The following is a 461373-nucleotide window of genomic DNA, read 5'->3' as shown; positions in this document are numbered from 1 at the left end:
TTATAAAAGCGGAGATGGAACTGTTCGCCGCTCAGGCAAAAGACGTCGACATCATCGTTACCACCGCGCTGATCCCGGGGAAACCAGCGCCGAAACTGATCACGCGTGAGATGGTTGATTCGATGAAGCCCGGCAGCGTGATTGTCGATCTCGCCGCGCAAAATGGGGGTAACTGCGAGTATACCGTTGCCAATCAGGTGACCACCACCGAGAACGGCGTCAAGGTTATCGGCTATACCGATTTGCCGGGTCGTTTGCCGACTCAGTCTTCACAATTGTATGGCACCAACCTTGTCAACTTGCTGAAACTGTTATGCAAAGAGAAAGACGGCAACATCACCGTTGATTTTGACGATGTAGTGGTGCGCGGCGTGACAGTGGTTCGCGATGGTGAAATTACGTGGCCTGCACCACCCATCCAGGTTTCTGCTCAGCCACAAGCGGCGCCTAAAGCTGCTCCTGCACCACAGGAAGAGAAAAAACCTGCATCCCCATGGCGCAAATATGCGCTGATGGCGTTGGTGGTGATTCTGTTTGGCTGGCTAGCCGATGTTGCGCCAAAAGAGTTCCTCGGACACTTTACGGTGTTCGCTCTTTCTTGCGTGGTGGGTTACTACGTGGTGTGGAATGTCTCGCATGCGTTGCATACCCCGCTGATGTCCGTGACTAACGCTATCTCCGGGATCATCGTCGTGGGGGCATTATTACAAATTGGCCAGGGCGGCTGGGTGAGTTTCCTGAGTTTTATCGCGGTGCTTATTGCCAGCATTAATATTTTCGGTGGCTTCACCGTGACTCAGCGCATGCTGAAAATGTTCCGGAAAAACTAAGGGGTAACATATGTCTGGAGGATTAGTTACAGCTGCATACATTGTTGCCGCAATCCTGTTTATTTTTAGTCTGGCGGGGCTTTCCAAACACGAAACGTCTCAACAGGGTAACAACTACGGCATCGCCGGGATGGCGATTGCGTTGATTGCCACGATTTTTGGCCCGGATACCGGCAACGTCGCCTGGATTCTGGTTGCAATGATCATTGGTGGCGCAATTGGTATTCGTCTGGCGAAAAGAGTCGAGATGACCGAGATGCCGGAGCTGGTGGCGATTCTGCACAGCTTCGTCGGTCTGGCAGCCGTACTGGTTGGTTTCAACAGCTATCTGTATCACGATACCGGTCTGGAACCGATCCTGGTGAACATTCACCTGACTGAAGTGTTCCTCGGCATCTTTATCGGTGCAGTAACCTTCACCGGTTCTATCGTGGCGTTTGGTAAACTGCGCGGCAAGATCTCATCTAAGCCGCTGATGCTGCCGAACCGCCATAAATTGAACCTGGCGGCGCTGGTGGTTTCTTTCCTGCTGCTGGTGGTGTTTGTTCGTACCGAGAGCGTGGGCCTGCAGGTTCTGGCGCTGCTGGTGATGACCATTATCGCACTGGCGTTTGGTTGGCACCTGGTTGCATCCATCGGTGGGGCCGATATGCCGGTCGTCGTCTCTATGCTGAACTCCTATTCAGGATGGGCAGCAGCAGCGGCAGGCTTTATGCTGAGCAACGATCTGCTGATCGTTACGGGTGCGCTGGTCGGTTCCTCGGGTGCGATCCTGTCTTACATTATGTGTAAGGCCATGAACCGTTCTTTCATCAGCGTTATTGCGGGTGGGTTTGGTACTGACGGTTCCTCAACCGGTGATACCGAAGAAGCAGGTGAACATCGCGAGATTAATGCTGAAGATACCGCTGAAATGCTGAAAAACTCGCATTCTGTGATTATCACCCCGGGCTACGGTATGGCGGTGGCGCAGGCGCAGTATCCGGTGGCGGAAATTACTGAGAAACTGCGCGCCCGTGGTATCAAAGTCCGCTTTGGTATTCACCCGGTAGCAGGGCGTTTGCCTGGTCATATGAACGTGCTGTTGGCGGAAGCCAAAGTGCCGTATGACATCGTGTTGGAAATGGATGAGATCAACGATGATTTCGCCGACACCGATACCGTTCTGGTTATTGGCGCGAACGATACGGTGAACCCGGCAGCGCAGGATGATCCGCGCAGCCCGATAGCCGGAATGCCGGTGCTGGAAGTGTGGAAAGCGCAGAATGTTATCGTGTTCAAACGCTCAATGAACACCGGTTATGCAGGTGTGCAGAACCCGCTGTTCTTTAAAGAAAACACCCATATGTTGTTTGGCGATGCCAAAGCCAGCGTGGATGCGATCCTGAAAGCGCTGTAACCGTCAGCAAAAACTGAAACGGCCTCTGCGGAGGCCGTTTTGCATTTTACTCTTTGTTGAGATCGCTCAGTAGTACGGCAATGCTTTGACCGCCATTGGTTTGCTCAAGCGCGATTTTCACAATGATGGTTAGCGGAACAGAAAGCAGCATCCCAACAGGGCCGAGCAGCCAGCCCCAAAAAATCAGCGACAGGAATACCACCAGCGTAGAAAGTCCCAGCCCACGCCCCATGATGCGGGGTTCGAGGATATTGCCGAATACCAGGTTAATCACAAGATAACCAGCCAGCACGAGCAACGCGTCGTAAAAACCACTGAATACCAGTACCTGAGCAATAGGGGGAATCGCTGCCAGCACCGAACCGATGTTAGGGATATAATTCAGGGCAAAGGCCAGTAGTCCCCAGACAAACGCGAAGCGGACATCCAGTGCGGCAAGCATGCCCCAGGCAGCCAGGCCGGTGACGATACTGATGGCGGTTTTTAGCACCAGATAGTGTGAGACACTGTCGATAGCGCGTTGGATTGCGGCCATTCCCTCAAGAGGGCGGCTCATCATTTGTTTTAGTTTTCCGGGGAGTTGCGGTACTTCCAGCAGCATAAAAACCACAGTCAGCAACAGTAGAAATATCGAGGACATCGCATTAGAGAGTTGTGTCAATAAATTGGTGACCAGCGTCATCGCAGCGTTCGGATCGACATATTTCACCAACTCGTCTACGGAAACACCGATCCCCGCACGTTGTAGCCACGGTTCGATATTTTTCAGTGGGATAACCAATGACGAACGATATTGCGGCAGTGTCCGTGCCAGCTCATTTAAGGATGTACCTAAATAAGCCAGAAGCAGCACCATTAGCATGACAATAATAACAACCAGCAATGACACGGCGAATACACGCGGTATGCGGAGCTTAACCATGCGCTGTACTACGGGATTAAGCACGACGGCGATAAATAATGCCAGAATAAACGGTACGATGATATCGGCGGCAAATCGGATACCGGTTAAAATGATAACCAACATGCCAAGCATAATAACTATTTTTAGGCCGTTAAGCGTGATGATCGGTTTTGTCATGTGAATCCCTGAGTTTTTTATCAATATAATAATGTGATCTGCCTCGAGCCGTTATAACAAAAATCAAACGAGCCGGGTAAAGAAGTGAAAAGATTTTGAGTTCGCATTGAACCTATGATACAAATCATCTGTGTTTAACTACCGAGGACAATTATCATCCGCGATGATGAGAAGCAACACTGCGGATAATTGTAATATTATGGACAATACGTTCAGGATGTTTTTGCGTTTACCTACACTTCTTCGTACCTCCTCCACTTTCTTGCTTGCGGGTGAGCAACACTGGCGCAACGCGCTTTAGTCCCTTCTTCTGCCTGAGCTGGCGTTATGCGCTGAGCTATCTGATTCTATTTTTTGGTTTACTGCATGCAGTAGGCCCAAAGGACTATATTCTCAAGCAGGAGAAGCATCATGTTTTACTGGATATTATTAGGTCTGGCCATTGCGGCTGAAATTACCGGTACGCTGTCAATGAAATGGGCCAGCGTAGGCCATGGTAATGCGGGCTTTATTTTAATGCTGGTAATGATCGCCTTATCGTATATTTTTCTCAGTTTTGCCGTTAAAAAAATTGCCCTTGGTGTGGCCTATGCCTTATGGGAAGGTATCGGAATTTTATTTATTACGTTGTTTAGCGTGTTGTTATTTGACGAAACCTTGACCACGATGAAAGTTGCTGGACTGGTCTCGCTGGTGTTAGGCATTGTGTTGATCAAATCGGGTACACGCAAGCCGGCAAAAGCGAGGAGGGAGGTGACCCATGCAGCAGTTTGAGTGGGTTCACGGCGCCTGGCTTGGAATGGCCATCGTTCTTGAAATCGTTGCTAACGTCTTCTTAAAATTTTCCGATGGTTTCCGCCGTAAGGCTTATGGCGTGTTGTCGCTGGTGGCGGTGTTAGCGGCCTTTAGTGCGCTGTCCCAGGCGGTAAAGGGGATCGACCTTTCTGTCGCCTACGCGCTGTGGGGAGGATTCGGGATCGCCGCAACGTTAGCCGCAGGATGGGTGCTTTTTGGTCAGCGCCTGAATAACAAAGGCTGGATTGGCGTCGCCTTGCTTCTGGCCGGAATGATAATGATCAAACTTGCCTAATCTACGTGCTGCCCGCAAACGTGGGCAGCATGCGTCATCCTTTCGCCAGTGCTTCGAGTTTATCGCGAAAACCCGTCACAGAAATGGCGCGATTATCCGCCCGCCAGCGATCTTTTGCTGCTGGAGCGGAGCTTTGCACACCAATCAATTGCCAGCCTGAATCTGTCTTTAACATCAATGGGGAGCCGCTGTCGCCAGGGAGCGTATCGCACTGATGCGACAAGACTGTATTTTGCGCCCAGCCAGTTACCGCGCAATCCTGATGCGTGTACAGGTCATCCAGGTGATCTTCCGGGTACCCCGACTGAGTCACTTTACGGTCCGCAGCTTTTAGCGCAGCGGTTAACGCGGCTTTATCACCGTCAAATAAAGGTAGCGGCGTGATCCCGGAGGGGGGATAACGTAACACCACGAGACCAAAATCCCACGGGGCTGCAGAAGGTGGGACAATCCAGCCGTCACCATCTGCTTTTAAACGCTTGCCGAGAGAGGGATCAACCCGTCCTTCAATGCCGTGAATTTCATAGCGCCAGATACCCTTTTTCGACACAAAACGTAGCGCGACGGCTTTATCCGGCTTGCCTTTTGGTGGGGTGAGTAAGCAGTGCCCGGCGGTCAGGGCCAGGTGGGGTGAAATGAGCGTAGCCGTACACAGGTTACCGCTGGCGGTTTCCAGTTGCCCGATAGCGTCCCACGGTGATTGCGTTGGGTCAGTCACCCTCACACGATCGTCATGACCAAAAAACAGCGTTTTTATGTTATCGGCTTCAGCAATGGTCGTTGCAGGCTGCTCCGCGTGTGCAACGACAGGAAATAGACAAATTGAACCCAGTAATACCGCAATGGTTTTATGCATATCACACTCTGGTGGGGAATTATGATTATTAACAGCAAACCCTCAGTTAATACTATAGACGGGACGGCGGGAAAGTGGGAGTAAAATCAGAGAACTACACTCAGGAAAGATAAAAATGCATGGCGATAAGAGCGCAAATTATCAGGGTAATAAGAATGAACTCAAAGCGGTAATGTGACACCATTTTACCCTCCGAAAAGCGGCGCTAAATCAGTCTGATTTAGCGCCGTATGCTATGGCGTGGGGGACGCCATGGTTGCTACAGATGTTTTATGCAGCCGGTTGAGCAGCTGGTTTAGCGGTTTCGTGTTTTACTGCTTTTTTGGTGTGTTTTTTAGCAGCCTGAGCTTTCTGCTCTGCGGCTGGTTTGGTTGCAACTGGTTTAGTTGCTGCTTTTTTGGTGTGTTTTTTAGCAGCCTGAGCTTTCTGCTCTACAGCTGGCTTGGTTGCTGCTTTTTTGGTGTGTTTCTTCGCAGCCTGAGCTTTCTGCTCTACAGCCGGTGTAGCTGCGGATTTTTTAGCGTGCTTTTTAGCGGCCTGTGCTTTCTGCGGAGCTGCTTTGTGCTGTTTTTTATGATGAGTGGTTTTTGCCGGTGCGGCTTTCGTGGTCGCAGCCGCAGCCGCAGTCGGAGCGGTAGTAGCAGTTGTTTCAGCAGCAAATGCAGCGGAAGACAGACCCATAGCAGCGGCAACAACCAGAGCTAATACTTTTTTCATTCTCATACCCTCGATTTGGTTTTTCATTCAACCCCACTGCGGGGCCGTTGAAATAACTATATCGCTGTAATCTCTGGGCTTCCGTGAGTCATTGGTTTCGGCGTGTAACCGTTTGTACAATGACTCACGGTATACGATTACAGATAGCGGGCTTCCAGATGGGCGCGGAAATAGCGGCTGCTCAGCGGCTCTCCGGTTGCCTGGGTAATGAGCTGTTCGGTCGTGAAACGACTGCCATGTTGCCAGATATTCTGGCGCAACCAGTCAAACAAGGCGCTAAAGTCTCCTTGCGCAATGGCGTGGTTTAAGTCTGGCAATGCACGGTTAGCTGCACTGAAAAGCTGGGCTGCATACATCGCCCCCAATGTGTACGAAGGGAAGTAGCCAAAACCACCATCGGTCCAGTGGATATCCTGCATACAGCCGTTACGGTAGTTCCCGATCGTAGAAAGCCCTAACCAGGCCTGCATTTTTTCATTCCACAAGGCAGGAATATCATCAACCTCAATGTCGCCGTTAATCAACGCACGCTCAATTTCATAACGCAGGATCACGTGAGCAGGATAGCTAACTTCGTCAGCGTCAACGCGGATAAAGCCCGGTTTGACCTGCTGGTTCCAGGCGATGAAATTGCTTTCCTCAAAGGCGGGTTGATCGCCAAAATGCCGGGTTACTGCGGGAATTAACCGTTTCAGAAACGCCGGGCTGCGGCCTAATTGCATTTCAAAGAACAGGCTCTGAGATTCATGGATGGCGGTTGATCGTGCCAGAGCAATAGGTTGTCCTGCCCAGTTCTGAGGTAAATTTTGCTCATAACGCGCATGACCTGTCTCATGAATGACGCCAAATAACGCGCTGAGCAGTTCGTTTTCATCATAGCGGGTGGTAATCCGGACATCTTGCGGTACGCCACCGCAGAACGGATGTGCACTGATGTCCAGGCGCCCCGCGGTAAAATCAAAACCTAACTGCGCCATGGTTTCAAGACCCAGCTCACGCTGAACTGCAGTCGGGAAGGGGGCTGTCGGGGCGATAAGTGATTGCTGTGATTGTTTTGCCACCACCTTATTGAGCAATTCGGGTAGCCAGCTCTTGATGTCGGCAAAGAGAATATCCAGCCGGGCGCTGGTCATCTCTGGTTCAAAGACATCCAGCAATGCGTCGTAGGGCGAACATCCTTTCGCTTCTGCACGCAGTCGGGCTTCTTCGCGGCTGTACTTAACCACCTCTTTCAGGTTTTCAGCAAAACCTTCCCAGTCATTGGCAGGGCGTTGGCTGCGCCAGGCATGTTCGCAACGACTACCCGCCAGTGATTTCGCTTCTACCAGTGATTCGGGTAGCAAGGACGCTTGATGATGTAGCCGTGACATTTCGCGCAGATTGGCCTGCTCGACATCGTTCAGGTCTTCCTGCTGTGCGGCGGCGATCCACTTTGCCACGTTGGCATCGGTTAACAGTTGATGTTCAAGCACGCTCAGTTCAGCCAGCGCTTCACCCCGGGCTTTGCTACCGCCAGGCGGCATCATGGTAAACATGTCCCAACTGGCGATTGCCGAGAGGTGGGAAAAGCGAGAGAGGCGCTGGAACGTGCGGGTAAGTTGATGGTAATTATCACTGTTACTCATTTTTTGTTCTCGTTCTGTTGGACCAGATTTCAGAGTCTAACGCGATTTCGCAAATTAACCCATTCATCATAGGTGATGGGAATTTTGGTAGCTTGTAAATGATAATGATACTTTTTATCATGATTGTGTGTTGTTCAGATAACGAGAACATTTCATTTTATCCAAGGAGCAGGTGTGCAACAGGAAGTCAGTAGTGAATATATCGCAAGGACAAAAGCGGTGGCTGGTTGTTTCTCTATGTTTTTGTTGATGTTCGGCCTCACATTTTCCCCATTATTTTTCCCTGCCAGTCACGACTTGCTCGCCAAAGGATTACTTTTCCCGCTGCTGTTTACACTGGAATTCGTCGTCCTGGTGCCGTTGTATTACGTTTTCTTCAGAAAAAGAGACGGTCTCGGGAAAGGAACATTCAACGCCCGGTGGTTTGCCATATTGTTTGTTGCGCTGCTGATTGTGCAGCTAGTTCTGCCCTGGGTATTGGGGATCAGAAAGACCGAAGAATGGGTGACAAGCCAGGTCTCACTGAACAGCTACGCGCTTTGGTTATCCAGTCTAACGCTGATATTGCTTGCACCCGTGTATGAAGAAATCATCTTCAGGGGCTGCCTGTTCAATGCCTTTCAGTACTGGTTCAATAATAAAACAGGATTGTCGTCAGTGGTGGTGTCGGCTATTTTCGCCGTGATGCATACACAGTATGTGGATCTGAGAACGTTATTGATGTTGTTTATTGTGTCCCAGGTTTTGATCCTGGCGAGGCTGAAAAGTAACGGTTTACTGATGCCGATTATGCTACATATTTTGATGAACGGTACGGTAATTGCTCTGCAGATTAGCGCCCAGACGTTTATGTTATCGTGAGATGTTTATAATGCCCGGTCTTCGGGCATCATTGATTATGCGTGCAGACGTTGGTGCAAACGGGCACCAACCAATAGCGCCAGCACCAACATCAGTGCGATAAACCCGCCCACGCCATTCCAGCCATAGCTATGCCAGAAAACACCCCCTAGTGTACCGGCAATGCTTGAGCCCAGGTAATAGCTGAACAGGTACAGTGAAGAGGCCTGGCCTTTAGCGCGTTTGGCTCGCGGTCCGATCCAACTACTGGCCACGGAATGCGCCGCAAAAAAGCCGGCTGAAAAGAGCAACATACCGGCAAAAATCAGCCATAACGAGGTAAACAGAGTCATTATTAGCCCGAACAACATCACGCCTGTCGAGAACAACATTACCGGGCCGCGCCCATAACGGGTGGTCATGGAACCGGCTTTTGGTGAGCTCCAGGTGCCGGTAAGATAAGCCACAGACAACAAACCGACGACAGCCTGGCTCAGCGCCCAGGGGGACAGCATCAGACGGTAGCCGATGTAGTTAAACAGTGTGACAAACGACCCCATCAGCAAGAACCCTTCTGCGAACAACAGCGGAAGTCCTCTGTCACGCCAGTGCAAACGGAAGTTGATAAATAACGTTTTAGGCCGTAACGATGTTGGTCTGAAGTGCCGTGATTCCGGTAAGATCTTCCAGAACATTAGCGCGGAGGCGAGGGCAAAGCAGCCAATAGCCGCCAGAGCGATTCGCCAGTTAAAAAAGTCAGTAAACACGCCGCTAATCAAACGACCACTCATACCACCAATCGAGTTTCCGCTGATGTATAAACCCATTGAGAATGCAACAAAGCTCGGGTGAATTTCTTCACTCAAATAGGTCATTCCCACGGCCGCTACGCCGCTCAGTGACAGTCCGATCAGCGCACGCATGATTAAAATACCGTGCCAACTGGTCATCATTGTAGAAAGCAGCGTACAGCAGGAGGCCAACAGCAGCGCGGTTACCATTACCGGTTTACGCCCTATGGCGTCGGAAAGTGGGCCGGTAAACAGTAAGCCGATTGCCAGCATGGCCGTTGAGATGGAAAGCGAAATACTGCTGCTGGCAGGCGATACGCCAAACTCATGCGACAGCACGGGCAGTATGGGCTGTACGCAATAAAGAAGGGCAAATGTCGCCAGACCGGCAGAAAAAAGCGCCAGCGTGACGCGCATAAAAGGGGATGTACCGCGTTTAATAAAACCATCCGGCACAGTGACTATCTGTTCGTCAACATCGCTCGCCGGAGCGGTATCGACAGTAGTTGTACGACTCACTTAAAATCCTTGCTCAATCATTTGCATCTATACCCTGCGTATTTCAAGCCGCGCAATGCGACGTGAAATCCATGGGGTCTACAGGACCAGCCTTAAGAGTATGAAAATCACAATATTCTGTCTAATATATTAATAATCTCAAATAATATTTTATAAATATGAATATTGAACTGCGTCACCTACGTTACTTTGTGGCAGTTGCGGAAGAGCTGCATTTTGGTCGTGCAGCGGCACGACTGAATATTTCGCAACCTCCGTTGAGTCAGCAGATCCAGATCCTCGAACAGCAGGTGGGTGCACGGCTACTGGCGCGGACTAACCGCAGCGTGGCGCTTACCGCTGCCGGAAAACAGTTTCTGGCGGACAGCCGGCAAATCCTGGTGCTGGTAAATGAGGCTGCCGCCCGTGCTGAACGATTACATCTGGGAGAGTCAGGGGAACTGCGCATCGGTTTTACGTCATCAGCCCCGTTTATTAAGGCAGTGTCCGATACGCTGTCTTTTTTTCGCCAATGCTATCCTGCGGTGCATCTGCAAACCCGTGAAATGAATACGCGCGAGCAAATTGCCCCGCTCAACGAGGGAACACTGGATTTTGGGCTCCTGCGCAATACGCAACTACCGGACACGCTGGCGCGGGAGGTCATTTTGCATGAGCCGCTGATGGCGATGATCCCACGCGCACATCCTCTGGCGCAAAAGCCGGTGGTGACGCTGGCGGAGCTGGCAAACGAGCCGTTTGTCTTTTTTGATCCGCATGTTGGAACGGGGTTGTATGACGATATTCTCGGCCTGATGCGCCGTTATGATCTGAAACCAACCATCGCCCAGGAGGTCGGTGAGGCGATGACCATCATTGGACTGGTGGCAGCAGGGTTAGGGGTTTCCATTTTGCCAGCCTCTTTTAAGCGGGTGCAATTGTATGAAATGTGTTGGATCCCTATTGCCGAAGACGATGCGGTCTCCGAAATGTGGTTGGTGTGGCCGAAGCATCATGAACAAAGCCACGCAGCGCAACGTTTTCGCCAGCAGCTTTTAGCCGCGGTGCAGCGCGGTTAATTTAGTTTAAAAATGGTCGAAAATGTGCAGTAAATCACAAGGCTAAGCAAAAAGTTGACGGAAGCCATTGAAGTGCTTCACCATAGTCTACAGATTATTTCGGAGCGCGAAAATAAAGGGAGTAAGTGGTGGTTGCTGATAGTCAGCCTGGGCATATCGATCAAATTAAGCAGACCAATGCGGGCGCGGTTTATCGTCTGATTGATCAGCTGGGACCGGTATCGCGTATTGATCTCTCTCGCCTGGCACAATTGGCACCTGCCAGTATTACCAAAATTGTCCGAGAAATGCTGGAAGCGCATTTGGTGCAGGAGCTGGAAATAAAAGAAGCCGGTAACTGCGGACGTCCGGCGGTTGGGCTGGTTGTCGAAACAGAAGCCTGGCATTACCTTTCTATTCGTATTAGTCGTGGCGAGATTTTCCTGGCGCTGCGCGATCTGAGCAGCAAACTTGTGGTAGAGGATTGTCTTGAAATGGCGCTGATCAGCGAGACATCGTTACTGGAACGGGTTGTTGCGCAAGTCGATCAGTTTTTTATTCGTCACCAGCAAAAACTCGAACGCCTGACTTCCATCGCAATTACATTACCCGGCATTATTGATACCGAGAACGGTATCGTACATCGTATGCCGTTCTATGATGACGTCAAAGAGATGCCGCTCGGCGAAACGCTGGAGCGGCATACCGGCGTGCCGGTATACATTCAGCACGATATCAGCGCCTGGACCATGGCCGAAGCGCTGTTTGGTGCATCACGCGGGGCGCGTGATGTTATTCAGGTGGTCATCGATCACAACGTGGGTGCAGGGGTGATCACTGATGGTCATTTACTGCATGCAGGCAGCAGCAGCCTGGTCGAAATAGGTCATACGCAGGTGGACCCTTACGGCAAACGTTGCTACTGCGGTAATCATGGGTGTCTGGAAACGATCGCCAGCGTCGACAGTGTGCTGGAACTGGCGCAGGTGCGACTGAAGCAGTCAATGAGCTCCTCTCTGCACGGACAACCGTTGACAGTAGACGCACTGTGTCAGGCGGCCATGCAGGGCGATTTATTGGCGAAAGATATTATTAACGGCGTTGGAACTCATGTCGGTCGTATCCTGGCCATCATGGTGAATTTGTTCAACCCGCAAAAGATATTGATAGGATCTCCACTCAGTAAAGCCGCTGACATTTTGTTCCCGACGATTGCTGACAGCATTCGTCAACAGGCGCTTCCGGCCTACAGCCAGCACATTGTTGTCGAAAGTACGCAATTTTCTAATCAGGGGACGATGGCGGGGGCAGCCCTCGTGAAAGACGCGATGTATAACGGTTCTTTGTTGATTCGTCTATTACAGGGTTAACATTTTTTAACTGTTGTACGAAAAATTGCGCTATCTCAAGCTGGTTCTGGCCGTCATACCTTAGACTTTCTCCACTGTTTTATTTTCCTGACTTATATTTTCAGAGCATACGGTGGAGTTAGTGATGCTGAAGCGTTTCTTTATTACAGGTACAGACACTTCTGTTGGGAAGACCGTGGTTTCCCGCGCATTACTACAAGCGTTAGCGTCAGGGGGTAAACGTGTGGCGGGTTACAAACCCGTCGCCAAAGGCAGCAAAGAGACACCGGAAGGTATGCGCAATAAAGATGCACTGGTGCTGCAAAGCGTGTCATCCATCGAACTGCCGTACGAGGCGATTAACCCTATCGCGCTGAGCGAAGACGAAAGTAGCGTGGCACATAGCGGTCCTGTTAACTACACCCTGTTATCCAATGGACTTGCCAGCCTGAGTGAGAAGGTTGATCACGTTGTTGTTGAAGGCACCGGTGGCTGGCGTAGTTTGATGAACGATCTGCGTCCGTTATCGGAGTGGGTGGTACAGGAGCAACTCCCGGTTCTGATGGTGGTGGGTATTCAGGAAGGCTGTATTAACCATGCCATTCTTACCGCACAGGCGATTGCCAGTGACGGGCTGCCGTTGATTGGCTGGGTAGCGAACCGTATTAACCCAGGATTGGCGCATTATGCCGAAATCATCGACGTGCTAAGCAAAAAATTACCGGCACCGTTGATGGGGGAATTGCCTTATTTGCCACGTGCAGAGCAGCGCGAGCTTTCTCAGTATATTCGTCTGTCAATGCTCGGCAGCGTGTTGTCTGTAGATAGAGTCATGGCGTAACGTTCGCGACAGCACTGACGCCACGACGCAAGCAATCAACAGGCCGGGGAGCAGTCGATACTCCCCGGTCATTTCACAGACCATCAATGTCGACATAATGGGAGCATGGGTCGTCGCCGCCAGCAGTGTGGCCATTCCTGTTAAACCCAACAGTACCGCTATTTCATCCGTCCCCGGAAGCCAGAATCCCCATACCCGACCCAGTAACATACCGATCGATAAACCGACGAACAGCGTTGGTGTAAACACGCCGCCGGGTGCTCCTGAACCGCTACTGGCGAGTACGGCCAGCAATTTGCAAATGAAAATCCCACTGACGACGGCGAGCAAAGGAGGAGAGAGTAAATACGATTGTACCACGCTGTAGCCGTTGCCCCACACCGCAGGCGTAAGTAGCGACAACAGGCCAACGATCAGCCCGCCCAGGGCTAACTGGCCTGGTGGTGCGAGTTTTAAGCGTAAAAAGCCGTTGTGGCTGGTGGTCATAAGCCACATAAAGAGAGGTCCGCAGAGACCCGCTAACAGGCCAGTACTGATAATCATCACATATTCCAGCACATGCAGTTCCCGTGTCAGATGAACGGTATACAGCAGCGCGTTGCTGTCGCTAAGCGCATTGGTGGTTAACAATGCGACGACGGCGGAGACAACCACCGGCCCTAATGAGGCGAGGATCAACGTGCCAAACAGCACTTCGGCAATAAATAAGCTACCCGCCAACGGAGCGTGATACGCACCAGCCATACCCGCAGCCGCCCCGCAGGCAATCCATAATTTCCATTCCGAACGCGGTGTGAAGCGTTGTGCGAAGCATGAGGCCGCCAATGCGGCCAATAAAATCATTGCTCCTTCACGACCAATGGCGCTACCGCTCGCCACCACCACCAAAGAGGCCAGCGATTTCACCAGACTTGCGCTGACGTCGAACTGTCCGTCAGTCTGCAGGGCTTCCATATAATCTGTGGGGGCCTGTGGGCGTAAGCGATTAAATTTTTGCCAGCCCCAGAGCAAAAGTCCAGCCGCCAGACCACCGAGCGCGGGTGTCAGCATGCGTCTGAACGGCGGCAGATTTGTCGCGGCGTTGACCAGACTTCCCGTATCGTTACTCAGGAACAGCCATTCAAGCAATTGCATCGCATGACGAAATCCTGCAACGGCCAGGGCTGAAAGGATACCAATCAGTGCGGCGATCAGTAGACGCCGAAACAGAGTACGCAGATCAGGATAAGCATGTAAACGATGCATGGGTTGCCAGACAGGAAAATTCAGACGGCCTATTTTGCGGGTAATTAGCCGCAGAAGCAAAAGCTCAGCGTGCGAAACTCAGTGGGAAATGGGCAGGAAATATCCTGCCCGTGGGTGACATTAACGGAACAATGGTTTTTCTGCCACCGGAACTAATAACTGCGACTGCCATTGCGCCAGCGTCAGGCGTGCCAGTTTACCCAACGCCTGGTAGAATGGATGGTTTGCCTTCTCGATAAAAACGTCGAGGAAGCGAGCCGACCACGGCAGCAGATGCCAGGCCAGCAATTGTTCACATTCGGTGTGGCGGCCATTTTCGGCAAGCCAGGCGGTTAGCAGTAACAGCGAGCCAAAGTGATCTTCTGGCTCATTCTGTTGCAGCGCAAACTGAATGCCGTTGTCGCGCATCCATTGACGTAACGCCAGCGTGGAATCACCAAACAACACGTTTTCGCGATCCAGCCAGACCGAACCCCAGGGAGGGGATGGCAAAGCGTAGGGGCCGATAAACAAACGTTGCCAGGCTTGTGGGAGCGTTTCATCGCTATCTGTCTGCATCTGTGCAGCCAGTGGCGACAACGTAGCATCCGGCAGCGGCCACTGTGCTTGCCAGCCATCAGCTTTTAACGCACTGACCATCGCAGATGCTTCAGCGCTATCTGGCGCATAGTAGAACAATGCGCCCAGAACGCGCGCAGCGGTTGAAAAGTTGTCACATTGTGAAAAATGGGTCATGCAAACAATCCTGAACAGTGCGGGTTGCCCCGCACCCGAGAGTTAACCTGCAACAGCCATTCCGACTGTCATATGCAAACCATAAAATAAACCACGACCAATGATTTCACCGGCCAGGACTAAAATTAAACCTAACGCCAGCCCAGCGGCATGCGGGTCTTTACGGCGGATAAGCGGGCATATCCAGCACCCAAGACCTGCGGCCAATAAGACGATGCGCCACACCTGTAAGCGGCCGTAGTCAGGTACCAGCGCATTGGCGAATTGCACCGAACTGTGGATTGTGCCGAGGGAAAGTCCCTGCAGGACAATCACACCCGCACTAACCAGCAACGCCAGCACACTTATCCCCGCGAACACGTTGGCATTAAAAGGAACACCAGCCGCACGCAGTAGCAGACCGGCAAAGAGTGGCCCGCTCAGAAGCATGGTCATGAAAAAGGCCACCGTAGTGTAACCATTATACCAGGTCGGGACGGTATCTATCTGGTAAACGTTAGTCATCGCCCAGACAAACACCACGCCCAGCAGCATGCTTACCAGCAGCCATATTTTACCTAATACAGCAGGCATTTTACCGAGAACAGCGACCAGCCACCATAAACCACCGACGGCAAAAAATAGCGAACCGCTGGCAATTTCATTACTTAGCGCTGACTCACCGACTCTGTTCAGCGAATTAAATGCGCGTAACGGAGACCCCAAATGCATAACCGAGGCCAGGAATGCGATGCCCATTACCAGCCAAAGAAAAAACATACTGCGAACAATGCGCTGCCTTACAACATCGTCTTTGGCGGCAAACCAACCCAGCCCACTGACGATTAGCGCGCCTGCCACGCATTGGCCCAGAACCGTGAACAGTACCAACGGCCATTCATGCCATCCATTTCCCATTTTAGACCTCCTTCGGATTAGCCAGATAACCCGTGGTATCCCCGGTCGGGCGGCTATTGGCATTTGGTTTGATGACGATGCTCGGTTTGGTAAAGTGCGCGCCAGGGAGCGGCGCAACCGCGGCCAGGGTGCCGTGTTTTTTACGCAGTTCCTCTATCGGGCCGAAGTCCAGCGCACGCAGCGGGCAGGATTCGACACAGATGGGTTTCTTACCCTCAGCAACACGTTCATGACAGCCATCGCACTTGGTCATGTGTCCTTTGGCGGCATTGTATTGCGGTGCGCCATACGGGCAGGCCATGTGGCAATAGCGACAGCCAATGCACACGTCTTCATCCACGACCACAAAACCATCTTCACGTTTGTGCATCGCGCCGCTTGGACACACCTTGGTACAGGCCGGGTCTTCACAGTGGTTACACGCAATGGAGAGGTAGTAGGCGAAAACGTTCTGGTGCCAGACACCGTTATCTTCCTGCCAGTTACCGCCTGCGTATTCGTAAATACGGCGGAAACTGACGTCCGGCGTTAAATTTTTGAAGTCTTTGCAGGCCAGTTCGCAAGTTTTACAACCGGTGCAACGGGCGGAGTCGATAAAAAATCCGTATTGAGTCGTCATGGATTACACCTTACGCCTTTTCAACCTGAACGAGATTACTGTGGGATGGATTCCCCTTCGCTAACGGAGAAGGACGATGTGACGTGAGAATGTTAATAGAGCCACCGTGATCGATCTGGTCACCAAACATATCAGCATTGAGCCATGCGCCCTGGCCGATGGCTGTCACGCCGGGCAAAATACGCGGTGTGACTTTTGCGGCGATCAGCATCTGACCATTGCTGTTAAACACCCGTACCGTATCGCCGTGATGAATGCCACGTGAACGAGCATCGACGGGGTTAATCCAGATTTCCTGCGGGCATGCCTGTTGTAGAACATCAATGTTGCCGTAGCTTGAGTGAGTTCGCGCCTTATAGTGGAATCCGGTGAGCTGTAGCGGATACGTTTTGCGTTTGGGGTCGTCCCAGCCGTCAAAGCCTGGCGCATAAGCCGGTAGCGGATGCACAATCTCGTCTTGTTTGAGTTCCCATGTCTCGGCAATGGTGGCCAGTCTTTCAGAGTAAATCTCAATTTTCCCTGATGGCGTTTTCAATGGGTTTGCCGCGGGATCTTCGCGGAATGAGCGGAAGGCGACATAGTGTTCCTCCGGGCATTTTTTCTTGAAAATACCGGTCGTTTTCATCTCTTCGTAATCCGGCATTTCCGGGTTACGTTCTTTGGTTTTGGCATGCAGATATTTCACCCACTCGTGTTGGGTGCGGCCTTCCGTGAATTTTTGATAGACGTCCGGGCCCAGGCGTTTAGCGACTTCACTTAACATCCAGTAGATGGGTTTTCGTTCAAATTTAGGTGAGGTAGCGGGCTGTCCGAGGATCACATAGCCCATATTCCCGGCGGACTCATGTGAAATGAGGTCTTCCTGTTCAGTAGGCATCAGATCCGGCAGCAGGATGTCGCAGTACTTCGCCGATGCGGTCATAAAGTGCTCAATGCCGACAATCATTTCGCACTTACTGTCATCCTGTAAAACGTCATGAGTATGAGCAATATTGCCATGCTGGTTGATGAGCGTATTACTGGCATAGCACCAGATAAACTTGATAGGCACATCCAGTTTATCTTTGCCGCGTACACCGTCGCGGGTGGCTGTCATTTCTGCGCCATGATCGATAGCATCCGTCCAGGTGAACACCGATATCTGTGTTTTGACCGGGTTCTCTAACATGGAGAACCATTCAACGCCCAGATCCCAGGTCCCTTCACGCATACCGGAGTTACCGCCGTTAATTCCCACGTTTCCTGTCAAAACAGAGAGCATGGTGATTGCTCGGGCTGTCTGTTCACCGTTGGAATGGCGTTGCGGTCCCCAGCCCTGACAGATGTAAGCAGGTTTTGCCGAACCGATTTCACGCGCTAACTGGATGATTTTGTCTGCAGGGATGCTGGTAATCTGAGATGCCCATTGCGGTGTTTTGGCAATTGCGTCCGGGCCGTCACCTAATATATAGGCCTTGTAGTGCGCATTACGCGGTGCGCTGGCGGGGAGAGTGGTTTCATCGTAGCCGACGCAGTATTTATCAAGGAAAGGTTTATCAATCAGATCTTCTGTGATCAGCACCCAGGCGATTGCGGCGGCCAGTGCAGCATCCGTCCCTGGGCGAATAGGCAGCCATTCATCTTCACGACCTGCGGCGGTGTCGTTGTAGCGTGGATCAATAACGATCATTCTGGCATTTGACCGCTCACGTGCCTGCTCGACATACCAGGTTACGCCACCGCCGCTCATACGCGTTTCGGCTGGATTATTACCAAACATCACAACCAGCTTTGTGTTGGCGATATCGTCGGGGCTGTTACCGTCGTTAGCACCAAACATGTATCCCATGGCGGCGCTGATTTGTGCGGTGCTGTAACTCCCGTAACGGCTTAGATAGCCACCACAGGAATTCATCAAACGGTAGGGGACGTTGGAGTTCGTGATATTACCGCCATCCACACCGGTACCGTAAAGAACGTGAACGGCTTCATTACCGTAATCATGCAAGATACGCTTCAGATTGCCGGCAACGGTATCCAGCGCTTCATCCCAACTGATACGCTCGAATTTACCTTCACCACGTTTACCAACGCGTTTCATCGGGTATTTGAGGCGGTCAGGGTGGTTCATACGACGGCGAATCGAACGACCACGCAAGCAGGCGCGAACCTGGTGGTTACCGTAGGTATCATCACCGGTCGTGTCAGATTCAACCCAGTAGACTGCATCATCTTTCACATGCAGACGTAAAAGGCAACGGCTGCCGCAGTTAACCGTACAGGAACTCCAGACAGCCTTATCTTCAACAGGTTGCACTGATTGCTGTACTGCAGCAGCAGCGGCACGAATACCAAAGGGTAGTGACAGGCCACCGGCAGCAAGTGCCAGTGAACCTATAGCCGAGGATTTCACTAACGTCCTGCGGCTAATACCTCCATATTGCTCATCTTCAGACATAACCCACTCCATTGTAATTGTCGTTATATATATTGTTTTATAACGAAATAACTAGCTTGCTAACAATGAAGTTGAGTCTACCTATTTAGAGGTAAATCTTATTAATGCATATCAAACAGGAGTGACCCTCCGCGAACGGAGGGTAAAATTTATTGCGGCTCAGCCACGTGACCGTCCTGAGAAGGGCTACTGTTTGCGGGCGCGTTACCGCTGTTGGTTCGGGTATAGAGGATCTTGTGCGTATCATTAGCACAATGACCGACCACCAGTGAATCAGGCTGATCGGCCTGATCATTAGGAACAATATTCAACGTGAAACTGGATTCCGCGACACCATTATTAATAATGCGCTGTTCGATATCACTCTTCACGCGCTCACATGACGCGGGCGCCGCCAGGATCTGCGGGGAAGCGACCAGTAATAAGCTCGCGGCAATTCCTGTTATGTATTTCATCATCAACTCCTTTCGTGATCGACATAAACTAAGATTAGCATTTCTGGTGTAAATAACTGTATTTGCTAATATGATTGAGAATTATCTTCTTATCCCGGTGAAAAATGTGAAGAAACAGACCCTGTTAGGTTTCCTGTGTATCGTGTTGGTTGGGTGTGATAACGCCAAAGGGCTGGTGTCCTTTACGCCGGAAATGGCCAGCTTCTCCAATGAATTTGATTTTGATCCGCTACGCGGCCCAGTGAAAGATTTTAGTCAGACACTGCTCAACGACAAAGGCGAAGTGACTAAGCGCGTCACAGGTACGCTCTCACAGGAAGGCTGTTTTGATACGCTGGAATTGCATGATGTCGAAAATAATACGGGTATGGCATTAGTGCTGGATGCGAACTTCTATCGGGACGCCGAAACGCTGGAAAAACGGATCCGTTTACAAGGGAAATGCCAACTGGCGGAACTGCCTTCGGCGGGGGTAGTGTGGGATACCGACGATAACGGTTTTGTTGTGTCCGCCACGGGAAAAGAGATGAAGGTGCAGTACCGGTATGACGCGGAAGGCTACCCGCTCGGTAAAACCACCATCAGTAAGGACAATACGCTGCAGGTTGAGGCTAAACCGTCAGTCGATCCATTGAAAAAACTGGATTACACGGCAGTAAGCATACTGAACGATCACCCTTTAGGTAACGTCAAACAAACCTGTAAGTATGATTCGTATGCTAATCCGGTCAACTGCCAGCTGGTTATCGTTGACGAAAGCGTAAAGCCGGCAGTTGAGCATCATTACTCGATTGAAAACACCATTGATTACTACTAACCGCTTTTACTGAGCGGTAGGTTGTAACAGGCTGGAACCCGGTGTTTTGTGATCGGCCAGATATTGCTGTTGGAAGATACACATACGGATAGTGTTGCGGTATTGGCCGTTGATAAAGAATTCATGAATCAGCTCGCCTTCGACCATAAAGCCGAGTTTACGGTAGATGTGGATAGCTTTTTCGTTCTCTTTATCAACGATCAGATACAGCTTATACAAGTTGAGTACGGTAAAACCGTAATCCATCGCCAGCTTTGCCGCGCGCGTTGCCAGTCCTTTGCCCTGATAATCAGGGGAAATAATGATCTGAAATTCAGCCCGGCGGTGCACATGGTTTATTTCAACCAGCTCCACCAGCCCGGCTTTCTCACCGTCACACTCGACCACAAAACGGCGTTCACTTTGGTCGTGAATGTGTTTGTCATACAGGTCTGACAGCTCAACAAACGCTTCGTAAGGTTCTTCAAACCAGTAGCGCATGACGCTGGCGTTGTTATCAAGCTGATGGACGAAACGTAAATCTTCACGCTCCAGCGGGCGCAGATTTACACTGAGGGCGCTTGCCATATCGTATCCTTTCAATATCTTCTGGTGAGCACAATGATTATGGGGCAACGGTGCGGCCAGTGCGGCGATCGAGACAACGCAGGGTGTTAGGCTCCCAATACGCATTCAGGTTCGCGCTTTGTTCGCATTTATCACGGTTATCAAAAGCAGCGTCGGCTTTGTCCCACTCTTTCTCTGTACGCTTGTTGACTTTCTGACGCAACTGACGCGTATCGTTCCATTGTTCCTTTTCCATTGCAGCCTGTTGACGACTTTGCGCACTGTCCCCGGACTCTATGACCAGTTTACTGGTTTCAGCAAATACGGAAGAGGTGTACACGGCCGCCGCCAGCGTCAGCATGGCCGTCAGACACAGGCGTTTGGTCAGTGTAATTTTCATGGCGAATTCCTTTAATGAGAAAGGGAAAAAAACGATAAAACAGGGTTAAATTCTACACTATTCCTGCGCCAGGGCATACCCACTGGGCGCATATGGATACGTTGGACATATTCTGTCGTATTATGGTTAAACCGAAGGTAACTGAATAACTCCAATGCTTAAGACAACATTACTTTTCTTCGTCACCGCGTTATGCGAAATCATTGGCTGCTTTTTACCCTGGCTCTGGCTTAAGCGTGGGGCGACGGCCTGGTTGCTGGTTCCCGCTGGGGTGTCATTAGCGCTGTTCGTCTGGTTGCTGACGCTACATCCGGCGGCGAGCGGGCGGGTATATGCCGCGTATGGTGGTGTCTACGTGGTGACTGCACTGCTCTGGTTACGCATTGTCGATGGCGTAAAACTGAGCCTGTACGACTGGTCCGGCGCGTTAGTGGCACTGTGTGGGATGTTGATCATCGTGGCCGGATGGGGGCGCGCATAGCGCCTTTTTTGTGATCGGTGAGCGCTTTTTTGATCTTCATACTTGTATGGTAGTAGTTCAGTTGGGTAAATTTCCTGCATCACAAGAAGAGATGTAAGGATTAAAAAATGAAGATTGTCGGGGCTGAAGTTTTTGTTACCTGTCCAGGACGTAATTTTGTCACGCTGAAAATCACGACAGACGATGGGATCACCGGATTAGGGGATGCCACACTAAACGGGCGTGAATTATCCGTGGCGTCCTACCTGAAAGATCATGTGTGTCCACAGCTAATTGGACGTGATGCGCATCGAATTGAGGATATCTGGCAGTTTTTTTACAAGGGGGCTTACTGGCGTCGCGGCCCGGTAACAATGTCGGCGATTTCTGCGGTGGATATGGCTCTGTGGGATATCAAAGCGAAGGCGGCGAACATGCCGTTGTACCAGTTGCTGGGGGGCGCATCGCGCGAAGGCGTCATGGTGTACTGTCACACAACGGGTCATTCCATTGATGATGTGCTGGAGGATTACGCGCGTCATAAAGAGATGGGATTTAAAGCGATCCGTGTGCAGTGTGGTGTACCGGGGATGAAGACCACCTACGGTATGTCTAAAGGTAAAGGCCTGGCCTACGAACCGGCGACCAAAGGCCAGTGGCCGGAAGAGCAACTGTGGTCGACGGAGAAATATCTCGATTTCACACCGAAATTGTTTGAAGCCGTCCGCAACAAATTTGGTTTTGATGAACATCTTCTGCATGACATGCATCACCGCCTGACGCCAATTGAAGCGGCCCGTTTTGGCAAAAGCATTGAACAATACCGTTTATTTTGGATGGAAGATCCTACTCCGGCTGAAAATCAGGCGTGCTTCCGCCTGATCCGCCAGCATACGGTCACGCCGATTGCGGTAGGGGAAGTGTTCAACAGTATCTGGGACTGCAAGCAGCTTATTGAAGAACAGCTGATCGACTATATTCGCACCACTATTACCCACGCAGGCGGTATCACCGGTATGCGTCGTATTGCTGATTTTGCCTCACTTTATCAGGTGCGCACGGGTTCTCATGGACCTTCCGATTTGTCGCCAGTCTGCATGGCCGCTGCGCTGCATTTCGATCTGTGGGTACCAAACTTCGGGGTGCAGGAATATATGGGGTACTCAGAACAGATGTTGGAAGTGTTCCCGCATAACTGGACCTTTGATAACGGCTATATGCACCCAGGTGACAAACCCGGTCTCGGTATTGAGTTTGACGAAAAACTTGCAGCGAAATATCCGTACGATCCCGCATATCTGCCCGTTGCTCGCCTGGAAGATGGCACGCTGTGGAACTGGTAAGGAGTGATTTGCTATGAAAAGTATTTTGATTGAAAAACCGAATGTGCTGAATATTGCCGAGCGACCGGTACCTGAACCCTCAGCAGGCGAAGTCCGGGTAAAGGTGAAACTGGCGGGAATTTGTGGTTCTGACAGTCATATTTATCGTGGACACAATCCATTTGCACAATACCCGCGCGTGATTGGCCATGAGTTTTTTGGCGTGATTGATGCAATAGGCGACGGTGTTGAGCCTTCGCGAATGGGGGAGCGGGTGTCCGTTGATCCGGTCATCAGTTGCGGACATTGTTATCCCTGTTCAATTGGTAAACCTAACGTTTGTACATCGCTGGTGGTGCTGGGCGTGCATCGTGATGGCGGTTTCAGCGAGTACGCTGTCGTGCCGGCGAAAAATGCCTGGACGATCCCCGATACCGTGCCCGATGAACATGCCGTTATGGTCGAACCGTTTACCATCGCCGCAAACGTAACCGGGCAAATTAATCCGACAGAAAACGATATTGCTCTGATTTATGGCGCGGGTCCTATGGGGCTGACCACCGTACAGGCACTTAAACGTGTCTATAAAGTAAAAACTGTGGTGATTGCCGACAGAATCGATGAACGATTGGGTATGGCAAAGCAGTGCGGTGCCGACTGGGCAATCAATAATAGTCAGCAATCGTTGCAAGATTTCCTTGCGGAAAAAGGGCTAAAACCGACCATCATCGTGGATGCGGCTTGTCATCCATCCATTTTACAGGAGGCTATCACGCTGGCATCGCCAGCCGCGCGGATTGTTTTGATGGGCTTCTCCAGCGATCCTTGTCAGATTGTTCAACAAGGCATTACCGGGAAAGAACTTTCAATCTATTCTTCAAGATTAAATGCCAATAAATTCCCGGTAGTTATTGATTGGTTGGTCAAAGGACTTATCGACCCTAATAAACTCATTACCCATACTTTTGACTATCACCACGTTACCGACGCAATTGAATTGTTTGAGAAAGATCAGCAGCACTGCTGCAAAGTTTTACTCACATTCACTGAATAATATTAATAACTGCGAGTAAGTGGTACGCATCTTACCTCTTAGAGATAGCCAATATGAATCAAGAAAAACACGAAAGGTCAACGAAAGATCTGGTGAGAGCAGCCGTTTCAGGATGGTTAGGGACAGCTCTCGAATTTATGGATTTCCAGTTATATTCATTGGGTGCCGCACTGGTATTTCATGAAATATTTTTCCCGGAACAATCTGCCGCGATGGCACTCATTCTGGCAATGGGTACCTACGGTGCGGGATATATTGCTCGTATCGTTGGAGCATTTATATTTGGCAAAATGGGCGACAGCATTGGACGTAAAAAGGTGCTGTTTATTACCATTACCATGATGGGGATCTGTACAACATTAATAGGCGTACTGCCAACGTATGCACAAATCGGTATCTTTGCGCCCGTATTACTGGTGACGCTGCGTATTGTGCAGGGTCTCGGTGCAGGGGCCGAAATCTCTGGGGCTGGTACAATGCTCGCTGAGTACGCACCAAAAGGAAAGCGCGGTATCATTTCCTCTCTTGTTGCAATGGGAACTAACTGCGGCACATTAAGTGCTACTGCAATCTGGGCCGTGATGTTCTTTGCCCTTGATCGTGAGGAATTGTTAGCCTGGGGTTGGCGAATTCCGTTTCTGGCGAGTGTAGTGGTTATGGTTTTTGCCATCTGGTTGCGAATGAATCTCAAAGAAAGTCCAGTATTTGAGAAAGTTAATAATGAGGAAAACGCACCTGCATTGAATAACCCGTCAGAAAATACGCTGGGTGCAATGTTTACCAGTAAATCTTTCTGGTTGGCAACCGGCTTACGTTTTGGACAGGCGGGTAACTCAGGTCTAATTCAGACTTTCCTTGCCGGATATTTGGTGCAAACATTGTTGTTTGATAAATCAATACCGACAGATGCCTTAATGATTAGTTCTGTGCTTGGTTTTATTACAATACCCTTACTAGGGTGGTTGTCAGATAAATTTGGTCGCCGTTTACCATATATAATTCTGAATATATCTGCAATTATTCTTGCTTATCCAATGTTATCGATTGTTGTAGATAAAACGTATAGCCCCGGCGTCATTATGACAGCGCTGATTGTTATTCATAATTTTGCGGTGCTGGGATTGTTCGCACTCGAAAATATCACCATGGCTGAAATGTTCGGTGCGCGTAATCGCTTCACCCGAATGGCAATTTCAAAAGAGGCCGGTGGATTGGTGGCCGTTGGTTTTGGTCCTGTTCTGGCCGGTATTTTCTGCAACATGACAAATTCCTGGTGGCCGATTCTGGTGATGGTTATGGCTTACTCGCTCATTGGTTTGGTTTCAGCATTGCTAATGCCTGAAGTGAAAGACCGTGATTTGAGTGTACTGGAAGATGCTGCGGAAGTGAGCAAAACCGAGACGGTTCGTGCTGGAGCCACTCAGGCTGGCTAGTACGGACAGGGTATGGTCAGGTCTGAACTGATGGCCTGATCATGCTATTACACAGCTTTAAATGATGTCATACCAATCATAGAAAGTTTAATGCAAATCAAAACATACAACCATACAGGCGTTACTCTGAGACAATCCTGATTTCATTGATAAGTAGGTCATACAATGCAAAACAAGCTCTTAGCGGCAAAGGCTGCACTTCCTGGCTACGATCGTACAAAACTGGTTCCGCGTATTGTTCATCTGGGGTTCGGTGCTTTCCACCGTGCACACCAGGGGGTATACGCTGACATTCTGGCTGCAGATCACAATAGTGACTGGGGATATTGCGAAGTAAACCTGATTGGTGGAGAGCAGCAGATTGCTGATTTGAAACAGCAAGATAACCTGTACACCGTTGCGGAAATGTCTGCGGATGCCTGGACCGCAAGAGTTGTTGGCGTGGTTAAAAAGGCGTTGCATGCGCAGGTTGATGGTCTGGAAGCTGTACTGGCTGCTCTGTGTGAACCGCAGGTGGCGATCGTTTCCCTGACCATTACTGAGAAGGGGTATTGCCATTCTCCAGCAACCGGACAATTGATGCTGGATAACCCGATGATTGCCGCCGACCTGCAAAACCCAAAACAGCCGAAGACCGCGCCGGGTGTGGTGGTTGAAGCATTGGCTCGCCGTAAAGCCGCTGGTTTAGGTGCGTTTACCGTGATGTCCTGCGACAACATGCCAGAAAACGGCCATGTGATGCGCAATGTTGTCACTGCGTATGCCCGGGCGGTGGATGCTGAGCTGGCGGCATGGATCGAACAACATGTGACGTTCCCGTCAACAATGGTTGATCGTATTGTCCCGGCGGTAACCGCAGATACGCTGGACAAAATTGAACAACTTACCGGGGTACGCGATCCGGCTGGTGTGGCATGTGAACCGTTCCGTCAGTGGGTCATTGAAGATAACTTTGTCGCTGGGCGTCCAGAGTGGGAAAAAGCCGGGGCTGAACTGGTGGCAGATGTTATCCCGTTCGAAGAGATGAAGTTGCGCATGCTTAACGGCAGCCACTCTTTCCTTGCTTACCTCGGCTACCTGGCAGGATATCAACACATCAACGACTGCATGGGTGATGAGAACTATCGTGTCGCTGCCCGCGCGTTGATGCTGCAGGAGCAAGCGCCAACATTAAAAGTGAAAGGGGTGGATCTCCAGCATTATGCCGACTTACTGATTGACCGCTATAGCAACCCTGCGTTGCGCCACCGTACCTGGCAGATTGCCATGGACGGTAGTCAGAAACTGCCGCAACGTATGCTTGACTCTGTGCGTTGGCATATCGTGCACGGTAGTGGTTTTGATCTGCTTGCACTCGGTGTGGCGGGTTGGATGCGCTATGTCGGGGGCGTGGATGAGCAGGGACAAGCCATTGAAATTAGCGATCCGTTGCTGCCAGTGATCCAGCAAGCGGTACAGAACAGTCACGAAGGTGAAGATCGTGTGCAGGCACTATTGGCAATTGACGCTATTTTTGGTGATGAACTGCCGCAAATTGAACTGGTTAAAAAGCGGGTTACAGAAGCGTACCTGACTTTGCTGGCGGAAGGCGCGAAGGCAACGGTTGCGAAATATGCTGCGAAATTACAGTCAGTAAGATAACGCGTTATGTCGCCATCCGGCTTTAACGACAGCCAGATGGCGCATTGTTTTTGGCATTCACACCAATTAGTTCATGCCTAAACGAATCAGTTCGAGGGGGGCATATTTGCCTTCACATCCTTCGATTTCCACTGTTTTACCGCGGCGGATTTGCTCAGCGGTCAGGCCGTCGGTGTCAATGGCTGTAATACGGCCGGTGAGTCCGCTGTCACTAATCATGACGCGGCTGCCAGTGGTGATTGCGTTGCGGTTACGATCGTATGTTTTCATGGTGTTTTCTCCTTTCCAACTTACCGTCAAAGCCCGTGGGCTTTTAGTCCCACGTAACGGGCGCAATATAAATACGCTTCTCGATAATGATTTTTTTTGTTTTCGATCAAAATCACAGCTTTTTTTATAGGGATATGCAGGAGAGGGGATCTTTCGGGGAAACTCACCTCAGTGAGAGGTGAGCTACGTATTAGTCTTCGCTAAACCAGTCGCTATTTTCCTGACGAATAAGCTGAACAGATTCGCTAATTTCCTGTAGATGCAGCATCATTGCATGCCCGACGGCATCGCCATCATGCTTTACTAGCGCCGCAAAGATATCATGGTGCTGACGAAGTAGCATTTCAGGTGGGGAGACGTGATCCAGACTCATATAGCGTACACGGTCAATCGTGGCTTTAATATTCTCGACGGTGTCCCAGGCAAGCTGGCAATCAGCGATTAATGCCAGTTTCTGATGAAATTCATCATCAAGCTGGAAGAAATCGTTGAGCTGTTTACGGTCAATGGCAATGCGTTGCTGATGCAGGTTTTGTTCCAGTTGATAGCACTGGTTATCGGTGATCATCGAGGCGGCGCGGCGGGCCACGGCACACTCAATGGCCTGACGTACAAAACAGCCATTTTGCACCTGCGACAGCGAGATCTTATTCACGTAACTGCCACGTTGTGGACGGATCTGAATCAAACCGTTTTCTGCCAGTTTGATGAATGCCTCTCGTACCGGCTGGCGAGACACGTTAAAGCGTACGGAAACCTCCTTCTCCGACAATGGCGTACCGGGCGCAATCAGACAATGCACGATATCGCTGCGAAGAATACGGTAAATCTGTTGATTTACCGGCTGTGTAGGGTTGAGCTGCGTTTCTACGGTCATTCATTCTTACTTATTAAAGAGTTAACCCGGCTATTTTATCACTTATTGAGCGCTTTCTATACCCGGCACAAGGCCGGGTATCTCATTTAGCTTCTATGCACGCTAAGCCCGGCAAAAGACTGAGTGACTGGCATCATCTCAAGGGTATTGATATTGACATGAGCCGGTAACGAAGCAACCCACCATACGGCTTCAGTGACATCTTGCGGAGTCAGTGCAGTGGTATTTTCGTAGGTTTTACCTGCTTTATCATCGTCGCCTTTGAAACGCACATTAGAGAACTCGGTACCGCCAACGAGTCCGGGTTCAATGTCGGTAACGCGGATTGCTGTGCCGTGTAAGTCTGTACGCAGGTTCAGACTAAACTGACGAACAAACGCTTTGGTTGCACCGTACACGTTCCCGCCAGCGTACGGCCAACTACCGGCGGTAGAGCCGATATTAATAATGTGGCCGCGGTTACGCTCGACCATGCCAGGTAGAACGGCACGAGTCATATAAACCAGGCCTTTGTTGTTGGTATCGATCATGGTTTCCCAGTCATCGACATTCGCTTTGTGGGCTGGCTCAAGACCCAGCGCCAGACCGGCATTGTTGACCAGAATATCGATATTGCGCCATTCGGCAGGCAGGGCGTCCAGCATCTCTTCAATGGATGCGCGATTGCGTACGTCAAGCTGGGCGGTATACAGATTATTGCCCAGTTCATCTTTCAGTTCCTGCAGACGTTCCTGGCGGCGTCCGGTGGCAATAACTTTATGCCCATTCTCAATAAAACGACGCGTAATACACTCACCAAAACCTGCTGTTGCTCCGGTTACTAAAACGATCATCTCACTGTTCCTCAACGCTTTTTATGTAGTACTACCATAGCACGTCATTTCTGTTCAGAGCTATTCCTGCTTAACGAGATTGCGGTCGAATCCTGGGAGGCCTACTCTAGTAAACAAATCGTTTTCAGGAGGAAAAGATGTCGTTAACAAATCCTTTTTTGCACCACAGCACATTACCTTACCAGGCACCGCAATTTGATCAGATTGAAGATTGCCATTATCGGCCCGCGTTTGATGAAGGTGTGAAACAAAAACGCGCTGAAATAGCGGCGATTGTGCAAAACCAACAGACTCCTGATTTCACAAATACGTTGCTGGCGCTTGAGCAAAGTGGGGCGTTGTTGACGCGCGTCACCAGCGTTTTCTTTGCGATGACGGCAGCGCATACCAACGATAAGCTGCAGCGTCTTGACGAGGAATTCTCCGCCGAACTGGCCGCGCTGGCCAATGATATCTATCTCAATGACGCACTTTTTGCGCGTATAGATGCCGTCTGGCAGCAACGCTCTTCGCTGGCGCTGGAAGGTGAATCATTGCGTCTGTTGGAGGTGGTTCACCAACGCTTTGTGTTGGCAGGTGCGCGTCTTAATGACGCCGACAAAGCGCGTCTGAAAGCGCTAAATACGGAGTCGGCGACGTTAACCAGCCAGTTCAATCAGCGTCTGCTGGCGGCGAACAAAGCGGGGGCACTGGTCGTGGATGATGTCCGGCAACTTGACGGACTCAGCGCAGAAGAAATTGCCGTTGCGGCGCAAGCCGCCAGCGACAAAGGACTTGAGGTTCGCTGGGTTATCCCACTATTGAACACCACACAACAACCGGCACTTGCTGCGTTACGCGATCGACAGACACGAGAAAACCTGTTTACCCAGGCATGGACGCGAGCGGAAAAAAATGATGCCAACGATACCCGCGCTATCATTAAACGGCTGGTGGAGATCCGCAGAGAGCAGGCAACATTACTGGGTTTTGCGAATTTTGCTGCCTGGAAAATTGCCGATCAGATGGCGAAAACGCCAGAAGCGGCACTTTCTTTTATGCGGGCGATCGTGCCCGCTGCACGTCAACGCGCGCTGAATGAGCAGGCTGAAATTCAGAAAGCGATTAATCAGCAACAGGGACAATTCAAGGTTGAGGCCTGGGACTGGGCATATTATGCCGAGCAGGTGCGTCGTGAAAAATATGCTCTTGATGAAGCTCTGCTTAAACCTTACTTTGCCCTGGATACGGTGCTGAATGAAGGTGTTTTCTGGACGGCAAACCAGCTATTTGGCATTAAATTCATCGAGCGTTTTGACATCCCTGTTTATCATCCGGATGTACGGGTTTGGGAGATTTTCGATCATGATGGCGTAGGACTGGCGCTATTTTATGGTGATTTTTTTGCCCGTGAATCAAAAAGCGGTGGTGCCTGGATGGGAAATTTTGTTGAGCAATCTCTGCAAAATGAAACCAGACCGGTAATTTACAACGTCTGCAATTATCAGAAACCTGCTCAGGGCCAACCCGCCTTGCTGCTGTGGGATGATGTCATCACATTGTTCCATGAGTTCGGACACACGTTACATAGTCTGTTTGCCAGCCAACGGTATGCAACGCTGTCAGGCACGAATACTCCGCGTGATTTCGTCGAGTTCCCGTCGCAGATTAACGAACACTGGGCGAGTGATCCGCAGGTTTTCGCGCGTTATGCTCGCCATGTTGAAACAGGTGAAAAAATGCCCCAGCCATTGCTGGAGAAGATGCAACGGGCCAGCTTGTTTAACAAAGGCTATGATATGACGGAGCTTCTCAGTGCTGCATTGCTGGATATGCGCTGGCACAGCCTGGAGCAGAGTGTGTCATCGCTGTCAGTTGATGAGTTTGAGCAGCAGGCCCTGGCTGCGGAAGGATTGGATCTGCAGGCTGTACCACCGCGTTATCGCAGCAGCTATTTTGCCCATGTCTTCGGTGGTGGCTATGCCGCAGGATATTACGCTTATTTATGGACGCAAATGTTGGCCGATGACGGCTATCAGTGGTTTGTAGAGCAGGGCGGGTTGACCCGTGAAAACGGGCAGAAATTCCGCGAAGCGATTTTGTCCCGTGGTAACAGCACTGATTTAGCTGAGCTTTATTGCCAATGGAGCGGCCGAGATCCAAAAATGGAGCCAATGCTCAAACATCGTGGTTTGAGCGCTTAAGGCATTGTCAGCCAAAAAATTGAACCGGGCGCGATGCCCGGTTTTTAGCGTGATTTTTTCTTCCCCAAAATGTGAAATGGATGAATGACGATGAGGTTGCCAACAAAGGTCGAGCTGATTTCATTCTGCTTTGCTGTTACCTGGGTTATTTGGTGTGCATGGGCAGACAAAATCACTCATGACACGTACCTTTTTGACGGGGTGCTTTATAAGTCAGTTATTATTGGAATCGCCTTTCTGCCAGGCGTGTTCATGGCCTGGCGCGTGTACCTAAGAAATAAGTACGTAGCAGATAGGGTTAAGCGGCTTTTTGGCGTTTTCCTGACCGTTACGATGTGCCTGAGTTTTACTTTTTGGAACGTTCCAGAATTAATAATGATTTCATCAGCTAATCAGCATGTGAGTGATAATTTCAGATTCAAGATGAAATACCCCATTCAATCTGGAGGAAGAACCCGGTCATGTAAGGCTCGTGTTATCTACTATGACACATATCTGAAGCGTGAAATCGCGCTCTGCCACTGGGATGATGCTCCCTCTTTTTTCTATAAGGATTATATTCGGGTTGATAAGTTGATTTCAGGTATGGGCGGGCAGATTCTTTACCACGAAGCCGTTCATTGAGGAAATCGTTTTCAAGTGTCACATTTCATGCGGTTAATATTATCGTCGTTTTTTGCGATTTAACTCAGAGGTGTTTTGTTTCATTGAATATAAAACAAGAAAAATAACATCCATTCTATCATGTTGATTATCAAGGTTATTTTTATTGCGGGTTAATATATTATCATGCAAGGTGATTTTTGTTCGCTTTCTTTAATATTAATTACTATTAAAAAATTTACATAAGTTTTCCTTTTTGGCGCTAAAATGCCCATGTCTAAATGTTCATACAGGGAAGGAAACCGTGATGATCAGAAGAACGCAGGAAATAGATGCAATTTTAATCGAACTTAACAAATCAATTGATGCTCATTATAAGTGGCTAGTGAAAATGTTCCGCTGTGTGGTGTCATCAGATGTTACTCAGCCTGATATTTCGGGCGATGACTCTCACGCTGTTTGTCAATTTGGGCAATGGCTCAAAGACCATCCACAGCACGATGATGATGAATGTAGTTATATCAGCGATATTCACGCGACACATGAAAAAATGCATTTGTTAGGCAAGGAATTGCTATTGGCAATCGTGGAAGAGCGTAGCCATTCATGGCATTTCGACAGTTTCCAGGATGCGTTACTGGGATTTACGTCTGCGGTCATGGACTACAAAATATATTTACTGACTATCCGCAGTAATATTGATGTGTTAACAGGTTTGCCAGGCAGAAGAATGCTTGATGAGTCGTTTGATCAGCAGTTACTCGATGCTGAGCCGCTTAACCTGTACATATTGTTGCTGGATATCGACCGTTTTAAACATGTTAATGATACCTACGGACATCTGGTTGGTGACAGGGTGTTGCGCAGTCTGGCGTCAAATTTATTAGCATGGACCCGATATGATGAGGTTGCCTATCGCTATGGTGGTGAGGAGTTTATTGTCATCATCCGAACCAAAACGGACGAGCAGGCTTGCCAGGCAGGGTTGCGTCTTTGTCATCTGATTGGCCAGAAAAAAATCCCTTATCCAGAAGGCGAAATCGGCATAACGGTAACGGCTGGCATTACCAGAGTTCAACAGGGTGAAACGCTGGACAACGGGCTTGGACGTGCTGACAGAGCCATGTATGAAGGGAAACAGACCGGCAGGAATCGCTGCATGTTTATGGATGAAAAAGAGGAAATCACGTTAGTTGGCACCAATGATCAACTGACACCGCGCGTCAGAGCGTGAATTTTATCAGCGTAGATCTGCTGTAGTTACGTTTCGTTTAACTTCCATTGTGGTTGTCAATGATATGTTAGCTGACTATCCGTTATCTTCGCAGGGAATTGCCAGATAACGTATAAAGCAAAACACAAATCTATCCATGCAAGCATTTACCGCTGGTTTCTCCGGCGGTTTTTTTTATCTGTAATTCAGAGAAATGATTCAGGGAAGGGAAGCCGGTAAAAAAATGGCCCCTTGTGCAGTTACGCGACAAGGGGCCGGTTCGGTGCAGGATTATCTCCGTTCATCAATCATCCCATCTGTGACTAAAATACGCGGCCAGGAAACCGGAAAATAAAATAATTCCCAGAACAGCCATAAAAATATTCATATTACCCAGCATAGTAAATGCTCCTTTATCTATGAGTTTCCTCTCTTACCTTAATTTCACCTCGTTAATGACTATAGTAGCAATTTGAACTTAAACAAAGAGTGAACTGTGTGAATATTTCGTCTGAAATGTAAGATTTTGACTTTTTCTCGTCGAAGAAAATAAATAAAAGTGACGAAACAGGCGCACCCATCGGCAAATAATCATAATTTTATCTTGTAATCCGCTGCAATTACCGGGTTGTCCGGACACAGGATGTTGCACGTTTATAATGCAACACTGTGTCATGGTGGTTCAATTCTTCGCTCTTGCCGTCATGACGACGCATTCTTTCTATCTGTATTTTATTGGTGATATTTATAATTTATTGAATTATATGATTTTTTCATATCTGGCACTGTTTTTGCCTTATCCCTTCTGAACACCCTTAATTTGCACCGTTTTGTCTTTCCGGCTGCACCGGAGCTTTCAGCAAATCTACTTTCAGGAGTGAAACTATGCAGCGTCGTACATTATTAAAAGCCTTTGCTCTTTCTGCCTCTGTGGTGGCTATGGGGATGAGTTTTAGCGTTCAGGCCGCCGACACCATTAAAGTTGGCATCATGCATTCGTTGTCCGGGACAATGGCTATTTCTGAAACGCCGCTGAAGGATGTGGCGTTGATGACCATTGATGAGATCAACGCCAAAGGCGGTGTACTGGGGAAAAAACTGGAGCCGGTAGTGGTCGATCCGGCGTCAAACTGGCCGCTGTTTGCCGAAAAAGCCCGTCAGTTGCTAAGCCAGGACAAAGTGGCGGTGGTTTTTGGTTGCTGGACATCGGTTTCGCGCAAATCTGTACTGCCGGTATTTGAAGAGTTAAACGGCCTGTTGTTTTATCCCGTGCAATATGAAGGTGAAGAGATGTCACCTAACGTTTTCTATACTGGCGCCGCGCCCAACCAGCAGGCTATTCCGGCGGTTGAGTATCTGATGAGTGAAGACGGTGGTAGTGCAAAACGTTTCTTCCTGCTGGGCACCGACTACGTCTATCCGCGAACAACCAATAAAATTCTCCGTGCCTGGCTGCATTCAAAAGGCGTTGCGGATAAAGACATTGAAGAGGTTTATACCCCGTTTGGTCACAGCGATTACCAGACCATCGTCGCCAGCATCAAAAAATTCTCCGCAGGGGGGAAAACGGCGGTGGTATCTACCATTAATGGCGACTCTAACGTTCCGTTCTATAAAGAACTGGCTAACCAGGGTCTGAAAGCGACCGATGTTCCGGTTGTTGCGTTCTCTGTTGGAGAAGAGGAGTTGCGCGGTATTGATACCAAATCCCTGGTAGGCAATCTTGCGGCCTGGAACTATTTTGAATCCGTTGATAATGCCACCAATAAGCAATTTATCGCTGATTACCGCGCCTATGCGAAAGCGCACAAATTGCCGAATGCTGATTCTGTGGTCACGAACGATCCGATGGAAGCCACGTATGTTGGCCTGCACATGTGGGCGCAGGCAGTTGAAAAAGCCGGAACGACGGATGTCGATAAAGTTCGCGCAGCCATGGCGGGGCAATCATTCGCGGCACCTTCTGGCTTTACGCTGACAATGGATGCAACGAATCATCACCTGCATAAACCCGTCATGATTGGCGAAATCGAAAGTAACGGTCAGTTTAACGTGGTATGGCAAACGGATGCCCCAGTCCGTGCCCAACCGTGGAGTCCGTATATCGCCGGGAATGATAAGAAATCTGAGCAGCCCGTCAAAACCGCCAGCAACTGATCTTACGCCCTCCTGTGGGAGGGCCCAATTTTGGAGAACGCTATCATGAAAGCCATGCGCTTTATTCGTGGCGTGTTGTTGCTGACGTGGCTTTTGCCGTGGATAGCGCAGGCAACAGATGCCGATACCTTCGCCGCGGCCAGTCGGACACAGCAGGCGACATTACTGGAACAATGGGCGATTAACCCCGATGTTCAGCGTTTACCTTTGCTTAATGCCCTGAGTGGCGAAAACCTGCTGACCGATGACGTTAAAAATGCGTTCACGATGAAAGGTTCACGTGTGCAATCTCTGGGGGCGGCCAGCACACCCAGTGGCGAATTAAAAAAAATCCGCCTGACTAACCGCCTGCGTAACCTGGTGGCTGGCACATTGGCTGTTCATCAGTTGTTAAGTGACAGTGTCACTTTTAGAATGGCTGCTGCCCGGACATTACAACGTGAAGCACTGCCAGTGATGCTGCCATTTTTGCAGCAAAGGCTAATGCAGGAGACGGATGCTGGCGTGAAATCCACCCTCGCGGTTGCTCTGGCAAACCTGCAACTGAACAGCACTTCGCCCGATATCAGACGCCAGGCCATCGAATTGCTGGGCGCATCCAATGATCCTGAAACACAAGCGCGATTACAGCCTTTCACCCAGGTGGAACATGAACCCGATGCGCGCGTACGCGCTGCCGCCAGCGAAAGCCTGAATACCATCGGACATCGAATGAAGGTTGGAGAGCTGCTTGGCCAGGCGTTTATGGGATTATCGCTGGGGTCTATTTTATTGCTGGCGGCGCTGGGGCTGGCCATCACCTACGGACTACTCGGCGTCATTAATATGGCGCACGGTGAAATGCTGATGCTTGGCGCTTACTGTACCTGGATGGTGCAACAGCTGATGAGCCAGTTTTTCCCGCAGTGGTTAGCCTTTTATCCGCTGATTGCGCTGCCGGTTGCCTTCTTGCTGACCGCCGCTATTGGAATGCTGCTGGAACGCACTGTGATCCGCCATTTGTACGGACGCCCACTTGAAACGCTACTGGCAACATGGGGGATTAGTCTGATGCTGATCCAGTTGGTGCGTATGGCCTTTGGTGCGCAAAACCTCGAGGTAGCTAACCCGGCGTGGCTGTCGGGTGGTATTCAGGTCTATGCCAATTTGATTTTGCCGTGGAACCGGATTGTGGTGCTGGGATTTGCCATTCTGGTGCTGTTCTTCACGTGGTTGTTGCTGAATAAAACCCGTCTGGGTATGCGCGTGCGGGCGGTGACGCAAAACCGCAGCATGGCTGACTGCTGCGGCGTTCCCACGGGGCGCGTGGATATGTTGGCATTTGGTTTAGGCTCCGGCATTGCCGGACTTGGGGGCGTGGCGCTATCGCAGTTGGGCAACGTGGGACCAGAACTGGGGCAAAGCTACATCATTGATTCATTTTTGGTGGTGGTGCTGGGTGGCGTTGGACAGCTTGCCGGGAGCGTCGCGGCGGCGTTTGGTTTGGGGATTTTCAACAAGATTCTCGAACCGCAGGTTGGGGCCGTCCTCGGCAAAATTATGATTCTGGTGCTGATTATTCTGTTTATTCAAAAACGTCCGCAGGGGCTGTTTGCGCTAAAAGGGAGGGTCATTGACTGATGACGATGCCAATGACATTAACGCTGGCGCGCAAAGCGCCGCGTATTACCTGTGTGCTGGGACTGACTTTACTGCTGGCACTGATTATTCTGCCATTTCTCGCGCTGTTGCCTACGGATCATCCGCTGGCGATATCTGTCTGGACACTGACACTGGTTGGGAAAATTCTCTGTTATGCCATTGTGGCAGTTGCCCTGGATCTGGTGTGGGGATATGCCGGAATGCTGTCGCTGGGCCACGGTATTTTCTTTGCGCTGGGCGGTTATGCGATGGGGATGTACCTGATGCGCCAGGCATCTGGTGAAGGGGTGCCCGCTTTTATGTCGTTCCTGTCGTGGACTGAACTTCCGTGGTTCTGGTGGGGAACGCAGCATTTCCTTTGGGCGATGGTACTGGTTGTTATGGTGCCAGGCTTGCTGGCGTTGATATTTGGCTGGTTTGCCTTCCGCTCAAAAATCAAAGGTGTCTATTTCTCCATCATGACGCAGGCACTGACCTTTGCCGGTATGTTGTTGTTCTTCCGTAACGAAACCGGGTTTGGCGGTAATAACGGATTTACTGGTTTTACCACCATTCTGGGATTTTCGGTGACGGCGACCACGACACGTATTGCGTTGTTCCTGGCGACCGTTGTGCTGCTGACTCTGGCGCTGTGGCTAGGGTGGGCGCTGGCTCGCAGTAAATTTGGCCGTATTTTGACAGCCGTTCGCGACGCTGAAAATCGGTTGATGTTCTGCGGGTATGACCCAAAGGGCTTCAAACTACTGGTGTGGACGCTCTCTGCTGTCCTGTGCGGACTGGCGGGGGCGCTGTATGTTCCGCAGGTGGGTATCATTAACCCCAGTGAAATGTCACCCACCAACTCAATTGAAGCTGCGATTTGGGTCGCACTGGGTGGGCGCGGTACATTGATTGGCCCGGTGTTTGGCGCGGTACTGGTGAATGGCGCTAAAAGTTGGTTTACCGTCATCATGCCTGAATACTGGCAACTGTTTCTCGGCCTGATTTTTATTGGCGTTACGCTGTTTTTGCCTCGTGGCGTGATTGGTCTGTTTCGCAAGGGAGACAAATAATGCAGCCAGATGAAGGGCTTTTTACCCGCCAGATGCCGGGCGATCGTTTTCGCAATCAAACAGATCCCGTGCTCCAACTGGAAAAAATAAACGTTAACTTTGATGGTTTCCAGGCGCTAACGGATTTGACGCTCAATATTGGGGTTGGCGAGTTACGCTGCGTAATTGGACCCAATGGCGCGGGAAAAACCACGTTGATGGATGTCATCACCGGTAAAACGAAGCCACAAAGTGGGCGGGCGATTTACGATCAATCCATTGATTTAACTTCACTCGACGCCATCGCCATTGCTCGCCAGGGCATTGGTCGCAAATTTCAGAAACCGACCGTTTTTGAAGCGTTGACGGTGGAAGAGAACCTCGAGTTGGCGATGAAAAATGATAAATCCGTTTGGGGTTCCTTACGGGCGTGTTTATCGGGAGAACAGCGGGATCGCATCGATGACATGTTGACGCTGTTGCGACTGAGTAACGAACGCGCCCGTCGTGCCGGACGCCTTTCCCATGGACAGAAACAATTTCTGGAGATTGGTATGTTGCTGGTGCAGGAGCCGCATTTGTTGCTACTGGATGAGCCGGCTGCCGGGATGACGGATGCCGAGACGGAATACACCGCTGAACTGTTTCGCCAGCTTGCCGGAAAACATTCTCTGATGGTGGTTGAGCACGATATGGGGTTTGTTGAGAGTATTGCTGATCACGTCACGGTATTGCACCAGGGGCGGGTACTGGCCGAGGGGAGCCTGCGCGATGTTCAGGCCAATGAGCAGGTGATTGAAGTGTATCTCGGACGCTAAGGAGTGCTGATGCTACAGGTAAATGAACTAAATCAATACTATGGCGGCAGCCATATCCTGCGCGGCGTGAGTTTTGAGGCGCGTATCGGTGAAGTAACATGTCTGCTGGGGCGTAATGGGGTTGGCAAAACGACACTGCTGAAGTGCCTGATGGGTCTGATTCCAACCCGCAGTGGCAGCGTTATCTGGCAGGGTAAAAACATTACTCTCCGTAAGCCACATCAGCGGGTGCAGGCGGGGGTAGCGTATGTGCCGCAGGGCCGCGATATTTTTCCTCGCCTGACGGTTGAAGAGAATCTGTTGCTGGGACTCTCCCGGTTTTCAGCACAAGAGGCAAAACGTGTACCGGATGAAATTTATGCGTTGTTTCCGGTATTACAGGAGATGAAATACCGGCGGGGCGGTGATTTGTCGGGCGGGCAACAGCAACAGTTAGCTATTGGCCGGGCGCTGGCCAGTCGCCCGCAGTTGTTGATCCTCGATGAGCCAACAGAGGGGATCCAGCCTTCGGTGATAAAAGAGATTGGCCTGGTTATCAGCCAACTGGCCCATCGTGGTGATATGGCTATATTGCTGGTGGAGCAGTTTTATGACTTTGCCGAACAGCTTGCAGACAAATACCTGTTAATGTCGCGAGGAAGCATTATTCAACGCGGATCAGGTGAAAATATGGCAGCAGAAGGTGTGCGTGGGTTGGTTGCCATTTGAATCAGGCGACAGTGCCGTTTTGGCACTGTCACAGTAATTTTCAGCAGACTACCGGCTGGCTCCAGGGTTTGGCGCGCATGCCTTTTATCATTAACGTCCAGGCAAGGACAATCGCCACCATTAGTGCGACAAACAGTGACCATGGGGGCAGTGTGGTCAGGATGACCCCGCTGACTAATGGGTTTACCGCCGCGCCAAGCCAGCCCAGTGACTGGGCGGAAAAGTAACTGGCTTTCATGCCTGCCGGTGCGATGTTGTCGATCAGCATGTATTCACCCGGCGCGTAGATGACCTCGCCAATGGTGAAAAAGGCGGCTGAAATCCCCCAGAACAGCAGGCTGTTGCCAGAGAAGGTAAAACCGACCAGACCGATAACAAAAAAAAGTGTACCCGCAGCCATCAGCGGGCGGATGTTTGCAGACGTCAGTCTGCGTCCGACAGCATATTGCAGTGATACCACAATTGCCGCGTTGACGGGCAGGACGACCGCCACCACTTTCTCAGCAAAATCGCCATCGGCAACCACCATCACGTACTGAGAAATACAGGATGCAAATGCACCACCGACAAACGAGGCCAGAAAAGCAGACAACGTAAACCAGCATAATGCTTTATCGCGCAGCAAAACCGAGGGTGACCATACTGTCGCGTTCAAACCTTCAGAGGGGATTACGGAGCGTTTTACCCATGTCTGGATAAACACCAGCGGGAAGGCTGAACATATGGCCGCCAACCAGAACGGCAGGTTAATGCTTTGCATGACCAGTAGCGTGCCCAACGGTGGGCCAACGGTCCAGCCGATGTTCAGCACGGTGTAGTTAAGTGAGAAAATCTTTGTTTTGGTGGTGGCTGAGAGGTTATCGGCAAACCAGGCTTTCAGCACGGTTGCAAACACGGAGTAGGCACAGTTGATCAGCGCGAAGAGCAGCACCACCACCACTACGTTATGCACCAGTGGAATCGCTATAAAGCCGCAAGCAAAGCCCGCGATCGCCAGCAGCATAAAGCGTTTTTTTTCAAATTTATCGGCCAGGATGCCGAATCCAAGACTGAAAACGACGCCAATAGTCAGTGCTACTGTCATTGCATAACCGATCAGATCGACACCCAGGCCATACTGACGACTGAGGTAAATCGTCATGAATGGTAGCGTAGCTCCGCGTCCAATGGTTAATAACAAAGATGACGCGAGTAACGCGAGAGTGGACCTTCTCAGTGAGATATTCATTTTCCTGCCCGACAGTGCATGTTGTTATGTTTTTTTTAGATATCAGAAACAAATAGCATGCTAAAAGTGTGATGTACACTCAATAAGTTGTCTGAAAATGCCCTGTGTGGCCTACCTGAATTAATGATCTGTTACGGTACAACGATTTCCGTTACCTTAACTTGTTTACAAAAATTTAATATTTGTAGGGGCGGTGGTATGTCGCGTAAAGATGGGTTGCTGGCGTTACTGGTTGTTGTAGTTTGGGGGCTGAACTTTGTTGTCATTAAGGTAGGGTTACACAATATGCCACCGTTGATGCTGGCAGGCTTGCGCTTTTTACTGGTGGCGTTTCCCGCAATTCTTTTTGTTGCCCGCCCGAAGATCCCGCTCTCGCTGTTACTTGGCTATGGCCTGACCATCAGCTTCGGTCAGTTCGCTTTTCTGTTTAGCGCCATCAAGTTTGGGATGCCTGCCGGTCTGGCATCGCTGGTTTTACAGGCGCAAGCGTTTTTCACTATCGTGCTGGGCGCGTTCGCCTTTGGCGAGCGTTTGCAGGGGAAGCAACTGGTCGGTATCGCGCTGGCAGTGTTCGGTGTGCTGGTATTGATTGAGGCGAGTCTCAATGGACAACATGTCGGTATGCTTGGCTTTATGCTGACGCTGGCGGCGGCACTGAGCTGGGCCTGCGGCAATATCTTTAACAAGAAAATTATGCAGCATACTTCGCGTCCAGCGGTCATGTCGCTGGTGGTGTGGAGCGCGTTGATCCCAATTGCTCCATTTTTCCTGGCCTCATTACTTCTCGATGGCCCAACGCAAATAACCCAAAGTTTGGTGGCGATAGATTTGACGACCATCCTGTCGCTGGTTTATCTGGCGTTTGTGGCGACCATCGTGGGTTATGGCATCTGGGGTTCTTTACTCGGACGTTATGAGACCTGGCGTGTCGCACCGCTGTCGCTGTTGGTGCCAGTAGTTGGCCTGGCGAGCGCGGCCGTGCTGCTGGATGAAACGTTAACCGGGCTGCAACTGCTTGGCGCGCTGTTGATCATGGCGGGGTTGTATATCAACGTGTTCGGTTTTCGCTTGCGCAAGATTGTGCAGGTGAGGGGTTAAAAAAAGCCCCGCAGTGACGGGGCAAAATAATTACAGGCTGTGCATATTGTAGTAAGGCACGCCTAATTCATCGGATTTATCGCTGCCGGCACCCATATGATTAAAATCGAACGGAGATTGATCGTGCGCAGGGGGCATAATCATCGCGTCGCGATTATTTTGCGTTGTCGGTTGCGGGGTTTGTTCCGCCATGCTCTGGCCCGACACAACAAGCAGCAGGGCCAGCATCGCATAAGACAGAAGTTTCATGATTTCCTCGGTTACGTCGTTAACTGGCGATTAGCAATTGCATTGATTGAGCGGTAGCAAATACCGGGATTCGCCATGCATATTCGTCATCCGATATTTATGCGGCGGTACATCAAAATAGTTCTTGAATGTCCGGGTCAGCGTTTGCTGAGACTCAAAACCGTAACGCTCTGCAAGATAGAGGATCGGTTCGTTACTCTCTTTCAATTTTTGCGCTATTTCAGTCATTTTACGGCTACGGATATATTGACCTAATGAATGGCCGGTTTCTTTTTTGAACATCCGCTGCAGGTGCCATTTGGAGTAACCTGAACGCTCAGACACTTTTTCCAGCGAGAGTGGCGATTCAAGGTTATTTTCGATCCAGTCCAAAATGCTATGAATAGTGATTGTGTCAGTATTGCGTCTGGACATCGTCATACCTCTTTCTGTTTACGGCAGGACTTTCTTAAGCAAATGCTCAAGCGTGGTGACTTCATCCGCCGTTAAGTTTTTTGTTAGTTCCTGGTGCAGGTCTTGCCCTACTAATTGATGACACTGCTCGCAAATTGCTGCGCCGTGCTCGGTGAGTTTCACCAGTACACCGCGCTTGTCATGTGGATTCGGAAGCCTTTCTATCCAGCCTTTACAGGCCAGTCTGTCCAGCATCCGCGTCAGGGCGCCAAGATCGACAGACAGCACTTTTTTCAATTCGACAGGGGTAATGCACACCGCACAACGGATGGAGCAGAGCACCTTAAACTGCGATGCCGTGATATCCAGCGGTGACAAATAGTCGTTTAATAAACGATCTTTTTTCTGATTAACCATGTAGATCAAACGACCCAGTGGGATGATTTCATTGAACAGATCACTGGTGCTTTTCACAATGGTTGCCCTGGCAAGTAGTTAGTCACGGCTGATATTATTGCTTAGGCAAATATAAGTCAAATGAATGAGTGGCCGCATGCCACGTTTTGCTAAAACATCAGGAACGCGCTACGCATAGCGCGTTTTTAACGTTCTGATCCGTAGGGTTTATGCGTAAAGAGAACTAATGAATCCTTACATCGACAACATGGCTTAACCCTGGAGTTTGCCCTTATACTTGCCGTTGACGAAAAACGCACAGGAAAGATGACATTATGATGGACTTGTTTAAAGCAATAGGACTGGGGCTGGTAGTCCTGTTACCGCTGGCAAACCCGTTAACCACCGTGGCGCTGTTTCTCGGCCTTGCTGGCAACATGAACAGCGCAGAGCGTAACCGTCAGTCATTAATGGCGTCTGTCTATGTATTTGCCATTATGATGGTCGCGTACTACGCCGGGCAGGTGGTAATGAATACGTTCGGGATTTCGATTCCCGGGTTGCGTATTGCGGGCGGGTTAATCGTTGCGTTTATCGGCTTTCGCATGTTGTTCCCTCAGCAGAAAGCGCATGATTCTCCGGAAGCGAGAAGCAAATCCGAAGAACTGGAGGACGAACCGACGGCTAATATTGCCTTTGTTCCGCTGGCCATGCCGAGTACTGCCGGCCCGGGGACGATTGCCATGATCATCAGTTCGGCCTCTACCGTGCGGCACGGCACCGAATTCCCGGACTGGGTGATCATGGTTGCACCGCCCATTATTTTTGCTGTCGTCGGGGTTATCTTGTGGGGATGCCTGCGCAGTTCTGGCGGAATTATGCGGCTGGTGGGGAAAGGTGGGATCGAAGCTATTTCCCGTCTGATGGGCTTCCTGCTGGTGTGTATGGGTGTGCAGTTTATTATTAACGGCGTGCTGGAAATCATCCAAACCTACCATTAAACAACGTGCCCGGTATGTCTACCGGGCTCTTTTCTTATTGCTGCTGTGGTTGCTCTTCCAGCGTTACCGGCCATTTGCGGAAAATAATCACTGACCAGATCAGCGCTGCAACGGCAGGGAGTGCACCGACGTAACCAATCGTCGACATCGACCAGTGCAGACTTACCTGATTTCCCACCAGTGCCCCCGCGCCAATACCAATATTAAAGATACCGGAGAACAGCGCCATTGCGACGTCAGTGGCATCCGGAGCCAGCGCCAGTACTTTCACCTGCATTCCCAGACCGATCAACATAATGGCGATGCCCCAGAAAATACTCAGGACAGCCAGATGCATTTCGCTGTCAGCGGCGGGGAGTAACAGCACCAGGCATATCGTCAGCAGGGCAATGGCGCTGCTAATCAGTACAGAGGCGTGTTGATTACCCAATTTCCCGAATATGATGCTCCCGACAATACCCGCGCCACCCAGAACCAACAGTAACACGGTGGCAAAGTTTGCGCTCAGCCCGGCGACGGTCTGCACAAAGGGTTCGATATAGCTATAGGCCGTATAATGCGCGGTGACCACAATCACCGTCAGCAGATACAGGCTCATCAACGCCGGACGGCGAAATAACACCGGCAGGCTTTTTAATGAACCGGAATGCTCACTGGGTAATTTGGGCAGGAGCTTAATCAGGCAAAGCAGGGTAATTAGCGCGCCCATACCGATGGCAAAGAAGGTGGTGCGCCAGCCAAAATACTGGCCGACGATGCGTCCGATAGGCAGGCCTAATACCATCGCCAGCGCGGTGCCGGTCGCAATCAGACTGAGTGCCTGCGCGCGTTTCCCGGCCGGAGCAAGGCGGATCGCCAGCGATGCAGTGATCGACCAGAAAATGGCGTGTGCGAAAGCAATACCAATACGGCTAATAACCAGCACGGTAAAATTCCATGCCAGGAAAGAGAGTACGTGGCTGGCGATAAACACGACAAACAGGCAGATCAGCAGCTTGCGGCGTTCTACCTGACTGGTGAGCAGCATGAAGGGCAGCGACATCAGGGCCACCACCCAGGCGTAGATCGTCAACATGATCCCAACCTGCGCGGTCTGCATATTAAAACTTTGCGCGATGTCGGACAGCAACCCGACCGGGACAAACTCAGTGGTATTGAAAATAAAACCGGCAATAGCAAGCGTAACTACCCGTAGCCACGCGACCTTACGGGAAACAGTGTCTGTTGTCATATGTATAAATCGGGTTAGCTGCGAAAAGGAGAGGTGGCGATCTTAAAACGTTTACTGGTGAAAATACAATCATTTCGTGATTAAGATCACGCTGCTTTGCGGATGATAATGCGGTGCGTTACGAGAAAAAATAAAGCCGGTCAGTACTACTGACTGACCGGAGAATACCGTTACCAGAGTGAGTTTAGTGCAGCTGCGCTTCTTTCATGCACAACGCTTCATGCTCATTGTCGATGATTGGCTCAACTTTACCCATCAAAAATAGATAGTTCAAAATTCCCAGAACCACCAGTGCGGCAGAGAACACCAGCGCCCAGGTAAAGGAGCCAGTGGCTGCAACAATGGCTCCGGTAATAATTGGTCCTACCGCGCCCCCCATATTGGAGACAGTATTCTGTAACCCTGCAACAATCGATACGCTGTTTTTAGGCGCAACGTCACCCGGTAGTGCCCAGACCTGCGAGGCGGCAACCGTGGTGCCTGATTTCGCCACACACAGTAAAAACACGGTCATAAACACGGAATCAGTAAAAGGGGCAAAACCAATACATAAAGCCATTAACAGACCGATTGTCAGGAATAATTTTCTTGTGGCAGTCAGCGACAGGATCCGCTTATGTACCATACGGTCAGAGGCCCAGCCGGCAAAGACTTCTATCACCATCCCACATAATAATGGCAGGGCGGCAACCATCCCCATTTTGATAAAATCCATTCCTTTATCTTTTACCAGATAAGTGGGTAGCCAGGTAATAAAGAAATAGGATGTATAGTTGATGGTAAAGAAACCGATACACATTGCCCAAATATTACGGTAGCGTAACAGTTTATACCAACGCATCGGTAATACGGATTTGTCGCCGTGTTTTTGCTTTTGCCCTTCGCGAATATGTTTAATTTCGCTTGTACTGATCCTTTTGTGGTCTTCCGGGTTTTCTGTATAAATAAAATACCAGGCAATGACCCAAAAAATGCCTACACCACCAATAATCAGAAATGTCATCCGCCAGTCAAACTGGTAGATCATCCAGACAATAAGCGGCATCGCAACGGCACCGCCAAATTTAGAGGCACTGTCAAATAATCCTGAGACGGTGGCCCGCTCCCGATCCGGGAACCAGCGCGCAGCGATCCCTGCATTGCTTGGATAGGCGGCGGCTTCACCGACGCCCAGAGCGAGTCTTAATGCGAGTAGAGATTTAAATCCAGTGGCTAAACCCATCATTGAGGTGGCGATTGACCACCACGCGACGGCAAAACCCAGACCTTTTTTCTGACCAAAACGGTCTGCAAACCATCCTGCCGGTATTTGCAGTAAAGAATATGACCAGAAGAACGCCGCCATAATAAACCCCATCATTTCAGGATCGAGTTTTAGCTCATCAATGAGGTGAGGTGCTGCAGCCGATAATACCGTCCGGTCAATATAGTTAATTGCAATAGCAAGCCACATTAATCCCGCAATCCACCAACGAATTCGGGATTTTTCTGCAAAATTATTCATATATCTGGCCCATGGTAGATGTTCATTTTTATTATTGTGGAAAGGGTAGGGTTATCTCCACAATGTTATAATCCGTTCATGATGTTTTTAGGTTTACGCTGATGAATGACATGTTCAATGATGTTATAAACGCATTGCTCGCCTATATTGCTGATCGCGCCCTCGGTATATCCTGCAATATGTGCCGTAGGGATGAAATTATTGAGCGCAAATAAGGGGTGTGAATTGCACGGTTCTTGTAAAAAGACATCGGCGGCAGCACCCTTAATGACACCCTGCGTGAGAGCCAGAAAGAGATCCTCTTCATTAACGACACCACCGCGTGAAACGTTAATGAGATAACTAGTGCTCTTCATTTTTTTCATCTGTGCTAAATCGAAGAGATCTTTGGTTTCTGGCGTCAGCGGAGTGTGTAACGTGATGAAATCACTTTGTTCTGTTAGTTCATCGAGCGAAACGTATTCAATGTGATTATCTGCGGCGAACTGTGCATCCTGCCATGCGTCGTGAGCCAGTACGCGCATATTAAAGCCGCGGGCTCGCAGTGCAACCTGTTTACCGATGTTACCTAACCCAATAATGCCAATCGTTTTTCCATATACATCGGAGGCGAAGATCCGTGGCCAGTTTCCCGCGCGGGTTTGTTCAATCGCGTAGGGAAGCTGACGCGCACAGTTAAGGATCAGGGAAAACGCAAAGTCTGCGACGGCATGTTTATTGGCATCCGGCACATTGGTAACAAAAATACCTTTTTCACGCGTGGCATTGAGGTCGATATTATCGACGCCCACGCCGTGTTTGCAGACGATTTTCAGATTCGGTGCCGCAGCTATTAGTCCGGCATTAACATCGGTAAAAGCGACGATCATTGCCACTGTCTGTTCCAGATGAGGTGCAAGCGCTTCTAAACCGGCATCTGCAGGAAGCATGATTAATTCAAGTCCGGCGTCGTTAAGCAGTTTGATCGGTTGCTGATCGTATTTGGCAAATGAAGGTGATGTACAGATGACGTTCATAATACAATCCTGTTAGTTAAGCGGCGTTGCCGCCGCTGTAAAAGTGTCTATCGTAAATAGTTATTGATAATTTGCTGAATCTGGCGTTCCTGATGAGCATCAAACGTGACGGCGTAACGGCTGGCGCCTACCTCGTGCCCCATGATTTGCAATGCTTTTTTGACTGCGGCGGGCGAGAACGCCACTTTATAGAGCTCGGTTCGCAAACCTGTGACGCTTTCCTGTGCTTCATGCGATCCGACAACATCACCGGCCTTGAATCGCGCCCAGATAGCGTTAATTTCTTTTGCCGCTACGTTCGCCAAACCGGAAATACAGGCTGAACAGCCATCAACAAATCCCTGATGAATGAGTGAATCTGGACCATTCAGCACATCAAATCCCTCGATATCTTTAACAGCATCCAGGAAGCCGCTAAGACTTTCATAACTGCCGGCACTATCTTTGATCCCGATAATGTTCGGGTGTGCCGCCAGCACTCTGGCTGTTTCCGGTTCAATGGTATTTCCCGTACGTGCCGGAATGTTGTAGAGAAATACCGGTACCGATAGCGCGTCGGCAATCGCGGTATAGTGAGCTATCAGTTCCTGTTGTTTGAGCGGAACAAAATACGGGGTAATCACCGATACGGCATCGACGCCCAGTTTTTCTATTTGCTTGCCGAGACGAATGGTTTCACGGGTAGAGATTTCACCAATATGCGCCACTACGTTCGCCCGCCCGGCAACTTCCTCAACGCAGGTGCGGGTCACTGCTATTTTTTCTTCCTCGTTAAGCACAAAAAACTCACCGTTTGTGCCGCCGCAGAAAATACCGTTTCCGGCATTTAACTGGCGGTTTACCTGGTTTCTCAGTTCTTTAAGGTTAAGCCCGCCGTCGTGGTCGAACGGGGTGACGATTGCCGTCAGTACACCACAGATTTTCTTACTCATGATTCACTCCTTTGGTATTCAGTTCTGGAAACAGAGTTTGATAAATGGCCTGAATATCCTCATGGCTCACCTCGCAGGGAGCATTATTCATCAGGCGTTTTACGTTCAGCGCGGCATCGGCCAGTGCGGGAATATCAGTAGACGGTACACCAAGCGTTGCCAGGTTATCGGGCAGGCTCAGTCGTTTCACAAGCGCGGAGAAGTATTCCACCAGCGCGAAAGATTTTTCTTCGGCACTCAGAGTGCGATCGTCATCAGGCAACAGATCCCAGACCTGAGCGAATTTGTCTACCACATTAGGACGGATAGCTTTCATGCAAGGTGCTAACAGAATCGCATTGGCTACACCATGAGGCAGGTGATAACGCCCCCCGAGCGGGTAAGAAAGTGCATGGACAAGATGAGTTCCGGCATGATTAATCGCTACTCCGCCATAATAGGACGCCCACAGCATTTCCAGTTTAGCCAGCAAATTGTTCGGTTCATTAACCGAAGTTTCGATGTTCTTCAGCAATTTCTGTAACCCGATGAGCGCCGCGTTATCGCTTACCGGATTGGCCACAGTAGCGGTAAAGCACTCAATCAGATGACATAACGCATCAATTCCGGTTGATGACGCAATATGCGCTGGCATGCTGGTAGTCAGTTCAGGCAACAGGGCAACGTAATCTGGTAATAGCACCGGAGCAATGATGCCGACCTTGGTGTTTTGTTCCGGGATTGCCAGAATCGCATTGGGCGTCGCTTCAGAACCCGTACCCGCAGTGGTAGGGATCAGCACTGAAGCTACGCGGTGTAGCGGTTTCTCGCCTGCCAGCATGGCGTCAAGAGAAGGGGATTCGGGATGACATAGGACGGAGAGCAACTTCGCCACATCCAGTACGCTGCCACCGCCAATACCTATCACCATCTCTACGTTAAGACCTTTAACGCTTTCTAACAGTGTCGCAACGTCATGATGACCCGGCTCGGCAGGTACGTTATCAATAAGTGTTACCTGGCGGCCATCGTTACTTAATAAGGCGCAGATATGCGCCACTGCGTCCAGCCTGACGATATTGCTATCCGTCACCAGTAACAGCTGGCGTTTACCTGCCAGTAACGGCTCCAGTGCGGGGATAGCATTCGAACCGCTAATCACGGTGCTATTGATTGTTGCCACAGCATTCTCCTGTTGTTCGAGTGATTGAATTCGCTCACTGAGGTTCAGGAACGATTGCATCATGGGCTAAATTTATAATTTATCTCGGAACTGAATAACTTGAGCTTGCTCACATTTAATCAAATGTGATTGAATATAATCATTATCAATATTCAACAACCCGGAGCATGGATGAGTAGACATGTTGTAAGACCCCAGATCCTTGTCATTGCTGATGACTTTACGGGGGGAAATGATGCGGGAGTGAGTCTGGCGCTGACGGGAATGACGGTGAACGTCGCTTTCACATTGCCCTGTGCCGATGATGCAGATGTGCTGGTCATCAACACTGATAGTCGTGCTCTGGAGGCAGAGCAGGCCGCCGCCAGAGTAAGTGAGCTGGCGCTTGCGAGTCAGTCAGGTCCTCAGACGCAATGGCTCAAGAAAATGGATTCAACATTGCGTGGAAACCCAGGGGCCGAACTGGACGCGTTAATGCGGATTACAGGTAAAAAGCGAGCCATCGTGGCACTGGCTTGTCCCTCAGCAGGGCGAACCACCGAGCAGGGGCAGTGCCTCGTTAACGGTATTCCCGTAACGCAGACTGAATTTGCCAGCGATCCGAAAACGCCGGTCAATAGTGCCGATATCTGTGAGGTGTTACAGGCGCAAACCGCCATTGCGTGTCGGGCCATGTCCCTGAACGACTATCTGCAGCACCTCAGAGAGCCTGCTGCGAAAACGCCACAAATCTGGGTGGTGGATGCCCGCACGCAGACCGATCTTGATGTCATTGCTACGGAAGCGCTGATGCAGGAGGAACCGCCGCTGCTGGTGGGGTCTGCCGGGATCTGTGACGCGCTGGCCCGCCATGTCCGGACACCATCCTCACAGTGCTTACTGGCGGTAGTGGGTTCAATGAGTGAAATCGCTCAACAGCAGATTGCTGCAGTGTGTCAGGACCCGCGGGTGGAGACTGTATTCATTGATATCGAAAATATCTTCAGCGGCATCCTGACAGAGTATGTGCAGCGTATCGCCAGGGTTCTCATCTCAGGTAAACACTGCATCGTTCATACCTGTCCCGACAGCGAATCACGCCATCATATTCCAATGCTGTGCGCGCGCCTGGCGATGAGCCGCGCGCAGCTCGGTGAAACAATCTGCCAGTTTCTTGCACAGCTTACCCGCCAGGTGCTGCAGGAAGTCTCGCCTGGAGCGCTGTATCTTTCCGGCGGTGATGTCGCAATGGCGATCGCAGATGCGCTGGAGGCAACAGGATTCCGTATTACCGACCGTGTGGCCCAGTGTGTGCCGTACGGTCATCTTGCCGATAGCTACTGGCAACGCCCGGTTATGACAAAAGCAGGGGGATTCGGTGACGAAACCACTCTGCGTCAGGTTTTAAATTTCATCGAGGAGAAAATGAGTGAATAACACGATAGCGGTAACCATGGGCGACCCGGCAGGTATTGGACCGGAGATCATTATTAAATCGTTGGTGGAGGGAGAACTGTCTGGCGCGCCGGTCGTCGTTGTGGGTTGTGCACAAACGCTGAGGCGCATCCAGGCATTAAATGTCACGCCGCCTGTGGAACTCCGGGTGATCGATAACGTAACCCAGGCACAATTTGCCCCTGGTGTTATCAACGTAATTGATGAACCTCTTGCCGATCCTACCGCTCTTCAGCCGGGCGTAGTGCAAGCGCAGGCGGGCGATCTGGCCTATCGCTGTATTAAGCGCGCCACCGCGCTGGCGCTCAGCGGGGAAGTGAAAGCCATTGCCACTGCGCCGCTGAATAAAGAAGCACTGCACATGGCAGGACATCATTATCCCGGCCATACCGAACTGCTGGCGCAACTGACCAACAGCCAAGACTACGCGATGGTGCTGTATACCGAACAGCTTAAAGTGATTCATGTCACCACGCATATTGCACTACGTAAATTCCTTGATACGCTCAGTGAGCAGCGAGTGAAAACAGTCGTTCAGGTCGCAGATGATTTCCTGCGTCGTGTCGGGTTTGATAATCCACGTATTGCGGTCGCAGGCGTCAACCCCCATGCCGGTGAAAATGGCCTGTTTGGCGAGGAAGAGATAACGATTGTCGGACCCGCGGTGCAGGCAATGCAAGCGAAAGGGTTGAATGTTACGGGACCCTGTCCACCGGATACGGTATTTATGCAGTGCCACGAAGGTATGTATGACATGGTGGTGGCGATGTATCACGATCAGGGCCATATTCCGCTAAAATTGCTGGGATTCTATGATGGGGTGAATATCACCGCCGGATTGCCGTTTATTCGCACCTCTGCGGACCACGGTACGGCGTTTGATATTGCCTGGACAGGTAAAGCCAAGTCTGAGAGCATGGCCGTGTCCATCCAGTTAGCAATGCAAATTACGCGGGATTAAAATGAAGGGATATAATCGGTTAGAACAGATTATGGATTATCTGAAAGGGCATAATCTGGCGACAGTTGAGCAGCTTGTTGCTGTGACTCAGGCCTCTCCGGCGACCATTCGTCGCGACCTGATTAAACTCGATCAGGAAGGTGTTATCAGCCGTACTCACGGCGGTGTGACGCTTAACCGGTTTATCCCTTCGCAACCGACCACGCATGAGAAAATGCAGCGTAGCCTGCTGGAAAAACAGGTTATTGCCAGCGCGGCGGCAAGTCTGGTGAAAGCCGGGGACGCCATTGTCCTGGATGCGGGAACGACGATGATTGAACTGGCGCGCCAGCTTACTCATTTGCCGTTGCGCGTCATCACCAGCGATCTGCACATTGCGCTATTTCTTTCTGAGTTCAAGCAAATTGAAGTGACGATCATCGGCGGGCGTATTGATGACTCCAGCCAGTCCTGTATTGGCGAACACGGGCGAAAACTGCTGCAAAATGTGTGGCCGGATATCGCGTTTCTAAGCTGTAACGGCTGGGACCTGATCCGCGGGATCACCGCACCGACGGAAGAAAAGGCCGGTCTGAAGCGCGACCTGATTGCAAACGCCAAACGTCGCGTACTGCTGGCAGACAGTTCAAAATACGGTGCATGGTCACTTTTCAACGTCACACATCTGGATGCGTTAACGGATATCGTGACCGATGCGCGACTCAATGAAGAAGTACGGCAGCAGCTTGAGCAACTGCCTTGCCATCTGACGTTCGCCAGTTAATCCGCATTTTGCGACAGCTGAGGTTCCAGTATCTCAATAAATGCTTCCAGCTGTCGCGTCATCGCCCCCCGACGCCAGACCAGCCACGTATTTAACCAACGCCAGTTTTCACTTAGCGGCCAGGCATTGACCTGATGGTGGCCGGGCATGCTTTCCAGCATAGAACGTGGAATCAGCGCAATTCCTGCGCCGGCAATCACACAGGCCAGCATGCCGTGGTAGGACTCCATTTCATGGATCGTGCCGGGCATCGCGCGATCGGCGTGAAACCAGCTTTCAAAGTGGCGGCGATAGGAACAGTTGGCGCGAAAGGCATAGATATTGTAACCATTCACATCGCTGGCTCGTTTGATGGGTGGGTGCCCGTGTGGGGTGACAATCATCATCTCTTCACGGTACACCGGCATTCCTTCAAGACCTGGATGGGTAATAGGGCCATCAGCAAAAGCGGCGTTCAGCGTACCGTCCAGCACACCGTCCAGCATGGTACCGGACGGTCCTGTTGCCAGTGCAAACTGGATTTTAGGGTAGCGCTGATTATATTCGGCAAGTGTGGCCGGAATACGCACGGCGGCTGTACTTTCCAGCGACCCCAGAGAGAACAATCCCTGTGGTTCATCACCAGCGACCACCATCCGCGCTTCTTCTACCAGCGCCAGGATCCGCTGGCTGTAACGCAAAAAATTGTGCCCCGAGGGAGAAAGCCGCAGACGTTGATTTTCTCGAATAAACAGATCGACGCCAAGGTCAGCTTCAAGCTGGCGAATACGCGTGGTGAGATTGGACGGCACGCGATGCACCTTCGCCGCTGCCTGCGTGATGCTGCCGGTCTCTGCGACGGCATTGAACATTTCCAGTTGCGTCAGATCCATGATTTTCTCTATTCGTGAACGGAATGGTTAATATTATTCATTTTTCAGAAAGAGTAAACCTGCGCATGATATAACCATACCTTGCGAGAAAGAGAGGCACTTATGACCATCACAGCAGCAACACATGCTATTTCCGTTGACCCGACCAGTGGCGAAATGCTGACGGCAATGCCGTGGGCCAGCGCCGATGATATTACCCACGCGCTGAATCTGGCGGCGACGGGATTCCACGCATGGAAACACACGACCGTCGCCCATCGCGCACAGATGTTGCGCCGGGTCGGACAGGCGCTGCTTGAACGCGCCGAAGAGATGGCGCAGTGTATCTCGCGCGAAATGGGTAAGCCCGTCAGGCAGGCTCGTGCGGAAGTGGCGAAATCTGCGGCATTATGTGACTGGTACGCCGAACATGGGCCAGCGATGCTCAGTACCGAGGCCACGCAGGTTGAGAATAACCAGGCCGTGATTGAGTACCGTCCCCTGGGGACTATTCTGGCGATCATGCCGTGGAACTTTCCGCTCTGGCAGGTTATGCGCGGCGTCGTGCCGATTTTGCTGGCCGGAAATGGCTATCTGTTAAAGCATGCACCGAATGTCACCGGTTGTGCCGCGATTATCGCCCAGGTGTTTAGCGATGCGGAAATACCGGCTGGGGTATATGGCTGGGTGAATGCCGATAACGCCGGGGTGAGTCAGATGATCAATGACCCGCGTATCGCGGCGGTAACGGTGACGGGCAGCGTTCGTGCTGGTGCTGCGATTGGCGCTCAGGCCGGTGCTGCGCTGAAGAAATGCGTGCTTGAGTTAGGCGGTTCCGATCCGTTTATCGTGCTTAATGATGCAGACCTTGATTTAGCCGTCAAAGCAGCAGTGGCAGGGCGTTATCAGAATACCGGGCAGGTTTGTGCCGCAGCGAAACGCTTTATTATTGAACAGGGCATTGCCGCAGAATTCACCCGACGGTTTGTTGCGGCAGCCAGCGCACTGAAAATGGGCGATCCGCTAAATGAAGAGAACGATCTCGGCCCAATGGCTCGTTTTGATCTTCGGGATGAACTGCATCAGCAGGTTGAAGCCTCACTGGCTCAAGGGGCGCGCTTACTCCTCGGCGGGGAAAAAATAGCCGGTCAGGGTAATTACTATGCCGTGACGGTGCTGGGTGATGTTACGCCGGAAATGACGGCATTTCGCCAGGAACTGTTTGGCCCGGTTGCGGCGATTACCGTCGCGAAGGATGCTGAGCACGCATTAGCACTGGCTAATGACAGCGAGTTCGGCTTGTCGGCCACGTTGTTTACTGCGGATGAGGCACTGGCGCAAAATATGGCGGCCCGTCTGGAGTGTGGTGGCGTGTTTATTAATGGTTACAGTGCCAGTGATGCTCGCGTTGCTTTTGGCGGCGTGAAGAAAAGCGGTTTTGGTCGTGAGCTTTCTCACTTTGGTCTGCATGAGTTTTGCAATGTGCAAACCGTCTGGAAAAACCGTCTCTGATAGCCCGGGTGCCTCTGCAGGGGCACCCGTCTTATTTCTGCAATAAATTTGTCATTTACTCTGCGTACACTCGCGTCTAACGCTTTGATACAGAAGAGTAATATGAACATAACGCAAATTTTTCGTCGCCTGATTCCCCGTCAATTTGGTCTGTTAACCGGTATCATTTGTATTATTGCGCTGTTCTCTGTTTTGCAGATTGCATCTTCGCTTATGCTCTCAGTTTCTGTCAGGGACGCGCAGATTAATGAACAGCATAATCAGCAGGTGCTTTTACAACAGTCGAAGATCGATGAAGCAAGGGTGGCGTTGTTATCTGCCAGCGACTTACTTAATCGTGCTGGCGTTTACTTTATGCAGGATGCGGCTACCGGCTCGGAAGGGAGCTGGCGCCCGTTAATGGAAGAGGCTCAGCATGCGTTAACGCAGTCAAAAACGGCATGGGATGCCTGGCTTGCAATGGATCCGCATCAGCCTCCCGACTTGATGGAGAGCTATCGGCGTTTTTATAGCGGTATTCAGGAGCAGGCCGATGGATTAATGCAATCCAATAGCATTGATGCGTTTTTTGCCGTGCCTGTGCAGGCGTTTCAGACAGACTTTAATGAAAATTATGCACGTTTTCAGCAAGACAGTTTCCAGCAGACGGAAAAAGGGCGAGAACAGCTGTTGACCAGTCTTGAACGTTTACAGCACCTCTTTTTATTTATTCCTCTTGTGCTGGTGGTGATTGCGGTACTGGTCTGGCGCAGTATGTCCCGCTGGGTAATCGCGCCGCTGAGACGACTGATCGATCATATTGATGTGTTAGCGGCTGGCGATCTTTCCCGCCCCGCACCGCAAGTGAGCCAGTTTAATCGTGAAGTAACACAACTGAGCTCACGTATCGACGCAATGCAGCAGGGGCTTCGAATGCTGGTACAGCAGGTGAATGATGCTACGACCTCCATGGTGGGAAATATCACTCAGCTTACGCAAAGCAATAAACAGTTATATCAGCAATCCGCGAAACAGAGCGATGAGCTAAATACGGTGACTTCGCATATATCGTTTCTGGAAACACATGTTGAGGATAACAGTGGGTTTGCTCAACTGGCGAATCAACGCGCCGTGCAGGCGCGGGATATTGCTGCGGGTGGCGATCGGATGATGGCAACGGTAAATGCATCGATGCAGGCGATTGTTGCCCGTTCATCAGAGATGCGCGGGATCATCTCACTGATTGACAGCATCGCGTTTCAGACCAATATTCTGGCGTTAAATGCGGCGATTGAAGCTGCGCATGCTGGTGAACAAGGGCGTGGATTTGCGGTTGTTGCAAAAGAGGTTGGCTTGTTGGCGAGAAAAAGCAGTCAGTCCACGCAGAATATTCAGGCGCTGATTCATCATTCATTAGCGGGAATTGACGAGGGATTTCATGCGGTGAACGGACTGGATGACAACTTACAGCAGGTTATATCGCTGGTGGAAAATCTTGGTGCCTTATTGAATGATATTTCTGCTGCGACGATGAATCAAGGAACCCGTATTCACGAGTTGACCAGTCAGCTTCAGGCTCTGAATAACGAAGCCCGTCAGACCAGCGATCTGGTGAACGCCGCGTCTGATTCCTCCCTACAGTTACACCATGAATCTCATCAGCTTATGCAGGCCGTGGCCAGATTCCGTCTTCCGGCCTGACGCGGTGTATTTAGCTCTGTTATACTCGCAGGCCTTTCATACCTGCGAGCAAGGAGCATGTTGTGGCCAGGGCCATGGACAATTCAATTTTAGAGACCATTGTGCAGCAGGTTCGTCCGCTGATTGGTCAGGGAAAAGTTGCCGATTATATTCCTGCATTAGCCTCCGTCGATGGCTCAAAACTGGGTATTGCCATTTGCACCGTTGATGGTCAGCACTATCAGGCGGGGGATGCGCAAGAACGTTTTTCTATTCAGTCGATTTCAAAGGTGCTTAGCCTGGTTGTCGCAATGCGTCATTACGAGGAAGACGAGATCTGGCAACGTGTTGGCAAAGATCCTTCCGGTCACCCGTTTAACTCGCTGGTGCAGTTGGAAATGGAGCAGGGTATACCGCGTAATCCCTTTATCAATGCCGGGGCATTGGTGGTTTGCGATATGCTGCAAGGTCGCCTGAGCGCGCCACGGCAACGAATGCTGGAAGTGGTACGTGCATTAAGCGGCGTTTCAGATATTGCTTATGATGCGACGGTTGCTCGCTCTGAGTTTGACCATTCCGCCCGCAACGCGGCAATTGCCTGGCTGATGAAGTCCTTTGGCAATTTTCATCACGATGTGACGACCGTTCTGCAAAATTACTTTCACTACTGTGCGCTGAAAATGAGTTGCGTGGAACTGGCGCGGACCTTCGTGTTTCTGGCTAATCAAGGGAACGCTTTCCATCTCACCGAGCCGGTAGTCACGCCGATGCAGGCGCGGCAGATTAACGCGCTAATGGCGACCAGCGGTATGTATCAAAATGCCGGGGAGTTTGCCTGGCGGGTAGGTCTGCCGGCGAAATCGGGTGTCGGTGGTGGCATTGTGGCGATCGTGCCGCATGAGATGGCGATTGCGGTCTGGAGTCCGGAGCTGGATCCGGCAGGGAACTCGCTGGCGGGTATTGCGGTACTGGAACAATTAACTCAACAGTTAGGACGCTCGGTTTACTGATGAACACGCTCGACCCGCTTTTTGCCCGACTGGCGAAATCGACTTTCCGATCGCGGTTTCGTCTCGGTCAGAAAGAAAGACAATATTGTCTGGAAAAAGGTGCGCCGGTCATTGAACAACATGCGGCCGATTTTATTGCTAAGCGACTGGCTCCCGCGTTCCCGGCCAATGACGGAAAACAAACGCCGATGCGCGGACATCCGGTGTTTATCGCTCAACATGCCACGGCGACGTGCTGTAGGGGATGTCTGGCCAAATGGCATGATATACCTCAGGGGCAACCGTTGAGCGAGCAACAGCAACGTTACGTTGTCACTGTTATCTACCACTGGTTAGTGCTGCAAATGAATAAGCCATAGATAACATAATCCTATGATTCGACTCCTTGTGTTATGTAATTGTTAATTGCAGTATGAAGGGGTCAATCTAAGGAGACTAAATGGCTACCCACACCCCCTGCTTTATACTGAGCGCGGAACAGATCCTGTCGAGAATCGACGAGCTTAGTGATGTCCTTGAACAGTGCGTGAACGATGGCGCATCTGTCAGTTTTATGCTCCCTTTTAACCGCGATAAGTCACGGCCTTTTTGGACGCGTGTTGCACAAAGTGTCTCTTGTGGAGAACGCATTGTTCTGGGGGCTGAAAATGCGCAGGGGACGCTTGTTGGAACCGTTCAGCTCATTATCGATCAACCCGAAAACCAGCCTCATCGTGCAGACGTTGCCAAACTTCTGGTTCATACCTCCGCACGGCGGTGCGGGATCGCCCGGGAATTGATGAATACACTGGAAATTTGCGCACATCATGAGGGGAAAACCCTCCTGGTTCTTGATACGTCTACTGGCAGCGCCGCAGAGTTGTTCTACCACAATTGTGGATGGCAAAAAGCAGGGGTAATCCCTGGCTATGCAAAAATGCCTGATGGAACACTGGCCGGGACCACACTTTTTTATAAAACGCTCTAATTTGTCACCGGGCATTGATCAAAACAGGGTTTCATTGTATTAAAGTTTGCTAACCTATTAGACCAATTTAATCAGGTTGTATGACTAATCATAAAGGGAACCCATTGTGCAAACACTAAATCGTCGCGATTTCCCCGGTGCTCAGTATCCTGAACGCATTATTCAGTTTGGTGAAGGAAACTTCCTGCGCGCCTTTGTTGACTGGCAAGTTGATCTGCTGAATGAACATACCGATCTGAACTCTGGTGTGGTCATTGTTCGTCCTATCGAAAGTACGTTTCCGCCGTCACTGAGTACCCAGGATGGTCTCTATACCACCATCATTCGTGGTTTGAATGAAAAGGGCGAGGCCGTCAGCGATGCCCGTTTAATTCGTTCGGTTAACCGCGAAATCAGCGTCTATAGCGAATACGATGAGTTCCTGAAGCTGGCGCATAATCCTGACATGCGTTTTGTTTTCTCTAACACCACGGAAGCGGGTATCAGCTACCACGCGGGTGATAAGTTTGATGATGCGCCGGCTGTGAGTTATCCGGCCAAACTGACCCGACTGCTGTTCGAACGCTATAGCCATTTCAACGGTGCGCTTGATAAAGGCTGGATTATCATTCCTTGCGAGCTGATTGATTACAATGGTGAAGCGCTGCATGAACTGGTTCTGCGTTATGCTCAGGAATGGGCGTTGCCGGAAGCATTCGTACAGTGGCTGGACCAGGCAAACGCATTTTGTTCTACGCTGGTGGACCGTATTGTTACCGGTTACCCACGTGACGAAGTTGCGAAGCTTGAAGCTGAACTGGGTTATCATGACGCGTTTCTTGATACCGCAGAACACTTCTATCTGTTTGTTATTCAGGGGCCAAAATCATTAGCCACTGAACTTCGCCTCGATAAATACCCGCTGAATGTTCTGATTGTTGATGACATCAAGCCGTATAAAGAGCGTAAAGTCGCCATTCTCAACGGTGCGCACACAGCCCTGGTACCGGTCGCCTGGCAGGCAGGGCTTGATACCGTGGGTGAAGCAATGAATGATGCTGAAATTCGCGCCTTCGTTGAGAAAGCAATCTATGAAGAGATTATTCCGGTGCTGGATCTGCCGCGTGATGAATTGGCGTCATTTGCCAGTGCAGTGACCGGCCGATTCTGCAACCCGTACATTAAGCATCAGTTATTGTCGATTGCGCTTAATGGCATGACCAAATTCCGCACCCGTATTCTGCCGCAGCTGTTGGCAGGGCAGAAGGCCAGTGGCCAATTGCCGCCGCGTCTGACATTCGCCCTGGCAGCCTTGATTGCTTTCTACCGTGGTGAGCGTAACGGTGAATCTTATCCGGTTCAGGATGATGCGCATTGGATGGAGCGTTTTCAGGTGTTGTGGGCTCAGCATCGTGACCGCCAGATTACTACCGAAGCGCTGGTCAACGCGGTATTGGCCGTAAAAGAGCATTGGGAACAGGATCTGACACAGGTTTCCGGACTGGTCGAACAGGTTTCTGCCGACCTGGATTCTATCCTGGCGAAAGGCATGCGCGAAGCGGTTAAGCCACTGTGCTAATACGTTAACCCGGTTCAGGCCGGGTTTTTTTATCGTCCTTATTTTTAGTTACAACATACAATTTAATTTCTAAAAATGGAGCATGTCTGTAGCTTCAATGCACACTATGGTCAGCAGGAAAAGATGTTTAGATAATGTTGCTATAAGCTTGCAACATTGATCGCGATCACGTTTAATGTCCCGGCTTTCACATTTTCCGAAGATAACCATGATCGTTCGCCCCCAACAACACTGGCTACGCCTGATATTCGTCTGGCATGGCTCAGTATTATCGAAAATCTTTTCACGCTTGCTGCTGAATTTCCTGCTCTCCATTGCTGTTATCATCATGCTGCCATGGTATACGATGCTGGGTATCAAATTTACTCTGGCACCGTTCAGCATTCTTGGCGTCGCAATTGCAATCTTCTTAGGCTTTCGTAACAACGCCTGTTATTCGCGCTATGTTGAAGCCCGACATTTGTGGGGGCAGTTGATGATTGCTTCCCGTTCACTTCTGCGTGAGGTGAAAACGACCTTACCAGACGATGCTGAACTGGGGCAGTTCGTTCGTTTGCAAATCGCATTTGCCCATTGCCTGCGTATGACTTTACGTCGACAACCGCAGGCGGAGCCCCTGGCAAAATATCTCAGCGAGAGCGATTTACAGACCGTTTTTGCGTCTCAATCACCGGCCAACCGCATTCTGCTGCTGATGGGGGAATGGCTGGCCGTTCGCAGACGAAATGGGCAGCTATCTGATATATTATTTCACAGTTTAAACAACAGGTTAAATGATATGTCAGCAGTGCTGGCAGGTTGTGAGCGTATCGCGAACACACCCGTTCCGTTTGCTTACACCTTAATCCTGCATCGCACGGTATATCTGTTTTGCATTATGTTGCCGTTCGCGTTAGTGGTGGATTTACACTATATGACACCGTTCATCTCGGTGCTTATTTCCTATACCTTTATCTCGCTCGATACGCTAGCCGAAGAACTCGAAGATCCGTTTGGTACAGAGAATAATGATCTGCCACTCGATGCGATTTGTAACGCGATTGAAATCGATTTGCTGCAGATGAATGATGAAACCGTTGTGCCGGCGAAACATATGCCAGATAAGCATTACCAGCTGACATAACATCCGGTAGAGCTGGTAGCACGACCAGCTCTTATTGTTTCACTGAAGGAGTAGGTAAGACTTGATACGCCGGTTAGTGCGGCTTTAGCCGAATTCTCTTTGCCACCACGCAGGCTGCATATCGGTAAATGAATGAAACTCGGGAGCCAGATCTTCATCATTGGGGTCATCAAAAACGCCCGCTAATAGTGCTATTACCGGAGCATCATCAATAGCACCAACTGAACTTCCACATTGAGGGCAAAAAGCGCGACTGGAGGTTTCTGAAGAACGCCAGGTAGTTGGTTTACCCGCTTTTCCCGTCCATTCTACATTTTCAGCATTAAATTCAATCCAGACGACGGTTGGTGCACCGGTATGCTTGCGGCAAATATCGCACGAGCAGGTATGCGAATTATTAGGGCTCGTCGCGGTAAAGCGAATAGAGCCACACAGACAACCGCCAAGGTAGACTTTAGACATGACAACCCCCGTCAGTAAACGTTCTCAGACACTAGCAGATGACTGGCTGCATCACTAGATCTTCATCGTAAAAAGGCGAGGGCGCGCATGGGGAATTTACAACAATTATCAGCCCCTGGTATAAAGAGGCTGATACCTGGAGGTCAGTGATTAAGAATTGTGTCTGGCAACGATAAACAACCGCGGAAACGCCAGCAGTATTTTCCCATTCTCTTGCAGCGGATATTGCTCCTGCAGCAATGCATGATAGCGCGCCAGATAGCGATGTTGTTCGCTTTCACTCAGATCCTGCAACCAGGGACGCAACCCCGTAGAACTCACCCAGTCGATAATTGACTGGTGTGAATCCATAACGTGATAGTAGGTTGTACGCCAGATATCGACATCGCAGCCCATGTCAGTCAAAATATCATAGTACGCATGCACTCCGGGAAGAGGTGCACGGCCGCGATCGGGGTAACCCAGTTCATAGGCGACTTCACGCATCAGAACATGCGTTGGCTCCAGCCAGTTATCCGGCATTTGTACTGCCAGTACGCCTTCTTTCCCCAGCAGAGAGACCAGGTGGGGAAACAGCTGATAGTGGTCGGGAACCCATTGCAAAGATGCGTTTGCATACAGCAGATCGACAGGCTCTTCTGTCTGAAATGCGCTAATATCCGCTTCGATAAAATGACAGCCCGGCAATGCGTTGCGCGCTTCGCTCAGCATTGCCGGTGAAGAATCCACGCCTGTTATTTGCGCTGATGGCCAACGTTGATGTAGCAATGCGGTGCTGTTACCCGGGCCGCAGCCGAGGTCGACGACTGAACGGACATTCTCCAGCGCGACTCTGCTGAGCAATTCAGCTGCGGGCCGCGAACGTTCGGTTTCATATTGCAGATAGAGCGAAGGGTTCCAGTCAGCCATGTTTTTGTATCCTGTGTGCGATGAAATAGTATGATTCTGAGCCAGCAATTTTCATTACGCCTTCAGAATCAGTGATTCTTGTTCCTTCCCAACATAGCAAGTGTAGCTTTAAAGGGTAAAAACAGGACAAATCGCATTACAAAAGATAATAATTCATAATCTTTCTTATACTTCTTTTGCTTTCTCTTCAGGATCGCGATCTCTCTTTGGGCATTCAAAAAACTCTTGATATAACATTCACCATTATTATGGTTGTCGATAAAGTCATCACCGTAGTTGCTTTCATAGAGGCTTATGCAGTATTTTATTTTTTTCTTAATAGACTCAATGTCATCAAATTGAATCCAATATTCAGATAATAAGTATGCTATCAACTTCTCCTGGAAAGCAGACATCGTACTGTGTTTATCATTCAAAAATATCGCATCGAAATCTTCTAACACTTCAATTTTATGTGTGGCTTCGTACCATTCGCTTCGGCCAAAGCAATAAACTGGTTTACCTAAAATCAAGGCCTCAATGCTTGTGCCAGAATTACATGCGATAACGGCAGAACTCCCTTCAATTAATTCGTGGATGTTAGCATCAACAGACAAAACATTTTCGTTGGTTGCTAATAGATATGCAATCTTGGCATCAATACCTCTGGATTTACACATCGGATGGCGTTTGATTACCAACGTTCGATTTGTCTTTTTAGCCAATGCCGCAACATAGTCTAATGCCCCCATGGCGCTGATGTTCTCATGATCGGTAACCGAATCAGAGTTGATCTGCATGGGGAAAAACAGGTAATCCGAGGGGAGAGCAACGTGGTTATGTGGCTGTTGATGCTTAGAGAGTTTTGTCTCCCTGAAAAAATCCCGCTTCTCGGCAATGATATTTTTGGCACTGTCGTGATCTATTTTATTTATTTTATCGATATATGAACTGAAGTTGACACAAATATCTGCCCACCCCGAATATCCATTTTCATCTACAGAGTACAACCCATATATAGGTGATTCTTTTATCGAGAAAACATTTTTGTCATTATTATATGAGTGAAAGGAGAATGTAATGGATTCTTTAATTGCCAGTCTTTTAAGACCATAACAAGGGAAATTAGCTGGATTCAGTATTACCTGTAATTGTTCATCATGGAGACAAGATATAAAATTACCAATAAATTGTCGATGAATGCCTTCACTCTTACCGAGCCATTGTGGTAAGTCAAAGTAAAAACGGTTTAAATCATTCATCATAACTCCAGGTGATTAATGTAAATAAAACTTTGGGTCAGGTTAAGCTTTATTTAGTCGTCGGCCGCCCGCTAAACAGTAACGATTATCATTAAAAATGCAGATATCGCATTATATTATTTTCAGAGGAACAATACAATCCGGTACTTTTGAATCGAAGTGGAGACAGAAGGGCATATCGACATATTCAGAAACAAGTATGCTGAATAATATATTTCCCCACATCAACAACTTTATTTGTATCAGGGGCAACATTGAGTACTATAAACCGCATTTGTGGGCAGAACAGTTCCAGGCTTTTTTTACTGCATTCCGTTTGTAACCATTTATGACTGCCACTTTCGGTTTGTACCAGATTGAGGTTTGCATCCTTACTGCACACAAAACCATCCACAATTGCTTTTTGCCTTGCAGCATCCAGATTCAAGCCAATAACATTTAGCTCATCGACGTCTTTATCATGTGAACTGGCAGAGACGCGGGTCAACGCACAACCAGCCAGCGTGAATGAAAGAATCAATAGAAACGCGACGCGTAAGATAGTGTTGTTATTTTGATGAACATGGATAGTTCTTTGCATTGTGCTGTAGGGTCCGTTGCTGTGAAATTCCAGGGGCACAGGTTTGTGTCGTACCTTGGTTGTACGCGAGAAGGACTGAGTGAGCAATTACAACGTCAACGATTTGACGTATGCGTAAAGTGTATGGTTTGAATGGTAGTCGGTGAACAGCATAAATCCAGGAACAAGCGCTGTTATGCGTTATCAACGACCAGCACAATGATGAACCCAAAATGCCAGGTTTCACTTATCACTATGTAAGTGCGCATAATGTATATTATGTTAAATTGAATTTATCCCGTATTACCGCAGTACCGTATCGTGAAGCAGATCGTCCCCTAACCCTTCCAATACCGAGTGCAATCTCAGCGGCCTAACCTTGACAAAACACCGACGGCGACCGGCTGGTGTAGAACTGCCATGTACTGTTATTGAGTCGCATTATGCTGAAATAAAACGGCTCTTTCGGTTTGAGGTAAAAATCTGGCAGCGTTCTCGCTAACAATGGGTGAATGTTAGTTCCGCCGGAACTTGAGGCGACATTTCCAGACTCCATAAAGTAATCATTATCTTTGCGGGTAAAGGTAAACCAGACATTTTGATTTACCGCCTGATTTTCACCGTTTTTATCAGTGATTTTTCCACGTAAAATAGCCACTCCATGGTTGCCATTAAAAACGTATCTAACTGAAATATCACCACGAATATCTGGATACTCCATTATTAATACTCCGGAACAATCGAAATGCGACCGTTGCCAGTTTTGTATTGCCATCGTGGCTGCAATTGTCAACGCTACTGCTAAAATGATGCCAATACACCATTTTATATTACGTCCCCACATGTCTGGACTCCATGAAATAATAATGAGTAACACAGTCATTATCCTGCCAACGGCTAAATTGCTTTCGACAAGTTAATGCGGAGATCCGCGGAAAATTAGGATACAACGAGAGATAAATCCAGGGATAGCTCTGACAATCCAGCATGCCGGCTTTGATAAACTGTTGGTGCTGATCAAATTTAAGCACATCCTGGTTGGCGTACCAGTGACATCCCTCCCCTACGCTTAAAGGCACATAACGGCTGAGTCGGGGATCAAACTGTGCCTCCCAGGTAACTACTGCGGCTATAAAGCAACAGACGAACCCCGCCAGAAGCCAGCAAAGAGTGCGCATACGCAGTGATTTTTTCGCGGTTTTTACCGACGATAACGATGCTGTTACGGGTTGATCGCTGAGCGGGTCTTCTATCTTCTGTTCCAGCACTTCCAGTTGTGGCTCAAGGCGGATCCCGACTTTCGGTACGGTTACGATAAGTTCTTCATTCAGGCTAAGTTCTTTAAACGCGCGACGCAGCAAGGAGATATTCTGATAGAACGTATTATTGGTGACCTGTGCACCGTTAATATACCAGACATGCTCAAAGAAATAATCACGTTCAATAACCTGCCCCTGTTGTTGAATTAATAATAGTAAACAACGGGTTGCCGGATTGCTTAATGTTATACGTTTGGTCTCATCTGATTTCGCGTAGAGTACGTTCCGCTCTGGCCAGAATACAACGGTACTGTTAAGCAAAAACACGTGTGCCATTATGTTCCCTGAATATGGATTTTTGTCAATTTAGCTGGAGCGAGCACTGCCAGCGTTAATTTACGACAGTTGAAAATCCCCAACGATTTCCTTCATCGTTAATCACAGTAAAGTTTATCTTATTATTCAGCATTTCAGGAGGTGCTGACTTAAAAATTACCTGCCGGGAACGCGGTGAAACCACTATTCCAGTTATGGAATAGTCTCCTGAAGCTACATTAGCCAGAGATATGTTCCAGGAACTCTGATTAACAGCGTAAATCACCCCGCTTTCATGGTGAAAACTTAGAAGATTGATGCTTTTTTCAGTCAACACGCCTGTGTTTTTCGGTCTCCATAGGACTTTTAGCTGATTTCTTAACGTTAAGCGCACTTTTTCACCAGTTGAGCTATTTTTCACCTCCGCTGGAACCTGGTACACGTTGAGCCAGAATAGCGACTCGCGATCGTTGGCAAGCCCCGCACCGGTTGTCATGATCTTTATCTCGCGTTGTTCACCGGGGAGAATTTTTAGCACCGGGGGAAGCACGATAAAAGGCGAGCTGGCCTGGGATGGCCCTTTCTCTGGCGTGCCGTCATCTACCCAGCTTTGAACCACCACCGGATAATTTCCGTCGTTGACCAGCATTACCGTGCGTTGAGTCTCTCCGTGGTTGAAGATGACCCGAGTCGTACTGATGTTAACCGCTGCCTCCACGCCAAATGCCAGCATCCAGAGGCTACTGAATACGTAATAAAACTTGTACATGTGACTGGTAGCTCCCCGCCGTTAACGTATCCGCACCAAAACTTGCCAGACGAGCTTCGAAGCTTTCGCTGTAGTAATTGACGCCATCCTGGCTGCCATTTTGCTGCGTATTGCTGCCAATGACCGGCATCCAGCCGCCTTCGCTGCCGCTACCGACAGTAGATACCGCCATAAAATTCACTGGACTACCCGCCCGGTAAACACGCACGCCAACGCCGCGAGCCCGACCGGGGGTACCGTATTGCGTATCCAATAGCCAGGTTACGGTTTTACCGGTAATCAAATTAAAACCCCAGGCGCTGTTAACGCTGCTTTCCGGCGCAAGCAGCCCCATTGCGACATTGCTCTTCCCGGTCGCCACACCCGAAACCACCGTTGATTCGCAGGCAAATCCTATCTGGAAGGGAGCTGAGGAATATTCTCCCTGCCTGAGCTGAGCCACGGAAATTGGTGGCAAATGCACTACCGGCGTAAAATCGGTGACCTGACACATTGCCGCACGTTTGACGAAGATCCCGTTATTGTAAAGGCTGATCACTGACGGCCAGTCATTCGCCCAGCCAGCCCAATTTCCTCCACGGTGCGGCTGACCTATCTTGATACCCCACGAAGTTGTACCGGGCCCACGAAAAACCACGTAAGCATTGGGATTCACATAGCTATTGTAAGTAGCAGACTGCGCCTGGTTGGCGTAATAGCGTGTATCCAGCGTTTTGATCAATTCGGCGCTTATCGTCGAGAAGTTCTTGGCCTTAATCAGGAAGTTGCCATTGGTGTCGAGATCCAGGTTTTCCAGTGGGCGTTGCTGCCAGCTGTCGGTAAAGACGCTGCCTGTTGCATCGTGCGTCAAGCGTAATGCGACGTTTTTCATTATGGTCAGATACGCGCCAGGTACATCCGTTGCTTCATACCAGCCAGCCACGGTGTCATCACCGTTAGTTGACCAGGCTTCATAGAGTTGCCCGGCGGTGTCCGGTGTACAACGGAAAAATACCTGCTCAGGATCGTAACCGCCGCCTTTATGGGCATAAGTGGTAAAAGGGATCCCGCCGCTGGAGGTCAGGATCGTCCCTGCCGGCTGAAAACTGCTATTACTGGTGATATCGACAGACTTACTCAATCCCGGCAATAACCCGTTCCAGGCATCGTTGCCGCCGCCGGAGCGCCAGTCATTGGCAATGCCGTCCGTACTTGCACTAAGCCTGTGCGTGCCTTGTGCGCCATTACCTCCTGATTTATATGGATAAATAATGTATTCACAGGCGGCCTGTATCTGACAAGAAAACAGCGCCAGCACCAGAAAAAATAGTCTCATGAGCGCCCTTTTGTTACGCAAGTGACCGTTAATGCAATTAACGGTTCTGTACGTTGTTGTTGGTTAAGTTTCCACGGCAACGAACAATCACTGCTTTCCAGCATCAATAGTCCCTCTTCGTCTTCAACGCGGGCATATACCTGGTTCGCCTGGGCAACCATCCCGACTACACGACCTCGACCGTCGGTCACTGCCGCTCCCATCGGTAACGTCACGTCACTCTTCACAGTGATGAGTAACGGATAGCCAGAGAGCGTTGCAAAACGCAGTTTTACTGCGGCCCCTGCCATTGGTGCAATGCGCCGTTGACTCTCCTGAAGCTCTGCGTTGGTGTTCATTCCGCTACCGTCGAGAGTCACATTGTTATAACGATAAGGTGTCAATGAGGGAACCAGCGCATAACCCCCACTGTTCACAGTTGCACCCTGTCCGCCCCCTACTCTGGCTCCCACAGCGCCTGGCGCTTCCACCAGGGCAAATGTGTCGCCAACCCACGGGCCGGCCACAATGCCATGGCGATGTACAACGAGCGCCCCGCGTACCCCTGCAGACCATTGCTGATAGTTTTGTGACTGTGAGACGCTGCCGTTTAGCGTGCCGAAAGCCGTATTTTTTTGCAGTGAACCACCCCAGTCGGTCACGCTGTTTGACTCACCTTGCCCCTGTTGCCAGCCAGTGGACAGCGCGTAATTAAGGGTTTCATCCTGATCAAGCGCACCAGACAATGCCAACTGCGCATTGCGCCCAGCCTGTTGAGCCTGACTCGCCGACAGCGCCAGCGTATGCTCACGTTCGCCTATACCCAAAGGCATTGAGACGGTAAGCGTTGCCATGTTTTCTTTTTGCACCTGTGAACGGTCACCATTACGCCACCAGGTGTCCTGTCGGCTGAATGACATACCTAACGTCATTCGTCCAAAGGTGGTGTTATACCCAGCCTGCAACTGAGTGCTGCTGCCACGGTCACTGTAGTAATCCATCATTGATCCCGACAGCCATAGGTTTCCGTAGCTGCTCAATGTTTGGTTCACCGTAACGGTAAACTGGTTTTTTTGACGCAGCGTATCCGAGCGCCACTGCGCATTGCTCCCGCTGACGCTTCGCTCACCCAGAACGTCACCGTAGTCACGATACCCTTCTGTGGAATAGCGATAACCCGCCAGCGCGACGTGAGTTCCTGTCGGAGTGAACGTTTTGCTCCAGTTGGTTTGCAGCCGCCAGCCACTCATGGTTTGAGAAGCAATCCGGGCCCGCGAACCGGTAACATCGACACCCAAAGCGCCCATCGACGTTGCCAGAACGCCTCCCATCAGCAGTGCCTGGTAGTCGTCGCCGATCCGCAAAGCGCCATTAGCGGTCAGGAGATTCGTCATCCCGCGCTCCAGCGTGAAATCGGTAAACAGACCATCGGCGGCGCTGTAATCCCGGGTCTTACCTGCCACCAGACCGTAGCGCCAGACGCCGGGACGCAGTGATAAAGGTACGCTGGCGTATGGCACGGTATAGCTACTCTTTTTGTTATCGGCGCCGGTGATTTCAACTTGTAAATCACCGTCCCAGGCTGTATTCGGCAAATCATCAAGTACAAAAGGGCCTTGTGGTACGCTGGTTTCGTAAAGCGTTCGACCATTCTGCTTGACCACAACGCGTGAAGGTGTAGATGCCGTACCACGAATTTCTGGGGCATAGCCGCGTCGCGACTGTGGCCACATTCGTTGATCGGTTTCCAGTTTGACACCTGTAAACGCCATACTGCCAAGCAGATTTCCCGAGGTGTAGCTTTCGCCTACCGTCAGTAAACTTTCCAGAGATGCGACAGGATGTTGAAGCCAGGTTTGCAGCGCATCCCAGCGTTGGCTTTCTCGATTGCCATCGCGCCGCCAGTTGGCAGACGACTGTTGGCGAAATTGCCAACTCCCCATGTTGAAGCCGCTGCTCAGTCCCAGCCAACCATAATCACTTTGCTGACCGTTATTTTTATTGTGATAGGCGTGCAGATTGTAGTTACTGAACAACACGCTCTCGCCGCTTTGCCACTGCGACGGCGGTACATAATCCATGGGGGTACGTTTTAATGCCGCCTGAGGAACGCTGAGATTCAGACGCAATAAGCTCTGGTCAAAATCCCAGCGTCCACCGCTGATCCGAGCTTCAGGGGCGAAGCAATCCTGCCCTTGTTCCGACGCTGCTGTTACGCCCTGTTCATCCCAGAATTTCGCCGGAAGACAGGGTTCGGTACGTCCAGCTGTATTCTGGCGAAACAACACATCATCCCGCCCTACATACCGTCCATTGAGCCAGATATCCACGCTATAACGTCCCGCGACCACCGCATCCGGATCGTTGAGCATTGCCAGGCTTTTTTCGTAACCACTCCCAAGCAACAATGTTTCGTCAAAGGTGTAATCGCTGGCAAAAACAGGCATCGCAGCGGGCAAAAAAAGCCACCACCAGCGTGGATTAGTTTCGGACATTGTCCTGCTTCTCCAACGCCACGCGCCCGCTTAATGAGGCTCCCTGATCGTTAATCCAGCGCATTTGCGCGTCGTTCAATTGCGAAATTTTTGCAGGCCACGACATCGTCGCCCACGGTGCGATTGTTTCGCTCTGAATGCGCTGTTTTTTTCCCGCACCGCTGACGTCAAGTGACGAAAGCGCGAGATAGAAACCACTGTTATTACGTAAATGCAGCCTGCCATTCTGCAGCCAGACCCGGCTGGTATTCGCCATCTCCAGCGGCGAACCCACCAGCCCCTCGGGTCTGACCAATACTTTTACGCGGCTACGCACCAGCACCAGTAGCTGGTTATCGGTTTGCACATCCTTATTTATGGGCGGGATCTGAATGAAGTTAAACCACCATAGCGATTCCCTGTCCTGTACGACGGGTTTACCGATGTAACGCAGCCGAACAGTTTGCCCCGCGTGGGCAGCCATCCGAAAGACCGGTGGCGTAGTGACAAAAGGAGCGGCCGCAGTTTGTGGTACTGATTGTGCATCGCCATCATCAAGCCAAACCTGAACGACACCAGGGACGTCGCCGCGATTAGTTAATTGCACACTGATTTCCCGGCTGTCTGCCGGATAGATTATCCGGTTGCCGGTCATCACTATGCTTGCCTGCACGCAGAAGCACATCATCATTCCAGCTAAACCAATAGCCAATCCTTTCATCACGCAGATCTCGCTTACAAATAGGAAATGGCGTATTGCACAGTGCCGACAACAGTCCCGGCGGTTGCCCCACCGTTCGGGCTAAAATACTGCACGGCAAAGTCGTGCTCACCGGACGTATTTCCGGCCGCAACGGTGATTCCTGCAACCGGAGTTCCAGTACGCAAATCAATCGGCGTAGTGCCCGCGCTATCGGTCAGCAGTTGTAATTCAACATTTTGCGCTGTACCCGTATTAGCCAGGTTTCCGCGCTCGGTCATATTATTTGCAACAAACACAGTTTTAATATCCAACGCATTAGCATCAACAGTACAACCAGTAACGCCGAGGGTGAATGTTGTCAGGCCTGCTGAAGATGATGCTGCCGCGAGATCGCTTTTCGCAACGGACGGCAGTAATACGACCGGCCGCGCATTTACACCGTTAACCGTGACTTCGCAAGTTTGTTCGGTCACTTCGCCTTTAAAGGTGATGGTATTTGCTGAATCAGCATACGCTATTTGCGCAAATAATAACGCAAGGCCACCAACCGCAAATATGTAACTGGTATGAGGATTATTGATTTTCATATTGTCTGTCCTTAATTAATAAATACATCGGTATCGTAATAAATAATGCAATAGCCCCTCTCCGCTGAGAGCAGAGTATTTATTGAGGGATACAGCGACGCCAGTAATGTCTTATGACTCCGTAGGATTAACCCTACGATGACTGCTAGTTTAAGAATAATCCCAGAGATTAAAACCTTTGTTTTCTCAAATCATATTAGGTCGGTCTTAAATAAGATCTAAATCTCGATGCTTTCGATATAACTCATTGTTTATATTAAATTTTATCTGCAGGTATAATTTCCCTAAGAAAAATTTTCTTAACCCGAATTAAACACGATAAAGACCATGTTCATCACAGGTTAATGCAGCCATAGCCAACCTTGTGACCGTTTAGTCTTAAAGTTAACCTTCGTTATTACCCGTGTTCGTCCTGGTGTTAACATAAACTTGCCGGGGGTAATTCAACCTGGCAAAGTAGCACATAATTTTAAGATGAGAGGAATGTTTAACCGAGATAACGTTATATTTTCCTCATAAATTGAAGCTTCAATGCAGTCTACTCAGCGTTGTCTTCGGTGTAAAAATAAATTGCCACCCCCCTAATGTAAAGAAATGAAAATACAATCTTATTCATAGAAAAGTATGAGTGAAGTCGGCAAAGGAAAAACCATAGTTATGATCATCACAGAAATGTAATGTGAGAAAAAAACAACACATCTAACCCTTACTACGCTCAAACTTGCGACGCAGCAGACCTTGAATATGCCTGATAATTCAAGAGAGCAAGTGTGTCTTTTGCACACCAATAGCAAATTTTTAAACCTGCGAATACATTATTTCGCGATGTGAATATCCGCGAAGATGACGCTAAATACGTCATTGATAATCTGAGTGTTTTATTAAATGGAGTTGTACAAGCAATAACAACCAAGCACTAAATACGACTCATTCTCACATGTTTTTTATAAACATGAGAACGAATGATGATAGCTAATACAAGTAAAGATAGGGGTAATAACTTATGACCTCACAATATGACTTTACTGTCACCCTGCACGATCTTGCTTTTATTCTTAAGCAGATCAAAATATCCGAAGCGGCAACTAACCCAGACGGGAGCGTTAATGCTGAAATGCTTCGGGAATTAGTCTCCAGTCCACTCTTGCCCTATGGACTTCGCACGGTAGATGGTTCATGGAATAACCTTCTACCGGGCCAGGAGTTATACGGTTCAGCCGATCAGACCATGCCAAGGTTAACAGCTTTAAACTGGCAAGATGCGGATCAAATGACCAGTTATATACAGATTGGCGGCATGGTTATTGATGCCGACCCACGAATTATTAGTAATTTAATTTCAGACCAGACGACCTCAAACCCGGCCGCACTTGAGGTTTTTAACGCATTAAAGGATGCGCCCGGCGGCGGGACTGTTACTGGGGATGACAGCTTATCCATTCCCAATCAGTCTCCCGATATTGGGCTCTCCCCTGCGTTTAATGGCTGGATGACCTTCTTTGGCCAGTTTTTCGACCACGGTCTGGATTTGATACCGAAAGGAGGCAACGGTATTGTTTTCATTCCGCTCCAGCCCGATGACCCTTTATATGTGGAGGGGTCGGATACAAACTTTATGTTATTAACCCGGGCGACAGTTGATGAGAATCGAGAGACGGTAAACCTTACAACCCCCTTCATCGACCAAAACCAAACCTACACCTCCCATCCTTCACATCAGATTTTCATCCGCGAATACGTCATCATTGATGGGAAACCTGAGCCAACGGGGAATCTGTTAGGCGGCGCTAACGGAGGACTGGCGACCTGGGCTGACGTTAAAAACCAGGCTGAAACCCTGCTTGGCATTAAGCTTACCGATCAGGATGTTTTTAATGTTCCTCTGCTGGCGACGGACCGTTACGGTAATTTGATTTTAAGTGAAAATGGCAAGGTGCAGATTGTTACGACTGCCGGGCTGGTAGAGGCTAATGGCGGTTTGTTACCTGAGGGGACGTTCCGCACCGGTCATGCGTTTCTGGATGATATTGCACATACTGCCGCACCAAAAGCGGGCCTGCTGGCAGATGATGACAGTGCTATCGGCGGCGAAGGACCACAACCTGCAGGAACTTATGATAACGAACTGCTCGACCGTCACTTTATTACCGGCGACGGGCGTGGGAATGAGAATATTGGCTTAACCGCGGTGCATGCCGTTTTTCACAGCGAACATAACCGCCTGGTTGAACAGTATAAAACCACGCTGCTGGAAACCGGTGATATCGATCTGATTAACCAGTGGTTGATGCCGAATCACCAAATCACAGAATTACCTGCCGATACCTCTACTCTGGTCTGGAACGGCGAATACTTATTCCAGGCCGGTCGCTTCTCCACGGAAATGCAGTATCAGCACCTCGTGTTTGAGGAATTTGCTCGTACAGTACAACCCGCCGTCGATCCGTTTGTCTTCTCCAACACGGCGGATATCAACCCGCAGATCTTTGCCGAGTTTGCGCATGTGGTTTACCGTTTCGGGCATTCAATGCTGACAGAAACCGTGGCGCGTACCGACATTGATATGCAAAGCGGCGATCTCGGCCTGATTGCCGCGTTCCTGAATCCCGTGGCATTCAATGACATCAACGGTGCTACCGTTACTGACGATCAGGCCATCGGCGCGATTGTGCGTGGTATGACGCGTCAGGTGGGCAACGAAATTGATGAGTTTATTACCGATGCCCTGCGTAATAACCTGATCGGCCTGCCGCTGGATTTAGGCGCGCTTAACATTGCCCGTGGTCGCGATACAGCAATGCCAACGCTAAACCAGGCTCGCGAGCAGTTCTTTGCCTTGAGCGGTGATAGCCAACTACGGCCCTATACCAGTTGGGCTGACTTTACCACCTACCTGAAAAACCCGGCCTCGATCATTAATTTTATGGCCGCTTACGGTCAGCATGAGCTGATCCTCAATGCCACCAGCCTTGAAGGTAAGCGCGCGGCGGTGAACTTCCTGCTGTTTGGCGACGCCAACAACGCCCCACCTGCGGATGCCATGGATTTCTTCAACAGCACCGGTGCGTGGGCAACCAAAGAAACCGGACTGAATATGGTCGATTTCTGGATTGGCGGGCTGGCCGAGCGCAAAAATGAATTTGGCGGCATGCTGGGGTCAACCTTCAACTTTGTTTTTGAAACGCAAATGGAAATGTTGCAGGACGGCGACCGTTTCTACTATCTGAGTCGCGTTCAGGGTCTGAACATGCTCAATGAACTGGAAGCTAACTCGTTTTCCGCGCTGGTAATGCGTAACAGCGATCTCGGCGACGCGGATTCCTCTCACCTGCCCGCCAATCTGTTCCAGACGCCGGACCATATTTTTGAAGTGAACCGTGTGTTGCAAACGGAAATCGATCCGAAATGGGGGAATCCGCTGAAGGATCTGCTCTCGCCGCTGCTGGTGCGTCGCGATCCGGGTGCTGATGTGGATGGCGATGGCTTTGCCGACGGTGGGTATCTGAAATATACCGGCGATGGGCATGTGGTACTTGGCGGTACGGCAGGCAACGATACGTTAATCGGGGGGAAAGGCATCGACAGCCTGTGGGGCGACGGCGGTGATGATCGTCTGGACGGTGGTGATGAAGCGGATGTGGTTCACGGCGGCGACGGTGACGACATCATTACTGACACCGGTACGCCCGTGGGCGATGCCGACTTCCTGCACGGCGATGCCGGACACGATGTCATCTTCTCCGGTAACGGGAACGATCTGGTCTTTGGCGGCAGCGGCAGCGACTTCGTGGTGGTCGGCGAAGATGCTCAGGAGGTCTTCTCGGGGCAGGATAACGACTTTGCGCTTGGGGGATCGGGCGCTGATTTCCTGATGGGCAACGAAGGAGACGACTGGCTGGAAGGTGGCGACGGATTTGACACCCTCGCCGGAGACAACTCAGAGCTGTTTTTTAACAGTACCATTATTGGTCACGACGTTCTGAATGGTCAGGGCAATGACACTGACTACGATGGAGAAGCCGGTGACGACATTATGGTTCAGGGCGCGGGCATTCAGCGCAATAACGGCATGGCCGGTTTTGACTGGGCTATCCATAAAGGCGACCCGAACGCAGCAAACTCTGACCTCGGGATCCCGATTTTCGTCAACCAGCAGGAATTTATTCTGCGTGACCGTTTCGACCTGGTTGAAGGACTGTCCGGATGGAAACACAACGATATCTTAACCGGTACGGAACAGCCGCTCGGTACGGCACCGGTTCAGGGTGTTCCCCTCTCCAACAATCTCACCCAGGAGGGGGCTGACAGAATTGACGGCCTGCAAGCCATTCTCGGCGTAGAACGCTCGGCGAATCCGAACGCGGTACTGCTGAACCCTGATGATGGTAGCGATATTTTACTCGGCGGTGGCGGCAGCGACCGCATTATGGGTAAAGCGGGGAACGACATCATTGATGGTGATGCCTGGCTTAACGTTCGTATCGCCGTTACCGGTATGGCGGGACTCACCAGCGCTGAAGGCATGGCCGAACTGAAGTCGTACATGCTGGCTGGCACGCTGAAACCCAATCAGTTGTCGATTGTGCGAGAAATCCTTTATGACGGTGATGGCACTGAAACTGATGTGGCAGTGTACCGCGATATCAGTAGCAACTATGCCTTTACCCGTATGGCAGACGGAAGCCTGCGCGTCGATCACACCACGCCTGATGCCGCGCTGAACCTTAATGATGGCATTGATCGCCTGTTGAACATCGAAAAACTGGAGTTTGGCGATGGTCAGCAACTGTGGGTGACGGCGCAGCAAGCGACGGGCGATCTTACTATCAGCAATCCTAACCCTTCGGTGGGCGACCTGCTGCGCGTCAACGTGGCGAACTTGCTGGATGGTAATGGGCTGGCGGCGGATGTCGCCATCACCATGACCTGGCAGGCATTCGTCAATGGTCAATGGCGGGATCAGGCGACCGGCGTGGAGTTCAGAGTGCCTGGCGCTATTCAGGGCGCGCCGCTGCGCGTGGTTGCCAGTTTTAACGACCGCATGGGCGACGCTGAAACGCTGGTGTCGGCACAAACTCAGTCAATCCTACCGCGAAATCAGGCCACCACCGGTGTGCCGGTGATTAATGACCTTACTCCGACCGAAAGCCTGACGCTGACCGCGGTGGTTTCGGGAATTGCTGATGCCGACGGTCTGAGCGGCGGTAATTTCACGTATCAATGGAGAATGAGTACCCCGACCGGGTTCGTCAACATTAACGGCGCGACATCTGCTACCTATACACCGGGCCAGGCCATGGTCGGTCGGACGCTGCAGGTGGTGGTTACCGTCGTCGACGATGAAGGCAATCCCCCTGTTGTTCTGACGTCGACCACCACTCAGCCAGTGGGTGATCTGATTGTCGGGAACAACGGCGCTAACACACTCGTTGGTACAGCATGGAGCGATATTCTGCGCGGTGAAGGCGGGAATGACACCTTGCTGGGCGGCGCCGGTGACGATCTTCTCGTCGGCGGTGCGGGTAACGACAGCCTGTCTGGTCAGGCGGGGCAAGATATCCTGCAAGGCGACGCGGGTAATGACACACTTGATGGCGGGCTTGGCGCCGACAGCATGACCGGTGGCGCGGGTGATGACACCTACATTGTTGATGATTTCGGCGATGTGGTTATCGAAGGTGTGAATGGTGGTACAGACATTGTGCGCACCAGCCTCAGCAGCTACGACCTTACTGACAACGTGGAAGAACTGGTCTTTACCGGCAGCGGCAGTTTTATCGGCACCGGTAATGCCATTGCAAACACCATTACGGGCGGTTCCGGCAATGACTATCTGTTCGGTATGGGCGGGAATGACCAGCTGTTTGGCGGGATCGGCAATGACTTCCTTGATGGCGGAGATGGCGCTGATAACCTGCAGGGTGGAAACGGCAACGACGTCATGATTGGCGGCGCGGGCGCGGATACCCTCACCGGCGGTAGCGGCGACGATATTCTCAATGGCCAGGAGGGGAATGACACTCTGGATGGTGGTGCCGGGAGCGATATATTCGCCTTCGGGGCTAACTTTGGGCAAGACCGAGTCACCGGTTTTGACAGTAATCCCAACGGCGGTCAGGACTTCCTTGATCTCGTCTTGTTAGGCATCAATGCGGGTAATTTTGCCAGCAGCGTGTCTATCACCGGAAACAATGGCAACACCGTTGTGACCATCGGTACCGACACCATCACATTGGTGGGCGTCAATTCAACCACCGTGAATATTGGTGACTTTTATCTGGAAATGCCCACCACCCTTGCCAGCAATAATGGCAATAGTTCATTGATCGTATAAGGAGAAGACTATGTCGCGCCAGCATACGCCAACAGAACTGAATGATGCATTAAAAGGAACGAAACCCACTTTTCTGATGCTGTTGTTTTTTAGTTGTGTGATTAATCTGCTTATGCTGGCGCCGGCAATTTATATGCTACAGGTTTACGATCGCGTGCTGGTCAGTAAAAATACCACCACGCTGCTAATGTTAACCTTATTGATTGTCGGCCTGTACATTGTTATTGCCCTAATTGAATCTGCCCGTGCGCAGGTCATGGTCAGGCTTGGTAACCGGCTGGATATCAAGCTGAGCCAGTTGGTTTTTAACGCGGCATTTAAAAGAAAGATCGCCACCGGCGATAACAATCCGGCACAGTCTTTAGCCGAATTGGATCAGCTCCGTCAGTTTCTTTCCGGGAATAGTCTGTTCGCCTTGCTGGATATTCCCTGGACGCCGATATATCTGTTCATCGCCTTTTTGGTCCATTCCCTGCTGGGATATCTTTCTCTCGGTGGAATAACATTATTATTTATTCTGACGTTGGTATCTGAAATCTCCACCAAGCGCCCGATTCAGCAAGCGCACGCCTTAACCATTAACAATGCCAGCAAACTGAATAAACAGCTGCAAAACGCCGATGCCATTGAAGCGATGGGGATGCTTTCGACCCTGAAGTCCAACTGGCAGGAGCAACATAACAAAGTGCTGGCGCTACAAACGCAGATTGCCGACAAAACGGCCGGGTTAAGCAGTCTCAGCCGCTTTGTGCGGGTATTGCTGCAGTCGATTGCGCTGGGCGCTGGCGCTTTACTGGTGATCGGCGGCCATATTACCCCGGGCTTGATGATTGCCGCCTCGATCATTCTTGGACGCGTCCTCAACCCGGTAGAACAAGTCATTGGCAGCTGGAAGCAGTTCGTGCAGTTTCGTAGCGCGTGGCATCAGCTCTCCACTTTGCTGAAGGAGTATCCGGCGCCGAAAGAGGTACTGACCCTGCCGCGCCCGAATGGCAACATCAGCGTCGAAAGCGTCTTCGCTGCAGCCCCCGGCCAGCCTTCCCCGCTACTGCGTAATATCTCATTCCAGCTGGAGCAAGGTGAAGTGCTGGGGATTATCGGCCCTTCAGCCTCAGGAAAAACCTCGCTGGCAAAGGTTCTGGTTGGTGTCTGGAAACCGTTATCAGGGAAAGTCAGATTAGATGGTGCAGATATTTGCCAGTGGGATAAAGCGCTGCTGGGCCCGTCAATTGGCTACCTGCCGCAGGATGTTGAACTGTTTGATGGCACCATCGCGCAAAACATCGCCCGCTTCACGAAAAATGACAGTGAGTTGATCGTCGCTGCCGCGCTGCTGGCGGGCGTGCATGACATGATCCTGCGTTTGCCGCAAGGTTACGACACCCTGCTTGGCGCGGGAGGATACCAACTCTCCGGCGGGCAGCGGCAGCGCATTGGCCTGGCCCGCGCCGTATACAACAACCCGGCGTTTGTCGTGCTGGATGAACCGAATGCCAATCTTGATGATGCAGGCGAGTTTGCGCTCGTAAAAGCCATCAATATCCTGCGTACGCAGGGACAAACCACCGTTATTATCTCGCACCGGCCCACGCTGCTTGGCGTGGTCAATAAGGTCTTGTTGCTTAACGATGGCGCGATACAGGAGTTTGGTACCCGCGATCAGGTTTTCGCCCATTTGCGTCAGGCCAACATATTGAAACCGGTAGCAACGCCGTCTTCACCCACGACTGAACAGCAACGCGAGGCCTGATGATGAAAAAGAAACCTGACAACGTGGCCTCTGCTGACGTAGATACCAATATCTGGTCGCCGATTATCCGGGGCGTGATCGTTATTGTGCTGGGTGTCGGCAGCTTCATTCTCTGGGCAGTACAAGCGCCGCTGGATGCGGGCGTGGTGGCTGATGGTACGGTAACCGTATCGAGTAACCGAAAAACGATCCAACACCTGAGCGGCGGTCGGGTAACGGATATCTTTATTAAAGAAGGCGACGTTGTGAAGAAAAACCAGGTTCTCGTCCGGCTGGATAAAATGCAGCTCGAAATGCGTTTCAGCGCGTTAAATGCGCAGTATATTTCAGCCAAAAGCATTGAAGACCGCCTGTTGGCAGAACGCGATGGACTGGAAGCGATCGGCTTTAATACGACGCTGACGCAGCAGTTCTCCGGCAATAAGCGACTGGCCGAAGTCAGAAATCTGCAGGCCAAACTTTTCGAAACGCGCCGCAAAACCATTCAGGACGAACTTTCAATGATTCAGGAGACGCTCGATGGTCTGGTAGGACAAACGGATAATCTCAATAAAATAAAAGGTTATCGCGATCGCCAGTTCAATCTGATTAACCGGGAATTAGGCGCTATTCGCGCGCTGAGTGAAAAAAACTATTATCCCAAAGCGCAATTACTGGTGCTTGAGCGCGAGGCGGCAGAAATATCCGGCAGCGTTTCAGAAGACATTCTTAACATTGCCAAACTGAAATCCCAACAGAACGAATTAAAAATTAAAGCGTACCAGGTGCGTCATCAATATCTGCGTGAAGTTGAGTCTGAACTGACCGAAAACCAAAAAGAGGTGGCGATGCTGGAGGATGAACTGGTGTCTACCCGTCATGAACTGGATAACACTGAGATCCGCTCGCCGATTAACGGCGTGGTGCTGGATGTTAAGGTCAGTACCGTCGGCGGCGTTATTCAGCCAGGCGAACATCTGATGGATATTGTCGCCGCCGGACAGCCGATGCAAATTGATGCCAAAATACCGGTACACGCCATTGATAAACTGGCCCCTGGTTTAACCGTTGATGTGTTGTTCCCTGCCCTTAACCACGCGCTGTTACCGTCGGTTCCGGCCCGGGTTCTGACTATCTCGGCGGATCGTTTAATTGATGAGGGCACTCAGCAACCATACTACCTTGCTGAAGTTCAGGTCTCAGCGGAGGGCGCGCGCTTGCTGGGCGATTACAAAATTAAAGCGGGAATGCCCGCCAGCGTGACGATCAAGACCGGTGAACGAACCCTGATGAGTTACCTGTTTAAACCGTTAATTGCCCGTCTGGAACTGGCCTTTAAAGAGTATTGAACCCTCCATTGCCGGTATGGCGTTCGGCTTACCGCGCCATGCCGGTTTCTGCCATTGCTGGCAGCTTTGCTTTCTTGTAACCTTCTTGCCGTCGCACTACTGACAAAATCTGGAACCACTGAACTGGACTTCATATGAATGCTCATATTTTTAAAGACCCTTTGCATGGCGTAACGCTTGAAATGCAGGTCAATGCACTGGTTGATCGTTACGGCTGGGCTGAGCTGGCGCAACGCATTAATATCAACTGTTTTAAAAATGAACCGAGCGTTAAATCCAGTCTGAAGTTTCTGCGCCGTACGCCGTGGGCGCGGGCAGAAGTTGAAGCGCTGTACCTTGATTCTCTGGATGACCTGGCCTCAAATAACACCACTGAACAGGCCATTGATCCCTGGGCTAACAGCCGCAACAAGAAGAAATAAGAGCCAAATCTGATGTCTGCATCCGGTTTTATTTCAGAAAATTATAAGAAAAAACTGGCGGATTTACTCGCCCGTTCCCGCGCCAGGTTGCCGCTAACCAACATGAAATGGTTCGCGCTGTTGGTAGGTAGTATGTTGCTGCTGGGCAGTTGTTCTTCACAGCCGCCGGGATCTAAGATCACCCCACAGCCTCCGGTAAACAAACCACAGCAGAGCAAAGAGCCAGTGCGCGGTATCTGGTTGGCAACGGTTTCGCGTCTGGACTGGCCGCCGATTTCATCAGTCAACATCAGTTCGCCTGCCGTTCGCATCAGCCAACAGCAAAAAGCGCTGACTGACAAGCTGGACAATCTGAAACGTCTTGGTATCAACACCGTTTTTTTCCAGGTGAAGCCTGATGCCACCGCGCTATGGCAGTCTAAAATCTTGCCGTGGTCTGATACTCTGACGGGAACGATTGGTCAGCATCCGGGGTACGATCCGCTCCAGTTTATGCTTGATGAAGCGCATAAACGCGGCATGAAAGTTCATGCATGGTTTAACCCCTACCGCGTATCCGTGAACACCAAACCTTCGACAATCACCGAATTAAACAACACGCTGTCACAGACACCTTCCAGCGTTTATGTTCTGCATCGGGACTGGATCCGCACTTCGGGCGAGCGTTTTGTATTAGACCCCGGTATTCCTGAAGTGCGCGACTGGATAACCAGCATCGTGGCTGAAGTGGTTGAGAATTACCCGGTTGACGGCGTGCAGTTTGATGATTACTTCTATACCGAGTCTCCCGGGTCTGCGCTCAACGACAGCCAGACTTTCAGACGATACGGCCAGGGATTCGCTTCCAAAGCAGACTGGCGGCGTGATAACACGCAACGCCTGATCGTCCAGGTTTCACAAACCATCAAGAAACTCAAGCCTGAAGTCGAATTTGGCGTCAGCCCTGCGGGCGTATGGCGCAACCGTTCGCACGATCCGGCGGGGTCCGACACGCGCGGCGCGGCAGCGTATGATGAATCGTACGCCGATACCCGTCGCTGGGTGCAACTGGGTCTGCTGGACTACATCGCCCCGCAGCTGTACTGGCCCTTCGCCCGCGATGCGGCGCGGTACGATGTGCTGGCAAAATGGTGGGCAGATGTCGTGAAATCAACCAACACCCGCCTGTATATTGGGGTGGCGCTGTACAAAGTTGGCGAGCCGTCGCGAAAAGAACCAGACTGGACGGTTAAAGGCGGCGTACCGGAGTTGAAGAAACAGCTCGATCTGAACGAGTCTGAACCGCACATTAACGGCACTATTCTGTTTCGCGAAGATTACCTTAATCAACCGCAAACGCAGGAAGCAGTAACTTATATTCGCAACCGTTGGGGACGTTAATGGTTGTTCTGAGCGGGAAGCCTGAGCCAGACGCTCACGTAGCGGGCAAATTTCCCCACAAAAACGCCAGCGAAGATACCGCCTGTAATGATCGCCAGGGCGCTCATTGCGGGTTGACGTAAAACGTCGGGGGAAATGGCGTTAAGTACGCCAAGTACGTACTTAACGCCGAATGCCAGCAGCATAAATGGCAATGCGGAATAATCTGCCGGACGGTGAATACTCCGTGGTGCGCTACTGCGGCTCAAACGGCCGGGGTTAATTAATATGTAGCCAATGATTGCGCCGCTGATGATACCTATCGCCCACTGAATATACGTAATGAGGGTCGGGTCGCGATAAGTGATTAAATCGTAGATATCCCAGACTAAAAAAATAGCGGGGATCAGCGCCAGCTTTTCCAGCGTGACAGTGGCGGGTGTTCTGGCTTTAATCCCTCGATACAGTAGAAAGGCAAACAGCAGATACACCCAAACTGGCGTGTTTTTCAGCATATTCACGACAAATTCAGCCATAACGTTGCCTCGTTCAGATTTAATTCTTCCCTAAGTGTAGCGGCTGTATCTGCGTTACTGGGACATTAACCGACGAACATTATCATTAATCTGTTTTTGTATCGTATCCAACGTGGTTTGTGTTATCTGATCGGCGTATTTGTCTTTGGCTGTAGCGCTGTTGCATGGTGGCAGATCTTGTCGATTATAGCGTTCACATGCTCAGCTGATAGCTCAGCTTCCTGTACACCAAGCTGCTGCAGGTGCTTTCTGTCGATATCCAGCGCTTCTCCCAGCACGTCCATTTGGTGATACCCGCCGGGTCCTTCGCACCAGGTCACGTCATAAGCCGGAGCCAAAGTCCAGTTTCCTGCGGCTGACATTAAATAGGCAAAGTTTTTGGGATGGTCATCGCGGTTGTTAAATGCCACGTTGAAAACCACGCGTTCGAACGCTTTCGCTTTTTCTCTGACATCATTGGTACAAATCTGCGTGGCGCGCAGAAAATCCCGGTAATCTAAAGCACCGGGTATCTGGTAATTTGCACCGGTAAATACCGCCAGGCTCTGCATAGGAATACGGACCGACTGGTCACGGTCGAAACGGCGGGTAGCAAATGCCGCCTGCCCGTCAGGCAGATTAAAATACGCGGTATCAGGCGTAGTGATCCCACATTGCCGCAAACATTCAGCATACACCGCTTCGATGGCACATACCTCAGCATGCTCATGCCTGGCAGGAAATTTAATCAACCAGCTTTCGCTCTCTGGGAGGGGCGCAGTGGTGAACTTTGACGTGACACCGTCACGATAAAGTAACGCTTTTGGCCTGGCCCCTTGCGGTGAACCGCCCATCTGGAGCTAAAAGACATCGACTTGTTCAGGCATCAGGATTTTTCCTTTTCACCCGCTGACGTACCGCGCTCTTCTCGTAACGCAAAATATCATCCAGACTGTCGATCCTGGGTTTGAATAAGCCCTCCAGCGCGTCACCATAGCCTAACACCATCGCGACTTTGACCAGATTCTCAAATCCTACATTTTTACCTGCTTCCAGATTCGAAACGGTATTTACACCGACACCTGAACGCGCGGCAACATCTGCCTGCGTCATTATACTGGAGTTATCCGGGTGCAATGTTTGCACCCGGACATCGTGTCGTTATCAGGCCACTGAAGGTTCAGGCAATCTGAATGACGAGACCAGCAACGCCAACTGCTCCGCCTCTTCTTTCAGCACCTGGGTTCGCGTGGCGGCATCATCAATCAACGATGCGTTTTGTTGCACGGTGCTGTCCATTTCGGTGACGGCGAGCGTGACTTCGGAAACACCCTTACGCTGCTCCTCACCCGCGACACGGATTTCCCCCATCAGTTGGCTAACCTGACGCACGTTGTTGACCAGTTCTTCCAGGCGCTCACCTGCATTGTGGATTTGCTGGCTGCTGCTGCCAACATGTGAAACGGACTCATCGATCAACGCTTTGATTTCCTGGGCTGCAGTGGCACTGCGCTGTGCCAGGGTACGAACTTCAGATGCGACAACCGCAAATCCTCTGCCTGCATCCCCCGCTCTGGCGGCTTCAACGGCGGCGTTCAACGCCAGAATATTGGTCTGGAATGCAATGCTGTCGATGACGGCTACAATTTCCACCATTCTACCGGACGAGGCACTGACGTTATCCATTGTCGAAATCACCCCCTGCATCACGTCGCCACAGCGATTCGCCGTTTGCGCAGTGTTGTCGGAAAGTTCATCTGCCAGTTGCGTGTTGCTCGCATTTTGATGCACGGTCGCATTTAACTGTTCCATCGCCGCCGAGCTTTCTTCCAGCGCGGCCGCCTGCTGAGTTACCCGTGAAGAAAGCTCCATGTTACTGTCGGCCAGGCTGACGGCGTTATTGGCTACCACCACGCTACTGCTTCTGACGGTGATCAGAATGGCGGAAATTTTATCGACGAACAGGTTAAAGGCTTCCGCGATATCTGAAATCTCATCTTTACCTCGAACATCCAGACGACGGGTAAGATCACCTTCTCCCTGCGCGATGTCATCAAGAGCCTGACGAGTATCATCGAGACGTGAAATTAGTCGACGAACCACCAGCCATGACCCTACCAGCAACACGGTCATAATCGGGATCAGCACTTCCAGCACATCCTGCATCATGACTTTAGCGAGGCCAACGATGCGCGTTTCCGGTGTCACCAGCCCTACGACCCAGCCAGTATCAGCCATCGGAAACAACATAACGCGTGACGGGGCATTCAGTACGTTGTCGCTTTCCAGCGCAATGGTTTTCACGCCATCAGTCGCGCGCAGCGATTTCAGCCCTGCTTCTACCGGGGCCAGCCAGTGTGCGCTTTGCGCCAGATCGCTAAAGGTTTTGTATTTTGTCTGATCGGCCTGGGGGAAATAGAGGATCTGCCCCTGTTTATCAACCACAAATGCGTAGCCACCGGTGCTGTTGCCCTGCTGCTGCATAAAGGTCGCAACGTTATCCAGACGAATGTCGGTGGTAGCTACACCGGCAAACTTGCCGGCTAATTGATACGGAATACTGCACGTCACCATGTTCACGCCGGAACTGGCATCCTGATAAACATCAGACCACAGGCAACTGTTCTGTGAGTGACCTTTAGCATGCTGATACCAACTTTCATTGTGATAACCGGCAGATCCTTCGGCATTATAATCATTCGAAAAATCAAGCTTGCCCTCAGCATTGCGCGCCCAGAAAAAGCTACGTTTCTCTACTCCCGCGGTGAACGCGTTTGGCTCCGGCCAGATCCCGCCGCCGGTAATAATTGAGTGGCTGTCTTCGCCAATCAGGTGTGGAACCACGCTTTGATACAAAGACTCATCATTAGGTAGTACTTCGGCCAGTCGTGACAGACTGACGGTTTCGCCCTCGATACGAGAGAGCACAGTACTCAGTTGACGGGTTAAACCTTGCCCTGTTTCTTCTATCAGGGCGGTATTGATTTCAACGACGCGCGGCTGACCACGCCAGAGCATAATTGCAACAATAACAAGGGTGGTCACCGCAAGCAGCAGGATGCCGCCAATGGTTAACCGCGTTGAAATACGAGTAGGATACCAGGCCATACAAACTCCTTCTGCAAAAGGCTAACTTTTACCCAGTATCGGCACAGGAGTTTATATCTTTATAACGTTTTCTTAAGTATTACAAAATAAATAAGTGACGTTGTCACAAATAGCAAAACCCAGCACTCTGACTGGGTTTTAATACATGGTTAATCTTATTTAGATAATTCTTTTTTGATTTCTTCTTTTATTTTACTTAATTCACTTTGCGGATGTTTTTTGCAAAGTTCAACGGTCAGAGGCACAGCCGTAGTGATGGTTTCGTTATAGTCAACGAAATCGCCGCCTTTGAAGTCTTCGTCTTCATTCAGCACCCAGAAAGCAACCGGAGCCATAGTTTGCGGGTTCAAATCAATAAACTCCTGGCAGCTCATGCCTTTCGGAGTGACTTCAGTTTTAGCGTTATCAGTTGCTGCATTGACGCTTACACTGGTTAACAGCGCTGCGACCAGGATGCCTGCTGTAGAAAGGGAGAATTTATTCATTGTAGTACTCCATTTATAATCCAGATAATATCTACACTTGCGCTTTAAACCGTTAATGTAGTTCGCAAAAAATAATACTCCCACCGTCAGAAGAATAAATATTACGGCCATCGATATGGCTGAAATTTATATTTCACATTACTGATTCTGATGTCTGATAAGAAATGTTGCACACAATGTGATCGTTACGACGAAATCAGCAGATTCATCCCTCACTTACCCTACCTTTGCACCAAAACTGAACTACGCTGCACAAATGTTGATCATTGGTTAATGAAAATTGATATTTTTTAACAAAAAACCCCGACGCAGCGCTGTCGCTGACCTGGCACGCGTCCTGCATTGTTAATCCGGTAACAGTGACGCGGTATCTGACAAACAACTAACAGCGAGATGGTAATGACATCAAAACCTGAGTTATTTGCCCGCATAGAACAGACCTTTAGCCAGCTAACGCCCAGCGAAAAGCGCGTTGCCGGTTGGTTGTTAGCGCACGCTGCACAGATCCCTTTTGAAACGGCAGACGGCATCGCGAAAGCAGCAGGAACCAGTGGCATTACCGTCGGGCGTTACCTGCGTAAACTCGGGTTTCGTAACCTGGAAGATGCGAAAGCCAGCCTGCGTGAAATACCCGCTATTCCCTATCAGCCATGGGGAATGAACGAGCGCCTGGACTCCTGGCACCAGCAGCAAAATCTACCTGACCGCGTACAACAGTCGCTGTTGCTGGAGATTGACGCTATCACCCACGTCTACCAACTGGCGCAAAGCGAGACATTTTTACGTATTGCGCAGCAATTGGCGCAGGCAGAAGCCGTTTATATCCTTGGGATCCAGTCCACCCGCGGGATCGCCAACGCCTTTTTTAGCCATCTGGAATATCTGCGCCCGAAAGTGAGTTACTCCGAAGGGCTTTCCGGTAGCTGGGTTGAGTCGCTGAACTCGGGATTTAATCAACCTTATGTCGTGATCACCGATACGCGCGCTTACTCGGCGACATCCCGACTATATTGCCGCGTTGCCAGTGAGCGCGGCATTCCTCTCGCGTTAATTACGGATGTATGGTGCCCCTGGGCCAGAGACTATTCCATTGATTTACTTCAGGTGAAAACGGACACCGGGCACTTCTGGGATTCGCTTGCTCCGGTGAGTTGCCTGTTCAATTTATTACTCTCCGCGGTGGTGGCGCAACTGGGCGACTCCCTCGCGGGACGCCTGCAAACAAATCGCCAGTTACAACAACAATTTGGTCAATTCGAACAATAAACAGGAAACGTGCTATGTCAGATACCCCAGAACTGGTCGATTTGTCGGTGATATTCCCGTCACTGCATATCGATCTGAAATACGCTACAGCCGATAACATTACCGGCGCGCCTATCTACAAGGAAGCGCGCTGCCTGCTGCATTCCGAGGCCGTCACTGCGCTGGCCAAAAGCATCAGCATCGCGCAGCTGGCGGGTTTGTCATTGGTGGTGTATGACGCGTACCGCCCACAGCAGGCGCAGGCGATACTGTGGAATGCCTGTCCGGATCCGCAGTATGTGGTGGATGTGGCGATCGGCTCGAATCACAGCCGGGGTACGGCCATTGACGTCACGCTGATGGACGCTCGCGGTGATGTTCTCGATATGGGAGCCGGTTTTGATGAAATGCATGACCGGTCCCATGCCTGGCACCCTTCAGTACCTCCGGCTGCGCAGCGTAATCGGCTGCTGCTCAATGCCATCATGTTCGGCGGCGGTTTTGTCGGCATCAACAGCGAGTGGTGGCATTTCGAACTGCCGAATGCCGCGCGTTACCCGCTGCTTGACGATCAAATGGCTTGTTACACTGTCACGCCCATAACAACACAACATCCCCTTTAATTCTGGAGCCTGGTTATGAAGACTACACCTGCGTTAACCTCTTTTTTTCGCCCCGCTCTGTTAGCTGTTGCGCTGGCGGTCGCTTTGCCTGCCGCGCAGGCCGCCGTCCCTAAAGATATGCTGGTTATCGGTAAAGCCGCCGATCCACAAACGCTCGACCCCGCTGTAACAATCGATAACAACGACTGGACGGTGACCTATCCCTCATATCAGCGTTTGGTTCAGTACAAAACAGAGGGCGGCAAAGGTTCCACAGAAGTTGAAGGTGATTTGGCCAGCGGCTGGAAAGCGTCTGATGACCAAAAAGAATGGATCTTTACCCTGAAAAGCGACGCAAAATTCGCCGACGGCACGCCAGTGACCGCTGATGCGGTAAAACAATCTTTTGAGCGCCTGCTCAAGATCGGTCAAGGGCCGGCTGAGGCATTTCCGAAAGATTTGAAGGTTGAGGCTATCGATAACAATACGGTGAAGTTCACCCTCAGCCAGCCGTTTGCGCCGTTCCTGTATACGCTGGCAAATGACGGTGCCTCAATTATCAACCCGGCGATCTTAAAAGAGCATGCCGCTGATGATGCCCGTGGATTTCTGGCACAAAATACGGCCGGGTCTGGTCCCTTCATGTTGAAGAGCTGGCAAAAAGGACAACAACTGGTACTGGTACCCAACCCACATTATTCCGGCCCTAAACCCACATTTAAACGCGTATCGGTCAAGATCATCGGAGAAAGCGCTTCCCGTCGTTTGCAACTGTCCCGTGGCGATATTGATATCGCCGATGCACTCCCTGTTGACCAGCTTGCTGCTCTCAAACAGGAAGGTAAAGTCAACGTGGCGGATTATCCCTCGTTGCGCGTGACTTATCTGTATCTGAATAACAGTAAAGCCCCGCTCAATCAGGTGGATTTGCGCCGCGCCATCTCGTGGGCCACCGATTATAAAGGCATGGTAAATGGGATCCTCAGCGGTAACGGCAAACAGATGCGTGGTCCTATTCCTGAAGGGATGTGGGGTTTTGATGACAAGGCCATGCAGTACAGCTTTGATGAAGCGAAAGCAAAAGAAGCATTAGGTAACGTTGCCAACAAACCCGAAACCCTGAGCTTCCTGTATTCCGATAATGATCCTAACTGGGAGCCAATTGCACTCTCCACTCAGGCCAGCCTCGGCAAGTTAGGCATTAAGGTGAAACTGGAAAAACTGGCGAATGCCACCATGCGCGATCGCGTCGGTAAAGGTGACTATGACATTGCCATCGGTAACTGGAGCCCGGACTTTGCTGACCCGTACATGTTCATGAACTACTGGTTTGAGTCAGATAAGAAAGGCTTGCCAGGTAACCGTTCCTTCTACGAAAACAGTGAGGTCGATAAGCTGCTGCGTAGCGCGCTGGCGACCACCGATCAGGCGGTCAGAACCAAAGATTACCAGCAGGCGCAAACCATCGTGATTGATGAAGCAGCCTACATCTATTTATTCCAGAAAAACTATCAGTTGGCGATGAACAAAGACGTTAAAGGATTTGTATTCAACCCCATGCTGGAACAGGTCTTCAATATCGCCACCATGAGTAAATAAGCCACGTTAATGCGGAGCCTCCCGGCTCCGCAAGGGGAAGCTAATGACGTTCTGGAGCATTTTACGCCAGCGATGCTGGGGACTTATCCTGGTGGTTGCCGGTGTCTGTGTAATCACTTTTATTATTTCACATCTGATCCCGGGCGACCCCGCACGGCTGCTGGCCGGCGATCGCGCCAGTGATGAAATTGTCGAAAATATTCGCCAACAGCTGGGACTGAATCAGCCGCTGTATATTCAGTTTTTCCGTTACGTCAGCGATATTTTTCAGGGTGATTTAGGCACATCCATTCGCACAGGCCGTCCGGTGCTGGATGAACTGCGCGTATTCTTCCCTGCCACTCTTGAATTGGCCTTCTGCTCTCTGCTGCTGGCGCTGATCATCGGTATCCCGCTGGGTATTTTGTCTGCTGTCTGGCGCAACCGTTGGCTCGACCACCTCGTCCGCCTGATGGCGATCACCGGTATTTCGACCCCGGCATTCTGGTTGGGCCTCGGTGTTATCGTGTTGTTTTATGGCCATTTGCAGATTTTACCCGGCGGCGGACGGCTCGATGACTGGCTCGATCCTCCCACGCACGTCACCGGTTTCTATCTGGTTGATGCGCTGCTGGAAGGCAACGCCGAGGTCTTTTTCAATGCACTGCAGCACCTGATCCTGCCGTCGCTGACGCTGGCCTTTGTACACCTGGGCATTGTCGCCCGACAGATTCGCTCCGCCATGCTGGAACAACTGAGCGAAGATTATATCCGCACCGCGCGTGCCAGTGGTTTACCGGGTTGGTACATCATTTTGTGCTATGCGCTGCCGAATGCGTTGATTCCGTCAATAACCGTGCTGGGTCTGGCCCTGGGCGATCTGCTCTATGGTGCGGTACTGACCGAAACGGTCTTTGCCTGGCCAGGCATGGGCGCCTGGGTTGTGACCTCCATTCAGGCGCTCGATTTCCCGGCAGTCATGGGATTTGCCGTGGTGGTCTCCTTCGCCTATGTGCTGGTTAACCTGGTGGTGGATTTGCTCTATCTGTGGGTAGATCCTCGAATTGGACGTGGAGGTGCACAATGATGCTCACACAAGAAACGCCAGCGGCCCCGCAGAGCGCCCGCCGTCGCACGGACTGGGCCAAACTGTTCTGGATGATGAAAAGCAGCCCGCTGACGGTGATTGGCGGCGCGATTATTGTACTGATGCTACTGTTAATGGTGCTCTCTCCGTGGATCACCCCTTACGATCCTAACGCCATCGATCTGACTGCACGCCTGTTGCCACCGTCGGCCATCCACTGGTTTGGCACCGATGAAGTGGGTCGTGATCTGTTCAGCCGCGTCCTGGTCGGAAGTCAGCAGTCAATTGTTGCCGGTCTGGTGGTGGTGGGTATCGCTGGCGGGCTGGGCTCGCTGTTGGGATGCCTGTCTGGCGTGATGGGTGGACGTGCCGATGCGATCATCATGCGTATGATGGATGTTATGCTGTCCATTCCTTCGCTGGTACTGACAATGGCGCTGGCCGCCGCATTAGGGCCAAGCCTGTTCAACGCCATGCTGGCGATTGCGATTGTGCGTATTCCTTTCTATGTACGCCTCGCGCGCGGTCAAACGTTGGTCGTTCGTCAGTTTACTTATGTACAGGCCGCGCGAACCTATGGTGCATCACGCTGGCATCTGATCAGCTGGCATATTTTACGCAATTCACTTCCCCCGCTGATTGTGCAGGCATCACTGGATATTGGCAGTGCGATCCTGATGGCCGCCACGCTCGGATTTATTGGCCTCGGCGCCCAACAACCCAGCGCTGAATGGGGCGCAATGGTGGCGATTGGTAGAAACTACGTGCTTGACCAGTGGTGGTATTGCGCATTTCCTGGTGCCGCCATTCTGATTACCGCCGTGGGCTTTAATCTCTTTGGTGATGGTATTCGCGATCTGCTGGATCCGAAAGCCGGAGGAAAACAGTCATGACACAACCTGTCCTGGAGATCGAGAATTTACATCTGAGCTTCCCCGGTTATAAAGCGGATGTGCATGCGCTGAATCATGTGTCGCTGCATATCAACCGGGGTGAAATTGTCGGCGTGGTTGGTGAGTCTGGCTCAGGGAAATCCGTCACAGCCATGCTCGCCATGCGTCTGTTACCCGAAGGAAGCTATCGTATCCATCAGGGGCGCGTTACGCTGTTGGGTGAAGATGTTTTAACTGCCAGCGAAAAACAAATGCGCCAGTGGCGAGGCCAGCGCGTGGCGATGATTTTCCAGGAGCCGATGACGGCGTTGAATCCAACACGTCGAATCGGCCAACAAATGGTGGAGGTCATTCGTCATCATCAGGCATTGAGCCGCACAGATGCCCGGCAGAAAGCCATCGCGTTACTGGAAGAAATGCAAATTCCGGATGCCCCGGAAGTGATGTCCCGCTTCCCGTTTGAGCTTTCTGGTGGTATGCGTCAGCGCGTGATGATTGCGCTCGCGTTTTCCTGCGAGCCAGACCTGATCATTGCCGATGAACCCACCACCGCGCTGGATGTCACGGTACAGCTTCAGGTATTGCGGCTACTGAAGCTTAAAGCGCGGGCCAGCGGTACCGCCGTGTTGTTTATCAGCCATGATATGGCCGTCGTCTCGCAATTGTGTGATCGGTTATACGTTATGTATGCCGGGAGCGTGATTGAAAGCGGCCCCACGCAAACCGTTATTCAGCATCCCACGCATCCCTACTCTATTGGCCTCCTGAAATGTGCGCCTGAGCACGGTGAACCGCGTGCTTTGCTCCCCGCGATTCCGGGTACCGTACCGAATTTAACCTGTTTACCTGTCGGATGCGCATTCCGCGATCGCTGCTTTGCCGCGGGGCCTCGCTGTGAACAAACACCTGATTTATGCAGCCAGGGCGGTGCGGATCAGCAATCCGCCTGCTGGTACCCACAACTGGAGACGACACATGTCTGATATTTTACTGGATCTGCAGGATGTTCATATCAACTTCCCCGCGCGGAAAAACTGGCTCGGCAAAGTAACAGAGCGGGTGCATGCACTCAACGGTCTGGATTTACAAATCCGCCAGGGAGAAACGCTGGGGATTGTTGGCGAATCCGGCTGTGGTAAAAGTACGCTGGCACAACTGCTGATGGGGATGCTTAAGCCAAGCCAGGGGCACTATTCCTGCGGTGGTGGCAAACAACACAACGGTATGCAAATGGTCTTTCAGGACCCGCTTTCATCCCTGGACCCGCGCTTGCCGGTATGGCGAATAATCACTGAACCGGTATGGATCCAAAAGCGTAGCCCTGAACGCGAACGCCGCACCCTGGCCGAGGATTTGGCTCGACAGGTAGGGATTCGTCCGGAATACCTCGATCGCCTGCCGCATGCCTTTTCCGGCGGACAGCGTCAGCGTATTGCCATTGCCCGCGCGCTGTCATCGGAGCCGGATGTGATCGTCCTTGATGAGCCGACGTCGGCACTGGATATTTCAGTACAGGCGCAAATCCTCAATCTGCTGGTTGCATTGCAGGCACGCCGGAATCTGACTTTTGTGCTGATATCGCATAACGTATCGGTCGTACGGCATATGAGCGACCGTGTGGCGGTGATGTATCTTGGGCAAATTGTCGAGCTGGGCGATGCGCAGCAGGTTCTCTCGCATCCGGCGCATCCTTACACCCGTCTGTTGCTGGATTCGGTGCCTACAACGGGTACGCCGCTGGCTGAGGATTTGGTCCTGCGTAAAACCGAACTCCCCGGCAACAGGACGCTACCACAAGGGTGTTTTTTCCGCGACAGATGCCCGCTGGCAACCCACGGATGTGAAAAAAAACAGACATTACTGAAAAATGAAGCCGGACGTGAAGTTCGCTGTTGGCGCGCCATTGATGTCTGTTGACTGCGCATTTTCAGGCGAGATACGCCTTTTTCAGCGCATCCACCAGCATTCCCGACGCGGTTGATAATTTATGGTGTGCCGAACGCAGCACCCCGATCCGCCGCTGGATCACGGGACCGTCAAGCGCTATACAGGTTGCGCCAAGTTCCGTCATTTGTGTTCGACACAGTGCGGGAACTGCGCTGCCGCCTAATCCGTTTGCCACCATACGACCAACGGTCACCAGTTGATGGCTTTCCAGCGCTACGTCCAGCGAATGTCCGCTTTGCACCAATTGCTCTTCCAGCATCAGGCGCACGGCAGATGGGCGTTGCAGCGTAATAAAATCCAGCGTCAGCAGTTCGCGCCACGCAATACGCTCTCGCCCCGCCAGCCTGGACGTTGGCGGGACGATCGCCACAAAACGATCGACACCGAGCGGCGTGAAGTGCAGTTGCCCTGAATAATCAGGCTCGAAGGCGATCCCCATCTCCACCCGCCCTTCACTCACCATTTCAATGACCTGTTCGTTTATGACATCGTGAACCGTCACGTTAATACCGGAATAGCAATCCCGAAAGGTTTTCAGTACCTGTGGCAGGACGTTAGCCGCAAACGAAGGTATGGCAGCAATGGAGATTTTACCGCGTTGCAGAGTAAAGCGCTGACGCATCGCTTCTTCCGTATTCTCCCAGTCCGCCAGCAGTTGTCGCCCCATATTCAGCAGCGTTTCGCCCTCCTGCGTCAGGGTCACTTTGCGGGTGGTTCTCAACAGTAACGCCCCGCCCAGCGAGTCCTCCAGTCCTTTAATCGCCAGGCTTAATGCGGGTTGCGACATATTCAGCCGTTCACTGGCATGAGCAAAATTCAGAGTGTGAGCTACCGCTAAAAACGCGCGTAACTGTTTGATGCTCATTCCCATTTCGCATTCCCTTAACCTATTGAATACCTTTAATTAACATTAAATTGATAAAAAAACCCAATGAGTGAGTCACAAATTTAAAATTAACAAATCATTTTTCACCCCCAATGATGTCGGCAAGGACAACTGGAGGGACAAGTGTATGGCTGGACTGGATAAACGGGTCGCCACGTATCAACAGGCGTTGGCAGGGCTGACCGACAATATGACGCTGCTGGCGGGCGGTTTTGGCTTATGCGGCATTCCTGAAAACCTGATTGCCGAAGTACGCCGTCGAGAGGTTCAGGGACTGACCGTCGTCTCAAACAACTGCGGCGTGGATGGTTTTGGCCTTGGTGTGCTGCTGGAAACACGTCAGGTACGTAAAGTGGTGGCGTCCTATGTTGGCGAAAATGCGCTGTTTGAAAAGCAGGTACTGAGCGGTGAACTGGAAGCCATTCTGACCCCACAGGGCACGCTGGCTGAGCAGTTACGTGCCGGTGGCGCAGGGATCCCGGCGTTTTTCACCGCCACGGGATACGGTACACCCGTCGCCGAAGGCAAAGAGGTGCGTGAATTTAACGGCCGTCCTTACATTATGGAGCAGGCGATTACCGGTGATTTTGCGCTGGTTAAAGGCTGGAAAGCTGACTGGTACGGCAATGTTATTTATCGCCACACCGCACAGAACTTTAATCCACTGATGGCCGCCGCCGGACGTATTACCGTCGTGGAAGTCGAAGAAATTGTCCCTCCCGGCGAGCTGGATCCCGCCGCAATTCACACCCCCGGAATTTTCGTAAACCGCATCATTCAGGGGCAGTTTGAAAAACGCATTGAACAACGCACCCTGCGCCAGAAAGGAGCCTGACCATGTTAACACGTGAACAAATGGCAATGCGTGTCGCTCGCGAACTGCGCGATGGTTATTACGTCAACCTTGGGATTGGTATTCCCACTCTGGTGGCGAACTACATTCCAGATGGCATGGACGTCATGTTGCAATCAGAAAACGGTTTGCTGGGTATGGGTCCGTTCCCCACGGAAGATGAAATTGATGCTGACATGATCAACGCCGGGAAACAGACCGTGACGGCACGTAAAGGCGCGGCGATTTTCGACTCGGCGCAATCCTTCGCCATGATCCGTGGTGGTCACGTTGATCTGACGGTGCTTGGCGCATTTGAGGTGGACACCAATGGCAACATTGCGTCGTGGATGATCCCCGGAAAGATGGTCAAAGGCATGGGCGGCGCAATGGATCTGGTGGCCGGGGCTGACAACATCATTGTGGTGATGACGCATGCGTCCAAAAACGGTGAGTCCAAGCTGCTCCCCGCCTGCACCCTGCCATTAACCGGCGTGGCCTGCATTAAACGCGTGCTTACCGATCTGGCGCTACTGGAGATCGCCGATGGCGCGTTCATTCTGCGTGAGCGTGCGCCGGGCATCAGCGTGGATGAGATTGTCGCCAGAACAGCCGGCAAGCTGATCGTTCCCGGAAACGTCCCCGAAATGCAATTCAACTGAGGAGCTGACCATGCAGGATGTTGTTATTGTCGCCGCAACGCGCACCCCGATTGGCAGTTTTCATGGCGCGTTGGCACCGCTTTCCGCCGTTGAGTTAGGCTCAATGGTGATCCGTTCGCTATTGGAAAAAACCAACCTGGCGCCTGAGCAAATTGATGAAGTGATCTTAGGTCAGGTTCTGACGGCAGGTTGCGGCCAGAATCCGGCCAGACAAACGGCGTTACGCGCAGGACTGCCGGCAACCACGCCGGCGTTAACCATTAATCTGGTGTGCGGCTCGGGCCTGAAGGCGGTGCAACAGGCGGTGCAGGCTATCCGGTGTGGTGATGCGGACATCGTCATTGCCGGAGGTCAGGAAAGCATGAGCAATGCGCCCTATTTTCTCGACGGCGCACGCTCGGGTCTGCGTCTGGGGCATGCCAGTCTGAAAGACAACGTGGTACACGACGGGTTGTGGGATGCGTTTAACGACTACCACATGGGCATTACTGCTGAAAATCTGGCAGATAAGTTTGTTATCAGCCGCGAACAACAGGATGCCTTTGCCCTGCGCTCCCAGCAAAAAGCGGCTGCCGCCATGGAAGCCGGTCGGTTTATGGCAGAAATCACGCCGGTCAGCGTTCCGCAGGGTAAAAAACCGCCGCGCGTCATGAACCATGACGAACAGCCTCGCCCGGATACTCAGGCCGAGAAGCTGGCGCAGCTCAAGCCAGCGTTTCGCCCAGGTAATGGTACGGTCACCGCCGGGAACGCCTCATCAATCAACGACGGCGCGGCGGCGGTGATGCTGATGAGCGCTACCAAAGCCGCAATGCTCAACCTGCCGATACTGGCCCGGGTCGCGGGTTACGCCGTTTCCGGTGTCGACCCGGCCATTATGGGCATTGGACCGGTAGAGGCCTCGCTCCAGTGCCTGAAGCGAGCGGGCTGGACGTTGAATGATGTCGATCTCATTGAGGCCAACGAAGCCTTTGCCGCACAAGCGCTGGCGGTTGGCGAATCCCTGAATTGGGACTGCGACCGGGTGAACGTAAACGGCGGCGCGATTGCGCTGGGCCACCCCATCGGCGCATCAGGTTGCCGAATCCTGGTGACGCTGCTGCATGAAATGGCTCGCAGTAACGCGACCAAAGGGCTGGCTACGCTGTGCGTAGGCGGCGGTCAGGGCGTCGCACTGGCGGTAGAGCGTTTGCAGGAGGTCTCTGATGCAAAGTAAACCTATCTGCGTACTGGGCGCGGGTTTAATGGGCGTCGGTATTGCCACCCACTTCGCCCGTTATGGTCACGATGTCTGGCTGTATGACACCGATAGCGACCGAATTGCAGAAATTAGCGCCGTTGCCAGCGGTATTTTGCATGAACTGATTACCACCGAACAGTTTGCCGCAAACGAAAAAGAACAGGTTGTGAGTCGTTTGCACGGCACGACCTCGCTACAAGATATTGCCACGTGCGGGTTACTGATTGAAGCCATCCCGGAGCGGCTCGAGCTCAAGCACGCGTTGTATGCGCAACTGGAAGAACTGATCTCGCCGGAGGCCGTCATTGCCAGCAATACCAGCGGCCTGCCGCCTGATGCGCTGGCAGAAAAGCTCGCCCATCCTGAGCGGCTGCTCATCGCCCATTTCTGGCACCCGCCGCATTTTATTCCGCTGGTCGAAATTGTCCCCGGCACGGCCACCAAAGCGGAATATCTGCGAGAGCTGCAACAGCTGCTGCTCTCGATGCAACTTGAAGCCGTCGTGCTTGACCGCGCCGCACCAGGGTTTGTCGGTAATCGCCTGCAATTTGCGCTGCTGCGTGAAGCATTACATATCGTAAAAAGCGGTATCGCCAGCGCAGAGGTGGTGGATCAGGTCATGCGTGCCTCGCTCGGTCGCCGCTATGCGATGGTCGGTCCGCTGGAGGCGGCAGATATGACCGGACTTTCTACGGTGCAGGACATTTGTCGACATCTGCTCCCGGAACTGGCAACCGGTAGCGACATGATGTCACTTGTTGCTGACAAGGTTGCCAACGGCGACATCGGCTTACGCAGTGGTCAGGGCTTTTATCGCTGGGATGATTCGCGCAAGGAATACATCCAGCAACGCCGTGAACATCAACTGCGCTTTGCCCTGAAGCCATAACGTCTCTTTCTGTACCCCACTATAATAATAAGGAGTCATGATGAGTGTATTAATCGCCCTGGCAGCGCTGGGCTTGCTGATGCTGGCAGCCTATCGCGGATACAGCGTTATCCTGTTTGCCCCCATCGCGGCATTAGGTGCTGTATTGCTGACCGAACCCAGCGCCGTTGGCCCTGCCTTCACCGGCCTGTTTATGGAAAAAATGGTCGGTTTTGTGAAGCTTTACTTCCCGGTATTCTTGCTGGGAGCGGTGTTTGGCAAGTTAATTGAACTATCCGGTTTTTCTCGCTCGATCGTTGCTGCTGCCATTAATATTCTCGGGCGACGTCATGCCATCCCGGTCATTGTGCTGGTATGTGCTCTCCTGACCTACGGCGGCGTGTCACTGTTCGTGGTGGCGTTTGCGGTGTATCCGTTCGCGGCTGAGCTGTTCCGGCAAAGTAATATTCCCAAACGTTTGATCCCGGCAACCGTGGCGCTGGGGGCATTCTCTTTCACCATGGATGCCCTACCCGGCACGCCGCAGATCCAGAATATTATTCCGACCAGCTTCTTTGGGACTAACGCCTGGGCCGCGCCGTGGCTGGGGCTGATTGGCTCGCTATTTATTATCTTTGTTGGCCTGGTGTATCTCGAGCGCCAGCGCCGGAAAGCACAGGCTAAAAATGAGGGCTATGGCACTGAGCTGTTAAATGAGCCGGAAACGCCGGATAACATTAACCTGCCAAACCCGATTATTGCCATCTCGCCGCTGATCCTGGTGGGTGTGTTTAACCTGCTGTTTACCCGCTGGATCCCACAATGGTATGGCGCCACGCATCAACTGGAGCTTCCGGGTCTTGCCAAACCGATTACCACTGAAGTGGGGAAAATTACGGCTATTTGGGCGGTAGAAGCTGCGTTGATCTCTGGGATCTTGCTGGTGGTGGTGTTCGGCTATCGCAACATCAAAGGTCGCCTGGCGGAAGGCAGCAGAACGGCGGTTGGCGGCGCTATCCTCGCAGCGATGAATACCGCATCAGAATACGGTTTTGGCGCGGTTATCGCCGCCCTGCCAGGATTCCTGGTGTTGTCAAAAGCACTGGCGGCCATTCCCGATCCGTTACTCAATGAAGCGATCAGCATTACTACGCTCGCGGGGATCACCGGCTCGGCATCCGGCGGGATGAGTATTGCGCTCGCGGCGATGTCTGATACGTTTATTGCTGCCGCGCATGCCGCCAATATTCCACTTGAAGTCTTCCACCGCGTGGCATCAATGGCCAGTGGTGGTATGGACACGCTGCCGCATAACGGGGCGGTAATTACCCTGCTGGCCATTACCGGCCTCAGTCATCGTCAGGCGTATGGCGGGATTTTCGCCATTACCATCATTAAAAGTCTGGCCGTACTGTTTGTCATCGGCGTTTTCTACACCACCGGAATTGTTTAAGGAGAATCATCATGAACTTAACGGGAAAAGTTGCCCTGGTTACCGGCTCTACCAGCGGTATCGGATTAGGCATCGCGCAGGTGCTGGCGCAGGCGGGCGCGACGCTGATCCTCAACGGATTTGGTGATGTCGATGCCGCCAAAGATGCCGTTGCGCAATATGGCAAAACGCCAGGCTATCATGGCGCTGACCTAAGCGATGAAGCGCAAATCGCTGACATGATGCGTTATGCCGAAAGCGAATTCGGTGGTGTGGATATTCTGGTCAACAACGCCGGGATCCAGCATGTTTCACCTGTAGAGACTTTTCCGGTTGATAAGTGGAACGCGATTATCGCCATTAACCTCTCTTCTGTTTTTCATACCACACGCCTGGCGCTTCCCGGCATGCGTACGCGTAACTGGGGACGCATCGTTAATATCGCCTCTGTTCACGGCCTGGTGGCGTCAAAAGACAAATCCGCTTATGTGGCAGCCAAGCATGGCGTGGTGGGTTTAACCAAAACTATCGCGCTGGAAACCGCGCAGACGGGAATCACCTGTAATGCACTGTGTCCCGGCTGGGTATTGACCCCGCTGGTCCAGCAGCAGATTGACAAACGTATTGCCGAAGGGGCTGAACCCGATGCGGCGCGTGACGCTCTGCTGGCGGAAAAGCAACCGTCGCGCGAATTCGTTACGCCGGAACAATTAGGTGAGCTGGCGCTGTTTCTGTGCTCAGACGGCGCGGCGCAGGTGCGCGGCGTCGCGTGGAATATGGATGGCGGCTGGGTAGCGCAATAGTGACATTGGCCGGATAAGACCCCGTCGTATCCGGCACATACTCATTAAGACTTCAGTTGATAATCTAGTGTAATTTCCGCGTTCAGCACTTGCGATACCGGGCAACCAGCTTTCGCTTTCTGGATGATCCCGTCAAATGTGGCGGCATCTATCCCCGGGACACTCACCTGGCTGTGCAACGCCACTTTGGTGATAGCAAACCCGGCATCCACTTTATCCAGAGAAACGTCGGCTGTAGTATCAATGGCATCTGGCGTAAAACCTGCTTCACCCAGCATGAGCGAAAGCGCCATCGAGAAACAGGCTGCATGGGCCGCGCCAATCAACTCTTCAGGGTTAGTGCCTTTGACGCCTTCAAAACGTGTATTAAATCCATACGGTTGCTGGTTAAGTACGCCACTTTCTGTCGACACGGTCCCTTTACCCCGTTTGATGTCGCCTTCCCAGTGTGCCTGACCTTTCTTATGGATAGTCATTACCGCTCTCCTGTGTTGTCATCGGAGTAACAAGTATAGGCCTCATGGGGAAATGCATGCTCCTTAATTGAAAGTTCTGCATTTACTGCTTACGCATTGACCTTTCAGATAAAATGACCGACCATCCAGAGAGCCGTTAGTTTACTCATCGGCTTTTTGTCAGGTTGTATTTCGTCCGTTCTTACGCGGGCTCGCCCTTGAAACCAGTAACAGGATTAAGGAGTTAGAATGAAATCGAACCGTCAGGCCCGTCATATTCTTGGACTGGACCACAAAATCTCCAATCAACGTAAAGTCGTGACCGAAGGCGACAAATCCAGCGTGGTCAACAATCCTACCGGAAGAAAACGCCGCGCTGACAGCAAGTAGTTTCCCGCACGACATACTGATTAACGAGATAAACACCATTGCAACCGCAGTGGTGTTTTTGCTTATAAAACCCCTTAACCTATTCACAATGCTTTATACTTCGCCCGTTTCCCTGGCGGACAGGCCCTATACGATCATAAGAGTGCCAGGGACGGTTATTCAAAAAAGAGTGAGTGACATGGAAAACGAAACTAAAAAACTGCGTTCCCTTTACATCCCTTACGCTGGCCCGGTACTGCTGGAATTCCCTCTACTGAATAAAGGGAGCGCTTTCAGTGTGGAAGAACGCCGTAACTTCAACCTGCTGGGGTTACTGCCGGAAGTGGTCGAGACGATTGAAGAACAGGCTGAACGTGCCTGGATCCAATATCAGGGCTTCAAAACCGAAATCGATAAACATATTTACCTGCGCAACATCCAGGACACTAACGAAACCCTGTTTTATCGACTGGTGCATAATCACCTTGATGAGATGATGCCGGTTATTTATACCCCAACGGTAGGCGCGGCCTGTGAGCGTTTCTCTGAGATCTATCGTCGCGCCCGCGGCGTGTTTATCTCTTATCAGAACCGCCACAATATGGACGATATCCTGCAAAACGTTCCTAACCACAATATCAAGGTCATCGTCGTCACCGATGGGGAACGTATTTTGGGTCTTGGCGATCAGGGGATCGGCGGGATGGGTATTCCAATCGGTAAACTGTCGCTGTATACCGCGTGTGGCGGGATTAGCCCGGCTTACACCTTGCCGGTGGTACTTGACGTCGGGACCAACAACCAGCAATTGCTGAACGATCCGCTGTACATGGGTTGGCGTAATCCGCGCATCACCGATGATGAATACTACGAATTTGTTGATGAATTCATCCAGGCCGTGAAGCATCGTTGGCCAGACGTACTGTTGCAGTTTGAAGATTTCGCGCAGAAAAACGCCATGCCGCTACTGACCCGTTATCGTGATGAAATTTGCTCGTTCAACGATGATATTCAGGGCACCGCTGCGGTTACCGTCGGTACGTTGATTGCGGCCAGCCGTGCGGCGGGTAGCCAGTTGAGCGAGCAGAACATCGTCTTCCTCGGGGCAGGTTCCGCTGGTTGCGGGATTGCCGAGCAGATCATCGCGCAAATCCAGCGTGAAGGTTTAAGCGAAGAAGCTGCGCGTCAACGCGTGTTCATGGTCGATCGCTTCGGCCTGTTAACCGATAAAATGCCCAACCTGCTCTCTTTCCAGACCAAACTGGTGCAAAAACGCGAAAATCTTCAGCACTGGGATACGCAAGAAGATGTGCTGTCTCTGCTCGATGTTGTTCGCAACGTCAAGCCGGACATCCTGATCGGCGTTTCCGGACAGGTTGGCCTGTTTACCGAAGAGATCATTCGCGAAATGCACAAGCATTGTCCGCGTCCGATCGTTATGCCGCTGTCTAACCCGACTTCCCGCGTAGAAGCCACGCCGCAGGATATTATCGCCTGGACCGAAGGTAACGCACTGGTTGCGACTGGTAGTCCGTTCGCACCGGTAGTGTGGAAAGAGAAAACTTACCCTATCGCCCAGTGTAATAACGCGTACATCTTCCCGGGTATTGGCCTCGGCGTGATTGCGTCTGGCGCCTCGCGCATCACCGATGAAATGCTGATGTCGGCCAGTGAAACGCTGGCACAGTATTCACCGCTGGTGCTCAACGGAGAAGGACTGGTGTTACCGGAACTGAAAGACATTCAGACCGTGTCCCGCGCCATTGCGTTTGCCGTCGGTAAAATGGCCCAGCAGCAAGGCATGGCGGTGAAAACGTCAGCCGAAGCGCTGCAACAGGCAATCGACGAGAATTTCTGGCAGGCGGAATATCGCGACTACCGTCGTACTTCCATTTGACGGTTTGCCCGGCGGTGCACTGCCGCCGGGTGTTCAACACTTGCGCAATCCAGTAACTTGCGATTACACTTTCACCATTGATTAACATTCGGGAAAAATAAAAGGAGGATACTCATGCTGTACTGTGAACGTTTTATCGTTTCACATGCTTTTGGCGATCGCCAGTGCTCAAGCGTTATCGGTATCGTGCTGCGATAACTTCTGCTTGAGCGAAGCTAACGTCTAAATCCCCTTCTCTCGGGCTTACCGGGTTATCGTCAGCGATGTTTGACGAGGCGTTTTTACGCCTGTAACTCTTGAGTAAGCAACAATGAGCACATTACTAACCGCACAATCCTTACACGTTGATACGGCAGTCGGCACCCTGTTCGACGATCTCTCTTTTACCCTGAAAAAAGGCGACCGCATTGGGCTAATCGGTTACAACGGCTGCGGAAAAAGTACGCTGTTAAAACTGCTTGATGGCACAATCGCCCCCACCAGTGGCACCATTGCACAGGCGAATCACTGCCATCTCGCGCGTGTAGAACAACATCTACCTGACGATATACTGCCTCTTACGCTGCAGGAAGCCGTTCTCGCTCAACTTCCTGAGCATGAGCGTGCGGCTCAACAATGGCGGGTTGAAGCACTGCTTGCCGAAATGGGTTTCACGCCAGAGAATTTATCTCTGACAGCGCAAACGTTGAGCGGTGGCCAGCACACACGTTTGCTATTAGCGCGGGCGCTGATGCGTAATCCTGACCTGCTGCTGCTGGATGAACCGGGTAACCATCTGGATTTGCCGACATTGCTGTGGCTGGAGCAGTTCTTACAGAACTGGTCTGGCAGCTTCGTGGTGGTGTCCCATGATCCACAACTGCTTGATGCCGTCACGCAGGGAACCTGGATCCTGCGCGATCGCACACTGTACGCTTTTGATCTTCCCTGCAGCGCCGCTCGTCAGGCTCTGGTTGAGAGAGATGCCAGCGATGCACTGCGCTATAAGGCGGAACAAAAGGAGATTGATCGCGTTACCGCCAGTGCCAAACGACTGGCAACCTGGGGGCGGGTCTACGACAACGAAGATTTGTCCCGCAAAGCGAAGCAGATGGAAAAGCAGGTGCAGCGCCTGAAGGATGTTCAGACGGAAGTGACTGCAGGAAGTCAGTGGACACTAACATTGCAGGGTGATGCCCTGCGTGCCGACCGTCTGCTGGAAATGACAAACCTGTCGGTCGCACCAGCCCCTGATGCCGCGACGCTATTTTCCATCGCCGGGATCAGGATAAAAAGTGGCGACCGGGTGGCAATTGTTGGGCGCAATGGTTGCGGGAAATCATCGCTGCTACGGCTTATCTGGCAGCAGTATCAGTCGCAAATGGCATCGCGTTCACTGGTGTTGCACCCTCGCGTCACACTGGGGTATTACGATCAGACGCTACACCAGCTCTCAGATGACGACACGTTGTTTGATACGCTCGAACCGTTTGCTCCGCAGCCTGATGTTCGCAAGATGGCGCTGATAAGCGCGGGCTTCCCGTGGATTCGTCATGGGCAGAGGGTCAGTACATTAAGCGGCGGAGAGCGCTCCCGGCTGCTGTTTGTCGGGCTTACGCTTGCGCGCTACAGCCTGCTGATGCTCGATGAACCAACCAATCATCTGGATATGGAAGGTAAAGAAGCGCTGGCGCAGACGCTACAAAGTTTCAGCGGCGGCGTGCTGCTGGTCAGCCATGACCGTCAGCTTATCAGCCAAAGCTGTAATCGGTTCTGGTTTATCGATAATGGCGAACTTAGCGAATGGCACGATCTGGACGCGATCAACGATCGTATTCGGGAAACGTCTGAGGAGATGAGCGTTCCCAAAACGGTGGTCGAAGCGAGAGCCGAAATACGCGGTGACAGCGATGGATGGCTGGAGCAACTCCTCGAGCTGGAGCAACGTCTGGCCGACGATCTCGCCCGCAAGCCGAAACATCAAAAGCCGCTGTTGCAGGCGCAATGGCGTAAGGAGATTGAGCGGCTGAACTCACAACTGGAGTAATCTCTATTGCCGGATGGCGCAAGCCTATCCGGCCTACATCAGCAAAATGCGCGTGTAGGCCTGCCATCCGGCATTTCATTTACTGCTTCGGCTGTTTTTCTTTCCAGGCATCCCATGCCTGCTTGATCTCTTGTTTCGCTGTGGCCGCATCGTTAAAGCCATCTAACTCTACTTTCTTACGTCCTTCCGGCAACTCTTTGTACACGCGGAAAAACGACTCCAGTCGTTGCACTTCGATCTTTGGCAAATCGCTCAACTCTTTGATGTCGTCATAGGTGGGGTCAATTTTGCTGGCTGGCACGGCGACAATTTTATCGTCCTTTTCCCCGCCATCGATCATCTTCAGCACGCCAATCGCGCGCAACTTGATCAGCGTTCCCGGGGCCAGCGGTGCCCGGGTATAGAAAATCACATCCAGCGGGTCACCGTCACCTGCCAGGGACTGGGTCAATGAGCCGTAGTTTGCCGGATAGGCAACCGGCATCGACTGGAAGCGATCGGCGACGATAAAGCCGGTTTTCGCATCGGTTTCATATTTTATGATCCCGCCTGCCGGGATTTCAGTCACGGCATAAAACTCTTCCGGGTTATTCTCCGGCTGCGGAAATTCGAGGATATTCTGCGCCTGAACGGACGCACAGAGAAATACGCTGACTGCGAGTAATTTTTTCACCAGATGCATTGTCTTTTAACTCTTCTCTTATTGGAAAGACAACACCTTACGTTTACCAGATGACAGAAACATGACGTTTTTTTGGCAAAAAAAATGGCGCTACATCCGCAGCGCCATTGTTGTCAGAATGCATCAGGTTTACTTAACCCCTTCTTCACTCTCTTTCTTTGCTTCCAGCTTTTCAACATCGCGATACCAGCGCGGGTGGTGTTTCTTCGCCCAGCGACGGCTCACTTTCCCTTCAACCATGCCTTTAATTGATCCTTTCACCCAAAATGCCATATACATATGGATGAGGATCGCGTGCATCAGAATAATGCCCGCCGCAGCATGGATTAACAGGCTGTAGCGTACAACCTGCATCGGGAAGAACTGCGCAAAGTATGGACGCCAGATAATAATGCCGGTAATCAGCAGCACGAAAATCATGCTCATGATCGACCAGAACATCATTTTCTGACCGGCATTGTACTTACCGACATCCGCCACTTTGTGTTCATTGCCCTTCAGCACTTCCACAATGTTTTTCAGCCACGGAATATCTTTCTTATCCGGGATGTTGTGGTGAACAAAGCGCACAAACATGAACATCAGCGCGACGAAGATCAGCAAACCAAAGAAGGGGTGCAGAATACGCCCCATCTGCGGCGTACCGAAAGTTTGCGTCAGCCATTGCAGGGTCGGGAAGAAAAACGAAATCCCCGACAGCGCCACCAGGAAGAAGCAGATCACCACCGTCCAGTGACAGGCGCGGTCGATAAATTTCGTGCGCACAATCATTTTCGACTTACTCATGATGATCCTCCTCGTCGTCGTCCACTTCCTTATTCGGGCCGATGCCAATGTAGTGGTAAATCAGCCCGGCGAAGGTGGCGATAAATCCGGCAGCAGCCAGCGGTTTCAGCGCCCCTTTCCACAGATTGATCGAGGTATCGATCTTAGGCTCTTTCGGCAGACCGTGATACAGCTCCGGCTGGTTGGCATGATGCAGAACGTACATGACGTGCGTGCCTCCCACACCTTCCGGGTTATAGAGACCGGCATATTCATAACCACGTGCTTTCAGTTTTGCCACTCGCTGCTCGCCCATTTCCAGCATTTCCTGCTTAGTGCCGAAATGTATTGCCCCGGTTGGACAGGTCTTCACGCAGGCAGGTTCCTGCCCAACGCTGACGCGATCCACACACAGCGTACATTTATACACGCGGTTATCCTCTTTATTGAGGCGCGGAATATTAAATGGACACCCAGCAATACAGTACCCGCAACCAATGCAATGCTCTGACTGGAAATCAACAATCCCGTTGGCGTACTGGATGATTGCCCCGGCAGACGGGCATGCCTTCAGGCAGCCCGGATCTTCACAGTGCATACAACCGTCTTTACGAATCAACCACTCCAGCTTGCCGTTCTGTTCGGTTTCGGTAAACCGCATGACCGTCCAGGACTTAGCGCTGAGATCGGCGGGGTTGTCATACACCCCGACGCAATGACCCACTTCATCGCGGATATCATTCCACTCTGAGCAGGCCACCTGACAGGCTTTACAGCCTATACAGGTGGAAACGTCGATCAGTTTCGCGACTTCGGCTTTGTAATCACGGGCCTGAGGTGGCGGCGTGATGGAGTTTGTTGCGGACCTTTTGATGATGTCCTGCGTTTCCATAGACATATATTCGCCCCCTTACGCCTTCTCGATGTTAACTAAAAACGCTTTGTATTCCGGCGTTTGCGAGTTTGCATCACCGACGTTCGGCGTCAGGGTGTTGGCGATAAAGCCTTTCCGCGCGACTCCTTCAAAGCCCCAGTGGATCGGGATCCCTACGGTTTCAACCTTCTGACCGTTGACGTTCAGGGTTTGCAGACGACGGGTGACCACCGCAACCGCGCGAATAAATCCGCGTTTGCTGCTGACTTTCACGTAGTCGCCGTTGCCGATACCTTTTGCTGACGCCAGCGTTTCGCTGATTTCCACAAACTGCTCTGGCTGGGCAATCGCATTCAACAATGCGTGTTTGGTCCAGGTGTGGAAATGCTCGGTCAGACGATAGGTGGTTCCGACGTATGGGAAGTCCTGCTTCGTCCCCATGCGCAATGCATCCGCCTCGTACAGACGCGCTGCCGGGTTGGAGATCACGTTCGGGTGCAGCGGGTTAGTACCCAGCGGCGTTTCCATCGGCTCGTAGTGTTCCGGGAACGGCCCTTCCGCCAGCTTATCGATGGCAAACAGACGCCCCAGCCCTTCCGGCTGCATGATAAACGGATTGGTGCCACTGCCCGGTGCGGCGTTGTTGAAGTCAGGGATATCGTTACCGGTCCACTTAGTACCGTTCCACTGGATCAACATCCGTTTCGGATCCCACGGTTTACCCTGCGGGTCTGCCGAAGCGCGGTTGTACAGTACGCGACGGTTCAGTGGCCATGCCCATGCCCAACCCAGCGTATTACCCAGACCTGATGGGTCGGCGTTATCGCGGTTAGCCATTTGGTTGCCCTGCTCGGTCCAGCTACCGGTATAAATCCAGCAGGAGGATGACGTTGTACCGTCGTCACGCAGGAGCGCAAAGCTGTTGAGCAACTGACCTTTTTTCGCCACCAGCACGCCATTGGCATCATAGAGATCTTCCAGCGCATAGCCGTTGTTCTCTTTGGCCACTTCCGCGGAATGAGGTTCGTCCGGTAGCTTATAGTTCCAGCTCATTTTCAGCACCGGCTCTACAGCTTTACCGCCTTCAGTGCGATACATTTCGCGCAGACGATGGTAAATACCGGCCAGAATTTCGCCGTCATTACGCGCTTCACCAGGTGCATCCTGACCTTTCCAGTGCCACTGCAGCCAACGGCCAGAGTTAGCAATCGAGCCGTCTTCTTCTGCAAAGCAGGTGGATGGCAGACGGAAAACTTCAGTCTGAATCGACGCCGGATCGACATCGTTGGATTCGCCGTGGTTTTGCCAGAATGTGGACGTTTCTGTGACCAGCGGATCAATAACCACCAGATACTTCAGTTTGCTGAGGCTCTGTACCACTTTGTTTTTGTCCGGGAAGGACGCAACCGGGTTAAAGCCCTGACAGATGTAGCCAGTGACTTTCCCGCTATCCATCATGTTGAAGTATTTAATGACGTCGTAGGACTGATCCCACTTCGGCAGCCAATCAAAGCCCCAGTCGTTTTCTTTTTGCGCCGCATCGCCGTAGAAAGATTTCATCAAACTGACGAAGAACTTCGGATAGTTACCCCAGTAGTTCACCTGGGAGGCCAGCGTCGCTTTTGGTGTATTGGCAGCCAGATAGGTTTGCAGATCGGTCTGCTTTTCTGACGGCAGCATCAGATAACCGGGCAGGCTGGTCGATAACAGACCTAAGTCGGTTAAGCCCTGAATGTTGGAGTGACCGCGTAATGCGTTTACACCGCCACCGGCCATCCCCATGTTACCGAGCAGCAACTGGATCATCGCCATGGTGCGGATGTTCTGCGCCCCAACGGTATGCTGCGTCCAGCCCAGCGCGTACAGGAAGGTCGTGGTACGATCGGCTGTACTGGTGGAGGCCAGCACTTCACACACTTTCAGGAAGTCGGCTTTCGGCGTACCGCAGATGTTTTCCACCACATCCGGCGTATAACGGGAAACGTGCTGTTTGAGCAAGTTCCACACGCAACGGGGATGGCTTAAGGTTTCATCGCGTTTTGCGTAGCCATTTTCATCGAACTGGTAGTTCCAGGACGACTTATCGTATTGACGTTTTTTGGCGTCGTAACCGCTGAACAGACCGTCTTCAAAAGCAAAATCATCCCGCACCAGCAGGCTGGCGTTGGTGTAGTGCTTAACGTATTCAGCATTGATTTTGTTATTTTCAATCAGATACAGCAAGACACCGGACAGGAACGTAATGTCCGTGCCGGAGCGAATCGGCGCATAGATATCCGCCACCGACGCTGTACGGGTAAAACGGGGATCGACAACAATCAGCGTAGCATCATTGTTGTTTTTAGCTTCCATCGCCCAGCGGAATCCCACCGGATGTGCTTCAGCGGCGTTACCGCCCATCACCATTACGACGTTAGCGTTTTTGATATCAACCCAGTGGTTGGTCATCGCACCGCGACCAAATGTTGGAGCAAGACTTGCTACCGTTGGTCCGTGTCAGACGCGTGCCTGGTTATCTACCGCCAACATGCCGAGTGAGCGCACGAATTTTTGCGTCAGCATGCCGGTTTCATTACTCGCCGCAGATGCACACAGCATCCCGGTTGAAAGCCAGCGGTTTACCGTCACGCCCTGCTCATTCTTCTCAATAAAATTGGCGTCACGGTCTGCTTTCATCAGTTTTGCGATGCGGGAGAAAGCTTCATCCCAGCTGATGCGTTGCCATTTGTCGGAACCGGGAGCGCGATATTCCGGGTAGCGTAAACGATTTTCGCTGTGCACGTAATCCAGTAATCCTGCGCCCTTAGGACAAAGTGCCCCGCGGCTCACCGGATGATCCGGATCCCCTTCGATATGATAAATCGACTCTTTGGCGTTTTTTGCTCCATCACCAAGGCTATACATTAATAGCCCGCAACCTACGGAACAGTATGTGCAGGTGTTTCGGATCTCTTTTGCGCGTAACAGTTTGTAGTTTCGCGCCTGAGCCAGTGCCATTTTGGGTGCAAAACCCAGTGCGGCCACTGTTGTTCCCGCCATACCGCCCGCGCAGATTTTAAAGAATTGTCTGCGGCTGACGTCCATTGCTTTCCTCTTTTTTACAGGGGTTCGTACAAAACATCTTTCACCTTGCCCCAGCGCGGCAGTCTGAAAGATGACATGTACAACTTCGCGACGAAACTAACAGCTATATCCATATTTTTTTTGCGTCAAATCAATAACGAAACGGTTCCGCTACTAAATAGTGCAGTTTGTGTAACCTGTGTACCTACAAGGGGTTAGCTAAAAGCTAATTAGTTAGCCTGTGCTGACGTAAAAGTGCTATAAATTTCAGCTCCATTTTTGCCAGGACGACGGACAGACAAACAGCATGACAAAACAAAAAGCAACGTTAATCGGGCTCATCGCCATTGTGCTGTGGAGCACGATGGTGGGGTTGATTCGTGGGGTAAGCGAAGGTCTCGGGCCAGCGGGGGGCGCAGCGATGATCTTCTCGCTAAGCGGCCTGCTGCTGATATTTACCGTCGGATTTCCAAATATTAGAAAAATACCTGTTCGTTATTTAATCGCCGGTAGCGTGCTTTTTGTCAGCTATGAAATTTGCCTGGCTTTGGCATTAGGTTATGCCGCTACCCGACACCAGGCAATAGAAGTAGGAATGGTCAATTATCTCTGGCCAAGTCTGACGATTTTGTTTGCTATTTTATTTAATGGTCAAAAAACAAACTGGATGATAATTCCAGGATTAATGCTCGCCTTGACCGGAGTCTGCTGGGTTTTAGGTGGCGAGAACGGTCTAAATCCAGGTGAAATTATCAGCAACATTGCCAGTAGTCCGCTGAGTTATTTTCTCGCATTTTTGGGTGCTTTTATCTGGGCAACGTATTGCACCGTCACTAATAAATTTGCGAAAGGCTTTAACGGCATCACCGTTTTTGTTTTACTGACAGCGGCAAGTTTGTGGGTCTACTATTTTATGACGCCACAACCAGAAATGGTTTTCAGCACACCGGTGACCATTAAGATGTTCACGGCTGCATTAACGCTAGGATTTGCCTATGCAGCATGGAATATCGGAATTTTACACGGTAATGTCACTGTCATGGCGGTAGGGTCTTATTTCACTCCAGTGCTTTCCTCTGCACTGGCTGCTGTATTGCTCAGCGCCCCGCTGTCGTTCTCGTTCTGGCAAGGCGCGCTGATGGTCTGTGCTGGCTCGCTACTGTGCTGGCTGGCAACACGTCGGGTATAGAAATCAGGCCGGGTTTCTGGCATAGAGATAAAACCCGGCTACACTCTGGTCAGTTAACGGATAATAATTGTACATTTCGCTTGTGTTTTATGTTTTTATTTGTTTAATTAAATGTTAAGTAACTGGTAATTAATCAACAGCCGAAAATATTATATGTTTACCTATAACCCTCCGGTTGTATATATTTTACATGGGTTACTAACGATTAGTAAACCATAACCAGCACAATAGTCCCCGCCGAAAATATATTCTTCCAAAAGATCACATATTAATATTAATATAATCAGCTGTATTATGTAGATCTAGATCACACAAATTCAAATATTCCGCAATATTATGAAACTTATTATTGAACTAATACCACATCGTCATTTAAAAATAGTTCGTCATTGATGAACGGCCTCGTTTAGCAATGGTTTAGGAAACACACCAAGAAAAAATTATAAGGATTATTTATAATGAAACTTAAATTAGTTGCAGTGGCAGTGACTACCCTGTTGGCAGCGGGTGCGGTAAACGCAGCTGAGATTTATAACAAAGACGGTAACAAACTGGATCTGTACGGTAAAGTTCACGCTCAGCATTACTTCTCTGACGATACCAGCAGCGATGGTGACAAAACTTACGCGCGTCTGGGCTTCAAAGGCGAAACTCAGATCAACGACCAACTGGTTGGTTTCGGCCAGTGGGAATATGAATTCAAAGGCAACCGTTCTGAAGATCAAGGTTCCGAAGCAGACAAAACCCGTCTGGCATTCGCTGGCCTGAAATTCGCTGAATACGGTTCTTTCGACTACGGTCGTAACTACGGCGTAGCCTATGACATCGGCGCATGGACTGACGTCCTGCCAGAATTCGGTGGTGATACCTGGACCCAGACTGACGTCTTCATGACTCAGCGTGCTACCGGCGTTGCAACTTACCGTAACACTGACTTCTTCGGTCTGGTTGAAGGTCTGAACTTTGCTGCTCAGTATCAGGGCAAAAACGACCGCAGCAACGACGTTGAAGCGAACGGTGACGGTTTCGGTCTGTCTTCTACTTATGAATACGAAGGCTTCGGCATCGGTGCGACTTATGCGAAATCTGACCGTACTGATGACCAGATGCGTAATGGCAACAACGAATTCTACGCTTCCGGTAAAAACGCAGAAGTATGGGCTGCTGGCCTGAAATATGATGCGAACAACATCTACCTGGCAACTACCTACTCTGAAACCCGCAACATGACCAAGTTCGGTAAAGTCGACGGTATTGCTAACAAAGCGCAGAACTTTGAAGCTGTTGCTCAGTACCAGTTCGACTTCGGTCTGCGTCCGTCCATCGCTTACCTGAAATCCAAAGGTAAAGATCTGGGTGTTTACGGCGACCAGGATCTGGTTGAATACATCGATCTGGGTGCGACCTACTACTTCAACAAAAACATGTCTACCTTCGTTGATTACAAAATCAACCTGCTGGACGACAACAAATTCACTTCTGACGCACGTGTTAGCACTGACAACATCGTAGCCGTTGGTCTGAACTACCAGTTCTAATTTTGTTGTAAGTTGAATACAAAGCCAGTCCATCCAGGGCTGGCTTTTTCTCTTGATGTAGACTCGGTCATAAGGAGTATGCCGTGCAGACGTTCACTGGTCGTTGTCTTTGCGGACAGAGTCATTTTACCGTAAACGTCGAAATGCTTGATGTCTATGCCTGCCACTGCACGCTGTGCCAGAAATGGTCCGGTGGTGTCGCCATGTATCTGGAAGCCAGCGGTCATCCACTACTTTCCCCTGATTCAGCAGAACCTTCGCACTTTCCCTCATCAACGCGCGGAGAACGTTTCTTCTGTTCCGGTTGTGGATGCCCCTTGTGGTTTACGCTGACCGATAGCGATCGTTACTTTATTCCGTGGACATTGCTGGAGCTGAATGAGGTGGATCGTCGCCGTCTGATTCTGGCGGCTGAAATCTATACCGAAACACAGCCTGCGTTCTGGCGGTTGACGGGGCAATACGCTCGCCTGAGTGGAAAAGAAGTCGAAGCGATGGATTACCCCTGTCATTTAGCTCACTAGTTATTGACGGTTCACTTTTGCCAGGCTGAACCACATCCCTACCGCTAATACGATAAGCATGCTGCCAGCGCTGCTCAACGCCACGCTGTGTGACCAGGTAAATGCTTCTCTGGCAGCTGCAAGCAACGCGTCGCTAAGAGACGGCGAGAGTGAATGTGCTAATTGCACCGCCTCACCCATTGACGATGCAGCACGTTCCAGCTCCTGCGCATTGAGGCCGGCAGGCGGTAGAATCGACGCGGAAAAACTACGGCTTAGCAAGAGACCAAAAATCGCGATCCCAAGACCGGCCCCCAGTTCATAGGCCATGGTTTCGATAGCCCCCGCAGCAGCGGCTTTTTCAGCCGGGGCTGCCGCCATAATGGCCGCCGTTGAGGCCAGTAGCGCACTGGCGGCACTGAACCCCAGTAACGCCATTAATATCCAGGCCTGGATCTGCTGAGTGCTGAAATCCGTCATTGCCAGACCGTAGAAACTGACTGCACTCAACGCCATACCTGCCGTTGCCACGCAGCGCAATCCCAGCCGTGAAACCAACATACCGGCAATCGGGCCGCTGAAGCCACTCGCCAGCATGACGGGGAGCATAAACAGCCCCGCCTGATACGGCGTTAAACCGTGAACAAACTGTAATTCCTGGGCCATCAACAGCTCAAATCCCACCAGGGTGATCATCGCAGTCATCGCCATTACCACGCCGCTTAAGATAATGCGATGGGTGAACAACCGCATATCAATCATCGGACGTGAGGCCGCGAGCTGAATACGAACAAATTTCCACAGCAGCACTGCTCCGGTTAACAGCGTCAATACGATAACCCCGGTCGCCATATGCCCTTTTAGCGCCGTTTTAGCACTGTAAACCAGCAGTAAAATCGCCACGATCAACATAATCGCATGGCCAAAATTTAACGACTGCTCGCGGCGTCCGGTCTGGCGTGGCACGTAACGTGCGGTCAATGTCATCACCACCAGAACAATGGGCACATTGATTAAGAACACTGAGCCCCAGTAGAAATGCTCCAGCAACATACCACCGACTAAGGGACCAAATGCCGCACCGCCGGAACCGACGGCAGCCCAGACGCCAAGCGCCATATTGCGATGACGTTGTTCAGCAAAGGTGGCGCGAATACCTGCCAGCGTCGCCGGAACGATCATCGCCGCACCAATGGCCAGCACGGCCCGGGTCGCGATTAGCCATCCGGCACTGTGAGCAAACGCGGCAGCCAGCGAAGCCAGACCAAATAGCCCACCACCCAGTATCAGCAAGCGTTTAAAACCGATGCGATCGCCCAACGCCCCCATCGGTAACACCATACCGGCCATCACCAGAGAATAGATATCAATGATCCACAGCAGCTCGTTACCACTGGCACCCAGCGTCATACTCAGCGTGGGCGCGGCAACGTGCAGCACCGTTGCATCAATCGCAACAGGGATGTAGACCAGCACAATAATCACTAACGTTAACCACTGACGAAACATAAAATTCCCTTCGAAACTGAAACTGGACACATGTCCAGCTTCAGCGATCCTACGGAAAATTGAACACATGTCCAACTTTTTGTTACACTGCGTGCTAAACGGGTATGGGAGGAACGATGAGCTATCTGAATCGGGATGAACGTCGGGAAGTAATTCTGCAGGCGGCAATGCGCGTGGCGCTTGAGGAAGGATTTACCGCTATGACAGTGCGACGTATTGCAACGGAGGCTCAGGTGTCCACCGGACAGGTACACCACCACTTTACTTCAGCCGGTGAGTTAAAATCCCTCGCTTTTGTGCAACTGATCCGTACCCTCCTGGATGCCGAACAGGTCAGTGCAAACGCCAGCTTTCGTGAACGGCTTCATGCCATGTTGGGCAGCGAAGACGGCGGATTCGAACCCTATATTAAACTGTGGCGTGAAGCGCAGGTTCTGGCGGATAAAGATCCGGAAATCAAAAGCGCTTACCTGCTGACCATGCGGATGTGGCACGAAGAAACCGCCGCTATCATCGCTCAGGGACAGAAAGCCGGTGAGTTTTCTTCACGCCCGGATGCTGCCGATGTGGCCTGGCGTTTAATTGCCCTGGTATGCGGTCTGGATGGCATCTATGTATTAGGCATTGAGGAAATGGCCGATCCTGCGTTCGAGCGCCATTTGGATCGTATGATTACGTTAGAGTTAGTTAATTGATGTTATAGATGAATTAATAATACATCTTTTATATTTACAATTGGTAACACTTAAGCAACGTGTAATTCCCTCATCACGCCGCGTTATTGCGCTTTTTTATCTATTCTTTCAGTCAATATTCCCAAAACTTTTCAATAGTTTCTAAAAAGAACCCGCGCGGCGCTGTATGCGTTTATTTCTTTTTCATGAACGGCATGTGCATGGAGAATAATATGTCAGCATCAAATGAGAAAAATAATCGTTATCTTTTAACTGACTGGAAACCGGAAAACCCTGCCTTTTGGGAAAATAAAGGTAAGCACATTGCCCGAAGAAACCTATGGATATCAGTGAGTTGTCTGTTGCTGGCGTTCTGCGTCTGGATGTTGTTCAGCGCCGTGGCCGTCAATCTGAATAAAATTGGTTTTAATTTCACCACCGACCAACTGTTTTTATTAACCGCACTGCCTTCTCTTTCTGGCGCAATATTGCGTGTCCCCTACTCCTTTATGGTACCTATATTTGGGGGGCGCCGTTGGACCATTTTTAGCACCATTATTCTGGTCATTCCCTGCGTTTGGCTCGGATTTGCCGTGCAAAATACCGCTACTCCGTTTGGCGTATTTATTATTATTGCGCTGATGTGTGGCTTTGCGGGGGCTAACTTTGCCTCCAGCATGGGCAATATCAGCTTTTTCTTCCCGAAAGCGAAACAAGGTAGCGCGCTAGGTGTTAACGGCGGTCTCGGTAACCTCGGCGTCAGCGTGATGCAGTTAATCGCGCCGTTAGTCATTTTCCTGCCCCTATTTACCTTTTTAGGGGTACAAGGCGTACCGCAGCCTGATGGCTCTTTACTGTCACTGGCAAACGCCGCATGGATTTGGGTTCCGCTGCTGCTGCTCTCAACGCTGGCAGCGGGCATAGGAATGAACGACATTGCCAGTTCGAAGGCCTCAATTGCCTCCCAACTACCGGTCCTCAAGCGTTTTCATTTGTGGTTATTAAGTCTGCTGTATCTCGCCACCTTCGGTTCGTTTATCGGTTTTTCAGCAGGCTTTGCCATGCTGGCGAAAACACAGTTCCCTGACGTGAATATTCTGCAACTGGCGTTCTTCGGGCCGTTCATCGGCGCACTGGCACGTTCGGCGGGCGGTGTGATCTCTGACAAGTTCGGCGGTGTACGGGTCACGTTAATCAACTTCATCTTTATGGCGCTGTTTAGTGCCTTGCTGTTTCTTACTCTCCCCGGCTCTGGCGAAGGAAACTTTGTTGCCTTCTACCTGGTGTTTATGGGCTTGTTCCTGACCGCAGGTCTGGGAAGCGGTTCGACCTTCCAGATGATTGCGGTGATCTTTCGCAAAATCACCATTTACCGGGTGAAGCTGCGCGGTGGTACTGAAGAACAGGCTCAGCGTGAAGCGGTAACCGATACCGCAGCCGCCCTGGGATTTATCTCTGCAATTGGCGCTGTCGGGGGCTTCTTTATCCCCAAAGCGTTTGGTTCATCGCTGGCGCTGACCGGTTCTCCGGTAGGCGCCATGAAAATATTCCTCGTGTTTTACATCGTCTGCGTGCTGGTGACCTGGCTGGTCTACGGCCGTAAATCACAAAAAAAATAGTCATCTTTTGGCCTGTGCAGGCAACGTTATTCGAAGCAGGAGTTATGTCATGAGTAAACTGTTAGATCGCTTTCGCTACTTTAAACAAAAGGGTGAGACATTTGCCGAGGGGCACGGGCAAGTGATGCACACCAACCGGGACTGGGAAGACAGCTATCGTCAGCGCTGGCAGTTCGACAAAATTGTGCGCTCTACCCACGGCGTTAACTGTACCGGCTCATGCAGCTGGAAAATCTACGTCAAAAACGGACTGGTGACCTGGGAAACACAGCAAACCGACTACCCGCGTACCCGTCCTGACCTGCCAAATCATGAGCCTCGCGGCTGCCCGCGCGGCGCCAGCTACTCCTGGTATCTGTACAGCGCCAACCGCCTGAAATATCCGCTGGTGCGTAAACGTCTAATCGAACTGTGGCGCGACGCCCTGTCCCGCCAGCCCGATCCGGTGCAGGCCTGGGAATCCATTATCAACGACCCGCAAAAATGCCAGAGCTACAAGCAGGTACGCGGTCGCGGCGGGTTTATCCGTTCCAACTGGAAAGAGCTTAATCAGCTGATTGCCGCCGCCAACGTCTGGACGGTAAAAACCTACGGCCCGGATCGCGTGGCCGGATTCTCCCCCATCCCCGCAATGTCGATGGTCTCTTATGCCGCAGGTACACGCTATCTCTCGCTACTGGGCGGAACCTGCCTGAGCTTCTATGACTGGTACTGCGACTTACCGCCTGCATCACCGATGACCTGGGGCGAGCAAACCGATGTTCCGGAATCCGCCGATTGGTATAACTCCAGCTATATCATCGCCTGGGGGTCTAACGTGCCGCAGACCCGCACCCCGGACGCGCACTTTTTTACTGAAGTACGCTACAAAGGCACCAAGACGATTGCCATTACGCCGGATTACTCTGAAGTCGCCAAACTCTGCGACCAGTGGCTGGCGCCCAAACAAGGAACGGACAGCGCACTGGCGATGGCAATGGGCCACGTCATCCTGAAAGAGTTTCACCTCGACAACCCCAGCGATTACTTCCTCAATTACTGTCGCCGCTATACCGACATGCCAATGCTGGTGCTGCTGGATGCCCGCGAAGATGGCAGCTACGTGCCTGGTCGCATGATGCGCGCCTCAGACCTTGTCGATGGTCTCGGCGAAAGCAACAATCCGGAGTGGAAAACGGTGGCGTTTAACAGCAACGGTGAACTGGTCGTGCCGAACGGTTCGATTGGCTTTCGTTGGGGTGAAAAAGGGAAATGGAACCTGGAGCCGCTGGCGGCTGGCGCGGAAACAGAGCTTTCCCTCTCGCTGCTTGGTCAGCATGATGACGTGACCGGCGTGGCATTCCCCTATTTCGGCGGCAACGAAAACCCACATTTTCGCAGCGTGAAACAGGAGCCGGTGCTGATTCGCCAACTGCCGGTAAAACATCTTACCCTCGCCGATGGCAGCCGTTGCCCGGTGGTGAGCGTCTATGATCTGGTACTGGCAAATTACGGCCTCGACCGTGGTCTGGATGATGTTCATAGCGCACAAGATTACAGCGAAGTGAAAGCCTACACCCCGGCCTGGGGCGAGCAAATTACCGGCGTGCCACGCCGTCATATCGAACAAATCGCCCGTGAGTTTGCTGATACCGCGCACAAAACGCATGGACGTTCGATGATCATCCTCGGGGCGGGCGTTAACCACTGGTACCACATGGACATGAACTACCGTGGGATGATCAACATTCTGGTGTTCTGCGGCTGTGTCGGACAAAGCGGCGGCGGCTGGGCACACTATGTGGGTCAGGAGAAACTGCGGCCGCAAACCGGTTGGTTACCGCTGGCCTTTGCGCTGGACTGGAACCGCCCGCCGCGTCAGATGAACAGCACCTCGTTCTTTTACAACCACTCCAGCCAGTGGCGCTATGAAAAACTCACCGCTCAGGAACTTCTCTCTCCGCTGGCCGACGCGTCGAAGTTTAGTGGGCATTTAATTGATTTTAACGTGCGTGCCGAAAGGATGGGCTGGCTGCCGTCCGCGCCGCAGCTAAACCTCAACCCTCTGACCGTCAAGGCAAAGGCAGAACAAGCGGGGTTGTCTGTGGTGGAATACACCACGCAGGCGTTGAAATCGGGTGATATTCGTTTTGCCTGCGAGCAGCCGGATAGCGGCAAAAACCATCCACGCAACCTCTTCGTCTGGCGCTCTAACCTGCTCGGCTCCTCCGGTAAAGGGCATGAATACATGCTCAAATATTTGCTGGGTACCGAAAGCGGGATCCAGGGAGAAGCGCTCGGTTCAAGCGACGGCATTAAACCTGAAGAGGTTGAATGGCAGTCTGCAGCGATTGAGGGCAAGCTCGATCTGCTGGTGACGCTCGACTTCCGCATGTCCAGTACGTGTCTGTTCTCCGATATCGTGTTACCTACCGCCACCTGGTATGAAAAAGACGATATGAACACCTCGGATATGCATCCGTTTATTCATCCGTTGTCAGCGGCGGTCGACCCCGCGTGGGAATCGAAGAGCGACTGGGAAATTTATAAAGGCATCGCCAAAGTCTTCTCCGAAGTTTGCGTCGGGCACCTTGGGCAAGAGACGGATGTGGTATTGCAACCGCTGCAACACGACTCCCCGGCAGAACTGGCACAGCCGTTTGACATTCAGGACTGGCGCAAAGGCGAATGCGATCTCCTGCCGGGGAAAACAGCGCCGAATATTGCCGTTGTGGAACGTGACTACCCCGCCACCTACGAACGTTTCACTTCGCTCGGCCCACTCATAGATAAGCTCGGCAACGGTGGGAAAGGCATTGCGTGGAATACCCAGGCGGAAGTCGATTTCCTCGGCAAGCTGAACTACACCAAACGCGAAGGCCCGGCAAAAGGCCGACCGCTGATTGACACCGCGCTGGATGCCTCGGAAGTGATCCTCGCCCTGGCGCCGGAAACCAACGGTCAGGTGGCGGTGAAAGCCTGGGAAGCGCTGGGCGCGATGACCGGTCGCGACCATACGCATCTGGCGTTGAACAAAGAAGACGAAAAGATTCGTTTTCGCGATATCCAGGCGCAGCCGCGCAAAATCATCTCCAGTCCAACCTGGTCCGGCCTGGAAAGCGAACATGTCTCCTATAACGCAGGCTATACCAACGTCCACGAACTGATCCCATGGCGCACCCTGTCCGGTCGCCAGCAGTTGTATCAGGATCATGCATGGATGCGTGCGTTCGGTGAAAGTCTGGTGGCGTATCGTCCGCCTATTGATACTCGCAGTGTCAGCGAAATGCGCGAAGTTCCGCCTAACGGCTTCCCGGAAAAAGCGCTCAACTTCCTGACGCCGCATCAGAAATGGGGGATCCACTCTACCTACAGCGAAAACCTGCTGATGCTGACGCTGTCGCGCGGCGGTCCCATTGTCTGGATCAGCGAGACCGATGCCAAAGAGCTGGGCATTGAGGATAACGACTGGATTGAAGCCTTCAACGCCAACGGCGCGCTCACCGCGCGTGCAGTGGTGAGTCAACGCGTGCCGCCGGGAATGACCATGATGTATCACGCTCAGGAGCGAATCATGAATATCCCCGGCTCCGAAGTCACTGGTATGCGTGGCGGGATCCACAATTCCGTCACCCGCGTCTGCCCGAAACCCACGCACATGATTGGCGGCTATGCGCAACTGGCATACAGCTTCAACTATTACGGCACGGTCGGCTCTAACCGCGATGAATTCATCATGATTAGAAAAATGAAAAATATTAACTGGCTGGATGATGAAGGTCGCGATCAGGTACAGGAGGCGAAAAAATGAAAATACGCTCACAGGTAGGCATGGTCCTTAATCTGGATAAGTGCATCGGCTGCCACACCTGCTCCGTCACCTGTAAAAACGTCTGGACCGGGCGTGAAGGGATGGAATATGCGTGGTTTAACAACGTCGAGACTAAACCGGGGATTGGTTATCCGAAAAACTGGGAAGATCAGGAAGAGTGGCAAGGCGGCTGGGTTCGCGATGTCAACGGCAAGATAAGACCGCGTCTCGGCGGTAAGATGGGCGTGATCACCAAAATTTTCGCCAACCCGGTGATCCCGCAAATCGATGATTACTATGAACCGTTTACCTACGATTATCAGCATCTGCATAGCGCGCCGGAGAGCAAGAACCAGCCCACCGCGCGTCCGCGTTCTCTGATAGATGGGAAACGGATGGACAAGATTATATGGGGCCCCAACTGGGAAGAATTGCTTGGCGGTGAATTCTCAAAACGTGCCCGCGACCGTAACTTTGAGAAGATGCAAAAGGAGATGTACGGTCAGTTTGAAAACACCTTCATGATGTATTTACCACGCCTGTGCGAGCACTGCCTGAACCCAAGCTGTGTCGCCACCTGCCCGAGCGGTGCCATCTATAAGCGTGAAGAAGACGGCATTGTGCTGATCGACCAGGACAAATGTCGCGGTTGGCGCTTGTGCATCAGCGGTTGTCCGTACAAAAAAATCTACTTTAACTGGAAGAGCGGTAAGTCAGAGAAGTGCATTTTCTGCTACCCGCGTATTGAGTCCGGCCAGCCGACGGTGTGTTCAGAAACCTGCGTTGGGCGTATCCGTTATCTCGGGGTATTGCTGTACGACGCCGACCGTATCGAGGAAGCAGCGAGCACTGAGCATGAAACCGATCTCTACGAGCGTCAGTGCGATGTGTTCCTCAACCCGAACGATCCGGCGGTGATTGAAGAGGCGCTAAAACAAGGTATTCCACACAGCGTCATTGAAGCAGCCCAGCGCTCGCCGGTTTACAAAATGGCGATGGACTGGAAGCTGGCGCTACCGCTGCATCCGGAATACCGCACCCTGCCGATGGTCTGGTACGTGCCGCCGTTGTCACCGATTCAGTCAATTGCTGACGCCGGTGGACTGCCGCATAACGGCAACATTCTGCCCGCAGTTGAGTCACTGCGAATTCCGGTTCAGTACCTCGCCAATATGCTTAGCGCGGGCGATACCGGCCCGGTACTGCGCGCGCTAAAACGGATGATGGCGATGCGCCACTATATGCGTTCGCAAACCGTCGAAGGTGTCACGGATACCCGTGCGATTGAGGAAGTGGGTCTGAGCGTTGAACAGGTTGAGGAGATGTACCGCTATCTGGCCATCGCCAACTATGAAGACCGCTTTGTGATCCCAACCAGCCATCGCGAAATGGCGCGTGATGCCTTCCCGGAGAAAAACGGCTGCGGCTTTACCTTCGGTGACGGCTGCCATGGCTCAGATACCAAATTCAACCTGTTCAACAGTAGCCGTATTGATGCCATCGACATCACCGAAGTACGCGATAAAGCGGAGGGTGAATAATGCAAATCCTGAAGGTTATCGGCCTGCTGATGGAATATCCCGACGAGATGCTATGGGAGTGCAAAGACGACGCGCTGGCGCTAGTGGCAAGCGATGCCCCAATGCTGAGCGATTTTAGCCAGGCGCTGCTCAATGCGCCGTTACTGGATAAACAAGCCGAATGGTGCGAAATCTTTGACCGGGGTCGGGCCACCTCTCTGCTGCTGTTTGAACACGTGCATGCCGAGTCCCGCGATCGTGGCCAGGCAATGGTCGATCTGTTGGCGCAGTATGAAAAGGTCGGGCTGCAACTTAACTGTCGCGAACTGCCGGATCACCTGCCGTTGTATCTTGAGTACTTAAGCGTGTTACCGGAAGCGGAGGCCAAAGAAGGACTGCAGAACGTCGCACCGATTCTGGCGTTGCTTGGCGGGCGCTTAAAACAGCGCGATACGCCGTGGTATCAACTGTTTGATGCGCTGTTGCTGCTTGCCGGAAGCCCTCTTTCAAGTGACAGCGTCACTAAACAAGTTGGCACGGAAACGCGCGACGATACCCGACAGGCGCTGGATGCAGTCTGGGAAGAGGAACAGGTGAAGTTTATCGAAGATAACGCCACCGCCTGTGACAGTTCACCGTTACAAAACTATCAACGACGCTTTAGCCAGGACGTGGCACCTCAATATGTCGACGTCAGCGCGGGAGGCCCGAAATGATACAGTACCTGAACGTCTTTTTTTACGATATCTATCCGTACCTGTGCGGTACGGTGTTTATCCTCGGCAGTTGGCTACGCTACGACTACGGGCAATACACCTGGCGCGCGTCTTCCAGCCAGATGTTGGACAAACGCGGCATGGTGCTATGGTCAAACCTGTTCCACATCGGCATTCTGGGGATCTTTTTCGGACACCTGTTTGGCATGTTAACGCCGCACTGGATGTATGCCTGGTTTCTACCGATTGCGGTAAAACAGCAGATGGCGATGATTGCCGGCGGACTTTGTGGCGTGCTGACGCTGGTGGGTGGCGCGGGTCTGCTGGTGCGGCGACTGACTAACCCGCGCATTCGCGCAACCTCCTCGACCGCCGATATTCTGATCCTCTGCGTTCTGCTGATTCAATGCATCCTCGGTTTAACCACTATCCCGTTCTCTGCACAGCATCCTGACGGCAGTGAAATGCTAAAACTGGTCGGTTGGGCGCAGTCGGTGGTGACCTTCCAGGGCGGTGCGTCTGCGCATCTGGATGGCGTGGCGTGGATTTTCCGTGTGCATCTGGTTCTGGGGATGACCATTTTCCTGCTGTTCCCGTTCACCCGACTAGTCCACGTGTGGAGTGCGCCGTTTGAGTACTTTACCCGCCGTTATCAGATAGTGCGTTCGCGCCGCTAATGTTCTCTGCTGCCCGGTAGCGCTTGCGCTTACCGGGCCTGGATCGCTATCCCGCTTTTTGTACGTTATGATGCTTCTCCATCCCAGGGAGAACGCTAATGAAACCACAGGTTTATCACGTCGATGCCTTTACCTCGGTACCCTTTCGCGGCAATTCAGCGGGAGTGGTATTGCATGCTGACGGATTGAGTGACGCCCAGATGCAGTTGATTGCGCGTGAGTTGCGTCATTCGGAAACTGCTTTTCTACTGACCAGTGACGACAGCGATGTTCATATTCGCTACTTCACGCCAACGGTCGAAGTGCCCATCTGTGGGCATGCTACCGTCGCCGCACATTATGTACGCGCCAACGTGTTGGGGCTGGGTGATACGACCGTCTGGCAAACGTCACTCGCCGGTCGTCATCGGGTCGATATTGAAGCGAGTGACAATGACTATCGCATCAGTCTTGAACAAGGCATACCTGGATTCGAAGCTCCGCTGGAAGGTGCTGTACGTGCCGCGATAATCGATGCACTACACCTGAGCGAAGACGATATGCTGCCCGGATTACCCATTCAGGTAGCCACCACCGGACACTCGAAAGTGATGATTGCGCTGAAGCCTGAGGTGGACCTCGACGCCCTTTCCCCGGATTTGCCTGCCCTGACCGCTATCAGCCAGCAAATTGGCTGTAACGGGTTCTTCCCTTTTCAAATTCGCAAGGGCGAAAACGCCACCGATGGCCGCATGTTTTCACCGGCTATCGGAATTGTGGAAGATCCGGTTACCGGCAACGCGAATGGTCCAATGGGCGCGTGGCTGGTTCAACATGGATTGATGCCGCATGACGGGAAAACGCTACGTGTTCAGGGGCATCAGGGCCGTGCGTTGGGACGCGACGGTATTGTTGATGTGACGGTGGCTATCCGTGAAAACCTGCCGGAAAAAGTGACCATTACCGGTTCGGCCGTGATCCTGTTTCACGCCGAATGGGCGATCGATTTTTAAATCTTCACGTAGGCCGGATAAGGCGATAACGCCGCATCCGGCATGACTTCCGATGCCCCTATTTCCCCGCCTCCGGATGCGTGTCAAACGCCGCCATGACCGTCGCCAGCTCATCCAGGGTAAACCCATGCTTCACGTCATCTACACCCAGTCCAAACCGTTCCTGCAACAGCGTATACAGGCTGGCGACGTCAGGCAGATTAATCTGCTCTACCGCGTGACCATCCTGATAATGAGTAAAGTGGAAATTGGTCAACGTCAGCTTGCCGCCGTCGGGTAAATGGCGACACATCAGCAGATGGTGGCGGAAATGCGACTGCGGCCAGTGCGCGGACCAGAAATTGCCCATCAGATAATCGCTGTGATGTTGCACCACCAGATCGAATCGGTACATTGATTGCCAGTGATCGTGATGGCGGAACTGCAGGATCCAGTCGTCCCCCTCCTGAACCAGGCGATATTCGCCGTGTGGCGTTTGCTGCTCAATGTCGGCCTGCAGACGAATCGGTGCCGTCAGCGTTTGTCCGCCGAATCCAACGTCGGCGATCCACTGTTCACCCTGCAATTCAACCAGTAACAGACGATGCGTGCGCGGCGGCAGGCTTGACGGATTCGCCAGCACCACGCGACCGAGCAGGCTGCGTACGTTAAAACCGATTTCGCGTAGCGCCCGCTCAAATACCCCATTTTGTTCAAAGCAATAGCCACCGCGGCGGGCAGTAACCAACTTCTCTTCAAGGGACAAATCGTCAAGCTGCATTTCGCGCGGCAGCAGCACATCAAGATTTTCAAAGGGTATGGCACCGTTATGCAGTAAATGCAGCGCTCTCAACGTTTCAATGTCAGCGTTGGGCACATCTGACCAGCCAATACGGGCAAAATAAGCGTTTAAAAAAGGCGTCATACGGGATTCCTGTTTGTTGAATGTTGTACTTATAACGCATTTTTACTTTTACGCCGTCGATTTTGTGCGTTGTTCACCCCGGCGAGGCGACAAAATCGCTAATCCCGTTACTATCTATGTTTATTGTGATGTCATTTTTATGTTGTCGAGGAGTCGCTATGAGTCATTTTCGTCCGGTTGAATTACAACACGCCAGCCGACTGCTTAATCACGGCCCCACCATTTTGATAACCAGCCGTGATGCGAATACAGAACGGCGCAATGTGATGGCGGCCGCGTGGTCAATGCCCGTGGAATTTGACCCACCGCGGGTGGCCATTGTTGTCGACAAGACCGCCTGGTCGCGCGAACTGATCGAGCGTAGCGGTCAATTTGGTATTGTGATTCCAGGGGTTGCCGCGACAAACTGGACCTATGCCGTCGGGAGTGTTTCTGGCCGAATAGAAGATAAGTTCAACTGCTACGGCATTCCGGTGGTCAACGGCCCGGTATTGGGATTACCGCTAATAGAAGCCAAGTGTCTCGCCTGGATGGAATGCCGCCTGCTTCCTGCCACAGCGGCCCAGGACAAATATGATACCTTGTTTGGCGAAGTGGTTTCTGCCGCTGCCGATGAGCGGGTATTTGTGCAAGGACGCTGGCAGTTTGATGATGGCAAACTCAATACCTTGCATCACCTTGGCGCCGGAACGTTTGTCACCAGCGGGAAACGTATAACAGCGGCTGAATAATACGGGCGCAATAATCGCCCGTTCTCGTTCACATGCTGTAGCCGGGTTTTTTAATCAACGTGTCCATCTGCGGTGCGATTTCCGCATCCCACACGCCCTGCCACGCGTCAGGCTCAATTTCATTGAGCGCTACGCTGACCGAGCTGTCTTTGCTTTGCAAATGACGAATAATGACCTCGGTAATATCCGCCGCCAGCGCGGTTTTTTGTTCGTTGGTAAGGGAGCGAGGAAAACATTTGATATCGACGTGCGGCATAGCAGATTCCTTAATGTTTTGGGATGCAGGTAACTTATGCGGACTCTCGTTCAACCAGGTGAAATCCGACATCAATAATATCGTCTTCACGCGGGATTTGTTCGATACGATCGGCAAGCAGCGAGGCCGCGCGTTGTCCAATGGCCCGTCGGTCGACGCTGATTGTGGTGATAGCAGGCCGGTTACTGGCGGCAAAATCAAGATCGCCAAAACCGATAACCGCTAGCTCCTGCGGCACGCGTAAACCACGGCTTTCGGCTTCCATAATCGCCCCCTGGGCTAAGGTATCTGAGCTACAGACAATGACATCAAAAGTGTGATCAGCCAATAGCTGCGTCAACCCGCTGCGCCCCAATGCCAGAGAAGCCGGAAGCGGGACATCTACCTGTGCGTCAGCCGCAATACCATGACGTCTCAGCGCATCGCACAGTCCTTGTTTACGCTGGCCGGCCCGGCGATCGGCTGTCCATAGCAAACCGGGACGGCGATAACCTTTTTTCAGCAAATAGTCTGCCACCGCCTGACCCACTTTTTCATGTGAAAAACCGACCAGCATATCGATGGGCGTTGGCGTTAAATCCCAGATCTCCACCACCGGAATGGCCGCATTAAGAATCACCTTTTTCAACTCGACGGTATGATGGATACCGGTGAGCACGACGCCATCCGGGCGGCGAGAAAGCAGCGTCGCCACCAGCTCAGCTTCAGTTTGCGGCGTGTAACCTGATACGCAGAGCAAGATGTGGTATCCGCGTTCAGCCAGTTCATCGCTTAATGACTGGATGGTATCGACAAACATATTGTTGTTAATTTGCGGGACAACCACGGCAATAAGCTTGCTGCGACGCGACGCCAACCCCCCGGCCAGCGCGTTGGGGATATACCCCGTGGCGCGTACCGCCTGCATCACTTTTTCCACCGTTTTCGGGCGCACCAACTGCGGGCTATTTAGCGCTCTGCTCACCGTCATGGGTGACAATCCTGCAGTACGGGCAACATCTTCCAGCGTGGGTGCTCGCGGAGGTCTGGCGTTTTTCACTGTCGATGCCCTTGTCAAAAATCGCTGATTTACCCTGGCATTATTCATCATGATTTCGGCTATTGCCAGCGCCCCTCCACCATAGCACAGAGAAAACAGCAGCTTAGCGTATTATTACCAAACAAAATGATAGCGCCATCATATAACGTTGTGCATTTTCCCATAAAGTATTGGAATGTGATGCTGTTTGCAAGTTTCCGTCCTTTCATCTCTATATTTGTGAGAAATTGTTCAAATCACAATCAATTCACTGGCGCACTGATTGCGCTAACACTAAAAATGTTAGCGCAATCATTTGTTATCACCAGGAGAAAATACTATGTCTTTAAGCGCTAATTCCGATGCCGTGACCTATGCCAAATCGGCCAATGGAAAAACCGCGGCAGAAACTGGCGACCGTATCGAGTGGGTCAAGCTGTCCCTGGCTTTCCTTCCTCTGGCAACACCGGTAAGCGATGCCAAAGTGCTGACCGGTCGCCAGAAACCCTTAACCGAAGTTGCCATTATCATCGCCGAGATCCGCAGTCGCGACGGATTCGAAGGCGTTGGATTTAGTTACTCCAAGCGGGCTGGCGGCCAGGGAATCTACGCGCATGCCAAAGAAATTGCCGATAACCTGTTAGGCGAAGATCCAAACGATATCGACAAGATCTATACCAAGCTGCTGTGGGCTGGGGCTTCCGTAGGGCGCAGCGGCATGGCGGTTCAGGCTATCTCCCCTATCGATATCGCCTTATGGGATATGAAAGCCAGGCGTGCAGGGTTGCCGCTGGCAAAACTGCTGGGTGCGCATCGGGACTCCGTGCAGTGCTACAACACCTCCGGCGGATTCCTGCATACGCCGCTGGATCAAGTGCTCAAAAACGTGGTTATTTCACGTGAAAACGGTATTGGCGGCATCAAACTCAAGGTCGGTCAGCCAAACTGCGCCGAGGATATTCGCCGCTTAACCGCGGTACGTGAAGCGCTGGGTGATGACTTCCCGCTGATGGTTGATGCCAATCAGCAGTGGGATCGGGAAACCGCCATCCGCATGGGACGTAAAATGGAGCAGTTCAATCTGATCTGGATTGAAGAGCCGCTCGACGCCTACGATGTAGAAGGCCACGCTCAACTGGCCGCCGCACTGGATACCCCGATTGCTACCGGTGAGATGCTGACCAGCTTCCGCGAACATGAACAACTGATCCTCGGCAATGCCAGTGATTTTGTGCAGCCCGATGCGCCGCGTGTAGGCGGGATTTCTCCGTTCCTTAAAATTATGGACCTGGCGGCAAAACACGGACGCAAACTGGCTCCCCACTTCGCTATGGAAGTTCACCTGCATCTGTCCGCCGCTTATCCGCTTGAGCCATGGCTGGAACATTTCGAATGGCTGAACCCGCTATTTAATGAACAGCTTGAGCTGCGCGACGGGCGGATGTGGGTATCTGACCGTCACGGTCTGGGGTTCAGCATCAGTGAACAAGCGCGCCGCTGGACGCAATTAACCTGCGAGTTTGGTAAACGTCCTTAATTGACTTTGGCGGGTAAATAACACCCGCCCTCTTCCCCTACAGAAACGCTCTCAACCTTATGAAAGGAGTGGGTGATGAACACAATAATAAAGCGCACAAAAGTGCGTTACGGCATTCTGATATTTCTGTTTCTTGCCACCGTATTTAATTACGCCGATCGCGCGACGTTATCCGTGGTGGCTCCGATAATGAGCAAAGAATTAGGTTTTGATCCTGAAGCAATGGGGCTGGCCTTTTCCGCTTTCGGTATTTCTTATGTCATTATGCAGTTGCCTGGCGGCTGGCTACTTGATCGTTACGGTTCTCGTCTGGTTTACGGTTGCGCCCTGATTGGCTGGTCGCTGGTGACCATGTTCCAGGGCACAATTTATCTGTACGCCAGCCCACTGGTCGTATTGATTATCTTACGATTACTGATGGGGGCCATTGAGGCTCCGGCCTTTCCGGCCAACAGCCGATTAAGCGTGCAGTGGTTTCCGAATAACGAACGCGGTTTTGTCACCTCAGTTTATCAGGCCGCGCAATATATCTCGTTAGGGATTATTACGCCGCTCATGACGATTATTTTGCATAATCTCAGTTGGCACTTTGTTTTTTATTACATTGGTGCGATTGGCGTTATTCTTGGCATCTTCTGGCTGGTGAAGGTCAGAGATCCTATGCATCATCCAAAGGTAAACCAACAGGAAATTGACTATATCCGGGAAGGCGGTGGTGAACCGTCACTGGGCAATAAAAAAGAGCCGCAAAAAATTACCTTTACGCAAATTAAGAGCGTCTGCGTCAATCGCATGATGATTGGCGTTTATATCGGGCAGTTCTGCGTGACGTCAATTACCTGGTTCTTCCTGACCTGGTTTCCTACCTATCTGTATCAGGCTAAAGGCATGTCGATCCTCAAAGTGGGATTTGTCGCCAGTATTCCTGCTATTGCCGGTTTTATCGGTGGATTATTAGGTGGCGTGTTCTCCGACTGGCTACTAAAACGCGGCTACAGTCTGACTGTCGCCCGTAAGCTGCCGGTTATCTGCGGAATGTTACTTTCCTGCGTCATCGTTATTGCCAATTATACTTCATCAGAATTTGTGGTTATCGCCGCGATGAGTCTGGCGTTTTTCGCCAAAGGCTTTGGCAATCTGGGATGGTGCGTACTCAGCGATACCTCACCTAAAGAGGTGCTCGGCATTGCTGGCGGCGTATTCAATATGTGCGGCAACATGGCAAGTATCATTACGCCGCTGGTGATCGGCGTGATTCTGGCGAATACCCAGTCATTTGATTACGCCATTCTGTACGTTGGTTCGATGGGGCTGATTGGCCTGATTTCTTATCTGTTTATCGTGGGGCCGTTGGATCGTATTACGCTGACGCCTTCTGCTGCGTAATTTAAACTTATGGCGATAGTTCGCCCGCTGTTCCGGGAATTGCACTCCTGCGGAACAGCGTTTTTTTATTCAAATAATCTTATTGCTTTTCAGGACAGTACGCAGCCGCGGGATTTGACAAACTGCGTCCGCGATGGCGCTAATATTCGGCGTATTATCCTGGAACCAGTCATGTCCGGGCCCCCAGGTGCGCATAACGGCAATATAAACGTCCAGCAACGTGAGCTGCTCGCCGAAGGCGTACGGCTCGGCGCTTAACTGCTCGTTCAGCCACATATAAAGAGATTTACGGTACTCAATACAGCTCTTTTTCAACTGCGCCGGAGCATCTGGCGCCCAGCGTTCGGGATAATCAGCATAGGTAAACGTGGGGTAGACATTTGCCACCAGCCAAATCAGCAGACGCTGAAACTGTTGGCGTTCGGTGCGGTCAACGGGTGGCGCAAATTCAGGACAACGATCGAGGATCATCAGCGCGATCGCCGCCGTTTCCGTCATCACATTGCCATTTTCCAGTACCAGTGTGGGCACCTGGCACAGCGGATTCATTTTTTCTAGCAATGCCCGCGAAGGCCCGTCGCTGTCAAAGCCGTCCACATTAATAAACGTGTAAGGGATCTCCGCCAGTGTAAGCATCACTTCACTGATGGCCGATCCCCAGCCCGGCACCCCATAGACTTTCATCATGCTGCAACCCTCAATGTTAAAACCCTAAGTGTAGAGCAGCATGCGTGAATCTATGCAGTCATCATTATTACTCTCATAATAACAATATCCGTGCCAGAACCAACATCAGGAGAATAAGAGATGCGTTCGAGTATGTTTGAATACATGAGCATTTTTGTGCAGGTCGTGGAGCAAGGGGGATTTGCCAAAGCCGCCGATGTGTTACACCTGCATCGCCCTGCTGTAACCAAAGCGATTCAACATCTTGAAGATGATTTGGGCGTAAAGCTGCTTAACCGTACCACCCGCAAAGTGAGTCTGACGGATGAGGGCGACGCTTTTTATCAGCGCACAAAAATATTACTCGGTGATGTTGATGACATCATGGCCTCTTTCTCCCCCACTCGCCCTCCGCGCGGAAAACTCAGGGTGAATGCCCCCCTGTCGCTGGCGCATTCTGTATTAGTCCCGGCCCTGAACGATTTCCAGTCGCGTTACCCGGATATTGAGATTGTCCTCACCTCCACCGACCGCAGAATCGATCTGCTTGCCGAAGGTATCGACTGCATGATTCGTATTGGCGAGTTACAAGACTCTTCTCTGGTTTCACGACGGCTTGGCGAGGTAAAAATGGTGACATGCGCATCCCCGGACTATTTGCAAAAACACGGCGTACCGCAGACGCCAGAGGATTTATCCCGACATCAGGCACTTAACTTTTTCAGTGAACGTCATCGTGAAGCGCTGGAATGGTCCTTCGTCCGTGAGGGTGAAACCGTGTCGTTCATCCCCACAGGTCACATCAGCGTTGATAACTCCGACATCCTTTTGACAGGCTGTTTATCCGGACTCGGTATCATCCGCGGTGTACACGCGGTACTGGCTCCCTGGATCCAGTCGGGCAAGCTCGTTGAGGTGCTGGGTGACTATGCGGGGGAAGCAAAACCCGTTTCCGTGCTCTACCCGGACAGGCGTCATCTTGCCCCACGCGTGCGGGTGTTTATTGACTGGCTGTGTGCGCTTTTTACTGAGCAAAAACCGCGCCTGCAGGGATTATTACAATCTGAGTAATAGTTAAGTTCCGCAACGGCTGTTTTTCACCCTCATCTGAGCCGTTAAATTGTGCAGACCCAATACAGAACAATTTACAGAGGTTTGCTATGTCAAAGGTCGTGGTTTTTAATCAACGAGGTGACGCTGAGGTTCTGACACTCCAGGATATGCCGGTTCCGGCTCCTCGTGCGGATGAAGTTCAGATACGCGTACGCGCAATCGGCATTAACCGGGCGGAAATTATGTATCGTACCGGCCAGTATATTTACCAACCCAAATTCCCGGCGCGTCTGGGCTATGAGGCTTCCGGCGTTGTTGAATCCGTGGGAGACAACGTGCGTGAGTTTGCGCCCGGCGATAGCGTCAGCGTCATCCCGGCGTTCAGCTTCCATGAGTATGGTATGTACGGTGAAGTCGTCAATGCTCCAGCCCACGCTGTCGTAAAACATCCCGAGAATCTTAGCTTCGAGGAAGCCGCGGCGAGCTGGATGATGTATACCACCGCATTCGGCGCGCTGGTGGAATACGGTGATATTAAACCCGGCGATAACGTGTTGATCAATGCCGCTTCCAGCAGCGTCGGGCTGGCAGCGATACAGATAACCAATATGCTCGGGGCAAAACCGATTGCGATGACGCGTACCAGTGAGAAACGTGCCCAGCTTTTGCAACTTGGCGCGGCAGAGGTTATCGCCAGCCAGGAGCAGGATCTGGTGGCGGAGATTAACCGGATCACTGACGGCAAAGGCACCCGCGTGGTCTTCGACCCGGTCGGTGGCCCTGGCGTGGCAAAAATTGCCCAGGTGATGCCTGCCGGCGGACTCTTTTTCCAGTATGGCTCTCTTGATGCGCGTGATTTATCGATTCCGGTAATTGAGATCCTCGGTCGCCATCTGACCTTTCGTGGTTATGAGATTTTCGAAATCACTACGGATCCGGAAAAACTGTCACGTGCGAAACGGTTTATCGTTGAAGGACTGCAATCCGGTCAGCTCAAGCCACTGATTGATAAAACCTTCGCTTTTGATGACATTGTCAACGCGCATCAGTACATGGAAGCTAACGGTCAGGTGGGCAAAATCGTCGTCACCCTGTAACCCCTGTGCGGCACAGCCTTGTGCCGCAAATTACCCTCACAACACTTTCGACAAAAACTGCTGTTTACAAAACCATCCTTTCCCTGAGTCACAGGACCATTCCAGACAATCCAGTGGGTTGGATATTGATTACGATATGCAAACGATCTTAATATCTACCTTCTGAGTCTTTGATCGTTACAGTATAGGTTTTATCGAACTCTCCTGATTTTGAAAGCATTCCGCCACCTAAGCCCCCATGTACTCGCACTTTAGCTATGCCTGCTTTTGTTGGTGTCCCTCTAATCTGGATACAATTATTGAATTCATTATCATCACAATACTGTAGGTGAAGCCCTAAATTATCTGGATGAATATCTCCAGCAATGACTTGTTTACCATAAAGATCATAAGAAAGAACTACTCCACCAAATATATTTATTTGGTTATAATAGGGAATGCCAACAGTTGCATCATTAAGTACCTCCCCTTCTGGAGTGAATGCTGCCTGCAACGAACAAGCAGACAGTAAAAATAATGGCAGAACCAAAAAAAATCTTCCCATTTCATTTCAATGGTTTGAAAACCACTCCTCCAAAAAACCTGTTGATAAAAAATTGCAAATCTTTTTTTGGTTTTATCCAGTTTTTTTCCTTTCCCCAAGAAAACAATTCCAAACTAATATATCCATTAGGATCTTGCTTGACTGAACCATTCCAAACAACCCAGTGTGTAGGTAATGTTGTTTTATTTGTACTATTTACAAGAAGTCCATCATTTATCAATGTTACGACTTTATAATCTTGCTCAATATATTTATTTAAATCTCTGATTCCCTGAACACCCGCCAGAGTAATACCAACATTACTAAAGACTATTTTATAGCCGACTTTTTCAAACCATTCTGCCAAAATTTGCCAAGTTGTGATACCAGCAACTGGAGAATCAAGAGCATCAAAGCTCAGCATTGTATTCTCTGAATCCCTGAGTCCAGCAAGCGTCATCCAGTCTGTACCGGCTATCTTCGGTCTGCCGTCATCATAGTAAAATGCACCTGTAGGATGCCGACAGCCTTTACCTGGCGAAATTATTAAATTACCTATTTTAGTTTTTCCGTATCGCCAAAGTTCACGGGCAGCTTGCGCATACACATCAGGGCGATCCTTTTGCAGGCAGTAAAAAAATGCAGCAGGTCCACATACACTTGCAGCTATTTGATTAGGGAAATCAAATCCGTTAAATCTTTCTTCTATTTGACGTTCTACTAATTTTTTATCAAAAGGATCTCTGGAATTACCAATGGGGTATTCTTTTGCTATAAACGGTCTCTCCTCGCGGGTTATGGTAATTATTTTCGTTTCACCGCCCTGACTTTCTGGTTTAGGTGTACCTGTAGATTCAAAATAACAGAGATTTTCTCGTTTAGCCTCAGACCATGCTTTACCTGTACTAAATTCTGCAAGCGTATACATCTTTGTGAAAGGTTTTGGAGTAACACTGTGGGTATGCAGCATCGTCTTACGATAAAGCATCATTTCCATAATGTAGATAGTTGATAGAGGCTCGTTTATATCTTCAGACATATGTATCTGAGTTTGGTGATTATCCTTAAATTTCTGCCGCCTCACATCTATCAAATAATATTTATTTCTGCCGGCATCCATACGATAAATACATAGATCATATAATAAAGAGTCTGCAGGAATATTAGAGCGAACTCTGGTGCTAATTGGATAAACAGCCATAATTAATCCATTAATATGTGCAGGTTAATATTTTCAGCGGATTCAGCATAATGCCACTCTGTCATCCCATGGCTATCTGTATTCCCCGTTTCTGTATGGCCGTCCGGGAGTATGAGAACATACCGGCAATCCACCATCAGTCTGCCGTCATCATCTGCACACTGAAAACGAATACAATTTCTGCTGCTGACATCCTGTGAGTTCTGCATCATTATCGATAATTGACTGCTGTCGCGGGTGGTTAAAGTGCCTGCTCCACTGTTGGTGTATTGCGTGGCTGTACCAAAAACATAGTGATTAGGGCAGCCACACAACACCCTGTCACCAGTAGCTACATATGCTTTACCATTTTCCATCCAGTCCACTGCAGAAGCGAAAATTGGAAAATGTCCATTACATTTTCGACAAATTGCCCTGTCACCGGTTTGGGCAATAGCTCTATCACCTTCATACCAGGATGCAGAAGCAGTAATAATTTCTCCATAACTTGTTTTGTCGCCGAGACAGGCCAGTGCTCTTACCATTTTCAATTCCTTAGTTAAAAAGTAGTAATACTCAATGGCATGATACATAACACATGACTTACGCAAAGTTTCGCTATGCTTCCTTACAGCTTCACTAAGGCGTATCTACCCCAGCCCCAATTCATTACTCATCTGATAATAAAGTAATTTTTCGATAATTAGTCGCTAAAGAGTGTTACTCAAAAAGAAGACTAATTTAGGATTAACGGACATTCATATTTCCTTGTGAATTTCACTTTAGGATCGCGGTATTACAGCACTTTCGACAAAAACTGCTGCGTGCGCGTATGACGCGGATGATTCAGCACCTGCTCGCTGCTGCCCTGCTCGACGATTTTGCCATCAACCATAAACACCACCTGATCCGCGACTTCCCGGGCAAAACCAATCTCGTGCGTCACCACCACCAGCGTCGTGCCGGACTTTGCCAGCGCTTTGATGACATCCAGGACTTCGCCCACCAGTTCAGGATCGAGTGCGGAAGTCGGTTCATCAAACAGCATCACGCGCGGATTCAACGCCAGCGCACGAGCGATGGCAATACGCTGCTGCTGTCCGCCGGACAGGTGACGCGACCAGGCATCGGCTTTATTTCGCAGCCCAACCGCATCAAGCAGCGTTAATGCCCGTTCGGTAGCGGCTTTACGCGATGCCAGCCCGTGGGCTATTGGCGCTTCAATCAGATTTTCCAGCACCGTCAAATGCGGGAACAAATTAAAGTTCTGAAACACATAGCCCACGTTGACGCGCTGGCGCAGGATTTCAGCTTCTTTCAGCTCATACAGCTTGTCTCCCTGCCGACGATAGCCGATATAGTCGCCATCGATTTGAATAAAGCCTTCGTCAACGCGCTCAAGATGGTTAATGGTACGCAATAACGTAGATTTCCCCGACCCCGATGGCCCGAGAATCACCGTTACCGTACCGGGAGGGATCTCCAGCGACACGTCATCGAGCGCTTTATGGCGACCGAAGTACTTGCTGACGCCGGTAATGGAAATATGGCCTTCAGGCGAGTGGGACATGGACGGTCTCCTGCGACGAAATTTGACGGTCGCGTTTAACTGCGCGACTTACCCGGGCGGTGTTAATAGCGGATCGTCGTTCACTGCGTGCCAGCGCGCGTTCAACCAGGTGCTGAATTAATGACAAAACGCTGGTGATCACCAGATACCACACGGCTCCGACCATCAGCAGTGGGATCACCTCCTGGGTGCGGTTGTAGATCATCTGGATGGTGTAAAACAGTTCCGGCATCGCCAGCACGTAAACCATCGCCGTACCTTTCGCCAGACTGATAATTTCATTGAACCCGGCAGGCAAAATGGTACGCAGCGCCTGCGGCAGGATTATGCGCAGCGTACGCCGCCAGGCCGGTAAACCCAGCGCGGCTGCGGCTTCGTACTGACCATGATCAACCCCAAGAAACCCGCCGCGAATAATTTCTGCGGTATAAGCACTTTGCACCAGCGTCAGACCTACCACCGCAGTGGAAAACTGACCCAGTACATTGATGGTCGCGAAACTGCCCCACTGAACGTTGGTAAACGGAATGCCAATCGCCAGCGTGTCGTACAGATACGAGAAGTTATACAAAATGATCAGCACCACGATCAGCGGCAACGAGCGAAACAGCCAGATGTATCCCCATGCCAGGCTATTCAACAACCAGGATGAGGAGAGCCGGGCCAGTGCCAGCAGGCCACCGAACATGATACTCAGCAGCGTGCCGATGAGCGTCAGCAGCAGCGTTTGTCCAAGACCAGACAAAATCACCGGATCGAAGAACCAGCGGGCAAACACGCCCCACTCCCAGCGCGGATTAAACGCCACCGACTGGACAATCACCGCCAGTACAAACAGGGCAATAATCGCCCCTACGGTGCGCAGCGGATAACGTGCCGGGACGACTTTGATGGTTTCCGTCGTTTTCATCTTTTCTCCTCAGGCAATTCTCGCCTGACCGGCGACAGTCAACAGTTTGGTAAAGCGCAGCCGTCCGTCAAACGGTGGCTGGCTGTACTCTTCGGGATCCCGCGCAATATCAAATTGCGGATCGTAGCCCTGACTTAAGTACAGCTGAACCGCCTCCGGCTGACGAAAACCGGTGGTCAGGTAGATACGACTGTAGCCTGCCAGTAGCGCCCGTCGCTCCAGTTCCTGTACCATGCGTGCCGCCAGCCCCTGCTTACGCAGGGTGCTCTGGGTCCAGATACGTTTAATCTCAGCCGTGTCCTGGTCATAAGGTTTGTAGGCTCCGGTAGCAATAATCTTGCCGCCGCGCTCCAGCACCACAAAGATCCCCTGCGGCGCCAGATACCATTCGGTTAGCTCCACTTCAGCATCACGGGAAAAATAATCACCATAGCGGGCGGCATACTCACCAAACAGTCCGTTAAGGATTGGCTGCAGTTCTGCCGCTTCAGGCGAAACAACGCGGAATTTATCGCTCACGTAGCCCCCTTAGTCGCCTAAACCAGCCGGATTGATTTCAGATTGCGGAATGCGTTCCACGCCTTCGCCCCAGCGGTTCAGCACCTTGTCATAGTCGCCATTGCCGATCACACCGTTGAGCGCGGTTTGTACCGGCAGAACCAGACCGCTGTCTTTTTTCAGCGTCACGGCAATATGTGCCGCTTTTGGCCAACCGCCATCAACGCTGCCCACCAGTTGCGTTTTGCCGTTGAGCGCAGCTTTCCACGCGCCGATAACGTTAGGACCGAAATAGGCATCGGCACGACCTGACTGTAGCGCCAGCGTCTGAGCAGCATCATCTTTGGTATACACCGGCGTAAATGCGGGCAATCCTTTCTTCAGGTTCTCTTCGTTCCACGCCAGCAGGATAGCTTCCTGGTTCGTCCCCGAACCGACGATGATACGCAGACCGGCAATATCTTCCGCCTGCTCTATTTTCTTCAGCTTGCTGCCGGTTTTGACGTAAAAACCAAGGGAATCTTTCCGATACGTCGCAAAATCGAATTTTTCTTTGCGCGCTTTGGTGACGGTAATATTGCTGATCGCGGCATCATATTTGCCGGAAGCCACACCCAGCGGCCAGTCCTCCCATGAGGTGGGCACCACGTTCAACTCCAGCCCCAGGCTGTCGGCCACCAGACGTGCGATGTCCGCTTCGCTGCCGATGAGCGTTTTATTATCATCGGCAAACACGGTCAGCGGCGGCTGGCTCAGCCCGGCGATAGCGACCGTGAATTTACCCGGTACAGCAAGGTGCAGGTTGGTGGGCAACTGTGCAATCGCCTGCGGATTTTTTGCTGTGTTGATCGGCGTTTTATTGGCCTCCAGGCTCACGCCGGTACCGTTGATGGTGACGTCATTTGCCCAGACTGTCGCGCTGAAAGCCAGTGACAGCGCAAGAAGTAGTGATTTTTTCTGCATAGCGTTTTTCTCTTATTGTGTGAATTGATTTGCAGGTGTCGCTAATCCCAGGCTTGCGCGCAGAGTCGTACCGGGATAGTCGTGGCGAAATAAACCGCGCGCCTGAAGCACGGGAATAACCTGTTCGACAAACCGTGGGAAGGTATCTGGCGTGCCCCCCTGAATGATGAAACCATCGGCGGCTTGCTCCTCGAACCACTGCTGCAGACCATCAGCAACCTGCGCCGGTGTTCCGCTAAAACGTGGACGTGGACTGGCAGCTTCCTGCGCCACCTGACGCAGGGTTAATCCCCGTTCCCGCGCATTGCGCTTGATCTCGTCAGTGGTACTGCGAAAACTGTTTTCCCCGAGGGTGCCAAGATCCGGGAACGGTGCGTCCAGCGGGTACTGGCTAAAATCATGATGTTCAAAATAGCGTCCCAGGTAATTCAGCGCGTCGGTGATGGAGACCAGCACGGCGGTGGTTTGATATTGCTGTTCAACGTCCTGTTCGCTGTCGCCCACAATAACGCTGACACCCTGGAATATATGCAGTTGATCGGCATGTCGCCCGCTAGTTTCGAGCTGGCTTTTTACATCCTGATAAAACGCTTTGGCCTCAGCCAGCGACGCCTGATGAGTAAAAATAGCGTCAGCATGCTGCGCAGCTAATTTTTTACCATCTTCAGATGCCCCAGCCTGAAATATAATTGGTCGTCCCTGCGGCGTACGGCCAATATTTAAGGGGCCGGCCACCTGAAAATAATCACCATGATGATTGAGTGTGTGCAGCTTTTGGGGGTTAAAGAATTCACCGCTCGCTTTATTACGGGTAAACGCATCGTCTTCCCAGGAATCCCACAGGCCTTTCACCACCTGTAAATATTCATCGGCAATGCGATAACGCTGGGCATGTTCCGGGTGCTGCGCCCGCGAATAGTTTTTTGCCGAGCCTTCCAATGGCGTTGTCACCACATTCCACCCGGCGCGCCCCTGGCTGAGATGGTCCAGGCTGGCGAACTGCCGTGCGGTCGTAAATGGCTCGCTGTATGACGTCGATACCGTGCCCACCAGTCCCAGATTTTTGGTTATGCTCGCCAAAGCGGATAATACCGTGAGCGGTTCAAAACGATTTAAAAAATGCGGAATTGATTTTTCATTAATATACAGTCCGTCGGCGACAAAAATAAAATCCAGCTTTCCTTTTTCCGCAATAAGCGCCGTCTCTTTGACAAAATCAAAATTAATGCTGGCATCGGCCTGAGCCTTCGGATGACGCCATGCGGACATATTTCCCGATGCGCCATGCAGAATCGTGCCGAGCCGTAGTTGTCGATTTCCAGCCATAATAATCCCTACCCAACAGGTAAATTAAAGGTGTGCGAATGCCGTTTTTGCTAAATGTACAAAATAGTGTGCGGCAGGTTCAATTAAACGTTCGTCTGGATTAAATCCCGGATGATGTAATCCATATTCACTGGCGCTGCCAATACTGACAAATGCGCCGGGCGTATTTTGCAGATAGACGGCAAAGTCTTCTCCGCCCATATGCAGGTCGGCATAGTGCGTGGTGTAACCGGAGTTTTTTGCCACTTCGGTAGCAATCTCTGCCCAGCGTGAGTCGTTCACCAGTGCGGTCGGTCCCGCATGCCAGATTACGTCGATTTGAGCGCCAAAGGCGTGGGCAAATCCGGCTGCGATATCGTTGACCCGATTTTTAACCTGCTGCTGCACCTGCGTACGGTGCGTCCGGAGCGTTCCTTCCAGCTCAACGGACTCAGGCAGCACGTTCCATGTATTTCCGCCCTGAATGCGGGTGACGCTGAGCACGACTGAATCCAGCGTGTTAACGTCGCGACTGGCAACGCTTTGCAGCACCGTTACCAGCTGACTGGCGAGCAGGATGGCATCTTTGCCTTCATGCGGACGCGCCGCATGTGCGCCCTTGCCATTAATGCGCAGCACGAAGCGATCGACATTGGCATAAAATGCGCCGCCGCGTGTGGCAAAATCACCTACCTCCAACCCGGGCTCGTTGTGCATGCCAAAGATCGCGGCCACATTTTGCAGGGCTCCGGCGCGGATCAGCGTTTTTGCGCCGCCGAAACTCTCTTCAGCTGGCTGAAACAAAATACGCACGCGTCCCGGTAGTGTGTTTTCTTCCTGCTTAAGTAACAGTGCGGCGCCGAGCATCACGCTAGTGTGAACATCGTGCCCGCAGGCGTGCATCACTCCCGGCGTGAGGGAGCGAAACGGCACATCGGCGCTTTCTTCTATCGGTAACGCATCGATATCCGCTCGTAGCGCGATGACATCTTCTCCCTGACCGATTTCGGCAACCACTCCGGTTTTCAGATTGAACGGCAATAGAGTGACATCTGCAGCATGCAACCAGTCACGAATACGCGCTGTTGTCGCCACTTCCTGGAGAGACAGCTCCGGGTGCTGATGTAGCTCGCGACGCCAGTCGATAAGCTGTGAGGCTAATGACATCAGACAACCTCCATCGTGCTATGGGCTTGCGCTAACAGGCGTAACGATGTCAGGCGCGCCTGACCTTCGGCCACCGGCGTATCGATAATGAATTCATCAATACCGTATTGCACCTGCAGTGATCGCAGTGTTGCCACCACCTCCTGGGCACTACCCTGCAGTAACGCCTGCTCACGCCGGGCAATTGTTCGTGGTGCGCTGCCCGCCTGCGCAGCGAAAGCCAGCGCCTGCTCTTCGCTGGCGACGGTGACGCGTTGTCCATCCTCCAACTCGACGCCCCAGATTTGTACATCTTCCGCCAGTTGCGCAGCCATATCACTGCTGTCAGCCACAATAACCTGCACGGCGACAATCGTTGGACGTGAACTGTTGGCCTGCCAGAAGCTCAGGACCTCATGCAGTAACGCTTTATCGCCGTTCAGGTGCGCCGCGAAAATAAAGTTCCAGTCAGACTCTGCCGCCAGGCGTGCACTTTCTACGCTCGCGCCCAGCACAAATCTTTGTGGCGGTGCAGGCGGGAGCGGTGTCGGGAATACCGTCTGCCCGCTTTCTGTCCCGGTCAGCGCCAGCCAGGCGTTCAGCTGAGCAAGCTGATCAGCGAAACTGCCTTTTTCTTCCTGATGAAGACCCAACTGCAATGCCTGCGTTGACAGCGGTAAGCCGCCTGGCGCTTTGCCAACCCCAAGATCGACACGTCCCGGCGCCAGTGAGGCCAGAAGATTAAAGTTTTCCGCTACTTTGTAGGGGCTATAGTGTTGCAGCATGACGCCACCAGAACCCACGCGAATGCGCTGGGTTTGTCCCAGTATCCAGGCGATCACCAGTTCCGGTGATGGGCTGGCAAGTTGCGGCGTATTGTGATGCTCAGCTATCCAAAAACGATGATATCCCCACTCTTCTGCGCGTTGTGCCAGGCGCAGCGTGCGGGCCAGTGCGGTTGCGGCAGTTTCACCTTCCCCGATGGGGCTTTTATCCAGAATACTCAGGCGGTATGACATGTTGCAGGCCTATATTTGTTAACATGTCAGTATTATTAAATTATCAAATAACCATATAGAAACATTTAATTCACATTTGCTCAGCTAAAAAACAGATAACCAACCCCGCAGCAGTCAGGGATAACCTTCATACCAACAGGAATCAAACTTCCGGTTTTGAACGCGGCACAATGCAGAAAAAATGACTTGTATTTGCATACTACAAAATATAATAGGTTTTTTATTGATACTGGAAAGACGGCAACATCCTTTTCGTTTGATTTATTTTTACGCACGCGTTCAGCAATTAATTTAATTTAAGTCAGACTAAATACCTGCCTGTGTTATGCGCTTGTATTAATTGTTTCATTTTTATGAAAGAGACATGGATTCCACGCATTAATTTTTTTATTTTAAATACTTTCACAGAACTGATGATTAGTAGAGAATGCAGCGTTTCTTATTAAAATGGTTTAAAACAGCTTTTTAATATCCCCTGGTATTATTACGGGGATCTTTGTATGAATTATACATACCATCATGGGGCCTTTATGAAAAGTAACATGCCCGTTACACAAATTGAGCACACACTTAACGGTAAAGCGACGCTGCTATCGACGACAGATAAAGAGAGTCATATTACCTATGCAAACTCCGCGTTTATCGATGCCAGTGGTTTTAACGAAAGTCAATTAATGGGTGAACCGCATAATATTATTCGCCATCCGGATATGCCTCCAGCTGCGTTTGCTGACATGTGGTACACGTTGCAGCAGGGTGACAGTTGGACAGGAATGGTGAAAAACCGGCGTCAAAACGGTGACCACTACTGGGTACGCGCCAACGTCACGCCCGTTTGGCACAATGAAAAGTTAACGGGTTACATCTCAGTGCGTACTGTTCCTTCGCGAGACGAAATATCTCAGAGTGAGCAGTTGTATGAAAAAATAAATAATCAACAACTTAGCGGGTTCCGTCTTTTTAAGGGTATTATCATTCGCCGTGGCATATTGGCATGGACGTCAATGTTTAAATGGTTGAGTATTAGTCAACGCGTCAATTATGCTTTGGGAGTAGTTACCCTGATCTCTTTGTTATTAATCTTCGCCCCCGTAAATCACTTTATTCAATCCGGCGGTTTACTGGCGTTATTTCTGTTATTTGCCATTTACCTTAAGTACCAAATTTGTCAGCCAGTTAATACACTATTGACTCAAATGAAGAAAGTCGTATCCGGGCGAAAACCCGATAACTGCCATTTAAATCGCGTAGATGAAATCGGCATGTTAATGCGACTGGTTAATCAGTCCGGACTTAATCTAAATTCACTGGTTGATGACGTCAGTACGCAAATATCCGGGATTCAGGCCATCAGCCAACGCGTTTCTAAAGAAGGTATCGCGCTGCATACACGTTCTGAAGAAACATCCGCGGATCTTCAGCAAACCGCTGCCGCCATCGAAGAAATTGGTAGTGCAGTGCAGCAAACTGCAGAGACGGCGGCGCATACCATGACGATGGCCGATAAAACCAGCACCAATGCCGCTGAAGGCGGCGATATTATGAAACAAACTATCGCCATGATGCAGGCGATCTCTCGTGATAATGGTCAGATTGTCGACATTATTGGCGTAATTGATAGCATCGCCTTCCAGACAAATATTCTGGCGCTCAACGCGGCTGTTGAGGCGGCGCGTGCCGGAGAGTCAGGGCGTGGTTTTGCCGTCGTGGCCGCGGAGGTGCGCAATCTTGCGCAACACTCTGCATCAGCGGCAAAAGAGATCAAACAGCTTATTGAGAAGAACGTCGCTAACGTCAATACCGGTGTAAAAATGGTTGAACAGACAGAAACGCATCTCACCGGGATGATCAGCGATGTATTACAGATGTCTATGATGATTAAAGACATTAGTCTGGCAACGCGGGAGCAAACCCAGGCGCTGGATCTGATTAATGATTCCATTTCGCGTGTTGGTACTATGACGCACAATAATGCCGAGATGGTGGAGCGTGTCACTGACGCGACTGCCGATTTAACGCAGCGCTCATCGCGATTGCAGCAAGCCGTGCAGGTCTTTGGCGTGTCGGCATAAGGCAAATAGCGCTCATTCTGCTGACGATCAGGATGAGCGCATTCCTTCGCATTTCCCCACCGCCTCTATTTTTACTGAATCGAGTCCACATCCCGTCAATTCAGGTCACAGCCCCCCCCCACTTCCCCGTGTCCAGGCTTTGCGTCACTTCTCAATTGAATGTAGGATGCTCGGCCGACAGTTTTCCCACGGTAACACAATGAAGGGTAACGCTGTTTTCGCTGCAGCTGCTGCGGCAAAAAGGATTTTGTAAATTAGTCAGGTTAACAGGAAACGTAATGAACACACACAACACGCAAGCCGCGGAACAACATGCGGCGAAACGACGCTGGTTGAATGCTCACGAAGAGGGGTATCACAAAGCGATGGGTAACCGGCAGGTACAAATGATCGCCATTGGCGGTGCTATTGGTACCGGGTTATTTTTAGGGGCTGGTGCACGTTTACAAATGGCCGGACCGGCTTTAGCACTGGTCTATCTGGTCTGCGGTATTTTTTCATTCTTCATTCTGCGGGCCCTCGGTGAACTGGTTTTACACCGCCCTTCCAGCGGCAGCTTTGTCTCTTATGCCCGCGAATTTTTAGGTGAGAAAGCGGCCTATGTGGCTGGCTGGATGTACTTCATCAACTGGGCGATGACCGGAATCGTGGATATCACAGCCGTGGCCTTGTATATGCACTACTGGGGCGCATTTGGTGATGTACCGCAATGGGTGTTTGCCCTCGGCGCGCTGGCGATTGTCGGCACCATGAACATGATCGGCGTAAAGTGGTTTGCGGAGATGGAGTTCTGGTTTGCACTGGTCAAAGTGCTGGCTATCGTTATCTTCCTGGTCGTCGGGACTGTCTTTTTAGGCTCGGGAAAACCGCTCGATGGTAACGCCACGGGCTTTCATCTGATCACCGACAACGGTGGTTTTTTCCCACATGGCCTGCTGCCAGCGCTGGTACTGGTACAGGGCGTCGTCTTTGCATTTGCCTCCATTGAACTGGTAGGCACTGCGGCGGGTGAGTGCAAAGATCCGCAAACGATGGTGCCAAAAGCGATTAACAGCGTTATCTGGCGAATTGGCCTGTTCTACGTGGGTTCAGTGGTGTTACTGGTCATGTTGTTACCGTGGAATGCCTATCAGGCAGGTCAAAGCCCGTTTGTTACCTTCTTTTCCAAACTCGGCGTTCCCTATATTGGCAGTATTATGAATATCGTGGTGCTTACCGCTGCGCTTTCCAGCCTCAACTCGGGTTTGTACTGCACTGGCCGTATTTTGCGCTCAATGTCGATGGGCGGTTCTGCGCCAAAATTTATGGCCAAAATGAGCCGTCAACACGTACCTTATGCCGGGATACTTGCCACGCTTGTCGTGTACGTCGTCGGGGTTTTCCTCAACTATCTGGTGCCTTCGCAGGTGTTCGAGATCGTGCTTAACTTTGCCTCGCTGGGCATCATTGCATCGTGGGCCTTCATTATGGTGTGCCAGATGCGTCTGCGTCGGGCCATTAAAGATGGCAAAGCGGCAGACGTTCACTTCAAACTGCCCGGTGCGCCGTTTACGTCCTGGTTAACACTGTTGTTTTTACTGGCTGTGCTGGTGCTGATGGCGTTTGACTATCCGAATGGGACCTACACTATCGCCTCATTACCGCTGATTGCCATTCTGCTGGTCGCTGGCTGGTTTGGTGTACGTAAACGCGTCGCGGAAATCCACCGTACCGCGCCGTAACGCTTTAAGGTAGGTCAGATTTCTGGCCTACCCGTTTGAGCGACTTAGTTTGCTTCAATTAGCTGAGCAACATCATTGCTGTTAATTTCCCGCGCATTCCCGTCCTGATCGGTATAGCTGGTCATTCCCGTATCTTTATCCAGTTTTGGTTTACCCTGGGTGGTAATCGTTTGTCCGCTTTTCGTCGTCATGACGTAATCGGTGCTACAGCCAGCCAGCGTAAACAGCATTACGCCCGCACAAAGACAGATTAATGGCTTTTTCATGGTATTCCCGTGTTATTCAGTTAGCCGTTGAGGGCGTAGTGTAAGTCCCTGAAGTTTGTCAGGCTACCGATGGGATGTAACGAGGCGTATCGTGGAGTATAGAGAAATGACAGGAGGGGTTGCCCCCTCCGAATAATTACAGGGCGATACGAATAACATCGTCCGGTTGAGTCGCTTCCTGCTCGCGTGTGGATTTCTGTTTCACACTTACGTACAGGGTTTTGCCATCGGCAGAGAGCGCCAGGCTGTTTGGGAACGTCGGGGTATCGAAGGTTTTAACCACTTTATAGCTTTTCGCGTCGATCACGCTGACTTTACCGGCCTGACGGTGGGTTACATAGGCTTCATTGCGTGTCGGGTTGAACAGTACGGCCAGAGATTCCGGTGCGGCAACTTTTGCCAGCACGTTGCCGTTACGGGTGTCGACTACCAGCACTTCTGCCGCTTTAGAGTCAGTGACAAATGCGCGGTTACCCGCCGTGTCCAGGCTCAGGTTAATGAAGAAGTGCTCTTTGCCATCGTCCAGCAGCTTTTTGCGGCTGAGGACTTTGTTAGTGGCGGTATCGATGGTAATGAATTCACCATCGGCATTGGCGGTATACAGGCGTTTAGCCTTGCTGTCGACGGCCAGCGCGGTGCTCATTTTACCGGTATTTTGAATCGTGTCCTGAAGTTTGACCGTCTCACCGTCCACAACCCAAATCACGCTCTCCTTACCAATTCCGCTGATGTATACCTTGTTGGTGGCGTCATCAGCGACCAGTTCACGAGGCTGCAGCGGACGGACGTCTTCAGAACGTTTACGCGCATCCAGTACCAGGCGCCCTTTCACCTCACCGCTTTTCGCATCAATCGCCGTCACCGCGCTATTCACGGTATTACCAAACCACAACGTTTGCGTCACGTTATTGATGGTCGCGCCAAACGGTTTGAGATCGTTATGAATAACCTGAGTCACTTCAAGCGTAACCGGATCAAGACGGTAAACTATCCCACCTTTATCCAGCTTACGACTCTGCGAGGTGGCCAGCCACAGTGCGTTTTCCTGCTGGCTGTACGCCATTTCGTAGGCGCCTTTACCTACGCCTTTGCGCAGCAGTTCTTCCGCAGCCTGCGTGCTAAATGATGATGCAACCAGCAGTGAACCTAACAGTAAAGAACCACGCAGACGCGGTGAAAACAGATGACGTAAAGACATGACGACTCCCTTAGATAAATTCATTTGTTACTGCTTCACATAGCTTCAATGAGCAAAATCATAGTTTTGCCTTTTAAGAATGAGAATAGTAATCATTATTTATCGCAAAGTGGAGTGTTTATTCACTTTCGGTGAAAACCTTCTTATTTTCTCCATGAATACTCGCTTGCGGCGAAATCAATATTCAAACAGATTGGCTCGACAACGCTTGCCGTATGGCGGCGTTGATGCCAAATCTGGCCTACATTTGACACACTATATAGCACTATGTAGGCCAGATAAGCGAAGCGCCATCAGGCAGTTACCCTCTTTAACCTCGCCGCATCACTCTTCAGCAAGGCGAATTACGACCTTGCCAAAGTTTTTCCCGGTCAGCAGACCGATAAAGGTCTCCGGTGCATTTTCCAGCCCCTCTGTGACCTGCTCGCGATAGTGGATCTTGCCTTCCTGAACCCAGCGCCCCATTTCTCGCTGAAATTCATGAATACGGTGACCATAATCCTGACCAATGATAAAGCCCTGCAAGCGGATGCGTTTTTTCAGTAACGTGGCCATAAGCAGCGGTAAACGGTCTGGCCCCGTCGGTAGTGATGTGGCGTTATAACCGCTCACCAGACCACACAGCGGAATACGCGCGGAGGTGTTGAGTAACGGCAAAACGGCATCAAAAACTTTACCGCCGACGTTTTCATAATAGATATCGATACCTTGCGGACAGGCTTGTGCCAGTTGGAGTGCGAAATCAGGGGCATGGTGATCAAGGCAGATATCAAAACCCAACACGTCGGTAGCATGGCGACATTTCTCTGCTCCACCAGCCACACCAACGACCCGACAGCCCTTCAGCTTGCCGATCTGGCCCACTGTTGCGCCAACAGGTCCGGTTGCCGCAGCAACAACCAGTGTCTCACCGGCTTTGGGCTGACCAATATCCAGCAGCCCCATATACGCCGTAAAGCCCGGCATACCCAGCAGACCAAGCGCCCAGGAAGGATGCTCAGGGTGATCGCCTAGCTTTACCAAATCAGAACCCTTTGAGATGGCGAAGTCCTGCCAGCCGCTATAGCTCAACACCCATTCACCGGGTTTAAAATCCGAATGATTCGATGCCACGACCCGACTGACCGTGCCGCCCACCATCACTGCGCCAATCTCAACCGGAGGCGAATAAGACGGTTCGTCGCTCATACGCCCACGCATATAGGGATCGAGTGAGAGGTAGACGTTACGCAGTAACACCTCTCCGTCACCGGGCGGCGTGATGGCCTCTTCTTCAAGACGAAAGTTACCGGGAACCGGTGCGCCATGCGGGCGTGACGCCAGAACCCAGCGACGATTGCGTTGCATTTGTTGACCCATTGATGTTCTCCTCAGCTTTTGGCATGAATCCATCAATAGTAGACGTGCTATCTCTGTGATGCTTTCACATTAATTGCCAGCGTGGTTTAACCGCACAACCAGATAAACGCAGGACTGCGCGGTTTCATTGATAAACCGACAGTCGTTTGGTGGACCCAGCTCCAGGCAATCCCCGGCTTTCATTTCATGGCGTGTATCACCTTCCACAAACACCAATTCTCCCTGCTGCAACCAGAGAAGCTGTCGGGCCTGCACGTAGGAAGCGGCGGGCATCGGGATATCACTGCCAGCCGGTAATTCGATTTGCACCAGATCGATAGGCAGATCGCTGCGCGGAGAAACATGGCGGCGTAAATAGTGGCTTTGCGGATCGTGCCAGACCGGCTGATCAGCGAAGCGCAGCAGCTTGCCCTCCTGCATTTCAGCTCGGGCAATCAGCATAGACATGCTGATACCAAAGGCGCCGGAGAGCCTACCCAGCAGCGTGGCCGTTGGACTGCTTTCACCGCGCTCTATTTTATGGATCATCGCCCGCGACACGCCCGCGCGCTCGGCAAGTTCCGTCAGTGACCAGCCGCGAGATTCCCGCTCAATGCGAATTCTTGCAGCGATCCGTTGATTTATGCTGTCTTCAATAGTATTCATATTGTAATACTATAGTGAACAAGCCCTGAGGTTCAACATGTCAATTCGATTTGCCAGTAAAGAAGACTGTGCCGCTATTGCCGAAATCTACAACCACGCGGTACTGCATACGGCGGCTATCTGGAACGATCAAACGGTCGATGCCGAAAACCGGATTTCCTGGTACGAAGCCCGTCAGTTGATGGGCTATCCGGTGCTGGTAAGTGAAGAGAATGGCGTGGTTACGGGATACGCCTCTTTTGGCGACTGGCGCAACTTTGACGGTTTCCGTCATACCGTCGAACATTCCGTGTACGTACACCCGGAACATCAGGGAAAAGGACTGGGGCGCAGGCTGCTCAGCAGACTCATTGAAGAAGCGCGCGCGTGTGGCAAGCATGTCATGGTGGCAGGAATTGAGTCGCAAAATCAGGCATCGCTCCACCTGCATAGCACGCTGGGCTTCAATATTACCGCGCAGATGCCCCAGGTCGGGACTAAATTTGGTCGTTGGCTGGATCTGACCTTTATGCAACTGCAGTTAGACGACCGCAGCGAACCGGATGCCGGCAGATGAACCAGACGCTGACTCTCTCCTTTCTGATTACCGCAGGTATTGGTCTGGTGGTGCAAAATACCTTGATGGTGCGCATTACCCAGACGTCCTCGACAATCCTTATTGCTATGTTGCTTAACTCACTGGTCGGGATCGTCCTGTTTGTCAGCATACTGTGGTTTAAACAAGGTGCGGCAGGGTTTGGCGAACTGGTTTCCAGCGTGCGCTGGTGGACATTGATCCCGGGTTTACTGGGGTCGTTCTTTGTTTTTGCCAGTATCAGCGGATACCAAAACGTAGGCGCTGCCACCACCATCGCGGTGCTGGTCGCCAGCCAGCTTATTGGCGGTCTGGTGCTGGATATTCTGCGTAGCCAGGGTGTACCGCTTCGCGCGCTGGTGGGTCCGGTATGCGGTGCGATATTGCTGGTTGTGGGTGCCTGGCTGGTGGCAAGACGTTCGTTTTAATTGCCTGATGGCGCTTTGCTTATCAGGCCTACAGAACGCCGGATAAGGTGTGAACACCGCCATCCGGCAAGGAAATATCAAAGAATAGAGCCGCCTTTGGTCAACTGCTCACGACGCGCTTCCATATCTTCTTTATGCTGGCGCCCATGATGTGCAATTGCCGTACGCAAACGTTGTTGCTGGGTGTAACGATCTTCCCGGCTCAGCGCAACATCATCGCTCAGTTCAATCAGCAATTCATTCATATGCGTAATGACGCTGTCTTCAATGGCGGCATCAACACGTGCGCTGACCTCATCCAGATGCGACATACTCCCTCCTTGACTCATTAATTTAATTTCGCTTTTGAAAAATCACTGCCCATCAGGCTAACACTGTATCCGCTGACGTTGCTGCGTGTGGCATAGAAGGTTTTACCATTCGCCAGCGCAATCCACGGAGCCTGCTGATAGAAAATTTCTTGCGACTGCTGGTAAAGTGCGGCGCGCTCTTGCGGTTTGCTTACCAGTTTCGCCTTTTGAACCAGCGAATTATACTCTTTATCACACCAGCGCGCGGCGTTTGATCCGGTTTTAATGCTGTCACAACCCAGCAGAACATCGGCAAAGTTATCCGGGTCACCGTTATCTGACATCCAGCCAAACAACGCAGTATCGTGCTCGCCTTTACGCATCCCGGAGAGATATTCTCCCCATTCCCAGGAGACGATTTTCGCCTTCACACCAACTTTTGCCCAGTCACTTTGGATCATCTCGGCAATACGACGAGAGTTCGGGTTATATGGGCGCTGCACCGGCATAGACCACAGCGTCGCTTCAAAACCGTTTTCCAGCCCCGCTTTCTTCAGCAGTTCTTTCGCTTTCTGCGGGTCGTAAGCGTAATCTTTCAGATCTTTATTGAAGCCCATCATATTCGGCGGGATTGGCGATTTCGCCACCGTTCCGGAACCTAAAAAGACCGCGTTAATAATGGCTTTTTTATCTGTCGCATAGTTCAGCGCCTGGCGCACAAGTACGTTATCAAACGGCTTTTTCTCCGTATTAAACGCCAGATAACCGACGTTCAGCGCTTCGACCGAATGCAGCGTCAGATCCTTGTTCTTTTTGATTTCTTCAAACTGCACCGGTGCTGGCGCGGGAATAATCTGGCATTCGTTGGTTTGCAGTTTCGCCAGTCGCGTCTGTACGTTTGGTGTGATGGAGAAAATCAGATGTTTCGTTGGTACCGCACCATCCCAGTAGTTCGGGTTGGCCAGATAGCGGATTTGTGAATCCTGCTTGTACTGTTGCAAGACATAAGGCCCGGTACCAATCGGCCAGTTATCGACGTTTTCCGGCGTGCCTTTTTTCAGCATCTCGTCGGCATATTCTGCCGAAAGAATAGAGGCAAAATCCATTCCCCAGTCAGCAAGAAATGCAGCGTTGGGTTCGTTCAGAACAAACTGAACGTGATAATCATCAACCTTCTTAACCTCTTTGATCAGTTTGTCCAGGCCAACATCGTTGAAATATTCATAGCTACCCTGTGAAACCTTATGGTACGGATGATCGGCATCTTTCTGGCGTAATACTGAGAAAACGACGTCATCAGCATTGAAATCACGTGTAGGTTTAAAGAACTTATTACTATTGAACTTCACGCCCTGACGCAGGGTAAACGTGTAGGTCTTGCCGTCGGGGGAAATTGTCCACTCCGTTGCCAGAGACGGGACAGGGGTATTTTTGACCGGATCGAAGTTGATCAATCGGTTGTACAACACCTGTGAACTGGCGACAAACGACGGACCTGAACTGGCTATTTGGGGGTTAAATGATTCCGGGGATGCTTCAGAACAGTAAACGATGGTATCAGTACTGGCGGCATATGCAGCGCCTGTTGGTAAGACAGCGCTGAGTGCCAGCGCGAGCAGCGTTTTCCTTGCAATCATGGTTATAAACCTTCTTCTTTTGTTATTTACTCGTCTATCAGAGCATAGCTGGCAAAGCCGCACTAATAACAAATCTCTATCAGGTTATTCTAATCTGGCGGGTTTCGCTGATTAATTCATCATCGCAGGTGAAATAATTTACCTTAAGTCTTTTTCAAAACGTCAAGATTTTTCCTAATACTCTATGCCATGAAAATTCGCCCCTTTTTGCCTCTCTTCCGACGTTTGCTTACTTTTATTCCCCGTAAAGTAGATGTGTGAAGAAGTCTAAGGGGCAATTACGTGGCAAAAACTCTCTTGCGCAGCGGCAATTTGGATGACTATCAGGCCGTGGGTGGCGGTGGTCAGGCCGTGTTTGATTCAGCACTACAAATTCGTGAAACGCTTCGTCTGCGTAAACAACAGGCGATGGCGGATTGTCTGGCAATCCCACAAGTTAACGACAGTGGCGATCGGGTGGACTGGTATTCCCCGGTGGAAGGAAAGGCTGTCGCGTGGAAAGCCGCTGATGAAGATGCGCGTTTTCGGGCTCTGCGCTATCTGTCCAGTACGCTGGAGAATGCCGCGGCCCTGAGTCGGAAAAGCCTGCAATCGGGTAAAACTGCTCTGCAACTGTTTGGTTCACTACTCGACAAAGCCATCCAGTTTCCAGGTGAGAACCACGTGTTCCTGGTTGATGGCAAACCCGTCATTACGTTCTGGGGCTTCGTCAATCTGAATGAAAACACCCGTGACGATGTACTCGATTGCCTGCGTCATACCGACGTTCCCCCGGTTGTATTGGCACCTGAACCGGAGCCGGAAGTCGAAGAAATCCCGGCGGAAATCACTTTCGCCGAGGCCGATACCCCGCTGCTGACAACAGCTATTGAGCTACCGAAACCCGCTGAACCCGAACCACAACCCCCGGTCATTGTCAGTGAGCCAGAGATCGTGCCGCGGCCAGTACAGCGTAAGTCCACGCGGCGCCTGCCGCTGTGGAGCCTACCCGTTGCTGCAGCAGTGATTGCCGCCATTGCAGGGCCGCTATTGTGGAAACAACACACGGAATCTCCCGCACCTGCGGTTGCCCCCATTGACGTTGCAAAGGTAGACAGTAAACCGCTGCCTGAACTAACACCTTCACTACCGCTACATCGGGCTGACGTTATTCCACCAGTGAAAAAAGAGAAGCCCGTAGAAGGACCGGTGGTGATAGCCGCCATCCCGAAAGATGCGCTGGTGATGGATGCCAACCAGATGAAGGCAGGTACAACACGTTTTCTTAACGGCAACTGGCGTGTGCTGGTCGATATAAAAGATCCGATCAGCGGTAAAGCCCCGTCGCTGCGTTATCAAATCCAGGCCAATAAGGGTACTGCGCGCGTGGTGCATGGCGACAATATCGTTTGCCGCGCCGAAATTTTCTCTGGTCTGCATCAATCGGGCGAATTAATGATTAAGAGTCGCGGGAATGCCCGTTGCACGGACGGTTCGCGTTACCCAATGCCTGAAATCACCTGTAAAGCAGGAACAAACGACGTCGCAGCTTGTACCGCACGTTATGACGAACACGCGGAAATCCCATTGACGATCAAAAAGATAGGTGCCTGATTTTATGTTGGTGAATCTGTGTGATTACAAACAGAGCGTAACGCTCATCGCCAATAGCGGTGTGCAATTTCTGGATTTTGGGCTGACACCACAGGAATCTGCGCACCACGGTCGTTTTGTTCGCAAAACGGCAAACGGTCCCCTACTGCGTCTGGATTTTGATCTTGCGTCGGGACGCTATACCCTGCCGGGCAATACCGGCGGCCAACCCGAAGTAGTGAAACCGGAAAGCACGCAGACGCTGCATTATTCTCTGGACGTACTTGACGGTGTCTGGTTGCCGCTGCCGTTCCTGCGTTTTAACCCGCCCCGCACCTTTGTTGAAGGCCCGGATAACTGGGCGCGCGTCCAGGTGCGAAAACTCGCGCAGCCGGACAGTGCCGGCAATACTCACCGTGTCACGGTGGCGCTGGACAGTCAGTTGACTGAAGCCCCGGCAGCATTGACGCCAAATGAGAACGATCTGCTGAATGGCACGCGATTTGCGCTGGCCTGGCACGATAATGAGATCGCAGATTTCCTCGACCAGACGTGGATTGATGGCTGGCTACGCGAGTCCTTTTTGCAGCACGTCACACAGCAAGAAGACCGTTCAGAGCAGGAGATCCAACAAGCTCTACGAAACTTTGAATACCAGGCGCACTGGCTGAATTTGTTGACCCTGTTAGGCGAACAACTTTCCGTCCCGGAAGTGAAGTTGGTGACCCATACGCTCAGCACGCCCGCTATTCCTGTCGATCTCATTCTGGATATTGGCAATACCCACACCTGCGGCGTGTTGATTGAAGATCATGGCGATGCCAATGACGGTTTGCGTCAGACGGCTGAATTGCAGGTGCGTTCATTAAGCGAACCACAGTTCCTCAACGATCCACTGTTCACCAGTCGACTGGAGTTTTCTGAGGCGCGCTTTGGTAAGCAACATTTCTCCGTTGAGAGCGGCCGCGATGATGCTTTTATCTGGCCGTCGATTGTCCGCGTTGGGGATGAAGCCCGTAAGCTGGCGATGCAGCGTATGGGAACGGAAGGCAGTAGTGGGATCTCCAGCCCACGTCGGTATTTATGGGATGAAACCCCCGTTTTACACGACTGGCGCTTTAGCCAGATGAACGGTAAAACGCAGCGCGAGCCGCTGGCTACCGCCTTCCCGCTGATGAATCTGATGAACGATGACGGTCAGCCGCTGTTCAGCCTGCCGCAAGATGACCGGCTGCCGGTGTTCTCACCACAATACAGCCGCAGCACGCTGATGACGCATATGTTGTGTGAGATCCTGGCCCAGGCGCTGGGGCAAATTAACAGCGTAGCGACGCGGCTGCGTCTCGGGTTCCCGGCCTCTCCACGCCAGTTGCGCACGCTGATCCTCACTCTGCCGTCAGCCATGCCAAAACAGGAGCGCGAGATCTTCCGTCTGCGTATGTTTGAGGCCATTGCGCTGGTCTGGAAAGCAATGGGCTGGCACCCGCAGGACGAGGATTTTACCACCCGCAAACAGCAAGAAAAGAGCGTCGTTCCCGTACCTGAGATCCAGATGGAGTGGGATGAGGCCAGCTGCGGACAGTTGGTTTGGCTGTACAACGAAGCGATTTCACACTATGACGGGCATACAGAATCATTCTTTAACGCCCTTGCCCGTCCGGACCGCCAGCCAGAACCCGGTGAAGTTAAAGGTCGAGCATTGCGCGTCGCCTCCATCGATATTGGCGGCGGCACGACGGATATGGCCGTGGTCCATTATCAGCTGGATGACGGCGTTGGGGCGAATGTCAAAATCACCCCGCATCTGCTGTTTCGTGAAGGCTTCAAAGTCGCCGGGGATGACATGTTGTTGGATGTCATACAACGCTGCATACTGCCCGCCCTGCAAACCCGCTTACAACAGGCTGGCGTGACCGATGCCGCCGCCCTGCTGGCCACACTGTTTGGTGATTCCGGGAGAATCGATACTCAGGCTATTTTGCGACAACAAACCGCGTTGCAGCTCTTTATGCCACTGGGTCATGCGGTGCTCAGTGCCTGGGAGCAAAGCGATATTAACGATCCCGTAGCGGGGTTGCATGCTACCTTTGGCGAACTGCTTTCTCAGCGTCCGACACGCAATGTGATGAACTATATCCAACAGGCTATCGATCATGCATTGCCGTCTGGTTCACCGGCTTTTGATGTGCTGAGCGTTCCGTTGCAGGTGCAGTTCAGACAGTTGCAAGAAGCGCTGCTGGCAGGGCAATTTACCCTGACATCCCCTCTGCACGCCGTTTGTGAAGCGATTTCCCACTATCGTTGCGATATTTTGTTAGTCACTGGCAGACCCGCCTGTTTGCCAGGGGTTCAGGCGCTAATCCGCCATCTGCAACCCGTTCCGGTCAACCGCATGATCTGGATGGACAGCTATCGCGTACATGAGTGGTATCCGTTCAGCCAGCAAGGGCGTATCGGCAATCCAAAATCTACCGCTGCCGTTGGTGCGATGCTGTGTAGCCTGGCGCTGGATTTACGCCTGCCGCGCTTTAATTTTAAAGCTGCGGATATCGGCGCGTACTCGACGGTCCGCTACCTTGGTGTACTGGATAATACGGTCAATACGTTGCGCGATGAGAATATCTGGTATCACGACATCGATCTGGATAAACCTGGAGCAAAACTGGATACCCGTCTGCACTTCCCACTGCGCGGCAACGTGACGCTGGGCTTTCGCCAGTTAGCAAACAGCCGCTGGCCAGCCACCCCGCTGTATACGCTGAGCATCAATTCTGCTGAGCTGGCAAAAACGATTGCCGGTGACGGTGTATTAAATGTACGGCTGCAACTGCGCGGCGGCAGCAAAGAGACAGGGCCGGAATTTTTCGTTCTCAGTGATGCCTGGCTACAGGATGGCACGCCCGTTGCCGCCAATGCCCTAACGTTAAAACTGAATACACTGGCAGATCGTCGCCATAGCGGCAGCCATTACTGGATTGATAGCGGGAGTGTGTACCTGAAATGAGTAAGATGTTTAACACAGCACAAGCCGCCATCGAATGGGTGAATGACACACGCCAGCGCGCAGCGCGTCTTGATGATGAGGCGGATTCCCTGCTCGCTCAGCTCACCATCGCCGCGGTTACTGAGTCTGCGCTGAACACGGCGTTTTCATCGCGTGGCTGTGTGGGTCTGTACGGTCATTCACAGCCAGCAAAAGCACATCTGTTGTCCGCACTGTGCAGCAACACCAGTGGGAAATTGAATATTGCTACACCGGATCGCAGTTTTGATTATTTTTCGCATATCAATCCGGGCCATGCGCCGACCAATATGGCGATCCGCTTTACGCGTGAAGACAATCCCGTTGATAGCGAATGGCCTCTGCGCCTGCACCTGCTGAGTGAAGCGGAACTGGTACAGCTGTTTATCACGCAGTTTTGCGCAATGCCTGACAGCCGCCAGGTTGAAAAATCGATTATTGAAGCCCGGTTAGAAAAATGGCAAACGCTGCGTCAACGTCATCCGGTTCAGGGCATCACGGCACATGACGTAGCCGCTATCGGCCGTTTCTGGCGATCTTGTGTTCCTGCGAACCAGCAGCAAATTGATGATGCGCTATGGCATCAATTTGCTACGTTGCTGCCGGCGCTGGATCTGACCACCCGCGCTCACGCCTGGGCGCTGTTGTGGGGAGAACAACCAGAGCTAACGCAGCAATGGCTGGCATTAGCGCATACTTTGCAACAAACCGGACAGGCGCACGAGCTAGCCGCACCGCTGAGTTTGTTGGTCGATCATTTTGGCTTGCCTGCCGAAAGCTTCCTGACCCAGGTCGCATTAACCGGGAACGACGCGCAAAGCGATGTGGTGGTTCATCCTGTTGCAAACCATCAGTTGCTTAACGCGGTCAGTCTGTCGCTGGAATCGCTGGCGCTGCTGACGCGTGAACTGGTGCTGACTGTCGAAGACTCGGTGTTGGAAAACGTCGACCTGCTCGATATTCCCCTCGCACCGGATGCCCACCCCAACCCGCTGTGGCGGGCCAAATTAGGCTGGATGTTGGAACATTACCGCCAGCATCTGCAACCCGATGTCCTGCTGATCTGCAACGCAGTGTCTTCACGCTCGCAGACACCGGCCATCACGCGTAAACTGATGAGCTGGGCCAACGATACCCAACCCGTACATGATGCGGCGTTACCGGGGGTTGTGTGGGCCATTACGCCACAAGATGCTCGTTTTAGCACACAGCAAAACCTTGATGAGGCTGTGCAGCAATTAATGGGCAAGCCCGGGTTGCGCTGGGGGACATTGCAGGCACTGGATAAACACAGCCTGTTGCGCCTTGCTGAATGGCTGTCGCAAGCGACATCCGCTCAACAACGCCAGTCGCGATTAACGTCCCTGCATGAACAACATCAACAACGTGTTCGTGAGGCGCTGATGAGCTGGCTTAACGACAGCGAAAGCATGCCAGACTCCAGCGAGACAGTGATCCGCCAGCTTCAGGCCCAGGCAGCAAAGCATGGTGAACTCCTGGAGGGGTTACTACCACCGATGCGCTGCTTTGAGTCGTTGCTGCGAATCCAGCAGCCGCGTGAAGAACAAGTCAGTGGACTCTTTAATGAAGAGATTGACCTGTTTGCCGACGTCCGGGAACCGTCGCATGCATCCGAAAGCAAAGAGACCGGGTACCAGGCGCACAAAATGTGGATCAACCATGTGCGTCAGTGGTGTCGTGATGACAATAATGCGCGCCGATTGCGGCTTGATCCGCGAACGCTTAGACAGGTAGCCGACATTCTTATCACCACCAGCTATCGGCTGGAGATGCCTCAACGCCTTCAGCAGATTATGCAGCGAGAGAATGTCTGCGGGGCGCAGTTACACGCCGATATCGGTGATTTTATTACCTGGCTCGGCTACGCTAACGTTGCAGAGGCTCAACGCCCTGCCAGCAGGATCCTCAAGGGTGCGGCTATTTTCAGCGCGCCAGTACAACAACCGATGTCGCGCCTGACTCAATTGGATGAGCAGCCGCAGCACGGTGCAAGCCGACACGTTTACGACTGGCTGGTTGCGTTGTACACCCGTGCGAATGAAAACGTGGGATACCAGCATCCTCTGGACGTAACCAAAGACGACAGATTGCGATTAGTCGCTCTGCTGGCCCCCTGAAACGGCACTGACAACGCCATCAGAAAAGAGAAAACAGGAGTGCGACGGGAAAGCTCATCGGCCATGTCGCCCCGACTAATACCGCGCTCAGAAAGCGAATACGTTTTTTATCACGCGACAGAAACCAGGTGGTAATGGCCGCAATTGCAGCCATTACCGCATAAAAAACCAACATTTTTTGATACAGAGACATTTAGGGCATCCAGGCCAGAAGAGAAAATCGCGCGCAATATGCTCTTTTTTATGACCCACATCAAGTTTTATTCATTTATTTAAGAAAGCCGGCTAAATAACGGCCCACTTTCAATATGTTCAGATTTCGTACTATTGCGGATAGCTATAAGCCGTACTATACACAAAGGGGTTAAAACGAAAGGTGGCAAAAATGAATGTTTCCAGTAAGACCGTGGTGCTGATAAATATATTTGCTGCTGTAGGACTTTTCAGCCTGATCTCCGTAAGGTTCGGCTGGTTTGCTTGATGTGACTCTTTTTGATGAATTGCAGCGCCTGCTGGCAGAGAGAAAATCTTCTCTCTGCCATTAGTAAACGATCTTCCCACTCCATCACTGCCCGGTAAATTATCCTTAATATGTAATACCCCTAATCCTTCTGCGGCATTATTCCCCCGTGATAGCGGGTCGGTGTTGTACCTGTTAGCTGCCGAAAAAACACGATGAAAGCACTGGCGCTAACAAATTCCAGCTGTTGCGCCACCTGGCTGATTGCGTCACCCTCCGCCATCTCCATCGCTTTTAACAGCCTGAATTGCTGCCGCCAGGTCTGATAGTTCATCCCTGCATCCCTGATAAAGATGCGGCTGATTGTCCGTTCGCAAGCACCGGCCAGGCGGGGCAACTGATTCAGTCGGGGCGGTAACGCCCTGTTGAATACTATGCTATTCAACTACTACAGCCTGGCCCCGTTTCTTTTCGGACAGTTAGGATGGGTTAGCGGGTATCGTGCAGCAACCGGGACTGGTTCTGACTATCTGTGCGTTCATCGCCTGGCTATGTAGCCTGTGCCATCGTTAGAACAATCACCTAAATAATCAGGCCCCGACATTGTGCCGGGGCCTGATGGTGGGCAAATTAGCCTGACCTCGCGGATATTTCCAACTTACCGCCGTCCGATGGCGACGAGGCCAGTGGCGCGCATAGTATAGCGACACGTTTATCGATATTTAGCTATCCGTGCCCCCTTTTACCGTCCGCGGTTTATGACATTACTCATGCTTGATCATGACATGGCGAATTACCGTGTAATCTTCCAGTCCGTAGACCGACATGTCCTTGCCATAGCCTGATTGTTTTTGTCCCCCATGCGGCATTTCACTCACCAACGTGAAGTGGGTGTTGACCCAGGTACAGCCATACTGCAGGCGGGCGCTCAGTCGGTGCGCGCGACCAACATCCCGCGTCCAGACTGACGATGCCAGTCCATACTTCGAATCATTAGCCCACGCCAGAACCTGATCTTCATCATCAAAGACGGTAACACTGACCACCGGACCAAAGACTTCACGCTGCACAATAGCATCTTCCTGTTTCGCGCCCGCCAGCAACGTTGGCGCAAAATAGTAGCCTGAACCCTCCACTTTTTTGCCGCCGGTGATGACCTTGACGTGTCCGAGCGCTTTCGCGTCATCGACCGCTTTGGCGACCCGGTCAAGATGCGCCTGTGAGCTTAACGGTCCCAGTTCTGTCGTTTCATCATTCGGTGCGCCAATTTTCAGGCTGGCAACTGCGGCGCCGAGTTTTTCGACCAACGCATCATAGATGCCTTTTTGCGCGTAGATTCGACAGGCAGCAGTGCAATCCTGTCCGGCGTTGTAATACCCAAAGGTCCGTACACCACTGACCACCGCATCAAGGTCAGCATCGTCAAAAATAATCACCGGAGCTTTCCCGCCCAGTTCCATATGCGTGCGTTTAATCGAAGGCGCAGTATGCTGGATAATATGTTCCCCGGTCACAATTGAACCGGTCAGTGAAACCATACGTACTTTTTCATGGCCGGTCAGCGGGTCGCCCACTGTTTTACCACGGCCAAACAGGACGTTAATCACTCCTGCCGGGTAAATATCTTTCGCATATTCCGCCAGTTTAAGCGCCGTCAGCGGGGTAATTTCTGAAGGTTTAATCACCACGCAGTTACCGGCGGCCAGCGCAGGAGCCAGCTTCCATGCCGCCATCATTAGCGGATAGTTCCAGGGCGCGATGGAGGCCACCACACCCAGCGGATCGCGACGAATCATGGAAGTATGCCCTTCCAGATATTCCCCGGCGGCCTGTCCTTGCAGGGTGCGCGCAGCCCCCGCGAAGAAACGGAAAACATCCACGATGGCCGGAATTTCATCATTAAGCACACAATGTAGCGGTTTACCGCAGTTGAGCGATTCCAGCTCCGCGAAGGTTTGCGCGTTATCGGCGATAGTGGCCGCCAGTTTCAGCAGTAGCTCGGAGCGGACTTTCGGCGTAGTTTGCCCCCAACTGACAAATGCGCTGTCGGCTGCACGTACCGCAGCATCAACCTGCGCGGCTGACGCCTCAGCAATCTCCAGAATAAGTTCACCAGTGGCAGGGTTATAAACTGGTTGCTTTTCACCTTCACCGCTGACCAGCTCACCGTTAATCAGTAATTGATGTTGCATAGCAATTTCCCATATCGTCGTTTATTTACCGTTTCCGGCGACGGTGTCGCCTTCACGCGTTAGCCACCAGGCCCCTAAAATTGGCAGTGTTGTTACCAGCATTACCAGCAATGCCACAACGTTGGTAACAGGCACATCTCGTGGGCGACCCAGTTGATTGAGCAGCCACAGAGGAAGTGTTCTTTCATGTCCGGCGGTGAACGTTGTCACGATGATTTCATCAAACGACAAGGCAAACGCCAGCATGCCCCCCGCCAGCAGTGCTGATGCCAGATTGGGCAGCACGACATAACGAAAGGTTTGCCAGCCGTTGGCGCCAAGATCCATAGACGCTTCAACCAGACTCCATGAGGTGCGGCGAAAACGCGCCACGACGTTGTTAAAGACAACCACCACGCAAAACGTCGCATGGCCCACCACGATCGTGAGAAAACCCGGTTCCAGATTGATGGTCTTAAATGCCGTCAGCAACGCCAGACCGGTAATAATTCCCGGTAGCGCGATCGGCAACAGCAGCAACAGCGATATTGCGCTTTTACCGAAAAAGTCCCTGCGCCATAGCGCAGCCGCCGCCAGCGTACCCAGAACCAAAGCGATTGCTGTCGACAACGCGGCGATTTTAAGTGACAACGTCACTGATTCAAGAATATCGCTACGCTGCGCCGCCACGCTAAACCAACGCAATGTCAGTCCCTGCGGCGGAAAACTAAAAGCAGCCTCCTCTGTATTAAAAGCATAGGTGCCGATGATGAGGATGGGAAAGTGCAGAAAAAGAACTCCTCCCCATGCAGCCAGTTTGAGTAACCAGGGTGCGCGTTCAGAGTGCATCGAAAGCTCCCAGACGCTTCACGAACGCCAGATACAGTGCAATTAAGACAATGGGCACCAGAGTGAATGCCGCCGCCATTGGCATATTGCCGATAGCCCCTTGTTGCGAATACACCATGTTGCCGATGAAATATCCCGGCGGCCCCACCAGTTGCGGCACAATAAAGTCACCCAGCGTCAGTGAGAAAGTAAAGATTGAACCGGCGGCTATACCGGGTATTGCCAGCGGGAAAACCACATAGCGGAAAGTTTGACGAGGACGCGCGCCCAAATCAGCCGATGCCTGCAAAAGCGAGGGTGGAAGCCGTTCCAGAGCAGCCTGAACCGGCAGGATCATAAAGGGAAGCCAGATGTAGACAAAAACCAAAAAGCGCCCTAATCCCGATGTTGACAGCGTATTACCGCCGACAGCCGGCAAGGTGAGGAAAGCGGTCAACAGTGGCTCCAGCCCGAGATGGGTTAGAAACCACTGCGCCACCCCGTCTTTCGCTAACAGCAGCGTCCACGCATAGGCTTTGACGATATAGCTCGCCCACATCGGCAACATGACGGCAATGTAAAAAAAAGCTTTCATTTTGCCACTGGTATAGCGCGCCATATACCATGCCATCGGGAACGCCAGAATGGCGCTGGCAATCGTCACCGCCACCGCCATTGTCAATGTTCGCACAATGATGTCGTAATTAGCCGGATTAAACAGCGCCTGCAGATTCGCCAGCGTCAGGTCTGGCGTCACCGACATGGTGAAATCGTCGAAGGTGTAAAATCCTTGCCACAACAGCGTCAGCAGCGAGCCAAAGTAGACGATGCCAAACCACATCAACGGCCCGAGCAGCAGTAAAAACAGCCCAAGCCCTGGATTACGCCAGAAGAACCCCGAGATACGGTTCAGCTTTGTCGGCTGTGCTGGCGAATGTATGACGTTCATAGCCATTCACCTCTCCTCAACCAGCGGTACCATGACATCGCGTGACCACGAGGCCATCACCTGCTGACCCGGCGACAGCGTCGACGGCAGCAGTTCTCCCGTCAGGTTCGCCTGGCTCACCAGCAACTTTTCACCGCCAGCAAGTTTCAGCTCAAAACGCGTCGCCGCGCCCTGGTACTGCACCGCCTGAATGATACCCCGAGCCTGAACCTCGCCCGCCATATCATTTAACCGAATGTGTTCCGGGCGCAGCGAGAACATCCCCTGTAACCCACAGACGTTTGCCGACATCGCTTCGTCAAAGACGTTTGACGTCCCCACAAAACTTGCCACAAACGGTGTCCGTGGACGCATGTAGAGTTCTCGTGGTGAATCCACCTGTTCAATGCGACCGTTATTAAACACCGCTACCCGATCGGACATCGACAGGGCTTCCCCCTGATCGTGAGTGACAAAAATGAAGGTGATACCCAGGGATTGCTGTAACTTCTTCAACTCAAGCTGCATCTGTTCACGCAGCTTGAGATCCAATGCCCCGAGCGGCTCATCCAACAGCAGGACGCGTGGCTCATTAACCAGCGCCCGGGCAATCGCTACACGCTGACGCTGTCCACCAGAGAGTTGTGATGGCTTGCGCTCATAGACAAAGCCGAGCGCAACCTTGTCTAACGCTTCTCGCGCCCTGGCATGGCGTGTCTTTTTATCAATGCCTTTAACCATCAGCCCATAGGCGACGTTGTCGAGGATCGACATGTGCGGGAACAGCGCGTAATCCTGAAAAACCGTATTGACGTCCCGTTCCCAGGGCGGTAATTCACTGGCTTGCTTACCAAAAATCTTAATTGAACCGCCCGAAAGCTGCTCAAAACCGGCAATCAGGCGCAGACAGGTCGTTTTGCCGGAGCCGGATGGCCCCAGCATTGAGAAAAACTCACCATCATTAATTGCAATACTGACCCCATCAACTGCACGAACATCCCCGTACAGACGCGAGACATTATGAAATTCCACTGCGTACGTCATAAAACCCCCAGCGGAATTAGCGACCGCCCATAATGGCGATGTAATCCTGCGTCCAGCGACTGTAAGGAACGAATTTTCCACCTTCTGCGATTGGCGTTTTCCAGAAAGCAATTTTGTCGAAATAGCTATAGCCGTTGGTTTCACAGCCTTTTTCGCCCAGCAGCGGGCTGGCTTTACAACCTTCAGGGACGACCGGCAGAGATCCAAACCAGGCAGCGACATCGCCCTGAACTTTCGGGGTTAATGACCAGTTCATCCATTTGTAAGCACAGACAGGATGTTTTGCTTCGCTATGCAGCATGGTGGTGTCAGCCCAACCGGTGACGCCCTCTTTCGGGAAAACAGTGGCGATTGGCTGGCCTTCTGCTTTCAGGGCGTTAGCCTGATAAGGCCAGGCGCTTGATGCCACCACACCTTCGTTTTTGAAGTCACTCATTTGCACAGTGGTGTCATGCCAGTAGCGATGAATCAGGGCGTGCTGATCGCTCAGGACTTTGATGACCGCCTGATACTGTTTCTCGGTGAGCTGATAGGGATCGGTGATACCCAACTGCGGCTGAGTGGCTTTGACGAACAGCGCCGCATCGGCGATATAGATCGGGCCATCGTACGCCTGGACTCGCCCTTTATTGCTTTTACCGTCAGGCAGATTTTGTGCAGCGAATACCACGCTCCAGCTGTCCGGCGGCGTTGGGAAGGTTTTGGTGTTATACATCAGCAAGTTGGGCCCCCATTGATACGGAGTGCCGTAAACTTTCCCACCGACGTTAAACCATTCCCCTTTGACCACACGCGAATCGATAGTTTTCCAGTTTGGGATAAGCGCAGGATTTATAGGCTGGACACGTTTGCCCATAATCAGGCGCAGTGAAGCATCGCCAGACGCCGTCACCAGGTCATAGCCGCCTTTCGCCATCAGGCTCACCATTTCGTCTGATGTGGCCGCTGTTTTAACATTGACGGCACAACCGGTTTCCTTCTCAAACTGCGAAACCCAGTCATATTGTTTATCGGTTTGTCCGCGTTCGATATAACCCGGCCAGGCAATAATATCCAGGCGCCCTTCCGGTTTATCTAATGATGTTGGGGGTTCGGCTGCATGGGCTGTCATCAGCGTCATACTGAGTGCACACAAGCTACTGAGGGCAAATTGCTTGCTCATAACGTCTTACTCCTGTCGAAAAAATATTGAGCGGCAGCCTTGCCGTAAATATATGTCCTTTCCTAAAAATAGTCGGGGTGTTGAAAGCGTTCCTGCTGGCGCAAGGAAATTTAATCAGGTTGTGAGCTAACGCTCATTACGCCACGGGTTATAGCAAGGTGATTTAATCTTCTGGAGTATAGACAAGGAGTTAGGTGCCAGGGTGGCACCAGGAAGAACTATTGATATTTCGTATGGTGGCACCTGATATAAATAACATCAGGGTTTAACCTCCACTATTTCTAAAATAAGAATGCGCTATTCTTTTATATTGAATAGCACATTCAGTTTTATTTCATCATCTCGCGAATTAATTTTCCAAGCTGCTTAACCGCCTGTTCTTCGCGTTCACCCCAGTGCCATGCGGTATTAAAACGAAAGAAACGTGACCATGTCCCCGAGGTTGAAAACATCTTGCCTGGTGCGATGCTGATGTGGTGCGCCAGCGCCTGGGTACTGAGCTCTCCCGCATCCAGCGGTTCTGGCAGTTCGAGCCACAGAAAATAGCCGCTGTCGTTATGGTGTATTTTGACCTCCGCCGGAAGATGACGCAGCAACGTTTGCCAGGCCTGCTGTTTGCGTTCCGCCAGCTGACGACGTAGCCGTCGCAAATGCGCGTCATAACGCCGGGTCGACAGGTAGTCCACCAGCGCAAGCTGCATTGGGGAACTGGTGGATAAGGTGCTCATCAACTGGAGTCGCTGAATACGACGGGCATGTTTCCCGGCAGCAACCCAGCCGATGCGAAAGCCGGGGACCAGACATTTCGAGAAGGATGAACAGTGCAACACCCTGTCCCCTCGATCCCAGGCTTTAGCCGGCAGTGGTTTCTCCCGGCCAAAATAGAGTTCGCTGTAAACATCATCTTCAATCAGCATCACATTGTATTTTTCCAGTAATGCGACCAGATGGGCTTTTTTCTGTGCGCTAAGCGTAAAACCCAACGGATTTTGGCTGTTGGTCATCAGCCAGCAGGCTTTGACCGGGTACTCCTGTAGTGCCTGTTCCAGAGCGACAAGGTCGATTCCGTCCTTCACGTCGGTGGCAACAGACAACGCCTTCAGGCGCAATCGCTCCAGAGCCTGTAATGCCCCGTAAAAACACGGGTTTTCGACAATCACCCAGTCTCCCGGCTCAGTGACCGCCTGCAGGCTCAGGTTAAGCGCTTCAAGTGCGCCGGTGGTGATCACAATTTCATCCGGGGAAAGGGTCATTCCCTGTTGCGCATATCGACGGGCAATAGCATGACGCAGTTCATCATTTCCCGGCGGCAGGTTTTCGATAACGCTCATGGCGGTAGCCGTTTTACTCACCTGAGCCAGCGAGCGATTAAGCTGCTGAAGCGGAAATAAGCGCGGATCGGGGAAAGCGGATGCAAACGGCATCACGGAAGCATCACGACTGGCCTGCAGCATGTCAAAGATGTAGGTGTTGATATCCACGGCTTCATCACGCATGACCTGTACCGGCGGCACGGCGGCTTCGCGTTCGGGGCGCGCGGCAACATAATAGCCCGACTGCGGCCGGGCGATGATCCGCCCCTGACTTTCCAGCAGTTGGTAGGCATGCCCCACAGTCATAAAACTCATCCCGCTGCTTGCCACCTGCTCGCGCAAAGAGGGCAACCGATCGCCTGGTTGCCATACGCCAGACGCGATTTGATCGCGAATTTGCTCCGCCAGTCGCTGGTACTTTTTCATTTTTCGTCCTGATTACCGGTGTCGGTGACAATCACTGTGTATATCAGTTTACATAATCAGGGTGTTTTTTATAACTGTTATAGTTAACAGTTTTACAACATCGTTAACGCCAGCTCTTTGCCTAAGGCGCGCGCAGCAATCTGTACGGCATCAATTTTTGTCGTGTGCTTTAAATCAAATAAACGGGTGATCTCCTGCTTAGGTCTGCCGATCCTGTTCGCCAGTTCCTGTTGGGTGATTTTTGATTCAAGGAAGGCATTCAGCAAAAGAACCTTAGACGCGGCGCTCAGCGGTATTTCCACGTAGTCATCTTCAGCGCCAACCGCCGAGGGGAGAGGAATCGCCTCGTTGTCGTCGAAATAGAATTCAAAAGCGGTAATCAATGCCGCCTGCGCGGCCTGCAAAGCGTCATGGCGGGTATTTCCCTGAGTTAATGCTTCCGGAATATCCGGGAACGAAACCACAAACCCACCTTCCACTGCCGGTGTTAGAGTAACGGGATAACGCATAGGTTTTTCAAAATCTCTCATATAATCAACCTTGTAGTGATGATGATTACAGTAAGTCGAGCTGCTTAATAATCGCTTTTCGCAAGGCTTCTTTTATTTCATCACCTGGATGTCTGGGCATAACGCTACGCCTTCCCTGATATCTCAGTTTCAGATGATTTGAGCCGTTTGTAACAGCGACTCCCTGAGATTCAAGCCAGCGTCTGAACTCACTTTGCTTCACTGCGCCTCCCTGTAGTCTATTATATACACAAAGTAAACATTTATGATTACCTTTTAATTACCTTGCTACTAATATCGCAAAATAACTCACGTGGGGAGGACGCAATTCAATAACAGGAATCCAGCTTCCAGATTTCATATCAGTCTGGCCAACCTATAACAGCAGCACAACTGTTATGGTTAAAAAGAACTGTTCTGTTTCTGCCCCACATTTCGCCTGGGGCTTAGAATTGCGCCAAATCAATTTTGCCTGCGGAGTTAAGCATGTTCGGTCTTGACGCGTTTCACCTGGCGAGGATCCAGTTCGCGTTTACGGTGTCCTTTCACATCATTTTTCCGGCCATTACCATCGGCCTCGCCAGCTATCTGGCGGTGCTGGAAGGTCTCTGGTTGAAAACCAAAAATCCGACCTGGCGTTCGCTGTATCATTTCTGGTCGAAAATATTCGCCGTAAACTTTGGTATGGGCGTAGTGTCCGGGCTGGTGATGGCTTATCAGTTCGGCACCAACTGGAGCGGTTTTTCCGAGTTCGCCGGAAGCATCACCGGGCCGCTGCTGACCTATGAAGTGTTAACCGCCTTCTTCCTCGAAGCGGGCTTCCTCGGCGTAATGCTGTTTGGCTGGAACCGTGTGGGGCCGGGACTTCACTTCTTCGCCACCTGTATGGTTGCACTGGGTACCATTATTTCTACTTTCTGGATACTGGCCTCCAACAGTTGGATGCAAACACCGCAAGGCTATGAAATCGTTAACGGCCAGGTCGTTCCCGTCGACTGGTTCGCCGTTATTTTCAACCCTTCATTCCCATATCGTTTGTTGCATATGTCCGTTGCCGCTTTCCTCAGCAGTGCGCTGTTTGTCGCAGCGTCAGGGGCATGGCATTTATTACGCGGGAATAACACTCCGGCTATTCGAGCCATGTTTTCGATGGCGCTGTGGATGACGTTAATCGTCGCCCCGTTGCAGGCATTGATTGGTGATATGCACGGGTTGAATACGCTGAAGCATCAACCTGCCAAAATTGCCGCCATCGAGGGGCACTGGGAAAACCCGCCCGGCGAACCCACTCCGTTGCTACTGTTCGGCTGGCCGGATATGGCGCAAGAGCGCACCCGCTATGGGCTGGAAATTCCGGCGCTGGGTAGTCTGATCCTGACCCATAGTCTGGATAAACAGGTCCCGGCGCTAAAAGAGTTCCCTAAAGAAGACAGGCCCAACTCCACCATGGTGTTCTGGTCATTTCGCATTATGGCGGGGCTTGGCATGCTGATGATCCTGTTGGGTACATTCGCCTTGTGGTTACGTTACAAGCAACGCCTGTATACCTCACGTCCCTTCCTGCGTTTCGCGCTGTGGATGGGGCCGTCTGGTCTGATCGCTATTCTGGCCGGTTGGGTCACCACTGAAGTGGGTCGTCAGCCGTGGGTGGTTTACGGTTTGCAACGCACAGCGGATGCGGTTTCCGCACATGGTGATTTGCATATGAGCATCAGCCTGCTGGCCTTCTTTGTGGTTTACAGTTCGGTCTTCGGTGTGGGTTATAGCTACATGATTCGCCTGATCCGTAAAGGGCCACAGGAAGATGATCCGACCCTCCCGCCAACTGGCACACCTGCACGGCCGCTTTCTGCTGCTGTCCTCGATTCTCAAGCTGAGGCACATCGCTAATGGGTATTGATTTATCAGTTATCTGGTTCGTTATTATCGTGTTCGCCACGCTGATGTATATCGTGATGGACGGCTTTGATCTCGGGATCGGTATCTTATTCCCCGCCATTCAGGATGCTGATGACCGCGATGTGATGGTCAACAGCGTCGCACCGGTATGGGATGGGAATGAAACCTGGCTGGTACTGGGCGGCGCAGGATTGTTTGGTGCATTTCCTCTGGCCTATGCGGTCATTGTCGATGCACTGACGATCCCACTCACCCTAATGCTGATTGGCCTGATTTTTCGCGGCGTTGCCTTTGAGTTTCGTTTCAAAGCCACACCGGCACACCGACCGTTCTGGGATAAAGCCTTTCTGGGCGGTTCAATTCTTGCCACGTTTACCCAGGGAGTGGTCGTGGGTGCGGTCCTCAACGGATTTTCCGTTACTGGCCGCAGCTACAGCGGCGGTCCGTTTGACTGGCTAACGCCTTTCACGCTGTTTTGCGGGCTGGGACTGGTGGTGGCTTACGCCCTGCTGGGGGCAACATGGCTGGTGATGAAAAGCGAAAAACCGCTACAGGATAAAATGCGCAGTGTGGCAAAAAAACTGCTGCTGGCGATGTTGGCTGTCATTGCCATTATCAGCTTGTGGACGCCGCTTGCGCACAGTGCGATTGCCGATCGTTGGTTTAGCCTGCCAAATCTGTGGTTCCTGATGCCGGTTCCGCTGCTGGTCGCACTCATCAGTCTGTTGCTGTGGCGTTCTCTGGGCCAGCAACATAGTCATGCCCCGCCATTTATATTGACGCTGGGTTTAATTTTTCTCGGTTTCAGCGGGTTGGGGATCAGCATCTGGCCACATATTATTCCGCCGTCTATTACCCTTTGGCAGGCCGCGGCGCCGACGCAAAGCCAGGGCTTTATGTTGGTGGGAGCGCTGCTGATTATCCCTATCATTCTGGTGTACACCTTCTGGAGCTACTACGTTTTCCGCGGCAAAGTTCAACATGGTGAGGGGTATCATTGATGCAACAATCTATCTGGAAACGCCTGATGTGGCTGGTCATTCTCTGGGGCGGCAGCGTGCTGGCCCTGGCGGCCGTCGGTTCATTCTTTCGCTTACTGATGACGGCGGCGGGATTTAAGTCCTGATTTTACCCCTGGTAACAACCGGGTCGCGCGGCGCTTCCCGGTTGTTACAAATCCTAATGCAGACTAAACAAAAATGTAAAAAACATCGAATTGGCAAAACAGAGATTGCCATTAATCCGATTAAAATATTGAATAGTCACATGGAGAAATTATTGCCGATTCCACAGCTAACGTACCAGAGGGTGCATGATGTTTAAGAAAGGGTTAACGGTGTTATTGCTTGCCAGCGCGCTTTTCTCCGGCCAGCTTTTCGCTACTCATCAGGGACATGAATATCTTCAGGTACAGGATGCCGATCATTTGTTACGCCACACGGCAGACAGCGATGAGCTGAGGGTGACGGCGGAAGAATCCGCCGCCGATCTACGCGAACACCATCACTGGCAAAAATCACGCAAGCCAGATACACACCTGAGTTAGCCCTTCCGCTTCGGCAGTGTTTTCATCAGCTCATCAGGGCTGACAGAAGCCACTACGCTGCCCGGCAATGGCATTTTCAGAATGTGGTGTTTCATCTTGCCGATAACGTGCATTTCGCACGGTCGGCAATCAAATTTCAGCGTCAGCACTTCATCGCCATTCACCAATTGCATCGGAGTGGCTTTCCAGCTTTTGATATTCCCTTTTGCCTGTTTCGGACACAGATTGAATGCAAAACGCAGGCAGTGCTTGGTAATCATCACCGGAACATCGCCCTTTTCTTCATGCGCTTCATAGGCTGCATCAATCAACTGGACGCCATAACGGTGGTAAAACTCACGCGCTTTATGGTTATAGATATTGGCCAGAAAACTCAGATGCGTCTGCGGATAGACCGGCGCCGGCTGGGCAACGGGTTTACGACTGCCGCGTCGGTAGTTTTCCAGACGCGCGGTATCCAGCATGTCGATGGCTTCGCGGCGCAGTTGGTTGAGTTGACCATTCGGAACAAACAGCGCCCCCGGCAGATTCACCTGAATGTCGCGGGCGTAGTACAGCGTCTGTCCAAGTTTTGCCAGACCATCCTGCAAGTTACTCAACGCTTTTTCTGCATTGTTCGCTTCTTCAAACTGACCATCCAGCGTATGGGTGATACTCACACCATCTTCACTGGTTAGCGTCAGGAGCAATTGTTCCTGCCAGCCGCCCAATTCAATATCAACCGCGACACGGCGTTCGCTGGACGTCTTAGTTAGCGCCTGCTGCCAGTTATGATCGAGATTGCGATTGAGCGGATGGTGCGGCCGCACTTTGTGCAGGTCCGTTGGCATTTCATTTGGCCATACCCGATAACGATTATTCCCCGTTTTCTCTACAGTATTGGCACGGAATCCAACCACATCACGCTTAATCAATACGTTCAGGCCATCCCCGTTTGCCAGTGGTTCCGACACCTCGACATCAAGATAATCCTTCGCCACCTTCAGTACCTCACCCACTGGTAAGCCAATGAATTTAGGTGAGTCGAATGCACCGATGTCGCCTTTACGGGCATTTACAAAATAGTCAGTGCTGCCGCGGTGGAAGGTTTTCTCTGTAGATGGCGTGAAGAAATGCTCAGTGCGACCTGCGGATGAACGTGCCAGATCGCCGCGTTCTTCGATGATGGCATCCAGTCTCTGCCGATAATGTGCAGTGATGTTCTTCACATAGCTCATGTCTTTGTAGCGCCCTTCAATTTTGAAGGAACGAACTCCGGCATCAATCAACGCACCGAGGTTGGCGGTCTGATCGTTATCTTTCATCGACAGCAGGTGTTTTTCATACGACACCACCCGGCCCTGATCGTCTTTCAGGGTATACGGTAGTCGGCAGGCTTGTGAACAGTCACCGCGGTTAGCGCTGCGCCCGGTTTGCGCATGAGAGATATAACACTGGCCTGAATAAGCAACGCATAACGCACCGTGGATGAAAAACTCGATAGTCGCGTCCGTCGCCTGATGAATCGCGTGAATCTGCTCAAGACTCAGTTCGCGCGCCAGTACAATCTGCGTGAATCCGACGTCAGAAAGAAACTTCGCCTTCTCGACGCTGCGAATATCACACTGGGTGCTGGCATGCAGTTCAATCGGCGGGATATCCAGTTCCATAATCCCCATATCCTGCACAATCAGCGCATCAACGCCGGTCTGATACAACTCGGTAATTAACCGCTGAGCAGATTCCAGTTCATCATCATGCAAAATCGTGTTCAACGTCACAAAGATCTTCGCCCCATATCGATGAGCGAATGGCACCAGTTCAGCGATATCTTTCAGGCTGTTACTGGCGTTGTGACGCGCACCAAAACCCGGGCCGCCAATGTATACGGCATCCGCGCCGTGCAAAATGGCTTCGCGCGCAATGGCGGTATCACGAGCCGGGCTTAACAATTCAAGGTGATGAGGTTGCTGGCGCATACAGTTGTTACCATCCACAAGCGGTAAAAATGGCGGCTATTGTAGTCACAAGCGCGGCATTTCGGAATAGTTTTCCCGATTAACCACGTGGGTAATGGATCAAGGAGTGAAAGTGAACCGTCTGTTCGCTGCTGTTACGGTAACTATGTGCAGTATCACCCGCAAAACGGACACCCTCACCCGATTTGATGGTTCGCCACTGCCCATCAATGCACATATCCAGCAGGCCACTAATCACCACTACGTGCTCAACCACACCGGTTTCATGCGGTGTAGATTCACTCAACGCCCCCGGTGCCAGCAATATTGAAAAATGGTCAAAGCAGAGTTGTGGATCCCACGGAAACAGCGGTGTCACTATCATTGCCTGCTGTTGGGGATCAAAAGTCGCGGTGCCTTCTGACTCTGGTGGTGAAATAAATGTCGAAAACGGCACGTTCAGTCCGGTGGCAATTTTCCACAATGTCGCCACTGTTGGGCTGGATTCATTGCGTTCTATCTGCCCCAACATGGCTTTGGATACCCCCGTTTCTTCTGCCAGACGCGACAGACTCCATTCCCGCTGATGACGTAATGTCCGGAGCGTGGTAGCCAGATAGTGGGTTAAATTGTCCATTGTCGCCTTCCTCTATCTCCTGTTTCTGCCCATCAGCTTATCACTTGTACGCTATAACGCACAGTGCTACAGTAAATGACCGTTATAACGCACGCGGAGTCGCTATGCGCACATTATTAATCCCTTTACCCACCGTTTTATCGGGTTTTGTTGCCGTGCTGGTCGGCTATGCCAGTTCGGCAGCCATCATCTGGCAAGCGGCGATAGCCGCAGGCGCAACGACCGGGCAGATTGCGGGCTGGATGACCGCGCTGGGAATCGCGATGGGCGTGAGTACGCTGGCATTGTCAGTGTGGTATCGTGCTCCCATCCTGACTGCCTGGTCTACGCCCGGTGCTGCGCTGCTGGTTACGGGTCTGCAGGGCGTGACCATTCAGGATGCTATCGGCGTTTTTATTGTGGCTAACGCGCTGATAGTCCTGTGTGGTGTGACGGGGTTGTTTGCACGTCTGATGCAGATAATCCCACACTCACTGGCATCGGCAATGCTGGCTGGGATCCTGCTGCGTTTTGGTTTGCAGGCATTCAATAGCCTTAATAACGAGCTTATCCTGTGCGGCAGCATGCTGCTGGCGTGGCTGATGTTAAAAGTTGTCGCGCCCAGGTACGCCGTCATTGCTGCCATGCTGGTGGGTATCGCCATCGCACTGCTAAAAGGTGACATTGTCACTTATAACATTAATTTATCTCCGGTGATGCCTGAATTCATCGCCCCCCACTTTTCTCTAGCACACAGTATAAGCATCGCATTGCCGCTCTTCCTGGTTACCATGGCGTCACAAAATGCTCCTGGCATTGCCACCATGAAAGCATCAGGTTATTCCTTGCCCGTTTCACCGCTGATTATTTTCACGGGGCTGCTGGCGTTACTGTTTTCTCCCTTTGGCGTCTACTCCATCTGTATTGCCGCCATCACCGCCGCAATTTGCCAAAGTCCGGATGCGCATCAGGATGCCCGGCGACGCTGGTTAGCCGCTGCTGCTGCCGGGATTTTCTACCTTCTGGCCGGAGTGTTTGGTGGGTCGGTAACCGGATTGATGGCCGCTCTGCCGGCAAGCTGGATCCAGATGCTGGCTGGCCTCGCCTTGCTCGGAACGATTAGCGGTAGTCTGTATCAGGCATTGCTTCATGAAGCGGAGCGAGATGCTGCCATCGTCACCTTTCTGGTTACTGCCAGTGGTTTGACCTTATTGGGGATTGGCTCTGCGTTCTGGGGATTAATTGCCGGAGGGATATGTTATGCCGTGCTGAGATTATCGCGACGCACGTAATTGCGTTGGTGTCTTGCCCGTCACCTGCTTAAACCGGTTGCTAAAATGGCTTGCTGAACTGAATCCACAAGCCATCGCGATATCCGACAAGCTACGTGAAGAATAACGGACCAGTTGCTGCGCCAGCGCCATACGACGCTGCATAACATACTGGTGCGGGGCCATATTCATCGACTGGCGAAACATTCTGGCAAAGTGGAAATCGCTCAGTGCCGCTTCACCTGCCAAATCGCTGAGGGTCATTGGGTAGGCCAGATGCGCGTCAATATAGGCCAGCACATTGCGCAATGTGGCTGGCGCAAGCCCACCCGTTACCACCGGCGGCCGCCATTGAACGTTGCTGTAATGTTGAATCAGATGCGTCAGCAACAGCGAAGATGCCGCGCTGAGCGTTAGGTGATTAGCCGGCTGCTGCCAGTCATTACCCAGTAAAAACTGGCGATAAACCGCCGTGATCCCCGGATCGCTGCCGAACGTATGTTCGTCCAGCGTGAAGCTGTAAGGGCTTTTGTCCCAAACTTTCTCACCCACTTCCCGTAGATGCGCGTCGGTACAATAAAGATGTACAAAGGAGAGATCGTCACGAATATCCCAACTGGATTCGCTCTCTTTCGGCATCAGGCAGAAGCGATCCGGGCCGCCGCCGTTTTTCCAGCCCCCCGCCGTCTTGTGATAACTCTCGTAGCCATCCGCAACATATAGGCTGAGCGTGTGGTGATCGCAATACTGGGTAATGGTGTCGCGTTTGTTTGACCACGCCGCCAGCTGAATCCCTGAATGTAACGCAACCGACTCATGCAGCACGGCATTATGTTTGCGTAAGTTTTCAAAGGCACCGTAGGGCTGAGACATACCATCACATTCAGAACAGGTTAGCAGGCTTTCAGTCTATATCAGCAACATGTTGTTCACAGCCTCCTTTTCATGTTTGCGAGAAAAAAGCGCAAGATTTTGCAAGTCGACCGCAAACCGATGAAAGCCCCCTACCGCCAGGCGTGACACAGTGTGGGTCTGATTACAAAAATGAGAGAGTTGTATGAACGCACTGTTGTACTGTCTGGTCGTCGTTATTTGGGGAACAACATGGATTGCGATTTATTTGCAGCAAGGCCCAGTTTCTGCGCCAGTTTCTATCTTTTGGCGTTTTGCCGTTGCCAGCTCGGTGATGATCCTTATCCTGCTGTTCAGCGGCAAATTGCGTAAACTCTCCCGACGCGACCACCTGTTTTGTCTGTTACAGGGCGGGTGTGTTTTTTGCTTCAATTTCTGGTGTTTTTACACCGCCGCAGCGTGGATTAATACCGGCCTGGAGTCGGTGATTTTCTCGATGGCCGTGCTGTTCAATGCGGTGAATAGTTTTATCTTTTTTGGGCAAAAACCACCGGTACGCTTTTATTTCGCCGCGGCGCTAGGGTTGACGGGTATCATCACCCTGTTCTGGCAGGATTTGCTCAACAGCGGGTTCAACCATTCGCTGCTGCTGGGTATTGGTTTAAGCGCTCTGGGGACGTTTGGTTTTTCCCTGGGCAATATGATAAGCCTGCGTCATCAGAAAAAAGGGCTTGAGGTGATGACCACCAACAGCTGGGCCATGCTGTATGGTACGCTACTGATCGCCGTCATTGCGCTGGTGCGCGGGGACAACTTCACGCCGCAGTGGACTTTCAGCTATCTTAGCGCGCTGTTATATCTGGCTATTTTTGGCTCGGTAATTGCTTTTGGCGCCTATTTCACGCTGGTAGGACGCATCGGTCCGAGTAAGGCGGCCTACAGTACGCTGCTTTTCCCGCTGGTGGCGCTCACGCTGTCAACGCTGTATGAAGGATACGTCTGGCAGGCTAATGCAATTGCTGGATTAGTGCTGATTTTGCTGGGTAATCTGGTGATGTTTGCACGCCCGGAGGCGTTAATGGAGAAACTACTGTACCGTCGTCGGACGGCATAAAAAAAGCGCACCATCCAAAGATGGTGCGCTCAGCGTTACTGTTTTTTGTTGACATCAAACATGGAGGCATCTGTCGCCATGTCATCAACAACTTTCTTCAACGTTTCGAACGCCATCGGCGTACTCTCGTTGTTCAGGTCCTTGCCTTCACCCTGACGTACCACTTTAATCACCGGCTTATTAGTTGCCGCATCGATCAACTCACCTTCAAAATAGAGGTGAGTATCCATGGTACGGTGACCTGTCGCCATTTGTGTCCCCGCGACGAGTAACGCAACCGGGACCACTTCATAGAACTGCAGCCCTTCCTTGCTGGTTGCAACACCGGTAATTGCGCCACGGAATATCAGGCTACGCGGGCCGGGGGTCGTCACCAGAGGTTTACGTTTACTAATGGCGGTTTTCATTTGCGTATTGGTATAGCTCAACAGTTTATCCAGCACCTGTTGCCCAACCTGAGTCGTTGGTTTAGGAATCGGATAATAGGTTATCGGGTTATACACAATACTGTCATATTTGGACTCATTGAAGTTGGGATCAACCCAACGCAGCACAGGCAGTCCTGTTGCCGATTTAGTTTCCTTCAGACCAGAGTAATCTTTCAAAAAACCTGAATATTTATCTGGCTGCGTTATTTTTGACGCACAGCCTGATAACGCCAGTAAACCCGTAAGCACTGCAACTTTAAATAAAGTTTGAGCACGCATGGAACGATCCCTTAGTATTTGCAGATATGCATCTGAAATAGTAGCAAAAGGAAATCATTTTAGATGTGCGAAAAATGGTAAGCGCCGCACAATTTTATTTCTGCGCTCAGCACAAAAAATGCTGAACGCAGAGCGTGGGCCATCAGCCGATTTTGCGGGCCAGCATGGTCGCAAAACGCAGTTTAATACGATTGCCGTTTTCGTCTGTACGATGCAGTTCGCCCACGTCTTCGTTATATTTCAGCAGTTCCCATCCGCGGTAATAGTCGCGTAATTCACCCGCTTTAAACGCGAACGGGAAGCCAACGGTGCACGGGAAATCATCGGTATCCATCGCCGCAACGATTAAGTTATATCCACCCGGTTTCGTGCAACGCTGCATATTATCGATAAGCCCCGGAATAGTTTTTGCTTCGAGGAACATCAGCACTACGGTAGACAGGATAAAGTCGTATTCACCATCAAAACTCAACGCATTAAGGTCCGCGACGCTCGCCTGCAGATGAGTCAGCCCTTCGGCTGCTTTGATACGCTCAAGGTTAGCGATGCTCATGGGATTTTTATCCCATGCTGTCACGTCATAGCCGTTTGCCGCAAGGTACAGGCTGTTACGGCCATTGCCGCAGCCCAGGTCTAACGTTTTACCTGGTTTAACAATTTTCGCCGCTTCAACGACATCGGAATGCGTACGGGTTAAATCGTATTTCTCAGTAAAGTAGTTTTCGTCGCAAAGGGTCATTATTTATCCTCAGATTTCAGTAATGCAGCACGCTCCGTGCGGATGAGTAGTTTTCCCTGCATCAGCAATGCAAACGTACGTACCAGTAATAATGCAATGATAAAATTGGTAAAAATAAACAGTGGGATCGACAGCGTATGAAAAAATCCTGATTCGCTGCCGTGTCCCAGATGTAGCCCCGTTGTCGCCAGAGCCGACACGCCAAACGAGAAGCTCCAGAAAGACGCATTAAAGGGCTGAGACAGATACCACGGCATGAGGCGTAGCATAAAAAGAAGTTGCAGCAAACCATAGCCGAACAGCATTTTCGCCAACGTATCGCCCTCGCCGCCATTGACGCTAAGCCAGGCGCTGCAGGCGACCAGCGCAGGCGCCAGTTGAATGCCAAGTGAAGTACGTAATACCGTTGGCAGCTCGCCGCAACTGCGTAAACGTTGCAGGATCACCGGCTCCAGGCTGAGCCAGGAAAATACCCCTGCCCCCAAAAACACCAATCCAGCGTCGTTGAAACCCAACGCACCACAGGCCATTGCGCTAATAAAGTTATTGGCGACAGTCGGCAGATACAGCCCCGGCGTGGTGGCTTCTTCTGGGTGCTCCCCGCGCCATAATCCCGCGGTTTGCCACGCCGCGTACGCCAGTTGGATAACGACCCCAATGCTGAACAAGCCAAGCGCCAGCGGTCGACACCAGGGAACAAAACCAATCGCGACCAGCATGGTTGTGGCCGGAAACAGACTGACAAAGCTACTCATCACCGGATGACGAATCTCCGCCAAAACGCTATGCGGAAAACGCAGTAAGCGACTAAAAAAGGCCAGCGTCAGCAGCCCCCAAATGACCATTGCGAGGATGACCAGACCGTCGCCGATCCAGTGGCTCACAGACCACACCTGGCTGGCATAACGCCACGCAAATCCCATCCCTATGATGCCCAGTACCATGCCAAAATAACCAGCAGGAAGATTGAGGACCTGTTCACTCTGCTTGTTCTTACTCATTTTGTTTATTTTTTAAAGTATATTTGAAATGCATTTTATGGAATTTACGCTGATTTAGCCAGTACGGAAAACTTTGCTACGTTTAACTAAGGTGCGCAACACGGAAATGAGCTATGACCAAATACCGTCTGAGCGACGAACCTCGCTCCTTCAGTTACCAGGATAATGGCAACAAAAGAAGCGTATTACTACGCCAGATAATTGCACTGTTCGATTTTAATGATGTTCCGGCTGGCACGCATGGTGGCTGGATTGATAATGAAGCCGTACTGGCGCAGTGTGGTGATTGCTGGATTTACGATGAGAACGCGATGGCATTTGCGGGGGCAACCATTTCTGGAAATGCCCGCATTACGCAGGCCAGCGTGATCAGAGATGGCGCTCAGATTGGCGATGCCGTATGGATAGATCGGGCTGAAATTAGCCATGGCGCGCAAATACGTGACAATGTCACCATTCAGGATTCGGTCGTTCGCGGCGAATGTTTTTTGTCGGGTGATGCACGTATTCTGGGAGGCTCCGAAGTCATCGCCGCTAAAGGGTTAACCCGTGAAAGTGACCAGCCCCTACAAATATATGATCGCGCAACCGTAAACCATTCACGCATTGTGCACCAGGTGCAGATCTATGGCGATGCAACCATTGACTACGCTTTTATTGAACACCGCGCCGAAGTTTTTGATTGTGCTCACATCGAGGGTAATGAGGAAAATAACGTTTGGATCTGCGATTGTGCGAAGGTATACGGCAACGCCCGCATCATCGCTGGTACAGATGAAGATGCGATACCGACCCTGCGCTATAGCTCACAGGTGGCTGAGCATGCAGTGGTTGAAGGTAACTGTATCCTGAAACACCATGTGCTGGTCGGGGGACATGCAAAATTACGCGGCGGGCCACTCTTGCTGGATGGTCACATCCTGATTGAAGGCCACGCCTGTATTCTGGGTGAAGTGCTGATCGAGCATCATATTGAGATAACCGGGCAGGCCCACGTTGAAACCTTTGATGGTGATGCAATCCATCTGCGCGGGCCAAAAGTGATCAACGGCGAACAGCGTATTACGCGCACCCCCCTCGCCGGTTTATTCTGAATCGCTATCAATGATGCGAGCATAGAGATTCACATCATGGTAATCACCATTGAGGAACTCTGCCTGCTTTAAACACCCTTCCAGCTGAAAACCGTTGCGCAGCGCCACCTGGTTACTTTCCTGGTTATCCACACGGCATTTAATAATGAACCGACGGATCTCGCCACGCTGCGCATAATGATGAATCAATGCCTGTAGCGACCGTGACATAATGCCCTGTCCCTGATGAACTTCATCCAACCAGTAGCCAATGTAAGCCGCTTTATTCAGCGGTTCTATTTGGTTAAATGAGATAACGCCAACCACTTCACCTTGTTTGAAGATAAGGAACATTTTGGCGTAGCCACGCTGGTGCAACATCATATTCCCCTGCACATTCTTACGCGTATCGTCCTCAGATTCGACAAGCTGCGGCCAGTTCAGCGACCGCTGGAGCCAAACTTTATTTTTGAGCACCAGTTGATGCAAAGGCGTGACGTATTGTTCTTCTACTGCCCGCAGTTCCAGCGTGTCACTGACGGTAATAATTTCTGACATGTTTATCTCCTTTGCGATTGTAAACGGGGGATATCTGACTGGCAGTAGCCGATATTAATCTGTTTAGCACCGAGAATGTCATATTTTTATGCTGTAACAGCAATCACTTAGAAACAATCTCTGGTGCGGAAGCCGTTACTCTGGATGTCCGGTTATCCCATATCTGGATAGGCCGTAATGATGACAACAACACTTTCATTCTATTGCTAAGGAGCAAGCATGGCAGCACCTTTGGGTCGTTTAGCACTTATTCCGCTTTTACTGATTACCGCCTGTCACCAACCCGTCCCCACCACGCAAGCGGGTCCTGTCCCCTTTGCCGTTAACAAACAACAGGTTGTGGATAATACCACGCTGGAAATTTCCCGTAGCGCGCTGGAATATAACATTCATAAAGTTCAGCAACTGCTGGGAGACAAAACCCGGATGTGCGCCATTCTTAAAGGCGATGCGTATGGCCACGATCTCTCACTGGTTACGCCGGTGATGATGCAAAACGGTGTGCAGTGTATTGGCATCGCCAGCAACGAGGAGATTAGCATTGTTCGTCAGTCAGGCTATACATCGCAGCTAATGCGCGTTCGCAACGCGACGGAAAAAGAGATGCGCCAGGCGGCAGATTTTGATACCGAAGAGCTGATTGGCAATCTGGATATGGCTAAACGTCTGAGTGCAATTGCCCACGAGAAAGGGAAAACGATTCGTATCCATCTGGCACTGAACTCTGGCGGTATGTCACGAAACGGTCTGGAAGTCAGCACCGCGGCAGGCCTGGAAGAGGCCCGCGCCATTTCCATGTTACCCGGTCTGAAAATTGTTGGCATCATGTCGCATTTCCCGGAAGAAGATGCGGCGGTGGTAAAACGCGATCTGGCCCGTTTCAATACGCAATCGGCCCAGGTACTCAAAATTACCGGGCTTAAGCGCGAAGATGTCACCTTGCATGTCGCGAATACGTTCGCCACCCTGACCGTTCCTGAATCCTGGCTCGACATGGTGCGTGTTGGCGGTATTTTTTATGGCGATACCATTGCCAGCACCGAATACAAACGCGTCATGACGTTTAAATCCGCAATCGCGTCGGTAAACCATTACCCCAAAGGAAATACCGTCGGCTATGACAGAACCTATACCCTTAAACGTAATTCCGTTCTTGCCAATATTCCGACGGGTTATGCTGATGGCTATCGTCGTGTGTTCAGTAATGTGGGGCACGTATTGATCCACGGCCAGCGGGTTCCGGTGCTGGGTAAAACATCCATGAATACCGTGATTGTTGATGTGACCGATCTACCACAGGTTGCCTCCGGCGATGAAGTAGTGTTATTCGGTAAACAGGGAAATGCGCAGGTGAGCGCAGAAGAAGTCGAAGAAATTAGCGGCGCGCTGTTCACTGAAATGTCGATCCTCTGGGGGGCGACAAACAAACGCGTGATGGTCGATTAACGCCTAAAACAGGAAGGGCTTCCTTTTCTCGCTGGAAGCCCTTTTACACAGTGAGCACAGTACTATTTAGCTCTCACTGACACTCTCTCTTTGCAAAATTTTGAGCAAATCTTCCTTCAGGTGGAGTTTCTGTTTCTTAAGACGAACAATGTCCAAACTGTATCCCCGACCATCCGAACCTTCCAGTCTGGAAATCTCATGATCAAGGCTGTTGTGTTTTTCGAATAAGGACAGAAAACGAGGATTCTCGGATTTCAGTCGGGAAATAAGGTCTCTGTATTCTGGAAACATACTTTCTCCCTGTTAGTGGTAAAGAATGTGTATAAGAAATACACATGATCAGCTTACCCGGTTAGGTCAGGGAAAAATGCGAACAGGATCGAGTAAATAGTGTACAGATTGTTACGATAGAAGTTTCAGCAATGGCTCCCCGGAAGGAGAGCCATCAGAAGAGCAATTAACGCATTTCACGGTCGTCAACATACTGACGTTTATCCTGCGCTGGCGGGAAATACTGATACAGCCAGGTTTCACTGATGGCATTACCCTGACAACGCAGGAACATACGCATATCTACCGGATCGGTTGAGTCAGATGTCGGATACCAGTCAAACTGGATCCGGTAGCCATCGATAGGTTCAACGTAGAGGATCTCAATCTGTTTCGCTTCACCACTCGAAAGCGTAATTACCGGTTCAATACCTTTCGGCGCGGCGGCTTTTAAATCGCCACCGACGAAATCAACGGCAAAACGTCGTGCCCATTTTTCCGGGTAGTGCTCGCCCGGCGCCCATCCTTCCGGGAAGCCGCCCATGCCTGTACGGGTCGCCATCACGCGAGCCAGCGGCGAACGCACCGGCGGCTGAGCGCTCCAGTACAGACGGTATTTGAATTCCAGCTCATCGCCAGCTTTGATCTTCTTCTCCGGCTGCCAGAAGCAGACGACGTTATCCAGCGTTTCACCGGTCGTCGGGATCTCCATTAAGCCAATGGTTCCCTTGCCCCACTGGTTACGTGGCTCGACCCACAGGCTTGGGCGCTTGTTGTACCAACCCATGATGTCCTGATAGTGGGAGAAGTCACGATCCAACTGCAGCAGGCCAAATCCGCGCGGGTTGTTATCGGTATAGGCATTAAACTGCAGTTTTTGCGGGTTATTCAGCGGGCGGCAGATCCACTCGCCATTGCCTCGCCACATAGCCAGACGGTCGGAATCATGAATTTGCGGGTGAATGGTGTCACACATCCGGCGTTCATTGTTACCACAGCTGAACATGCTGGTCATCGGCGCAATGCCGAGCTGCTTGATGTCTTTACGCGCATAGACATGATTCTGCACATCCATGATCACCTGCGTTTTCTCACAGTGGATCACAAACTTAAACGCGCCGGTTACGCTTGGGCTATCGAGTAGTGCATAAACAGTAAATGAAGTGGCACCCGGTTTAACCGTTTCGAACCAAAATGCGGTGAAGTCCGGAAACTCTTCTTTGCTGTCGGTATACGTATCAACCGCCAGACCACGCGCCGACAAACCGTACTGATAGGTGTCATCTACGGCGCGAAAATAGCTGGCTCCCAGGAAGGACACTACGTCACGACGGGCCAGTTCAGGCGCTTTGAACACGCGAAAACCGGCGAAACCGAGATCAGTTTGCCCTTCCAGCTGTTTGGTATCCACACCGGCATCGTTGTACTTGAAAAGCTCCGGGCGGAAGTGGATCTCACGCGCCATATGCGTACTGTCATCAACCGAGAACATGCGCACGCGGCGACGAAAACCCATGCCTACATGGAAGAATTGCGCGTCAAGCTGACGATTTTCAACGTTGTTCCACAGTGACTGTTCTGCGTCGTACTGAATACTGTTGTAAGCCTGCGGCGTTAGTTTAGCCAGCGTATCCGGCAATGCGCGCGGCGAGCCGCCCCAGGGTTTCTGTGCTAAATCATGGGCCATCGATTGCAGAACGGAAAAATCAAAACGTACGGTTTTTCCGTCTGCAATGTCAGACTCTGCCGCATAGGCAGCACGGGAAAAGAGTGATGCAATACCACTGGTTCCGCACACGGCGGCCACTGCCATTGAACCTTTAATAAATCGTCTGCGATTCATGCCTGAAAGTGAGTCCTTCTGGTCGTGTAAATGGTCCCGCGCCGGTCAAAATCTGCGGCAAGAGAGTGCACATTTCTGACCGCCCACTCTAGACAAAATTCATTAATAATCCAATTGTTGGTCGCCGATTATCTGTACAAAATCGAAAATATTTTATGTCGATGAGAACAGGCCGAATTCCATGTAAATTCAGTTAAAGTAAACCACACCGCCGTTTACTGCGTTCTTCTGCCTCCTGATACAACGCAAACTCATCATACACTGCGCAGCCCAGCGCCTGTTCAAAGGCATCGCGGCTGGCATTACCGTGGCTGCGCGCCTGCGTTTCATTACCCAGATTAGACTGGAAAATCCCTGCGGCGCTCACCGGCAAGAAATCTTCGTAGGTGATAGGCTGAGCAACCAGCCAGCCCCGCTCGATGAGCGGCTGCGGGTCGTCATCCGGGCGAATAGCCTGGCGATGCGCTTCGCCCGACGGCGTCAGACGATAACGAAACCAGGCAAGTCCTTGCTGGCGCAACAGAAACTCGCTGTCCGGAAACGCCTTAAACACGTCCTGAAGATGCAACTGGTGCGTCAGGTTATCTTTCCCCGTCCCCGCTTTACTCAACAGTTCGTCGTACAACTCCCGGCCTTTTGGCGTCAGCGCCACGCCGCGCTGTTCGATTTCGCCAAAACGTGCCGTGTGAGTTCCACGCATTTCGCCGGCAAACAACACCGGTTCTTCCAGCGCCTTAAAGCTGGTCTGACGCAGCAAGATGGGCACCTCGCGCCGTGGTGGGCCTTCAATGAGAATTTTCGGTGTAATACCGCACTCCGGCATCATCGACTGTACCCGATCGATATCCAGCGTGCGCGGCGTCAGGTGATTGATATGGCAACCGGGAAAACAGACCACATCGGCAATCAGCCGATGCTCGTTATGCAAGGCATGATACGTTTGTTCATCTACGGTGGCGTGTTGATGCCAACGGAACGTTTCCAGCGCCTCATGCACAAACTCTTGCGCCTGCGCCTGCGTAAAACTGCCGTGCGCATCAAACTCATCCAGCAATTCGTGACAACGACGCGTGAAAATATCACGCTTTGCGAGGATCTCCGCGGCCTGCTGGCGCAACACCACGTTCTCGATTAATTCGAGGCGTAGTAGTGACGTAAATACCCGAAACGGGTTGCGCGAAAGCGAGGCATCATCGATGGGTCGAAACGCCGTGGAATGGACGGGGACGCCGGCCTGGGAGAGATCGTAATAGCTGACCGGATACATCCCCATAATGGCAAACATCCGCCGCAGTGTAGACAACTCCTGCGCAGTACCGACCCGAATTGCCCCATGGCGTTCAACATTGAGCCGCGCCAGTTCATCCGCATTAGCCAATTTTTCATGTAGCGTCGGATTATTTTCCAGTACCGCCAGATTCACATCAGCGACAAGTTCCAGCAACGTGCCATACTGCGGGACTTCCTGCTGGTACATTGCTGACATAGCCTGCGAAAATTGTTCCCGAATCTCATCTGCCGTGATGGTGTTCGCCATAATGTCATGCCTCCAGTGAATATTACCTGGAGTGTAGAGAACACCGCTGACTCCGGTGGGAAGAATTTACAAACTGTGATCCCGCATAAATTCCCCCCACCCACCGGGCAGTGAACTGAAGCTTACTGACGTGGTTTTAAATGACTTTCCAGCCATGGCAGCATCTGTTTTTTACGACTGAGCATGCCTTCGACCTTGCAGGGTTGCGGTAACTCTGACAACTCAGATCCAACGAACCACAGGCTGGTATCGCCAAGATTGATGTCCGTCAGCATCAGTACCACCAGCGCAGCCTGATTTTCCTCAGCATAACGGGTCATCTCCTCGCGGAGATCGTCCAGCACACCGTCAACCTGGCGCAGTGCATACAGCTCGAGTTGCGCCACGCAGACTTTATGCCCATGAATGGTGAACGTTTTAATGTCTTTATGCAGCAGCTCACGGGCACTCATGCCTTCGACGCTGGTTTTGGCCGACAACAGATCACGGCTAAAAGCGTCCAGATCCACACCCGCTTTTTGGGCCAGCTCATCCACTGCCTGGCGATCGTCTGGGGTCGTTGTCGGAGAACGGAGCGTGACAGTGTCACTCAGCGCAGCGCCCAGCAGTAAAACGGCCTCGGCGGCAGATAACTGGCTGCGCTCATCTTCCGTCATCAGTTGCCACAACAGCGTCGCACTGCTGCCAACAGGTTTGACCCAGACCTCTGGAGGAAGACGAGTCACTAATCCGCCGAGTCGATGATGGTCGATGATACCGACGACATTGCTCTCAGACAGCGATTCCGGCCCCTGAGCAGGCTCAGTGAAATCGACCAGCCATACATCAAGATCGGTCAGCGGAAACGTCAGCCGCTCAGGCATTGCCAGCCCTGCATGCGCAAAGATAAATTGCGTTTCGCGGTTCGGTTCGCCCAGACGCCATGCCGTCGCCTGCTGGCCGCGTAAAGTAAGCCAACGCGCCGTCATGGCGGCAGTACAAATGGCATCGCTATCGGGGTTAAGGTGCCCTATTACATGTATCATCAATCAGTGCCTTGTGAAGAGAAGGGTTCAAAAGCCAACAATAACGAAAGTATATCGACTGGACACATTCCCTTCCATGATCCCACCCCCCCGCCATGATGCTGTACAAAACATAAGCAAAATAAATCAGTTGTAAGTAAAACACGTTAAATGTTAATAATATTTTGCTATCAAGTTATCAAAAACAAACAACTTCACTTGTCACCAATACGGCTCTGTTTTTAACATCGCTTATGGAAAAAAATGTTCTGTTCAATCAGCGCATTCGCTTGCGCCATCTTCATACCTTTGTCGCCGTTGCCCAACAGGGAACGTTGGGACGTGCGGCCGAAACCCTTAACCTGAGTCAGCCAGCCCTCTCCAAAACGCTGAACGAACTGGAGCAACTAACCGGTACCCGACTCTTTGAACGCGGTCGCCTTGGTGCACAGTTAACATTGCCCGGCGAGCAGTTTCTTACCCATGCGGTAAGAGTGCTTGATGCACTCAACACTGCCGGACAGGCATTAAATCATCGTGAAGAATCTCAGAATGATGTCGTGCGTATTGGTGCCTTGCCAACAGCTGCATTGGGTATTCTTCCGGCTGTCATTGGCTCGTTCCATAAGCAGCAAATGGAAACCACGCTGCAGGTTGCCACCATGAGTAATCCCATGATCCTGGCGGGTTTAAAGTCAGGAGAAATTGATCTCGGCATTGGGCGTATGGCCGATCCGGAATTGATGGTCGGTCTGAACTACGAACTGTTATTTCTGGAATCGCTCAAACTTGTCGTGCGCCCTAACCATCCATTGTTGCAAGAAACCATCACGCTGAGCCGGGTGATTGAGTGGCCAGTGGTGGTTTCGCCGAAAGGAACCGCCCCTCGCCAGCACGCAGAGGCATTGTTGCAAAGTCAGGGCTGTAAAATGCCGTCGGGTTGTATTGAAACGCTGTCAGCATCGCTCTCCCGTCAACTGACGGTTGATTACGACTATGTGTGGTTTGTCCCTTCAGGCGCGGTTAGAGAAGATCTGCGCCAGGCAACGCTGGTGTCATTGCCAATTCCCACCCATGGTGCGGGTGAGCCCATCGGTATTATTACTCGTGTCGATGTGCAACTCTCTCAGGCCGCCCAGATACTTATCGCCGCAATACGCAAAACCGTACCTGTTTAATCGTATTGATGATTGGGTCTGTTATTACCGGCAGGCCCAACCCATGTAAATGTTCAATATATGGACGATAAAACCGTCATAGAACACAGCCAGAAGCTGTATTTTTCCTTACAAGCAAATTAAGCAATACTTATTATCAATGATATCTCTATCGAATAATGGCGGATGAAATCCCCTACTCAAGCTTACATTTAAAAATTTTCTTTTAGAATTCAATGAGACATAAAAAACCAATCCAATTAAGTTAATACCACAATACATCAAATAATTGGTTATTACCTCTAAACAAACTCTTAAAAAACACCAACCACAACTTCACCCGCTATTCAGTCATAATCTCACGTCATATAATCTTTTCACCATTTAATTTGTTATTAAGGAAAATAACGTGAAATTTGTTAATTGTTTAAGTGCCGCAGCGCTTCTGGTCGCAGGGGCTGCTTTTCAGGTACAAGCGGCTGGTTCTGACTCTGCAAACATTGATTTTGCAGGAAACATTACATCATCAACTTGCGATGTCAGTATTGATGGTGTTTCCGCTTCCAAAGAAGTCAAACTGCCAGATATCACTGTTCCTGCGATGCAAGCGGCTGTCAGCAGTCCTGCGATGAAAACCAAATTTCAGATCACCGTTAAAAACTGCGCCACTGAACCAGCGGGCGGTAAAGTAAAAGGGCAATTTTCAACCTCCGGTAATTACAACAGCACCAGCAAAGCATTGTTAAATACTGCAGCAGGAGACAAAGATGCGGGTTTCCAGGTAGAAGATACCGCAACCAGTACCATTATCGATTTTACATCAGCCACACCGCAATCTGAAGCCGCTTATAGTTCCACCAACGGTGCTGAATTTAATTACACCGTCGGTTATATCTATTCAGGCTCTGGTACGCCGACTGCTGGTGTAGTGAAAGCGAATACCACTTTTGTAACAACCTACCCTTAACAAGTTGTATAAGATCAAGAGTAGTTAATAACTCTGCTGCAACTTTTAATTCAAGGTTGCAGCCATTTACCAAGATATAAATGATATGATTCCCAAAAACACATTCAGATTAATTATATTTTCTGCCGCTATTTCGTTTAGCTATTCGTCAGTCGCCAGTATCGTGATTAACGCTACGCGTGTCATTTACCCTTCCGACGCGAAAGAGGCACTCATTAAAATGGTGAATCAGGGGCAACAACCTTTATTAGTCCAGTCCTGGTTAGACGATGGTCATGAAGATGTTGATCCGCAAACCTTAAACGTTCCTTTTATCGCCTCCCCCCCGGTAAGTCGGGTCGATCCTAAACAGGGACTGACCGTACGCTTAAACTGGGACGGTCAAGCGTTACCCACCGATCGCGAAAGCGTGTATTGGTTTAATGCACTTGAAATCCCCGGCAAAAATAAAGATGCCGCCAAATCGAATCAACTGCAGATAGCGCTGAAAACCCGCATCAAAGTATTTTATCGCCCGGCATCCCTTCCAGGTTCGGCGGATGACGCAATCCAACATCTGAAATGGAGCCTTGCTAACCAAGGGAAGCAAATTTGGGCGACGGCGAAAAATGACTCTCCTTATTTTGTTTCACTTGTTGGCGCTAACATCACTTCCCGGGGGAAAAAATACAAAATTGAGCCCGACATGGTCGCCCCTTTTTCCAGCGCCAGCTATGAAGTGAAAACGCTCACCACCTCTCGTCTTGAATCCGTTTCATGGACAGCAGTCAATGATTACGGGGCTAACGTTGACGTAACGGATAAATAAAAACACGTGCAAGGATTGCTCTATGTCGATGTCAAAACACCGATTAGCGACCTCGGTATGGGTATTGCTGGTTATTTGTCAGACAGGATTTGCTGACGATAATTACATTGAATTCAACGATGACTTTATCTTCAGCAATGCAGGTAAAAAATCGACAATCGACGTGTCACAATATGCGCGCGGCAACCCGGTGAAACCCGGTATTTATACCGTCTCCGTTTGGATTAACGGTGAGCAACAGCAAACTGCAAAGATCCAGTTTATTGATAACCACACCCCGAATGCGTCTCCCTGCCTGACTCGTGAGGTGCTCGATGAAGCAAACGTTGATGTAAGCAAACTCCCCACGGCAGATGCGGACGAAGGTGAATCGCAATGCTATATACTGGCGGATTATTACCCCTCATCCAGCGTGAGTTACGATCCTAATTCACAGATCCTGATGCTCACAATTCCGCAGCTGTTTCTCGTCAGCCACCCTGCGGGTTATGTCAACCCCGCACGTTGGGATGCCGGTATTCCTGCTGCAATACTGAACTGGAGCTTCAGTGGCTACCACAGTGAAAACGACGGTAGCGCCTCTGACAGTGGTTATCTGGGGCTCGGCTATGGTCTCAATCTGGGAGCATGGAGGTTACGCTCCAGCGGCGCGCTGAACTGGGCAAAAGACGATAGCGCGACCTGGGACAACTACGACCTCTATTTGGCTCGCGATTTACCCCCTCTCCGGGCACAAATGGAACTGGGCCAGGTCACCTCTCGCAGCGAAGTCCTGGATAGTATCGGCATTAAAGGCGTACATCTGTATAACGACAAACGCATGGATCCACATGACGGTCGCTACGTTCCAGTCATCAACGGCGTGGCTAACAGTAATGCCAAAATTACCGTACGACAGCAGTCGCGCATCATCTATGAAACCACCGTTCCCCCAGGTCCTTTTGCTCTGAAAGATTATTATGTGGCAATCAACGGCGCTGACCTCGACGTTACCGTGGAAGAAGCTGATGGGTCAAAACGGTTATTCACCGTACCGTATGCCTCTGTTGCTCAGTTAATGACCAAAGGTGAAGTTGACTGGGATTTTGCCGTTGGGACATTAGACAACGATGACAACAGCGATTCTCCCTGGGTGCTCACCACTAACGGTAATTATGGATTGAGCGATGTTTTCACGCTGTATGGCGGCATACAGTCAATGGAAGAAGACTATCTGGCGGGGATGCTGGGTCTGGCGATGAATACGCGTCTTGGTGCTATCGCAGTCGATGTTATCCACTCTCGCGCTTCACTTGAAGATATTGGCACTCTGCAGGGGCAGAGTTACCGTGTAAGCTACAGTAATGTGCTGGACGCAACACAGACCAATTTCAGCTTTAGCGCCTATCGATACAGCACCAAAGATTACCTCTCGCTTAATGACGTCATCTCTTTGCAAAATAGCATCGATAGTTATAGCGACGATCACGATACTAACCGTAACGATGCGTATCGCAACAGCTACAGCCATTCCAAAAATGAGCTTCAGGCTAACGTCAATCAACCTATCAACCTTAACGGCGAAGATTACGGTTCATTTTATCTCAGCGGCACCTGGACGAGTTACTGGGGTAGCTCAGACAAAACGTCTCAGTATTCGCTGGGCTACAGCAACACTTTCCGCTCCATCTCGTGGAATATCTCGCTGCAGCGCAGTTATAACGAATGGGGCGATGAAGATGACAGCCTGTACGTTGGGTTGAGTATTCCTTTTGGTAGCAACGCTCAAAACGATCAACCAGCCTTCTCCAGTCTGAACCTCAGCGCCAATAGCGACTTTAGCGGCAACAACGGTTTCACCAGTACGGCCAGCGGCAACAGTAGCAACAATAAATGGAACTACAGCCTCAGCACCACCGCTAACCAGGCCAGTCAGGGAGAAGACACCTATTCCGTCAGCGGATATTCCACCTATAACGGTGCGAATGGAGCAACCAGCGTTTCCGCTACGGTCGATAAAAATCATAACCAGCAGTATTCCCTAAACAATAACGGCGGTGTGCTGTTGCACAGCGGTGGATTGACGCTCTTACCGGGTAATGTCAACGCACAAAGCGCCATCGCCCTTATTGAAGCGCAAGGTGCCGATGGCGCGACCACCACCAATGGATATGGCGAGATTGACAGTGCCGGATATGCAGTTGCCACCAGTCTTTCGCCTTATGCCGAGAATACCGTCGGGCTGGATCTCAGCACCATCAAGGCGGACGTCGAAGTGAAAAACACCTCCGCCGCCGTGGTTCCGCGCGATGGCGCCGTGGTGAAAGTCACCTTCGCTACTCAGCAAGGTCAATCAGTGTTCGTCACGCTCAGACGTAGTGATAACAGTTTCATTCCATTGGGCGCGAACATTCTCAATGAACAGGGAGAATCCGTTGGCGCAATGGGTCAGGCGGGTCGCGCCTTTTTACGCGGTATCGAACAACGTGGCAACCTGAAGGTTATTTGGGGAAGCGACGCGGCAAGCTACTGCGATGTAACCTACCAGATCCCTGACGCACCCGCGATGATCGGAAAATCAATTCGTCTGGAGACGTTAGTTTGCCAGATGCCAGGAGCCGGGAAGTAGCTTATGCGCCAGGTAATGTTTTTTTCTTTTCTATTATGCTGCCCGCACCTCTTTGCAGCGGATGTCGTGGTTAACTTTAAGGCCAATTTGCTTGCGATGACCTGCACCGTCAATATTGTTGTCGGCTCAGGCAAAGCGGTGAACCAAACCATCGATTTTGGTGTATTAACCCGCGCAGAGCTGGAGGCTCAGGGCGCTAATACGCTGAAAAATTTTTCGTTGCAGTACAGCAACTGCACGATTGGCTCCAGTACAAACCAGACGGTTACCTGGATAAAAACGGGAATTAAGGCCTCTTCGTTGTACAGCGGTTATCCAACCGAACTCAAGGGGGGAGATAACGGAGCCGCAGCGGTTTTGTATCGTTCTGGCTCCCCAAATTCTCTGTTGATCCTCAATAGCAGTACGCCGCTTGACTGGACCTCGACTGAGCGCACCAATAAAACCCTGAATCTGGTCTTATCTCTGCGTCCGACGTCTTACTCAACCACCGCGACAAGTGGCACCTTCAACGGTTCGTTGACGTTCACTACCACTTATCAGTAGGAGCCGCCATGAAATTTATCCCAGCAGTCTTATTGCTGATATCCACGCCGCTTTGGGCCGCAATCAGTACCAATACCAATGTATTAACGGTTAAGGCGGAGCTGGTTACCGGTAGCTGTGACATCACCGCCTCCGACGTTAATTTAGGTGATGTGGAGGCGAGTGAATTCGCCGCTGGCGGTGTATGGGCGAACTTATCGGCCACCGCAGTGGGCAACGTACCGACGCAACCGCTGAAGGTCAGCGTACGCTGTGACTCCGGTTCCGTCGCCAAAACGTTAGTACTGAGCTTTAAGCCGCAAAAAGCGCAACTCACTGGCAACCAGATATTCCCGAATGAATATACCGGTCCGATGACTGCGGCTGGAAACGTGGGCGTAGTAGTCTTTGAGGGGAGGACAAGCCCTGCTTATATTAATGTGCTTAATAAAGATAATACTTCCGCCGTCAATATTGTTAACTATAAAGGCTCAACCACCACCTATTCTGATATCACCTTTCAGGCTCGTTTTCAAAAAGTGGACTCAGCAAAAACGGTCACTCCAGGTGGCGTATTAAGTCAGGTGCAAATCAGCGTGAGCTACAAATAATGGATAAACAGCAGGTTAATATGAGTACGATGATTTCACGATCAATTTCTTTAGCGGCATTGCTGTTGAGCGGAATTTATTCATATCAGGTGCAGGCTGTGGAGTGTATTTTTGAAAAGATTAATACCAGCACGATAAGCGCGGGAACGTTAGCCGTGAATAGTTATAACCCATCCCGTACAACACCCGTGCTATTGGGGACGCTCAGTGCGGGCAACTATGCTTACTTAAACTGTAGTACAGGTAATGATGGTTCTGATTTTTATGGAAAGTCCACAACAACAAGTGGTACGCAATCCGATAGTTATACCAGTACCAGCGGTAGTACAAAATATAGCTACAATAGAGTTTTTTTTCCAACAAGCATACCCGGGATATATTATAACATTTACATAGCTAATTCTATTAATGCTAATTATACAGCTTATCTTCCATCTAATACGAGTTGGACACGTGAGATCGATAATGCTGCAAATGGAGATTTTCCTGTTGGATTATACATCGAAGTTTGGCAACGTGGGGGGGTTTCCTCAATAGGTAATGGTGAAGCGCATCCGGTCATAAATGGTGAAATAGGCAGGTTTAAAGCAGGGAATGAAAATGTAAGTAGTCAACAGATTATCGCCACAGTAAACGCATCTTCATTCACCGTAAAATTCGCCGCGCCAACCTGCAATTTGTCCGTCTCTCCTGCCACCATCGATTTTGGCGATGTGGGTAATGACAAACCACGAAAAACCTTCACCTTGAAAAATAGCAACTGCGTTAATGCTTCAGGGGTTACCCTTAAACTGACGTCGGCCAAAGCGACTTATGATAATAGCGGATTGTCTATTCTCGCCAATACCACGACTGGCACCTCAGCAGCGGGCGGACGGGGAGTGGCGGTTTCTTACGAAGGTTCGCCCCGACAATATCTGTCGGCGAATGACACAAATTCTTCAGTGACCATCGGCTTTGGTTCCATCGTAACGGCGAAAGATATCACCATGGCCGGATTACTCATCTGCACCTCCGTCAGCAATAACAGTACCTGCGATGACTACACCCCTGGTGCGTTCACCGCAGCGGGAACGATTAGTGCCACGTACAAATAGATAGTAAATCCGGTAATACAAAGGATCGTATTACCGGATGGCTGGCCTGTCAGAATGTTTCCCAGTTATCCGTATTTACCGTGTTTGATTTTGGCAGTGAAACCGATGGATTAACGGCAGGTGTAACGCGTTTAATTGCGCTTGTCCCGGTTAAACGGAATGTGCCGACGGCTTCCGTTAAGCGTGCGGCCTGCTCTTCAAGAGAGGCCGCAGCGGCCGATGCTTCTTCAACCAGCGAAGCGTTTTGCTGCGTGACCTTATCCATCTCTGAAATCGCCTGGCTCACCTGGACGATACCCCGGCTTTGTTCATCAGAGGCCGCCGCAATTTCCAGCATAATGTCGGTGACGCGTTTTACCGCATCGACAATATCCGTCATCGTATTGCCTGCCGCGACCACTTCTCCGGATCCCTGGTCAATCAGTCGGACTGATTCGCTGATCAATCCTTCTATCTCTTTTGCCGCCTGGGCGCTGCGGCTTGCCAACGTACGCACCTCACTGGCTACGACGGCAAACCCTCGCCCCTGTTCTCCAGCCCGCGCCGCTTCGACCGCTGCGTTCAGCGCCAGGATATTGGTCTGGAAGGCAATGCTGTTTATAACGGCGGTAATTTCGGAGATTTTCTTCGAACTTGTTGAGATATTCCCCATGGTTTTAACCACGCCAGAGACCATCTGGCCGCCCCGACTGGCTTTGCCGGAAGCATCTTCCGCCAGCGTGCTCGCATGATGCGCGTTGTCGGCGTTTTGCTTCACCGTAGCCGTCAGTTCTTCCATGCTGGCCGCCGTTTGTTCAATCGCCGCGGCCTGTTGTTCAGTACGTGAAGAGAGATCGGTATTGCCCGCAGAAATCTCACTGGTACCGCGGTAGATTTCTTCCGCCCCCTGACGAACCGTGCCCACCGTTTTCCCCAGCGAACGCTGCATTGTTTGCAGATGACGGCTCAGGCGACCAATTTCGCTGCGCCCGGTTGGTTCCTCCGGCATCGTCAGATCCCCTACTGATATTTGCTCAATGCGCTGGGCCGCGCGTAACAGAGGATGAATAACGGTACGGCGCAGAACAATGAACGTCATCAGCGTCAAGGCCAGCGCCAGAATAAATGCACCCAGCATAAAGGCCATGCCGAGTTGCGTACGCTGGTGAGCCTGCTCACTAAGATGGTTCGCCCTGGCGGTACGAATGTCGATCGCCTTTAACAACACCTTGTTGTAAGCAGAGTCCAGCGGTCTGGCCTGTTCATTTTCATGGTTGATGATCGCCTCGAACATGCCGTTTTTAGCGTACTTCAGCATAGGCTGTAAGCCGTCGATATAGGCTTTGAAATTGGCACTGAGTTCAGCGTCTAACGCCTCACCGGCAGTGGTTTTCACCGCACGCGCCATATAGGTATTAAAACCGTCCTGCGATTGCTTAATACGTTTTTCTGCCTCGGCAATATTGGCTTTCATGTCATCCATTTCAGCAATACGGCTCGCCGCACCAGCATGGATCATGTTGATACGCGCGGTGCGTAAGTGGTTAGAGCTGTTAGATAACCCCATCCGAACCTGAATCTCATCGGTTACATCGCGCTGATCGCGATCGGCCTGCATAAGAAAATAACCTGCCAGCCCGGAACTTAAGGCGAACAGCAGAAGGATGCCACCGAGAATGGAGGAAAACAGCGGAACCAGCCGGATTTGATGCAGAAAGCCCAGTTTATGCTGGGCTTGCATCGATGTAGTGTTGTCCATGACCGTCGACTCTCTTGTAGGGTTTATGCGTGAAAACACGCCCGTTAGATAGTCATCGGCAATCCGGGAAGTTTACTTACCGTGAAAAGCGCCGGATTCGTCACACTTTCACAACATAATTCTAAAAAATTCAGGAAAGTGCCAGCGGAGAAATCCGCTGGCCAATGAATCAGTTATCACCAAAATGGATAACGGTACGGATGGATTTACCCTGATGCATTAAATCGAACGCTTCGTTAATCTGCTCCAGCGGCAGGCGATGCGTAATAAACGGATCTAGCTGAATTTTTCCGCTCATTGCTTCTTCGACCATACCCGGCAACTGGGTACGCCCTTTTACGCCGCCAAACGCGGAACCGCGCCACACGCGACCGGTCACTAACTGGAACGGACGTGTTTTGATCTCCTGACCGGCACCCGCCACGCCAATAATGATGCTTTCGCCCCACCCTTTATGGCAGCACTCCAGCGCCGCGCGCATCACGTTAACGTTGCCGATGCACTCAAAGCTAAAGTCCACGCCACCGTCGGTAAGTTCGACAATCACATCCTGCACCGGTTTATCGTAATCGTTCGGGTTGATGAAATCGGTCGCACCCATTTCACCCGCCAGCTTGAATTTTTCCGGGTTAGTATCAACGGCCAGAATACGCCCGGCTTTCGCCTGTACCGCGCCCTGGATCACTGCCAGGCCAATACCGCCCAGGCCAAATACGGCTACGGTATCGCCTTCCTTCACTTTCGCGGTGTTATGAACCGCTCCGATACCGGTGGTCACGCCACACCCCAGCAGACACACTTTATCCAGTGGAGCCTGCGGGTTAACCTTCGCCAGCGAGATCTCTGCGCAAACGGTGTATTCACTGAAGGTACTGGTACCCATATAGTGATAGATGGGTTCGCCGTTATACGAGAAGCGTGTTGTGCCATCCGGCATCAGGCCTTTGCCCTGGGTAGCACGTACGGCCTGACACAAGTTAGTTTTGCCAGACTTACAGAACTTACACTCACCACATTCTGCGGTGTACAACGGGATCACATGGTCGCCCGGTTTCAGACTGGTGACGCCCTCACCCACTTCAACCACAATACCCCCGCCTTCATGACCGAGTACCGCCGGGAACACCCCTTCCGGATCGTCGCCAGAGAGCGTAAAAGCGTCAGTATGGCACACGCCGGTGTGGGTAATTTTAACCAGCACTTCACCTTTCTTTGGCGGTGCGACGTCGATTTCGACAATTTTTAACGGTTGGCCGGGGCCAAATGCAACTGCTGCACGTGATTTCATTTGTCTCTTCCCATTATTGCGAGGTGATGGTGTTATTTTAGATAAGCACGCAGAAGATGGCCGATTTCAGCCATGCGCACAGCACGCTGGTCTGGGGTAGTCTCCCCGCTGACCAGTTCATCTTTCAGATGGATCTCAACCATTTCGCCCATCAGGCCATTGGATGCGCCGCGCACGGCGGCAATTTGTTGCAGGATCGCCAGACACGGTTCGCCGGATTCCAGCGCGCGCTCAAGCGCATCAACCTGACCGCGGATACGGCGTACACGGGTGAGAATGCGTTTTTTATCTTCAGGTGAATGCGGCATACGCCCTCCAAATACTATAGGGGGGTATACTATCAGAATTTTTATGTAATTGTAAAAAATTGACATCTGTTCAGCATTAAGCGTATCCAGATACCTCCATCAGTTTATCGCTGTTACGCCGCGGGAGGTTGTCGTCAAAAAGATTCAGTTCACCGTACGTATTGGCAACCAACCTGACATGATCAATTTTTGATCAATCCATACGCCAGGCTTACAGCACTAATACTCTCTCACGTCAATAACCACTAAAAGTTAATGGTTTATAAAACAATTTAACCTTACAATAACCATACTTTTTCATGTCTTAAGTTTAAGCTGGAGAAAAAAATGGAGCTCAGCCGGAGGCAGTTCTTTCGAATCTGCGCGGGCGGTATGGCAGGAACAACTGTTGCATCTCTCGGATTCTTATCATCTTTTTCCGTTCACGCGGAAACCCGTCAATACAAACTCTTAAAAGCAAAAGAGACACGTAATAACTGTACGTACTGCTCAGTAGGCTGCGGCATGCTGATGTACAGCCTTGGCGATACAGCCAAAAACGTCAAAGAAAGTATCTACCATATTGAGGGCGATCCGGATCATCCGGTGAGCCGTGGATCGTTGTGCCCTAAAGGCGCTGGCGTGCTGGATTATATTCATAGTGAAACCCGTCTGCAGTATCCCGAATATCGTGCACCGGGTTCGGATAAATGGCAGCGTATTAGCTGGGATGATGCGATTAATCGTATTGCCCGACTCATGAAAGATGATCGCGATGCCAACTTTATTGAGAAAAATGCTCAGGGCTTGACCGTCAACCGATGGTCCACCACGGGCATGCTATGTTCCTCTGCGGCAAGTAATGAAACCGGGATCCTCGACGGTAAATTTGCTCGCGGATTAGGTATGGTCGCTATCGACTGTCAGGCACGGTTATGTCATGGCCCCACCGTTGCGGCTCTTGCACCAACGTTTGGACGTGGTGCGATGACCAACAACTGGGTCGATATTAAAAATGCCAACGTAGTGCTTATTATGGGCGGCAATGCCGCTGAGGCACATCCGGTAGGCTTTAAATGGGTGGTCGAAGCGCAAACTAAAAACGACGCCACCGTGGTGGTGGTCGACCCGCGCTTTAACCGTAGCGCCGCCGTCGCCGATCTGTATGCACCAATACGCGCTGGTTCCGACACCGCATTCCTGCTCGGTGTAATCCGTTATCTGCTGGAAAACAACCAGGTGCAGCACGACTATGTGCGCCATTACACCAACGCCAGCCTGATTATCCGTGATGACTATCAGTTCGACGACGGCTTGTTCAGTGGCTACGACGACAAGAAACGCCAGTACGATAAATCGAGCTGGTTCTATCAGCTTGACGAACTGGGTAATGCCCTGCGTGATGAAACATTGGCTCACCCACGCTGCGTGTGGAACTTGCTCAAAAACCACGTCGAGCGCTATACCCCGGAAATGGTTAACCGGTTGTGTGGGACATCCGTGGCGGATTTCAATCGTATCTGCGAAATTCTCGCCAGCACCAGCGTGCCTGACCGCACCGCCACTATCCTGTATGCGCTGGGTTGGACTCACCACTCCGCCGGGGCACAGATTATTCGCGCCGCCGCTATGCTCCAGTTGCTACTGGGCAATATAGGCATGGCGGGCGGTGGTGTTAACGCCCTACGTGGCCACTCCAATATTCAGGGCTATACCGATCTTGGCTTGTTGTCAACGAACCTGCCGGGCTATATGCCGCTGCCGTCGGAAAAACAGCCAGACTACCAGACCTATATTTCGCAAATCACGCCACCTGCGCTAGGCGTGAATGAGGTCAATTACTGGCAAAATACGCCGAAGTTCTTTGTTAGCATGATGAAAAGTTTCTGGGGCGACAATGCAACAGTAGAAAATAACTGGGGCTACGACTGGCTACCTAAATGGGATCGCCTGTATGACGTCATGACCCAGGCCGAATTGATGCTCGAAGGTAAGATTAATGGTTACATCGTTCAGGGCTTCAATCCGCTGGCGGCGTTTCCGGATAAAAACAAATCAACGCGCGCGCTTTCAAAACTGAAATATATGGTGGTTATCGATCCGCTGGTCACTGAGTCGTCCAATTTTTGGCAGAATCATGGCGAGATGAACGATGTAAACCCGGCAGATATTCAGACCGAAGTTTTCCGCCTGCCCTCTTCCTGCTTTGCTGAAGAAAATGGTTCAATCGCTAACTCCGGGCGTTGGTTGCAGTGGCACTGGGCTGCGGCAGAACCACCAGGTGAAGCCTTACATGACGGGAAGATCCTTGGGCGTCTGTTTATGCGCCTACGCGAGCTGTATCAACAGGAAGGGGGAGCGAATCCGCAACCCTTGTTGAATATTGCCTGGAATTATAAAGATCCATACGACCCACACCCAGAAGAGATTGCGCGTGAAGCTAATGGCCAGGCGCTTGAAGACCTTTATGATGACAAAGGCCAGCTTATAGCCAAAAAAGGCCAGCAGCTCAGCAGTTTTGCACAGTTGCGCGATGACGGCTCGACCAGCAGTTTCTGCTGGGTCTACTGCGGAAGCTGGACAGAACAAGGCAACCAGATGGCCAATCGCGACAACAGCGATCCGTATGGTCTGGGCTGCACACCGGGCTGGGCGTGGTCATGGCCTGCCAACCGCCGTATTCTCTACAATCGTGCTTCGGCCGATCCATCAGGAAAACCGTGGGATCCCAAACGAGCCCTGCTGCATTGGGATGGCAAAAAATGGGCCGGTATGGACGTAGCCGACTACGGCCAGGCCGCGCCGGGCAGCAACGTTGGTCCGTTTATCATGAACCCGGAAGGTGTAGCGCGTCTGTTCTCCATCGACAAAATGAACGACGGACCATTCCCGGAACATTACGAACCCATTGAGTCGCCTATTGGTACCAACCCGCTGCACCCGGATGTTGTATCCAGCCCGGTTGCGCGTATCTACCATGACGATATCGCCAATATGGGTAAAGCGGATGCCTTCCCGTACGTCGCCACAACTTACTCCATTACTGAACTGTTCCGCCACTGGACCAAACATGCGCTGATCAACGCCATCGCTCAACCCGATCAATTCATCGAAATCGGTGAGGCGCTGGCGAGCAAAAAAGGCATTGCGGCAGGTGATACGGTGAAAGTGATGTCGAAACGCGGCTTTATCAAAGCGAAGGCGGTGGTCACCAAGCGTCTGCAAACGCTGACGATCGATGGTAAGCAGATCGATACTATCGGTATCCCTTGTCACTGGGGCTTTGAAGGCGCTACACGCAAAGGGTTCCTCGCCAATACGTTAACGCCATCGGTGGGTGACGCGAACTCGCAAACACCGGAGTATAAAGCGTTTCTGGTCAACATCGAGCGAGCGTAAGGAAGGGAACTCATGGCTATGCAATCACAAGATATTATTAAACGCTCGGCGACGAACAGCATCACGCCGCCGCCCCAGGCGCGGGATTTCCGTGCTGAAGTGGCGAAACTAATTGATGTCACTACCTGTATTGGCTGTAAAGGCTGTCAGGTCGCCTGCTCAGAGTGGAACGATATTCGCGATGAAGTGGGTTACTGCAACGGTGTCTACGACAACCCGACCGATCTCAGCGCTAAGTCCTGGACGGTGATGCGCTTTAGTGAAACCACCCAGAACGACAAGCTGGAATGGCTGATCCGCAAAGACGGCTGCATGCACTGCGCCGATCCCGGCTGTTTGAAAGCCTGTCCATCCGCTGGAGCAATCATTCAGTATGCCAACGGGATTGTCGACTTTCAGTCCGAGCACTGCATTGGCTGTGGCTACTGCATTGCTGGCTGCCCGTTCAATATTCCGCGACTTAATCCCGAAGATAACCGGGTCTACAAATGTACGCTGTGCGTTGACCGGGTCAGCGTGGGCCAGGAACCGGCCTGCGTGAAAACTTGTCCGACCGGTGCTATCCAGTTTGGCACCAAAAAGGAGATGCTCAATGTCGCGGAAACTCGCGTGGCGCAGTTGAAAAAACGCGGCTATGCCAACGCGGGCATCTACAACCCGCAAGGGGTCGGCGGCACCCACGTGATGTATGTACTTCATCACGCGGATCAACCATCGCTGTACCACAATCTGCCGGATGAGCCAAAAATCGCCGCACCAGTGAACCTCTGGAAGGGGATTTTAAAACCACTCTCCGCCGCCGGATTTATCGCCACCTTTGCCGGGCTGATTTACCACTACGTGGGAGTCGGGCCAAACAAAGAGACGGATGATGATGAAGAGGAGAACGGTCATGAGTAAAAGCAAAATGATTCTGCGCACCAAATTCATCGACCGTGCTTGTCACTGGACGGTGGTAATAAGCTTCTTCCTGGTGTCGCTTTCCGGTATTGCGCTGTTCTTTCCGACGTTGCAATGGCTCACCGAAACCTTCGGTACACCGCAAATGGGGCGAATTCTACATCCGTTTTTCGGGGTGATGATTTTCATCGTGCTGATGTTTATGTTCGTCCGTTTTGTACACCACAACATTCCCGATAAACAGGACCTCCCCTGGATTAAAGGGATCGTTGAAGTACTTAAAGGCAATGAGCATAAAGTTGCTGATGTGGGGAAATACAACGCAGGGCAGAAAATGATGTTCTGGAGCATCATGAGCCTGATTCTGGTATTACTGGTTACCGGCGTTATTATCTGGAGACCCTACTTTGCCCATTATTTCTCAATTGACATAGTTCGTTGGAGTTTGTTAATCCACGCGACAGCAGCCATTGTGCTGATCCACGCCATTCTGATCCATATGTACATGGCGTTTTGGGTAAAAGGTTCAATTAAAGGTATGATCGAAGGGAAAGTGAGTCGACGCTGGGCGAAGAAACACCATCCTCGCTGGTATCGTGAGGTTGAACTTACTGAAGAAAAAGCACCGGAATTAGAGTCTAAATAAAATCAATAAGACCGCTGTTATTCAGCGGTCTTATTCTCTCAATTGTCCAGCGATATGCAGCGGCGCTGCGAGAGCTGAGTATCAGGCGAATTCAATAATGAACCAACCCTACCCCACGCGCAGCAAATCACTGTATCTCGTGGTATAACGCGGCGAAAGCATGTCTCGCTTCATCGCCCACGGTTGCTGTATCCCTTGTCCGGCAAAGTAGATCGTTCCTTTCCCCTTTTCAGCATTAAGCGTATCCAGCACGTTCATCAGTTTATCGCTGTTACACCGTGGGCGGTTGTCATCAAAAAGATTCAGTTGAGCAACGCCAGAGCTAAAAAAATCCCCCAGCATAACGCCCGCTTTCTGATAACGCAGTCCCGCTCGCCAGATGGCATCCAGGCTGCGCGTTGCTGCTGCAATGATTTCCCGACTATCCTGAGTTGGCGTCAGCAGTTTTATCGACGCGCTGTTACCGTAATAAGGTTCATTCAGAACAAACGGACTGGTTTTGATAAACGTAGAGATAAACCGGCAGTACTGGTGCTCTCTGCGCAGCTTCTCCGCGGCACATGAAGCATAAGTGCAAATTGCCTCTCTCATCGCGTTGTAATCCGTGAGTTTTTCACCAAACGATCTTGAGCAGATAATTTCCTGCTTATCTGGCGCAAACTCCTCCAGCGCCAGACAAGGTTCACCACGCAATTCCCGGACGGTTCGCTCAAGCACGACGTTGAAATGTTTACGAATGAAGCGAATGTCGGTATCCGCCAGCTCGAGAACCGTTTTAATGCCCATAGAATCCAGTCTCTTGCTGATACGGCGTCCGACACCCCAGACTTCATCAACCGGAAGTGCGGCCATCAGCTTACGCTGACGTTCCATATTTGAAAGATCCACGACTCCACCGGTTTGCTCCTGCCACTTTTTGGCAGCATGATTCGCCAGTTTAGCCAGCGTTTTGGTCTGGGCAATGCCAACCCCAACCGTGAGACGTGTTTTCTGTAAAATAGTTGCTCTGATTTCCCGACCAAAATCCGTAAGATCCCGGCAGTTTCGCACGCCCGTTAAATCGCAAAAGGCTTCATCAATACTGTACATCTCCACGCGCGGCGACAACTCCTCCAGAATCGACATCACCCTGCTGCTCATATCCGCATACAATTCGTAGTTCGAACTGAAACAGAACACGCCATAGTGCCTGAACAGATCTTTCTGTTTGAAATACGGTGCGCCCATATTAACACCAAGCGCTTTTGCCTCCGTGCTACAGGCAATGACACAGCCATCGTTATTTGAAAGAACGACAACGGGTTTGCCCTTCAGATCGGGCCGGAATGCCGACTCACAGCTGGCATAAAATGAATTAACATCCACCAGGGCAAACATAATCAGCCCGCGGCTTTAACGATAAATGTCACCACACCAAATATATCCAGCGTGTCCTCGCTGCTAATCATGATCGGCGCGTAGGCGCTGTTCTCTGGCTTCAGCATGATAACTGGGTGTAATTGCAGACGTTTAACAGTGAATTCGCCCTCAATAGCGGCAATAACGATGTCTCCATGGGCAGGCTTTCTGGCGCTGTCGACAATCAGCAAATCGCCCTCGCCGATCCCCGCGCCCCTCATGGAGTCGCCAGATGATTTAACAAAATAGGTTGCGCTGGGATGCCGTACCAGCAGGTCATTGAGGTCAATACGTTTCTCAACGTAGTCCTGTGCCGGAGATGGAAAACCGCAAGGCACAAGATCGCTAAATAGCGGAAAGTGTTTAATTTCGCGGCGTTCCGCAGGCTGGAAAAACAACATGATAATCTGCCCCTCATTAACTGTATTTATATACAGTAGTTTTAATAAGGACAGCGATCAAGTATCAAATGTGGCAAATTGAGCATTGTTTAACCATCTTGTCGATAAGCTTTTATGATGTCTGGAAAAATAAGCGGCTAAAAAAATGCCCCACATTTGCGGGGCATTACCTCAGGAGCGTTTTCGCGGCATCATGCGCAACAACGTATTGTCCTTCCAGAAATAGTGATGCATCAGGGCAGCAGCAGCATGCAGAGCAATGACAAAATAGCCCAGGTTGGCCAGCGTCACGTGCCAGGACTTCAGCATATCCACTAAATCAAAGTTGGCCTCTGCCGCATGCGGCATAACGATGCCAAATGCAATCCACGGGTTACCCCGGTTGTACATCATCACCAGCCCAATAATCGGCAGCACAATAAACAACAGATAGATAACCAGATGCCCCAGATGCGCCATTCCGGTCATCATCGGTTTCGGTTTTGGCACAATCGGCGGTGCTGGATATTTGAGCCTGACCAGCAAGCGCACCACCATCAGTGTTAAAATGGCAATGCCGCAGGAGACGTGCACCATGTTGAACCCGGGACGATAGCTGCGCGGGAAAAATCCGCGAAACTCCATGGCGCTGTAGGCCACAATGACCAACAAAAAGACCAGCCAGTGAATGCCAATTTGCAGGCCAGAATACTTATTCCCCATAACACTTCCCGAATAAAAACAATAATGCGTCAACATAACGGGCTTTTGTTAAAAATTCATTAAGTTTTGTTCACCCATTTTCAGTCAGTTACGTTTAACCGCAAGAACCGCTATTGCCGAGGATGCCTGTCTGGACTAAGCCTGGTAGGGAAAATATGTCGTACCGCCTCATCCTGACAGGAGAAAACCATGAGTAAAATTGGCATTAACGGTTTTGGTCGTATCGGTCGTCTGGTATTGCGTCGGCTACTGGAAGTCAAAAGCAGCGCGGAGGTCGTCGCTATCAATGACCTTACCTCACCGAAAATCCTCGCCTATCTGTTAAAACACGATTCAAACTACGGCCCGTTTCCCTGGAGCGTCGACTTTACCGAGGACGCACTGATTGTCGATGGTAAAAAAATTGCCGTTTACGCCGAAAAAGAGGCCAAAAATATTCCGTGGAAAACTACAGGTGCGGAAATTATCATCGAATGCACCGGTTTTTATACCTCAACAGAAAAATCGCAGGCCCACCTGGATGCCGGCGCCCAAAAAGTCCTGATATCCGCCCCGGCTGGCGATATGAAAACCATTGTCTTTAACGTCAACGACGACACGATGGATGCCAGCGATCGGATTATCTCTGTCGCATCGTGCACCACCAACTGCCTGGCGCCGATGGCAAAAGCGCTGCACGACAGCTTTGGTATTCAGCTTGGCACCATGACCACCATCCATGCCTATACCGGAACGCAGTCACTGGTTGATGGCCCTCGCGGGAAAGATCTGCGCGCCTCACGGGCGGCGGCGGAGAATATCATTCCCCATACCACCGGGGCCGCCAAAGCCATTGGTCTGGTCATTCCGGCATTGAGCGGAAAATTAAAAGGCCACGCCCAGCGTGTACCGGTGAAAACCGGCTCCGTTACGGAACTGGTTTCGATATTGGGGAAAAAAGTCACCGCTGAAGAGGTCAACAATGCGCTGAAAAAAGCCACACAGGATAATGAATCCTTTGGTTATACCGACGAGGAGATTGTCTCGTCAGATGTCATTGGCTCGCATTTTGGTTCCGTATTTGATGCAACACAAACCGAAATTACCGAAGTGGGCGATCTGCAACTGGTAAAAACCGTTGCCTGGTACGATAACGAATACGGTTTTGTCACCCAGCTTATTCGTACGCTGGATAAATTTATCAAACTCTGACGCAGTACTGGCGGAGGGAAACCTCCGCCAGGTGTAGAGTAAAAACTCAGGACTGCAGATAAACCACTTGCGTTTGCAGATATTCATTCAGACCGTGCTTACCGTCCGCCCCGCCAATCCCGGACTTACGCCAGCCCGCATGGAAGCCCTGCATCGCCTCGAAGTTTTCACGATTAATGTAGGTTTCGCCAAACTTCAGCCCTTTAATCGCCTTCATCGCCGTATTCAGATTCTGCGTGTAAATTGATGAGGTCAGACCGTAGTCGCTGTCATTGGCCATCGTCAGCGCCTCTTCCAGCGAGTCAAATGACACTACCGGTAGCACCGGGCCAAATGTCTCTTCGTGCATTATTGCCATCTCCTGGCGCACGTCTAACAGTAACGTCGGTGGGTAATAATAGCCTTTCCCCTCTATGGCTTTACCGCCTAGTACCACCCTGGCGCCCTCCTGCACTGCGCGCGCCACTTTCTGTTCCACACGTGCCAGCGCAGCCGCATTAATGAGCGGCCCCATCGCGATGTCATTACGCTCGGCCGGGTTGCCAAACTGGACGGCTTTCATTGCCTCTCCCAGACGATTCACAAACTGGTCATAGATGCCTTTCTGGACATACACGCGTTCGGCACAGTTGCACACCTGACCGGTGTTAATCACCCGCGAGTCAACAATTGCCTTCACGGCCAGCTCAAGATCGGCATCATCCATGACGATTGCCGGCGCTTTTCCGCCCAGCTCCAGACAAACTTTAGTGATATTTTTAGCCGCTGCGGCCATAATTTTCTCGCCCGCGCCGACGCTGCCGGTCATACTCACCATCGCCACTTTCGGGTTTCCAGCCAGCTCCTGACCGACGGTTTCACCGCGTCCGAGCACCAGATTAAATACGCCGCGCGGCAAACCGATATCATCAACAATTTTGGCAAAAGCGATGGCATTATTCGGCGTGAATTCGCTGGGTTTAATGACAATGGTATTACCCGTCAGCAATGCGGGAGCCAGCTTGCGGGCAATCAGGAAAAACGGAAAGTTCCACGGCAGAATGCCGGTTGTTACACCTAACGCACGCTTAAACAGCAGGATATTCTCACCCGGACGATCGCTTTGCAGGATCTCGCCTTCATAGCGACGCGCCCATTCCGCCATATAATCGATGTAGTCGGCGGTAAATGAGACTTCAACCTCAGCCAGCTGCTGTATTTTTCCACCTTCCGCCACAATCAGCGCACTAATTTCGCTGGCGCGTTGACGGATGCCCGCAGAAATTTTGCGTAGCCAGTTTGCGCGTTCAATAGCAGGCAGGGCTTCCCATTGCGGCTGAGCTCGCTGTGCGGCATCGATCGCTTTACGCGCATCTTCGGCACGGCCATCGGGAATACGTGAGATCAGCTCTTCCGTGGCCGGATTGACGACATCAATCCAGGCGTCATCGTGCCAGGTCACAAACTGCCCATCGATATACATAGGATGTTGTACGGGTACTGACATGCGGCTCTCCTGTGATTGATTTGTTTTTAACAAGTAAAACTATTGTTAATTAATACCAATCATGCATGACGCATTACTGCTGGAATAGTCGTTCTGTGAGCCACTTCATAAAAGCATCTGGCAACATCATGGCGAAGAGAAAAAACAGGCAGGATTTATGCCCGTTTGCGACAAAACATTCACAAACGGGCGGCAGAGATTACAGCGATCGGCTCGCCAGCAAGTCAGTCAGCGCCGTATCGTTTTGCAGATGCAGCCATGCATCCTCAACATTCTGCGGAATATCAACATGGGCGATAAAACCACGACCACGAGGGCCATAGCCGGTTGCATCATCGCGCAGCCTCGGCAATTCGCCGGTAATCAATGAAAGATAGCGATCCACAGACCACAGCCCCTCCGCAGCCGGCGCGAAATCCACACCACCGTTCTGTAGAGTCAACTCAGGGATAAAACCGGGAAAACTCAACCAGCGCGGTGCCTGCAGATCATCACGGGTTACACGCTGGAATGTCGCCATCGTGCGGCGTTGCATTGTAGGGTCCTGCACCACAATGACCGTGTGAATATTTTCTATCGCCTGGTTCAGTAAGGCACAGCTAAAGCGTGCATTCTCACCACAGTTTGTTGACTGGTCTTCCACCCAAATCGTCTCACCCGGAATTTGCCAGAACTGGTGCGCAATATCAGCCAGGATCGCAGCTTCTGCTCGTCCGCTGGTGCGGATGATGTTATAGCGAGGATGCTCTGCAATCGCGTCATACAGAAAGCGCGTAGAATGACCGATGCCACCGCTAATCAATAAGGGAACCTGTTGTTCTTTCGCGATCCGACAAGCGGCGTCGATGGTCGGAATAACCGCGTTGCCCGCCAGAATCACGCAGTCTGACTGAACGGTGATGTTCTCCATAAAATCATTCTGCGCCAACCATCGCCCTACGGTATTTATCGCTGCAAGGGTGGCTGCGGAAAGTATCGGGAACTGACTCATACTCATAACTCCTGGTGTTTATTCTTTACCGGGTACAGATGTCGGATGACGGCTATGCCTTATCCGGTCTACGGCACCACCACGCGTTAGCCTGAAATCTGCTCCATCGCCTGCAGAATACGTTTATCGGAGATCGGATATGGCGTGCCGAGCTGCTGGGCAAAGTAGCTGACTCGCAGCTCTTCTATCATCCAGCGGATCTCTTTGACATCATCATCTTCACGCCGCGCGGGCGGCAGTTTATTGAACCACTGCTGCCAGGCCTGCTGCACGCTATCTACTTTCAGCATCTGCGCCCGATCGCGGTGCGGATCAATCGCCAGTTTCTCCAGCCGTTTTTCAATGGCCTGCAAATAACGCAACGTATCGCCCAGACGTTTGAAACCGTTGCCGGTGACAAAACCACGGTACACCAGCCCACCCATTTGCGCTTTGATATCCGAAAGCCCCAGCGCCATGGTCATATCCACACGCCCTTTCAGACGTTTGTTGATGTTAAATACCGCCGTCAGGATCTGTTCGACCTGCTTCGCAATATCGACCACCGTGTCATTCAGCTCAGCCCGCACTTTTTCGTGCAACGCCGCAAAGCCCTCTTCCGTCCACACCGGGCCGCCGTTAGCGTCGATAAGCCTATCCACACCGCAGGAAATACAGTCGTCAATCAAATCCAGCACTTTGCCATACGGATTAAAATACAGCCCCAGCTTGGCTTTGTTGGGCAGTTTCTCGTGTAAGTATTTGATAGGTGATGGAATATTCAGCAGCAACAGACGGCGTAAACCGCACCACATCGCCTGCTGTTGCTCCAGCGGATTATCAAACAGTTTGATGGCAACGCTGTCACGCTCATCCACCAGCGCTGGCCACGCTTTCACTTTATAGTTACCGCGTTTTTGCTCGTAACTTTCCGGCAGTTGACCAAAGCTCCAGATGTGCAGACCGCTCTGTTCAATACCGTCATCCGCCACTGCAGACAATGTTTCCTGAACTTTGCCCTTCAGCGCATCTTTCAGATCCTGCAGTGAGCGTCCTTCCTGCAGCTTTTTGTTCTTATCGTCGACCACCCGGAACGTTATCTTCAGATGATCGGGCACCTGATCCCAATGCCAGTCTTCACGGTCAACGGTGACGCCGGTCATCCGGCGCAGTTCACGCTCCAGCGAATCCAGCAGCGGCAGTTCCAGCGGCGTCACCCGGCCTAAAAACGCTTCCGCATAGTTCGGTGCCGGCACAAAGTTGCGTCGGACCGGTTTCGGTAGCGACTTAATCAGCGCGATCACCAGTTCACGACGCAGCCCCGGGATTTGCCATTCAAAACCGCTCTCTTCAACCTGGTTTAGTAACGGCAGCGGAATATGCACGGTCACGCCATCCGCATCAGCGCCGGGTTCAAACTGGTAGCTTAACCGCAGTTTGAGATTGCCCTGATGCCAGAAGTTTGGGTAATCCAGCTTGCTGATTTTCTCCGCGCCCTCTTTGATAAGCATACTTTTTTCAAAGTTGAGCAGATCCGGTGTCTCGCGGCTGACTCTCTTCCACCAGCTATCAAAGTGGCGGGCGGAAACCACATCATGGCTGATGCGCTGGTCGTAAAATTCAAACAGCGTCTCATCATCGACCAGAATGTCGCGACGACGTGATTTGTGCTCTAACTCTTCCACTTCCGCGCGCAGCTTGAGGTTGTCACGGAAAAACGCATGTCGCGTCTGCCAGTCACCTTCCACCAGCGCATGGCGAATAAACAGTTCACGCGATAGTGCAGGATCGATCTGGCTGTAGTTCACCTTACGGGCGGCTACAATCGGTAAGCCGTAAACAGTGACTTTTTCTGTCGCCATCACTGCCCCCTGGGCACGCTCCCAGTGCGGTTCACTGTATGAACGTTTGATCAGATGCTGGGCAACCGGCTCCACCCACTCGGGATCGATGCGCGCGGCAATACGTCCCCACAGGCGGCTGGTTTCCACCAGCTCCGCCACCATTGTCCATTTCGGCGGTTTTTTAAACAGACCAGAACCGGGGAAGATCGAGAAACGGGCGTTACGCGCGCCGGTAAATTCCTGTTTATCGGCATCTTTCATCCCGATATGCGACAGTAATCCGGTCAGCAGCGCAACGTGGATTTCCCGATACTCAGCAGGTTCACTGTTGACCGGAATACCTAACTCTTTCACCACCTGACGCAGTTGCGTGTAGATATCCTGCCATTCGCGCACGCGCAGATAGTTAAGGAAATCAACCTTACACTGACGGCGGAACTGGTTCGACGACAACGCTTTTTGCTGCTCGCCGAGATAGTTCCACAGGTTCACAAACGCGAGGAAATCAGACTCTTTGTCGTGGAAACGGCGGTGCTTCTCGTCGGAAGCCTGCTGCTTGTCCATTGGACGCTCGCGCGGATCCTGAATGGACAGCGCCGAGGTAATGATCATCGCCTCACGTACGCAGCCATGTTTTTGCGCTTCCAGCACCATGCGCGCCAGACGCGGGTCCACTGGCAGTTGCGACAGCTGACGACCCAACGGCGTTAACTTATACGCGGTTGCCTGTTCATCGGTGGTTATCGCCCCCAGCTCTTCGAGCAGGCGTACCCCGTCCTGAATATTGCGTTTATCCGGTGCTTCAACGAACGGGAATGCCGCGATATCACCCAGTCCCAGCGCCGTCATCTGCAAAATAACGGATGCCAGGTTGGTACGCAGGATCTCCGGGTCGGTAAACTCCGGGCGCGACAGGAAATCGTCTTCGGAATAGAGACGAATACAGATCCCTTCTGAAACACGACCGCAGCGGCCTTTACGCTGGTTGGCAGAAGCCTGCGACACCGGTTCAATCGGCAAACGCTGGACTTTAGTACGGTAGCTGTAACGGCTGATACGCGCAGTACCCGGGTCAATTACATATTTGATCCCCGGCACGGTCAGCGAGGTTTCCGCCACGTTGGTAGCCAGCACGATACGGCGGCCGCTGTGCGACTGGAATACGCGGTTCTGCTCGCTGTTAGAGAGGCGGGCGTACAGCGGCAACACTTCGGTATGACGTAAATCCAGTTTGTTCAGTGCATCAGCGGTATCGCGAATTTCACGTTCACCACTCATAAAGATCAGAATATCACCCTGGCTTTCACGTCCCAGTTCATCTACGGCATCAAAAATTGCCTGCAGTTGGTCACGTTCCGTGTCATCTGCATCTTCAACAATCGGGCGATAGCGTACTTCTACCGGGTACGTTCGGCCGGAGACTTCGATAATCGGCGCATTATTGAAATGCTTTGAAAAACGCTCCGGGTCGATGGTCGCCGAAGTGATAATAATTTTTAGATCCGGACGGCGCGGCAGGAGTTCTTTCAAATAGCCGAGCAGAAAATCGATATTCAGACTGCGTTCATGCGCTTCATCGATGATGATAGTGTCGTACTGCATCAGCAGTCGATCCTGCTGGATTTCCGCCAGCAAAATACCGTCCGTCATCAGCTTAACCATGGTGTTATCGCTGACATGATCGCTGAAACGCACTTTATAACCGATACAGCCGCCCGGCTCGGTTTGCAACTCTTCCGCAATACGGTTCGCCACGGTGCGCGCAGCCAGACGACGCGGCTGGGTATGACCGATCAGCCCTTTCAACCCGCGCCCCAGCTCCATACAGATCTTCGGTAACTGGGTGGTTTTACCTGAACCGGTTTCCCCGGCAACAATCACCACCTGATGGTCGCGAATGGCGTCCAGAATATCCTGCTTTTTCTGACTAACAGGCAGGTTTTCCGGATAGGTAATTGTCGGTCGAGCGGCTTCACGCAGCACAACCTTACCGGCTGCCTGGTCAATCTCTTTTGCCATCTCCTGGTAAATGGCCTGTTGTGCATCAGGATTTTTAACCTTCTTCACGCCGTGCAGACGGCGGGCAAAACGCTGTCTGTCGCGCAGCATCAGTGAGTCCAGCTGTTGCTGCAGCATGTCGAAGGTTAATTTTTGTTGTTCTGTCATAGCGTTAGAGGGCAGTGCTCTGCCGGGTTAAATCTCTTGTAGATGATAGGTATAGAGTACCACATCGGCGCTTTTCATGTGTTGTTCAATAATTTCGAACATAGGATTCGATATATTGCGCTATCACTACGGCAGGATTGTGAATAAAGTGTCAACAAGCAACGGGGCACATCCCCTTCAAACACATAAAAGGAAACACCCATGAGCAAGGTATTAGTTCTTAAATCCAGTATTCTGGCAGGGTACTCTCAGTCTGGTCAGTTGTCTGATTATTTTGTTGAACAGTGGCGTGAAAAGCACTCCGCTGATGAAATCACCGTCCGTGACCTGGCTGCAAATCCTGTTCCGGTGCTGGATGGCGAGCTGGTGGGTGCAATGCGCCCGAGCGATACGCCGCTGACGCCACGTCAGCAAGAAGCGCTCACGCTGTCCGATGAGCTGATTGCAGAGCTGAAAGCGCATGATGTGATTGTTATCGCCGCGCCGATGTATAACTTCAACATCCCAACGCAGCTGAAAAACTATTTTGACCTGATTGCCCGTGCAGGCGTCACCTTCCGTTACACCGAGAAAGGCCCGGAAGGTCTGGTAACCGGAAAACGTGCTATCGTGCTGACCAGCCGTGGTGGTATCCATAAAGATACGCCGACCGATCTGATCACCCCGTATCTGAATGTGTTCCTGGGCTTTATCGGTATCACCGACGTGAACGTCGTGTTCGCGGAAGGTATTGCTTACGGCCCGGAAGTGGCATCCAAAGCACAGTCCGATGCGAAAGCCGCTATCGACAGCGTTGTCGCTGCCTGATAATTCACCCTCTCACCATCCGGTGGGAGGGTTTTCATCTGTACTTACTTCTTTACCTGCATCCGTATCTGTTTGCCGTGAATGCGGTTAATATCACGCCAGATAGCTGCATAATCCCTGCACTTCGCCAGATTCTCTTCCCAGCAATGGCGCAAAAACTGTTCCGGCTCGGCGACATCCCGACTTAATAGCTTGAATACCCAACGATTCCAGACATACCACTTGAGAAGCCACATGATTTCATCCCAGGACGCTACCGGTGTTGAACTATATCAGCCTCAGTTTGATGCCGTGTGGCAACTATTGCGATGTCGATGAATAATCCGGACGAGCGCTACACCAATAGCGCCAACCAGACGGCCCACAGAACCACAACCAGAAACAGTGTTTTTCGACATTGCTGCAATGCGCCAGACTGGCGTTCAACCAGCGTTAACGTTTTCAACCGTTCGCGTCGCCAGATAAAACACAGCGCGCTTCCGGCCTGCTCGTTGTTTTGCGTATTAATCAACGAAAAATAACGCTCATCGAGCCACAGTCGCCAACAACCAAACCAGACCACAGCGCATAGCAACGCAATGACGGCACGCAGTACACCTGGCGGAGCAACAAACAGCACCCACGCCATCGGCGGGAGAGAAAAAAGCAGAATGAATCGCCAGCTTGCCAGCGTGTGCCGGAGCAAACCATGCTGAAGTGCTTCATTATTTGTTACACCGTCACTTTCTGTTGCCATTGCTGCAGCATCTCCAGATGTTTATCGGTCAGTACCACCTGCGGTCGACTCGCCCGAATCTGCGCCACTGCCTGCTCTACCGTCGTCGCATGACCATAGTGTAACAGCCACGCCGCAATCACCATTGCACTGCGCGACAGTCCTAACGCACAGTGAACCAATACCGTGCCCTGAATCTCACGCAGAGTTTCCAGGGTGCTTACCGCCTGCTGAAGTTCAGCTTCATCCGGGATCACTAAATCCAGCATCGGTACACAGTGATATATACGCGAGGCCGTCGCCCGCCCACGCGAAAACTCAAAGGTCACGTCGAGCACCGCTTTTTGCGCGGGCACATAGCGCGGAAAACTACCGAGATAAACGCCAGGCGCGACCGAACATACCGCGGGCAAACGCCGGGTAAACCAGCGCATTGATAGCCACATTCCTGTACGCCACGGCAATGACAGCCAGTAAACGGCACAAGGCAGTCGGCCTTGCGAATTTTTAGCCGTCACCGCCGCGCCGAATCCAGCGTAACCGCAGCCGACCATCAACAGGGCCAGTGCAGGCCATAACAACCATGCCGTCAGCCACACTGCGGCAATAAAAAATAATGCCGAGCCCAACAGGTACCGGCGCATCAGCCTCAGCCGCGCGGCATCCGGTTTACACCAGCGCCAGCGACGCTGTTCCGGTACCAGCCAGTCAATCAGCATTCCTGCCACCAGCCCGGTAATAATATCGATAAAATGATGCTGCCAGGTGGTCAGCACCGATATCGCGATCAGTAAAGACCAGCCATCGCACAGTCTGCGCCAGCCGCCGGACAAATGGCGATTGAAATGCCGCCACAGCAGCCAGCAGAGAATGATATGCAGCGACGGCGACTGGTTATAGGGCAGATCGAACTGTTCAAGCTGTGCAAATAGCCAACCCGCCGCCCCCGTCACTTCGGGGCGAGTAAAGCTAAACTGCAACGGGAACAATAAAAAACCGCCGCAGGCAATCACTGATGCCAGTACCAGCCTGAGCACCAGCCGACGCTGCTCGAAACGCGTGGTGCAAATAAACAGGGATAACCCGTAAAACAGATCCAGACTCCAGTACGGGATAATCGTCCACGGAATAAACGGAATGGCCGACTCCCAGCCGAAAACGATGCTGCCAACGTTCTGATACTGAGCATCCTGCCAGGCGGTAAACTGATTCACCTTGCCGTACGTCAGGAAAAAGAATGGAGCCAGCAGCAATAACCAACCCACGGCCTGCACCATAACTTTACGCTGTTCAGGAAGCACGACGTACCGCCATGGAAACGGTGAAAATACCCCACTCATCAATCAATTGTGTGCACTTATCAAAGCCCGCTTCACGGACCAAAGCATCCATTTCGCCCTGCGTACGCACGCGCATAACCCACGCTTTGCCGTCTTTATGGCTGGTCAGTGACCAGGCTATCGTTTTAAGCTGCGGATGCCACGGTTGCCCGGTGTAAATCAATATGCCCCCCGGCGCTATCGCATCTGCCAGACCAGCGAGCGAATTGCGTATCAGCGTGTTCTCGGGGAAGAGTTCATATAAACCTGAGACAATACCCAGCACAGGACGAGGTTCCAGCGCAGCCAACTGTTCGCGGTTGAAGGCATCGCCTTGTTCAAAGCGCGCGATGTCAGCCATACCTCTGCTGGCAATCATTTCGCGACCTTTACTCACGTTCAGCTCGCTGTAATCGCGCAGTAAAATTGAACGCACCGCCTTTTCGTCTTCCAACGCATCAAGCACATAGCGTCCGTGTCCGGCAGCAATATCCACCACATGTACCGGCGTGCCCTGCTCCGCCAGTTGCGCGACCGCCTGGCCGATCAGCATCTGCAGATGAATCTTACGCTGACGGATCCCTTTCCAGCCCACGCTGTTAAGATAGTTTTTGTCAATCAAACGCCCCAGCGCGCTGCTACCCTGCGGCTGATTGCGGTAGACGTAATCCAGCGTGCTACCAGAGTCAAAACCCGTTTCAAATCCCAGACGAACGCCTGTTGATTGCGTGCCCAGAAGCTTCATGCCATAGCGCAAACCACGGTATGCAATGTCGTCAATAGAATACGGCGCGGGCCCCCCGCTGAGCATCCGCCAGGTATCGGCGCCAGGGCTCCAGCGATCTTCATTGCTATAATCAAAGCGCTGCGGCGCCATAGCGTATAGCGTGTCGATAAAATCACGCATTTTATCGAACACCAGATGCCGGTCTTTTTCTCCCAACGTGTCGTGATAAAACCCCGGCAGCACGTGCAGTTCCTTAAGCGGGTTTCTCAGGCGCTGATAAAAATCAATTTGCGGCTGGCGATGCACAACGAAATCATCACCGGATACCAACAGCTGCACTGGCAAGGTAATGGCGCTGGCATCGTTGACAATGCGTTCAGCCGTTTTGTAGAGATCCAGCAGAATGTTCACCGCAATTGCCCGGGTGATCTGGGTATCAAGGTTAAAGCTCGCCACACGATCGACATCGTGCGTCAGATACTTGCCCTTAACGTAAGAGTTAACGAAAAACAGGCCGCGCAATCGGTGCATTAACGCCAACCCCTGGCGGGCAAACGGCACATACAATTTAACTTTGAAGGCCGGCGACGCCAGCACAAGTCCACGAATGGCGGGCGCATAGTCGTGAACCCAGGCCGCGGCCAACACCGCGCCAACGCTCTGTGCCACAACCACCACATCTTCCATTGCAGCGTGACTGTCAGCCGCGGCGAAACGCACAAACTCTTCAACATCCTGCACCGAACGCGCCAGTGAAGGGCTGTAACCACGCTGGCCTGGAGAGCGGCCGTGACCGCGCGCATCCCAGGCATAGAATGCGGTGTCCGGCATCGCCAGTTCATCCACAATATGTTGCAAGCGTCCGGAGTGTTCGTGACCGCGATGGAACATGACGATCACTTTCGGCGTCGCACCCGGCGCAGGTGCCGGCCAGTGACGGTAAAACAGTTCGGTGTTGTCGCTGGTTACAAATTGTTGTTCATCAGGTACTCGTATATTACTCATGAGAATGCATTCCTTTAGTTTGTTGCGCCAGCAGCAACAGTTGCTGTCTGAGTCCGTCCATGAAGAGGTGTTTATCCCCATGAAAATACAACCTGCTGCCAATATTGACGTCTATAAACAGCGGCAGCGGTATGCGATTCCCTTTCGCCATGACAGATTCAGTGCCACGTAGCCAGATGGGAATAATCGGTACCTCCGGTACACGCTGGCTCAGATGCCACAATCCAGATTTCAACGGCGACAGTTTTCCAGGCTCGCCCCGTGTACCTTCAGGAAAGAGGATCAAGATCTTGCCGTCGCGTAATGCCTGTTCACACTGCGCCAGCGGATTGGTTTCTCCGCCCTTTCGCGAAATGGGAATAATGTTGAGAATATTCAGCGCAAACCAGGCCATTGCTTTATTACGCAGAAAATAGTCAGCGGCAGCCACCGGATGAACCGACGACTGGCGGCGCAGCGGAAAGAGCGAAAGCAACGCAAAAACATCCATATGGCTGTTGTGATTGGCGACAATAATTGCCGGACCGCGTGTGGGCAAACGTTCCCTATGCCTGATTCGCAGTCCAAGCCACAGCCAGATCACCGGCCAGACGATGCACAGCGTAAACAGCGTTCGCAGAAATGAATTGATCATAAGTTAGTAGTAAAAGTAGCGAATAAAATGGAAAAACACCGGGGCGGTGAAGATCAGTGAATCCAGCCGGTCGAGAATACCGCCATGACCTGGCAGCAATGTTCCGCTGTCCTTCACGCCAATGTCGCGCTTAATGGCCGACATCACCACATCGCCACAAAAGCCACTGATGCCGATAATCAAACCCGCTAACAGCGACAGCGGAATGCTTAATGGCGTAATCAATGGACCAAGCAGTGCCGCCATCAGCGTGGTGGTCGCTACGCCGCCAACCAATCCCGCCAGCGTTTTATTAGGGCTGACTCTGGGCGTTACTTTGATGCGCCCAATCGATTTACCCCACAGGTACTGCGCAATGTCGTTGAATTCCGTTAAGCCAACCAGGAACAGTACCAGCAATGCGCCGGTTTGTTTGCCGTCATCAGGCAAAACCAGCAAAAACGCCACATGGCTGAAGGCAAACACGGTGGTCATCAGACTCCAGTGATGCTGCGAGGCGTAGCGCAAGAAACCCTGAGTATCGCCCGCCATGACCATTCGCACGGGTAAGAATAAAAATGCGTAGACCGGGATAAACACCACAAACATGCCGTACCAATTGATGCCAATCAGCCAGTAGTTAATCGGAATAGCAATGAACATCCACAGCAGCGGCATGCGATCGGTCTGACGCGATGGCGCCAGCGTCAAAAACTCCTTTAACGCCATAAAGCTCACCAGCGCAAAAAAGGTCAGCGCCAGCCAGTGCGGACTTAAAATCGCCAGGGAAAACAGGATGATGATTATCCACCAGGTACGAATACGTAACGTCAGTTCCCGCCAGTCTTTTTCCGGTCGTCGCCACACCAGCAATCCATTCACTACCGTTGCAACCAGCAGCAGTGCAAAAATGACGGCGAGCGACTTCTCCAGCAACATCATTTCACCCCCGCTTCGCGTAATGCACTTTTACAGCGATTAATTACCGTCCATAGCAGCAGGAGCGTAGCAATGCCCCACAACAGGTTGTTCCACTGCACAAGCTGCGGCCACAAAGCCAACGCCAGACCCCATGCGCCAAATACCAGCGCCCGATCACTTTTACCCAGCGGCCCGGCATAGCTGCGAACGCCATTAATCGTTTGTGCCAGAACACCACAAAACTCCGTCATTACCGCAGAGAACAGCATCACCATCACCAGTATTACGTTACTGTCCGGGAGCAACATAAACGGCAGATAAAGCGCCAGATCGGACAGAATATCCCCACTCTCGTTCAGAATAGCCCCAAGGCGCGATTGTTGGTGACATTCACGCGCCAGCATGCCATCGAGCGCATTAAGCGCCATTCGGATAAACAGTACGATTGGCAGGAGAACAAAAAACGCAGGTTGGGGGAAAGTTACCAGTACGATACCGGTCACAAAAGAAAGCGCCATCGCAGCAAGGGTAACGTGATTCGCTGTGACGCCTTTCTTATATAGCCAAAACATCAATGGGCGTAACAACGCCTGAAAGGCAGGTTTGATCTGATAAAGCGTCATCATCATTCCTTGATAATATATATGTTTAACTATGGTAGATTAATCTCTCCCCACTTGCCTGATACTTTCCTCGACTGAACGCAAAATCAGACTTTACTAACAAGTCAGGTTATTCTTTCCGCAGCCACTTACCATTGATACCCTGAACGTACTCTCCCGGTTTAGCGCGAGCAACCAGTTTTTGTCCGGCCATTTTCGCCACTTCATCAGCCGGAATATTATTGCTCTCAGCCAGTTGCTGATAGCTGGCGCTGCGCGCTTTATTAATTTCACTCACCAAGGCCTGCGTTTCGGCATCGGTTTTCAATGCCACCAGATAACCATTAAGCGTTTCGCCAACCCGCCCCTGGGTTCTGGCTTCACTCAAGGTTAACGCCCACACATTGCCGCTGAGTAGACTCAGAGCGACCAGAATCACTGCAAGCTGTTTTTTCATCGTAACCTCAGAACAGATCGCTGCGCGATTTCAACAAGCTCTCAACGTCTTTATCGACTTTGATATGGATCTCGTGTTCGATTTTGACGTTCATATTAATCGTGATCGGTTCTTTTGGCGCAGCCACTTCGATTCTGGGTGTGCACCCGACCAGCAGAGATGACGCCAATAGACCCAGCATCGCAGCTATCGTTTTCATTGTTGTTCCTCACATTCCTTGCCTTCCGGGCAATGGTTTTCCGGCAACGCTGCATTTTGTTCAAGCCATGCCTGTAAATTGTCGCCAAAACGCAAACTGCGCCATAGCGTAAAGACGTTTTCCTCGTGGGTGTAATTCAAATTAACCGTTCCCACTTTACCATCCACCCGACTGTTGCCAGTCACCGTTGCCTGCATGGTTAAAACACCGAGGTTATCCAGATTTATTTTCGTCCAGGAATGACTTATTTCCATATAACGCAGCCAGTTAATGGCCGCACCCGCCGCCATATTATCTTTGACGACGGCATCCGCCGTGTCCTTATCAATACGCAGCGTCATGGGGCCGGGGTTGGTCAGCCAGCCGTCTTTAATGATCCACTTTTCGTTATCCAGCCATAACGGCAACGCACCGCTAACCGGGCCAGACATGGCGAATTGTTTGGGATTAACCGCGCTGATAAGCTCGCTGGAAGAAATATTCTGCACCCGCAATAATGCTGGATCGTGCTGCGGCATCCGCAGTTGCTGCATGATGACTTTGCCCCCCAGCAGTTCGGCGCTGACATCGCTTAACAGTAACGGATTGTCTTCACTCCAGGGATACGCCCCCTGCAGATCGGCGGCGATATTTTTCACCGTCACCTGATTCACCACTTCCGCGATACGCAGCGAAATAGGCCCACGCGTACCCAGTTGCCACGCACCTTCACTAAATCGAAACGGCAACACAAAATCGACGCCATTGATTTGGTTATCAGGCATCCAGGCGCTACCGCCTTTTAATACCCCATGACCGCCCGCTTCAAACCCCTGATCCGAGGCGGCCGAGAACGCAACCTGCGCATACAGTTCACCTTCGCGTAGCTTCATTTTCCAGTCAGGTGGGATGAGCGGTTGGAAAACGGTGAGCGATTGTTTTGGCCACCAGGCCTGACCGCGCAGACGGATCCCGTCCCACCGGCCATTAAGCTGTACGGGCCCAATCGCCCCCGCGTGAAGCTGGCCTTTGAACTGGAAAACCGTCGGGTCGGTACCTTCCACGCTAAATTTCAGGGTTGATGGCGGTAACACGCTTCCCCCAGTGAAGATGGTGTTCCCGGCGTCCAGCGACAGCGCACCACTGAATGTCGGTTTGCTGGCATCCCGTACCCACACGATCGGCTCATCCATCATCAGACGCGGATTTTCCACCTTCATGGTGCCGTATTGCAGTTGGTCAAATCCGGTCGAGAGGTCGAAAAGTCTCAGGGTGTTGTCGTGCCACTCCCCTTTGCCCGCGACATCCCAAAGCGCATGCATCGGTGTAAAACTGCCTTTGCCCCAATACCGCCACTGCCAACGACCGGCATCAGGAAGAAAATCATTTGCCAGACCATCAAGGTGCAACTCAAAGCCACCCATCTGATTCTCATGCGCCCGTAAAATGGCCTGTAGACGCCCATCCACACCGCGCTGTGTCACTTTAACGCCAGCCAATGGCCAGCGAATTTCGTCTATATCCAGTGAGTCAATCACCCGTCCACGCGAGCGCAGTAGCGCCCCTGGCTCGAAAGCGAGTTGCGGATCGGTCAGGCTTCCGGTAAGTCTGGCGGGTAACTTCGCGTAGAAGATCAGGTCATCCTGTTTCGCCTCGCCGATCAACTGTAACGGCATATCGCTACTATCCACACCGAGCCTACCTGGCCCTAACGTTAATACGGCGTTTCCTTTACCGGCATCGCCTTGCGTCAGAATGTTCAGACGCCCGCTCACCACCGCATTTTCCAGCCCGGCCTGCCAGTTCTCAACTTTCACACCCAACCGCCCGCTGAGCGGGAATCCTTGATAAGGCCAGTTCCAGCGACCGTCGCTAATGGTGAGTTGCTGACGGGTTATTTCCCACGGGAGATCGAGTAGCGGATCGACATTATCCCGCGCCATGACGATCAGTTGTCCGCTGTTTTCTTGCCACTCAAGTTCGGCGTCAACCAGCGTTGGCTCCTGCGGCAAGCTCAGAGTAGCAACCGCATGCCCGCTCACCGGTAGTCCATCAGGAACCAGCGGCATAGTAAATTCACCAACCAGTTTTACCGGCGGCTGCCCTTCAAATGCTGCGATATCCAGCTCATTTACCGTCAGATTTTGCCCGTGCAGACGCCCCTGAAATTTAACTTTTTCACCCTGGTAGCGCAGCTGCTGGGTAGAGGGCGTTAGCGAGAGCGATAGTTTCCCCTGCCACTCCTGCCAGGGAGAAAGAATAACGTTGTCGATGTTAATCCAGGTATTGGGTAGCATCGATTGCCATTCAGCCAGCGTTTTTGGCGCTACCGGCGAGGGTTCTGCCTGCGGCAATTTGGCCAGGCAAGCCGAGTCGAGTTCAATTGTTCCGACATTAAGCAACCAGCGGCTGGGGTGAGAGAGATCGGCCTGAGTAATGCGCGCTAGCGGGCAATCATCGACCAGATAGCGAAGTTCCGGGATATGCAGCCCATGCCGTGTCAGCCGTGGGCTCTCATCCAGCGCGATGCGCGTGCCGACAGGCAACCAGACGCCTACCAGCGTGGGAACCCACAGGCCAAGCGTCATAACCAACGTCAGCGGCACGAGAATCAATAATAAGAGAAGTGCCAGAACGGCTTTATATTTACCCTTCATGGGTAGTTAATATCCTGATTTAGCGAAAATTTAAGCCGGTTTAGGCCAGTATTGTGGCATGTTTAGCTAAACATGCCCACCTTAAGAATAGATCCCATTGAAATATATGTAATATTTATAGGTTGTGAATAATAAAAAATAGTGGTCTCTCAGTGAGATACCCCTGTACCACATCCGTCAGTAGCGCAGAAAACCGACCATTTTTTCGCCCTATTAGCCCTATGCCGTGCCTCATTTCTGGTGAAAGGCAATGCCCAATAATTTGTCGAGCACAATATTAACCAGCGAAATAGCAATCTTCTCAACCTGAGCTCTTGCTGCAATTTCCGCCGTATTTTTATATTGTCGCAGCAGTTGATCTCTGGCGTAGAGCAACGCCTCCAGTTCACTGTCACTCAGTTTTCCCTGCCCACGAAGACGCAGCCAGTACGCAATTTTCTTACCGGTATCGTTTATTACCTCATTCGTATCTTTTGCTGCCGAGAGCAAGAGCGCTTTCAGTTGTTCTTTAATGGACTCAGCAACCTCATTTTTAATCGCATTCATGGCATCATCAATATCTGACATTTTTCATCCCCTATTTTACAACAGACCCCACGCGGGAACTTTCTCCCCGAATGGCCAGATCGTAGTTCAACTTAACTACATCGGTTTTTTCATTCACATAGACGACGCTAAATAACTTTTTATCCTTCATCGCCATTCGGCAATCACTCTCAAAGACATTATCGAGGTAATGAATAGCCCGTACACGTGAGTCATCATGTTTGCCTGCAGCATATTCCGTCGCCTCACGGAACTTGAGGTCCCCGGTATCGCAGGTAGCCTTTACCTTAGTTTCATCAAAGGTATTCCCGGGTTTAGCTGTATTATCTTCGAGAAATTTAAGGTGGAACGCCTTCAAATTTGTGAAGTTCTGGTACGCTCCTGCATCGTAGTGTGAAACGAATAAGGCACACCCACTCAGTAAAAGGAAAGTGCAAAACATCAGCGGGGCAGTGTGTTTAAGCACTATATTAGATCGTTTCATTTTTCACTCTCCGCGATATCCCATGATGGCAAACAGCGTTTCCCCTCCTTGTTCATCGCTGGCAAGGAACCCGTCGGCGGTGAGCGCCAACGGGCGTCGTGTCACCGAATTACCAACATTACCGCCAATAATTTCAATCTCATTAGTGCCTACGGAAACAACTAAGTCGGTGTGACTGCTATAGTTGCCCAGATGCTGATGATCGTAATCGACGACTTTGTCGGGGTCTCTGTCCCAACAGACTAAATCCCCCACCTGCGGTTTACGCTCATTCAGCCTGTATCCCCAGTACAACGCTTTGGCATTACCCTGATTTCTGTCGCGGATCGATTTGCTGATGTACGTCGCATGCGAAGCAGAGTAGGAAAAACGCTCCCCCGCGCCAGCCTGACGCATGGCCCATGAAATAAATGCCGCTGACCACGGCCAGTCATGATCTCGCCCGTCCAGATCGTCCCGCCCGATTTTTGCCCAATACAGGCCAACACGTTGCCACCAGCCATCCTCACCCTCTTTGTGTCCGGAATGAAGAAGGCCACCATTGCGGTTGTAGCGCTGTTCGCCAAAAAAATGCCACTCGTCAGTTGCGATCGACGCGGCGTTATCCGCAAAACCAGAGACGGGGGCTTCCTCGCCAAAATACGGAACGCTGGGTTGTTCCACCGGAGGTATCGACGGCTGAGCGATTGATATATCAGGTAAGGGCCCGACGAGTATACCGTTGGCGTTAATGGGGAGCTGCAAAAGATCCCAGTTGCCGCGATCTATTTCAAATCGCAAACATTTTGTACGATAAACGGTAGGATGAAGTTCGGGGTTGCTATGGTTGGCTAACCATGAATTTCTCACTTCAACATACTGGGAAATCCAGGTGTGCTCATCACCGCCACTGGCTGGAGGCACCTCACGAAACTGGGCGCGCAAGAACGTCAAAATAGTGCCGCTATGAACAAATGAGTCATAGATGACCAGAAGTGAGAGCGCATCTTTAAAACCAAAGTCCTGTGCCCATTTCAGCGCAGGCAGATAGTAGCGCTCATCAAAGAACCGATCCTGTACCGATTTCATTATCGGATCATCGCGCCCTGCTCGGCGTAATAAGTCCTTAAACGGCTCATTGTCAACCAGTGCGATATTACCTATCTTTGCAACAAACGGAGCAAGATCGGCACTGAATCGCCCATTTGCATTAACGTAGCGGGTCACCAGATCCTGCAATTTGCTGTATTCCGTAGTTTGTGAACGTCCGTAAGTGATCTGCCTGATCCCGTGAGGACCATCATGGAATATCGCGATAGCCGAGTAATCGCCTTCGGCCGAGCCGGTTTCAAACGCATTCAAAACTCGTTCACAGAGACTTTTCTGTGCGGATGTAAGTATCATGATGCCCTCTCTGTCGATAGTTAACCGTTACACTTCACTTACTTTTCGGACTGTCGGATTTACCCGGTGCTGCTGGTTTTGGGCCAGTTGAACGGACCTGCATAACCCGTTGAAGAATATCGAACCAGAAAGGTCCGCCGAGTGAGACGGCGAAAATAGTCACCAGCAGACCCACCACTTTTGCCAGCCATTCAGCAACCCCTTGCGGCCATCCTTTCCAGCCCAGTTCGAAGCCTGCAGACTGCATAACGTCAATCGCGTGGTTATATTTGCCTTTAGCTATCGCGATGCGCTCCTTGTCCTGAGCCTGATTTTTCGCCTCATTGACTTCCTGCTGCGCGATCGCCACCATTTTTTCTCGAACATCAGGATTGGAGGCCAGCACAGTCGCAAGATTGAGGCTGTCAATATTCCCTCCAAGAACCAGAACGGTGGCGACAATCAACGTGATGGTCTGCATTTTGCGTTTGTACCAACCCGAGGCGCGATCCATTACCGCATCAAACTGTTTTGCAACCGCGTTGCGAAACGTGGCCGCGTTATTGCCCGTCTGCGCCACCACTGTTTCGAGGATGCCTTTGATCCGATTATTTTTGGCATTTCCCGGCATGGCGTTCACTCCAGCGGAGAGCGTTGCCATCGCACTTTTGCTGACAACTAACGCCTCCACGACTTGCGCGAAAATGTCTGGGGGAATATAGGAAGGACGCCCCTGGTTTCCTTTACTTAGGGACTGAATTAACGGATGTTCAAAAAACTGAGTAATAAATTGCTGATTTTGCGACAGATCGCCTGAAAGGAACTCGTTCAGCGCCACATCAAGATTTTGACTACGAATACGGGTCCACGCAGAAATAGCTTCAACAATCGCGGTACATGCTATCCCAAACATGAAATACACAGTCATCATCCCAATTAATATATCAAGCGTTTCAAGTCCAAACATATTGTCTCCCTCATGGTGAAGAGCGTTTGGTCAACCGACAGCAGAAACCATACGGGTTGCGTCCTGAAAATATGAGTCAGAAACAGTGAGTATTCGGTAAGAGGTTCGTAGTAATTACTAGCGCGGTATCAATCAGAAGTCTGATGCCCTTTGGCAAACCACATGCGTTATCTAATAAACAGTCACTAATAAAATATTACTATCCTGTCAGTCCAAATTAAAACCATTTTATTAATGCCATTCCCTGCGGGAATACGTAAATCTTAATTACCCGATTAATTTTAATCGGTAATATTCAGAAAAAATCAATAAAGGAAAGACACTCCAACCAAATTTAAAGCAAGGTCAAGTAAAATGAAAACATTAAAATACATAGTTTTCAGTATTTTTATAACTATACTAAGTGGTTGCGGCATGTCCAACACTGGTGTTACCAGTATGGCTAGCAGCAATGAAATAAATATATTAGTTCAAAAACCAGATTATGCCATTGTCAAGGTTTTGTATGCCACCGATAGAAATTATAACAGTGGCGCACCACCCAACCAATCATATGGAATCAATCGAGCCTCAATCTCCTATGGATTCTGTGAAGTTAGCATTCCTCGACACCACATTATAGGAGTAACTGAACAACCTTCATTTTTGAAGTTTGAGTTCAAAGAAGATCCCAAAAAACACGTGGCCTTACTTGGTGTAACGCCTTTAGCTAAAAATATTTTTTTCAATTACCTTGTCTCCACAGTAAGCAATATACCAGAGAAAAAGACCTTCATTTTTGTTCATGGGTATAATGTCTCATTCGCCGAGGCAGCCAGAAAAACAGCTCAAATATACTATGATTTAAACATCGATATGGTCCCTGTTTTTTATAGCTGGCCTTCACAGGCCAGAACCTCTGCTTATACCATTGATGAGCAAAATGCTGAGTGGACACAAACCAACCTAAAACATTTCCTTATCGATTTCCTTGAGAAATCCGATTCAAAAAATATTTACCTGATAGCCCACAGCATGGGTAATAGAGTTTTATCGCGGGCGGTTATTGATGTATTGAATACAAATACAGATTATCGAAATCGCATAAAAGAGGTCATTCTAACTGCTCCTGACATAGATGCCGATGTTTTCAAACGAGACATTGCCCCTGCACTGGTGGCACAAGGAGAACCTGTTACTTTATATGCTTCATCAACAGATAAGGCGCTAGCCGCATCCCAGACGATACACCGTTATCCGCGAGCGGGTGATTCGTCTACTGGTTTGATTTATTATCCTGGAATAGAATCGATTGACGCAACCAATGTTGATACTAGCTTTATAGGTCATAGTTACCCAAGCGAAGAACGTTCTGTGCTTTCAGATATTTTTTATCTTATTAATGATAACAAGCGAGCATCCCAACGCATCGGGCTAAGCTACATTGAAGCTGGGCAATACTGGAAAATCAATCAATGAATAAATAATGATTTCGAACATTCTGAATAGCACAAATATACCTTGTTCGGCGATAGTAGACTCCTGGAGACAGGAGTCTACTATCAGTACGAATGTCCATAACCAGGAACGACCAGCTAAAAGCTAACACTCATGTGTCGAGCCAAATTTAACCTTATGTATTTGCTATATTTTTGGTTATGTTAAGACATCCCCCAGGGAAGAATATGACTGTGTCTCACTTTCGTCTGTCCCTCATTCCTCTGCTCACGGCATTTTACCTGCCCACGTTAGCCCATCAGGCAACGTTGAATAAAGTCAAAGAAGCAGAAAGCCAGCTCACCGCACGCGTTTATGCCGAGCTGGATCTCGCCAGCGGCGCGGTGCTATCACGCGTTGACGCCGGGCAAGGGCAGCTCAACCGTCGCATTAAGTACAGCCTGCATGACCTGGTCGAGTACTCGCCGGTAACGGAAAAACATCTTGCGGACGGCATGACCGTCGGCGAATTATACGATGCCGCCATCACCCTATGCTGAGTAAAGTGGTTTAAATCCAGCAATGTGCCCACATTAAGAAGAGATACTCTAGAATTATTCATTATATCTATGACTACCAATAACTTTTTAGATTTTGTAAAATAATTTGAATTGGATTAATGTGACGTCAAAATCACTGGAGAAAGTCTTATGAAACTCGCCATCTATAGTACAAAACAGTACGACAAGAAGTATCTGCAGCAGGTTAACGAGGCTTTTGGTTTTGAACTTGAATTCTTTGACTTTCTGTTGACGGAAAAAACAGCGAAAACCGCCCACGGCTGTGAAGCCGTGTGCATTTTCGTCAACGACGATGGCAGCCGCCCCGTTCTGGAAGAGCTGAAAAAGCACGGTGTGAAATACATCGCGCTGCGCTGCGCCGGGTTCAATAACGTCGATCTGGATGCTGCGAAAGAGTTGGGCTTGCAGGTCGTACGTGTTCCTGCCTATTCACCTGAAGCCGTCGCCGAACATGCAATCGGTATGATGATGACGCTGAACCGCCGTATCCATCGTGCTTATCAGCGTACTCGTGACGCCAACTTCTCACTTGAAGGTCTGACGGGTTTCACTATGTACGGCAAAACTGCCGGGGTGATTGGTACCGGTAAAATCGGTATTGCCGCACTGCGGATCCTGAAAGGGTTTGGTATGCGCCTGCTGGCGTTTGATCCGTATCCCAGCGCCGCCGCCCTTGAGTTAGGGGTTGAATATGTCGATCTTAAAACGCTGTTTGCGGAGTCCGATGTTATCTCCCTGCACTGTCCATTAACGCCGGAGAATTATCATCTGCTCAATCACGAGGCCTTTGAGCAAATGAAAAATGGCGTGATGGTTATCAACACCAGCCGCGGGGCGTTGATCGATTCACAAGCCGCTATCGATGCGCTGAAAAACCAGAAAATTGGGTCTCTGGGTATGGACGTGTATGAAAATGAACGCGACCTGTTCTTTGAAGATAAGTCCAATGACGTGATTCAGGATGATGTGTTCCGTCGCCTGTCGGCCTGTCATAACGTGCTGTTCACCGGGCATCAGGCATTCCTGACTGCCGAAGCGTTGACCAGCATTTCTGAAACAACCTTGCAGAATCTGGCTCAAATCGCCAAAGGCGAAGCCTGCCCGAACACCCTCTTCTAATCATTCCGCTCCCCTGCCTCCGGGGGAGCATTTTCAGATAATCTCCGATGATAAATTTGGCTATATCATTATCATCATGAATGCAATTCCGCCACGAACGTAGAGAAAGTTAATGAAGAAAATTGTCACGCTGATTGCGCTCAGCATGCTTATGGCTGGCTGTGTGAGCAATGGAAAAATTTCCATCAATCGCGAACAGTTACAGCACCACCGTTTTGTTTTACAGAGCGTCAATGGCAAGCCGGTAACCGTCGCCAACAACCCACCTGAATTAAGTTTCGGTGAAAATATGACGGTGTCGGGAAAAATGTGTAATCAGTTCCATGGTCAGGGCAAGCTGTCCGACGGTGAATTAAAAGTGAAAGACATGGCAATGACGCGCATGATGTGCGCCGATCCACAGCTTAACACGCTCGACGGTATCGTCAGCGAGATGTTTAAGCAAGGCGCACAGGTTGATCTGACTGCTGACCAGCTAACACTGGCTACGGCAGAACAAACGCTGACGTTTAAACTGGCAGATTTAATGTAGGAAAAGCAGTGGCTCAATAATTCCCACAGCTTCCGGCGGCAAGTGACTGCTCACTACAGCGTTTGCCGTTAGGTAATGCACACATGCCGATGGCAGAACCATCCAGTTGACGGGCAACGGATAGCGAACCGCCAATCATGGCACAGTTGGCTTCTCCGGAGCTGGACATTGCGGCCTTCATGCCCGGTGCAACGTGTGCGGCCGTTGCCTGCTGAACAGGTTCACTGCTGCAAGCCGATAATAATAACGCGGCACACCCTACCCAAAACGCTGCGCGCATCTTACTCCCCTCTGAATATTAACCAAACGACACAGCCATAAATAATAGGCAGCGGAAGCACTGCCGTCGAGAGGCAAAATGCGCATTTATGCGTGCTGTTTACATTTTCTGGCAATTTTTTGGCTACTCCTTTGATCAAACCATTCATTCTGATTATTCCCAGGACACAAAAGCGAAAATCTGTCTTTAGCGCTTTTGCTAAAATAGAAAGATAATTACAGGATTCGCTGCGGTTACGTGGGTCCCTCTTTTTGCGCAATGTAAGGGTGTCAGTATGATCACAATTGACGGTAATGGTGCGGTTGCTTCGGTCGCATTTCGTACCAGCGAAGTTATCGCCATCTACCCGATTACGCCCAGTTCGACGATGGCTGAACAGGCAGATGCCTGGGCCGGGAACGGGCTTAAAAACGTCTGGGGAGATACCCCTCGCGTCGTAGAAATGCAGTCAGAAGGCGGCGCAATCGCGACCGTTCACGGCGCATTACAGACTGGTGCGCTCTCTACGTCGTTTACCTCATCGCAGGGTCTGTTGCTAATGATCCCAACGCTGTACAAACTGGCCGGTCAGTTGACGCCATTTGTGCTACACGTTGCCGCGCGTACCATTGCTACTCATGCGCTGTCTATCTTCGGTGACCATTCCGACGTAATGGCAGTGCGCCAGACGGGGTGCGCGATGCTGTGTGCCAGCAGCGTGCAGGAAGCACAGGACTTTGCGCTCATTTCACAAATGGCCACCCTAAAAAGTCGGGTTCCGTTTATTCATTTCTTTGATGGTTTCCGCACATCGCATGAAATCAATAAAATTGTGCCGCTGGCCGATGACACGATCCTCAGCCTGATGCCGCAAGCTGAAATTGATGCGCATCGTGCCCGCGCGCTGAACCCTGAACATCCCGTTATTCGCGGGACGTCTGCCAACCCGGACACTTACTTCCAGTCACGCGAAGCAACAAACCCTTGGTACAACGCGGTTTACGAAAACGTCGAACAGGCGATGAACGATTTCGCCACGGCGACAGGTCGTCAGTACAAACCATTTGAGTATTACGGTCATCCGCAGGCGGAACGTGTCATCATCTTGATGGGTTCTGCGATTGGTACCTGCGAAGAAGTCGTCGAAGAGTTACTTGCTCGTGGAGAGAAAGTTGGCGTCCTGAAAGTTCGGCTGTTCCGCCCCTTCTCCGCCAGACATTTACTGCAGGCATTACCAGAAACGGCGCGTAGCGTTGCCGTTCTGGATCGCACCAAAGAGCCTGGCGCCCAGGCAGAACCGCTGTATCTGGATGTAATGACCGCGTTGGCAGAAGCCTTTAACTGCGGCGAGCGGGAAACTCTACCGCGCGTGATTGGCGGACGTTATGGACTTTCTTCCAAAGAGTTTGGACCGGACTGCGTTATGGCGGTCTTTAATGAGCTGAGTAGCGCTAAGCCGAAACCTCGCTTTACGGTCGGTATCTATGATGATGTCACCAACCTGTCACTACCGCTGCCGGAAAACACCCTGCCCGGTACCGCGAAGCTCGAAGCGCTGTTCTACGGTCTGGGCAGTGACGGTAGCGTGTCGGCCACCAAAAACAATATCAAGATTATCGGTAACTCGACGCCGTGGTATGCGCAAGGTTATTTCGTTTATGACTCGAAAAAAGCAGGCGGTCTGACGGTTTCTCACCTGCGCGTCAGCGAGCAACCTATTCGCTCTGCTTATCTGGTGTCACAAGCCGATTTTGTTGGCTGTCACCAGCTGCAATTTATCGATAAGTATCAGATGGCAGAGCGCCTGAAACCGGGCGGCATCTTCCTGCTTAATACGCCGTACAACGTGGATGAAGTCTGGACTCGCCTGCCACAGGAAGTTCAGGCCGTACTGAATCAGAAGAAAGCCCGTTTCTATGTGATTAATGCTGCCAAAATCGCGCGTGAGTGCGGTCTGGCAGCCCGTATTAACACCGTCATGCAAATGGCGTTCTTCCATCTGACGCAAATCTTACCTGGTGACAGCGCCCTGATTGAACTGCAGGGGGCGATTGCCAAAAGCTATAGCAGTAAAGGTCAGGATCTGGTTGAACGTAACTGGCAGGCGCTGGCCCTGGCGCGTGAGTCCGTCACCGAAGTGGCGCTGCAGCCGGTTGATCCACACAGCGCCAACCGTCCGCCGGTCGTTTCTGATGCCGCGCCTGATTTCGTGAAAACCGTCACCGCGGCAATGCTTGCCGGTCTGGGGGATGCCCTCCCCGTTTCAGCGCTGCCGCCAGACGGCACCTGGCCGATGGGCACCACGCGCTGGGAAAAACGCAATATCGCCGAAGAGATCCCCATCTGGAAAGAAGAGCTGTGTACCCAGTGTAACCACTGTGTTGCCGCCTGCCCGCACTCGGCTATCCGCGCTAAAGTGGTTTCACCAGAAGCGATGGAAAACGCCCCTGCCAGCCTGCATTCGTTGGATGTGAAATCACGCGATATGCGCGGTCAGAAGTACGTACTGCAGGTTGCACCTGAAGATTGCACCGGCTGTAATCTGTGCGTCGAAGTGTGCCCGGCGAAAGACAGGCAAAATCCTGAGATCAAGGCTATCAATATGATGTCTCGCCTTGAACATGTTGAAGAAGAGAAAGTGAATTATGACTTCTTCCTCAATCTGCCGGAGATCGATCGCAGCAAGCTGGAACGCATTGATATTCGTACCTCGCAGTTGATAACGCCGCTGTTTGAATATTCCGGCGCTTGCTCCGGTTGTGGTGAAACGCCGTATATCAAACTGCTTACGCAGCTGTACGGAGACCGCATGCTGATCGCCAATGCCACCGGCTGTTCATCGATTTATGGCGGTAACCTGCCCTCAACACCGTATACCACCGACGCCAACGGTCGTGGGCCCGCGTGGGCGAACTCACTGTTTGAAGATAACGCCGAGTTTGGCCTGGGCTTCCGTCTGACGGTAGATCAGCACCGTGTGCGCGTTATGCGTTTACTGGAACAGTTTGCCGATAACATTCCGGTTGAACTGAATGACGCCCTGCACGCTGAAGCGACGCCAGAGGTGCGCCGTGAGCAAGTTGCCGCGCTGCGCCAGCACCTGAAAGATGTCGACGGCGCACAGCAGCTGTTAACCGATGCCGACGCGCTGGTCGAAAAATCCATCTGGCTGATTGGCGGCGATGGCTGGGCTTACGATATTGGTTTTGGCGGCCTGGATCACGTCCTTAGCCTGACCGAGAACGTCAATATTCTGGTGCTGGATACTCAATGTTACTCCAACACGGGTGGACAAGCGTCGAAAGCCACACCGCTCGGGGCCGTCACCAAATTTGGCGAACACGGTAAGCGCAAGGCGCGTAAAGATCTTGGCGTCAGTATGATGATGTACGGGCACGTGTATGTTGCACAGATCTCTCTGGGCGCACAGTTGAACCAGACGGTGAAAGCGATTCAGGAAGCGGAAGCCTATCCAGGTCCGTCGCTGATTATTGCCTATAGCCCATGTGAGGAGCACGGTTACGATCTCGCGCTAAGCCACGATCAGATGCGCCAGCTCACGGCTACCGGATTCTGGCCGCTGTACCGCTTTGATCCGCGTCGTGCAGATGAAGGTAAATTGCCGCTGGCGCTGGACTCTCGCCCACCGTCAGACGCGCTGGCTGAGACATTGATGAACGAGCAGCGTTTCCGTCGTCTGAACGCACAGCAACCGGAAGTGGCCGAGCAATTGTGGAAGGATGCGACCGCTGATCTGCAAAAACGGTATGACTTCCTGGCCCAACTGGCTGGTAAAGCGGAAAAGAGCAGTACCGAGTAATACGTATCGCTCAGCATTAACCTGGAACCAAAAAAAAGCCCGAACAATTGTTCGGGCTTGTCAATTTATTCGCTGACGAATCAGTATTGCTACCCACCCTCAACAAAAAAATAAAGCGTGACAATAAAGGCATATAACCTGCGCAGAATAGCCCAACACAATTCACTTGTATAATTTTTATTTTATATACTTCCATTTTATATATTCATAGCAATTATCATTATTTCTGTAGAATTATTTATTTAAGGTTTTACTTAAGACGTAACAATTCATATTTATCTCTTTACGGAACTTCTCCTTTAGCATGCTTTTACTCCCTACATGGGTAGTCACAGGTAAATAAAAAAACTAAAGGATTATTTCAATGAACAGAAAAGTACTGGCTCTCGTCATTCCTGCCCTGCTGGCTGCAGGCGCAACTCACGCTGCTGAAGTTTATAATAAAGACGGCAACAAATTAGATCTCTACGGTAAAGTAGACGGTCTGCGTTATTTCTCTGATGACGCGAACAGCGACGGCGATCAGACCTATGTTCGTGGTGGTTTCAAAGGCGAAACTCAGATCAACGATATGCTCACCGGTTATGGTCAGTGGGAATATCAGGTTAATGCCAACACCACTGAAGGTAATCGTAGCAACAACTTTACTCGTCTGGCCTTTGCCGGTCTGAAATTCGGTGACTACGGTTCATTCGACTACGGTCGTAACTACGGCGTACTGTACGACGTAGAAGGCTGGACCGATATGCTGCCAGAGTTCGGCGGCGACTCCTACACTAAAGCTGATAACTTTATGACTGGTCGTGCTAACGGCGTAGCAACCTACCGTAATACTGACTTCTTTGGTCTGGTGAACGGTCTGAACTTTGCACTGCAGTACCAGGGCGCGAACGAACAGTCCAGCAAAGAAAGTGACGCTTTCGATCAGGAAGGCACCGGTAACGGCGGCGACCGCAACGTTCAAAACTCCAACGGTGACGGCTTCGGTATCTCCTCTACCTACGATCTGGGTATGGGCGTAAGCTTCGGTGCGGCGTATACCACTTCTGACCGTACTAACCAGCAGGCTACTGCTGGTGGTACAGTTGCGGGCGGCGATAAAGCTGACGCATGGACTACCGGCCTGAAATACGATGCCAACAACATCTATTTGGCCACTATGTACTCCGAAACCCGTAACATGACTCCATATGGTTCAATGGCTAATAACGATCAGGGTGGTGTTGCTAACAAGACCCAGAACTTTGAAGTGACTGCACAGTATCAATTCGATTTCGGCCTGCGTCCGGCGGTTTCCTTCCTGATGTCTAAAGGCAAGGACCTGACTTACAACGGCAACGCTGGTCAGGATAAAGACTTGGTCAAATATGCTGATATCGGCGCTACCTACTACTTTAACAAAAATATGTCCACCTACGTTGATTACAAAATCAACCTGCTGGACGAAGATGATCAGTTCTACAAAGATACTGGTATTTCTACTGATGACGTAGTTGCAGTAGGTCTGGTTTACCAGTTCTAATCCGTCAGCCCGCTGGCAACAGCGGGCTATCCTTTCTTTGATAACCAATCTGTTTTATCCAGATCGAAATATTATATCTATTGTATTAAAACACGCCTTTGATAGATGATATCTTGCATTAAGACCTGAAGTAGAGGATACCTGCAATGAATCATCATCCTGTAAAATCATCCCGTATTGCATCCGTCGGCTATGACGAATCCTCTCACACGCTGGAAATTCGCTTTCACCAGTTGGCTACCCTGCAATATCAGCATGTCCCTGCGCGTATTTTTCGTGATTTCCTGAGCGTGGTATCTAAAGGACGATTTTACGACGGCGTAATAAGAGGCAAGTTTCCTGAAATCAAAATAAAGTGATGCCAAAATGTGATCTTTGTCATTGTACATAAAGTGCCATTACGCGGTAAGCTTTAGGTGGATACTTAAACAGGAGGTTTTATGAACAGAACGATTCTTGTACCCATCGATATTTCAGACTCAGAATTAACTCAACGCGTTATTGCCCATGTTGAAGCAGAGGCAAAAATTGACGATGCGCAGGTGCATTTTCTGACCGTTATTCCGTCACTGCCCTATTACGCTTCTTTGGGACTGGCCTACTCGGCAGAGTTACCGGCCATGGACGATCTGAAAGCCGAAGCTAAATCTCAACTGGAAGAGATTATCAAGAAGTTCAATATCCCAACGGACAGAGTGCATATTCACGTTGCTGAAGGTGCACCGAAAGATAAAATCCTGGAGATCGCCAGGAAATTACCTGCAGATATGGTCATTATTGCGTCACACCGACCGGACATCACCACTTATCTGCTGGGCTCTAACGCCGCAGCCGTGGTGCGTCACGCGGAGTGTTCAGTTCTGGTGGTTCGCTAAGCTGTCTGGCCCGCACATCGCTGCGGGCTTTTTGTTTCCCCCTCTTTTACCCCGCGATTCCTGACCTAAATGTGCTGACATTTTTCCCGCTTATCCGTACCATACACGCCACAGTTTTTATATCAGACTTCTTTTGCCGGACTATCCGGCGTGATGCATACTCTTCTGATGCCACACTACGAATTGAGCCTCTATTAAATGTCGCAAAATCAAGATATTAGCAAGAAAGAACAATACAATCTGAACAAATTACAGAAACGCCTGCGTCGTAACGTGGGTGAAGCTATTGCCGATTTCAATATGATCGAAGACGGCGATCGCATTATGGTGTGTCTTTCCGGTGGGAAAGATAGCTACACCATGCTGGAAATACTGCGGAATTTGCAGCAAAGCGCCCCGATCAGTTTCTCTTTGGTCGCCGTAAATTTGGATCAAAAACAACCGGGCTTCCCGGAGCACATCCTGCCGGAGTATCTGGAACAACTTGGTGTTGAGTATAAAATTGTCGAAGAAAATACCTACGGGATCGTCAAAGATAAAATTCCTGAAGGCAAAACGACCTGCTCTCTCTGTTCCCGTCTGCGCCGCGGCATTTTGTACCGCACGGCAACCGAATTAGGCGCCACCAAAATTGCGCTGGGACACCATCGCGACGACATCCTGCAAACACTGTTTTTAAACATGTTCTACGGCGGAAAAATGAAAGGTATGCCGCCGAAGCTGATGAGCGATGATGGGAAGCATATTGTGATCCGTCCGCTGGCCTATTGCCGCGAAAAAGATATCGAGCGCTTCTCTGAAGCGAAAGGTTTCCCGATTATTCCGTGCAACCTGTGTGGTTCTCAGCCTAACCTGCAACGTCAGGTGATCGCTGATATGCTGCGTGACTGGGACAAGCGCTATCCAGGTCGTATTGAAACGATGTTCAGTGCGATGCAGAATGTGGTGCCTTCTCACCTGAGCGATATTAATCTGTTCGATTTTAAAGGCATCAAACACGGCTCAGAAGTGGTAGATGGCGGTGATCTGGCATTCGATCGTGAAGAGATCCCACTGCAACCAGCTGGCTGGCAGCCGGAAGAAGATGAAAACCAGTTAGATGAGTTGCGTCTGAACGTGCTGGAAGTGAAGTAATGTAGAGAATGCCATATCCGGCCTACTGGACAAGGTATTACTTCAGCACCAGTAGGCCTGATAAGCGGAGCGCAATCAGGCACTCCTACGGGCATTTATTTTAATAAACGAACCCGGCAGTTCTTGCCTTTGATCTTACCGTTCTGCAGTTGCTTCCACGCTTTATGTGCCACAGACTGGCGAACGGCCACATAGACATGCGCCGGATGAACGGCAATCTTGCCGATATCTGCCCCGTCCAGACCAATATCTCCGGTCAACGCCCCTAATACATCACCAGGCCGCATTTTAGCTTTTTTACCGCCATCGATGCACAGCGTCGCCATCTCAGCCTCCAGCGGCAGAATTGAGCCATTACCCGGTGCAGGCAGCCAGTTCAGCTTCAGTTGCAGCATCTCGGACAGAATATTGGCACGTTGCGCTTCTTCCGGCGCACAGAAGCTAATTGCCAGGCCACTGTTACCCGCACGGGCAGTACGTCCAATACGGTGTACATGAACTTCCGGATCCCATGCCAGCTCAAAGTTAACCACCAGTTCGAGCGATTTAATATCCAGACCACGCGCTGCCACATCGGTGGCCACCAGAACACGAGCACTGCCGTTAGCAAAACGTACCAGCGTCTGGTCGCGATCGCGCTGTTCCAGATCGCCATGCAGTGAAAGTGCGCTTTGCCCCGCCGCATTCAATGCGTCACACACGGCCTGACAGTCTTTTTTGGTGTTGCAAAAAACGACGCATGAAGCCGGCTGATGCTGGCTGAGCAATTTTTGCAGCAGCGGAATTTTACCGTGGCTGGCGGTTTCAAAAAACTGCTGTTCAATCGCCGGTAGCGCATCAACCGTATCAATTTCAATCGCTAATGGATTTTGTTGCACCCGGCCACTGATGGCGGCAATGGCTTCCGGCCAGGTTGCGGAAAACAGCAATGTCTGACGTGACGCTGGTGCAAAGCGGATCACGTCATCAATTGCATCACTAAATCCCATATCCAGCATCCGGTCGGCTTCATCCATTACCAGCGTATTCAACGCATCAAGGGAGACAGTGCCTTTTTGCAGGTGGTCGAGTAAACGTCCCGGCGTGGCAACAATAATATGCGGGGCATGTTGCAGAGAATCACGCTGTGCGCCAAAGGGCTGACCACCGCACAGCGTTAAAATTTTGGTATTTGGCAGAAAACGCGCCAAACGACGCAATTCACCAGCGACCTGGTCAGCCAGTTCGCGGGTTGGGCACAGTACCAGCGACTGAGTCTGAAACAGCGCAGCATCAATGTGTTGTAACAGGCCAAGACCAAACGCAGCCGTTTTGCCACTGCCGGTTTTTGCCTGCACACGAACATCTTTTCCTGCCAGGATCGCCGGCAACGCAGCGGCCTGAACAGGCGTCATTTCAAGATAACCCAGCTCATTAAGATTCTCGAGTTGGGCGGCAGGCAAAACATTCAGGGTTGAAAAAGCGGTCACAATTTAATCTCGCGGTAAAAACTCACATTCAGCAGGCGCGTATCCTCGCAGATCTGCGCCCGTGATGCGACAATTTAATCGGCTCTTCATCCGGTGACGGGTCCGGCATAGGTTGCGGACGAGGTATCGGATCGGGAATCGGAACCGGGTCGGTGGGGACTGTATCGGAATGGGAACGTTGCAACTGCAACGGGGCGAATAAGCAGGTCATATTACCCTCCTGTGAATCAGACTGACCCTTTTAGGGTAGACGCTGGTTTCCTGCAGGCAAAAAAAAGCCGACTAATCTAAGTCGGCGTCGTACGAATCAATTGTGCTATGCAGTAATTCAAAAAAGGAAGTAAGACAATATGGAGCGCAACGCCCATCGCTTGACGTTGCATTCACCTGCGAGAGAGATATTGCCCCGAATAGGTAGATGGTTTATTGACCTCGCTCAAAAACTTCGCCGTTTTCACTCACGAAAGTCGCTAAAAACGTAGTTGTTACAACCATTTACTACGATGCAACCATAAAGTAACACCACCGATCAGGACAACTAACAGAATACAGAATAGTGAAAAACCAAACTGCCAGCCGCCACCGGGAATCCCCCCGAGATTGACGCCAAACAGTCCGGTTAAAAATGTGCTGGGCAGAAAAACCATTGCCATCAACGACATGGTATAGGTTCTTCGCGCCAGAGATTCCTGCATAACCTGAGCAATTTCATCCGCCATAATGCCTGTCCGGGCGATGCACGCGTCGATCTCATCCAGCCCTCTTCCCAACCTGTCGGCGATATCCTGCATCCGACGTCGGTGATCGTCAGTCATCCACGGTAAACGTTCACTCGCCAGGCGCGCATAAGCATCGCGTTGAGGGGCCATATAGCGCCGCATGACTATCAGTTGTTTGCGCAGCAATGCCAGAAAGCCGCGAGGCGGGATCTGCTGGTCCAGCAGGTTGTCTTCCAGATCGATAATTTTGTCATGCAATTGTTCGATAAACTCACTGGCATGATCGGTTAAAGCATCACAAACATCCACAAGCCAGCTACCACAGTCAGACGGTCCCGTCCCTTCCTGCAAGTCACTCACCACATCATCCAGTGCCAGCACTTTACGCTGACGCGTTGAGACAATCAGGCGTTCATCCATATATAAGCGCATGGCGACAAGCTGGTCTGGGCGTTCGTCGGTGCTGCCATTAATACAGCGTAACGTAATCAGCGTCCCTTCTCCGACCCGGCTTACGCGTGGGCGAGTACTTTCTCCCGCCAGTGCATCACGCACATTATTAGGAAGCAGAGGCGTTGTCGCCAGCCATTGCGCGCTATCAGAATGGGTGTAATTAAGATGCAGCCAGCACGGATGTGCACTGTCGATAACATCGTTGTCTTCCAGCGGTTTCACGCCACCGCGACCATCCAGCAGCCAGGCAAACACGGCATCCGGCACATTAACTTCGGTTCCCTTAATGGCTTCCACAGCGCCTCCATAAACATTCAAACTTTTCGTTAGTCTAGTCTTCAGTATATGTTAAGCAATATCGCATTGTCCCATTATGCTGAAATGATTCATAAAAGTGTTCAAAAAAATAAAAAAAGCGCCGACGGATTCGGCGCTGTGGCAAGCAGATGTTGAATCTTAAAATGAAGAACCGTATTTAACCCGTTGGCGTAGTCCGGAGACTGGGGGATCTCGATGCAAGATCGTGGTTGTTTCGACAGGCATATTTTTACTTAAGCGAAATTTATGTGTGCGTGACAGAAGATCATTCACCTGACTTTTCAGGATGCCGGACGAATCAGATAACTCATCGACCATGCTGACATTACTTTGCGTCACGTTTTCCAGTTCGGTCAGAGCCCGGGTAATTCTGGTGATCCCGTTTTCCTGTTCCCGTGTGGTTGTTAATATCTCCGCCATCAGCTGATTTAACTGCCCTGCGCCGCCCACAATATCCTGCATGTTCTTTTCGGCTTCACGTACAACCGCCGCACCCTGCTGGACATTGTGATGCGTTTCATCGATAAGCCGTTTAATACTTTTTGCCGCTTCTGCGCTACGATGTGCCAATATTCTCACTTCACCTGCAACGACAGAAAAACCTTTGCCATGTTCACCAGCCCTCGCCGCCTCAACCGCCGCATTCAATGCCAGAATATTCGTCTGGAATGCAATACCATCTATTAACGCGATAATTTCAGTCATCTGCTGAGCGCAGTCGGTGATCGAGCGCATATTGGTGGCGACCTGCACCATTAAATCGCCCCCCTGGCGAGCAGATTGTGTCGCAATATTGGCCTGGGCGCTCGCCATTTGCGTATTATCTGCATTATTGCGTGTACTAACCGCTATCTCATCCATATTCGCAGCTGTTTGCATTAACGCGCCAGACTGCTGTTCCGTTTTTACTGACAATTCGGCGCTACGCTCCGCGAGCTGTTCAGAAAGCGTCATCACGGTCCGTGAAGAGGATCTGATCTCACTGACTAACGTGGAAATATTACTCGCCAGACTGTTAATTCCCGGAATAAGTCTGCCTGCACAGTTATTACCGAATTCGGGAATACTCATCGCCAGATTCCCTGCGGTCACCTCTTCAATGCTTTTTTTTACCGTATTAATCGGTACGACGAGATATTTTGTCATATACCACCATAAATATAATAGTGAAATAGTACAAACCACATCAGTGCCGATAATGACATCAAATCCCGCAGATAATATTACCTCTACGATATTGAGGGCCACTACGGTACATACCAGAAATAAAGTAATAAACGTCCTGACGCTTATATTATTTAACATTTTAATCCTGCCTGCCAAAGAATAACGCGGAGTATTATTTTTTATAGCACCTGCAATGCAGATTGCCATTCCGCGATACCGAAAGTTCCACTTTCAATGAGAGCATGCCGCCTTTTCACTTAAAACACACTATCACACCACCAGTTTACATTAGTCTGGTTGTTTATCCCGCATAAGCTAGCGTTCACGCCAGTTGCCAGACTATTGTCACCCAGTGCACAATGCGAACAAAAATACGCCAAATCATAAATTTGGCAAATGTTTTCATAAGTGAAAATTACATATTCCACCGTTATAGCGGCTCAGGCTAATACTGCTAACAGGAAACTAAGGACGCACCTGGTTTTACCAGGTTAACTGGACAGAATCTGCTAGATTTAACATCACGGTTTTTTATCGATGGGTAGTAAGATGTTGCATGTGTCATGGGACCCTGTACTGATTGGGATTTCCTTTGTTGTCGCATTCATTGCTTCGTTTATTGCCCTCGATAGCGCAGGGAAAGTGGCGATCTCTAGTCGTCGGGAATCGACTTTCTGGCGTTTATCTGGCGGGGCAACGCTGGGGATGGGGATCTGGTCGATGCATTTTATTGGCATGCTGGCCATGAAAATGAGTATGCCGATTAATTATCACTTTTCACTCACGGCATTTTCTTTTTTGATCGCACTCATTTCCGCGACGCTTGCCATCAATATTGCAATATCAGGTCAAACGCTTTCGACCAGGCGGCTTATTGTTGCAACAAGCCTGTTAAGCACCGGTGTTGTGACCATGCACTACGTTGGTATGGTCGCTATCGTTGAACATGTTGCTATCCGCTGGCAGTTCTCACTCATTTTGCTTTCCGTGGTCATTGCCATTATCGCGTCAGGGATCGGCCTGTGGTTGGCTTTTCATTTGCGGCAAAATACCCGACGCGCATTAATAAACCGACTTATTGCCGCTCTGGTAATGGCACTGGCGATTGCCTCAATGCATTACACCGGGATGGGTGCGGCCACCTTCACGCATTTCGGACACACTGCGCATGATGGACTGAGCACGCTGGAACTCTCTATCTGGGTCTGCGCCGTCACGCTGGTGATTCTGGGTATTATGCTGGTCATTTCGATGGTGGATTCTCAGCTACGCACCTCAAGACTGGCCGATAATCTGCATCAACTGAACTGCCAGCTTGAGCACCAGGTCCACTTCGATGCGCTGACCGGCCTTGCCAACCGAACGCAAATAGACGTCTGCTTACAAACCTGCCTGCGTCATTCCAAACTGTATCAACAACACTTCGCCCTGGTCTTTATCGACCTTGATCGATTCAAAATCGTAAACGACACCTGGGGCCATCACATTGGCGATCAGTTGCTTATCTCCAGCACACAACGCATATACAGCTGCCTCGATGACACCATGACGCTGGCGAGGCTGGGCGGTGATGAATTTATCCTGCTGGTGCCAAACAGCAACCGGGAAGCAATTTCGGTGCTGATGACCCGTATTGCCAGCGCCGTCAAAGAACCTTTTACACTGTTTGGACATACCATTCGCGTTTCGTTAAGCGCGGGAAGCAGTCTTTATCCCGAACACGGCTCAACGTTACATGAGCTAAAAGTTAAAGCCGATACTGCGATGTATCATGTCAAACAGGCTGGCAGAAACGGCTGGGCGATTTATACCCCAGAGATGGAGGCTATCGCCGATACGCCGCCAACGTTCTTGCAGGAACTGTCGCAAGCGCTTGAGCGGAATCAATTTGAATTATGGTATCAACCTAAATACACCGCCGGGGATCACTCTCTGACGGGTTTTGAGGCGTTGTTACGCTGGCATCATCCTGAACGCGGCATTCTGCTGCCGGCTGAATTCCTGCCCGCACTTGAAGAAACAGGCCTGATTATTCCTGTCGGCACCTGGGTTCTCCAGCAGGCATGCGGTCAGTTATATCAATGGAAGTCACAAGGCCACACGGAGTGGACCCTTGCCGTTAATCTGTCACCAGCCCAGTTTGAACAACCTGATATTGTCGATATAGTCTGCAACGCTCTGGCGCAATATCAGCTTTCACCAGCACATCTCACGCTGGAACTGACTGAAAGTACGGCACTTAAAAATTTAAAACGCAGCGTAGAAGTCCTGAACGCGTTTGCCGATTTGGGGATCACCGTTTCTATTGATGATTTTGGCACCGGTTATTCAAATATATTGATGCTGAAATCACTTCCGGCGCGAGAATTAAAAATAGACAGAATATTTGTCAAAGATATTAGTGAGAACGACAAAAATACAAAAATCGTGTCTACTATTATAGACATAGCGCACTCTATGAATATGCGCGTTGTGGCGGAGGGTATAGAGACCCAGGAGCAGGAAACGCTGTTAACCCAGATGGGGTGCGGTGTACTACAAGGCTTCCTGTATGCGAAACCCCTGCCAGCACATAAAATCTATGAATTGATACAAACTGAAAACGCCACAAAAGTAAAACCAACGGTACAACCCTTGTCTCACCGACAATCAATAACATTGTGAGATTGCATAATAAAAAATATTCGCCAATAAACCGGCAACACAGCATATGAAGATAACGGGATTATCGATGAGCATAAACGAGCTACATTCACTGGATTTATTAACCATTCCGGTCTGGATCGTTTCGCCACATACCGAAGAACTGGTGTTCGCCAATACCGTTGCACGGGAACTGATGCAGGCCCCGAGTTTCCCTTCTCTCAGAAAAGGCACATTCTCCACGCACGCACAAAGTGATTTACCTATGTATCTCAGTGATTTGCGCAATCATCATGACATTGTGGAGATCCTCACGGTTTACCGCGAAAGCGAGGAAATCGCGCTGGCCTGTCGTTTGTCCATCAGGACGCTTCAGGATATAGGTGATGTTATCCTCTATGAAGGCATTGAAACACCGACAGCGCAAGGTCTGAAAGCCAGCCGCTCTGCTACCTATCAGCGGAAAAAACAAGGATTCTATGCCCGCTTTTTCCAGACTAACTCAGCACCCATGTTGCTTATTGATCCGTCACGCGACGGATTGATTGTGGATGCAAACCTCAGCGCCCTGAATTTCTATGGCTATGATCATGACGTGATGTGTCAGAAGCATACCTGGGAAATCAATATGCTGGGGCGCCATATATTGCCGGTAATGCATAAAATTGCGCATCTTCCTGGTGGTCATAAGCCCTTACATTTTGTCCACAGACTTGCCGATGGAAGCACCCGTCACGTACAAACCTATGCCGGTCCTATCGAAATCTACGGCAATAAGCTGATGCTGTGCATTGTTCACGATATTACCGAGCAAAAACGTCTGGAACTGGAACTGGAACGCGCCGCCTTGCATGACGCTTTAACCGGGTTACTCAACCGGCGGCATTTTTATCAGATAACTGAGCCAGCGCAGACACACACAACATTGTTAACGCAGGATTACAGTTTGCTGCTAATCGACACCGATCGGTTTAAAAGCATTAACGATCTTTTCGGGCATTTAAAAGGGGATGATGTACTTTGCGCGCTGGCACGTACCCTGGAATCCTGTGCAAGAAAGGACGATCTGGTTTTTCGTTGGGGGGGAGAAGAGTTTGTACTGCTTTTGCCACGAACGTCTTTAGATGCAGCGCTTAATCTCGCTGAAGTAATACGCGCGACGGTAGCCAAGGTGAGCCTCCCTGGCCTTCCCCGCTTTACTGTCAGTATTGGTGTGGCGCGACACGAAGCCAATGAAAGTATTGATGAGTTATTTAAACGCGTGGACGACGCATTGTACAAAGCCAAAAATGAAGGCAGAAACAGAGTGCTGGCTGCCTGATGACTACCCTGTCTAGCGACTACGTTTAGCGTGGCGTTCCCAGTTCTCCTGTTTCGCCTGCGCCGTTTTACGTAACGCCACATAACATGCCCCACTGCCGCCATGATGCGGCAGTGCGGTGCAGAAAGCCTGCACATCATCAAACTCCGTTAACCAACGTGCGACGTAGCTACGAACGATGTTGGCATGGGAGTTATCATCACGCCCTTTACCGTGAATCACCAGGACGTTGCGCAATCCATCCTGCAGCGCCTGTAAAATAAAGCTAAATAGCATCTGGCGGCAGGTTTCAACGGGCTGTCGCACAAGATTAAGGCTTGCTTGTTGCGGATATTTCCCGGTTCGTAGCTTGTCAGTCACGCCATGCTGTAACCCTTCGCGACGAAACTCCAGCGGAACGCTCAGCGGGACGATATCCAGAAAACCTGTCGAGAGAAAATTATCCAGTTGCAGCGTATCAATACGTGCCGGAGCGCGAAGATTACGCGTTGGCTGCCAGTGAACATCGGCGCATCCCTTCAGTGGTTGAACATCCCCCATGGCGTCAAGAAACAGCGATGCATCATCAAGGTTCATGTTTCATCCTCCAGCGATTTTGCGACGGCACTATCATAACCGCGCACTATTATACCGACAACGGTTTACGGTTATTTCCAATAACGCACCGTTCGACATTCCTTTACCTCCATAAGTTAAGATCCGTTTTTGGGGGTATAGATACGACTGTCATTGACATGATAATGTGTAACCCCACCTGTAATGAGAAAAACGGATGCTGAACTTACTTGAAGACATCATTGCAACGCCCCTTGGCCCGCTGTGGGTAATTTGTGATGAGCAATTTCGCCTGCGTGCGGTTGAATGGGATCAACATCGTGATCGTATGGAGCAATTACTGGATATTCATTATCGTTCTGAGGGTTATCAGCGTATTGCTGCCAAAAACCCCGGAGGACTAAGCGATAAGCTGACAGAGTATTTTGCGGGAAATCTCAGCATTATAGATACGCTTGAAACCGCAACAGCGGGAACCCCTTTCCAACGCGAGGTCTGGAAAGCGTTGCGTTCTATACCCTGCGGGCAGGTCATGCATTATGGACAACTGGCTGAGCAGCTGGGGCGCCCCGGAGCCGCCAGAGCCGTTGGCGCGGCTAATGGTTCCAATCCTGTCAGCATCGTCGTCCCATGCCACCGCGTGATTGGACGGAATGGCACAATGACTGGCTATGCGGGTGGCGTGCAGCGAAAAGAGTGGTTATTGCGCCATGAAGGCTATCTGCTACTCTAGAATCCAGGCAATTAATGCCTTATTCATCACACTTCCACACAATACACCCCCAAATAAAGTACGGTTAATCAGATAGATACAAACATTCAACTCGCTTATGCCTGAATTATTCTCTATTGGGAGTAGCTCAGGCTTACGTGCTCACCAAAAAGATGTTAAAATTGACAAATATCAATTACGGCTTGAGCAGACCTATGATCCCGGAAAAGCGAATTATACGGCGCATTCAGTCTGGCGGTTGTGCTATCCATTGCCAGGATTGCAGCATCAGCCAGCTTTGCATCCCGTTCACACTTAACGAGCATGAGCTTGACCAGCTCGATAACATCATCGAGCGCAAAAAGCCTATCCAAAAGGGGCAGACGCTCTTTAAAGCAGGTGACGAGCTTAAGTCACTCTATGCTATCCGTTCCGGAACGATAAAAAGCTATACCATTACCGAACAAGGCGATGAGCAAATCACCGGTTTCCACTTAGCGGGCGACCTGGTTGGTTTTGACGCGATTGGCAGCGGTCATCACCCAAGCTTTGCCCAGGCGCTGGAAACGTCAATGGTATGCGAAATTCCTTTCGAAACTCTGGATGACCTGTCCGGTAAAATGCCGAACCTGCGTCAGCAGATGATGCGTCTGATGAGTGGCGAAATCAAAGGCGACCAGGACATGATCCTGCTGTTGTCGAAGAAGAATGCTGAAGAGCGCCTGGCGGCCTTTATCTACAATCTGTCCCGCCGTTTTGCCCAGCGAGGCTTCTCTCCGCGCGAATTCCGTCTGACAATGACCCGTGGCGATATCGGTAATTACCTCGGTCTGACGGTTGAAACCATTAGCCGCCTGCTGGGTCGCTTCCAGAAAAGCGGTATGCTGGCGGTGAAAGGTAAATATATCACTATTGAGAATAGCGACGCGCTGGCTGTCCTTGCTGGCCACACACGTAACGTTGCGTAGCCTTCTCAGTTAACCTTCTGTCAAATTGCTAAATTACCCCAATTTAATGGTTTGGCAGAAGGCGCTTGTGCTCTGATTTAATTAAAATATAAACACTGTAAGTGTCCTCAATATAAATATCCCCATCATTAATGCTGTCACAATAACTACGGTTAAACACTCTTTCCTGCCTGGTTGCATAAAAAACCGCTGAATGCGATAAGATCGGCAGGGTTTACGGACGCAAAATAAGGTGCGATAAATGCCAGCATGACGCATCCTGGCGATGATTTAAGAACCGCCATCGATAGAACACGCAACAGTTCGCCGCTATGAATTAGCCTTTTCTATTTTAGGTGAGCATCTTTATCACTCCGGGCATCCCACCAGTTTTCATCACTGGTTGCCACTGGCTCGCGAAAGCGTACAGCCGTTCGACGAATCAGCCTTAGCGGCAGGGTTCAAATTGCCGGGCAGTTGAAACGTCCACGCGCCCAAACCTTTTCCGCCTGGCGCGCAAGCACAATAGAAACAACGGAAAATGGTTTAGATTGAGCGTGATGTGGGGAAAAGCTGGAGATTTCCCCAGTTTATTGATCTGGCAAGAGGTTCTCCCCTGTTTCAATCCACATTATTGGGTTACTCTTTTAAATACAAACTGCAGTGACAGTTGTAAGGAGACCCTGTATGGCTATGTATCAAAACATGCTGGTAGTCATCGATCCAAACCAGGACGATCAACCAGCATTACGGCGAGCTGTTTATTTGCATCAACGGATTGGTGGCAAAATTAAAGCCTTTTTGCCGATCTATGACTTTTCCTACGAGATGACTACCCTGCTGTCGCCGGACGAGCGTACGGCAATGCGTCAGGGGGTCATCAGCCAGCGAACAGCATGGATACGTGAACAAGCGAAATACTATATCGAAGCAGGGATCCCGCTTGATATTAAAGTGGTCTGGCACAACCGTCCCTTCGAAGCCATCATCCAGGAAGTAATCAGCGCTAAGCATGACCTGGTGCTCAAAATGGCACACCAGCACGATCGCCTTGAAGCCGTGATTTTCACACCAACCGACTGGCATTTATTGCGTAAATGTCCAAGCCCGGTGTGGATGGTCAAAGATCAGCCGTGGCCGGAAGGTGGTAAAGCGCTGGTGGCGGTGAACCTCGCCAGTGAAGAGGCATATCACAATGCACTCAACGAAAAACTGGTCAAGGAAACGTTGCAGCTCGCAGAACAGGTTAACCATACCGAAGTACACCTGGTCGGCGCCTATCCTGTAACGCCTATCAACATTGCGATTGAGCTACCTGAATTTGATCCCAGCGTGTACAACGACGCCATCCGTGGACAACATCTGCTGGCCATGAAGGCATTACGCCAGAAATTCAGTATTGATGAAAAAGTTACCCACGTTGAAAAAGGATTGCCTGAAGAGGTCATCCCGGATTTAGCTGAGCATTTACAGGCGGGGATCGTGGTACTCGGCACCGTTGGGCGCACCGGCATATCAGCTGCGTTTCTGGGGAATACCGCAGAACAGGTTATCGACCATCTGCGTTGCGATCTGCTGGTTATCAAACCGGATCAGTACCAGACCCCGGTTGAACTGGACGACGAAGAAGACGATTAATCCTGCAGCAAAATGCCGGATGGCGATGTCATCCGGCATGATATGTACTTAGTACTTCTCCTCGCCTCCGAGGAAATAGATACCGAGCGGAATAGCCAGCAAAATAGTAAAAACCATACTGTAGACGCAAATCATTGCGGATTGAATGGCATACATCGAGGCTGTCCAGTCGGAAAGCGGAATGTCATACTGTTCAATGACGCCACCAATCGTCGCGCGCGTCACAACCGATGCCGCAATAATAAATACCCCAAGCAGACATAACAGAAACTTCCGTCCCTTCGCTGTCTTCAGCTTAGCCATGATCATAATATCGTCCTTTTGCAGATGAAAACCGTGTTACTTTGTAGCAACAATACCATGACATCAACTTACTGTCTGCTACATACGCCACACTCAAACTTGACATGCGCACTATTCGCCTGAAAATAACGCTGATTGTATTATTCCTCTCTCCTTTTGATGAATGATCTGACAACCTGAACTGGGTAAAATATCCGCTGATGAAGGATGTCAGATGATATTTAACTAACACGGAGTGACCTGGGAGAATCATGATCGCTGAACTGTTTATAAATAATGCGTTTAATTTAACGGTAATTCTCAGCAGCTGTGCAGCGTTAGTCCTGATGAGCGTCTGGTTTCATCGTAGTGAAAAACACTGCAAAGGACTCATATTCCACGCAGCACAGTTTTTTGTTTATGCCATTATCATTGGTACGTTTGGCACGATTGCGAATAACGTCATCGATAGTTATAAGCTGAAATTTATCTCCCCAGGCGTGGTCGACTTTATCTGCACCTCGTTGATAGCGTTGATCCTGACGATAAAACTCTTTCTGGTCATCAATCAGTTTGAAAAAACGCAGATTAACAAGGGCAGAGATATCACCAGCGCGAGGATCATGTCACGCATCATTAAGATTACGATCGTCGTCGCCATCATCTTGCTGTACGGTGAGCATTTCGGCATGAGCCTGTCAGGGCTGTTAACGTTCGGCGGCATCGGCGGTATCGCTGTCGGTATGGCAGGTAAAGATATCCTGAGCAATTTTTTCTCTGGCATTATGCTCTACTTCGACAGACCGTTTAGCATCGGTGACTGGATCCGCTCTCCGGACCGAAATATCGAAGGTACGGTAACGGAAATCGGCTGGAGAATGACCAAAATAAACACCTTCGACCACCGTCCGTTATATGTGCCGAACTCAATTTTCTCTTCCATCAGTGTAGAAAACCCGGGGCGGATGAGTAATCGACGAATCAAAACGGTGATCGGGTTACGTTATGAAGATGCTGATAAAATTGGCACAGTTGTCGAGTCGGTCAGAAAAATGTTGCAAAGTCATCCTGGAATAGATCAAAAACAAACCCTGCTGGTCTATTTTAATGAGTTTGCCGATTCATCGCTGAATATCATGGTGTATTGCTTCACGAAAACCACCGTGTGGCAGGAGTGGCTTGCTGTACAACAAGATGTGTACTTGAAAATTATTACAATAGTTCAGGATAACGGTGCTGACTTTGCGTTCCCCAGTCAGACGTTGTATATGGATAACGCCGAGGTACAACCTTCTGCCCACTAACCAAAATCAAGACGCGGATATCCGCGTCTTTTTTGCATTTACTTCAGTGACGCGATATCAATGACAAAGCGGTATTTCACGTCGCTTTTCAACATCCGTTGCCACGCGGTATTAATATCCTGAATATTGATAACCTCAACATCTCCTGAGTTTCCGCAATCCCCCCAATCACCGAACCCGCAACGGCTCTTTTACCGAGGATCAGCGGAACCGTGTTCAGGAACGGATCCAACGGCCCCAGATGCCCCACCAGCACCAACGTTCCGCTAAACACCAGCGTTGGAATATAGAGGTTCAGATCATACACGTATGGAACAGTATCAATAATCAGGTCAAACTGATTCGCCGCGGCTTTCATCTGTTCGCTGTCTGTTGAAAGCACAACATGACTGGCCCCATTCGTCTGGCATCAGCTTCTTTGCCTGGCGACCGCGTGAATAACGTAACATCAGCCCCCAATGCTTGAGCGAGCTTGATCGCCATGTGTCCCAGACCACCCAACCCAACAACAGCGACTTTACTCCCCTGCCCAACCTGCCAGTGACGCAACGGCGACCATGTGGTGATACCGGCGCACAACAACGGTGCAGCACCACGTAAGTCGATTCCTTCCGGCACCTTCACGACGAACTTCCCGGTCACGACAATCTTGTCAGAATAACCGCCGAAAGTAGGCAGGCCATCATGACAGTCAGTATCGTTATACGTAAGGGTGCTCCCCTCTTCGCAGTATTGCTCAAGACCCTGCTCGCAGGCGCTACAGTGCTGGCATGAATCATGCCATACACCCCACGCAGGCAAGATCGCCGACCGCGAATTTTGTTTCCGATTTCCCAACATGCACTACGCGGCCTATTATTTCGTGGCCGGGAACCATCGGATACGTAGCGCCGCCCCAGCCATTGTAGGCACTATGGATGTCGGAGTGACACACCCCACTGAATAATATTGCAATGACGACATCATCTTCACGCGGATCCCGACGAACACTACGTATTACGCGACAATCTCGATTAAATTACCGTCTGGGTCCTGAATGACGGCCTCGTAATACCCGTCACCGGTGGTTCGTGGTCCGGAGACCAGGATGCCCTGTTCTTTTGCGCGTATCGCCAGAGCATCAACATGCCCCGCGCCACCAACAGAGAGAGCAAGATGCACCCACCCTGAAGTGTTATTGTCAGGTACAGGGTGGGTCAGTCCCGGTTTGGTCATTAACTCAATCGCAATGTTCCCACCAATGTTGACGAAATAAGATTCAAACCCGGGGTTGGTTTTGCTGCAGTATTTATCGTTTATCACACCATCAAAAAATGACACCCAGAACCGGGCTTGTCGCTCAAGATCCTGGGTCCATAAAGCCATGTGTGCAATTTTCATCGCGATCCTCTTATCGTTTTATTCTGAACGGTACGCCCCCGTTAAGGGATATTGACATCGTGCATTATAATGCACGATCATGCACATTATTGCTCGATGTTTATTTTTATGGAGTTCTCATGCTCGATTACGCTGCGTTCCCGGATCAGCGCCAGGCGCTTATCTATCAGATCCTGCAGGAAAACGGCAGAGTGATCTGTACTGAACTGGCCGCCCGTTTGGGGGTGTCAGAACATACGATCCGCCGCGATTTACATGAGTTGTGTAAAGAAGGTGTTTGCAAGAAAGTCTATGGCGGGGCTGTTATTTCACTACCTGAGTCAGCTGACATCGCAGCACGCAAGAATATTAATACTGCGAAAAAGAACAGCATCGCGCAAAGATGCGCTCGATTAGTGAAATCCGGGAGCTGTATTTTTATCGATACAGGAACAACCAACCTGGCAATGGCTGAAGCCCTTCCCGCTGAGCTGGCATTGACCGTCGTGACAAATTCACCTGATATTGCCGCCGTACTGCTGAAAAAACCGCTATTCGAGGTCATCATGCTAGGTGGGCCAGTGCAGCGATCGTCCGGTGGATGCGTAGGTCCGACAGCCATTGCCCAGGTACAGGATATTTTATTTGATCAAGGTTTTATTGGTGGTTGTGCGATGGCACCGGAGTCAGGATTAACCGGGTTTGATTACGCCGATTGTGAGTTTAAACAAGCGGTAATTAAGCAGTGTAACGAAACTATCGTCGCACTGACGGCGGATAAGATCCCTGCCGTCGCACGTTATGTTGTCACCGCCAGCAGTAACATCGATGTCATTGTCGTGGAGGAAAACATCAGCAAACAGTACGGCACCGCTTTTCAGGCGCATGACATCCGCATTTACACTGTATAACGGTGGCGCAGCCTTTTTACGTACAGATTCAACGGAATATCACAGTGCTAAAAGTGGCGCCAGCCGTCAATGGAGTAATGGCTGACAGATAGTCCAGGCGAATTCTATGATGGTGTTCATGGCACTCCACAAGCAAGAATTCCTCTTTGTCTGCTGTGGTACATGTCGTCACGGCCCTGGCATCAAAGTGTTCCCCAGTGGTCAGTTCAATGCGCAGCAAATAGTGATAAAGACAGGCAATCTCCAGATAGTCATGCAGATCACAATCGACAGGATGGTACTTCTCTGCAGCACACATAAATGCCCCCTTCCCCATGCCCACGCCGGTTCGGGAAATAGCTCACGCGACTTCCCGAACATGCGACGCTATTTCAGCGCTTCAATAGGCGCGCCAAAGTTGATATGCAGCACATTGCCGTCGATCACCAGCGCAGGAACAGACTTCACTCCGATTCGTTCCGCCTCTGCAACATGATCGGGTTGTTCTCCCAAATGAATAACCTCGATTTCCACATCCGGGGACAGATGCTGTAACAGTGTTTCTTCTGCGGAAACGCAAACCGGACAACCAGCATGATAAAAACGGGCTTTGGTCATGATACCTCTCCTTTAAATTATAGTGTCGATTCGATACTATAATTTATGCTACGCCAGTTTTATGCTTTGTCAATATAGTTTTTAGTCGATACTATATGCCGAGGAGGATTTTGTTATGCATGACATGTCGCTTTTTGACGTACTGGACCGGCTGTCTGGTCTGACGCGGATGTGGTTTCGCCAGCATCCTTTACTGGCGGATCTTCAGCCAGTACAGCTCAGTGCGTTGATGTATCTCGCACGCTGTAACCGCTACTCCAATACACCTCTCGCCGTGACGGACTACCTCGGCCTCACCAAAGGAACGGTTTCACAATCGCTAAAGTTGTTGGAATCAAAAGGACTGGTGGTACGCACGCAGGATGCCAGGGATAAGCGTAGCGTTCATCTGCAGCTCACCGAGTCGGCCAAAAATCTGCTGGATGCCCTGCTTCCCCCCTCATTTTTGGTGACAGGCGAATCTACGATGGGTGAACGCGCGGGTTTACTCAAGGAGCTACTCTTCGAACTATTGCGAGGCATTCAGCGTACCAGTAATGTGCCGGGATTTGGTCTGTGCCAGAGCTGTCGGTTCCACCAAAAGGTGAACGGTCAAGGATTTTGTAATTTAACGAAAGAACCGTTGAGCGAGGATGATTCGATGTTAATTTGTCGGGAGCATCAGCCCCCGGACGTATGATCTTCTCTGTTGTAGTGTCTTCATTGTGGTCGGGTTGCCGCTTTCCAGGATAACCACTCGCGACAGGCATTTGACACGCCGATATCACGGTAGTCGCGTTCCCACGCCATATCGTCAACAATTTCTGCGGATTACGTATTCTGCAGGTGGTTCAGATCCCGTAGCATCCGCTTGAGACATTTGACTTTATTTTTATCGCGTATTGCCGCTGAAAACTTACTGAGCTGAAAAAACGTTTTGTCACCAAAACCATCAATGACTTTGAAACAATATTCCTGGCGCGCAGCATCCCAGGCGTAGACGATGTTTTTACAATGCAGGGAGTTAATAATGACACCGGTACTGACAAACCACGCTAAAAAAACATTCAACTTCTGCAATTTGCTGGCATCAAGTTCTTTGTTCAGGGCAAGCTGATAAAGAGTTTGAGCGATGTGGCCATGCTCATCACACTCCTTCACCGTGAGTTGCCCTATTCCTTTATTTGTTTCAACAAGTCCTTCAATTTTTTGCATATAAAATGCGTCGGTTTGGTGACTCAACTTACATTCTTTGATGTCCCGAAAGACCTCACGTAGCTTGCTTTTATATTTCGCAATGCCTGGAATCACGATTTTGACCAGCAGTTTACTATCCTGTGGGTGCTGGAAGACGTAGCGATCGTTACCTCGTGCCAGTAAGTCTTCATCTTTCAATATAAGCACTTGTTTCATAATGTTTTTTATTTTTACCCTACGTGAAATGGAGTTGCCTCAACGAAGAGTTGTCTCAGCCAAAAAATATTGTGTATCTATCTATTTCAATGGTTGTTAAACAAATAGCGTATTCATCCAATAAACAACTTTTTTCGTGACGTACTGAAGCAAAGTAACGGTGGATGTGAGCAGGTTGAACGCCAGGAAATACTGCTGGAGAAATCCACACCAACTTTGTGTTTTTGATGTTGTTAACGAAGGTTAATAGTGGAAGGTATTCAACTAAGCGTCATTCACCGTGACCTATGGTGCCTCCACCAGAGGCCGCTCGCGAAGGGATGAGGCCGGATGTTGGAGGGAAAGAAGCCGCGGACATTGCGGACGATGGTTTCATGCAGCGGCAAAATTGGTTATAGATAATTCACAATATGAATAATTCATTAGATATGTTTTTATCATTATTTCTAATGAGGTTGATACTGATTGTCTGGAGATGCTGGCGCTGAAGTCAGCGCCAGTTGAAGTGGTTAACGAAGGTTAACAGGAGGGCGTACGCAACTAGTGCTTAACAATATACATAGTGCGACTGTATGCCACATCTTCCGGGTTGGTTATCGGATATCCCTTCAGCCACGGTTTAATTAAACGCCCGTTGGTGTACTGATAAATCGGGGCAATAGGTGCCTGTTCCATCAGGATTTTTTCCGCTGCGTTATAATCGGCATTCCGTGCTTTCTCCGTATTTTCCAGCGTCGCCTGAGTCAACACTTTATCGTATGCCGGATTGTTAAAGCGGGAAATATTGCCCGTATGGGTCGAGGTTAACAGCGACAGGAATGTGGATGGCTCGTTGTAATCGCCCACCCAGGATGCACGGATCACATCAAAATTACCGGTATTACGGCTATCGATATACGTTTTCCATTCCTGGTTCTGTAGCTTCACATCCACGCCAAGATTTTTCTTCCACATGGAAGCCACAGCAATAGCAATCTTCTGATGATTTTCAGAGGTGTTATACAACAGCGTCAATTTCAGCGGTTTCTGCGGGCCATAACCGGCCGCACGCAGCAGCGTTTTCGCCTGAGCGTTAAGCTCTTCCTGACTCATTTGTTCAAACGGAGAAGGTTCCGGGATAAATCCTGCCGTCACATCCGGCGTGAAATGCCATGCGGGTTTTTCTCCAGTTCCTAATACTTTCTCCGCCATCAGACGGCGATCGATAGTCATACTAAGCGCCAGACGCACGCGTGAATCGGCAGTCGGCCCTTTTTGCGTGTTAAACGCATAGTAATAAGTACCAAGCTGCGGCGGCGTATAAACCTGGCCCGGAATATCCTTCAATAGCTTCTGATACATATTTTTCGGGAAGGACTCAGTAATATCGATATCGCCAGCAAGATAGCGTTTGGTCGCAGCAGACTCCTGGTTAATCGGCAGGAAAGTCACTTTTTGCAGCACCGTTTTGGCGTTGTCCCAATAATGTGTATTCGGCACAACTTCCAGTTTCTCGTTAACCACACGGTCTTTCAGCACATAGGCACCGTTACCGATAAGGTTGCCTGGCTTCGTCCACTCTTTACCGCTTTCGACATTGGCTTTTTGGACAGGATAAAACGCAAAGCTCGCTGTCAGGTTGGCAAACCAGGGTAGGGGTTTGTCCAACTGCACTTTGAAGGTATGCGCATCCACCGCGCTGACACCTAACTTATCGGGCGCGGCTTTGCCATCGATGATCGCCTGGGCATTGTTGATCCCTGCAAGCGCGGCAAACCAGGCAAACGGCGATAGTGTTTTCGGGTCCACCAGACGCTGCCAACTGTAGACAAAATCCTGTGCCGTTACCGGCGTGCCATCGACCCATTGCGCATTATTGCGCAACGTAAACGTCCAGATACGGTTATCATTACTCTTCCACTGTGTGGCGACACCGGGAATAATCTCACCCTTTTCATTCTGGTTGACCAGCCCTTCGAATAAATCGCGAATAACCTGAATTTCTGGAAGCCCAACGGCTTTTGCCGGATCGAGTGACGCTGGCTCATCTTTTATATGACGCACCAGTTCTTGCTTTTCTGCCAGTACCGTTCCGCTGGGAACATCAGCAGCCCAGGATAATGAAATGCTGCTAACCAACAGTGCACAACAGGTTACTGAAACAGAATGCTGCATAAGATACCCTCAATTCCGGCTACTAAGTGAATGTGTAATTATTTGTATCGCCAGCAGGAAATGCAATTAACTTCAGACAAGAAAGTGATATTACACCTGAAAAGATAAGTGTGTGAAAACGATTTGATTATCCATACATTTTGCACAACACTGCGAGTAACTATCCAAGCATTCAGAGATGACTATGACCGTTACCCGCCCCCGTGCCGAGCGCGGCGCATTTCCGCCAGGAACCGAACATTACGGACGTTCATTGCTCGGCGCACCGCTGATCTGGTTCCCGGCACCGGCAGCCGATCGTGAAAGCGGTCTGATACTGGCAGGAACGCACGGCGACGAAAACTCATCGGTCGTCACCCTTTCCTGCGCATTGCGTACGCTTAACCCTTCCCTGCGTCGCCATCATGTCGTGCTGGCCGTAAACCCTGACGGTTGCCAGTTGGGTCTGCGTGCCAATGCAAACGGCGTAGATCTAAACCGTAACTTTCCGGCGGCAAACTGGAAATCCGGTGAAACGGTATATCGTTGGAACAGCAGCGCAGAAGAGCGTGATGTGGTGTTATTGACCGGCGATCATCCGGGATCAGAGCCTGAGACCCAGGCACTATGCCAACTTATTCACCACATTCATCCTGCATGGGTAGTTTCTTTCCACGATCCGCTGGCCTGTATTGAAGATCCCAGACACAGCGAATTAGGCGCGTGGTTGGCGCAGTCGTTCGAATTGCCGCTGGTAATCAGCGTCGGTTATGAAACGCCAGGCTCTTTTGGTAGCTGGTGCGCCGATCTAAACCTACATTGCATTACTGCAGAATTTCCGCCCATTTCATCGGATGAAGCGAGCGAAAAATACCTGCTGGCAATGTCTAATCTTTTGCGCTGGCATCCTTGAGATGGAGCTGTCCGGTTGTAAAATGCAAGGCAGGCTCCGCGTCTCGGGCCAGCCAGGTAGGGCCATCCAGATCGGCAAAGCTGACCTGTGGCGTAAGCGGCAATGCAGCGCCGATCGCCCTGGATGTACACAACATACAGCCGAGCATTAACGCGAATCCCTGCTCGCGGGCTTCGGTCGCCAGCGCCAGCGCCTCCGTCAGTCCGCCTGTCTTATCCAGTTTAATATTCACCATTTCATAGCGGCCATGCAGCGCTTTCAGACTGCTGCGGGTATGGCAGCTTTCATCTGCACAGACAGGCAGCGGATGCACGAAATTCTCCAGCGCGGCATCATCATTAGCCGGCAGAGGCTGCTCCAGCATCGCAACGCCTAAATCCGCCATTAACTGGCAGCGTGCAGCCAGCCCTTCAGCACGCCAGGACTCATTCGCATCAACAATGATTGTCGCCTCAGGCACAGCCGCCCGGATCGCAACCATCCTTTCGCTGATTAAGTGTGCATCCAGTTTGACTTTCAGCAATCTGGCACCGTTATCCCATAGCGCAGTCGCACTCGCCGCCATCTGCTCCGGCGTGCCGATCACGACGGTTTGCGCGGTCGTTACTGTTGCATCCAGTTCAGTACCAACGTAGTCGGCCAGAGACTGTTGTTGCTGACGCGCATTGAGATCCCAAAGCGCACAGTCAACGGCATTACGCGCCGCCCCCGCGGGCAGCAATGCCTGCAGCGCTTCACGCGTCACACCGTGTTCCAGTTGCGGCACAACACTCATGATTTGAGCCAGTACCGACGCATCGCTTTCGCCATAGCGAGGATAAGGCGTACATTCTCCAACGCCCTTTACACCATTCTCTTCCAGTTCAACCACCACCACATGCGCTTCGGTCCTGCTCCCGCGGGCAATCACAAAGGGAGTGTGTAACGGCCAGGCTTCCCCATACACCTTAACTGATCTCATTTGTTTTCCTTAATGCAGTCCCTGAAGCGGATATCCGCAAATAGCGTTTGCCGTGTTAACTGCTGATGGCATAAACTAGCCTTGACGTTAACTATATGTAAACAGGAAGATAACCATGTCACAAACCGTTCATTTCCAGGGCAACCCGGTTGCAGTCGCCGGCTCTATTCCTCAGGCTGGAAGCAAAGCTCAGGCTTTTACCCTTGTGGCTAAAGACCTGTCTGACGTTACGCTGGGCCAGTTCGCAGGCAAGCGCAAAGTGCTGAATATTTTCCCAAGCATCGATACCGGCGTGTGCGCGGCATCAGTACGTAAGTTTAACCAACTGGCGACAGAAATCGACAACACCGTCGTACTGTGCATTTCAGCCGATCTGCCATTCGCCCACTCTCGTTTTTGCGGCGCGGAAGGTCTGAGCAACGTTATCACGCTGTCCACCCTGCGCAACGCTGAATTCCTGAAAAACTACGGTGTTGAAATTGCCGAAGGTCCGCTGAAAGGTCTGGCTGCTCGTGCCGTTGTCGTGATCGACGAAAATGACAACATTGTATTCAGCCAACTGGTAAATGAAATTACCAACGAGCCTGACTATGATGCAGCGCTGGCTGTGCTGAAAGCCTAAGTTGCCCTGAATACAAAAATGCCTCCGGATGGAGGCATTTTTATTTGCATCATTACTCTTCGCTTTTTTTCTGCTGACTCAGACCATATTCGCGTAACTTATTGGCAATCGCAGTATGTGAAACCCCCAGGCGTTTAGCCAGTTTACGCGTGCTGGGATAATTCATATAAAGCTGCGTCAACACGGAACGTTCAAAGCGGCTGGTGATTTCATCCAGCGACCCTTCCATCACCTCTTCTCCGACGGCAACTGTCGCTGCATCATAATCCGGCAATAAGATATCCTGCGGACGCAGTTCATAGCCCTCAAGCTGAGTTAACGCCCGATAGATAGCATTTTTAAGCTGACGCACATTACCCGGCCAGCCGTAGCGGGTGAGCACCGTACTGAGATCGGCAGACAACTTCGGACGCGGTACACCCTGCTCGTCGGCAAAACGCGCCACAAACAGCTCGGTGAGCGGCATAATATCTTGTGGGCAATCGCGTAGCGGCGGCAGATTAAGCGTCAGGACATTCAGACGATAATAGAGATCCTCGCGGAAAAGACCTTTCTGCACCAGTTCCACCAGGTTCTTTTGCGTCGCGCAGATTACGCGAACATCAACATGAACTTCATGATCTTCGCCCACGCGACGGAATGTCCCGTCATTGAGGAAGCGCAGCAATTTCGTCTGCATGCGCGGCGACATTTCGCCAATCTCATCCAACAGCACTGAACCGCCATTCGCCTGCTCAAAGAACCCTTTTTTACCTTCCGGGGCGTGGCCAAACAGTTCGCTTTCTACCGCATCTTCAGGAATAGACGCGCAGTTCAGCGCCAGATAGGGTCTTGACGCACGTGGGCTCGCCAGATGGCAGGCATGCGCAAAGAGATCTTTGCCCGTACCGGTATTTCCGGTGATCAGCAGCGGCGCACTCAGTGTTGCCAGCTTACGCGCCTGTTCCACCACGTGTTTCATTTTGGCACTGACAGCAATAATCTGACTGAATGCGCTCAGATCCTGGGTGGTCATGTTTTGCAACTGACGCCCCATGCGGAGGGTAGAACGCAACATGACAACGGCTCCCGTCAGCATCTGCTCCTGATTTTCGCCCTGCAAATGAACAGGCGTAATTTCCATCAGGAAGTTTTGCCCATTAATCACCACATGTTCGCTATGAGAATCCTGCGGATTGCTTTCGAGCCAGCGCTGGAAGTTAAACCCATTGATTAATTGAGCGGCGGTATGATTGCGCATACGCTCCTGACTGTGAGCGAAAAGCTGACAGCTCGCAGGATTCGCCATCTCGATTTTGCTTTTCATATCCAGAGAAAGGACTGGTTCTGGTAGCGCCTCAAGCAGCGCGCTCAGCGCCAGATGTTCGCGTTCGGAAGGCATCCAGGGCACGGTGCGGACGTCCGTTACCCCTGCGATGCGGCGGATTTCAGCCATCAGGCTGCTGAAGTTAGTGAACTCCAGTTCCGCAAAATTAAGGTAAATTCGCCCGATGGGGTCAATCTCGATACCGCGTAAATCAATGCTTCTCAGCACCAGTAAATCGAGCAATTCGCGGGTCAGACCAAGACGGTCTTCACAAAAGACTTCCAAACGCATAGGAACCTTCACCTGGACAAGGGATCATGTGTTAGATGATAAGCCAGTATTGGGTTAGCAGGAAGGACTCTGTCAACAAATATTGACAGCACGCTGGAAAATTGGGCGCCGGGGCGTAAAGTTATACGATCGGCACCCGTATTTACTCAACTTTCACGCGGGGATTTGTTCTTTTGTAAGGTCTCTTTCACCTGACCGATCAACTGACGGCGGAAATCCCCCAGTCGCGGTTTATCATCATCAATCCACGGTAATGGACGGCACAGTTCCATCGCTTTAATCCCCAAACGCGCTGTTAACAAGCCCGCGCCAATACCCTGCGCGGCACGCGTGGATAACCGGGCCGCTAAATCCTGCGACATCCAGTCCATCCCCACTTCCCGCACCAGCTCGCTGGCCCCGGCAAAAGCGATATTTAACAGCACCAGACGAAACAGGCGCAGGCGACTGTAATAGCCGAGTTCGATGCCATACAGCGTAGCTATACGGTTAATCAACCGCAGATTTCGCCAGGCAATAAACGCCATATCTACCAACGCTAACGGGCTGACGGCAATCATCAGCGTGGATTCCGCCGCAGAACGACTGATCTCACGTCGTGCTTGCGCATCCAGCACTGGCTGCACCAGGTGGGCATACAGGCTCACAACTTCCCGATCATTCTGCGTTTCATGGATAGAGGCATACCAGCGTTGTAGCGCAGGGTGAGACTGATCGATACCCGCCTGTTGTGCCAACTTTTCACAAAATACGCGGCCTTTTCCGGTTCCGTGACTGTGTAACAGATCACGCGCTTCATCACGCTCGTGTGCGCGTTGACGTAAACGCCACAGCCGACGCCACTCGGTTGCCACCGACCCAACGCCTGCGCCAATAATCAGCGCACCCGCAGCACAGCCCCCCAGCGCGACCCAGTCCTGAGTCTGCCAGGCGTTCATCGTCCACTGCACACCCTGAGCTACCACACTGATGCCAAACAGCGCCAACCCGCCCATCACCATTTTGCGCCACAGGCTGCGTTTAGGACGTAATGCGGCATCAATAACGGCTTCAGCCTGACCTTCGTCTTCCAGCGGCTCATCCACTGTCGCCGGAGAAAAAGTCTGCGCTTCCGTATCGTTGAACATTTGCTGTGCTTTAAATGCCGTGTTTGGTTCCACTTCCAGTGGACCTGAGAAATCGATACGCGGTTTTAACGGCTCGCTCATCGCAATTTATCTCCTATCAAAAACTCCAGCGCGGCATCCAGCCGAATATGCGGTAAGGGTTTATCCACATCCATGACCTGCGGGCGAAAGGCTTCAAACTGGAAACCCTGGCGATCCCAAAAAGCCTGGCCCGGTAAACGCGCAGGGACTTCTCCCGGATAGACGGTCAAGGGCTCACCGTCGCTCAGGCGATTGCCGCGCAACGCGGGGATCTTCTCACCCTTCACATCGATCAGACCGCTGGTGGTTGCCTGCACCGATGCCAGTCCCAGACAATCCATGCTGATGCCTTCGAATGCAGCGTTTTGCCAGGCGTCCTGGATCAACTGCTGCAACAACGACACCATATTGGCATGTTGATCGACCGTAACGTGGTCGGCCTTGGTGGCAGCGAACAGCAACTTATCGATTACCGGCGAGAACAACCGGCGGAACAACGTGCGCTGACCGTAATGGAAACTTTGCATCAGTTGGGTCAGCGCCAGACGCATGTCGTTAAACGCCTGTGGTCCGCTGTTAAGCGGTTGCAGGCAATCGACCAACACAATTTGGCGGTCAAAGCGCAGGAAGTGATTCTTGTAGAACCCTTTCACGACCTTTTCGCAGTAGTAATTAAACCTGTCACGCAGCATGCCCGCATTAGTGTGTTTATCTGCCTGCGCCAGCTTCGATTCTCCCCAGGCATCAACGTCCGGCCACGGAAAAAATTGCAGCGCAGGTGCGCCAGCCATGTCCCCCGGCAGCACAAAGCGCCCGGGCTGAATAAAGTGCAGTCCCTGCTGTTTGCACTGATGCAGATAGTCAGTCCACGCCGCAGCGATTTCCGCCAGACGGTTTTCGTCAGCAGGTGCTAGTGGATCAAGCCCGTGGCTTAACTGCCGCCATTTTGCCGACCATTCGCCACGCTGCCCCTGCAATAATCCGGTCATTTGCCGCGACCAGCTCAAATAGTCCTGGGCCAGCATCGGTAAATCGAGCAGCCACTCTCCCGGATAATCGACGATTTCCAGGTACAGCGTAGAGGTGTCTTTAAAGTGGCGCAGTAAAGAGTCATTGGACTTGTAACGCAGCGCCAGACGAATTTCACTCACACCGCGCGTTGGTGTCGGCCAGGTCGGCGGAGAGCCATACAGCTGGGCCAGTCCTTCATCATAGGTAAAGCGCGGAATGCCAAAGTCGCGTTGGGGAACCCGCTTAACGCCAAGCAGACGCTCTTCGCGTACGCAACTGAGCAACGGCAGACGCGCACCGGCATGAATATTGAGTAGCTGGTTTACCATCGCGGTGATAAACGCCGTCTTACCGCTGCGGCTAAGTCCGGTGACAGCCAGGCGCAAATGCCGATCTACGCCGCGATTAACCAGCGAGTTGAGTTCATTTTTAAGTCGCTTCATCGCCATCCCGTTTTGCTGAAGGAACCGAATAAATTATAACAAACAGGAAGTAAAGATAGGGGTCAATTCTTACTTATCAACTACCTGAGCGATATCAGGCGGTATAATTCTTACCGCCTGTAGCAGAAGGAATGCGAACGGTTTATTTATTCTCTACTTTTGGCAGCGCGATCTGATTGATGCCGCCTTCGTTGGTTACCTGTGTATAGCCCATCCCGGTCAGCATATCTTTTGCCATCCCGGATTGACGACCTGAGTTGCAATACAACTTCACGGTGTCCGCCTTATCTGGCACTTCTGCCGCAATTCGTGCCTGCAAATCCTTTAAAGGGATGTTGATGGCCCCCTGAACGTGTTCCTGCTGATATTGTTCAGGAACACGAACATCAATCCAGTGCTCAGCCGCAAATACCGGCATGCCGATGACCAGTGCCAACGCTAATACGCTTTTTTTCAACATAGTATCGTTCCGTTAAATGATAGAAAGTCACCTAACACTATATACTTGATCTTAAGGAAATATTGCGAGCATGCTATCACTGGCCATAGCGTTGGGAAATTTTCCTGGCAACCTTGCTCAATAATGGCTCCAGAACCAACACCAGCAACATTTTTAACGGACGGCGGGCCACGGATTTCACCGCCCACCCCGCAACACCTGCCGGGCCGTAGCGAAGCGCAGTCAAAAGCACCAGCTTGCCTGCTATTTTAAAGCCCGGCTTAACCCTTTGCCCGGCACGTTGCCAGCGATTGTTCATTTCTAACCTCACAGTTGGCGAAAGCGACTGCGTAGTGAAAATGTATCAGACGTCACATAACGCTCCATTTCACGCAAACGCTTTTCACTTGCGGCCAGCTCGCGATCGACGGCGTCCAATAGTTCACCGCTTGAAGGCTGCTGCTCGCCGGAAACCACATTGTCCGGCATCGGGTCTAACACAAATGTCAGCACGATGTAGGCGACGAAGGTGAAAAAGGCCAGACCAAAAAAGACTGACAGCACCACCAGGATCCGTACCAGCTTCACAGGCACATCGAGATAATGCGCAATACCCGCACAAACCCCCTTCACCATGCCCTGCTGCGGGATACGCCACAGTTTTTTGTTCAGGTTAACGCCTCCCATTAACGGTTCCTCCAGTTTGGATGTTCAGCATCAAGGATGTCTTCCAGCGCCTGAATGCGCTCGCGCATCCGCTGTGCGTCATCGTTGAGTTCTACCAGACGTTGCTGTTCACTTTGCGACAGTTCGCCACGGCTGGAACGGTTGCTGTAATGCAGCCACAGCCAAATCGGTAAAACAAACAACACAAAGATGGTTAACGGGATGGCCAGAAATAGCGCGCTCATGAGTACTCCTTACAGGTGATGAGCGGCGGCGCGTTCGGGCGCCGCCAGATGTTATTATTGCTTGTCTTGCTGCATTTTGGCTTTAAGCTGCGCCAGCTGCTCGCTGATTTCATCATCTGCTTTCAGGTCAGCAAATTGCTGATCCAGAGATTTTTGCTTACCGAAGTTATGGCTTTCGGCTTCCGCTTCCATCTGATCAATACGGCGCTCAAAAGATTCAAAGCGGGCCATTGCTTCATCCAGTTTGCCGCTATCCAACTGACGACGGACATCACGGGAAGAACTCGCCGCCTGATGACGCAACATCAATGCCTGCTGACGAGCCCGGGTTTCACTGAGTTTGTTTTCCAGCTCGCCGATCTCTTTTTTCATCCGCGTCAGTGTATCGTCAACCAGCGTCACCTCATGCTCCAGAGAAGCAATCAGGTCGGTCAGTTTCTGTTTTTCGATTAACGCAGAACGCGCCAGATCTTCTTTCTCTTTACGCAGCGCCAGCTCGGCTTTTTCCTGCCACTCTGCCTGCTGCGCACTCGCCTGTTCGATACGACGGGATAACTGTTTCTTTTCTGCCAAAGCGCGGGCGGAGTTTGAACGCACCTCAACCAGCGTATCTTCCATTTCCTGAATCATTAACCGCACCAGCTTCTGCGGATCTTCAGCCTTTTCCAGCAACGCATTAATGTTGGCGTTCACGATGTCGGCAAAACGAGAAAAAATACCCATAATGTAATCCTCACTTACTGTTCTGATATTGGGCTAAGCCCTGCTGCTTTCGTAATGCACATGATGTGCCAACTTTTTATTCTATTGATTTTAAAGATAATATCTAATTTTACCTGACGTGATAATTAGGGTAAATTGGTGAATAACACTAACAAATGGTGAATTTCATCATGGCAGGATACAAAGATACTCTTCTGGGGGAAGCAAACAGCTTCATTGAAGTGCTGGAACAAGTCTCCCATCTGGCCCCCCTGGAAAAACCCGTGTTGGTTATCGGTGAGCGTGGCACAGGAAAAGAGTTAATCGCCAACCGTCTGCACTACCTTTCCACACGCTGGCAAGGACCGTTTATTTCTCTTAATTGTGCGGCGCTGAACGAAAATTTACTCGATTCCGAACTCTTCGGCCACGAAGCTGGCGCTTTTACCGGGGCGCAAAAACGCCATCCGGGTCGCTTCGAGCGTGCCGACGGTGGCACACTTTTTCTTGATGAACTGGCAACCGCACCGATGTTGGTACAGGAGAAATTACTGCGCGTTATTGAGTATGGAGAACTCGAGCGCGTAGGCGGTAGCCAGCCGCTGCAAGTTAACGTGCGCCTGGTCTGTGCCACCAATGCCGACTTACCGAGAATGGTCAGTGAAGGTACTTTCCGCGCAGACCTGTTAGATCGACTTGCCTTTGATGTCGTGCAACTGCCACCTTTACGGGAGCGTAAGAGCGACATCATGTTGATGGCCGAACATTTTGCGATTCAAATGTGCCGCGAGATTGGATTACCGCTGTTTCCCGGTTTTAGCGCACAAGCCAGAGAAACACTTCTCCACTATCGCTGGCCGGGCAATATCCGTGAATTGAAAAACGTTGTTGAACGCTCGGTATACCGACATGGCACCAGCGAATATCCGCTGGACGAGGTAGTGATAGATCCGTTTAAGCGCCACACTACAGACGTTCAGTTGCAGGAAACCCACTCTACAGCGGCAACGTTACCGCTGGATCTGCGCGCATTCCAGCAACAGCAAGAAAAGAGGTTTCTGCAAACCAGCCTGCAACAGGCAAAATTTAACCAGAAAAAGGCCGCCGAACTGCTTGGGCTGACGTACCATCAGCTCCGCGCTTTGCTTAAAAAACACCAGATTTAGCGATGCATTACCGACCGTTTAGCGCCTTCATGTGCAAAATCCTCCACAAAGCACATTGAAATAGTACCGTTTAACGGTTCCCACATATCATCATTCTTGCATAATGTACACTTACTTCAAAAGCAAGGATGAGCTTATTCGGGCAACCGTTCTGGAAGAGCAAAATACTGCGCTGGCTGCCCATAATGAGCCCTGTAGCGGATCGTTTTTTGATCGTCTTTGCAAGCAGGTCGTTTCTTGCATAAGCGATGTCGGTTACCCTGTCACGCACCACCTTTGGGTAGAAATCATGGCCGAATCGGCACGCAACCCGGAACTCAGGGAAGCGTTTATCGCCAGTGATAACATCATGCGACAAAGCATTGCGGGAATAATTGCGCAAGGTATCGCCGCAGGAGAGTTTCGTCGGGATATTGACCCGCAAGCGCTAACCATCATTCTGTTTGCATTTATTGACGGACTGATTGCCCGTAAGGCTATTAACCCTGCGTTCTCACTGGAAACAGATGTACCAGCGTTCCCTGATTTAATGTCAAAGCTGCTCAAATAAAATACTTCCCGCGCCTGCTTTCTGATCTTTCCCCTGCCCACTTCGCGCCAGAAGTGGGCATTACGGGCATCGAAAATACCAATACATTATGTATCAACTTATACATCTGACGGTGAATTGCAGCTGAGCTCCCGGCCACGACTAAAAGCAAAAAACCATTTCTGCGCTCTCATCATTCCTACCCGACCTCACGGCCATAAATTCTAACGTTATACAAGCATTTCAGCGGATATGCCGAGCGTTTTACGTCGCCCACAAGGCCATGTCGCTGAAAAAAGAGACTGGATGCCTGGATGACGATGGTGTATAAGATAATACAAATAGTATTATTTTATACTAAATGAATCATCAATACTTAAGCTGGAGATTGAACCATGTCCACCAATATTACCCTGAACACAACGACGGATAGCTTCCCGCCAGCAGGCCATTACTCACATAGTGTGACTGCCGGAGGATTCGTTTTCATTTCCGGACAGCTACCTGTCACGACTAATGGCGAAAGAAAAGCGGATGCTTCTTTTGAAGAACAGACCAGACTGGCTCTACAGAATGTTGATGCTTGTCTGGCAGGAGCCGGCGTTTCTCGTCAGCACCTGGTATCGGTACACGTCTATGTCACGGACATTAACCAGTGGCCGACGTTTAATCGGATCTACGGCGAATGGATCGGTGATTCCCGTCCAGCCCGTGCTGTCGCTGGCGTTGCAGAGCTTCATTACGGCTTTGCCGTAGAAATTGAAGCCATTGCGTTAGCACAACAAGTGTGACTATTAACTGCTACAGGTGAACAACAATGACTGAAATAACACTACCTGATTACCACGATGTTGCCGCGGCCGCTGAGCGCATCGCAGGTTATGCGAACAAGACACCGGTTATGACATCGCGAACGGTGAATGAAGAGTTTGGCGCTGACGTTTTCTTTAAATGCGAAAACTACCAGCGGATGGGGGCATTTAAGTTTCGCGGTGCGATGAATGCTTTGCGCCAGTTTACGCCAGAACAGAGAGCAGCCGGCGTCGTGGCTTTTTCATCCGGAAACCATGCTCAGGCAATCGCCCTGTCCGCAAAATTGCTGGGTATTCCGGCGACAATTATCATGCCGCACGACGCGCCAGCCGCTAAAGTGGCTGCCACGAAAGGGTATGGAGGACATGTCGTGATATACGACCGTTACACTGAAGATCGTGAAAAAATTGGCCGGGATCTGGCAGAAAAACAGGGACTGACGCTGATCCCACCTTACGATCACCCACACGTTATTGCAGGCCAGGGCACCGCCACGAAAGAACTGATTGAAGAAGTTGGTGCTCTGGATGCCCTTTTTGTTTGTCTGGGCGGTGGCGGTCTTCTATCTGGTTCCGCACTGGCCGCGCGACACTTGTCCCCTGATTGTCTTATCTATGGTGTAGAACCTGAGGCAGGCAACGACGGTCAACAGTCGTTTCGCAGTGGCAAAATTGTGCACATCGATACGCCGAAAACCATTGCAGATGGCGCGCAAACCCAACATCTTGGACAGCATACCTTTCCACTGATCCAGAAACATGTTAACGATATCCTGACGGTTTCAGATGATGAATTAATTGCCGCAATGAAATTTATCGCGGAACGAATGAAAATGGTCGTGGAGCCAACAGGCTGCCTTGGTTTTGCCGCCGCAAGAGCGCAAAAAGCGAGCCTTCGAGGAAAGAGAATCGGCATTATCATCAGTGGTGGCAATGTTGATATCAACCGCTACAGTGAATTTCTTGCAGAGTAATCTCATTAAGGTATCTGCGGTGCGGATACCTTATCGCTATGCCGCCTGTTCCAGTCTGGAAAAGAAGCCCCAGGACGCTGTAAACTGGCCGCCAAAATGGCAACAGGCATCACTGCAGGAGACTGGCATGCCAAAAACCAACGATAACTCGCTACTCAATCAAATTGAAACCATCGCCAAAGGACTGAGCGATACCTTCTCTCCGTTTTGCGAGGTTGTGGTTCATGACCTCAAGAACCCTGAGCATGCGATCTTATCCATATACAATAATCTGTCCGGTCGCAAAGCTGGCCAGCCCGCAACGGAGCTTGGACTGGCGCGGATCGCATCACCTGATTTTCCTAACATCGTTGCCAACTACAGCAATCAGTTTGCTGATGGTCGCCCGGTAAAAAGTACCTCTATTGGCATCAAGGACGAACAAGGAAAATACGTCGCGGCGCTATGCCTGAATGTTGATATGACGCTATTTCGCGGGATGCAGAGTGCGCTGGCACGGTTTACTGAAACCGAGTGCTCACCTGTCAGCGAACACCTCGATCCTGGCAGTAATGAAGTGATTCGCCAGCGTATTGATGACTTTGCGGCTAAACGTGCGACAACGGCGCGAGCGCTGAAAACAGAAGACAGAAAGGTACTGATTCAACAATTGCGTAAGGAAGGTTTACTGAACGTACGAAAATCCATGGATACGGTGGCGCAGCATCTGGGAGTGTCCAGAGCAACCGCATACCTGTATGCCCGTCAGGCTAACGCTATCGGCGAATAAGTGGGTCGTTTGACGCGACGACTTGAATCAGTTTACCATGATGCAAATACTGTATAAAAAAACAGGATTAGCATTATGACTCTAGCGTTAGTGGGCGAAAAAATTGACAGGAACCGCTTTACCGGGGCGAAAATTGAAAACAGTACGTTTTTTAACTGCGACTTTTCTGGCACCGACCTGAGTGGCCCTGAATTTATCGGTTGTCAGTTTTACGACCGTGAGAGCCAAAAAGGGTGTCATTTCAGCCGGGCCATCCTGAAGGATGCCATCTTTAAAAGCTGTGATTTATCAATGTCAGACTTCAGAAATGTCAGCGCACTGGGTGTTGAAATCCGCGGATGCCGCGCTCAAGGTGCGGATTTTCGCGGCGCAAGTTTTATGAATATGATAACCACACGCACCTGGTTCTGCAGCGCATATATCACCAACACCAACCTGAGTTACGCCAATTTTTCAAAAGTGGTGTTAGAAAAGTGTGAGCTGTGGGAAAACCGCTGGATTGGCACGCAGATTCTCGGCGCAACATTTAGCGGCTCCGATCTCTCTGGTGGTGAGTTTACGTCGTTTGACTGGCGGGCGGCGAACTTCACGCATTGCGATCTGACCAATTCTGAACTGGGGGATTTAGATGTTCGGGGCGTCGATTTACAAGGTGTTAAGATAGATAGTTACCAGGTCTCTTTGATCATGGAACGGCTTGGGATTGCCATTATCGGTTAGCCCTGGCTAATCAAGCCCGCAATACACCCGGGAGCGGTGAATCCCCGCCCCCTACGTATCTGTTCTGTTACCCCTCAGGCATTGCTGAAGAGTGGTGGGTGGAAATTTTCCACGCCTTCCCATCCCACGCGTAAGTAAACGTATAACGTGCCGAAACAGTCGATTTGTCTGCGAAGGTGAAGGTATAGGTGCCTGCATCAACCGCCTTATTACAGCCAAGGCGAATGGTACGACTGTCAATTTTCCCGGTCGGTTTCTTCGCCAGAAAATGTTCAAAATAATCCTCACGTTCAGCATCTGTTAAACGGGCCTTATTCGATACCGTGGGAAGTAATACTGCATCACTAAGATAATTTTCAGATACTGTCTTCGCATTACCCGTTTTCAGTGATTCATTCCACTTGTCGAATAGCGCTTCGATTTGCGCTTTGTTCACCTTCACACATTCTGGGGCCGGAGTTGCAAAAACGGGGGCCGATAAAAGGATCAGTGAAACAGCAAAACCAAGTAATTTCTTCATAGTAATCATTCCATTAATGGTTAGATGGCCACAAGAAGGTCATTGATAACCGGATAGTCAAATCACCTGTCATAACCAATAGAAACCATTAACATACGCCGAGTGTAGAAAATAAAGACGTCAAAAAAAATGGGTAAGTAATGCAATGAAATAATTAGATATTTTGGCATTGAAGCTCTGTATTTAATATAAACTACTACCTGAATGATTATAGTTCAGTATGCATATGATTTCTGTCCCCCTTCCAGAACCTCTTTAACGCTATCCCGTCCTTACGTTTTGGCACTTGCGACACCCCAGCGCATAAATTTGGCATAGCTATACCCTCATGAAACTCACGCTTCGTTTATTACGGGTCAGATGAGGCATGAAAATGCTAAGATAGTTTATGAGTTATATTCAAAGTGGAGCGCTGGTATGAATATTGACCAGGCCGCAACGTTGAATTTGCAACTAACTGTGTGGTTGCCCCCAAACTCAAACGGTAATGGCGAATGTCATTAAATATTAGTAAGATAGCTTCTTTATTCATAGTCCCTTAAAATTATGCGCCTGGTTTTATCAACTCTGATCGTGATGGCTGGACTTCTGAGTGGTCAGGCTGTTGCCGCGCCTCTGCAGACCACGCACGTTGATATTCGTGACAGCGGCTTTGTCTATTGCGTCAGCGGGCAAGTCAATACATTCAACCCACAGAAGGCGAGCAGCGGCCTGATTGTCGACACTCTGGCTGCCCAACTCTATGACCGGCTGCTTGATGTGGACCCATACACCTACCGACTGGTGCCAGAACTGGCTGAGAGCTGGGAAGTGCTGGACAACGGTGCAACCTACCGTTTCCACTTGCGCCGCGACGTCTCGTTTCAAAAGACGGCCTGGTTTAAGCCTACCCGTAAGCTAAATGCAGATGATGTGGTATTTACCTTCGAGCGCATATTTGACCGCCACCATCCGTGGCACAACGTCAATGGCAACAGCTTTCCCTACTTCGATAGCCTGCAATTCGCTGACAACGTGCAAAGCGTGCGCAAGCTGGATAACAATACGGTTGAATTTCGCCTGACTCAGCCAGATGCCTCCTTCCTGTGGCATCTGGCTACACACTATGCCTCCGTAATGTCGGCTGAATATGCCACACAACTGGCCAAACAGGATCGCCAGGAATTACTCGACAGACAGCCCGTCGGCACCGGACCGTTCCTGCTTTCAGAAAACCGCGCGGGACAATATATTCGTCTACAACGTCACGAAAAATTCTGGCGCGGCACCCCCCTGATGCCACAGATCGTTGTGGATCTCGGTTCAGGCGGCACCGGACGGTTATCAAAGCTCCTGACCGGGGAGTGCGACGTTCTGGCCTGGCCCGCGGCCAGTCAGCTCACCATATTACGTGATGACCCACGTCTGCGCCTGACGCTGCGTCCTGGAATGAACATTGCCTATCTGGCATTCAACACCAATAAACCGCCGCTGGATAACCCCGCAGTGCGGCATGCGCTGGCGTTGGCCATTAACAACCAGCGTCTGATGCAGTCTATCTACTACGGTACGGCAGAAACTGCAGCATCTATTTTGCCCCGCGCCTCGTGGGCTTATGACAACGAAGCTAAGATTACTGAATACAACCCGGCTAAATCCCGTGAGCAGCTAAAAGCACTGGGACTTGAGAATCTGACGTTGCAACTGTGGGTACCGACCAGCTCTCAGGCCTGGAACCCGAGTCCGCTGAAAACAGCGGAACTGATCCAGGCAGATATGGCGCAGGTGGGTGTGAAAGTGAAGATCATCCCGGTTGAAGGTCGTTTTCAGGAGGCGCGATTAATGGATATGAACCATGATCTGACGTTGTCCGGTTGGGCGACGGACAGTAACGATCCTGACAGCTTTTTCCGACCGCTGCTCAGTTGTGCCGCCATCAACTCACAGACTAACTTCGCGCACTGGTGCAATCCGCAGTTCGACAGCATATTACGCAAAGCGCTGTCTTCGCAGCAGCTCTCCTCGCGTATTGACGCCTATGACGAAGCACAACATATCCTGGCGCAAGAGTTGCCGATCCTGCCGTTGGCCTCATCATTGCGTCTACAGGCTTACCGCTATGACATCAAAGGTCTGGTGCTAAGTCCGTTCGGGAATGCTTCCTTTGCCGGGGTTTCCAGGGAAAAGACTGATGAGGTGAAAAAACCATGATTATCTTCACCCTGCGTCGCTTTTTATTGCTGCTGGTCACCCTGTTCTTCCTGACATTCATTGGGTTCAGCCTGAGCTACTTCACCCCCCATGCGCCGTTACAAGGCGCATCGCTGTGGAACGCCTGGATATTCTGGTTCAACGGTCTGATTCACTGGGATTTTGGCGTTTCCAGTATTAACGGCCAGTTAATCTCAGAACAGCTGAAAGAGGTTTTCCCAGCCACGATGGAGCTGTGTATTCTTGCCTTTGGGTTTGCGCTGATGGTCGGGATCCCCATCGGCATGCTGGCCGGCATCACACGCAATAAATGGCAGGATCGCTGCATCAGCGCATTGGCTCTGATGGGGTTTTCCATTCCCGTTTTTTGGCTGGCGCTGCTGCTGACACTCCTCTTCTCACTGACTCTCGGCTGGTTACCCGTTTCGGGACGCTTCGATTTACTTTACGAAGTAAAACCAGTGACCGGTTTCGCCATTATTGATGCGTGGATCTCTGACTCCCCCTGGCGCGACGAAATGTTGGTCAGCGCAATCCGTCATATGGTGCTTCCGGTATTGACGCTTTCCGTCGCGCCCACCACGGAGGTCATTCGCCTGATGCGCATCAGCACCATTGAGGTCTTCGATCAGAACTATGTCAAAGCGGCAGCCACGCGCGGTTTGTCACGCTTCACCATTCTGCGTCGCCACGTACTGCACAACGCCCTGCCGCCGGTCATTCCTCGTCTTGGATTACAGTTTTCCACCATGCTGACGCTGGCGATGATCACCGAGATGGTCTTTAGCTGGCCAGGGCTGGGACGCTGGTTGATTAACGCGATTCGCCAGCAAGACTATGCCGCTATTTCGGCGGGAGTGATGGTGATTGGCTCCCTGGTTATTATCGTTAACGTCATCTCTGATATTTTGGGTGCTATGGCTAACCCTCTGAAACATAAGGAATGGTATGCCTTACGATAGCACTTATAAATAATGCAAATAAAATCATAAAAATCAGTAAATTAGAAAATTACATTTCGTGAATTTACTGATTTTAATACACAAAAATGTACACATTATTTTTCCTGTTTGCTCCGGCAATGCAATTTTTAGTGATTGCTGGAGCTATCAACTCCATTCCTATTGTTATTCCTTCATTGCATACGACGCGCTGCGGCAACTACCTATTGCTGAGGCTCCTGCTGAATTTGTTCAAGCTCCAGTTCAGTGTTTTTCATTGCCGTCATCGCATCGCCATTACTCCTGTTCCAGATACTGTCTGATGGCATCTGCACACGCACTGAGACAAACGCATCTGTTGGTATGTCTACTGGCTCGCCATCGGTCACCGTTTCCGTAAACACACCGTGTTCGTCTGTGTTTCCTATTCTGTTTCGGGCAAATGATGGCGATGATGCGTGAACCCGGTGATAGGTTTTGATCAGCACCGTTCCGTCAGCATTAACCGTGTAATCCAGCCAGATACGCGGCTGCTTATTGCGATCAACAGGTATTTCAAAACCACCATCAACCCCGCCCCACGCTGCATCAGCATTCAGACCTGTGCACCCACTTATCAGGTATTCCCCTGCAGACAGGCGTGTAACAACACACCCTTCTGATTCCTCATTGGTTTCATATTGTCCATCTGAGAAAACCTTAACTACCGGGGATGATCGCTTGATGAAACCGTTAGAATCTACGGTTGTGTTTCTTGAATGCCATAGTCTTGACCAGCCTTTCCACTGCTCATAAGACGTTTTATCGGATCGCTTTGAGTTCAGATAATATTCATTATCTGAACCCCAGCTACTGGCCAGCGCTGTTCCAATATTATCTGCTGTTGACGGGAAGAAATTGACGGTACTGTACTTTGCCGGAGCATCCCAGGGACCGATGTTGATCGTATCTCCCCAGCTGAACATGGCGAAGTCTCGTCTGGATGTAAACGAGGCATACCAGCTACCACCGCTACCGTCTGTTAACTGTCGGTTTGTCGTGGCAGACAGACTCTGGCGGGCTGACTCGGGACTGTTGCCCCCCGTACCACCCTGAGTGACACTTAAAGGCGTTGTTAACCCGCTGAGGCTGGTGATGTCACTGTTAGCACCTTTTTTAGCGTAATCATCAAGAGCCGTCTTATCTGCCTTTTTATCCAGGTCCGTTTTGTCAGCTTTCTTATCCACCAGGCTCGCGATACTGTTCCAGGCTGGTCCGGAAAAGCTGGTACCGTCAGGTAATCTGACGGTAATTGTTCCGGTACCGCTGAATACCTGCTGCCAGTTCTGCTTGTCGTAATTCAGGCCGCGAAGCGCCTCTTCACTCTGTGTCACCAGCGCGGCGGTTACCATATTCAGGGCTACCCGTGGGACCGCGTTCCAGGCAACACCTGATTGTGTTGGCCCAAAGTAATTACTGATGAGCGTCAGTGATGTATCGCTGTTAACCGCCAGCACGGGTCTTGTGTAGGATGTGCCTCCCACGGTCACAACAATAAAATCACCGGCCGACAGTTCGGTGCTAAATGCAGTTCCTGCCCCTGACACCTGGGCAGAATTATTCGTCAGGGTGAGTGTTCCTGCTGACATGGATTTCTCCTGAATTCAGATAATAAAAAACCCTGCCGTAGCAGGGTTAGTCATTGATAATTAGGTTACTGACACGTTGTACTGGTGAAGTTCGTTATGCTGACCCACCTCCAGTTAAACGGATAACCGGCCTGATATTGTGTCTGGTTTGCAACTTTACGGATCCCGTAAATGGACACTTCTGTTTCCTGATTGCCGATCATCGCCGTTGCTGAACATAAGGGTAATTTCTTTTCGAGAGTACCGGAACATGCAGTTAATGATAAAAATGCAAGAACGATTAATATAATTCTCATATTGTTACTCGCTGTAGTTATTCATATTCAAAATATCAATAGCGGGCAACAATAGATAATAGATTTAACAGATCATTTAAAACACATTGATCGTTTAAAACGATCGTACAGGTATTCAATATTTTGAAACTTCAACTGCAATAACTGTGTTACCTGCATTTACAGGGGCCATTGGCTCCGCGCTACCAGACGGAATTCCCTGAGTGGCAGCGGTATAAATTCGGGTGCTGGCCCCGTTATATACGGCTGTAAAAGTAACCGGCACAGGCCAGAGCTGACCGCCCGGTCCACCGCCAGCTATTCGCCATACCTGCTGACCTGCAACATCCGGGATAATTGCCCATTTACCCGCTCTGCTCTCGTCAATATAAATGCCTCCATTTGCCCCGATTGTTCCGACAGTTACCACGTCCGTCAGGATTTTCGATTCATGAGTAATAACCAGATTCCCCGTCTGGTCGTCCCAGACAGCCAGCCCATACGGAGGATTAGGCATGGGCTGAGGGAATATAGTGAATAAATAGACTGTCAGGGTAAATGCGGTATTCAGTATCTCATAGGCCCGTACAGCCAGTTGTCCGTTTGATTCAATCCAGACAGCACACGCGGCCTGACGGGATGTCAGAACAAACGGGATAACAGGTTGTGTTGCATCAGGTATATTAACCAGTTGCTCAATATAATGTAGAGCACCATTCGATACTGACGAAAACGTCTGCTGTGAATACAGACAAACCGGTACTGACTGGGGGGTGATAAATGTTTCGCCGCTTTTCAACGATAATAACGCACCATATCTGTCAGCCATTATGCATTTTCCAGAAAAACCAAAACATAGCTCTCATTTGCCTGAGGCTGGTTCAGAGAGTTATCAGTGCCTGCGCCAATTACAATACTATTGCCTGAAACGGTTATTGTTCGGCGCCCCTCTACATACGCTATAGTTTTTGCCAGACCCAGCATATATCCGAGCCTCTTCCCTGTCGGCACGTTGAACGAATATGCACCTGACGTCTGGCCGGCACTCAGCTTTATCGTTCCGATGATTGATATTGGTTTAATACCAAAGTTTGCTGATGATCCGTCTTCATGCCAGCAGTCAAAACCAAAATCAGACATTAGGCGCTACTCCGGTAATATGCCCCAGCTGTACCAGCAGTCGCCCGCTGGGGCCAGTAAATGACAGGTTGTTATCAGCCTTAGACAGACACCAACCGCCCTGATTTGCAATTTTATATCCCGTAGACCAGAATGCGCCTGAGATTTTTCCGTTAGTAATCGCAGCATCCGCAATTTTCGCACTGGTGATACTGGCGTTCTGAATAAACGCATCGTTAATAAATACCTGACCATTAGATGTCAGGAATGCAGCCTTATAATTACCAGGGTCACTTCCTGAATAAATACCAAACTGATCAGCAGCAAAAACCACCGTCGATTTATAGGTGCCTCCTGAAGGCTCAATGGATATACCGAAACCAGCGTCATACAGAACATCATTTCTTTTAATGCCAAGATTAAGAGTATATGACGCTTTAGCATTACCATTATCTTCAACCTGGGCAGTAAGCTTTTCATTTACCGCTGCCGTTAACTCTCCGTTCGGGCCAATTTGCGCCTGAACATAGGTAGATAAATCAGCTAATCCCTTTTCAGCAGTAGCTACCGTAGTTTTTACAACCAATATATCAGCCCGGACCTCCCCATACTGAGCCCACTGGTGTTCCACGGTTCCGTGGTTTGCCAGCGCATTTGACATGATACCTTCCAGATTAGTATCAACACCCTCCTGAACATTTTTAAACGCATCTGACTCTCGTATTTGCTCATCAATAAACTCTATCATCCCTGGAATATCAGATGACGCCTGCCCGGATGCTTCAACAAATTCAGACACCCCGAAAGCATTCCTGGTACGAACATAAACGTAATACGTTTTATCTGCCTGTAGACCATGAAGCGTCCACTGGTTAGAGCGCCCTAGGAACTGAGTCTGGTCTTCAATGTCTGCCGGATTGACGATCTGATTTTGCCCGGAGAACCAGAATTCAAACGAAGTGTCTGTCGTTGCAGTAATGCGCATAACAGGAACCAGGTCTGCAGAGAACAGGCCAGGCGTCCAGATAACACTGGATGGCGCAGGTGGTGCACCGATGACCATACTGATTTGCGTCTCAGCTCCTTTCATTCCGTTTTCATTGCGACCGCGAACACCCAGCGTGTAGCTACCAGCATTCAGACCGAAAAACTCATAGCGGAACTGGTCTGTTTCGTACTGAGTGACCACTTTGCCGTCGTCGGTATACACGTATAACTCAAACACCAGCTTTTTGGTGGTAGTTGCCGTCTCCCACGTAGCCGTGACCTGGACAGTCTCAGAGTTGGTGTTGATGATGCGCAGGTTCTCCACGTTCGGCACGCGGTAACCGTTCAGCGTATCGTTGGGAACATCAAACACAGCACCTTCATCAACAATGGCCTGTTTGTTCCGATCATGCTGTGATGCAGTAATGCTGTAGACTGAATTGTTATCCGTCTCTGCAACGCTCAGAATGCGGAAAAGTCTGGTAGAAACGTTGCGGGTAGAAATAGCAAATACAGTGCCGTCACGAACCCATGCTGGCGTTGTTTTCAGCGTCACTATATTGTCCGCAATGCTGACAATCTCATACTTAATGAACCTGCCGTCACCGCCCATGATCGACATGGTGTCGCCTTCTGATATCAGAGCCGAATCAACCGCATCAACAGTGATCTTGTTACCCGCATGCGACATAATGCGGCCACCAAGACGCGCACCAGCATAGTTGTTATCCATGATTTCAACGATGTCACCCGGTGTGAAGTGGATAGCATCGCGCGCCATCTGGAACGACAGCCTGCTGCTCTCGCGCTTTGCGGTTTCCAGCAGCCATTTTCCTGCTCGCCATGCCTGACCGCGTGAGGTACAGCCGAATGCTTCCAGAGTGGTTTCGTTGTAGTTACCGCGGGCGATCATCTCATCGTCGGAAACATACTCTTTTACCTGCTCCCAGCCGTTATCCGGGTCAGTCCAGGATACAACAACTGCATTGTATTTCTCTGAACGCTTCACGGAGCTACGTTTGAACTCGCCATCAACCACGTTAGCATTTGTAATTGTCGCAATCGGATCCTGTGGCGCGTCAAGCATGACAGACAGGCGCATCCCGTCCCACAGCGCAATGCCGCGAAACATGCTCGCTATCTTGTCAAGAATGTCACGCGCACTCGCCTGTTCGGTAATATAAGCATTCAGCGTCATTCTTGGTTCCTGACCGCCGTAGCCGTCATTAACAAGTTGATCGCAATACCGTGAGAGAACATAGAGCGCGCCGTCATCTACATCGATATAACCGGCACGTTTCGCCAGGCCAAAACGGGTATTCTTCGCCAGTTCACGAAACAACCAGGCCGGATTGTTAGTCCACGCTTTTTTGAATCCGCCAGTCCACAACCCTGAATAGGTTCTGGCGATCGGGTCGTAATTATCAGGAACGTCCACAATCAGTCCGCGAAGATGGTATGTCCTGCTCGGAGTGTCGGTGTACTGGTCACGGTCGATAACCGCCCCCGCAATAGCAGAGAACGGATAGTTCAGGTTATCGTCGGTGATCTCGCTGTAGCTATTCCAGATGGTGCCGTTTGACAGCAAATCACTGGTGCTGTCCGGTGTAATGCGTCTGACACGAATATCGAACGGTTTGATTTCTGGCGCATCAATCAGGTGCGCTTCAAGATACTCGCCGGAAATTTTCCCTGGGCCTATAGTAACGTTTTTTTCGATAACCCATCCGGTTGAACCGGTTCGGGACTCGATGACCATAGTTACTGAGGTGTTTTTCTGGTTTCCTTTGATGTCCTGCTCCACCAGCCCGGTTGTACCGACATTAAAACGAACGCGGGTTACATCCTGGTCTGTAATGGTGCGTACCAGCGGTGTATCGTAGTTGACTTCCGTATTAACGATGGTTGTTGCTTCGATTGCAGAGAAGCCATTAATTGGCGACTGCGTTTCAGATCCCGGCCTCCATGCTACGCTGACGCCGTTAACGCTGACGTTTCCGTTAGCGTCAGTAACCCGCGTTTTGTTCAGCCTGAATGAAGACAGATGTGACTGATCAACCGGCCCGTAAATCGGACCTTCACTGATAAGGTCGAGTACCCGGTAAAATTGTTTTGATTTGAGGTTATCGTCGAGGAGTTTCGGGGTCGATGCTTTACCGCCGCCTGAAGACATAGCGCCACCTTAGCTGATTGATTCTGTCCAGTCCTGATTGTTACTTGTGTCAATGCCGAGAGAAATGACGTTCGAGCCGACCTCCATTTCCCCGAGAAGAATTGGAACCGGTCGCCCTTGCCCGACGCGGTTTTCTGCGCTGGTAAATGAGTTGTTGGTCAGCGTGTTATTCTCTGCCGATTCTGCTGACGTTTTAGTTTTCATGTTGCGGGCCATGTAAATAGAGTACGCAACAGATGCAGCGGCGATGACCAGAGTGGCAACAAGAGCGACAGTTCCCGAAATAGCCCCCTCAATTACCGGCACGAACAACACTGTAGAACCGTTTTTAAGATTTCTGTCCATATGCCACTGCACGGAATCTTCTGTCACCTCATCACCTGCAACACGCATCCTGATCCGGGAACTGAGAAATGCTTTTTTAAATTCGTGATTCTGGGAAAGGAGTAACCGCAATCCCTGCGCTGGCGTATCAACGTTCAGAGGGACCTGGCGGTAAAATCGGCGTAAATTGCCCGCAAATTTAAAGATGAGCACTGTTCGTGTCTCCATATGGAATGTATCTGCTTAACGTATGCCGGGCGCATTGGTTCTCTCCGGCTCAGGTGTCCCGCGTGGTCGTGGTGAAGCACCATGTTGTTATCGAGGTGAATCATTGCGTGGCAAGGGTCAGCACCGGGGAATGGTTGCCTGATAATGACGTCGCCTGGTTGCGCCTCACCTGGCGATACCTGGTGAAAGCCATTGAGCGGCATGTTTTTCAGGTAGAGGTTTTCACCACGTAACCACCAACCATTCGCACGTTCAAAGTTCGGCAGGTCAATGCCGCACAGATGATATGCATCTCTGAACAGGGTGTAGCAGTCCATAACGCCATGCTCGAACTTACGCCCCAGAAGGAATGGCACTGGCCTGTATTTTCGAATTATTCCGCCGCATGCCAGCCACCACGAAAGCCCTGTAACCCCTTGCATCTGGCGATCAGCGCCAGACAGGAACGGTACGTTTTGTGGGTGCGAGTGGAATACCGCCACGACATCTCCCGCTTCCTCGGCTGCAAGCCATTCATCATCACTTATGCGGAAATGCTTGTCCGGCTCGGGGTGCACATTCCTGCAGCGGAACAGTCGATCATCATTCAGGATTAAACCGCACACCTCATTCTGCGACGATGCCGCATATTCGAGTAACTCTTGCATCAGGAAACCTTCTGAGAGCCGGGGAAACTGCTGATTGGCATTGGTTCCGGTCGCGGATAACGGAAGCGGCAGCCGCTACGGCGGTGAGAGCACTTGTCTTTCGCCGGATCCGTGGTTGGATTGTCGCGCTCATCTGCAACGGGAGGCCCGTCATATCCACACCCGACGCCGCGATACTGCCACTGGCACACGTCGGCGAGAATAGTGCGAGCCGGGATAATGGCGTTATCGCAGTCAATCGGTGTCGCCAGCGTGTAGGTCACCTGCTCGAACGTCTCTTCCGTCATCTCTTCAACGACGTAGCGGGAAACAGCCTCCTGAGTTGGGTCGGCATCAGGGTTACCGTTCGGGAAGTTCACCGCGTCCAGATATTTCACCGGAACCTGACGCCGGGTAATAACCACGCCCAGCATGTCATCAAAGTCATGGTTGATGCCCGTAAGCAAACCGGTAACGTTCGCCACCGCCATTGACGGGCGGGCATATGTGCCTTCGTTCTTTGACTCGAATCCTTCCACTGCTATCGGGTACGCCTGGTACTGGTTGCCTTTCCAGATAACGTTACCGTAATAGCCATTTGTGCCGGAATGAAACCGGATAAGGTCACCACCAAAGGGCTGCAGGTCAGCTTCAAACAAATCGATGAATGCGCCTACTCCGGCGTCTACACTGTCGATAATTAAATTTGCTGGTATGTCGCGCACGGCAAACTCCCATAAAAAAGCCGCTCGACGGCGGCTACTGATCATTTGTCAGGATGTGAAAAAAAATAAAGAGGGGTTAGGCTGAGGCTTCAACATAAAAGGAGGTTTTATGTCTGGACTGATAAACCCAAAAGACTCACCGGAAGAATCAGCGTATGCATTATTGATTGAAATGATTAGAGCCCAAAGAGTACCCGTTTACTCCAGCGGGAATATTTCTAGTCTTCTGGATATGTATGACCAGGCTGTGAAGCATTTTAAAAGTAAGGATAATGAAAGCAGTTAATTCCCCTCGCAAAGCCTGATAAAACTATCACGAACGGATTCGGCTACAGCTTTGGCCTTTTCCGTTCGTTTATCATCTTCCCACGTCGATACCCCTTCAAGTTCGCGAGAAAGCGTTTTTGCCGCAGCTTCAATTACATGATCAGGTAGTTCGGTAAACTTCATAATAATCCCCTTATCGTGGCACTTGTTCAAACGTGGCCGTTAGTTCAAACAGCGGCCCCGTCTTTGTCATACTCCATGACCGGCAGACAAACAGCGCCTGCGTTCCCGTGCTCGAGGGCGTCCAGTAAAACGACTCGACGGCCATACGTGCTATCAGAAATGCTTCGGCTTCACGCGCAGCGTTAGGCTTATTGCATTTGCTGTCATCGACTCCCTTGAACGTCAGGGAGTATTTCGACATCAGGGGATTAATCCCCTTAGTCTGCCGCTGTTCGTAGCCGTCGCCGAGTTTGACGACGGCTACGTTAGGTGTGTTCTCAACGGTGTAGGCCTTCTGAGGAGACCAGGTGAATGTTTCCGGCATTATTTTCTCCTCGGCTGGATCATGCCGTTAGGGCGATTTGCCTGATCATTTATCTGGAACAAAGCAACCCGCTTCATCATGGATTCCATCTGTTTTATCGTGGCCTGATCGATGCCGCCAGTAGTATTAATTTCGAATTTGATGTGCTGTACGACGCTGCTACCACCGCCACCGCCCTGCATATCCCTGTTGCTAATCACCTTCCCGTTGTCGCCGGGGATCATGTACTGGCTGCCGTTCGATGCCTTGAAGATTTCAGGCTTCCCACCCTCACCAACGCGATACATAGAACCGGCATCGACTGGACCTCCGTTGTAACGAGCGCCAGCGACCGCCATTCCCTTGGCCGCCAGTAATGAACCAGCATACGCAGCCTGACCAACCGCCGCCGCACTGCCGTATGTGGCAATAGAGGCGCTCATCGCTGCTGGCGCCCATGCAGAAGCAGCGGCTGTTGCCTGAGCCATTGTCGATGCCAGTGATGCGGCGGCTGCGGCCTGACCCATTAACTGGCTCTTAACCCACTCGATCCCCATCTGCACCAGACTACCAACAACGCTGTTGAGTATTGTCGTGCCGATGTTGGCAAATGCCTCCTGAAGACTTTGGGTTCCACTAATGAGACCGGTCAGAGCATTAGTCGCTCCGCTCTGCAGGCCTTCCAGAGAAGATGCCAGCAACTCATTGGCCTGACTCTGGTTGCGGAAAATTTCCCACTGCGCTGCGATGCGTGCCTGTTCATACTCAGTTTCTTGCGCGTTTCGAAGTGCCAGATATTGTGAATCCGTCTCCTGCTTAGCGGCGATGTACTGGGTATACGACATCTGTCCATTTTTATAGGATTGTAGCAATACCGACTGCTCCTGCTGCTGATACTGCTGCATAAGCGCCAGCTTCTGGTTGTTCTGGTTCGCAAGTTGCTGAACTGGGTCAACCTCTGCACGAGCTGACGCTACCGGGTTAACAACCGCTTGAGCATTAATTTTCGCCAGGTTGTTCTTGTGCTCCAGCGCCAATTTCTCGGTCGCTGTATAGTATTCCTTCTGGTCAATCTTACCGGCAGTTAGCGCCGCCTTCAGATTGTCCATGGATTCACTGTAAGATTTGTTCTCTGCTTCCTCGGGAATAGCTTTGAGGGCTTCAGCTACCCCCTTCGCGGCGGCAGCGGCATCCCATGCTTTTGCAGCATACTGCCCTGCGAGTTGAGTTTGCTGCTGCGTAGCCCCTTTGCCGAGGGATTGTTGTGCCACCAAAATTGCTTGAGAACGGATCAGGTCAGTGGTTGATGCAGTGGCCAGCTCCGATTTTTGCCGGAGATTCTCCAGTTTTTGGGCGATTGCTTCTTGCTGATTAGCGTATTTATTCGCCTCAGACGTGGCGTCTTTGGTTTCCTTTTTGCCTTTCTGCTGAGCTTGCTGGGCGTCGTATTCGGCAGCAGCCCTTTCCCTCGCAAGCCTGACATCATTGTCAGTTCCACCAAGTTTCCTGATGTCCTGCTCAGCCTTCAACTGCGCACGCTTACGATCGTTAAGCTCACTCTGGAGCGTCACCTGGTCTTGCAGTTTATCAAGGTAGTCCTGAACGTCTTTCGGTCGCTCTACCATCAAACTGCTGGAGTTGAATTTCTCCTTCGCTTTTGCGGCAAAGTTAATCATGTCTCCAAGCTTGCCCATCATGCCAGCGGTGATACCAGCTTCCTCACCATCCCGGCGAAGTAGGTCAATCCCTTGCCTCATCGTGCCATTAAGCGTGGCGCGTCCGATGTTAATAGCGTTCTGAGTCTGGCTGAGGCGATTCTGAGCACGCTCAAGATCGAGAGTTGCAATCGCTAATTTATCCTGGGCACCACCTAATGCTTCAGCAGCCTGACGGCCTCGAGTGGTGTTCGTTCCCCAGTTAGCGATCTCCCTTTCTTGCCTCTGAACAGCAGCTGTAGCGTCGTTAAATTCTTTCTGTGCATCGGCTACTGCGTCGCTAAGGGTTGGCAGATTCTGGCTTAACTTGCCAATGGTGGCTGCCAACTCGGTATGCGACATAGTCTGGAACTTAGCGCTCAGTTCATTGACGCTATCCGCCAGGTTATTGGCATCGTCTCTGGCCTCTTTAGCTCGCTGAGAGAAATATAGAATCGCACTGGCCGCGAGCATGGCAGCACCACCAGCCCCACCTATCAATCTTAAAGCCCTGCTTGCCAGACCAGCCCCGGATGATGCTGCCGCTTGAGCTGCGTTACTTGCTACTAATGCTCGATTGTAATTTGCAACAGCAGCAGTAGCCGCTACCCTGGCGACAGACAAGCGTTGCTCGGCAGCGGCGGCATTCGTCGCACTAACCGCTGTCTGCTTCATCATCTCCGCAAGGCGGATCTCGTCCAGCGCCCGTTCTTTTGTGACAGCGGCTGCGCGGAGGTCGGCGGCAGCTTTATTTGCAACGGCTTGCGCCGCCTGCATCTCTGCTGCTGACTGATTTCTTGCAGCAACTGCGGCTTTTACCTTCGCAGCGGTAGCCATTGTCAGTGCGCCAACATAGCGACTTCCCATAACAGCAGCTGCGGCAGTCAGGATGGCACTAAGGGCGCCGATGTTCTCACTTACGCTGATCACGGCATCATTGAAAATCGCTGTACCGGTTTTTACCGTGGAGTTTTCGCCAAAGAATTTGGTGATGTTATTGCCTGCAACCTGCAAAGCCTGACTGATTGTGGTTGTTGTGTTGGCAAATTCAGCACCAATCATTGCTCCCTGCGACAGTAGCCCGTTAACCACTACGTCTGTGGTCAACTTACCGGCAGCAGCCATGCTACGCATTTGCCCGATGCTTACGCCCATAGAGTCGGCTAACGCGACAATTAGACGGTTACCCTGCTCATTTACTGAGTTAAATTCCTCACCACGAAGGGCTCCAGATGCCAGACCTTGCGAGAGCTGAATAATGGCATTTTCTGCTTCCTGAGCTGTGGCGCCAGAAACAACAAAACCCTGGTTGATTATCGTCGTAAGTTTCGTCAGATCCTGTGCGCTTGTGCCGTATTCTCTGGTAGCCCGTTCAAGGCGAGCATAGAGCGATGCAGTTGCATCCAGGCTGCCGCGAGTCTGTTGAGTAATGTCGAATACACGCTGCGTGACATCAACTAATTGCTCGCTAGGGCGCAGGGAGTTTGCGAGTTTGTTGTTAACGGTCGCCCATGCATCAGCGTACTCAGAGACCTGTTGCACAGATAATGCCGTAGCGAGGGAGGTTGCGACACCGGAAAGGCGCAGCATTGAACGCTCAGTGTTGCCAACAGCTTTAGTCGTGCCATCAAAACCGCGCTCAAGTGTATCGAGGCGTTGATTTACTCGCTCTTGCGCTGTAATCACCCCCTGCACATCCATTTCGATATCGTAGTAAATCCCACCTGCATTTGCTGGCATTATCTTTCTCCTGGCAATAAAAAACCCCGCCGGAGCGAGGTTGGTTGTGTAGAAAGGCTGTTCGGATTATTTAAAATTGCTAATTAACCGATATTTAATGCTTTGGTTGCTCGCTTCGATCACTTCAAACTGAGCACCTTTATAACCAATGAGCTTGGACTCGGACAGGTCATACTCAACGTCATTGTTGAACGCTGGTCGAGCCATGTTAGAAGAGAATTCTCGGTAACCTATGTTAATTTTATTTCCTACACGCCCGTTATAAAGCAGAGCCTGCTGGAAGGATGAGTCACCGCTAATATTCAGTTTGGTCTTTTCAATTGGCATATTGGTTTCGCAAGATGTCACACCAAAAATCGTGATAACGCACAACGCACGGTCAGCTTTTTTGACCATAATCCCTTGCCACATATCAGCAAGAGCTGCCTTATCAACATTCGCCGAATCGACCCCACCTGTCGGATAGTAGAAATCAGCAGCGCTATCCTCTCCAACCTTCTTAAGGAGCCCTGGCGTGATCGTGTAGCCCCATGAAACCTTTGCAGGTGCGGTAACCTTAAGCCCTTCGACTACCTGACTAACCCCTTGCTTGATCAAAGAATCACCAACAGATGCCGTGTTAACACTGCCAACAGCGGGCTCACTGTAGTTTTCGATTTTTGGCACATAGTTATATTTGGGTGACGTACAACCGGCTAACACCAGCACGGTACTTGCGAGAATTAAGAAATTTTTCATATCCCTATCCGAATGTGTAAATGTTCGGATTAATCCTATCAGGGCTTGTGGTAATCGCAACGGTAGAAGCTGATTTGTTGATCTCAAGCAACGAGAAAACCCGCGGTTAGGATAGGGATAGATGGCTGTGCTGTAGTTAGCAAAAAGCCGCCGAGTGGCGGGTGTTAGTGACTGAATATGGTCAACCCAGATTTGGATCTATTCATTTCTGTTTACTATTACTCCGGCTAACAACCGAATCAGCGGCTCTCCTAGAAGAATCCTGCTTTGCGGTAAAGCGCTTCAATATGTCTGGGCCGGTTAAACTCAAAATTACCGTAAGTAATTGCCATAATGTGAGAAAAACAAGCAAGCCATATGATATTCCACGAAATATTTCCTTGTGTGACAGAATCCAATCAGATTGTTTTAACAGAGGGGCAATTATTCCCACCAACAATACTAAGGCAAGTATTGCTGTGGAGTGAACGATCGGCGTGAATAACCGATGTATCCCCTCATTTCCTCCACTAGAGTTGCCCCCACGGAAAGATTTTTTTAGCCTTTCTGGATAAATAATTGCGAACCAAGCACCAACAACTGCAAAAATTATTGATGCTGTAGTTCTCAGGGCTTCAAAAAGCGGCCACTGCAATGCAAAGGCAATTGTGCGGCCAAAATACCCGGCGGCGAAAATTGCTAAAGTAAATACCAATGCAATTGCAAATAGAGTCGCTTTTTTTTTCATTAAAGTCCTGAACCTCGCAAAATCAGTGCCTTTTTACTTCTAAGATCAGTCAGTAGAGACTGAAGGTTTACAATCTCATCATTTTCCCTTTCGATTCGAAGATCAAACTGAGTCCTAGACAGAGAATTACTCAACCAGTAGGTTTTGTTCGCTTCCCCTTGAAAAACAAAGCCATAGTCATTCACCTCTGACGGATCCGCATTCCATTCTTGGATCATTTGGTTCACGTCGCCCAAATCGACATGTGGGGATATGGTATATCTTACCTTGGTTGAAGGTTGGGCTGCGTGCTGAGCCCCTAGACTTATTTTAGCAAGCATTTTCTGCCACAAATCAAGGTCTGGACCAATGCTTAAATCAAGCTCAATAATTCGTTCTATTTTCTTTATGAAATTAACTTTTTGTTTAATTTCTTCATGTTTCCCAGGGTTTTTGATTAATGCAGTATTGAACCTCGGGAAATAAACCCTTTTTTCTTCATGCTCATCAGACACATCAAGCATGTATCGGCTAACCCTTACCTCATGCGAACCATCATCTTGCTCCACAACTTCAGCTTTGGCATGCTTCGAAGATTGCTTTAAAAAACACTGCATATACTTCTGTAACGAACCCTGAGCTGTCACTTTGTTATGAAGCCGAACTGTTGCCATCAAATTCTGATCTGAGATAAACCAAAAATAAGTAGCAAACCCAGGAATGCTACCTTCCTGAATCGGATTCATTATAACTTCCGGCTCAGCACCAAATCTTGCATCTTCACTAAGTGAAGGCATGCGTTGACCATTACTTGGAACTTCGTTCCATAGAAGCAGGACCCAATCCTCACCAACACTTTTAGAATCAACTAAGTAGGATGGATAACGTTCTTCATCAGCCTCAAAGGTCTTAGTTTCCTTAAGCGTCTTAGGTTCCGCCCAATCTTTAAGATCGACCAAAATTTCAGCCAACGATCCAAAATCGGGTAATCCAGCACCAGAACGATAGAAACCAGCATTTCTCACACGATAAAACGTAAAAGTCGCTTGCTCAGTAACCATAAACCTCAACCTTGAGTAATAGGAAAAGGTTTAATTTAATACTAAACAGGCTTTAAGGTTACCTGATTATTTGAACAGCATCAGATACTGTATAAATACACAGTACATTACTACCATGCGATATGCAAAAAGGTATCGCCTATTGATAAAATCAAATAACACCTACATCTTAGCCAATCGTCGCGCTTTCTTCGCCATATAGTCATCAGCAACCGCGTCGTACTCTTCACGCGTAAATCCTTTCTGGTCTGGATATTTCGCCGCCAGCAGCATCTGGAATTCGGTCATCGTTAACTTCGAGGCTTCGGCACGGTTCATGCCAAAGTGGCTACGTGCTGCACTGATGTACTCGAACGCCTTAAACTCAGTCGTACGCTCTCCCTTCTCATGTCGCTGCAACTGGCGAACCTTGGCTTTACCGACAACGCCGTGAGTAATTAAGCTCTGCGCAACAAGTAGCATGCTCGATGCTGGAATTGAGCCTTTATGCCAGACGAATCCCCACCGTCCTGATTTACCCGGCTCCAACCAGCCAATAAGTGGGGAAATATCATCATCACAACATGCGGTGAGAACTGTATGAGCAGCTACGAATGCCGGTTTTGAGAATTGAATATCGGACATGTGCTCACTTAACCAGGATGGAATGTATCCGTATGTCTCGATAGCTCTTTTAACCATGGGCGTAACGTTATCGTTGTGAAGATGGTGGAACGCGCTAACTATCTCCTGCGGCGAACCAATACGAACCATGGCTTCAAAAGATGGTCGTAAGAAATAGTCGGCTTCGCGATCAACAATCAGGCATTCGCCAATTTCTTTCAGTGGTGTCATGTGGTTTCCCATGCAACGGTCATTATCAAGGGCAGCACGCCACCCTTTGGAATGTCCGTTAAGTAACGGTAACCGTATGCACGGCCACAAAGTTGCCGTCTTCGGTGTTGATGATGATCTGTGCGCTGCCTGTGGCGACGCGGTTCACCGTGACGGCGGTACCGGAGGCCGTAGCCGTGGCTTTGGTTGGATCGGTTGATGCAACGGTGAAACCTTTGTTGGTTGCGCCTGTTGGCGCGACGTTCACTGTAAACGTACTGGTTCCGCCCGCAGCGCCAGTGCTGGTAGCCGGAGTTAGCGTCACACCTGTCACTGCTATAGCGGTCAGTTCGTTAACTTCAATCGTGCTCGCATCACCGACCTTGAACTCGGTGGAGAACGTGACGATGTCATTGGTTCCACCGTCAGAGCTGAGCGCTGTAACGTTCATGTACCCGATGAACTCAACCGGGCCATAGTCCATGCGAACCCAGATACCGGGCTGCTTCTTAGCCTTCAGCTGCGCAGCAAAGTACGTGATGAACTTGCCGATCCCGTACTGGTCCAGCTTGTCTTTCTTACGTACTTCACCTTCAAAACTGATAGTGAAGTCACTGTTCGTGATGATGGTTTCGACATAGCCGCCGCCGTCATCTGCGTCTGAAGTAACAGAGTTCGGGTTGAAGTCGAAGCCCTTAGACGTGCCAGCGGCCAGCGCCAGCCACTCAGACTCAAGTGGTTTAACGTCCGGGCAGCCATCGGCAACCTCCAGCACGATAGCGCCGCCAAACAGGCGTTCATTTGAGTTCTGGCAATCAGCCATTTGAAACTCCTTAATTTGCATAAAAGAAAACCCGCCGAAGCGGGTCTGTCTGGTTGAGGGAGCTATTCGCCGAAGGTGCAAGCGAACTGGAGTCGAAAGACTATTCGTCCTTCTTCTGTGAGCACCGGCGCGGGGATTGCGCCCATGTTCTGGATGTAGCCGACACATTCATCAGCCATGGGATTGGTCTGGACGTAATCGACGATACGCTGAACGGCATTAAGCGCATCTTTACGCTTGTCTTTCGCACCGACGACATCGACCAGGACGTGATACTCAGAGCCAAGGTCCGTTCTGATATTAGAACCACCGTTTGGCCTGAATACCATCACCGCTTTCGACAGGTCGCCCGGGTCGTCATACATCAACTGCTGCACCATGAACCCGTCAGTAAGCCCGGCATCACCGAACATATTGCGCACCCGCTCATGCATCATGGGGGTCATAACGAAAGCTCCTTGAGAATCACCGCATCAATCTGACTCCGGGTATCTTCAAAGCCTTCCGTCAGAAACTCTTTCTGTGCTGTCGAGCGCCGGAAGACTTGGGGTACATCAGGATCATGAACATAAACAGCATAATTAGCCGAGTACCCAACCCTCCCGGTGACCAGAGTGCCACTGGTGTTAATTTCACGGTACTGACTATTAAGCAACGTAGATGTATCGATTGGGGTGTATAACGCAGCCTGAGAGCTACCGATAATCATTGCCGACTGCAGAGCCCTAACCACCTTACGGCCTCGAACATCCTGAATAATTCGGTTCAGGTTGGCCTTAGCCTCGCGGATACCGCGAACTTTAGCGCCCATATCCTACTCCAGTCAGAATGGCGTAATCATCCGCCAGGCGCTCAAACGTATCGGCGTAACGGATAACCTGCCGCACCTCGTCGGCACCGGCGACAACCGGGTCAGCTTCGGTAGACACACCAATCAACAGGTAATCACCTGCGAACGCCAGCGCGAACTCCGTCCATACGGTATTCTTCACGACGATTTCGGCGCCCAGGCTGCCGATGCGCTTTGACAGACCACCCTCGTAGTCACAGAGAATCTGCTCAGGCGGTTTATAGCCTCGCGGGTCGCCATATTCATCATTACCTGCCATCTTGCGCCAGATTGTCGCTGTGGCGGTATAGGACCAGTTAGCAACCGAAGACATACCCTATTCCCTCCATTGCAGTACAATCGCGCCTGTCGCCCGGATGCGCGGGCAGTTGATATGCCACTCGCCATTAGACTTAACAAAGCCGGTTGTCTCCCGCCCAGTGTCAGTCAGAACCCACACACGTACGAATGAGCGGGGTAAAGTTTGCTTAACGGATGTCCACGTCATCAACAGCCCCCAACGACATCGAAGAACCCGACACTGTTACCGGCGCTGATTGGCAGTTCACTGGTGCAGCCGCTGGTATCGAGCTGAGTCAGCGACTCCCGCAGCCAGGTGATGCTATCGGTACCGTAATCGAAAGAACGGGACGCGCCAGACGGTGCGCCCTGTGATTTCAGGCGGCGCGCGCCGGACGATGTCGCCATCAACGCGGCTGCGTACATCAGGATCAGCTTCGCAGTGCACTCGTCATACCCCGCACCATCGAGGCACGGGATAATCTTATTCACCACGCAGAGAATCGGGTCCAGCAGCGCTGCGGGGATGGAATAACCCAGCTCACCGAGGAACGCCTGCACGTCTGTCGCCGTGATTGGGTCAGCCATGGTTATTTAACCTTCTTCTTGCTGGAGTTGTCCTCCGGCTGCTCCGGCTGCTCCGCAGCATCAACGCCCGGCGAGGCCACCTCAAACACCTGATCGTCATCAGTGAGGATTTCCACCAACCCGGCATTCTCCCAACGGTACGCAGTACCACGATCAACTTCCACCTTTGAACCAACCTCCAACTTTCGGAGGTTGGCACCAGTGAACAGGTTATTGCCAATTACCTTTACCAGCGCCATTCGAACCTCCTTAACTGCTCGCGAAGAGCACGCCGTGTTTCAGGTTGATATCCTGCTTAACCATCAGGCCAGCAGCGCCCCAGGTGCGCCAGATATAATCGCTGTTGTAGAACTGGCGAGGGTCTGCAACGGTGCCCACGGCCTGACCGACAACAGGGGCAACGACGCCAGCAGCCAGCGGCACTACCAGAATCTGGTTACCTTTGAGCTCAGCATCTTCTTTCACAGCAGCGATACCTGACAGCTTCAGGATTTCATCCAGTACGGTCCTGGTCTTGTTCTGGGTATCGAAGTACTGCTCCCAGTTCGACATAATTTCGCTGGATACGTACCAGGTCTGCTGGCCGTACTGATGGTTCTGGAGTTTCAGAACGTCACGCAGTGCGATAGCACCTTTACGGATAGCATCCGGGTCAGCGCTGGTTGCGAAGTTGATGTTCAGACCAGACGCACCGAGATCAACCAGGCCGACGCGGTCATCGTTCTTCAGACCTTTCCACGTTTTACCGTCGAAGGTAACGAAGTTGCCCTCAGAGTCACGGAAGCCGTTGAACATGTAGTCCACAATTTTGCGGCGAACGTCATCAACTGAACTGCGCTGGGCATCAGCCAGCGATGCCAGGGCTGAACCTTTATTGAAGATTGGATCACGCCAGTGGAATTTAAAGCCGGAGTCATGCACCGGCACCATTGTGCCATCGAAGCTGTACGCGCGAGCATCCAGTGCCGCACCAATCTGGCCTGACATCGAGGTGTGAGCCCAGCCACGACCGCCGGTACGTGCGTATTCGTACACCGACTCTTCCAGTCGTACGGAGCGAGACAGTGGCATCAGGTCGTTGAACAGTGTGAACTCAGTGTTCGGCTCGAACTGAGCCAGAACGGTCTGATCGTACGCGCGATACATGCGGCGAATATCATCTACTGCGTTCACAGCATCCAACTGGCCTTGCTCACCAAAGCGAGCCCGAGCGATGAAATCGGCCACGGCTTGGGCGCTCATGTTGCGCGCCATCTCCAGTTCGCGGAACTGCGCCTGGTTTACTTCGAGGTTACCGGTTCGTTCACCGATAGAACGGGAAAATACAAGCATTCAGTTGCTCCTTACTTGATAACAACGCGCAGAAGATCGCCTGCAGCAACGGTGTACGCCGTGTCTTCTTCGACAAATGCGCGAATGGATTCATCGGCCCCGACAGCTTTCACTTGCCCATCAGCGATGGATAGCGGCTGGCCTTTTTTGTACGTACCGGCAGCGGCGCGTACGTTCAGGAACATTCCCTGCATCGGATGAATGCCCACCACCAGCTCATTAGCCGGGATTGCATCATCAACCGTCTGACAGCGCAGATAATCGAAGTCGGCGACATAGAGAATCGCCTTTTCGTTACCATCAACTGACGCAGTAAACTTGCCCGCGACGAAAGTACCGATGATGCCGGGCTTAGTAGCCGCCGCAGCTGCACCTTCGCGGTTTAATAGTGGGTTGGGGAATACGCCGCCGGCGTGAATTACGTGTTTTCCATCTTTAGCCATTTTTTACTCCGGCATTTCGCTGACTGATTGGGTGTTATTGGCCTGGCGGAATGCACCATTCAGGCCGGTGGATGTCTGGCACTGAGCAAACAGTTCTTTCAGCGGCTCGCCGTCCAGCGCGTTCACGGCGACATCGGTCATGCCGAACTTGGCTTTCACCGCAGCGCGTTGCTCTGACTTCTCTTTATCGGCATTAACGGTCAGACCAGATTTAACCGCGGCGAGATCGTCAGCAAATGGCTTAAACCATGCTGGGGCTTCTGCCTGGTTGTTGGCGCGCTCACGCTCTTCTTTTTCAGCCTTTTCGCGGGCGGCCTTTTCTTCAGGCGTTTCCTCTTTGGGCTTTGCCTTCTCGGCGGCCATCTGGTTGTAAGCGTCCATCAGCTCGGCGTCGGACTTGCCTTCAGTCGGCTTACCAGCGGCTTTCAGCGCATTGATAATCAGTTCTTTCATCGGATCGTTCTCTCCGTTGGTTTTAATCTCGTACTCAGTGGGTTTGCGCACGACTTCTACAGGTTCGCCGACGAACACGGCTTTACCGCCTTCATCGATGAGGTACTTCTGTTTGAAATATTTCGCTTCATCGCGATAGATGAAGGTGTCCGGCCAGACAGACTCAGGCCAAAGCCATTTGCCATCGGTCCGGCCTTCCCGGAGCTTGTCGCTGATAGCGCGCTGGATATCGTCGAACGAGAAAGCAGAGGCGTTGGTGAAGAAGAATTTCGCTTTGTTCAGCAGCCCCTCACGGGTGCAATCGGCCCCATCGGCGAGGCTGACCACTTCAATTTCCTGATCGTCACCTTCGGCGTTAACGAAGATGCCAACGCCTTCTGACGGCGTGCCCGCCCCCGGTTCGTCCAGCAGCACAGCAACGTGGTCAAACATCATGTTGGTGGCGATCTCGTTGTACTTCTTGCCCTTCGATTCGCCATTGGCGGCGATACCGGAATACAGCAGGCCGGTGGAGATGTGGATCGGGTCGACATTGGTCCCGGCCGCCATCTCATCCAGGCGGTTAACGAGGCGCTTACCCTTCTCGCTGGATTCGGCAAACTGGCGGTCTACGTACATATCGCCGCTAACTTTGCCGTCGTTGTGGGTAACGTTCTGGAACCAGGCCCCGACGTGGTAGTTATTCACCGCCCGGACGTCACGCGCCGATACATGCTTGCCATCCACCTTAGGGTGGCCCAGCGGCATCGGATTACGCTCAAGCGTGTTATAGGCTTTTTCGATTTCTGCTGCCGGGTACAACTTCCGGTTCATCACGATATCGTCCACGACAGGCGTAATGCCGCGAACCACAATATGTGGCTTGCCGTCGATGGTTTCAGTGGTGATGTTTGAAGCGGAGTTGACGACGGTCAGCACGTTAACGCGGTTGCGTTTCATGCTGGGTCCTCATTGGTGGATTTCAAGCAATAAAAAACCCGCCGAAGCGGGTTCTTTTAGTACTTTTCAAACTTTATGAAACTGTTTATTTCATTGGTTAAACATGGCAGCGCAATCCCTTCAAGATCGCCAACCTCAAGGATAAATGGCTCTGCCACATCCCTTCCCCTGTCTAAACAGAATCGGAATTCGCTTTGGTGCTCGTAATCGCTTTGTTTGTAGAAAACAGCATCGTCGGGGTTTGTAAGAGATAGAGAACTATTTTTGTCGTAATAATTCACCTTTTCTGCCCTGAAGCTTAAAGCTTGCTTATCAGTAATTAATGCACCTGCGGCATTTCTAATTTTATCCAGAAAAGGAGGGATTTTTGGTATAACAACAGCATACTCCCCAAGATTTGCTAGATCGTCAGGAACAGTGAAATAACCTTGTAACTTCTCGATAGTTTCTTCGTCTACTGGTTCATCTATCCCTACTCCGTGCGAATGGAGTAATGTAATGCAAAATACATTGATTGCATCATGCCTATTCATTCTCATGATGATAGGTCCGCCAAGATCCTCTTCGGTGATGATTATTGGTTCAGCACCCTCAGGCTTAATGACAATTCTCATACCCTTAGGCTGGAACCATCCACCAACAGCTTCATGTTTGTCACCAACGTTCCCGTCATGTGCATCTTCAAATTCTTTAAAAAACTTGATTGTGTTCATGAAAATCTTCCCTTTGAGGAAATCATTACGATATTCCTCTTTAGAGAAAACCTTTACAAAAAAGCCAAATTCTTTTCCCATAAATCCCAACAGATACGAGGTGATTAAGGATTTGAATATTAATTATTTATCCTTCTTCCAACCAGATCTTTCTTTGGTGAGTTTTTCCGCCAGTCCTTCATTGAAGATGCTGCCGTCGTCGTTAAGCAGTACCGGGATCTGGCTGCAATAGCAGTGATATTTGTTCCCATCGACCGCATACCAGTCGCGCACCTCTTGCACGGTCCTGACCTTTCCATGCCAAAACGCGTGCGTTGTCCTGGTTGTAGGCTTCAGCGCAGAAAGATGGAGAAGACCGGTGTTTAGCCCCAGCCTCTCAGATGCCCAGTCCGTCTCGTTCCATTGTGCCAGCCGCAGCGCACCGACCTGCTCGGTCTGAGCGATGGTCTTTGCCTTAGACATCGACACGTCGAGTCGTTTGCTTACGATGCCGGCTGTCTCGCGTGGATTAATTCCCCGACCAATCGAGTCAGCAATGATATTTGCCAGGTCAGCACGGGCTGTGTCGCTAATACCTTTCCAGTCGCTGTACGTGCTGATGTAAGCGCTAGCGATTTGGTTCTGGTAAGCCGGGCTGGACAGCAGTTGTTGCAGCGTTGTCTGGCTGGCGTAGGCCTGAGATTGCACTGAAAGGTTGGTGAAGGCGTTAAGCGTGCCGCGCTCATACTCTGCGGCGACATAATCCAGCGCCCAGAGGTTCTGGCTACCACCTTCCAGCAACTCGTCATCCAGTCTCGCCTGAACCACCTGCAGGAGATCGGCCAGTTGGACCGACGACATGTCGTAGATGAACTTACCGGCATTGACCTGATACAACGAAGGCTCAGAACCCTCGTTATTGCACATCATCCACGACCGTTCGCCATTGGTTTCGCGTTTCTGCCCGGTAAGCCGCTGGTCAAACAGCGTTTTCAGTCGGCGCTTTATCGTCAGATAGCGTTCATCGATGTCACGAAACATCCGCCCTACCTGCCGTGCTGACTGCGTAGGGTCGGCTTTATTACGTGGTACGACTGGCGTTCCGATTCGGGTCTGCACTGCCATCATCATCTGTCAGCGGATCCTTATCGGTTTGTTTAGCGTTTGGGTCTGGGGTTGCAGGCTCTTTACGTGGCTCAAGTTCGCCGACGGCGCGGACCTCGTTCTCATCGACCGCTGGTGTGCCGTAAGCCTGCTGCGTTTTCTGCGCCACGTCAGCCATCACCGCCATATTGGCAAGCTTTTCTTTCTCGCTCGGGGCTAGTAAATCTGACCAGACCAATGAAACCTCACCGGACGCGGGTGGCTCAATAATGCCGACGTTCCAGAATCGCTCAATCACACGGGCGATAACGTCTGATTGAAACCCCCAGCGGCGACCGTTACAACGATTCGCCCAGGCCGTTTTGTCCTCTTCCGAGGCGAGATTCCCCGTCTGCTTGCCGAACATAATGTTGAACGGGCATTGAATTGTTGAAGAGAACGAGTTCGCCGAGACTGTCCAGCTAGGCGTTGGGTCGGCGGCGGCAACTGAGAGCACCGACGTTTTCCCACCCTGGGTAACCAGTGCGGCGTCGGTACCACTGTTGAGCTTATTAACCTTGTCATTCATCGCATCGCCGAGTCTGTCGTAACCGGCTTCCTTCGCCTGCTTAATGAGTGAATCTATACTTACCTTCTCATCGAATTCGGTAGCCAACTGGCGGCTCGCGTTCTTCAGAAAGCCCTCGGCGCTGCCACCCTTCGTTTTTTCGATGTCCAGAAGGTCGTTGTAGCCAGCTTCCAGCAACGGAATACCGGAGAGGATGTTGTCATCCTCTGAGCCTTCACAAAGCAGAATGATGCGATCCGGATGAACCTGAACAGAACGCGGGCTGCTATAAGTTCCCTCATCACCGATGGGTTGCTCGTTAAACTGGTAGCTAACCGGCTGCCCATAGGTTTCAGACCAGGTATCTATATCCAGATTGCCCGGTTTGATCTGCGGCTCCCACGCAGGGATTAACTTCACCAGAGCCTTGCTGCCGAGTTTTTTTACCACATCAACATCAATCGGCTGCCACCAATCCCGGTTATCGCGGACCTGAATCAAAAGCGCAGAGTAGCGACCAATCATATTACGGCGATCGGCATCCTTAATTTTTGCCCAGTGCTTCTTCATCAGCTTTGTGACAGCCTTTTCCCACTTCGTTGTGGCTGTCGACTCCCTGTCTTCGTCGCCATCAATGATGGTGGGCAGATCTATCCAGCAGGCGTCGAGCAGTTTGTGCACCGCAGAATAACCCGTCGAACCACGGCGGTATTGACGATAGAAATTATCGAAGGTGAGCGTTTCCGGATAACCGAACTCATCCCACAACTTCGTGCGCTTCACGTTGCCATTACGCCCAGCGTATTGCATGCGCTGGCGCCCGATTGCATCAGCAAGGGCGTTAACGAGGAATGAGACCTCGCCTTGTTGTTCACTCACTGATGAACTCCTTAGAAGAAGATGGCTCCCACCTTCGCCGGTGAGTGCAGTACGCGGTAACGAGTGGCATCCCAGTCGTGGTCTTCCTGGGTGGTGTCAACGTCGTCAGGTTTTTTGTCGTCACGAACTAAAACCGGGATGCGGCTTATCCAGCCCCGGCAGTGCTCCATTACATAGAAAGCTGGCTTCTCGGGTATTCCTGACTCCATCTTTTTAGCTTCAACAACGGCCTCAAGCATGTCAGCAAAGAGCGATGCGCCGTTGATGCGTGAGCCTGGTTTCTTGTCTGCGGGTATCCATTTGACGCCCTGCGCTTCCATCTTCTGTGCAATGGAGAGCTCGTTGTCACCGGTGTTGAAGATCGCACCATCAGCCGGGCCGGGAATAACTTCGCTACATATGCCCGGCACAATGTGCATCTGGCCTTTTCCCTGTACTTCTTCCGGCTCGTCCACTTCCTCGCCCACCAGCCGCTTATCCACCCACGCCACGCCTTTAGCGACGTTGGTTGACGACATATTCAGGCCTTTGTTCAGCTCGTCAGGCGGGCAGCCGTACCACTCGCCAATCAGAATCAGAGACCCGGCAGGCGGGCAGAACTGGCGGCCATCAGGTAATTCGGCGGCAGTGCCGTCAGCGCGGGCCCACCAGAGGTTGGAGAACGGCTTAGATTCCCCCCAGTCATGGGAGCGGTCGACCGTCCAACTATCCGGGATGCGGAACGGCTTAATGACGTGCAGTGACGCATTCCACAGGTGGTCAAAGCGCCCGCCGCTGGTAACGTCCCAGGAACCCTCAACCCATGCTTTTCGCCGGTTCGGGTCTTTAATCGCCATCAACGTTGCAATGTACTGCGGGTCGAGGTACGGGTTCTCTTTAAACGAGCCATGAATAGCCACTCGCGTCAGCGTCACGTCCTCTTCTCGCTCGGTCTGAGGGTTAAACACCTTTTGTGTTTCGCGAATGATGGTGCCGCGCGGCGCAGGTTCGATGAAACGCTTCTTCACCCAGGTATGGCCGATACCGAATGGGTTGGTCGTGCTGAATGTTTCGAGCGGGATTGGCTTCAACAGACCGCCGTTAGCCAGCGGGTAGTTCTCCGGCCGGAACGATGAGCGCCGGCAGGAGAACATCATTTCGTAGAACTCAGCAGACTGCTGCTTTGTCAGCTCGTTAAAGCCGATGAACGGGAACTCCTGACCGTGGTAATCCCAGTAATCCCCCTCTTCCTTCCCAAAGCGGAACAGCAACTCTTCGCCAGTCGGCCATACCCAGCGCAATTCAGATGCTGACGCCAGATAGCGTGCACCGTCATTAAACAGGCGATACATACGCTTTGACTGGGTAATGATGTCGGTGAGGTTTTTATACTCGGTATCGAAAATGACGCCACGCCAGAACGAGCCATAGCCCAGACCAACCAGGCGACGAAAGCGCGCCAGTTGCGCGGCGGTTTTACCGGGGCCTCGCGTACCTTCGTAGAGGATTTCGTTACACGGGCAACTCAGGGAGAGCGATTGCGATCCCGGCAAAGGTTTCCATACGGCTTTGTAATTCATCCACCAAGAACCTCGTTCTGTTGTTTCTGTGCTGCCTTTTCCCAGTCGTCAACGTTATCGCAGGACGGGACCGGCATGATGCTGTGGGTTGCCGTGACCTTCTGTTCAACCTGCTCTTTAAACGCCTGCACCTTGATGTGCTTGCCGAGCAGTTCAAGGTTCTTGACCTTATCCGGCCACTTAACCTTTTTGAGGATGGTCTCCGCCGTTTCCTCGTCGAAGTTCTGAATCGTGGTGCTGATGTCCAGACCGGTTAGCGACGTTCGCCAGGCCTTGGGCCACGAACTGATCGGCCTCAGGCTACCGTCGTCGTTTAGAATGTCCAGAACGTCCATCTGGTCGATTTCAACCAAGCGCCGCAGCACATAATCAGCATCAACACCCACATCTTCGTTGCGCTTCGCTTTGAGTTCGGCGATTCTGTTTTGGATGTCAACTTTTGACAAGTTCTGGGCAGCTATGCGGTTTGCAGTCTTGACGCTGTACCCCGCCCGAATAGCCGCCTGTGTAGCGTTTAAATCGATGAGGTACTCGCGACAGAACATCTCTTGTTTGTCGGTGAGTGCCATAAATAAGTTATCAGTTCCAAAGGAAAATTAAGAATGGCAATGCTGTCCATTGATAAGACATGCCCCCACTGCTTGAAGGAGCGGGCTGTATTGAGATGTATTGAACAAGCGCCTTTAAGAAACAAATGTTATTCGCTGGTATTTCAATGTCATTCATGCTTCAAGCTTTTAATTGCTGAGGTAGAAACAGATATTCAAAGCACCCCAGAGGATTATGCAAAGACGCAAGTTTACCCCGTCATTCTCAATAATAACCCGCGATTTAACGTCCTCGATACTTACCCTTCACATAAAACCTTTTCCGCGCCAGAAGCAACCCCAGAGAGAGCTGCAAAATTTTTTGTAGAGGCAAAAGAAGATTTTGCAAAAGGACGTTATGAAACCAGCGCAATGAACTGCCGAAAAGTGATCGATATCGCGACCAAGGTGCTTCATACAGGCAATGAGGATAAGTTAGTAAAACGAATATCCGCAATAAGAGGTACGGGACTCATAACACAAGAAATGGCAGACTGGGCACACATCGTCCGTATTGATACAAATGTTGCAGTTCATTCAGATGAAGAATTCACCGCTGATGAGGTTGATCAGCTTTTGAAGTTCACAGAAGTGTTTTTGACATACTCATTCACTTTACCTGCGATGGTGAAAGCCAAGCGGGATTCTGAATAAACGTAGAATGTCTCCATTCCAATACGATGGGTCTGCCCATTGTAATGGCAATAAAACAGCCACCAGCGCTTGCCAGTGGCTTAATGAGGGTAAGGTTACACCTCTAGTTTTTGAATCGCCTGGATTGAAGTGACAACACATTGGCGACGACTGACATTGTTTGCTTCCGCAATGTCCATCTCAGTTAACAGAACCTGAGAGTCTATATCCTGTCCTTTTTCTAATCGAAGGAAGTGATTGCCTTTATTCACCAAAATCCAGTCAGCGGAGTAAATCTCCCAAACGAGAAAATACAACATAAGCATCCTTATCAACAGTTATAAACACTGAAGTGTAAGTCAGCATAAACCTTACTAAAAGCATTATCGAAGCCCCTCAGCGAAGAGCTTCTGTAATCCTATTGCCGGTCTTGTTCGATTTCCCGTATCCCCGCTAGCTGGTTATTCGCCTTCTCAATGACTGACAGCAGCGGGTTAATCCACAGAACGGCCTGGCAGTACGTTATTGAGCTGGCGGCAGCGGTGCTATCACCGGCTGCGTCAGCGTTCCCGGTATCGGTGTGCATTGCGCTGGCACGTAAACGGTTCGCGTAGTTGAGCAGCCCACTAGCAACATCAGCAGGAACAGGCATATCACAGGTTTTTTCACGTCGGAGAATCTCCCGGTATTCGATGACAGTTTTCTCGGCACCAGCATCTATCAGCGAATTCATGCGGCTGGCGTTCTCAGCTACCTGATTAAACCGGTTTAAGTTGAAAGCCTGGGTAGTTATCACCGCCGCCTGTAGCGCGTTGTCGCTGCGCAGCACCCGGTTATCACTCTCTGACGTGGTCAGTGCCGCATTGCTGCGTACTAGCAGAACACAGAGCACCGCAATGATGGTTACGACGACCACCAGCAGAATCGCGGCAACCGTAATTTTGTTGGTCTTCATCAGAACACGCCCGGAACTGATACTGGAATGCCAGGGTTAAGCGGCCCATATCCATCACTCAGATATTGAGGTTTCTCTGCCCACAGGCAAACTTCACGCTCAATCTCACGCCGGGTGATTAAACCCTTCCACTGTTTGTCACCAGCATAGATCCAGCGCCGCAGTTGTTCGCATGCGCCTTTCGAATCACCCTGGTTGATTTTTCGTAACAGTGTGGAGGTTTTGAAGTTCCCCGCGCCAACGTTATACACAAATGAGTACAGCGCCCCTCTCATTGTTTCGGGGATCGGAGCGTTGATATATGGGTTAATCTGGCGGGCGACAATATTCAGGTCTGTATCCAGCAGCGCCTGACATTCTGCTTTGGTGTAGGTCTTGCCGAGGATAATATCTTTACCAGTATGGCCCCAGCATACCGTCCACACCCCAACAACATCCCGATAAGGCTGATAGCGCACACCTTCAAGGCCATCATTACCCGTTGGGCCAGTAATCAATGCCGCAGCGATAGCAATAGCGCCAGCGGGTATAGCTGCAATAACGCTATTCTTCAGCTTTGGTGGCATAACCATTGCGCCGATCCTCCCGTTCTTTCCAGCGGAAATACCAGTTCACTGCACAGGTGATTACCGTACATGCGATACCGACAATAATTGCCCAGTCGCTCAGGCTTAACCCTGCAATTCTGTCGGCCAACATCCAGGACACCTCTTTTGCTGTTTTAGCTGTTTCGGCATATGCCTTCGCTGATACACCGCAGCCGGCAAGCGTGGTTCCTGATCCATATGAAAGTCTGCTGTAAATGGTGCTCATTCTGGTCATAGCCTCACCTCCGATAGTTCGGATGGCATTATCAGGTGTGATGTAATAATGGAGTGGTGATTCCCTTTTTTAGTGCAATCGCACTTCTGGAGTGCATACACCGTAACAAGGTCACCATAAGTAATTGATTTAATTCTCTGAAAAACTGGTTCATTTATTGCTTGATGAACATAACCAAATGGAACCAGAGGGATGAATGATGACAAATACTTTCTTTTACCATTTACAATACTGGGGTTACCTTGCAGTTCTAATATTCCTGTATCAGGCAGTCTTCAATTGAATGACTATTAAGAGCCTGAAAATAAAAATCCCCGGCCATAGCCAGGGATTTGATTTTTGTTTTTTATCGCGGCGGTTGCAGCGGCCCTGCGAGAACCTCTGCCTCACCGTTATAGCAAATGTCATCGCCTCTGGTCAGATGCCAGACACCTGTGATTGTTTTACCCGTTTCCAGATCATCAACAGTGTCATTCGTGTAATACGCTACCTGTACAATGCCTACATGCTGAATCCAGTAATACCCTTCTTTCATACATTCCTCCGCAATACTAAGCAAACAGTATAGAACGGAGCAGATGATGCAGCGTTGCAAGAAACCACAACAAACTCAATGTTTGCTGTCCAAGGTGCACATCCTGGCCTTAGAGCCTCACATCCGATTCTTCGGATGGCGCTGTGTGTATGAAAAGGGTCGCCATATGGCGACCTCTAAACTTTAAATAGGATTTTCTCAATGAACGGCTTCGTGATAAATAATCTGCCCGCCCATACCTGAAATCAGCTTATCTACTCGAATATAATCCGTATAGAAAAAAGATGGAGCATAATCCCAGTGACAGAGTGCGATTTCACGCTTCAGATATGTGTCATAGTAGATAACATGAGCCTTACATGACCTGGTTTTTCCTCCAGATTGCGTGGGGTATCTCATTTTGAATCGGTAATTGTCACTCACATGCTTATTAGCTGATGAGATCATTATTAACTCTGGAACGTTCCAAAAGGTAAAAGTCAGGTACATCATAACGGTGAGACAAACGCCAAAAAGCCTCTTAACCAGACCTGTTGAGAACTTATTACTTAGGTACACACGCCAAGCAATGAAAACTCCTATCACGAAGGAAGTCCCCACAATAACTGACTTATAAAGCACCCCATCAAAAAGGTATGTGTCGTGAGTTGTTTTGTCTGCCCATGCACACCAGATAACCCAAATGACTACGAAGCAGAATGAAATCAGCTCTACCTTTGTTGGCAACCTCATTATCATTAATCCATTTCTCAACTTCTTTGAAGCGAAATATATCAAATTGACAACTACCTTTGATACCTCGAAGTGAACTTAGACTTGACGCGTCTGGCAGGGATTTAGCCAGCGAGAATTCAATTATGGCTTGAGTGCTTTACCGCTTGTCTACATTCAAATAAAAAAGCCCAAGGCGTCAACCTCAGGCTTGAAAACTCATTTACTGCCAGTGCATACAACAATGGCACAATATCAGATTTACACGAAATATATGCCAATTAGTTCATTTATGCAATACCTTGCCGACAATTTGCTGCCTTTTGTTGTGAACGTGATCGCGAAACATGAAGTAACGCCTTGGAGTCGAGCCCCCTATAAAGGCTAATCATTGCATCGTAATGTTCCACGTAATTCTGAGACCAGTTTGTTTTGTTAACGCCCAACAGCGCAGCCAGATCGCCATACTGATACGGATCCTTCCCGGATAACGCGCGTTTCACATCCTGCGCAGCAAGCCAGATTAGCTGGCGTAAACGGTCTATCGTCTTCTTCGCTACTCGCTTCCCTTCCAACTGTTGGCTGAACTGATCCCAAGCCCAGCGTGTTATGGCGACCTGATTGTCCCAACCGGTGTTTTCGCTGTAGCTCCACAGCAACCAGGCCTTCTGGTGTTCTTCGAGCGTCATCAGTGCGCGGCGCCACGATGCGGTGGAGTATTCAACTGGCTGCACCAGAGGAATATGTGAACCCTTAGCATGCGACTGTTTGCCCGGTATTGGTGGGTTATCCAGCGTAAACAGTTTCCCGGTCACTTCATCCAGCACTCGAGGCTTTTTACGTTTAAACGTTCCAGTATCGAACTGTGCATTCTCAAGCCAGGCCATTAACTGCCCTTTCGTCGCACCACTTAAATCGGCGGTGGCCACCACCAGCTGCTGGCGCACATATTCGAGAAATTGAGTGTTCATACAGCACCGCCTATGATTTTGATGTAGTTCTTCAGTATTCGGTAGTCCGTCAGCACAGAGCCCGGGAAATGGTATAAGCGCAATCGCTGCCAGCGAACGCGAAGGATCTCGGTCAGTTCTGGTGTCATGCCGCCTCCCTGCTCTTAATCAACTCGCGACGCAGTGCGCTGTAATGCTTCCTGACGGCTTCGAGTTCTTCGATGGTGTATCGGTGTGGGACGTTATTGTTTTCGAGTGCCTCGACGCGTTCAGGCCCAATTTTTTCGATAAGGCCAAGGCGGTACTGCTGCTGATTACCCGACAACTGCACGTTACAGTGGTGGCACTGTTTACTGATATTGTCTTCGTGATAGCGAAGATGTGATGCCTTACCGCGTGAGCGGTAGTGACCTGCTTCCCACTGGACGGTTTCGAACGTCCCGCAGCTAATGCATGGCAGATCGGCATCACGCTCGCGGATGTAGTCATTGACGACACGCTGCGTTAAATCTTCCCAGTGCTTCAGCGGCTTAACTGCAGCTTTACGCTGGCGCCAGGCGGCTCGCTCTTTCTTCTCAGTGGCGCGCTGTTTGGCGGACTCCTTGCGTTGTGCGGCTCCCCGCGCTTTTCTGGTCTGCTCCTTGCCGACGATGCTGGCACACTCATAACCGCAGACGGTCTGCGTGTCGCGCACCGGATGGAACCACTGCCGGCATTCTTTGTTGGCGCACTTACGGCGCGGTAACTTGGCCATGCTCAACCCCACGCCCTGTTTTGCCATACCTTACTCGGGCGCGGTGCTTTCTCGCTTTCAGGCAGTTGCACGCTGACAGTCCAGGTGATGTTGTCGCGATTCAGGCTACGTTCTACTGTGGCGCCACGGCGGCGGTAACTTGCCACCAGCTCGTCTGCCTGTTCGGTTGTGCATTCGTGATGGTGGAACCAAGAAAATTTCATCGCCATCACCCCGCAAAGCTCATAAGCTGCGCAGCGGCGTTTTCCGCTTCTCGCTGAGTCTTGAATGCCCGGGACAATACCCAGCGCCACAGAACATCGAGCGCGGCTTTGTACAGCTGCTGGAACTCGGTTTCATCCATATTGGCGAAGGCAATGCTGCGGGGGTGTTTGCGAAGGGTGCCGTCAGGAAGCTGTATAGCGTCGTAATGGCCAGACTCGACGATCACCCATGCTCGGTATGCGTCATAGGATTTGCAGATGCTGATACTACCGGCGCGCTTATCAGCGATACGCTCCAGATACTGCTCGGCAGCATCCAGCAGTGCGCCTTCGTTTCCACCAAATGCCGCAAGGAATTTTGCATAGCCATTTACGAGCTTGCGCTCATTGCTGGAGATAGCCCCGCCAGTAGGTTCCCAGTATTCAAACCCGAGATTCAGGAGCGCAAAGAAACGGCGATGGAATGCGGGATTCCTCACCTGCCGGAACTCAGCCACCAGTACGGCGCCGAGTTTGATTTTTGATTGCAGAATATCGCTGGTCTCCGGCGTAGCGGGGATCAGGATTCCTGATGATTGCTTAATGAGTTGTAGTTCGTGCGCCATGGTACTCTCCGTGGCGCATCAAGTTGTCAGTTGTTCAGGCTGACACTGACATTATGTACAGCTGATAATGGAAAATCAAATGTTGCTTTTAGCTGAACTGATTAATATTTGTAGCGGTTTTCCGGGAGAAACGCGTATTCGTATGTGAAGTTGAATGCCTCGTTTTCAGTGTTAAATCGGCGTTCGGTGATATCACTCCAGCGTCCTCCCCTGAAATACTTCTGAGCAACCCACTTTCCCTCAAACGGGAATACGGCATATGCACCGACATACCGATTATCATTATGCGGATCGGGATATGACTCACCTTCTGCCAGAACGTAAAACTTGATTCCGCTTACAATGAGGCAGCCCATTATTTCTTCTCGTTCTGGGCTGCCATATCCAGATAGCGCGGGTCGGATGCTTTCGGTAATGTCAGGCTTTGCTCGCGATAGTAACGCACACGCTCCATGAAGTATTCGCGGAGATGCTCTGGCTGATCACGGGCTACCTGTTCAGCGATAACCGGCATGTTCAGGCGCTCTTTGTAGGCCACTCCGGAGGCCGTCAGGTCAACGTTGACCTTGTCGCGATCTTCCTGCGGCTTTGCAGCAATGTTGAAATCAGACATGTTTAAGGCTCACATTTCCAGAATGTATTCTGAACACCACTCCCCGCGGGTAAATTTGGATTCATATTTGCGCTATGAAGATAGGTGGCTCTCTTTTTACCATATTGGCTGCACGCTTTAACGGCTGTTTCATGAAGGCTATCGAGCCCGTACCAACCATCAGACTGGATACTGACCTTCTCACCATCGTTGTACTGCACTGCAGCACAGCCAGATAACATCACAGAAAATACAGTCCCAGCAATCATCCTAGAAAATTTCATATAATCCCTCTCTTTATATTGATATGGATTATATGTTATGTCGCGATTTGTTTCGACTGCGATAACTCCGGCAGGTTCGCCCTCACCAGCGCCTCAGCGAACGGTGGCGGGACGGCATTACTCAGCAGACTAATGAGAAAAGACCCGCCGAAGCGGGTCAATATTAAACTACTATCCTAGGAAGGCTGGGGCGGTGCAGAACCATTTACTATCTTACTGACCGTGCTCTGCTGTATTCCATATTGCAAAGCCAGTTGATCCTGAGTGTATCGTCTGGCGTGATAAAGATGATAAATTTCTCGTTTAGCCTGCTCACTCAGCCTGGAAGTATGAGTTACATTTGCCAGCCGAATCATCTCGTTATAGGTTGTAATATGCCTTTGTAGCTCCGCTCTTCCGCGATTAAGTTCAAACACCAGATTCGAGTACCTTTGAACATCATCTTGTGAATTTAGAGCGGTTTGCATCATACGAACCTGTTGATCAAGCCTACTTAAATGAAGCTCAAACTCATGAATCGTTTGGCGCGTACGTGCTAACTCTTCACGACTTACCTGTGTTTGTTGTTGATACACATAGGGTTCATAGGACATAAGTCACCAAGGAATAAATGGAATGTAATGATAAAAAACATCATCACATAACATTCCAAATATTCCAAATTTTTTTGTGTTTAGTGTTCGATACATATCCAAGATCAGCACAACAACTTGTTGTATCAGTGCTGCATATCAAGACCATCCTTCACTTCATTTAACAAATACTATCCAATGTGTTTTGTCGTTCTTCCCGGTACGTTGACCAATTGCTGGTTTCACGTCAGTAAGCGCCAAAATTTGGCTAACCGGGATCTGTGTTTCGTTCCATTTAAAAATAAGCACGCCGCGTGGACACAGCACCCGAAACGCTTCTTTGAAACCGGCGCGCAAATCAGAACGCCACGTTTTTTTGTTCAGTCGCCCGTATTTTTTACCCATCCAGGCAGACTGGCCCACACGCTCCAGATGTGGCGGGTCAAACACCACAACCGGAAACGATGCATCGGCGAATGGCAGCGCACGGAAGTCGGCAATCAGATCGGGACTGATAACCAGGCGGCGACCGTCGCACAGCTCGTGCTCTTCGGCGCGGATATCAGCGAACACAGTGCGGGTGTCCTGTTTGTTGAACCAGAACATGCGAGAGCCGCAGCACACATCCAAAATTGTTTGCTCAGCCATCTCACTCTCCCTTCACGCCAATGCCAGCGATAAATCGCGATGGTGACCAGTCGCAATATGAATCCGTCTCTGTGTGTCCGAACATGGCCTTGCAGCGTCGGATGTGATGGCAATTTCCACACGTCACGCCAGCGGGGAGACGCATTTTGTCCGGGTCTGCTGGGTCGTAGTTCAGCGCCTTTTTGTTGAGTGCTGTCATTGGGCTGCCTCCTGAACTGGCATCAGCGCGTTACGCACACATGGTTTGTAGTAGTGATGGAAGGCGAACGTCAGGCCAAGCTTGGTTGCGCTCTGGTTCTTCTTGCTAAGCAGCCCAAGGTTCATGCAGATAGTCGTTGCTGTATAGCCAGAGTGATAACCAGATGCCCGCTTCATGACCGTTTCTGCCAGTATGGTGCGAAAGTCTGTACGCCCGAAGTTGGTGCCTTCGAAAGCGGCGTTAACTACTTCGTCGGTCAGATGTGAATCGTCGACAATGCTCATGCTGCACCACCTTTGCGAAGTTGGGCAGCGAACTCTCTCACTCCTTCAGCTTCAGCGCGTAAAAACTTCACGCCGTCATCAAACCCATCACGCTCAGCATCGTCAGCGCCACGGTCCAAAGTATCGGCGTACATCTCCACACCCTGCGCCCGCACTTCAGCCTGGAAAGCGTCTGTGGCTGGGGTTTTCAGTGAGCGATATAACGCAACGATATCGTCAGTTTCGCTTGGCTCTTCGTGTGAGCAGTTAGGACATACAGCGATAGAGCCTGCATGCTGTTCAATCAGCGATTTTAAATCAGCGTTCTCAGCAACTACCCCCGCCAGCTCCCTGCACTTGCTCTCGGCGTTAGCGAGCTGTACTGCCATGTCGAGCACTTTAACCTCAAGATTTTCAACATAATCAATCAGGAGGTCGATTCTTTCTGGCGTTACGGTTTTAACGTATTTGCAGATCGATGACACATAATTATCATCCTGGAGTGTGCCAGCCAGGCCATTGCAATATTTCCGATTCCCTTTTGTCGCCTTGATATCGGCGATAATTTTTTTAACGTCTGGTTTCATGCTGATGCTCTCCCGTAAAACGCCAGTACACGCTGCATAGCCGGACTTGTGCGGCAAACTGATGTGACCATGTTTTTGCTCATGTTCGATTTGAGCTGCTTGATGTTCAGCTCCCCGCCGGGCTGAAGTGAATAGACCGGGCGATGCGGCTCGCCAGTGCGAATTACCACCGATCTTCGTACCAGGTGAAGCAGCAGGTTGTGTGCCTTCTTGCAGTCGCATCCCAGAAGGTTCTGAACCTGACGCGGCGTGATGGTCTGGTTAATTCGAAGAAAATCTACAATTGCCCACAGTGATTTGCTTGCCATAGTGATTTCCCCCATTAGACCAGACCGGCGTTTTTGCGTTGTTTGTACTGAGCCATCAGCATCTCTGCCGGTGTTGGGCCAGTAGCTACTTTCGGCGCTGCAAGTGCGCGACGGATTGGCGGTACCGGCTTACCGGACAGCGCTCGCTTTTCCCAGTCATGCAGGATGTCACCAGCGGCTCGGATAAGTTCCTTCTCGCTGAGCTGTCCTTCTGTTCCACGACGGCGCAGCTCCAGACAGACGTGGTAATACAGCGGGTTTTTATCCTTCCATGGGAACTGCTCACTGGTCGGATAGCGAAAAACAAGTTTCCGCCAGCGCCAGTATTCGCTCATGATGTCGTCCACGCTGACCCCCAGCGCACCACTCCCCTCACGGCACCACGAAATAAACTGACCCGGCGACGGCCAGAACGGTGACTGGCTGGATCGGGCTTTCTGCATCCCGGCGGAAAGTTGCTCACGGGAGGTGATGCCTGACTCAGCAAAAGCCGCGATCCATTGCTGCTTTGCAACGCGAATATCAGCGTCAGTACGTAGGTTCGTCTGAGTGGATGCCGGGAATACCTGCATGAGGTTTTCAAAAAGCATATCCACCAGCTTTTCAGCGTCAGCGTTAACAACCTTGCGTCCGTCGTAAGAATCTCCAGCCATACGCGATAGCATTTCGCTGTCGCGATTCTGAATTGCACGATAAAGATCCGGGGTCATAAAAATTTCTCCCATGCTTCAGGACTGTTCCAGTGCGGGCCAGTTTCGGATTTGTTTGCGCTGACATCTGTGCGTGGCTTACGGGTAGTGTCTTCGCTGTGAAGGGTTAACGTGTCCCACTTGGCGCGGAGCTTTGCGGGGGAGAGAATATTTTTGTACCAGAACGAGTCTTTGCAGGCCCATCGGAACAGCTCACAAATCTCTTTGTGGGTGCGTCCGTCCAGTTGGCGCATCAGGCGTATATCATTCGCCCAGCCAGCCATATTCGGTTTTTTCAGGGATAGTTTGGTGATGTCGCGCAGCGCCAGCATCCACTCTGCACAACGGAGATCGTCAGATGTCCCCCACTTGTCACCTTTCGGGGTCTGGACAGCTGCATCAGGGATAATTTTTGAAATTCTCTGACGTACATTAAATACGTTAGTATTTAATATTACTTCTTGTTCATGATTCTCGGGCTTAAGCGCGCCCTTATGCTCGGGGTTATGCTCGGCACCCACTCCCGAAGCCTCGCCATTGCTGGGTTCGTTATGCGCGGGGCTATGCTCGCTGTTATGCGCGGCGTTATGCGCGGGTAAATCGTCCATTTTTTGAGCGTAATGCGCGAAATTTGTGATGGTAATTACAGTGCCTTTTCTCTTCTCGCCAGCGGTTGAAATCATCCCTTCTTTCACGAAAAGAGACAGCATTCGATCCACTGCATGACGGCTTGTTGGCTCCCCATTTCGGTCGCATAATTTCAGCCCGAGATCTGCCGACGTGGTCACCAGTTGTCCGGTTTGTAATGGCCACTGCCGGCCTTTAAAGTTTGCCGTGTAGGGCTGGCGGGCGGCGCCCAACAGAAGGTTCTCCCATAGCGTGCGCAGGAAGACATCTTTAGCCCAGGGCTTCTTCAGTACACTCCGGTACAACGGGATGAATCCGGTCTTCTGGTTCTCCATCCGGTTGCTCCTGACGGCGGTACGCGCCGCAAAATCGGCGTAGGCGACATTCGACATAGCTATGCCTCCCTTACCTGGTATTTTGAAAAACTCTTTGTCATAATGACCTCGCAATGAGTACGCAACGAATTGCACCCGAAGGCCGTCTGTGCTGGAACACAGCGGTCTTCACCCTTTTCAGAACAGTCCTTGCTGACCACCGCGCTTAACGCGCTTAGTTTCAAATCGATCCGCCGGCAACGTCTGTTTTTCTGCCCATAATTTCGCGTGACGCAAAACATCATCAAAAATCCTCCCTTTGCGACTTGCCTGAGACATGCGCTTGTACATATCGACAGCCTGAAATGCCCCCCCCTGCGCCACTGCCGCAGTAAAGCCCTGTCGGACCAGTTCTTCCCGAACGTGTTTTTCGATAAATTCGATGTGATTCATCACTATTTCCCCTCACATCGCACCCAGCATCATCTGCACCATCTCCATCAGCGGCCCGGTTAAGCCAGGGTCAACGCGGTACATCTCCACGATCCCCTCGCTCAACTCTTTCAGCTTCTGATGACGTGGAGCATCCATCGCGACGGCTATCTTCGCTTCGCTGGTTTCTTTCTCCATACGCGCCAGGCGAGCCATGATGTTGTCCTCTGGCAGCAGGCGATTGCGAAACTCAATCGGCAGAACCGCGAGGATTGCCGGCGTCAGCTGGCGGACGTTCTCGCGGTACCGTTCGCTGTTGAAATGGTTATCCAGGAAGCGGAACAGCTTTTGGCGCTTTCGGCAGAGATCGTCAGGGAAAGTGATGTCATCACCACCCTGCGCCTGGTACTCTTCGATGATCAGAGCCGTAACTACGTCCTGACCATCTGCGCCCGCCCAGGAGCGGACCGCGTCACGAATGGCATCATGTTTATCGCCATGCTCTTGTTGAGCACGATTTATCATCGCGGACGAATGGAATCCGGTATTTTGTTGGTACGTAAGTGATTGCATAGTGCTTTCCCTTTCGTGGTTAGAATTAGCTGTTATTTGAACCAAGCAACAAGGCGAGATCTGGACGAATATCAGCGGGTTTAACCCCCCCGTTTGTTGCTGACACGATTTTCATAACGTATCGCGCATCAATGCCGCCCCCATGCAGCCACCGCCAAACTGTTGGCTGAGCTACGCCGCAGAGATCTGCGAGTTTCTTTTGACTGCCAGCAATATCGATGGCGCGCTGGATGATTTCATTGGTCATTTTTCAATTCCTAAAAGTATTGAACCAAACAATAATAGCAATGCGTATTGCCCATAGCAATAGCGAAACGTGTTTTGACCCTCAATACGCAAGCGTATAAATTAAAAATTATGAAAAAAGAAACTCTTGCTGAACGCCTGAATCAGGCAATGGAACAGTCCGGGATGTCTCAGGGCGCTCTTGCGAAGGCGTCAGGAGTTGCTCAGCCAACCATCTGGAGACTAACGAGCGGCAATGCTCGCGGTTCGACAAAGATTGTAGAAATTGCGAATGCACTCGGGGTTAGAACTGAGTGGTTGTCTACAGGCATAGGTCCAATGAGGGCTGACGGCCAGCAACCAACTTCCATTACTCCTGTAAAAGTTGATCCAAGTATCTTCAGGGTTGACGTGCTCGACCTAACGGTCAGCGCTGGACCGGGCGTGATCAATAGTGAGTTCGTGGAGGTGCTTCGCTCCGTGGAGTACTCAGTAGAAGATGCGCGTCAGATGTTTAATGGTCGTAAACAGGAACAGATCCGCATCATCAACGTTCGCGGCGATAGTATGTCCGGCACCATCGAGCCCGGCGATTTGCTGTTTGTCGATATCAGCGTTCAGCACTTTGATGGTGATGGAATTTACGCTTTCCTGTACGACGAAACAGCTCATGTTAAGCGACTTCAGAAGATGAAAGACAAGCTACTGGTAATCTCAGACAACCAGACCTATCGCCCGTGGGAGCCAATTGAGAAGGAAGAGATGAACAAGATTTTCGTCTTCGGAAAGGTGATCGGCAGCATGCCGCAGACCTACAGGAAGCATGGTTAGTCGATTAACAGTAGCCTGAATAGACTTTGGGTAAGGTCGGTACAACAAGGCGTACGCCAAGTACATGGGGCGGCGGATTAGGGATGATGCGGAATAACTCCCCACGGAGAGCTTATGAGGCTGGGTATTGCACATAGGCCATACGAACCACCTCTGGGTAGAAAACTTACATAAAATTTAATAGTGGGAATGGTAATGGAAGCACCTTATCAATTAGAATTCACTGAAAACATTTATTATTCAATAGGTAATAACCCCAGCATTAAAGAAATCATTGAGTCTCTTCAAGGCTGGGAAGCTATCATCAAACAATCTAAAGGAGTCCTTGCAGAGCTAACTGGAAGTGATATCCTGGATATTGAAGTTAGGATTCAAAAGTTAGAAGTCGGGAGCCTAACTGAAAAAATTCTTATCAAGTTAGGTTTTGGCAACGAAGAGAATTTTGATAAATTTCTCGAAAATGCGCATGAAAGGTACATCGGAGAAGGAAAAATGCGTAGCGCCTTAGTTTGGACGGTTATAGCAGGTGTACTCGCCACGGGTATGTATTTAGCCGTCAAAAACATGGCACCCAATAATGCCTCCCACTTCGAAGCAAATAATAATATAATCATTAACATAGGTGCTGGCGAAACTAACATTTCACCTGAAAGAATACAGTCGGCGCTCAATAGTACATTAGTTGATAAAAAAACCGCTGCCAAAGGTGCTGTCAAAATTTTATCTCCAGCGCGAAATGACGAAAATGCAACATTGATGATAGGTAGCGATAACGCTTCCGTAACAATACCTTCAGATTTAATCTCTAAAACACCAACCGAGGTTAGTTTTGAATCAGATACATATACTCGAGACCATTACGATGTTGACCTTGAGATAAGAGCTCTTGATCTCGACAATCCGACAAAGGGATGGGCTGCTGTGATTCCTGGCTTAGTTGATCGAAGGGTAAAACTAGTTTTGGCACCCGGGATTAAACCAGAAGACCTATCCCATAAATTCGCCTTCCGCGCTGATGTAACCATTACTTATAAACTTACGTCATCTAAAGGCGAAGCATACAAGCCAACAGAAATATTTTTAAGCAAATTAATCGCGGAATGAAATTAATCCTGCCACCGTGCCGGTTTTTTATTTGACCAAATAATTCATAATGTTAAGATGATTCCGATTGCAATCAATGGATATACATAATGAAAAAAATGGCTCTGGCAGTAGCATTAGCTGTAACCCTCACAGGGTGCGCGTCTTCTGGAAATCAGAAACTTAAAAGTGAAACTGAAACAAGTGTTCAGTCTAAAATTCATGAAGGGAAAACGACCAAGGTTGAAGTGAAAACCTTGTTTGGCTCTCCTGATGCAGTCTCTTATACCGATGGTGGTAATGAGATCTGGAAGTACTCATTTGCCAAAGTTAAAGTGAATGGAACCTCATTCATTCCATTCTATGGCTTGTTCCATAACGGCACGAACGGCACTAAGAAAGAACTGACCATTCTATTTAAAGATAATACCGTACAAAAATACGCAATGGCGGAATCGGCGATCAATACAAAATCCGGTTGGGCCGACTAGCACCATTTGCCCGGCAAAGAAAGTCGGGCCATTATTGCCCCTTCCTCACGAACTCCGCTGCATCCCGCAATACACCTTTGTGAATCATATTGCCCACGGTTTTTCGCTTCGCTTCCAGTCGATCGACAATAGCCTCACAGTCAATCACCACACCGTCGATTATCAACCCAACAACCGCCCCACCAATCTCACCAGCTATGAAAGCCGCCCGATCTTCCAGTAGTTCATCACGTGACATATCCATACCTAAGCCCATAACAATACCCTCTTTGGTGTTTTTTTGAGCACAACATACACCTTTCGAAAAAATAAATTCCTTTCGCTATCAATATTTTAATACTTATTTTAGCCGATAAATAGCAATGCGTATTGATATGTTTAATACGTATTGCTATTATCACCTCATCGCGAAACACTAAGCGCATCAAGTTCAAACGTTCCGCCAGCCTGGCGACAAGGGCAAAGCACAAAAGTGAGCTTCGCGGTGGTGAATTGCCAAGTTAAAACGCTCAACCGTGAAGATCAGCGTCACGGCACCACCAGCGAAGTTCACTCAGAAAAACTGGAGAACATCATGGTTCATCAGCACTACGGTACACAGACAGTAAACCGCGGCGCAGTTCAGCCTGGAATGCTCGTCAAACACAAAGACTCAACCTGGACAGCATCAGCTAATGCTCGTGGTCGTTTGTATCTGCATCGAGGCGTTGAGATGACTTACACCAGGGATTTGCTGGTTGAAGTTTATCTGAACGGTCTGGGGAATGGCCTCAGCCATTAACGGAGAGCGTCATGCAAGACAAGAAATGCGGATATTGCGGCAAGCCGGTTAAAACTGAAGAAGTAATCAAAAGCACCCTTCTCTATCGCAACGGCTCACTGCTGGCGCGCAAAGAGAAAGAGTATTGCTCCAGACGTTGCGCTTCGCACGACCAGATGGCTCACGAAGGCTAACGTAAAACCCGCGCAAGGCGGGATCTACGTCCGGTGGTACCGACCAAAGTTACACCGGAAACAACATCAAAACCAAAGTTAACCCAATGGGCGCTATCAATGGCCCGGGGATTCTAACACCCAAAAATGAGGATCTCACATGGAATTCTTTTATGTGGTTAAAGCCACTCAGAAATCCGGAAAGCAAGATGCAGTGGTCTGGTTCACTGCGAAAACCGAGGCTCGCGCTAACCTAATGCTGGATGTTGCACTGGAAGATGCAGGCATCGAAACGGGTCGAGGTAAGGACTATGCCAAGCCAATTCGCACTGATTTTCCGGTTGTTGATGACCTGCCAGAAGAAGGTGAAGTTGATTTCACCTGGTGTGATCGCTACGAACTTCAGGACGATGGGCGCACCTGGCTGCCAAAAGCCGCTGGTGTGTCTACTGGTTCCGTTGACGCCCCCTCCACATCTACTCCGACCGTAATCGTTGAAGACGCGACTGCGTCCGAAATTGTCCCGGTTGAAAACCGTACTCCAGCGGTCCGCTTTGCCGTCCATCTGATGATTGATAAATACCAGACTCATGTCACTAAAGAGCAGCAGCTGACTGCCAGCGAAATGTCACTGGACGAAAGCAATACCTATCTCCAGAACCTGCTTGTGGCAAAGAACGATGCCCCCGAAACGGCCAAACTCAGCCTGAATGCTGAGTGGAAAATGATTCAGGCGGTTCAGGACATTTTCGCTCCAGACGAAGAGCACGAACCAAGATTGATCGCTGCATTCATGTCTGACTGGGTGAACACCGATGCCGGTGACCGCAATCAACTGGTAGAAGACTGGCGCAGTGGTAAGTTGCAGTTGCTCAAAACTGAAACCAGCAGCAATGCTGACATTACAACGGGTCAAGATCTCACTGTTGATGATGTCAGCCAGATTGACGAGAACGGCCAGGCCAAAGATGGCATCGTTGATGGTGAAGTCGGTACCAAAGAACAATCCCTGCAGGCAGAGCAGCCGCAGTTGATCACTGTCGCCACCTTATCCTTGCGCCAGCGTATCTTGGCTCAGTTCATCTCCGATGAATACGCTTATCACATCGATGCTGAGCAAAAGAAAATTATTCAGGGACTCGAGCTGGATGTGGATAACAGCTACGTCCAGAATCTGCTGCTTGCTGCTGAAAACGTGGAGTTTTTCAAGAATGCTGCTGAGATTGACATCTCTCGGGTTGTAGCCGCTCTGAAAACCGTCTTCCCGGTCGAAGGGAAACGGACTGAACTGTCTCTTGTTATGCGGTTCATCAGGATCTGGTTCAACACTGATTACATCGATCGCGGCCTGCTGGTCAAAGAATGGCAGAAAGGCAACCGCGTTGCGCAGATTCAACGCACTGACGTCAAAACCAATGCTGGCGGTGGAAATAAAACCGATCGCAATAACGACTACGTCCACACTCTGGATACTTTGGATGTTGAAATTGCGCTGGCCACCCTGCCAATGGATTTCAATATCTACGATATTCCTGGTGGGGTCTACCGTCGCGCTAAAGAGATTGTCAGCAAGAAAGAAAGTCCGTTCAGAGAATGGTCCGCCGCCCTACGCAAACGCGCTGGCATCCTGGATTATTCCCGTGCCGCTATTTTCGCGCTTATTCGCAGTGCAGAAGAAAATACTCACCATTTCCCGGAACTGCTGAGCCGTTACATCAATAAGAACCTGACTGAAGCCGACCACCAGTACCCAACTGAAGAAACGCTGGCTGATGCTGGTCATGCGCCGGACGTCAGCTGGGAAAATGAGATTAATGAGCAGGTCGTAGCAGAGCAGAAAACAGCTGCGGAACAACCACAAATCGCCAACATGGGCAACGGCGTATTCTCCATTGAAGGCCTGATAGGTGATCAACAAACATATACAGATGACCGCTCACCAGTTAAAGAGGAAACCACCCGCGATGTGCAGATGGAAGAAACTGTCAGTGATGAAAAACAGGCTGGTGATGAAGTGCAGTCAGGCGAAAGCAGTCTGGAAACTGGTGAAGAGCCACATACCGACCAGCAAGCCGATGTAAACCAGAATACGGATTCTGTCGCCCAAAATAGCGATTCTGTAAACCAAACCGAGCCAGAAGCGCAATCTGACGAACCAGCTGTTGTGTACCCCGATTACTTCGAGCCCGGCCGCTACGAAGGTATTCCGAACGATGTTTATCACGCAGCCAACGGTATCAGCTCTACCCAGGTGAAAGACGCACGTGTGTCGCTGATGTACTTCAATGCGCGCCACGTCGAGAAGACCATCACGAAAGATCGCTCTCCGGTTCTGGATATGGGCAACCTGGTGCATGCGCTGGCGCTACAACCCGAACAATTAGACGCAGAATTCAGCGTTGAACCGGTTATTCCAGAAGGTGCATTCACCACAACGGCAACGATCCGCACGTTTATCGATGAGTATAACGCCAGCCTGCCGGCGCAGCTGTCAGCCGACGATATCAAAGTGTTGCTGGAAAAACACAACGCCGCCCTGCCGCAGCAGGTGCCGCTCGGCGCATCGCTGGAAGAAACAGGTCAGAGTTACATGTCGCTGCCTGTTGGGTTCCAGCGTATCGAAGCAGACCAGAAACAGACCGCAGCGGCGATGAAAGCCTGCATCAAAGAGTACAACGCCACCCTGCCACCACAGGTGAGAACCAGCGGTAGTCGTGACGCACTGCTCGAGCAACTGGCGGTGATTAATCCTGATCTGGTTGCAAAGGAAGTGCAGAAGCCTCAACCCCTGAAAGTTTCCGGTACCAAAGCAGATCTGATTCAGACCGTTAAGTCTGTTAATCCTGATGCCGTCTTCGCCGACGAACTGTTGGATGCGTGGCGCGAGAATCCTCAAGGAAAAGTACTGGTCACCCGCCAGCAACTGAGCACTGCACTGGCCATTCAAAAAGCCCTGCTCCAGCACCCAACCGCCGGGATGCTGCTCCAGCACCCGAGTCGCGCTGTTGAGGTGAGTTATTTCGGGTTCGACGACGAAACCGGGCTGGAAGTCCGTGTGCGCCCAGATCTGGAAATCGACCTGGACGGGGTGCGCATCGGTGCCGACCTGAAAACCATCAGCATGTGGAACATTAAGCAGGAAGGCCTGCGCGCCAAACTGCACCGCGAAATCATCGACCGTGACTACCACCTGAGCGCGGCCATGTATTGCGAGACCGCAGCGCTGGACCAGTTCTTCTGGATTTTCGTCAACAAGGACGAGAACTACCACTGGATCGCCATCATCGAGGCATCCGCCGAACTGCTGGAGCTGGGCATGCTCGAGTACCGCAAGGCGATGCGCGCTATCGCTACCGGTTTTGACACTGGCGAATGGCCTGCGCCGATCACCGCTGATTACACCGACGAACTGAACGACTTCGACCTGCGCCGCCTTGAAGCGCTGCGTACTCAGGCATAAGGGGAATGATGATGGAAAAGACTAACGTAGCAGTTATTGAACATAACGAACCAAGCACGATGAATAACACATCCCTGCTTCTGAATATCGACGTCATGGATCGCATGATGAAGTTAGCAGAAGTGATGTCTCAGGGCGTTGCGACAGTACCAAAACATCTACAGGGAAGGCCTTCTGATTGCCTGGCAATAATCATGCAGGCCGCTCGTTGGGGTATGGACCCATTTGTTGTAGGCCAGAAAACCCACCTAGTTAACGGGGCTCTGGGCTATGAAGCACAGCTTTACAACGCTTTAATCACCAGCTCCAAAGTTGTACGCGGGCGCTTTAAATACGAGTACGGCGGCGAGTGGGAAAAAATTGTTGGCAAAAAAGACGTGCGTGATGAATCAGGTTTGTTTGTTCGAGTCGGAGCCGTACTTCGCGGCGAGACAGAGGTGACTTGGGGGGAGCCAATTTACCTTGCTGATATTACTACGCGAAATTCCCCTTTGTGGAAAACAGCACCTAAACAGCAAATAGGTTATTTGGCCGTCAAGTATTGGGCGAGGACTTACTGCCCTGAAGTCACAATGGGTGTTTATGACAGAGAAGATCTGGAACAGCGAACAGAGCGCGAAATTAACCCCGCACCAACCCAACGAATGAGCGTTGCTGAAATCGCAGGTGACACCGTCACAACCACGCAAAGCGCACAGGAATCGTCGGCAAATATCGACGCTCTTTCCGACGACTTTCGTGAGCGCATCGATGCTGCGCAGGATGTAGACAGCGCCAAAGCACTCCGGGCTGATATCGAAAGCGCAAAGGCCACGCTGGGTTCAGCTCTGTTCACCGAACTGAAGAACAAGGCCGTGAGGCGCTACTACCTGGTTGATTCCCGTAACAAGGTTGAAGCAGCGATCAACTCCCTGCCGTCTCCGGATGAACCGGGCGCAGCAGAACGATTCGCCGAAGTTGAGCGAGTGCTGGCAACGGCGAAACGTCATCTGGGCGACGAGCTGCACGACAAGTTCAGCATCACCCTGGCAGATATGAAACCGGAATACGTGGGCTAAGGGAGGCGGGAGGGTTCGCCCTCCCGGTAAAGAGATGAGTAAATTCACAAAAGAGCAGTTGGTTGATTACGTAAAGGGATGTATCGAGCACGCCGAGCGGTTTCCGGGCGTCGAGATAGCCGACAAAGAAAAGGCGATATTTGAAATTGCACTGGTAGCGCTGACGAATGTGCCAGTACTGGAACGCGAGCAGGTTCGCCGGGATCACGCCGAGTGGTCGCAAACTACTTTCGGTAATGTTGGCCCAATCGGCCCACTGAAGCATCTGTCGAAGGAGGCGCTGGAAGCGGCGGCAGAACCCGGCGACCTCAGCGAATGGGCTGACATGCAATTCCTGCTTTGGGATGCGCAGCGCCGCGCGGGAATTACTGACGAAGAAATCGTTGTGGCCTGCATAGAGAAACTGGCGATAAACAAACAGCGCCAATGGCCCGGACCACAGGACGGGGAGCCACGACTGCATGTCCGAAACGAAGGGGAATCTCTCAACGCCCGGCGGCGCCGTAATCGTGAGTCAAACGCGCGCGCTCGCGAACGTGAAACGCCTACACAACGCAAAGCAAGATTGGCTAAAAACAGAGCCAGGATGGCCATACGTCGTAAAGGCGGTGCAGCATGAAACTGATTAACCGAGGCAATCAGCAATCCCCGTTAGCGCGCCAGGCATGCGATATCGCACTGGCCACTCATCACGAACGTTACGGCGACTACGGGCGCAGCAAGATGAAGGAGACGTACACGGTGAGAGTTGAAGGTGTGAAGGTCTGGGTTGAGGTGGTTAACCGTAAGGCGAGCTATGTGGCCACGGCGATGACTGGTATGCGCAGATTGCTAGCGCTGCCGGGACAATGTAATTAAGAGGTAATATATGGATAACGCATTGCAGGCAGACGCTATTTTAATAACAAATGAAGTTTTGTCCCGGTATAAGATATCGCGAAGCACACTGTATTTCTGGAGCACTCCTTCCAGGATGCCATCCTACTTTACTCAGCCATTTCCGAAACCGAGAATAAATGGCAGTCCCAAACGCTGGAGAATGTCAGACTTGCTGGCATGGGAGGAAAACGTGGGCATTAAACCAGAGGCTGACCAATCAGTTTTTCCAGATGATCCTGCCATACTGCAAGCCAATGCCGCTGATCATCCAGGTAGTCATGTAGGTTATACCGCGCCATGACGCCTGACATATGATGACCCAACAGTTTTTCTACTACGTGTGGTGGCGCGCCTAATTCGGATAGGCGCGTCGCAACCGTTCTTCTCAGGTCGTGAAGCGACCATGTTTTCATTCCATTTTTTGCAATTATCTGGGTTGAAAACATAGCTACATTTGGCTGAAGAGGTGGCCGGTCATCTTCTGGTCCTTTATATCGTGACAGCGTGACGACATGATTTGAGAGAGACGTTTCCTTTTCCTCTTTCATCATCCTGACTACAGCTTCAGGAAGAGCCCTTCTTACGGTCTTTCCGGTTTTATAATCACTTGCCGGAATTGTCCACGTATGTTCGTTGAAATCGAACCACTCCCATTTAGCTGTCCTGATCTCTGTGCTGCGGCAACCGGTCATGATGAGGAACTTCATAATCAGCTGTTGCCTTTCTTTTAGTTCTGGCAGCGTATTCCAGACGGTTTTGATTTCATCATCACTTAATTTTCTGTCCCTTACCGCAGCGGCTAAACCGACGTCAGACCGTCTCAGGCTTTCGATGGGGTTAACGCTAATCACCCCACGGTTAGAACAAAAACGAAAGGTACGTTGCATCAAACCCAGCATTTGCCCAGTAACAACTCGCCTTCCCATGCCATCGAAAAGGCTAAGCCAGTGCGCCTTGGTTGTCTGATCAACAATCATGTTCCCGAGAACCGGATTGATGTGGTTCTCGAAATCACGTCGATTAACTTTTATTTTTACCAGGCCTTCAGGGATACAGTAATACTTCTCCCAGTAATCGAAGGCATCCCTGACGGTTATTGCATCAATCTTTTTCTGTTTTTCAAGCACCGCCTGACGTCTCGGATCGAACCCCTCAGTCAGCCATGCTCTGAATTGCTGCCTTCGCTCTCTTGCCTGAGATAAAGATATGGACGGATAATCGCCAATCGTCAGCTGAACGGCCTTCCCGTTCCATCTGTAGCGGTAAAAAAATGTTATACTGCCGGAAGTGGACAATCGGATATTAAGCCCGTGAGCATCTGAGATAACTTCGATCTTGTCTCTTTTCTTGCCAAGAGCTTTTCTTAATTTTGTATCGGTAAGCAATGTGTACACTCCGGGAGAGGATATACACACCAGTGTACACATTTTACGTAAATTGATAACCTTCGAATTAAAACGAAATAAACCAATTTAAAGCGCTAGTAGGCAGTGAAGGCACACCAGCACTGGAAAATTTAAAAAGACATAAAGCATGTTCAACAAAATTAAATCGAGTACATATGCCCTACGATAGCGTATATAGCGAGAAGCGCCCACCCGGAACGCTACGCACCGCATGGCGTAATTTTTATGGCGATGCTTCTGCGATGGTGGGTCTGTACGGTTGTGCGGGACTGGTCATTCTGTGTGTGTTTGGTGGCTGGTTTGCCCCTTACGGCATCGATCAGCAATTTCTTGGCTACCAACTGTTGCCACCGTCCTGGTCACGCTATGGCGAAGTGTCATTCTTCCTCGGAACCGACGATCTCGGCCGCGACGTATTAAGCCGTCTGCTCAGCGGCGCGGCCCCTACTGTAGGCGGTGCGTTTGTCGTTACCCTCGCCGCCACACTCTGCGGTCTGTTGCTGGGCGTGGTTGCCGGGGCAACGCACGGACTACGCTCAGCGGTGCTGAACCATATTCTGGATACCCTGCTGTCAATTCCCTCGCTACTGCTGGCCATTATTGTGGTGGCTTTTGCCGGGCCACATCTGACGCATGCGATGTTCGCCGTCTGGCTGGCTTTATTGCCGCGTATGGTGCGCTCCGTCTACAGCATGGTGCATGATGAGCTGGAAAAAGAGTATGTCATTGCCGCTCGTCTGGATGGCGCGAGCACGCTCAATATCCTGTGGTTTGCGATTCTGCCGAATATCACTGCTGGTCTTATCACTGAAATCACCCGAGCACTGTCAATGGCGATTCTGGATATCGCCGCCCTGGGCTTCCTTGATCTCGGCGCACAACTGCCATCCCCAGAGTGGGGCGCCATGCTCGGCGATGCGCTGGAGTTGATCTATGTTGCGCCATGGACAGTCATGCTGCCCGGCGCGGCAATTATGATAAGTGTGCTGCTGGTAAACCTGTTAGGTGACGGCGTACGCCGCGCAATTATTGCGGGGGTGGAATAATGCCATTACTGGATATCCGCAACCTGACTATCGAGTTCAGGACCGGTGACGACTGGGTGAAAGCAGTGGACCGCGTCAGCATGACGCTAAACGAAGGTGAGATCCGTGGACTGGTCGGTGAATCGGGTTCAGGTAAAAGTTTGATCGCTAAGGCCATCTGCGGCGTAGCCAAAGATAACTGGCGCGTTACCGCGGACCGCATGCGTTTTGATGATATCGACCTGTTACGCCTTTCCGCCCGTGAACGACGTAAACTGGTCGGCCATAACGTGTCCATGATCTTTCAGGAGCCGCAGTCTTGTCTGGATCCGTCAGAACGTATTGGACGCCAACTGATGCAAAACATTCCCGCCTGGACTTACAAGGGCCGCTGGTGGCAACGTATTGGCTGGCGTAAACGCCGCGCGATTGAACTGCTGCACCGCGTCGGGATAAAAGATCATAAAGATGCAATGCGCAGTTTCCCTTATGAGCTGACCGACGGCGAGTGCCAGAAGGTCATGATCGCCATCGCACTGGCAAACCAACCTCGCCTGCTGATTGCAGATGAACCCACCAATGCGATGGAACCCACAACCCAGGCGCAAATTTTTCGTCTGCTGACCCGACTGAATCAAAACAGCAATACCACCATTTTGTTGATCAGCCATGACCTGCAAATGCTCAGCCAATGGGCAGACAAAATCAACGTAATGTACTGCGGACAAACGGTGGAAACCGCACCCAGTAAAGATTTGGTGACAATACCCCACCACCCTTATACACAAGCGTTGATTCGCGCCATTCCTGATTTTGGTAGCGCAATGCCGCATAAAAGCCGCCTGAATACCATGCCAGGAGCAATTCCGTTGTTAGAACAGTTGCCCATCGGCTGTCGTCTGGGGCCGCGTTGCCCTTATGCACAGCGCGAATGCATTGAAACCCCAAGACTGACCGGAGCAAAGAATCATCTCTACGCCTGTCATTTCCCCCTGAATATGGAGAGAGAGTGAGATGGTAGAAACCCTGCTCGAAGTTCGCAATCTGAGCAAAACCTTTCGCTACCGGACGGGATTATTTCGCCGCCAGACCGTCGAAGCCGTTAAACCGCTGAGCTTTACGCTGCGTGAACGTCAAACGCTCGCCATTATTGGCGAGAACGGCTCAGGCAAGTCCACGCTGGCAAAAATGCTGGCTGGGATGGTTGAGCCGAGCAGCGGCGAGCTGCTGATTGACGATCATCCGCTAAAATATGGCGATTATTCATTTCGTAGTCAGCGTATTCGCATGATTTTCCAGGATCCGTCCACGTCGCTTAATCCGCGCCAACGTATTTCGCAGATCCTCGATTTTCCATTACGCCTGAATACCGATCTGGAGCCTGAACAGCGCCGCAAACAGATTGTGGAAACCATGCGTATGGTGGGTCTGCTACCCGATCATGTTAGCTACTATCCGCATATGCTTGCGCCAGGGCAAAAACAACGCCTGGGACTTGCCCGTGCGCTGATTTTGCGCCCCAAAGTGATTATCGCCGATGAAGCGCTGGCCTCTCTGGATATGTCGATGCGCTCGCAGCTCATCAACCTGATGCTGGAATTACAGGAAAAACAGGGGATTTCGTATATCTATGTGACCCAACACATTGGGATGATGAAACACATCAGCGACCAGGTGTTAGTCATGCATCAGGGCGAAGTTGTCGAGCGCGGCAGTACAGCGGATGTTCTGGCCTCTCCGCTGCATGAGCTGACTCGTCGTCTTATTGCAGGGCATTTTGGCGAGGCGCTTACCGCCGATGCCTGGCGGAAAGATCGTTAATGAGATAATAGCCCGCCAGGACGGCAGGGCTATCCGTTCTGTCATTAGTGACAAAACCGGGGCAAAAGTAGCGCGTCAACCTCAGAAAACGTGACTGACGGGAAAATTTCACCCTGCATCGCCCAAACACCGGCGGTGCGGAGCTCCTCGATAAGACGGGTCGTATCTACCCCATCAACCACAACGCGGTCGCAATACCCCCTGATATTTTTAATCAACACCGGGAATATTGTTTTTTCTACCAGTGACAGGAAGAAGTCGCGCTCCATTTTCACAACGTCAAAACGGCCGCACACCAGCGGACTCGCGCCAATACTGCCAGAGCCGAGATCGCCCAGCCACAAGGCATTTGGGCCATCACTCAGCGAATTAATCAACAGGTTGTTCAGGCAAACTGTATTCGACAGAAAGCGTTCTGAGAGTTCCAGCGCAATAAAGGGCATGGAATGCAAGGCCGACTTAATGACAGGATCACCAATTGCTAATAGCGCCATTTCATCAATAAGGCTTAGCGTACAGAGTAGATTATTGTTTTCGAACCAATTACGCTTTTCTGCAATTAACCGAATTTGCTCAAGCATGAAATTACGTTTTTGTTCACTACTCCATGCCGAAATGATGGAATCTGCATGTAACGGATGAACCGTCTCAGAGGTGAAGCGGGCGAGCATCTCAACACCCAGCAACTTATCTGTTGTGTCTCTCATCGGTTCCGCGATGAAATGATAGTGCATAAGACCACTCCAATTGATCATAACGTCCTGATAATGCACTTCTAATCATAATCAATCAATAATATCGATCAATGAATCGATATTGATCGATAAAAACAATATATCATAACTAAATGAATGTGGTCATATTTTTTGTTTTAAGAATGTTCTTACATTGATATGTGTTAAAACATCGACTAGAGGTCAGATCATACCATTTTAACCCTCTGACGCCTTGTATTTTCACCTTATCCCCCGGCTCTTCTCTGGTTGGATGAGGCAGAACCAGGGGGGAGTGATATACTCCTCACGTGCAATGAATAATGACAGGCCACCAGGTGCTGACAACGATTCCCTGCCCTCTGAAACACCGTTTACTGCTGCTCGCCGACTGGTGAATAGCAGAGAAAGATCGTGACACAAGGGGCAAAGAGTGGGATATAATTTCACACCAATTTCGAGTGACCTTGAAATTGCAATCATAACTCATTGATTGCTAAAAAAAATAAGTAATGACTATAAGGATTAAAGCTATGGGTTTTCTTTCCGGTAAGCGCATTCTGGTGACCGGTCTTGCCAGTAAACTGTCCATCGCCTATGGTATCGCTCAGGCGATGCACCGCGAAGGCGCTGAACTGGCATTCACCTACCAGAACGACAAACTGAAAGGCCGCGTGGAAGAATTTGCAGCTCAGCTGGGTTCCAACATCGTACTGCAGTGTGATGTGGCTGAAGACGCCAGCATCGACACCATGTTCGCTGAACTGGGTAAAGTCTGGCCGAAATTCGACGGTTTCGTACACTCCATCGGTTTCGCACCTGCTGACCAGCTGGATGGCGACTACGTGAATGCGGTCACCCGCGAAGGCTTTAAAATTGCTCATGACATCAGCGCGTACAGCTTTGTTGCAATGGCAAAAGCATGCCGTTCCATGCTGAACCCTGGTTCTGCACTGCTGACGCTGTCCTACCTGGGCGCAGAACGCGCGATCCCGAACTACAACGTAATGGGTCTGGCGAAAGCCTCTCTGGAAGCTAACGTTCGTTATATGGCTAATGCGATGGGTCCTGAAGGCGTACGTGTGAACGCCATTTCCGCCGGCCCAATCCGTACTCTGGCAGCTTCCGGTATCAAAGATTTCCGTAAAATGCTGGCACATTGTGAAGCGGTTACGCCAATTCGTCGTACCGTTACCATTGAAGATGTGGGCAACTCTGCGGCATTCCTGTGCTCAGACCTGTCCGCCGGTATCTCCGGTGAAGTCGTTCACGTCGATGGCGGCTTCAGCATCGCCGCAATGAACGAACTGGAACTGAAATAATCTTTCAGACTTCCTCTATGGGCGACGCTCCGTCGCCCATTATTCTCCTCTCCCTTTGCCCTCGCTCGTCGCTATATATGCTTTTCTGATATTTATTATCACTTAACAATCTTTCATCACCTCATTCGCTTACGTCAGGATATTGCAGCGCAAACGATCCGGCGTACAGGTATGACGACGTATCCGGGTCGCCACTTTTTAGACCAAGGAACGCCCATGGAACAACGCCGAATTGAAGGCAAAAGCCACTGGTATCATGAGACACAGTCCAGTACATATCCGCAAGATGTTCTACCGTTGGTGCCAGAAGCCGCACACGTCGAGGACCGATTTTTGCTGGATCTGACGATACCTGCCGTTGCGCTTTTACCCTTTCAGTCCTGGTTAGAACCTGCCCGTAAACTTGCTCACCTTCTCTTCCCAGTGCATGTTGCTCTGGACTCAATGCACACGTTCAGCGCCTATGAGCGTATGAGTACCGCCTTAACCGTCGCACAGGTTTGTGGCGTACAGCGTTTATGTAATCATTATGCTGCACGTCTGACCCCCCTTCCTGGCCCTAATTCATCCCGGGAAAGCAACCGCCGACTGGCGCAAATCACCCAATATGCTCGCCAGCTCGCCAGCTCTCCGGCCGTCATCGGCTCACGCGATCGCCAGCATCTGGAGGCGGTTGGCCTCACGACCAGCGACAGTGTTCTGATGAATCAAATCGTTGGCTTTGTCGGCTTTCAGGCCCGCGTCGTTGCGTTGATTCAGGCCTGGTTTGGCCATCCTGTGCGACGCATTCCAGGCCTTGATATTCAGCAATTTGCCGAGGCAGCCCACTTTAGTGCAGAAGAAGCACAGTGGCACACCGCCGACCTGCCGATTGAAAAACATCTTGCCCGCGCAGAAGCACATGCCAGCGATGCTCCCATTGTATTGCAAACGCTGAGGCCATTACTGCAACACTCACCTGAAGAACTGGCGTTATTTGAAGCACTCTTTACCAGCACATTACACAGCGATGTGCAATCACGGACATTTTCTCTGGCCACGCTGCTCACATCGCGGATTAACGGTAGCGTGTCCTGTTTCAATGAGTACGCCCTCTCAGCCACAGAGCTCACTGAGATTATTACCGTACTTCGCCAGGATGAGCGCCAAATACAGCGCTGGGAGCAACGACATCCGGTTGAGCGCGTCACCCTGCAGGCGGTACAATGGTTAACCCGGGCGCCCGATCGCTTTAGCGCCGCACTGCTTACCCCGATGCTAGATCAGGGTATATCTTCAGAACAGGCAATTAACGTACTGGCCTGGAGCGGATTGTGCGGATGGTTAAATCGTTTGAAGATCGCGTTGGGCGAGACGTATTAACCGATCCACTTGCTGAAAGAGCGCTTGCTGCGACTGGCAGATTCGCGTAAAACTGTCAGCCGCTCTTCAGCCACGAAAATAGACAATTATGCTTCAGGACAACCCGCTGCTAGCGCAGCTTAAACAGCAACTACATTCCCAGACGCCACGTGCTGAAGGGGTGGTAAAAGCCACGGAAAAAGGCTTTGGCTTCCTGGAAGTCGATGCACAAAAAAGCTATTTCATTCCACCGCCGCAGATGAAAAAAGTGATGCATGGCGACCGCATTGTGGCGGTTATCCATACGGAAAAAGATCGCGAATCTGCCGAACCGGAAGAACTGATCGAGCCATTCCTGACGCGCTTCGTGGGCAAAGTTCAGGGTAAGAATGACCGCCTGTCCATTGTGCCGGATCATCCTCTCCTGAAAGATGCGATTCCCTGCCGCGCCGCGCGTGGCGTTGAACATGAATTTAAAGAAGGTGACTGGGCTGTTGCAGAAATGCGCCGCCACCCGTTAAAAGGCGACCGCACCTTCTACGCCGAATTAACCCAATTTATTACCTTCGCTGACGATCACTTCGTTCCGTGGTGGGTCACACTGGCTCGCCATAATCTGGAAAAAGAAGCGCCAGATGGCGTCGCTACTGAGATGCTGGATGAAGGCCTGGTGCGTGAGGACTTAACTGCACTGAACTTCGTCACCATCGACAGCGCCAGTACGCAGGACATGGATGACGCGCTTTACGCCGAAGAACAAACAGATGGTAAATTGCAATTAACCGTCGCGATTGCCGATCCTACCGCATGGATTGCTGAAGGCAGTAAGCTGGATAACATTGCAAAAATTCGTGCATTTACTAACTACCTGCCGGGGTTCAACATCCCAATGTTGCCGCGCGAGCTTTCTGACGATCTGTGTTCTCTGCGTGCTAACGAAATTCGCCCGGTTCTGGCCTGCCGCATGAGCATCACTGCTGACGGCACGATCGAAGACAATATCACCTTCTTCGCAGCAACGATTGAATCGAAAGCGAAGCTGGCCTACGACAACGTCTCTGACTGGCTTGAAGGCACCGGTGACTGGCAGCCGGAGAATGACGCAATTGCACAGCAGATCCGCCTGCTGCATCGTATTTGTTTGAGCCGTGGCGAGTGGCGCCATAATCATGCTCTGGTATTCAAAGACCGCCCGGATTACCGTTTCGTTCTCGGTGAAAAAGGTGAAGTACTGGATATCGTGGCGGAACCGCGCCGCATCGCGAACCGCATTGTGGAAGAGTCCATGATTGCGGCGAACATTTGTGCCGCCCGCGTACTGCGCGACAAGCTGGGCTTTGGTATTTATAACGTGCATATGGGATTCGATCCGGCTAACGCAGAAGCACTGGCTGCCCTACTGAAAACCCATGGTATGCACGTTGATGCTGAAGAGGTTCTGACGCTGGAAGGCTTCTGTAAACTGCGTCGTGAACTGGATGCGCAGCCTTCCGGTTTCCTCGACAGCCGCATCCGCCGATTCCAGTCTTACGCTGAGATTAGCACCGAGCCGGGTCCGCATTTTGGCCTGGGTCTGGAAGCTTATGCCACCTGGACCTCGCCGATCCGTAAGTATGGCGACATGATCAACCATCGCCTGCTTAAGGCCACCATCAAAGGTGAGACAATTTCCCGCCCGCAGGATGATACGACTTTGCAGATGGCTGAACGTCGCCGCCTGAACCGTATGGCTGAACGTGATGTGGGTGACTGGCTGTATGCACGTTTTCTGAATGACAAAGCCGGTACCGACACCCGCTTTGCGGCCGAGATTATTGATATCAGCCGTGGTGGTATGCGTGTACGTTTAATTGATAACGGCGCGGTAGCCTTTATTCCAGCCCCCTTCCTGCACGCAGTTCGTGATGAACTGGTGTGTAGCCAGGAAAGTGGTACGGTCCAGATCAAAGGTGAGGTGGTTTACAAAGTTACTGATGTCATTGACGTCACCATCGCCGAAGTGCGGATGGAAACCCGTAGCGTCATCGCGCGCCCTGCCATATAATACGCATTAACTCAACGACCTTTCTCTTTTGTGAAAGGTCGTTTTCTTTTTTCCCGACCAATTGCCTGCCACGCACTACACTTCTTTCATCCAGTCAGATTTATTTTTTACTATTTTCCGTTCGCCAGCTTTGCTTTTTCCTGAATCTGGATTACACATAAATATATAAATAAAACAATATGTTCAGCCATCATCACCCTTTGACTTATGGCTACCCTTACTTTTGAGGCTCTATGCGCTTTAAACGGGATAGTACACATCATGAAAGACGTTCGGGAGCTGGCTACGTTGTATAGCTATGTGGGCACCCATAACCCCTACTGGCGTTTGTCAGAGGATTGCAACATCCTGCACTTCTCTATTGACGAAGCGGCAGAAACGAACCTGAACATCGAATTATCACCTGAGCAAGCCGACCGCATTCGGGAGATGACGGTCATCACGTCAAGCCTGTTAATGACACTGTCGCTTGAAGACGACGATATCCCTGTTCACCTGGTTGGGCGGAAAATAAATAAACGCGAATGGGCCGGAAGTGCATCCGCCTGGGATGATACCCCTCCGGTTGCCCGCGATTTGGCACAAGGACTTTCTTTTGCCGAACAGGTGGTCTCTGAAGCCAACTCCGTTATTGTCATCCTTGACCGCATGGGCAACATTCAGCGTTTCAATCGCCTGTGTGAAGAATATACCGGCCTCAAAGAACGCGAAGTGATTGGTCAAAGTGTCTTCACGCTGTTTATGAGTCGACGCGAAGCCGCAGCCTCCAGACGCAACATCGATGTTTTCTTTCGCGAAGGCAACTCATATGAAGTCGAACGTTGGGTAAAGACCTGTAAAGGTCAGCGACTGTTTCTGTTTCGCAATAAATTTGTGCACAACGGTAGCGGTAAGAACGAAATATTTCTGATCTGCTCAGGTACCGATATCACCGAAGAACGGCGTGCTCAGGAACGCCTGAGAGTTCTGGCAAATACCGACTCCATTACCGGATTACCTAATCGGAATGCGATTCATGAACTGATCACTGAAGCCATTGAGAATGCAGGAGATACCCAGGTTGGTATTGTGTACCTCGATCTGGATAATTTCAAAAAAGTAAACGATGCCTACGGACATATGTTCGGCGATCAACTGCTGCAAAGCGTGTCGCTGGCAATTCTCAGCTGTCTTGATGATAACCAATTACTGGCCCGTTTTGGTGGCGATGAGTTTATTGTCCTCGCGACTCAAACATCTCAAGTGGCGCTGGAAGCCACAGCATCACGTATTTTGACCCGTTTGCGCCAGCCCTTCCGAATTGGCCTGATTGAGGTTTATACCGGTTGTTCGATTGGAATTTCCCTTGCTCCACAGCATGGACACGACTGCGAAAGCGTTATTCGCAATGCCGATACCGCCATGTATACCGCAAAGGAAGGCGGACGTGGACAATTCTGCGTTTTCTCTCCGGAAATGAACCAGCGAGTATTTGAGTATCTTTGGCTGGATACCAATTTGCGTAAGGCGCTGGAAAACGATCAACTGTTGATTCATTACCAGCCGAAAATAACATGGCGTGGTGAAGTACGTAGTCTGGAGGCGCTGGTGCGCTGGCAGTCCCCTGAACGTGGTCTCATTCCTCCGCTGGAGTTTATCTCCTACGCTGAAGAATCAGGCTTGATTGTGCCGCTGGGGCGCTGGGTTATTCTCGACGTTGTTCGTCAGGTCGCAAAGTGGCGCGATAAAGGGATTAATCTGCGAGTGGCCGTGAACGTTTCTGCTCGCCAGCTTGCCGATCAGACACTGTTTACCGACCTGAAACAGGTGCTTCACGACCTCAATTTTGAATATTGCCCTATCGATGTCGAATTGACCGAGAGCAGTTTAATTGAAAACGAACACCTGGCACTGTCCGTTATTCAGCAATTTAGCCAGCTTGGGGCACAGATCCATTTAGATGATTTTGGGACGGGTTATTCATCGTTGTCTCAACTGGCCCGCTTCCCACTTGATGCCATTAAGCTGGATCAGGCGTTTGTCAGGGATATTCATAAGCAACCCATTTCACAGTCGCTGGTGCGTGCCATTGTCGCGGTGGCGCAGGCGCTTAACCTACAGGTGATAGCTGAAGGCGTTGAAAGTACGAAAGAGGATGCTTTTTTGACCAAAAATGGCGTTAATGAACGTCAGGGTTTTTTGTTCGCCAAGCCAATGCCAGCCGCTGCGTTTGAACGTTGGTATAAACGTCATCTGAATAAAAAATTGCGCTAACGCAACAAGAAAAGTGGAAGGGATACACGTGAAAAATAGCCAAAAATGGACACTACGTGATGATCATATCTGTATGTAATCACAGAATATATAATATTCTTCAATCATTCATGTTAATACTATTTTTCCCTTCTCTTTTGGTATGAATTTCTGCATCATGAAATTCAAACCTTTTTGACATTAGGATGATGACCATGTCTGATATAGACGCACAACGTCTGGCCGAGCGCATTGATACCGTGCTGGATATTCTCGTTGCAGGCGATTACCACTCAGCTATCCACAATCTCGAAATTCTCAAGGCTGAACTGTTAGATACGGTCAAAGAAGATACAGCGTCTTTGTCAAAAAAACCGAAGGCCCCGTGGGAGATCTGATGACCTCACTCACGTTATGTCGCTGTAGCCATCAGATTTCAGATAACGCAGCTACCGTTTAATTTCCGATACGATATCGCTATAAAATTAATACTATGAATTCCCGACAACAATCTATTTTGCAGATGGTGATCGATAAAGGTCAGATGAGCGTGGCCGATCTGGCTAAAATCACCGGTGTCTCCGAAGTGACGATTCGACAGGATCTGAACACACTGGAAAAACAGAGCTACTTGCGCCGTGCGCACGGTTTTGCGGTGTCACTGAACAGTGATGATGTCGAAACGCGCATGATGACCAATTTCCCCCTTAAACGTGAACTGGCCGAATTTGCGGCGTCACTGGTTAATCCAGGTGAATCCGTCTTTATTGAAAATGGCAGCAGCAATGCGCTGCTGGCCAGAACGCTGGCGGAACAAAAAGATGTCACCATCATCACGGTCAGTAGCTACATCGCGCACCTTCTCAAAGAAACACCATGTGAAGTCATTCTCCTCGGTGGGATCTATCAGAAAAAAAGCGAGAGCATGGTCGGACCGTTGACTCGCCAATTTATTCAGCAGGTACATTTCAGTAAAGCCTTTATCGGTATTGATGGCTGGCAGGCCGACACCGGCTTCACCGGGCGTGATATGATGCGCTCTGATGTGGTTAATGCGGTTCTGGAAAAAGGCGCTGAGGTGATTGTACTCACCGATAGCTCTAAATTTGAGGCCATTCATCCCTACACGCTGGGCCCGTTGGACAGATTCAGTCGCGTAGTCACGGACTCCAGACTCAGCGCCAGTGTGCAAATGCAACTTGAACACTCGGGTTTAACCGTCAATATCATTGATGCTCACGCATAATACTTCAGCAGATGATTTGTCGGCGGGCAGATCATCTTCTCTCTGAGACTTATCCGACAGTCCAATTAAGACTTTTTACCTGTCGTTAACAGGATAAAGTCGTAGAATTAATGTTAGCGATATAACAGGAGCGAACAGTCACTTCAGGATTTGATTGTAATGCCCTGCGCTAAACGGTTTCGCGGAAATATCTTTAGTCGTCCTATTTTGGCGCTATCATTAAAGTGAACTGGATTCCGTGATTCAATAATTCAGGAGAAAGTATTATGTTAGTAACGAGCAAAAAAATGACCGCTGCCATTCTGGCGATTACACTAGCAATGTCTTTGAGTGCCTGCTCTAACTGGTCCAAACGTGACCGTAACACTGCGATAGGTGCTGGTGCTGGTGCGATAGGCGGTGCAGTCCTGACTGACGGCAGCACGCTGGGTACGCTGGGTGGTGCTGCAGTGGGTGGTATTATCGGCCACCAGGTGGGTAAATAATTTACGGTTGAACGGCTCGATATAATAATACGTTTACTTTTTCAGGTTTGTATTATTAGAAAAGCCACGGAGAGCATCCGTGGCTTTTTTATTAACCGCCAGCCAGCTTAACTTTCATTCCTTTGGCTTCCAGCAGCGATTTTATCAGGTCGCGTTTATCACCCTGAATTTCAATTACGCCGTCCTTCACTGCCCCACCACAACCACATTTTTTCTTCAGCTCTGCGGCCAATTTAACCAGTGTAGCGTCATCTTGATCAATACCGGTAATCAGGCAAACGCCCTTACCTTTACGACCGCTGGTCTGGCGCTGGATGCGAACAATGCCATCGCCCTTCGGACGCTCTGCTACCATTCTGGGTTCATCAATTCGCCCGGACTCAGTTGAATAAACCAGTCGAGAGTTTGAGTCGCTCATTTATGCACCTCGATTCAGAGAGGCGTTGATCATCTTCAGCGTTTGCGCCGGATCGTCCGACTGCGTGACTGGACGACCAATCACCATGTAATCCACGCCAGCAGCCAGCGCCTGCTGTGGCGTCATAATACGGCGCTGGTCACCCACCTCACTACCTTCAGGACGAATGCCTGGCGTCACCAGCTTAAATGTCTGTCCAAACGCCTGCTTGAACCTCACCGCTTCATGCGCCGAGCATACAACCCCGTCCAACCCACAATTCTGCGTCAAACGCGCCAACTTTTCAGCATGCTCCGCGGGTGACAACGTCACACCAAGATCGGCAAGGTCGCTGGCTTCCATACTGGTCAGGACCGTCACTGCAATTAACAGTGGCGCATCTTTACCAAAAGGCCGTAATGCCTCGCGGGCAGCGGTCATCATTCGTACCCCACCGGAAGCATGCACGTTTACCATCCAGACGCCAAGGTCAGCAGCTGCCGCGACGGCATGCGCCGTGGTGTTGGGAATATCATGAAATTTCAAATCCAGAAAGACGTCGAAGCCACGCTGTTGCAGATCCCGTACCAATTGAGGTCCAAAAAGCGTGAACATCTCTTTGCCCACTTTCAAACGACAATCTCGGGGATCAATTCTGTCGACAAACGCTAATGCCTTATCACGATTTGAGTAATCCAACGCGACAACGACGGGAGAATCAGTAGCAGCACGGAAAGAAGATGAAGCAGTAAACGTCATGACCAGACCTTCTTGATGATGGGCGCACGAGCGGCGCAAAATGGGTAAACGGCGTGCATTCTACCTGTGGTAATAGAAAATTAACAGGCGCGTTTACATTTCTGCGAAGCGATGTGGCACAGGAGCCTGAGGGCTGGTTGAAGAAAAATAAATAAGTATGTTGTAACTAAAGTGAATTTTTTTTAAAAATTAAAGCCCGTCCAGACCGCGAATTGGCTTAATGGTTGACCAGGAGCGGCACGATGGGCAGTGCCAGTACAGCGAATAAGCAGTAAACCCACACTTCTGGCAACGATAGCGCGGCTTGCTGCGCACCTGCTCACCAACCATATCGCGCAGGACCATCAGACTCTCTTTTGCGCGCCCTTCTTCTGCTTCATTAAGGTGGTAATCCATCAGTTTATGGAACACACGCATCGTCGGATGACGTTGCAACTGACGGGTAATATAAACCTGTGCAGTATCAGTACCCTCGCGCGCCTCAAGAATATCAGCCAGCATCAACTCAGCGGCAGCACCGGTGTTTTCTTCGACCGCACGGCGTAAAAACTCCGCCCACTCATCGTTTTTACCCAGTTGTTGGTAGCAGCTCTGCAGCATTTCCAGCGTTTCACTGACCAACTCTTTATCCTGGGAGATCACGCGTTGCAGGCATTCAACGGCCTTCGCGTAATCACCCTTCAACATGTAAACGCGCCCCATCATAATCGAGACACGAGCACTGTTTTTGTCTGCAGCGGCTCCTTTTTTCAGCAATGCCATGGCGCGATCCATATCGTCGCTGCCCATTTGCTGCAAGGCCAGTTCACAGTAAAAATGCGCGATTTCAATACGCTGATTATCTTTGCCGAGTTTCACCAGACGTTCTGCAACATCAATGGCTTTTTGCCATTCACTGGTTGCCTGATAGATTTGCAACAGTTGTTGCAATGCCCCCACACGGAAATCCGTTTCATCAGTTAGCTGATTGAACATGTCTTCCGCACGGTCATACAACCCGGCAGCCATGTAGTCACGTCCCAACTGCTGCACAGCCAACAAACGTTGCTCATAAGTCAGCGAAGCACTTTCCATGAGGGTTTGGTGGATACGGATAGCGCGGTCGACTTCACCGCGTGAGCGGAACAGGTTTCCGAGGGTGAGATGAGCCTCAACGGTGCCTGTATCCTCTTTCAACATATCGAGGAACAGATCCACCGCTTTATCTTGTTGGTTGCTCAAGAGGAAGTTAACCCCGGCGACATAGTCGCGCGAAAGACGGTTAGCTTCATCCTGCTTTGTTTGTTGCGCACTTCTGCGACCCATATACCACCCATAGGCAGCGGCTACAGGTAAAAGCAGAAACAACAACTCCAACATAAATAATTATTCCTTCACAACCGACGAGTCGGCAGTTACCGCAACGTCGGTCGCAGGCGCAAGCTGGTTTTCCAGGCGTTTAATTTTACGTTCGGCCCGGGCAAGAGACACCCGAACCTTCAGCCAGAAGAGGCCGCAAATTAACCAACCAATCGCAAAACCTGCAGCAAACAATACAGCAAGCAGCGTGGAGATACGATACTCACCCTGAGCTAGCAGGTAATTAAACGTAACCTGTTGATCGTTTTGCGCACCCAATGTCACCGAAATAACAAAAATCGCCAACACCAGTAAGAAAATGAGTAAATATTTCACATTACTTCCCGTTATGTGGTTTGAGCGAATAAATCGTGTACAACTTACCGCATTAAGCCCTTTAAATTACCATTTTCACGACGAGTGCGAAACGGAAAAGCGCCTTACGCTGTATGATTTGAGGGCAAAATTTGAAAAATCAATCACGGTCTGCGTTATTGCTCACGCTGCGCTATTTCCTTTGTCTCCTGGGCGGGCGGTGTTAGAGGTCCACATACTCGCTGTGCAAGCCATGTTGCCAGCGTAATCAGCAACCACGAAATCAGCGTCGCAACAACCAAATCGCGCGGCCAGTGCATGCCCAGAAGCAAACGACTCCCCATTACGCCGGTCGCCCAGACCAGTAGGAACACAATCGTCAGCGTGCGTCTGCGTGGCCATAACAACCCGACACCCAGTAACGCCCAACTGGCAGCAAACAGGGTATGCCCGGAAGGGAAAGCAAAACCGGTCTCTTTTTGCCAGTGCTTACGTAAAAAAGGTGGAATATCCTGCTGCCCGGACAACTGCTCTTTTACTAAGTGCCCGCGATCTTTACGTTTTAAAGTGTAGAACTCATCTACCGGAACATGGTGCGTTTTTTCCAGCCACAGAACAAATGGCCGGGGCTCCTGCACCCTCTCTTTAACCCAGGATTTCACACCCTGGCCAATTAAGATAGCCGCCGCCAGGATCGCAAATAGCATAACCGCAGCTTTCAGACGAAATCGCAGGCACCACAAAAACCACGTACAGAGAACAACATGGGTGATAATCCCCCAGGGTTGCGTCACCGTTTCAGTTACCCAGTATAAGGATTTTAACCACCAGACCTTCTGCCCAGGCTGCCAGCTCCAGCCAGATATCCATACGGAAACCGGCATAATCAGTAACAGTGCTGCGCCTACAGTGGTTCGCTTGGCAATAGACAGCATTGCGTCTCCTTTCGTCGATAAGTCCCACAATCATAACTGAAAAATCCGCACACCGGGAAAATTGACAATTTTGTGCCATTCGGAAATGAATGCGTTGCTGCAATTAGGTGAACACCCTTGCCTTATGGCAAAATAGTGCAATACAGAAGCCAACAGGCGACGGCACGCACAGTGCCAGCATAATCTGGAGAATTACATGCAGCTTAAACGTGTGGCAGAAGCCAAACTGCCAACCCCCTGGGGTGATTTCCTGATGGTGGGATTTGAAGAACTGGCAACCGGACACGATCATGTCGCACTGGTTTTTGGCGACATTTCAGGCCAGACGCCTGTCCTGGCACGTGTTCACTCCGAATGTCTGACCGGCGATGCGCTGTTCAGTCTGCGTTGTGATTGTGGCTTTCAGCTGGAAGCGGCGCTTACGCATATCGCTGAAGAAGGACGCGGTATTCTGCTCTACCATCGTCAGGAAGGACGTAACATCGGCCTGTTGAATAAGATCCGCGCCTATGCGTTGCAGGATCAGGGCTATGACACCGTCGAAGCCAACCATCAGTTAGGCTTTGCGGCGGACGAGCGTGACTTCACCTTGTGTGCGGATATGTTCAAATTATTGGGCGTGGATGAAGTCCGTCTGCTGACCAATAACCCGAAGAAAGTGGAAATTCTGACAGAAGCTGGGATCAATATTGTGGAGCGTGTGCCGCTAATTGTTGGCCGTAACCCGAAGAATGAACACTATCTGGATACCAAAGCCGCCAAAATGGGACATCTGTTAAGTGAGTGACATTCTCTCTTGCGGACGATACAAAAAGCCTGCTTCCGCAGGCCTTTTTATAATTTAATTCAACATGTTACGAATAACATAGTGCAAAATACCATCGTTTTGGTAATAGGTCAGCTCTGTCGCGGTATCAATACGACAGCGACACGAAATCACCTCTTTTCGCCCATCCGCGCGGACCATATTCACCGGGATAGTCGCTCCCGGTTTAATGTTTTGTAAGTCCGTAATATCAATGACCTCCTCCCCGGTTAACCCCAGGGTTTTACGTGTAACCCCCTGCGGAAATTCCAGAGGCAGGATCCCCATGCCAATCAGGTTAGAACGGTGGATTCGCTCAAAGGACTCGGCGATTACTACGCGAATACCCAACAAACGCGGGCCTTTCGCAGCCCAGTCCCGACTGGAACCCGACCCATACTCCTTACCGGCAACAATCGCCAGCGGGGTCTTCTCTTGCTGGTATTGCATGGCGGCGTCATAGATAGCCATCACTTCTGTACCCGGCAAATGACGCGTCATCCCCCCTTCCACACCCGGTACCATTTCGTTACGGATACGGATATTGGCAAACGTACCACGCATCATTACTTCGTGGTTTCCGCGACGAGAACCGTAGGAGTTAAAATCTTTACGCTCAACACCGTGGTTTTGCAAATAACGCCCGGCTGGGCTATCTGGCTTGATGCTCCCCGCAGGAGAAATATGATCGGTGGTGACGGAATCCCCCAGCATCGCCAGGATACGTGCACCATGGATATCCTGTACCGGGTCCGGCTTCGCCTGCATACCATCAAAGAACGGTGATAAACGGATGTAGGTTGAGTCCGACTGCCAGCCATAGGTATCTGCGCGATCAACATGAATCGACTTCCATTCCGGCGTGCCTTCGAACACTTCGGCATACTCTTTATGAAACATCTCGGTAGAGACCTGCTCCACGGCACGGGCAATTTCCTGCGCACTCGGCCAGATATCTTTCAGATAGATAGGATCGCCGTTTCTGTCATGACCCAGCGGATCTTTCGTCAGGTCAATATTCATATTCCCGGCCAGCGCATAAGCCACCACCAGCGGCGGAGAGGCCAGCCAGTTTGTCTTCACCAGCGGGTGGATACGCCCTTCAAAGTTACGGTTACCGGAAAGCACCGCCCCTACCGTCAGATCACCTTTTTTAATCGCCGTTTCTATAGGGTCGGGTAACGGGCCAGAGTTGCCGATACAGGTAGTACAGCCATAACCAACAAGGTTAAAACCCAACTCATCAAGGTACGGCGTCAGTTTTGCCTGCGCCAGGTAATCAGAAACAACTTTTGACCCAGGCGCCAGCGACGCTTTCACCCACGGCTGGCGCTTCAGACCAAGCGTGACCGCTTTTTTCGCCAGCAATCCAGCCGCCATCAGGACGCTGGGGTTGGAGGTGTTGGTACATGACGTAATCGCTGCAATCACCACAGCACCATCCGGTAGCTGATATTGATGACCGCTCATGACATAGTCGACCGGCTGACGATCTTTTTGCGAGCTATTCACTTCAAGTTCATTACTCGCGGCGAATGCTTTCGGCACATCACCCAATGCGACACGATCTTGCGGACGCTTTGGCCCAGCCAGGCTGGCTTCCACAGTGTCCATGTCCAACTCCAGTGAACGGGTAAACACAGGCTCATCACCTGGGTTACGCCACATCCCCTGTGCTTTAGCATAAGCACCGACTAATTCAACCTGCTCTTCACTACGCCCACTCAGACGCATGTACTCAAGAGTTACCCCGTCAATCGGGAAAAAACCGCAGGTTGCGCCATATTCCGGCGACATGTTAGCAATGGTCGCCCGGTCAGCGAGCGGCAGGCTGTCCAACCCATCACCATAGAACTCAACAAATTTACCGACCACGCCGTGCTTACGCAGCATCTGGGTAACAGTCAGAACCAGATCGGTCGCGGTGATACCTTCCCGTAGTTTACCAACCAGTTTGAAGCCCACGACATCCGGAATCAGCATTGAAACCGGTTGCCCCAGCATGGCGGCCTCTGCTTCAATCCCTCCGACACCCCAGCCCAGCACACCGAGACCATTAATCATTGTCGTATGGGAATCGGTGCCAACCAGCGTATCGGGGTAAGCCACCCACTCACCGTCCTGTAATTCGCTCCAGACGGCTTTACCGAGGTATTCAAGGTTAACCTGGTGGCAAATCCCCGTCCCCGGCGGCACGACACTGAATCGGCTAAACGCCTGCTGCCCCCATTTAAGGAACACATAGCGCTCATGGTTGCGCTCCATTTCCAGTCGCACGTTCTCTTCAAAAGCATCATCGTCACCAAAACGATCGACCGTAACGGAGTGATCAATAACCAGATCAACAGGTGAAAGCGGGTTCACTTTTGCTGTATCCCCGCCAAGGCGTTTAACCGCTTCGCGCATGGCAGCCAGATCGACCACTGCCGGCACGCCGGTAAAGTCCTGCATGAGAACGCGAGCGGGTCGGTAGGCAATTTCGCGATCGGCATGCGCCGTTTTCAGCCATTGCGCCAGAGCATGAATATCTTCTTCGGTAACAGAATCACCGTCCTGCCAGCGAAGCAGATTTTCCAGCAATACTTTTAGTGATTTAGGTAAACGGGTGATATCACCCAGTGATTTCGCGGCCAGCGGCAGACTGTAGTAGCGGTAGGTTTTATCTTTAACCTGCAATGTGTCCTTACTGGCTTCTCGTAGGGTAGACGACATAGCTCCTCCTTAAATGACAGGGTTGGATCCCCTGATTTTCCTCAGGGTTAGTATTAAAGATAACACAAACAAAATGTAACGCTTTGATAACAACTCAAATTGATAAACGAGGAGAACGACAAAAAGGTAACGAACTATGCAAGTGGCGGGGAATAAGATTAAAGTGCGGTAAATGAACGGACCCGATACATCGATGCAACCGACAATACGCTGTTTAGCTGGCGTACTACGATTGCGCTGTGATTATTCATACTGAATTCAATCAGCATGTTAATACTTATTATAAAACACGTATTGCTTATTGTTCTTGCTTATCATCTTCAATAAACAGATCAATAAATGCCCGTTGCTCGGGTGAAAGATCCCACGAAGCGGGAATATCCTGCTTTTTGTCTACAACGGTTTCATTCTCTTGCTCATTATTATGATGAGCAGGTGTAACAGTAGACTGCTGTTCCTGTGTGGACATCAATTACCCCCACACTTTCCAGACCAACAGAGCAACCACGATCCAGAACACGGCGGAGCCCAGAAACACGATGAACCATGCTGTACGTTTCATCGCGGGATCTCTGCGCGCAGGCTGGTTTCCAGAAGGCATTGCTAACCTCATACTATCGAAATCACTTATCATTTAGGCACCAAACAATCGGTACAATTAATCATCAGATAAGAGGAATCCTAATAAAAACGTCCTGAAAAAGCCAGATAATTTTCGAACCCAGCTTTATAAATAACTTAATTGTTTGATCGGTTATAAATATTTGAAAGGGATTTTGGCAGGGTTACTCATTTGAAACTACTTTGGAGAATATTTTCCATAAATAACTTAGGGATAATAGACAAATAAAAAATCATGAATACATTCAACCGCCCCGCTGGTATGGCTGGAGACCCAGGATACCAACGAGGCAACTTCCGTTATTATTTCTCTGGCAATTTAATATCTTTGAACATAGCTTCAATGTCATCGTTGGAACGCAACGCCACCGCTGTATCCACCACATCGCGTGTCAGATGCGGTGCGAAACGCTGAATAAAATCATACATGTAGCTGCGTAAAAACGTGCTGCGACGAAAACCAATTTTAGTGGTACTGTGACTGAAAATATCATGAGCATCAACACGCACCAGATCCGGATCAGAGATAGGATCTACCGCCATGCTGGCAATCACGCCCACGCCCAGCCCCAGTCGGACATAGGTTTTTATCACATCAGCATCGGTTGCGGTAAAAACAATACGCGGCTCAAGACCCGCGCGATTAAACGCGGTATCCAGTTCTGAGCGCCCCGTAAAACCAAAGGTGTAAGTCACCAACGGATATTGCGCCAGCTCTTCAATGGATACGGAGGCTTTGCCTGCCAACGGATGGTCTGGCGTAACAACAATCGAACGGTTCCAGTGATAGCATGGCAGCATCACCAGATCATCGTACAAATGCAGTGCTTCCGTCGCGATGGCAAAATCAGCATTCCCCTTCGAAACAGCCTCGGCAATTTGCGTCGGCGATCCCTGATGCATATGCAACGAAACGCGAGGATAACGCTCAATAAAACCTTTAATCACGTTGGGCAGCGCGTAACGCGCCTGGGTGTGCGTGGTAGCGATATACAACGAGCCTTTGTCGGGCCAGGTATGTTCACCAGCAACCGATTTAATGGCATCCACTTTAGACAAGACTTCGCGGGCAATACGAATAACTTCCTGCCCTGCCGGAGTCACCTGCGTCAGGTGCTTACCGCTACGGGCAAAAATCTGGATGCCAAGCTCATCTTCCAGCATACGAACTTGCTTACTGATCCCTGGCTGGGAGGTATAGAGTCCTTCGGCCGTTGAGGAGACATTAAGGTTGTGGTTTACCACCTCAACGATATAGCGAAGCTGCTGTAATTTCATGTTAAGCCATCCAGAATTGTGCCATCAGAACATCGTTTAAAAGCAGACTCACACGCGCTGCTAATACGATTTAATAATAAAAAGCCTGTCAACTATAACCACTATATCATTTATATGTTCACTGTATAGGGATGACAAAAAATAATACGCCAGAAACAAAAAGGGCCGCTTACGCGGCCCTTTGAGGAGAAATACAGCCAGAATGCTGTTATTTCTTCCCTTCCACCCATTTACCGTCAACGAAGAACGCGGACCAGCCGGTCGCCTTACCGTCTTTCTCAGCGGCAACGTACTGCTGCTTGGTTTTACGGCTGAAGCGAACCATGGACTTGTTGCCGTCCGGATCTGTTTGCGGAGCATCTGCCAGATAGCGCAGTTTTTCCGGTAGACGATCGCGGAAACGGTACAATTCTTCCACCAGCGGCGCACGGGTCTCACGTGATTTCGGGAACGTATTTGCCGCGAGGAAGATACCTGCAGCACCATCACGTAACACGAAATACGCGTCAGATTTCTCACACGGAAGTTCCGGCAACGGAACCGGATCTTCTTTCGGCGGAGCGACTTCACCGTTACGCAGGATCTTACGGGTATTTTTGCACTCGTCGTTGGTACACGCCATGTACTTGCCAAAACGCCCCATTTTCAGGTGCATTTCAGAGCCACATTTCTCGCACTCAACGATAGGACCGTCATAACCCTTGATGCGGAACTCGCCCTCTTCAATCTCATAGCCATCGCAGGTCGGGTTATTACCACATACATGCAGCTTGCGCTTAGGATCGATAAGGTAGCTGTCCATCGCCGTGCCGCATTTCTGGCAGCGACGTTTGGCGCGCAGAGCGTTGGTTTCCGCATCGTCGCCTTCCAGCACGTTCAGCACTTCGTTTTCCGGCACCAGATTAATGGTGGTTTTGCAACGCTCTTTCGGGGAAAGCGCGTAACCGGAACACCCAAGGAATACACCGGTGCTGGCGGTACGGATACCCATCTTGCGTCCGCATGTCGGACAATCAATGCTGGTCAGTACCATTTGGTTCGGACGCATGCCGCCTTCTTCAGGATCTTTCTCGGCTTTATCCAGTTGCTGAGTAAAATCGCTGAAGAAGTTGTCGAGCACACCTTTCCACTCGGCTTCGTGATTCGCGACCTGGTCGAGGCTGTCTTCCATCTGCGCGGTAAAATCGTAGTTCATCAGTTCGCGGAAGTTTTCTTCCAGACGATCGGTGACGATTTCACCCATTTTTTCTGCGTAGAAACGACGGTTCTCCACGCGCACATAACCGCGATCCTGAATCGTAGAAATGATCGACGCATAGGTAGATGGGCGACCAATGCCACGCTTTTCAAGCTCTTTAACCAGCGACGCTTCACTGAAGCGCGCAGGCGGTTTAGTAAAGTGCTGTGCTGGCGTCAGTTCAATAAGCGTCAGCGTATCGCCTTTTTCTACCGCCGGTAAAATGCGATCTTCATCGCCCTTACGCAGCGCTGGCATTACTTTCGTCCAGCCATCGAAGCGCAGAATACGACCGCGCGCCTTCAGACGGAAATCACCCGCGCCCACGGTCAGCGTGGTGGAGTCGTATTTGGCTGGCGTCATCTGACAGGCAACAAACTGGCGCCAGATCAGTTGATACAGTTTTTGCGCATCGGCTTCCATATCTTTCAGCGATTCCGCCTGTACGGCGACATCGGAAGGACGGATAGCTTCGTGCGCTTCCTGCGAGTTCTCTTTGCTGGCGTACTGGTTCGCGCTCTCCGGCAAATATTTTTTGCCAAAATTATCGCTGATGTAATCGCGAACCATCGTCACCGCATCCTGGCTCAGGTTGGTTGAGTCAGTACGCATATAAGTGATGTAACCCGCTTCATACAAGCGCTGCGCCATCATCATGGTTTTCTTCACACCGAAGCCCAGACGCGTGCTGGCGGCCTGCTGTAGCGTGGAGGTGATGAACGGCGCGCCCGGCTTGCTGCTGGTCGGCTTATCTTCTCGTTCCAGAACGCTGTAGCGCGCTTTTTCCAACAGGCTAACGGCAGCAAGCGTTTGTTCCCGGTTGACCGGGCGGAACGGTTTATCATTCTGATGCGTCACCTCAAGCGGTAACGCGTCGCCGCCTGGCGTGGTCGTGTTGGCATCAATCTCCCAGAACTCTTCTGGAACAAATGCTTTGATTTCGCGTTCACGCTCAACCACCAGACGCACAGCAACCGACTGTACGCGGCCAGCTGACAGACCGCGCGCAATTTTTTTCCACAGCAGCGGCGACACCATATAGCCCACAACACGGTCCATAAAGCGGCGCGCCTGTTGCGCATTGACACGGTCGATGTTCAGTTCGCCAGGTTTCTCAAACGCCTGACGAATAGCATTTTTGGTAATTTCGTTAAACACCACACGGCTATAGCGAGTGTCATCGCCACCGATCACTTCCCGCAGGTGCCACGCAATGGCTTCCCCTTCGCGGTCAAGGTCGGTTGCGAGATAGATGTGGTCGGCTTTTTCAGCCAGTTGCTTCAGTTCAGAAACCACTTTCTCTTTACCGGGCAGCACTTCATAGCGCGCATCCCAGTTGTGCCACGGGTCAACACCCATACGATTGACGAGAGCGCCACGTTCATCCTTTTTGGGCTTTTTAGCCGTTTTGGTGGAGGTTGAGTCGGCGCTCTTTTTAGTTGCTGAGCCACTGGTCGGCAAATCACGGATATGACCGACGCTGGATTTCACCACGTAGTCATTACCCAGATACTTGTTGATCGTTTTGGCTTTTGCCGGGGACTCAACGATGACAAGAGCTTTACCCATATTCACCTTTACCTAATTTGATTCTTCCAGAATGCGTCGCACGTTGATTCACCTTCCACTGGCGACGAGACATCGATATGGTCTCTACGTCTGCGGATATCAACCCCTTAAACTGATTCGCGCTTGCAATGTAACTCTCATATAACTGAGTTAACAGGCTTTTTTGCTCACAAACGCTATAGCACGACGAAGTATTGGTCGAATGTCAAGCAAATCTGTTGCCAGATTGACGAAAGCGTCACACTGTACCTGATAAAATGCGTTACGCAACTTTATTAGCATGCAAAAACAAATCTCGCCAGTTGTAACACCGTCGTAAAACCTTCATTTATGTCAGGGAATATTTGCCCATAAGCGGGGCTCAGCGTAGACTAATGTCCTTGTTTAAGGAGTAAATCATGCATAAAGACACTCAACCCATCGATCGCGAAACACTGCTGATTGAAGCCAACAAAATCATTCGTGAGCATGAGGACACGCTGGCGGGGATTGTCGCCACCGGTGTTACGCAGCGAAATGGCGTACTGGTTTTCAGCGGAGATTACTTTTTAGACGAGCAAGGGCTACCGACGCCTAAAAGTACGGCTGTGTTTAATATGTTTAAACACCTGGCACACGTACTTTCTGAAAAGTATCACCTGATCGATTAACGCAAGAAATCATTTGCCGGATGGCGGCGCTGCCTTCTCCGGCCTACGTTAGTGCATATTTGTAGGCCGGGTAAGATGCGTTTGCATCGTCACCCGGCAATGAAGATTTACATCAGAGGTTTCTGTCCCCGCTGCCACCAGCGCATCAGCAAACGGTCAGCGCTCTCCGCCGCACTACCGGTAAAACGGTCCATCAGTTTTTTACGCTGCAGGTAACGTACGTTCAATACCTCGCGGCCCTCCATCAACCCGAGGATCACCTCATCGCTGGTATTGACCTCATCCACCAACCCGTTTGCCAGCGCCTGTTGACCAAACCAGTGTTCACCCGTGGCAACCTGCTCAATGTCCAGAGTCGGACGCATGCGCTGCACAAAATCTTTAAACAGATGATGCGTTTCGTTCAGATCTTCACGGAATTTCTGCCGCCCTTCTTCCGTGTTTTCACCGAGTAAGGTCAACGTACGTTTATACTGTCCGGCGGTGTGCAGTTCGATATCAATATCTTTCCCTTTCAGGAAACGGTTAAAGTTCGGGATCTGCGCTACGACGCCAATAGAGCCGACGATAGCAAACGGCGCCGAGACAATTTTATCCGCCACGCAGGCCATCATATATCCGCCGCTGGCAGCGACTTTATCTACCGTGACGGTTAGCGGGATCTGCTTATCACGCAGGCGTTGTAACTGGGACGCAGCCAGGCCATAACCATGTACCACACCACCCGGACTTTCCAGACGCACCACCACTTGATCCTGAGGTTTAACAACCGCCAGCACAGCCGTCACCTCTTCGCGTAATGCGCTGACCTCATGGGCATCCATACTGCCTTTAAAATCAAGCACCCATACACGCGGTTTATCAGATGACGTGCTGTCACCCAGTTTCGCTTTTGCCTTAGCCGCTTTCGCCTCCAGCTTTTGTTTCTTTTTCTGCGCCTTATGCCAGAATTTTTGCTGATGCCCATCCAATAAGGCTAGCGACAGGTCTTCCTTCATCTCTTTATATTGATCGCTGAGGTTAATAACCCGCAATTCCCCACGCTGACGTTTGCGTTGTGTCGCGTTTACGATCAGCATCACCACCACTGCAATAGCCACCACGACAGTGACAATTTTTGCCAAAAACAACCCATATTCAGACAACAATTCCACAAGACCCACCTTGGTTAAACAACGCGACTTCCGCTCAGTGTACAACAGGCGTGTCACCTCGTCTTGCTTCATACATCCAGTGCTGTATCAGTAAAAAGCATGACAAAGCGTTCATTTTGCGGTGTTATTGCCTTTGGCTGATTGAAAAAGTACAGGGTTTAAGGCATAAAGCCCAAAAGTTATCGCGAACGAGATATCCAGGACGTCGCCGAGGAGTAGCCGTGCATTACCAACCTAAACAAGACCTTCTACAGGGCCGCATTATTCTTATCACCGGTGCAAGCGATGGTATCGGACGCGAAGCCGCGCAGACCTATGCGCGCTATGGCGCGACGGTTATCCTGCTTGGGCGTAACGAAGAAAAACTGCGTCAGGTTGCCCGCACTATCGCCGATGAAAACGGAACACAACCACAGTGGTTTACACTGGATCTACTGACCTGTACCTCTGAAGAATGTCACCAGCTTGCGCAGCGCATTGCTGCACATTTCCCGCGTCTGGATGGCGTACTGCATAACGCCGGATTACTCGGCGATATTTGTCCAATGAGTGAACAAAACCCGCAGGTCTGGCAGGATGTGATGCAGGTAAATGTAAATGCCACTTTTATGCTGACTCAGGCATTGCTGCCGTTGTTACTCAAATCCGATGCCGGATCGCTGGTCTTTACCTCTTCCAGTGTCGGTCGCCAGGGACGCGCCAATTGGGGAGCATATGCCACCTCAAAATTTGCGACCGAAGGGATGATGCAGGTTCTGGCTGATGAGTATCAAAACCGTCATCTGCGCGTAAACTGTATCAATCCTGGTGGGACGCGAACTGGCATGCGAGCCAGCGCATTCCCAACGGAAGATCCGCAAAAATTGAAAACTCCCGCCGATATTATGCCGCTCTACCTGTGGCTGATGGGCGATGACAGCCGCCGTAAAACCGGTATGACTTTCGATGCCCAGCCGGGCCGTAAACCAGGAATTGCCCAATGAGTGAAGAACGCTATCAACAGCGCCAGCAGCGCGTAAAAGACCGGGTTGACGCCCGTGTTGCCGCAGCGAAAGATGAGCGAGGAATTATCATCGTGTTCACTGGTAATGGTAAGGGAAAAACCACCGCCGCGTTCGGTACCGCCACGCGCGCGGTGGGTCACGGGAAAAAAGTCGGCGTGGTGCAATTTATTAAGGGCACATGGCCAAACGGCGAAAGAAACCTGCTCGAACCTCATGGTGTAGAATTTCAGGTGATGGCGACCGGGTTTACCTGGGAAACACAGAATCGTGAAGCTGACACCGCTGCCTGTCTGGCCGTGTGGGAACACGGTAAGCGGATGCTGGCCGATCCTGAGCTGGATATGGTTGTGCTGGATGAACTGACGTATATGGTGGCCTACGACTACCTACCGCTTGAAGAGGTGATCAACGCCTTAAATGCGCGCCCAGCCCAGCAAACGGTCATTATTACTGGTCGAGGATGCCATCGCGATATTCTGGAGTTAGCCGACACGGTCAGCGAGTTGCGTCCGGTCAAGCATGCTTTTGAAGCGGGCATTAAAGCCCAAATGGGGATTGATTACTAACAGCAGGCCGGATAAAGCGCTTGCGCCGCATCCGGCTCCACGCTAACGCCTGATGGCGCTTCGCTTATCAGGCCTGCTCATGATTAACCGTTGTTGCTGCGCCCACCCGGACGACGGCTGCTGCCGACCTGAGAGTGACGTTTCACCGCACGGCGGATCTGATTCGCTTTCATGCGACGACGGTCTTTCTCAACAGCGACTTTAGACGTGGTTTCCGGTTTCAACTCCACCAGTTCACGCAGATAGTTGGTCTGCGCAAGATCAAGCTCTGTCCAGCCACCACGCGGCAGGCCTTTCGGCAGTGGGATATCACCGTAACGGACACGGATAAGACGACTAACCTGCACGCCTACCGCTTCCCACAGGCGACGAACCTCGCGGTTGCGGCCTTCAGTCAGCGTGACGTTATACCACTGGTTGATCCCTTCACCACCGCTAAACTTGATGGTTTTAAACGCCGCCGGACCATCTTCCAGCTGTACGCCACGGCTCAGATCGCGCAGTTTAGCATCGTCAACCTGACCGAACACACGCACCGCGTACTCGCGTTCAACTTCACGGCTCGGGTGCATCAAACGGTTCGCCAGTTCACCATCAGTAGTAAACAGCAGCAGACCACAGGTATTGACGTCCAGACGACCAACGGCAATCCAGCGCGCGTCGCGCAGTTTTGGCAGGCGATCAAATACGGTCGGACGACCTTCCGGGTCGTTACGGGTACACAGTTCACCTTCTGGCTTGTAGTAGGCCAGAACGCGGCAGATTTGTTCTGCAGATTCTTTCACCGAAATAAGATGACCGTCGATACGGATTTTCAGACCCGGTGTCACTTCAACGCGATCGCCGAGCGTGGCAATTTTGCCATCAACGCTCACGCGACCCGCGGCAATTATGGATTCAATTTCACGGCGAGAACCGTGGCCAGCGCGCGCCAGCACTTTTTGTAACTTTTCGCTCATAGAGCTTCCTTTAGATGTCGCCTTCACAGGCGTCGAACAGGAGAATCAACGGCGCCAGTCAGCGCCATTTTAAGGCCGCGTAGTATAGCGGTTCGCGCCTTTATAAGAAAGGTTTAACGTCACCAACACCTTCGCGCAATACCACCGGGGAATCGTCGGTTAAATCGATGACCGTGGTCGGCTGTTGGCCAAGATATCCACCATGGATAATCAAATCCACCTGTTTCTCCAGACGGTCTTTAATTTCTTCCGGATCTGACTCAGTAAATTCACTGCCCGGCAACATCAGTGATGTGGAGAGCATCGGCTCGCCCAGCGCTTCAAGCAGCGCCAGTGCAATCGGGTTCGAGGGTACACGCAGGCCGATGGTCTTACGTTTTTCCTGCAACAAGCGGCGCGGAACCTCTTTTGTCCCCTTCAGGATGAAGGTGTAGTTGCCCGGCGTGTTGTTTTTGATCAAACGGAAGGCCACGTTGTCGACAAACGAATAGGTCGACAATTCGGACAGGTCACGGCACATCAGCGTAAAGTTGTGCCCGTCCGGCAGGTGACGGATGCGGCAGATGCGCTCCATTGCACCTTTATCTTCAATTTTACAACCCAACGCATAGCCGGAATCGGTTGGATAGACGATCACCCCACCTTTCCGCACGATATCAACGGCCTGGTTGATCAGTCGCTGCTGCGGGTTTTCGGGATGAATATAAAAAAACTGGCTCATACTTTCCTCTCTGTGGTCTCGGGCTGTTCCCAAAGCTGCCAGACGCCTTCTACGCCTGCGGGCAGCCATAGTTTACGACCCAGTTCAATCCACGGGCAGGGTAGATGAAAATCCGACCCTTGCGATGCCCACAGTTGATGCTGACGCGCAAGCGTCGCCAGATGGGTTCGTTCATTGGGAGACTGCTGGCACTGTGCCACCTCCATCGCGTCACCGCGATGTTCAGCAAAATGCGCAACCAGTCTTTTCAGCCACTTAGCGCTAAGATCGTACCGCCCTGGATGAGCCAGAACTGCCTTACCGCCAGAATGATGAATGACATCAATAGCTTGTTCTATTGTACACCACTGTGGCGGAACGTAACCGGTTTTCCCACGGGCAAGATATTTTTTAAAGACATCCGCCATGGTTGTGGCTTTGCCACATTCCACCAGGAAACGCGCAAAATGCCCACGTGTAACCGCCCCGCCATCGGCCAGTCGCAGCGCCCCTTCCCATGCGCCGGGAATGTGCGCTTTGTCGAGCCGTTCAGCAATCAGGCGCGCGCGCTGCTGGCGACGTTCCGTCTGTTGCGCCAGAAAGTCGCGCATCACTGGATGCGCGATATCAATGTTCAGACCCACTATATGGATCTCATGATTTTCCCAGACCGTTGATATCTCAACGCCAGAGATCAAATTTAACGCTAAACCTGAACGTGAAATTTCTTCTCTTGCCGCCGCAATACCTGCCGTGGTGTCATGATCGGTGATCGCCAGTGTACCGACTCGCATCTCTACCGCACGGTGTACTAAGGCTTCTGGCGTTAATCGCCCATCAGAAGCTGTCGTATGGCTGTGCAGGTCATAAATCACTGCGTAATTCGTGTCGCTCAAGGCGTCTCCCGTTTCAATAAATGTCGTAACACGCCCATCATAGCGGTTTCGACAAATATACTGAAATCAGGTGTTGACTTTACTCCATCGAACTAGTTAACTAGTACGCAAGTTCACATGAAGAAGGTATCTGAGATGAAAACAACATTTTTCCTGCACGGTTGGTGGCGCACTTCCTGATTTCGGGCAGTGTCTTACGTCTGCAATATGCAACCAGATACCCGGCCCGCCACATGAGCGGGCTTTTTTTTGAACAAAACTAATGAGAATAACGATGCAAACTCAAAAACCGACACTCGAACTGCTTGCCTGCGATGCCGCCTACCGTGAGAACCCGACGGCGTTGTTTCATCAGGTGTGTGGCGCACGTCCGGCAACGCTGCTGTTGGAATCTGCAGATATCGACAGCAAAGACGATCTGAAGAGCCTGCTGCTGGTCGACAGCGCGTTGCGCATTACCGCCATCAGTGACACTGTCACCATCCAGGCATTATCCGCAAACGGCGCATCGCTGCTGCCCCTGCTGGATGCGGCCCTGCCAGCTGGCGTTGAGAACGAACAACAGCCCAATGGCCGTCATCTGCGGTTCCCTGCCGTCAGCCCGCTGCTGGATGAAGACGCCCGTTTATGTTCCCTTTCCGTATTTGATGCGTTCCGTTTATTGCAGGAACTGGTTAATGTTCCGGCGCACGAACGTGAAGCAATGTTCTTCGGCGGTCTGTTTTCCTACGACCTGGTGGCCGGATTTGAAGATTTACCCCAGCTTGAGGCGGGTAACCGTTGCCCGGACTACTGCTTCTATCTGGCAGAAACGCTGATGGTTATCGACCACCAGAAAAAAAGCACCCGCATTCAGGCCAGCGTTTTTACCCCAAGCGTTGCAGAAAAACAGCGACTAAACGCCCGTCTGGCGCAACTGAGCCAACAGCTTACCGAACCTGCACCGCCGCTGCCCGTTACTGAAGTCCCGCAGATGCGCTGCGAATGCAATCAGAGCGATGAAGAGTTCGGTGCCGTGGTGCGCGGCCTGCAAAAAGCGATTCGCGCAGGTGAAATTTTCCAGGTGGTTCCATCTCGTCGTTTCTCGCTGCCCTGCCCGTCGCCGCTGGCTGCCTACTATGTACTGAAGAAAAGTAACCCCAGCCCGTACATGTTTTTCATGCAGGACAACGCGTTCACGCTGTTTGGCGCTTCACCGGAAAGCTCGTTGAAATACGATGCCACCAGCCGCCAGATTGAAATCTATCCCATTGCCGGGACTCGCCCACGCGGTCGTCGGGCGGATGGTTCGCTTGACCGCGATCTCGACAGTCGTATTGAGCTGGAGATGCGTACCGATCATAAAGAGCTTTCCGAACACTTGATGCTGGTTGACCTGGCGCGTAACGATCTGGCACGCATCTGTACGCCGGGCAGCCGCTACGTTGCTGATCTCACCAAAGTGGATCGCTATTCCTTCGTGATGCACCTGGTTTCCCGCGTCGTCGGCGAGCTACGTAGCGATTTGGATGTACTGCATGCTTACCGCGCCTGTATGAACATGGGCACGCTGAGCGGCGCGCCGAAAGTTCGCGCTATGCAGCTTATCGCCGAGGCCGAAGGTCGCCGTCGTGGCAGCTATGGCGGCGCCGTAGGTTACTTCACCGCCCATGGCGACCTTGATACCTGCATTGTGATCCGTTCCGCCCTGGTAGAAGACGGTATCGCCACCGTGCAGGCCGGTGCCGGGATTGTTCTGGATTCTGTTCCGCAGTCTGAAGCCGATGAAACCCGTAATAAAGCGCGTGCCGTTTTGCGTGCGATCGCCACCGCGCACCATGCACAGGAGACTTTCTAATGGCTGACATTCTGCTGCTCGATAACATCGACTCATTTACCTACAACCTGGCAGATCAGCTGCGCACTAACGGTCACAACGTGGTGATTTACCGCAACCATATTCCGGCCCAGACGTTGATTGACCGTTTAGCGACGATGAAAAATCCGGTGCTGATGCTTTCTCCTGGTCCTGGCGCACCAAGTGAAGCAGGCTGCATGCCAGAGCTGTTAACCCGCCTGCGCGGCAAACTGCCCATTATCGGTATTTGTCTGGGGCATCAGGCGATTGTTGAGGCCTATGGTGGATATGTGGGTCAGGCAGGGGAAATCCTGCACGGCAAAGCCTCCAGCATTGAACACGATGGCCAGGCGATGTTCGCCGGTCTGGCAAATCCGCTGCCGGTAGCGCGCTATCACTCGCTGGTCGGCAGCAACGTACCGGCCGGACTGACCATTAACGCGCATTTTAACGGTATGGTCATGGCCGTTCGTCACGATACCGATCGCGTATGCGGCTTCCAGTTCCATCCGGAATCCATTCTGACCACTCAGGGCGCGCGTCTGCTGGAGCAAACGCTGGCCTGGGCGCAACAGAAGCTTGAACAGACCAATACGCTGCAACCTATTCTGGAGAAACTGTATCAGGCGCAGACGCTGTCTCAGCAGGAAAGCCACCAGTTGTTCTCTGCCGTGGTCCGCGGTGAACTGAAGCCGGAACAGCTGGCAGCAGCGCTGGTGAGCATGAAAATTCGTGGCGAGCATCCGAATGAAATTGCCGGTGCGGCAACCGCGCTGCTGGAAAATGCAGCCCCATTCCCGCGCCCGGATTATCTGTTTGCCGACATTGTCGGAACCGGCGGTGACGGCAGTAACAGTATCAATATTTCCACCGCCAGTGCGTTTGTCGCGGCGGCTTGCGGACTGAAAGTCGCCAAACATGGTAACCGCAGCGTTTCCAGCAAATCGGGATCTTCGGATCTGCTGGCAGCATTTGGTATCAATCTGGATATGAACGCCGATAAATCCCGCCAGGCGCTTGACGATCTCGGCGTGTGCTTCCTGTTTGCGCCGAAATACCACACCGGTTTTCGCCATGCCATGCCGGTACGCCAACAGTTAAAAACCCGCACGCTGTTTAACGTGCTCGGCCCGTTGATTAACCCGGCACATCCGCCGCTGGCGCTGATCGGCGTTTACAGCCCGGAACTGGTGCTGCCAATTGCCGAAACGCTGCGCGTGCTCGGATATCAGCGAGCAGCCGTGGTGCACAGCGGCGGAATGGATGAAGTTTCACTGCATGCGCCAACCATAGTGGCAGAACTGCATGATGGCGAAATCAAGAGCTATCAACTGACGGCAGAAGACTTTGGCCTGACGCCATATCATCAGGAACAGTTGGCTGGCGGCACGCCGGAAGAAAACCGTGACATTCTGAGTCGCTTGTTACAAGGTAAAGGTGAGGCCGCACATGAAGCTGCTGTTGCCGCAAATGTCGCCATGTTAATGCGCCTGCACGGTGAAGAAGACTTAAAAGCCAACGCGCAAACCGTGATTAATGTGCTGCGCAGCGGTGCGGCTTACGACCGTGTTACTGCACTGGCAGCGAGAGGGTAAATGATGCAAACCGTTTTAGCGAAAATTGTCGCTGACAAGGCGATTTGGGTAGAAGCCCGCAAACAGCAACAACCGCTGGCCAGCTTTCAAAATGATGTTCAACCCAGCACGCGTGATTTCTACGATGCGCTGCAAGGAACACGTACCGCTTTTATTCTGGAGTGCAAAAAAGCCTCTCCGTCAAAAGGCGTGATCCGTGATGACTTCGATCCGGCACAGATTGCGGGCGTATATAAACATTATGCTTCCGCGATTTCCGTGCTGACGGACGAGAAATATTTTCAGGGTAGCTTTGATTTTCTGCCCATCGTCAGTCGCATCGCACCACAGCCGATCCTGTGTAAAGACTTTATTATCGATCCTTACCAGATTTACCTGGCGCGTTTCTACCAGGCGGACGCCTGCCTGCTGATGTTGTCGGTTTTGGATGATGAACAGTATCGTCAGCTCGCTGCCATCGCCCACAGTCTGAAAATGGGCGTGCTGACCGAGGTCAGCAATGAAGAAGAGCTGGAGCGCGCCATTGCGCTGGGGGCAAAAGTCGTCGGTATTAACAACCGTGATTTGCGTGACCTGTCGATTGACCTCAACCGTACTCGCCAGCTTGCACCACGTTTGGGTCATGGCGTCACCGTCATCAGTGAATCCGGGATCAACACCTATGGTCAGGTTCGCGAACTCAGCCATTTCGCCAACGGATTTCTGATAGGCTCTGCGCTGATGTCCCATGATGACCTGCATACCGCCGTGCGTCGTGTTTTGCTTGGCGAAAATAAAGTCTGCGGACTGACTCGTGCACAGGATGCAAAAGCAGCGTACGAATCTGGGGCCATTTATGGCGGCGTAATTTTTGTCCCGACCTCACCACGCGCTGTCAGCGTTGAACAAGCGCGAGACGTTATGACGGGTGCGCCGTTACAGTACGTCGGCGTGTTCCGTAACACTGACATCGCAGACGTCCACGAAAAAGTCACCGCACTGTCGCTGGCAGCCGTACAACTACATGGAAGCGAAGATCAGGCTTATGTTGATGCGCTGCGCAATGCGCTACCCGCGCAGGTGCAAATCTGGAAGGCACTGAGCGTTGGCGAATCACTGCCTGCTCGTCGCTATCAACATATTGATAAATACATTTTTGATAACGGCCAGGGCGGCAGCGGTAAACGCTTTGACTGGTCGCTGCTGAGCGGACAATCGCTGGATAACGTTTTACTGGCTGGCGGACTGGGCGCAGATAACTGCGTCGACGCGGCTAAAACCGGCTGTGCCGGGCTCGATTTCAATTCTGGCGTAGAGTCACAGCCGGGCATCAAAGATGCGCGTCTTCTGGCTTCAGTCTTTCAGATGCTGCGCGCATATTAAGGAAAAGGACATGACAACATTACTCAATCCGTATTTTGGTGAATTTGGCGGTATGTATGTGCCACAGATTCTGATGCCTGCGCTGCGCCAACTGGAAGAAGCGTTCGTCAGTGCACAAAAAGACCCTGAGTTTCAGGCACAGTTTACTGACCTGTTGAAAAACTATGCCGGGCGCCCTACCGCGTTGACCAAATGTCAGAACATCACTAACGGCACCAGGACGACGCTGTATCTCAAGCGTGAAGATCTGCTGCACGGCGGCGCGCACAAAACGAACCAGGTGCTGGGACAAGCGTTACTGGCGAAACGCATGGGGAAAACAGAAATCATCGCCGAAACCGGCGCGGGCCAGCACGGTGTGGCGTCTGCCCTTGCCAGCGCCTTACTGGGTTTAAAGTGCCGTATTTATATGGGTGCGAAAGACGTCGAGCGTCAGTCTCCGAACGTTTTCCGTATGCGTCTGATGGGGGCTGAGGTTATTCCGGTACACAGCGGCTCTGCCACATTGAAAGATGCCTGTAACGAAGCGTTGCGCGACTGGTCTGGCAGTTACGATACCGCGCACTATATGCTGGGTACGGCGGCAGGCCCGCATCCTTTCCCGACTATCGTACGCGAATTCCAGCGCATGATTGGTGAAGAAACAAAAGCACAAATTCTGGAAAAAGAAGGCCGTCTGCCGGATGCCGTGATCGCCTGTGTCGGCGGCGGCTCGAACGCGATCGGCATGTTCGCCGATTTTATTAATGAAACCAGCGTTGGTCTGATTGGCGTTGAGCCCGGTGGTCACGGGATCGAATCCGGCGAGCACGGGGCACCGCTGAAACATGGTCGTGTTGGGATTTACTTCGGCATGAAGTCGCCAATGATGCAGACCTCTGAAGGGCAAATTGAAGAGTCCTATTCCATTTCTGCGGGACTGGACTTCCCGTCAGTCGGGCCACAGCACGCTTATCTGAACAGTATCGGACGCGCTGACTATGTTTCGATTACCGATGATGAAGCGCTGGAAGCCTTCAAAACACTGTGTCTGCATGAGGGGATTATCCCGGCGCTGGAGTCTTCCCACGCCCTGGCACATGCGTTGAAAATGATGCGTGAAAACCCGGAGAAAGAACAATTACTGGTGGTCAACCTCTCTGGTCGCGGCGACAAAGACATTTTCACCGTACACGATATTCTGAAAGCGCGAGGGGAAATCTGATGGAACGTTATGAAAACCTGTTTGCACAACTGAAGGACCGCAAAGAAGGCGCTTTTGTCCCCTTCGTGACCCTGGGCGATCCGTCTGTTGAACAGTCACTGAAAATCATTGATACGCTGATCGAAGCGGGTGCCGATGCGCTTGAGCTGGGTATTCCGTTCTCCGACCCGCTGGCCGACGGCCCAACCATTCAGGAAGCAACATTACGTGCGTTCGCGGCAGGCGTCACGCCGTCACAATGTTTTGAAATGTTGGCGTTGATTCGGCAAAAACACCCAACCATTCCAATTGGTTTACTGATGTATGCCAACCTGGTGTTCAGCAAGGGTATTGACGAATTTTACGCACAGTGTGAGAAGGTCGGCGTAGATTCGGTATTAGTCGCCGATGTGCCGGTTGAAGAGTCTGCGCCATTCAGAACGGCGGCATTACGTCATAATGTCGCGCCAATTTTCATTTGCCCGCCTAACGCTGACGAAGAACTGCTGCGTCAGATTGCCGCTCATGGCCGCGGTTATACCTATTTATTGTCACGCGCAGGCGTTACGGGTGCCGAAAATCGTGCGGCGTTACCGTTGCATCATCTGGTCGAAAAGCTGAAAGAATTCAATGCCCCGCCTTCTTTACAGGGCTTTGGTATCTCTGCACCAGAACAGGTGACAGGCGCCATTGAAGCAGGTGCTGCGGGGGCTATTTCCGGATCGGCGATTGTCAAAATCATTGAGAAAAATGTTGCAGCACCAGAGCAAATGCTGGCTGAGTTGAAAGCCTTTGTCAGTGCAATGAAAGCTGCGACCCATCAGTAAGCTGAAATAACCGCCAGAGACTTCTGGCGGTTTTACTCCCTGGCCTGCTTCATTTTGTACATGGCAGTATCCGCATTCTGGATTGCCGTATCCAGCTCACCCTTCACCTCTGCAATCCCCCACGACACTGACAAGGGTATAGTGTTGCCGTCCACCACAAATACATGGCTGGTCACCTGTCCGCTTATACGCTGCGCGATCGCGATAGCATCACTGGCCTGAGAGCGAAACAGCAGGATCATAAATTCATCTCCACCGGTGCGGATCACAAGATCATGGCTGGTACGGGTGTTAGACAACATTCTGTTGGCGATAATTTGCAGCGCGCGGTCCCCGGCCGCGTGGCCCCAGGTATCATTGACAGCCTTAAACTTATTGCAATCCAGTAGCACTACCGAGCAATGTGACAAATCCCGGCGCTTGATGATGTCGAGAATTCGGCGATTAAAGCAGCCAGTGAGCGTATCAATATAAACTTTCAGGTCGCTTTCATTCAGCCACGACTTCAGCGAGAAACTGATCATAATAAAGAAGAATGGTGCCAGCAGTATCACAATTCCGGCGTGCGTATCGCGCGCCATAAAACGGCCTAATGCTATCGAATAGTGCAGCGCATATTTTTCTGAAAAATTGCGCACCAAATAGCTGGATTGTCCCGCACATATGCCGGATAAGCAGAGGCTCTCTTGGTTGGTTAAATTCACTAACTCCACGTTCAATCCAGGAAGGATTTGATTATCAAACGCCTCGGCCAACGCTTCCTGCAGCTCGGGTTTCGAATGATCATAGACCAGATAGGCCACGATTTGGTCTGATATCTCTTTACCCGACAGATCGTAGATATAGCTCACCACGCTGTAGGCTTTTTCACCAGTAATTTTATCGGTATAGAAGTTTGTTGAACTGAGGGCTTTATTTTTGACGTTTTTTTGCAACAACCGGGTATAGAAATCGGCGGGCGGATAGAAAAAATGCGTGATATCCATCGCCATTTCGGAGTCAGAAAAACTGAAATTGCGCGAGTCGGAAGCCATAAACCAGTAAAAATAATCTGAATTGCTGGCGATAATGTAACGGTGCGCATCGAAGCTGCCTGGATTTAGTTCATTAACCATTCCACGAATGAACTCCGCTGCAGTATACATACACAGCGCGTTATGGCTGGGTTGCTGAGCAATAATCGTCCCTGTTGCGGAATGAACCCGCTTTGGGTCGGCGTTAATTCCCCATTCATCTTTATTTCGCGGAACAAACTGCGCCATAACACCACACTGTTCGCCGGTTTTGATGTGGTAGTAACGCTCGCCAATCGCATCGGCAATCAGTTCATTATCGTTAAAAATGTCCAACATGTGAGCTTGCAGGCGGCTCACACCTTCACTGGCGGCCGCCATACGCTGTTCATAAATGATAAACAGAAACAACGAGGTAAAAACCAACGTAATGAGCCCGGATACCAGCAGAGCCTGCCTGTTTCGGAGCTTATCCTGCACAATCTTCACGAGCCCACCCCGATAGTTAACAGTATTACCAAACCGGTTACCCGTTTATGTTGTTGCATAACAGCGTTGTACGTGGATAAAAATGTTAACCATCCAGAGACTAATGAGTTGAAATAGTAATCGCACTCGTGCGCGAAAGTTACAGACTTATACAACAAAAGAACATTTTTGTTAACAAAAATGCAAACTAGTCATCCCCGGCAATCGGATAGCCGGCACGACGAATCGCTTCCCGACAGTCGCCCACACCTGCAGCATACCCAACTTCGATTTCACAAACCGGGCGGGCGCTGCAATAAGGTAGTGTGATTTGTGTGGCGATGACCTTTTCCAGGGCTTCCACCCTGCTCATGTAATTCAATAATTCGCGCGCAGCATACACGGCAAACTCTGTCGTATCATCGTCTATCGATGCTTCCATAAGGGAAATTTTTTGTTGTAGCACCTGACGCGTCAATATCATCGTCAATACCCTCAAAGCCAGTTTGCTTAAAGAGTAGCATTACATCAAAGGGGAGAAAGTCGGGAAGGGAAAAAGAGAGGAGAAAAAGCTGGCCGCGAAACGACCAGCCTTTGAGACTGGAATCACTGACTTAAAAACGATAACCCGCAGAGAACATAAACACCCACGGATCAAGGCGTACGCTGTCGCGCTGCTGGACGCCACCCATTTTATAGCTCGCGGTGGTGTCGATATCCATGTACCAGACTGACATGTTAATCAGCCAGTCGCGGTTGATCAGATAGTCCATACCGACCTGTCCTGCTGCACCCCAGGAGTCTTTCAGGCTCAGATCGGATAAACCTGCTTCTTTCCCGTTGTTGTTAAAACCTTCATCAAAGAAAGTCGTGTAGTTCACGCCCACGCCAACGTAAGGACGCAGTTTGCTGCTGGAATCGCCAAAGTACCACTGCGCCATTAACGTCGGCGGTAAATGATGAACGGTGGCAATATCACCGGTTGCCCCGGTGCCGATCTTATGGCGGAACGGTGTGGCTGCCAGTAATTCAACGCCAATATTGTCGGTTGCCATATAGGTGAATGTCAGGCCCAGCTGCGTATTGTTGCTGACATCAAAGCCACCCAGGCTTCCCAGCGTACCACCCGCGCCTTCCGTCGGTCTGACGGTAGCCGATCCTGCTCGAATAAAGAACTCTCCGGCCTCATGCGCAAATGCGTTCCCAGAGAGAAGAGTTGTTAAAGCCAATGCTGCAACTGTTAATTTTTTCATGTCCGCTCCATCGTTATGGTTATAAAAGCGGAACGAATATACCCACAATGGAGTAATAAGTGATCTAACCTGGATCACATTGAGTTTGATAATTTAACATTTATTGATCCAGATTAAGTTAGAACTTGCATTCAAAATCCTGGTTAAATTAATTCAGATCAATTTCGATATATTTTCACTATGCAAGTACCTTTAGCTCCAACGCGAAGCGTTGGTTATTTGAACGTGATGTACAGAGAACAAACAACGATGTTGCAAGATGCTGAAGTCCTGGCCAAAAATTACCGGAGCTTTACAAAGATATGCCTTTCCATACATCGTACGATGCTGCCACTGTAGAGTTATCCAGGGTACAATTGCGCGCAAATGAACACCTGCAAAACTCAAGGAGAGTGCATGTCTATCACGGCGAAATCCGTTTACCGTGACACGGGAAACTTTTTCCGTAATCAATTCATTACCATCTTGCTGGTATCATTATTGTGCGCGTTTATCACAGTGGTGCTAGGGCATGCCTTTTCTCCCAGCGACGCGCAAATCGCGCAACTGAGCGAAGGGGATCAGCTAACCAGCAGTGTGGGCCTGTTCGATCTGGTACAGAATATGACGCCGGAGCAGCAGCAAATTTTGCTACGCGCTTCTGCTGCATCAACGTTTTCAGGGCTAATTGGTAATGCCATCCTTGCAGGAGGCATCATCCTGATGATTCAACTGATTTCGGCGGGTCATCGGGTTAGCGCATTACGCGCCATTGGCGCCAGCGCGCCGGTATTACCTAAATTGTTTATTCTGATTTTTCTGACTACCCTGCTGGTACAGGTCGGTATTATGCTGGTTGTCGTGCCCGGTATTCTGCTGGCTATCTTGCTGGCTCTCGCGCCGGTGATGGTCGTGCAGGATAAAATGGGCGTCTTTGCCGCTATGCGCAACAGTATGCGTCTGGCGTGGTCTAATATGCGACTGGTAGCGCCGGCAGTAATCGGTTGGTTACTGGCAAAAACGCTGCTGTTGCTTTTTGCGCCAAGTTTTGCAGTACTAACGCCAAACGTAGGCGCGGTATTGGCGAATACGCTGAGCAATATGATCTCTGCTGTGCTGCTGATCTATTTGTTCCGTCTGTATATGCTGATTCGTCAATAAACCCTGAACGCATGCCGGGTGTGTTACCCAATGCTTTTTGATTACGGACTCGAAGAATGAAGCAGTTTCTTGATTTTTTACCGCTGGTTGTCTTTTTTGCTTTTTATAAGCTCTATGACATCTACGCGGCAACCTCGGCGCTTATTGTCGCAACAGCTGTGGTGTTGATTTACAGTTGGGTTCGCTATCGCAAAGTCGAGAAGATGGCGTTAATCACCTTTGTTCTGGTTGCTGTCTTCGGTGGCCTGACCATTTTCTTCCACAACGATGAATTCATTAAGTGGAAGGTTACGGTGATTTACGGACTGTTTGCCGGTGCACTGCTGGTTAGCCAGTGGGTGATGAAAAAGCCGTTGATTCAGCGCATGTTAGGAAAAGAGCTGACGCTGCCGCAGCCGGTATGGTCGAAGCTAAATCTGGCCTGGGCCGTCTTCTTCATCCTGTGTGGATTGGCCAATATCTACATTGCGTTTTGGCTGCCGCAGAACATTTGGGTCAACTTCAAAGTGTTCGGATTAACCGCCCTGACCTTATTCTTCACGTTGCTGAGCGGAATCTATATCTACCGCCATCTGCCGCAGGAAGATAAATCGTAATAAGTGTTCGCCAGATCTGCGGATCTGGCGAATTTTTATCCACCTGCGTTCTTCGTGGCACACAAGCTGGTTTACATCCCCTCCGCGCACTGCATCCCCTCTGTTCTCCGCTCGTAAATTCTAGTAGCATCCCGCCTGTAATCTTTCTCTACAGTCGGTTCTACAATGACAACAACGAATAACACCCCCCAGGGTGAACTGGTTTTACGCACTCTGGCCATGCCTGCCGATACCAATGCTAACGGTGATATTTTTGGCGGCTGGCTGATGTCACAGATGGATATTGGTGGCGCTATTCAGGCCAAAGAGATCGCACACGGTCGCGTGGTGACGGTGCGAGTTGAAGGAATGAGCTTTTTGCGCCCGGTTGCCGTGGGTGATGTGGTCTGTTGCTACGCACGCTGCGTAAAACGCGGGACGACGTCAATCAGTATTAATATTGAAGTCTGGGTGAAGAAAGTCGCTTCGGAACCTATTGGCCAGCGTTACAAAGCCACTGAAGCCCTGTTTATCTACGTCGCTGTAGATAAAGACGGTAAACCCCGTCCGATACCTAAACAGGTCTGATAACTGCGTTGACACCGTTATCAGACCTGCTTGCCGGAGAAGGCCTGACGCCGCCTCCGGCACGCCAGTTACTCAATCTGCGCCGTACCGTTCAGACGGAAAACGATATTCACCACCAGGCCAGATCCCGGTTTGCCCGTCTCATAACGCCATCTGCGCATCGCATTTTTCACTTCACGCTCAAACATGTTGGCAGGCTGTGCGGAAAGCACTTCAACATTCTCCACACGGCCATCTGATGTCACATCAAACTTGACCTTCACCCGACCTTCAATGCGCAGAGCCTGCGCGCGCGCCGGATACTGTGGCTGATTACGACTTAAGGCGCGTGGCCCAGAGGGTGCACTAACCGCAGGTTTACTGGTTGCTGGCGCGGTGCTGGTCGTTGCCGGACGAGCAGGCGCTGTGTTCTCAAACGGCGATGCTGGACGCGACTCAACCGGTTTCACGTCACGTTTGGGCTGCTCTTCAACCTTTTTCACCGGTTTTGGCTTCGGTTTTGGCTTAGGCTTCGGTTTCTCAATCACCACCGGCGCCTCTTTTGGCGGTTCCGGTATAGGTTCCGGTTCCGGTTCAGGCTCAACGACAGGCTCCGGCGGTGGCTGAACTGCCTGAGGTGGTTCAAGATCGGCAGGTGCGACCATCGTGATGGAGATCGGCTGCGCGGGTGCAGGCAGTTCAATAACCTGATGTACCGAGGTATACAGCAGACCCGCCACTACAGCGCCGTGAATGCCGACGGAAAGTAACGTCGGCCAGGGAAAGCGACGAGGTAAATCAAGGGTCATTGCAGTCATAATCGTTTCAGTTATAAAACCAGGCCTCGATTTTAAATGCAAATAGCAATCATATTCAATAAGCCCATGACAGTAAGCCGCATTTAAAACGCAATTTCATGTGAAAAAACCATTATCTTAATATGGCCTTAACAAAGCTATTATCTTTACGTTGCAGTTACCAGGGCTTTCCAATAACGTAAACGCGACATTTACCGATCAAGGAGCTTTACCCGTGCTGTACGTTATTTATGCTCAAGATATCGCAGATTCTCTCGAAAAACGTCTTTCCGTGCGCCCTGCTCACCTGGCCCGTCTGCAACTCCTCCAGGATGAAGGTCGTCTACTGACAGCAGGCCCCATGCCAGCGGTCGACAGTAACGATCCTGGTGCGGCGGGATTTAGCGGATCGACGGTGATTGCAGAATTTGAATCTTTAGAGGCAGCGCAGGCGTGGGCAGATGCCGACCCGTATGTGGCTGCAGGAGTTTATGCGCAGGTTTCGGTCAAACCGTACAAAAAAGTATTTTAAGAAACAGAACTGACAAGAATACATTGGGCACCATCAGTGGTGCCCTTTTTGGATCAAATGCTGTAGATCGCAAACAGCAACGAATTTCGTTGATGATTGAGAATGCATTTTCTGATGGAGTGGATACGCATGTTACGGCGCGATTGCCCTTCAAGCCAACGTGCTTTACGGCGGCTAGCCTGACGCAGCATCCGCCAGCGTCCCACTTCCGTTCTACTACGCTTCATGTTAACTACTCTTCCAGTCACAGAGCGGGCATTATACCCCCAGACTGCATGCAGACCAGTGGTTTTCCCGTGTTTTTATTTGCCAGATGAATCTTGATGCGTAAACTCTTAACAATACGCTTTCAAAAGGATTTTTAAATTTATGACAACCTTCTACACCGTGGTGAGTTGGCTGGTCATTCTGGGTTACTGGGTACTCATTGCTGGCGTAACGTTGCGCATTCTGATGAAGCGACGCGCAGTACCTTCCGCAATGGCCTGGCTTTTGATCATCTATATACTGCCATTGGTAGGGATTATTGCTTATCTGTCCTTTGGTGAACTCCACCTGGGCAAACGCCGCGCCGAGCGCGCCAGAGCGATGTGGCCTTCAACAGCCAAATGGCTGAACGATCTCAAAGCCTGCAAACATATTTTCGCGCAAGAAAACAGCAGCGTTGCCTCCTCATTATTTAAGTTATGCGAGCGTCGCCAGGGCATTGCTGGTGTTAAGGGTAATCAGTTGCAGCTACTCACCAACTCTGATGACGTGATGCAGGCGTTAATCCGCGACATTCAGCTGGCGCGTCACAACATTGAGATGGTGTTCTACATCTGGCAACCTGGCGGTATGGCCGATCAGGTCGCGGAATCATTAATGGCCGCCGCCAGACGGGGGATTCACTGTCGTTTGATGCTGGACTCCGCCGGCAGCGTGGCATTCTTCCGTAGTCCGTGGGCGGCGATGATGCGCAATGCGGGTATCGAGGTGGTCGAAGCGCTGAAGGTTAACCTGATGCGTGTATTTTTACGCCGTATGGACCTGCGCCAGCATCGTAAAATGATCATGATCGACAACTACATCGCCTACACCGGTAGCATGAATATGGTCGATCCGCGTTTCTTTAAACAGGATGCCGGTGTCGGACAATGGGTTGACCTGATGGCGAGAATGGAAGGCCCGGTGGCCACTGCCATGGGGATCGTCTACTCCTGCGACTGGGAAATTGAAACCGGTAAACGTATTTTACCGCCGCCTCCCGATGTCAACATTATGCCGTTTGAGCAGGCCAGCGGGCACACCATTCACACTATTGCCTCCGGTCCAGGCTTCCCTGAAGACTTGATCCATCAGGCCTTATTGACCGCCGCATATTCTGCTCGTGAATATTTAATCATGACCACCCCCTACTTCGTTCCCAGTGACGATCTGCTGCACGCCATCTGTACGGCAGCGCAGCGTGGTGTAGATGTCAGCATCATTCTTCCACGCAAGAATGACTCGATGCTGGTTGGCTGGGCAAGCCGGGCTTTTTTCACCGAGTTGCTGGCGGCAGGCGTGAAAATCTACCAGTTCGAAGGTGGGTTGTTACATACCAAGAGCGTGCTGGTCGATGGCGAATTGAGTCTGGTCGGTACTGTTAACCTGGATATGCGCAGCCTGTGGCTGAATTTTGAGATCACACTGGTGATTGACGATGCCGGATTCGGTGGTGACCTCGCCGCGGTACAGGATGATTATATTTCGCGTTCTCGCCTGCTAGATGCACGTTTGTGGGTAAAACGACCACTCTGGCAGCGTATCGCTGAGCGACTGTTTTACTTCTTTAGCCCGTTGCTGTAAAACGTGCCCATCAGACAGTAAACAGGTAGTCATTATGGATATGGATTTGAACAACCGCCTGACCGAAGACGAAACGCTCGAGCAGGCTTATGACATTTTTCTCGAACTGGCGGCGGACAATCTCGATCCGGCCGACATTCTTCTGTTCAATTTGCAGTTTGAAGAGCGTGGCGGTGCAGAGTTATTCGACCCTGCACAAGACTGGCAGGAGCACGTTGATTTTGACCTGAATCCTGACTTCTTCGCCGAAGTGGTGATTGGTCTGGCAGACTCAGAAGACGGCGAGATTAACGATATTTTTGCGCGTGTTCTGTTATGCCGCGAAAAAGATCACAAACTCTGCCACATTCTCTGGCGCGAATAATGAAAACAAAAAGCTGCTCTCGCAGCTTTTTTTATTTCTAGTCAGGCAATCTGCTTCCGCAACGATTACAAAATTGCGCGCTGTGCTCATGCTGGCTTTGTTGGCACTGTGGACATTTGCGCTGATTTTGCCGGTGCTGAAACGCACTACTCATGTGTGTTGTTATCAATCCGGTCGGGATTGCAATAACCGAATAACCAATCAGGATCAGCACTGACGCAACCATGCGGCCAAGCGGTGTATGCGGGGTAATATCACCATAGCCAACAGTTGTAACCGTAACGATTGCCCAATATACCGACGCATTCAGCGTAGTAAAACCATATTTCGGGCCTTCAATCAGGTACATCAGGGCGCCAAAGACAATCATCAGAATGGCAATAAACGAGTAAAACAGCATCAACTGATGACGGGCACTTTTAATTGCGCTCCAGAACACACGCAGCGACGGCATAAATCGCAGCAGTTTGAGTATTCGCAGTACACGCAGCACGCGCATCGCTCGCCAGGCGAAAACATAACTCAGACTAATTTCCGGCCATAGCCACATCACATACAGTGGCAGAATCGTCGCGAGATCGATAATTCCCCAGAAGCTAAACACATATTTTGCAGGATTGGCCCAGCAGCACAATCTGAGCAGATATTCGAGGGTAAAGACCAGCGTAATAAAGACTTCCAGCCAGACAAAAATATGCCATTCATCATAGGTTAAATGGTATTGCGTCCCAACCCCAGACTCAATGAAGATAACAATCACGCTCAGCAATGCGAACAGTGCGCACATGCCTTCAAAACGGCGCCCCGAGCGTGTGTCTAAATCAAATAATGTACGATAGAGAGTACGGCGAACAGAAGAGACTAAGCCTGACACATTTACCTCACCAAAAAGAAGGGCTGACAGTGTGTCAGCCCTCTCGATTATAGCGGGTCTACTTTTAAGCAGGAAACCGCGTGTCGGAAACTCCCTTCAAGTACAGGACGCGTTTTCGCGCATTCTGGGCCGGCGATCGGACAACGCGTGCGGAACACACACCCCGAAGGAGGATTAATCGGGGAAGGTAACTCACCTTCCAGCAGTTGGATAACCTTGTTCCTCTCCATATCAGGATCGGGAATTGGCACCGCTGACATTAGCGCCTTGGTATAAGGATGCAGCGGATTATGGTACACCTCGTCATAGGTTCCTAGCTCCACCGCATGTCCGAGATACATCACCAGCACGCGATCGGAAATATGCTTAACCACCGCCAGGTCGTGGGCAATGAAGATGAGCGATAATCCCATTTCACGCTGTAGCTGTTGCAACAGGTTAACAACCTGCGCCTGAATTGATACGTCCAGCGCGGATACGGGCTCATCACAAATTATCAGCTTCGGCTCAAGGATCAGTGCACGGGCAATCCCAATACGCTGACACTGACCACCGGAAAACTCATGTGGGTAGCGGTTAATCAGATTCGGTAGCAAGCCAACCTTCATCATCATCGCCTTCACACGGTCACGGACTTCCTGACCAGGCAGGTTCGGATGATAAGTCCGCAGCGGTTCGGCAATAATTTCACCAATGGTCATACGCGGGTTTAACGATGCCAGCGGATCCTGGAAAATCATCTGGATGTCACTGCGCACTGCCCGCCACTCATCGGGTTTCATACCCAGCAAATCTTTACCCAGCCAGGCCACCTTTCCATCGGTGGCTTTCACCAGGCCGATAATCGCACGGGCAAAGGTCGATTTCCCGCAGCCTGATTCGCCGACCACGCCCAGGGTTTCGCCTTCATACAGTCGTAGGGTCACGCCATCAACCGCTTTTAGGGTCTTAGCCGGCTGCCAGAACCACTGCTTGCCGTCTTTAATGTCGAAATGGACTTTCAGATCAGCAATTTCAAGGAGCACTTTTCGTTGTTCGGTCACCGCATTCATACCAGTTCCTCCACCGGTTTAAAGCAGGCGCGCAGACGTCCCGGACTAAACTCTTCTAGTGGCGGAGCACTGTTACAGATTTCCATGGCATGCGGGCAACGGGGCTGGAACGGGCAACCTTTCGGTAAACGCAACAGGTTCGGCGGATTACCCGGGATAGTCAGCATTTCTTCCCCTTCGGCATCCAGACGCGGGACGGCATTAAGCAGGCCAATCGAATACGGATGAACCGGCTTATAAAAGACATCGCGCGCACTACCATATTCCATGGTTCGTCCGGCGTACATCACCAGAACTTTATCGCAAATACCGGCCACAACGCCAAGGTCGTGGGTGATCATGATAATCGCCGTGTTGAATTCGCTTTTCAGTTCATTCAGCAGCGTCATAATTTGCGCTTGTACCGTCACATCGAGCGCGGTAGTCGGCTCATCGGCTATCAGCAGTTTTGGCCTGCACAGAAGCGCCATGGCGATCATCACACGCTGACGCATACCGCCGGAGAATTCATGCGGATACATTTTCATACGCTTACGCGCTTCCGGCATCTTCACCGCATCCAGCATCCTGACCGACTCTTCAAAGGCTTCCGCTTTGCTCATACCTTTATGCAGCATCAGAACTTCCATCAACTGCTCGCCGACGCGCATGTACGGATTGAGAGATGTCATCGGGTCCTGGAAAATCATCGAGATTTGCTCGGCGCGCAGTTTGTTGAGCTCGCGCTCCGGTAAGTTCAGGATCTCGCGACCGTTGAATGTAGCGGAACCGCCAATACGGCCATTTGCGGCCAACAGGCCCATCAAGGCAAATGCAGTCTGCGACTTACCTGAACCAGACTCACCAACAATACCCAGCGTTTCCCCGGCGCGTAGTGAAAAGTTTAAATCGTTTACTGCAGTAACATCACCATCTGGGGTGGCAAACGTCACACGCAGATCGGTAACGTTCAGCAATGCGTTAGCCTGTTGTTGCGCGAGCGGCGCGGTTGAGGTCTCAATTACGCTCATGGCGGCACTCCTTAACGGTCTTTCGGGTCGAGGGCATCACGCAGGCCATCGCCAATAAAGTTAAAACAGAATAGCGTCACCACCAGGAACCCTGCCGGAAACAGCAGTAACCATGGCGATACCTCCATCGAGTTGGCACCATCGCTGAGCAGTGCGCCCCAGCTACTTAGCGGCTCTTGTGTGCCAAGTCCCAGGAAGCTCAGGAAAGATTCAAACAGGATCATGCTGGGAACCAGCAACGAGGCGTAGACCACCACCACACCCAGTACGTTTGGCACAATGTGGCGCACAACAATTCGCACGGTAGACACCCCACCGACCTGGGCTGCTTCAATAAACTCTTTGCGCTTCAGGCTCAGCGTCTGGCCACGAACGATACGCGCCATATCAAGCCAGGACACCATCCCAATCGCCACAAAGATTAGCAGGATGTTTTGCCCAAAGAAGGTAACCAATAGAATAACGAAGAACATGAACGGGAAGGAGTTAAGGATTTCCAGCAGACGCATCATCACGGAGTCGATTTTGCCGCCGAGATAACCCGACAAAGAACCGTACAGCGTACCGACGACTACCGCCACCAGCGCTGCGGCAATGCCGACCATCAACGAGATACGTCCGCCAATCGCCACCCGCACCAGCAGATCACGACCAGATGAGTCAGTGCCAAAATAGTGCCCGGACTCCGTATCAGGCGCGCTGGACATCATGCCCCAGTCAGTATCGAAGTAGGTAAACTGCGATAACATGGGTGCCAACGTCACAAACAGCGCAATAATCACCAGTACCACGAGGCTGGCTACTGCCGCTCGGTTATGCATAAAGCGTCGACGAGCATCCTGCCACAGGCTGCGGCCTTCGACCTCCAGCTTTTCACTGAAATTCTCCAGCGCTTCGCTGTTTTTCTTACTTAACATCATAGCGAGCTCCAGTATCAGTAACGGATTTTCGGGTCGATTACGGCATACAGCACATCGACAATCGCGTTAAACACGATGGTCAGCGCGCCGACCAGAATAGTCAGGCTCAGTACCAGCGAGTAATCGCGGTTTAATGCGCCATTCACGAACAACTGCCCAATACCCGGTAAACCATAGATAGTTTCAATAACCATCGAACCGGTAATGATGCCAACAAATGCGGGCCCCATATAGGACAACACCGGCAACAACGCAGGTTTTAACGCATGGCGGAAAATAATCCGTCGCATCGGCAACCCTTTAGCACGCGCGGTTCGAATAAAGTTAGAGTGCAGCACTTCAATCATTGAGCCGCGGGTAATACGCGCAATACTGGCAATATAGGCCAGGGATAGCGCCACCATGGGCAGGATCATAAATTTCAGCGCCCCACCGTTCCAACCGCCACCGGGTAGCCATTTCAGTGTGATCGCAAATATCATGACTAATAAGGGAGCAACGACAAAACTGGGGATCACCACCCCGGTCATCGCCACCCCCATAACCGTATAATCCCAACGCGTGTTTTGCTTCAACGCGGCAATTACGCCCGCACTGACGCCGATCACCACCGCCAGAATAAAGGCCGCAGCCCCCAGCTTCGCGGAAACCGGAAAGCTTGACGCGACCAGGTCATTAACGGTGTAGTCTTTATATTTAAAGGATGGCCCAAAATCACCGTGTGCCAACTGTTTCAGATAGCTAAAGTACTGCGTTGAGATCGGATCATTAAGATGGTATTTCGCTTCAATATTCGCCAGAACTTCTGGCGGTAACGCGCGCTCTCCGGTGAAAGGACTTCCCGGCGCAAGACGCATCATAAAGAATGAAATCGTAATAAGAATAAATAGCGTCGGAATCGCTTCCAGACAGCGGCGTAATATAAATTTCAACATTGCCCGTACCTTCTGGCGTGTGCCTTTATACCCGTCATACTTCACGCTGCAGGTGCGTTGGCTTTACTCGCTCACGTCAGTCACTTACTTAAGTAAGCTCCTGGCGATTCGCTGCGTTGCCGCCTTCCTGCAACGTGAATTATTTAGGGTATACCTCTCTTTGTCTAAAGAGGTATTTATAGTTCAATGAAAAAGACACTGTGGGGCAAAAATGATTGCCCCACGTCTTGCCATTAATGCTTGATAATATACAAGTCTTTAACGTGGATATTATCCATCGGGTCTTTACCGGAATATCCGCCTACCCAAGGTTTCACCAGACGGGCATTGACGTAGTAGAACACCGGTACAATTGCTGAGTCTTTATCCAGCAGCTGTTCTGCTTGCGAATACAGTTCACTGCGCTGAGCATCATCAGTTGCTTTCAGGGTATCAGCAATCAACTTGTCAAATGCAGGGCTCTTATAGTGGACGGTGTTGTTGGAGCTATCGGACAGCACCATATTCAGGAAAGACGTCGGTTCGTTATAATCCGCACACCATCCTGCGCGTGAAACATCATAGTTGCCCTGATGACGCGTATCGAGGAACGTCTTCCACTCCTGATTTTCCAGCTTCACATTCGCACCCAGATTTTTCTTCCAGATGGATGCCGCAGCGATAGCCAGCTTTTTGTGCAGATCGGAGGTGTTATACAGCAGATCAAAGGTCAACGGTTTATCCGCGGTAAAACCAGCTTCGGCCAGCAGTTTTTTCGCCTCTTCGTTACGTTTTTCCTGTGACCACTTGAACCACTCTGGCTCAACCAGTTTAGCGCCATCAGTATATGGCGGGGTAAAGCTATAGGCAGGCAGATCGCCCTGGTTTTTCACTTTGTTGACGATAATGTCACGATCCAGCGCCAGCTTCAGGGCGGTACGAACACGAACATCGTTGAACGGTGCTTTTTGGTTGTTAATTTCGTAATAATAGGTGCACAGATAAGGATCAACGTGAACTTCGTTCGGGATCTCTTTTTTCAGTTTCTGGAATAACTCAATCGGCATGTTGTTATAGGTCATGTCGATTTCACCGCTGCGATAGCGGTTCACGTCAGTCACTTCAGAAGAAATTGGCAGGTATGTGACCTGGTTAATAATGGTTTTCGCGTTGTCCCAGTAGTGGGTATTACGCTCAAGTACAATACGCTCGTTGACAACCCAGTCTTTCAGTTTATAAGAGCCGTTAGAAACGATGTTAGCGGGCTGGGTCCATTTTTCCCCGAATTTTTCCACCACGGCTTTAGGCACAGGGGAAAGAGAGGAGTGCACAAGGAGTTTGTAGAAATAAGGAACAGGTTCACTCAGAGTCACTTCAAAGGTATGGTCGTCAATCGCTTTTACACCGAGATCGGTTACTGGCTTCTTACCGGCGATGATGTCATCAATATTGACAATATGTCCGTACTGTAAATAGCTGGCGTACGGTGAAGCAGTATTAGGGTTCGCCAGACGTTGCCAGCTATAGACGAAATCTTGTGCGGTAACAGGCGTTCCATCAGACCATTTCGCATCTTTACGCAGATGGAATGTCCAGACTTTAAAATCTTTATTTTCCCATTTATCAGCCACGCCCGGCGATGGTTTGCCATCAACGTCACTGATTAATAAACCTTCAAATAAATCACGGTTAATGTTGGATTCCGGTACACCTTCGATTTTATGCGGATCGAGTGACTGAACTTCCGAACCATTATTACGCACCAGAGTCTGCTTCTCAGCCAACTGTACGCCTGCTGGTACCACTGCTGCTGTAGCAACATTTCCAGCGATTAGCGCAGTTAGGATCCCCGCAGCTACTAAACTTTTTTTAGTGATGTTAGTCATTGTGTTTGTACTCCCTCATTATTATGGCTGGTTTTATAACCAGACTGTTAATCCTGTCAGGATCCCTGTACGGCACCGGAGATTTTCTACCGTCAGGTGTTTTTTTGTTTACTGCTCGCTATCACCGACTTTATTTATTCTGGCGATTCGTTTGATCGCCTTGCGTCGATTATCTACGTGCCTCCCCTGCCGGAAGCACGCTATTACCCTGTCGAGAGAAACTAAATGAAAATTATTCTCATCAACGTGTAATCTTCTGCTAAATACCTGGCCGGAAAGTATCAAATGCGTTTCTTCACCGCCAATACATTTTACAGATTTGTTAAGCAATTCTCTTTTATCGAAAAAAAACTGCACAACAGAAGCATCAAAAAAGCGAACATTTAACAACAATATCAATTAATTCAATGCATTGCGTGAGACACCCAGCTCATCTCCCTGTCCGGCATCGAAGAGACGTCAGAATGCACATAAATTTAACAATTGGTTATTAATTAGCACATTCATCTAAATTAGGTGCTGAAATAACTAATAACATTTCGATAATCCTTCAGCAAGCCCAAGAGTATGATGTTAATAAAATAACAGCGACACTTGGCCCCCTCAGGCGGACTGTTAAGGGTTATATTCATAAATTCAATGAATAACAAAAGAGTTAAGCATAAACATTTATTATTTTTGTTATGCTGATTTTCAACTTTAGTGAGAAGTTTTACGGATAATGAAAGGTAACGGAGCCGATAGTGGCTCCGTTGATGCAGAAGAGGGATATCAGGCAAGTAAACCCGGGAAAATGGATTTGATTCCGGTCACAATGAACTCAATCCCCAGGGCCATTAACAGCAACCCCATAATACGTGTGATGACGTTGATGCCGGTTTGCCCCAACAGGCGAACCAGCCACGGCGCCATACGAAACAATCCCCAACAGCACAGCGCAAACAGCGCAATCGCCACAAAAAAGCCAAACAGGTTAATCGCACTGTGATACCGCGTGCCCCAAACGATGGTTGAGCTTATTGCCCCCGGCCCCGCCATTAACGGCAGCGCTAACGGGACAACGCCAATGCTCTCGCGTATCGCCGTCTCCGACTTTTCCTGCTTGTTTTGCTTATCTTCCCCAAGTTTTCCGCTGATCATCGACATCGCGATAGTCACGACCAGGATACCACCGGCAATCCGGAACGAATCAATTGAGATACCAAACAGTTGCAGAATTCCATCCCCCAGAAACAGAGAGGTCCACAGAATGATAGCAACCGACAGGTTTGCCGTAAGGTTGGTTTTATTGCGTGCGGCAGCAGTCTGGTAGCTGGTCATGCTGATAAAGACAGGGATGATCCCTACCGGGTTGACCAGAGCAAATAACCCAATGAAAAATTTAAAATAGACAGGAAAATCGAATAGCGTATGGGTCACGGTTAGCTCCGAAGCGTTAGCCGGATAAAATGAGTCATAAAAATTGATGAAATCCGCGCTGAAGATACGCCTTTTGTCAGCATACTTCACCTGCTATCTGCGTATATCTACGTAAATACGCTACCATTACTCGGTGTTATTAATATGTATTAAGTATGCTAATGTTAACCACATTCATTACATCAATTTTTTAACACTTACCAAGAAACGCTAAAAGGGCCTGCTGAAAGGTGTCAGCTTTGAAGAAATTTGATCCAGATCACGCAATTACTACTCAGAAGTGAGTAATCTTGCTAACGCCACCTGGAGGTAACGCGTTAGAGTTAAATGACGCTAACGCATAAGCTCTTTTAGTAAATCAAAGTAAAGTGGACGTTAATTAACCGTTTGATTTTCAAAACGTTACACAAATTTTCGTCGATCTGTCTATACTCTCGTATCGAGCAGATGATTTACTAAAAAAGTTTAACATTATCAGGAGAGCATTATGGCTGTTACTAATGTCGCTGAACTTAACGCACTTGTAGAGCGCGTAAAAAAAGCCCAGCGTGAATATGCCAGTTTCACTCAAGAACAGGTTGACAAAATCTTCCGCGCCGCCGCTCTGGCAGCCGCAGACGCTCGAATCCCTCTCGCGAAAATGGCCGTTGCCGAATCCGGCATGGGCATCGTCGAAGATAAAGTGATTAAAAACCACTTTGCTTCTGAATACATTTACAACGCTTATAAAGATGAAAAGACCTGTGGTGTGCTGTCTGAAGACGACACTTTCGGTACTATCACCATCGCTGAACCCATTGGTATCATCTGCGGTATCGTTCCGACCACTAACCCGACATCTACTGCTATCTTCAAATCGCTGATCAGCCTGAAGACGCGTAACGCCATCATCTTCTCTCCGCATCCGCGTGCTAAAGATGCGACCAATAAAGCCGCTGATATCGTTCTGCAGGCTGCTATCGCTGCTGGTGCACCGAAAGATCTGATCGGCTGGATCGATCAACCTTCCGTTGAACTGTCTAATGCTCTGATGCATCACCCGGACATCAACCTGATCCTTGCGACCGGCGGTCCAGGCATGGTTAAAGCAGCATACAGCTCCGGTAAACCAGCAATCGGTGTAGGTGCAGGTAATACCCCTGTTGTTATTGACGAAACTGCGGATATTAAGCGCGCGGTTGCTTCTGTTCTGATGTCTAAAACCTTCGATAACGGCGTAATCTGTGCTTCTGAACAGTCCGTTGTTGTTGTTGACTCTGTATACGATGCAGTTCGTGAACGTTTCGCCAGCCACGGCGGCTACATGCTGCAGGGTAAAGAGCTGAAAGCTGTTCAGGACGTTATCCTGAAAAACGGTGCACTGAACGCCGCTATCGTTGGTCAGCCGGCATACAAAATTGCTGAACTGGCAGGCTTCTCCGTACCAGAAACCACTAAGATCCTGATCGGCGAAGTGAAGGTTGTTGACGAAAGCGAACCGTTTGCTCACGAAAAACTGTCCCCGACGCTGGCTATGTACCGTGCGAAAGACTTCGAAGACGCTGTTATTAAAGCTGAAAAACTGGTTGCGATGGGCGGTATCGGTCATACCTCTTGCCTGTACACCGACCAGGATAACCAGCCAGAACGCGTTGCTTACTTCGGTCAGATGATGAAGACCGCACGTATCCTGATTAACACCCCGGCATCTCAGGGTGGTATCGGTGATCTGTACAACTTCAAACTCGCGCCTTCCCTGACTCTGGGTTGTGGTTCCTGGGGTGGTAACTCCATCTCTGAAAACGTTGGTCCTAAGCACCTGATCAACAAGAAAACCGTTGCTAAGCGAGCTGAAAACATGTTGTGGCATAAACTTCCGAAATCTATCTACTTCCGTCGTGGCTCTCTGCCAATCGCACTGGATGAAGTGATTACTGATGGTCACAAACGTGCGCTGATCGTGACCGACCGCTTCCTGTTTAACAACGGCTATGCTGACCAGATCACTTCCGTGCTGAAAGCGGCTGGCGTTGAAACTGAAGTGTTCTTTGAAGTAGAAGCTGACCCGACTCTGACCGTTGTACGCAAAGGTGCTGAGCTGGCGAACTCCTTCAAACCAGACGTGATCATTGCGCTGGGCGGTGGTTCCCCGATGGACGCCGCGAAAATCATGTGGGTAATGTACGAACATCCGGAAACCCATTTCGAAGAGCTGGCGCTGCGCTTTATGGACATCCGTAAACGTATCTATAAGTTCCCGAAAATGGGCGTGAAAGCGAAAATGATCGCCGTCACCACCACTTCCGGTACCGGTTCTGAAGTGACCCCGTTTGCGGTTGTTACCGACGATGCAACGGGTCAGAAATATCCGCTGGCTGACTACGCGCTGACCCCAGACATGGCAATTGTCGATGCCAACCTGGTCATGGATATGCCGAAATCACTGTGTGCATTCGGTGGTCTGGATGCAGTGACTCACGCTCTGGAAGCTTACGTTTCCGTACTGGCTTCTGAATTCTCTGATGGTCAGGCTCTGCAAGCATTGAAACTGCTGAAAGAAAACCTGCCGGCGTCCTACCATGAAGGTTCTAAGAACCCGGTAGCGCGTGAGCGTGTTCACAGTGCAGCAACCATCGCCGGTATTGCGTTTGCTAACGCCTTCCTGGGTGTATGTCACTCAATGGCGCATAAGCTGGGTTCTCAGTTCCACATTCCTCACGGTCTGGCGAACGCCCTGCTGATCAGCAACGTCATTCGTTATAACGCGAACGACAACCCGACTAAACAGACTGCTTTCAGTCAGTATGATCGTCCGCAAGCTCGTCGTCGCTACGCCGAAATCGCAGACCATCTGGGTTTAAGCGCACCGGGCGACCGTACTGCGGCTAAAATCCAGAAACTGCTGGCATGGCTGGAAGAAATCAAAGCTGAACTGGGTATTCCAAAATCTATCCGTGAAGCTGGCGTTCAGGAAGCTGACTTCCTGGCACACGTCGACAAACTGTCCGAAGATGCGTTTGACGACCAGTGCACCGGTGCTAACCCGCGTTACCCGCTGATTTCTGAACTGAAACAGATCCTGCTCGATACTTACTACGGTCGTGAGTATAGCGAGGGTGAAACTGCGGCTAAAACTGAGCCAGCAGCAGCGCCTAAAACTGAGAAAAAAGCGAAAAAATCCGCTTAATGCACTCACATAAGTTTTAGTATCTTCATAAACGGCCCTTTGGGGCCGTTTTTTTTGCCATGCTCAGCGAAAATCAGACTATGCAGATGCCCGCCATCGGCGGTGAAAAGGCGTAAGGGAAATAAGTGTGAGAGTGACACCAGAAGGCAATACCGCAGGGTAGCGCTTCTGGCTAAAGCAGAGACCTACCCTGCGATTTTAACTCAGCAGGAGAACAGAGGGTTAATCGTGGCTGTGACGTTCCTGAATGGCCGTCAGAGAGCCTTCAGACTGTGCTTCCTTATAATGCTTACGACACACCGATACATAGCGTTCATTTCCGCCTATAACGACCTGCTCACCTTCGTTATAAGGTCTTCCGGCCTGATCAAGGCGTAATACCATGCTGGCCTTACGGCCACAGAAACAAATAGTTTTTAATTCAACCAGCTTATCTGACCATGCAAGCAGGTATTCACTACCGCCGAATAACTCACCACGAAAATCGGTGCGCAAGCCGTAACACAACACGGGAATATCCAGCTGATCAACAACCTCTGATAATTCATAAACCTGCTGTCGCGTCAGAAACTGAGACTCATCAACCAGCACGCAATGAATTCGTTGCTGCGCGTTCTCCGCACGAATCTCCTCGAACAATGATGAATTTTGGTTAAACAATTTTGCAGGTGACGACAGGCCTATACGTGAACTTACTTTTCCCGAACCAAAACGGTCATCAATTTCCGCTGTATATACAACGGCACGCATCCCACGTTCCTGATAATTGTATGAAGATTGCAGCAATGCCGTCGACTTGCCTGCATTCATTGCAGAATAGTAAAAATAAAGCTGTGCCATTGTGTATCGGCCCTCACCGGGGGAAAATAAATATGGGCAGGATTGTATCATATTTCACAAACATGTCGGTGCAGCGTGACATCCGGGATGTATAAAAGAACGTGCGGACATCGCCCTGTTTCGTCTAAATACCCCACAGCGCGGAAGTGCCCTTGAGTACTTTCTCAAGTGTACGATAGAGTGAAAGTCCGCAGCCAAAGCACAAACAACCTGAAGTATGATGAGTATATACACATTCTTTCACAAATAGTGCTCCTGAAATTCATCAACGTCACTTATCATCACCGCGCAATAAAGAAACCCTGCCCTTATTGTTATTGCATCTAACGATAGCCACCTTGTAATAGGGGGATTCACGTAAGCAAAACTAATACAAAAGGTTGAAATCACTGCAAAGAGATACTATTTGTACACCATGAAATGTGACCTGAATCTTGAATTTCTACTCGCTGCTGCCGTGAAGCCCGCATACCAATAAGCCTTTTTTATGCCCGACATCGTCGTAAAATTAAGACAGAACAATTAATACAGACACTAAATAAAGAGCAATTTTGAATTCCTTACATTCCTGGCTATTGCACAACTGAATTTATCGCTCTATTATTAGCTCAACAAACCACCCCCAATATAAGTTTGAGATTACTACAATGAGCGAAGCACTTAAAATTCTGAACAACATCCGTACTCTTCGTGCGCAGGCGAGAGAATGTACTCTGGAAACGCTTGAAGAAATGCTGGAAAAATTAGAAGTTGTAGTTAGCGAGCGTCGCGAAGAAGAAAGCGCTGCCGCTGCTGAAGTTGAAGAGCGTACTCGTAAACTGCAACAATATCGTGAAATGTTGATTGCTGACGGTATTGATCCGAACGAACTGCTGAATAGCATGGCAGCGGTTAAGTCCGGCACCAAAGCTAAACGCGCAGCGCGTCCGGCTAAATATAGCTACGTTGACGAAAACGGTGAAACTAAAACCTGGACTGGCCAGGGTCGTACACCGGCTGTGATCAAAAAAGCGATGGAAGAACAAGGTAAACAACTGGACGATTTCCTGATCAAGGAATAATTCAGAAATAGTTTGCTTAAAATCCCGCCACTGGCGGGATTTTTTTTACCCGTACTTCGCACATCGCCCTACCCAAATTAGGTATAAAAAAACGGCGCTGGATTAGCAGCGCCGTTCTGTCCTTATAATACCGCGAGGTTACTTCTTAATACCCATCTCATCTTCAAGCCATGCTTTAAATTCAGAGCCAAGCGTATTATGGCGAATACCATATTCAACAAACGCCTGCATATAGCCCAGCTTATTACCACAGTCATGGCTTTTACCCTTCATGTGATAGGCCTCTACCGTTTCTTTTTCGATCAGCATATCGATAGCGTCGGTCAGCTGAATTTCATCACCTGCTCCCGGAGGTGTTTTTGCCAACAGAGGCCAGATATCCGCACTGAGAACATAACGTCCCACAACGGCCAGATTCGATGGCGCAACGTCTGCTTTCGGTTTTTCTACCACGCCAACCATCGGTACGCTTTCACCAGGCGTTAATTCAACGCCCTTGCAATCAACAACACCATAAGCCGTTACGTCAGCTACAGGCTCCACCATAATCTGGCTGCTGCCTGTTTCATCAAAACGGTGGATCATTTCAGCAAGGTTGTCACGGGATAAATCAGATTCGTATTCGTCAAGAATAACGTCCGGCAGGATGACCGCAACGGGTTCATCGCCAACAACCGGATGGGCACACAATACCGCGTGCCCCAGACCTTTTGCCAGCCCCTGACGCACCTGCATAATAGTGACATGCGGAGGGCAAATAGATTGCACTTCTTCCAGAAGTTGACGTTTTACGCGCTTTTCCAGCATCGCTTCAAGTTCAAAGCTGGTATCAAAGTGGTTTTCAATTGAATTTTTAGACGAGTGAGTCACGAGTACAATTTCAGTGATGCCCGCAGCAATACATTCGTTTACGACGTACTGAATTAATGGTTTATCAACCAACGGTAGCATCTCTTTCGGGATTGCCTTCGTAGCCGGTAACATCCTGGTTCCTAATCCCGCAACCGGGATAACGGCCTTTTTGACTTTTGAATTAAGGGCAGCCATTTAAAACTCTCCTGGACTGTTCATGTATTGAACATGTTCATCAATCTGTTTCGCATCCGAGTATATCAGTACCGCAGTAAGCTTCAGGTCTGAAAAGGACGCGCGTCGGTATAATTAAGATAAATACGTAGAAATCTGGCGCTGATAGTAGCACTCGCGGCATGAAGGAGGTGAGCCAATTTGATTCCCCTACCTGTCAATTGTTCATTCCGCAGACAACATCAGGCGCAAACGACCACCTGCCCCCCAGATTTGGCATTGCCAGGACTCACTGCGCTGACTCAGTTGATTAAGATACGCATTACCTAAGGTGCCCAACGGAACACCATTACTGATTTGTACATGATGTGAACCCGTATTTAATGTCGCATTCAGCCCTGCTGATACCAAAATCAGGTTTTTTAATCCGCTGTGATAATAGCCCACCAGCAAAGGAAACTGTCCTGGTAAATTAGCCTGACGCAGTAAATGATTCACCTGCTTCAATAACGCACCGAGCTCCGGCAATCGTTGATTTTGATGTGCTAACTGTTCCTGTAGCAAACCGTTAAATAGCGCACGCAGTAGTAATGCCGCCAGAACGCCATTATCCCCTGCCCTTGTCACATCCAGACAATAAAACGCGAGGTCATGGTCTGAGAGCGGCGCAATATCCAGTACCAGCCCTGGCTGATCGGCGGCGACCAACTGGCGGTAGTTAACCCGACAATGCGAGATGACCTGCGACACTGGGGGCTGCAATTCTTGCAACAGTTTTGCAGCAGCTGCAGGATCGCCCACCATCGCATCCCAGTCACGAAACAGGCGTTCTTCTTCTTCCACACGAGAATTAAACATATTGGGATAAAGACACGCAAAAACGGTTTCTCGCAGGCGGTTAAGGTCCTTCACGGGCTTTAAAAGAACATCATCCACACCGAGTCGTAATGCTTTGGCAATATCGGCCATATTTTCCGTTGCGGAGATCACCAGAATAGGCGTCTGATCGCCACGATTACGCAGATACTCAACCAGTTTAAGGCCGTTCATTCTCGGCATTGCGAGATCGCAAATCATCAGGTCGGGGGTGAAGCGCCCCAGTAACTCCAGCGCATCAAGCCCGTCTCCCGCTACTGCTGTTGTCGCTCCCAAAGAGGAAAACCATGAATCCAGAAGCGAGCGAAATACCGGCTCATCTTCAACGATAAGAATCTGTTTTCCGACCAATGGCTGCGTCATATTCTCCCCCCTGACTGGCTTTAGTAAATAGTGGCATGCTATTGCAACTCACGCCTGTCAGAATTTGCTTAAGTGTTGATAAAAAATGCGTTAAACGTTGGTTTTTACCAGGGGCAGAAGCTCATCCATTTTCTTCTCGACCGCTAACTGCCCGGCAGCAATTGCAGCACCAGCGCGATGGAAATCCAGCGTGGATATTTGTGGACAAAACGGCTGAATCAGAATATCAGGTGGGTCTCCAGCCATACGGTTGCGCTTGAGACGGTTTTCCAGAACCTGAATCGAGGTCGTCATGATCTCCATCGCCGTCGGTGCCGTGACTGCTCGCCGGGCCGTAATGTTGCTCAAGCGCTCTTTCAGGCGGGCATGCCATGACAGCTCATCATCATCGTTCGATTCGGTTTCACTATTGACGTTGAAGGAGAGCAGATCCTGTTGCATCAGATGCGCATCATGTTGCAGGTCGACCGCGATAACGATGTCAGCACCCAGGGCGCGCGTCAGAGAGACGGGTACAGGGTTCACCACCGCGCCATCAACCAGCCAATAACCATTATGCGCCACAGGTGACATCAGGCCAGGAATACTGCAGGAGGCACGGACGGCAAGGTGCAAATCACCTTCGGTAAACCACAGCTCACGGCCCGTACTTAGATTGGTTGCGACAGTAGCAAAACGACGTGAGCATTGTTCGATAGATTCTACCGGCATGACATTCCGATACTGATTGAATACCCGCTCGCCGCGCAATAACCCTCCCCTGCGCCACGAGAGATCCATCAGGCGTAAAACATCCCAGTAACTGAAGGAGCAAACCCACTGTTCAAGCGCGGGGAGTTTGTTACATGCGTAGGCGGCGCCGACCAGTGAGCCAATGGAACACCCTGCCACAATATCAATATCAATGCCCATGTGTTTCAGGGCTTTGATCACACCAATATGCGACCAGCCGCGTGCTGCGCCGGAACCTAGCGCCAGCCCAATTTTTATTTTTCTCATTATACCTACAGACTTCCCCTGGCTTACAGACGTAGCAACATCGCCACGGCTCAGTTAACATAGTGCCACCCTGGCGTTTTTACGCCGTTTTTTTATTCCAGGGAGTACTTTGTGTCTCAGCTTTGTCCCTGTGGTAGCGCTGTCGAGTATAGCCTATGTTGCTACCGTTATGTGTCCGGTGCACAAGTAGCACCTACGCCGTCACATCTCATGCGTTCTCGTTACTGTGCTTTTGTGATGAAAGACGCAGATTACCTCATCAAAACCTGGCATCCAGATTGCCATGCCGCCGATTTCCGGGATGACATTATTGCAGGATTTACCCATACCGAATGGCTGGGACTGACCGTTTTTGAACAGCAGACGGCAGAAACCGACAATATCGGCTATGTCAGTTTTGTCGCACGGTTTTCTGAACAGGGAAAAACAGGCGCAATTATCGAACGCTCTCGTTTTTTAAAAGAAAACGGTCAGTGGTACTATATTGACGGTACACGCCCGCCAATTGGACGAAACGATACCTGCCCTTGTGGCTCCGGTAAAAAATTTAAAAAGTGCTGCGGCTAATCAACGCCCGACAGTATCAATTATGCAAACATTCTCAACAGGATCTCCGCTGCAAATGCATTCATTACAACGAAAAGTGCTGCGTACAATTTGCCCGGACCAAAAAGGTCTGATCGCGCGCATTACTAACATCTGTTACAAGCACGAACTGAACATCGTGCAGAACAATGAGTTCGTGGACCATCGTACCGGGCGTTTTTTCATGCGTACCGAGCTGGAAGGCATTTTTAACGATGTCACACTGCTGACCGATCTGGACAGCGCGCTACCAGAAGGTTCCATTCGCGAGCTTACGCCAGCGGGACGCCGCCGCATCGTTATTTTAGTCACCAAAGAAGCCCACTGTTTGGGCGATCTGTTAATGAAGGCCAATTACGGCGGACTGGATGTTGAAATTGCCGCGGTTATCGGCAACCACGACACGCTACGTTCCCTGGTTGAGCGTTTTGATATTCCTTTTGAGCTGGTCAGCCATGAAGGTTTAACACGTGATGAGCATGACCAGAAAATGGCGGATGCCATCGACGCACATCAGCCAGACTATGTCGTGCTGGCAAAATATATGCGTGTCCTGACGCCGACATTTGTTTCTCGCTTCCCAAATAAGATCATCAATATTCACCACTCATTCCTGCCCGCCTTTATTGGCGCGCGCCCGTACCATCAGGCGTATGAGCGCGGCGTGAAGATCATCGGAGCGACAGCCCACTATGTAAATGACAATCTCGACGAAGGTCCGATCATCATGCAGGACGTGATTCATGTGGATCATACCTATACCGCAGAGGATATGATGCGTGCCGGTCGTGACGTTGAGAAAAATGTATTAAGCCGCGCGCTGTATCAGGTTCTCGCTCAGCGTGTCTTTGTTTACGGTAACCGAACGATTATTCTGTAATCGATTGATAATTTTATTGGTTACCTTTACATCTTTACGCGTAAAAATCAGGCAACCAGTTCTTTTTTATCAACGGAATGCTTTACAGGGGCGCATCATTTGATATGATGCGCCCCGCTTCCAAAGGAAGCAGGCCAGTAACATAGCATTACCCCGTGGTGGGGTTCCCGAGCGGCCAAAGGGAGCAGACTGTAAATCTGCCGTCATCGACTTCGAAGGTTCGAATCCTTCCCCCACCACCATTATTCACTACAGCAATGTAGTTACCCCAATGAGCCATGCTGAAGTTTGCACTCACTGGGAAGGGTGAGAACCTTCGACCAAGGTTCGAGTCGAGCGAAAGCGAGACAACGTTGCCGCAGGCAACGGCCCGAAGGGTGAGGAGCGAAGCGACGAATAATCCTTCCCCCACCACCATTATTCAGCTAGTTCACAAAATCAGTATACCCCTGGTGGGGTTCCCGAGCGGCCAAAGGGAGCAGACTGTAAATCTGCCGTCATCGACTTCGAAGGTTCGAATCCTTCCCCCACCACCATCACTTCATATAGCACTAACACCAACTCCATCTGCAATACCCCATATTCTGCCCTCAATACGTGCCAGCAATTTGCCTGATGCGCTACGCTTATCAGGCCTACAGAGAACTGACGTCTGCGTAGGCCTGATAAGGCGGTTACGCCCCCATCCGGCGTGCACAATACAAAAAACCCCGCCGTAGCGGGGTTTGGTGCGTTACAACGCGAAATTAGTGACGCGCACGAACAATCTGATATTTACGTGTCAGATACTCAACTGGCACGCTCCAGATATGCACCAGACGCGAGAACGGGAACAGCAGGAACAACGTCATACCGAGCACCAGGTGCATACGGAAAATAAACGCCACACCGTCCAGATACTGAGACGCGCCGCCGTGGAAGGTCACCACGGACTGTGCCCAGTTCACCAGCTTCATCATCTCGCTACCGTCCATATGCTGGGCGGAGAATGGAATAGTCAGCAGACCCAGCGCACACTGGATAACCAGAATGGACAGCACCAGAATGTCGGCTCCCGTGGTCGTTGCACGTACGCGTGGACTGAACAGACGACGTTTCAGCAGCAGTACGCCCCCCACCAGGCACATCACGCCGGACGCCCCGCCCGCAAACATCGCCATCTTCTGCTTCACTTCGAGCGGCAGCCACGCTTCATACATCCAGTGCGGCGTCAGCATCCCCAGGAAATGACCCGCGAAGATGCCGAGGATCCCAATGTGAAACAGGTTTGACGCAAGGTTCATCCCTTTGCGATCCAGCATCTGGCTGGAAGCCGCACGCCAGGTGTACTGACCGTAGTCGTAACGTAACCAACTGCCAATCAGAAAGACAGAACCCGCAATATACGGATAGATGTCAAAGAAGAACGTATTCAGGAAGTGCATTATTGCTGTCCTCCGGTGGTGATGTTCAGGTACTGCGGCGCAACGGCTCCGGCAAAACGACGTTGGTGAGCAGAAATTTCAGATTCACCGCACCCCTGGTCGGCAAAGAATTTCACCTGCTCTTCTTCCCAAACAGCATCCAGTGCCTGCGGCGTGTCGTCACGCGCTTCATCCGCAATCTTTTCTGCCACTTTATCGCTGTCGATAACGGTATTCGCCAGTTTTAACAGCAGATCAAACAGCACCGCGTAACGGCTTTCGCGCTGTTGCAGACGCGCACTGAGCAGCGCCAGAATCGGGGCGATATCCTGCAAGCCACCTAACGCTTCGCTTTTTGGCAACTGTGCGAGGTACTCCAGATACAGCGGCAAGTGATCTGGCAATTCGCGGCTATCGAGTTGTAGTCCGTGCTGCTCATACTGGGCCATCAGGTCAACCATCGCCTGACCGCGATCGCGGGATTCACCGTGAACATGTTCAAACAGCAGTAGCGAAGTCGCACGACCGCGGTCGAACAGTTCGCTATAGCTTGCCTGCGCATCCAGCATGTCCTGTGCAGTTAAATCGCGCAGGAAAACGCCCAGCGTCTGGGCATCCTCTTTGTCCAGGTTTTCAGATGACGCGAGTGCATCGAAAAGTTCCTGCTGATGCTGCCACAAGGCAGAATCCGGGTACTCGAGCAGACGCGAAACAATGACGAGTTCAATCATTGGTGCGGCTCCGTTTTGCTGGTCACATCGACAGCATCGATGCGGCGACTGTTGAACAGATTGAATTTAGTATCAGAACCGTGGCAACCATCACCGAAGGTGAAACCACAACCACTCTTCTCCGGGAATGCTTCACGCGCCAGTTCGCGATGGCTGCTCGGGATCACAAAACGATCTTCATAGTTAGCAATCGCCAGGTAACGATACATCTCTTGCGCCTGAGCTTCGGTCAGCCCGACCTCTTCCAGCGCGCGGGTATCAACTTTACCGTCTACGGTTTCTGCGCGTTTGTAGTGACGCATCGCCAGCATACGTTTCAACGCCCGCAGTACCGGCTGGGTATCACCCGCAGTCAGCAGGTTCGCCAGGTATTGAACCGGGATACGCAGGCTGTCCACGTCCGGCAGAATACCGTTGCTACCCAGTTCACCCGCGTCAGCGGCAGACTGAATCGGAGATAAAGGTGGCACATACCAAACCATCGGCAATGTGCGGTATTCCGGATGTAGCGGCAGCGCCAACTTCCAGTCCATCGCCATTTTATAAACCGGAGACTGCTGTGCGGCATCGATAACGCTCAGCGGAATACCATCTTTCAGCGCCTGTTCAATAACAGCCGGATCGTTCGGATCGAGGAACACATCCAGTTGACGCTGGTACAGATCTTTCTCATGCTCGGTGCTTGCCGCGCTTTCAATCGCATCCGCGTCATACAGCAGTACGCCGAGGTAACGGATACGACCCACGCAGGTTTCGGAGCACACGGTCGGCTGACCGGCTTCGATACGCGGATAGCAGAAAATGCACTTCTCAGATTTACCGCTCTTCCAGTTGAAGTAGATCTTCTTGTACGGACAACCGGTGATGCACATACGCCAGCCGCGGCACTTGTCCTGGTCAATCAGCACGATGCCATCTTCTTCACGTTTGTAGATGGCGCCGCTTGGGCAGGTCGCCACGCACGCCGGGTTCAGACAGTGCTCGCACAGACGGGGCAGATACATCATGAAGGTGTTTTCAAACTGACCGTACATCGCCTTCTGCACATTTTCGAAGTTCTGGTCTTTCGCCAGCTTCTCAAACTCGCCGCCCAGGTCATCTTCCCAGTTCGGACCTTTGGTGATTTTGTCCATACGCTGACCGGTAATCAGCGAGCGCGGACGGGCGATCGGCTGCGCCTTGCTATCAGCAGGCGCGTTGTGCAGCGTCTGGTAGTCGAAATCAAACGGCTCGTAGTAATCATCAATGCCCGGCAGATGCGGGTTAGCAAAGATTTTACCCAGCAGCAGCGCTTTGTTACCCATGCGCGGCACCAGCTTGCCGTTGATTTTACGGATCCAACCGCCCTTCCATTTTTCCTGGTTTTCCCAGTCAGTCGGGAACCCCGTACCAGGCTTCGTTTCAACGTTATTGAACCAGGCATATTCGGCACCTTCACGGCTGGTCCAGACGTTTTTGCAGGTTACTGAACAGGTGTGGCAACCGATGCACTTATCGAGATTCAGCACCATGCCGACTTGTGAACGAATTTTCATTTTACGCTCTCCTGTACCTGGTCATTGCCTTCACCATCCAACCAGTCAATGTTCTTCATCTTACGTACCACCACGAACTCATCACGGTTCGAGCCTACGGTACCGTAGTAGTTAAAGCCGTAGGCCAGATGTGCATAGCCGCCGATCATGTGGGTCGGTTTCGGCGTAATACGCGTTACCGAGTTATGGATCCCGCCACGCTGCTGGGTAATTTCTGAACCTGGCAGGTTCACAATACGTTCCTGCGCGTGGTACATCATGGTCATCCCGGCCGGCACACGTTGGCTGACAACGGCACGGGCAGTTAAGGCACCGTTACTGTTGAAAACTTCGATCCAGTCGTTATCTTCGATACCCAAATCTTTCGCATCGGCTTCACTCATCCACACAATCGGACCGCCGCGACCTAACGTCAGCATCAGCAGGTTGTCACTGTAGGTAGAGTGGATACCCCACTTCTGGTGCGGCGTCAGGAAGTTGAGTGCTTTTTCAGGGTTGCCATTGGACTTCTCGCCCATCACCTCTTTCACCGAACGAGTGTCGATTGGCGGACGATAGACCAGCAGGCTTTCGCCGAAGTCACGCATCCACTGGTGATCCTGATACAACTGCTGGCGACCAGACAGCGTGCGCCATGGGATTAGCTCATGAACGTTGGTGTAACCGGCGTTATAAGAAACGTGTTCATCTTCCAGGCCTGACCAGGTCGGGCTGGAGATGATTTTGCGCGGTTGCGCCTGAATATCACGGAAGCGAATCTTCTCGTCTTCTTTGTTCAGTGCCAGATGCGTATGGTCACGACCGGTAAATTCACTCAGCGCAGCCCAGGCTTTGACGGCAACCTGACCATTCGTTTCCGGTGCCAGGGTCAGGATCATCTCTGCGGCATCAATTGCTGTATTAAGACAAGGTTGGCCTTTCGCCGGACCTTCTGCCTTGGTGTAATTGAGCTTACGCAGCAGATCCATTTCGCTCTGGGTATTCCAGGCAATCCCTTTACCACCGTTACCGACTTTATCCATCAACGGACCGATAGAGGTGAAGCGCTCGTAAGTTGCCGGGTAATCACGCTCAACGGTCATGATGTGCGGTGCTGTTTTGCCCGGAATCAGGTCGCATTCGCCTTTTTTCCAGTCTTTCACATCCAGCGGTTGCGCCAGTTCAGCGGCGGAGTCGTGTTGGATAGGCAGCGTCACCACATCAGTTTCTTTGCCAAGGTGACCGACACAGACTTCAGAGAATTTCTTGGCGATGGCTTTGTAGATTTCCCAGTCGCTTTTCGATTCCCAGGCTGGGTCAACAGCAGCAGACAGCGGATGAATAAACGGATGCATATCCGAGGTATTCATGTCGTCTTTTTCATACCAGGTAGCCGTTGGCAGCACGATGTCGGAATACAGACAGGTGCTCGACAGACGGAAGTCCAGCGTTACCACCAGATCCAGCTTGCCGTCGAGACCATTATCCTGCCATTCCACTTCTTCCGGTTTCACGCCGCCCTGTTTCCCCAGATCCAGCCCCTGGATACCGTGCTCAGTACCCAGCAGATACTTCAGCATGTATTCATGACCTTTACCGGATGAGCCCAGCAGATTAGAGCGCCAGATAAACAGGTTACGTGGATGGTTTTTACCGTTTTCTGGTTGTTCTGCCGCAAAGCGAATAGAACCTTCTTTCAGAGATTTAACGGTGTAATCGACGGGTGTCATCCCTGCTTTTTCCGCCTCACGCGCAATGTACAGCGGGTTAGTACCCAACTGCGGTGCAGACGGCAACCAGCCCATACGCTCGGCGCGCACGTTGAAGTCAATCAAATGACCGCTGTAGCGGGATTTATCCGCCAGCGGAGACAGCAGTTCCTGCGCGGTGACCGTCTCATAGCGCCATTGGCTGGAGTGGTTATAGAAGTAGGAGGTGCTGTTCATGTGACGCGCCGGACGCTGCCAGTCGAGGGCAAACGCCAGGGGCTGCCAGCCGGTCTGAGGACGCAGTTTTTCCTGGCCCACATAGTGTGCCCAGCCGCCGCCGCTCTGACCAACACAGCCGCAGAAAATCAGCATGTTGATCAGGCCGCGATAGTTCATATCGAGGTGATACCAGTGGTTCAGACCCGCACCGACGATGATCATCGAACGTCCGTGGGTTTTATCGGCGTTATCGGCAAATTCACGGGCAATACGCACGATTTGAGAACGTGAAACACCGGTGATTTTTTCTGCCCACGCAGGGGTATACGCTTTTACGTCATCGTAGCTGGTCGCGCAGTTTTCATCGTTCAAACCACGTTCCAGGCCGTAGTTAGCCATGGTCAGGTCATAAACGGTGGTCACCAGCGCGGTAGAACCGTCCGCCAACTGCAGGCGTTTCACCGGCAACTTATGCAGCAGAACGTTTTCCAGTTCGACTTTATTGAAGTGTTCAGTTCCTTCGCCACCGAAGTACGGGAAACCGACTTCCGCGATGTCATCCTGGCTACCCAGCAGGCTGAGCTGCAGTTCGGTTTCATTACCGGATGTGCCGTCGCGCTGCTCCAGGTTCCATTTACCTTTTTCACCCCAGCGGAAACCGATTGAACCGTTCGGCGCAACCATCTCACCGTTGCTGTTAATCGCGACAGTTTTCCATTCCGGGTTGTTTTCCTGACCCAGAGAATCGACCAAATCCGCCGCACGCAGCATACGACCGGCGGCATAGTAACCGTCACGCTCTTCAAGCACGACCAACATTGGCATGTCGGTGTAACGGCGCACGTAATCGGTAAAGTACTGGCTTGGGTTGTCGAGATGGAACTCACGCAGCATAACGTGGCCCATCGCCAGCGCCATTGCGGCATCAGTCCCCTGCTTCGGTGCCAGCCACAGGTCGCAAAGCTTGGCGATTTCTGCGTAATCCGGCGTAATCGCGACAGTTTTGGTGCCTTTGTAGCGAACTTCTGTGAAGAAGTGCGCATCCGGAGTACGGGTCTGCGGTACGTTAGAACCCCAGGCGATGATATAGCTGGAGTTGTACCAGTCAGCAGATTCCGGTACGTCAGTCTGCTCGCCCCAGGTCTGCGGAGAGGCAGGCGGCAGATCGCAGTACCAGTCGTAGAAGCTCAGGCAGGTACCGCCAATCAGTGACAAGTAACGAGCACCGGAAGCATAAGAAACCATCGACATTGCCGGGATCGGAGAGAAACCAGCAACGCGGTCAGGACCATAGGTTTTCACGGTATAGACGTTAGATGCCGCAATCAGTTCGTTTACTTCCTGCCAGGACGAACGGACAAACCCGCCACGACCACGCGCTTGTTTGAAGCTTTTTGCTTTATCGGCGTCTTCGATGATGGAGGCCCAGGCGTCAACGGGATCGCTGTGCAGTCTTTTCGCTTCACGCCACATCTTCATCAGACGTTTACGCATCAGCGGATATTTGAGGCGGTTTGCGCTGTAGAGATACCAGGAATAGCTCGCGCCACGCGGGCAGCCGCGAGGTTCGTGGTTTGGCAGATCAGGACGAGTACGCGGGTAGTCAGTTTGCTGGGTTTCCCAGGTTACCAGACCATTTTTCACGTAGATTTTCCAGCTGCATGAGCCGGTGCAGTTTACGCCGTGGGTTGAACGCACGACTTTGTCATGCTGCCAACGCTGGCGGTATCCATCCTCCCAGTCCCTGTTGGTATTGAGAAGCTGGCCGTGCCCATCGGCAAAGGTTTCGCCCTTCTGTTTGAAGTAGCGAAACCGGTCCAGGAATTTACTCATCGGTTCTCTCCTGTAGGAGCCTGACGGCTCTCTGATAAATCGACATTGCTTGATTGGGAGTGAAGGTAACGCTCTGAAAGGGCGTGATAATTGATAACGATCAAGGCAGACAGGGATGAAAATAGGTGGTTAATTTTCGCATACCCCTTAAGTAGGATATTGATATTTAATATAATTAATTGATTTATAAATGGATTTTAAAAACAACTTCTCGTGCAAATGTTAAATTCTTTACAAGTGGGTATTAAGGGGTATCCCCCCTGCCTGGCATAGTGAGAGCACTGTTCTCACAGGCAGTTGTTGTGTCATAACATATAAGTATGTTGTAACTAATTACAAGCAAAAAAAAGCGCGGTATAACGCCGCGCAATGGATAATCAACCTACACTTCATCCTTCAAACTGCTTCTGCGTTGGCTGCGCTCGTTCTCCCCAGTCACTTACTTCAGTAAGCTCCTGGGGATTTCTCACTTGCCGCCTTGATGCAGTTAGAATGATTTTGTGTATACCTCTTTTTTACTTTTTAGAATGACGTCCGTATACCACCCAGGTGATGACCACACAAGCGACATAGAAGATCAGAAATACTTTCATCGCACCGACCGGAGAACCGGTTAATGCCAGAGATGTACCAAACGCTTTCGGAATAAAGAAGCCGCCAATCGCGCCAATCGCAGAGATAAAGCCCAGCGCCGCTGCCGTGTCAGTCGCTGCTTCACGCATCGCTTTCTCTTCAGAGCCGCCTTCCGCTTTCACCCTGTCCATTGTCAGTTTACGGAAGATGACAGAGATCATCTGGAAGGTTGAACCACTACCCAGACCGGCCGTCAGGAACAGCGCCAGGAATACCGCGAAGAAGGCAATAAAGTTACCACCTACCCCATCGGTTGGCAGGGTCAGGAACAGCAAGGCACTGAAGACTGCCATCAACACGAAGTTAACCAATGTCACACGCGTCCCGCCCAGACGGTCGGAGATTGCTCCCCCGGCAGAACGCGCCAGTGCACCAATCAGCGGGCCAAAGAAGGCGTAATGCAGGATCTGCACTTCCGGGAACTGCGTTTTTGACAGCATCGCGAAACCTGCGGAGAAGCCGATGAAAGAGCCGAAGGTTGCCAGATACAGCAGGCTCATTATCCACAGATGCCCGCGTTTCAGCACCGGCAATTGCTCTTTTAACGACGCTTTCGACGTTGCCAGTTCGTTCATACCGAACCATGCGGCCAGCGTGAAAATTGCGAGGAACGGTACCCAAATCCAGGCGGCATTGGCCAGATACAGCTGCGTGCCGTCCGGTTGTTCAACGCCGTGGCTGCCAAAAGCGGCGAAGATGGACAGTGAGACCACCAGCGGCGCAACCAACTGCATCACGCTGACGCCCATATTGCCCAGACCACCGTTCAGCCCCAATGCACCACCCTGCTTCTGCTTAGGAAAGAAGAAGCTGATGTTTGCCATGCTGGAAGCAAAGTTTGCACCGGCAAAGCCGCACAGCAGGGAGATAATAATGAAGGTACTGAACGGCGTGGTGGTATCCTGCACAGCAAAGCCTAACCACACGCAGGGGATTATCAGGATACCTGTGCTGAATGCCGTCCAGCGGCGACCACCGAACAGAGGAACCATAAAGGAGTACGGTACGCGCAGCAGTGCGCCGGAAACTGAAGGCAATGCCGTCAGCATAAACAGCTGCTCAGTGGTAAAATTGAATCCCACTTTCGGTAAGTTCACCGCCACCGCGCTAAATAACATCCATACGCAAAACGCCAGCAGCAAGCAAGGGACTGAAATCCACAGGTTACGGCTGGCAACTCGTTGACCACGCTGTTCCCAGAAGGCGGGATCTTCCGGCCGCCATTCTGTGATTACAGATCCAGATGCCCTTTCCGGGGCAGATGAGTGACTCATAGACACCTCTGATACTTGTTTCGATGCCTGCAACATTAGGGTTTACAGCGGGGGGTAAGTTGATATAAATCAAAGGAAAAGGTGTCATTATTAACGCCTAAAATTTATCATTACCCTAAATGAGTACATAACTTCGGTAAAAAAGATGTGGTTTTTCACGCTTCTGTCGCACCCTACTCCCCGACGTCCGGGATCTCTCCCCCTGTCGGCAATTAAGGGGTAGCCCGTTTGAGGTATGGGTATACTCCAGTGTATCGCTGAGAATAGCGGCACTGCCTGCAGCAGAATCGTCATTCAATAAGGTTTTCTGCTCTCTGAAAACCCGAAGGAAGAAGTCACATGTTTAAACGTTGTCTTTCCCCGCTTACGCTGGTCAACCAGGTGGCGCTGATTGTTTTACTGTCTACCGCGCTTGGCGTGGCGGGTATGGCTGTCTCCGGCTGGCTGGTACAAGGCATTCAGGGTAGCGCTCACGCGATCAATAAAGCCGGCTCGCTACGTATGCAGAGCTACCGTTTGCTGGCTGCCGTACCGCTGGACGCCAGCGATCAACCGCTGCTGGATGAAATGGAACAAACAGCGTTTAGCCCTGAACTGACTCGTGCTGCACAGCGCGACGGCCAGCAGACCCAGTTAAAGGCATTGCAGGATTACTGGCACACCGAACTGGCACCTGGGCTTAAACATGCCCAAACGGGTGATGCGGTCGCCGACGACGTTTCACGCTTTGTGACCGGACTGGATAAACTGGTTACCGCCTTTGATCATACTACCGAATTACGTATCGAACGCGTCGTCCTGCTGCATCGCCTGATGGCCATATTTATGGCACTGCTGCTGGTATTCACAATCATCTGGCTGCGCGTACGCCTGCTGCAGCCGTGGAAACAACTGCTGGCGATGGCGCGCGCCGTCAGCCAGCGTGATTTTACGCAGCGTGCGCATATCAGCGGACGTAATGAGATGGCGGCACTGGGTTCGGCGCTGAACAATATGTCCGAAGAATTGGCCGAAAGTTACGCCGTACTGGAACAGCGGGTGCAGGAAAAAACCGCGGGTCTGGAACATAAAAACCAGATCCTCTCTTTCCTGTGGCAAGCCAACCGCCGTCTGCACTCACAGATACCGTTGTGTGAGCGGCTTTCACCGGTACTCAACGGGTTGCAAAACTTAACGCTGCTGCACGATATTGAGTTGCGGGTTTATGACCTGGAAGATGAAGATAATCATCAGGAATTTACCTGCCAGTCGAATACCAGTTGCGATGAAAAAGGTTGTCATCTGTGCCCACGAGGCACACTGCCCGCCATTGAAGGTGGCACTACGCTGAAATGGCGGCTGACCGATGCGCATACCCAGTACGGTATTCTGCTCGCCACCTTGCCGTACGGGCGTCATCTCAGTCACGATCAGCAGCAACTGGTCGATACTCTGGTTGAACAACTCACCGCAACACTGGCGCTGGACAGACACCAGGAACGTCAGCAGCAGTTGATCGTGATGGAAGAGCGTGCCACCATTGCTCGCGAACTCCATGATTCTATTGCACAATCGCTCTCCTGTATGAAGATGCAGGTCAGTTGTTTGCAGATGCAGGGCGACGCGCTCCCGGAAAACAGCCGTGAGTTGCTAAGTCAGATTCGTAACGAGCTGAACGCCTCCTGGGCACAGCTACGTGAATTGTTGACGACCTTCCGTTTGCAGTTGACTGAGCCTGGGTTGCGGCCTGCGCTGGAAGCCAGTTGCCAGGAATACAGCGCTCGCTTTGGTTTTACGGTGAAGCTGGATTATCAGTTGCCGCCGCGGCTGGTCCCTTCACATCAGGCGATCCACCTGCTGCAGATTGCCCGTGAGGCCCTGAGTAATGCGCTTAAACACTCTCAGGCCAATGAAGTCATCGTGACGGTGGTGCAAAATGGCAAACAGGTCAAACTGACAGTTCAAGATAACGGCTGCGGCGTACCGGAAAACGCCGAACGCAGTAACCACTACGGCATGATTATAATGCGCGACCGTGCGCAGAGCTTGCGCGGCGATTGCCGTGTACGCCGTCGCGAGACGGGCGGTACTGAAGTTGCTGTCACTTTTATTCCCGAAACAAACTTCACAGAAGTCCAAGGAGATACCCATGAGTAATCTGGAACCGGCAACCATCCTGTTGATCGACGATCATCCGATGCTGCGCACCGGTGTAAAACAGCTTGTCAGCATGGCGTCCGATATCACCGTGGTCGGCGAAGCCAGTAATGGCGAGCAGGGTATCGAGCTGGCTGAATCCCTTGATCCCGATCTGATCCTGTTAGATCTCAACATGCCGGGTATGAACGGTCTGGAAACGCTTGATAAGCTACGAGAGAAATCTCTGTCCGGACGCATTGTCGTTTTCAGTGTTTCCAATCATGAAGAAGACGTAGTGACCGCCCTGAAACGCGGTGCTGACGGCTATCTGTTGAAAGACATGGAGCCAGAAGAGCTACTGAAGGCGTTGCAACAGGCTGCCGCCGGTGAAATGGTGCTGAGCGAAACCTTAACCCCGGTTCTGGCCGCCAGCCTGCGCGCTAACCGTGCGACCTCCGATCGTGATGTAACTCAGTTGACGCCACGTGAACGCGATATTCTTAAGCTCATCGCCCAGGGTCTGCCTAACAAGATGATTGCTCGCCGCCTCGACATCACCGAAAGCACGGTAAAAGTGCATGTGAAGCATATGCTGAAGAAAATGAAGCTTAAATCACGCGTTGAAGCCGCGGTATGGGTGCACCAGGAACGCATCTTCTGATAACGCGAGTATTAACGAGGATCATTTCCTGAAACGGCATTAAACGGTTCGGCCAGTGATAGCGTGATCTCATTGGAAGAGACACGCTGGCCCTGCTCGTCTTCCACGACGACGGACAGCCGCCAACGGTTGGTTGCTCCTTCACTGCTATCCCACTTCGGCATAATAATCGTCCAGCCCTGCGCACTGCGAGGATGGCTCCCGGCCGTTAAACTCAATGCTTTCGTGTCTCCCTGCCATGTCAGATGACGGATGCCATACTGACTACGCACCTGTAATTTCAACGCTACCGTCTCGCCGGGTTTCAGATCCCACGGCGGTGTTGTCAAAAATACAGATAAGGTTTTACGCTGGCGATACTCAAGCGTTGGCACGCTGTTACGCTGAGGATCGTCATAACGACTCCCGCCCAGCGATCGGCTGTTTGCGACTTCACTCACCATTAACTGTTTTTTTAGCGCAACGCCAAAACGATAATTGAGGGTCAATCCCAGATTATTTTGGCTTATCCCGCTTTCGCCCTGTTTATGCTGCGCGGTCACCGTAATCAGCGGCACTGGCGTATAGCTCAGTCCCAGGTTTACCGCCACCGGGTTGCGGTAGCCCGTTCCCGAGTGGAAAAGGTCTACCCGATCGCCAAAATATTGCTCGACGCTGACGCTGGTATTGAGATGCTCGTAAAAAGGTAACCGCATCAACGCAGTAAGATCGTAGCCCCGCGCCATCCTTTGTTCCTGTGTTGAAGAACGATTCTGCCACGAGGAAAACGGCTGGTAGTAGTTGGCGGATAGCCGCAGATACTCTCCCCACGCCTCGGCGCCAAACCCGCCGCGCGGCAGATTTTCATCCAGCAGGTTATCGTAAAAGGTGTTGTAGCCCAGCAACCAACCATCGCGTATGAAGCGTTGTCCAATCCCCGCATTACTCACCAGCCCTTCGTCACGTTGCGTAAGCCCCAACTGACTCCAGGTCAGAAAGCGTTGATTATCCTGCCACGGAATAAACCAGCTTCCCCGACTGCCGGTAAAGCTGCCTTCTTTATCCACCTGCAGCCCAACGCTGGCATTCCCCCACGGAGAAAGCCAGGATTCAAGCTGTTGATTCACCTGCTCACTGACCGTGTCACGCACCTGGCCAAACGCGAACTGCTTCGCTTGCTCGCCAGTATCAAGGCCGTTATCGGTCATGCTGGCTTCCCCAAACGCTTTAACCATTTCGGCAAAGTGCTTTTCGCCTGCCCGCGACTCCGGCGCCATACCGAGATCGGGCAAGCCATCACTATTGTTATCGAAAGGGTTTTCCGCCTGGTGAATAAAAGACGATTGCGCGCTGGCAGTACCGCCTGCAAACGGCAAGAGTGAGAATACTGCGAGAGATAAATAAATATTACGGCTCAAATCGTTAGTGGTTTCTTACATCAATTAGCCACAGCGGCATACTTATCTTAAACCATAACGTCTTCAGCATTGATTTTCAGCCCTTCCTTCCTTTTTCGGCATTATCCTGGCATCGGGAAATAGGTGTAACATACGTGTCAGTTATTAACGTTCACATGCAGCAACAGGAGTAAAAATGCAAAAGATAGTGATCATCGCCAACGGTGCAGCCTATGGAAGCGAGTCGTTATTCAACAGTCTGCGTCTGGCCATCGCTCTGCGCGAGCAGGAGGGCAGCCTCGACCTGCGTCTGTTTTTAATGTCGGATGCCGTCACTGCAGGGCTGCGCGGGCAGAAACCGGGGGAGGGTTATAATATTCAGCAAATGCTGGAAATCCTGACAGCACAAAACGTTCCGGTAAAACTCTGCAAAACCTGTACCGATGGCCGCGGGATCACCGCACTGCCGTTAATTGATGGCGTTGAAGTCGGTACGCTGGTGGAACTGGCTCAGTGGACGCTGGCAGCAGATAAGGTTTTGACCTTCTGATGCCAACACTTTCAGGCAAGCGTACTGAAAGTGCCGGTAATTTCCCGATTTAATCTCAGATGGGCGCGGTTTCGTTAAACGTAAGCTCGCCCTTTCAACCCTTTTAAGGGATTTTGTCATTTTTGTTTAATCGTTATGCCATTTTTTGATCAAAATCAGCATCCTGCCCCCTCCCCTTTGGTGTTATGCAATGAGTGAAATGTGAACAACATCACGCAGCACTTTCAACAGAAAGTACGTTGTTTTCAAGAACGGGGTGAAAAATGGCATTAGTGAAGGCAAGTTTGAAATTATTCGGTGGAGATACGGTGGTGGTACGCTGTTCTGAGCGCTGTCATATCCATCTGATGAGCGAGAAAAATCACGTCAAAGACACGCAGTCTGACATCTTAAGCGTGCAGGATCGTGATAACGCATGGCTTACCGTGCCCTATACCGGCATCTGGAATGTGCTGATCGACAGCCACAGCCAGTCTCTGGAGCATTCAATCAGTTATATTGCAGCCTGATGATGTACTGCCCGAAAGCATCTACGCTTATCGGGCACACAACAGATAACCCGGCAACGCTTAGGCAAATCCGGGTCGCATGACGCCTTCCGGCAGGTTCTCTCCCAACAACCTTCTGACCGTAATCACCAGATCGTTAAGACAGTCATCCTGCATCCCCAACTTCACCAATTCCTGTTCCAGCGAGAACAGATATTGCGCGTTGGTTCCCAATGGCCCACTGGCAGAAGCAATAAGCGGTGCGATAACCTGAGCACGGGTATCGGACTCAAACAATGGATGTCGCGGATCCATAATAAAGACCAGCGCACTCACCGTTCGGCCATCATCAAGCGCCAACTGGCACCAGGTGGGCAGATAGCATCCGGTGATCATTTCACGCTTCCACAGCAAAGAAAGCTCTTGTTCCAGCGACGCGTTCGGCAGACGGTAGGCTACACCAGTAGTGCGTCCGCCCTCTTTTAAGGCCAGCATACGTCCTGGCTGACCGGCCGTTCCTCGCCCTGCCGTCAGGCGCAAACAAAATGCGCGATGCCAGCCGACTAACGTCCCGGTACAGGACTCTTCAAACTCTAACGCCGGATTCCACATCAACGATCCATAACCAAAGATCCACACCGGTCCATCATCTGGACGGCAGGCAAGCGTGGCGGCCAGTGAGGCTGCCCGTTGTTCCGCCGACCAGAGTAGTGATTCTTCAATATCACCAAATGCCGTCTTACAGTCAGCATTCAATAAAAAATCACGCGTTAACACCTTACACCTCCGCCACTGCGACTTCCCTGCAACAACTTTTTTGACGCCTTCCAGGCTTTTTTACTGCTCATTTTGAAACCAATACCAGGACAATAGGCAATTCACCGCCTGCATGCAAGGCAACAAAGGCTCAACGGCACTTTATATTCTCTTTTTATGTCCCGGCCTGGCACGACCGTCAGCATATCATCGTGTGCTATTTTGATTGATTTAGAAACCTAACATCTTGTTATTCAAATGCTCTCTAAACAAGACACACCATTTTGCTCGCTTTGATGCAAAAAATGGTCCATGCCGTAAAATTACGTAAAATCAGATCGGAAATACCGAAAGATCTGTTATTTTTTACATTCTTTAATACATTTATAATTATAAGCACCTGCAGAGATGGAGAATTAATTACATGACACATGCACATGAGGCGGTAAAAACCCGCCACAAGGAGACCTCACTCGCCTTTCCGGTTTTGGCGCTGGTAGTACTGTTCTTTTGGGGGAGCAGTCAGTCACTACCAGTGGTCATCGGCATTAACGCACTAGCCCTTATTGGTATATTAAGTAGTGCATTCAGCGTTGTCCGTCATGCAGACGTATTAGCTCACCGACTTGGTGAACCCTATGGCTCGCTGATCCTCAGCCTTTCGGTGGTTATTCTCGAAGTCAGTTTAATTTCCGCATTAATGGCAACCGGTGACGCCGCGCCCACGCTAATGCGCGATACGCTCTATTCAATCATTATGATCGTAACCGGTGGGCTGGTCGGGTTTTCATTACTGTTGGGTGGTCGCAAATTTGCTACCCAGTATATGAACCTGTTCGGTATTAAGCAGTATTTAATTGCTCTATTCCCGCTGGCCATTATCGTGCTGGTATTCCCGATGGCATTACCGGGAGCGAATTTCACCACCGCGCAGGCACTGTTGGTAGCCTTAATTTCAGCAGCAATGTACGGCGTATTTTTGCTGATCCAGACCAAAACACACCAGAGCCTGTTCATTTACGAACATGAAGATGAGGGGGACGGCGATGACCCACATCACGGTAAACCTTCAGCGCACAGCAATCTGTGGCACGCCGCCTGGCTTGTCATCCATTTGATTGCCGTTATTGCCGTCACCAAAATGAATGCCAATCCGCTGGAAACATTACTTACTGAGCTGAATGCACCAGTGGCATTTACCGGTTTCCTGGTGGCGTTGCTTATTCTCTCCCCTGAGGGTTTAGGTGCGTTGAAAGCAGTACTGAACAATCAGGTGCAGCGAGCGATGAATTTATTCTTCGGCTCAGTACTTGCCACCATTTCACTGACCGTACCCGTCGTCACACTGATTGCCTGGGCAACAGGGAATGACCTGGTGTTCGCGCTGGGCGCACCAGAGATGATTGTCATGGTTTCTTCGCTGGTGCTGTGCCATATCTCCTTCTCCACCGGACGCACCAATGTGCTCAACGGTGCAGCACATCTGGCACTGTTTATCGCCTACCTGATGACAATATTCGCCTGATAAAAAAAGCCGGACACCGACACAACTTGTCGGGTCCGGCTTCTTATTTCCTTTCGTAGACCTGATAAGCGCAAGCTCTGTCAGGCACACAAAATGAATTAGTTCTCAGTATCCAGCTCGTCGAAGCTTTTCACCAGGTCATCTATGGCTTTAATCTGCGTCAGGAACTGTTCCAGTTTCGCCAGCGGCAGCGCGGATGGGCCATCGCATTTCGCATTGGCTGGATCCGGATGCGCTTCAATAAACAGACCTGCCAGGCCTACCGCCATACCGGCACGCGCCAGTTCAGTAACCTGCGCGCGACGACCGCCGCTTGCTGCGCCAAACGGATCGCGGCACTGCAGCGCATGGGTCACGTCAAAAATCACCGGTGAGTTGCCGGAGACTTTCTTCATCACGCTGAAGCCCAGCATGTCCACAACCAGGTTGTCATAACCAAAGTTCGCGCCACGGTCGCAGAGAATAACCTTATCGTTACCGCCTTCATGGAATTTATCCACGATATTACCCATCTGACCAGGGCTTACGAACTGCGGTTTCTTCACGTTGATAACGGCACCGGTTTTCGCCATCGCTTCTACCAGATCGGTCTGACGAGCAAGGAATGCCGGCAGCTGAATCACATCCACCACATCGGCAACAGGCTGTGCCTGGCTGGCTTCATGAACGTCGGTGATCACTTTTACGCCAAACGTCTGCTTCAGTTCCTGGAAGATTTTCATCCCTTCTTCAAGGCCCGGTCCACGGTAAGAGTGGATGGAAGAACGGTTGGCTTTATCAAAGGAGGCTTTGAACACGTAAGGGATACCCAGCTTTTGAGTAACGGTTACGTAGTGCTCACAAATGCGCATCGCCAGATCGCGGGATTCCAGCACGTTCATTCCGCCAAACAGCACGAACGGCAGGTCATTTGCCACGTTGATGTCGCCAATGCTAACCACTTTTTGTTTCATAGGATCGCCTTAAACGGTAGGTAAAGTGTCATTAATCAATGCAATACAATTTGTTTGTGCGAAATAGTATTAATCTGCGCACGGATCATTTCGCTGATCGGGTCTTCCGGACACTGTTCAACGAAATAGCTTAAATCTGTCAGCGCAACATGTTCACATTCCAGCTGCGCGTAAATCAATCCACGATCGCGTATTTCATACGGATCCTCAGGATTAAACTGCAGTAATGCTTCGCTGGCTCGCAGCGCCAGTTCCATTTGCCGCTCTTCCATCAGTGATGATTTCAGCGTGTCGAGCAGTTTGCGGATCACTTCCGCGTTATCCGCTTCATCCAGGTCCTCGTTAAATAACTCCGCAACCGGGCTGATATTCCCCTTCAACCACACTTCCAGCGTGTGTTCATTTAATGTTTCGCCATTGAACGGATTGATTAGCCACATTTCGCCATCGAGCGATTCAATACGCAGGATGAGTTGTGTCGGGAAAATCACCGGTACCAACGGCAGTTCCAGTCGGTTGGCAATCCACAATAAGATCGCCCCCAGCGACACAGCGCTGCCCTGACGGTTTTTCAGAACCTGGTCAAGCCATAGTGCATCAGAAAGACGATAGACGCCGTGGGTGTCCGTAAAACCCCATTCGCCGTAAAAAAGTGCCAGCAGTTTTTCCAGTTGCTCATCCTGAGACAGGAGCTGGCTAATTTCTTCTTGCGCCAGACCAACCAGACGTTCCAGTTCGTCATAGACAGTTTGTGTTGGAAAATCCAGACGGATAGACTCCGACGCCAGGATCATCCCATCACACAACGGCGCTTTATTAAATTCGAAATCAGCTAACGACCTCATGACTTACCCCAGTAACGGTATTTTTGTGGTGGCGAGTTTAATGATGATGTACAGCACCACCAGCGCCAGCGGAAATGCGATTAATCGCGCCTGCTGGCTGCGCGCCCGACGGTAATCGAGCGCAATAAAACCCAAAACGATGTAAATGATAACCCCAAACAGCTTTTCAGTCAGCCATGTCCCCTGTTCGGTGAATGGCAGGATGTGCGTTTTAGCAATCAACGCCACGCCGCTGAGAAGTAAAACGGTATCAATGATCGGTGGCAGAATACGCGTCCAGCGCGATGATGCAAGGCGCGTATTGGTAGAACGCCACCAAAAACGCAACGTGAGTAGCCCGACAGAAAGCGCGATGCTAACGAGATGAATAGTAAGTAGTGTGCTGAACGAATTCATGATGGGATGCGCCCAAGCGTAATCCGCTCGTTGCCGCCATAGTCACGACAGGTTTCAACCGCCTGATAACCTGCGCGGGTAAACGCGTCGCGTACCGCCTCACCCTGCTGCCAGCCATGTTCCAGCAACAGATAACCGCCGGGCGTTAGCATGTGTCGAGACTGGTCAATGATATGCACGATATCCGCCATACCCTGCTCGCCCGCCACCAGTGCCGATAGCGGCTCAAAACGTACATCGCCCTGCGCCAGGTGCGGATCCTGCTCATCGATGTACGGCGGGTTACTAACGATCATCTCAAACTGCTGCCCCTGCAAAGCACTAAACCAGTCGCTTTGCAACACACGCACATTGTCGATGGCCAGATGCTGTTTGTTGCGGTTTGCCAGGTCTACGGCATCCGGCATGCGGTCAACCGCGGTCACCGTGCAATCCGGACGCTCAGACGCCAGCGCCAGCGCAATGGCACCCGTACCGGTTCCCAAATCGAGAATACGACACGCAGAGGCAGGCAGACGAGCCAGCGCCTGCTCAACAAGACACTCAGTATCCGGGCGTGGAATAAGCGTAGCCGGAGAGACAAACAGCGGCAGCGACCAGAACTCGCGCACGCCGGTCAGATGTGCTACCGGCTCACCCCGCTGACGGCGTTCCAGTAATGTATCGAGCCGTTGACGCTGCGCCTCGGTTAACACCGTTTCGCCGAACGCCAGAATAAAGGTGCGCCCCTTACCGGTGACAAACTCGAGTAAAATCTCGGCGTCACGTCGCGGGCTTTCGCTTGCCTGTAATTGGCTTATCGCTTCACGCAGCCAGTGCTGATAGTCCATTAATCCTGCTCGGACAACGCCGCCAGTTGGTCGGCCTGGTATTCCTGGACGATTGGCTCAATAAGCATATCCAGTTTACCTTCCATCGCTTCATCCAGACGGTAGAGCGTCAGGTTAATGCGGTGATCGGTCACACGCCCCTGCGGGAAGTTATAGGTGCGGTTGCGATCGCTGCGATCGCCGCTGCCCAGCAGGTTGCGACGTTCGGAGGCTTCCGCCTGTTGACGCCTGGCCACTTCGGCGGCACGAATACGCGCCCCCAGCACCGACATCGCTTTCGCTTTGTTTTTATGCTGCGAACGTTCGTCCTGACACTCCACCACGATGCCGGTTGGCAAGTGGGTAATACGAATAGCGGAGTCGGTGGTGTTAACGTGCTGACCCCCAGCGCCGGATGAGCGGAAGGTATCAATACGCAGATCGGCTGGGTTGATATCCGGCAGTTCTGCTTCCGGCAGTTCCGGCATCACCGCGACCGTACAGGCAGAAGTATGGATACGTCCTTGAGATTCGGTCGCCGGTACGCGCTGTACGCGATGGCCGCCGGACTCGAATTTCAGTCGACCATACACGCCATCACCGCTGACTTTGGCAATAATTTCTTTGTAGCCACCATGTTCGCCTTCGTTGGCGCTCATGATCTCTACCCGCCAGCGACGCGATTCAGCGTAACGGCTGTACATGCGGAACAGATCGCCGGCAAACAGCGCCGCTTCATCACCACCGGTTCCCGCACGCACTTCGAGGAAGGCGTTACGTTCATCATCAGGATCGGTTGGCAGCAGCAGAACCTGCAGATGCTGTTCCAGTTGTTCACATTTTTCCTTTGCTTCGCGCAGTTCATCCTGCGCCATTTCACGCATTTCAGGATCGTCGAGCATCATCTGTGCCGTTTCGATATCGTCCTGAACCTGTTGCCAGTCCGTAAAACAACGGGAAACATCACTTAATTGCGCATATTCGCGCGACAATGCACGAAAGCGTTCCTGGTCTGCGATAGTTCCCGCATCACCGAGCAGCGCCTGAACTTCTTCATGGCGTTCATGCAGGGCTTCCAGTTTGGCAACGATAGAAGGCTTCATAGGCGTAAATGCACCCTGTAAAAAATGAGATTGGTGTACTGCTACTCCAGCCCGAGGCTGTCGCGCAGAATATTCAGGCGTTCACTGTCCCCGTCACGGGCGGCCTGTTGAAGTGATTTGGTTGGTGCGTGGATCAGGCGGTTAGTCAGCTTCCACGCCAGGTCCTGCATAATGGCTTGCGCATCACCGCCCTGTTCCAGAGCAGCCAACGCTTTGGCGGTCAGTTCATCACGGATTTGTTCAGACTGACTGCGATAATCGCGGATGGTCTCGCTTGCGCTTTGTGCTCGCAGCCAGGCCATAAACTCGCTGGTTTCCTGCGCAACGATGGTTTCCGCTTCCACGGCGGCCGCTTTGCGCTGCGCCAGGTTATGCGAAATGATGCTTTGCAGGTCGTCAACACTGTACAAATAGGCATTGGACAGTTTGCCCACTTCCGGTTCAACGTCGCGTGGTACCGCAATATCGACCAGCAGCATAGGCTGATTACGGCGATTTTTTAGCGCACGTTCGACCATCCCCTTGCCAATAATAGGCAGCGGGCTGGCGGTAGAGCTGATAATAATATCGGCATCCTGTAAGCGGGCATCTATATCGCTCAGCGAAATCACCTCGGCACCGACTTCATCGGCCAGCACCTGCGCACGCTCACGTGTGCGGTTAGCGATGATCATCTTCTTCACTTTGTGCTCACGCAGATGTCGCGCCACCAGCTCGATGGTCTCGCCAGCACCCACTAACAACACGGTTACCGTGGAAAGGGATTCAAAGATCTGCCGCGCCAGCGTACAGGCAGCAAAGGCGACTGAGACCGCGCTGGCGCCGATATCCGTTTCTGTGCGTACACGTTTCGCAACGGAGAATGATTTCTGGAACATACGTTCCAGCGCACTGGCGTTCAGGTGGCCTTTTTGCGAGTCCGCAAAGGCTTTTTTCACCTGCCCCAGAATTTGTGGCTCGCCGAGCACCAGTGAATCCAGACCGCTGGCAACGCGCATCAGATGGCTGACAGCATCGTTGTCCTGGTGCCAGTAGAGGCTACTGCGCAGATCTTCTTCGTTCAGATTGTGGTACTCACACAGCCAGCGAATCAGCGCTTCCTGCAGGTTATCCTGCTCTTCTACGCTGAGATACAGCTCTGTGCGGTTACACGTCGACAGCACTACCCCGCCCTGCACCATTGGCTGCGCAAGCAGGCTGTCCAGCGCCTGATCGAGCGTGTCCGGCGAAAACGTTACGCGTTCTCGCAGCGATACAGGTGCCGTTTTATGGTTAATACCAAGCGCTAAAAGGGTCATGTGTGCGGGAATAGTACCAGCGTTGATAAGGTTAGACTGCGTGCATCATACAGGATGCGTGCGGCCAATAAAAGAGACTGCCCCCTTTTGGAGTAATAGCTTACGGTTTAAATTAAGATAACGTGACCGTAGACGATATTCACGGTCGGCGCTAGCATTAAGGGTTATAACTGCAACCGCTGGCATGATTTTGCCGGATGGCGAAAAACGTGTCTTTTCCAACCTGCGGATTCAGTTTGTAGGCCTGATAAGCGCCGCGCCATCAGGCAATTAATGCACCGTATTACAAGGATTTGTCATCATTATGACCCTGCCTGATTTTCGCCTGATCCGTCTGTTGCCGCTGGCAAGCCTGGTTCTTACCGCCTGTACGCTCAACGCGCCGAAAGGTCCCGGTAAAAGCCCCGATTCTCCGCAATGGCGCCAGCACCAGCAGGAAGTGCGCGCACTGAACCAATATCAGACACGCGGTGCGTTTGCCTATATTTCCGACCAGCAGAAAGTGTATGCCCGCTTTTTCTGGCAGCAAACTGGCCAGGATCGCTATCGCCTTCTGCTGACCAATCCGTTGGGTAGTACCGAACTGGAACTGAACGCGCAACCGGGCAACGTCGAACTCGTCGATAACAAAGGGAAGCACTACACCGCTGACGACGCCGAAGAGATGATTGGCAAACTGACCGGCATGCCTATTCCATTGAACAGCCTGCGCCAGTGGATCCTGGGTCTGCCGGGAGACGCCACCGATTATAAACTCGACGACCAATATCGTCTGAGTGAAGTGAATTACAGTAAAGACGGTAAAAGCTGGAAAGTCGTGTACAGCGCCTATGACAGCAAAACGCAGCCAGCGATGCCGGCGAACATGGAACTGTCCGACGGCTCCCAGCGCATTAAGCTAAAAATGGATAACTGGATTGTGAAATGATGACCCACTGGCCCTCTCCGGCGAAACTGAATCTGTTTTTATACATCACCGGACAGCGTGCGGACGGTTATCACACGCTACAAACGCTGTTCCAGTTTCTCGACTATGGCGACGAGATTAGTATCAACGTACGCAGCGACGGTGAAATTCACCTGTTAACGCCCGTTGATGGTGTTGAGCATGAAGACAACCTGATTGTGCGCGCCGCACGCTTGCTCATGAAAACCGCCACGGAACGTGGTCGCCTGCCAGCCGGCAGCGGCGCAGACATCAGCATTCATAAGCGCCTGCCGATGGGCGGTGGTCTGGGCGGTGGCTCATCGAATGCCGCCACCGTTTTAGTGGCACTGAATCATCTGTGGCAGTGTGGGTTGTCTGTAGATGAACTGGCAATAATGGGTTTAACGCTGGGCGCCGACGTACCGGTATTCGTACGCGGTCACGCAGCCTTTGCTGAAGGCGTAGGAGAAATCCTGACGCCGGTCAATCCAGCAGAAAAATGGTACCTGGTCGCCCATCCGGGAGTCAGTATTCCAACGCCGGTGATTTTTAAAGATCCTGACCTCCCGCGCAACACGCCAAAAAGGTCAATAGAAACGTTACTAAAATGTGAATTCGGCAATGATTGCGAGGTTATCGCAAGAAAACGTTTTCGCGAGGTTGATGCGGCGCTTTCCTGGCTGTTAGAATACGCGCCGTCGCGCCTGACTGGTACAGGGGCTTGTGTCTTTGCTGAATTTGACACTGAGTTCCGTGCTCGCCAGGTGCTTGAGCAAGCCCCGGATTGGCTCAAAGGCTTTGTGGCGAAAGGTGTAAACCTCTCCCCATTGCACAGAGCGCTACTCTAAATCATTTGGGTTTCAGGAAGATGGCGAGATGACGAACCGCCAGACACATACAAAAATATGTGACTGGTGCGAGAAATTGATGCCAGCACATGAAACGTGACTGATGACGAGTAAGCCGGGCAAGCTGAGTTGCGGTGACAACGTCACCCCGTTCCAGACGTTGCATCGCGCTCTTTAATACACCGCCTGGAGAGGATACTGCCTGGCCCGCACAGTTTTCGGCAGATTCTTTCCACCAATGGACGCATGCCTGAGGTTCTTCTCGTGCCTGATATGAAGCTTTTTGCTGGTAACGCTACCCCGGAACTAGCACAACGTATTGCCAACCGCCTGTACACTTCACTCGGCGACGCCGCTGTAGGTCGCTTTAGCGACGGCGAAGTCAGCGTACAAATTAATGAAAATGTACGCGGTGGTGATATTTTCATCATCCAGTCCACTTGTGCCCCTACTAACGACAACCTGATGGAATTGGTCGTTATGGTTGATGCGCTGCGCCGTGCTTCCGCAGGCCGTATCACCGCCGTTATCCCTTACTTCGGCTATGCACGTCAGGATCGTCGCGTACGTTCTGCTCGTGTTCCGATTACCGCTAAAGTCGTCGCGGACTTCCTGTCCAGCGTTGGCGTTGACCGCGTCCTCACCGTTGACCTGCATGCTGAACAGATCCAGGGCTTCTTTGATGTGCCGGTTGATAACGTATTCGGTAGCCCGATTCTGTTAGAAGACATGCTGCAGCTGAATCTGGACAACCCGATTGTGGTTTCTCCGGATATCGGTGGCGTCGTGCGTGCCCGCGCTATCGCTAAACTGCTGAACGATACCGATATGGCTATCATCGATAAACGTCGCCCACGTGCGAACGTTTCTCAGGTGATGCACATCATTGGTGACGTTGCGGGCCGTGACTGCGTGCTGGTTGATGACATGATCGATACCGGCGGTACGCTGTGTAAAGCAGCTGAAGCGCTGAAAGAGCGTGGTGCTAAACGCGTATTTGCTTATGCAACTCACCCGATCTTCTCAGGTAATGCGGCAAACAACCTGCGCAATTCAGTAATTGATGAAGTCGTTGTCTGTGACACCATTCCACTGACCGACGAAATCAAAGCACTGCCAAACGTGCGTACGTTGACTCTGTCGGGTATGCTGGCCGAAGCGATTCGTCGTATCAGCAACGAAGAATCCATCTCTGCTATGTTCGAGCATTAATCGAGCCAGGCTCAAAAACCCGCTGCGGCGGGTTTTTTTATCTGTAATATTTATTTGTATGACTTTTGCCTCCTTCACCTGCCATTCAGTTGACAGATGATGCGCCCATGGATGAAACATTATTGTGAACAGATTATTTTCCTCACATGTGATGCCTTTCCGCGCCCTCATCGACGCTTGTTGGAAAGAAAAATATACCGCTTCTCGCTTTACCCGCGACCTGATCGCCGGGATAACGGTTGGGATAATTGCCATCCCACTGGCGATGGCGCTGGCAATCGGTAGTGGCGTTGCACCACAGTACGGCTTGTATACCTCAGCCGTGGCTGGGATTGTTATTGCCCTCACCGGGGGCTCACGCTTTAGCGTATCAGGCCCCACCGCCGCCTTCGTGGTGATTCTGTATCCGGTGTCGCAACAGTTTGGGCTGGCAGGTCTGCTGGTCGCCACGCTCATGTCCGGGATATTCCTGATCCTCTTCGGCCTCGCTCGCTTTGGCCGCCTGATCGAATATATTCCGGTGTCCGTTACGTTAGGTTTTACCTCAGGTATTGGTATCACCATCGGTACCATGCAGATTAAAGATTTTCTTGGCCTGCAGATGGCTCATGTGCCAGAGCACTATTTGCAGAAGGTTGGCGCGCTGTTTATGGCCCTGCCAACCATCAACGTGGGTGATGCTGCGATTGGCGTGGTAACGCTGGGGATCCTGATTGTCTGGCCGCGTCTGGGTATCCGATTACCGGGCCACCTTCCAGCACTACTGGCAGGCTGTGCGGTAATGGGTATCGTGAACCTGACTGGCGGCCATGTCGCCACCATCGGATCTCAGTTCCACTATATTCTGGCTGACGGCTCACAGGGCAATGGTATCCCACAGCTGCTGCCGCAGCTGGTTTTACCGTGGAATATGCCGGAGTCAAACTTTACCCTGAGCTGGAGCTCGTTACAGGCGCTGTTACCGGCAGCCTTCTCGATGGCAATGCTCGGGGCAATCGAATCTCTGCTGTGCGCCGTCGTCCTCGATGGGATGACCGGCACCAAGCATAAAGCCAATAGCGAACTGATTGGTCAGGGTCTGGGTAATATTGTCGCCCCATTCTTTGGTGGTATTACCGCCACCGCCGCGATTGCCCGTTCAGCAGCTAACGTTCGTGCCGGCGCAACGTCGCCAATTTCTGCGGTCATTCACGCGATTCTGGTGATCCTCGCCCTGCTGGTTCTGGCACCGCTGCTCTCCTGGCTACCCCTTTCGGCGATGGCTGCCCTGCTACTGATGGTGGCATGGAACATGAGCGAAGCGCATAAAGTTGTGGATCTGCTGCGCCACGCGCCAAAAGACGACATCATCGTCATGCTGATGTGTATGTCTTTGACGGTGCTGTTCGATATGGTTATCGCCATCAGCGTCGGTATTGTTCTCGCTTCGCTGCTGTTTATGCGCCGTATTGCACGCATGACGCGTCTGGCTCCGGTCAACGTAGACGTACCAAACGATGTACTGGTACTACGCGTTATTGGCCCGCTTTTCTTTGCCGCAGCAGAGGGACTCTTTACCGATCTCGAATCTCGCCTTGAAGGCAAACGCATTGTGGTGCTGAAGTGGGACGCAGTACCGGTGCTGGATGCCGGCGGTCTGGACGCCTTCCAGCGTTTTGTTAAACGCCTGCCGGAGGGTTGTGAGCTGCGTATCAGTAATCTGGAGTTCCAGCCGCTACGCACCATGGCGCGCGCGGGTATCCAACCCATTCCTGGTCGTCTGGCGTTCTTCCCGAACCGTGATGCCGCGCTGGCAGATATTTAATCATACTATGTTACCGGCTTGCGCAGGCTTGCCGGTAACACTTCTCTTCTGTAAACGCGTCTGAGTTGCTATTATCCAGTTTCCCTTGTTCTGATGATATCTGCAACGATGAACGCTGATACTGCATTTATATTCCGTGAAATAACTGAGGATGATATTTCGTCCGTTCAGTCGTTTATTATCCACCATTTAAATCTCTATTTTAACGCTAACCGACCAGCACCTGAACCGCATGCAGATGTATTAAATCTGCGCTCACACTACCTCCATCAACCGCGAAATCGGTTGCTCGGCGCATGGAATAACCGACAGCAACTTATCGCTACGCTGGCGGTTTGCCAGTACGATGACCGAATACCGGCACTGCGTGGACGCTATCAATTATCCTCAACCGCGGAAATTTGTCGCTGCTACGTCGCACAGGAATATCGTCGGCAAGGCATAGGCAGTCAACTTGTTCTGCTGGCGGAACAATTTTGCGACCAGCAACAATATAAAACACGCTATCTGCACACCCACCATTTTTTACCTGGTGGCTATCAATTCTGGTTGCGAAATCACTTTACCGTCTATTTTGATGAAGGTGGCGAGCAGCAAATCGTGCACATGGAAAAACATCAATAAAATGTGACGCCGCGCAAATAATTAAATATCACAGTAAATTTCGCTATTAATCGTGGTCAGCCCGGCAAAGAAAACATTAATTGATCAACATCAAACAATTCTCATTTAGTTTATCGACTTTTGTGCTTTCCACATAATTAATGTCACAAGCACAAAAGCAACAAATTGATTTTATTGAATTAAAAACAAAAAGCGGCATCAACCCTACTTATTCAAGCGGTTGACGGAGCTATTCGATACCGATAAAGTCCCCACCGACAGTATTTCAGAATCTATTTATCATTTTGAAACGGAATATGGTGCGGATTATTTTAATCTTATGCCATAGCTGCCCCCGCAACTGTAAGCGGAAACTGAATATCACTGTGTCGTGGATTATCCACGACAGGTCACTGTAAAGAACGCATTTATGGGAAGGCCGATATTCAGATTGCCGCGAGCCAGGAGACCTGCTGTCAAGGTTGTATACATTGAGTGGACGGGATGGTCCATGGGGTGATTTATTTGACGAATGAGTAATATAATTTCTGAACAAATTGGCAACAATATGTTTTATTTTCATATTATCTTGCCCGCAGTTCACGATTAGATGTCATCTATCGTCATGTGCCTGTCCCGAATTTATGGAACGAAATGAACCATGACCAGACGTTCAGATTCTGGCATGAACGGGACAACGCTAATGCACGCAAAATTAACCTCTGCTTATTGCAAACTTTCACTTCTGGCACTGACTGGCGCAGCACTCTTCCTGACCAGCAATATGGCTTCTGCGGCTAAAACAGAATATCCACTAACGATCAAAAACTGTGGTAGGGATATTACGTTTAATCATGCGCCAAAACGCGTGACTACCGTTGGACAAAACAGTACTGAAATCCTCTATTCCCTGGGTCTGGCCGATCGTGTTGTTGGGACATCACTGTGGTTTAGCCCGGTACCTGAACAATACAAAGCGGCGAATGACAAGATTGCGGTCATTGCGCAAAACATCCCGAGTTTCGAAGGGATTATTGCGAAAAAACCGGATCTGGTGGCCAGTCAGTTTGAATGGCAGATTGGCCCTGCGGGCACAGTTGCTTCTTACGAACAATTTAGCGAATTACACGTTCCGGTTTATACCGCCCCAGCCGACTGCGCTAAAGACAACGAAGACGGCGGTGACGGCGTGCGTAAGAGCATGTTTGATATCGCCATGGTCTATCAGGAAATTGCCGACCTGGCGAAAATTTTTGATGTACAGGACAAAGGCGATGAGCTGATTGCCAGCCTGAAAGCACGTGAAGCCGCCGCGAAAGCTAAGATTGCCGGTATGGACAACCACGTATCTGCCGTCTTTTGGTTCTCCAGCGCCGACCTGCAGCTTGACCCTTATGTCGCCGGGAAATTTGGTCCCGCGGCGTGGATAGCGCAATCTCTTGGGGTGAAAAATGTCATTGATTCCGCTGAAGAGTGGCCAACGGTAGGTTGGGAAACCATTGCCAAAGCCAACCCATCGGTCATCGTCCTCGGCGAGATGGGCCGTCGCCGCTTCCCGGCCGATGACTGGAAAGTCAAAATGGAATACCTCACGTCCGATCCTGTTACCCGCCTGATCCCGGCAGTGAAAGAAAACCACCTGCCGGTGATCGACGTGCAGACCATGAACGCGGGTATCAGAACCATTGACGGGCTGGAAAAACTCGCCGATGCGCTGGTGCAATATGGTCTGGCGCACCCTCAGACGACTCACTAACTCTCGTCGCGCGTTATGCCTTATGCGGGCATAGCGCCCTTTCGTATTCCGGGAAGTCGTAAACAATGAGCGAATTACGCAGGACGCGTCATGCCATGAGCCAACTTGCCAGCCGGACGCTGTTCCACACGCTGTGGGTCAGCATGGTGATGTTCGGCGTCCTTCTGGCGGGCATTTCAATCGGTGAGACGGTTATCCCGTGGCGGCATGTCAGCCATACGCTGGCAAACCGCTTGTTTGATACACAGTATGCGGTGGATGCGCTTGATGCCGGGATTATCTGGAACTACCGCCTGACCCGTGCGCTGGTTTCCGCCTGCTGCGGAGCCTGTCTGGCGGTTTCAGGCGTGGTTCTCCAGTCGTTGCTGCGCAATGCGCTGGCCGAACCTTACCTGCTGGGTATTTCTGCCGGAGCCTCAACGGGCGCGGTGCTCATCGCCCTGACCGGACTTGGCGCAGGGATCATTTCCATGTCGCTTGGCGCGTTTATTGGCGCGCTGACGGCATTTCTGTTTGTCGCGCTATTGGCGATGGCGGCAAGGGGCAAAAGCGGCTCGGCCACCACGCAAATCATTCTCGCCGGGATTGCCAGTTCGCAGCTCTTCAATGCCATTACCTCGCTCATCATTACGCGTTCAGCCAATGCCGAACAGGCTAGAGGCATCATGTTCTGGCTGCTGGGCAATCTCAGTGGGGTACGCTGGCCGGATGTCGTGCTGGCAATCCCTACTGCGCTGATAGGCATCATCGTTTGCTTTTGCTATGCCCGCCACCTGGATGCTTTCTCGTTTGGCGCGGAATCGGCGGCATCGCTGGGCATTCCCGTAAAACGCACCCGTGGCGTACTGATTGCCGCCGTGACAGGGATGACGGCCATCATGGTGTCAATCGTCGGCGCTATTGGCTTTGTCGGACTGGTCATTCCCCATGCTGCGCGATTACTGGTGGGAAATCAGCACCATCGCCTATTGCCCGTCAGCGCACTTATTGGCGCCATTTTCCTCATCGTCGCGGATGTTATTTCACGCACCTTACTTCCAGGACAGGTCTTGCCGATCGGCGTGATTACCGCACTGGTCGGCGCACCTGCATTTGCCATCATTTTGATACGAGGGAATCCGGGGAAATGACCGCTAATCCTGTGGTAAACGCCCAGCATCTGTACTGGGAAGTCAAAGGCAAAGCCATCGTCAATGATGTCTCTTTTCAGGTCTCGCGCGGCGAGTTTGTCGGCATTATCGGCCCCAATGGTTCCGGGAAAACGTCGTTGATTTCGCTCCTGGCAGGTTTACTGAAACCGTCTTCCGGGCACGTTACGCTAAACCATCAGGACATTCGTCGTTATTCACGCCGCCATCTGGCGCAAAAGGTGGCACTGGTTGAACAACAGGCTGAAACCAGCGAGCGTCTTACCGCCATTCAGGCGGTTTCGCTTGGTCGCACGCCATGGCTGAGCCTGCTGTCACCGTGGTCGAGGAAAGACGACGATATTGTGCAGACGATGCTGGAGAAAGTCTCCCTACAAAACATGCAGCATCGCTGCTGGCATACCTTCTCCGGCGGAGAGCGTCAACGTCTGCACATCGCCAGAGCGCTGGCACAACAGCCGCAGGTCCTGCTGATGGATGAGCCGACAAACCATCTTGATATCCAGCATCAGATTGGCCTGCTCAATCTGGTTAAACGTGAAAAACTCACCGTCATCGCCGCACTACACGACCTGAATCATGCGGCGATGTTCTGCGATCGCATCATGGTGATGAAAGCCGGACAGCTGGCGATGCAGGGGCGTCCTGCCGCCATTTTTACCCGTGAAAATCTTAATAGCTGGTTTGGGATCGATGCGATTGTCGAACACGCCCCCGACGAAGCGAACTGTTTTATCCGTTACCAACGCCCCGCGTAAACACCGAAAGGAACCGCAATGAAACGTGTTAAGCAAAGTTTACAAATCTTATGCCTGTTAGCCTTCACCTCGACGGCTTTTGCACAAACCTACGAAGTGCTGATGAAAAACCGCGGTACAGGCGGCCCGATGGTTTATGAGCCGGACTATCTGGCGATCCAGCCAGGTGATAGCGTGAAGTTTATCCGCAAACATAAGAGCCACAATGCCGCGTCGATTGCCGAACTCTCTCCCGCCGGATATCCCGGTTTTATCGGCAAAATCGATGAAGAGATTGAAGTGAAATACGACAATGCAGGTTTCTACGGCATCAAATGTTCACCGCACTACGCGCAGGGCATGATCATGCTGATTAAAGTCGGCGATGCCGTTTTACCCGACAGCTACCGCGCGTTCAAAGCCCCTGGTCTTGCCGATAAGCGTTTTCAGGAAATTTATACCCGCATCGATAAACAGTAACGCCGTCATAAAGGGAGAATAACGGTGGTGGATAAAAAAACGCTTAGCGAAACAATCCAAACTCAGCGACGCGATTGCCTGTGCAAGCTGACAAAATTTGTCGGCGCAGCGGGCGTGACCGCCGCCGTCTGGCCACTCATTTCCGCGCTGGGTCCGGATGATAAAACTGTGGCGGAAAATGAACCCGTTGATGTCTCCCTCGCTGGCGTAACCGCAGGCCAGACGGTGAAGCGTATCTGGCAGGGAAAACTGATCCTGATTCGCCACCGCACGGCGGAGGAGATCGCCGCGGCGCGGCAAGCTGATCTGCGTCTACTGGCCGATCCACAGGCGGATAGCGAGCGGGTGGCAGCGGCACATCCACAGTGGCTGGTTGTACAAGGTTACTGCCCCCACGCGGGTTGTGTACCCAATGCCAACCCCAACGGACAGGGCTGGGTTTGCCCGTGTCATGGTTCCGAGTTTGATACCTCCGGGCGCGTGACGCGAGGCCCGGCCACGGCGAATCTGGCCATCCCTGACTTTAGCGTGTCGGCTGACGGCCTGAGTCTGCGTATTGGTACGAAGGATGCCTGAGATGAAATCCGCTTATCCGTCCCCCCCGTGGTATCACCTGCAGTTTCGTCTTCCTGTCCCCCGCTCAGTCGCTGGCGTGTGGATTTTTGCTATCGGTCTCATATTGCTGGTCATGCTGGGCGTGCAAATGCTCTCCGGTATCGTGCTGGCTATGTTCTATGTGCCTACAGCAGGATCCGCTTTTGACTCTATTGTTCATATTCTGCGCGCGGTCAGACACGGTGAGTTGGTGCGCAATCTGCATGCTATTGGCGCATCGCTTTTTTTCTTCGCCTGTTATCTGCATATTTTCCGGGCAATGTATTACAACGTCTACCGCAAACCCTATCTGAAGATGTGGGCAATCAGCGTGACGCTGTATGTGCTATTGATGATCACCGCGTTTCTCGGCTATAGCCTGATTTGGGGGCAAAAAAGCTACTGGGCCGCTACGGTCATCACCAGTTTCGCCCGCGCGGTACCGTTTATTGGCGATACGCTATATACCTTTTTGGTCGGTGGCTATATGCCCGGCACACCGACATTAGGCCGTTTTTATGTCCTTCACTTTATCATCCCCTTCGCCATTGTCGCGGTTACGATATGGCACGTCCGTACCGTCCAGTCGGCTTTTGCCCACGCGCGGAAGAAAACATTTTCGCCCAAAGAGTCTCAGCGTGTGTTGTTCGATTTTCGCATCACCGAAAACGATGCTATCAAACTCACCCTCTTTTTAATGCTGTTCGCCTGGTTTCTGTTTTTCGCGCCGCGCTATCTCAGCAGCGCCGATAACTTTATCCCGGCAGACCCGACACTCACACCGGCTATCGTCGCGCCTGAATGGTACTTCCTGCCTTTTTTCTCCATTCTGCGCTGCTTCCCCAATGAACTGGCAGGCATCACTGCGATGTGCGCGGCGGTACTGATTTTCTATTTTCTCCCCTGGCTGGATACGTCACACGCACGGTTTCGTAATAACAGTCGGCTGGTTAAAGCCATTTTTTGGTTTTGGGTCGCCAATGCGCTCTTTCTGGGTTGGTTGGGCTCAAAAGCATTGGTCGGGCCGGACTTAGTTGATGGTTTTAGCGATGACGATGGCTGGACACGCGCGGCGTCTCAGCTTTCAACACTTATTTATTTTGCATGGTTTCTGCTTGTGCTGCCGTGCCGACGTTTACTGGAACGACAGGGCTGACATCATGGCGCGATTTTTAACCACTGTAACTCTGACTCTGGCTCTTTTCTTGAGCAACGCGATTGGCGCACAGCTACCCACCGCGCAGACATGGTCGTTTAGCGGCGTGAGCGGTAAACACGATAGCGAACAACTGCGACGCGGGCTGCAGGTCTATGAAGAGAAATGCCGGGCCTGCCACGGTATGAAATATCTCACTTTCAAAACGTTAACTAAAGCTGGAGGGCCGCAACTCAGTGAGGCGGAGGCCAAAACACTGGCCAGCGGCTACGTCTTCGCGACAATTGAAGACGACAGTCAACCCGGCGAACGGGAAGGCAATCTGAACGATGTTTTCGCGTCACCTTATCTGAATGAACAGGAAGCAAAATACCTTAATAATGGCGCGCTGCCGGTTGACCTGAGCTATATCGTTCGAGCGCGAACCTACGACCGCGGGTTTCCGCGATTTTTACTGGATGCGTTCACCCCCTACACCGAGCAAGGCGCTGATTACGTTTATGCGCTGCTGACCGGGTATGCAACCGATGACCCGGAGATGAAAACCAACCGTTTTTTCCCAGGCGGGATAATTAATATGCCTAAACCGCTGGCTGACAATGACATCACCTGGGCTATGCAAACGCATGCTCCCCAAACAGAAGAACAGTACGCACGAGATGTCACCGCGTTTCTGGCGTGGGCCGCTGACCCGCAGCTTGAGAGCAGAAAACACCAGGGAGCGATCGTGATGGGATATCTGGCGAGTATGCTGGCGCTATTAGCACTGTTACAGCGCATGCGATCCCGCTCGCGCAGCAACGAGAAAAACTAACGACCAGTCAGCGAAACGCTGGCTGGTCTGCAGGTTATGTCAGCACTTAGCTGTGGCGTTGGCTATTATTACGACGGCAACGTTTGTCGTAATGGCGAACCCACCAGTAGCGGTCACTGATTTGTTCATGTCCGCCGACGCGGGCACCCGCCAGCCAGAGGACGCCACCAACAAAAATACTGAGCACGGCACCATGTGCGAAAAACTGTGGCAGATTAAATTGCGGTAACTGGTTTAAAATAGAGTAACCAACACCACCAACCATCACCACCAACCCTAAAGCCATGAGCACGTTACCGAGTAACGAAGCGTTTTTGCGTTTCATGTGTCACCTCCGGAACTTTGGGTTGTTACAGGGAATACCCCTAATCCTTATGTGTAAAGTATAGACAACACTGCCATTCGCAAGTGCGCCTGTGATCACAAATACAAACACCAACGCAACAAAACTTTACAAATAAGCTACTGAACACCCTCAATTTCCAATAGTCCATTCCTGCAATTATTCAGTTTTCGGTGCGACCCACGCAGTTTTTTGTCAAGCGCGTCGGCAAACAGTAAACTACACGCCGGTTATAGACACACTCAGGACAAATAACGTGGCGATTAAATTGATTGTCGGCCTGGCGAACCCCGGCGCAGAGTATGCGGCAACGCGACATAATGCAGGCGCATGGTACGTCGATTTACTGGCAGAGAGACTCCGTGCCCCGCTGCGCGATGAGCCGAAATTCTTCGGTTACACCTCCAGAGTCACGCTCGAAGGTGAAGATGTCCGCCTGCTGGTACCGACCACATTTATGAATCTGAGCGGCAAAGCCGTTGGCGCGATGGCCAGCTTTTATCGCATTAACCCTGATGAAATTCTGGTCGCCCACGATGAATTAGATCTGCCGCCCGGCGTCGCCAAATTTAAGCTTGGCGGCGGTCATGGCGGGCATAACGGCCTGAAAGACATCATCAGCAAGTTAGGCAATAACCCTAACTTTCATCGTTTACGCGTTGGAATCGGCCATCCGGGCGATAAAAATAAAGTTGTCGGTTTTGTTTTAGGCAAACCGCCTGTTTCAGAACAGAAGTTAATTGATGAAGCCATTGACGAAGCGGCACGTTGTACCGAGATTTTATTCAAAGATGGACTCACCAAGGCAACGAGCCGGTTACACACCTTTAAAGCGCAATAAGCAGCGATGTGCGGCATTTTTCTCGCGTGCTGTGTATAATAGGCAAAGTTATTTACATTTCTACAATCTGTTTTCCATAACAGGTTGAATATCAAAAGATTAAGGTGATTTAAACATGGGATTCAAATGCGGTATCGTCGGTTTGCCAAACGTAGGCAAATCCACCCTGTTCAACGCGCTCACAAAAGCGGGTATTGAAGCGGCAAACTTCCCGTTCTGTACTATCGAGCCGAACACGGGTGTTGTTCCGATGCCCGATCCTCGTCTGGATCAACTGGCCGAAATCGTCAAACCGCAGCGTATCCTGCCAACCACAATGGAATTTGTGGATATCGCGGGCCTGGTAAAAGGCGCATCCAAAGGCGAAGGCCTGGGTAACCAGTTCCTGACCAACATTCGTGAAACCGAAGCTATCGGTCACGTTGTTCGCTGCTTCGAAAACGACAACATTATCCACGTTAACAACAAAGTGGATCCGGCTGACGATATCGACGTTATCAACACCGAACTGGCACTGTCCGATCTCGACACCTGCGAGCGTGCTATCCACCGCGTACAGAAGAAAGCCAAAGGCGGTGATAAAGACGCGAAAGCAGAACTGGCTGCACTGGAAAAATGCCTGCCGCAGTTGGAAAACGCCGGTATGCTGCGAGCGCTGAAAAACCTGACCGATGAAGACAAAGCAGCCATCAAATACCTGAGCTTCCTGACGCTGAAGCCAACCATGTATATCGCCAACGTGAACGAAGACGGTTTTGAAAACAATCCGTACCTCGATAAAGTTCGCGAAATCGCCGACGCTGAAGGATCTGTCGTGGTTGCCGTTTGTGCCGCTGTTGAAGCTGACATCGCTGAACTCGACGATGCTGATCGTGACGAATTTATGGCTGAACTGGGTCTGGAAGAGCCTGGCCTGAACCGCGTTATCCGCGCAGGCTACGAACTGCTGAACCTGCAGACCTACTTCACCGCGGGTGTGAAAGAAGTCCGTGCATGGACCATCCCTGTCGGCGCAACCGCTCCGCAGGCAGCCGGTAAGATCCACACCGACTTTGAGAAAGGCTTTATCCGCGCACAAACTATCGCGTTTGAAGACTTCATCACCTATAAAGGTGAGCAAGGCGCGAAAGAAGCCGGCAAGATGCGTGCAGAAGGTAAAGATTACATCGTTAAAGATGGCGATGTGATGAACTTCCTGTTCAACGTCTAAGTTGCTTCTGCTGTCTGATCAGGCTTTCCGGAGCTTTGTCAGATCAATGAACGCGAAAAAAATCCACGCTGCTGCGTGGATTTTTGTCAACGATAACGTCCTGCAGGCCTGGCGTAAACTCATGGCAAATTGTGCCGTCAGATAGCTGACGAGCTCACGCTTTATCGCTGGTTTTAAAGCTTTTTTTTCGATGACGTCTTTTAACGTGAGATTTTCCAGACTCAGGTCGGCAAACATTTGTTTCAAACGTCGATTCTCATCCTCAAGGTCTTTGATTTTTTTAATATCGGCCACTTCCATCCCGCCATACTTTGCCTTCCAGTTGTAATAACTGGCCTCCGAAATAGCGGCCTCACGGCACACATCCTTGACGGTACGTCCGGCTTCGACGGACTTCAGTACGGCGATGATCTGGTGTTCAGTGAATCGGATCTTACGCATAGTGATCTCCCCAAGGGATATAATCAGTATGTTGGAAGATCTCTAAAAGTGAATGGGCCGTTTTACCGGGATGCTTACACCCCCACCACTCTTCACAAACTTGATTTGCTCAACAAGGTTTTTCTTGGATTTCAACTGAAATAGATGTGGATCAGTGTGCATGGAAAATATGGTTGACGCTTCTTAAAAAAAACTCAGAGTTCATTGCAAAGCATGTATGATAAAAAACTGAGCCTCCTTAAACACACTGACATGACCTGTCAGTTATGAGGGGTAATATTAGGGAAAATTACAGAGGGGCGTATGCATGAGCGGACACGAAATCATGGCACAAAGGATAACCACTATTGTGGCGGAACTGTATCAGCATGGTTTCGTATCACGACTGAAATTAATGGATGAATTCAACATCAGCGAACGTACACTGTATCGTGATCTTAATCGTCTTGGAGATCGCATAATCCATGACGGAAACGGCATTTATAGACTGGCCCCTGCTTACGTCAAGCCTATTTCTCTGAATAATTTACAAAGCCTTGTTAGAATCTTTGATATGGAGGATGTATTCCCTACAAAAAAAATATTATCACAGCCTGATTTCACCTCATTGAATATACGTTCATTACCAGGTGATCCTCAAGCGAAGCGTATGCTTGAATGCAATTATGGTTTGTTTGATAAAGCTATTCGTGAGAATCAAATTTGTGAGTTCCACTATAAAGAAAAACAGCGGAGCGTTGCACCCTATAAACTCATAAACACGAAGGGTGTTTGGTATCTGGGGGCTGTAGAGAACGGGAATGTCAAGGGATTCCAACTAGCTAAAATTCACTGGCTTAAACTGAAAAATGAATACTTCACACCAGAGCCTGGCATTATTCAATATTTTATCGAGGAAGATGATGTCTGGTTCTCTATGAATAAACAGATTGTGCATGTCAAAATCGCAGCTGATGTAAGCTATTATTTTCAACGTCGAAGAATACTTCCCGCACAAAAAACAATCAGCCAAGAATCTAACGGCGACTTAATCGTGCAAACGGAAATGGCGCATGAAAATCAATTATTTCCACTGTTACGCTACTGGTTACCAAATCTTATTATTATTTCTCCTGTTGAGATACAACGGCGTTTCTATCAAAAACTTAACCAGCAAATAACAGAGTTAAAAAAACAATGCAATGGAACTACTTTTGACAACCAGCAGCAGGAGTGAATTATGCTACATAACCCAGAAAAAAAAGAACCGTTATCTCCTTCTAATGTAGATAAGCAAAAACATAACAGAGAGCAAATTGAGCTCGAGCAGAACCGTGCTGCTATTGCCCTTGCACAGGATGAAATCGTTAAACGTTATGGGAGCGCTAGTGCTGAATTTATTAAAGGCCATCGAGGTGTTGATAATGAAACAGGGCATCGCTTTACTAAAGGTCTTGCAGACGTCGCTGCACATAAGGTAAATCCTGATTACGCCACACAGAATATTAAACAACAAGCTGGCTTCTCTGCCGAAATTGCAACTACCAGTCGTGATAACGCAGAAGCAATTATAAATGGCGATACTGCACGAACGTGGCGTAGCGATGATTTACCTGAGTTTGGCCGTAACCATAACGTTGTTGATCGTGTGATGATTCAGGATGGTGTGATTGTAGAAGGGTCTCAGAGCCAGATGAAATTTGTAGGTGACCGCGACCAACTTTTTAAAGATATCACAAAAGATGACGGTAAATTTTCCCGCTATCGAGGAGTTAAGCTAGAACTCCCTTCTGAACAATACAAAGGAGCAGCAGAACACTGCCGTAAGAAAGCCTCTGAACTACGCGAGCAGGCGGGTAAGGTTGAGGCTTCAGGAAAACATGATATTGCAGATAAGCTCCGCCGGGAAGCAGATAATTACGAGCAACTGGCTGACAATGTGATTGATAGCGGTTTAACAACAGAACAAGCCATTTTTTACCGTGAGCATCCTAAGATAGCAACAGCAATGGATATTACGCGTACCAGTCACAGAGCAGGTATCGAAGGGGCTAAAACAGGAGCTGTTGTTGGCGGTGCGATATCATTGGTTATCAATATTTTTAATGTCGCTCAGGAGAAGAAAGCACTGGGTGAAGCAATTGAAGACATCACTTTTGACAGCGCGAAAGCAGCGGTGATGGGCTACGGTACTGCATTTGCAGGATCAGCGATAAAAGCAGGTTTGCAGCAATCAGAGAAGCAGGCATTACGGGCGATAGCCGGAACAACAGCCCCGGTTCTGGCGGTCAATATTTGCCTATCGCTTGGCATATCTATTAAGCGTTACATTAATAATGAAATTAATGAAGCTGAACTGCTTGATGAGATAGGTGAAAAAGGTTCCGGTATGCTTTCTAGCGGAATGATGGCGGCGCTAGGACAAATTGCGATTCCTGTTCCGGTTGTAGGGGCGGCAATTGGCGGTATGATTGGTTACACGCTCTCATCTATGTTTTATCAAAGTGCTCTTGAGGCCGCACGTGAGGTGACACTTTCACGTGAGCGCCTGGCGCATATTAGTGCTATTGAGAGTGAAGCTCGAGCACAAATCAAGCAGCAACAAACATTGCTTGATGAGTTTACTGCTCGGGAAATCCCACAACTTTGTAAAGACACCCAACATTTCTTTAACATTATTTCACGTGGAACCGATAATATTGACGATCTGGCCTTTGCTGTTAATGATTTTGCCACTTTACTCGGTGCACAATTACAGTTTCAGACTATGCCTGAATTCGAAGAATTCATGGATTCAGACAAACCATTAGTGTTGTAAACAGTGAGGGAACACCATGCTAATTAGAATGCTGCCTGATGAGAAAAAGGTCCTACTCGTGGAGCTTGCCAGGCTTATAACGTTATCTGACAACCAATTAATATGGAATGGAAAATCGAAGGATGAACTAACATCCGACTCTGATCTAAATAGTCTAACAATTCAGAAGAATTCGCTGGAAACAGAGTTACTGGAACAAATGGAACAGAGCTTTTCAGGTGGATTTTTCGGAGACGTATTAGATGGATTATATGGTCATTCTACTGAACATCAATTAATTGAGAAACTGAAAACCTATCCACTTTCTCAAATTGATGCGCCCGAGACTCGTATTCAGGCGGCGACCTCAGTATTAAAACTACTGCTTAATGATCAAAAAGTTGATAATCCCGCAACAGCAAAAATCATCATTTTCCAGCTTTTTTTAGTTGCTCTGCGAGATGGCCATATTTCCAGCATTGAATGGAACCTATTGAAAGAGATCCAGTTACACTTCAAGATCCCTGATTTTATTTTTAAAGATCTCCTGGATCGTGCCGAAGCCTTGAACATTGAAATGAGTAAAATACTCGCTCTCGTACTTGAATGAAGGAGTTATGATATGCCTATCCCTATTATTATCGGAGCAGTGGCCGCTGCCGCTGGAATTTATGGTATTGCTAAAGGTGTTGGTGGTGCCAAAGATCACAGCAATGCAAAAAACATTAATGAAAGTGCTCAAAATATGGTTGACGATATTAGTTCGCAAATCGAGTCAGGCCGCGAGCTAACAAATAACGTTATTGAAGACTATGGACAGCGCAAGCTTCGTGCGTATAACGGCGTTATTAATGATTTCATTGTTAATTTTGGACGCCTCAAAAATGTTGAACTAGCTAACAGTGCTGAACTGGAAAAACTCAACGCGGGCGATTTTACCAGTACTACCTTGTCAGCGCTGAAACAGGATTACCAGATTCTGAAAGATGCCGGTTTGGGTATTGGAGCAGGCATGGGAAGCGGCGCAGCGCTAGCTTTTGGTGCCTACAACGGCACAATGCTACTGGCGACTGCAAGCACAGGAACGGCTATCTCCTCGCTATCAGGCGTCGCGGCAACTAACGCAACCCTGGCCTGGCTTGGGGGGGGGTCACTAGCCACAGGGGGTTTTGGTATGGCAGGGGGAATGATGGTGTTGGGGGGAATTGTTGCAGGCCCGGCACTGGCAATTTTCGGCCATATCATGGGAAATAAAGGTGAAGCAGCGTTGAACAATGCACGTAGCAACATGGAACAAGCGCAAACGATTTACGAAGAAGGCTTATTAATGGTAGGGAAACTCCAATCCATTGAAAAGGTAACAATACTCGCAAATAATGCATTCTCTCTGACGAGTGGCCTTCTTCGTAGCGCTGTTTATGATATGAAGAATGCGCTGGAAAGCTACGGTGAAAACTTCCCTGACTTCCCGCAGGAGTGCAAAGATGCCGTGTTCATGTCTGTTAAGTATGCCCAATTATTGAAAGCGATGATTGATACTCCGATCCTTGATCAAGAAGGAAACCTGGTACTTTCAACTGAACGAAGAATTATCAATATTACAGATGTTGCTGAAGGCAGAAAGGACAAACTGGACGATATCGACGCATAAGATAAAAACAGGCTCACGTATCATCGTGAGCCTTATAACGGGTGAAAGAAATGTCCTGCAACAGTGATCAATTACCATTCCCATGCATAAAGTGTGGTCTATGTTGTCAGCGCGTAAGTCTAGCAAAAGAAACGCTTTTTCTGGACAGAGGCGATGGTACGTGCCGCTATTATGACCCTGCAAGCAAGGGGTGTAGCATCTACAATGAGCGCCCCGATATATGTAGGGTTGATCTGCAATTTACGCTTCATTACACCCATCTCTACACATGGGAACATTTTGTTGAACTCAATCTAGTTGTGTGTCGCCAACTAATTGAGGCTGATGAAAGTGAGTGACAATGAAATTTTCCCGTCTAACCGAATCATTCACTTTTTAAAATCTTTCGACATACTGGCTATACCCTCCAGATGAGAGCGCTATGAGTATACGGTTCATTGGACACCACCATTTTGTACTAATTGCAACACCTCGCTCAATACCGTTACAGGCACTGGCTCCGCTACGCCATATTCGGTGTATGCCACCGTTCCCAGCGCGAACTACACGCCCGACAACTATACGGACACCGTCACTATCTCAGTGACCTACTGACGCGCCGCTAAAATGCAATCAAGAAAACACAAATAATTATCATATTGTTTACTTTTAGAGGTACATCATAAATCTGATAAATAGTCATTCTCATGCGCCATGCATATTAAATGCCTGAATCGCTACTTGATCGCAAAAATTCGCAAAACAAATAGATAATTATTCACTTACCACTTAATTCACATACTTTTCATATGGCTAACAGGCATCTGGAGGACAGGCCGTTTCTTAAAAAAAATGTTAAATTTAAGTTTATATGGTGATATCCACTGTATACCACGGCCAAATTAAGAACATATTACTTTTATAACTAAGGTTTATCATGGATAAGTTATCTTACGCTTCAGATAGCAGCACATCTGCCTGGAATACCTACCTGCAACAAATCGAGCGTGTGGCCCCTTACCTGGGCGAACTTTCCCATTGGGTGGATACCCTGCGCCACCCGAAACGCGCGCTGATTGTCGATATTCCGGTGCAGATGGATGACGGCACTATTCGCCATTTTGAAGGATATCGTGTACAGCACAACCTCTCCCGCGGCCCGGGAAAAGGCGGTGTGCGTTATCATCCTGATGTTGATCTTAATGAAGTGATGGCCCTTTCCGCCTGGATGACCATCAAATGTGCCGCACTGAACCTGCCGTACGGCGGAGCCAAAGGTGGTGTTCGCGTCGACCCATTCTCGCTGTCTGAAGGTGAACTGGAGCGTTTGACCCGCCGCTATACCAGCGAAATCGGCATTATCATCGGGCCGCAAAAAGATATTCCTGCGCCGGATGTCGGCACCAACGGCAAAGTGATGGCATGGATGATGGATACCTACTCCATGAACCACGGCACCACCGTAACCAGCGTGGTCACCGGTAAACCTATCCATCTTGGCGGTTCGTTGGGTCGTGATAAAGCAACGGGTCGTGGCGTGTTCGTCAGCGGTCTGGAAGTGGCTCGTCGTGCCAACATCGACGTTGAAGGCGCGCGCGTAGCGGTACAAGGCTTTGGTAATGTCGGCAGTGAGGCGGCTCGCCTGTTCGCCAGTGCTGGCGCACGCGTCGTTGCCATTCAGGATCATACTGCCACCCTGTTTAACACCACCGGGATCGACATGACCGCGTTGACCGCCTGGCAGTTGGAGCACAAACAGATTGCCGGTTTCCCGGGGGCAGAAACTATCGCCAGCGAAGCCTTCTGGAGCGTAGAGATGGATATCCTGATCCCTGCTGCACTGGAAGGACAGATTACCCGTCAGCGTGCAGAAATACTGACCTGCAAACTGGTGCTTGAGGGCGCTAACGGCCCAACTTACCCGGATGCCGATGATATGCTGGCAAGCCGCGGTATCATCGTGGTACCTGACGTCGTATGTAACGCAGGTGGCGTCACCGTCAGCTACTTCGAATGGGTTCAGGACATGGCCAGCTTCTTCTGGAGCGAAGAAGAGATCAACAATCGCATGGATAAAATCATGACCGATGCGATGGTTCATGTGTGGGAGAAAGCGGCGGAGAAATCCTGCTCATTGCGCACTGCTGCCTATATTGTGGCCTGCGAGCGTATCCTGCTGGCACGTAAAGACCGTGGTATTTATCCGGGATAATACGACTGCAGATACGTCAACGTTTTTGACCGACGATAAACGCCAGTCGTGAGTTACGCCAATAATGCGGCATTATGTGTGGCATTATTGGCGCGTAGTCGCCTGATTAATCCGCCCCGCTTTCTGCGTTTTACTTACCTAATATCTGCGTATTTTGTTAGCCAATAAACATTAAATCTCATCGCAGCAACCATAATTTGCGTTAAGAACCCATAGCAACGCATTATTGGCCGCAATGTCTACTACCAATATTACGCCCGCCATATATATTGACGAACTGATTAAAAATCCCGAATAATTGTCGAATTATGGCATTCTGGCTGCAGGGAAAGTTGCCTGACACAGTGCGATTAGATCGGGCCGGGAAAACTCAGCGAATAACCACGTGAGAATATAATGGTCGATCATTCATCTGCTTCTGAGCACAACGATTTTACTCGTTGCCTGTCTCTTTTCGACAGCGCATTTCCACAAATCTTATCCCTGCTGGGTATGCCAGCCCCCACGCAACTCTCGCCTGATACGTTTTATGATTCACTTGATCGAGCCCGGGAGAAATTGGGCAACTGGAACAGTGTAGCCGCCCGCTTTAACTATAACGAGCAGGAAATGGCGAGCTTTCTTGCGGCACTACGAACCTTGAACAAATGGCTCGGCAGAAATACGCATGGCCAGCCTGCCGACAGAAATCTGACCATTGCCGCGTTGCGTTTTTTGTGGCAGCTCGAATATTTGCGAGAAAAACAGCCTCAATTAACTTATTCAACGACGCTGCATAACGAAGGCGAAGAAAAGCAGTTACGTAGTTTGCAGCAGGTACGGGCATTAGAGTTAACCATTCGTAGTTTAATTAATGAAGCGTACAATAACCAACAAGCTCTACTTGAGCACCTAAACAAATTATTTGGTCCGGAACGTGTCAAAAAATGGCTGAACGTTGCCGATCGTGATGACGTATTGAGCGGTACCCTTTTCAGTGAACTCGCCTCACTGTTTATTGATAAAGACGAATATCCCATCCACTATTCTCCACTTTATCAATATACCCCGTTGCTCAGCTTTGTTAACGATAAACGTCGAACACTGAATACCTTTCTTGACGATATTCGCGTAATTCGCAACCGTCTGGCGCATCATAAGCGGGTCACCTCCGTCCAAACAACATTGGTGAATTACTATTACCGAGAAATTACTGAGCCGGTACAGGAGGCCTTTGATGAAGGCCGGGTAAAAGTTAACCCTGATCGCTTTTTTGATGACAGCAATGCTGAAGTTGCTCGCTATTTCGAACGGACCAGCCAAAAAATTGACGATCTCGGTGGCGACGTTCAGGGAATAAAAGATGATCTGGTGGCTCAGGCTCAGGATATTGACGTAATCAAAACGGGTACGAACATCATTCGCAAGCGAGTAGCCTGGGTGCTGGGCGGTATCGTTGTCCTTATTGCTGGCTCGGTACTGACTTTCGGCACCTCAACCAAGACGCTGGTGAATACGGAGTCCATCCGTAGCGATCTCGGGGAAGTGGGTAAAACGGTTGCCGGTGCGAAAAAAGAAACCAGTAACGATCCGCGTAAAGAACTGGCGAATATCGGCATTGCCTGGGATGAAAAAAATCTTCGCGCCGCTATTGACCGCGGTGATACCCAGGTTGTCAACCTGTTTCTTGCCGGAGGCATGCGCTGGAAACTGTATTATGCCGAAGCCGCATTACAGGAAGATCGCGAGGAAACGTTGAATGCCCTATTACAATCAGCATCGTTGATGGATGAAAAAAACGGTTGCCTCAGAATGGCCGGTAAATTACGTCAGCCAGCGAACCACAATGGCACGCTGACCCCCATACAGATTCGTTATTTAAAAACATTCTGTTCTTCTGCCAAGGATGTTCAGGGTATTAAAGCGGAACTGGACAGAGCGCTTAATTTTGAGAAAGCCCAGAAGAAAGCTTACGATGAAGAAATGGCCAAAAATGAACCTGCGGGTCGCTGTGAACGCCGTCTGATGGCCGATAATGCGCGTGACTTACTGGCTGACGCGGCGCAGTTTTCACTGCAAAGACCTACCACCTATTCACTCCACGATGTGTTATTGAAAGAACTGAATACGCGTCTGATGTTCGGCACACTCAACGGGGCAGAGTTAAAAAGTCTGGTTAAGAACTACTGCGTAAAACAAGAAAACCATGAACCCAATATTGCGATTGACGATAACTGGAGTCGCTCGCAACGGGTCATTTATAACGTCGTCAAATAATGAGCGATACAACAACGCATTCATCGGAAGAGAATTATATGTTCGCATTCAACAATGCATGGCCGCAGTTTACTTTCGAGTTCAATCCGTCGCAGCGTGATGCACCGGCTGGCAGCCTGCTGATCGGATTGGGCGACGGGAATGATACTGAAAGCCAAAAGGGTGTCGCGCTCAATAACAAAGGATACCGTGCAGGTCACTACAATTCGGTGAGTAAGCTGGTGGCAAATGCCGACGATCGTCAATGGACTATATGGCGCAGTAAACTCTCAAGTGTCCAGGGAATACAACGAATCGTTATCGAAGATTTCTCTCTGGATACCTGTTTTACGCTGTTGCTGTTTTTGAACCATCTTGATGCTGCTGGTTCGCTGTCGCTATCAACACACCCGTGGCTGGAATACGTCGCCGCATGGGAAAGCGGTATTTATCTGGACGGGGATGATACGACGCGTTCTGCCGCTTGTTTGTTATCCGCACTCGCGCATAGCAGCCTGTACGAGCAATCCATGGATGATACTGACGTTGTTCGCCGCAACATGCTGGCCTGCCTGCGTCTGTTGAGCGATATGATAATAGCCAACCCAGACCCCACCGCAGGCATTTTGCCCATGCACACGCAATGTTATGCAAGTGCGGTCGCAAGTCTGGCGTATGAGCAACAGATTTACCAACACGTTATCAAGCGTTCGGTGACCTGCCAGCTCCTGCTGGACCTCGGCACAGGCCGGCGGCAAACGGTGGTTGATGCGCTGTTTATCACCGAAACGCACCCTTCCGGGATGCTGAAAATTCTTGCGCGCTGCGATAAAGAACGCAGTTGGACGCACAATGGATTTGGGCTGCTGGCCATTTATCGCCCACGAGAAGTGGGCACGGGCAATGATATCGTTATTTCGCTCAACCCCATTCAGGGGACACGCCTTGATGCCCTGTGGTCAGCTCTGGAACAGCGTGAAGATGCGGCCTGGCAAGGGTTACGCCCGCACGATACTCCGCGTTTTCTCGAAAGCTATCGCCTGGCCGGAGGCGATAAATTAATCCCAGGAGCACCGAACCAACCCTGGTACGACGATCAAGGCAGAATGACGCTAATTGCGGCACCGAAGCAACTTGCGCCAGGAGAGCCCGGCTCGAAACTGACCTGGCAAAAAGACGTTTTGCCCGCAATCTGGGATAATTATTTTACCCGTTACCTTGATAACGCCATTGTGCCAATAGCTTTACCCGAACCTGATTGCCGCACAAAGGGTAAATGCATTCGTGTCTATCAGCATCGTATCCCGGAGGGAGGTGATATTACGATCGTCCCGCTGATGCGTATGATCGACACCCCCACCTTCCATGCCTGGCTGGCAGCACAGAGCGATAGCACGCGCGTCATCCGGAGTCCTGTGGATCTGCCCCCCGCCAGCGAGTATAGCAGCCAGTGGTACAGCAATATTCTGGTCGTCGCTCACCGTCATGGCGTCACATTCTTCTGTCGCGAAGAAGAGGATAAACATCTGGCGATACTGATTAAAGCGGCCAATTCAGTAGCGAATGTCAGCTATGAATATGAAAATTTTCTGGCGAACTCTGCCCAGCAGATTGAACAGTGGCTCAAAGATCTGCTCGAATCGCAGCAAATGCACAACCGAAAGGGAAAAATCCGTCGTCTATCTGACTGGTCCGAAATGATGCTGGAAACCAAAGCCCGGGCGCTAAAAGCCATAAATAAAGGTGCTTTGGTCGGCAACGATGCCCTGCATAACCAGCTGAGTGACGATCTCTCGCGGCAGTGGGGATTGTCTGAGCAACGCCAGGAACTCATGGCGCAAATAGAGCAATTGGATCAGCTCATGCGCCAGGCAATTAGTCAGCGTCAGGAAAAACGCCAACGTATTTACGGCGCACTGTTTTCCGCTTTAGCTCTCGGCGCGGCGGCTAACCATATTTGGGAACCGATTAAAGAGATAAAAACAACAAACCTTTATGAATGGCAACTCATGCTATTCAAAGAGCAGCCAGCCCCGGCAATGGACAAATTACAGGCGATTGCTGCGGATGCCGCACGATATGAAGTCTATACCCTGGCTATTCTGCTAATTTTTGGTTTTATTGGTTTTATCTTGTTCTGGTTTTTCGATTTTAATGGCAAGGAAGAGTAAGGAATAACGTTTTATTCACGATGCCGTCAGCATAAACCTTGCCGCATCTCTCACTTCCGCTGTTTTATGCACCAATACGTTTCAATACGGAACATTACCAGATACTAATGTTCCGTATTGAAACGCCAATCACATCAATTTTCTTTTGACTACCCGTGTGCAAAATTACCTTATCGGCAGCGAGAGGTCGCCGTGGCGCTGTACAAACCGATACCCTACATCAGATGTCTGCCTGATATGTGCAGCCATCTCAGGACTGTCTGCGGAGCATAAACAATGAAAAAATTGATCAACCGTGTTGAAGACGTACTGAACGAACAACTCGCAGGGCTGGCAAAAGCCTATCCTTCTCTGGCACTGCATCAGGACCCGGTGTATGTCACTCGCGCGGATGCGCCAGTGATGGGCAAAGTGGCGCTGCTTTCCGGTGGTGGTAGCGGCCATGAGCCAATGCACTGCGGCTACATTGGTCAGGGTATGCTCTCCGGTGCCTGTCCGGGTGAAATTTTCACCTCGCCAACGCCGGATAAAATGTTTGAATGCGCCATGCAAATTGACGGCGGCGAAGGCGTACTGCTGGTAATCAAAAATTACACCGGCGACATTCTTAACTTCGAAACGGCAGCCGAGCTATTGCATGAAAGCGGCGTCAAAGTCACCACGATGGTCGTGGATGATGACGTGGCGGTGAAAGACAGTCTGTATACCGCTGGTCGTCGCGGTGTGGCAAATACTGTATTGATTGAAAAACTGGTCGGTGCGGCCGCAGAACGCGGTGACTCACTGGATGCCTGCGCGGCGTTGGGGCGCCAGTTGAACAATCAGGGTCATTCCATCGGGATTGCCATTGGTGCCTGTACCGTTCCGGCGGCCGGTCAACCGTCATTCACCCTGCAGGACAATGAAATGGAGTTTGGCGTCGGTATCCACGGCGAACCCGGCATTGACCGCCGTCCATTCTCTTCGCTTGATCAAACTGTGGATGAAATGTTTGATACCCTGCTGGAAAACGGCAATTACAGTCGTACGCTGCGTCACTGGGATCACCTTCAGGGCGCATGGCAGGAAGGAAAAGAAAGCAAACGCGCGTTACAAAGCGGCGATCGCGTTATTGCGCTGGTCAATAATCTCGGTGCGACACCGCTGTCTGAGCTCTTCGGCGTGTATAACCGCCTTGAAAGCCGTTGCCAGGATGCCGGTATTGTCATCGAACGTAACCTGATTGGCTCTTACTGCACCTCTCTGGACATGACCGGTTTCTCAATCACCCTGCTACAAGTGGATGACGAAACGCTGAGCTTATGGGATGCACCGGTTCACACCCCTGCACTCAACTGGGGTAAATAAGGAGATTCATGATGTCCCTCACCAGAACACAAATTGTTAACTGGCTCTATCGCTGCGGCGAAATATTCACCACCGAAAGCGATTTTCTTACCGGCCTTGACCGGGAAATCGGCGATGCCGACCACGGTCTGAATATGCACCGCGGCTTCAGTAAAGTGGTCGAAAAGCTCCCGTCCATTGCGGATAAAGACATCGGTTTTATTTTGAAAAATACCGGGATGGTACTGCTCTCAAGCGTCGGTGGTGCCAGTGGCCCGCTGTTCGGCACCTTTTTCATCCGCGCCGCGCAGGTCACTCAGGCCCATCAAAGCCTGACGGTTGACGAGTTGTATCAGATGATGCGTGATGGCGCGGAAGGTGTCATTAGTCGTGGTAAAGCCGAACCCGGTGACAAAACCATGTGCGACGTTTGGGTGCCTGTCGTCGAATCTTTGCGCCAGTCCAGCGAGCAAAAGCTGAGCGTACAGGCTGCTCTGGAGGCGGCAAGCGCCCAGGCAGAAGCCGCAGCGCAAAGCACCATCACGATGCAGGCGCGCAAAGGCCGCGCCAGCTACCTTGGTGAGCGCAGCATTGGGCATCAGGATCCCGGCGCAACGTCCGTTATGTTTATGATGCAAATGTTGGCTCAGGCTTCCAGAGAGTAAGGATAAAACGATGGTAAACCTGGTTATTGTGTCTCACAGCGCCCAACTGGGCGAAGGCGTCGGTGCGTTAGCCCGACAGATGTTAATGGGTGATGGTTGTAAACTCGCTATTGCCGCAGGCATTGACGATCCTGAGAACCCCATTGGCACCGACCCCATCAAAGTGATGGAGGCCATTGAGTCAGTGGCAGACACGGATCACGTGCTGGTGATGATGGATATTGGCAGCGCGCTACTGAGTGCGGAAACCGCGTTGGATCTACTCGATCCGGCGATCGCCGCCAAGGTGCGTCTGTGCGCTGCCCCGCTGGTTGAAGGTACGCTAGCGGCAACCGTCAGTGCTGCGGCGGGCGCTGATATCGATCGGGTCATCAATGATGCCATGAATGCCCTCGACGCCAAGCGTGAGCAACTGGGTTTACCTTCGTCGTCTGTCGCGAAGACAGCACCCGCTGAATTGTCACCCGACGCCGATGCCCGTTCGGTTGCCGTGACCGTAAAAAACCCCAACGGTATACATGTTCGCCCGGCATCGAGGCTGGTCTCCACATTGTCTGGCTTTAATGCCGACATGTGGCTGGAAAAAAACGGTAAGTGCGTCGTCCCTGACAGCCTGAATCAGATAGCACTGCTGCAGGTGCGCTGTAATGACACGCTGCGCCTGATTGCTAAAGGTGAACAGGCGGACGCGGCGCTGGCTGCGTTTAAACAGCTGGCGGCTGAGAATTTTGGCGAGTCCGTCGAAGGAGGACGCGCTGAAAGCATCGCAGTACCGGTGCCAGCGCTGGCAACGGGTACGGCCTTTTGCCATACGCCGTTCTCACCGCAAGTCACCCATCGACCCACCGCGGATGTGCAGGACGAGCAGCAGCGGCTAAAAGCGGCCATTCAACGCACACTCGACGATCTGAGTGATTTAACCGCGCTGGCAGAGGAGAAGTATTCCGCTGATATCGCCGCCATTTTCTCTGGTCATCACACGCTGCTCGACGATCCTGAGCTTTTCGATATGGCCTGTGATTTGATGCGCGAAGAACAGTGTAGCGCAGCATATGCCTGGCATAACGTACTGCGCGATCTGAGTCAGCAGTATCTGCAACTCGACGATCCTTATTTACAGGCGCGATACATTGATATTGAGGATTTGCTGTCCCGTACGCTGCAACATTTAACCGGCGAAAGTGCCCATATCCCCGCGTTTATTCGACCTACCATTCTGGTCGCCGATGTCATCTATCCGTCTACCGTGCTGCAACTCGACCCGCTCACGATCAAAGGGATCTGCCTGCGAGCCGGTAGCGAAGCCTCCCACTCGGCGATTATCGCCCGCGAGATGGGTTTGTGCTGGGTATGCCAACAAGGCGCAACCCTCGATGCTATCAAGATGGGTGACGCTCTGACTCTGGACGGTATAGCAAATCGGGTGATCCTCGCTGGCTGATACCCACAGCCCACCCTTTATCTGTAAATGGTGGGCTATTTCACTCCCCCCGACAGGAAATGTCTGTTTAATCGCAAAATGGGGGGCCGATCACGCGCAACGGTCGATCCTGAACTAAGGTTTTCTCATGGTAAATGCCGCAACTTCGGCACGCCGCTAAGGAGATTAACCGATGATAACACCCGCAATTCGCCACCCTGGCCTGCTCTCTGTGGCGATAAAACTGACGCTCGCAAGCACCTTTTTTGCTCTGGCCTCTTTTACTGCGCACGCTGAGGATTCACCTGCCGCTACGCCTTCTCCTCCTGATATTCTGCTTGGCCCGCTGTTCAATGATGTACAGACAGCAAAGCTATTTCCCGATCAGAAAACCTTTGCCGACGCAGTGCCCAATAGCGATCCGCTAATGATCCTTGCCGATTATCGGATGCAGAAAAATCAGTCCGGCTTTGATTTACGCCATTTTGTGGAAGTGAATTTTACGTTGCCAAAAGAGGGTGAGAAATACGTGCCCCCGGCCGGACAATCACTCCGCGAGCATATTGACGGACTGTGGCCGGTACTCACTCGCTCAACCACCGATGTCGAAAAATGGGACTCTCTGCTGCCGCTACCAGAACCCTATGTCGTGCCGGGCGGGCGTTTTCGTGAAATTTATTACTGGGATAGCTATTTTACCATGCTGGGGCTTGCCGAGAGCAATCGCTGGGACAAGATCTCTGATATGGTAGCCAACTTCGCGTATGAGATTGATTCGTGGGGGCACATTCCTAACGGCAACCGAAGCTACTACCTGAGTCGTTCGCAGCCACCGTTCTTTGCCTTTATGGTTGAACTGCTGGCGCAGCATGACGGTAACGACGCGCTGAAAAAATACCTTCCACAGATGCAAAGAGAGTACAGCTACTGGATGGAAGGAGGCGAAACACTTCAGCCCGGTCAACAGCATAAACGTGTGGTCAAACTGGCTGATGGCACCCTTTTAAACCGCTACTGGGATGACCGCGATACGCCAAGACCTGAATCCTGGGTTGAGGATATTGCCACCGCGAAAAGCAATCCGAACCGCCCTGCCACTGAAATTTATCGCGACCTGCGCTCAGCCGCTGCGTCCGGCTGGGACTTTAGTTCGCGCTGGATGGATAACCCTAATCAGCTAAGTACCCTGCGCACCACCAGCATCGTGCCTGTCGATCTCAATGCATTGTTATACAAGATGGAGAAAATGATCGCTCTCGCCAGCAAAGCCGCAGGTGACGATGCCAAAGCAGCGCAGTACGAGGGCTTTGCCAATGCCCGCCAAAAAGGGATTGAAACCTGGTTGTGGAATGACAAAGAAGGCTGGTATGCCGACTATGATCTGAAGAGCCACAAAGTACGTAATCAGTTAACTGCCGCCGCGCTGTTCCCCTTATTTGTGAATGCGGCGGCAAAAGATCGCGCCGGTAAGGTAGCCGCAGCTACTCAGGCGCATTTGTTGCAACCTGGCGGCCTTGCAACCACGTCGGTGAAAAGCGGCCAGCAGTGGGATGCGCCCAACGGCTGGGCACCGTTACAGTGGGTCGCCGCATCGGGATTACAGAACTATGGCCAAAATGATGTCGCCATGGATGTCACCTGGCGATTCCTCACCAATGTGCAGCACACTTACGATCGTGAGAAAAAACTGGTTGAGAAGTATGACGTGAGCAGCACAGGAACCGGCGGCGGTGGCGGCGAATACCCGCTACAGGATGGTTTCGGCTGGACCAACGGCGTAACGTTAAAAATGCTCGATCTGATATGCGCTAAAGATAACCCCTGCGACAACGTACCGGCAACGCGCCCCGCCCCCGCCAGTAACACGCCTTCCGAGGCCAAAAAGCAGACTCAACCGACGTCCTAATCTTCTTCTGGTGTCTTCAGCGTCCTCTAAATCCGCGCCTTGTCGCGGATTTTTTGGTGCCATATATCTCCATTTCAGGTGTATCCATGGCATCTAGCCCTTATGGGGTAGCCCCTGTTTTCATCCGTGTGAAATTGATTCTGAACATGTTTTTATTCGCTGTATATGTAAATATATAGCGATTTTATCACTGTTCAGGATCAACATAATGCCACTGACAAGAAGGATGTTTGCCCAACTCGTGGCATCTGCGCTGCTGTTACGCCATCTCCCTGCTTTGGCTCAAACCCCGCTGACCGTTACTGTGGGTTCACCGCCGTCACCCGAGGCAATCCAGCGCGTCGTCAGTGCCGGAGCACCTGCCGATATGCTATTGCTGGCTGTCGCACCGGAAAAACTGGTGGGATTTTCATCATTTGATTTTTCTCACCAGGCCGCAGTGCCATTCCATCATGACATTTTGGCGTTACCGAAATTGGGAAGAATGGCAGGACGCGCCAGCACCCTGCCACTGGAGGCCTTGTTAGCGCTGAAACCCGATCTGGTGGTGGACTGCGGCAATGCTGATGAAACCTGGCTTTCCCAAGCCCGACAGGTCAACGCGCAAACGCGCGTTCCGTGGCTGCTGATTAACGGCGAGCTCCGACAAACCCCGGCGCAACTGCAAGCTGCAGGGGCCGTGCTGGGTACGGCAACACGAGCCCTGGCGCAGGCCGCACTGGCCCGTCGATTTATTGATGACGCAGATGCGTTTTCGCACTCCCCCGCAGCAAAACTGCGCTTTTATGCCGCGCGCGGTGCCAGAGGACTGGAAACCGGTTTGCAGGGTTCACTGCATACCGAAGCACCAGAGTTACTGGGATTACACAATGTTGCGCAAATTCCGGGACGACATGGATTGACCCAGGTATCCATGGAAAATCTGTTGAGCTGGCAGCCCGATATTATTCTGGTTCAGGATGCAGTCACCGCACAGTACCTGCGAGAAGATCCCGTCTGGCAAGGAGTTAAAGCCGTTGCTGAGCAACGAATTCTGTTTCTCAGCGGACTGCCGTTTGGCTGGCTGGACGCTCCGCCGGGCATCAACCGGCTGCTGGGATTACGTCGCCTGCATGCCTGGCTTGACCCCAAAATTGAAACCCACTTTAAGACCGATATGCAGCGCTACGCAGAGTTGTTCTGGCACACTTCATTAAGCGATGCACAGTTTCAGCAGCTGGTGACACTCTGATGAGAATGACAACGCTGAGTGTCCTGATGATCGTAGCCATTGCCGTGTGTGTCATCGTCGCAACGGTTTCAGGTGCATACCGCCTGGATGTCCAGCAGGTGATGAACCTCATTGCTGGCCATCCAGACGTGCCACCCGAGGACAAAATCGTCTTCTGGCAGATTCGATTGCCGCGCATTCTGGCCGCATTGCTGCTGGGTGCGGCACTGGCGGGTGCAGGGACCACTTATCAGGGTATGTTCCGTAACCCACTGGTGTCGCCGGATATTCTCGGCGTGGCGGCCGGGGCGGGTTTAGGGGCCTGTACCGCCATCCTGCTGGGTTTACCGATCTTGTTTATTCAACTGTATGCATTTGTCGGCGGCCTGTTCGTGGTGGCGGGCGTGTGGCTCATCACCCAGCGGGTAAAACGCCACGATCCGGTACTCACCCTTGTACTGGTCGGCATTGCGCTGGGTACGCTGTGCGGCGCAGGGATTTCGCTCATTAAAACGCTGGCTGACCCGTATACCCAGCTACCGTCGATTACCTTCTGGCTACTCGGTGGTCTGTCGACCATCACCGCTCATGACCTGTGGTTGTCCGTACCGCCGATCGTGGCCGGTTTGGTACCGCTGTTGCTGCTACGCTGGCGTATGAATTTGCTCACCCTCTCGGATGATGAAGCCCGTTCTCTGGGCATCAACGTATCCCGGCTACGGCTCTGGCTGATTATCTGCGCCACGCTTATCACCGCCTGTACTGTGGCGATTGCCGGTATTATTGGCTGGATTGGGCTGGTGGTGCCACACATTGGCAGACTGCTTTGTGGGAACAACCACCAACGGCTACTGCCTGTTTCAATGGGGATCGGCGCTATTTTACTGCTGCTGACAGATACCCTTGCCCGCACCCTGAGCAGCACGGAAATCCCGCTGGGGATCCTGACCGCGTTTATTGGTGCCCCCTTCTTCCTGTTACTTCTGCTCCGGGGAGGCCGACAATGACGCTGCTGACCGTACAACATGCGTCTCTCGGCTACCATTCCCGACACCCTGTATTACGCGATGTCTCGTTTAGCGTCGCGCCAGGGTCAATTTGTTGCCTGATTGGCGCCAATGGCAGCGGGAAAACCACCCTGATGCGTACCATTCTTGGCGTTCTTCAACCGCTTGCTGGCCAGATTACGCTTGATGGTATTGCGGTGAATCATCTCAGCGACCGTGAACGCGCCGCCGCCATCGCCTGGGTTCCTCAGGCACATGACGGTGCGTTTGCCTTCACGGCTCTGGACATGGTGATGATGGGACTGGCCCCGCAAATGGCGGCATTTGCCGTTCCCGGCGTCAAAGAACGCGACATCGCCCTTGAACAACTGGACGTGTTGGCAATCCCGCATCTCGCGCTCCGGCGCTGGAACACTCTCAGCGGTGGCGAACGTCAACTGGTGTTAATTTCCCGTGCGCTGGCACAACGTCCACGTCTTTTACTGCTGGATGAACCTGCTTCCAGCCTCGATTTTGGTCACCAGATTCGTCTGCTCGACACCCTGGTCACGCTAAAAAATTCTGGCATGGCGCTGCTGATGTCGACCCACCATCCGTTGCATGCGCGCGCCATTGCCGACAGCGTGGTGCGCGTCGAGCCAGACGGTCTGGTGTCACAGGGGGAGCCTGAACACCAACTGGCTGCTGAACGTCTGGCCACGCTGTATCGGGTCACGCCCTCACAAATAGCCCATCACCTCTTTGGCTCACACGATTAAGGAATCACGATGCTCATTGACGACATTGATTTTGCTGACCTCTACCGCAAACAGTTACTTCTGGCGAAGCGAACCGAGAAAAAACCAGAACACTGGGACAAACGCGCGGAAAAAATGGCAGAGAATTGCGCCTCATTAACCGACAGCTACCTGCTCCAGTTATTGAGCAAGATTGACCTGAAAGGTGCTGAATCACTGTTTGATATGGGTTGCGGCCCCGGAACGGTTGCGCTGGCGCTGGCCAAAAAAATGCCAATTGTTTACGGCGTAGACTACAGCCAGGGAATGCTGAGCGTTGCCGCTCGCCGTGCCGGGCAGATGGGCGTGCGCCACGTGCAGTGGGTGCAGCGCGCATGGGAAGCGCACTGGGACGACTTGCCTCAATGTGATATTGCCGTTGCCTCACGTTCGACGCTAGTTGCCGATATGCGCCAGGCCATGACCAAACTGAATAATCAGGCACGGTTACGGGTTTACACCACCCATCTCGTCAGTTCCTCATTTGTATCGCCCACAATTCAGCGCGCGTTAGGGCGCGAGGTGATTGAGCTTCCCAACTATATCTATGCACTGAATGTTTTGTATCAGATGGGCATTCACGCACATGTTGATTTTATCCGTGGACCAAACTGTCAGCAGGACAACAGCACCTGGACACATTTTCTGGAGAACGTACGCTGGAGCATGGGGGAACTGAGCACCGACGAAATTGAGCGTCTGGAGCACTGGTACCATCAGCAGGACCCCGGCACCATCGCTCCCGCCAGTCGCGACTGGGCGCTTATCTGGTGGGACAGCGTACCGCGGGAGGCGCTGCAATGATCTACTTCTCACAGGCGCAAGTCGATGCGCTGCTGCTGGAGGATATTCAGGGCGGCGATTTAACAACCAGCGCGTTGGGTATCGGCGCACAGCAAGGAAGTATGGGTTTTTATCACCGCCTGGGCGGGTGTGTAAGCGGAACCACTGTTGCCAGACAAATGCTGACATCACTGGGTTTGACCGTTACCGACCTTGTGTCCGATGGCGAACGGGCGCGTACCGGACAGTTACTTCTGCGCGCGCAGGGTAACGCGGCGGCACTACACCAGGGCTGGAAAGCGGTACAGAACGTGCTGGAGTGGAGTTGCGGTGTCTCACGCTATCTCGACGATATGCTAAGCATCCTGCGTCAGCGCTATCCTGATGGCCAGATTGCCTGCACCCGCAAAACTATCCCTGGCACCCGTATGCTGGCTACCCAGGCGATCCTTGCTGCCGGAGGCATTATCCACCGGGGCGGGTGCGCCGAAACCGTTCTGCTGTTTGCGAATCATCGCCGCTTTCTTGCCGATCCGAAAGACTGGGCCGCGGCAATCGCGCAACTACGCGCCCATGCGCCAGAAAAAAAGATTGTGGTCGAAGCAGATACCCCCAATGAGGCACTGGACGCGCTACATGCTGCCCCTGATGTACTGCAACTCGATAAGTTTACCCCCGAGCAGGCAGCAGACATCGCTCGCCTGGCACCTTCTCTGGCTCCCCATTGCACGCTGGCGCTGACTGGCGGCATTACCCTCGCCTCACTGGCGAGTTATCTCGACTGTGGCATCAGACTCTTTATCACCTCCGCGCCTTACTACGCCCCACCGGCGGATATCAAAGTTAGCCTGAGACCGGACGCACGTGGCATATAACATTTATAAATGGACTATAAATAATGAATTTCAACAAAAGTTGTCTTTACACAGCCCTGTCGTTTGCTTTCGCGCAAGGTGCTTTTGCTGGGCAGGAAAGCGAAACCATGACCGTCTGGTCTAGTCCGGCCTCCGCCGCCACCACTACGGTTCTCGGCCAGGAAACGATGCAGCAACTGGATAAACAAAACGTGGCACAGGCGCTAAGCGTCGTTCCCGGCGTCGTGCTGCAAAAATCCGGTAACCGTAATGAGCAACAAGTGAAGGTCCGCGGTTTTGACAGCCGTCAGGTCCCGGTCTTTTTCGACGGTGTTCCGGTGTACATCCCCTACGATGGCAACCTTGATTTAGGTCGTTTTCTGACGTCCGATATCGCTTCTGTCGAGGTCTCTAAAGGCTACTCATCCTTGCTACAGGGGCCGAACCAGATGGGTGGCGCTATCAACATCACGACCAAAAAGCCCACCAAGCCGATTGAGGGCTCTCTGGGCTATCGTCAGGGCTGGAGCCGTAGCAAAGACAATGCCCATGATATGCACGCGTCGTTCGGTGCCAGCAACGATCTCGGATATATCCAGCTCAGTGGTAGCCAGCTAAAACAGGATTTCCTCGGATTACCTCATGGTGTTGATAACCCGGTAGCGGGCAGCAATGGCAAGATGATTAACTCATCAGCCGATGATAAACGCGGCATCGTGAAACTGGGGTTCACGCCACGCGGTGATGATGAGTATGTTCTGACCTACATTAATCAGGACGGCGAAAAAGATAACCCGCCATATGCCGGAACCAGCAGCCAGAAATCACGTTATTGGCAATGGCCGCAGTATGATAAAGAAAGTTATTACTATCAGGGCACCACGCATTTGGGCGATCGCTTTACATTGAAAAGCCGTCTGTATCGCGACACCTTTGAAAATACACTGATGATGTACAATTCCCTTGCCGATCTGAAAAATAAGAAAGGCAGCTACAGCCATTATTCTGACTATAGCGACGGTGCAGGTTTGCAGCTTTCCGCTGATATGCGGGAAAACGACCTGCTCTCTTTCGCCGTGAACTGGAAAGACGATGTTCATCGCGAAAAAGGGGCTCCGAATGCCGCTTATGACCGCTACGAAGATCGCACCTGGTCTGTCGCCAGTGAATATCAGTGGGCGGCTGCGGATAATGTCGATGTGGTGGCGGGTATCAGCTACGACTGGCGTGACAGCGTAGAGGGGATGAAGCACGAGAAAAACGGTAGCGTTACCCATTATGATGACAACGACCAGTCCGCCTTTAACTGGCAGGTAATGAGCAAATATCACTTTGAAAATTCTGACACATTAGCGCTGTCCTACTCTGACAGAACGCGCTTCCCCACACTGAAAGAGCGCTACACCACGTCAAAACCGGCTTATAACCAGATAGCGCTGGTCAACCCGCAGCTAAAACCGGAACGCGCCCGCAGCGTCGATCTCACGTGGAGCGGTTCGTTCACCCAGGACTGGGGATTCGAAGCCAGCGTGTATTACAACCGCATTACCGATGCGATTCTGTCGCACAATATTGATGCCGACACGATTCAGAACCAAAACAGTGGTCGGGTGGATTACACCGGCCTGGATGCAGGCGTCAAAGGTAAGGTCTTTGACATGTTGGATGTGGGGCTGAGCTACGGTCTTATCCATGCTGACGTTAAACGCAGCGACATTGGTAAAATTACCGATCTGCCGACACAAACTCTCACCGCCTGGATGACGCTGAAACCGTGGGATCCACTCAGCATTACACTATCCGAAGAAGCCCGCTCTTCAAGCTATAGCAATTCTGATGGCTCACAAAAAGCGGCCGGGTTCGCCATTACCCACCTCCGTGCAGATTACACCATCGGACATGGCTTTAGCGTTAACGCTTCGGTCAACAACCTGTTTGATACACAGTACGTCTACAGCGAAGGATTTATTGAGGAGGGGCGTAATTACTGGGCGGGGATTGAATACCAGTTCTGACTAAACTACGCAGAGAAACGGCCCCCGCAGGGGCCGTTCGATTAATCTCGTCGTACCAGTCGGAAAACCCCCAGTACCACAATCGCGCCGACCACGGCCACCAGGAAGCTGTGGAGATTAAACCCACTGACATCGCCGCCGATACCAAACATCGTTGCCAGCCACCCACCGACCACAGCACCGACAATACCGAGAATGCAGGTCAGAATAAATCCGCCGCCATCACGCCCCGGCATAATCAGCTTGGCGATAACCCCCGCAATCAGACCAAAAATAACCCAGGCAATAATTCCCATTTTCAGGCCCTCTTTCCAGTGAACGCATACGCAAGACATTCCTGCGCCAGCACGTTAAGTATAGGCAAACCATCGCTACCTGCTGTTTGCACTCAGACTTAATTCATTGGCTGGGGTAAAAAATTTCATCCATTTGTATTAAGTTCCGTCTCGCGATGCCGATAACCCAACGATAAGCCAGGTATCCAGGAGTCATTAGGTGTGAGTAACTACAATGAGCAGTTCCTGAAGCAAAACCCGCTCGCAGTATTAGGGGTACTCCGGGACTTAAATTCACAACAGGTTCCACTGCGTATCTCCTGGTCAGGAGGTCAGTTCATCAGCAAAATTCTTGCTGTCAGCCCGGACGAATTGATCATGGATTTTGGCAGTCAGGAATATGAAAACCAGGCCGTGCAACGCGCCAGCCAGATCTCAATTATCGCCGAAACGCAGGGTGCCAAGGTGGAGTTTACCCTCCCGCAACTGACAAAAGGCGAGTACCAACGATTGCCAGCCTTTGTCTCATCGTTGCCACCTTCGCTGTGGTTTGTCCAGCGCCGGGAATACTTTCGCATCGGTGCGCCGCTGCACCCACCCTATCACTGCAAGGCGAAGATGCCGGACAACAGTCTCCTGCATTTTCGCTTATTCGATTTGTCTCTTGGCGGCATGGGCGCGCTATTAGAAGGAGCAGCACCGGAGGGGCTGGTCGAAGGTATGCGCTTCTCGCAGGTTGAACTGAATATGGAACAATGGGGCGTGTACCACGTTGATGCCCAACTCATCTCGATTACCGAGCGAAAAGTGATCGACGGGAAAAATGAGACCATCACCACTCCCCGCCTGAGCTTTCGTTTTCTCAACGTCGGCCCGGCGGTGGAGCGGAATTTACAGCGGATTATTTTTTCACTTGAGCGCGAGGCTCGGGAAAAATCGAATAAAGTGCGCGAGTAATATCACGCGCGTTACATCGCATCCAGCGCTCGCTGAAGTTTCCAGATATAACGTGGAGCCTGCGGCGCAGGATGGTTATCGACAACATGCTCAAAAAACTCATCCGCACTCAGATCGTTGATTTTGCTGATGGCTTTTTTCCTGTCAGAGGAGAACGTCCGCAGCAGCGCCCCGGCACCGTTCGCGTATGACACCACCAGCGCATATTGCATCACCTGTGGGTCTTCAATTCCCGCCAGCGGGCCGGTTTCAAGAATGCTCAGATACGCCGCCCCCATGGAGATATTGCGCTCTGGATTTTTCAGCTCACTGGTCGACGGCTCACCGCTCCATCCCATGCGACGATAAACATCCCGCCCGGAGGTGGAGGCTTTAAGCTGCATCAGACCGATGGCATTAGATTTACTGACTGCATTGGGGTTACCCCCTGATTCAATAGCGATAATCGCCGTAATCAATTGTGGGCTAACGCCCCAGGCGGCACCGGCTTTTTCACTGATAGGCATCCATTGCATCGCGCGTTTAACCGGAACTTCTGCATTCCATGGCGGATTTTTGTAATCCTGTTTTGAACTACAGCCCGCAAGTATTACAACCAAAAAAGCAAACCATCTCAATTTCACGTCATCTATCCTTATAGCCGGAACCTGTCGCTGAGGTGACAACGACATACCTACGCGGCATGATATACATTTGGTTTTAGTTGTAGCAAGGAAATGCCATGTCCCGGTTTCACTTAATTGCCCCGTCGGGCTACTGTATCAACCAGCAGGCAGCATTACGTGGGCTTGCGCGTCTTACTGAGGCCGGTCATCAGGTCGATAACACTGCCGTCATTTCTCGCCGTTGTCAGCGTTTTGCCGGTACCGAAGCCGAGCGTCTGGCGGATGTGAACTCACTCGTTGAGCTAAAAACGCCTGATACCATTGTGATGGCGGTACGCGGCGGCTACGGCGCGAGCCGTTTGCTGGCAGATATTGACTGGCAGGCGTTGGCGGCCCGTCAGCAACAAAACCCGTTGCTGCTGTGTGGACACAGCGATTTTACGGCCATTCAGTGTGGTCTGCTGGCGCAGGGTAATGTGATTAGTTTCAGCGGCCCGATGCTGGCGGCTAACTTCGGTGCCGGGGAAATGAACGCCTTTACCGAGCACCATTTTTGGCAGGCTTTGCGCAATGCCGAATTTACCCTCGACTGGCAAGGGCATGGCCCGGATTGCGCGACCGAAGGCACGCTGTGGGGCGGAAATCTGGCAATGCTCATTTCGCTGATGGGGACACCGTGGATGCCCGCCATTGAGAACGGTATTCTAGTGCTGGAAGACATCAACGAGCACCCGTTTCGCATCGAGCGCATGCTGCTGCAACTTTATCATGCTGGGATCCTCGCCCGCCAGAACGCCATCATTCTCGGCAGTTTTAGCGGTAGTGCGCCTAATGACTATGATGCCGGTTACAGTCTTGATTCAGTCTGTGCGTTTTTGCGTGCCAAATTATCCGTTCCACTGTTAAGCGGTCTCGATTTTGGCCATGAACAACGCACCGTCACCTTACCTTTAGGGGCCCAGGCCGTACTGAAAAATGATAAAAACGGCAGTCAACTCACAATCTCCGGTCATCCGGTGCTTAAATTGTAAAAAAAGCCTGTCTCAGGGCTAAGTAAAACGCTGTTTCTGTCGTTATTATGTTAGGGTTTATTAATACGAAACAGCGTAATTCAGGAGTAACCGAACGTTGGATGCCGCAGCAATCATTAGCCTTTTTATTTTGGGTTCCGTTCTCGTCACCTGCAGTATCTTGCTTAGTTCATTCTCATCACGTCTTGGTATCCCGATTCTGGTGATTTTCCTCGCTATCGGCATGTTAGCGGGCGTGGACGGTGTTGGCGGCATTCCTTTTGATAACTACCCTTTTGCCTACATGGTCAGTAACCTGGCGCTGGCGGTTATCCTGCTCGACGGTGGGATGCGCACCCAGGCCAGCTCCTTTCGTGTTGCGCTAGGCCCGGCATTATCGCTGGCGACCGTGGGCGTGCTGATTACCTCTGGTTTAACCGGCATGATGGCGGCATGGCTGTTTCATCTGGATCTCATTGAAGGGCTGCTGATTGGCGCGATTGTCGGCTCAACTGATGCCGCAGCGGTATTTTCCCTGCTCGGCGGTAAAGGACTCAACGAACGTGTGGGCTCGACGCTGGAAATTGAGTCAGGTAGCAATGACCCAATGGCCGTATTTCTGACCATTACGCTTATCGAAATGATCCAGAACCACGAGACCGGTTTAAGCTGGATGTTCGCCGTGCATATTATCCAGCAGTTTGGCTTAGGCATCGCTATCGGTCTCGGCGGTGGATATCTGCTCCAGCAGATGATTAACCGTATTTCTCTGCCTGCCGGGCTGTATCCGCTGCTGGCCTTAAGCGGCGGGATCCTGATTTTTGCCCTGACTACCGCGCTGGAAGGCAGCGGTATTCTGGCGGTCTATCTGTGTGGTTTCCTGCTGGGAAATCGCCCGATCCGCAACCGATTCGGTATTCTGCAAAACTTTGACGGCCTGGCCTGGCTGGCGCAAATTGCCATGTTCCTGGTGCTGGGATTGCTGGTGACGCCGTCCGACCTGCTGCCTATTGCAATTCCGGCGCTGATTTTGTCCGCATGGATGATTTTCTTCGCTCGTCCGTTGTCGGTGTTCGCCGGATTGCTGCCATTTCGTGGTTTCAATCTGCGTGAGCGCATTTTCATTAGCTGGGTTGGCTTGCGCGGGGCGGTACCCATCATCCTTGCCGTCTTCCCGATGATGGCGGGTCTGGAAAATGCGCGTTTGTTCTTTAACGTCGCATTCTTTGTGGTACTGATCTCGCTGCTGTTCCAGGGAACGTCGCTGTCGTGGGCAGCCAAAAAAGCCAAAGTCGTGGTACCTCCCGTTGGCTGGCCGGTTTCACGTATAGGTCTCGATATTCACCCGGATAATCCCTGGGAGCAGTTTGTTTATCAGCTCAGCGCGGATAAGTGGTGTGTCGGGGCTGCGCTGCGCGACCTGCATATGCCGGAAGAAACGCGAATTGCCGCCCTGTTTCGTGACAATGTGCTGTTTCACCCCTCAGGCAGTACCCGCCTGCGTGAAGGCGATGTGCTGTGCGTCATTGGCCGCGAACGCGACCTGCCCGCCTTAGGTAAGCTGTTCAGCCAGTCGCCGCCAGTGTCATTAGACCAGCGTTTCTTTGGTGATTTTATTCTTGAAGCCAGCGCGAAATATGCCGATGTGGCACTGATTTATGGCCTGGAAGATGGCACCGGGTATCGCGATAAGCAGCAAACGCTGGGTGAAATTGTTCAACAACTGTTGGGTGCTGCGCCGGTCGTCGGTGACCAGGTGGAATTTGCCGGTATGATCTGGACGGTAGCCGAGAAAGAAGATAATGCCGTGCTGAAAGTAGGTGTCCGTGTGGCAGAAGATGAGGATGAATAACGCGGATGTTTTTGCCGGGTGGTGGCTGCGCCTTACCCGGCCTACAAAAGTTACACCGTCACTACCGGCACGCGCAGCGCCAGCGAGCACATTAATTCATAGCCAACCGTACCCGCCGCTGTCGCCACATCGTCGATTTTAATCTCTTTGCCCCACAGTTCCACAGGCGTTCCTATCCCCGCCTGTGGGCATGGCGTCAGGTCAACCGCCAGCATATCCATGGATACCGTGCCAACCGTCCCGGTACGTACACCGTCCACCAGCACAGGAGTCCCACTCGGAGCATGGCGCGGATAACCATCGGCATAGCCTGTCGCCACAATCCCAATGCGCTGCTCGCCGCTGGCGGTGTAGCGTCCACCGTAGCCCACCCGATCTCCGGCTTTCAGCGTCTGTATGCCGATTATCTCGCTGCTCAGGGTCATCACCGGTTTCAGGCCGGTATTGGCGATGTCCCGCCATTGTCCCGACGGCGATGCGCCATACAGAATAATGCCCGGACGAACCCAGTCATAATGCGCTTGTGGGTGCCACAGCGTCGCAGCCGAATTCGACAGCGAACGTCGACACTCCAGTCCTTCCGCTGCCTGCGCAATACGCGCCATCGCGTCCTTAATGCCATCCGGATGCTCAGCATCAGCAAAATGCGACATCAGCGTCATTTCACCCACGTTAGGCATTGCCCGTAACTGTTGCCAGACGGTCGCTACTCGCTCTGGTAAGAAACCCAGCCGGTTCATGCCGCTATTCATCTTCAGGTAAATATCCAGCGGCGCGTTCAGGCGGGCATTTTGCAACGCTTTGAGCTGCCAGTTACTGTGGACACAGGTGGTCAGACGATATGTGTCATACACCGTCAGGTCTTCGGCATGGAAAAAACCCTCCAGCATTAAAATCGGTCCTTTCCATCCCCGCTCCCGCAGGGTGATCGCCTCCTCGAGATTGAGCATAGCGAAACCATCGGTCGTTCCCAGTGCATTCCAGACACGTTCTATACCGTGTCCGTAGGCATTGGCTTTTACGACCGACCAGACGCGGGAGTCCGGCGCGGCCTGGCGGGTAATGGTCAGGTTTTGTTTCAACGCCTGCAGGTCAATGCTGGCCAGTATCGGGCGGGTCATCTCACGTCCTTATTAGTTATGTACGCCATGTAAATGCCGCGGGCGAGACGGGGTAAATCCCGGACTGTAACGCGCCACGCTCAGATCGTCATAAGGTATGGCTGGCGTGCGACCAGAGAGAATATCGCTCAGCAACTGACCGGATCCACACGCCATCGTCCAGCCCAATGTGCCATGACCCGTATTGAGCAGCAGATTCTTAAAGCGTGTACGCCCCACCACTGGCGTTCCGTCTGGCGTCATCGGACGCAGCCCGGTCCAGAAGGTGGCTTGTTCAACATGACCGCCGCGCGGAAAGAGATCGCGCACCACCATCTCCAGCGTTTCACGACGTGGTTGTAGTAGCTCGGTATTAAAACCAACAATTTCTGCCATACCGCCAACACGAATACGCTCATCAAAACGGGTAATGGCGATTTTGTAGGTTTCATCAAGAATAGTGGAAACCGGCGCACCATCATCTTCTGCCACCGGAATGGTTAATGAATAACCCTTCAGCGGATAAACCGGAATATCAACGATCCCTTTGAGCATCGCCGTGGAGTACGAGCCAAAGGCCATAACATAGGCATCGGCTTTGATAACTTCGTCGCCACACTGGACACCATAGATTTGCTCGCCTTCGCTGAGTAGCTTATCGACGGGAGTGTTAAAACGGAATTTTACCCCCGCCTGCTCGGCCATTTGCGCCAGACGCTGGGTAAACAGCTGACAGTCACCGGTTTCGTCATTCGGTAACCGTAACCCGCCAGTCAGTTTATGCGCGACCTCTGCCAGCGCAGGTTCGACTTCCGCCAGACGATTCGCCTCCAGAAGTTGGTACGGCACACCGGCATCTTCCAGCACGGCAATATCACGCGTGGCGTTCTCATACTGTTGAGCGGTTCTAAAAAGCTGTAACGTACCGCCCTGACGACCTTCATATTCGATCCCCGTGGTGGCCCGCAGCGCCTTCAGACAATCACGGCTGTACTCCGCCAGCCGCACCATGCGCCCTTTGTTTTCCATGTAGTGGCTGGTGTCGCAGTTGCGCAGCATTTGCCACATCCACTTCAGTTGGAACTGCGTTCCGTCGAGGCGTACAGCCAACGGCGCGTGGCGCTGAAACATCCATTTAATCGCTTTTAGCGGTACGCCTGGCGCCGCCCACGGCGCGGCATAACCAGGGGAGATTTGCCCGGCGTTCGCCGCACTGGTTTCCAGTGCCGGACCCGGCTCACGATCGATGACGGTGACATCGTGTCCAGCCTGACTTAAATACCAGGCGCTGGTCACACCAACGACGCCACTTCCCAGTATGACAACTCGCATAGCCACTCCGTTAACAGTAAAAGAACAATCTTCTAATTACATCTTGATAACTCAGTTGAAAATATTATTCAACATATGGCTTTTTTATGGTGATGTATCTCACACATAGCAGTGATTGCAGGGAAGTCTCTGCTTTGGCATCTCCTGCTGTGCGTTATTTTTATCCAGCATAAAATTTTGTCACCTGGCCGTTTTTCGACGCTTCGCTGACGTGAAATCGCAAAGAAAAAATTTCTCCTGCAGCACGCTTTTTAACACCATGATCTATGCTTGAAATGAGGTACTCCAGACAGAGAGTGCCGCCAACAATGAGGGTGCGCGAATGGCTACGATTGATTCCATGAACAAGGACAGCACACGGTTAAGCGATGGACCCGACTGGACGTTTGATCTGCTGGATGTCTATCTGGCAGAGATAGACCGCGTGGCGAAACTCTACAGGCTGGATACCTACCCGCACCAAATCGAGGTGATCACCTCTGAGCAAATGATGGACGCCTACTCCAGCGTCGGGATGCCAATCAACTATCCACACTGGTCGTTTGGTAAAAAGTTTATTGAAACCGAACGTTTGTACAAGCATGGTCAGCAAGGGCTGGCCTATGAGATTGTTATTAACTCCAACCCGTGTATCGCGTACCTGATGGAAGAGAACACCATCACCATGCAGGCACTGGTCATGGCGCATGCCTGCTATGGACATAACTCTTTCTTCAAGAATAACTACCTGTTCCGCAGTTGGACGGACGCCAGCTCCATCGTCGATTACCTGATCTTCGCGCGAAACTACATCACCCAGTGTGAAGAGCGTTACGGTGTTGATGAAGTTGAGAAACTCCTCGACTCCTGTCATGCACTGATGAATTACGGCGTTGACCGCTATAAACGCCCGCAAAAGATCTCACTACAGGAAGAGAAGGCCCGGCAGAAAAGCCGTGAAGAGTATCTGCAAAGTCAGGTGAATATGCTGTGGCGCACGTTGCCGAAGAAAGAGGAAGAGAAGACGATCTCTACCGCGCATCGTTATCCTTCTGAGCCGCAGGAAAACCTGCTGTATTTTATGGAGAAAAACGCCCCACTGCTGGAGTCCTGGCAACGCGAAGTGCTGCGCATTGTGCGCAAGGTCAGCCAGTATTTTTATCCGCAGAAACAAACGCAGGTGATGAACGAGGGATGGGCAACTTTCTGGCACTACACCATCCTCAATCACCTTTATGATGAAGGCAAAGTCACCGAGCGCTTCATGCTGGAGTTTCTGCATAGCCATACCAATGTGGTATTCCAGCCACCGTATAACAGTCCATGGTATAGCGGGATAAACCCTTATGCGCTGGGCTTTGCTATGTTCCAGGATATCAAACGTATTTGTCAGTCGCCCACCGAGGAGGACAAATACTGGTTCCCAAATATTGCGGGTTCCGACTGGCTGGAAACGCTGCATTTCGCGATGCGCGATTTTAAAGATGAGAGCTTTATCAGCCAGTTCCTGTCACCAAAAGTGATGCGCGATTTCCGCCTGTTCACGGTGCTGGATGATGACCGCCATAATTACCTGGAAATTTCCGCAATTCACAATGAGGAGGGGTATCGCGAGATCCGTAACAGGCTGTCATCGCAATATAACCTGAGCAATCTGGAGCCGAATATTCAAATCTGGAATGTCGATCTGCGCGGCGACCGTTCACTGACCTTGCGTTACATCCCACATAACCGCGCGCCGTTGGACAAAGGACGCAAAGAAGTGTTGAAGCATGTGCATCGGCTATGGGGTTTTGACGTGATGCTGGAGCAGCAAAATGAAGATGGCAGCGTTGAGCTGCTGGAGCGTTGCCCGCCAAGGATGAACGGCCTGTAAAGCTTATTGCCGGAGGCGGTGTAAACATCTTATCCGGTCTACGAAGCGGACGCATTGTAGGCCGGATAAGACGCGTTGGCGTGACCGTCCGGCATTGCGCGATTAGCGTCCCTGAATAGCTAAATCGCCTGGTAAATTCTTCTGCATACGGTGCCAAATCTCGCCACTGTCGTGACCATAGCGGCGCACCGTTTCATAGACCAAATCATGAGCGCCCTGCTCACACAGCTCTGACAGCTTACGGTAGAAGTTCAACGCCAGGCCGCGCGCTTCCGGGTTGGCAAAGTAATGACGGCCAATACGCGTATAAAGTCCTTTCATACCGTTGAGGATCAGACCGTAAATCGGATTGCCCGACGCAAATGCCAGACCGCGGAAAATGTTGTAATCCAGATCGGCAAACGCGTCAGCATGGTCAGCAACCTGATTCGCCGTAGCCAAAACGTCCTGGGCTTTATCAGGATGTTGGCGGAAGGCGGTGCGAATAAAGATCGTCGAGATGTTGGTACGCACAGACAGCAGATTATCAATCAGCTGCGGAACGCTTTCGTGATCAAGACGCGCCAACGTTTCCAGGATATTCAGTCCGGAGGTTTCCCAGAAGTTATTCACTTTCGTCGGTTTGCCGTGTTGAATGGTCAACCAGCCGTCCCGCGCCAGACGCTGCAATACTTCGCGTAACGTGGTACGTGTTACTCCAATAAGTTCGGAGAGTTCACGTTCAGCGGGCAAAATAGTGCCAGGTGGGAAGCGGTTATTCCAGATACTCTCAATGATGTACTCTTCCGCGAACCCAGCAGGGCTTTGCGCCTTAATGACCATAGTGATAATTCCATTACACAGCAAAACATAGTTACACACATCATACCAGACGGGTTTCTTAGCTGATAGCTGACGCAACGAAGAAAAAGTGGATCAAGGCTTCATTTTCCAGATAACGCTGATACGCAGCCGGTACGATAAGCCACGTGAAGAGCTTGCCTGCGTTCCCTCGTGCCGCTAAGCTTTGCGGTCAAACATAAAAACATGATTTCATTTTTACAGGTAAGGGAAACTGCCATGGAGCTATCATGGAGCCGCGCTATGTGGCGCAATTTTTTAGGTCAGTCGCCAGACTGGTATAAACTTGCACTGCTCGTCTTCTTAATCATTAACCCGCTTATTTTTTTCATCAATCCCTTTATCGCGGGTTGGTTGCTGGTGGCCGAATTCATTTTTACGCTGGCAATGGCGCTTAAGTGTTATCCACTGTTGCCGGGCGGGCTGTTAGCCATCGAAGCTGTCGTCATCGGCATGACCAGCGCCACTCATGTTCGTGAAGAAGTGGCCGCCAACCTTGAAGTGCTCTTGCTGCTGATGTTCATGGTGGCGGGCATCTACTTTATGAAGCAACTGCTGCTGTTTATTTTTACCCGACTGCTGCTCAGTATTCGCTCCAAGATGCTGCTGTCGCTGGCCTTTTGTGTTGCCGCTGCCTTCCTTTCAGCGTTCCTCGACGCATTGACCGTGGTCGCGGTCGTGATCAGCGTGGCGGTCGGTTTTTACGGTATCTACCATCGCGTCGCCTCTTCCCGCCCGGGAGATAACAATTTGCTGGATGACAGCCATATCGACCAGCACAATAAAGCCGTACTGGAGCAGTTCCGCGGTTTTCTGCGCAGCCTGATGATGCATGCGGGAGTCGGCACAGCGTTAGGCGGTGTGATGACCATGGTTGGCGAACCGCAGAACCTGATTATCGCCAAAGCGGCTGGCTGGCATTTTGGTGATTTTTTCCTGCGCATGTCGCCGGTCACCGTCCCGGTGTTGATTTGCGGTCTGCTCACCTGCCTGCTGGTCGAAAAGTTACGTTGGTTTGGCTACGGTGAAACATTGCCGGAAGCTGTCCGTGGCGTTCTGCAACAGTTTGACGATGAAAGTCGTCAACAACGTACCCGCCAGGATAAAATTAAGCTGATTATTCAATCGGTTATCGGCGTATGGCTGGTGGTTGCCCTCGCGCTGCATCTGGCAGAAGTCGGATTAATTGGCCTGTCGGTGATTATTCTGGCTACTTCGTTAACCGGTGTCACTGACGAACACGCTATTGGTAAAGCCTTCACCGAGTCGCTGCCCTTCACCGCGCTGCTTACCGTATTTTTCTCCGTAGTTGCGGTGATTATCGATCAGCAGCTCTTTGCGCCGATTATTCAGTTTGTTTTGCAGTCTTCTGAACATGCACAGCTGACCCTGTTTTATCTTTTCAACGGCCTGCTGTCGTCGATTTCAGACAACGTCTTTGTTGGCACAATTTACATCAACGAAGCGAAAGCGGCGCTGGAGCACGGGACGATTAGCCTGAATCAATATGAACTGTTAGCAGTGGCGATT

At 51.1% G+C, this 461373-nt stretch carries 443 protein-coding genes, 2 tRNA genes, 1 other RNA gene, 11 pseudogenes, 1 riboswitch and 1 other annotated feature (2 of these 459 only partly in view); of the genes and pseudogenes, 214 read left to right on the top strand and 243 right to left on the bottom strand.

The window, feature by feature from the left end:
• Together pntA and pntB are read left to right on the top strand one after the other, a co-directional pair.
• Window positions 1–830, top strand: partial view of a Re/Si-specific NAD(P)(+) transhydrogenase subunit alpha gene (pntA, locus tag I6L54_RS14025; protein ID WP_005121174.1) — the 3' portion only. It extends 700 nt beyond the left edge of the window; the window shows 830 of its 1530 coding nt (coding positions 701–1530); its start codon lies off the left edge, out of view; it ends in the stop codon at window positions 828–830.
• A 10-nt stretch (window positions 831–840) separates the two neighbouring features.
• Window positions 841–2229: a Re/Si-specific NAD(P)(+) transhydrogenase subunit beta gene (pntB, locus tag I6L54_RS14020; protein ID WP_005121173.1), complete on the top strand. Its 1389-nt coding sequence runs from the start codon at window positions 841–843 to the stop codon at window positions 2227–2229.
• Window positions 2230–2275: 46 nt separating this feature from the next.
• Here pntB and I6L54_RS14015 read toward each other — a convergent pair whose 3' ends face one another.
• Entirely contained in the window at window positions 2276–3310 is a 1035-nt protein-coding gene (locus I6L54_RS14015) for an AI-2E family transporter (protein WP_040233866.1), read from the bottom strand.
• A 130-nt stretch (window positions 3311–3440) separates the two neighbouring features.
• On the opposite strand from I6L54_RS14015, the gene I6L54_RS24610 reads away from it, so the two are divergent.
• The 3 genes from I6L54_RS24610 (at window position 3441) to mdtI (ending at window position 4400) form a co-directional block, all read left to right on the top strand.
• Window positions 3441–3611, top strand: a complete 171-nt coding sequence (locus tag I6L54_RS24610; RefSeq protein WP_086523670.1) for a protein YdgV — start codon at window positions 3441–3443, stop codon at window positions 3609–3611.
• 107 nt (window positions 3612–3718) lie between these two features.
• Entirely contained in the window at window positions 3719–4084 is a 366-nt protein-coding gene (mdtJ, locus tag I6L54_RS14010) for a multidrug/spermidine efflux SMR transporter subunit MdtJ (RefSeq protein WP_161958620.1), read from the top strand.
• Window positions 4071–4400: a multidrug/spermidine efflux SMR transporter subunit MdtI gene (gene mdtI, locus I6L54_RS14005; protein ID WP_040233868.1), complete on the top strand. Its 330-nt coding sequence runs from the start codon at window positions 4071–4073 to the stop codon at window positions 4398–4400. Before mdtJ ends, mdtI begins: the two co-directional genes overlap by 14 nt.
• A 34-nt stretch (window positions 4401–4434) precedes the next feature.
• On the opposite strand, the gene I6L54_RS14000 is transcribed toward mdtI, so the two are convergent.
• The 4 genes from I6L54_RS14000 to I6L54_RS13990 form a co-directional block, all read right to left on the bottom strand.
• Window positions 4435–5256 carry a trypsin-like serine peptidase gene (locus I6L54_RS14000; protein WP_005121169.1) on the bottom strand — a complete coding sequence of 274 codons (822 nt, stop codon included), beginning with the start codon at window positions 5254–5256 and terminating at the stop codon, window positions 4435–4437.
• 100 nt (window positions 5257–5356) lie between these two features.
• Complete coding sequence (gene ydgU, locus I6L54_RS24685; protein WP_049259791.1) at window positions 5357–5440, bottom strand: small membrane protein YdgU; 84 nt, start codon at window positions 5438–5440, stop codon at window positions 5357–5359.
• An 86-nt stretch (window positions 5441–5526) separates the two neighbouring features.
• Window positions 5527–5973, bottom strand: coding sequence for an acid resistance repetitive basic protein Asr (asr, locus tag I6L54_RS13995; protein WP_040233870.1), 447 nt, complete (start codon window positions 5971–5973; stop codon window positions 5527–5529).
• A 137-nt stretch (window positions 5974–6110) separates the two neighbouring features.
• Window positions 6111–7598, bottom strand: a complete 1488-nt coding sequence (locus tag I6L54_RS13990; RefSeq protein ID WP_040233871.1) for a carboxypeptidase M32 — start codon at window positions 7596–7598, stop codon at window positions 6111–6113.
• A gap of 174 nt (window positions 7599–7772) precedes the next feature.
• On the opposite strand from I6L54_RS13990, the gene I6L54_RS13985 reads away from it, so the two are divergent.
• Window positions 7773–8459 (top strand): CPBP family intramembrane glutamic endopeptidase, encoded by a 687-nt coding sequence (locus I6L54_RS13985; protein ID WP_040233872.1) that lies wholly within the window; start codon window positions 7773–7775, stop codon window positions 8457–8459.
• A 35-nt stretch (window positions 8460–8494) separates the two neighbouring features.
• Here I6L54_RS13985 and I6L54_RS13980 read toward each other — a convergent pair whose 3' ends face one another.
• The gene (locus I6L54_RS13980; RefSeq protein ID WP_005121165.1) at window positions 8495–9748 is read right to left on the bottom strand and encodes a multidrug efflux MFS transporter YnfM/SxtP(Kp); all 1254 of its coding nucleotides are present in this window, start codon (window positions 9746–9748) and stop codon (window positions 8495–8497) included.
• Between the two features lie 158 nt (window positions 9749–9906).
• On the opposite strand from I6L54_RS13980, the gene I6L54_RS13975 reads away from it, so the two are divergent.
• From I6L54_RS13975 to bioD, 3 genes are all read left to right on the top strand, one after another.
• On the top strand, window positions 9907–10806 hold the full coding sequence (locus I6L54_RS13975; RefSeq protein WP_040233873.1) for a multidrug efflux transcriptional activator YnfL/SxtR(Kp): 900 nt from the start codon (window positions 9907–9909) through the stop codon (window positions 10804–10806).
• Between the two features lie 128 nt (window positions 10807–10934).
• Entirely contained in the window at window positions 10935–12155 is a 1221-nt protein-coding gene (mlc, locus tag I6L54_RS13970; RefSeq protein ID WP_040233874.1) for a sugar metabolism global transcriptional regulator Mlc, read from the top strand.
• 124 nt (window positions 12156–12279) lie between these two features.
• Window positions 12280–12975, top strand: coding sequence for a dethiobiotin synthase (gene bioD, locus I6L54_RS13965; RefSeq protein WP_005121161.1), 696 nt, complete (start codon window positions 12280–12282; stop codon window positions 12973–12975).
• Here the strand turns inward: bioD and clcB are convergent.
• The 6 genes from clcB to I6L54_RS13935 all read right to left on the bottom strand — a co-directional run bounded on the left by clcB (window position 12931) and on the right by I6L54_RS13935 (window position 19366).
• Window positions 12931–14220 carry a voltage-gated ClC-type chloride channel ClcB gene (gene clcB, locus I6L54_RS13960; RefSeq protein ID WP_005121160.1) on the bottom strand — a complete coding sequence of 430 codons (1290 nt, stop codon included), beginning with the start codon at window positions 14218–14220 and terminating at the stop codon, window positions 12931–12933. The two genes, bioD and clcB, sit on opposite strands and share 45 nt — an antisense overlap.
• 120 nt (window positions 14221–14340) lie before the next feature.
• Entirely contained in the window at window positions 14341–14955 is a 615-nt protein-coding gene (gene dmsD / locus I6L54_RS13955) for a Tat proofreading chaperone DmsD (RefSeq protein ID WP_040233875.1), read from the bottom strand.
• A 42-nt stretch (window positions 14956–14997) separates the two neighbouring features.
• Complete coding sequence (locus I6L54_RS13950; protein ID WP_040233876.1) at window positions 14998–15852, bottom strand: dimethyl sulfoxide reductase anchor subunit family protein; 855 nt, start codon at window positions 15850–15852, stop codon at window positions 14998–15000.
• Between the two features lies 1 nt (window position 15853).
• Window positions 15854–16471, bottom strand: coding sequence for a DMSO/selenate family reductase complex B subunit (locus I6L54_RS13945; RefSeq protein ID WP_155021037.1), 618 nt, complete (start codon window positions 16469–16471; stop codon window positions 15854–15856).
• A gap of 10 nt (window positions 16472–16481) precedes the next feature.
• The gene (ynfF, locus tag I6L54_RS13940; protein WP_052463729.1) at window positions 16482–18920 is read right to left on the bottom strand and encodes a selenate/tellurate reductase subunit YnfF; all 2439 of its coding nucleotides are present in this window, start codon (window positions 18918–18920) and stop codon (window positions 16482–16484) included.
• Between the two features lie 137 nt (window positions 18921–19057).
• Window positions 19058–19366, bottom strand: coding sequence for a DUF1161 domain-containing protein (locus I6L54_RS13935; RefSeq protein ID WP_137378523.1), 309 nt, complete (start codon window positions 19364–19366; stop codon window positions 19058–19060).
• Window positions 19367–19469: 103 nt separating this feature from the next.
• Here I6L54_RS13935 and I6L54_RS13930 point away from each other — a divergent pair, with 103 nt between their 5' ends.
• Complete coding sequence (locus I6L54_RS13930) at window positions 19470–20180, top strand: YnfC family lipoprotein (RefSeq protein ID WP_005121152.1); 711 nt, start codon at window positions 19470–19472, stop codon at window positions 20178–20180.
• 6 nt (window positions 20181–20186) lie between these two features.
• Here the strand turns inward: I6L54_RS13930 and speG are convergent, their stop codons facing one another.
• A complete protein-coding gene (gene speG / locus I6L54_RS13925) occupies window positions 20187–20747 on the bottom strand; it encodes a spermidine N1-acetyltransferase (protein ID WP_040231134.1) in 561 nt (186 codons plus the stop codon).
• A 37-nt stretch (window positions 20748–20784) separates the two neighbouring features.
• Complete coding sequence (locus tag I6L54_RS13920; protein WP_005121150.1) at window positions 20785–21126, bottom strand: DUF1283 family protein; 342 nt, start codon at window positions 21124–21126, stop codon at window positions 20785–20787.
• A gap of 154 nt (window positions 21127–21280) precedes the next feature.
• Between I6L54_RS13920 and I6L54_RS13915 the strand changes: the two genes are divergently transcribed.
• The 5 genes from I6L54_RS13915 (at window position 21281) to I6L54_RS13895 (ending at window position 27036) form a co-directional block, all read left to right on the top strand.
• Entirely contained in the window at window positions 21281–21607 is a 327-nt protein-coding gene (locus tag I6L54_RS13915; protein WP_005121149.1) for a YnfA family protein, read from the top strand.
• A 107-nt stretch (window positions 21608–21714) separates the two neighbouring features.
• The gene (gene rspA / locus I6L54_RS13910) at window positions 21715–22929 is read left to right on the top strand and encodes a starvation-sensing protein RspA (protein WP_005121148.1); all 1215 of its coding nucleotides are present in this window, start codon (window positions 21715–21717) and stop codon (window positions 22927–22929) included.
• A 13-nt stretch (window positions 22930–22942) separates the two neighbouring features.
• On the top strand, window positions 22943–23962 hold the full coding sequence (locus I6L54_RS13905; RefSeq protein WP_040231131.1) for a Zn-dependent oxidoreductase: 1020 nt from the start codon (window positions 22943–22945) through the stop codon (window positions 23960–23962).
• A 53-nt stretch (window positions 23963–24015) separates the two neighbouring features.
• Entirely contained in the window at window positions 24016–25395 is a 1380-nt protein-coding gene (locus I6L54_RS13900; protein WP_040231128.1) for an MFS transporter, read from the top strand.
• Between the two features lie 165 nt (window positions 25396–25560).
• On the top strand, window positions 25561–27036 hold the full coding sequence (locus tag I6L54_RS13895) for a mannitol dehydrogenase family protein (RefSeq protein ID WP_005121145.1): 1476 nt from the start codon (window positions 25561–25563) through the stop codon (window positions 27034–27036).
• 66 nt (window positions 27037–27102) lie between these two features.
• Here the strand turns inward: I6L54_RS13895 and ydfZ are convergent, their stop codons facing one another.
• The 3 genes from ydfZ to ydfG form a co-directional block, all read right to left on the bottom strand.
• The gene (gene ydfZ, locus I6L54_RS13890) at window positions 27103–27306 is read right to left on the bottom strand and encodes a putative selenium delivery protein YdfZ (RefSeq protein WP_005121144.1); all 204 of its coding nucleotides are present in this window, start codon (window positions 27304–27306) and stop codon (window positions 27103–27105) included.
• 190 nt (window positions 27307–27496) lie between these two features.
• Window positions 27497–28183, bottom strand: a complete 687-nt coding sequence (locus tag I6L54_RS13885) for a GntR family transcriptional regulator (protein ID WP_005121143.1) — start codon at window positions 28181–28183, stop codon at window positions 27497–27499.
• 86 nt (window positions 28184–28269) lie between these two features.
• The gene (ydfG, locus tag I6L54_RS13880) at window positions 28270–29016 is read right to left on the bottom strand and encodes a bifunctional NADP-dependent 3-hydroxy acid dehydrogenase/3-hydroxypropionate dehydrogenase YdfG (RefSeq protein ID WP_040231125.1); all 747 of its coding nucleotides are present in this window, start codon (window positions 29014–29016) and stop codon (window positions 28270–28272) included.
• Window positions 29017–29153: 137 nt separating this feature from the next.
• Between ydfG and dcp the strand changes: the two genes are divergently transcribed.
• The 3 genes from dcp to I6L54_RS13865 all read left to right on the top strand — a co-directional run bounded on the left by dcp (window position 29154) and on the right by I6L54_RS13865 (window position 33036).
• The gene (gene dcp, locus I6L54_RS13875; RefSeq protein WP_040231124.1) at window positions 29154–31199 is read left to right on the top strand and encodes a peptidyl-dipeptidase Dcp; all 2046 of its coding nucleotides are present in this window, start codon (window positions 29154–29156) and stop codon (window positions 31197–31199) included.
• A gap of 84 nt (window positions 31200–31283) precedes the next feature.
• Complete coding sequence (locus tag I6L54_RS13870) at window positions 31284–31823, top strand: hypothetical protein (protein WP_137378524.1); 540 nt, start codon at window positions 31284–31286, stop codon at window positions 31821–31823.
• A 286-nt stretch (window positions 31824–32109) separates the two neighbouring features.
• On the top strand, window positions 32110–33036 hold the full coding sequence (locus tag I6L54_RS13865; protein ID WP_040231119.1) for a diguanylate cyclase: 927 nt from the start codon (window positions 32110–32112) through the stop codon (window positions 33034–33036).
• A 239-nt stretch (window positions 33037–33275) separates the two neighbouring features.
• Here I6L54_RS13865 and I6L54_RS24605 read toward each other — a convergent pair whose 3' ends face one another.
• Together I6L54_RS24605 and mgtS are read right to left on the bottom strand one after the other, a co-directional pair.
• Window positions 33276–33320 (bottom strand): hypothetical protein, encoded by a 45-nt coding sequence (locus I6L54_RS24605; RefSeq protein ID WP_420889184.1) that lies wholly within the window; start codon window positions 33318–33320, stop codon window positions 33276–33278.
• Window positions 33320–33415 carry a protein MgtS gene (gene mgtS / locus I6L54_RS13860; protein WP_003032406.1) on the bottom strand — a complete coding sequence of 32 codons (96 nt, stop codon included), beginning with the start codon at window positions 33413–33415 and terminating at the stop codon, window positions 33320–33322. The genes I6L54_RS24605 and mgtS overlap by 1 nt, the downstream gene beginning before the upstream one ends.
• A 485-nt stretch (window positions 33416–33900) precedes the next feature.
• Here mgtS and urtA point away from each other — a divergent pair, with 485 nt between their 5' ends.
• Genes urtA through urtE form a run of 5 tightly spaced genes read left to right on the top strand, consistent with a single transcriptional unit; the run spans window position 33901 to window position 39370 of the window.
• Window positions 33901–35172 carry an urea ABC transporter substrate-binding protein gene (gene urtA / locus I6L54_RS13855; RefSeq protein ID WP_040231116.1) on the top strand — a complete coding sequence of 424 codons (1272 nt, stop codon included), beginning with the start codon at window positions 33901–33903 and terminating at the stop codon, window positions 35170–35172.
• A 45-nt stretch (window positions 35173–35217) separates the two neighbouring features.
• The gene (urtB, locus tag I6L54_RS13850) at window positions 35218–36792 is read left to right on the top strand and encodes an urea ABC transporter permease subunit UrtB (RefSeq protein ID WP_040231115.1); all 1575 of its coding nucleotides are present in this window, start codon (window positions 35218–35220) and stop codon (window positions 36790–36792) included.
• Window positions 36792–37865: an urea ABC transporter permease subunit UrtC gene (gene urtC, locus I6L54_RS13845; RefSeq protein ID WP_005122757.1), complete on the top strand. Its 1074-nt coding sequence runs from the start codon at window positions 36792–36794 to the stop codon at window positions 37863–37865. The genes urtB and urtC overlap by 1 nt, the downstream gene beginning before the upstream one ends.
• Window positions 37865–38662: an urea ABC transporter ATP-binding protein UrtD gene (gene urtD / locus I6L54_RS13840; protein WP_040231114.1), complete on the top strand. Its 798-nt coding sequence runs from the start codon at window positions 37865–37867 to the stop codon at window positions 38660–38662. The genes urtC and urtD overlap by 1 nt, the downstream gene beginning before the upstream one ends.
• A gap of 9 nt (window positions 38663–38671) precedes the next feature.
• The gene (urtE, locus tag I6L54_RS13835) at window positions 38672–39370 is read left to right on the top strand and encodes an urea ABC transporter ATP-binding subunit UrtE (protein ID WP_005122752.1); all 699 of its coding nucleotides are present in this window, start codon (window positions 38672–38674) and stop codon (window positions 39368–39370) included.
• A gap of 40 nt (window positions 39371–39410) precedes the next feature.
• Here urtE and ydeE read toward each other — a convergent pair whose 3' ends face one another.
• Window positions 39411–40598 (bottom strand): efflux MFS transporter YdeE, encoded by a 1188-nt coding sequence (gene ydeE / locus I6L54_RS13830; protein ID WP_040231112.1) that lies wholly within the window; start codon window positions 40596–40598, stop codon window positions 39411–39413.
• Window positions 40599–40796: 198 nt separating this feature from the next.
• Between ydeE and eamA the strand changes: the two genes are divergently transcribed.
• On the top strand, window positions 40797–41696 hold the full coding sequence (eamA, locus tag I6L54_RS13825; RefSeq protein ID WP_005122748.1) for an O-acetylserine/cysteine exporter: 900 nt from the start codon (window positions 40797–40799) through the stop codon (window positions 41694–41696).
• A 30-nt stretch (window positions 41697–41726) separates the two neighbouring features.
• Here the strand turns inward: eamA and marB are convergent, their stop codons facing one another.
• From marB to marR, 3 genes are read right to left on the bottom strand one after another with little or no spacing between them, the layout of a single operon-like run.
• A complete protein-coding gene (gene marB / locus I6L54_RS13820) occupies window positions 41727–41945 on the bottom strand; it encodes a multiple antibiotic resistance protein MarB (protein ID WP_005122747.1) in 219 nt (72 codons plus the stop codon).
• Between the two features lie 30 nt (window positions 41946–41975).
• The gene (gene marA / locus I6L54_RS13815) at window positions 41976–42359 is read right to left on the bottom strand and encodes an MDR efflux pump AcrAB transcriptional activator MarA (protein ID WP_003032424.1); all 384 of its coding nucleotides are present in this window, start codon (window positions 42357–42359) and stop codon (window positions 41976–41978) included.
• Between the two features lie 18 nt (window positions 42360–42377).
• The gene (marR, locus tag I6L54_RS13810; RefSeq protein WP_040231108.1) at window positions 42378–42812 is read right to left on the bottom strand and encodes a multiple antibiotic resistance transcriptional regulator MarR; all 435 of its coding nucleotides are present in this window, start codon (window positions 42810–42812) and stop codon (window positions 42378–42380) included.
• Between the two features lie 257 nt (window positions 42813–43069).
• On the opposite strand from marR, the gene I6L54_RS13805 reads away from it, so the two are divergent.
• Window positions 43070–43735, top strand: a complete 666-nt coding sequence (locus tag I6L54_RS13805) for a MarC family NAAT transporter (protein WP_040231106.1) — start codon at window positions 43070–43072, stop codon at window positions 43733–43735.
• A gap of 34 nt (window positions 43736–43769) precedes the next feature.
• Here the strand turns inward: I6L54_RS13805 and I6L54_RS13800 are convergent, their stop codons facing one another.
• From I6L54_RS13800 to I6L54_RS13780, 5 genes are all read right to left on the bottom strand, one after another.
• On the bottom strand, window positions 43770–44966 hold the full coding sequence (locus I6L54_RS13800) for a sugar transporter (protein WP_040231104.1): 1197 nt from the start codon (window positions 44964–44966) through the stop codon (window positions 43770–43772).
• 184 nt (window positions 44967–45150) lie between these two features.
• Window positions 45151–46470: an MFS transporter gene (locus tag I6L54_RS13795; protein WP_005122737.1), complete on the bottom strand. Its 1320-nt coding sequence runs from the start codon at window positions 46468–46470 to the stop codon at window positions 45151–45153.
• A gap of 65 nt (window positions 46471–46535) precedes the next feature.
• A complete protein-coding gene (locus I6L54_RS13790) occupies window positions 46536–47486 on the bottom strand; it encodes a phosphoglycerate dehydrogenase (RefSeq protein ID WP_005122736.1) in 951 nt (316 codons plus the stop codon).
• A 47-nt stretch (window positions 47487–47533) separates the two neighbouring features.
• A complete protein-coding gene (locus tag I6L54_RS13785; RefSeq protein ID WP_040231103.1) occupies window positions 47534–48418 on the bottom strand; it encodes a dihydrodipicolinate synthase family protein in 885 nt (294 codons plus the stop codon).
• On the bottom strand, window positions 48411–49580 hold the full coding sequence (locus tag I6L54_RS13780) for an iron-containing alcohol dehydrogenase (protein ID WP_040231102.1): 1170 nt from the start codon (window positions 49578–49580) through the stop codon (window positions 48411–48413). Before I6L54_RS13780 ends, I6L54_RS13785 begins: the two co-directional genes overlap by 8 nt.
• Before the next feature lie 171 nt (window positions 49581–49751).
• Here I6L54_RS13780 and dtnK point away from each other — a divergent pair, with 171 nt between their 5' ends.
• From dtnK to I6L54_RS13765, 3 genes are read left to right on the top strand one after another with little or no spacing between them, the layout of a single operon-like run.
• Window positions 49752–50996, top strand: coding sequence for a D-threonate kinase (dtnK, locus tag I6L54_RS13775; RefSeq protein ID WP_040231100.1), 1245 nt, complete (start codon window positions 49752–49754; stop codon window positions 50994–50996).
• Complete coding sequence (locus I6L54_RS13770) at window positions 50989–51975, top strand: D-threonate 4-phosphate dehydrogenase (protein WP_040231098.1); 987 nt, start codon at window positions 50989–50991, stop codon at window positions 51973–51975. Before dtnK ends, I6L54_RS13770 begins: the two co-directional genes overlap by 8 nt.
• Window position 51976: 1 nt before the next feature.
• A complete protein-coding gene (locus tag I6L54_RS13765; RefSeq protein WP_040231097.1) occupies window positions 51977–52738 on the top strand; it encodes a DeoR/GlpR family DNA-binding transcription regulator in 762 nt (253 codons plus the stop codon).
• On the opposite strand, the gene ptrR is transcribed toward I6L54_RS13765, so the two are convergent.
• A complete protein-coding gene (ptrR, locus tag I6L54_RS13760; protein ID WP_005122720.1) occupies window positions 52735–53610 on the bottom strand; it encodes a putrescine utilization regulator PtrR in 876 nt (291 codons plus the stop codon). The two genes, I6L54_RS13765 and ptrR, sit on opposite strands and share 4 nt — an antisense overlap.
• Window positions 53611–53712: 102 nt before the next feature.
• On the opposite strand from ptrR, the gene sad reads away from it, so the two are divergent.
• The 7 genes from sad to I6L54_RS13725 all read left to right on the top strand — a co-directional run bounded on the left by sad (window position 53713) and on the right by I6L54_RS13725 (window position 61418).
• A complete protein-coding gene (sad, locus tag I6L54_RS13755) occupies window positions 53713–55101 on the top strand; it encodes a succinate-semialdehyde dehydrogenase (RefSeq protein WP_040231095.1) in 1389 nt (462 codons plus the stop codon).
• A 102-nt stretch (window positions 55102–55203) separates the two neighbouring features.
• Entirely contained in the window at window positions 55204–56781 is a 1578-nt protein-coding gene (locus I6L54_RS13750; RefSeq protein ID WP_040231093.1) for a methyl-accepting chemotaxis protein, read from the top strand.
• A 62-nt stretch (window positions 56782–56843) separates the two neighbouring features.
• Window positions 56844–57770 (top strand): glutaminase B, encoded by a 927-nt coding sequence (glsB, locus tag I6L54_RS13745; RefSeq protein ID WP_005122714.1) that lies wholly within the window; start codon window positions 56844–56846, stop codon window positions 57768–57770.
• A complete protein-coding gene (locus I6L54_RS13740) occupies window positions 57770–58129 on the top strand; it encodes a DUF4186 domain-containing protein (RefSeq protein ID WP_005122713.1) in 360 nt (119 codons plus the stop codon). The genes glsB and I6L54_RS13740 overlap by 1 nt, the downstream gene beginning before the upstream one ends.
• An 80-nt stretch (window positions 58130–58209) precedes the next feature.
• The gene (locus tag I6L54_RS13735) at window positions 58210–58737 is read left to right on the top strand and encodes a GNAT family N-acetyltransferase (RefSeq protein ID WP_005122711.1); all 528 of its coding nucleotides are present in this window, start codon (window positions 58210–58212) and stop codon (window positions 58735–58737) included.
• A 106-nt stretch (window positions 58738–58843) separates the two neighbouring features.
• Window positions 58844–60295: a tagaturonate reductase gene (locus I6L54_RS13730; protein ID WP_005122710.1), complete on the top strand. Its 1452-nt coding sequence runs from the start codon at window positions 58844–58846 to the stop codon at window positions 60293–60295.
• A 208-nt stretch (window positions 60296–60503) separates the two neighbouring features.
• Window positions 60504–61418, top strand: coding sequence for a bestrophin family protein (locus tag I6L54_RS13725; protein WP_005122709.1), 915 nt, complete (start codon window positions 60504–60506; stop codon window positions 61416–61418).
• 84 nt (window positions 61419–61502) lie between these two features.
• Here I6L54_RS13725 and I6L54_RS13720 read toward each other — a convergent pair whose 3' ends face one another.
• From I6L54_RS13720 to I6L54_RS13670, 11 genes are all read right to left on the bottom strand, one after another.
• Window positions 61503–61880 carry a GFA family protein gene (locus I6L54_RS13720; protein WP_005122708.1) on the bottom strand — a complete coding sequence of 126 codons (378 nt, stop codon included), beginning with the start codon at window positions 61878–61880 and terminating at the stop codon, window positions 61503–61505.
• Window positions 61881–62030: 150 nt separating this feature from the next.
• On the bottom strand, window positions 62031–62789 hold the full coding sequence (gene tam, locus I6L54_RS13715) for a trans-aconitate 2-methyltransferase (RefSeq protein ID WP_040231091.1): 759 nt from the start codon (window positions 62787–62789) through the stop codon (window positions 62031–62033).
• A gap of 68 nt (window positions 62790–62857) precedes the next feature.
• Window positions 62858–64033, bottom strand: coding sequence for a capsular polysaccharide export protein, LipB/KpsS family (locus I6L54_RS13710; RefSeq protein WP_082031722.1), 1176 nt, complete (start codon window positions 64031–64033; stop codon window positions 62858–62860).
• A gap of 184 nt (window positions 64034–64217) precedes the next feature.
• A complete protein-coding gene (locus I6L54_RS13705) occupies window positions 64218–64610 on the bottom strand; it encodes a hypothetical protein (RefSeq protein ID WP_005122705.1) in 393 nt (130 codons plus the stop codon).
• 352 nt (window positions 64611–64962) lie between these two features.
• A complete protein-coding gene (locus I6L54_RS13700) occupies window positions 64963–65433 on the bottom strand; it encodes a YqeJ family protein (protein ID WP_040231088.1) in 471 nt (156 codons plus the stop codon).
• A complete protein-coding gene (locus I6L54_RS13695; protein WP_040231086.1) occupies window positions 65420–66184 on the bottom strand; it encodes a winged helix-turn-helix domain-containing protein in 765 nt (254 codons plus the stop codon). Before I6L54_RS13695 ends, I6L54_RS13700 begins: the two co-directional genes overlap by 14 nt.
• 55 nt (window positions 66185–66239) lie before the next feature.
• Window positions 66240–66896 carry a fimbrial biogenesis chaperone gene (locus I6L54_RS13690; protein ID WP_040231084.1) on the bottom strand — a complete coding sequence of 219 codons (657 nt, stop codon included), beginning with the start codon at window positions 66894–66896 and terminating at the stop codon, window positions 66240–66242.
• A 7-nt stretch (window positions 66897–66903) separates the two neighbouring features.
• Window positions 66904–68247: a fimbrial protein gene (locus tag I6L54_RS13685; RefSeq protein ID WP_040231082.1), complete on the bottom strand. Its 1344-nt coding sequence runs from the start codon at window positions 68245–68247 to the stop codon at window positions 66904–66906.
• Window positions 68244–70721 carry a fimbria/pilus outer membrane usher protein gene (locus I6L54_RS13680; protein WP_040231080.1) on the bottom strand — a complete coding sequence of 826 codons (2478 nt, stop codon included), beginning with the start codon at window positions 70719–70721 and terminating at the stop codon, window positions 68244–68246. Before I6L54_RS13680 ends, I6L54_RS13685 begins: the two co-directional genes overlap by 4 nt.
• Entirely contained in the window at window positions 70708–71421 is a 714-nt protein-coding gene (locus tag I6L54_RS13675; protein WP_245163429.1) for a fimbrial biogenesis chaperone, read from the bottom strand. Before I6L54_RS13675 ends, I6L54_RS13680 begins: the two co-directional genes overlap by 14 nt.
• Before the next feature lie 14 nt (window positions 71422–71435).
• Complete coding sequence (locus I6L54_RS13670) at window positions 71436–71990, bottom strand: fimbrial protein (RefSeq protein WP_040231077.1); 555 nt, start codon at window positions 71988–71990, stop codon at window positions 71436–71438.
• A gap of 1003 nt (window positions 71991–72993) precedes the next feature.
• Between I6L54_RS13670 and I6L54_RS13665 the strand changes: the two genes are divergently transcribed.
• The 5 genes from I6L54_RS13665 to I6L54_RS13645 all read left to right on the top strand — a co-directional run bounded on the left by I6L54_RS13665 (window position 72994) and on the right by I6L54_RS13645 (window position 83204).
• Window positions 72994–78324, top strand: coding sequence for a peroxidase family protein (locus tag I6L54_RS13665; protein ID WP_040231074.1), 5331 nt, complete (start codon window positions 72994–72996; stop codon window positions 78322–78324).
• Window positions 78325–78334: 10 nt separating this feature from the next.
• Entirely contained in the window at window positions 78335–80074 is a 1740-nt protein-coding gene (locus I6L54_RS13660) for a type I secretion system permease/ATPase (protein WP_040231072.1), read from the top strand.
• Window positions 80074–81402, top strand: a complete 1329-nt coding sequence (locus I6L54_RS13655; protein ID WP_137378526.1) for an HlyD family type I secretion periplasmic adaptor subunit — start codon at window positions 80074–80076, stop codon at window positions 81400–81402. The genes I6L54_RS13660 and I6L54_RS13655 overlap by 1 nt, the downstream gene beginning before the upstream one ends.
• Before the next feature lie 134 nt (window positions 81403–81536).
• Window positions 81537–81824: a VF530 family protein gene (locus tag I6L54_RS13650; protein WP_040231070.1), complete on the top strand. Its 288-nt coding sequence runs from the start codon at window positions 81537–81539 to the stop codon at window positions 81822–81824.
• Between the two features lie 12 nt (window positions 81825–81836).
• On the top strand, window positions 81837–83204 hold the full coding sequence (locus tag I6L54_RS13645; RefSeq protein WP_040231062.1) for a glycoside hydrolase family 10-like protein: 1368 nt from the start codon (window positions 81837–81839) through the stop codon (window positions 83202–83204).
• Here the strand turns inward: I6L54_RS13645 and I6L54_RS13640 are convergent.
• From I6L54_RS13640 to hdeB, 5 genes and pseudogenes are all read right to left on the bottom strand, one after another.
• The gene (locus I6L54_RS13640) at window positions 83201–83719 is read right to left on the bottom strand and encodes a hypothetical protein (protein ID WP_040231060.1); all 519 of its coding nucleotides are present in this window, start codon (window positions 83717–83719) and stop codon (window positions 83201–83203) included. The genes I6L54_RS13645 and I6L54_RS13640 overlap by 4 nt on opposite strands.
• A gap of 54 nt (window positions 83720–83773) precedes the next feature.
• Window positions 83774–84558 (bottom strand): annotated as a pseudogene (locus I6L54_RS13635) (type II toxin-antitoxin system HipA family toxin); the annotation flags it as partial.
• A gap of 19 nt (window positions 84559–84577) precedes the next feature.
• Window positions 84578–84811, bottom strand: a pseudogene (locus tag I6L54_RS13630) (helix-turn-helix domain-containing protein); the annotation flags it as partial.
• Between the two features lie 51 nt (window positions 84812–84862).
• Entirely contained in the window at window positions 84863–86806 is a 1944-nt protein-coding gene (locus I6L54_RS13625) for a methyl-accepting chemotaxis protein (RefSeq protein WP_040231059.1), read from the bottom strand.
• Between the two features lie 155 nt (window positions 86807–86961).
• Window positions 86962–87291, bottom strand: coding sequence for an acid-activated periplasmic chaperone HdeB (hdeB, locus tag I6L54_RS13620; RefSeq protein ID WP_005122660.1), 330 nt, complete (start codon window positions 87289–87291; stop codon window positions 86962–86964).
• A gap of 399 nt (window positions 87292–87690) precedes the next feature.
• Between hdeB and I6L54_RS13615 the strand changes: the two genes are divergently transcribed.
• From I6L54_RS13615 to I6L54_RS13585, 7 genes are read left to right on the top strand one after another with little or no spacing between them, the layout of a single operon-like run.
• The gene (locus I6L54_RS13615; protein ID WP_005122658.1) at window positions 87691–88557 is read left to right on the top strand and encodes a MurR/RpiR family transcriptional regulator; all 867 of its coding nucleotides are present in this window, start codon (window positions 87691–87693) and stop codon (window positions 88555–88557) included.
• Between the two features lie 14 nt (window positions 88558–88571).
• Window positions 88572–89159, top strand: coding sequence for a D-alanyl-D-alanine dipeptidase (gene ddpX, locus I6L54_RS13610; RefSeq protein WP_040231058.1), 588 nt, complete (start codon window positions 88572–88574; stop codon window positions 89157–89159).
• Between the two features lie 15 nt (window positions 89160–89174).
• On the top strand, window positions 89175–90737 hold the full coding sequence (locus I6L54_RS13605; RefSeq protein ID WP_040231057.1) for an ABC transporter substrate-binding protein: 1563 nt from the start codon (window positions 89175–89177) through the stop codon (window positions 90735–90737).
• A 43-nt stretch (window positions 90738–90780) separates the two neighbouring features.
• Window positions 90781–91803, top strand: a complete 1023-nt coding sequence (locus tag I6L54_RS13600; RefSeq protein ID WP_005122653.1) for an ABC transporter permease — start codon at window positions 90781–90783, stop codon at window positions 91801–91803.
• Window positions 91800–92696 carry a D,D-dipeptide ABC transporter permease gene (gene ddpC / locus I6L54_RS13595; protein ID WP_040231054.1) on the top strand — a complete coding sequence of 299 codons (897 nt, stop codon included), beginning with the start codon at window positions 91800–91802 and terminating at the stop codon, window positions 92694–92696. The genes I6L54_RS13600 and ddpC overlap by 4 nt, the downstream gene beginning before the upstream one ends.
• Window positions 92693–93679, top strand: a complete 987-nt coding sequence (locus I6L54_RS13590; protein ID WP_040231052.1) for an ABC transporter ATP-binding protein — start codon at window positions 92693–92695, stop codon at window positions 93677–93679. The genes ddpC and I6L54_RS13590 overlap by 4 nt, the downstream gene beginning before the upstream one ends.
• Window positions 93672–94613: an ABC transporter ATP-binding protein gene (locus I6L54_RS13585; RefSeq protein ID WP_040231051.1), complete on the top strand. Its 942-nt coding sequence runs from the start codon at window positions 93672–93674 to the stop codon at window positions 94611–94613. The genes I6L54_RS13590 and I6L54_RS13585 overlap by 8 nt, the downstream gene beginning before the upstream one ends.
• Window positions 94614–94623: 10 nt before the next feature.
• Here I6L54_RS13585 and I6L54_RS13580 read toward each other — a convergent pair whose 3' ends face one another.
• Window positions 94624–95514 carry a LysR family transcriptional regulator gene (locus I6L54_RS13580; RefSeq protein ID WP_040231050.1) on the bottom strand — a complete coding sequence of 297 codons (891 nt, stop codon included), beginning with the start codon at window positions 95512–95514 and terminating at the stop codon, window positions 94624–94626.
• A 142-nt stretch (window positions 95515–95656) separates the two neighbouring features.
• Here I6L54_RS13580 and I6L54_RS13575 point away from each other — a divergent pair, with 142 nt between their 5' ends.
• Genes I6L54_RS13575 through I6L54_RS13550 form a run of 6 tightly spaced genes read left to right on the top strand, consistent with a single transcriptional unit; the run spans window position 95657 to window position 101366 of the window.
• On the top strand, window positions 95657–96364 hold the full coding sequence (locus I6L54_RS13575) for a CoA transferase subunit A (protein WP_005122644.1): 708 nt from the start codon (window positions 95657–95659) through the stop codon (window positions 96362–96364).
• 2 nt (window positions 96365–96366) lie between these two features.
• Window positions 96367–97023 carry a CoA transferase subunit B gene (locus I6L54_RS13570; protein WP_005122642.1) on the top strand — a complete coding sequence of 219 codons (657 nt, stop codon included), beginning with the start codon at window positions 96367–96369 and terminating at the stop codon, window positions 97021–97023.
• Window positions 97024–97033: 10 nt separating this feature from the next.
• Window positions 97034–98239, top strand: a complete 1206-nt coding sequence (locus tag I6L54_RS13565) for an acetyl-CoA C-acetyltransferase (RefSeq protein WP_040231049.1) — start codon at window positions 97034–97036, stop codon at window positions 98237–98239.
• On the top strand, window positions 98229–99152 hold the full coding sequence (locus tag I6L54_RS13560) for a 3-hydroxyacyl-CoA dehydrogenase family protein (protein ID WP_040231048.1): 924 nt from the start codon (window positions 98229–98231) through the stop codon (window positions 99150–99152). The genes I6L54_RS13565 and I6L54_RS13560 overlap by 11 nt, the downstream gene beginning before the upstream one ends.
• Before the next feature lie 37 nt (window positions 99153–99189).
• Complete coding sequence (locus I6L54_RS13555) at window positions 99190–100584, top strand: GntP family permease (RefSeq protein WP_209442482.1); 1395 nt, start codon at window positions 99190–99192, stop codon at window positions 100582–100584.
• An 11-nt stretch (window positions 100585–100595) separates the two neighbouring features.
• Window positions 100596–101366 carry a 3-hydroxybutyrate dehydrogenase gene (locus I6L54_RS13550; RefSeq protein WP_040231045.1) on the top strand — a complete coding sequence of 257 codons (771 nt, stop codon included), beginning with the start codon at window positions 100596–100598 and terminating at the stop codon, window positions 101364–101366.
• A 44-nt stretch (window positions 101367–101410) separates the two neighbouring features.
• On the opposite strand, the gene I6L54_RS13545 is transcribed toward I6L54_RS13550, so the two are convergent.
• Window positions 101411–101842, bottom strand: coding sequence for an OsmC family protein (locus tag I6L54_RS13545; protein ID WP_005126807.1), 432 nt, complete (start codon window positions 101840–101842; stop codon window positions 101411–101413).
• A gap of 228 nt (window positions 101843–102070) precedes the next feature.
• On the opposite strand from I6L54_RS13545, the gene sra reads away from it, so the two are divergent.
• From sra to I6L54_RS13530, 3 genes are all read left to right on the top strand, one after another.
• Entirely contained in the window at window positions 102071–102211 is a 141-nt protein-coding gene (sra, locus tag I6L54_RS13540) for a stationary-phase-induced ribosome-associated protein (RefSeq protein ID WP_005126806.1), read from the top strand.
• A 178-nt stretch (window positions 102212–102389) separates the two neighbouring features.
• Window positions 102390–104087: a malate dehydrogenase gene (gene maeA / locus I6L54_RS13535; RefSeq protein ID WP_005126805.1), complete on the top strand. Its 1698-nt coding sequence runs from the start codon at window positions 102390–102392 to the stop codon at window positions 104085–104087.
• A gap of 310 nt (window positions 104088–104397) precedes the next feature.
• On the top strand, window positions 104398–106113 hold the full coding sequence (locus I6L54_RS13530; protein ID WP_040231044.1) for an ABC-F family ATP-binding cassette domain-containing protein: 1716 nt from the start codon (window positions 104398–104400) through the stop codon (window positions 106111–106113).
• Window positions 106114–106192: 79 nt separating this feature from the next.
• Here I6L54_RS13530 and I6L54_RS13525 read toward each other — a convergent pair whose 3' ends face one another.
• From I6L54_RS13525 to fdnG (I6L54_RS13510), 4 genes are all read right to left on the bottom strand, one after another.
• The gene (locus tag I6L54_RS13525; protein WP_005126803.1) at window positions 106193–106795 is read right to left on the bottom strand and encodes an inorganic diphosphatase; all 603 of its coding nucleotides are present in this window, start codon (window positions 106793–106795) and stop codon (window positions 106193–106195) included.
• 129 nt (window positions 106796–106924) lie between these two features.
• Complete coding sequence (gene fdnI / locus I6L54_RS13520; RefSeq protein ID WP_040231043.1) at window positions 106925–107581, bottom strand: formate dehydrogenase-N subunit gamma; 657 nt, start codon at window positions 107579–107581, stop codon at window positions 106925–106927.
• A complete protein-coding gene (gene fdnH / locus I6L54_RS13515; protein WP_005126801.1) occupies window positions 107574–108458 on the bottom strand; it encodes a formate dehydrogenase N subunit beta in 885 nt (294 codons plus the stop codon). The genes fdnI (I6L54_RS13520) and fdnH overlap by 8 nt, the downstream gene beginning before the upstream one ends.
• A 12-nt stretch (window positions 108459–108470) precedes the next feature.
• Entirely contained in the window at window positions 108471–111518 is a 3048-nt protein-coding gene (gene fdnG, locus I6L54_RS13510; protein ID WP_155021064.1) for a formate dehydrogenase-N subunit alpha, read from the bottom strand.
• A 286-nt stretch (window positions 111519–111804) separates the two neighbouring features.
• On the opposite strand from fdnG (I6L54_RS13510), the gene yddG reads away from it, so the two are divergent.
• The 3 genes from yddG to I6L54_RS13495 all read left to right on the top strand — a co-directional run bounded on the left by yddG (window position 111805) and on the right by I6L54_RS13495 (window position 114748).
• Window positions 111805–112686, top strand: a complete 882-nt coding sequence (yddG, locus tag I6L54_RS13505; protein WP_040231039.1) for an aromatic amino acid efflux DMT transporter YddG — start codon at window positions 111805–111807, stop codon at window positions 112684–112686.
• Between the two features lie 458 nt (window positions 112687–113144).
• Window positions 113145–114224 (top strand): porin OmpD, encoded by a 1080-nt coding sequence (gene ompD, locus I6L54_RS13500; RefSeq protein WP_005126796.1) that lies wholly within the window; start codon window positions 113145–113147, stop codon window positions 114222–114224.
• Between the two features lie 143 nt (window positions 114225–114367).
• Window positions 114368–114748: a GFA family protein gene (locus tag I6L54_RS13495; RefSeq protein ID WP_086523677.1), complete on the top strand. Its 381-nt coding sequence runs from the start codon at window positions 114368–114370 to the stop codon at window positions 114746–114748.
• Here I6L54_RS13495 and I6L54_RS13490 read toward each other — a convergent pair whose 3' ends face one another.
• Window positions 114749–116236, bottom strand: coding sequence for an MFS transporter (locus tag I6L54_RS13490; RefSeq protein ID WP_005126794.1), 1488 nt, complete (start codon window positions 116234–116236; stop codon window positions 114749–114751).
• 116 nt (window positions 116237–116352) lie between these two features.
• Here I6L54_RS13490 and I6L54_RS13485 point away from each other — a divergent pair, with 116 nt between their 5' ends.
• The 7 genes from I6L54_RS13485 (at window position 116353) to I6L54_RS13455 (ending at window position 126224) form a co-directional block, all read left to right on the top strand.
• A complete protein-coding gene (locus tag I6L54_RS13485; RefSeq protein WP_005126793.1) occupies window positions 116353–116931 on the top strand; it encodes a TetR family transcriptional regulator in 579 nt (192 codons plus the stop codon).
• Window positions 116932–117143: 212 nt separating this feature from the next.
• Window positions 117144–118529 (top strand): NarK family nitrate/nitrite MFS transporter, encoded by a 1386-nt coding sequence (locus I6L54_RS13480; RefSeq protein WP_040231037.1) that lies wholly within the window; start codon window positions 117144–117146, stop codon window positions 118527–118529.
• Window positions 118530–118578: 49 nt separating this feature from the next.
• Window positions 118579–122319: a nitrate reductase subunit alpha gene (locus I6L54_RS13475; RefSeq protein WP_040231035.1), complete on the top strand. Its 3741-nt coding sequence runs from the start codon at window positions 118579–118581 to the stop codon at window positions 122317–122319.
• Window positions 122316–123860, top strand: a complete 1545-nt coding sequence (narH, locus tag I6L54_RS13470) for a nitrate reductase subunit beta (protein WP_005126791.1) — start codon at window positions 122316–122318, stop codon at window positions 123858–123860. Before I6L54_RS13475 ends, narH (I6L54_RS13470) begins: the two co-directional genes overlap by 4 nt.
• The gene (narW, locus tag I6L54_RS13465; RefSeq protein ID WP_040231033.1) at window positions 123860–124555 is read left to right on the top strand and encodes a nitrate reductase molybdenum cofactor assembly chaperone; all 696 of its coding nucleotides are present in this window, start codon (window positions 123860–123862) and stop codon (window positions 124553–124555) included. The genes narH (I6L54_RS13470) and narW overlap by 1 nt, the downstream gene beginning before the upstream one ends.
• Complete coding sequence (gene narI, locus I6L54_RS13460; RefSeq protein WP_003020109.1) at window positions 124552–125232, top strand: respiratory nitrate reductase subunit gamma; 681 nt, start codon at window positions 124552–124554, stop codon at window positions 125230–125232. Before narW ends, narI (I6L54_RS13460) begins: the two co-directional genes overlap by 4 nt.
• Before the next feature lie 98 nt (window positions 125233–125330).
• Complete coding sequence (locus I6L54_RS13455; RefSeq protein ID WP_040231029.1) at window positions 125331–126224, top strand: PhzF family isomerase; 894 nt, start codon at window positions 125331–125333, stop codon at window positions 126222–126224.
• 58 nt (window positions 126225–126282) lie between these two features.
• On the opposite strand, the gene nhoA is transcribed toward I6L54_RS13455, so the two are convergent.
• Window positions 126283–127128 carry an N-hydroxyarylamine O-acetyltransferase gene (gene nhoA, locus I6L54_RS13450; protein ID WP_005126788.1) on the bottom strand — a complete coding sequence of 282 codons (846 nt, stop codon included), beginning with the start codon at window positions 127126–127128 and terminating at the stop codon, window positions 126283–126285.
• A 158-nt stretch (window positions 127129–127286) separates the two neighbouring features.
• Between nhoA and I6L54_RS13445 the strand changes: the two genes are divergently transcribed.
• Window positions 127287–127859, top strand: coding sequence for a flavin reductase family protein (locus I6L54_RS13445; RefSeq protein ID WP_005126787.1), 573 nt, complete (start codon window positions 127287–127289; stop codon window positions 127857–127859).
• Window positions 127860–127887: 28 nt separating this feature from the next.
• Here the strand turns inward: I6L54_RS13445 and pptA are convergent, their stop codons facing one another.
• Window positions 127888–128115, bottom strand: a complete 228-nt coding sequence (gene pptA / locus I6L54_RS13440) for a tautomerase PptA (protein WP_005126786.1) — start codon at window positions 128113–128115, stop codon at window positions 127888–127890.
• Between the two features lie 34 nt (window positions 128116–128149).
• Window positions 128150–129202: a LacI family DNA-binding transcriptional regulator gene (locus tag I6L54_RS13435; protein ID WP_371469665.1), complete on the bottom strand. Its 1053-nt coding sequence runs from the start codon at window positions 129200–129202 to the stop codon at window positions 128150–128152.
• Window positions 129203–129473: 271 nt separating this feature from the next.
• Here I6L54_RS13435 and I6L54_RS13430 point away from each other — a divergent pair, with 271 nt between their 5' ends.
• Both I6L54_RS13430 and I6L54_RS13425 read left to right on the top strand, forming a co-directional pair.
• Window positions 129474–130670 carry an L-talarate/galactarate dehydratase gene (locus I6L54_RS13430; protein ID WP_005126784.1) on the top strand — a complete coding sequence of 399 codons (1197 nt, stop codon included), beginning with the start codon at window positions 129474–129476 and terminating at the stop codon, window positions 130668–130670.
• A gap of 75 nt (window positions 130671–130745) precedes the next feature.
• Window positions 130746–132056 carry an MFS transporter gene (locus I6L54_RS13425; protein ID WP_040231023.1) on the top strand — a complete coding sequence of 437 codons (1311 nt, stop codon included), beginning with the start codon at window positions 130746–130748 and terminating at the stop codon, window positions 132054–132056.
• Window positions 132057–132125: 69 nt separating this feature from the next.
• Here the strand turns inward: I6L54_RS13425 and I6L54_RS13420 are convergent, their stop codons facing one another.
• A complete protein-coding gene (locus I6L54_RS13420; protein WP_040231020.1) occupies window positions 132126–132743 on the bottom strand; it encodes a glutathione S-transferase family protein in 618 nt (205 codons plus the stop codon).
• A 120-nt stretch (window positions 132744–132863) separates the two neighbouring features.
• On the opposite strand from I6L54_RS13420, the gene I6L54_RS13415 reads away from it, so the two are divergent.
• Window positions 132864–133793 (top strand): LysR family transcriptional regulator, encoded by a 930-nt coding sequence (locus tag I6L54_RS13415; RefSeq protein WP_040231018.1) that lies wholly within the window; start codon window positions 132864–132866, stop codon window positions 133791–133793.
• Window positions 133794–133882: 89 nt separating this feature from the next.
• Window positions 133883–134872, top strand: coding sequence for a zinc-dependent alcohol dehydrogenase family protein (locus tag I6L54_RS13410; protein WP_005126779.1), 990 nt, complete (start codon window positions 133883–133885; stop codon window positions 134870–134872).
• A 148-nt stretch (window positions 134873–135020) separates the two neighbouring features.
• On the opposite strand, the gene I6L54_RS13405 is transcribed toward I6L54_RS13410, so the two are convergent.
• From I6L54_RS13405 to I6L54_RS13360, 9 genes and pseudogenes are all read right to left on the bottom strand, one after another.
• Complete coding sequence (locus I6L54_RS13405; protein WP_040231016.1) at window positions 135021–135416, bottom strand: hypothetical protein; 396 nt, start codon at window positions 135414–135416, stop codon at window positions 135021–135023.
• A gap of 1 nt (window position 135417) precedes the next feature.
• Window positions 135418–136596 (bottom strand): hypothetical protein, encoded by a 1179-nt coding sequence (locus I6L54_RS13400; protein ID WP_040231013.1) that lies wholly within the window; start codon window positions 136594–136596, stop codon window positions 135418–135420.
• Window positions 136597–136598: 2 nt separating this feature from the next.
• Complete coding sequence (locus I6L54_RS13395; RefSeq protein WP_005126777.1) at window positions 136599–137120, bottom strand: PAAR domain-containing protein; 522 nt, start codon at window positions 137118–137120, stop codon at window positions 136599–136601.
• A gap of 251 nt (window positions 137121–137371) precedes the next feature.
• Window positions 137372–138145, bottom strand: a complete 774-nt coding sequence (locus tag I6L54_RS13390; RefSeq protein WP_005126776.1) for an amino acid ABC transporter ATP-binding protein — start codon at window positions 138143–138145, stop codon at window positions 137372–137374.
• Window positions 138129–139055 (bottom strand): amino acid ABC transporter permease, encoded by a 927-nt coding sequence (locus tag I6L54_RS13385; RefSeq protein WP_005126775.1) that lies wholly within the window; start codon window positions 139053–139055, stop codon window positions 138129–138131. The genes I6L54_RS13390 and I6L54_RS13385 overlap by 17 nt, the downstream gene beginning before the upstream one ends.
• A 9-nt stretch (window positions 139056–139064) precedes the next feature.
• Window positions 139065–139574 (bottom strand): GNAT family N-acetyltransferase, encoded by a 510-nt coding sequence (locus I6L54_RS13380; protein WP_040231010.1) that lies wholly within the window; start codon window positions 139572–139574, stop codon window positions 139065–139067.
• A gap of 9 nt (window positions 139575–139583) precedes the next feature.
• Window positions 139584–141842 (bottom strand): annotated as a pseudogene (locus I6L54_RS24340) (NtaA/DmoA family FMN-dependent monooxygenase).
• Window positions 141843–141866: 24 nt separating this feature from the next.
• A complete protein-coding gene (locus tag I6L54_RS13365) occupies window positions 141867–142988 on the bottom strand; it encodes an amidohydrolase (RefSeq protein ID WP_040231007.1) in 1122 nt (373 codons plus the stop codon).
• Window positions 142988–143986 carry an MsnO8 family LLM class oxidoreductase gene (locus I6L54_RS13360; RefSeq protein WP_005126770.1) on the bottom strand — a complete coding sequence of 333 codons (999 nt, stop codon included), beginning with the start codon at window positions 143984–143986 and terminating at the stop codon, window positions 142988–142990. The genes I6L54_RS13365 and I6L54_RS13360 overlap by 1 nt, the downstream gene beginning before the upstream one ends.
• Window positions 143987–144516: 530 nt before the next feature.
• On the opposite strand from I6L54_RS13360, the gene I6L54_RS13355 reads away from it, so the two are divergent.
• Together I6L54_RS13355 and ansP are read left to right on the top strand one after the other, a co-directional pair.
• Complete coding sequence (locus I6L54_RS13355) at window positions 144517–146058, top strand: methyl-accepting chemotaxis protein (protein WP_005126769.1); 1542 nt, start codon at window positions 144517–144519, stop codon at window positions 146056–146058.
• A 278-nt stretch (window positions 146059–146336) separates the two neighbouring features.
• Window positions 146337–147779, top strand: a complete 1443-nt coding sequence (ansP, locus tag I6L54_RS13350; RefSeq protein ID WP_040231004.1) for an L-asparagine permease — start codon at window positions 146337–146339, stop codon at window positions 147777–147779.
• Window positions 147780–147823: 44 nt separating this feature from the next.
• On the opposite strand, the gene I6L54_RS13345 is transcribed toward ansP, so the two are convergent.
• The 4 genes from I6L54_RS13345 to I6L54_RS13330 all read right to left on the bottom strand — a co-directional run bounded on the left by I6L54_RS13345 (window position 147824) and on the right by I6L54_RS13330 (window position 151247).
• On the bottom strand, window positions 147824–148045 hold the full coding sequence (locus tag I6L54_RS13345; protein ID WP_005126766.1) for a YgdI/YgdR family lipoprotein: 222 nt from the start codon (window positions 148043–148045) through the stop codon (window positions 147824–147826).
• Window positions 148046–148181: 136 nt separating this feature from the next.
• Complete coding sequence (gene yncE, locus I6L54_RS13340; RefSeq protein WP_040231003.1) at window positions 148182–149243, bottom strand: 7-bladed beta-propeller protein YncE; 1062 nt, start codon at window positions 149241–149243, stop codon at window positions 148182–148184.
• Window positions 149244–149567: 324 nt separating this feature from the next.
• Window positions 149568–150602, bottom strand: coding sequence for an NADPH-dependent curcumin/dihydrocurcumin reductase (locus tag I6L54_RS13335; RefSeq protein ID WP_005126764.1), 1035 nt, complete (start codon window positions 150600–150602; stop codon window positions 149568–149570).
• A gap of 69 nt (window positions 150603–150671) precedes the next feature.
• Window positions 150672–151247 carry a helix-turn-helix domain-containing protein gene (locus tag I6L54_RS13330; RefSeq protein ID WP_005126763.1) on the bottom strand — a complete coding sequence of 192 codons (576 nt, stop codon included), beginning with the start codon at window positions 151245–151247 and terminating at the stop codon, window positions 150672–150674.
• A 37-nt stretch (window positions 151248–151284) separates the two neighbouring features.
• Here I6L54_RS13330 and I6L54_RS13325 point away from each other — a divergent pair, with 37 nt between their 5' ends.
• Window positions 151285–151803 carry a GNAT family N-acetyltransferase gene (locus I6L54_RS13325; protein ID WP_005126762.1) on the top strand — a complete coding sequence of 173 codons (519 nt, stop codon included), beginning with the start codon at window positions 151285–151287 and terminating at the stop codon, window positions 151801–151803.
• Window positions 151800–152249 (top strand): DMT family transporter, encoded by a 450-nt coding sequence (locus I6L54_RS13320; protein WP_040231001.1) that lies wholly within the window; start codon window positions 151800–151802, stop codon window positions 152247–152249. Before I6L54_RS13325 ends, I6L54_RS13320 begins: the two co-directional genes overlap by 4 nt.
• 77 nt (window positions 152250–152326) lie before the next feature.
• Here I6L54_RS13320 and I6L54_RS13315 read toward each other — a convergent pair whose 3' ends face one another.
• Complete coding sequence (locus I6L54_RS13315; RefSeq protein WP_005126760.1) at window positions 152327–152560, bottom strand: YdcY family protein; 234 nt, start codon at window positions 152558–152560, stop codon at window positions 152327–152329.
• A gap of 17 nt (window positions 152561–152577) precedes the next feature.
• Window positions 152578–154176: an ABC transporter substrate-binding protein gene (locus tag I6L54_RS13310; protein ID WP_005126759.1), complete on the bottom strand. Its 1599-nt coding sequence runs from the start codon at window positions 154174–154176 to the stop codon at window positions 152578–152580.
• 282 nt (window positions 154177–154458) lie between these two features.
• Here I6L54_RS13310 and I6L54_RS13305 point away from each other — a divergent pair, with 282 nt between their 5' ends.
• Genes I6L54_RS13305 through I6L54_RS13295 form a run of 3 tightly spaced genes read left to right on the top strand, consistent with a single transcriptional unit; the run spans window position 154459 to window position 160908 of the window.
• On the top strand, window positions 154459–155769 hold the full coding sequence (locus I6L54_RS13305) for an SrfA family protein (protein ID WP_040231000.1): 1311 nt from the start codon (window positions 154459–154461) through the stop codon (window positions 155767–155769).
• 4 nt (window positions 155770–155773) lie between these two features.
• Entirely contained in the window at window positions 155774–158752 is a 2979-nt protein-coding gene (locus I6L54_RS13300; RefSeq protein ID WP_005126757.1) for a virulence factor SrfB, read from the top strand.
• Window positions 158749–160908 (top strand): virulence factor SrfC family protein, encoded by a 2160-nt coding sequence (locus tag I6L54_RS13295; protein WP_040230998.1) that lies wholly within the window; start codon window positions 158749–158751, stop codon window positions 160906–160908. Before I6L54_RS13300 ends, I6L54_RS13295 begins: the two co-directional genes overlap by 4 nt.
• A 19-nt stretch (window positions 160909–160927) precedes the next feature.
• Here I6L54_RS13295 and I6L54_RS13290 read toward each other — a convergent pair whose 3' ends face one another.
• Window positions 160928–161101: a GhoT/OrtT family toxin gene (locus I6L54_RS13290; RefSeq protein ID WP_072041437.1), complete on the bottom strand. Its 174-nt coding sequence runs from the start codon at window positions 161099–161101 to the stop codon at window positions 160928–160930.
• Window positions 161102–161293: 192 nt separating this feature from the next.
• Between I6L54_RS13290 and yncL the strand changes: the two genes are divergently transcribed.
• Window positions 161294–161389, top strand: coding sequence for a stress response membrane protein YncL (gene yncL, locus I6L54_RS13285; RefSeq protein WP_071828932.1), 96 nt, complete (start codon window positions 161294–161296; stop codon window positions 161387–161389).
• A gap of 121 nt (window positions 161390–161510) precedes the next feature.
• Here the strand turns inward: yncL and I6L54_RS13280 are convergent, their stop codons facing one another.
• The 9 genes from I6L54_RS13280 to I6L54_RS13240 all read right to left on the bottom strand — a co-directional run bounded on the left by I6L54_RS13280 (window position 161511) and on the right by I6L54_RS13240 (window position 169972).
• A complete protein-coding gene (locus I6L54_RS13280) occupies window positions 161511–161702 on the bottom strand; it encodes a helix-turn-helix domain-containing protein (RefSeq protein WP_052463726.1) in 192 nt (63 codons plus the stop codon).
• A 430-nt stretch (window positions 161703–162132) separates the two neighbouring features.
• Window positions 162133–163560 (bottom strand): aminobutyraldehyde dehydrogenase, encoded by a 1428-nt coding sequence (gene patD / locus I6L54_RS13275; RefSeq protein ID WP_040230997.1) that lies wholly within the window; start codon window positions 163558–163560, stop codon window positions 162133–162135.
• A gap of 21 nt (window positions 163561–163581) precedes the next feature.
• Complete coding sequence (locus tag I6L54_RS13270; RefSeq protein ID WP_005126751.1) at window positions 163582–164388, bottom strand: ABC transporter permease; 807 nt, start codon at window positions 164386–164388, stop codon at window positions 163582–163584.
• Entirely contained in the window at window positions 164378–165322 is a 945-nt protein-coding gene (locus I6L54_RS13265; protein WP_005126750.1) for an ABC transporter permease, read from the bottom strand. Before I6L54_RS13265 ends, I6L54_RS13270 begins: the two co-directional genes overlap by 11 nt.
• Window positions 165323–166339: an ABC transporter ATP-binding protein gene (locus tag I6L54_RS13260; protein WP_040230994.1), complete on the bottom strand. Its 1017-nt coding sequence runs from the start codon at window positions 166337–166339 to the stop codon at window positions 165323–165325.
• A gap of 16 nt (window positions 166340–166355) precedes the next feature.
• Complete coding sequence (gene ydcS, locus I6L54_RS13255) at window positions 166356–167501, bottom strand: putative ABC transporter substrate-binding protein YdcS (protein WP_040230992.1); 1146 nt, start codon at window positions 167499–167501, stop codon at window positions 166356–166358.
• A 329-nt stretch (window positions 167502–167830) separates the two neighbouring features.
• Window positions 167831–169240, bottom strand: a complete 1410-nt coding sequence (locus I6L54_RS13250; protein ID WP_005126747.1) for an aminotransferase-like domain-containing protein — start codon at window positions 169238–169240, stop codon at window positions 167831–167833.
• Window positions 169241–169332: 92 nt separating this feature from the next.
• Window positions 169333–169749, bottom strand: a complete 417-nt coding sequence (locus tag I6L54_RS13245; RefSeq protein WP_137378530.1) for a type II toxin-antitoxin system HicB family antitoxin — start codon at window positions 169747–169749, stop codon at window positions 169333–169335.
• Between the two features lie 46 nt (window positions 169750–169795).
• Complete coding sequence (locus I6L54_RS13240; RefSeq protein ID WP_005126745.1) at window positions 169796–169972, bottom strand: type II toxin-antitoxin system HicA family toxin; 177 nt, start codon at window positions 169970–169972, stop codon at window positions 169796–169798.
• A 263-nt stretch (window positions 169973–170235) separates the two neighbouring features.
• Between I6L54_RS13240 and I6L54_RS13235 the strand changes: the two genes are divergently transcribed.
• The 4 genes from I6L54_RS13235 to I6L54_RS13220 all read left to right on the top strand — a co-directional run bounded on the left by I6L54_RS13235 (window position 170236) and on the right by I6L54_RS13220 (window position 173194).
• Complete coding sequence (locus I6L54_RS13235; RefSeq protein WP_040230988.1) at window positions 170236–171639, top strand: cytochrome ubiquinol oxidase subunit I; 1404 nt, start codon at window positions 170236–170238, stop codon at window positions 171637–171639.
• Window positions 171639–172649 (top strand): cytochrome d ubiquinol oxidase subunit II, encoded by a 1011-nt coding sequence (gene cydB / locus I6L54_RS13230; RefSeq protein ID WP_040230985.1) that lies wholly within the window; start codon window positions 171639–171641, stop codon window positions 172647–172649. Before I6L54_RS13235 ends, cydB begins: the two co-directional genes overlap by 1 nt.
• Window positions 172649–172774: a DUF2474 domain-containing protein gene (locus I6L54_RS13225; RefSeq protein ID WP_005126742.1), complete on the top strand. Its 126-nt coding sequence runs from the start codon at window positions 172649–172651 to the stop codon at window positions 172772–172774. Before cydB ends, I6L54_RS13225 begins: the two co-directional genes overlap by 1 nt.
• Window positions 172775–172963: 189 nt before the next feature.
• Entirely contained in the window at window positions 172964–173194 is a 231-nt protein-coding gene (locus tag I6L54_RS13220) for a DUF2554 family protein (RefSeq protein WP_005126741.1), read from the top strand.
• Here I6L54_RS13220 and I6L54_RS13215 read toward each other — a convergent pair.
• Window positions 173191–175152: a peptidase U32 family protein gene (locus I6L54_RS13215; protein WP_040230982.1), complete on the bottom strand. Its 1962-nt coding sequence runs from the start codon at window positions 175150–175152 to the stop codon at window positions 173191–173193. The two genes, I6L54_RS13220 and I6L54_RS13215, sit on opposite strands and share 4 nt — an antisense overlap.
• Before the next feature lie 79 nt (window positions 175153–175231).
• Window positions 175232–175768 (bottom strand): helix-turn-helix domain-containing protein, encoded by a 537-nt coding sequence (locus I6L54_RS13210; protein ID WP_005126739.1) that lies wholly within the window; start codon window positions 175766–175768, stop codon window positions 175232–175234.
• 104 nt (window positions 175769–175872) lie between these two features.
• Between I6L54_RS13210 and I6L54_RS13205 the strand changes: the two genes are divergently transcribed.
• Window positions 175873–177039, top strand: a complete 1167-nt coding sequence (locus tag I6L54_RS13205; protein ID WP_040230981.1) for a benzoate/H(+) symporter BenE family transporter — start codon at window positions 175873–175875, stop codon at window positions 177037–177039.
• Here the strand turns inward: I6L54_RS13205 and I6L54_RS13200 are convergent.
• Window positions 177022–177891: a helix-turn-helix domain-containing protein gene (locus I6L54_RS13200; RefSeq protein WP_040230980.1), complete on the bottom strand. Its 870-nt coding sequence runs from the start codon at window positions 177889–177891 to the stop codon at window positions 177022–177024. The two genes, I6L54_RS13205 and I6L54_RS13200, sit on opposite strands and share 18 nt — an antisense overlap.
• A gap of 184 nt (window positions 177892–178075) precedes the next feature.
• Between I6L54_RS13200 and I6L54_RS13195 the strand changes: the two genes are divergently transcribed.
• Window positions 178076–178984 carry a DMT family transporter gene (locus I6L54_RS13195; protein WP_040230977.1) on the top strand — a complete coding sequence of 303 codons (909 nt, stop codon included), beginning with the start codon at window positions 178076–178078 and terminating at the stop codon, window positions 178982–178984.
• 35 nt (window positions 178985–179019) lie between these two features.
• Here I6L54_RS13195 and I6L54_RS13190 read toward each other — a convergent pair whose 3' ends face one another.
• From I6L54_RS13190 to tehA, 3 genes are all read right to left on the bottom strand, one after another.
• On the bottom strand, window positions 179020–179691 hold the full coding sequence (locus tag I6L54_RS13190) for a DUF3313 domain-containing protein (protein ID WP_005126733.1): 672 nt from the start codon (window positions 179689–179691) through the stop codon (window positions 179020–179022).
• A 142-nt stretch (window positions 179692–179833) separates the two neighbouring features.
• Window positions 179834–180430: a tellurite resistance methyltransferase TehB gene (tehB, locus tag I6L54_RS13185; protein ID WP_005126732.1), complete on the bottom strand. Its 597-nt coding sequence runs from the start codon at window positions 180428–180430 to the stop codon at window positions 179834–179836.
• Window positions 180430–181431, bottom strand: a complete 1002-nt coding sequence (gene tehA / locus I6L54_RS13180; protein WP_005126731.1) for a dicarboxylate transporter/tellurite-resistance protein TehA — start codon at window positions 181429–181431, stop codon at window positions 180430–180432. The genes tehB and tehA overlap by 1 nt, the downstream gene beginning before the upstream one ends.
• Before the next feature lie 113 nt (window positions 181432–181544).
• Here tehA and ydcK point away from each other — a divergent pair, with 113 nt between their 5' ends.
• Window positions 181545–182525: a YdcK family protein gene (gene ydcK, locus I6L54_RS13175; RefSeq protein ID WP_040230975.1), complete on the top strand. Its 981-nt coding sequence runs from the start codon at window positions 181545–181547 to the stop codon at window positions 182523–182525.
• On the opposite strand, the gene rimL is transcribed toward ydcK, so the two are convergent.
• Window positions 182517–183062 carry a 50S ribosomal protein L7/L12-serine acetyltransferase gene (gene rimL, locus I6L54_RS13170; RefSeq protein WP_040230972.1) on the bottom strand — a complete coding sequence of 182 codons (546 nt, stop codon included), beginning with the start codon at window positions 183060–183062 and terminating at the stop codon, window positions 182517–182519. The genes ydcK and rimL overlap by 9 nt on opposite strands.
• A gap of 219 nt (window positions 183063–183281) precedes the next feature.
• Here rimL and alr point away from each other — a divergent pair, with 219 nt between their 5' ends.
• Entirely contained in the window at window positions 183282–184508 is a 1227-nt protein-coding gene (gene alr, locus I6L54_RS13165; RefSeq protein ID WP_005126728.1) for an alanine racemase, read from the top strand.
• Between the two features lie 66 nt (window positions 184509–184574).
• Here the strand turns inward: alr and I6L54_RS13160 are convergent, their stop codons facing one another.
• The 4 genes from I6L54_RS13160 to I6L54_RS13145 form a co-directional block, all read right to left on the bottom strand.
• The gene (locus I6L54_RS13160; RefSeq protein ID WP_003020276.1) at window positions 184575–184799 is read right to left on the bottom strand and encodes an HP1242/YdcH family protein; all 225 of its coding nucleotides are present in this window, start codon (window positions 184797–184799) and stop codon (window positions 184575–184577) included.
• Between the two features lie 166 nt (window positions 184800–184965).
• Window positions 184966–186621: a glucan biosynthesis protein D gene (locus I6L54_RS13155; RefSeq protein WP_040230968.1), complete on the bottom strand. Its 1656-nt coding sequence runs from the start codon at window positions 186619–186621 to the stop codon at window positions 184966–184968.
• Between the two features lie 193 nt (window positions 186622–186814).
• Window positions 186815–188158 carry a 2-oxoadipate dioxygenase/decarboxylase HglS gene (gene hglS, locus I6L54_RS13150; RefSeq protein ID WP_005126726.1) on the bottom strand — a complete coding sequence of 448 codons (1344 nt, stop codon included), beginning with the start codon at window positions 188156–188158 and terminating at the stop codon, window positions 186815–186817.
• 122 nt (window positions 188159–188280) lie between these two features.
• On the bottom strand, window positions 188281–189183 hold the full coding sequence (locus I6L54_RS13145; protein ID WP_005126725.1) for a manganese-dependent inorganic pyrophosphatase: 903 nt from the start codon (window positions 189181–189183) through the stop codon (window positions 188281–188283).
• 233 nt (window positions 189184–189416) lie between these two features.
• Between I6L54_RS13145 and I6L54_RS13140 the strand changes: the two genes are divergently transcribed.
• From I6L54_RS13140 to I6L54_RS13110, 7 genes are all read left to right on the top strand, one after another.
• Entirely contained in the window at window positions 189417–190340 is a 924-nt protein-coding gene (locus tag I6L54_RS13140; RefSeq protein ID WP_005126724.1) for a LysR substrate-binding domain-containing protein, read from the top strand.
• A 388-nt stretch (window positions 190341–190728) separates the two neighbouring features.
• The gene (locus I6L54_RS13135; RefSeq protein ID WP_005126723.1) at window positions 190729–191286 is read left to right on the top strand and encodes a fimbrial protein; all 558 of its coding nucleotides are present in this window, start codon (window positions 190729–190731) and stop codon (window positions 191284–191286) included.
• Window positions 191287–191371: 85 nt separating this feature from the next.
• Window positions 191372–192094 carry a fimbria/pilus periplasmic chaperone gene (locus I6L54_RS13130; protein ID WP_040230966.1) on the top strand — a complete coding sequence of 241 codons (723 nt, stop codon included), beginning with the start codon at window positions 191372–191374 and terminating at the stop codon, window positions 192092–192094.
• A gap of 22 nt (window positions 192095–192116) precedes the next feature.
• The gene (locus tag I6L54_RS13125; RefSeq protein WP_040230963.1) at window positions 192117–194702 is read left to right on the top strand and encodes an outer membrane usher protein; all 2586 of its coding nucleotides are present in this window, start codon (window positions 192117–192119) and stop codon (window positions 194700–194702) included.
• A gap of 66 nt (window positions 194703–194768) precedes the next feature.
• A complete protein-coding gene (locus I6L54_RS13120; RefSeq protein ID WP_005126718.1) occupies window positions 194769–195248 on the top strand; it encodes a fimbrial protein in 480 nt (159 codons plus the stop codon).
• 8 nt (window positions 195249–195256) lie between these two features.
• Window positions 195257–195838 carry a fimbrial protein gene (locus I6L54_RS13115; RefSeq protein ID WP_040230959.1) on the top strand — a complete coding sequence of 194 codons (582 nt, stop codon included), beginning with the start codon at window positions 195257–195259 and terminating at the stop codon, window positions 195836–195838.
• Window positions 195838–196935, top strand: a complete 1098-nt coding sequence (locus I6L54_RS13110) for a fimbrial protein (RefSeq protein WP_040230957.1) — start codon at window positions 195838–195840, stop codon at window positions 196933–196935. The genes I6L54_RS13115 and I6L54_RS13110 overlap by 1 nt, the downstream gene beginning before the upstream one ends.
• A gap of 49 nt (window positions 196936–196984) precedes the next feature.
• On the opposite strand, the gene I6L54_RS13105 is transcribed toward I6L54_RS13110, so the two are convergent.
• The 3 genes from I6L54_RS13105 to I6L54_RS13095 form a co-directional block, all read right to left on the bottom strand.
• A complete protein-coding gene (locus I6L54_RS13105; RefSeq protein ID WP_040230955.1) occupies window positions 196985–198673 on the bottom strand; it encodes a methyl-accepting chemotaxis protein in 1689 nt (562 codons plus the stop codon).
• Window positions 198674–198842: 169 nt separating this feature from the next.
• Window positions 198843–199961, bottom strand: a complete 1119-nt coding sequence (locus I6L54_RS13100) for an S-(hydroxymethyl)glutathione dehydrogenase/class III alcohol dehydrogenase (RefSeq protein ID WP_003020293.1) — start codon at window positions 199959–199961, stop codon at window positions 198843–198845.
• A gap of 32 nt (window positions 199962–199993) precedes the next feature.
• The gene (locus I6L54_RS13095) at window positions 199994–200269 is read right to left on the bottom strand and encodes a metal/formaldehyde-sensitive transcriptional repressor (protein WP_003833178.1); all 276 of its coding nucleotides are present in this window, start codon (window positions 200267–200269) and stop codon (window positions 199994–199996) included.
• Between the two features lie 327 nt (window positions 200270–200596).
• Between I6L54_RS13095 and fdnG (I6L54_RS13090) the strand changes: the two genes are divergently transcribed.
• The 3 genes from fdnG (I6L54_RS13090) to fdnI (I6L54_RS13080) are packed head-to-tail and all read left to right on the top strand — an operon-like array spanning window position 200597 to window position 205193.
• The gene (gene fdnG, locus I6L54_RS13090) at window positions 200597–203647 is read left to right on the top strand and encodes a formate dehydrogenase-N subunit alpha (protein ID WP_072041436.1); all 3051 of its coding nucleotides are present in this window, start codon (window positions 200597–200599) and stop codon (window positions 203645–203647) included.
• Between the two features lie 12 nt (window positions 203648–203659).
• Window positions 203660–204547, top strand: a complete 888-nt coding sequence (fdxH, locus tag I6L54_RS13085) for a formate dehydrogenase subunit beta (RefSeq protein ID WP_005126712.1) — start codon at window positions 203660–203662, stop codon at window positions 204545–204547.
• Complete coding sequence (gene fdnI, locus I6L54_RS13080; protein ID WP_005126711.1) at window positions 204540–205193, top strand: formate dehydrogenase-N subunit gamma; 654 nt, start codon at window positions 204540–204542, stop codon at window positions 205191–205193. The genes fdxH and fdnI (I6L54_RS13080) overlap by 8 nt, the downstream gene beginning before the upstream one ends.
• Window positions 205194–205301: 108 nt before the next feature.
• Here the strand turns inward: fdnI (I6L54_RS13080) and I6L54_RS13075 are convergent, their stop codons facing one another.
• The 3 genes from I6L54_RS13075 to cybB form a co-directional block, all read right to left on the bottom strand.
• The gene (locus I6L54_RS13075; protein ID WP_040230951.1) at window positions 205302–206570 is read right to left on the bottom strand and encodes a Y-family DNA polymerase; all 1269 of its coding nucleotides are present in this window, start codon (window positions 206568–206570) and stop codon (window positions 205302–205304) included.
• Between the two features lie 2 nt (window positions 206571–206572).
• Window positions 206573–206992: a translesion error-prone DNA polymerase V autoproteolytic subunit gene (locus I6L54_RS13070; protein ID WP_005126708.1), complete on the bottom strand. Its 420-nt coding sequence runs from the start codon at window positions 206990–206992 to the stop codon at window positions 206573–206575.
• 171 nt (window positions 206993–207163) lie between these two features.
• On the bottom strand, window positions 207164–207694 hold the full coding sequence (gene cybB / locus I6L54_RS13065; protein ID WP_005126707.1) for a cytochrome b561: 531 nt from the start codon (window positions 207692–207694) through the stop codon (window positions 207164–207166).
• A 189-nt stretch (window positions 207695–207883) separates the two neighbouring features.
• On the opposite strand from cybB, the gene gap reads away from it, so the two are divergent.
• On the top strand, window positions 207884–208885 hold the full coding sequence (gene gap / locus I6L54_RS13060) for a type I glyceraldehyde-3-phosphate dehydrogenase (protein ID WP_005126706.1): 1002 nt from the start codon (window positions 207884–207886) through the stop codon (window positions 208883–208885).
• A 46-nt stretch (window positions 208886–208931) separates the two neighbouring features.
• Here gap and aldA read toward each other — a convergent pair whose 3' ends face one another.
• The 3 genes from aldA to hrpA all read right to left on the bottom strand — a co-directional run bounded on the left by aldA (window position 208932) and on the right by hrpA (window position 215351).
• Window positions 208932–210371 carry an aldehyde dehydrogenase gene (gene aldA, locus I6L54_RS13055; protein WP_005126705.1) on the bottom strand — a complete coding sequence of 480 codons (1440 nt, stop codon included), beginning with the start codon at window positions 210369–210371 and terminating at the stop codon, window positions 208932–208934.
• 199 nt (window positions 210372–210570) lie between these two features.
• Complete coding sequence (locus I6L54_RS13050; protein WP_040230948.1) at window positions 210571–211368, bottom strand: YdcF family protein; 798 nt, start codon at window positions 211366–211368, stop codon at window positions 210571–210573.
• Between the two features lie 80 nt (window positions 211369–211448).
• Window positions 211449–215351 carry an ATP-dependent RNA helicase HrpA gene (hrpA, locus tag I6L54_RS13045; RefSeq protein WP_040230945.1) on the bottom strand — a complete coding sequence of 1301 codons (3903 nt, stop codon included), beginning with the start codon at window positions 215349–215351 and terminating at the stop codon, window positions 211449–211451.
• Between the two features lie 201 nt (window positions 215352–215552).
• On the opposite strand from hrpA, the gene azoR reads away from it, so the two are divergent.
• Window positions 215553–216158, top strand: coding sequence for an FMN-dependent NADH-azoreductase (gene azoR, locus I6L54_RS13040; RefSeq protein ID WP_040230942.1), 606 nt, complete (start codon window positions 215553–215555; stop codon window positions 216156–216158).
• 44 nt (window positions 216159–216202) lie between these two features.
• On the opposite strand, the gene I6L54_RS13035 is transcribed toward azoR, so the two are convergent.
• From I6L54_RS13035 to I6L54_RS12970, 14 genes are all read right to left on the bottom strand, one after another.
• Window positions 216203–216394 carry a hypothetical protein gene (locus I6L54_RS13035; protein WP_040230940.1) on the bottom strand — a complete coding sequence of 64 codons (192 nt, stop codon included), beginning with the start codon at window positions 216392–216394 and terminating at the stop codon, window positions 216203–216205.
• 98 nt (window positions 216395–216492) lie between these two features.
• A complete protein-coding gene (locus tag I6L54_RS13030; RefSeq protein ID WP_040230938.1) occupies window positions 216493–216894 on the bottom strand; it encodes a hypothetical protein in 402 nt (133 codons plus the stop codon).
• Window positions 216870–218174, bottom strand: a complete 1305-nt coding sequence (locus I6L54_RS13025; RefSeq protein ID WP_040230933.1) for a phosphatase PAP2/dual specificity phosphatase family protein — start codon at window positions 218172–218174, stop codon at window positions 216870–216872. Before I6L54_RS13025 ends, I6L54_RS13030 begins: the two co-directional genes overlap by 25 nt.
• The gene (locus tag I6L54_RS13020) at window positions 218164–219924 is read right to left on the bottom strand and encodes a bifunctional alpha/beta hydrolase/class I SAM-dependent methyltransferase (protein ID WP_040230931.1); all 1761 of its coding nucleotides are present in this window, start codon (window positions 219922–219924) and stop codon (window positions 218164–218166) included. The genes I6L54_RS13025 and I6L54_RS13020 overlap by 11 nt, the downstream gene beginning before the upstream one ends.
• Window positions 219917–220558 (bottom strand): lysophospholipid acyltransferase family protein, encoded by a 642-nt coding sequence (locus tag I6L54_RS13015; protein ID WP_040230929.1) that lies wholly within the window; start codon window positions 220556–220558, stop codon window positions 219917–219919. Before I6L54_RS13015 ends, I6L54_RS13020 begins: the two co-directional genes overlap by 8 nt.
• A gap of 3 nt (window positions 220559–220561) precedes the next feature.
• Window positions 220562–221479, bottom strand: coding sequence for a phosphatidate cytidylyltransferase (locus I6L54_RS13010; protein ID WP_040230928.1), 918 nt, complete (start codon window positions 221477–221479; stop codon window positions 220562–220564).
• Window positions 221476–222081, bottom strand: coding sequence for a CDP-alcohol phosphatidyltransferase family protein (locus I6L54_RS13005; RefSeq protein WP_040230927.1), 606 nt, complete (start codon window positions 222079–222081; stop codon window positions 221476–221478). Before I6L54_RS13005 ends, I6L54_RS13010 begins: the two co-directional genes overlap by 4 nt.
• Window positions 222082–222190: 109 nt before the next feature.
• Window positions 222191–222517: a YdbL family probable chaperone protein gene (locus I6L54_RS13000; RefSeq protein ID WP_040230925.1), complete on the bottom strand. Its 327-nt coding sequence runs from the start codon at window positions 222515–222517 to the stop codon at window positions 222191–222193.
• Window positions 222518–222524: 7 nt separating this feature from the next.
• On the bottom strand, window positions 222525–222716 hold the full coding sequence (locus tag I6L54_RS12995) for a YnbE family lipoprotein (RefSeq protein ID WP_003020350.1): 192 nt from the start codon (window positions 222714–222716) through the stop codon (window positions 222525–222527).
• Window positions 222713–225352, bottom strand: a complete 2640-nt coding sequence (locus I6L54_RS12990; protein WP_040230923.1) for a YdbH family protein — start codon at window positions 225350–225352, stop codon at window positions 222713–222715. The genes I6L54_RS12995 and I6L54_RS12990 overlap by 4 nt, the downstream gene beginning before the upstream one ends.
• Before the next feature lie 231 nt (window positions 225353–225583).
• Window positions 225584–225919: a hypothetical protein gene (locus tag I6L54_RS12985; RefSeq protein ID WP_005120922.1), complete on the bottom strand. Its 336-nt coding sequence runs from the start codon at window positions 225917–225919 to the stop codon at window positions 225584–225586.
• 10 nt (window positions 225920–225929) lie between these two features.
• Window positions 225930–226382: a hypothetical protein gene (locus I6L54_RS12980; RefSeq protein WP_040230921.1), complete on the bottom strand. Its 453-nt coding sequence runs from the start codon at window positions 226380–226382 to the stop codon at window positions 225930–225932.
• Between the two features lie 3 nt (window positions 226383–226385).
• Window positions 226386–227765, bottom strand: a complete 1380-nt coding sequence (locus I6L54_RS12975; RefSeq protein WP_072041435.1) for a DUF2272 domain-containing protein — start codon at window positions 227763–227765, stop codon at window positions 226386–226388.
• Between the two features lie 34 nt (window positions 227766–227799).
• Window positions 227800–228711, bottom strand: coding sequence for a hypothetical protein (locus I6L54_RS12970; protein WP_005120917.1), 912 nt, complete (start codon window positions 228709–228711; stop codon window positions 227800–227802).
• A gap of 354 nt (window positions 228712–229065) precedes the next feature.
• Between I6L54_RS12970 and I6L54_RS12965 the strand changes: the two genes are divergently transcribed.
• The 4 genes and pseudogenes from I6L54_RS12965 to hslJ all read left to right on the top strand — a co-directional run bounded on the left by I6L54_RS12965 (window position 229066) and on the right by hslJ (window position 232359).
• Window positions 229066–230169 carry an alpha/beta hydrolase gene (locus I6L54_RS12965; protein WP_005126672.1) on the top strand — a complete coding sequence of 368 codons (1104 nt, stop codon included), beginning with the start codon at window positions 229066–229068 and terminating at the stop codon, window positions 230167–230169.
• A 206-nt stretch (window positions 230170–230375) separates the two neighbouring features.
• Window positions 230376–230681: pseudogene (locus tag I6L54_RS12960) on the top strand (class A beta-lactamase); the annotation flags it as partial.
• 156 nt (window positions 230682–230837) lie between these two features.
• A complete protein-coding gene (locus tag I6L54_RS12955) occupies window positions 230838–231827 on the top strand; it encodes a 2-hydroxyacid dehydrogenase (protein WP_040230919.1) in 990 nt (329 codons plus the stop codon).
• Between the two features lie 112 nt (window positions 231828–231939).
• Window positions 231940–232359 carry a heat shock protein HslJ gene (gene hslJ / locus I6L54_RS12950; RefSeq protein WP_040230917.1) on the top strand — a complete coding sequence of 140 codons (420 nt, stop codon included), beginning with the start codon at window positions 231940–231942 and terminating at the stop codon, window positions 232357–232359.
• Window positions 232360–232372: 13 nt separating this feature from the next.
• Here hslJ and I6L54_RS12945 read toward each other — a convergent pair whose 3' ends face one another.
• Window positions 232373–232639, bottom strand: a complete 267-nt coding sequence (locus tag I6L54_RS12945) for a putative hemolysin (protein ID WP_003020360.1) — start codon at window positions 232637–232639, stop codon at window positions 232373–232375.
• Between the two features lie 274 nt (window positions 232640–232913).
• Between I6L54_RS12945 and nifJ the strand changes: the two genes are divergently transcribed.
• From nifJ to ttcA, 5 genes are all read left to right on the top strand, one after another.
• Entirely contained in the window at window positions 232914–236438 is a 3525-nt protein-coding gene (nifJ, locus tag I6L54_RS12940) for a pyruvate:ferredoxin (flavodoxin) oxidoreductase (RefSeq protein ID WP_040230916.1), read from the top strand.
• A 364-nt stretch (window positions 236439–236802) separates the two neighbouring features.
• On the top strand, window positions 236803–237960 hold the full coding sequence (gene ompC, locus I6L54_RS12935) for a porin OmpC (protein WP_005126658.1): 1158 nt from the start codon (window positions 236803–236805) through the stop codon (window positions 237958–237960).
• A gap of 146 nt (window positions 237961–238106) precedes the next feature.
• Complete coding sequence (locus tag I6L54_RS12930; RefSeq protein ID WP_005126657.1) at window positions 238107–238319, top strand: KTSC domain-containing protein; 213 nt, start codon at window positions 238107–238109, stop codon at window positions 238317–238319.
• Between the two features lie 81 nt (window positions 238320–238400).
• Complete coding sequence (gene uspF / locus I6L54_RS12925) at window positions 238401–238835, top strand: universal stress protein UspF (RefSeq protein WP_040230913.1); 435 nt, start codon at window positions 238401–238403, stop codon at window positions 238833–238835.
• Between the two features lie 198 nt (window positions 238836–239033).
• Window positions 239034–239969 carry a tRNA 2-thiocytidine(32) synthetase TtcA gene (ttcA, locus tag I6L54_RS12920; protein ID WP_005126647.1) on the top strand — a complete coding sequence of 312 codons (936 nt, stop codon included), beginning with the start codon at window positions 239034–239036 and terminating at the stop codon, window positions 239967–239969.
• Between the two features lie 95 nt (window positions 239970–240064).
• On the opposite strand, the gene dbpA is transcribed toward ttcA, so the two are convergent.
• From dbpA to I6L54_RS12905, 4 genes are all read right to left on the bottom strand, one after another.
• Entirely contained in the window at window positions 240065–241438 is a 1374-nt protein-coding gene (gene dbpA / locus I6L54_RS12915) for an ATP-dependent RNA helicase DbpA (RefSeq protein ID WP_005126646.1), read from the bottom strand.
• 28 nt (window positions 241439–241466) lie between these two features.
• On the bottom strand, window positions 241467–241649 hold the full coding sequence (gene ynaL / locus I6L54_RS24600; RefSeq protein ID WP_072041434.1) for a proline-rich small protein YnaL: 183 nt from the start codon (window positions 241647–241649) through the stop codon (window positions 241467–241469).
• A gap of 274 nt (window positions 241650–241923) precedes the next feature.
• Window positions 241924–242907, bottom strand: a complete 984-nt coding sequence (gene zntB, locus I6L54_RS12910) for a zinc transporter ZntB (RefSeq protein ID WP_005126644.1) — start codon at window positions 242905–242907, stop codon at window positions 241924–241926.
• Window positions 242908–243066: 159 nt separating this feature from the next.
• Window positions 243067–244233, bottom strand: a complete 1167-nt coding sequence (locus I6L54_RS12905; protein ID WP_072041433.1) for a methyl-accepting chemotaxis protein — start codon at window positions 244231–244233, stop codon at window positions 243067–243069.
• Between the two features lie 411 nt (window positions 244234–244644).
• On the opposite strand from I6L54_RS12905, the gene I6L54_RS12900 reads away from it, so the two are divergent.
• Together I6L54_RS12900 and I6L54_RS12895 are read left to right on the top strand one after the other, a co-directional pair.
• Window positions 244645–246759 carry a putative bifunctional diguanylate cyclase/phosphodiesterase gene (locus I6L54_RS12900; RefSeq protein WP_005126637.1) on the top strand — a complete coding sequence of 705 codons (2115 nt, stop codon included), beginning with the start codon at window positions 244645–244647 and terminating at the stop codon, window positions 246757–246759.
• Between the two features lie 67 nt (window positions 246760–246826).
• On the top strand, window positions 246827–248059 hold the full coding sequence (locus tag I6L54_RS12895) for a GGDEF domain-containing protein (RefSeq protein ID WP_040230911.1): 1233 nt from the start codon (window positions 246827–246829) through the stop codon (window positions 248057–248059).
• A 12-nt stretch (window positions 248060–248071) separates the two neighbouring features.
• Here the strand turns inward: I6L54_RS12895 and smrA are convergent, their stop codons facing one another.
• Entirely contained in the window at window positions 248072–248635 is a 564-nt protein-coding gene (gene smrA, locus I6L54_RS12890) for a DNA endonuclease SmrA (protein WP_005126632.1), read from the bottom strand.
• A 196-nt stretch (window positions 248636–248831) separates the two neighbouring features.
• Here smrA and ogt point away from each other — a divergent pair, with 196 nt between their 5' ends.
• From ogt to uspE, 3 genes are all read left to right on the top strand, one after another.
• Window positions 248832–249347, top strand: a complete 516-nt coding sequence (ogt, locus tag I6L54_RS12885) for a methylated-DNA--[protein]-cysteine S-methyltransferase (RefSeq protein WP_005126630.1) — start codon at window positions 248832–248834, stop codon at window positions 249345–249347.
• A gap of 194 nt (window positions 249348–249541) precedes the next feature.
• A complete protein-coding gene (fnr, locus tag I6L54_RS12880) occupies window positions 249542–250294 on the top strand; it encodes a fumarate/nitrate reduction transcriptional regulator Fnr (RefSeq protein ID WP_003020397.1) in 753 nt (250 codons plus the stop codon).
• Window positions 250295–250960: 666 nt separating this feature from the next.
• Window positions 250961–251911 (top strand): universal stress protein UspE, encoded by a 951-nt coding sequence (uspE, locus tag I6L54_RS12875; RefSeq protein ID WP_005126626.1) that lies wholly within the window; start codon window positions 250961–250963, stop codon window positions 251909–251911.
• 48 nt (window positions 251912–251959) lie between these two features.
• Here uspE and I6L54_RS12870 read toward each other — a convergent pair whose 3' ends face one another.
• The gene (locus I6L54_RS12870; protein WP_005126625.1) at window positions 251960–252220 is read right to left on the bottom strand and encodes a DUF2534 family protein; all 261 of its coding nucleotides are present in this window, start codon (window positions 252218–252220) and stop codon (window positions 251960–251962) included.
• A 245-nt stretch (window positions 252221–252465) separates the two neighbouring features.
• On the opposite strand from I6L54_RS12870, the gene I6L54_RS12865 reads away from it, so the two are divergent.
• Window positions 252466–253497, top strand: coding sequence for a mechanosensitive ion channel family protein (locus tag I6L54_RS12865; protein WP_005126623.1), 1032 nt, complete (start codon window positions 252466–252468; stop codon window positions 253495–253497).
• Between the two features lie 38 nt (window positions 253498–253535).
• Here the strand turns inward: I6L54_RS12865 and I6L54_RS12860 are convergent.
• A pseudogene (locus I6L54_RS12860) lies at window positions 253536–254494 on the bottom strand (NAD(P)-dependent alcohol dehydrogenase).
• The gene (locus I6L54_RS12855; protein WP_040230908.1) at window positions 254494–254877 is read right to left on the bottom strand and encodes a VOC family protein; all 384 of its coding nucleotides are present in this window, start codon (window positions 254875–254877) and stop codon (window positions 254494–254496) included. Before I6L54_RS12855 ends, I6L54_RS12860 begins: the two are co-directional and overlap by 1 nt.
• A 119-nt stretch (window positions 254878–254996) precedes the next feature.
• On the opposite strand from I6L54_RS12855, the gene I6L54_RS12850 reads away from it, so the two are divergent.
• Window positions 254997–255767: a DeoR/GlpR family DNA-binding transcription regulator gene (locus I6L54_RS12850; RefSeq protein WP_040230906.1), complete on the top strand. Its 771-nt coding sequence runs from the start codon at window positions 254997–254999 to the stop codon at window positions 255765–255767.
• A gap of 28 nt (window positions 255768–255795) precedes the next feature.
• Here the strand turns inward: I6L54_RS12850 and I6L54_RS12845 are convergent, their stop codons facing one another.
• Window positions 255796–256065, bottom strand: coding sequence for a Rho-binding antiterminator (locus I6L54_RS12845; RefSeq protein ID WP_040231149.1), 270 nt, complete (start codon window positions 256063–256065; stop codon window positions 255796–255798).
• A gap of 68 nt (window positions 256066–256133) precedes the next feature.
• Window positions 256134–256364, bottom strand: a complete 231-nt coding sequence (locus tag I6L54_RS12840; protein ID WP_005126617.1) for a glutaredoxin family protein — start codon at window positions 256362–256364, stop codon at window positions 256134–256136.
• Window positions 256365–256479: 115 nt separating this feature from the next.
• Between I6L54_RS12840 and I6L54_RS12835 the strand changes: the two genes are divergently transcribed.
• Complete coding sequence (locus tag I6L54_RS12835) at window positions 256480–257043, top strand: MarR family winged helix-turn-helix transcriptional regulator (protein ID WP_040230905.1); 564 nt, start codon at window positions 256480–256482, stop codon at window positions 257041–257043.
• 131 nt (window positions 257044–257174) lie between these two features.
• Here I6L54_RS12835 and I6L54_RS12830 read toward each other — a convergent pair whose 3' ends face one another.
• Both I6L54_RS12830 and mppA read right to left on the bottom strand, forming a co-directional pair.
• Complete coding sequence (locus tag I6L54_RS12830; RefSeq protein WP_005126519.1) at window positions 257175–257756, bottom strand: YrbL family protein; 582 nt, start codon at window positions 257754–257756, stop codon at window positions 257175–257177.
• Window positions 257757–258296: 540 nt separating this feature from the next.
• Window positions 258297–259910, bottom strand: a complete 1614-nt coding sequence (gene mppA / locus I6L54_RS12825; protein ID WP_040230904.1) for a murein tripeptide ABC transporter substrate-binding protein MppA — start codon at window positions 259908–259910, stop codon at window positions 258297–258299.
• A 184-nt stretch (window positions 259911–260094) separates the two neighbouring features.
• Between mppA and mpaA the strand changes: the two genes are divergently transcribed.
• Window positions 260095–260802: a murein tripeptide amidase MpaA gene (mpaA, locus tag I6L54_RS12820; protein ID WP_040230902.1), complete on the top strand. Its 708-nt coding sequence runs from the start codon at window positions 260095–260097 to the stop codon at window positions 260800–260802.
• Here the strand turns inward: mpaA and ycjG are convergent.
• Complete coding sequence (ycjG, locus tag I6L54_RS12815; RefSeq protein ID WP_040230899.1) at window positions 260777–261763, bottom strand: L-Ala-D/L-Glu epimerase; 987 nt, start codon at window positions 261761–261763, stop codon at window positions 260777–260779. The two genes, mpaA and ycjG, sit on opposite strands and share 26 nt — an antisense overlap.
• Before the next feature lie 115 nt (window positions 261764–261878).
• Between ycjG and tpx the strand changes: the two genes are divergently transcribed.
• Window positions 261879–262385, top strand: coding sequence for a thiol peroxidase (gene tpx, locus I6L54_RS12810; protein ID WP_040230898.1), 507 nt, complete (start codon window positions 261879–261881; stop codon window positions 262383–262385).
• Between the two features lie 52 nt (window positions 262386–262437).
• Here the strand turns inward: tpx and tyrR are convergent, their stop codons facing one another.
• From tyrR to pspA, 8 genes are all read right to left on the bottom strand, one after another.
• Window positions 262438–263982 (bottom strand): transcriptional regulator TyrR, encoded by a 1545-nt coding sequence (tyrR, locus tag I6L54_RS12805; protein ID WP_040230896.1) that lies wholly within the window; start codon window positions 263980–263982, stop codon window positions 262438–262440.
• A 146-nt stretch (window positions 263983–264128) separates the two neighbouring features.
• A complete protein-coding gene (locus tag I6L54_RS12800) occupies window positions 264129–265190 on the bottom strand; it encodes a YcjF family protein (RefSeq protein ID WP_005126511.1) in 1062 nt (353 codons plus the stop codon).
• A complete protein-coding gene (locus I6L54_RS12795) occupies window positions 265187–266584 on the bottom strand; it encodes a YcjX family GTP-binding protein (RefSeq protein ID WP_005126510.1) in 1398 nt (465 codons plus the stop codon). The genes I6L54_RS12800 and I6L54_RS12795 overlap by 4 nt, the downstream gene beginning before the upstream one ends.
• A gap of 142 nt (window positions 266585–266726) precedes the next feature.
• The gene (gene pspE, locus I6L54_RS12790) at window positions 266727–267044 is read right to left on the bottom strand and encodes a thiosulfate sulfurtransferase PspE (protein WP_040230895.1); all 318 of its coding nucleotides are present in this window, start codon (window positions 267042–267044) and stop codon (window positions 266727–266729) included.
• A 76-nt stretch (window positions 267045–267120) separates the two neighbouring features.
• Window positions 267121–267342, bottom strand: a complete 222-nt coding sequence (gene pspD, locus I6L54_RS12785) for a phage shock protein PspD (RefSeq protein WP_040230893.1) — start codon at window positions 267340–267342, stop codon at window positions 267121–267123.
• Window positions 267343–267350: 8 nt separating this feature from the next.
• Complete coding sequence (pspC, locus tag I6L54_RS12780; protein ID WP_003020497.1) at window positions 267351–267710, bottom strand: envelope stress response membrane protein PspC; 360 nt, start codon at window positions 267708–267710, stop codon at window positions 267351–267353.
• Window positions 267710–267934 (bottom strand): envelope stress response membrane protein PspB, encoded by a 225-nt coding sequence (gene pspB, locus I6L54_RS12775; protein WP_005126505.1) that lies wholly within the window; start codon window positions 267932–267934, stop codon window positions 267710–267712. The genes pspC and pspB overlap by 1 nt, the downstream gene beginning before the upstream one ends.
• A 54-nt stretch (window positions 267935–267988) precedes the next feature.
• Complete coding sequence (gene pspA / locus I6L54_RS12770; RefSeq protein ID WP_005126503.1) at window positions 267989–268657, bottom strand: phage shock protein PspA; 669 nt, start codon at window positions 268655–268657, stop codon at window positions 267989–267991.
• 155 nt (window positions 268658–268812) lie between these two features.
• On the opposite strand from pspA, the gene pspF reads away from it, so the two are divergent.
• The 6 genes from pspF (at window position 268813) to I6L54_RS12740 (ending at window position 273606) form a co-directional block, all read left to right on the top strand.
• Window positions 268813–269802 (top strand): phage shock protein operon transcriptional activator, encoded by a 990-nt coding sequence (pspF, locus tag I6L54_RS12765; protein WP_162873155.1) that lies wholly within the window; start codon window positions 268813–268815, stop codon window positions 269800–269802.
• Between the two features lie 103 nt (window positions 269803–269905).
• A complete protein-coding gene (locus I6L54_RS24465; RefSeq protein ID WP_005126497.1) occupies window positions 269906–270352 on the top strand; it encodes a TetR family transcriptional regulator C-terminal domain-containing protein in 447 nt (148 codons plus the stop codon).
• 374 nt (window positions 270353–270726) lie between these two features.
• Complete coding sequence (locus I6L54_RS12755) at window positions 270727–271122, top strand: RidA family protein (RefSeq protein ID WP_005126495.1); 396 nt, start codon at window positions 270727–270729, stop codon at window positions 271120–271122.
• Window positions 271123–271148: 26 nt separating this feature from the next.
• Complete coding sequence (locus I6L54_RS12750) at window positions 271149–272117, top strand: threo-3-hydroxy-L-aspartate ammonia-lyase (RefSeq protein ID WP_005126493.1); 969 nt, start codon at window positions 271149–271151, stop codon at window positions 272115–272117.
• A gap of 127 nt (window positions 272118–272244) precedes the next feature.
• Complete coding sequence (locus tag I6L54_RS12745; protein WP_005126490.1) at window positions 272245–272886, top strand: helix-turn-helix transcriptional regulator; 642 nt, start codon at window positions 272245–272247, stop codon at window positions 272884–272886.
• Between the two features lie 75 nt (window positions 272887–272961).
• Complete coding sequence (locus I6L54_RS12740) at window positions 272962–273606, top strand: QnrB family quinolone resistance pentapeptide repeat protein (protein ID WP_040230891.1); 645 nt, start codon at window positions 272962–272964, stop codon at window positions 273604–273606.
• A gap of 67 nt (window positions 273607–273673) precedes the next feature.
• Here I6L54_RS12740 and I6L54_RS12735 read toward each other — a convergent pair whose 3' ends face one another.
• Entirely contained in the window at window positions 273674–274126 is a 453-nt protein-coding gene (locus I6L54_RS12735; protein ID WP_005126487.1) for an SgcJ/EcaC family oxidoreductase, read from the bottom strand.
• 546 nt (window positions 274127–274672) lie between these two features.
• Here I6L54_RS12735 and sapA point away from each other — a divergent pair.
• The gene (gene sapA / locus I6L54_RS12730; RefSeq protein ID WP_005126483.1) at window positions 274673–276316 is read left to right on the top strand and encodes an ABC transporter substrate-binding protein SapA; all 1644 of its coding nucleotides are present in this window, start codon (window positions 274673–274675) and stop codon (window positions 276314–276316) included.
• Window positions 276313–277278 (top strand): peptide ABC transporter permease SapB, encoded by a 966-nt coding sequence (sapB, locus tag I6L54_RS12725; protein WP_005126482.1) that lies wholly within the window; start codon window positions 276313–276315, stop codon window positions 277276–277278. The genes sapA and sapB overlap by 4 nt, the downstream gene beginning before the upstream one ends.
• A 203-nt stretch (window positions 277279–277481) precedes the next feature.
• On the opposite strand, the gene I6L54_RS12720 is transcribed toward sapB, so the two are convergent.
• The 8 genes from I6L54_RS12720 to I6L54_RS12690 all read right to left on the bottom strand — a co-directional run bounded on the left by I6L54_RS12720 (window position 277482) and on the right by I6L54_RS12690 (window position 285342).
• Window positions 277482–278885: a phage tail fiber protein gene (locus tag I6L54_RS12720; RefSeq protein ID WP_040230889.1), complete on the bottom strand. Its 1404-nt coding sequence runs from the start codon at window positions 278883–278885 to the stop codon at window positions 277482–277484.
• A gap of 65 nt (window positions 278886–278950) precedes the next feature.
• Window positions 278951–279181: a phage exclusion lipoprotein Cor gene (cor, locus tag I6L54_RS24325; RefSeq protein ID WP_072041432.1), complete on the bottom strand. Its 231-nt coding sequence runs from the start codon at window positions 279179–279181 to the stop codon at window positions 278951–278953.
• 115 nt (window positions 279182–279296) lie between these two features.
• Entirely contained in the window at window positions 279297–279989 is a 693-nt protein-coding gene (locus I6L54_RS12715) for a hypothetical protein (protein ID WP_052463724.1), read from the bottom strand.
• Window positions 279989–280300 (bottom strand): hypothetical protein, encoded by a 312-nt coding sequence (locus I6L54_RS12710; RefSeq protein WP_040230886.1) that lies wholly within the window; start codon window positions 280298–280300, stop codon window positions 279989–279991. Before I6L54_RS12710 ends, I6L54_RS12715 begins: the two co-directional genes overlap by 1 nt.
• Entirely contained in the window at window positions 280293–283439 is a 3147-nt protein-coding gene (locus tag I6L54_RS12705; RefSeq protein WP_040230885.1) for a TipJ family phage tail tip protein, read from the bottom strand. The genes I6L54_RS12710 and I6L54_RS12705 overlap by 8 nt, the downstream gene beginning before the upstream one ends.
• A 9-nt stretch (window positions 283440–283448) precedes the next feature.
• Window positions 283449–283976 (bottom strand): tail assembly protein, encoded by a 528-nt coding sequence (locus I6L54_RS12700; protein WP_040230884.1) that lies wholly within the window; start codon window positions 283974–283976, stop codon window positions 283449–283451.
• Window positions 283919–284638, bottom strand: a complete 720-nt coding sequence (locus tag I6L54_RS12695) for a C40 family peptidase (protein WP_040230882.1) — start codon at window positions 284636–284638, stop codon at window positions 283919–283921. The genes I6L54_RS12700 and I6L54_RS12695 overlap by 58 nt, the downstream gene beginning before the upstream one ends.
• Window positions 284638–285342, bottom strand: a complete 705-nt coding sequence (locus tag I6L54_RS12690; protein ID WP_031608852.1) for a phage minor tail protein L — start codon at window positions 285340–285342, stop codon at window positions 284638–284640. The genes I6L54_RS12695 and I6L54_RS12690 overlap by 1 nt, the downstream gene beginning before the upstream one ends.
• A 109-nt stretch (window positions 285343–285451) precedes the next feature.
• On the opposite strand from I6L54_RS12690, the gene I6L54_RS12685 reads away from it, so the two are divergent.
• On the top strand, window positions 285452–285628 hold the full coding sequence (locus I6L54_RS12685) for a hypothetical protein (protein WP_040230880.1): 177 nt from the start codon (window positions 285452–285454) through the stop codon (window positions 285626–285628).
• Here the strand turns inward: I6L54_RS12685 and I6L54_RS12680 are convergent.
• From I6L54_RS12680 to I6L54_RS12580, 21 genes are all read right to left on the bottom strand, one after another.
• Window positions 285625–285792 carry a hypothetical protein gene (locus I6L54_RS12680; RefSeq protein ID WP_156135319.1) on the bottom strand — a complete coding sequence of 56 codons (168 nt, stop codon included), beginning with the start codon at window positions 285790–285792 and terminating at the stop codon, window positions 285625–285627. The genes I6L54_RS12685 and I6L54_RS12680 overlap by 4 nt on opposite strands.
• Before the next feature lie 10 nt (window positions 285793–285802).
• Window positions 285803–286156: a phage tail protein gene (locus I6L54_RS12675; RefSeq protein WP_040230879.1), complete on the bottom strand. Its 354-nt coding sequence runs from the start codon at window positions 286154–286156 to the stop codon at window positions 285803–285805.
• Window positions 286156–289569: a tape measure protein gene (locus tag I6L54_RS12670; protein ID WP_040230877.1), complete on the bottom strand. Its 3414-nt coding sequence runs from the start codon at window positions 289567–289569 to the stop codon at window positions 286156–286158. The genes I6L54_RS12675 and I6L54_RS12670 overlap by 1 nt, the downstream gene beginning before the upstream one ends.
• Window positions 289570–289635: 66 nt before the next feature.
• Window positions 289636–290307, bottom strand: coding sequence for a putative periplasmic lipoprotein (locus tag I6L54_RS12665; RefSeq protein ID WP_040230874.1), 672 nt, complete (start codon window positions 290305–290307; stop codon window positions 289636–289638).
• A gap of 202 nt (window positions 290308–290509) precedes the next feature.
• Window positions 290510–291034, bottom strand: coding sequence for a hypothetical protein (locus I6L54_RS12660; RefSeq protein ID WP_040230873.1), 525 nt, complete (start codon window positions 291032–291034; stop codon window positions 290510–290512).
• Complete coding sequence (locus I6L54_RS12655; RefSeq protein ID WP_040230871.1) at window positions 291034–292074, bottom strand: hypothetical protein; 1041 nt, start codon at window positions 292072–292074, stop codon at window positions 291034–291036. Before I6L54_RS12655 ends, I6L54_RS12660 begins: the two co-directional genes overlap by 1 nt.
• A gap of 162 nt (window positions 292075–292236) precedes the next feature.
• Entirely contained in the window at window positions 292237–292908 is a 672-nt protein-coding gene (locus I6L54_RS12650) for a DUF6246 family protein (protein ID WP_040230870.1), read from the bottom strand.
• Between the two features lie 58 nt (window positions 292909–292966).
• Window positions 292967–293710, bottom strand: a complete 744-nt coding sequence (locus I6L54_RS12645; protein WP_040230869.1) for an Ig-like domain-containing protein — start codon at window positions 293708–293710, stop codon at window positions 292967–292969.
• Window positions 293711–293772: 62 nt separating this feature from the next.
• Window positions 293773–294156, bottom strand: a complete 384-nt coding sequence (locus I6L54_RS12640) for a phage tail termination protein (RefSeq protein ID WP_040230867.1) — start codon at window positions 294154–294156, stop codon at window positions 293773–293775.
• Entirely contained in the window at window positions 294153–294521 is a 369-nt protein-coding gene (locus tag I6L54_RS12635; RefSeq protein WP_040230865.1) for a hypothetical protein, read from the bottom strand. The genes I6L54_RS12640 and I6L54_RS12635 overlap by 4 nt, the downstream gene beginning before the upstream one ends.
• Window positions 294511–294873 carry a hypothetical protein gene (locus tag I6L54_RS12630; RefSeq protein ID WP_040230864.1) on the bottom strand — a complete coding sequence of 121 codons (363 nt, stop codon included), beginning with the start codon at window positions 294871–294873 and terminating at the stop codon, window positions 294511–294513. The genes I6L54_RS12635 and I6L54_RS12630 overlap by 11 nt, the downstream gene beginning before the upstream one ends.
• Window positions 294874–295046: 173 nt before the next feature.
• A complete protein-coding gene (locus I6L54_RS12625; RefSeq protein WP_040230862.1) occupies window positions 295047–295427 on the bottom strand; it encodes a DUF7370 family protein in 381 nt (126 codons plus the stop codon).
• 2 nt (window positions 295428–295429) lie between these two features.
• Complete coding sequence (locus I6L54_RS12620) at window positions 295430–295666, bottom strand: hypothetical protein (RefSeq protein ID WP_040230861.1); 237 nt, start codon at window positions 295664–295666, stop codon at window positions 295430–295432.
• Between the two features lie 10 nt (window positions 295667–295676).
• The gene (locus tag I6L54_RS12615) at window positions 295677–296759 is read right to left on the bottom strand and encodes a major capsid protein (RefSeq protein WP_040230859.1); all 1083 of its coding nucleotides are present in this window, start codon (window positions 296757–296759) and stop codon (window positions 295677–295679) included.
• An 11-nt stretch (window positions 296760–296770) separates the two neighbouring features.
• Window positions 296771–297202, bottom strand: coding sequence for a hypothetical protein (locus I6L54_RS12610; protein WP_040230856.1), 432 nt, complete (start codon window positions 297200–297202; stop codon window positions 296771–296773).
• A 3-nt stretch (window positions 297203–297205) separates the two neighbouring features.
• Complete coding sequence (locus tag I6L54_RS12605) at window positions 297206–298594, bottom strand: hypothetical protein (protein WP_040230855.1); 1389 nt, start codon at window positions 298592–298594, stop codon at window positions 297206–297208.
• A gap of 56 nt (window positions 298595–298650) precedes the next feature.
• Complete coding sequence (locus I6L54_RS12600; protein WP_040230854.1) at window positions 298651–299388, bottom strand: hypothetical protein; 738 nt, start codon at window positions 299386–299388, stop codon at window positions 298651–298653.
• Window positions 299389–299430: 42 nt separating this feature from the next.
• Window positions 299431–300411 carry a phage minor head protein gene (locus tag I6L54_RS12595; protein ID WP_082031723.1) on the bottom strand — a complete coding sequence of 327 codons (981 nt, stop codon included), beginning with the start codon at window positions 300409–300411 and terminating at the stop codon, window positions 299431–299433.
• Entirely contained in the window at window positions 300368–301816 is a 1449-nt protein-coding gene (locus tag I6L54_RS12590) for a DUF1073 domain-containing protein (RefSeq protein WP_040230853.1), read from the bottom strand. The genes I6L54_RS12595 and I6L54_RS12590 overlap by 44 nt, the downstream gene beginning before the upstream one ends.
• An 11-nt stretch (window positions 301817–301827) precedes the next feature.
• A complete protein-coding gene (locus I6L54_RS12585; protein WP_040230852.1) occupies window positions 301828–303375 on the bottom strand; it encodes a terminase large subunit domain-containing protein in 1548 nt (515 codons plus the stop codon).
• A complete protein-coding gene (locus tag I6L54_RS12580; protein WP_040230851.1) occupies window positions 303372–303944 on the bottom strand; it encodes a terminase small subunit in 573 nt (190 codons plus the stop codon). Before I6L54_RS12580 ends, I6L54_RS12585 begins: the two co-directional genes overlap by 4 nt.
• Before the next feature lie 33 nt (window positions 303945–303977).
• On the opposite strand from I6L54_RS12580, the gene I6L54_RS12575 reads away from it, so the two are divergent.
• Window positions 303978–304616: a DUF4145 domain-containing protein gene (locus tag I6L54_RS12575; protein WP_016156693.1), complete on the top strand. Its 639-nt coding sequence runs from the start codon at window positions 303978–303980 to the stop codon at window positions 304614–304616.
• Window positions 304617–305013: 397 nt separating this feature from the next.
• Here the strand turns inward: I6L54_RS12575 and I6L54_RS12570 are convergent, their stop codons facing one another.
• From I6L54_RS12570 to I6L54_RS12475, 22 genes and pseudogenes are all read right to left on the bottom strand, one after another.
• On the bottom strand, window positions 305014–305550 hold the full coding sequence (locus I6L54_RS12570) for a hypothetical protein (protein ID WP_040230849.1): 537 nt from the start codon (window positions 305548–305550) through the stop codon (window positions 305014–305016).
• Window positions 305550–306122 (bottom strand): lysozyme, encoded by a 573-nt coding sequence (locus tag I6L54_RS12565; RefSeq protein WP_040230848.1) that lies wholly within the window; start codon window positions 306120–306122, stop codon window positions 305550–305552. The genes I6L54_RS12570 and I6L54_RS12565 overlap by 1 nt, the downstream gene beginning before the upstream one ends.
• Window positions 306094–306372, bottom strand: a complete 279-nt coding sequence (locus tag I6L54_RS12560) for a phage holin (protein ID WP_016150433.1) — start codon at window positions 306370–306372, stop codon at window positions 306094–306096. Before I6L54_RS12560 ends, I6L54_RS12565 begins: the two co-directional genes overlap by 29 nt.
• A 346-nt stretch (window positions 306373–306718) precedes the next feature.
• The gene (locus I6L54_RS12555; RefSeq protein WP_040230847.1) at window positions 306719–306907 is read right to left on the bottom strand and encodes a hypothetical protein; all 189 of its coding nucleotides are present in this window, start codon (window positions 306905–306907) and stop codon (window positions 306719–306721) included.
• 1001 nt (window positions 306908–307908) lie between these two features.
• Complete coding sequence (locus I6L54_RS12550) at window positions 307909–308589, bottom strand: bacteriophage antitermination protein Q (protein ID WP_040230844.1); 681 nt, start codon at window positions 308587–308589, stop codon at window positions 307909–307911.
• Window positions 308586–308717: a YlcG family protein gene (locus I6L54_RS12545; protein ID WP_137378508.1), complete on the bottom strand. Its 132-nt coding sequence runs from the start codon at window positions 308715–308717 to the stop codon at window positions 308586–308588. Before I6L54_RS12545 ends, I6L54_RS12550 begins: the two co-directional genes overlap by 4 nt.
• Window positions 308714–309322: a recombination protein NinG gene (locus I6L54_RS12540; protein ID WP_040230842.1), complete on the bottom strand. Its 609-nt coding sequence runs from the start codon at window positions 309320–309322 to the stop codon at window positions 308714–308716. The genes I6L54_RS12545 and I6L54_RS12540 overlap by 4 nt, the downstream gene beginning before the upstream one ends.
• Window positions 309323–309324: 2 nt before the next feature.
• Window positions 309325–309531 (bottom strand): hypothetical protein, encoded by a 207-nt coding sequence (locus I6L54_RS12535; RefSeq protein ID WP_040230841.1) that lies wholly within the window; start codon window positions 309529–309531, stop codon window positions 309325–309327.
• Window positions 309531–310130: a DUF1367 family protein gene (locus I6L54_RS12530; protein ID WP_040230839.1), complete on the bottom strand. Its 600-nt coding sequence runs from the start codon at window positions 310128–310130 to the stop codon at window positions 309531–309533. The genes I6L54_RS12535 and I6L54_RS12530 overlap by 1 nt, the downstream gene beginning before the upstream one ends.
• Before the next feature lie 355 nt (window positions 310131–310485).
• A complete protein-coding gene (locus I6L54_RS12525) occupies window positions 310486–310743 on the bottom strand; it encodes a DNA polymerase III subunit theta (RefSeq protein ID WP_040230837.1) in 258 nt (85 codons plus the stop codon).
• Window positions 310744–311041: 298 nt separating this feature from the next.
• A pseudogene (locus I6L54_RS24595) lies at window positions 311042–311128 on the bottom strand (methyltransferase); the annotation flags it as partial.
• Window positions 311129–311182: 54 nt separating this feature from the next.
• The gene (locus tag I6L54_RS12520; RefSeq protein WP_137378507.1) at window positions 311183–311599 is read right to left on the bottom strand and encodes a helix-turn-helix domain-containing protein; all 417 of its coding nucleotides are present in this window, start codon (window positions 311597–311599) and stop codon (window positions 311183–311185) included.
• 156 nt (window positions 311600–311755) lie between these two features.
• Window positions 311756–312226, bottom strand: a complete 471-nt coding sequence (locus I6L54_RS12515; protein WP_040230833.1) for a class I SAM-dependent methyltransferase — start codon at window positions 312224–312226, stop codon at window positions 311756–311758.
• A gap of 1 nt (window position 312227) precedes the next feature.
• Entirely contained in the window at window positions 312228–312425 is a 198-nt protein-coding gene (locus I6L54_RS24320) for a hypothetical protein (protein WP_040230832.1), read from the bottom strand.
• Window positions 312422–312709, bottom strand: coding sequence for a hypothetical protein (locus I6L54_RS12510; protein ID WP_221774893.1), 288 nt, complete (start codon window positions 312707–312709; stop codon window positions 312422–312424). Before I6L54_RS12510 ends, I6L54_RS24320 begins: the two co-directional genes overlap by 4 nt.
• Window positions 312706–313275 carry a hypothetical protein gene (locus tag I6L54_RS12505; RefSeq protein ID WP_040230830.1) on the bottom strand — a complete coding sequence of 190 codons (570 nt, stop codon included), beginning with the start codon at window positions 313273–313275 and terminating at the stop codon, window positions 312706–312708. The genes I6L54_RS12510 and I6L54_RS12505 overlap by 4 nt, the downstream gene beginning before the upstream one ends.
• A complete protein-coding gene (locus tag I6L54_RS12500; protein ID WP_040231141.1) occupies window positions 313272–313583 on the bottom strand; it encodes a hypothetical protein in 312 nt (103 codons plus the stop codon). The genes I6L54_RS12505 and I6L54_RS12500 overlap by 4 nt, the downstream gene beginning before the upstream one ends.
• A gap of 14 nt (window positions 313584–313597) precedes the next feature.
• Window positions 313598–314293: a replication protein P gene (locus I6L54_RS12495; RefSeq protein WP_040230829.1), complete on the bottom strand. Its 696-nt coding sequence runs from the start codon at window positions 314291–314293 to the stop codon at window positions 313598–313600.
• Window positions 314290–315291 carry a phage replication protein O gene (locus I6L54_RS12490; protein ID WP_082031718.1) on the bottom strand — a complete coding sequence of 334 codons (1002 nt, stop codon included), beginning with the start codon at window positions 315289–315291 and terminating at the stop codon, window positions 314290–314292. Before I6L54_RS12490 ends, I6L54_RS12495 begins: the two co-directional genes overlap by 4 nt.
• Before the next feature lie 120 nt (window positions 315292–315411).
• Window positions 315412–315666, bottom strand: a complete 255-nt coding sequence (locus tag I6L54_RS12485; RefSeq protein WP_040230825.1) for a hypothetical protein — start codon at window positions 315664–315666, stop codon at window positions 315412–315414.
• Window positions 315667–315678: 12 nt separating this feature from the next.
• Window positions 315679–316218 (bottom strand): toxin YdaT domain-containing protein, encoded by a 540-nt coding sequence (locus I6L54_RS12480; RefSeq protein WP_040230824.1) that lies wholly within the window; start codon window positions 316216–316218, stop codon window positions 315679–315681.
• 25 nt (window positions 316219–316243) lie between these two features.
• Window positions 316244–316465 carry a helix-turn-helix domain-containing protein gene (locus tag I6L54_RS12475; protein ID WP_008322487.1) on the bottom strand — a complete coding sequence of 74 codons (222 nt, stop codon included), beginning with the start codon at window positions 316463–316465 and terminating at the stop codon, window positions 316244–316246.
• 110 nt (window positions 316466–316575) lie between these two features.
• On the opposite strand from I6L54_RS12475, the gene I6L54_RS12470 reads away from it, so the two are divergent.
• The 3 genes from I6L54_RS12470 (at window position 316576) to I6L54_RS12460 (ending at window position 318848) form a co-directional block, all read left to right on the top strand.
• Window positions 316576–317274, top strand: coding sequence for an XRE family transcriptional regulator (locus I6L54_RS12470; protein ID WP_008322488.1), 699 nt, complete (start codon window positions 316576–316578; stop codon window positions 317272–317274).
• A 195-nt stretch (window positions 317275–317469) separates the two neighbouring features.
• Window positions 317470–318378 carry a hypothetical protein gene (locus tag I6L54_RS12465; protein ID WP_040230821.1) on the top strand — a complete coding sequence of 303 codons (909 nt, stop codon included), beginning with the start codon at window positions 317470–317472 and terminating at the stop codon, window positions 318376–318378.
• Between the two features lie 89 nt (window positions 318379–318467).
• Window positions 318468–318848: an SEN1984 family lipoprotein gene (locus tag I6L54_RS12460; protein ID WP_040230819.1), complete on the top strand. Its 381-nt coding sequence runs from the start codon at window positions 318468–318470 to the stop codon at window positions 318846–318848.
• 31 nt (window positions 318849–318879) lie between these two features.
• Here the strand turns inward: I6L54_RS12460 and I6L54_RS12455 are convergent, their stop codons facing one another.
• Window positions 318880–319086 carry a hypothetical protein gene (locus tag I6L54_RS12455; protein ID WP_224759910.1) on the bottom strand — a complete coding sequence of 69 codons (207 nt, stop codon included), beginning with the start codon at window positions 319084–319086 and terminating at the stop codon, window positions 318880–318882.
• Between the two features lie 336 nt (window positions 319087–319422).
• Here I6L54_RS12455 and I6L54_RS12450 point away from each other — a divergent pair, with 336 nt between their 5' ends.
• The 6 genes and pseudogenes from I6L54_RS12450 to I6L54_RS12425 all read left to right on the top strand — a co-directional run bounded on the left by I6L54_RS12450 (window position 319423) and on the right by I6L54_RS12425 (window position 325157).
• The gene (locus I6L54_RS12450) at window positions 319423–319629 is read left to right on the top strand and encodes a hypothetical protein (protein WP_016156718.1); all 207 of its coding nucleotides are present in this window, start codon (window positions 319423–319425) and stop codon (window positions 319627–319629) included.
• An 11-nt stretch (window positions 319630–319640) separates the two neighbouring features.
• Window positions 319641–319802: a YdaE family protein gene (locus I6L54_RS12445; RefSeq protein ID WP_040230816.1), complete on the top strand. Its 162-nt coding sequence runs from the start codon at window positions 319641–319643 to the stop codon at window positions 319800–319802.
• Window positions 319803–319941: 139 nt separating this feature from the next.
• Entirely contained in the window at window positions 319942–323241 is a 3300-nt protein-coding gene (locus I6L54_RS12440) for a RecE family exodeoxyribonuclease (protein WP_217124623.1), read from the top strand.
• 11 nt (window positions 323242–323252) lie between these two features.
• The gene (locus I6L54_RS12435) at window positions 323253–324299 is read left to right on the top strand and encodes a RecT family recombinase (RefSeq protein ID WP_040233251.1); all 1047 of its coding nucleotides are present in this window, start codon (window positions 323253–323255) and stop codon (window positions 324297–324299) included.
• Between the two features lie 172 nt (window positions 324300–324471).
• Window positions 324472–324774 (top strand): annotated as a pseudogene (locus I6L54_RS24315) (dATP/dGTP pyrophosphohydrolase domain-containing protein); the annotation flags it as partial.
• A gap of 140 nt (window positions 324775–324914) precedes the next feature.
• On the top strand, window positions 324915–325157 hold the full coding sequence (locus I6L54_RS12425) for a DUF4060 family protein (protein WP_040233179.1): 243 nt from the start codon (window positions 324915–324917) through the stop codon (window positions 325155–325157).
• Window positions 325158–325375: 218 nt separating this feature from the next.
• Here I6L54_RS12425 and I6L54_RS12420 read toward each other — a convergent pair whose 3' ends face one another.
• Window positions 325376–326605: a tyrosine-type recombinase/integrase gene (locus I6L54_RS12420; protein ID WP_052463782.1), complete on the bottom strand. Its 1230-nt coding sequence runs from the start codon at window positions 326603–326605 to the stop codon at window positions 325376–325378.
• 134 nt (window positions 326606–326739) lie between these two features.
• Here I6L54_RS12420 and sapC point away from each other — a divergent pair, with 134 nt between their 5' ends.
• The 3 genes from sapC to sapF are packed head-to-tail and all read left to right on the top strand — an operon-like array spanning window position 326740 to window position 329430.
• Window positions 326740–327630 carry a peptide ABC transporter permease SapC gene (gene sapC, locus I6L54_RS12415; protein ID WP_005126480.1) on the top strand — a complete coding sequence of 297 codons (891 nt, stop codon included), beginning with the start codon at window positions 326740–326742 and terminating at the stop codon, window positions 327628–327630.
• Complete coding sequence (gene sapD, locus I6L54_RS12410; RefSeq protein ID WP_003020556.1) at window positions 327630–328622, top strand: peptide ABC transporter ATP-binding protein SapD; 993 nt, start codon at window positions 327630–327632, stop codon at window positions 328620–328622. The genes sapC and sapD overlap by 1 nt, the downstream gene beginning before the upstream one ends.
• A 1-nt stretch (window position 328623) precedes the next feature.
• Entirely contained in the window at window positions 328624–329430 is an 807-nt protein-coding gene (sapF, locus tag I6L54_RS12405) for a peptide ABC transporter ATP-binding protein SapF (protein ID WP_005126478.1), read from the top strand.
• Window positions 329431–329474: 44 nt separating this feature from the next.
• Here the strand turns inward: sapF and I6L54_RS12400 are convergent, their stop codons facing one another.
• Window positions 329475–330164 carry an EAL domain-containing protein gene (locus I6L54_RS12400; RefSeq protein WP_005126474.1) on the bottom strand — a complete coding sequence of 230 codons (690 nt, stop codon included), beginning with the start codon at window positions 330162–330164 and terminating at the stop codon, window positions 329475–329477.
• A 512-nt stretch (window positions 330165–330676) separates the two neighbouring features.
• On the opposite strand from I6L54_RS12400, the gene fabI reads away from it, so the two are divergent.
• From fabI to osmB, 7 genes are all read left to right on the top strand, one after another.
• Window positions 330677–331465, top strand: a complete 789-nt coding sequence (gene fabI, locus I6L54_RS12395; RefSeq protein ID WP_005126472.1) for an enoyl-ACP reductase FabI — start codon at window positions 330677–330679, stop codon at window positions 331463–331465.
• A gap of 216 nt (window positions 331466–331681) precedes the next feature.
• On the top strand, window positions 331682–332827 hold the full coding sequence (locus I6L54_RS12390; protein ID WP_040233182.1) for a carboxymuconolactone decarboxylase family protein: 1146 nt from the start codon (window positions 331682–331684) through the stop codon (window positions 332825–332827).
• A gap of 88 nt (window positions 332828–332915) precedes the next feature.
• Entirely contained in the window at window positions 332916–334850 is a 1935-nt protein-coding gene (locus tag I6L54_RS12385; RefSeq protein WP_040233183.1) for an exoribonuclease II, read from the top strand.
• Window positions 334851–335111: 261 nt separating this feature from the next.
• Window positions 335112–337103 (top strand): cyclic di-GMP phosphodiesterase, encoded by a 1992-nt coding sequence (gene pdeR / locus I6L54_RS12380; protein ID WP_040233185.1) that lies wholly within the window; start codon window positions 335112–335114, stop codon window positions 337101–337103.
• Window positions 337104–337297: 194 nt separating this feature from the next.
• The gene (locus I6L54_RS12375; RefSeq protein WP_040233255.1) at window positions 337298–337480 is read left to right on the top strand and encodes a YciZ family protein; all 183 of its coding nucleotides are present in this window, start codon (window positions 337298–337300) and stop codon (window positions 337478–337480) included.
• A 95-nt stretch (window positions 337481–337575) separates the two neighbouring features.
• Window positions 337576–338328, top strand: a complete 753-nt coding sequence (gene yciT / locus I6L54_RS12370) for a DNA-binding transcriptional regulator YciT (protein ID WP_005126460.1) — start codon at window positions 337576–337578, stop codon at window positions 338326–338328.
• 266 nt (window positions 338329–338594) lie between these two features.
• Window positions 338595–338813 carry an osmotically-inducible lipoprotein OsmB gene (osmB, locus tag I6L54_RS12365; protein WP_003020583.1) on the top strand — a complete coding sequence of 73 codons (219 nt, stop codon included), beginning with the start codon at window positions 338595–338597 and terminating at the stop codon, window positions 338811–338813.
• A gap of 91 nt (window positions 338814–338904) precedes the next feature.
• Here osmB and yciH read toward each other — a convergent pair whose 3' ends face one another.
• The 5 genes from yciH to pgpB form a co-directional block, all read right to left on the bottom strand.
• On the bottom strand, window positions 338905–339231 hold the full coding sequence (yciH, locus tag I6L54_RS12360; RefSeq protein ID WP_040233187.1) for a stress response translation initiation inhibitor YciH: 327 nt from the start codon (window positions 339229–339231) through the stop codon (window positions 338905–338907).
• A complete protein-coding gene (gene pyrF / locus I6L54_RS12355; RefSeq protein ID WP_005126456.1) occupies window positions 339232–339969 on the bottom strand; it encodes an orotidine-5'-phosphate decarboxylase in 738 nt (245 codons plus the stop codon).
• Between the two features lie 189 nt (window positions 339970–340158).
• Window positions 340159–341328: a lipopolysaccharide assembly protein LapB gene (gene lapB, locus I6L54_RS12350; protein WP_005126454.1), complete on the bottom strand. Its 1170-nt coding sequence runs from the start codon at window positions 341326–341328 to the stop codon at window positions 340159–340161.
• Window positions 341329–341334: 6 nt separating this feature from the next.
• Window positions 341335–341643, bottom strand: a complete 309-nt coding sequence (locus tag I6L54_RS12345) for a LapA family protein (protein ID WP_005126452.1) — start codon at window positions 341641–341643, stop codon at window positions 341335–341337.
• 155 nt (window positions 341644–341798) lie between these two features.
• Entirely contained in the window at window positions 341799–342557 is a 759-nt protein-coding gene (gene pgpB, locus I6L54_RS12340; protein ID WP_040233188.1) for a phosphatidylglycerophosphatase B, read from the bottom strand.
• Window positions 342558–342753: 196 nt separating this feature from the next.
• On the opposite strand from pgpB, the gene ribA reads away from it, so the two are divergent.
• Window positions 342754–343344 carry a GTP cyclohydrolase II gene (gene ribA / locus I6L54_RS12335; protein WP_005126450.1) on the top strand — a complete coding sequence of 197 codons (591 nt, stop codon included), beginning with the start codon at window positions 342754–342756 and terminating at the stop codon, window positions 343342–343344.
• A 54-nt stretch (window positions 343345–343398) separates the two neighbouring features.
• Here the strand turns inward: ribA and acnA are convergent, their stop codons facing one another.
• From acnA to topA, 5 genes are all read right to left on the bottom strand, one after another.
• Window positions 343399–346074 carry an aconitate hydratase AcnA gene (gene acnA / locus I6L54_RS12330; RefSeq protein ID WP_040233190.1) on the bottom strand — a complete coding sequence of 892 codons (2676 nt, stop codon included), beginning with the start codon at window positions 346072–346074 and terminating at the stop codon, window positions 343399–343401.
• Between the two features lie 298 nt (window positions 346075–346372).
• Window positions 346373–346543, bottom strand: coding sequence for a YciX family protein (locus tag I6L54_RS12325; RefSeq protein ID WP_167335601.1), 171 nt, complete (start codon window positions 346541–346543; stop codon window positions 346373–346375).
• A gap of 3 nt (window positions 346544–346546) precedes the next feature.
• On the bottom strand, window positions 346547–346687 hold the full coding sequence (locus I6L54_RS12320; RefSeq protein ID WP_212734183.1) for a YmiA family putative membrane protein: 141 nt from the start codon (window positions 346685–346687) through the stop codon (window positions 346547–346549).
• A gap of 311 nt (window positions 346688–346998) precedes the next feature.
• Entirely contained in the window at window positions 346999–347973 is a 975-nt protein-coding gene (gene cysB / locus I6L54_RS12315) for an HTH-type transcriptional regulator CysB (RefSeq protein WP_005126442.1), read from the bottom strand.
• 208 nt (window positions 347974–348181) lie between these two features.
• A complete protein-coding gene (topA, locus tag I6L54_RS12310) occupies window positions 348182–350779 on the bottom strand; it encodes a type I DNA topoisomerase (RefSeq protein ID WP_040233192.1) in 2598 nt (865 codons plus the stop codon).
• Window positions 350780–351177: 398 nt separating this feature from the next.
• Between topA and I6L54_RS12305 the strand changes: the two genes are divergently transcribed.
• A complete protein-coding gene (locus I6L54_RS12305; RefSeq protein ID WP_003020616.1) occupies window positions 351178–351429 on the top strand; it encodes a YciN family protein in 252 nt (83 codons plus the stop codon).
• Between the two features lie 107 nt (window positions 351430–351536).
• Here I6L54_RS12305 and sohB read toward each other — a convergent pair whose 3' ends face one another.
• On the bottom strand, window positions 351537–352583 hold the full coding sequence (gene sohB, locus I6L54_RS12300) for a protease SohB (RefSeq protein ID WP_040233194.1): 1047 nt from the start codon (window positions 352581–352583) through the stop codon (window positions 351537–351539).
• A 221-nt stretch (window positions 352584–352804) separates the two neighbouring features.
• Here sohB and I6L54_RS12295 point away from each other — a divergent pair, with 221 nt between their 5' ends.
• Together I6L54_RS12295 and cobO are read left to right on the top strand one after the other, a co-directional pair.
• A complete protein-coding gene (locus tag I6L54_RS12295) occupies window positions 352805–353566 on the top strand; it encodes a YciK family oxidoreductase (protein ID WP_003843987.1) in 762 nt (253 codons plus the stop codon).
• The gene (cobO, locus tag I6L54_RS12290) at window positions 353563–354153 is read left to right on the top strand and encodes a cob(I)yrinic acid a,c-diamide adenosyltransferase (protein ID WP_005126437.1); all 591 of its coding nucleotides are present in this window, start codon (window positions 353563–353565) and stop codon (window positions 354151–354153) included. The genes I6L54_RS12295 and cobO overlap by 4 nt, the downstream gene beginning before the upstream one ends.
• Window positions 354154–354236: 83 nt before the next feature.
• Here cobO and rluB read toward each other — a convergent pair whose 3' ends face one another.
• The 3 genes from rluB to rnm form a co-directional block, all read right to left on the bottom strand.
• Window positions 354237–355112 (bottom strand): 23S rRNA pseudouridine(2605) synthase RluB, encoded by an 876-nt coding sequence (gene rluB, locus I6L54_RS12285; RefSeq protein ID WP_003020625.1) that lies wholly within the window; start codon window positions 355110–355112, stop codon window positions 354237–354239.
• A gap of 100 nt (window positions 355113–355212) precedes the next feature.
• Window positions 355213–355833 (bottom strand): L-threonylcarbamoyladenylate synthase, encoded by a 621-nt coding sequence (locus I6L54_RS12280; RefSeq protein ID WP_005126434.1) that lies wholly within the window; start codon window positions 355831–355833, stop codon window positions 355213–355215.
• Window positions 355830–356708, bottom strand: coding sequence for an RNase RNM (gene rnm / locus I6L54_RS12275; RefSeq protein WP_040233197.1), 879 nt, complete (start codon window positions 356706–356708; stop codon window positions 355830–355832). The genes I6L54_RS12280 and rnm overlap by 4 nt, the downstream gene beginning before the upstream one ends.
• A gap of 117 nt (window positions 356709–356825) precedes the next feature.
• Between rnm and trpL the strand changes: the two genes are divergently transcribed.
• The 6 genes from trpL to trpA all read left to right on the top strand — a co-directional run bounded on the left by trpL (window position 356826) and on the right by trpA (window position 363512).
• Complete coding sequence (trpL, locus tag I6L54_RS24590; protein ID WP_137378372.1) at window positions 356826–356888, top strand: trp operon leader peptide; 63 nt, start codon at window positions 356826–356828, stop codon at window positions 356886–356888.
• Window positions 356865–356959 (top strand) — a sequence feature (Trp leader region). It overlaps the preceding gene by 24 nt.
• A 23-nt stretch (window positions 356960–356982) precedes the next feature.
• Window positions 356983–358545 carry an anthranilate synthase component 1 gene (locus I6L54_RS12265; RefSeq protein WP_040233199.1) on the top strand — a complete coding sequence of 521 codons (1563 nt, stop codon included), beginning with the start codon at window positions 356983–356985 and terminating at the stop codon, window positions 358543–358545.
• Window positions 358545–360140, top strand: coding sequence for a bifunctional anthranilate synthase glutamate amidotransferase component TrpG/anthranilate phosphoribosyltransferase TrpD (gene trpD / locus I6L54_RS12260; RefSeq protein ID WP_003020639.1), 1596 nt, complete (start codon window positions 358545–358547; stop codon window positions 360138–360140). Before I6L54_RS12265 ends, trpD begins: the two co-directional genes overlap by 1 nt.
• Before the next feature lie 3 nt (window positions 360141–360143).
• Entirely contained in the window at window positions 360144–361502 is a 1359-nt protein-coding gene (gene trpCF / locus I6L54_RS12255) for a bifunctional indole-3-glycerol-phosphate synthase TrpC/phosphoribosylanthranilate isomerase TrpF (protein ID WP_040233257.1), read from the top strand.
• Window positions 361503–361512: 10 nt separating this feature from the next.
• Window positions 361513–362706: a tryptophan synthase subunit beta gene (gene trpB, locus I6L54_RS12250; protein ID WP_005126427.1), complete on the top strand. Its 1194-nt coding sequence runs from the start codon at window positions 361513–361515 to the stop codon at window positions 362704–362706.
• On the top strand, window positions 362706–363512 hold the full coding sequence (gene trpA / locus I6L54_RS12245; protein ID WP_040233200.1) for a tryptophan synthase subunit alpha: 807 nt from the start codon (window positions 362706–362708) through the stop codon (window positions 363510–363512). Before trpB ends, trpA begins: the two co-directional genes overlap by 1 nt.
• Window positions 363513–363544: 32 nt before the next feature.
• Here the strand turns inward: trpA and I6L54_RS12240 are convergent, their stop codons facing one another.
• From I6L54_RS12240 to ompW, 3 genes are all read right to left on the bottom strand, one after another.
• Window positions 363545–365014, bottom strand: a complete 1470-nt coding sequence (locus tag I6L54_RS12240; RefSeq protein ID WP_040233203.1) for a GGDEF domain-containing protein — start codon at window positions 365012–365014, stop codon at window positions 363545–363547.
• Window positions 365015–365201: 187 nt separating this feature from the next.
• Complete coding sequence (locus tag I6L54_RS12235) at window positions 365202–365477, bottom strand: hypothetical protein (protein WP_005126424.1); 276 nt, start codon at window positions 365475–365477, stop codon at window positions 365202–365204.
• A gap of 130 nt (window positions 365478–365607) precedes the next feature.
• Window positions 365608–366246 (bottom strand): outer membrane protein OmpW, encoded by a 639-nt coding sequence (gene ompW / locus I6L54_RS12230; RefSeq protein ID WP_040233206.1) that lies wholly within the window; start codon window positions 366244–366246, stop codon window positions 365608–365610.
• A 281-nt stretch (window positions 366247–366527) separates the two neighbouring features.
• On the opposite strand from ompW, the pseudogene I6L54_RS24310 reads away from it, so the two are divergent.
• From I6L54_RS24310 to yciA, 4 genes and pseudogenes are all read left to right on the top strand, one after another.
• Window positions 366528–366614: pseudogene (locus I6L54_RS24310) on the top strand (YkgJ family cysteine cluster protein); the annotation flags it as partial.
• A gap of 28 nt (window positions 366615–366642) precedes the next feature.
• Window positions 366643–367386, top strand: coding sequence for a YciC family protein (locus tag I6L54_RS12225; RefSeq protein WP_040233207.1), 744 nt, complete (start codon window positions 366643–366645; stop codon window positions 367384–367386).
• A gap of 56 nt (window positions 367387–367442) precedes the next feature.
• Window positions 367443–367982 (top strand): septation protein A, encoded by a 540-nt coding sequence (locus I6L54_RS12220; RefSeq protein ID WP_005126421.1) that lies wholly within the window; start codon window positions 367443–367445, stop codon window positions 367980–367982.
• Window positions 367983–368147: 165 nt separating this feature from the next.
• Entirely contained in the window at window positions 368148–368549 is a 402-nt protein-coding gene (yciA, locus tag I6L54_RS12215) for an acyl-CoA thioester hydrolase YciA (protein ID WP_005126419.1), read from the top strand.
• Between the two features lie 68 nt (window positions 368550–368617).
• Here the strand turns inward: yciA and tonB are convergent, their stop codons facing one another.
• Window positions 368618–369346, bottom strand: a complete 729-nt coding sequence (gene tonB, locus I6L54_RS12210) for a TonB system transport protein TonB (RefSeq protein ID WP_199946988.1) — start codon at window positions 369344–369346, stop codon at window positions 368618–368620.
• A 214-nt stretch (window positions 369347–369560) separates the two neighbouring features.
• Between tonB and I6L54_RS12205 the strand changes: the two genes are divergently transcribed.
• The gene (locus I6L54_RS12205) at window positions 369561–369857 is read left to right on the top strand and encodes a YciI family protein (RefSeq protein WP_005126415.1); all 297 of its coding nucleotides are present in this window, start codon (window positions 369561–369563) and stop codon (window positions 369855–369857) included.
• Between the two features lie 53 nt (window positions 369858–369910).
• Here the strand turns inward: I6L54_RS12205 and I6L54_RS12200 are convergent, their stop codons facing one another.
• On the bottom strand, window positions 369911–370084 hold the full coding sequence (locus tag I6L54_RS12200) for a YciY family protein (protein ID WP_005126414.1): 174 nt from the start codon (window positions 370082–370084) through the stop codon (window positions 369911–369913).
• 142 nt (window positions 370085–370226) lie between these two features.
• On the opposite strand from I6L54_RS12200, the gene cls reads away from it, so the two are divergent.
• Together cls and I6L54_RS12190 are read left to right on the top strand one after the other, a co-directional pair.
• The gene (gene cls, locus I6L54_RS12195; RefSeq protein WP_040233209.1) at window positions 370227–371687 is read left to right on the top strand and encodes a cardiolipin synthase; all 1461 of its coding nucleotides are present in this window, start codon (window positions 370227–370229) and stop codon (window positions 371685–371687) included.
• 34 nt (window positions 371688–371721) lie between these two features.
• Window positions 371722–372051: an HI1450 family dsDNA-mimic protein gene (locus I6L54_RS12190; RefSeq protein WP_040233211.1), complete on the top strand. Its 330-nt coding sequence runs from the start codon at window positions 371722–371724 to the stop codon at window positions 372049–372051.
• 37 nt (window positions 372052–372088) lie between these two features.
• On the opposite strand, the gene I6L54_RS12185 is transcribed toward I6L54_RS12190, so the two are convergent.
• The 7 genes from I6L54_RS12185 to ychE all read right to left on the bottom strand — a co-directional run bounded on the left by I6L54_RS12185 (window position 372089) and on the right by ychE (window position 380126).
• Entirely contained in the window at window positions 372089–372925 is an 837-nt protein-coding gene (locus I6L54_RS12185; protein ID WP_040233214.1) for an ion transporter, read from the bottom strand.
• Between the two features lie 47 nt (window positions 372926–372972).
• Window positions 372973–373977, bottom strand: a complete 1005-nt coding sequence (gene oppF / locus I6L54_RS12180; protein ID WP_005126408.1) for a murein tripeptide/oligopeptide ABC transporter ATP-binding protein OppF — start codon at window positions 373975–373977, stop codon at window positions 372973–372975.
• Window positions 373974–374987 carry a murein tripeptide/oligopeptide ABC transporter ATP-binding protein OppD gene (gene oppD / locus I6L54_RS12175; RefSeq protein WP_005126407.1) on the bottom strand — a complete coding sequence of 338 codons (1014 nt, stop codon included), beginning with the start codon at window positions 374985–374987 and terminating at the stop codon, window positions 373974–373976. The genes oppF and oppD overlap by 4 nt, the downstream gene beginning before the upstream one ends.
• Before the next feature lie 11 nt (window positions 374988–374998).
• The gene (gene oppC, locus I6L54_RS12170; protein ID WP_005126406.1) at window positions 374999–375907 is read right to left on the bottom strand and encodes an oligopeptide ABC transporter permease OppC; all 909 of its coding nucleotides are present in this window, start codon (window positions 375905–375907) and stop codon (window positions 374999–375001) included.
• Window positions 375908–375921: 14 nt separating this feature from the next.
• Window positions 375922–376842: an oligopeptide ABC transporter permease OppB gene (gene oppB, locus I6L54_RS12165; protein ID WP_005126405.1), complete on the bottom strand. Its 921-nt coding sequence runs from the start codon at window positions 376840–376842 to the stop codon at window positions 375922–375924.
• A 233-nt stretch (window positions 376843–377075) separates the two neighbouring features.
• Window positions 377076–378707, bottom strand: coding sequence for an oligopeptide ABC transporter substrate-binding protein OppA (gene oppA, locus I6L54_RS12160; RefSeq protein WP_040233217.1), 1632 nt, complete (start codon window positions 378705–378707; stop codon window positions 377076–377078).
• 771 nt (window positions 378708–379478) lie between these two features.
• Window positions 379479–380126, bottom strand: a complete 648-nt coding sequence (gene ychE / locus I6L54_RS12155) for an NAAT family transporter YchE (RefSeq protein ID WP_005126400.1) — start codon at window positions 380124–380126, stop codon at window positions 379479–379481.
• Window positions 380127–380613: 487 nt separating this feature from the next.
• Between ychE and adhE the strand changes: the two genes are divergently transcribed.
• Window positions 380614–383292, top strand: a complete 2679-nt coding sequence (gene adhE / locus I6L54_RS12150) for a bifunctional acetaldehyde-CoA/alcohol dehydrogenase (protein ID WP_005126398.1) — start codon at window positions 380614–380616, stop codon at window positions 383290–383292.
• A 222-nt stretch (window positions 383293–383514) separates the two neighbouring features.
• Here adhE and tdk read toward each other — a convergent pair whose 3' ends face one another.
• Window positions 383515–384132: a thymidine kinase gene (gene tdk / locus I6L54_RS12145; RefSeq protein WP_040233218.1), complete on the bottom strand. Its 618-nt coding sequence runs from the start codon at window positions 384130–384132 to the stop codon at window positions 383515–383517.
• 647 nt (window positions 384133–384779) lie between these two features.
• On the opposite strand from tdk, the gene hns reads away from it, so the two are divergent.
• On the top strand, window positions 384780–385193 hold the full coding sequence (gene hns, locus I6L54_RS12140; RefSeq protein ID WP_003020723.1) for a histone-like nucleoid-structuring protein H-NS: 414 nt from the start codon (window positions 384780–384782) through the stop codon (window positions 385191–385193).
• 138 nt (window positions 385194–385331) lie between these two features.
• On the opposite strand, the gene galU is transcribed toward hns, so the two are convergent.
• The 3 genes from galU to rssA form a co-directional block, all read right to left on the bottom strand.
• Window positions 385332–386240, bottom strand: coding sequence for a UTP--glucose-1-phosphate uridylyltransferase GalU (galU, locus tag I6L54_RS12135; RefSeq protein ID WP_005126395.1), 909 nt, complete (start codon window positions 386238–386240; stop codon window positions 385332–385334).
• 204 nt (window positions 386241–386444) lie between these two features.
• Window positions 386445–387458, bottom strand: a complete 1014-nt coding sequence (gene rssB / locus I6L54_RS12130; RefSeq protein ID WP_005126394.1) for a two-component system response regulator RssB — start codon at window positions 387456–387458, stop codon at window positions 386445–386447.
• A 90-nt stretch (window positions 387459–387548) separates the two neighbouring features.
• The gene (gene rssA, locus I6L54_RS12125) at window positions 387549–388457 is read right to left on the bottom strand and encodes a patatin-like phospholipase RssA (protein WP_005126393.1); all 909 of its coding nucleotides are present in this window, start codon (window positions 388455–388457) and stop codon (window positions 387549–387551) included.
• Between the two features lie 111 nt (window positions 388458–388568).
• Here rssA and I6L54_RS12120 point away from each other — a divergent pair, with 111 nt between their 5' ends.
• The 5 genes from I6L54_RS12120 (at window position 388569) to I6L54_RS12100 (ending at window position 390458) form a co-directional block, all read left to right on the top strand.
• On the top strand, window positions 388569–389024 hold the full coding sequence (locus I6L54_RS12120; protein WP_040233219.1) for a YchJ family protein: 456 nt from the start codon (window positions 388569–388571) through the stop codon (window positions 389022–389024).
• 55 nt (window positions 389025–389079) lie between these two features.
• Window positions 389080–389922 (top strand): formyltetrahydrofolate deformylase, encoded by an 843-nt coding sequence (gene purU / locus I6L54_RS12115; RefSeq protein WP_005126391.1) that lies wholly within the window; start codon window positions 389080–389082, stop codon window positions 389920–389922.
• A gap of 157 nt (window positions 389923–390079) precedes the next feature.
• Window positions 390080–390164: transfer RNA gene (locus I6L54_RS12110), tRNA-Tyr, on the top strand.
• Window positions 390165–390207: 43 nt separating this feature from the next.
• Window positions 390208–390339: non-coding RNA, RtT sRNA (locus I6L54_RS12105), on the top strand.
• A gap of 34 nt (window positions 390340–390373) precedes the next feature.
• Window positions 390374–390458: transfer RNA gene (locus tag I6L54_RS12100), tRNA-Tyr, on the top strand.
• 210 nt (window positions 390459–390668) lie between these two features.
• Here the strand turns inward: I6L54_RS12100 and narI (I6L54_RS12095) are convergent.
• From narI (I6L54_RS12095) to I6L54_RS12075, 5 genes are all read right to left on the bottom strand, one after another.
• Window positions 390669–391346, bottom strand: coding sequence for a respiratory nitrate reductase subunit gamma (gene narI, locus I6L54_RS12095; RefSeq protein WP_040233221.1), 678 nt, complete (start codon window positions 391344–391346; stop codon window positions 390669–390671).
• A complete protein-coding gene (narJ, locus tag I6L54_RS12090) occupies window positions 391346–392056 on the bottom strand; it encodes a nitrate reductase molybdenum cofactor assembly chaperone (RefSeq protein WP_005126387.1) in 711 nt (236 codons plus the stop codon). Before narJ ends, narI (I6L54_RS12095) begins: the two co-directional genes overlap by 1 nt.
• A complete protein-coding gene (gene narH / locus I6L54_RS12085; protein ID WP_040233224.1) occupies window positions 392053–393591 on the bottom strand; it encodes a nitrate reductase subunit beta in 1539 nt (512 codons plus the stop codon). The genes narJ and narH (I6L54_RS12085) overlap by 4 nt, the downstream gene beginning before the upstream one ends.
• Window positions 393588–397331, bottom strand: coding sequence for a nitrate reductase subunit alpha (locus tag I6L54_RS12080; protein WP_040233225.1), 3744 nt, complete (start codon window positions 397329–397331; stop codon window positions 393588–393590). Before I6L54_RS12080 ends, narH (I6L54_RS12085) begins: the two co-directional genes overlap by 4 nt.
• A gap of 515 nt (window positions 397332–397846) precedes the next feature.
• Window positions 397847–399238 (bottom strand): NarK family nitrate/nitrite MFS transporter, encoded by a 1392-nt coding sequence (locus tag I6L54_RS12075; RefSeq protein WP_005126378.1) that lies wholly within the window; start codon window positions 399236–399238, stop codon window positions 397847–397849.
• Between the two features lie 339 nt (window positions 399239–399577).
• On the opposite strand from I6L54_RS12075, the gene narX reads away from it, so the two are divergent.
• Window positions 399578–401374, top strand: a complete 1797-nt coding sequence (gene narX, locus I6L54_RS12070; protein ID WP_040233228.1) for a nitrate/nitrite two-component system sensor histidine kinase NarX — start codon at window positions 399578–399580, stop codon at window positions 401372–401374.
• The gene (gene narL, locus I6L54_RS12065) at window positions 401367–402017 is read left to right on the top strand and encodes a two-component system response regulator NarL (protein ID WP_040233229.1); all 651 of its coding nucleotides are present in this window, start codon (window positions 401367–401369) and stop codon (window positions 402015–402017) included. Before narX ends, narL begins: the two co-directional genes overlap by 8 nt.
• An 11-nt stretch (window positions 402018–402028) precedes the next feature.
• On the opposite strand, the gene I6L54_RS12060 is transcribed toward narL, so the two are convergent.
• Window positions 402029–403414, bottom strand: a complete 1386-nt coding sequence (locus I6L54_RS12060; protein WP_072041495.1) for a YchO/YchP family invasin — start codon at window positions 403412–403414, stop codon at window positions 402029–402031.
• 175 nt (window positions 403415–403589) lie between these two features.
• On the opposite strand from I6L54_RS12060, the gene I6L54_RS12055 reads away from it, so the two are divergent.
• Together I6L54_RS12055 and I6L54_RS12050 are read left to right on the top strand one after the other, a co-directional pair.
• Window positions 403590–403943: a DsrE/DsrF/TusD sulfur relay family protein gene (locus I6L54_RS12055; RefSeq protein ID WP_005126372.1), complete on the top strand. Its 354-nt coding sequence runs from the start codon at window positions 403590–403592 to the stop codon at window positions 403941–403943.
• Between the two features lie 263 nt (window positions 403944–404206).
• Window positions 404207–404452: a DUF1883 domain-containing protein gene (locus I6L54_RS12050; protein WP_003020763.1), complete on the top strand. Its 246-nt coding sequence runs from the start codon at window positions 404207–404209 to the stop codon at window positions 404450–404452.
• Window positions 404453–404512: 60 nt separating this feature from the next.
• Here I6L54_RS12050 and I6L54_RS12045 read toward each other — a convergent pair whose 3' ends face one another.
• The gene (locus tag I6L54_RS12045) at window positions 404513–405208 is read right to left on the bottom strand and encodes a gamma-glutamylcyclotransferase (RefSeq protein ID WP_005126370.1); all 696 of its coding nucleotides are present in this window, start codon (window positions 405206–405208) and stop codon (window positions 404513–404515) included.
• 403 nt (window positions 405209–405611) lie between these two features.
• Here I6L54_RS12045 and chaA point away from each other — a divergent pair, with 403 nt between their 5' ends.
• Entirely contained in the window at window positions 405612–406712 is a 1101-nt protein-coding gene (gene chaA, locus I6L54_RS12040; RefSeq protein ID WP_005126368.1) for a sodium-potassium/proton antiporter ChaA, read from the top strand.
• Window positions 406713–406810: 98 nt separating this feature from the next.
• Here chaA and kdsA read toward each other — a convergent pair whose 3' ends face one another.
• The 6 genes from kdsA to hemA are packed head-to-tail and all read right to left on the bottom strand — an operon-like array spanning window position 406811 to window position 412116.
• Window positions 406811–407665 carry a 3-deoxy-8-phosphooctulonate synthase gene (kdsA, locus tag I6L54_RS12035; RefSeq protein WP_003020772.1) on the bottom strand — a complete coding sequence of 285 codons (855 nt, stop codon included), beginning with the start codon at window positions 407663–407665 and terminating at the stop codon, window positions 406811–406813.
• Between the two features lie 35 nt (window positions 407666–407700).
• A complete protein-coding gene (gene sirB1, locus I6L54_RS12030; protein ID WP_005126366.1) occupies window positions 407701–408510 on the bottom strand; it encodes an invasion regulator SirB1 in 810 nt (269 codons plus the stop codon).
• A 3-nt stretch (window positions 408511–408513) separates the two neighbouring features.
• On the bottom strand, window positions 408514–408906 hold the full coding sequence (gene sirB2 / locus I6L54_RS12025) for an invasion regulator SirB2 (protein ID WP_040233231.1): 393 nt from the start codon (window positions 408904–408906) through the stop codon (window positions 408514–408516).
• A complete protein-coding gene (prmC, locus tag I6L54_RS12020; RefSeq protein ID WP_040233233.1) occupies window positions 408903–409736 on the bottom strand; it encodes a peptide chain release factor N(5)-glutamine methyltransferase in 834 nt (277 codons plus the stop codon). Before prmC ends, sirB2 begins: the two co-directional genes overlap by 4 nt.
• The gene (prfA, locus tag I6L54_RS12015; RefSeq protein WP_005126363.1) at window positions 409736–410818 is read right to left on the bottom strand and encodes a peptide chain release factor 1; all 1083 of its coding nucleotides are present in this window, start codon (window positions 410816–410818) and stop codon (window positions 409736–409738) included. The genes prmC and prfA overlap by 1 nt, the downstream gene beginning before the upstream one ends.
• 41 nt (window positions 410819–410859) lie before the next feature.
• Window positions 410860–412116, bottom strand: coding sequence for a glutamyl-tRNA reductase (gene hemA / locus I6L54_RS12010; protein ID WP_040233235.1), 1257 nt, complete (start codon window positions 412114–412116; stop codon window positions 410860–410862).
• A 304-nt stretch (window positions 412117–412420) separates the two neighbouring features.
• On the opposite strand from hemA, the gene lolB reads away from it, so the two are divergent.
• The 12 genes from lolB to I6L54_RS11950 all read left to right on the top strand — a co-directional run bounded on the left by lolB (window position 412421) and on the right by I6L54_RS11950 (window position 424196).
• Entirely contained in the window at window positions 412421–413044 is a 624-nt protein-coding gene (lolB, locus tag I6L54_RS12005; protein WP_005126359.1) for a lipoprotein insertase outer membrane protein LolB, read from the top strand.
• A complete protein-coding gene (gene ispE / locus I6L54_RS12000; protein ID WP_005126358.1) occupies window positions 413041–413892 on the top strand; it encodes a 4-(cytidine 5'-diphospho)-2-C-methyl-D-erythritol kinase in 852 nt (283 codons plus the stop codon). Before lolB ends, ispE begins: the two co-directional genes overlap by 4 nt.
• A 264-nt stretch (window positions 413893–414156) precedes the next feature.
• Window positions 414157–415104 carry a ribose-phosphate diphosphokinase gene (gene prs, locus I6L54_RS11995; RefSeq protein WP_001518537.1) on the top strand — a complete coding sequence of 316 codons (948 nt, stop codon included), beginning with the start codon at window positions 414157–414159 and terminating at the stop codon, window positions 415102–415104.
• 124 nt (window positions 415105–415228) lie between these two features.
• Window positions 415229–416908: a C4-dicarboxylic acid transporter DauA gene (dauA, locus tag I6L54_RS11990; RefSeq protein ID WP_072041496.1), complete on the top strand. Its 1680-nt coding sequence runs from the start codon at window positions 415229–415231 to the stop codon at window positions 416906–416908.
• Between the two features lie 108 nt (window positions 416909–417016).
• Window positions 417017–417532, top strand: a complete 516-nt coding sequence (locus I6L54_RS11985; protein WP_040233239.1) for a GNAT family N-acetyltransferase — start codon at window positions 417017–417019, stop codon at window positions 417530–417532.
• Window positions 417533–417773: 241 nt separating this feature from the next.
• Window positions 417774–418003: riboswitch (cobalamin riboswitch) on the top strand.
• 211 nt (window positions 418004–418214) lie between these two features.
• On the top strand, window positions 418215–419267 hold the full coding sequence (locus tag I6L54_RS11980) for an ABC transporter substrate-binding protein (protein WP_040233263.1): 1053 nt from the start codon (window positions 418215–418217) through the stop codon (window positions 419265–419267).
• Window positions 419268–419332: 65 nt separating this feature from the next.
• Window positions 419333–420397: a FecCD family ABC transporter permease gene (locus I6L54_RS11975; protein ID WP_040233242.1), complete on the top strand. Its 1065-nt coding sequence runs from the start codon at window positions 419333–419335 to the stop codon at window positions 420395–420397.
• Window positions 420394–421173, top strand: coding sequence for an ABC transporter ATP-binding protein (locus I6L54_RS11970; RefSeq protein ID WP_005122340.1), 780 nt, complete (start codon window positions 420394–420396; stop codon window positions 421171–421173). Before I6L54_RS11975 ends, I6L54_RS11970 begins: the two co-directional genes overlap by 4 nt.
• A gap of 18 nt (window positions 421174–421191) precedes the next feature.
• On the top strand, window positions 421192–421632 hold the full coding sequence (locus I6L54_RS11965; protein ID WP_005122339.1) for a pseudoazurin: 441 nt from the start codon (window positions 421192–421194) through the stop codon (window positions 421630–421632).
• Between the two features lie 24 nt (window positions 421633–421656).
• Window positions 421657–422208: a ubiquinol-cytochrome c reductase iron-sulfur subunit gene (gene petA / locus I6L54_RS11960; RefSeq protein WP_005122337.1), complete on the top strand. Its 552-nt coding sequence runs from the start codon at window positions 421657–421659 to the stop codon at window positions 422206–422208.
• Between the two features lies 1 nt (window position 422209).
• Entirely contained in the window at window positions 422210–423382 is a 1173-nt protein-coding gene (locus tag I6L54_RS11955) for a cytochrome b (RefSeq protein WP_040233244.1), read from the top strand.
• Window positions 423383–423386: 4 nt separating this feature from the next.
• Window positions 423387–424196 (top strand): cytochrome c1, encoded by an 810-nt coding sequence (locus tag I6L54_RS11950; RefSeq protein ID WP_040233248.1) that lies wholly within the window; start codon window positions 423387–423389, stop codon window positions 424194–424196.
• 46 nt (window positions 424197–424242) lie between these two features.
• Here the strand turns inward: I6L54_RS11950 and ychH are convergent, their stop codons facing one another.
• The gene (gene ychH / locus I6L54_RS11945; RefSeq protein WP_005122329.1) at window positions 424243–424521 is read right to left on the bottom strand and encodes a stress-induced protein YchH; all 279 of its coding nucleotides are present in this window, start codon (window positions 424519–424521) and stop codon (window positions 424243–424245) included.
• A gap of 274 nt (window positions 424522–424795) precedes the next feature.
• Here ychH and pth point away from each other — a divergent pair, with 274 nt between their 5' ends.
• Both pth and ychF read left to right on the top strand, forming a co-directional pair.
• On the top strand, window positions 424796–425380 hold the full coding sequence (pth, locus tag I6L54_RS11940) for an aminoacyl-tRNA hydrolase (RefSeq protein WP_003020814.1): 585 nt from the start codon (window positions 424796–424798) through the stop codon (window positions 425378–425380).
• 115 nt (window positions 425381–425495) lie between these two features.
• Window positions 425496–426590: a redox-regulated ATPase YchF gene (gene ychF / locus I6L54_RS11935; RefSeq protein ID WP_005122324.1), complete on the top strand. Its 1095-nt coding sequence runs from the start codon at window positions 425496–425498 to the stop codon at window positions 426588–426590.
• 81 nt (window positions 426591–426671) lie between these two features.
• On the opposite strand, the pseudogene I6L54_RS11930 reads toward ychF, so the two are convergent.
• A pseudogene (locus I6L54_RS11930) lies at window positions 426672–427031 on the bottom strand (transposase); the annotation flags it as partial.
• Window positions 427032–427338: 307 nt separating this feature from the next.
• Here I6L54_RS11930 and I6L54_RS11925 point away from each other — a divergent pair.
• From I6L54_RS11925 to I6L54_RS11840, 19 genes and pseudogenes are all read left to right on the top strand, one after another.
• Window positions 427339–428247 (top strand): helix-turn-helix transcriptional regulator, encoded by a 909-nt coding sequence (locus I6L54_RS11925; protein WP_052463783.1) that lies wholly within the window; start codon window positions 427339–427341, stop codon window positions 428245–428247.
• A gap of 3 nt (window positions 428248–428250) precedes the next feature.
• On the top strand, window positions 428251–429828 hold the full coding sequence (locus I6L54_RS11920; RefSeq protein WP_005122312.1) for a hypothetical protein: 1578 nt from the start codon (window positions 428251–428253) through the stop codon (window positions 429826–429828).
• A gap of 16 nt (window positions 429829–429844) precedes the next feature.
• The gene (locus I6L54_RS11915) at window positions 429845–430417 is read left to right on the top strand and encodes a hypothetical protein (protein ID WP_040233249.1); all 573 of its coding nucleotides are present in this window, start codon (window positions 429845–429847) and stop codon (window positions 430415–430417) included.
• A 12-nt stretch (window positions 430418–430429) separates the two neighbouring features.
• Entirely contained in the window at window positions 430430–431458 is a 1029-nt protein-coding gene (locus I6L54_RS11910) for a hypothetical protein (protein ID WP_005122305.1), read from the top strand.
• A 50-nt stretch (window positions 431459–431508) separates the two neighbouring features.
• Window positions 431509–431796, top strand: coding sequence for a YkgJ family cysteine cluster protein (locus I6L54_RS11905; RefSeq protein ID WP_072041497.1), 288 nt, complete (start codon window positions 431509–431511; stop codon window positions 431794–431796).
• A gap of 127 nt (window positions 431797–431923) precedes the next feature.
• A pseudogene (locus I6L54_RS24505) lies at window positions 431924–432052 on the top strand (spore coat protein U); the annotation flags it as partial.
• A 322-nt stretch (window positions 432053–432374) separates the two neighbouring features.
• The gene (locus tag I6L54_RS11900; RefSeq protein ID WP_005122303.1) at window positions 432375–433649 is read left to right on the top strand and encodes a Glu/Leu/Phe/Val family dehydrogenase; all 1275 of its coding nucleotides are present in this window, start codon (window positions 432375–432377) and stop codon (window positions 433647–433649) included.
• 396 nt (window positions 433650–434045) lie between these two features.
• The gene (locus I6L54_RS11895) at window positions 434046–435905 is read left to right on the top strand and encodes an STY4199 family HEPN domain-containing protein (RefSeq protein ID WP_040232310.1); all 1860 of its coding nucleotides are present in this window, start codon (window positions 434046–434048) and stop codon (window positions 435903–435905) included.
• A gap of 38 nt (window positions 435906–435943) precedes the next feature.
• A complete protein-coding gene (locus I6L54_RS11890; protein ID WP_040232312.1) occupies window positions 435944–438055 on the top strand; it encodes a hypothetical protein in 2112 nt (703 codons plus the stop codon).
• 276 nt (window positions 438056–438331) lie between these two features.
• On the top strand, window positions 438332–439402 hold the full coding sequence (gene dhaK, locus I6L54_RS11885) for a dihydroxyacetone kinase subunit DhaK (RefSeq protein WP_040232313.1): 1071 nt from the start codon (window positions 438332–438334) through the stop codon (window positions 439400–439402).
• An 11-nt stretch (window positions 439403–439413) separates the two neighbouring features.
• Window positions 439414–440046 (top strand): dihydroxyacetone kinase subunit DhaL, encoded by a 633-nt coding sequence (gene dhaL, locus I6L54_RS11880; RefSeq protein WP_005122292.1) that lies wholly within the window; start codon window positions 439414–439416, stop codon window positions 440044–440046.
• Between the two features lie 10 nt (window positions 440047–440056).
• A complete protein-coding gene (gene dhaM, locus I6L54_RS11875) occupies window positions 440057–441487 on the top strand; it encodes a dihydroxyacetone kinase phosphoryl donor subunit DhaM (protein WP_040232314.1) in 1431 nt (476 codons plus the stop codon).
• A gap of 172 nt (window positions 441488–441659) precedes the next feature.
• Window positions 441660–443372 carry an alpha,alpha-trehalase gene (locus tag I6L54_RS11870; RefSeq protein ID WP_040232316.1) on the top strand — a complete coding sequence of 571 codons (1713 nt, stop codon included), beginning with the start codon at window positions 441660–441662 and terminating at the stop codon, window positions 443370–443372.
• Window positions 443373–443580: 208 nt separating this feature from the next.
• Window positions 443581–444603 carry an ABC transporter substrate-binding protein gene (locus I6L54_RS11865; RefSeq protein ID WP_040232317.1) on the top strand — a complete coding sequence of 341 codons (1023 nt, stop codon included), beginning with the start codon at window positions 443581–443583 and terminating at the stop codon, window positions 444601–444603.
• 5 nt (window positions 444604–444608) lie between these two features.
• Window positions 444609–445589 carry a FecCD family ABC transporter permease gene (locus tag I6L54_RS11860; protein ID WP_370552094.1) on the top strand — a complete coding sequence of 327 codons (981 nt, stop codon included), beginning with the start codon at window positions 444609–444611 and terminating at the stop codon, window positions 445587–445589.
• Window positions 445586–446347 carry an ABC transporter ATP-binding protein gene (locus I6L54_RS11855; RefSeq protein ID WP_040232320.1) on the top strand — a complete coding sequence of 254 codons (762 nt, stop codon included), beginning with the start codon at window positions 445586–445588 and terminating at the stop codon, window positions 446345–446347. The genes I6L54_RS11860 and I6L54_RS11855 overlap by 4 nt, the downstream gene beginning before the upstream one ends.
• A 9-nt stretch (window positions 446348–446356) precedes the next feature.
• The gene (locus I6L54_RS11850) at window positions 446357–447169 is read left to right on the top strand and encodes a class I SAM-dependent methyltransferase (RefSeq protein WP_040232321.1); all 813 of its coding nucleotides are present in this window, start codon (window positions 446357–446359) and stop codon (window positions 447167–447169) included.
• A complete protein-coding gene (gene modD / locus I6L54_RS11845) occupies window positions 447166–448023 on the top strand; it encodes a ModD protein (RefSeq protein WP_040232323.1) in 858 nt (285 codons plus the stop codon). The genes I6L54_RS11850 and modD overlap by 4 nt, the downstream gene beginning before the upstream one ends.
• Window positions 448024–448046: 23 nt before the next feature.
• Complete coding sequence (locus tag I6L54_RS11840; RefSeq protein WP_040232324.1) at window positions 448047–450017, top strand: TonB-dependent receptor plug domain-containing protein; 1971 nt, start codon at window positions 448047–448049, stop codon at window positions 450015–450017.
• 41 nt (window positions 450018–450058) lie between these two features.
• Here the strand turns inward: I6L54_RS11840 and I6L54_RS11835 are convergent, their stop codons facing one another.
• Entirely contained in the window at window positions 450059–450313 is a 255-nt protein-coding gene (locus tag I6L54_RS11835; RefSeq protein WP_005122268.1) for a GlsB/YeaQ/YmgE family stress response membrane protein, read from the bottom strand.
• A 201-nt stretch (window positions 450314–450514) separates the two neighbouring features.
• Here I6L54_RS11835 and ycgR point away from each other — a divergent pair, with 201 nt between their 5' ends.
• Complete coding sequence (ycgR, locus tag I6L54_RS11830; RefSeq protein ID WP_005122265.1) at window positions 450515–451249, top strand: flagellar brake protein YcgR; 735 nt, start codon at window positions 450515–450517, stop codon at window positions 451247–451249.
• 11 nt (window positions 451250–451260) lie between these two features.
• Here ycgR and emtA read toward each other — a convergent pair whose 3' ends face one another.
• The gene (gene emtA / locus I6L54_RS11825; RefSeq protein WP_040232326.1) at window positions 451261–451872 is read right to left on the bottom strand and encodes a membrane-bound lytic murein transglycosylase EmtA; all 612 of its coding nucleotides are present in this window, start codon (window positions 451870–451872) and stop codon (window positions 451261–451263) included.
• Between the two features lie 98 nt (window positions 451873–451970).
• Here emtA and ldcA point away from each other — a divergent pair, with 98 nt between their 5' ends.
• Together ldcA and I6L54_RS11815 are read left to right on the top strand one after the other, a co-directional pair.
• Entirely contained in the window at window positions 451971–452885 is a 915-nt protein-coding gene (ldcA, locus tag I6L54_RS11820) for a muramoyltetrapeptide carboxypeptidase (protein ID WP_005122260.1), read from the top strand.
• A gap of 97 nt (window positions 452886–452982) precedes the next feature.
• A complete protein-coding gene (locus I6L54_RS11815; protein ID WP_040232328.1) occupies window positions 452983–454716 on the top strand; it encodes a potassium/proton antiporter in 1734 nt (577 codons plus the stop codon).
• Here I6L54_RS11815 and I6L54_RS24585 read toward each other — a convergent pair.
• From I6L54_RS24585 to I6L54_RS11805, 3 genes and pseudogenes are all read right to left on the bottom strand, one after another.
• A pseudogene (locus tag I6L54_RS24585) lies at window positions 454657–454806 on the bottom strand (hypothetical protein); the annotation flags it as partial. The gene I6L54_RS11815 and the pseudogene I6L54_RS24585 overlap by 60 nt on opposite strands.
• Window positions 454767–455837: a catabolic alanine racemase DadX gene (gene dadX, locus I6L54_RS11810; protein WP_005122257.1), complete on the bottom strand. Its 1071-nt coding sequence runs from the start codon at window positions 455835–455837 to the stop codon at window positions 454767–454769. The pseudogene I6L54_RS24585 and the gene dadX, both read right to left, overlap by 40 nt.
• A gap of 12 nt (window positions 455838–455849) precedes the next feature.
• Window positions 455850–457148 carry a D-amino acid dehydrogenase gene (locus I6L54_RS11805; protein WP_005122256.1) on the bottom strand — a complete coding sequence of 433 codons (1299 nt, stop codon included), beginning with the start codon at window positions 457146–457148 and terminating at the stop codon, window positions 455850–455852.
• Between the two features lie 322 nt (window positions 457149–457470).
• Here I6L54_RS11805 and I6L54_RS11800 point away from each other — a divergent pair, with 322 nt between their 5' ends.
• Window positions 457471–459003 carry a SpoVR family protein gene (locus I6L54_RS11800; protein WP_040232329.1) on the top strand — a complete coding sequence of 511 codons (1533 nt, stop codon included), beginning with the start codon at window positions 457471–457473 and terminating at the stop codon, window positions 459001–459003.
• Window positions 459004–459105: 102 nt separating this feature from the next.
• Here I6L54_RS11800 and fadR read toward each other — a convergent pair whose 3' ends face one another.
• Window positions 459106–459825: a fatty acid metabolism transcriptional regulator FadR gene (gene fadR / locus I6L54_RS11795; protein WP_005122254.1), complete on the bottom strand. Its 720-nt coding sequence runs from the start codon at window positions 459823–459825 to the stop codon at window positions 459106–459108.
• A gap of 237 nt (window positions 459826–460062) precedes the next feature.
• Between fadR and nhaB the strand changes: the two genes are divergently transcribed.
• Window positions 460063–461373, top strand: the 5' portion of a protein-coding gene (gene nhaB / locus I6L54_RS11790; RefSeq protein WP_040232330.1) for a Na(+)/H(+) antiporter NhaB. The gene runs 234 nt beyond the window's last position; 1311 of the gene's 1545 nt are visible here — the first part of the coding sequence; it begins with the start codon at window positions 460063–460065; its stop codon lies off the right edge, out of view.

It is taken from the genome of Citrobacter pasteurii, assembly GCF_019047765.1.
GTDB lineage: Bacteria > Pseudomonadota > Gammaproteobacteria > Enterobacterales > Enterobacteriaceae > Citrobacter > Citrobacter pasteurii.
The sequence above is the reverse complement of the archived record's forward strand: the minus strand, read 5'-3'. Positions and strand labels throughout refer to the sequence as shown.

Excerpts from the sequence above, each read along its gene's own strand:
- pntB (WP_005121173.1), top strand. The coding sequence starts at position 841 with ATGTCTGGAGGATTAGTTACAGCTGCATACATTGTTGCCGCAATCCTG.
- I6L54_RS14015 (WP_040233866.1), bottom strand. The coding sequence starts at position 3,310 with ATGACAAAACCGATCATCACGCTTAACGGCCTAAAAATAGTTATTATG.
- mdtI (WP_040233868.1), top strand. The coding sequence starts at position 4,071 with ATGCAGCAGTTTGAGTGGGTTCACGGCGCCTGGCTTGGAATGGCCATC.
- I6L54_RS14000 (WP_005121169.1), bottom strand. The coding sequence starts at position 5,256 with ATGCATAAAACCATTGCGGTATTACTGGGTTCAATTTGTCTATTTCCT.
- ydgU (WP_049259791.1), bottom strand. The coding sequence starts at position 5,440 with ATGGTGTCACATTACCGCTTTGAGTTCATTCTTATTACCCTGATAATT.
- asr (WP_040233870.1), bottom strand. The coding sequence starts at position 5,973 with ATGAAAAAAGTATTAGCTCTGGTTGTTGCCGCTGCTATGGGTCTGTCT.
- I6L54_RS13990 (WP_040233871.1), bottom strand. The coding sequence starts at position 7,598 with ATGAGTAACAGTGATAATTACCATCAACTTACCCGCACGTTCCAGCGC.
- I6L54_RS13975 (WP_040233873.1), top strand. The coding sequence starts at position 9,907 with ATGAATATTGAACTGCGTCACCTACGTTACTTTGTGGCAGTTGCGGAA.
- bioD (WP_005121161.1), top strand. The coding sequence starts at position 12,280 with ATGCTGAAGCGTTTCTTTATTACAGGTACAGACACTTCTGTTGGGAAG.
- clcB (WP_005121160.1), bottom strand. The coding sequence starts at position 14,220 with ATGCATCGTTTACATGCTTATCCTGATCTGCGTACTCTGTTTCGGCGT.
- dmsD (WP_040233875.1), bottom strand. The coding sequence starts at position 14,955 with ATGACCCATTTTTCACAATGTGACAACTTTTCAACCGCTGCGCGCGTT.
- I6L54_RS13950 (WP_040233876.1), bottom strand. The coding sequence starts at position 15,852 with ATGGGAAATGGATGGCATGAATGGCCGTTGGTACTGTTCACGGTTCTG.
- I6L54_RS13945 (WP_155021037.1), bottom strand. The coding sequence starts at position 16,471 with ATGACGACTCAATACGGATTTTTTATCGACTCCGCCCGTTGCACCGGT.
- ynfF (WP_052463729.1), bottom strand. The coding sequence starts at position 18,920 with ATGGAGTGGGTTATGTCTGAAGATGAGCAATATGGAGGTATTAGCCGC.
- I6L54_RS13935 (WP_137378523.1), bottom strand. The coding sequence starts at position 19,366 with ATGATGAAATACATAACAGGAATTGCCGCGAGCTTATTACTGGTCGCT.
- speG (WP_040231134.1), bottom strand. The coding sequence starts at position 20,747 with ATGGCAAGCGCCCTCAGTGTAAATCTGCGCCCGCTGGAGCGTGAAGAT.
- I6L54_RS13920 (WP_005121150.1), bottom strand. The coding sequence starts at position 21,126 with ATGAAAATTACACTGACCAAACGCCTGTGTCTGACGGCCATGCTGACG.
- I6L54_RS13915 (WP_005121149.1), top strand. The coding sequence starts at position 21,281 with ATGCTTAAGACAACATTACTTTTCTTCGTCACCGCGTTATGCGAAATC.
- rspA (WP_005121148.1), top strand. The coding sequence starts at position 21,715 with ATGAAGATTGTCGGGGCTGAAGTTTTTGTTACCTGTCCAGGACGTAAT.
- I6L54_RS13905 (WP_040231131.1), top strand. The coding sequence starts at position 22,943 with ATGAAAAGTATTTTGATTGAAAAACCGAATGTGCTGAATATTGCCGAG.
- I6L54_RS13900 (WP_040231128.1), top strand. The coding sequence starts at position 24,016 with ATGAATCAAGAAAAACACGAAAGGTCAACGAAAGATCTGGTGAGAGCA.
- I6L54_RS13895 (WP_005121145.1), top strand. The coding sequence starts at position 25,561 with ATGCAAAACAAGCTCTTAGCGGCAAAGGCTGCACTTCCTGGCTACGAT.
- ydfZ (WP_005121144.1), bottom strand. The coding sequence starts at position 27,306 with ATGAAAACATACGATCGTAACCGCAACGCAATCACCACTGGCAGCCGC.
- I6L54_RS13885 (WP_005121143.1), bottom strand. The coding sequence starts at position 28,183 with ATGACCGTAGAAACGCAGCTCAACCCTACACAGCCGGTAAATCAACAG.
- ydfG (WP_040231125.1), bottom strand. The coding sequence starts at position 29,016 with ATGATCGTTTTAGTAACCGGAGCAACAGCAGGTTTTGGTGAGTGTATT.
- dcp (WP_040231124.1), top strand. The coding sequence starts at position 29,154 with ATGTCGTTAACAAATCCTTTTTTGCACCACAGCACATTACCTTACCAG.
- I6L54_RS13870 (WP_137378524.1), top strand. The coding sequence starts at position 31,284 with ATGACGATGAGGTTGCCAACAAAGGTCGAGCTGATTTCATTCTGCTTT.
- I6L54_RS13865 (WP_040231119.1), top strand. The coding sequence starts at position 32,110 with ATGATCAGAAGAACGCAGGAAATAGATGCAATTTTAATCGAACTTAAC.
- mgtS (WP_003032406.1), bottom strand. The coding sequence starts at position 33,415 with ATGCTGGGTAATATGAATATTTTTATGGCTGTTCTGGGAATTATTTTA.
- urtA (WP_040231116.1), top strand. The coding sequence starts at position 33,901 with ATGCAGCGTCGTACATTATTAAAAGCCTTTGCTCTTTCTGCCTCTGTG.
- urtB (WP_040231115.1), top strand. The coding sequence starts at position 35,218 with ATGAAAGCCATGCGCTTTATTCGTGGCGTGTTGTTGCTGACGTGGCTT.
- urtC (WP_005122757.1), top strand. The coding sequence starts at position 36,792 with ATGACGATGCCAATGACATTAACGCTGGCGCGCAAAGCGCCGCGTATT.
- urtD (WP_040231114.1), top strand. The coding sequence starts at position 37,865 with ATGCAGCCAGATGAAGGGCTTTTTACCCGCCAGATGCCGGGCGATCGT.
- urtE (WP_005122752.1), top strand. The coding sequence starts at position 38,672 with ATGCTACAGGTAAATGAACTAAATCAATACTATGGCGGCAGCCATATC.
- ydeE (WP_040231112.1), bottom strand. The coding sequence starts at position 40,598 with ATGAATATCTCACTGAGAAGGTCCACTCTCGCGTTACTCGCGTCATCT.
- eamA (WP_005122748.1), top strand. The coding sequence starts at position 40,797 with ATGTCGCGTAAAGATGGGTTGCTGGCGTTACTGGTTGTTGTAGTTTGG.
- marB (WP_005122747.1), bottom strand. The coding sequence starts at position 41,945 with ATGAAACTTCTGTCTTATGCGATGCTGGCCCTGCTGCTTGTTGTGTCG.
- marA (WP_003032424.1), bottom strand. The coding sequence starts at position 42,359 with ATGTCCAGACGCAATACTGACACAATCACTATTCATAGCATTTTGGAC.
- I6L54_RS13805 (WP_040231106.1), top strand. The coding sequence starts at position 43,070 with ATGATGGACTTGTTTAAAGCAATAGGACTGGGGCTGGTAGTCCTGTTA.
- I6L54_RS13800 (WP_040231104.1), bottom strand. The coding sequence starts at position 44,966 with ATGACAACAGACACTGTTTCCCGTAAGGTCGCGTGGCTACGGGTAGTT.
- I6L54_RS13795 (WP_005122737.1), bottom strand. The coding sequence starts at position 46,470 with ATGAATAATTTTGCAGAAAAATCCCGAATTCGTTGGTGGATTGCGGGA.
- I6L54_RS13790 (WP_005122736.1), bottom strand. The coding sequence starts at position 47,486 with ATGAACGTCATCTGTACATCACCTTCATTTGCCAAATACGATCAGCAA.
- I6L54_RS13785 (WP_040231103.1), bottom strand. The coding sequence starts at position 48,418 with ATGAGTAAGAAAATCTGTGGTGTACTGACGGCAATCGTCACCCCGTTC.
- dtnK (WP_040231100.1), top strand. The coding sequence starts at position 49,752 with ATGAGTAGACATGTTGTAAGACCCCAGATCCTTGTCATTGCTGATGAC.
- I6L54_RS13765 (WP_040231097.1), top strand. The coding sequence starts at position 51,977 with ATGAAGGGATATAATCGGTTAGAACAGATTATGGATTATCTGAAAGGG.
- ptrR (WP_005122720.1), bottom strand. The coding sequence starts at position 53,610 with ATGGATCTGACGCAACTGGAAATGTTCAATGCCGTCGCAGAGACCGGC.
- sad (WP_040231095.1), top strand. The coding sequence starts at position 53,713 with ATGACCATCACAGCAGCAACACATGCTATTTCCGTTGACCCGACCAGT.
- I6L54_RS13750 (WP_040231093.1), top strand. The coding sequence starts at position 55,204 with ATGAACATAACGCAAATTTTTCGTCGCCTGATTCCCCGTCAATTTGGT.
- I6L54_RS13740 (WP_005122713.1), top strand. The coding sequence starts at position 57,770 with ATGAACACGCTCGACCCGCTTTTTGCCCGACTGGCGAAATCGACTTTC.
- I6L54_RS13735 (WP_005122711.1), top strand. The coding sequence starts at position 58,210 with ATGGCTACCCACACCCCCTGCTTTATACTGAGCGCGGAACAGATCCTG.
- I6L54_RS13725 (WP_005122709.1), top strand. The coding sequence starts at position 60,504 with ATGATCGTTCGCCCCCAACAACACTGGCTACGCCTGATATTCGTCTGG.
- I6L54_RS13720 (WP_005122708.1), bottom strand. The coding sequence starts at position 61,880 with ATGTCTAAAGTCTACCTTGGCGGTTGTCTGTGTGGCTCTATTCGCTTT.
- tam (WP_040231091.1), bottom strand. The coding sequence starts at position 62,789 with ATGGCTGACTGGAACCCTTCGCTCTATCTGCAATATGAAACCGAACGT.
- I6L54_RS13710 (WP_082031722.1), bottom strand. The coding sequence starts at position 64,033 with ATGATGAATGATTTAAACCGTTTTTACTTTGACTTACCACAATGGCTC.
- I6L54_RS13705 (WP_005122705.1), bottom strand. The coding sequence starts at position 64,610 with ATGCAAAGAACTATCCATGTTCATCAAAATAACAACACTATCTTACGC.
- I6L54_RS13700 (WP_040231088.1), bottom strand. The coding sequence starts at position 65,433 with ATGTGGGGACGTAATATAAAATGGTGTATTGGCATCATTTTAGCAGTA.
- I6L54_RS13695 (WP_040231086.1), bottom strand. The coding sequence starts at position 66,184 with ATGGCACACGTGTTTTTGCTTAACAGTACCGTTGTATTCTGGCCAGAG.
- I6L54_RS13690 (WP_040231084.1), bottom strand. The coding sequence starts at position 66,896 with ATGCTGGCATTTGGCGTGGAGGCAGCGGTTAACATCAGTACGACTCGG.
- I6L54_RS13685 (WP_040231082.1), bottom strand. The coding sequence starts at position 68,247 with ATGAGACTATTTTTTCTGGTGCTGGCGCTGTTTTCTTGTCAGATACAG.
- I6L54_RS13680 (WP_040231080.1), bottom strand. The coding sequence starts at position 70,721 with ATGTCCGAAACTAATCCACGCTGGTGGTGGCTTTTTTTGCCCGCTGCG.
- I6L54_RS13675 (WP_245163429.1), bottom strand. The coding sequence starts at position 71,421 with ATGAAAGGATTGGCTATTGGTTTAGCTGGAATGATGATGTGCTTCTGC.
- I6L54_RS13670 (WP_040231077.1), bottom strand. The coding sequence starts at position 71,990 with ATGAAAATCAATAATCCTCATACCAGTTACATATTTGCGGTTGGTGGC.
- I6L54_RS13665 (WP_040231074.1), top strand. The coding sequence starts at position 72,994 with ATGACCTCACAATATGACTTTACTGTCACCCTGCACGATCTTGCTTTT.
- I6L54_RS13660 (WP_040231072.1), top strand. The coding sequence starts at position 78,335 with ATGTCGCGCCAGCATACGCCAACAGAACTGAATGATGCATTAAAAGGA.
- I6L54_RS13655 (WP_137378526.1), top strand. The coding sequence starts at position 80,074 with ATGATGAAAAAGAAACCTGACAACGTGGCCTCTGCTGACGTAGATACC.
- I6L54_RS13650 (WP_040231070.1), top strand. The coding sequence starts at position 81,537 with ATGAATGCTCATATTTTTAAAGACCCTTTGCATGGCGTAACGCTTGAA.
- I6L54_RS13645 (WP_040231062.1), top strand. The coding sequence starts at position 81,837 with ATGTCTGCATCCGGTTTTATTTCAGAAAATTATAAGAAAAAACTGGCG.
- I6L54_RS13640 (WP_040231060.1), bottom strand. The coding sequence starts at position 83,719 with ATGGCTGAATTTGTCGTGAATATGCTGAAAAACACGCCAGTTTGGGTG.
- I6L54_RS13625 (WP_040231059.1), bottom strand. The coding sequence starts at position 86,806 with ATGGCCTGGTATCCTACTCGTATTTCAACGCGGTTAACCATTGGCGGC.
- hdeB (WP_005122660.1), bottom strand. The coding sequence starts at position 87,291 with ATGAATAAATTCTCCCTTTCTACAGCAGGCATCCTGGTCGCAGCGCTG.
- I6L54_RS13615 (WP_005122658.1), top strand. The coding sequence starts at position 87,691 with ATGACATCAAAACCTGAGTTATTTGCCCGCATAGAACAGACCTTTAGC.
- ddpX (WP_040231058.1), top strand. The coding sequence starts at position 88,572 with ATGTCAGATACCCCAGAACTGGTCGATTTGTCGGTGATATTCCCGTCA.
- I6L54_RS13605 (WP_040231057.1), top strand. The coding sequence starts at position 89,175 with ATGAAGACTACACCTGCGTTAACCTCTTTTTTTCGCCCCGCTCTGTTA.
- I6L54_RS13600 (WP_005122653.1), top strand. The coding sequence starts at position 90,781 with ATGACGTTCTGGAGCATTTTACGCCAGCGATGCTGGGGACTTATCCTG.
- ddpC (WP_040231054.1), top strand. The coding sequence starts at position 91,800 with ATGATGCTCACACAAGAAACGCCAGCGGCCCCGCAGAGCGCCCGCCGT.
- I6L54_RS13590 (WP_040231052.1), top strand. The coding sequence starts at position 92,693 with ATGACACAACCTGTCCTGGAGATCGAGAATTTACATCTGAGCTTCCCC.
- I6L54_RS13585 (WP_040231051.1), top strand. The coding sequence starts at position 93,672 with ATGTCTGATATTTTACTGGATCTGCAGGATGTTCATATCAACTTCCCC.
- I6L54_RS13580 (WP_040231050.1), bottom strand. The coding sequence starts at position 95,514 with ATGGGAATGAGCATCAAACAGTTACGCGCGTTTTTAGCGGTAGCTCAC.
- I6L54_RS13575 (WP_005122644.1), top strand. The coding sequence starts at position 95,657 with ATGGCTGGACTGGATAAACGGGTCGCCACGTATCAACAGGCGTTGGCA.
- I6L54_RS13570 (WP_005122642.1), top strand. The coding sequence starts at position 96,367 with ATGTTAACACGTGAACAAATGGCAATGCGTGTCGCTCGCGAACTGCGC.
- I6L54_RS13565 (WP_040231049.1), top strand. The coding sequence starts at position 97,034 with ATGCAGGATGTTGTTATTGTCGCCGCAACGCGCACCCCGATTGGCAGT.
- I6L54_RS13560 (WP_040231048.1), top strand. The coding sequence starts at position 98,229 with ATGCAAAGTAAACCTATCTGCGTACTGGGCGCGGGTTTAATGGGCGTC.
- I6L54_RS13555 (WP_209442482.1), top strand. The coding sequence starts at position 99,190 with ATGATGAGTGTATTAATCGCCCTGGCAGCGCTGGGCTTGCTGATGCTG.
- I6L54_RS13550 (WP_040231045.1), top strand. The coding sequence starts at position 100,596 with ATGAACTTAACGGGAAAAGTTGCCCTGGTTACCGGCTCTACCAGCGGT.
- I6L54_RS13545 (WP_005126807.1), bottom strand. The coding sequence starts at position 101,842 with ATGACTATCCATAAGAAAGGTCAGGCACACTGGGAAGGCGACATCAAA.
- sra (WP_005126806.1), top strand. The coding sequence starts at position 102,071 with ATGAAATCGAACCGTCAGGCCCGTCATATTCTTGGACTGGACCACAAA.
- maeA (WP_005126805.1), top strand. The coding sequence starts at position 102,390 with ATGGAAAACGAAACTAAAAAACTGCGTTCCCTTTACATCCCTTACGCT.
- I6L54_RS13530 (WP_040231044.1), top strand. The coding sequence starts at position 104,398 with ATGAGCACATTACTAACCGCACAATCCTTACACGTTGATACGGCAGTC.
- I6L54_RS13525 (WP_005126803.1), bottom strand. The coding sequence starts at position 106,795 with ATGCATCTGGTGAAAAAATTACTCGCAGTCAGCGTATTTCTCTGTGCG.
- fdnI (WP_040231043.1), bottom strand. The coding sequence starts at position 107,581 with ATGAGTAAGTCGAAAATGATTGTGCGCACGAAATTTATCGACCGCGCC.
- fdnH (WP_005126801.1), bottom strand. The coding sequence starts at position 108,458 with ATGTCTATGGAAACGCAGGACATCATCAAAAGGTCCGCAACAAACTCC.
- yddG (WP_040231039.1), top strand. The coding sequence starts at position 111,805 with ATGACAAAACAAAAAGCAACGTTAATCGGGCTCATCGCCATTGTGCTG.
- ompD (WP_005126796.1), top strand. The coding sequence starts at position 113,145 with ATGAAACTTAAATTAGTTGCAGTGGCAGTGACTACCCTGTTGGCAGCG.
- I6L54_RS13495 (WP_086523677.1), top strand. The coding sequence starts at position 114,368 with ATGCTTGATGTCTATGCCTGCCACTGCACGCTGTGCCAGAAATGGTCC.
- I6L54_RS13490 (WP_005126794.1), bottom strand. The coding sequence starts at position 116,236 with ATGTTTCGTCAGTGGTTAACGTTAGTGATTATTGTGCTGGTCTACATC.
- I6L54_RS13485 (WP_005126793.1), top strand. The coding sequence starts at position 116,353 with ATGAGCTATCTGAATCGGGATGAACGTCGGGAAGTAATTCTGCAGGCG.
- I6L54_RS13480 (WP_040231037.1), top strand. The coding sequence starts at position 117,144 with ATGTCAGCATCAAATGAGAAAAATAATCGTTATCTTTTAACTGACTGG.
- I6L54_RS13475 (WP_040231035.1), top strand. The coding sequence starts at position 118,579 with ATGAGTAAACTGTTAGATCGCTTTCGCTACTTTAAACAAAAGGGTGAG.
- narH (WP_005126791.1), top strand. The coding sequence starts at position 122,316 with ATGAAAATACGCTCACAGGTAGGCATGGTCCTTAATCTGGATAAGTGC.
- narW (WP_040231033.1), top strand. The coding sequence starts at position 123,860 with ATGCAAATCCTGAAGGTTATCGGCCTGCTGATGGAATATCCCGACGAG.
- narI (WP_003020109.1), top strand. The coding sequence starts at position 124,552 with ATGATACAGTACCTGAACGTCTTTTTTTACGATATCTATCCGTACCTG.
- I6L54_RS13455 (WP_040231029.1), top strand. The coding sequence starts at position 125,331 with ATGAAACCACAGGTTTATCACGTCGATGCCTTTACCTCGGTACCCTTT.
- nhoA (WP_005126788.1), bottom strand. The coding sequence starts at position 127,128 with ATGACGCCTTTTTTAAACGCTTATTTTGCCCGTATTGGCTGGTCAGAT.
- I6L54_RS13445 (WP_005126787.1), top strand. The coding sequence starts at position 127,287 with ATGAGTCATTTTCGTCCGGTTGAATTACAACACGCCAGCCGACTGCTT.
- pptA (WP_005126786.1), bottom strand. The coding sequence starts at position 128,115 with ATGCCGCACGTCGATATCAAATGTTTTCCTCGCTCCCTTACCAACGAA.
- I6L54_RS13435 (WP_371469665.1), bottom strand. The coding sequence starts at position 129,202 with ATGAATAATGCCAGGGTAAATCAGCGATTTTTGACAAGGGCATCGACA.
- I6L54_RS13430 (WP_005126784.1), top strand. The coding sequence starts at position 129,474 with ATGTCTTTAAGCGCTAATTCCGATGCCGTGACCTATGCCAAATCGGCC.
- I6L54_RS13425 (WP_040231023.1), top strand. The coding sequence starts at position 130,746 with ATGAACACAATAATAAAGCGCACAAAAGTGCGTTACGGCATTCTGATA.
- I6L54_RS13420 (WP_040231020.1), bottom strand. The coding sequence starts at position 132,743 with ATGATGAAAGTCTATGGGGTGCCGGGCTGGGGATCGGCCATCAGTGAA.
- I6L54_RS13415 (WP_040231018.1), top strand. The coding sequence starts at position 132,864 with ATGCGTTCGAGTATGTTTGAATACATGAGCATTTTTGTGCAGGTCGTG.
- I6L54_RS13410 (WP_005126779.1), top strand. The coding sequence starts at position 133,883 with ATGTCAAAGGTCGTGGTTTTTAATCAACGAGGTGACGCTGAGGTTCTG.
- I6L54_RS13405 (WP_040231016.1), bottom strand. The coding sequence starts at position 135,416 with ATGGGAAGATTTTTTTTGGTTCTGCCATTATTTTTACTGTCTGCTTGT.
- I6L54_RS13400 (WP_040231013.1), bottom strand. The coding sequence starts at position 136,596 with ATGGCTGTTTATCCAATTAGCACCAGAGTTCGCTCTAATATTCCTGCA.
- I6L54_RS13395 (WP_005126777.1), bottom strand. The coding sequence starts at position 137,120 with ATGGTAAGAGCACTGGCCTGTCTCGGCGACAAAACAAGTTATGGAGAA.
- I6L54_RS13390 (WP_005126776.1), bottom strand. The coding sequence starts at position 138,145 with ATGTCCCACTCGCCTGAAGGCCATATTTCCATTACCGGCGTCAGCAAG.
- I6L54_RS13385 (WP_005126775.1), bottom strand. The coding sequence starts at position 139,055 with ATGAAAACGACGGAAACCATCAAAGTCGTCCCGGCACGTTATCCGCTG.
- I6L54_RS13365 (WP_040231007.1), bottom strand. The coding sequence starts at position 142,988 with ATGTCATTAGCCTCACAGCTTATCGACTGGCGTCGCGAGCTACATCAG.
- I6L54_RS13360 (WP_005126770.1), bottom strand. The coding sequence starts at position 143,986 with ATGTCATACCGCCTGAGTATTCTGGATAAAAGCCCCATCGGGGAAGGT.
- I6L54_RS13355 (WP_005126769.1), top strand. The coding sequence starts at position 144,517 with ATGAAAAGTAACATGCCCGTTACACAAATTGAGCACACACTTAACGGT.
- ansP (WP_040231004.1), top strand. The coding sequence starts at position 146,337 with ATGAACACACACAACACGCAAGCCGCGGAACAACATGCGGCGAAACGA.
- I6L54_RS13345 (WP_005126766.1), bottom strand. The coding sequence starts at position 148,045 with ATGAAAAAGCCATTAATCTGTCTTTGTGCGGGCGTAATGCTGTTTACG.
- yncE (WP_040231003.1), bottom strand. The coding sequence starts at position 149,243 with ATGTCTTTACGTCATCTGTTTTCACCGCGTCTGCGTGGTTCTTTACTG.
- I6L54_RS13335 (WP_005126764.1), bottom strand. The coding sequence starts at position 150,602 with ATGGGTCAACAAATGCAACGCAATCGTCGCTGGGTTCTGGCGTCACGC.
- I6L54_RS13330 (WP_005126763.1), bottom strand. The coding sequence starts at position 151,247 with ATGAATACTATTGAAGACAGCATAAATCAACGGATCGCTGCAAGAATT.
- I6L54_RS13325 (WP_005126762.1), top strand. The coding sequence starts at position 151,285 with ATGTCAATTCGATTTGCCAGTAAAGAAGACTGTGCCGCTATTGCCGAA.
- I6L54_RS13320 (WP_040231001.1), top strand. The coding sequence starts at position 151,800 with ATGAACCAGACGCTGACTCTCTCCTTTCTGATTACCGCAGGTATTGGT.
- I6L54_RS13315 (WP_005126760.1), bottom strand. The coding sequence starts at position 152,560 with ATGTCGCATCTGGATGAGGTCAGCGCACGTGTTGATGCCGCCATTGAA.
- I6L54_RS13310 (WP_005126759.1), bottom strand. The coding sequence starts at position 154,176 with ATGATTGCAAGGAAAACGCTGCTCGCGCTGGCACTCAGCGCTGTCTTA.
- I6L54_RS13300 (WP_005126757.1), top strand. The coding sequence starts at position 155,774 with ATGTTGGTGAATCTGTGTGATTACAAACAGAGCGTAACGCTCATCGCC.
- I6L54_RS13295 (WP_040230998.1), top strand. The coding sequence starts at position 158,749 with ATGAGTAAGATGTTTAACACAGCACAAGCCGCCATCGAATGGGTGAAT.
- I6L54_RS13290 (WP_072041437.1), bottom strand. The coding sequence starts at position 161,101 with ATGTCTCTGTATCAAAAAATGTTGGTTTTTTATGCGGTAATGGCTGCA.
- yncL (WP_071828932.1), top strand. The coding sequence starts at position 161,294 with ATGAATGTTTCCAGTAAGACCGTGGTGCTGATAAATATATTTGCTGCT.
- I6L54_RS13280 (WP_052463726.1), bottom strand. The coding sequence starts at position 161,702 with ATGAACTATCAGACCTGGCGGCAGCAATTCAGGCTGTTAAAAGCGATG.
- patD (WP_040230997.1), bottom strand. The coding sequence starts at position 163,560 with ATGCAACATCAATTACTGATTAACGGTGAGCTGGTCAGCGGTGAAGGT.
- I6L54_RS13270 (WP_005126751.1), bottom strand. The coding sequence starts at position 164,388 with ATGCACTCTGAACGCGCACCCTGGTTACTCAAACTGGCTGCATGGGGA.
- I6L54_RS13265 (WP_005126750.1), bottom strand. The coding sequence starts at position 165,322 with ATGGCTATGAACGTCATACATTCGCCAGCACAGCCGACAAAGCTGAAC.
- I6L54_RS13260 (WP_040230994.1), bottom strand. The coding sequence starts at position 166,339 with ATGACGTACGCAGTGGAATTTCATAATGTCTCGCGTCTGTACGGGGAT.
- ydcS (WP_040230992.1), bottom strand. The coding sequence starts at position 167,501 with ATGAGCAAGCAATTTGCCCTCAGTAGCTTGTGTGCACTCAGTATGACG.
- I6L54_RS13250 (WP_005126747.1), bottom strand. The coding sequence starts at position 169,240 with ATGAAAAAGTACCAGCGACTGGCGGAGCAAATTCGCGATCAAATCGCG.
- I6L54_RS13245 (WP_137378530.1), bottom strand. The coding sequence starts at position 169,749 with ATGCGTTATCCCGTTACTCTAACACCGGCAGTGGAAGGTGGGTTTGTG.
- I6L54_RS13235 (WP_040230988.1), top strand. The coding sequence starts at position 170,236 with ATGTTCGGTCTTGACGCGTTTCACCTGGCGAGGATCCAGTTCGCGTTT.
- cydB (WP_040230985.1), top strand. The coding sequence starts at position 171,639 with ATGGGTATTGATTTATCAGTTATCTGGTTCGTTATTATCGTGTTCGCC.
- I6L54_RS13225 (WP_005126742.1), top strand. The coding sequence starts at position 172,649 with ATGCAACAATCTATCTGGAAACGCCTGATGTGGCTGGTCATTCTCTGG.
- I6L54_RS13220 (WP_005126741.1), top strand. The coding sequence starts at position 172,964 with ATGTTTAAGAAAGGGTTAACGGTGTTATTGCTTGCCAGCGCGCTTTTC.
- I6L54_RS13215 (WP_040230982.1), bottom strand. The coding sequence starts at position 175,152 with ATGCGCCAGCAACCTCATCACCTTGAATTGTTAAGCCCGGCTCGTGAT.
- I6L54_RS13210 (WP_005126739.1), bottom strand. The coding sequence starts at position 175,768 with ATGGACAATTTAACCCACTATCTGGCTACCACGCTCCGGACATTACGT.
- I6L54_RS13205 (WP_040230981.1), top strand. The coding sequence starts at position 175,873 with ATGCGCACATTATTAATCCCTTTACCCACCGTTTTATCGGGTTTTGTT.
- I6L54_RS13200 (WP_040230980.1), bottom strand. The coding sequence starts at position 177,891 with ATGTCTCAGCCCTACGGTGCCTTTGAAAACTTACGCAAACATAATGCC.
- I6L54_RS13195 (WP_040230977.1), top strand. The coding sequence starts at position 178,076 with ATGAACGCACTGTTGTACTGTCTGGTCGTCGTTATTTGGGGAACAACA.
- I6L54_RS13190 (WP_005126733.1), bottom strand. The coding sequence starts at position 179,691 with ATGCGTGCTCAAACTTTATTTAAAGTTGCAGTGCTTACGGGTTTACTG.
- tehB (WP_005126732.1), bottom strand. The coding sequence starts at position 180,430 with ATGACCCTTTGCGACGAAAACTACTTTACTGAGAAATACGATTTAACC.
- tehA (WP_005126731.1), bottom strand. The coding sequence starts at position 181,431 with ATGAGTAAGAACAAGCAGAGTGAACAGGTCCTCAATCTTCCTGCTGGT.
- ydcK (WP_040230975.1), top strand. The coding sequence starts at position 181,545 with ATGACCAAATACCGTCTGAGCGACGAACCTCGCTCCTTCAGTTACCAG.
- rimL (WP_040230972.1), bottom strand. The coding sequence starts at position 183,062 with ATGTCAGAAATTATTACCGTCAGTGACACGCTGGAACTGCGGGCAGTA.
- alr (WP_005126728.1), top strand. The coding sequence starts at position 183,282 with ATGGCAGCACCTTTGGGTCGTTTAGCACTTATTCCGCTTTTACTGATT.
- I6L54_RS13160 (WP_003020276.1), bottom strand. The coding sequence starts at position 184,799 with ATGTTTCCAGAATACAGAGACCTTATTTCCCGACTGAAATCCGAGAAT.
- I6L54_RS13155 (WP_040230968.1), bottom strand. The coding sequence starts at position 186,621 with ATGAATCGCAGACGATTTATTAAAGGTTCAATGGCAGTGGCCGCCGTG.
- hglS (WP_005126726.1), bottom strand. The coding sequence starts at position 188,158 with ATGGCGAACACCATCACGGCAGATGAGATTCGGGAACAATTTTCGCAG.
- I6L54_RS13145 (WP_005126725.1), bottom strand. The coding sequence starts at position 189,183 with ATGATACATGTAATAGGGCACCTTAACCCCGATAGCGATGCCATTTGT.
- I6L54_RS13140 (WP_005126724.1), top strand. The coding sequence starts at position 189,417 with ATGGAAAAAAATGTTCTGTTCAATCAGCGCATTCGCTTGCGCCATCTT.
- I6L54_RS13130 (WP_040230966.1), top strand. The coding sequence starts at position 191,372 with ATGATTCCCAAAAACACATTCAGATTAATTATATTTTCTGCCGCTATT.
- I6L54_RS13125 (WP_040230963.1), top strand. The coding sequence starts at position 192,117 with ATGTCGATGTCAAAACACCGATTAGCGACCTCGGTATGGGTATTGCTG.
- I6L54_RS13115 (WP_040230959.1), top strand. The coding sequence starts at position 195,257 with ATGAAATTTATCCCAGCAGTCTTATTGCTGATATCCACGCCGCTTTGG.
- I6L54_RS13110 (WP_040230957.1), top strand. The coding sequence starts at position 195,838 with ATGGATAAACAGCAGGTTAATATGAGTACGATGATTTCACGATCAATT.
- I6L54_RS13105 (WP_040230955.1), bottom strand. The coding sequence starts at position 198,673 with ATGGACAACACTACATCGATGCAAGCCCAGCATAAACTGGGCTTTCTG.
- I6L54_RS13100 (WP_003020293.1), bottom strand. The coding sequence starts at position 199,961 with ATGAAATCACGTGCAGCAGTTGCATTTGGCCCCGGCCAACCGTTAAAA.
- I6L54_RS13095 (WP_003833178.1), bottom strand. The coding sequence starts at position 200,269 with ATGCCGCATTCACCTGAAGATAAAAAACGCATTCTCACCCGTGTACGC.
- fdnG (WP_072041436.1), top strand. The coding sequence starts at position 200,597 with ATGGAGCTCAGCCGGAGGCAGTTCTTTCGAATCTGCGCGGGCGGTATG.
- fdxH (WP_005126712.1), top strand. The coding sequence starts at position 203,660 with ATGGCTATGCAATCACAAGATATTATTAAACGCTCGGCGACGAACAGC.
- fdnI (WP_005126711.1), top strand. The coding sequence starts at position 204,540 with ATGAGTAAAAGCAAAATGATTCTGCGCACCAAATTCATCGACCGTGCT.
- I6L54_RS13075 (WP_040230951.1), bottom strand. The coding sequence starts at position 206,570 with ATGTTTGCCCTGGTGGATGTTAATTCATTTTATGCCAGCTGTGAGTCG.
- I6L54_RS13070 (WP_005126708.1), bottom strand. The coding sequence starts at position 206,992 with ATGTTGTTTTTCCAGCCTGCGGAACGCCGCGAAATTAAACACTTTCCG.
- cybB (WP_005126707.1), bottom strand. The coding sequence starts at position 207,694 with ATGGGGAATAAGTATTCTGGCCTGCAAATTGGCATTCACTGGCTGGTC.
- gap (WP_005126706.1), top strand. The coding sequence starts at position 207,884 with ATGAGTAAAATTGGCATTAACGGTTTTGGTCGTATCGGTCGTCTGGTA.
- aldA (WP_005126705.1), bottom strand. The coding sequence starts at position 210,371 with ATGTCAGTACCCGTACAACATCCTATGTATATCGATGGGCAGTTTGTG.
- I6L54_RS13050 (WP_040230948.1), bottom strand. The coding sequence starts at position 211,368 with ATGAGTATGAGTCAGTTCCCGATACTTTCCGCAGCCACCCTTGCAGCG.
- hrpA (WP_040230945.1), bottom strand. The coding sequence starts at position 215,351 with ATGACAGAACAACAAAAATTAACCTTCGACATGCTGCAGCAACAGCTG.
- azoR (WP_040230942.1), top strand. The coding sequence starts at position 215,553 with ATGAGCAAGGTATTAGTTCTTAAATCCAGTATTCTGGCAGGGTACTCT.
- I6L54_RS13035 (WP_040230940.1), bottom strand. The coding sequence starts at position 216,394 with ATGTGGCTTCTCAAGTGGTATGTCTGGAATCGTTGGGTATTCAAGCTA.
- I6L54_RS13030 (WP_040230938.1), bottom strand. The coding sequence starts at position 216,894 with ATGGCAACAGAAAGTGACGGTGTAACAAATAATGAAGCACTTCAGCAT.
- I6L54_RS13020 (WP_040230931.1), bottom strand. The coding sequence starts at position 219,924 with ATGAGTAATATACGAGTACCTGATGAACAACAATTTGTAACCAGCGAC.
- I6L54_RS13015 (WP_040230929.1), bottom strand. The coding sequence starts at position 220,558 with ATGATCAATTCATTTCTGCGAACGCTGTTTACGCTGTGCATCGTCTGG.
- I6L54_RS13010 (WP_040230928.1), bottom strand. The coding sequence starts at position 221,479 with ATGATGTTGCTGGAGAAGTCGCTCGCCGTCATTTTTGCACTGCTGCTG.
- I6L54_RS13005 (WP_040230927.1), bottom strand. The coding sequence starts at position 222,081 with ATGACGCTTTATCAGATCAAACCTGCCTTTCAGGCGTTGTTACGCCCA.
- I6L54_RS13000 (WP_040230925.1), bottom strand. The coding sequence starts at position 222,517 with ATGAAAAAACAGCTTGCAGTGATTCTGGTCGCTCTGAGTCTACTCAGC.
- I6L54_RS12995 (WP_003020350.1), bottom strand. The coding sequence starts at position 222,716 with ATGAAAACGATAGCTGCGATGCTGGGTCTATTGGCGTCATCTCTGCTG.
- I6L54_RS12990 (WP_040230923.1), bottom strand. The coding sequence starts at position 225,352 with ATGAAGGGTAAATATAAAGCCGTTCTGGCACTTCTCTTATTATTGATT.
- I6L54_RS12985 (WP_005120922.1), bottom strand. The coding sequence starts at position 225,919 with ATGTCAGATATTGATGATGCCATGAATGCGATTAAAAATGAGGTTGCT.
- I6L54_RS12980 (WP_040230921.1), bottom strand. The coding sequence starts at position 226,382 with ATGAAACGATCTAATATAGTGCTTAAACACACTGCCCCGCTGATGTTT.
- I6L54_RS12975 (WP_072041435.1), bottom strand. The coding sequence starts at position 227,765 with ATGATACTTACATCCGCACAGAAAAGTCTCTGTGAACGAGTTTTGAAT.
- I6L54_RS12970 (WP_005120917.1), bottom strand. The coding sequence starts at position 228,711 with ATGTTTGGACTTGAAACGCTTGATATATTAATTGGGATGATGACTGTG.
- I6L54_RS12965 (WP_005126672.1), top strand. The coding sequence starts at position 229,066 with ATGAAAACATTAAAATACATAGTTTTCAGTATTTTTATAACTATACTA.
- I6L54_RS12955 (WP_040230919.1), top strand. The coding sequence starts at position 230,838 with ATGAAACTCGCCATCTATAGTACAAAACAGTACGACAAGAAGTATCTG.
- hslJ (WP_040230917.1), top strand. The coding sequence starts at position 231,940 with ATGAAGAAAATTGTCACGCTGATTGCGCTCAGCATGCTTATGGCTGGC.
- I6L54_RS12945 (WP_003020360.1), bottom strand. The coding sequence starts at position 232,639 with ATGCGCGCAGCGTTTTGGGTAGGGTGTGCCGCGTTATTATTATCGGCT.
- nifJ (WP_040230916.1), top strand. The coding sequence starts at position 232,914 with ATGATCACAATTGACGGTAATGGTGCGGTTGCTTCGGTCGCATTTCGT.
- ompC (WP_005126658.1), top strand. The coding sequence starts at position 236,803 with ATGAACAGAAAAGTACTGGCTCTCGTCATTCCTGCCCTGCTGGCTGCA.
- I6L54_RS12930 (WP_005126657.1), top strand. The coding sequence starts at position 238,107 with ATGAATCATCATCCTGTAAAATCATCCCGTATTGCATCCGTCGGCTAT.
- uspF (WP_040230913.1), top strand. The coding sequence starts at position 238,401 with ATGAACAGAACGATTCTTGTACCCATCGATATTTCAGACTCAGAATTA.
- ttcA (WP_005126647.1), top strand. The coding sequence starts at position 239,034 with ATGTCGCAAAATCAAGATATTAGCAAGAAAGAACAATACAATCTGAAC.
- ynaL (WP_072041434.1), bottom strand. The coding sequence starts at position 241,649 with ATGACCTGCTTATTCGCCCCGTTGCAGTTGCAACGTTCCCATTCCGAT.
- I6L54_RS12905 (WP_072041433.1), bottom strand. The coding sequence starts at position 244,233 with ATGTTAAATAATATAAGCGTCAGGACGTTTATTACTTTATTTCTGGTA.
- I6L54_RS12900 (WP_005126637.1), top strand. The coding sequence starts at position 244,645 with ATGTTGCATGTGTCATGGGACCCTGTACTGATTGGGATTTCCTTTGTT.
- I6L54_RS12895 (WP_040230911.1), top strand. The coding sequence starts at position 246,827 with ATGAGCATAAACGAGCTACATTCACTGGATTTATTAACCATTCCGGTC.
- smrA (WP_005126632.1), bottom strand. The coding sequence starts at position 248,635 with ATGAACCTTGATGATGCATCGCTGTTTCTTGACGCCATGGGGGATGTT.
- ogt (WP_005126630.1), top strand. The coding sequence starts at position 248,832 with ATGCTGAACTTACTTGAAGACATCATTGCAACGCCCCTTGGCCCGCTG.
- fnr (WP_003020397.1), top strand. The coding sequence starts at position 249,542 with ATGATCCCGGAAAAGCGAATTATACGGCGCATTCAGTCTGGCGGTTGT.
- uspE (WP_005126626.1), top strand. The coding sequence starts at position 250,961 with ATGGCTATGTATCAAAACATGCTGGTAGTCATCGATCCAAACCAGGAC.
- I6L54_RS12870 (WP_005126625.1), bottom strand. The coding sequence starts at position 252,220 with ATGATCATGGCTAAGCTGAAGACAGCGAAGGGACGGAAGTTTCTGTTA.
- I6L54_RS12865 (WP_005126623.1), top strand. The coding sequence starts at position 252,466 with ATGATCGCTGAACTGTTTATAAATAATGCGTTTAATTTAACGGTAATT.
- I6L54_RS12855 (WP_040230908.1), bottom strand. The coding sequence starts at position 254,877 with ATGAAAATTGCACACATGGCTTTATGGACCCAGGATCTTGAGCGACAA.
- I6L54_RS12850 (WP_040230906.1), top strand. The coding sequence starts at position 254,997 with ATGCTCGATTACGCTGCGTTCCCGGATCAGCGCCAGGCGCTTATCTAT.
- I6L54_RS12845 (WP_040231149.1), bottom strand. The coding sequence starts at position 256,065 with ATGTGTGCTGCAGAGAAGTACCATCCTGTCGATTGTGATCTGCATGAC.
- I6L54_RS12840 (WP_005126617.1), bottom strand. The coding sequence starts at position 256,364 with ATGACCAAAGCCCGTTTTTATCATGCTGGTTGTCCGGTTTGCGTTTCC.
- I6L54_RS12835 (WP_040230905.1), top strand. The coding sequence starts at position 256,480 with ATGCATGACATGTCGCTTTTTGACGTACTGGACCGGCTGTCTGGTCTG.
- I6L54_RS12830 (WP_005126519.1), bottom strand. The coding sequence starts at position 257,756 with ATGAAACAAGTGCTTATATTGAAAGATGAAGACTTACTGGCACGAGGT.
- mppA (WP_040230904.1), bottom strand. The coding sequence starts at position 259,910 with ATGCAGCATTCTGTTTCAGTAACCTGTTGTGCACTGTTGGTTAGCAGC.
- mpaA (WP_040230902.1), top strand. The coding sequence starts at position 260,095 with ATGACCGTTACCCGCCCCCGTGCCGAGCGCGGCGCATTTCCGCCAGGA.
- ycjG (WP_040230899.1), bottom strand. The coding sequence starts at position 261,763 with ATGAGATCAGTTAAGGTGTATGGGGAAGCCTGGCCGTTACACACTCCC.
- tpx (WP_040230898.1), top strand. The coding sequence starts at position 261,879 with ATGTCACAAACCGTTCATTTCCAGGGCAACCCGGTTGCAGTCGCCGGC.
- tyrR (WP_040230896.1), bottom strand. The coding sequence starts at position 263,982 with ATGCGTTTGGAAGTCTTTTGTGAAGACCGTCTTGGTCTGACCCGCGAA.
- I6L54_RS12800 (WP_005126511.1), bottom strand. The coding sequence starts at position 265,190 with ATGAGCGAGCCGTTAAAACCGCGTATCGATTTCTCAGGTCCACTGGAA.
- I6L54_RS12795 (WP_005126510.1), bottom strand. The coding sequence starts at position 266,584 with ATGAAGCGACTTAAAAATGAACTCAACTCGCTGGTTAATCGCGGCGTA.
- pspE (WP_040230895.1), bottom strand. The coding sequence starts at position 267,044 with ATGTTGAAAAAAAGCGTATTAGCGTTGGCACTGGTCATCGGCATGCCG.
- pspD (WP_040230893.1), bottom strand. The coding sequence starts at position 267,342 with ATGAACAATCGCTGGCAACGTGCCGGGCAAAGGGTTAAGCCGGGCTTT.
- pspC (WP_003020497.1), bottom strand. The coding sequence starts at position 267,710 with ATGGGAGGCGTTAACCTGAACAAAAAACTGTGGCGTATCCCGCAGCAG.
- pspB (WP_005126505.1), bottom strand. The coding sequence starts at position 267,934 with ATGAGCGCGCTATTTCTGGCCATCCCGTTAACCATCTTTGTGTTGTTT.
- pspA (WP_005126503.1), bottom strand. The coding sequence starts at position 268,657 with ATGGGTATTTTTTCTCGTTTTGCCGACATCGTGAACGCCAACATTAAT.
- pspF (WP_162873155.1), top strand. The coding sequence starts at position 268,813 with ATGGTGAATTTCATCATGGCAGGATACAAAGATACTCTTCTGGGGGAA.
- I6L54_RS24465 (WP_005126497.1), top strand. The coding sequence starts at position 269,906 with ATGTACACTTACTTCAAAAGCAAGGATGAGCTTATTCGGGCAACCGTT.
- I6L54_RS12755 (WP_005126495.1), top strand. The coding sequence starts at position 270,727 with ATGTCCACCAATATTACCCTGAACACAACGACGGATAGCTTCCCGCCA.
- I6L54_RS12750 (WP_005126493.1), top strand. The coding sequence starts at position 271,149 with ATGACTGAAATAACACTACCTGATTACCACGATGTTGCCGCGGCCGCT.
- I6L54_RS12745 (WP_005126490.1), top strand. The coding sequence starts at position 272,245 with ATGCCAAAAACCAACGATAACTCGCTACTCAATCAAATTGAAACCATC.
- I6L54_RS12740 (WP_040230891.1), top strand. The coding sequence starts at position 272,962 with ATGACTCTAGCGTTAGTGGGCGAAAAAATTGACAGGAACCGCTTTACC.
- I6L54_RS12735 (WP_005126487.1), bottom strand. The coding sequence starts at position 274,126 with ATGAAGAAATTACTTGGTTTTGCTGTTTCACTGATCCTTTTATCGGCC.
- sapA (WP_005126483.1), top strand. The coding sequence starts at position 274,673 with ATGCGCCTGGTTTTATCAACTCTGATCGTGATGGCTGGACTTCTGAGT.
- sapB (WP_005126482.1), top strand. The coding sequence starts at position 276,313 with ATGATTATCTTCACCCTGCGTCGCTTTTTATTGCTGCTGGTCACCCTG.
- I6L54_RS12720 (WP_040230889.1), bottom strand. The coding sequence starts at position 278,885 with ATGTCAGCAGGAACACTCACCCTGACGAATAATTCTGCCCAGGTGTCA.
- cor (WP_072041432.1), bottom strand. The coding sequence starts at position 279,181 with ATGAGAATTATATTAATCGTTCTTGCATTTTTATCATTAACTGCATGT.
- I6L54_RS12715 (WP_052463724.1), bottom strand. The coding sequence starts at position 279,989 with ATGGCTGACAGATATGGTGCGTTATTATCGTTGAAAAGCGGCGAAACA.
- I6L54_RS12710 (WP_040230886.1), bottom strand. The coding sequence starts at position 280,300 with ATGTCTGATTTTGGTTTTGACTGCTGGCATGAAGACGGATCATCAGCA.
- I6L54_RS12705 (WP_040230885.1), bottom strand. The coding sequence starts at position 283,439 with ATGTCTTCAGGCGGCGGTAAAGCATCGACCCCGAAACTCCTCGACGAT.
- I6L54_RS12695 (WP_040230882.1), bottom strand. The coding sequence starts at position 284,638 with ATGCAAGAGTTACTCGAATATGCGGCATCGTCGCAGAATGAGGTGTGC.
- I6L54_RS12685 (WP_040230880.1), top strand. The coding sequence starts at position 285,452 with ATGTCTGGACTGATAAACCCAAAAGACTCACCGGAAGAATCAGCGTAT.
- I6L54_RS12680 (WP_156135319.1), bottom strand. The coding sequence starts at position 285,792 with ATGAAGTTTACCGAACTACCTGATCATGTAATTGAAGCTGCGGCAAAA.
- I6L54_RS12675 (WP_040230879.1), bottom strand. The coding sequence starts at position 286,156 with ATGCCGGAAACATTCACCTGGTCTCCTCAGAAGGCCTACACCGTTGAG.
- I6L54_RS12670 (WP_040230877.1), bottom strand. The coding sequence starts at position 289,569 with ATGCCAGCAAATGCAGGTGGGATTTACTACGATATCGAAATGGATGTG.
- I6L54_RS12665 (WP_040230874.1), bottom strand. The coding sequence starts at position 290,307 with ATGAAAAATTTCTTAATTCTCGCAAGTACCGTGCTGGTGTTAGCCGGT.
- I6L54_RS12660 (WP_040230873.1), bottom strand. The coding sequence starts at position 291,034 with ATGAAAAAAAAAGCGACTCTATTTGCAATTGCATTGGTATTTACTTTA.
- I6L54_RS12655 (WP_040230871.1), bottom strand. The coding sequence starts at position 292,074 with ATGGTTACTGAGCAAGCGACTTTTACGTTTTATCGTGTGAGAAATGCT.
- I6L54_RS12650 (WP_040230870.1), bottom strand. The coding sequence starts at position 292,908 with ATGACACCACTGAAAGAAATTGGCGAATGCCTGATTGTTGATCGCGAA.
- I6L54_RS12645 (WP_040230869.1), bottom strand. The coding sequence starts at position 293,710 with ATGGCTGATTGCCAGAACTCAAATGAACGCCTGTTTGGCGGCGCTATC.
- I6L54_RS12640 (WP_040230867.1), bottom strand. The coding sequence starts at position 294,156 with ATGACCCCCATGATGCATGAGCGGGTGCGCAATATGTTCGGTGATGCC.
- I6L54_RS12635 (WP_040230865.1), bottom strand. The coding sequence starts at position 294,521 with ATGGGCGCTAAAGTTCGCGGTATCCGCGAGGCTAAGGCCAACCTGAAC.
- I6L54_RS12630 (WP_040230864.1), bottom strand. The coding sequence starts at position 294,873 with ATGTCTTCGGTTGCTAACTGGTCCTATACCGCCACAGCGACAATCTGG.
- I6L54_RS12625 (WP_040230862.1), bottom strand. The coding sequence starts at position 295,427 with ATGGCTGACCCAATCACGGCGACAGACGTGCAGGCGTTCCTCGGTGAG.
- I6L54_RS12620 (WP_040230861.1), bottom strand. The coding sequence starts at position 295,666 with ATGGCGCTGGTAAAGGTAATTGGCAATAACCTGTTCACTGGTGCCAAC.
- I6L54_RS12615 (WP_040230859.1), bottom strand. The coding sequence starts at position 296,759 with ATGCTTGTATTTTCCCGTTCTATCGGTGAACGAACCGGTAACCTCGAA.
- I6L54_RS12610 (WP_040230856.1), bottom strand. The coding sequence starts at position 297,202 with ATGGCTAAAGATGGAAAACACGTAATTCACGCCGGCGGCGTATTCCCC.
- I6L54_RS12605 (WP_040230855.1), bottom strand. The coding sequence starts at position 298,594 with ATGAAACGCAACCGCGTTAACGTGCTGACCGTCGTCAACTCCGCTTCA.
- I6L54_RS12600 (WP_040230854.1), bottom strand. The coding sequence starts at position 299,388 with ATGGGAAAAGAATTTGGCTTTTTTGTAAAGGTTTTCTCTAAAGAGGAA.
- I6L54_RS12595 (WP_082031723.1), bottom strand. The coding sequence starts at position 300,411 with ATGGCAGTGCAGACCCGAATCGGAACGCCAGTCGTACCACGTAATAAA.
- I6L54_RS12585 (WP_040230852.1), bottom strand. The coding sequence starts at position 303,375 with ATGAATTACAAAGCCGTATGGAAACCTTTGCCGGGATCGCAATCGCTC.
- I6L54_RS12580 (WP_040230851.1), bottom strand. The coding sequence starts at position 303,944 with ATGGCACTCACCGACAAACAAGAGATGTTCTGTCGCGAGTACCTCATC.
- I6L54_RS12575 (WP_016156693.1), top strand. The coding sequence starts at position 303,978 with ATGGCAATGCTGTCCATTGATAAGACATGCCCCCACTGCTTGAAGGAG.
- I6L54_RS12570 (WP_040230849.1), bottom strand. The coding sequence starts at position 305,550 with ATGAAGACCAACAAAATTACGGTTGCCGCGATTCTGCTGGTGGTCGTC.
- I6L54_RS12565 (WP_040230848.1), bottom strand. The coding sequence starts at position 306,122 with ATGGTTATGCCACCAAAGCTGAAGAATAGCGTTATTGCAGCTATACCC.
- I6L54_RS12560 (WP_016150433.1), bottom strand. The coding sequence starts at position 306,372 with ATGACCAGAATGAGCACCATTTACAGCAGACTTTCATATGGATCAGGA.
- I6L54_RS12555 (WP_040230847.1), bottom strand. The coding sequence starts at position 306,907 with ATGAAAGAAGGGTATTACTGGATTCAGCATGTAGGCATTGTACAGGTA.
- I6L54_RS12550 (WP_040230844.1), bottom strand. The coding sequence starts at position 308,589 with ATGAACACTCAATTTCTCGAATATGTGCGCCAGCAGCTGGTGGTGGCC.
- I6L54_RS12545 (WP_137378508.1), bottom strand. The coding sequence starts at position 308,717 with ATGACACCAGAACTGACCGAGATCCTTCGCGTTCGCTGGCAGCGATTG.
- I6L54_RS12540 (WP_040230842.1), bottom strand. The coding sequence starts at position 309,322 with ATGGCCAAGTTACCGCGCCGTAAGTGCGCCAACAAAGAATGCCGGCAG.
- I6L54_RS12535 (WP_040230841.1), bottom strand. The coding sequence starts at position 309,531 with ATGGCGATGAAATTTTCTTGGTTCCACCATCACGAATGCACAACCGAA.
- I6L54_RS12530 (WP_040230839.1), bottom strand. The coding sequence starts at position 310,130 with ATGGCGCACGAACTACAACTCATTAAGCAATCATCAGGAATCCTGATC.
- I6L54_RS12525 (WP_040230837.1), bottom strand. The coding sequence starts at position 310,743 with ATGTCTGATTTCAACATTGCTGCAAAGCCGCAGGAAGATCGCGACAAG.
- I6L54_RS12520 (WP_137378507.1), bottom strand. The coding sequence starts at position 311,599 with ATGTCCTATGAACCCTATGTGTATCAACAACAAACACAGGTAAGTCGT.
- I6L54_RS12515 (WP_040230833.1), bottom strand. The coding sequence starts at position 312,226 with ATGGCTGAGCAAACAATTTTGGATGTGTGCTGCGGCTCTCGCATGTTC.
- I6L54_RS24320 (WP_040230832.1), bottom strand. The coding sequence starts at position 312,425 with ATGACAGCACTCAACAAAAAGGCGCTGAACTACGACCCAGCAGACCCG.
- I6L54_RS12510 (WP_221774893.1), bottom strand. The coding sequence starts at position 312,709 with ATGAGCATTGTCGACGATTCACATCTGACCGACGAAGTAGTTAACGCC.
- I6L54_RS12505 (WP_040230830.1), bottom strand. The coding sequence starts at position 313,275 with ATGAAACCAGACGTTAAAAAAATTATCGCCGATATCAAGGCGACAAAA.
- I6L54_RS12500 (WP_040231141.1), bottom strand. The coding sequence starts at position 313,583 with ATGGCAAGCAAATCACTGTGGGCAATTGTAGATTTTCTTCGAATTAAC.
- I6L54_RS12495 (WP_040230829.1), bottom strand. The coding sequence starts at position 314,293 with ATGACCCCGGATCTTTATCGTGCAATTCAGAATCGCGACAGCGAAATG.
- I6L54_RS12490 (WP_082031718.1), bottom strand. The coding sequence starts at position 315,291 with ATGTCGAATGTCGCCTACGCCGATTTTGCGGCGCGTACCGCCGTCAGG.
- I6L54_RS12485 (WP_040230825.1), bottom strand. The coding sequence starts at position 315,666 with ATGAATCACATCGAATTTATCGAAAAACACGTTCGGGAAGAACTGGTC.
- I6L54_RS12480 (WP_040230824.1), bottom strand. The coding sequence starts at position 316,218 with ATGCAATCACTTACGTACCAACAAAATACCGGATTCCATTCGTCCGCG.
- I6L54_RS12475 (WP_008322487.1), bottom strand. The coding sequence starts at position 316,465 with ATGACCAATGAAATCATCCAGCGCGCCATCGATATTGCTGGCAGTCAA.
- I6L54_RS12470 (WP_008322488.1), top strand. The coding sequence starts at position 316,576 with ATGAAAAAAGAAACTCTTGCTGAACGCCTGAATCAGGCAATGGAACAG.
- I6L54_RS12465 (WP_040230821.1), top strand. The coding sequence starts at position 317,470 with ATGGAAGCACCTTATCAATTAGAATTCACTGAAAACATTTATTATTCA.
- I6L54_RS12460 (WP_040230819.1), top strand. The coding sequence starts at position 318,468 with ATGAAAAAAATGGCTCTGGCAGTAGCATTAGCTGTAACCCTCACAGGG.
- I6L54_RS12455 (WP_224759910.1), bottom strand. The coding sequence starts at position 319,086 with ATGTCACGTGATGAACTACTGGAAGATCGGGCGGCTTTCATAGCTGGT.
- I6L54_RS12450 (WP_016156718.1), top strand. The coding sequence starts at position 319,423 with ATGGTTCATCAGCACTACGGTACACAGACAGTAAACCGCGGCGCAGTT.
- I6L54_RS12445 (WP_040230816.1), top strand. The coding sequence starts at position 319,641 with ATGCAAGACAAGAAATGCGGATATTGCGGCAAGCCGGTTAAAACTGAA.
- I6L54_RS12440 (WP_217124623.1), top strand. The coding sequence starts at position 319,942 with ATGGAATTCTTTTATGTGGTTAAAGCCACTCAGAAATCCGGAAAGCAA.
- I6L54_RS12435 (WP_040233251.1), top strand. The coding sequence starts at position 323,253 with ATGGAAAAGACTAACGTAGCAGTTATTGAACATAACGAACCAAGCACG.
- I6L54_RS12425 (WP_040233179.1), top strand. The coding sequence starts at position 324,915 with ATGAAACTGATTAACCGAGGCAATCAGCAATCCCCGTTAGCGCGCCAG.
- I6L54_RS12420 (WP_052463782.1), bottom strand. The coding sequence starts at position 326,605 with ATGTGTACACTGGTGTGTATATCCTCTCCCGGAGTGTACACATTGCTT.
- sapC (WP_005126480.1), top strand. The coding sequence starts at position 326,740 with ATGCCCTACGATAGCGTATATAGCGAGAAGCGCCCACCCGGAACGCTA.
- sapD (WP_003020556.1), top strand. The coding sequence starts at position 327,630 with ATGCCATTACTGGATATCCGCAACCTGACTATCGAGTTCAGGACCGGT.
- sapF (WP_005126478.1), top strand. The coding sequence starts at position 328,624 with ATGGTAGAAACCCTGCTCGAAGTTCGCAATCTGAGCAAAACCTTTCGC.
- I6L54_RS12400 (WP_005126474.1), bottom strand. The coding sequence starts at position 330,164 with ATGCACTATCATTTCATCGCGGAACCGATGAGAGACACAACAGATAAG.
- fabI (WP_005126472.1), top strand. The coding sequence starts at position 330,677 with ATGGGTTTTCTTTCCGGTAAGCGCATTCTGGTGACCGGTCTTGCCAGT.
- I6L54_RS12390 (WP_040233182.1), top strand. The coding sequence starts at position 331,682 with ATGGAACAACGCCGAATTGAAGGCAAAAGCCACTGGTATCATGAGACA.
- I6L54_RS12385 (WP_040233183.1), top strand. The coding sequence starts at position 332,916 with ATGCTTCAGGACAACCCGCTGCTAGCGCAGCTTAAACAGCAACTACAT.
- pdeR (WP_040233185.1), top strand. The coding sequence starts at position 335,112 with ATGAAAGACGTTCGGGAGCTGGCTACGTTGTATAGCTATGTGGGCACC.
- I6L54_RS12375 (WP_040233255.1), top strand. The coding sequence starts at position 337,298 with ATGTCTGATATAGACGCACAACGTCTGGCCGAGCGCATTGATACCGTG.
- yciT (WP_005126460.1), top strand. The coding sequence starts at position 337,576 with ATGAATTCCCGACAACAATCTATTTTGCAGATGGTGATCGATAAAGGT.
- osmB (WP_003020583.1), top strand. The coding sequence starts at position 338,595 with ATGTTAGTAACGAGCAAAAAAATGACCGCTGCCATTCTGGCGATTACA.
- yciH (WP_040233187.1), bottom strand. The coding sequence starts at position 339,231 with ATGAGCGACTCAAACTCTCGACTGGTTTATTCAACTGAGTCCGGGCGA.
- pyrF (WP_005126456.1), bottom strand. The coding sequence starts at position 339,969 with ATGACGTTTACTGCTTCATCTTCTTTCCGTGCTGCTACTGATTCTCCC.
- lapB (WP_005126454.1), bottom strand. The coding sequence starts at position 341,328 with ATGTTGGAGTTGTTGTTTCTGCTTTTACCTGTAGCCGCTGCCTATGGG.
- pgpB (WP_040233188.1), bottom strand. The coding sequence starts at position 342,557 with ATGCTGTCTATTGCCAAGCGAACCACTGTAGGCGCAGCACTGTTACTG.
- ribA (WP_005126450.1), top strand. The coding sequence starts at position 342,754 with ATGCAGCTTAAACGTGTGGCAGAAGCCAAACTGCCAACCCCCTGGGGT.
- acnA (WP_040233190.1), bottom strand. The coding sequence starts at position 346,074 with ATGTCGTCTACCCTACGAGAAGCCAGTAAGGACACATTGCAGGTTAAA.
- I6L54_RS12325 (WP_167335601.1), bottom strand. The coding sequence starts at position 346,543 with ATGTCCACACAGGAACAGCAGTCTACTGTTACACCTGCTCATCATAAT.
- I6L54_RS12320 (WP_212734183.1), bottom strand. The coding sequence starts at position 346,687 with ATGAGGTTAGCAATGCCTTCTGGAAACCAGCCTGCGCGCAGAGATCCC.
- cysB (WP_005126442.1), bottom strand. The coding sequence starts at position 347,973 with ATGAAATTACAGCAGCTTCGCTATATCGTTGAGGTGGTAAACCACAAC.
- topA (WP_040233192.1), bottom strand. The coding sequence starts at position 350,779 with ATGGGTAAAGCTCTTGTCATCGTTGAGTCCCCGGCAAAAGCCAAAACG.
- I6L54_RS12305 (WP_003020616.1), top strand. The coding sequence starts at position 351,178 with ATGCATAAAGACACTCAACCCATCGATCGCGAAACACTGCTGATTGAA.
- cobO (WP_005126437.1), top strand. The coding sequence starts at position 353,563 with ATGAGTGAAGAACGCTATCAACAGCGCCAGCAGCGCGTAAAAGACCGG.
- rluB (WP_003020625.1), bottom strand. The coding sequence starts at position 355,112 with ATGAGCGAAAAGTTACAAAAAGTGCTGGCGCGCGCTGGCCACGGTTCT.
- I6L54_RS12280 (WP_005126434.1), bottom strand. The coding sequence starts at position 355,833 with ATGAGCCAGTTTTTTTATATTCATCCCGAAAACCCGCAGCAGCGACTG.
- I6L54_RS12265 (WP_040233199.1), top strand. The coding sequence starts at position 356,983 with ATGCAAACTCAAAAACCGACACTCGAACTGCTTGCCTGCGATGCCGCC.
- trpD (WP_003020639.1), top strand. The coding sequence starts at position 358,545 with ATGGCTGACATTCTGCTGCTCGATAACATCGACTCATTTACCTACAAC.
- trpCF (WP_040233257.1), top strand. The coding sequence starts at position 360,144 with ATGCAAACCGTTTTAGCGAAAATTGTCGCTGACAAGGCGATTTGGGTA.
- trpB (WP_005126427.1), top strand. The coding sequence starts at position 361,513 with ATGACAACATTACTCAATCCGTATTTTGGTGAATTTGGCGGTATGTAT.
- trpA (WP_040233200.1), top strand. The coding sequence starts at position 362,706 with ATGGAACGTTATGAAAACCTGTTTGCACAACTGAAGGACCGCAAAGAA.
- I6L54_RS12235 (WP_005126424.1), bottom strand. The coding sequence starts at position 365,477 with ATGATATTGACGCGTCAGGTGCTACAACAAAAAATTTCCCTTATGGAA.
- ompW (WP_040233206.1), bottom strand. The coding sequence starts at position 366,246 with ATGAAAAAATTAACAGTTGCAGCATTGGCTTTAACAACTCTTCTCTCT.
- I6L54_RS12225 (WP_040233207.1), top strand. The coding sequence starts at position 366,643 with ATGTCTATCACGGCGAAATCCGTTTACCGTGACACGGGAAACTTTTTC.
- I6L54_RS12220 (WP_005126421.1), top strand. The coding sequence starts at position 367,443 with ATGAAGCAGTTTCTTGATTTTTTACCGCTGGTTGTCTTTTTTGCTTTT.
- yciA (WP_005126419.1), top strand. The coding sequence starts at position 368,148 with ATGACAACAACGAATAACACCCCCCAGGGTGAACTGGTTTTACGCACT.
- tonB (WP_199946988.1), bottom strand. The coding sequence starts at position 369,346 with ATGACTGCAATGACCCTTGATTTACCTCGTCGCTTTCCCTGGCCGACG.
- I6L54_RS12200 (WP_005126414.1), bottom strand. The coding sequence starts at position 370,084 with ATGAAGCGTAGTAGAACGGAAGTGGGACGCTGGCGGATGCTGCGTCAG.
- cls (WP_040233209.1), top strand. The coding sequence starts at position 370,227 with ATGACAACCTTCTACACCGTGGTGAGTTGGCTGGTCATTCTGGGTTAC.
- I6L54_RS12190 (WP_040233211.1), top strand. The coding sequence starts at position 371,722 with ATGGATATGGATTTGAACAACCGCCTGACCGAAGACGAAACGCTCGAG.
- oppF (WP_005126408.1), bottom strand. The coding sequence starts at position 373,977 with ATGAATGCGGTGACCGAACAACGAAAAGTGCTCCTTGAAATTGCTGAT.
- oppD (WP_005126407.1), bottom strand. The coding sequence starts at position 374,987 with ATGAGCGTAATTGAGACCTCAACCGCGCCGCTCGCGCAACAACAGGCT.
- oppC (WP_005126406.1), bottom strand. The coding sequence starts at position 375,907 with ATGATGTTAAGTAAGAAAAACAGCGAAGCGCTGGAGAATTTCAGTGAA.
- oppB (WP_005126405.1), bottom strand. The coding sequence starts at position 376,842 with ATGTTGAAATTTATATTACGCCGCTGTCTGGAAGCGATTCCGACGCTA.
- oppA (WP_040233217.1), bottom strand. The coding sequence starts at position 378,707 with ATGACTAACATCACTAAAAAAAGTTTAGTAGCTGCGGGGATCCTAACT.
- adhE (WP_005126398.1), top strand. The coding sequence starts at position 380,614 with ATGGCTGTTACTAATGTCGCTGAACTTAACGCACTTGTAGAGCGCGTA.
- tdk (WP_040233218.1), bottom strand. The coding sequence starts at position 384,132 with ATGGCACAGCTTTATTTTTACTATTCTGCAATGAATGCAGGCAAGTCG.
- hns (WP_003020723.1), top strand. The coding sequence starts at position 384,780 with ATGAGCGAAGCACTTAAAATTCTGAACAACATCCGTACTCTTCGTGCG.
- galU (WP_005126395.1), bottom strand. The coding sequence starts at position 386,240 with ATGGCTGCCCTTAATTCAAAAGTCAAAAAGGCCGTTATCCCGGTTGCG.
- rssB (WP_005126394.1), bottom strand. The coding sequence starts at position 387,458 with ATGACGCAGCCATTGGTCGGAAAACAGATTCTTATCGTTGAAGATGAG.
- rssA (WP_005126393.1), bottom strand. The coding sequence starts at position 388,457 with ATGAGAAAAATAAAAATTGGGCTGGCGCTAGGTTCCGGCGCAGCACGC.
- purU (WP_005126391.1), top strand. The coding sequence starts at position 389,080 with ATGCATTCATTACAACGAAAAGTGCTGCGTACAATTTGCCCGGACCAA.
- narI (WP_040233221.1), bottom strand. The coding sequence starts at position 391,346 with ATGCACTTCCTGAATACGTTCTTCTTTGACATCTATCCGTATATTGCG.
- narJ (WP_005126387.1), bottom strand. The coding sequence starts at position 392,056 with ATGATTGAACTCGTCATTGTTTCGCGTCTGCTCGAGTACCCGGATTCT.
- narH (WP_040233224.1), bottom strand. The coding sequence starts at position 393,591 with ATGAAAATTCGTTCACAAGTCGGCATGGTGCTGAATCTCGATAAGTGC.
- I6L54_RS12080 (WP_040233225.1), bottom strand. The coding sequence starts at position 397,331 with ATGAGTAAATTCCTGGACCGGTTTCGCTACTTCAAACAGAAGGGCGAA.
- I6L54_RS12075 (WP_005126378.1), bottom strand. The coding sequence starts at position 399,238 with ATGAGTCACTCATCTGCCCCGGAAAGGGCATCTGGATCTGTAATCACA.
- narX (WP_040233228.1), top strand. The coding sequence starts at position 399,578 with ATGTTTAAACGTTGTCTTTCCCCGCTTACGCTGGTCAACCAGGTGGCG.
- narL (WP_040233229.1), top strand. The coding sequence starts at position 401,367 with ATGAGTAATCTGGAACCGGCAACCATCCTGTTGATCGACGATCATCCG.
- I6L54_RS12055 (WP_005126372.1), top strand. The coding sequence starts at position 403,590 with ATGCAAAAGATAGTGATCATCGCCAACGGTGCAGCCTATGGAAGCGAG.
- I6L54_RS12050 (WP_003020763.1), top strand. The coding sequence starts at position 404,207 with ATGGCATTAGTGAAGGCAAGTTTGAAATTATTCGGTGGAGATACGGTG.
- chaA (WP_005126368.1), top strand. The coding sequence starts at position 405,612 with ATGACACATGCACATGAGGCGGTAAAAACCCGCCACAAGGAGACCTCA.
- kdsA (WP_003020772.1), bottom strand. The coding sequence starts at position 407,665 with ATGAAACAAAAAGTGGTTAGCATTGGCGACATCAACGTGGCAAATGAC.
- sirB1 (WP_005126366.1), bottom strand. The coding sequence starts at position 408,510 with ATGAGGTCGTTAGCTGATTTCGAATTTAATAAAGCGCCGTTGTGTGAT.
- sirB2 (WP_040233231.1), bottom strand. The coding sequence starts at position 408,906 with ATGAATTCGTTCAGCACACTACTTACTATTCATCTCGTTAGCATCGCG.
- prmC (WP_040233233.1), bottom strand. The coding sequence starts at position 409,736 with ATGGACTATCAGCACTGGCTGCGTGAAGCGATAAGCCAATTACAGGCA.
- prfA (WP_005126363.1), bottom strand. The coding sequence starts at position 410,818 with ATGAAGCCTTCTATCGTTGCCAAACTGGAAGCCCTGCATGAACGCCAT.
- hemA (WP_040233235.1), bottom strand. The coding sequence starts at position 412,116 with ATGACCCTTTTAGCGCTTGGTATTAACCATAAAACGGCACCTGTATCG.
- lolB (WP_005126359.1), top strand. The coding sequence starts at position 412,421 with ATGACCCTGCCTGATTTTCGCCTGATCCGTCTGTTGCCGCTGGCAAGC.
- ispE (WP_005126358.1), top strand. The coding sequence starts at position 413,041 with ATGATGACCCACTGGCCCTCTCCGGCGAAACTGAATCTGTTTTTATAC.
- I6L54_RS11985 (WP_040233239.1), top strand. The coding sequence starts at position 417,017 with ATGAACGCTGATACTGCATTTATATTCCGTGAAATAACTGAGGATGAT.
- I6L54_RS11980 (WP_040233263.1), top strand. The coding sequence starts at position 418,215 with ATGCACGCAAAATTAACCTCTGCTTATTGCAAACTTTCACTTCTGGCA.
- I6L54_RS11975 (WP_040233242.1), top strand. The coding sequence starts at position 419,333 with ATGAGCGAATTACGCAGGACGCGTCATGCCATGAGCCAACTTGCCAGC.
- I6L54_RS11970 (WP_005122340.1), top strand. The coding sequence starts at position 420,394 with ATGACCGCTAATCCTGTGGTAAACGCCCAGCATCTGTACTGGGAAGTC.
- I6L54_RS11965 (WP_005122339.1), top strand. The coding sequence starts at position 421,192 with ATGAAACGTGTTAAGCAAAGTTTACAAATCTTATGCCTGTTAGCCTTC.
- I6L54_RS11955 (WP_040233244.1), top strand. The coding sequence starts at position 422,210 with ATGAAATCCGCTTATCCGTCCCCCCCGTGGTATCACCTGCAGTTTCGT.
- I6L54_RS11950 (WP_040233248.1), top strand. The coding sequence starts at position 423,387 with ATGGCGCGATTTTTAACCACTGTAACTCTGACTCTGGCTCTTTTCTTG.
- ychH (WP_005122329.1), bottom strand. The coding sequence starts at position 424,521 with ATGAAACGCAAAAACGCTTCGTTACTCGGTAACGTGCTCATGGCTTTA.
- ychF (WP_005122324.1), top strand. The coding sequence starts at position 425,496 with ATGGGATTCAAATGCGGTATCGTCGGTTTGCCAAACGTAGGCAAATCC.
- I6L54_RS11925 (WP_052463783.1), top strand. The coding sequence starts at position 427,339 with ATGAGCGGACACGAAATCATGGCACAAAGGATAACCACTATTGTGGCG.
- I6L54_RS11920 (WP_005122312.1), top strand. The coding sequence starts at position 428,251 with ATGCTACATAACCCAGAAAAAAAAGAACCGTTATCTCCTTCTAATGTA.
- I6L54_RS11915 (WP_040233249.1), top strand. The coding sequence starts at position 429,845 with ATGCTAATTAGAATGCTGCCTGATGAGAAAAAGGTCCTACTCGTGGAG.
- I6L54_RS11910 (WP_005122305.1), top strand. The coding sequence starts at position 430,430 with ATGCCTATCCCTATTATTATCGGAGCAGTGGCCGCTGCCGCTGGAATT.
- I6L54_RS11905 (WP_072041497.1), top strand. The coding sequence starts at position 431,509 with ATGTCCTGCAACAGTGATCAATTACCATTCCCATGCATAAAGTGTGGT.
- I6L54_RS11900 (WP_005122303.1), top strand. The coding sequence starts at position 432,375 with ATGGATAAGTTATCTTACGCTTCAGATAGCAGCACATCTGCCTGGAAT.
- I6L54_RS11895 (WP_040232310.1), top strand. The coding sequence starts at position 434,046 with ATGGTCGATCATTCATCTGCTTCTGAGCACAACGATTTTACTCGTTGC.
- I6L54_RS11890 (WP_040232312.1), top strand. The coding sequence starts at position 435,944 with ATGTTCGCATTCAACAATGCATGGCCGCAGTTTACTTTCGAGTTCAAT.
- dhaK (WP_040232313.1), top strand. The coding sequence starts at position 438,332 with ATGAAAAAATTGATCAACCGTGTTGAAGACGTACTGAACGAACAACTC.
- dhaL (WP_005122292.1), top strand. The coding sequence starts at position 439,414 with ATGTCCCTCACCAGAACACAAATTGTTAACTGGCTCTATCGCTGCGGC.
- dhaM (WP_040232314.1), top strand. The coding sequence starts at position 440,057 with ATGGTAAACCTGGTTATTGTGTCTCACAGCGCCCAACTGGGCGAAGGC.
- I6L54_RS11870 (WP_040232316.1), top strand. The coding sequence starts at position 441,660 with ATGATAACACCCGCAATTCGCCACCCTGGCCTGCTCTCTGTGGCGATA.
- I6L54_RS11865 (WP_040232317.1), top strand. The coding sequence starts at position 443,581 with ATGCCACTGACAAGAAGGATGTTTGCCCAACTCGTGGCATCTGCGCTG.
- I6L54_RS11860 (WP_370552094.1), top strand. The coding sequence starts at position 444,609 with ATGACAACGCTGAGTGTCCTGATGATCGTAGCCATTGCCGTGTGTGTC.
- I6L54_RS11855 (WP_040232320.1), top strand. The coding sequence starts at position 445,586 with ATGACGCTGCTGACCGTACAACATGCGTCTCTCGGCTACCATTCCCGA.
- I6L54_RS11850 (WP_040232321.1), top strand. The coding sequence starts at position 446,357 with ATGCTCATTGACGACATTGATTTTGCTGACCTCTACCGCAAACAGTTA.
- modD (WP_040232323.1), top strand. The coding sequence starts at position 447,166 with ATGATCTACTTCTCACAGGCGCAAGTCGATGCGCTGCTGCTGGAGGAT.
- I6L54_RS11840 (WP_040232324.1), top strand. The coding sequence starts at position 448,047 with ATGAATTTCAACAAAAGTTGTCTTTACACAGCCCTGTCGTTTGCTTTC.
- I6L54_RS11835 (WP_005122268.1), bottom strand. The coding sequence starts at position 450,313 with ATGGGAATTATTGCCTGGGTTATTTTTGGTCTGATTGCGGGGGTTATC.
- ldcA (WP_005122260.1), top strand. The coding sequence starts at position 451,971 with ATGTCCCGGTTTCACTTAATTGCCCCGTCGGGCTACTGTATCAACCAG.
- dadX (WP_005122257.1), bottom strand. The coding sequence starts at position 455,837 with ATGACCCGCCCGATACTGGCCAGCATTGACCTGCAGGCGTTGAAACAA.
- I6L54_RS11805 (WP_005122256.1), bottom strand. The coding sequence starts at position 457,148 with ATGCGAGTTGTCATACTGGGAAGTGGCGTCGTTGGTGTGACCAGCGCC.
- I6L54_RS11800 (WP_040232329.1), top strand. The coding sequence starts at position 457,471 with ATGGCTACGATTGATTCCATGAACAAGGACAGCACACGGTTAAGCGAT.
- fadR (WP_005122254.1), bottom strand. The coding sequence starts at position 459,825 with ATGGTCATTAAGGCGCAAAGCCCTGCTGGGTTCGCGGAAGAGTACATC.